This window comes from Paraneptunicella aestuarii, from assembly GCF_019900845.1.
GTDB lineage: Bacteria > Pseudomonadota > Gammaproteobacteria > Enterobacterales > Alteromonadaceae > Paraneptunicella > Paraneptunicella aestuarii.
The window spans coordinates 1,845,487-2,306,859 of record NZ_CP074570.1; the positions used below are offsets into that span (position 1 = coordinate 1,845,487).

The window sequence follows — 461,373 nt, forward strand, 5'->3', positions numbered from 1 at the left end:
GTTGATCTTGGAAATAATGATTTTTGGTTTAGTTACAATATTCGTACAGTGCCTAAAGGTAGCAAGGAATTAAAGAATTATTTAATGCTTATTAAATGGAGTGGTGAAGCTGTTAACAAGGCGATAGAAGATGCGAATCAGATCCATTTTCTGTATTTGTTTTTAGGCTCAATTATTTTTGCATCATTAGGTTATGCTCTGTTTCGGCAATTTACGCTAAACCCACTTGATAAATTGATGAATAGCATTAATAGAAAAGAACCGGGAGAGGTATATAAAGATTTTCCTGATAGCGGCTATGATGAATTTCAATTGTTATCGAATTCGCTGTACCAAATGTCTTTGACTGAACTGAAAAGTTTGGAAGCGATGGAAAAAGCGAAAGAAAAGGCCGAAGACATGTCGGCACTTAAGTCGGCATTTCTTGCCAATATGAGCCATGAAATCAGAACCCCGATTAATGGTATTCTCGGCTTGGTTCAGGTAGCTCAAAAGTCTGATAGTCCAGAGCAAATTCAACAGTATCTACAGAAAATTTTTCTTAGCGGACAAACCCTGGTTGGCATTATCAATGACATTCTGGATTTTTCGAAATTAGCGGCTGGCAAGGTGGTGATTGATAATATTGACTTTTGCCCTGATCAGTTAGTTGAGCAGGTCATTGAGTTGTGCCGTAATAATGCTGATTTAAAAGGGCTTAAACTACATGCGAATTTAGCCGCAGATTTGCCTTTAAGTATTCGCTCAGATCCTCTTCGCTTGCACCAGATTTTACTTAACTTGGTTAACAATGCCGTTAAATTTACTGAGAGTGGTTCGGTAACTATCGATATGTCGATGGAACTGACAGAAGAGCAAATTTGGTTAAAGGGTAAGGTTATCGATACTGGCATTGGTATTCCTGAAGCTAAGCAGACAACACTCTTTGACGAATTTGTTCAGGCTGATGGTTCTACTACCCGTAAATATGGTGGTACGGGATTAGGGCTGACTATCAGTAAGAATTTGGTCGATTTGATGGGCGGTGAAATTGGTGTTCAAAGCAAGGAAGGAAGAGGTAGTTGCTTCTATTTTAGCATTCCGGTTTTACCCAGTGCCCATTTTGAACTTCAAGAAAAACTGAAAGATGTGCTGGCGTTGATAACAGTCGAAAATGGTGATCTGGAGTCATGTGGTCTTTCTGCGCCTATGTTGGCATTGATAAAACGTTTAGACGTATTTAGTAAAGGTGAGAGAAGGGTGCGTTTGTGCTCTTTGGGGGAATTTTTGGATATGGGAAATCTGGGAGAGGATTTCACGGTTATTGTTAATGCAGATGAAGTGTTATTGAGCTCTCGTAAATTACCTCCTAATGTTCACCCCTTATACACCAGCGTTAACCGGGAATCATTGATTAACCTTTTGTACAAAGGGGTGGTGTCTCTATCTCAGCCGAAAGGTAATAAAGAGGGAGCATTTGAACCTTTTGATTCAGAGAACAAAAAACGCATATTGCTGGTAGAAGACAACATTATTAATGCCGAAGTGGTTATGGCAATGTTGGCTGAACAACACATAGAGGTTGTGCATGTTGAGAATGGTGAGCTTGCCGTTAATTTCCTGAAGGATAATGCTGCCGATCTGGTCTTGATGGATGTACAAATGCCCGTAATGGATGGTTACACTGCGACTCGTGAAATAAGGGAAACATTACATTTGGATATTCCTGTTGTGGGATTGAGCGCAAATGCATTACCGGATGAAATTAAGAAAGCCAAAGCAATGGGGATGAATGATTACCTGGCCAAGCCTATTATTAGAGACATGCTGTATGAAAAAATGCGCCAGTGGTTGTCGGTTGATAAAGTGGTTTGAGGCTGATTTTGAAACATTTGGTATTGTGTCGTCATGCTAAATCAAGTTGGAAATATCCCGTAGAGGACTGTTATCGCCCACTTAATAAAAGGGGGTTGCTCAATGCTGTTGATATGGCCAGATGCCTGGCAAATGAAGAATTGAATGGAAAATCCTTTGATTGTCCACAATTGATCTTGTGTTCTCATTCTGTACGCACTTATGCGACAGCGCTAGCCTATATTGAGGAAAATCGCTGGCCGATCAGTGTGTTATCTTTGGAACCCTTGATTTATGAAGCATCCGGCCAAACGCTTCTTTCTATTCTTGCGAAAGTAAAAAAGAGTGTTAACTCACTTTGGTTAGTGGCTCACAATCCGGGTTTGAATTTGCTTGCAGAATATCTGCTGGGTAAAGAATTGGAGAATATCGTTACCAGTGCGCAATTACATATATCGCTTGATATTGAAAATTGGAAAGAACTCCTGGAACAAAAGACCATTGTTTCCAAGTCCAAACTAGTGCATTGGCTACAGCCATCTATGTTGTAGCGTCTCTTTTTCAATACCTATACTTTAATGACTCCCACTAAAGAGGTTGCTATAGTGAGAATGTTGATTCGAGAATAATCACTTTAAACCTGTTCTAGCAATACTTAGATGCAGGAACGTTTGTGAGTTGGGGAAGTCACAAGTGAACATATCAATATTTCATCTCTGATATGGGGCAGAGACTGATTGAATGATGAATGGTGAATGGATTGGGTAAAAGCAAAGAGATTTTTAAAAACCTTGATGTCAATCTTTCTGTTGAGTCTATGCAGCATATTTATTTGCAGGCTCGGGAAAATGAACCCAACAGTAGTGATTTCGTGCTCAAAATGGAGGTTCGCAGGCTTCTAAAACCTTGTCGCCAGGTGATCGATTTGCGTGGCAAAGTGGATGGGATTTGTGAACGTTATGAGTATGAGGATATCAATCACTTTATGGATCCTGTCGCGGCTCAGGTGTTTGAAAAACAACTCGGTGTTTTCGGTGATTTTACGATTGGTGTATTTGAAGCTGTGCATAAAACCGAAAACAATTTTCGGGTTCGTTATGAAAAATCTGTCGTTGAGGCTCAAGAAAGCTTCAAGGCTGGCAAGTCACCTGCACTAGCGCAGCAGTCGGTCGAGACCCAATCTGCACCTCAAATATCGTATCTGGTTCCCTCGTATTGTTTTGCTGATATTGACCGTAGAAAGGAAGAAAGAATGAATTTCTTCTGTAAGGTCGAATTACGTTCCGATTGTAATGAAGTATTTGAAGCCCGTTCTCTGGATCTTTCCTTACATGGCATTCGAGTACGTACCAATAGTGAAATGCAGTTCTCCGTGGGGGACGTATTTCAACTCTATTACACCGGATTGGAAAACAAGTATGTATTGAATGATGTCAATGGAGAGCGATATCAAGTCGTTAATATCATTCGTCATGATGACGAGCGGCAAATCGGATTAAAACGCATTCAGGTAACGCTTTATGACAAGGTGACGGTATTTTTACGTGATCTGATACGTACCTTGAAACCGGTGAGAAAGGTGAATGTGAGTAATTCACTGCGCTCGCTCAATATAAAAGGCTTGGAGCAGTATTTTATTAAAGGCTCCAAGTCATTTCCGGTCTTTATAGTTCATTCTAAAGGTGAGTTCTATCCTCGATACGCTTTATCCAATGAAGTGAGTGCCAAATCGCTTTGTTATTGGAGTAACAAGCAACAGCAGCATTGTTTATCCGTATTATTAAGTCAGGAGCGCCTCTCTTATATTATTGAGCGGGGAATTACCGAGCTATACGCCTATGCCTTTAATACCACCAGCAAAGATGATGTGGTTTTTTATACGGCTATGGATTATGAGTTAAAGGACAACGAGCTATTGCGTAGCTCTTTTCTTGCTTATGCTACCAGGCAAGCCAGTTGGCGAGTTTATAAACTACAAGTTAAAGAGATCTCTGAGCAGCAAAGTTATCGCCCGTTGACCACTCCTCAGGCGAAAAAAGAAATGGAAGAGGGGAAAATTCCCATTTCTGTGCGAGCCTTAAAAGTAGTACGAGCGCTGAGTCATATGGTGCTGATGACAGATATTACCGATGAAACTCAGGTTTTGGCCTATCATCGCCATAAAGTCAGCCAGAAACACTATAAGGCGCTATTACGATTTCGTCAGGCAGAGCCTGATGAGTCAAAGTCATTTAGTATGATCCAGCTTAATAACTTGCGCGGTGATATTAAGCAAACACGCAGCCCGTTTCCTGTGAGAACCAATGTTATTCTGGAAAAAGACGGTGTAAAACAGGATGGTGTGACCGATTTGGTAACCCCTTATTTAATCCGGGTTGGATTGAGAGAAGGGTTGCCCTGGCAAGAAGGCGAAGTGCTAAAGATTACCTTCCCTGAGTTGAAAACGCGCTCCAAGCATCACCAAATGGTTGATCTACCTTTTGAGGTTGTCGATATTGGTGCCGGCGGTAAATTTGTCTCGTTAAAACCGTTCAAAAAGCGAGATAGTGATATTCACACAGCGGAACATTTCTTTATTAACTATTCGCGAACAGTAGCTGAAAAGCACCTCAATAATCCGCCATCAAAGATTGAGGATTTACCCGATGCATTACGCAATTTGTATGTGAATAATGCCTTGAATTTTGGCTTATATTTTAAGCTTCATGGTAAATATCGATTACCCGCAGCCATGTCTCGCCCGGTTATTCCTACTCGAATTGCGACCTTGTTCAATTTGGGCATTGAGGCCGACAGAACCAGTAATGTTCAAAATATGTATACCCTGTTTTCTGATGGCGAATATGAACAACACTTTGTCACTGAAATACTCAAGATGATGCCTTCCAAGGGTAAACCAGAACTGAGGGAAGGGGTGATGAAAGAAATTTTTATTGCTTACCATCCTGACGCTAGCTCGCTTGAGAAAATGGTTACAAGTAAGCCAAGTGAAGACTTTGCCAGCAATATGGAACGCCAAGACTATATTGCTACCTGTTTGGCTCGTGGGATTTTCTTTTCAGTTACTGTATGGTTTTCTCAATCAGCGGATATTGACTGGGAATTTTTGAAAGAAGAGCGAAACTACGTGCGCAAAAACGCCAGTGAGGAACTTACCCAGTTTGAAAATGAGCTGAAAAAAATCATAGGGGTAGGAGAGGTTATCGATACAACGGATGAAGTCATGCGTCGATATGGATTTAGCGAAGAAGAGATCTTATTGAATCGAAAACCCAGTGAATAAGAGTTCGTATTACTTTTGCTAAGGCTCGTGTATTGAAATCAAGAATGAAAAAGGCGTTCAAAAGAACGCCTTTAGCTTATATGCAAGGGGTGTTTACCAACCGCACTGACGGCCTTTATTTTGCTCATCTAACCAGGTTTTAAGTGGAGCAAAGTAATCAAGAATTGCTGTTGCATCCATTTCTGGCTTACCTGTTAATACTTCCAGAGCTTCTTGCCAAGGTTTGCTTTGACCCATCATCAACATTTTATTTAATGCTGCGCCAGCTTCTTTGTTATTCGCAATAGAACAGCGATGAACCGGACCTTCGTCACCCGCAATTTCACACAAAGCTCTGTGGAATTGGAATTGTAAAATATGAGCAAGGAAGTAGCGGCTATATGGTGTATTACCTGGAATGTGGTATTTCGCACCTGGGTCAAATGCATCCGCAGGGCGCTCTACAGGTGATGCTACGCCTTGATATTGCTCACGTAGTTCCCACCAGTATTTGTTGTAATCTTCAGGCTTGATCTTGCCGGAGAATACACCCCAGCGCCATTTATCAACTAGCAAACCAAATGGAACGAAGGCAATTTTGTCCAAAGCGGTTTTTAACAACATACCAATGTCGTTTGACGCATCAGGAATTTCGTCAACCAAGCCGATGCCTTTCAGGTATTTAGGTGTGATGGACAATGCGATGGTGTCACCGATAGCTTCATGGAATCCATCGTTTGCAGAGCTTTGGTACAACAGAGGCTGCTTGTTATAGGCACGCTGATAGAAGTTATGGCCTAATTCGTGGTGAATAACGGCGAATTCTTCCCCTGTTTTCTGGATACACATCTTAATACGCAGGTCGTCTACGTTGTCCAGGTTCCAGGCAGAAGCGTGGCACACAACGTCGCGATCAGCGGGTTGTTGGAACATCGAGCGCTCCCAGAAAGTCTCTGGTAGAGGTTCAAATCCCAAGCCTGTAAAGAAAGCTTCCGCTTGCTTAACCATTTTGATTTCGTCATAGCCGTTGTCTTCCAATGCTTTGGTCACATCAATGACTTTCATTTCCTGCTCTGGCTTAACAACATCATAGATATTGGACCACGTTTGTGCCCACATATTGCCAAGCAGGTGAGCTGGAATAGGCTTATCTTGTGGAACAATATCTGTGCCGTAAGTTTCACCCAGTTCAGCTCTTACGTGGCAGTGAAGTGCATCATAAAATGGCTTTACTTGCCCCCATAGACGATCAAGCTCTGCTTCAAAGTCGTCAGATTTCATGTCATATTTGCCGCGCCAAAGCTCACTGATATCAGCAAAACCAAGCTCTTGAGCTCCCTTGTTCGCGATTTCAACTTCTTCCATATAAAGAGGTTTCATGGGAACAGAGACTTCTCGCCAACCTTTCCAAAGCTCCAACAGTAATTCTGGGTCGCGTTGAGTCGCCATAATGGAACTCATTTCTGTCAGAGTCATACATTTCTTGTTGTCACCGTCGCCTTGGCAGTATTTTCCAGAGCCATACATGCCTTCCAGGTCTGTCTGAATTTGAGCTAAACGCTCAGATTGCTTGGCATCGGACGGTGGTGGTAATACCAGGGAATGACGCAACAAGTCCAACATACGACGAGTGTCAGCGTCTACTTCTACATTGTTGAATCTGGCCGATTCTTTAGCCATTTCAGAAGCTTTGCTGGAAACACGCTCACCAAGATAAGCCGAAACATTGGCTGTATCCTGATTAATATAGGTTTGATAAGCCCACGCTGCTTGAGCTGCTGGTAAGGAAAGCTTATTTAATTCTTCCTGAGATTGTTTCAGAAACTCTTTTGCTTCTGCCGCAGTAGCTTGAGGGGAAACTTTGGCACTTGTGTCGTTTTTAGGTGATTGTTCAGAGCATGCTGAGAGACCGAGCACTGCGCTGATAAGCAGTGCCAGGCTGGAGGATTTTGCTTTTATCATAATATTAATAATCCTGAGTTGTTGCTGTATTCTATCGTCGAAGTGATGAGTGAACCCTTGTGTCTTTTAGATAACAGTTAACAGGTTAAAACCGAAAATTAATGTTACCTTCACTCTCCTCGACATTCCCATGTATTAAAATAATCGGCCAGTATAATCAAAAAACGACGGATAAACAGACTTTGTATGTAAGCGGTGATTAATTTGCGATAAGTAGCGCAAATAATGAGATAGGGACTTTTATTTTTTACGGAATTTATTGAGGTTGAGGGCGTTTACCCTGAGGCTTGGATCTTATGGCGATAGGTTAGGCATCTACAGACTTGCACTTTCGTAAACATGCCTATAGAGTCAGGTGGATATGATTGGATTTTGTATTGCTCTGTGAACACGAAAAATAAAATTCTTAATGCTGCCGAATTGTTGTTCTCTGAACTGGGATTTGACAACACATCACTGCGCTCGATTACCAGTAAAGCGGATGTAAACCTCGCATCAGTGAACTACCACTTTGGTTCCAAAAAAGAACTTATTCAGGCGGTTCTTGATCGATATCTTGGTGTATTGATGCCGGAAGTGGATAAACGCATCAATCTTCTCTCTGAGCACCACCCTAATGCTAATGCAGAAAATTTGTTTGAGTTGATGGTTGAGCCGCTTTTAATGCTTGATTCGGTAAGGCCCAATGGTACTCGTACTTTTGTGCAGTTATTCGCGAAAGCTTACTATGAATCTCAAGGGCACGTGCGCAAGTACATCAATATCCATTACGGCGATGTTATGAAACGTTTTAATGGAGCCTTGTATGCCACGGTTCCTCATTTACCTAAAGAAGAAGTGTTTTGGCGTTGGCATTTTGCTTTGGGATCTTGTGTTTTCACAATGGCTTCAAGCCGGGCATTAACGGATATCGCTGCGGCAGATTTTCACGAGAAGATGGATATAGCTGAACTGATCCGCAAGGTTATCCACTTTGTTGCTGCGGGTTTTGCTGCGCCTGGCGCGGTGAACATCAAACTATATCCCGAGAGAGATATAGCCTGATGTAATTGGCGTTTTCTTTTAGTGTTGACTCAATGAGATTAAGTCAACATATGGTTTACTCGTATAAACCTAAATGCGCTTTGGCATAAGCCTCAAAGTCAGTAAATCCTCCGATATGTTCTTGATCCAAAAAGATTTGAGGTACGGTTTCTACCGGTTTACCCACGGTTTTTTCCAAATCAGCCTTGCTGATACCTTCTTTTTGAATGTCGATATAGCGAAATTTGAAGTCATCGCGCTCTTCACTTAACTTTGTTGCTAAATCTTTTGCTCTTACACAATAAGGGCATCCTTCACGTCCAAAAATGACAGCGTACATTGTTTTCTCCCGGTTTTTTCTTACAGTCATATAAGAAGAATCATCATTTAATGTGACTATTCTAGTTCATGTATTTCAATGGAAAAGACGATTAATTCGATTTAATTCATCAGTAATTACGATTAACCGGAGATTGACGCATTTTTGATAGGTTGCCGGGCAAATGATTGTATTTTCTGGCACATCTTTTATATTGGTGCGCAATAAAAATCATTATAAAGACCCTTTATGGCACCAATAATGTTAGATCTCACCGGATATGAGCTGACTCCGGAAGAAAAAGAGATCCTTGAACACCCCTTGGTAGGTGGAGTCATTCTGTTTACTCGCAATTATCACGATGTCACACAAGTAAGAGAACTTGTTCGGCAAACTCGCGCAGCGGCACGAAATGAATTGCTGTTCGCTGTTGATCATGAAGGGGGGCGTGTACAACGTTTTCGTCAGGGGTTTAGTGCCATTCCTGCAATGGGAAGTTTGCAGAATTCCTTTCCTGAAGATATCAATACGGCCTGTCAGTATGCCAAAAGCTTTGGTTGGTTGATGGCAGCTGAAGTGCAAGCTGTTGATATTGATATTAGTTTTGCGCCGGTACTGGATATTCACGGTATCTCAGAAGTGATTGGCGACAGAAGCTTTAGCGACAACCCGCAAGATATCATTTCAATAGGCGCAGCTTTTATTGAAGGGATGCGAGAAGCGGGCATGAAGTCAACAGGCAAGCATTTTCCGGGTCATGGTAATGTCCTGGAAGATTCCCATATTGCTATCCCTGTTGATAAGCGAGCGAGAGGAGATGTTTTCAACATTGATATGTCTGTATTTAAAGCCGTTCATGAGCAGGGACTGTTGGATGCCGTGATGCCAGCGCATGTGATTTATCCAGACGTGGACGACATGCCGGCGGGTTTTTCTGAGGTTTGGATTAAACAGATTTTGCGTCAACAGCTAGGGTTTGATGGTGTTGTCTTTTCAGATGATTTAGCGATGGAAGGTGCGACAGGCATTGGTAGCTTTACTCAACGTGCTGAAGCGGCATTTAACGCGGGTTGTGACATGGCATTGGTATGTAATCACCGAAAAGGCGCTATTCAGGTGTTGGATGAGTTATCCCATGATTATATCAACGCAACGTCAAACAGACGTTTAGCGACTATGTTGATGTCACAAAGAGCGGATAATAAAGCTTGGGCTCAGCTACAACAGTCCACCCGCTGGAATGAAGCCCAGAAGCAGTTAGAGAAGTATCATGAGCAATAATAAAGACGTTGAACCTGTATCGAATCGCTCTGAGCCTGAAAATTCGGGAGAACCAGAAAGCAGGGGAAAAATATCCTTTAGCTTTTGGGTGATTGTTTCTGCCTTTATTGCATCCACTGTTTTAGGATTGGGAACCAGCGCTGCCGGATTCGATACACCTATTGCCTGGACTGCGGCGATAACCCTGTTCACGGCCATTCTTTGGGTCACTGAAGCGTTACCTATTCCGGCTACTTCTCTCATCCCCTTTTTTGCCTTTCCCTTAACCGGAGTGCTCAGCCATAGTGAGGCGGCATCGTCATTGGGAAGTCATGTCATTATTCTGTTGATGGGCGCGTTTATGCTCTCTAAGGGCATTGAGAAGTCGAATGTTCATCAGCGCTTTGCTTTATATATGATCCGGATTACTGGCGGACAAAGCGCCAAACGCTTGGTTTTTGCCTTTATGATCACCGCCGCGGCTCTTAGTATGTGGATATCTAACACCGCTACAACCCTGATGTTACTGCCCATTGCGCTAGCGGTTCTACAACCTATCAATAATCCCAGAGTGGCGATTGCCATCCTGCTGGGTATTGCCTATGCCGCCAGTTTGGGAGGCGTGGGTACGCCAATTGGTACGCCGCCAAACATCATTTTTATGAGTGTTTATCAGGAACATACGGGAACAGAGATTAACTTTATTGAATGGATGAAGTTTGGTGTGCCTATTGTCTTGTTAGCTATTCCTGTCATGGCGCTGTGGCTAACCCGAGGCTTAGGGGAATTAAACGATTTTCATCTTCCAGAAGTAGGTGAGTGGCGATCTCAGGAGAGACGTGTTATTGGGGTGTTTGCCTGTGTTGCATTAGCCTGGATAACGCGTCCATTTTGGACTGAGGCATTGCAACTCAACTCGGTTGGAGATAGCACCATTGCACTTGCTGGCGTGGTTGCCATGTTCATGGTGCCAACCGGAAGTGGTGTTAAAAACGATAGGCTGTTGGATTGGCAAACGGCGAATAATATCCCTTGGGGAATGTTATTGTTATTTGCTGGTGGCATTTGTATTGCCAAGGCATTCACTGCATCTGGTTTGAGTAAGGAAATCGGGAATTTTCTGAGTGTACTGAATGAATTTCCTCTACTGTTATTGATATTGAGTATTTGTATTTTTGTGACTTTCCTGACCGAAATCACCTCGAATACTGCAACGGCAACACTGCTTATGCCCATCTTGGCGGTAACAGGTAGCTCTATGGGGATTGATCCTGCTTTGTTGATGATCCCTGCTGCGATTAGTGCCAGTTGTGCCTTTATGTTGCCTGTTGCGACAGCTCCTAACGCGATTGTGTACGGTACAGACAAGTTCAAAATCAGTGATATGGCAAAGGAAGGTGCAGTGCTTAATATTTTGGTTGCTTGTGTTGTTGCGACAGTGTCGTATTTATCCTTGGGATAATTGCTTTTGCTATTCCCATTAATTAAAGGTTAAACCACAGCCGCTTGAATGCGGCTGTGGTGATTTAATCCCTCATTTTAAACAATCGCTTCCAACTGATTCGCTTTCCTCTTTCTATACAGCTGTTGGTTCTCGTAGCTTAAGTGTTTGAATGGGCTGTTGATTGCTGGGGGTTGTAGTTGAATACGCCAAAGTTCTCGATAGCCTTTGAATTCGGTACGGCCATGGAGCATTGTCTCGTTATTAATGAGGATGGCGTCACCGGGCTGCATGGCGAGTTTAAACATATTGGATTCCGACATGCATATGGCTCGTAGAATCTTTTCCAATTGCGCCATGTCTTTGAACTCTGGTGAATCAACAATTTTGGAATAATTCGGCTGGATAGTGTTTGGGTGGTCTTTGCTATCCCAGACTTCCCACCATCGAATAATGTCTTCCTGTAGCCATTTGGAGTGCATGACGATAGGGTACACTCGTTCAATGCCGCCAAAATAGCTTTGTTCAGTGAAATAGCTTAAGTGGGTATTGCGTAGCGATTCTCGTAAGTGTCCATTGATAGACAAACTGGCATTTAGAGTATCCACTAACAAACTGAGTCCTTGCTGAGCAGGATCGGCAGTCTCCATTCTATGGCAATAGAGGGTGAATTCCCGGGGGGTGTAATCGCTGTATTTATGAATGCTTTGATCAATGTTCATATAAGCGGGCGGGCTATTGAGATCCCAGTGAATCGGTAATCCTTCTTCAGAATCAACCGAAGAGGGCGGCTTGCCTTGATGACCTATCTCGGGGGCTACAACATGGGTGAATCCAAATTTCCATGGGATCATCTTACCGCGTTTTTGATACCAATTTTCGTAGTCTTTCGAGGTGTGGAAACGCTCGAAATTTCTAAGTACGACTACGCCAAACTGTTTGTTTAAGGCAGTTAGCTCATTATTGTCAAAATCATGCAATGACAAGCCGGTGTTTTTACCGTCGATAATGAGCCCGCACTGATGACGGATTAAAGACAGTTCCAGTTTGCAATATTGTTCTAAAACAGAGGGTTTTGCGCTTGATAGTTTTATCAGTAGCCAAGGTGAGTTTTTATATTGAACTGGCAATAAAACCTGAGAGCCAATATGGGTCTCTACCTGATGTTCGATAAGGGGAGCAATGCTGAATTGTGCATTGGATGTATCAAATAGCACGGTGTTATGCCAAGGGGTTTTAATAGAACCTTTTTCGATGACGCTTTTCTCAAATAAAGCCACACTATATTTGCTTCCATTAAATGGATGGTCATGAATGCTAAGTCGGATATAGTCGTCGTAGTGTTTTGCCAGGAATTTATCCAGCGCTTTACCTTGTAACATCATGCCTTTGGCAATATCGGATATACGCTGATTCCTTTCTTTTTTGGTCATAGCGTTAGTGAGTGGTCTTTGGTCTTCGCACATGAATCGCTTCATGCCGATGTAAGTCAGGTGTACGTTTTCATCGGTTTCAAGCAAGTTGTCAAAGTTGTCCTGATACTGCTTGTCTCCATAAAGTGCCCGTAGTGCATCGGAATATTCATGCACTTCATAGGCAGCAAACTCTTGGAAATGTTGAAAGTTTGTGACGGCAATAATGTCGCTGGCGTTGAAGCTGTTGATGATCTGCTTCAAGCCTTCTGAATACTGGTAATGGTGAGTCAAATCGACACTAATGAACTCACTGAATGTATGGTAGTCAGAAAATATCGTAACAATAGAGCCTTGCGGATAGATAGACTCTATATTTCTGATGGTTTTAACCAGCTTTTTGATAGCTAGATATTCCCCCATATCAGGCTTTGTCCCCAACACTTTATTGCGGTTGACTGACTTACAGGGAAACGCAGGTAGAATAAATCGAATCGGTTGCTTATTTTCTACATGTAGTTTTATTTGGCTTTTAAGTTTTTCATATCCTTCGTGTGTGGAATTATTACAGATTAAAACTTCTTGAGTTAATTCAAATAATATTAGATCAACAATATTTTCATTATCGCGCATGATTTTACCCTGCTTTTGTAAAATTTCGTGATTATGAAAAAGTAGAAGCCTAATTTATTTGTGTCAAATGGATAATAATTAGAGCTTGGATTAATCAAGTATGGTTAACTCTTTTTTGCGGTAATTTAAATGCTCGCTTTGTTTTGTTTTTTGCTCTTTCTATTTAATTATGTTCAATAGTTCACTAAATGAATTAAGTACAAAGTCAGGATTTTCTGATGCAATGGGCTTACCGTGATTGTATCCATAAGTGAATGCTGCAACGGGAATATGGGCATTTCTCGCTGCCTGAATGTCATTACTTGAATCGCCAATCATCATGGTTTCTTCGGGCTTGTATCCCCGTTCTGACATGCATTTGAGCAGCATTTCAGGATGTGGTTTTTTGTTCACTACATCGTCACCACCAACAAAAAACGGGAAGTAGCTGCTAATGTTCAAGGCATTCAATATAGGGGCAATCATTGCTGTTGGCTTGTTTGTCGCTATCGAGAAATCAAGCTCTTTTTCCTGTAATTTATCTAAAGTTTCAATAACTTGAGGGTAAAGGTGCGTTTTGTCGGTGCAACATTGCGCGTAATGATGTTTGATGCTTTGAAGTGCTTTGCCTTTCATTTTTTCAATGGCATCAGTATCTTCTAAAGCGTTCTCTAAAGCGCGAGCCAGTAAAACTTCGATACCTTTGCCGACCCATTCTTGTACCTGTGTTTCTTCCACCACCGATAAGCCAAATTCCAGCAAGGTTTTATTCAATGCCTGAGCTATATCTGGCGCGCTATTTACCAAGGTACCATCCAGATCAAAGATAAGAAATTTTACGGTCATATGAATGCCTGATAAGAGAGATTAAGGGGGTGTTGCAGTGCTTTTTTCTATAACAATTCAAATGAATGGACAAGGTTTATCTCTGTTTTTAATCTCATAAGTTCACATTCAAGAATTTAAGGTTTTTAGATTTGAGAATATTAAATAATCATTTTTTTGATTGTTATGTATTTAAAGTCATACTTTTTTATAATTTGATATTCGCATTTAATCTTCATTTACTAAAAATAAAGATAAGGTTTAGCTCTTATTGAGTGCGAATGAGCTTATGAAAACCTGATTCTGCAATCTATCAAGCGATTGGATTGCGCATTCACCCTTTGAGGGATTACTCATTCATAAAATCAGGGATTTTGTAGCGCCTGATTTGTACGACCATGCCAAACATGGGGTGATCAAAATAGTGCATTTGGCGGCTGATCACTCTACGCAATTGCTGAAAGTGATAAGGCTTCAGGAAGTACAGTGGTTGAGTGGGCATGGCTGAGTTGTCATTTGAATTGCTTTCAGTGACTCCAGATTGAATGCCGTTGCCCTCGTCTGGTAACTCTAAAGGAGGCTGAAATGCTTGCAATATGCGCTCTGGCAACTGATAGCCTTGCAATAACATGGGCTGACGGAAGTTCAGTTTGCTGTCGATATGCAAATACGGCGTGCGACCAATATTTTGTAAATAAACTCTAAACATGCCGTCCAGCTCCCAAATATCTTTGTTTGCTTCGTTCTGAGCCATGTCTGGTATATCAATGAGGATAGATGCTGATTGGGGACTATCTGCACCTCTTAATTCCACTTTATCCAGTTCTGCCAGTGCCTGTTTGATGTCATTTAGCATCTTATCTTCTTCGGACATCCATTCTTCTGACAGAAACGCTGTTGAGCTTGAGCTTTGCTCCCGGGGATGCTCTTGCGCATGAGAGTTTGTGTTTTTCTGCTTGTTGGCTGAAAGCATTTCTGGGGGCATGGGATAGCCGTTGTAAGCAAATTCGTTTCCGTAGTTTTTACCTGCGATTAATCTAAACCCGGGTGACTGTTGTGGGCCAAACTTAACCGGTTGTCGCCATGCCAGATGCAGCATGGTTTCTAGTCCACGCATACGGTTTATATCTCTTGCCAGCTTTTTCAGCGCTAACTGTGATGCTGGCAGTAAGTATGGGCTTCTAATATCGTCTCGGTTGAAGCTATCAACAATATTGGGTACTGATTCAATAAAAATGCTGTCTATTTCAGATAAAGGTAAATAATCCAGTAAATCGGGGTTTGCCAAGCTGGGATCAATAACATCATTTAGCCAAAAGCGCGGCTTGTTATTGCTAAATGAACAGCCCAGATCGGCAGGGATCTCCCAGTGAGCCAGTTGATATTGCTGCTTCTCTGTTTGAAACGTCATTGCATCATAAATTGCTTGTGGGGTAGATGCTTCTTGAGCTTCATCAAGTTCCTGAGCGTTTTCAGAAGTAGTGATATTGTCTGAGTAGCTTGCGGTTTGAACTCTTTCTTTTAGAGGAAAACTTTCTGGGGAAGACGAGCCCGAATCTATTGTGTTACTTGATTCCTGTGCTGTTTCTGGCACTTCATCTGGATTTTCACCTGGTCTTTCACCTGGTCTTTCATCAGGCATAGAAAAAGCCATTTGCAGGCTTTGTATTTGCCTCTCTTCTTCAGACATTCCATTGAGTTGCTCTTCTCTTTCATTGCTTATTGCTCTGCCACCGCGCAGATCCATGCCTTGCTCTTGATAAGAGGCTTGAGAATGATATTGAGGAAATACATCAACCGGAGTTAAAGGCTCAAATACGCTTTCGTCTATGCTAAATGCTGGTGCGGTTTGCTTTGGAAATGCGATGCTTTCCTGTTGATAGCAATTGGGAAGAACCTTGTTTAGACGGCTGATATCTGGGTGCAAATAAGGTGTTAGCAAGTCACGCACACCTTGCATTTCAATTGGCTGCAATGCAAAAGGAAAAGATTCGGTGAGTTGCGAGCCATCAATATTGCGTTTGAATACGATGACTTCAATATCGAACCACCAATCAGGCTTTTGCTGCGCTTGTGCATTGACAGAGAATACACTGGTAGCAGCTATGAGTGCGCTGCATAGCTTCACTTTGATACTCGCTCTTGCTCTTATTTGCTCGTTTCGAGTTGATGTGTTTTGAGAGAGCCGCAATTTAGCGTCAGAACGAGTCGTTATTCCCTTGCTAAAATTCTTATGTATCAAAGGGTTAGGCCGCCTGTTTAGTGAATTCTTGTAACATATCGCCGATAAGTTTAACACGCTCTTCGGCGTTGTCCGTGTTTATTTTAAATTTCAGTCGTTGTGGGCCATCCAGTTTGTAAATGTTGGATTGCGCCTGAATTAAACTGATGATAAAGCCGGGATCCACCTTGGTATTTTGGGTGAATTCAATAAAACCTCCGCTCTGACTGGCTTCAATTTTCTGAATACCTACCTGTTGCGCCAGCATTTTCATTTCACTGATCTTGAACAGGTTTTTGGTGGCATCAGGTAACAAACCAAAGCGGTCAATCAGCTCAACCTGAACATCTTCCAATTGATCCATATTCTTGCAGGAGGCAATTTTCTTGTATTGCGACAGTCGTGTATTGACGTCTGGAATATAGTCTTCCGGTAACAGTGCCGGAATACGTAATTCGATTTCCGTTTGCTTCGCCAATACATTTTCCAAACTCGGCTCTTTGCCTTCTTTTAGGGCTTCAACGGCCAGTTCCAGCATATCCATATACAAGCTAAAACCGATGGTCGCCATTTGGCCTGACTGGTCTTCACCTAATAATTCACCTGCGCCACGTATTTCCAAATCGTGTGTTGCCAGTGCAAAGCCGGCTCCCAAATCTTCCAATGAAGAAATGGCATCCAGTCGTTTTACTGCATCTTTGGTCATGCGCTTGGGGTGAGGCGTGAGCAGGTAAGCATAAGCCTGGTGATGAGATCGTCCTACACGGCCTCTAAGCTGATGTAATTGCGCCAAACCTAGATGATCGGCTCTGTCCATAATGATGGTGTTAGCGGATGGTACGTCGATACCGGTTTCAATAATGGTGGTACACACCAGTACATTAAAACGCTGGTGGTAGAAGTCAGACATAACCCGTTCCAGCTCGCGCTCTCGCATTTGGCCGTGAGCTATGCCGATTTTTGCTTCGGGTACGATTTCAGCGATTTCGTTGGCGGTTTTCTCAATGGTGTCGACTTCATTGTGCAGGAAGTACACCTGACCACCACGCAGGATTTCACGCATAATGGCTTCGCGAACCAGCTGTTTGTCTTTTTGTCTGACAAAGGTTTTTATTGCAAGGCGTTTTGCAGGCGGTGTCGCGATGATGGACAAATCACGCATACCACTTAATGCCATATTAAGCGTTCTTGGGATGGGTGTCGCGGTGAGGGTGAGTATGTCAACTTCGGCTCGTAGCGATTTGAATTTCTCTTTTTGCTGCACCCCAAAACGATGTTCTTCGTCGATGATCACCAAGCCCAGATTAGCGAATTTAACGTCTTTCTGGATCAGCTTGTGAGTACCTACCACAATATCGACTTTGCCATTAGCCAGGTTTTCCAGCACTTGATTTTGTTCTTTGGTGCTTCTGAAGCGGGACATCACATCAATGCGCAAAGCCGTGTCTGCGAAGCGATCAACGAAGTTTTCATAGTGTTGTTGGGCTAATAGCGTGGTAGGGACTAATATCGCCACCTGCTTATTCTGGCTGGCGGCTATATAGGCTGCACGCATAGCCACTTCGGTTTTGCCAAAGCCCACATCACCACAAACCAGTCTGTCCATGGCGTTGGGTGATTGCATGTCATTGAGTACGGCGCTGATAGCTTGTTGTTGATCAGCGGTTTCTTCAAAAGGAAAGCTTTCACTAAAGGCGCGGTAGCCATCCCAGTCTAATTGATATGCATGCCCCGGTTTGGCTGCGCGCTGAGCGTAGATATCCAGCAGTTGTGCCGCCACATCACGAATCTTCTCTGCGGCTTTTTGCTTGGCTTTTGACCAGGTTTCTGTGCCCAAAGTATGCAGAGGAGCATGGTCGGTTTCGCCGCCTGTGTATCGACTGATTAAATGCAGTGAGCTTACAGGAACGTAAAGCTTGGCGCTTTTGGCATATTCCAGAGTCAGGTATTCTGCTGGGATACCACCGACATCAAGTGTTTGTAACCCCAAAAAGCGACCCACACCGTGATCTAGATGCACAACGGCTTGTCCCGGTGTAAGTTCTGCCAGGTTGCGAATAACGGCGTTTTCATCGGTTGCTTCACGTTTATCGCGTAAACGACGTTGACTTATTTTGTGTCCTAGCAACTCGGTTTCGGTAATAAAGGCCAGAGCTCCGTCGCTTTCGTGCAGAATAAAACTGTGCTCGACCAGGCCAATACATATGCCAATGGGGGCATGTGTTTTTACGAATTCATTAAAACTGGCAACGGGTTCTGGTCGAATATTGGCTTTGCTCAATAATTCCAGAAGGGTTTCTCTGCGACCTTGCGATTCGGCACAAAACAGCACTCGGATTCCTGTGCTTTTCCATTCTTTAAGCTGTTCCTGTAACTTGATGGTCGGCACTTTGACTTGAGGATTAATGCCAATATCACCAATATTTTCAATCTGATAGTTGATGGTTTGAGCATTATCTTCGCCTGCATCTTTAAACAAGGACAACCGAGGCCATTGTTTTAATGCTTCGAATAATTGGTCGACACGCAGAAAGAGAGATTCTGGCGGCAATAAGGGTTTGAGTGGATCCCAACGATATTGTTCATAGCGCTCATTGAGATCGGCCCAGAAGAATTCAGCAGAGTGATACAAGTCACCATGCATCATCACTAATGTGTTTTCAGGTAAATAATCGAACAGGGTGGCAGTTTGCTCAAAGAACAGTGGCAGGTAGTATTCGATACCCGCTGGCATGATGCGGTTGCTGACATCCTGAAAAATAGAGCCCTTTCCTAATCCGGCATCAAACTGTTGTTTGTATTGCTCACGGAAGCGATTAATTGCCGCTTCGTCTGTAGGGAACTCATGTGCCGGGAGCATACGAATACTTTCAACCGGCTCTTGCGAGCGTTGACTGTCGGGGTCAAAAATACGAATGCTGTCAATTTCATCATCGAACAAATCAATTCGGTAAGGGTCTTTGCTACCCATTGGGTAAAGGTCGATGATGCTGCCACGAATGGAGAATTCACTGTGCGCCATAACCTGATTAACGTGGGTATAGCCTGCTTTTTCCAAACGTCTGCGAAATTGTTCGATATTAAGTGTTTGGCCTTTTTTCAGTATCAGTAGGAATTGCCCGAGATAATCAACCGGAGCCATGCGTTGCAGTAGCGTATTTACCGGTACGATAAAGATCCCGGGTTCGCTTTGGGTCAGGTGGTACAGGGTTTCCAGACGCTGAGAAATAATATCCTGATGTGGCGAAAAATTATCATAGGGAAGGGTTTCCCAATCGGGGAATACTTGAACGGGAGCTTGCAAAAAGAATTTGATTTCTTTTTCCAGTTTCAGCGCGCTTGGTGTATCAGCCGTGACCAGCAAAATGCGTCGTTGACTGGATTTTGCGGTATTGCTTATTGCCAAGGCGGCAGAGCTACCTTTCAGATTTGCCCAATGCTTATGATCGCCTGCTTTTGAGGGCAGTACAGGCGCGAAAATACTACTGGCCATGAATGCTTGAAGATACTTGATTAATTTGTCTTTAGCTTACTTTTTCGGCTGCTTGCGCAACTGTTTTGATTGCAAATGTAAGCTCGCTCTTACCAACAGTTCCTGATCCTGCTCACGGATGCGGGTATAAATGAGCGACACATTGTATTGCTCTGGTATTTCATCGCAAGCGCTATCTGTGTCAATATTTGTAACTGAGTCTGTTTCGACTTTTTCGCACTTTATCACTTCACCGTAACAAAACACTGCGCTGGCCTCGACGTCTAAAAAGAGTTTGAGTTCATAGCATGCGCCAACAGGCATCGCTTCAGGTGACTTTAGGGTGAGCCCACTGCCGCCAAACTCAATTGATTTAAACTGATGATCAGAGTGATCTTCCTGTCGCAATACATAGGACATGATGAGATCAATCTTGTGTGATTGGTGGTTGAGAAATTCAGCCAGTTCAGTGGCGTGGTCGCTGAGGTTTCTGAGCGATCTCAATGCCTGCGATTCAATATGAGCGATATCGCTGGCAATGCGAAATGCGTAGGGCATGTGCTCGGTTAGATTTTCTTCATCGGGAAGAACGAAATCATCTGGAACGGGAACGGCATTTACATTAACCGCGTGTTTGATGGTGAAGAATTCGTTAAATTTCTCGATTTTCTCTTCCAGACTTAAATTTTCCATCAGCTAATAAACGCTAAAATATCTAAGATTGACATGGTGTTAGAGTAGTACGGTTGGTTTCGAATTCCAAGTAAATCATGGCTTGAAGCTCGCAATTAACCGGAGTTATTTAGCTTTTGCTAAACCATTTCAACAAAGGTAAAAGCAACGGCTGCGATCATTAATGTGGCAAAACTGGAGCGCACGATTTTGGCTGAGGTTGGTTTTTCAAACAGTGGACGTAGCACGCTTCCCATCGCTAACCAGATAAAATCCAGAATTGTGGCGAGTATAAAACAGGTGGTTGCGGTAGCGATTAAGCCAAGCTGCGGTGATGCTAGTGGTAAAGTAAATTGAGAGAAAAGAGCCAGCAACGCTGCATAAGCTTTGGGGTTGAGTAGATTTAGAATAAATCCATCAATTAATCCTGGCATTTTTTCAACATTAATATTTGCTTGTTGCGGGCTAAGTATGGGGACTCTAGCTATTTTAACAGCGACATAAATAATATAGAGACCACCCACAACTTGCATGGTCAGTTTTAGGGCTGGAAAGGCTGTAAATAAGGCTGTCAGCCCCAATGTGGTAGTGGTGATAACCACTAATAGTCCTAGCAAAATGCCGCTTAGAAAAGGTAGCCCTTGCTTGGTACCTATGGTGGCTCCTGTCGCTGCTAAAGCTAAAGGCGCAGGTCCAGGTGATCCCAGTAATAATGATGTAGCTACAACGAGAGAAATAAACTCTTCCATGTTCAACCTTCTTTTTTGTAGGGGATGTTGATTACTTTTGCATTTCTTTGGCTAATGAGTTTGAGCCATTTTCTTGCAGCTTTGAGATAACGTTTTCTCTGTCTTCCAAACTTCGGTTCTGGCTGAACTTGTATTTTCCCTGAATTTCGGTAATCGCGATTTTTATGCCAACAATCATATTCAGCATGGAGGCTTTGTAGTCAGGTTGCCAGGGATTCGGATTTTGCCTCTCGTAGATTGCACTGAGTTCTTCGACCAGAGTCTGAAGTTCGTCAGAATCTGTCATTAACTCGGCTTTGCCGTATACATGTACGGCTTGATAGTTCCATGTTGGTACACCTTGTGATTGATACCAGGTTGGGGAAATGTAGTCGTGAGCTCCCTGAAATGTCACCAATATTTCCTGGGATTCAATGGATTGCCATTGAGGATTACGCCGAGCTACATGACATAGAAGCTGTTGCTTGTCTTCACTCAGTTTAAAGGGAAGGTGGCTGACAAATGGGCGACCATCTATATTTGAGATGAGTTGACCAAATGCATGGCTCTGAATAAAGCGATGGAGTTCTTCCTGATCCTTTACTTCAAAATGCTTGGGAATGTACATGATGCTGCCGTGCGTTTGCGAAATATCTGGAGCGATAATAGCGGGAGTTTAAAGTGGTGTCCTATTTCATTTCTCTATACATGAAATAGGACAAATCTATTTCTATATTAATATGTTGAATGCTCGAACCTAAATTACTGTTCCAAATAATCAGTCACATACAGAAAGTAGTGAGCAGACCCTCAGCCCCGCTTCCCACTTAATGAATGGGCGAAGCGGCAGTGGAGACTCCAGGGATTCCTTTCTTCAATAAAGAGGCGTCGAGTCTGCGATCAATTTCTGTAGGTGACTTACAGTTGTGTACACTTACTTAGATGTTCGTGTTATCGACAAGCGCCTTGTTCTCTTTTTGCAGATTTAAGATACCTCGAAGAATGAGTAATTGAGCCACATAGTAGGTGGTCATGATCAGATAGCGCTCATTGGGGATGGGTTCAATAAACTTATTCCAGGCAATCATTGAGTCTGAAATGATAAATGAAAAAGCCCCGAAGAAGTGGAGCAGGCTATGTCGCCATGCAAATATGGCAAACACACCCATTGACGCTATTACGCTGATATAAGCCGACACTGGTATCGCCAATTCCCCGGCAATAGGAATAACCTTTACTCCCATAGTGGCTGTCATACCCAATACAACGATCGTTAGTAACATTTTTGTCATATGGCGAGTTTTGTTTTTCAAACCCCAAAAAGCAGCTATGTAAAAAATGTGCCCGATAAGAAAAGAAGAAAGCCCAAAAAGGAAACTATTTTGGATGTTAATTGACAGGAAAATATCACCAAAAGAGCTAAACAGTAATGCAAGTGTTGTGAATGTGCGTAACTTACCTTCCAGTTCTGTATAGGAGTAATAAATCAGTAAGAATATGGGGGTTGCTTTTACAATAAAGTCTAGTGGGTAAGGACGAAAGTCCAGTGAGATTAGGTAAGCAACAGAAATAATTATGAAAGCTAAAACGATTTTGATCCCTTTGTTCACTGCAAGGCTTCTTCTTAAAAATGATTATGGTTTGCTAGCATGCATCGAAAGCCTCTTCGGCGCAAGATTTCAAATTAAGCTGTCTAAAATGTTTCACATAAATGCGTCAGAATCTTAATGGTGAATCATACTTTAGTCTAAACACCCCGATAAATAGGTTAAAAAATGACAACTTTTACGTCATGAGAGTTAGCCTTTTTGCGTCAAAGTGTGAATCTTATATTGAATTAAAATGCTTTATAAACAATATTTTGGCATTTAACTCTTTGTGAGTGTTATTTCATGTGTTCAATGGTGAGGAATGCTTGAGGTTAAAATATGATCCTTATCAATGACAATTCGATAATATTATGTAAAATAAATTCCGGATTGAGGGCTGATAGAGTTAAAAGTTTGGAGATTTAGCCCGATATAAAATAGTTGGGTCAGTGAGGGGAAACTCAAAGCAGTGCTCAGCCATTTTCAAATGTAGGAGTTATTTGGATGAATTTTTTTTTAAAACAATCGGTAAGATTAAAAATTCTGTTGATACCCATTGTTGGAGTCATTGCATTTTTCATTTATCTGTTTGTGAATATGTGGGCGATGAATCAAAACCTACATTTGTTACGAGATGCCAAAGAAATTCAATTCCCTCTTTTTCAAATTTCAGCAAATGCGTTAAAAAAACTGGAAGATATTAAAATCGCACTCGGTGACGCGGCTATCATGGGCGAGAGCGATAAACTGGATGCCGCAAACGATTCCTATGATTTACTCAAAAGTGAATTAAATAAAGCTTTATCTATTGATGAATCTGCAAAAGGTCAGATTAATGAACTCATCAAGCAGCTTGAGATTTATTACCCTCACGCTTATAACATTTCTAAAGGAATCGTTGAAGAAACTGCCGACTTTTCTACCTTGGCTGAAGACAGCCGTATCATGACGGAAAGGGTGAACAAACTGTATGACGATTTTGTTGCCTTTAATTCCAGTCAGAAGAAATCTTTCCTTGATGCGTTTAATGAAGTGAATGAAAACACAGAATCGACCGTGTCTATTGGCTTCATTCTTGGTATAGGTACTGTCATTGTTTTGTCTTTGGTATCTATTCCAATTAGTGCCAGTATCAAGAAGAGTATTGATGAAGTGAGTATTTCCATGCGCAAGATTGCTAACGAAGATGGCGATCTGACTGTGCGCATTAGCACAAAAAGCCAGGATGAGATGGGGCAGCTAGTACACTGGTTCAATACCTTTATTGAAAAGTTACAGCGAACTATCAAGCAAACTGTTGATACCGCACTGCCGCTGGCTGAAACCACTGTGACAATTCGCGAGTTAACCACTCAGTCCCAAGTGATATTTGAACAGCAGTTGGCAAGTAGCTCACAGTCTCGCATGTCTGTTGTTGATATGAGTGATAGCGTTGGACGTATTGCCAACAATGCGGCGAATGCTTCCAGCTCTGCCAATGAAGCTAAAAATGCTGCCACTATTGGGCTGGGTGATCTGCAACATGCTATCGACAACATTCACGCATTGTCTCAAAACATTACTGAGTCTGCTGAGATCGTTACCAAGCTGGAACAGGAATCAGCCAAAGTTCATGTGGTACTTGACGTTATTAAAGGCATTGCTTCTCAAACTAACCTGTTAGCCTTAAATGCCGCCATAGAGGCTGCGCGTGCTGGTGAGCAGGGGCGTGGTTTTGCGGTGGTTGCCGATGAAGTTCGAAGCCTGGCGATGCGTACTCAGGATTCTACAGAAGAGATAGGTCATATTCTCGAAGATTTGCAATCTACAGCCAAAGAAGCGGTGAATAAGATGCAAAGCAGCAGGGAGCAGGTTAGCGAGAGTGTTGAGCAAGCTTCGCAAGCGGGCGAAAGCTTGAAGACGGTGACCTCAACGGTACACGAAATCGATCAGATGAATAAGCAGATCGCGCTCGACATCAAGCAACAGAAGGACATTTCCAACCAATTGGTTGATTCTGTTACTGATATTCAAAACAAGACTCAGGAATCCAGTAATGCCAGCAATAAACTCAATGCAGTGAGTGAGCAATTGTCTCGTCTGGCAGAAAATCTGGAGTCTGTTGCGTCCCAGTTCAAAGTTTAATAGTCGTATGCGCCTGCATTGGGCGCAGTAATATCCGTTTAAAAACAGCAGTACCAAAATTGAGAATCTTTTAGGAGAGATAAAGCTATGAAGTTACTGAGAAATTCAATTCTCTTAAGCGCGCTGTGTGTACCGTTGGGTGTTCATGCCGCTGATGTGAACTTTTCAGGTTTCGCTACTCTTGCCGGCGGCATGACGTTGGATGATGGTGATGAATGGGAAGGTTATGATGACAGCTTCACATTTGACGCCAAATCATTGATTGCATTGCAAGCCTCTGCAGATTTGGGTGATGGTTGGGGTGTCACAACACAATTGTTGTCGAAAGGTATCGAAGATTGGGATATCAATGCTGAATGGGCGTTCATTAGCTACGACGCTAATGACAACTGGCGTTTGATTTTTGGTCGCCAGAAAGTGCCATTGTACCTGTACTCTGATTATCAGGACGTATCTTACGCTTATCATTTTATCAGTCCTCCGGGCGGTGTTTATGGTGCACCTTGGGACGTTGTTGATGGTGTTGGTTCAATCTACAACTTCAGTGTTGGTGAGTTTGATTCTACATTCCACGTCACGTTTGGTCGTAACAAAGACAAAATCGCCCAGTTACCTGATGCAACAGACGTGAATTTTGAAGACAACCTGACAGTTGCGTACACCTTAAACCGTGACTGGTTAACATTACGTGCCAGCGTATCAATTACGGATGCCACTATTGGTTTGCCATTCCTTGATCCGCTTGTGGGAGCATGGTCACAATTTCCTGCGCCTATGAATCAATTAGCAGATGATTTGGAAATAAGAGATGACCGATTCTTCTTTACAGGCTTTGGTGTAAAAGTTGATTATGAAGACTACTTGATGGTTGCTGAATACGCCAAAACAGATTTGGGTGATAACTTCTCCGCTAAATATGAGTCGTATTACGTGAGTTTAGCCAAGCGTTTTGACAACATAATGGTGCATTTTACCTATAACGCCATTGAGCAAGACCCTGATCAAATGCCTGATTATGCTCCGTATCCTGGTGCATGTATCGATCCTGAATCCTATGAATGTTTGTGGGAAGGCACAGCCGGTTTAATGATGGGTGCCGCTTCAGACAGAGATACATATACCTTGGGTGTTCGTTGGGATGTTAACGACTCAGTTGCTTTTAAAGCTGAGTACACTGACACAGAAGAAACCAATCCCTTTTACGAGACGGATATTCAGTTAGTTCAGTTTGCTGTAAGCACTGTATTCTAAGGTGAAATAATTATGAAAATATTATCTAAATTAAGTCTCATTTCGTTGTTGACGCTTTGTTTGATGATAAGTAAGTCTGCATTGGCCGAAATCGCTGTGGTGGTTAGTGCATCAAACAATAATGCTGTCTCACAATCGGAAATTAAACGTATTTTCCTTGGTAAACTTAAGAAGTTTCCTGATGGTAGTTCGGTAACGCCGATTAATCAGAATGCTGAATTAGATTTACGCAAGGCTTTTGACGAAATTGCTCTGGGTAAGTCTGCAAGCCAGATTAAATCCTACTGGGCGAAGGAAATTTTCAGTGGTAAGGGTAACCCTCCAAAGGAAGTGAATAGTGATCAGGAAGTGATCGCGGAAGTATCAAGTAATCCAAATGCGATTGGATATGTTGATGCTGCCAGTGTCAACGGCTCAGTGAAAGTCGTTGCTACATTCTAATTAATAAAGATAAATAGAATTTCCAGGAGACCCTCATTTGCTTTGTGTTGTTTGAAACGATATTGAATGGTTTCGAATCAACACAGCGCTGAATGATAAAAATGCCGCGAACAGTTCAACTGCTCGCGGCATTGTCGTTTTTGAGCACTTGGATCACTCAATCGCTTGTTTTAACCCTGGCTCAGGTTATTTTAATAACATCCGGAAATTTTATGCTTGCCCATTCGTGGCAAAGGTCGGCAACGTATTCGACAATGTCTGATTCACGGAGTTGTTTTGGAATAACAATATCGTGTGCGATACGTTTTTTTCCTTCATTGCCAAGGTAGTAGGCTACCCAGTTTTCTCTCGAATCTTTAATAATTTCAACATCTCTGCCGAATACGTTTAGTTTCATCTTTCTCTCTAATTATTTACGGATTGTGATACCAGTCTGCGGTTGCATTTAACTGAAATTGTTGGTTGCTACCACTATGGCAACTATATATTTGCAAACGCTGTCCGTTATAAGGCGAACCACCCGGAATGTCGATACAGTGAGTGTAGTTCTTGTCACGGTTTTTGAACTGTCCATTAGGCGTGATAGCCCACTTTTCCGAGTTACCGCCGTCACAGTCCCATAAGTGCATTTTGTCACCATTGTCGGCACTGCCTGAGCTGTAGTCGACACAATACTTGTCATTGCCTTTAATGCGTAATTGACCTTCGGCCGAGTACACGAATTTCTGTTCGTTGCCATTGTTACAATAGCGCATTTCTATGTTGCTACCATTGCCGTAACTGGTGTTGTCATCACTTAGGCATAATCCGGTATTTTGCACTGAATGGATGGTGAAGTAGCCTGGCAAGCTGCGGCGTTTGCCAACATAGTCAATGTTATTGCCAATGTAGGATGGTGTGCTGGATGCTGCCGATAAATCTATACCTACGCCTTGTACACCGTGAGCGATGGCGATCCACAATGCTGCAAAATCAGTATTGGCGAAATCACCTGCTTTGTCCCAAAGGTGCATAATCTGCTTGTATTCCGCCGCGCGGTTAGCCGTTGCTGTGTAATGATCGCCTGCTTTAACGTTGCCACAGAAAAACTTTTTGGAATTGCTGGCACTGATTGCATCGATAGTACCTGAGAATTCTTCTGGATCAGTGGTGTCGATATCCGGGCATAGGAAGGTGGCTAGATTGTCACCTCTATAGCCAAGAGCTTGCTCCATTCGCGCATTAACATCGCCTACATAACCGCCAGTTAGAGCGATGATGAGCTTGCCTTTCAAAGATGAAAGGGTAGGCCAGCCAACACGCTTTAAACTGGCGCGATAATCGCTGGTACTGAAATAGGGGTCGGTACTTTGTAAGTGCTGGATAAGCTCTTTGTAAGTAAAGCGACGATGAGCTGGAATATAACTTTCAACAAATTCATCCAGCATTTTCACTTCATCACCTTTCCAGGCGTTGAGTGGATCCCAGGATGCTTTCATGTCGATAAACAGCATGATTGGCGTGTCGGGGTTATTCGTATCTATCCAGTTCAGAATATCAGTCAGGCAATCGCCTAATCTGTCATTACTGCTGGCACTGCAATTTTCATTGCCTGCGTAGCCATCGTGGGAAACATAGGGGCCTTTGGTTTCAAGCTCCCAGTCACCTTTGTCTATGACGTCTAACTCTAAAGAACGATAGCCTTTGTTGAGCCAGTTTGTTAGCACTGAGTCGTGCTCATAGGAATTATGGGGTTGCAGGAAATAAGCTTCATCGAAGCGCATTGCACCAGTAACAGCTTGTGTTTGGTAGACAATGGCTTGAGTTGGTACAGATACCATCCAGGTAAGAATACCTGCACAGGCCAGCCTGGAAGGTTTTTTTAATGTATTGAATAAAAAGTTAATCATTGGGATCCTCATTTGAGAGTTCATTGTAGAAATGAATGCCGAATTAAATGCATCTCAACGGTAATATAAATTACCTAACAGAAAGATCCTAATAAGGAATTATGGCGATATGATGTCGCTAGCTTTACTGTCTGTAAAGCTAGCTTGGAAATAGGGGAATTACGCTTTATATAAAGTAAATAAGCCAATGACGATGAAAAGTGCGCCGGCGATGTAGTTCAATACTTTTTCATCTATGTAGTGAGAAAGTGTGTCGCCGACCAATACGCCCAATCCAGCAGAAACGACCAATGCAGCTGAAGCTGCCAGAAATACCATCCATTTACTGACGTTTTGCTCGGAGGCAAATAGTACCGTTGCCAGCTGTGTTTTATCACCTAATTCGGCAAGAAAAACGGTAAAAAAGATGGTGAGAAAGACTTTAAATTCCATTGTGATTACTCTTACTGATTTGAATTGGTTAGTTTTAATCGATTAGTTTGAATTTGCTTGTGTAGGTGGAACCCATATGGCTGTACCATGTGCAGTCTTATGAGTAAGCGGCATACCTACTTCAATGCCTATGGCAGTATGCCTTTCGTAGGTGCCAGAACCTGTGCTGATATAACCCGAATGCTCATCTCCAGTGCTTTCTAACAGCACGCCATTAGCGCCTAGCTTTGCCGCTTCCTGTTTCATGCGCTCTATTGCTGCATCAACTTTACCTTGCTCGGTAAAAGTCCAGGAGTTACGGCTAGAGGATTGTAATATGGCTATTTTTTCATATTCTGCGGGAGGTTCTGTGTACACCACCACTTGTTCTGGCGATATAGGAGGACGTTCCTGGCCTATGAGAACATGTGATGTACTTGAGCAAGCGCTCAGTAGTATCGAAAGCAAAATTGCAAAAATTCGAATCATGAGATTTACAAAAATATTGATTGGGTTTCAGTTAAGCGAGCGATTTTTAGAGTTATATCAGTTTGTAAGGCTGATGTGTTTTTCATCGCTTTTCTTGTGGCAGTATGGCCAAATTTGACGCGGAGTATAGCAGTTTATGGTGCTGATTAGCATATTCATCTGGCTAATACCCATATCTGTTTTCCACAATATTGTAAGTAAAATCGCTTAATCGTGTTCAAGCGACAATAATATGTGTCACAATTGCGGCACTTGTTGCCGGAATCAGGCACTTTTTGAGGATGTTCATTTATGACAGAAATTCAAGGACAGGTTGAATGAAGCTTCCTGTTTCTGTTTTTATTGGCTGGCGTTATGCCAATAGCCGCAAGGGCAGTCATTTTATTGCTTTTATAAACTTTTTCTCCATTACGGGCATTGCGCTTGGGCTAGCAGCTTTGATCCTCGTTTCTTCCGTTATGAATGGCTTCGAAGGCCAGCTAAAACAACGCATTCTAGGTTTGCTACCGCACTTTATTGTTAATACCACTCATGCTGAATTACCCCAATCCATCGCTGATGATGAGATGGTTAAGGGCGTTATTCCTTTTGCGGAACTGGAAGCGGCTGTGCAGTCAACGTCGGGTTTGAAACCTGTGATTGTGCAGGGAGTTGAAGCTCGTTCTTATGATCAGTACGCGTCGATGTCGGAACACTTGCTGCTAGGGAATTTGTCTCGTTTGCAGCCGGGAGAATTTGGCATCGTCATTGGCCGTTCTTTAGCTATGTCTTTAGATATTCAGGTGGGTGAACCTGTACGTATTATGACCGCTGAAGGTAGCCGCTATACCTTATTAGGACGCATTCCCAGCCAACGTAAATTTAAAGTGGTGGGCATATTTGAAATGGGATCGGAATTGGATAGCTCTGTTGTATTGATGAATATTGCCGATTTAGCGCGTTTGTTAAGAAAACCGCAGAGCGAGATTGAACAAAGTCGCTTATTCCTGCAAGACCCCTTCGATTATATGAACATGCGTACACAGTTGGATAAGGCTGGCTTTCAATACCATGATTGGCGTGAACGTCAGGGGCCGTTGTTCGATGCCGTGAAGATGGAAAAAAACATGATGTTGTTGATGTTGCTGCTCATTGTTGCGGTTGCTGCTTTTAATATTGTTTCAGCATTGGTCATGGTGGTGACGGAAAAGCAGGGTGATATTGCGATTCTGCAAACGCAAGGGATGTCACGCACATCGGTGCTAATGATCTTTTTGGTCAATGGGTTAAGTAATGGTATTAAAGGCACGCTTATCGGAAGTGCCATTGGTTTAATTCTAGCCTTTAATATCAATGAGATTTTATTGATGCTGGGTGTACCTATGCATCTGTATTTGCCAGAAGCTCGCTTGCCTATTTTGGTTCAGAACCAGCAAGTTACAGCCATGATTGCGCTGTCATTATTGCTCTGTTTTAGCGCTTCACTTTATCCTGCGTATCGTGCTTCCAAGGTGAAACCAGCCAATGCGCTTCGCTATGAATAGCCTGATTTAGAAGGGAAATTAATGAGTTCAGTTTTACTTCAATGCCAACATCTTACTAAAACTTATTCGGAAGGCCCGGTTCCCGTTAACGTGTTGGATGATATTAGTTTCACTCTCAATGAAGGTGAACAGGTGGCCATTTTAGGAAGTTCTGGCTCGGGAAAAAGTACCTTGCTGCATCTGCTTGGGGCATTGGATAAGCCCAATTCTGGCTCTGTGATTTTTCAAGGTCAGGACATCTATCAATACAGCGAAGCGCAGCAAGCCCGGTTTCGTAATGAATGTCTGGGGTTTGTGTATCAACAACACCATTTGTTGCCGGAGTTTGATGCATTAGAGAATACGGCAATGCCATTGCTTATTGCAGGAAAGCCTCATAAACAGGCGATGCAGCAAGCAAAACTAATTTTAGAAAAGGTTGGCCTTGCTGATCGTATTTTGCACAAACCGTCTGCATTGTCGGGAGGGGAACGGCAGCGTGTGGCGATTGCTCGCGCTTTGGTAACTCACCCCAAGATGGTGTTGGCAGATGAACCTACTGGGAATCTGGATGACAAGACAGGTGAATCGGTATACCAGCTGCTTTTGGATTTGAAGCAGGAGTTTGCTACCAGTTTCGTCGTGGTAACTCATGATACTCAATTAGCCGCCAAACTTGATCGTACACTGCATTTAAGCAATGGTAAGTTAGTCAATTCCGGACAGGAGAGCTAAGTGAACGGTCTGGTTTGGCAACTCGCATTTCGATTCCGCAAGAGTAAAAAGCGCAGTGGGTTTACGTCGTTTATTGCTTCCTCGTCTACCGTCGGTATTGGTTTGGGATGTTTTGTACTGATATTGCTGTTATCGGTTATGAATGGCTTTGAACGTGAGCTAAAAGACCGTTTGTTAGTAGCGATTCCTCATGGTGAGTTGACTGCGGTTGACCCGGCTGGTTTGGCAGATTGGAAAAGTATTATTGAACAGGCTAAACGCCATCCTCAAGTGGTTTCAGCTCAGCCTTTTATTAAGGCTACGGCATTGCTACAGCGAGGCAAAAAAACAAAGGCCGTTGAGCTGACTGCGATTGATCCCGCTTTGTCTCATCAGAACGAAGCGGCGCATATGGTCAATGAAGAAGCTTGGCAAACTTTCATTGCGACACCTTATGGTGTGTTACTTGGTCGCAAAGTGCTTAAACAGTTGGGCTTAAGTGTCGGTGACAAAGTTCAGGCTCTTTTACCCAGAAGAAGTGAGCCTGGAAGTAGTGATGGCTTAAAATTGTCTGCGCCGGAAACCATTTGGTTAACTGTTGTCGGGGAAGTGTCTCTGGGGGGAGAGCTGGACAGTTTTCTCGCTTATATGCATATGGATTTAGCCGCTGAAACCCTTTCTATTGCACAAGGGGCGCAAGGTATACGGTTAAACTATGTTGAGCCTTTTGATGCCAGAATGACGACTCGTAGATTGGCCTATGAATTGTCGCAACAGGTATACATCTCTGATTGGACTCGTACTCACGGGCACTTATATCAAGACATTCAGCTAGTCAGATCGGTTGTGTATCTGGCGTTGATTTTAGTGATTGCGGTTGCCAGTTTTAATATTGTGTCTTCTCTTGTGATGTCGGTGAGTGAAAAGCAGGCTGAAATTGCCATGTTAAAAACCATGGGAGCCCGGTCGAACCTGATTGCCAGAGTGTTTATTTTGCAGGGCAGTTTAAATGGGGTAATTGGTGCGTTATTTGGTTCGGTCTCTGGTATTCTGGTGGCGTTGAATTTATCCGATATTGCTAAATTTATTGAGTCTTTATTCGGGGTAAAGTTGTTATCTGGAGATATTTACTTCATTGATTTTCTGCCGTCATTACTGCTTTGGCGAGACGTGTGGATTACTGTATCTATTTCGCTGCTATTAAGCGTACTTGCTACCATTTATCCTGCTCTTAGAGCCAGTAAAGTTGAGCCTGCCAAAGTGCTCGGTCATTAGTCACGCTGTTTTATATAGAGAATATTCATATGACAATGCAAGTTCATTTTGCCCGTAGTTCTGATGAATGGGAACGCTGTTATCCTGTGATGAAACAGCTTCGTCCACAATATGATTTGGCTTCATTTTGTGAACAGATAGCGGTTCAGGTGCAAGAGGGGTATCAACTTGCCTATGTCGAAATGAATGGTCAGGTTATCGCGGTTGCCGGGTTTGTTATTGCGACCAAGTTAGCGTGGGGCAAGCATTTGTATGTAGATGATTTGGTGACGGATGATAACAAACGTTCAACAGGTGCAGGAAAGTGCTTGTTAGATGCGCTAATTGAATTCGCCAAGTCTCAGGATTGTCAGGAATTACATTTGGACTCAGGCGTGCAGCGGTTTGAAGCGCATCGTTTTTATTTGCGCGAAGGAATGCACATAACGAGTCATCATTTTCAGCTAAGATTAAAGGATGAAGTTAGACGTGGCTGAATCCGGGATTATTCTTCCCATTCAATGTTACGACGAATTAGGTCGTATTAAACCGCCATCCTTGTTATGGCTAATTGTGCTGTTGTGCGCAAAGGCTTATTTCATTCTGATTGTGTCATTAAGTAACTTTCAGGATCGCTCCTTGTTACTCTCTGTGTTTTACCCCGATACCAGAGATTTCTATTTGAATCTTGTGTTGGGAATACCGGGCGTTGTCGCCGCATTGATGGTGTCCTTTAGAGAAACCTGGTTAAAGCTAAACTGGCGTTTTATGTTTAGTTTGGTCAAACCTATGTTATTGCTGTCTCTTTTCGGTGATTTGGCGTTGCATATTATGATGGCTATGGATGTTCATTGGCGGTTTGTTTGGTCAATAGCTTTGTCTATTGTTGTTGTTGTGTTGGGTATTATGTATTGCCTGCGCAGCAAGCGACTGGCTTATTTTTCCGAAGACTGGAGAACTTTTGAGGAACCCGTTATGGAAGATAAAGCTAGCGATATAAAGTAGCTCGGGAAAAATTCCGGAAGTTTGGATAGCAGGTATAGAAAACACTGAGGGCAACAAAATGAAACCGGCATTTACGGTAACTCTTTCTTATGTCCAGCCCTCATTTCCAACTTCAATTTCAGGTTAATTATTGAGTGGAATTGGATAGCGCCTGATCGAAGTATTTTTTAATGCTGATATTGCTGTCGTTTACCAAACGCTGATAGCAAATTCCGGCAAATGCATAGGACTTTCCAGCGTATTCCAGCACAACATAAGGCGCGTCGGGATCGGCTTCATCATAACTCCATTCACCACCAACCAGCTTGCGGAATACTTCACCAACGTAAGCACCATAGAGATTACACAAGGTAAAAACGGCCTTGTCTTCAAGCGCTTGATCTTTATATCGACCTAACCAGCTTAGCAATACATCATCCACATATGAGATGCTTTCTGGAGTACCATTGAGTTTTACGTTGAATTCATCATGAGTGGTACTAATGGCATCTTGCGCACTGTCTGCCATTAGTTGATTTAGTTCTTCGCGTGTCATCCGCATTTTATTATTACCACCTGTCAGTCGTATTGTTATAAGACTATTGGGTTATTTGCCTCTCAGCAAGGATCATTTCCGTTAACATCCGGGTTCCGGGCCCCATTCTATCAGGATGTGGATTAACCATCGACACCACAATGCGCCTGAAACTACTTCCTTTTATGGATAATTGTGCCAGTGAGCCTTTTTTGAGCAAGGGCTGAACATAATGCGTTGGGAGCCAACAAAAACCAATACCTTCATGTAAAAGCTCAATAGCAGCGTGAAATTGGCTCACTGTCCAACGTTGTTCGGCCTTTAGCCATCCACGATTCTCAACAGGACTTTTGCCAGTGTCTTTTATCACTATTTGAATGTGTTGCAACAATTCTTCTGGATCTATTGGAGATTCCAGGGTTGCGAGAGGGTGTTCAGGATGGCTCACAGCGATAAAATCAACCTCGACCAGCGGTTCGTATAAATGCCCTTTGGGAATGTTTGCTGTGAGTACGATATCCGCCCAGCCTTCAGTAATGGCTTCTTCTGTTCCTGTGAGCACGGTATCAATAATTTTTAGGCGACTGCCACGGCAGTCATGTTGAAATTGCTTGAGAACAGGCAATAAATACTCTCTTGGGAAAGCCAAATCTAAAGCAATGGTAATTTCAGGCTCCCAACCCTGATTAATGTTTTTAGCCAGTTCTTCCAAATCCTGAGCTGATTGGCTCAAGATCCGGCTTCGACGCAACATGACTTCACCCGCCGGTGTTAAAAAGGCTTTTCGACCTTTGACTTCAAGTAGTTGCACATTGAGCTGATCTTGTAACTTGGCAACCGCATGGTTTAAGGAAGACTGACTCTTATTCAGAAGCTTTGCCGCATGAGCGTAACCACCGCTATCCACTACGGCTTGCAATATACGCCACTGTTCCAGCGTCGTTTTGGTGCGATACATTAAGTGCCTGACAGTTCGATTTTTTGGAATGATTGGCTTTTATGCTAGTGATATTCTTTCTGTTAGGCAAGTTACTTGAACTTGAATTGGAATAAAATAACCCCGAATACTAAGCTGTCGTGGACTATTATATGGGAGTCTTTAACTGAATATCTGCTAAATCAATCACATCCTTGCAAACCAATACCTGTTTGTTGACAGAGATAGATTGTTGGAACTTTATTTCTGCACATTGTTCCTGCCCGCTTTTTTGGCTTTGTAGAGAAGCTGATCGGCGGATTTCATGGTTTCGTCAAATGTGCTTTGTTTGTCTTTAAATGCGATGCCAAAGCTCATGGTGACATGAACTACCTTTTGTTGTGTTCCAGAAGATGGTTGTTTTAAATCCTTTTTCTTCGGTTTTTTGTCTGGGCGCTCTGCCTGACGGATCACCATAGGATAATTGGCAATGCTTTCCCGCAATTCATCTACAATATCAAACACTTGCTCCGGATTTTTACCGGGAAACACCAAGGTGAATTCTTCACCGCCGTAGCGATAAGCTTTGCCGCCTTTTGACACTCTGTTGAGCTGTTGTGCCACCATTTTTAGCACCTGATCACCTACGTCATGACCATAGGTATCGTTAAAGGATTTAAAGTGATCAACATCAGCCATCACAATGCTGTAGTTATTACCAATCGCTCGGGTGAATTGTATGAGTGCTCGGCGTGAAGCTATGCCCGTCAGATCGTCCTTGAATGCCATATTATGGCTATCGAACAATACAACGATGGAGCTTGCGACGGAAAATAACAGGCTGGCAAATCTCAGGACTTCGTTATTTTCGTAAAGCTGCAATATGAACATCATAACAATCATGCTTGCCAGTAGAGAATTACCGAGGCTGGCTTGCGTTAACATTCTTACCAGCAAGACCAATAGCAATATGGCAAATAGCAGAATTTCTGTGGTGCTGAATTGTGCGCGCCAGTGGGGTAGCCATTGATATAACGTGTTAGCCCAGTTTTGATATAGGTTGTTGCTTTGTAGATCTTGCCAGGTGAGTAAGGTAAAAGTGGCAACGGCAACCGCTATGAATAAGGCGATATCTTTCAGGACATTATATGGTCGTACTGCTTTGTTGCGCTTCCAAATGAGTACACCCAGGCAGCTGGCTACCAGTGGTAATAGCATCCAGGTTGTTAACCCTGTGTATTGATGAATGTCTGGTTTATCAAGGGAAAACAGCAGCAAGCTCCAAAACCCTGCGGCATAGACCAGGCGGCTGTGGTTAAATTGCAAAGCCAAAAGCAAGCTAATCCCTATTGCAACGTAAGGTAGCCAGCTTTTGCCATTTAACCAAAACAGGGTCTCGGCAGGAAATTGGGAAACAACCGTAAAGCCAAAAATGAGGATGATAAAAGGCAGTAATACGTTATTCAGTAATTCAGTCCAATATCTCATGGAGAGCTTAAAAATCCTTTACGTCTTAAAAGCGATACTGGACGACCCCTAATAATTGTTGCTGACGAACATTGGGATCCCAATACCATTGCATTCGATTGGCTTGAAAAGAATCAAGATACAAATACTCAAGACCCAATTGTATATTGTCCTGCCAATCATAGCGATAGGAAAGGGTGAGAGCATTGCCATCGCCGTTGTTATTGTCTTGCCAGTACATGTCCTTATCAATGGTTTTGAAATCATCTATACGGGCGCTAACACGATGTTGACCCGATTTATAACTCACCATAGCGTACCAAGCCGTAAAATCGACATTCACTTTGCCAACGCCCATTGAGGTATTTCCATCCATTATCTGGGTGATAAAACGCCATTCCTGATTGAAACGATATTGCCAGGCAAGGCTATGGAAGATGGTTTTCCAGGCGTACTGCCCACCACGAGCCAGTACGGTTTCATCGGCTTGGTTATTGTAATGGTAGTAACGCAGGCGGGAGGTGTTTTTGTAATCCCAGTGAGCACCTACATAAAAGCCCCAGTTGCCATCAATTTCACGATAGGGATCGACCCAGGAAGCCTGTTTTTCCATAATGCCACCGGGTGCAATGGTGGGGTAATTGGCAAAGGGAACCACTTCATTGAAAAGCGTCTGTTTGTCATGTAGAGCCCAACCACGCCAACTCAAGATAGTACCGGTAGTGTCATTTGCCTTAAATACAGAACCCAGTAGAGTAAAGGTGTGAGGGCTGTTATGTGCTCTTCCGGGACGAATCAACTTTACTTCTGTGCCGATAGTTCGCAGTTCTTCTCCTATCCAGCTATTAATGGCTGAATTGGTATAGTTATAAGGAGATAACCAGCCAATATCAGGATTCTCCAAACTCATTTCCGGGTAGAACATCCCGGCTTTAAATTGCCAACGATAATCAGGAGACCAAACAGGCGTGTATTTGATGAATGCCTGACTGAAATGAGTGAACGATTTAGGCGAGTTGGTATGGTTTAACACCGCTTCCACTGAGGTGGTGGCGGTGAGATCTGAGTTTATTTTCAGCAACGCTTGAGCGATGGAGGCATTGTGTTCATCGTCGTAACGAAGCAAGCTCGTGCCTTTATACAGATAGCTTTTCTCGGAATCTGAATTTAACGCGATTTGACCTTGAACCAGTCCCTGAATTGACGTTTCTGCCTTACTCGTGAAACTAATACACAATATAAATACAGTGGTGAGCAGTTTAAGATAAGATTTATTGTTATTCATATTATTGATCTTCACGGCACAAGTTTCGCTTTCTACTGATAGAGCATTGTAAACTCTAAACTTTGTTTAATGTAATGGTGTAGTACGTTTCTATTGTACGCTGAAGTGGAAGAAAAAGTTTCACACCAAGGATAATAAAGTTTGTGTCAGCTTTTCCGGGTCATACTTTTCTGGAACATGCTTGTTTGAAGAGGGGGAGGGCAAGTGTTCCTCTGATACCAAATCAGCACGAATAATTTGAATGCCTGATTGCTGCCATTTTTCTGTGGATATATTGCCGGTGTAGTATTCATCGTGTTGATCAAGTAACACATGAGTAAGCATTCCGTTATATGGTGATGATTTTGCATCCCTTCCAGAACGGTTTTGGTTTAAAAACTCAAGCAATTTATTGATGCTTTGCTCTGTCGTCAGTCCAATCGATTCAGGATCTTTACCCAGATTAGGGACATATACTTTGGGATTTCCATTGACTGCGATGGCGTCGCAAACACCGGTAGGCATCAAATTAGCCAGCAGACTGGAGTAGAAGCTTCCGGGTGGAAAACAAATAAGCTCGGCTTGTTCTATTTTGCTTTGTATATCTTGAGATATAGTGCTTTTCACTTCATGTCGTTCATTTAAAGCATGAGAAAGAGTGATGTTGTTTATTGGGCTGTTGATGGGAGGGTGTTCTTTTCCTGTTATTAAATGCTGGCCAATCAGCGTGTCGCCATTTTCCAGTTCCGCAACCAGATGATGGTTGTCTTCAACCGTTAAAGCCACTGAGCCTCTCACGGCTACCAGTTTTGAGAACAGATATACAATAGGGTCGATTTGTCTGTCGCTGTTCAGATAACCGCCGGTCAGGATCAAGTTGCCAATACTGGCACCTCGCAAATCGAAATTATCAGGTTTGTGTTTTCCGAAAGAGGCGAGTTGTTGCTGAATGAGCTGGCGCATAGGCTCAGATACAGCAGCGATTAATGGATGACGACCTTGAATAAGAGCATCAAGTTCTTGCTGCAATTCCGCTTGATAGGCTTTTTTACTGAGCCGATAAATGAACAGTTCATATACTTCTGGCATGCCTTTAGTGCCTTCATCTGCCAGTGCCATAAGGCGAGCTCGTAAATCGCCAATTGCAGGCATGGAAAAGGCCTTTCTGAGTTCTGCGGAACTGCCACCAGAATCGAAAGGAGTCATCAAGTGAGTAGAATTGTGGGTGTAATTCTTTAAGCGGCGGCAGAACTGATGGATAGCCGTGCCGCCCGTAAAAAACAGGACGTTAGGCCCAAGGTCAGGGGCTTTACGATAGCGTTCCAGACGAACATGATCCGGAATTTTGATTGTGCGTTTTACGGTATGCAATGTATTTAAGTATTTATTTTATTGTTTTTGTTAGCGCTTAAGCTGTTTACTTTAGCAGATGAAAGAAAATAGAACAGGGCGATTACATTGTTTTACACAGCAAGACTAAGGAAAAACAAGCAGGGGAAAAACAGTGCGAGACATGCTCGCACTGTGAAAAGATTAGAATGTCGTTTTTACCATATTCTGTGGTGCGACATTGCCATACATAATGGCTTTGGCTATTTTCGATTGTGGATCTTTGCCGATGGCTTTAGTGATATCGCGGCCGACCTGAGCTAATTGCGCCAAATCAATACCTGTTTCAATCCCCATACCATGTAACAGATACACCACATCTTCTGTACCCACATTACCTGAAGCGCACCCAGCATAAGGGCAACCGCCCAGTCCAGCGACTGAACTGTCGATAGTGCTAATCCCCATTTGCAGTGCCATCAGGATGTTACTCAAGGCCATACCGAAGGTGTCGTGAAAATGTACCGCAACTTTCTCGACAGGCACATGCTCAAAGACAGCACTTAACATGCGTTGTACTTTAATGGGTGTACCTACGCCGACGGTATCGCCCAGCGATACTTCGTAACAGCCAAGGTCGTAAAGAATCTTGGCGACTTCGGCAACTTTGGCTGGTTCAACTTCACCTTCATAGGGGCAACCAACAACACAGGAGACATAACCACGAACAGGTATGCCTTTTTCCTTTGCTGCTTCAATAATGGGTACGAAACGTTCGATACTTTCCGCAATTGAACAGTTAATGTTCTTTTGAGTGAAGGTTTCCGAAGCTGCGCCAAATACCGCAATTTCGTCTGCACCGCATTCTACCGCCGCTTCAAACCCTTTCATATTAGGTGTTAGGGCGGTGTAAACTACACCGGGCTTACGAGTGATTCGTTTGAATAGCTCGGAACTGTCTGCCATTTGAGGCACCCATTTGGGAGAGACAAATGCACCTGTTTCGATTTTCTTCAAACCTGCGTTGGCGAGCCCTTCAACCAGACGAATTTTGTCTTCCAGTTGAATGTCGGCTTGTTCGTTTTGTAATCCATCCCGGGGGCCCATCTCAAAAATGGTAACACTGTTGGGGTACCTCTCAGAGAAAGACGACCCTGAAAACGAGGGTGAAACTGAACCCATCAATTATTCCTCTTCTGCTTCAAATGCTAGTAATTCGGCACCACCATCAACCAGATCACCTACCTGATAGAAGAACTCTGTTACTTTTCCTGTTGCCGGGGCTGTTAACGCGTGTTCCATTTTCATTGCTTCCATGATCATAAGCGGCTGGCCTTTTTCGACAATGGCATTGGTTTCTACCATGAGTTTTACAACCGTGCCATTCATTGGAGCAGTAAATCCTGCGTTACCCTCATTGTCTTCGTCTAAACCCAAATCCGGTTTGTGCTCTGCAAAATGAATAACCAATTCATTGGTATATAACGATATTCCAATGTCATCATTGGCAATGGTGACAGTTTGTCGATGCCCATCGATGTTTAACTGTAGCAGGTCATTTTCTATTTGCGCGGAAATTTGCGAGGTTTTTTCACCTGCTTTGACGACAAAACGACGTCCTGCAGTGTTGCGACTTGCATTGTCTTCCAATTGCATTAAGGAAACCGTATAGATTTCGCCAGATACATCCAGGCTTAAGGTCTGCTCATGGGTTTCATTAGCGCGCCAAGCGTTGGATAGCTGCCAGGGAGAAAACGGATCGTTGTTATGGTTTGCAATCAAGTTCTCGGCCTGTTTTTGCTTATCCAATATCAGCGCCACCGCCATCATGGGCAAATACTTCTCAATGTCTTTGCTCTGCTCAACGAAAATCGCATCGTGATGCTTGTCGATAAAGCCAGTGTCCAATTCTGCATTTCTAAAGGCCGATGTGCTGGCCAGGTTGTACAGAAACGGAATGTTGTTAACCAAACCTTTAATGCGATATTCACTTAAGGCTTTGGTTAAACGGGTTAGCGCTTTGTCGCGGTTTTCATCCCACACAATCAATTTGGCGATCATGGGATCGTAGTAAACCGATACCTCATCACCTTGCAGAACACCGGTATCAACACGCACATGGCGATTTTCGACTGGCGGTTGCAAGTAAGTCAGTTTGCCGGTAGCAGGTAAAAATTCATTGTTAGGATCTTCGGCATACACGCGCGCTTCAAAGGCATGACCATTGATGGAAAGCTCTTCCTGTTGCAATGGCAAAGGCTCACCATGAGCGACACGTAACTGCCAGGAAACCAAATCTTGTCCGGTAATCATCTCAGTCACAGGGTGTTCTACCTGCAAGCGCGTATTCATTTCCATGAAGTAGAAAGAACCGTCTGAATCCAGCAAGAACTCTACCGTGCCTGCGCCCACGTAATTAATAGCTTTAGCGGCTAATAACGCTGCTTCACCCATCTGCTTGCGTAGCTCTTCGGTCATGCCGGGAGCGGGGGCTTCTTCAATGACTTTTTGGTGACGACGTTGTACTGAGCAGTCACGCTCAAACAAATAGACACCGTTGCCTTGTTGGTCACAGAACACCTGAATTTCAACGTGACGAGGCTGAGTCAGATATTTTTCAACCAGCATATGGTCATCGCCAAATCCGTTCATCGCTTCACGCTTGGCAGCTTCCAATGCAGATTCAAATTCATTGGCCGACCAAACCTGACGCATCCCTTTACCACCACCGCCAGCAGCAGCTTTAAGCAGGACAGGATAACCCATGTCATCGGCGTGCTTTTTCAATGTGGCTGGTGCTTGATCATCGCCATGATAGCCAGGAACCAGAGGTACATTGGCTTCTTGCATGATTTTCTTGGCGGCAGATTTGCTGCCCATCGCTTCAATCGCGCCAACAGGAGGGCCGACAAAGGTGATGTTATTGGCTTGGCATAAGTTGGCGAAATCGGCGTTTTCAGACAGGAATCCATAGCCGGGATGAATGGCATCAACACCCAAAGATTTCGCAACTTCGATGATTTTGTTACCTAGCAGGTAGCTTTCTTTTGCTGCCGAACCACCAATGTGAACTGCTTCATCGGCATGTTGTACATGCAATGCGTGAGCATCGGCGTCGGAATAGACCGCAACTGTGGCGATCCCCATTTGTTTGGCGGTGCGAATTACGCGACACGCAATTTCACCCCTGTTAGCAATTAGTAATTTCTTAAACATGCTCGATCCTCTTAGCCTTTAAGCCAGTTTGGCGAACGTTTTTGCAAGAAGGCATGTAGTCCTTCCTGACCTTCTTCAGACACGCGAATATTGGCGATGCGTTTACTGGTTTCTTCAGCCAGAGCCTTGTCGATAGGACGATGAGCAACATCGAAAACCAACTGTTTCGCTTGTGCGACTGCCGCTGGGCCATTCTTCAAAATGTTACCTAGAATATCGTCGATAGTGGAATCCAGTTCTTCTTCGGTAACCGCTTCGCTTAATAACCCGATACGACGCGCTCTGCGAGCAGAGAACACTTCGGCTGATGTGAAATAACGGCGAGCGATACGTGCACCAATGGCTTCAACCACATAAGGGCTGATGGTTGCTGGAATTAAGCCTAATTTAACTTCACTTAAGCAGAACTTGCTCATTTTGCTGCCAATGGCAACGTCACAGCAGGCAATTAAGCCTACCGCGCCACCAAATGCTGCACCTTGTACACGAGCAATGGTTGGTTTGGGCATGAAGTTCAATTCCCAAAGCATATCTGCCAAGGCATTGGCGTCTTTGAGGTTTTCTTCGTAACCATATTCAGCCATACGACGCATCCAGTTCAGGTCAGCGCCTGCGCAGAAGCTCTTGCCGTTAGAAGCTAAAATCATGGCTCTGATAGAGTCATCGCTTCCTACTTTTTTGAATGTTTCGGTTAGTTCAGCGATCAACACATCGTCAAAAGCGTTGTGCTTTTCCGGCTTATTCAGGGTAACTGTGGCAACGCCACGTTCGTCAACAGAGAGTAATACTGATTCAGACATTGCTTAATTCCTTACATTCTAAATACGCCGAAACGGGTTTCTTCAATAGGCTTATTCAGTGCTGCGGATAAACTTAAGCCTAATACGTGGCGTGTGTCAGCCGGGTCGATAACGCCATCGTCCCATAAACGGGCAGACGCATAGTAGGGATGACCTTGCTGTTCGTAGATGTCGATAATAGGTTGCTTAAAGGTTTGTTCTTCTTCGCTCGACCATTCTTCACCGGCACGTTCTTTTTGTTCGCGTTTAACCTGAGCCAATACGCCAGCGGCTTGTTCGCCACCCATTACCGAGATACGGGCATTAGGCCACATGAACATAAAGCGAGGATCGTAAGCACGACCACACATGCCGTAGTTACCCGCACCAAAACTACCCCCGATCAAAACGGTGAATTTCGGTACTTTGGCACAAGCTACAGCCGTTACCATTTTGGCACCGTTTTTAGCGATACCACCAGATTCATATTGTTTACCAACCATGAATCCCGTGATGTTTTGCAAGAAGACCAATGGAATGCCGCGTTGTGCGCATAACTCAATAAAGTGAGCGCCTTTCAATGCTGACTCAGAGAACAGAATACCGTTGTTAGCGACGATGCCGACCGGGTAGCCCATGATACGAGCAAAGCCACAAACCAACGTCGTCCCGTACAGTGATTTAAACTCGTCAAATTCAGAGCCATCAACGACACGGGCAATGATTTCTCTTACATCAAACGGTTTGCGTGTATCTTTCGGGATGACGCCATAGATGGTTTTTGGGTCGTACAGCGGCTCTTGTGGTGCGCGGATATCTAACGTGGCGGGTTTCACGCGATTCAATCGGGCGACGGCGTCGCGAGCCAGTTGCAATGCGTGATGGTCGTTGTTTGCCAAGTGATCCACTACACCTGATGTACGACAGTGAACATCACCGCCACCCAGTTCTTCCGCTGTGACGATCTCACCGGTGGCAGCGCGTACCAGAGGTGGCCCACCAAGAAAGATAGTCCCCTGATTTTTAACGATGATAGATTCGTCTGCCATGGCGGGTACATAAGCCCCTCCTGCGGTACAGGAGCCCATCACTACTGCGATTTGCGGGATGTTTTGCGCTGACAAATTGGCCTGGTTATAGAAAATACGACCAAAGTGTTCTCTGTCCGGGAATACATCGTCCTGGCGAGGCAGGTTGGCACCACCTGAATCGACCAGATAAATACAGGGCAGGTTGTTTTGCTCTGCGATCGTCTGCGCCCGAAGGTGCTTTTTCACGGTTAGAGGGTAGTAGGTTCCGCCTTTAACCGTAGCGTCGTTGGCGACGATAATACATTCCTGACCTGAAACTCGCCCGATACCGCAGATAATACCGGCTGCTGGCACGTAATCTTCGTACACGTTCCATGCGGCTAATTGGGAGAATTCCAGAAACGGAGAACCCGGGTCGAGCAGAGCGTTAATGCGTTCTCTGGGTAATAGCTTGCCTCTGTCGGTATGGCGCTTGTTAGACTGTTCACCACCGCCCAATTTGATTTGAGCGATTTTGTCTCGCAGGTCGTTAACTTGAGCCAGCATGTGCTGCTCGTTGTCGGCGAAATCCTGCGATTTGATATTAATTTTTGTTTTAATTTCTGGCACTTGAAGCTCCTGAAAAGGTGCGACAGTTTATATACAAAAGCCTGAGAGCTGTTTTTAATGGCTTACTCAGGCTGTTAATGTTGTTTTGAATGATGGTTAAAAGGTTAGAAGACCGTTCTCGGCATGGATGCCGAGATTCGAGCGTTCATGGATGAACTTGCAGCGTGTCTTCGATCTTTTAACCATTATTCAGTGTATCTGTAATTGACTTACTCAGACTCTTTAAACAATTCACGGCCAATCAACATACGGCGAATTTCAGAAGTCCCTGCGCCGATTTCATACAGCTTGGCGTCACGTAACAAACGTCCAGCCGGGAATTCATTGATATAACCGTTACCGCCTAACAACTGAATGGCATCCAGTGCCATTTTGGTGGCTAGTTCTGCGGAATAAAGAATGGCACCTGCAGCGTCTTTACGCGTGGTTTCGCCACGGTCACACGCTTTTGCAACAGTGTAAACGTAAGCGCGAGCCGCATTCATTTGCGTGTACATGTCAGCGATTTTGCCTTGAACCAATTGGAATTCACCAATAGATTGTCCAAATTGCTTACGGTCATGAATATAAGGCACAACCAAGTCCATCGCCGCTTGCATAATGCCCAATGGGCCGCCAGACAATACCAAACGCTCGTAATCCAGGCCGCTCATCAGAACGCGAACACCGCCGCCCAGTTCACCCAGAATGTTTTCTTCTGGTACTTCGCAATCTTCAAATACCAATTCGCAGGTATTGGAAGAACGCATACCTAATTTGTCCAGTTTTTGCGCACGGCTAAAGCCTGGGAAATCACGTTCAACCAGGAAGGCGGTAATGCCTCTTGAACCGGCTGTAACGTCAGTTTTTGCGTAGATAACATAAGTGTGGGCGTCAGGGCCGTTAGTGATCCACATTTTGTTGCCATTCAGAATGTACTTGTCGCCTTTCTTCTCGGCGCGCAATTTCATGCTGACAACGTCTGAACCGGCATTAGGTTCACTCATGGCTAACGCGCCAATGTGCTCACCTGAAACCAATTTTGGAAGGTATTTTTCTTTTTGTGCTTCGTTACCGTTTTTGTAGATTTGGTTAACGCACAGGTTAGAGTGAGCGCCGTAGCTCAAACCGATACCGGCAGAAGCGCGGCTGATTTCTTCCATGGCAATAACATGAGCCAGATAGCCCATATCGGCACCGCCGTATTGCTCAGAAACCGTTACACCTAACAGACCCATTTCGCCCAGTTTTGGCCAAAGTTCATTTGGGAAGTAATTCTCTGCGTCGGCCTTTTCAGCTAACGGTGCAATTTCACCTTGAGCGAAGGCGTACACGTGATCGCGTAACATATCGACTTCTTCGCCAAGGCCAAAGTTCAATGTTGGGTATGCTGCATTCATTCGTTTGAGCCTCCGTTTAACTCAGCTAATTCTTCGCGACAACGTAGTTCAACGTCGTCCAATTCACTCATTAACATTTGGATGTCTTCCATTTGCTGGGTCATGATGGCCCTTTTTTCCCTGGTCATCTTGAGCATGGCCTCTAATTGCGGCCTTGAGTTTGAGCTATCATCGTAAAGCTCAAACAGTGTTTTCACTTCTGACAGAGTAAAGCCAAGGCGTTTCCCTCTCAGAATTAACTTTAAGCGAACCTGGTCTTTTTTTCTGTAGACCCTGTTTTGCCCAACACGCTCTGGCGCAAGTAAGCCTTGCTCTTCATAAAAGCGGATTGAGCGAGGAGTAATATCAAATTCTTTTGACAACTCCCCAATGGTATAGGTAACTTCTGACATTGTTCTCACTTTACGTTTACGTAAGTGTCAATTTACGTAAAGGTAAAGTATGCTAGTAAACTCGTCAATAAAGATTTTTGGTAAGTAAAGCTGACAATTTTTAATGTGCGTTCATAAAGCTGTACGAAAGGACTAACTACTCTTCATTTAAAATTGTGGTATGTTCGCGTCCAGCTATAAGACATCGGAGAAGAAGAGAGTATGAGTAAAGACGCGATTGTTATTGTTGCTGCAAAGCGCACTCCAATGGGAGCCATGATGGGGGCTTTGTCTCCTTTGACTGCGACTGACCTGGGTGCGGAAGCAATTAAAGCGACCATCGAAACAGCGGGCGTAGATGCTAACGTTGTTGATGAAGTTGTGATGGGGTGTGTATTACCTGCCGGGTTGGGACAATCTCCAGCCAGACAAGCGTCTTTAAAAGCTGGCCTGCCTTTGTCTGCCGGTGTTACTACTATCAATAAAGTGTGTGGTTCGGGTATGAAAGCCGTCATGATGGCACATGACCTGATCAAAGCTGGCTCTGCTGAGGTTGTGTTAGCGGGTGGCATGGAAAGTATGAGTAATGCACCATACATGTTGCCTAAAGCGCGTGCTGGTTTCCGTATGGGGCACGGTGAGATCCTGGATCACATGATGAAGGATGGCTTGGAAAACGCCTATGACGGTCAGGCGATGGGCTGTTTCGCGCAAGGCACAGCAGATGAAGAGAATATGACTCGTGAGCAAATGGATGAATTTGCTTTGTCTTCATTAGCCAAGGCGAAAAAAGCCATTGAAGACGGAAGTTTTGATGCTGAAGTTGCATCTGTCACGATTCAGGATCGCAAGGGTGCTGTTACCGTATCTCATGACGAGTCTCCGGGCAAAGCCATGCCAGAGAAAATTCCTGGTTTGCGTCCTGCGTTCAGAAAAGACGGTACTATTACGGCTGCAAACTCCAGTTCCATTTCTGACGGTGCTGCCTCGTTGTTGGTCATGAGTCAGGCCAAAGCGGAAGAGTTGGGCTTGCAGCCATTAGCTCGCATTGTTGCTCATGCAACGAATTCCATTGAACCTGAAAAATTCACTGTTGCGCCAGTGGGGGCGATGCAGAAATTGATGGAAAAAGCGGGTTGGAATTTGGCGGACGTTGATTTGTTTGAAATTAACGAAGCGTTCGCGATGGTAACCATGTTGGCAATCAAACAGCTTGAACTGGATGCGGATAAAGTGAATGTTCACGGCGGCGCATGTGCTCTTGGTCATCCAATCGGTGCGTCTGGTGCACGTATTTTGGTTACCTTGTTACATGCCTTGAAGCTACGTGGCCTGAAAAAAGGTGTTGCGTCATTGTGTATTGGTGGCGGTGAAGCAACGGCTCTTGCTGTTGAGATGATGTAAGTCGTATATTTAATTTTTTAAAAGCTGCTTTGTGGATACCTTTCGAGGCTTACATAAAGCAGCTTTTTTGTATCTTGGTTAAAGTCAATTAGTCGACAATTGCTTTCGCTTTTTTCTCAATATATTCACCTGCGTCGTTGGCGCTTTGCTCAAGACGTCGGCCAGTATTCTGCATTGCGGTGTCCAGTTTTTCACCGGTATTTTCCAGTGCATTCTCAATGACTTTTCCGGTATCTTTCATTGTGGAATCTAGCTTGTCGCCAGCTTTGCGTATTGCTTTATCCAGCGTATTACCCGTCAATTCCATGGCTTTTTCTAAGGTTGTTCCTGTTTTTTCGGTGTGCTCTTCAAGCAATTTACCGGTTGCATGAACCTTGTCTTCAATCGCTTCTCCGGCATTTTCGACAGCACTTTCCACTGATTCACCGAAGTTCTCGACCGCCTCTTCTATGCACTTGGCTGTACTGGAGTGTTTGCATTCGGCAAAGCTGGAAGAGGATGCCAGAACAAGAGTGGCTAATATGAAGGGCAATGCTGATGAGGATAACTTCATGGATGTTCTCTTGGTGATTTATTACTACACGCGACAATCAGGTTAATTAAGATACTACATAACTGTTCCAAATAATCAGTCACCGACAGAAAGTTGGGAGCAGACCCACAGCCGCAAGGGATTGATTTACGGCGAGTCTGCGTTCAATTTCTGTTGGTGACTTGCAGTTATATACACTTATTTAGCTGTTGCGATATTAACGGTTCATTGCACATTGCTCAAATACAGTAATGCAGAAGCTTGTTTCAAAATGTTGTGTTTGATAAGCCACAACAGTGATTTAAGAAAAAGCCACAATTTTCCGCTCAATTAATAGACGTTTCGCTTGTTTTCCAACCTGTTTTTTGGATAAAGAAAGACGGTTAAATTTTGTTTCCTCAAAAATTCTATTTATAGGCTATCTTTAATGCCAAGGGTTTGTTTACTTACCGTTAATACTCGTTAAATAGCTGGTATAAAACATTTGGAATTGGCTTTGAATAATAAAAAACGATTAATTGGAATTACTGCAACTTTACTGCTCACACAGGCATTTTATGCCAGTGCCAGTACAGGGAGTCGCTTGCAGGCTACCGGTGGTATCACTGGTTTTGAGGGCTCTGCTGGTGGCGGTATTACGCCTTGGGCTGTTATTGCCGGATATGGAAGCCGGGAAGAGATAAATGGCACGGTGAATCTGCAATTTTTAAATACTGGTGAATACAGTTTAACGACTACAGGTGCTGCCATTGGCGTTTACGACAGGTTTGAATTTTCTGCTCAGAAGCAACGATTGGATGTCTCAAGTGGCATTGTCAGTAATGTCTTTAATTTGTTAACTGAGGGGCAAATTAGCACGGCTCCTGGCACTGAGATTGAGCAGGATATCTTTGGGGTAAAAGTGAAATTGCTGGGGGATGCGGTGTTTTCTGATTCTCCCTGGATACCGCAGTTGTCGTTGGGTTTACAGTACAAGAAGAATCGGGATTTTGATTCATCATTGGCCTTATCCAGCGGCCTTGTACCGCTTCCTGATGTAGGTGTTCCTAAACTGTTGGGTGCTCAAGATGATTCAGGCACTGACGTTTACCTCTCTGCTTCCAAGGTGTTGTTGGGTGTATTGGGTGGTAACAACCTATTGCTTAATGGAACTGCCAGGTTAACAAAAGCGAACAGCTTTGGTTTGCTCGGGTTTGGTGCTCAGAATGATGATAGCTACGAATTGGAGTGGGAAGGTTCGATTGCGGTTTTGCCTAGCGATAGCACTGTGATAGGTGTTGAGTTTAGAACTCAAACCAACCGCTTGGGGGGATTGGCGGAAGAGGAAACGGTTACTGATGTTTTTGTGGCTTACTTTCCTAACAAAGCCTGGTCGTTAACGGCTGCTTACGTCGATTTGGGAAGCTTGCCTTTTGAGCCTGATGCTTCTGGTTTTTATTTATCAATTACGGCGAATTTGTAATGAAATCACTGTCTATTTTTTTATTAACGACTTGTACCATGTTGACGGGATGTGTTTCCTATCGAGAAGGTCAGAATGTCGATCTTTACACTGAAATCGGCGGAAAGGAAACCTTGTCAAAGGTCTATGGTTTAGCGCTCACTCGCATTTATAACGACCCGGTTATTGGTCATTATTTTGAGGGCGTTCCGAAAAATGATTTGCGTCGTGAACTGACTGAGCAAACCTGCGAATTAATTGGCGGCCCTTGTGACTACGAAGGGAAATCCATGCTGGAAGCTCATAAGGATTTGAGTATCAAAGATAGCGAATTTTTCTTGTTGGTAGAGTACGTACAGCAAGCGATGCGTGATATTGGTTTAACATATCAGCAGGAAAACCGTATCTTGTCGCATTTGGCGCCAGTGAAAAATGAGGTTGTTTATCACTAATATGAGCGCGATTATTTCAAATCAAACTCAAGTGCAGGGCAATCCAGTTTTTGTAGCTCCATTGCCAGTTCTGTATTGGCATCAGTTTGATTGTCGGGTTTGGTTAGCGTGTAGATAAAGCCATGATAACGAATGTTGTAGTGACCAGCCTGTAAAGGATAAGCATCTGCTAAATTGAGCACTTTTGATAATGTTTCATTGGCTTTCAATGTGATGAAATCAGAAGCTAGTGGTTCGCCTCGTTTCATCATGGCACCTTGATATTCTAATTGTTCATCGTTTACCGACACTTTGAGGAATCGGTTCTTCCAGCCTTCCCAGGGAGAGTTCCATAAAAGTACAGGTACAGTATCGCTTGAACCGTTGGTGAGTGAAAATTTAACGAGGGCAACAAGTTTGTCAGTTTTCTCGTTTTCAGGCGGTTCTTGAAAGGTAATTTGGCAAGTTAGAGGCATGGCTGATATTGATTTGGCAAAGAGCATTAATCCAGTGATAAGTGTAAGCAGTAACATGCTGAGCTTGGAAGCTGTGCGTTTTTCTACTTTCTCTATCATAGAGCTTGTTCTCATTTTATTGCCATTATCTCAGGTTGATTTAAACACGAAACGCAAAGCCTAAGCTTTGCGTTCCATTTTATTAAGCCAAATACTAAGCAGATATTAATTCTGGTACGGCGTATTTTCTGCAAAATATTCGTGGCTGTCGGCATTGCGAATCGCACTGCTTGGGCTAGAGTTAGCCAGCGATTTCGCTGCAGATTGACCATAGGCCAAATCGTCCGTGCCTGCAACCACATTAAAGTGACTCAATTCATGTACGATGGTACCTGCTTTTGAGTCTGTACCTGTTGTAGGCGCGCTCCAGAAAGCATTACACAAGTACACTTTGTAAGGCTGTGTAGGATATACATAAGCGTAGTAACCTTGGTTACAGCTACAATCGAACGTCAGGTTTTTGTTATCAATCGCGTCCTGAATTGCATAGAAGTTGTTTCTTACTGTATTCCAACGAGAGCTGCTATAAGTGCCAAACCAGGTGTCATAGCGAGCATTGTACTTGTTGGAAGCTTCATTTTGCAGATAAGCAACAGAGTTGTCGGTGATTGTATTCGCTGCTGAAAGAGCAGATTGAATAGAGTTCTTCTCTGAGTTGGTGCAAGCGCCTGTATAGCTAACGCCTTGAATAGAAATGATGTCTTGCATTGCTTGTTGACGCATTTCTGCATAGCTATCGCCACGCCCTTCAATCCAGACATTCACAACGTTAGAAGCGATTTTGCTGCTACGGTTTTTGCTGTCGATATCACGAACCAATCCTTTAAAGTCAGCAGCGTATTGAATGTCATAGCTACCCGTCGCGCTTAAATCGTACATACCGGTTAATTCAACCTGGTAAGAAACGCTTTGGTGAGGTTGTAGTTCGATATAGTCACTTTCTTGAGGTGCAGAACGTTTCGCATGTGCGCCAAAGTATTCGTGTCTTAAGCCGTCCTTTTTAACCTTAAATAATGATTCCTTGGTTTCCTGAGTAGGAATGTACCACTCCAATAGTTTTAATGGAGTGCTTTCAGTGTTGGTGAAAGTGATGTTGAGCGTTAAATCGTCTTTCGCTGTGATGCTGTTCATATCACTGCTTAGCGATACTTCGATGCCTTTTGCCAATGCTGCGTTAGAAGTTAATAAGGCGAGGGCAACTGCTGCAATTTTATAGTTTTTCATAGTGTAGAGGGTTGTGTTGTTAAGGGAATAATATTTCTAGATTAGGTTTTGATCTTTGTAAATGTGATATTTGTAATCAAGGTAATAATATGCGTCTTAACTTTTGTTGTATGTTGTAAAAAAATATACTCAAACAGGTAAAAAGGTGTTGATATGTCTGTTTTTGAGTGAAAATTAGCCAAATAAACCCATGATAAAAGTAAGGTTTTTGGTGATGGTGAGAAAGAAAAAATTTCTTAGATTTCATGAAATACGTAAATTTGGAATTTACATATTTTACTATTTTGTAGAAATATCGCCTTCATAAATATAAATGGACGAAGTTATTGAATCTTCATTGTGCCTGATTGTTCTTCATTGCAGTGAGAACGGAGTTTTTCTGAATTAATTATGCGATCAGATTAGCTATTTAGGGGCAGCCCATCAAGCATTTCCAGTCGTTCAGCCAGTTCCTGCAATCTTTCTTCAGTTTGTTGGTCTTTCGATAGGGATTTTAGTTGGTCAAATAGCGCTTTGGCGTAGATATCCTGATATAGCAAAGTAGGGATTTCTATCATGCATTTCAACAGGTTGAGGCAAAAGACTGGTTCTTGTGGAAACATGCGATGTGCTCGATAAAAACCACCAATGGCCTGTTCATAATTTCCGGTTACATACTGTTGTAAAGATTGTTGGTTGTATCTTACCGCCAGCAATCGTTCCTTACTGATGCTCTGCTCGCTTCGAATGAAAGCAAGTTCAGCCAGGGCTTGTTCATTAATTTGGGAAAGGGAAGAGGCGCGTTCTTTGAATACGGCTAATAATTCCGCCGCTTTTTGTTCTTCACCAATGCCATGAAGGACTTTTATGGCATCGCCCAATGTGTGGAGGTCTTCTTTATCCAGTTTGTTCATATTGCGTTTCGATACCAAACGTTTCGCTTTGTCGATATCCTGCGCTAATACGGCAACCATTGCAGACAGATAATTGGTGTCAGTATGAGAGTCGGATTTAAGCTTTTTATTCACTGCTGCACGTATGAGTTGCTCAGCATTGAGGAGTGATTCTGAACGAGCGTTTTCGGCTTTTTCTTCTGCCAGAATAAGGTGGCAACGAGCCATATCCAGTGATAACTGAGCAAAATGTTCACGTATTTCTGTGTCGGTTTGTCGCCTTTTATCTAAAACCGCAATGGCGTCATGAATGCGATCCTGCATTTGATAGAGATAAGCTTTTAACCGGGTTGCACTAAGCGACATATTGGATTCGTTGATTTGTTCCACATAATCTAAAGCCTGATCATAATCACGGTTGTTTATCTGAATTTTGGCGAACCACTCACAGGCTCTTTCCTTGGTAAATCGGTTTTTCAGTAATGAAGACAGGATTTTCTCGCAATGGCGAATATCCCCATAGAGATAACAGCAGAGTATTAAGCCCCATTTCGCCCAAATGACATTTGAAGATTCTTTTAATACCGCCATGTATAAATCGCAGGCTTCCTGATAGCGTTCCAGCTTTATCAATAATTTTGCTTTCAGCCTGTCAAAGGCAGGTTTATAGCGAGGATGCGGCAGTTGTTTGCTGAGCTTTTCCAGATAAATCAGCGCGTCGTCAAATTCCTCTTCATCCATCAAAGCAAGTACAGGGTATAAAAACTCATTTAAACGTAATGTGCCCCTTAGAGTCTTTTCCAGATGATTGATGTTGTAGGGCTTGAGTAATAGAGAATCGGGATGGGCATCGAATATTTGACCTACCACCATTGGCATGTGATCGCTGGTGACAAATATGGTACTGGTAACGTTTTTAAGGAGTTGTTTTTCTTGCAGTTCCTGAATGACTTCTACGCCATTTTTGTGGATGCCAAGGTAGTAATCCATCAACAGGACATCGTAGTCCTTGTACTGCATCTGTTGTTTCAGTTCGTTACCCTGACGAAAGCAGTCCACGTTTGTGTAATTCAAACGCAAAAGGTAATTACGCAGATTGGTTCGCGCGTCGTCATTGTCTTCAACAATGGCAATGTTAAGTGCTCGTTTACTCACAGGTATGACTACTCACAGGTACTACTTATTTGGGCTTCGCTTTCTATTAAGGCTTTTGATATTACAACTTATCAATCTTTCCCAATCTGTTTGCTCTCTCTGTTTACACTTAAGGCAAATTCTCACAATGGATCGGGTGAAAGGTTGCTCAAAAAATCCAGCAAGTGGTTAATTTTAACACAGTGACAGATAGCTCTCTAAATAGCAGAACGCTATAAAAAACCTTTTGAGGTGATTTATTGAACTGTATCTGGTACGACCTGATGTGGGAGTTGTGATAGGAAAAATATTCATCGAATTGAAAAAATTTCCAGTGTATTCATTAATGTACGGGAAAAAAGTTGGATTTTGTTAAAGTTTTATCACGTTAACGTTAACGTAAAGGTGCAATTTCTGTTAATGTAAGCCCCACTAAATTAGTTAACCATCAGAATAATTGTCATGAGCCATAATGTACCTTTGTTAATTGATGGCGAGTTTTTGCCTTCATCTACAACTCAATTCATCGATGTTACCAACCCTGCCAACAATGAAGTTATCGCCCAGGCACCTTGTGCTACCGATGCTGAAATGGAACGCGCCATTGCCAGTGCTGCTGAAGCGTTCAAAAGCTGGAAAGAAGTGCCGGTAAGTGAACGTGCCCGTTTAATGATGCGCTATCAAGCTTTGTTGAAAGAGCATCACGACGAGTTGGCTGAAATTTTGAGTCAGGAAACAGGTAAGACTTTCGCCGACGCGAAAGGTGATGTGTGGCGTGGTATTGAAGTGGTTGAACAAGCCATCAATATGCCTGCGTTAATGATGGGCGAGACTGTTGAAAACGTTGCCCGCAGTATTGATACCAGCAGTTTCATTCAGCCGTTAGGCGTATGCGTGGGTATTACACCTTTCAACTTTCCGGCTATGATCCCTTTGTGGATGTTCCCAATGGCGATTGCCGCTGGTAACACATTCATATTGAAGCCTTCCGAGCAAGACCCGATGACGCCAATTCGTTTGGCTGAACTGTTCATTGAAGCTGGCGCACCAAAAGGCGTATTGAACGTTGTTCATGGTGGTAAAGATCAAGTTGATATTTTATTGAACCATAAAGAAACCAAAGCGGTGTCGTTTGTTGGTTCTGTTCCTGTTGGTCAGTACATTTATAAAACTGCAACCGGCAATATGAAGCGTGCTCAGTGTTTTGCTGGTGCCAAGAACCACACCGTTATTATGCCTGACGCGAATAAAGCGCAAGTGTTAAATAATCTGGTAGGTGCCTCTGTGGGCGCTGCAGGTCAACGTTGTATGGCCATTTCTGTTGCTGTCTTTGTGGGCGATTCCAAAGAGTGGATTTCTGAATTGAAGCCTCTGTTTGAAGAAGTGAGCCCTGGCTTGTGGAATGATGAAAAAGCGGCTTATGGCCCGCTGATCAGCCCAAAAGCGAAAGCCCGTGTATTAGAGTTGATTCAACAAGGTAAAGAGCAAGGCGCTAACTGTCTGGTTGACGGTTCTGACTTTACTTTGCCTGGTTATGAAAGCGGAAACTGGGTTGGCCCTACGCTGTTCACTGATGTCACCAAAGAAATGGCGATTTATCAGGAAGAAATCTTCGGTCCGGTATTGTGCTGTATGTGCGTCGATACTTTGGAAGAAGCGTTGGAACTGGTTAACAGTAACCCTTACGGTAACGGTACTTCTATCTTCACTGGTAGTGGTGCGGCAGCGCGTAAATATCAGCACGAAGTAGAAGTTGGACAAGTGGGCATTAACGTACCCATTCCTGTGCCATTACCTTTCTTCTCTTTCACTGGCTGGAAGAATTCATTCTACGGTGATTTGCATGCTTACGGTAAGCAAGCAGCGCGTTTCTATACTGAAACCAAAACCGTCACGTCTCGTTGGTTTGAAGATGACATTCCAACTGGGCCAAATATGACTATCAATTTACGTTAATTTAATCAGCAGAGGCAAAACCTGATGGATTTCAATTTAACTGAAGACCAGCTCGCGTTCGCCGAAACTGCGAGACAATTTGCAGAGCAAGAACTGGCACCTAACGCAGCGCAGTGGGATAAAGATCATCATTTTCCTAAAGATGTGATTCAACGTGCGGGCGAACTGGGCTTTTGTGGCTTGTATTGTCCTGAAGATCAAGGCGGCTTGGGTTTAAGTCGTCTGGATTCTTCCATTATTTTTGAACAATTGGCAATGGGCTGTACTGCGACCACTGCCATGATGACCATTCACAATATGGCGGCGTGGATGATGACCACCTGGGGAACCGAAGAGTTCAAACAGGAGTGGTCTGATTCTTTGGTCACAGGTGAAAAACTGGCGTCATATTGTTTGACCGAACCGGGTTCCGGTTCTGATGCAGCTTCTCTGCGTACTACAGCCAAGCGCGACGGTGATCACTACGTGGTAAACGGTTCTAAAATGTTTATCTCTGGCGCGGGCGAAACCGATGTGCTGGTGGTGATGGTTAGAACTGGTGAAGAAGGGCCAAAGGGCATTTCTGCTATTGCGATCCCTGCTGACGCTGATGGCATCATTTATGGTAAAGCCGAAGAGAAAATGGGCTGGAATGCTCAGCCTACGCGCTTGGTCACTTTTGAAAATGTACGTGTACCCGTGAAAAACCTGTTGGGTAATGAAGGCGAAGGCTTCAAGTTTGCCATGAAAGGTTTGGACGGCGGTCGTATTAACATTGCTACCTGTTCCGTAGGAACAGCACAACAAGCGTTAAATACGGCAAGAAACTATATGCACGAGCGTCAACAGTTCGGTAAGCCATTAGCGGCTTTTCAGGCGTTACAGTTCAAAATCGCTGATATGACCACTGAGCTGGTTGCGGCTCGCCAAATGGTGCGTTTAGCGGCTGCCAAGCTGGATAATGATGATCCGGAAAAAACCGCCTATTGCGCCATGGCAAAACGCTTTGCTACCGATGTGGGTACTAAAGTGTGTGATGATGCGCTGCAAATTCACGGTGGCTATGGATACATTCAGGAATATCCGTTGGAGCGCCATTTGCGTGATGTACGTGTTCACCAGATTTTGGAAGGCACTAACGAGATCATGCGTGTCATCATTGGTCGCCGAGTGTTGGCTGACGATGCTGGAGATATTTTGTAATGACGACAGAACTGGCTCAAGCGCCGGTTCTGTTTGAAGAACTGGCATGTGCTGACGGAAGCAAGTTGGGTGTGGCAACACTTAACTTACCCAAAGCGTTGAACTCTCTTAATGTAGTGATGGTGGAATTACTTCTGGCAAAGCTACATGAGTGGAAATCACAATCTGACATCGGTGCTGTTTTACTAAAAGGCGCAGGTGAAAAAGCCTTCTGCGCGGGTGGTGATGTTGTTGCCCTATACAACGCAATGAAAGACCAGCCCGGACAAATTCCTGAACTGGCACAAAATTTCTTCCGCGAAGAATATAAGCTGGATTATTTCATCCATGACTTTGGCAAGCCCTTTATTGTTTGGGGCTGTGGCATCGTGATGGGCGGTGGTATGGGGCTGTTGATGGGAGCAAGCCATCGTATTGTGACTGAAACCAGCCGTATGGCGATGCCGGAAATTACCATTGGTTTGTACCCAGATGTGGGCGGAAGTTATTTCCTTAACAAGATGCCTGCGGGCTGTGGCATGTTTAGTGGCTTAACGGGTGCCAGCATCAATGGTGCGGATTCTATTGTTTTGGGCTTGGCTGACTACTTCAACAGTAGTGAGAACTTGTCTGAATTCACCGAACAGCTACAAGCCATTGCATGGAACGATGCTAATGCAGTTAGCAAGCTGGATGAGCTATGTATTGCTAATACTCAGGCTAATGAAGCATTAAAGCCAGTTGCACAATTCCAATTACACATTGAAGCCATGCAAGGCTTGGCGCAATGTTCTGATTTGCAGTCATCTATCGACTATATTCTTGCCATGCCATCGGAAAATGACAAATGGTTGTCAAAAGCTCAAGCGAATTTGAAAGCTGGCTCTCCGATTACTATGCATTTGGTTTATGAGCAGCTAAATAGAGCGGGTGAATTATCTTTGGCTGAATGTTTTCAGATGGAATTAGCGATGTCTTATCGTTGCGCTTCACTGGGCGAATTTCAGGAAGGCGTACGTGCTTTGCTGATCGATAAAGATATGCAACCTAAATGGCAATATGCCACACCAGCAGAAGTGCCTGCTGATTTGGTCGAATCTTTCTTTGAGCCACAATGGGAAGGTGAACACCCATTGCAGGCGTTAACAAATTAGGAGGCAACATGACAACAGTTGCGTTTATCGGTTTGGGCAACATGGGTGGCCCAATGGCGAAAAATTTGCTGAAAAACGGTTTTCAGGTACGTGCATTTGATTTGGTTCAGGCAGCGCTTGATGCGTTGGCGGGCGAAGGTGCTTATGCAGCGAAAAGTGCTCATGATGCTGCCGAAGGTGCAGACGTTGTATTGAGTATGTTGCCTGCGGGCAAGCATGTACGTGACTTGTATATTGGTGACAATGGTTTGATGTCAATGTTGCCTGAAGGTACGTTGGTTATTGATTCCAGTACCATTGATGCCGGTTCCGCACGTGCTGTCAGTGAAGTATTGCAAAGCAAAGGCATCCGTTTTGTTGACGCGCCTGTTTCTGGCGGCGTTGGTGGCGCAGTTGCAGGAACTCTGACTTTCATCGTTGGTGGTTCGGATGATAATTTCGCAGCAGCCAAACCTGTGTTGGAAGCTATGGGTAAGAACATCTTCCATGCGGGTGATACGGGAGCCGGGCAGGTTGCTAAGATCTGTAACAACATGCTGTTGTCTATCTTGATGGTAGGTACCTCCGAAGCGTTGCAAATGGGTATCCAAAATGGTTTGGATCCTAAAGTGTTGTCGCAAATCATGCTGCAAAGTTCAGGCCGTAACTGGACGCTGGAAGTCTACAATCCTTGCCCTGATGTAATGGAAAATGTGCCGTCTTCCAATGACTATAACGGTGGCTTTATGGTCGATTTGATGAAGAAAGATTTGGGCCTGGCTCAAGAAACGGCGATGCAAAGCAAGAGCGCGACGCCTATGGGCTCACTAGCGAACAGTCTTTACACCATGCATAGTAATCAAGGTAATGGTAAGAAAGACTTCTCCAGCATTTTTCAAATGCTTCAAGAATTGAAAGGCTAGAATTGAACGGCCTGAATTGAAAAGGCCAGAATTGAAAGGTTATAACGATGGAATTACAAAATAGCGTAGTTGTAGTTACTGGTGGCGCTCAAGGTTTGGGGCGTGCGATGGCTGAAAGCCTGGCTGATGCTGGCGCTAATATCGCATTGCTTGATATGCAGGAAGATGCGGTTTCTCAAGCGGCTGAAGAATTGCGTGCCAAAGGTATTGATGCGCAAGGTTTTGCGTTGAATGTAACAGATGAAGATGCAGTTGTTGCGACCTTTGACAAGATCGTTGCTCATTTTGGCAAGCTTAATGGCTTGATCAACTGCGCTGGCATTATGCGCGATGGCATGTTGTTGAAAGTTAAAGATGGCAAAGTCGTTGATAAAATGTCCAAGCAACAGTTTCAGTCTGTTTTGGATGTTAACGTTACTGGTACATTCCTGTGTGGTCGTGAAGCGGCAGCCAAGATGATCGAGACTGACAGCAAAGGTGTGATTATCAACATCTCTTCTGTGTCTCGTGCCGGGAATATGGGGCAAACCAACTATTCAGCGTCTAAAGCGGCAGTAGCCACCATGACGGTTAGCTGGGGACGTGAATTGGCGCGTTTCGGTATCCGCGCGGCATGTATTGCCCCTGGTTTGGTAGACACAGCGATGGCGCGTCAAATGCGCCCTGAAATGTTAGACAAGTTCCTTTCTACTGTACCTCTGCGTCGTTTGGCTCAGGTTGAAGAAATGGGACATGCTGCCAAGTACATCTTCGAAAATGACTATTTCACTGGTCGTGTGCTTGAATTGGACGGTGGGGTCAGGGTTTAATAGGGCAGTTTTTCGTATTTATTGCCTGTATTATTGCTCCTTGCTATGAAAAAAGCTGTATTTCTGGATAGGGATGGCGTGATTAACCATGATCATGGTTATACCTCCCATCCAGACAAATTCGATTTTATTGATGGTGTATTTGAAGCCTGTCAGCGATTTATTGACCAAGGCTACATCATCGTTGTTGTGACCAATCAGTCAGGTATCGCCCGAGGCTATTACACTGAAACTGATTTTCAACACCTCACAGAATGGATGTTGGCTCAATTTGCTGAACATGGCGTTGATATCGCGGGTGTTTATCATTGTCCTCACCACCCTGTTTCAGGGAAAGGTGACTATCTTACCAATTGTGATTGTCGTAAACCTGAGCCTGGAATGCTGCTACAAGCCGCGAAAGAACTGGATATCAATCTTGCAGAATCTATTATTATTGGTGATAACCCAACCGATATTCTGGCAGGTCGAAAGGCAGGGTTGAAACAGTGCATTTTAATTGATGAACAAGGCAATAAGACAAAAAACGCTAAGGCCGATGCCGCATTTCCCAGTTTGGCTCAGGTGCAATTCTTTAATCAGTAACATTCTCTAATAAGTAATTCTGTTGATTTTTTATCTGGTACACATTTAATTCGCACTAATTTCTATTGGTAAGTTGTTTGTCCTGCCATAAAGAGTTACATTGCTCTGTCTTGAAATCAATGATCAATACGCCCTAAATAAGTGTGCACAACTGTAAGTCACCTACAGAAATTGATCGCAGACTCGACGTGAATCCATCCCTGGAGTCTCCACAGTCGCTTCCCTGCGGCTGAGGGTCTGCTCACTACTTTCTGTATGTGACTGATTATTTGGAACAGTAATTTAGAGTATTTAGTCGAAAAAGGTATCGGATGACGCAACAGCTTTCTTTATTGCTGGTCACCAGTGACGAAGTTAAATATCAGAAAATCAAACAATTTGATGAACTTAGTGCCGCTATTACGTGGGCTAGAAATAGTGCTGAGGCCATTAAGTGTCTAAAAGCTGATAGCTTTTGCTGCATCGTTTCCGATATTGATATTGGCAATTTGGATGGCTGGCGTTTGGCTCGAATGGTAAGAGCCAATCTGTTTATGTGCCCAAGCCATACCCCCTTTTTGTTGATGACAACGACTTACTGTGAGCATATCGCAGAAACCACGGCGAGTGCGTTTTCCATTAATAAGGTAGTGAGTAATGAGCAACTCCACCTTCTCCCGGATTTAATCCAGTATTATTGTCAGGAACAAATGAGTCTCGGCAGCGAAACGTCGGTACTGATTGTTGAAGATGATCCTCATATTTCCGAATTAGCAAGTCGAATTTTACGAGCCAGCCATCGTATTGATGTGGCTATGACTGGTATGGAAGCGGTAGAAGCCTATGCGCCGGGTAAATACGACATTGTTTTGTTAGATGTGCAACTTCCTGAAATGAGTGGCTCTGATGTGTTGAAACACATTATGGCTCGCTCACCCAGTCAGGCCGTGGTTATCATGACGGCTCATGGTGGTACTGACTTAGCTGAAGAATTGATGATTGAAGGGGCTGTGGATTTTATTCAAAAGCCATTCAAGGCCGATCAATTACGTAGAGTGATGAGCATTGCGGCTCATCGTGAAAATTATCTGATTAGCAATGCTCAGTTTGAAGAGAAGGTTCTAACGATTCAGAAAAATGAGGAACGTTATCGCCATCTTTCCGAGGAACACCAACGGTTGTTAGATCACTTGGCGACCGTCGTTATAGAGCTGGATAGAGAAGGTAATATTAAATTTATTAACCAGTCATGGATTGGGCTGACCGGCTTTAACTTATCGGAAACCATCGGACGTAAATTGTCGGTTTTTCAATTTGCCGCAAATGATCAAAATCAAAACATTCTGATCCAAAATTCATTGGAAGCGATTGTTGCGTGTGAAATTCAACATAAAAAGATGGAATTTCAGCTGATTTGTAAATCTGGTAGTCCACTTTGGGTTGAAGCTCAGTTTAACGTTTTAGAAAAGGATTATAAGGTAATAGGTATTACCGCGACGTTGGATAATATTGATGAGCGAAAATTAGCCCAGATAAGGCTAAACCATTTGGCTTCTCATGACACGCTAACCGATCTTTACAATCGCCATTATTTTGATACTGAATTAAATCGTTTAACCAGTAGTGCATTAACGCAACCGGTTTCACATGCATTGCTTTATCTGGATTTGGATCATTTTAAAGTCATTAATGATACGCAAGGTCATTATCAGGGCGATATTATTCTCAAAGAAGTGGCTGATACCTTAAAACGGGTAAAACGAGAAGCCGATATTTTATGCCGCGTTGGTGGTGATGAATTTGCCATTTTACTTCCTCGTACAGATGCCGAGGCGGCAGTTAATCTTGCTCAAAAAATATGCGATACGTTAAAAAGTGGTCATTTCAAATTTGATGAAAGAGTTTATCGCATTAGTTGTAGTGTTGGTGTTACTGCAATTGATGGTGAAATTGATGACCCTTCAACTTATCTTCAACAAGCGGATATCGCGTTATATGTTGCTAAACGTCGAGGCCGAAATTTAGTTCATATGTTTAGTGACGAGGATAAGGAAAGTGAAGATTTTAAAGTGGCTGTTCACTGGGTGCAAACCTTGCAAGAGGCCATTATTAATGATCAGTTAGTATTGCACTTCCAGCCTGTGATTGATTCAGAGTATAGAGAAGTTCAATACTTCGAAGCATTAGTGCGTTTGGAAATTGATAATCAATTGATTATGCCTGGTGAATTTATTCCTGCACTGGAAAGAGCAGAGGATATTACCTTGCTGGATCATCAGGTGATTTCCAAAGCTATCAGTATGATGAGTCAGCACCCGGTATTAAAGAAAGTCGCTATTAACCTTTCAGCACAAGCCTTGGGTGATGAACGCCTATTGCCCCTTATTAAAGAAAAGCTTACTACCTTTAATGTACGTCCTCAGCAGATTATTTTTGAAGTCACCGAGAGTGCAAGTTTAAGCAATTTGGTTGCTACCCAGGAAATGATAAATCAACTTATGGAGTTAGGTTGTGAGTTCTCTATTGATGACTTTGGTACTGGTTTTAGTACATTCAGTTATTTAAAGCAATTGCCCGCAAATTGCGTAAAAGTGGATGGGTCTTTTGTCAAAGATATGATCAATAATCCAATTGATTACGCATTGGTAAAGTCGATTTGTGAAGTTGCTAAAGCTTTAAATAAAACGACAGTAGCAGAGTTTGTTGAGAACCTTGATATTTTACTGGAATTAAAAAAGTTGGGGGTGGATTATTTGCAAGGCTATTATATTAGCCGCCCTTTAGATATCAATTCAATAGTAGAAAAGTACGGTGTTGAAGAGGTCTATTAGGGTTTTTAATTATCCTTATAAGTCCTCTTCCGTCCTCTAATACAGTAAAATGTCTTGCTCTCTGTTCAATCGTCCTATCATTGTGTAAATTACATTATTAGTAAAAAACTACTCAAAAAATAAATTTGTTGAAGGCGGTAATCTTATGTCTATGGTGAGTCCTGGTGGGGAGGAACACATTGACATGGATGTATTTTCGTATGCCGATCTAATTGTCGATTACATTAATCAAATGGGAATCGAGTTTGTATTTGGCGTTCCAGGAGGGGCAATTGAGCCCTTGTATAACGCGTTAGCTATCAGCGGTCGCTTTGGTGGTGCCAAAGCGGTCGTTGCTCGTCATGAGGCTGGCGCAGCTTTTATGGCTGATGGTTATGCAAGGGAAACGGATAAACTGGGAGTGTGTTGTGCAACAACAGGCCCCGGTGCAACTAATTTGTTGACCGGTGTTTCAGCGGCTTACGCTGATAATGTGCCTATGTTGGTGATAACAGCACAAACCCCTTTACCTAAATTTGGTAAGCGAGCCTTGCAGGACTCTTCCTGTACGGCAATCGATACTGTATCCATGTTTCGCCATTGTTGTAAGTACAGTACATTGGTGAGCCATCATGAGCAGTTAGAGACCAAATTAATCTCGGCTATTATGGCAGCGCGTAATGAACCCGCGGGGCCTGTGCATATCAGTGTGCCTTCCGATGTGTTGCGTTCTGCAGCAACAAAGCCATCTACGATTGAATACAATGCGCTTAGAAACCGTTTTAATCTGACCGATCATGGCGCGGTAGAGCGTATGATCTACGAGTTGAAACAGGTGAACAATGTCATTCTGTTTATTGGTGATGGTTGTAAAGGGGCGTCGGAAGAGATCATGACTTTTGCCGAGCTCATTGATGCCCCGTTTGTGACAGGGCCAATGGGTAAGCGTTGGGTTGATGAGACTCACCATCTGTATCGTGGTGTTTTTGGCTTCTCAGGCCACGAGAGCGCCAGAAAGCTGCTACGCGATGAAGAGGGTAAGGTTGATCTGGTCATTGCCATTGGGGCTGCTCTGGGGGAACTGGGGACGGCTGGTTGGACGCAGGAACTGATCAATGGCAAGTTGATCCATGTGGACTCGCGGATAGAGCATTTTACCCGTTCGCATATGGCCAAGTTACATGTGTGTGGTCATTTGCCTTCGATATTCCGGATCATCAATGAAAAATTGAGTCGAACCAAGCGCCATTGGTCGAAAGACCATTCCGATTTTGTTCGGGAAGGGAAGCGCAACGTGAATGGCTGTTTTACCAGTTTGCTACATGAGCAAAAGTGTTTTAGTAATGACAATCCCATTAAACCGCAACGCTTGTTTTCCTACCTGAGCAGGATCTTGCCTGAAAATACGCGTATGTTTGTGGATGCCGGAAATGCTTGGGCATGGTCTATACAGTATTACCAAAGACCCGAGCATAACGGGACATATCATCTTGCGATGGGTTTTGGGGCGATGGCATGGGCTATTGGCGCCAGTGTGGGTTCTGCAGCCGCTTCAAGAGGAAAGCTTCCTCATGTTTGTGTGACAGGTGACGGAAGTTACCTGATGAGTGCGCAGGAGATCACTGTTGCCAAGCAGTTAAACCTGCCCATGGTATTTATGATATTGAATGACAGCGTGCTGGGTATGGTCATGCATGGACAGCGATTAGGCGGAGCCGAGGAAATCGGTTTTGAACTGGGCGACATCGATTTTGCCGCAATGGCTGAGGCAATGGGTATTCAGGGAATTGTGGTAAACACGACGGAAGAACTGGAAGCTGTTGATTTTGGCAGGCTATTTAGCAAGAACCAGCCAACGCTCATTGATGTGCGTATTGATCGTGAGGAAGTTCCTCCAATGGCTGACAGAGTGAAAGGGTTGGCTGTGAATGGAAGCTCTGCTACACCGGGAGGATAGGGCAAAAAAGCCGGGGATATGGGTGGCATATCCCTTAGTGCTTTTGAGTGCTTACTATAGTCTGTATTAACTAACAGGGAATCGGGCGAGGTTGATGCCCTAAATATTCAATATCGTTGCATTGTTGCGGTAAGAATGCATTTTCTTGCTGTTGCTTATACTCCGTATAACAGGCAGTGACACCACTTGCGACACAAATGTTTTTTATTATGTAGACTTCTTCCGGGGTGAAGCCTTGGTCTAACATGAAGGCACTTGTATAGCCTCCAATATTAATGCCCATTGAGTAGTGTTTTTCCAGATAATCGGATAATTGATTAGCGAATTTCATGTGTTCGCCTTCCTTAAATCCGAGTTTTTTAGTCATTTCTCTATGAGGTTTGATACGTTCGTCATTTCTTACAATTGGACGAGCGAATCCTATAATGGCTGGGCGCCCTTGTTTTAATGGCGCTTTTGTTACGATATCTGGAATAGTGGCTCCAGCGTTATATTCTTCCAGTGCATTTTTAATATAATTCATGGCACTTTGGGACGTTTGACTACCTCCGTAAACTCGAGAATCTGCAGCTAAAGAACCTGCTACGGTAGCGGCTGTTGGAGAGGTTCCCATTGAGCCGCTTAAAGCGCCTATTTGGTTGCACCATATTCTCGAATCTGGGTAGCTCATGGACATGAAATTATTTTCTAACCATTTGCCAAGATTGCTGGAAATCAGTTTTCCCGTTGCATTCAAGACGATCAGTTGCATGTAAGATATTTGATTAAACAAATCATCAAACAATGAGTAGCCTCTGATATAGACACTCTCACCACCTGTCCATTTACCTATCTTGGAGCGAAGATTATTACGGCGTTCATCCCAAAAACGAGTGTCAGTATTATGCGTTTTGTTCGTAGACATACTGGTCGTCCTCAATTAATGGAATATCGCTGATTGGGCGATGGGATTGTTCAAGTCCGTGAGCCATAAGCCCAGGGCTTCGCATAAATTGGTAGAGGGCGATACTTTCACGTTCACCAATGGAAAGATCGCAAAAAATGGCTGCGGCTAATCCAACATCTAACATACCAGCTTGTTGTTTTTCCAGTCTTTCAGCGAGTTGAATTGACCAGTTGAAGTGTTTTCCTGTTTTACGTTGTTCTTGTAATGCTCTAGCCAGAGACTTTATATAGGGGTCTGCTTGCCCAAAGTGGCGCCCAAATCCTGGTGCAAAGCGATTTTCTTTATCAAGATCCATGACCGCTTTAACATTTTGAGTGTCAGAGTTAGCATTATTACTAATGAAGCGATAGGCATTGGCGACTTCCTGAGCTCCAGCCATACTTCCTCCAATAACCGTAAGCGATATTGGAAGTATGTGTTCAGGATTCGCTTTGCTAATACCCGCAGACATGGCAGCTTTCGATGCAGGATGGCGAGGGCCAGGGTTAATTAACCCTATCATCAGCGATTCTAAAAGTGCTTTTTCCTCGTCGGATGGGAGCTCTAGCTTTAGTAAAAGCAGCAAAACGTCTATGAAACTTTTTCTTGTGGCTAATTCAATGGTGTCATATCCAGCCAGAAACTGTTTTTGGCATACATAGGGGTTATTAGGGGCGGCTTGCTCCAGACATATATTGGTTTTGGGACGACTTGAATAACCAAACTTCTCATTTTTATTCATACTGCTTTTCTAAAAACTAAATTTTGACTCCAATTCCAACCAAATACTGCGGGTTGGCATTCTAAAATCATTACTAATTGTTCCGCTGCTAGGCTCGTAGATAGCCTCATCAAAAATATTCTTAATGATAAGTTTGGTCTTGGTTTGATCCGTGATTTGGTAGGTGGAAGCTACGTTTGTCAGGATGTAATTATCGATTTTGTTTCTGGTATCGCTTGAAGTTCTTTCTCTGCTTGCTATCCAATGTGATGAAAGGGATATATTCCATTTGTCATTCATATCGAAGAATGCACCCAGATAAGCTGTATTTTGGGCTACAAATGGTATGTTCATATCCAGAGAAGGATCTTCCGTATTTTGGTGTGAATAATGGAAATCGATACGAAAATCATCGTAAGACCAATTCACTTCTAACTCGACACCTTTGCCATCAAGAGTTGATAAATTTTTGGTTAGTAACAGATTTGAACCTTCTATTGGCGCTCTTGATATCAATTTATCAGCTTGGAAAGAATAGAAATTCAGCGATAACTTGGTATTGAAATTGATTTGATAATTTAATCCCAGCTCATAGGTATCGATTTCTTCTGGTTCCAGATTAGGATTACCAATAGCAGAGGGATTGTTCTGTAAAAATTGCTCGTTAAAAGACGGGGCTCTAAAAGCACTTCCATAGAGAGCCTTTACCGTGAGATCGTGGGCAGCGTCCCAGACCAGAGCGATTCGAGGGTTAACTGTGCTGCCAAAGTCGGAGAAGCTATCGTAGCGCAGTCCGAGCGTTACTTCCCAATCCTGACCTAACTGCCAAATATCCTGTAATACCAAGTGACGGTTGGTTCTTTTTGAGTCGGGAACATATTCGTATTGAGTATCGGTGATATCAGTGAGTTCACCACCTACAACTTGTTCCGTGCCATCAATGATTCCTGGTCCAAAGTTTTTGAATTCACTCGTATTGAGTGCTTGTTCGAACCATCCTGCACTGACTCTGATTTCATGGTTCTCAAATCCATTGTAATCAAAGGAAGCCTCCATGCGAGTATCTTTATGGTCGCTTCTTGGGCTCCCAATATAACCGTCTGTAAACTCTATTATTCCAGCAACATTAGAAAAATTGAGATTTCCATCCGGCGCTATCGGTAATATTGCTCCTGCCGGGAATAATACAAAGTAGGTTTCGTTATCCACTACCAAATGTGAAACATTGGTAGAAAATATTAGATCTCTAGATAGATCTGAGCGATAAGATAGCTTGGTTCTATACTGCTCAACATTCTGCGTGCCTATTGGATCTAATGCTTGGGCTCCGCCAGGCCCTAATCCACCATCGTTTTGTTCCCAATACCAATGTTCCAGCTTGAGATTGTTCCATGTTGCTGAGGCGTGTAAATCAATTATGTCATATTGTGTTTGTAGTGGGCCTGGAGCGAAAGAAACATTGGTGCCTAGTGCGCCATCCAATGTATTTTGCAAATCAGATTCGGCAATACGATCGGAGTCTCCATCAGATGTTTGAGATTCAACGGAAAAATCCAATTCCAGTTCTTTAATTTTAGTGCCAAGTTGTAGCCAAAAATCACGGCTCTTAAAGGAGCCTAATCTACCGCCCAGATTAATTTCATTATTATTACCCTGATCTTTTGTAACAATATTGACTACACCCGAAAAGGCATCTGCACCATATAAAGCAGAGCCGGGGCCTCGGATAACCTCTACTCGCTCAATGTTCTTGGCGGGTAATCGAAAAGTAAATGGGAGACCGCCGGAAAAGCTGTTCTTAAATTCAGTACCGTTTAGCAACACAAGAATTTGTGGGTTAAATCCAGTCTGTAATCCTCTGACAGAGTATACAGGGTCGAGACGTGAAACGGTCGATGGTGAAACATGTAATCCCGGGATTAATTCAAGCACTTCATCCAGATTAGTCGCTCCAACTTTTTCTATGTAGTCAGATGTAATCACAGAAGCTATTGCAGGCGCTTTGGTGATGGATTTTTGGGTTCCAGTCGCGATACTAACAAACTCTTCGCCACCGTAATAATCCATAAGCTCATCTTCATATTCGCTTTGATAATTTAACTCTTCATTCATTGCTAAAGCAGACGAAGACATTGTCAAAGCAATTAATACGCTGGATGTGATTCTGCTAATTTTCATAGTGTTATCCGGTAATTTGGTTCACCACTCAATGCACAGTATGGATGTGATACTGCCCAACAACCCTTTTACACACAGGTTACTATGTCTGCCAGGTATTTGAGTTCAAACAATATTTATTTTTTCCCTTACTTGGCAAGGTAAATTTTATGTTTCTATCGAACATAACGATTTACTTGTCAGATTTCCTTTGCTTTACACCTATCTTTGAATGGGCAGCGTTACTGTAAACCGGGTTCCTTCTCCCACAACGCTGTCCACTTCAATTTTGGCTCTCATCAATTCACAGAATTGTTTCGATATTGCCAAGCCTAAACCTGTGCCACCAAAACGGCGGTTTTCCCCTGAATCAACTTGAATAAATTCATGAAACACACTGCTTAATTTATGATCTGGAATTCCAATTCCTGTATCAATGACATGGAATTCGAGCAAGTTTTTGTGCTGTTTTACTTCAAGAGTAATTTGACCACTCTCGGTAAATTTGCAGGCATTACTGACCAGGTTGATTAATACCTGTAACATTTTTTCGTTATCAATTCTGAGCAACATATTTTCACAATGATTAAGCAGTGAAAATTGATTTTTGTTAGCAGGGACGAGTGGGGCGGTTGCTTCTTCTACATCTCGTAACAGGTCATTGAGGTAAACGCTGTTTATTTTCAGCTCCATACGACCTGCTTCTATTTTCGATAGATCCAGTACCGAGTTAATCATGCCAAGTAATCTTTCGGCATTACGGCTAACTTTGTCCAGGTCTTCGCTGACCTGAAAAACGCCTTCGCTCTCTGTTTCCTCTTTGACCAGATCGACATAGCCCATAATGGATTGAATCGGTGTTCTAAGTTCGTGGGTCATATTGGCCAAAAATTCAGATTTATGACGGCTTGAACTGAGTGCTGCATCGCGAGCTTCGACTAGTTCGCGAGTACGTATTTTTACTTCCGCTTCTAGCTGATCACGATGATTTCTGAGACGTTCATCCTGCTCATCCAGTGTTTGCATCATGGCATTAAACGAGGCTGCCATTTGTTCAATTTCGCGAGCTCCACTGACGTTGGCAAGATTGTGTTCACCGGTTTGGTGGTTATACACCATGATTTTAGTCAGTTCACGTAGGGGCGACAGCTGTTTCTGAATCGCGCTGCCAACAATCAGAATTAAGCCAATAATGGAAATCAGTCCGGTTAAACCTATGGTGATAATAATATTGAGGTTGGTTTCATAGAGGCTTTGCTTACTAAAACTGATAATGGCATAACCGAGTTTTTCATCGGCAGTTTCAAAGAGTGACTCGCCAGTTTCGTCGGGGGTTGAGTTAGACAGAATAACCACAGAGGCGATGTACCAATGGTCGCTATCTTCATCAAACAGCATATTATCTTTCACGTCAGCCCAGTCGATATTCCTGAAATACTCAGTGCCAGCCTGACTGCCTCGCCACTCATAGAAAGAACCATCCCAACTGACTAGTCCTGCACCATCTACGTCGGGAAATGCCAGAACTTGATCCAAGGCCGCTTTGGCGTTTTCTATACTGGCTGTGATAAGTGCCAAAGCGGATTGTTGCGCTAATGCACTTGATACCTGCTTGGCATTACCCACCAATTGCGATGAGGTTTGTTTAGTGGTCAACCAACTGGTTACCACACTGAAAGTAAGAAGGAGGCCAACTACACCTATAACTATGTAGCTGAGTAAGCGACGACGAATACTACCCTGCTTTTGCTGGGTATCATTAGCTTTGGAAGCTTGATGAGTCACTGCGGTATTCATAACGACTACTCTGGAAAAGTCAGATGAAACTGATTTTTCTGTTTGTTTTTATAATCAAATCCCAAATGCGCGGCGGTTCTTAAATTAACAGCCAATTTCAAATTGCGAATGGGGTGAACGCCTGCACTTTGTTTTGAATCGTGCATTTTAGTGACCATTTTCACCAGGTCTCTTCCTAACTGATAATGATCAGGAAAAAGTGAAAACAGAACACCGCGTTTGGCGTGGGCAGGTTTGCTGGAGAAAAGCACAAGGTTTTGTTCCCAGGATTCTTCCAGTAATTTGGGCAAGATAACTTGCTCGTTAGCAGAGACAGGATCCAGTGGTAACCATACGGATTCGCTCTGATGGTCAATATTTGCCAATATTTTATCGTATGCACTAAGGGCATCTTTAACATTGGTCACTTCTGTTGTTTGTAGTGAAAACCCAAGCTTTTCAGCTTCGGTTTTAGCTAAGTCTATTAGCCAGCGATTTCGAGGATTAAAGACGACATGAATTTTACGAATATTAGGAGCAAGTTGTTGCAATGACAGAAACATTTCTTCAGGGGCTGTGATCAGACTGATCCCGGATAATTCATTGCTGGTTGTGGACAAAGGAACTGCGCCAATAACCACCGCTTTTTCGCCGCTAATGTTTTGCGCCAGCCTATAGCCGTGCTTACCCAGAGCGATGATTTGGTTGGTGTTTTGATTGTCAATCCATCGCAGAGAGTCATCCTGATTGAAGGATTTAGGGATGGCGATAGAAGTAACGTCACCGGTATATTCATCTTGAATACCAGACATAATTTCTTGAAAAATCTGGTTATACGGGGACGGAACATCAGGATATACCACTGCAATTCGCCCTTCTGCTCTTGCAATATCGCAGGTGAGAGCGCATAGAAAAATTGCGAAATTGATGAAAACAGTCCTGAGCATATTCCAGTCTTATTAAGAGTCGTTTTTTATTCCGTTATGAAGCATTCACTACCATAGCGGTTTAAAAAAAAATTGCCAGAAATATTACTCGTTGTCGGCAAATTTGCTCAGTAATTTTATTGCCTGGCTTAATAGTCCTGTATTTAACTCTGTACTGGTATTTTGGCTACCATCCTGGTTGTAGATGACAAAATTGCCACGGCTATCTACCTGAATTTTAAGGTCTTGATGCATTATCAGTACCTTATCGTCCTGAGTGGTTACCAACCAGGTGCGATTGGCTTTGGTGAGATTTTGCCCCGTACTGTGTAGCTCTGTTTTGGCGTTACAACCTATGTTGCCCAATAACGTAGCAGGAATATCCTCATGGAGACTCAATAGTCGATTGGGTGAGATCGGTAAATTGGTATAGGCATCAACCATGTGATTGGCAGAAAAGTGGCTGATAAACAGCTTTTGAAGCTGCGAAGTATCGGTATTTTTTAAAAGTTCGTTAAGCTCTGCCTGAGTGATAAAACCAATGAATAATCCCGGTGTTGCCTCTGACAATGAATTTGAGAAGATTTCCCAGTTATCTTGACCATTCACCTTGCTGGTCGCAAAAAGTGAGGGGTCATGGCTATACAAGTGTACCGGCAAGCCAAGCTTATCGGGTAAGTCTAATAATATTGGGCGGTGTGAACCCAGTTTCCAATGGTACAAATCCGGTAAGCCATAGAGCGTACTTTTAACTGCGCTACGAGAAGACAGGCTCAAATCATAGTGGTTGGTTAATTTATTGAGATTCAGGCTATCCACCATCGATGGTTCAAGGCTTTGCAGAGAATCAGCATCCATCACCATTAACAGTGTCGCTTTAGCTTGAGTATCGATAACGCAATACAGCGGTTCTGTGGGATAGGTCACAGCGCCTTTATCAATAGATAATTGCAGTTGCTTGCGTTGATTATAATTTTCCCTGTTCAACATGCCATATTTGGACATCAGGGTTTTAGCTGTGGCTGGATAAGACAAGGGGAACATATCATCCTGTTGCACTATCGGTTGATATAGTTCAGCGTCAGCCCAAATATGCGTTGCATGGCTAAATACGAACATGGCGGTAAAGGCGGCGCTAATGGGCAGGCCAAATTTTAGTTTTTGCAGCCGTTCAACACGCTTCCATAAAGCGTTGGCAATGAGCAATTGTAAAAATAACCAGGCGATAAACGACAGGCCAAAGAAAGCCCATTGCCGGCTACTGACTTCTGCAATCGCAAATTTGGCATGATCGCGAATAAATTCGGCACTGCTAAAGGATAAATGCAGCCCATAGCGCGTATAAAGAAGTGCATCCAGAGCTAGCATGGCTAATGCAATAGCGGCAGTAATAGAGCCATAAGCCCGGATAAATCGACTATTCGGGATCAGATAACAAATAGGCAGAATGAAAATGACAAAACCGAAAAAGGTAAGAAACCCAATATGGCTGAACCAGTTGGTAAATAAATAAAGTATGCCCAGAAGAGTGCTGGGTACGCGCGAGCTAAACAAATAGACGCCGGAAATGGCAATAGCGACCACGATGTTTACCAGGGTAAACCAGTGTCCCCATCCTACAAGTTTGCTTACCAACTGTCGTCTTGGTGTTTCAGATATAATCATAATTATTAGAATACTAAGAGTGTTTAGCGCACTGACTACACATACTAACTATAAGACTATAAGCGATTATGCGACACTTTTTAATAGTACCTGAGTAAAGCGTTGCGCCATTTCCTGACGGTCGGCATCGCTTACCTGATGCTGTAAAATTCTTGTAATTATATTACCTAGCACCATCAATGACAGATCGCGTCCTGCATTTTCTCGTTCTAAAACAGCAATAATGTCTGTCATCAGTGCTTCAAATTGTTGGTCAGAGTATTTAGACTGTTGCGGCATAGCCACTCCCTTAAAGAATTGATGGGGATACTATCAGCAAAATGCATCGAGCTCCATCTAACGTTGGTTTGAATAAGGAAAAAACTACAATATGTCTCTCATTATTCACAATGTTATTGTGCACCGAATTGTAGAACGTGAACAACAACTTGTCGTACTGCCACGGGCTGAAGCCTGTGAAATCTCGCCTGAAATTGAGCAGATGGCGCAGAACCTGAATCATATTTATAACAGTAAACCGGGTAAAGGTGTCGGTGGTTTTCTGCTGGAAGAACGTCCAATTGAGGAAGATGACAGCGACGACGATGACGAGGCGGAAGAAAAGCCGCGTATCCAGAATCCTTATGCATTCAATGAATTACAATTGCAACTGGATAAGCTCATGGCGGGAGAGGAAGATTTTGTTGCTTTCACTCACCATGTATCCAAATTGCTGACACATCATCTGCAAGCTTTTGCTACACCTGAAACGGGCTTTTTGGTGTTTAGCCATTTCCAATTTCTGGCAACGGACTACTTATTGATCGCTTTGCTTGATACTAAAGAGCATGTTGAAGTGACGGGCGATTTGAACTTCAGCGTCAGCTCTCATTTAGACATGGCGAAAATGCAGTTGGCTGCACGTATTGACGTTACGCAATACAAAACGTCGCCAGAACACAACCGCTATGTGAGCTTTATCAAAGGGCGTATTGGACGCAAGGTGTCGGATTTCTTCATGCAGTTTATGGGATGTGAAGAGCTGGTTGATATCAAGCAGCAAAACAAGCAGTTGCTGCATAATGTTGAACAGTACCTCGACAGCGAACAGTTTGATCCGCAAGAAAAACAGGCTACTCGCGCCAATTTGGTTGACTACTATAAAGACAAGCTGGAAACCGGCGAAGATATCTCGGTGAAAGATATCGCGGAAGCCTTATCCAGTGATGATCAGAAGCAGGATTTTTATTCTTTTGCTCAAAGTATGGAACAGCCGTTGGAAGAGACGTTTCAACCGGATCGTGCCGCCATTAAAACCCTAAGTAAATTTACCGGGCAGGGTGGTGGAATCAGCTTGAGTTTTGACCGCAAACTGTTGGGCGATCGTGTCTATTACAATCAGGAAAATGACACTATTACCATCAAGGGTTTGCCCGCTAATCTCAGGGATCAATTATCACGATGGCAAGACTAAGACTGGAGCGAGTTGGAAAAACTCAAGCTCCAGTTTCCACATCAAGTCACTCAATACCGAGCTCGCTATTTCAAAACTTGTCCTTCGATATTAAGGAGGGAGAGTTTGTTGTTTTATTTGGTGAATCAGGGTGTGGTAAGTCGACCTTGTTACGCATGGTTGCGGGATTAGACAAGGAGTATCAAGGCCGTATTTTGTTTGATGAACAGCCTGTCGATCATATCGCTGCCGAGCAACGTCAGGTTGCGATGATACTGCAATCACCCACGTTGTTTCCTCATATGACAGTGGCAGACAATATTACTTTTCCTCTCAGGATCAAAGGCATCACTGTTTCGCAACGAGAACAACAGTTACATGAGATAGCCGCAAAAGTGGGTGTGAGTGCCTTGTTAGCTCGTATGCCTGCGCAATTGTCCGGAGGACAACAGCAGCGCGTGGCATTGGCGCGTTGTTTGATCCAACACCCCAGATTATTCTTGTTCGATGAACCTTTGGCGAATTTGGACAGAGCTGCGCGTCAGGAATTACGGCTATTGATTCAGTTTCTGCATAGAGAGTTAGGCACAACCACCTTGTTTGTGACTCATGATCAGGAAGAGGCCATGCAATTGGCTGACAGGATCATGGTTCTGGGTAAATCCACAGAATCTCAAACAGAGTTTCAAACAGAACCTCAAACAAAACTGCTGCAATTCGACACACCTGATGCCATTTTTCATTCACCTGAAAATGTCCAGGTAGCACGATTGTTTGGTCATCCTGCGATGAACCTGATCCCGGCACAAGTGCTTCACATTCAGGGGGATAGAATTGAGCTGAATATTGCGGGTCAACATATCTCTGCTTCATTTCATCCGCATGATGCCGTACCGATAATGGATAATAACGTTACATTGGGTGTACGGCCTGACGATTGTACATTGTCTGTAACGGCAACGTCTGAGTCTTCGTTGGATGTGGAAATTGTCCAAAAAGATATTCTGGGTAACGAGTGTCATTGTTATTGTCGGCTGATAAATGAATCAACGCCATTTCCATTAGTTGTACGCCAAAAAGTTCATGAGGCTTCAGAATCGCCTTGCGTAGGTAGCGCCAGTAAGTTGGTTTTTCCTCAAAAGTTTTTATTGCTGTTTAATGCCGATGGCAATTTATGTGGCAAAGTTGCGCTGACTCACTCATAAAACACTTATAAATCACCCATAAAACAAGCATAACTTAATCATAATTGAGCTGTTCGCTCGGCTTTTGTTGGTGTTTCAGGTTTGGGTGTTTATAATTCTGAGCCAATTCCATAATCCTTAATCATTCAATTGAACGAGTTGCGGGTTAAGGCTTATCGCTTCGATTAAATAGAATTAAGAAACAGGCTCTGCTGAGCAGGGGCTGTGTTTAGAGGTAATCAATTACAACATGCAATTATTTGTCAATGATCTGACTGTGATGGACTTTTCCTACTTGTGTCCGGAACGAGGCATGGTAGGGGAGAGCTGGATAGTCGATGTCATGCTTGATGGTGCATTAAATGAAGAAAGCATGGTGCTTGACTTTGGTCGGGTCAAAAAAGATTTGAAATCACTGATTGATAAATATGTTGATCACAAACTCTTGATCCCAATGGAGCATCCCTATACCGCTGTAGAACATTTAGCGGTTTCTGATTCGGTAAAAGTGCATTTTAACCGCCCAGATAAAAGCATTCATTTGCATTGTCCTGACGAGGCTTATGCCTTTATCTATTCCGATACGGTGACGATGAAATCGGTGCAGGAATATCTTAGTGACATTATTCGTACCAAGTTACCCGGCAATGTGCAGGGTATTGAATTGAATTTGCGCGCCGAAGTCATCGAAACGCCTTTTTATCACTATACTCATGGGCTAAAAAAGCACGATGGCAATTGCCAGCGTATCGCACATGGGCATCGTTCACGCATAGATGTTCGTGTCGATAATCAAACCAATAGTGAATGGCCTGAATACTGGGCGAAACGTTGGCAAGATATTTACATCGGTACGCGCGAAGATTTGGTGTCAGAATGCACTCTGACTACAGATGAATATACCTTTTTGGCAGACGGTAATCATTATCTGTTTTCTTATGAATCGTCTCAGGGATGCTTTGAACTGGCTATTCCCACTGCCGAGTGTGAGATTATTGAAACCGACTCTACCGTTGAATGTTTGGCGCAATTTATGGCGAATGAGCAAAAGCGCTTGTCTCCAGAACATCAACACATAGTGTTTGCCTATGAAGGCGTTGGTAAAGGAGCGATTGCCTATGCCTAAGCTAATGCTTATGTACAGGTTAGTGTTGCTAGCGTCTTTTTGGCTATGTACCGTAGCGAGCGTTTCTGCTGCCTCTATGAGTGAAATTGAGAAAATGCTGCCTTCACAACCTGCATTACACTGGCCGCAACTGGAATTGCGCGGGCAGCTTAAGCAGGGGGCGCTCTTAAGAGGACAGATAGCCAAGGCAGAAAGCGGAGCAAAAAGCGCACAGGAAACCAGAGTTTGGCTCAACGAGCAGGAAATACAGGTTTCTGATGACGGTTTCTTTGCCATAGGCTTTGGTCGTGATGCTAAATTAGAGCACGAGTTAAAGTGGCAAACGCAAGATGGGCAAGTGCATAGCCAGGTTCTAAAACTGCAAAAACGAGAATACAAGATCCAAAAAATTGATGGCTTACCGCCGAAAATGGTCACGCCGCCTGAATCTGTGCTTGAGCGCATTCGTAAAGATAATCGCGATGTTGCCGCTGCTCGTAAATTACGAGATGAGCGTATTGATTTTATGCAAGCGTTTCAATGGCCGGCAAAAGGAGAGATTAGCGGTGTTTACGGTAGTCAGCGAATATTGAATGGCACGCCTAAAAACCCACATTTTGGTGTTGATGTTGCCGGGCCAATTGGTCATCCGGTTTATGCGCCAGCCGATGGTGTTGTTACATTATTCGTGCCTGATATGTACTACTCAGGTGGAACCATGATCATTGACCACGGTCATGGCATCACATCGACTTTTCTGCATTTGAGCAAGTCCCATGTTAAAGCGGGTGATGTGGTGAAGCAGGGCGAACTGGTAGCTGAAATCGGTGACACTGGCAGGGTTACAGGCGCGCATCTGGATTGGCGAATGAACTGGCTGGATCAACGAATTGACCCAGCGTTAATTGTGCCGGCTAAAGCCGAATAGTTTTAATCTGAGTTTATTTGAAATAGACCAACTCAAATAAACTCAGGGAGCACCCAACCAAAGTTTTGCTGCTTCTTTGTCTACGATTTCCAGATAAACCGTATCTTTAGGCGCTTCTTGAACTGGCATTTCTGTTTCATGTAATCGTCCGCGACGGAAATAATGGATCACCGCTTCACTGCCAGTTTCCAGCTTATCTAGTTCACTCTGAAAATTACGCTCGTTAATCTGATAGCCGTTAAGTGCTATCAGGTTATCTCCCTTGCTGAACGATGCCTGTTCTGCCGGAGAGTTTGCAAGAACTTGAGTAATGGTGATACCTGATGATGCACTGTTGTAAGTTGCACCAAAGGCGTGACGCACCGAATCCTGCGCTTTTTTGCCGCCCTGATCTTTGGCATTGCTTCTGGCTCTTGTATTTAAGCTAATGCCAACTTGTTTTAACAGCTCTGCAACGGGCAAGTCTTTTGTGCTATACAAGGCACTGTCCAGAAATTCATTAAAATCGTAGCCAAGTTGTTCAAGCAAATGGTGAATGACGTTGTCGTCAGTACCAATGCCTTTTGAACCAAATTGCTGCCACAGCATTTGCATGATGTTATCAATGCTGTGCTGGCCTTTGCTGGCAAGCCGCAATTTCAAATCCAGGCACATAGCAATAATGCCGCCTTTGGTGTAGTAACTTACAATCGCGTTGGGGGCATTTTCATCCTGCTTATAAAATTTCGTCCAGGCATCCCAACTGGATTCGGTGACGCTTTGCAGTAATCGGCCAGCATTACGCGCTAATCGGGTCAGGTTTTGTCCTAATACTTCCAGATAATCTTCGTTGGAAATCAGCTTTGTGCGTTGCAGGCTGAAATCGTCGTAATAAGAGGTAAATCCTTCGTAAATCCAAAGCTGCTCTGTGTACACTTCCTGGCTTAAATCTGGCGCGATAAACAATGCTGGTTTGGTGCGTTTAACATGCCAGGTATGAAAGAGTTCATGGCTGCACAGGCTCAAAAATGTGCGGTAGCCAGCAGGAGTTTTTCCTCGGTCATGGACACTGGGTAAATCGTTACGGCTATATACCAGTGCTGTTGAGGCGGTATGTTCCAAGCCACCAAAATCAGACTCGGTCAGAATAGTCAGAAACAGGTAGCGTTTCATGGGCGCTGGAGTGCCAACAGGAGAGTCAAATAGTGCCAGATGATGGTCGGCGATCTTTTTCAGGTCGATAGCCATTCTGTCGGTGTCTGTATTTTGACCTCCAACAAATATCATCTCAAACTCAATACCATGGGAAACAAAAGGAATAACATCCAGTTCGCCCATTAAAATAGGGTGTTCAATCAAATCCGCATAGTTGGCACATTGATAGGGGAAGTCACTGTCGGCTGCTCCGGGTTTAGTGGGCATGGCTGTGGCTAATTGCCATAACGGCATATCAACAGGCATTTGTAGTGCTACATCAATGGCAGTATTGGCTTGTTCCACCACTTCCAAAAACAGGCTTGTACCGTTTGCAAAGCCAAACTCTGAATCCAGAAAGGCCGAACGAACGGACAGATCCAATGCATAAATTTGGTAACTGACCTTAATCGCCCCCTGATGTGCTGCAATTTGCCAGGTTTGTTTGTCCAGCTTATGAGCAGCTAATGGTTGCCCATTGGCACTTTCGGCGGTTAACCACAGAATGTTTTTGGCAAAATCTCTGATCATATAGCTACCGGGTATCCAGGCGGGAAGTTTCAGTTGTTGACCGCTTTCGGTTGGTTTATCAATTTCCAAATCAACCTGAAAAATATGCTTTGCAACACTGGGAATGGAAACGGTATAGCGGATAGGGGCTGGTTTTTGTGACATTGATCCTGTCCTGATTCATTAATCTTTCTGGTTAAATCAATAACTTAACTTTACAGAGACGCACTTGGACGAGGATCCCTGTAAGTATTTCAAATGTGAGATTTGTACTACAATAATAGCAGTGAACACAGCTAGCCAGACACAGAAAATTATAAGTAAGTAGGATATTTATTTAACATTAAGTGTGTTTTTAGTGCGTTTTCTGGCATAAATGGCGCGAACTATGCCTGGACTTGGAACTTTATTTAAGAATATAAAGAAAAAGCAGATATATCGTTCACATGAATCTAATAATAACAATACTGGTTTTGAGGGAGAGTTGCTCTGAATGGCAATACTGAAAGATGTTAAGGGGCTAAGTGCTGAAGATCTGCGTAAGTTGAGGTCGTTGCGACCAGGCATGCCACTTGATATTCAGGTGTCTACACCGACAAATGCAAAGCGTGTAAGAACTGAATTTATAGGGATGGATGGTAATCGTACTATGATGATCCGCTATCCAGATGAAACCAAATGGGGCAATTTAAGCGATGCAATTTACATCGATAATTCTATGATCATTCGCTTTATTCTTGAGGAAGAAGCGGGTGAAGTCGTTGCCTTTAAAACCAAAGTGACCTTTATTCTGCTCAAGCCAATTCACATGATCTTTGTCGCTTTTCCAACCTTTATTCAAAGCCAGGGGCTTCGATCAGAAAAACGTGCTCAAATTCGAGTTCCTGTTTCTATCATGGATGCTAAAACGGGCAATACAATGGCAATGGGAACATTAATGGATATCTCCAATAGTGGCTGCCGTATTGCTACCTTACGTAATCAAACCAAGAAGCTTGATTCCAACGATATTGTGATCCGGTTAAATGGGCAGAACACGGATCCTTTCGAACTCAAAGGCACTGTGATGAATGTTAAGCAGGACGAGCTGTATTTCAGCTATGGCATTAAATTCAGCACAGCGGAAGAAGAAGTGGAAATGTTGGTGAGTCGGTTAATGGTCGATTTGTAGCAGACATCTTTTTGAATGGCAGTAAACGGCTGCAATGGTTGAGTGTTATTGTTCGATATTAAAAACTATTGCATGAAAATGTTGGCATGAAGAATTTAGGCAGGTAATCTGTTCACGATTCGTATTGGCCAAGTCAGGAACCGTTGCGTTAATTTATCAGGATGATCACTGGAAAGTAGAAGCCGACAAACAGGGCGACGAGAAGGACTCAGAAACTCAGTACGCGACAGATCCTGAATGATTAAAACAACATAATAACAATAAACTGACTGGAGCGAGTTCCATGCGAAAGATCGAATACCTGCTCAATGAATACGGCGAAAGCCACCAAAACAAAACCAACATATTCATTCATGCTGTTGCTGTCCCTGTGATTTACTTTGTCACCTTAGGGCTTATTTCTGCCATACCAACGCCAGAGTTTGTTGATTTCTTTGACGTAACCTGGGCGCATATCATTGCGATCCCTATTTTGTATTACTACTTTTTATTGTCAGGGCCAATCGGTGCGGCAATGACCTTACTAACAGCCGCTTCCTTTGTGTTTATCGAGTTGCTGGAACGTATGAATATCTCGGTTTGGCAGTTTAGTTTGGCGCTATTTGTAGTGATGTGGATTTTGCAGTTTATTGGTCATAATATTGAAGGTAAACGGCCTTCATTTCTGAAAGACTTACAGTTTTTGCTGGTGGGGCCTGCATGGTGGTGGGTTCACTGGTTAAAGCGCATGAATATCCATTATTAATTACCTTTCTTAATTCATATGACTTGGGGCTAAATGCGACAAACAGCATTTAGCCTACGGTCAGTTACAGGCTTCTTGTTTTTCTATCTCGTATAATTGCAATGAGACTGTTTTTACACGAGAACCCCTTTTGAGCTACTGGCATAAACTAATCGATGATCGCGAAAGATTATTCTGGCTGCTACATACCTGCGGCTGGATAGGCTTTGCGCTTATCTATTATATTGGCTCGTTTCTGCATGATATGCGTCCTATCTGGATTTTCGTTATCATCCTGAATTCCATCGCCGGATGGGTGCTTACCATTCCTCTTCGCTATGTTTTTCGTGCAGTTAGCTCTTTGACTCCCTGGAAGATCGTAATTGCCGTCATGGTTTCCATTTACGTGATTTCACTGCTTTGGACGGTTGCCAAGAACGTCCATTATTGGGAAATTTACAAGCACGGATACCGCCCCGACGAGTGGTATATGTATCTGACTAACAGTGCCAACTCCGTGTTCTTGATGACCTGTTGGAGCGGTTTGTATTTTGGTATCAAGAACTATCAAATGCTGCAAAAGGAAAAGCAAAACGCATTGAAAGCCTCTGCGATGGCGCATCAAGCGCAAATTAAAATGCTTCGATATCAGCTGAATCCGCACTTCTTGTTCAATACGTTAAACGCCATTTCCACTTTGATACTGATGAAAGACTATGAAACCGCGAGTGGCATGGTGAGTAGGCTTAGTGACTTCTTGCGTTACTCATTGGATAAAGACCCCATCAAGAAAGTGCCATTACAGCAGGAAATAAAAGCCCTTGAGTTATATCTGGATATTGAAAAGGTGCGTTTTGATACGCGCCTTACTGTCGATTGGCAAATTCAGGAAGAAGCAAAACAAGCCTTGGTTCCCAGTTTGATACTGCAACCGTTAATCGAGAATGCTATTAAATATGCCATCTCCAAGTTGGAAATGGGCGGCATTATTCGTATAGCTGCACAAGTTCAAGATAACGATTTGCTACTGCAAGTAGAAGATAATGGCCCCGGAGCCAACATTGTTGATGGTCAGTTGCATCGCAAAAATGGCGTGGGATTGACCAATATTCGAGAACGTTTAAAGTCGCTGTATGGTTCGCGTTATCAATTCGAGATTGCACATAACGAGCCAACCGGTGTTAAAGTAACTATCAGGATCCCACTCGATACGAATGAACATGGCTAGAACAATTAATGTTGTCATCGTGGATGATGAACCCTTAGCAAGAAAAGGATTGGCACTTCGCTTAGCCAACTTTAAACACGTTAGTATTATTGGTCAGTGTCAAAATGGTCGAGAGGCCGTTGAGCAGATCCCCACTCTGAAACCTGATCTCATCTTTCTGGATATTCAAATGCCGGGATTAAACGGCTTTCAGGTGATCCAGAAACTACAAGAGATCATGCCACGGCTCCCCTTGGTGGTGTTTGTGACCGCTTTCGACAGCTATGCTATTAAAGCCTTTGAAATCCACGCCACCGATTATCTTTTAAAGCCCGTTGACGACAAGCGACTGGCTGAAGCTATCGACAAGGCCGAGCACTTTTTCGAGTTACATCAGGATGAAGCCCACAAGAATAAACTGGCTGAATTAGTGGCTAATTTTACTGGAGAAGAAAGCGAAGAGATCCTTCGTAAGCTGGCTGCTGGTGAACCCGTTACATCAAATAATTACCCTTCTATTTTAGCCATCAAAGATGGCTCCGAGATTAGTCGTGTTGCTGTAGACAGTATTCAATGGGTGGATGCCGCAGGTGACTATATGTGCGTTCACACCGATGCCGGTACTCATATTATGCGCCGTACCATGAAAGAATTGGTCGACGAGCTGGATCCGAAAAAGTTCGTCCGGGTTCACCGCTCGGTCATCGTTAATGTCAATTACGTGTCTAAACTCGTTAGCCACATTAGCGGCGAATACCACCTTGTCCTGCAAAATGGCACTGAACTGAAAGTCAGCCGCAGCCATAGAGATCGCGTTAAGCAAATGATTAGGGAATAGTTGGTCGTTTTATTGCATTAGTTGACGAGCGTTACGACTCTAACCGCGAGCTATTGATCATCGCCCATGTACCGCAAGAGCAGCTATAACGATGGAGCTTTGACCTTTGAATTTGAACGAGCTAAATGCAGGTTAAAAGAAATGGGGGCGGAGAGTATCGGAGTAAGTGACGGTGTCGTATTTAATTGTCGAATTCGCGCTTTATATTTGTTAAGTGAAATTGACGTTCTTTAAGGAAGATGACTATAATGGCGGTTACCAGTGACTAGGAGAAGCTCCGGTCGGAAAGCTGGTCCCTAGGAGCCATAATTTGATTTCGCTGTCCATCCCTTCCAATTGAGGAAGGGGGATAGTTGAAAAGATTGTGTTTTTTCTCCACTTGCCACTTCTTTCTTCCATTCGTTCTGCCTGGTGAGCTAAGCTATTCTGCACTGAGTTATAAGGTTTTTACGATGACAAAGCGGACTTTTGAGCAAGCATTTAATGCTATTTTCCACGATAGTAAAGCATTTGTTGATTTTTGTGGATTAGATGTAGCTTCGGAGGTCGAAACGTTCACCGTATCCGGTAGGGAGATATTTAAGACATCGGATAAGTTCAAAAAATACTTACGCTTTATTGACCGTGTTATTCTTCGACATCTAGCAAAGGATAAGAATGTTGTTCATTCTTTTACGAAAGACAAAAATACTTTTACTGCGGTTAGAGCTCACACAGATAGTAATTATTTTTTCTTAACAGATATCAGAAATTTTTACTCAAACATAAAAATTACGGATGTACTTCGTATATTAGAAAGGGATAAAGAGCGCATCCCTATCTCAGATATTGATTCTTATATAAATCTGCTTGCCTCGTTAATGACATTTAATGGTTCAGTACCAGTTGGTTTTTCAACCTCTCCTCAATTAAGTAATGGTTTTTTATTTGAATTTGATTGTGCTGTTAGAGAGTTTTGTGAGAGTAATGTTCTGACTTATACCCGCTACGCGGATGACATTATAATTTCAGGAAAGAGCTTTGAGGAGCTTTCGGATCTTAAGGAAATAATCCAAACTTTTTTGAATAAGTATGCATCCTCAACCTTATTGCTCAATGAAGAGAAAACACGTATTACTCATTTAGGGAATAAAGTGAAAATACTTGGGCTGAGTATTTTGCCTAACAGAAAAGTTACCATTGATACAAAGTACAAAAAGAAATTGGAATTATTACTGCATTTTTACGTTACAGACGAAAGCAAGTATAAAAGCTTTCTAGAGGAAGAATTTAAGGGGAGCGAAAAATCTCTATTCGGTATGCTCCATTATGTGCAATCAATAGATCCTGATTACTTGGAAAAGCTACAGAGAAAATATGGTGTTTTCGCATTAAGAACTCTCATGGAGGAGAGGTGGAATGAGTCGAGATAAGATAACTCTTAAAAATATTAAAGCTATTTCAGAATTATCAGTTGAGTTTATTTATCCTGAGTCTCAAATTATAGTTGTTACTGGGAAAAATGGTGTTGGCAAAACTTCAATTATAAAGTCTTTCTATTTGCTAACTGATCCACAAATATTCAGTAAGTCATCTGGTTTGGATTCTATCCGAGACGGTAGTGAGATCCTATTTGAGATAGAAGGTTTTGATCAATTCTCATTTTCTTTCGATGTAAGAAGAGGGGTTCTTGATAGCCGAGATAAACTGCCTGGTCGAAATACTATGATCGCTGAGCTGCCTATTCCTTATGGTAAACGATTTGAGCAGTTTTCTTTAATTGCAAGTTTTGATAATGAGATTAGAGTTGGAATCGCAACAAATCAATATGAGAGTGCAAGTGATTTAATCAAATTTTTGTCAGAAATTTACTCAACTGAAAAATTTGATGAGCTTAAAGCAATAAAAATTGGGAAAAACACTTTTTACTTTATTCCAAAAGAACATGACTATTATGTGAGAGAAGATCATCTGAGTTCAGGTGAGTTTTTTCTAATACAGCTTTATAGATTAATAACATCTGGTGCAAAGTTAGTGCTGGTAGATGAGTTAGATGTGGCTCTTGATGCTGCTGCACAAGTTAAATTATTCACAGCGATAAAGCCAATCCTTGAGCGGTATGAAACGCGGCTTATAGTTATTTCTCACTCTTTGGCTTTTATGAGTACAGTCGATGATGGTTGTTTATATTATCTTGAAGATGATGGGAAGAAGGTTACTTTAGAACGGCGTTCATATGGGTATGTGAAGTCTGATTTATATGGTTTCATAGGCAAAGATAGATACATTATCACTGAGGATGAAATCCTGGAAGGGTTCTTAAAATACCTTATTGGAAAGCATCTACAACCATTCTTTGAGTATGAAGTGATTCCTGTTGGAGGAGAACCTCAAGTAAAAGCAATTGCAATGAAAAATGATACTCATCAAATATTTGGTAGTTCAGATAAATTGATTGCTGTAGTCGATCAGGATATATACGAGTCCATTAATCGCGATTTCAAAAGTGTTAGCAAATTATATAGCTCGCCAGTAAATGATATCGAGCTATTTATTTGGCAGAATAAAGACAGATTGTTGAATGATATTAGTCAGCCTAGTTTTACTCCAGCAAGAAGAGAAAAAGACACCGCCAAAACTTATTGGAGAAAAGTTATTTCTTCTAGACAAAAGACGCCAAACGATCTGTATTCTTTAGTCGAAAGTGAGTTCAAGGAGAAAACTGAATGTTTAGTTGAAGCTTTAAAAAGGCATCTCTGCTTAGGTTCATAGTTTGTGGCTTATATGGAGTATATGTATAGCGAGAAGCACGGCTAATGGCGCAGAGGATGTTCAAGTAAAATTCAAGTTACTGTGTCAGATAAAAGTTAAAGCTCAATATATTTAGTCATCCTGTAATCACACTCCCCAAAAATGTATCAATCTTGCTGCTAAATGTTTCAAATATTTTCGTATAAACCACTTGTCGCAAAAAATTGCGGTTAGCGGATTTAAACTTTTTTATTCTTTCCTGCGACCTATAGTGATACTCATTCTCACCCTGCTATGTGGGCGCAGTTATTATGGACATCACTAAGTACGCTTTAAAAAATGCTTCAGCGATAGGAACGATAGTTGGCATTGTGGTTTTTCTGGGATTTATTAGTTTATCCCGATTACCTACTCAGTTATTCCCCGATATCGAAAGACCTCAGATCAATATTCAGACGAGTTGGCGTTCTGCTTCTCCGGAGGAGATTGAATCTGAAATTATTGAGCCTCAGGAAGAGGTGCTTCAAGGTATCCCGGGCTTACAGAATATGTCGGCCTTTGCTAATCAGGGCAATGCCTGGATTAATCTTGAATTTGGCTTGGAAACCGACATGCAGCAGACCTTGATTGAGGTCATCAGCCGCATGAATCGCATTCCGCCACTACCCAGAGATGCGCTATCTCCCAATATCATTATGGGCGGCAGAGGCGGTGATGGGCCTGCCTTAACCTATTTCTTTTTGCAGAAACTACCCGGCAATAACCAAGACATTAAAGACAACATTAGCTTCTTTCAGGATGTTATTCGTCCTCGTTTAGAGAGCATTCCTGGCGTTTCTCGTGTGCGTATGGAAAGTGGGCGTGGCAGCGATGAAGAGTTTCAGATTGTTTTTGACCCATACCGTGCCGCTGAACTGGGCGTGGATTTAACGGCGATTTCGCGTTTGTTGGGTTCGGCGAATGATGTGTCTGGTGGTTTCGTTGATGTTGGTCGTCGTAAATATACCCTGCGTTTTGAAGGTAAATACGACCCTCAAGATATGGGGGAATTGATTCTGGAATGGCGAGACGGTAGTCCAATCAAGTTGTCGGATATTGCCCAGATACGCATTCAGGGCGGCGATGAAAATTATGTCAGTATCCAAAACGGTAACCGCGCTATCTCTATTCGTGTTGACCGTGAGAACAAAGCTAACGTACTGGCGACGCTGGAAGCGGTGAAAGAAAAAGTCGCTGAAATAAATGAAGAGTTACTTAAACCGCGTCAGTTAACCATGGTGCAGTCATTTGATGCCTCGGTGTTTATTTATCGTGCTATCAATCTGGTGACAGGCAATCTGGTGATGGGGATTTTGTTAGCGGTGGGCATTTTGTGGTGGTTTATGCGCCAGAAAATAGCCACGTTAATCGTTGCCTTGTCGATCCCTATTTCGCTCTTAAGCACCTTTATCGTGCTGCAAATTACCGGTCGTTCTTTGAATATTATCTCTTTGGCTGGCTTGGCTTTTGCGGTGGGGATGGTGCTGGATGCGGCAATTGTGGTGCTGGAAAATATTGTTCGGCATCGAACAGTTAAAAGATCGCCAGAACAGGATCAGGAAGAAACTGCATATAAGGCGACCAAAGAAGTCTTTGGGGCATTGCTGGCATCAACCGCGACAACCGTTGCTATCTTTATTCCGGTTATGTTCCTTGATGATGTGGAAGGGCAACTGTTTGCTGATTTGGCGCTGACCATTGCTATTGCTGTGATCATTTCCTTTGTTGTTGCTGTCACTATTTTACCTGTTGCGGCTAATCGCTGGTTACGTTCGGCGGATCAGGAAGATCGCTTGCTGCCGTTATGGAACAGAATGGCAAAAGGCATTATGCGCTTAACGGCAACTACGAAACGCCGCATGGTGATGATTACCCTGTTGATGGGCTTGCCGATACTGGCAACCGTCATGCTCATTCCCAAGCTGGATTATTTACCGCCAGTGAAGCGTGATGCGGTTGATGCCTTTTTCAATTTCCCTGCCGGTGCAAGTTCGCAATTTGTGGAAGAGGAAGTGATCAATTTGGTGGCAGAACGTTTGCAGCCTTATATGGATGGCGAAAAGCAGCCTGCCTTAAAAAATTACTACATTATTACCTGGCCGAATGGCGGCACTATTGGCGCACGAGTAAAAGATCAGGATCGCGTGAAAGAGTTGGAAAACCTGATGCGTAGTGAAATTCTTAAGGACTTACCGGATACCGGTGCGTTTGCCATGCAAGGCAATTTGTTTGGTGGTTTTGGTAATGATCGTAGTATCGATATTCGCTTGCAGGCTACCGACACCGAAGCCTTGGCAGCCACTGCGCAATTAGGCATGGATCTACTACGAGAAGCCTTTCCTGAGGCTAATGTGCGAGCCAATCCCAACATTGAACAGGCTGAACCTCAAATAAGTCTGACACCTAACGATGCTCGAATTATGGAAGTGGGGCTGGATCGTCCTCGCATCGCCAATATTGTGCGTTCAATGGGCGATGGTTTGTATGTGGGCGAATACTTTGATGGCGTAAAACGCATGAACATCATTTTCCGTTCACAGCCTTGGGGCTCTCCAGAAGAGTTGTCTTCGTTACCGATAATGACACCTGCCGGAGAAATGGTGCAGTTGGGGGATTTGGTTTCGGTTGACAGAAAGGTTGGGCCAAGCCAGATCCAACGTATTGATCGTCGCCGTACTCAGACGATTTCTCTGAATCCGCCCGAAGGCATGTCTCTGGAAGAAGCTATGGATGTGATCCAGACACAAATTGAACCTCAGCTTTTGGCGTCGTTGCCTGCTGATGGTGCGGTGAATTACGGGGGAAGCGCCGACAGTTTGAAGAAATCCATTGCTACCATGAGCCAAAACTTCATTTTCGCGATGGCGTTGTTGTTTGTGCTGATGGGCGGGTTGTTTAAGTCATTCAAAGACAGTTTTATGGTGATTTTAAGTATTCCGCTGGCGACCGTTGGCGGCGTGTTATCGCTACGAGCGCTTAACCTGTTTACGTTTCAGCCTATGGATTTGTTGACCATGATTGGTTTTATCATCTTGCTGGGGCTGGTGGTAAACAATGCCATTTTGTTGGTGCATCAAACCCGAGCGGGAGAAAGTGAAGGCTTGAGTCGTGAAGAAGCGGTGCATCAGGCTCTGTTGTTGCGCTTCCGTCCTATTTTTATGAGTACGCTAACCTCTATTTTCGGCATGCTGCCTTTGCTTTTGGTTCCGGGGGCGGGAAGTGTCATTTATCGAGGGTTAGCGTGTGTCATCGTGGGGGGAATGTCGGTAAGCACGATATTTACTTTGCTGTTGTTGCCAACTTTATTACAGCTATCGTCGACCATAACAATGAGAAAGACGACAGATACCGGTTTTGGTGGAGCACATTGGGTGAAAAACCAAAAAGTGAACCACAAAGAATAGTTAGATTCGGGAAGAATGATGATGAGTAATGTTAAGAAGTTTGTTATTCCAACTTTGCTATTTACGATAAGCGCGCTGGCGATGAGCGCAAATGCATGGGCTCAGGCAAATAAACCAGAGCCACCCGCCACGTTGGTGGAGTTGGATGATATTAAAGTTGAAATGGTCTCTGAGCAGATTTGGGTTCCGGGTACGGTCGTTAGTCGAAGCGACGCCAATATCGCCGCAGAGGTCGCCGGGCGTTTGGCTTGGGTAGCAGAAGTGGGCGAAGTGGTTGAACAGGGGGAAGTGCTGGCTCGCATTGACGATCGTTTAATGAAACTTGAGCACCAGCAAAATATTGCCAATATCGCGAAATGGCAGGCCAGAGTTGAGCTTTTACAGCGTAAACAGGAACGCTTTGGCAAGATGGCTGAGCTCAATAATACATCGCGCGATCAGCTGGATGAGATTGTGTCTGACTTGGAAATTGCACGTCAGGAGCTGGCTCAGGCGGAATTGAACAAAGCTCAATCTGAATATCATTTGGAACAAACGCAGGTGAAAGCGCCGTTTCGCGCTCTGGTCGTCGAGCGCATTCAGGCTCCCGGGGAATACACCAGTGTTGGCAGTGATTTATTGAGAGTGGTGGATACGGCGAATGTAGAAGCCAGTATTCGTGCGCCTCTTTCGGCTGTGCCTTTTCTTAAGCCGGGGCTGAATGTGGCAGTGAAGAGTTCTGTACTGGAAAAGCAACAAAGTATTCGCGCTATTGTGCCTGTAGGGAATGCGGTTTCACGTATGATGGAAGTGCGAGTAGCTTTGCGTCCGGGCGATTTTCCCATTGGCAGTGCGGTAAGAGTGGCGTTGCCTCACAGTGATTATCATCAAGGCGTTACCGTGCCTCGCGATGCGTTGGTACTGAGAAAGAGCGGGACGTTTATTTTTGTGGTGGATGAGAACAATCAGGCAGTACAGGTTCCAGTGACAACCGGTGTTGGTTTGGGCAGCCGAATTGAGGTGTTTGGTGAGCTGGATGACACCACAAATGTGGTTGTTCGAGGCGCTGAGCTTTTAAAAGCTGGGCAAAAGGTACGATATAACGATATGATATCTATCGCCAAGGCACAATAATCTAGAAAAGTTCCTATTACACCCAGTACAAGCGTATGCGGGATTTGATAGAAATGCGTTGGTGGAAGGCTCCTGCTTGCAGGAGCCTTTCTTATATTCAGGGCTTTTTAATTCGAGCCTTTACCCAGGCTTTCATTCAGAGTTTTGGGAATAGACGTTCGTCACCAATAGCAACTTATTGCAGAGACGCCGTAAATCAATCCTTTGAGGCTCCACAGCCGCGTCCATGCGGCTGTGGCTCTGCTTATAAGTCACTATCGGTGACGACAGTATTCGATATGATTAGTCAGCCAGTTGCTTGGCAAGTTGGCTTTGAGTGATATCAAACAGTTCTGTTTGAATTTTTACCAGATAAGGATCCAGTTCTTTACGATTTGCCCAGGTTTCTGTCAGCGGTACATCAACCAGCTTATAGTTACGCTCGCCCACCATAATATTGGTTTTGCCCGCCATTGCCGCTTCTACAGCATAAGCGCCCAGTTTGGTCGCTAATAATCGGTCTTGTGTAACCGGAGAACCACCGCGTTGAACATGCCCTAAAATTACCGGGCGACAATCGGTTTTAATGCGTTCTGTCAGCACTTGCGCCAAAGCTGTGACGCCGCCAGGCCACAGATTTTCTGCCACAACCACGATATAGCTGGTGTTACCGCGAATTTTACGGGCGGTTTCAATGTGGCCAACGATGGTTTGTAATGCTTTAACGCTGTCGTTATGAATCTCGGGTAACAATACCTGATCGGCACCTGAGCTGACTGCGGCAGATAAGCCAATGAAACCGGCATGTCTGCCCATGACTTCCACTAAAAAGATACGCTCGAAGGCGTCTGCTGTATCACGGACTTTATCGATAGAGCTTAATGCGGTTTCAATGGCGGTGAAGTAGCCAATAGTAGCGTCTGTGCCATTGATGTCATTGTCGATAGTGCCGGGCAGGGCAATGATTTGTTTATCCCAGAATTTGCTAAGGTGATCTGCACCTTTGAATGAACCGTCGCCACCGATCACCAATAGCGCTTCTATTTCCAGTTCATCCAGGTTCTGCGCTGCTTTAATCGCCGCTGCTTCGGTTTTAAACTCCAGACAGCGAGCACTACGTAGCACTGTGCCGCCTGCTTGCATAATGTTACCGACTGAATCACGAGACATAACTTTGTATTCCTGATTCAGCAAACCGTTGTAACCGTGGCGATAGCCTATCACTTCAATATTGTAATGCTCGGCGGTTAATACTACGGCTCGAATGCAGGCATTCATGCCGGGAGCGTCACCACCTGATGTTAGTACAGCGATACGTTTCATGTCATTAAACCTGAATATCTTGGTTCGTCAGTTCCGGCATAGTTAACTGCAAATTCCTGTTTGCCGGATGGAAATCTTAATAGTCGTTCATTGTGGCAAGTATTTCTTGCTATTGAAATATCCCCGGAAAGAATATTTCCGAAAAAAATATGAAGTTTGAATATGGATTGATAAAACAATGAGCAATCTGTTTTGTCGCTAAATGTATGGTGGCTGTAACAGTGTGTAAAAATGCTTTTCAGACGCTTTTCAATTTGAATTATGAGATTAAACTGCCAATCATCAAGTAAGGATAATGTTCTGTAGCTGACTAATTAATCAGAGCATCTGTTTAGGCCGATTGTTGGATAAGAATAAGCTGTAAAAAGGAGTCGCCATGAGAAAAATCATTTTAGTTACCATTTTCCTGCTATTAGGTGGGTGTAGTTCTCAATTTGTGTATAACAACATGGACTGGATGATCCATTGGTATCTGGATGATTACATCGACCTCAACAAGGCGCAACGTAATGTCTTTGATGAGCGATTTGCTGTTTGGCATTCATGGCATCGTAAGGAAGAACTGGTGAAATACCGGGAGCAACTAAACAGCATTCGTGCATTAGTTGAAACTAATGGTTTTACTCACGATAACTTGCAAGCACAGTTTGATCAGGCTCGTACTCATTGGGAAAATTTGAGAGGTCATATTGCCCCGGATCTGGCGGCAATGGCATCTTCACTTTCTGATGCTCAGGTAAAAGCGATGTTTGAGGCATTAGCCAAAGACAATAAAGAAGAACAGGACAGTCAAGACAAGGTATACGAAAAAACCGAACAGGAGCGCATGGATAAGCGTCAGAAAGACATTGAACAGAATTTGTCTGAATGGGTTGGTAAACTGAGCGATGAACAAAAGTCGATTATTGCCGGTTATGTTCCTCAATTCCGCCCAAATTGGCAGGAATGGATCAACTATCACAAAACTGTTCAGGGGAAAGCGAAAGCCATCTTTGCCACTCGAAAGGAAAACCCGGCATTTAAAGAAGAACTGCTGGCATTAATGACCAATCCGGAGGCTTATCGTTCTGAAAAAATGGTCGCCAATGCAGAGTTTAATGGCCGTTTATATAGCGCTTTGATCGCAGATATGAGCAAGTCATTAACTGATAAGCAGCGTAAAAAGCTACTGCGTAAACTGGATGGGTATATTGAAGATATTTCTGATCTGATCGGAGACGATTGATGCTTCAATTTTAATTCAACTTCTAAATCAAACAGTTGATGTCGCTATTCTTCAAGCTTTGGCTGTATTGGCGATGATAAATTCGATACAGCCCATTTTTTAATAGATTCTGTTTTATTATTAAAAGTATTAAACCTTTCTTCTGACGTGAACCTCCTGTTTTTGCACGATTAATTCACTCATTCTCTTCGCACAATGGTTTTAACAGCCTACCTTGTGACGGAGAGAGAATGCGAAGCCCATGTCGTGCAGAAGAACAGGCATTACCTGAGCTGTCGATTAACTCAGTCCTTAAGCTGACCGAAGATGAAGCGTTGGAGTTATTCAAACAGCTGCGCTGGTTAAAAACCAATGGCGAGCCGATGTGCCCGGCATGTGATTCCCGACAATGCTATCATTCAAGAACTCGCCCCATTTATACCTGTAAAGCTTGTTCTCAGCAGTTTAGCGTTACCAGTGGTACGCTTTTCGCTCATCGCCGATTACCGTTAAAGCACTATTTGCTGGCTGTTGTTATCTTTGCTCATTCGCCTTCGGGTTCGTCATGCGCAAGGTTGGGGCGATTATTGGGAGTGCAGTATAAAACCGCCTATGTTTTGGCTAATAAACTCAGAGAAATGGCATCGAATTCTTATCTCTTTGCTTCATTTGACGAGCAGCCAGGCTCCTCTTCATTAACACTTATGGCTGATAAAAATATCAGCATCCAAAAAGCAGGAACACTACTGCAAGCGGCATTAACTCATTCCCAGTCAAGAAATTGGAGTGGCTATTGGCAGGGATATCAGAGCAAAGAAACAATACAAATATCTGGCTAAACATTCTTCAATTCCCGCTTAGTAAACTTTAATCCTTCGATATTGCTTGAAAATACAAATAACAATAATTATCATTTGCGCTCTTTGAGCATGTACATGCCCCCAACAGGGCTAATCATCAATGCCATTTAACTCAGTCTTCCTTGAATCAGAGGGGAAAGCTTGGGTGGCATAAGTAACAGATTGAAATATTGAAATATTAAGAGATAAGTGTTTTGAAGATTCAAAAAACTACGATTCAAACTATATTATTGCTGTCTATGCCTTTGGGAAGCGCTGTATCGGAAGAAATGGCTCCTAAGGTTTACGAGATTGAACATCTGACAATATTTGGTGCTGCTAATTCGGTTAACGATATTCCTGGTTCGGCGCATGAACTTGACCAGCAGGAATTAGACAAGTTTTCTTTCACTGACATTATGAGAACTCTGACATCGGTTCCTGGTGTGTATGTCTTGGAAGAAGATGGTTATGGGCTTCGCCCCAACATTGGTATGCGTGGCACGGGGCAAAATCGTAGTGAGAAAGTGACCATTATGGAAGATGGCGTGTTAGCAGCGCCCGCGCCTTATTCTGCACCGTCTGCATACTATTTTCCTACAGTGGGGAGAATGCAAAAAATTGAGGTGCTTAAGGGCACATCAAGTGCTATGTATGGTCCTCGAACCACTGGCGGCGTAATTAACATGTTGTCCAGACAAATTCCTTATGAAGAGCTCGCGGGGCAATTAGCGCTAAGTTATGGCTCTGATGACTATAAAAAGCTACACGCCTTTATTGGCGGTAGTAACGAAGACTTTGGCGGTGTTGCTGAGGTGTTCAGATATCAAGCCGATGGCTTTAGAGATATTAACCATTCTGATACCGATACCGGATTTATCAAGAACGATCTGTTGTCTAAATTCAGAATGAATTTTGGTTCTTCCGAACTACAACAATCACTTGAGTTCAAACTTAAGTATTCTGACGAAGACTCCAATGAAACCTATATGGGTTTGAATGATGTCGACTTTGCAGAAAACCCGTTTGCCCGATATTCCGCATCGCAACGCGACAATATGAAAACCACTCATAAGCAAGTGCAGATTAACCATCAGATCCATTTGTCAGACAAGTACACCTTAGGTACGACTGCCTATTACAACGACTTTTCCCGTAATTGGTATAAAGTCAGCAAGGTGAATGGATTGAGCTTGGAAAGCGGTGGCGTTGACGCTGCATCGGCTTTTGACAATGCACCGGGCGATGCGACGCTTGCTATTGACGTTAAAGCGAACAATCGCGATTACTTGTCTAAAGGGATCCAAAGCACACTATTTGCCGATTTAGCAAGTCATCAGTTAAAAGTGGGAGCCAGATATCACGAAGATGAAATGGATCGTTTTCAGTGGGTCGACAAGTATTCAATGGATGCGCAATTTAATATGTCGTTATCCAGTGCGGGTACTCCCGGTAGCGATTCAAACCTGATTGATAGTGCAAAGGCTTTCGCGGCATTTATCCATGATGAGTTTTCCTTTGATGATTTTATTCTGAACACGGGATTACGTTATGAAAGCATGGATCTCGACAGAAGCGATTGGGGCAAAAGCGATCCTCTTCGTGAAGCAGTTCCGACTTACAAAGACAATACGGTTGATGTGTGGTTGCCTTCTATTGCCATGACCTATCGTTATCATGATGACTTGGTGTTGACTGCCGGCGTTCAAAAAGGCTTTGCTCCTCCTGCTCCGGGCAATAAAGAGGCTGAGAACGAAGAAAGTATCAATTATGAATTGGGGTTACGTTATAAAGGCTCTGTTGTGAGTGCCGAAGCGCTCTATTTCTACTCCGACTATGACAATATGCATGGAAACTGTACGGCCAGTCAGGGCTGTGAAGAAGACAATATTGGAGACCAATATAATGCCGGTGAAGTGAATGTCAGTGGCTTGGAGCTTAAAGCGGGTGCTGAGTGGTCATTGGATAATGTCGTGCTACCGGTCAGTTTGACTTACACCTACACAGACACCGAATTTAAAAACAGTTTCACTTCACAGCTTGATACCTGGGGTGATGTGACACAAGGTGACGCTTTACCTTATGTACCGAGAAATCTGCTTCAGCTGTCTGCCGAGTTAATCGCTGATAAATGGAGCGGGGGAATGATCCTGCGTTATACCGGCGAAATGCTGACCCAAGCTGGCTCATTTTCTTCCAACACAAATACTCATATCCCGGGTAGAACCGTTGTTGATTTTACGGCCAATTATAAAATTGATGACAAACAGAAGGTTATTTTGTCAGTCGATAACCTGTTTGATAAAGAGTATTTGTCGACTAGAGTGCATGGTTCTCTAATGGCGGGTAAGCCTCGTACAATCATACTGAGCTATAACGTTATTCTGTAATCCAGAGTATTGTGTCATTTAGTTGGCTCTTTAAAGCAACAAACTTGAAATGTAATGGCAGTGACTATCAAAAGATAAGTCACTGCCTGTTTCTAAAGCTTAATAAACTTCAATCGACATCTATTTAAGCAAACAGCCGTTTAAAACAATCCTGCTGCTGCTTCATATCCATTAGCTACAAGCTTGGCTTTTTGTTCATCTGTCAGGTCAAAGTCATAAGTGCCGCATAGTCGGGTCACGATAGGGTACTCTTGTTCAACTTTGCTTTGTTTGGTTTCCAGAGCCGCAATGTCCTTTTTAATCCAGTTGATTTCACGTTGTATCGATGACGCCGTGATGTTATCCGACTTACTTTCAGCCTTGTCTTTTGCTGTCATTAACTTACCAAGCTCGGCACTGGCAGCTTCGTAATCATCATGAAGTTGATCGGTAATTTGATCTCGTTCTTTCTCCAGTTCCTCCTGCTCTTCTCTTGTGGATGGAATATCCAGAGGAATTTCACACACGCGAAGGTTGTCACCAGCGTGATCCAGTACAAAACGGTCGTGCGATTCCTGTAATGCCGTAAAGCATCCGCCCATATAGCCAGAGACTTTGTCGGTCATGAAAGGCTCTATAAGATCCAAATCACCCAGCCAGAAGGCGTAGATATCGATGTCATCTTTGCGAGAGACGAATTGTTCAACCGGGAAGTTGCTTAGCATGCCACCGTCAACCAGGGTTGCCCATTTGGTAGGAGCAAGGCCGTCTTTGTGGTTTTCATAGGGAAGGTACACGGGCTCAAATACCAAAGGCAGGCTCATACTGGCACGAACCGCTGTTGCAACCGGGAAGTCCATAAAATGCATACGGCCTTCTTCGCCGTCGTAACCGTACATGGCAAGGTCATCAGGGAACATTAGAAGTCTGCCATTGCTGACATCCGATGCCATGAGTTTGGCAGGTATAGCCAGTTCGCGGAACGTAACCGGGCGGCTCAAGTCGATATTGGCGTCGCCGCGAATGGCTTTTTGCAGATAGGTTTCCATCAACTCAATAAAGGTTTCACCCTTGAAAGCGCCGCCTTTGTAATAAATCGACAGAAACACTGCCAGAGCAGTATCGACATCAATGTCACCATTGGATTTTTTCATCACTTTCAGCATGGCTGGAGGCATCTTCTTGGCGTACTTTGAGCTTAAAAACCCAACCAGCGCTTCTTTGGCCTTTTCCTTATCTGAGTTTGCCACGCCTTTTAGCGCATTACCGATAATATCGCCAAGGTCATCCTGCCCAAGCTTGTCGGAGATGAAGCCAGATACTGCGTCGATAGCATAGCTGGATTTGGCGATGTAAGTCGCGCCACTGGCAATCCCTGACTTTGTGGAATCAATGGGGTGTCTGATTACCGAGGCGATTTTACTACCGCCTGAGTAGATCATCTTGCCGCCAGAATAGATGCGAGATCTAACGTTAGGGCTTCTCTCGTACAGATACGATGCGCCGTTGTATGCACCGCTTAGCGTACCAGACACCGCCCACTGAGTATTGGCTGCCCAACGTGAATACCAGGGTTTATTTCTGTGCTCAATAAGTGCCTGACGCTCCATTTCTTCCTGCAGACGCTGCGCTTCTTGTTCATTACGCAGCCTTTCTTCCTCAATGGCTTGCTCACGCTTTTTATTGAAGTAATCAGCGAGTTCTTCATGCAGCTTGTCTTTCTTGGTAGTGAAGAAATCGTCATCGACAATTTTGATGACCTTGGTAATGCCATCGACATCTTTCTGGTGCTCCCACTTTTGAGCATCGCGTTTAACGATATCAAGATTGAAGGGATCCATCAGGTCGATAAACGGAATTTCGTTAATCGCTTTTTCGTAGCTTTCACCATCGTATCCCGCAGCAAGTAACGCCGCGGTGATGGCTCCTGCAGAAGTTCCCGCCACTTCTTTCCAGCGAAGCCCTTCTTCTTCACATCTGGTGATTGCGCCAGAGAAGGCAACACCTTTAGGGCCGCCCCCCTTAAAAACGCCATACACGTCTTTTGTATCCTTACCTGATTTAAGTGGCTTATCAATCCATGAGTTAAGCTCACTGCTGTCTTTAAATTTACTTGATTCAAAACCGATCGGTTTGGTTGGCATGCTCTTTCTCCTGAAATTGAATTTTCCTTTCAGATTATGGAGCACGAGAAGTTGCTAATAACTTGTTTTAGCTACCGTTTTTTGCTGAAAAATAGAATGAGAAACGTTGGTTTGGCCTAGATTAGTGGGATTGGTTTGTTTTTGGAATAGAACGCAACGTCCTAATTTGGGTATTAACGAATCAAGCAAATTTTAAATCAATATGTATACTAATTAACCCTTAGTTAGAGTCGACGTTGAATAAGTAACTATGCAATATGAACAGAATGAAGAACAACATGAGAGTTTTGCATATCTTGATCACAATGTATTGGATCTGATGACTAAAGGAGATCCTCATGGTGTTGAGGAGCTAATGAAAGAGTTTTGTATTACGCCCGCATATTCGTATGAAACATTCAAAGAGATTAAACGTTCTAAAGGTTATGAAAATAAATTTTTGGACGTTTTGGCTGACATTGAAGCTGTGCGCATCCGCCCTCTTCTAGATTTGAACTTTGTAGATACTGGCAAATTTGCTGTCGGCAAATTTGACCCTCATAAAGAATTCCAGAGGTTTTGTGAAAATGATGCAGAAACACCCGAGTCAGACTTTGGATTGAGTGGAATGCTTCATAAAATGTATGGTGGGCAAACAGAGATAAGCTATGCAAACATAATAGAAAGGGGGCAAAAGGAACTGGTTGATTATCTAGAGAGCACAGTAAAGGAGGCGATGAATGATATTAATACTCTTTTACCTGACAGTGAATCGTTCAAAGCTATGCTTGAAAAGCATATATACTCTGTTATGTCAGAGCTTAGTCAAGGAATGATTACTACAACTCAAGGCATGGATAAAAACTTGGCGACAATTGCTGCATTTGAAAGAGAAATGAATATCAGCCCTAAACGATTAAATAATATTGAACCACCAAATGTAGTGCAGCAGATTATGGATTTACTCGCTAAAGAGTTTGCTAAACATGGGGCGAAAATAGATATGGAAACTTATTGGGGAATAAAGCCACACCCATTTGACAAAAGGTTTCCTAACGGTATTACAGTAGTTCAGCAAGTCAACGCTATTTATCATATGTTGAATTTTTTAGGATATCATCGAGATAGTAATATGAAAAAAAATAGGCGTTTTATTGCCTCCGTGAGTGATATGACCCATGCTGGACTAGCTTCCTCTTGTGATTATTTTTTCTGTCGTGATAATAGCTTGGTTTTGAAAACCGCTGCGGTATATGAATATTTGGGTATAAGAACAACGATTGTCCATTTTCAAGAGAAAAAGGAGCGGCTTTAGCATCGACCTGCTGCATGAATACCTAAGTATTGCATTTTAGTTGTACTAAAATTTATAAGATGACTCACAATCTTTTATTGGAAGATGTTGTGATGCTAAATTAATTTACTCTTCACGCTTACCAATCGGTTTTTCGCCTTTCTTACAGATGGTGTCGTATTCATCGCGGTAGTAGCGCAGGTTAACGCATTCTTCATCAAAGCGTTGTCTTGCGGTTAAGGCTTGCTGAGGATGTTCCTTGTCATTCATGATCTTTTTCAGTTCTGCACATTCACGTTCCTGACGTTTGACTTCAAGGATTTCCTCGCAGGGGGGCTGTTTATGAGCGCAATTAGAAAGGAGAGGAACGAACATACAAATACCAAGTAATTTCGCTGCTGTTTTTAGTGTTTTCATTTTAGTTCCATGTGCATTTGTAGTTCATTTTTTACTTCGTGGAATCTGGCTTTTTGTGCTCTATTGAGTTCCAGATCGCCAAGGAGCCTGACGTGTTTTTTACTATCTACGATTAATTTTAGATCAGGTTTATCCAGTTTATCTAACATCCGGGCAATACATTGTAGCAAACTGATTACTGCATCAATGTTTGTGGGCGATAATTTGAGTGCTTGCGAGTAAGATTCGTAAGCCGCTTGAAATTTACCCTGATTGTAGCAGTTCAGGCCGTCTTTGCAGTGTTGTTGGAAGGCTCGAATTTGCTCTGTCATGCCTTCGCTGGTCTTGCTTAACAGGTACTCTACGTTAGGGTCGATATTATATTCGCCATTTTGCAGGCGCTTGGACAAAAGATTAACTTCATCAAATTCACCCAGATCAAATAGCACTTTTATGGAGTCGGGCACCATTGATATGGGGTATTCTTCAAATTGTTCTTCCAGCGTGTTTTGCGCTTTAGATAATGAACGACGAGCTTCTGATAATTTTCCATCGAGAAAATTTACCCTGGCGTTAATGATGTCTTCGAAAGCGCCGTAGTCAAAGGGTTCCGATAAGCGGGTGAGAATGTCGTCGTTTCTCAAGCGTTGTAGCGTTATCAGCGCTTCTTGCTGGAATTTATTGCGATCACCTTTTTCAGCCGCATGTTCGGCGGCATCAAGAATGCTTCGTACAAAGTTACATAGGTGAGCAACGTCACGGTAAACCGAACGGCGTGTTTGCTCAAAAATAGCTTTACAGCATTGTTTGGCGAATTCGAAATCGTTGTTTTCCCGTGCCAGACTCGCGCCTAAATACTGTCTGTCGAGAGAATAGGGCGACAAGGTGATGGATTTTTTGATTTCGTTTATAGCTTCATCCAGATAGCCTTTCTGCCAGTAACTTTTTGCCAGAACGTCGTGCCCTTCAACTGCAAGTACGCGATTTTTCACCACTTGTTTCGCAAGGGTAATTGCCTGATCATAATTACCAAGATGCATCTGAGTTTTGGCTATTGCGACTTGAACCCAAGGGTGAGGCTTATGTTGCATGATGGGTTCAAGCATATGTAGTGCTTGTTTGTGTTGGCCCGATTTCCAATACAGTTCCGTTAACAGTACGCTACATGCCTGACGGTATTTACAGCCATTGGTGATCAGGGTACGACATTCTTCGATAGCCTTATTTACATCACCTTTCATGTAATGCTGATAGACAGGCGCTAATTCCTGCTTCTTCATATAGGCTTTTTGTAAACGGATGGATAATTGTGCCTGGGAAAATGGCTTAATCATGTAATCGTCGGGTTGACGTTCCAGGCTGCCAAGTACAACGGGGCGTTGGTTGTCTCCACTGACCATAACGAAGACGGTATCTGGTTTTACGTATTTGAGAATGCGGATCTCTTCCAGAAATTGGTATCCGTTCTTTTTGTCGGCTCCTAACTGTACGTCGGAAATAATGATGTCGAACTTTTCTTTTCGGCACGCGACAACGGCTGCTTCGCCATTTTGTGCAATGACTACAGATTTTGCCCCAAGGGCATTAACCATTCCGCGTAGTAGAACCAGGAAGGGACGTTGATCATCCACAACGAGGACACGCATTTTTTCGAAATCTATCAGTGCCATTACCGTGCTAAAAATTACCCCGTTTGAATGGTGAAGTTGTGAAATGTAACGGTTTGCCTGAATAAATCAATAGATTAATGAAGCACGACAAATCAGTGTTCAGTGTTTTTGATAATGTTCATTATCTTATACAGGGAAACTATGTGTTACCCCGTTATTTTTCTGAGTTCTAGCTTACCCTGTCTATTTTCATATTTGAATGCCGTAATAGTGCGACTGCTCGCCATTTCGACAATGTAGGGTATCAGCGTTGATACACCTCATATTTTTCATATTCATTAATCTGAAATTTATCCTTATAAAATGAGTAGACGGATTAATTATAGCTATTACTTATAAGCTCTACGTTGATAATTCAATAATCGTTATTAATTGGTTTTGTCGGTGTTTCATTTCGATTATGCATCAAGGGATACGGGTTTCAGTCGATATAAAAGCATTCACAAACCAGTATTAGTGCCAGATTTTATATTAGCTATCATTTAAACCTTTAGATATGTCAAATACGCCGCATGTTGCACCCATAGATGCCGAGTTTAAAGGCTCGTTTTCTAAAGTCCTTTCCAGTAAGGGGGCTGAGGATTTCGCATTTCTATTGGCCATGTTGCATCAGGATGTGTCGAACAGGCTAAATCTGGTTAATGTGCATGAAGAGGTTGTGAAAGATAGTCGAGAGCAGGAACTTGCCAGTATCGACTTTTACCCCAAAACACCTCTGGCAACAGAAAAGAAGCATTGGCAACAACAGAAACTGGTTTCAGAGGCGATGTCTCAACATGATCTCGCTAATGCCCGATTGATGAGCTGTATGTTCCCACCGCCGTTATCCTTAAATAATGACCCGCAATTTATTCCAGAAGAAGTATTGGCTAACTGTGATATTTTCTGTCAAAGACGTATGAAAGGTGGGTCTGCCCCTGAAATCTCCATTGATGAAACGATGTTGGCTGACTTAATTCCTCAATCAATAGACATATTGCCAGAGTTACATGCATTACAGTTGTAATGCGGTTTGCTGAGCGTTGATTACCAATTGTTAGTTATGTTCTGCTAAATAACTGCCCCAGCTTTCATGGCTTGTTTTTAACACAGATTTTTTAACTCGGCTTTTAACGCTGCTTTTAACGTATTTGGGCTAACTTGCCGTCACAGCATTTTTTGAACTTCTTTCCGCTCTCACAAAAACAGGTGTCGTTTCGAGATAATTTGATTTTCTCGACTTTGGATTGAGAGTGATCTGCGTCGTACAGCCACTTACCATCGGGTTTAATAAAATGAGAGGTTTCTGACAGTGCGAACAGTTTCCCTTGTATTGCATAATAGGCAATAAAAGAGACTTCTCCTTCACTGTCTGAATCCTGAAGGGATTCATGATGCGATTTCTGAGACGAGATAATGCGTAAATGTTGCCACTGAATGTCCTGAAAATCTTGCTGTAGTGTTTCGGCATTGTTGATAGGGTCAAGTTTGGAATAATGAGTGTCAGCAATGTATTGGAATTGTTTTAATGCAAATGCGGTGTAGCGGGAACGCATTAACTGTTCAGGATGTGACGGTAGGCTTTCATTCGTCAGATAGGGTTTGCAGCAGCTTTTAAATGCTTTACCACTATGGCAAGGGCACGGTGAACTGTCATCCATGTTTTGTAGCCTTTGTTCCTCTGATAGAGAATGTGGTGCTGCTTTTATTTGTTCTTCTTCTATTTTTCCTGTTTTCTGCACGCTCATCTGTAACTATTGCTCTGCTGTTTAATTTGTTCATTTGTATTTTTTACTGGTGGGCAGAGTGTACCTGATTCTTTTGGTTACAGCATGTTATAGCCACTTCAATTTACGATTCTTGTTCGAAAAACCGGAGTGGGTGATAGGAATGAAACAGCGTCATATCACACCATTAGTTTAGTTTGTGGGCTTGTGGCTCAAGCAATAACAGCAATATACCTGCGTTTTCACATAGGTTTTTAATTTCAATAATGTCTTGATTGGATAGCGAGTTCTTCTCAAGCATGATAGCTGCGCATTGGCCTGCTTCTAACACTTTTTCTACCCAATTGCGTAATGGGATGTTTCGCTCAATGCGAACCTGCAATACGTTGTTGTAGTCGCATTTAATACGCAAATCGTGGCAGAAGTAATACACCCAGCGTCGGCTATAACTCAGGCCGTGTAGTAGGGCATCCAGGCTACTGTTATGGTTAGCGTAACTTTGGAAACGAACTTGATGATTGTTGATAACAGGGCGCTGCAAATCCGTGGATAGCATTGATTCTGATTGCACGCTCGACAGAATATCGTTTTGTGCATTGTTGTGTATATTGGTCTGAATAGCGGGTTCACGGTTTTGAGAAGCTAACATGAGCAACACCTGTTTTGTACTGTATGGGTAAACAGTATACTGTGTTTTTAAACAGGTCAAGCTTTAATCTGTTTTTTTATCCAGTGCTTTAAGTGTTTCTTGCGCAGTGAAAGTAAAATAAACAATGTGAGCGCATAGAAGCCGGGTTCATAAATGTCGGATTTAACTGACCAGAAAAAGTGTACTACAACCAGTATTGATGCGAGATAAATCCAATTGTGAATCTTCTGCCAGTGCTGTTTTAACGCTCGTTTTACCGCATTGGGCGAAGTTAAAGCGAGTGTTAAAAAAATCAAAAATGCAGCAAAACCAACGCTGATATAAGGGCGTTTAATAATGTCTTCCAATAACACCGGCCAGTCGAATTGTAAGTCGAATGCTAAATAGTTGAAGATGTGACAACAGGCATACGCAAAGCTATACAAGCCTAATAATCGTCTGGCCTTGATGAGATTGGCCTGACGAAATTGTTGTGCAAGTGGCGATATTGCAAGGGATAACAACAATAATACTAACGCTCCTAATCCTGTCGAGTGAATTAGCATTTTTACCGGATCACCGGGAAATCTGTCACTAAATCCCAGATAGTAATGCCAGCCAAGCCACGACAGGCTGCCTATATGAATACACACTTTGAGCCAGATTATATGCAGGGGTGTTAGCTTAAACATACTGTGCCAATATCGTGCTATTAGCCGTGCTAATAGTGTTTACGAAGATCCATTCCGGTATACAGTGAAGTGACTTCGTCATAGCCATTAAACAGGCGGGTTGCAATTCGCTCTTGTGAAAAAATGCTGCCGCTGGTAATCCGGCGTTCTTTCGCCTGGCCCCATCTTGGATGGCTCACTGTAGGATTTACATTGGCATAGAATCCATATTCATGAGGAGCAAGGATATTCCATGTGCTTTTGGGCATGGTGTCGGTAAGGGTGATTTTGACCAGTGATTTTATGCTTTTAAAGCCATATTTCCAGGGAACTACCAGCCTTATTGGTGCGCCATTTTGTGGTGGTAGGGTTTTGCCATATACACCCACAGACAGCAAAGCTAATGGGTGTGTTGCTTCGTCCATGCGCAGCCCTTCAACATAAGGATAATCAATGCCGCCACCCATAAACCGACTGCGCTGGCCGGGCATTTGTTTGGGGTCGTGAAGCGTCTCAAAGGCAACGTATTTAGCACTGCTCAGCGGTTTTGCTTTTGCCAACAGTTTTACTAGCGGGAAACCTACCCAGGGAATAACCATTGACCAGGCTTCAACGCAACGCAAACGGTAAATTCGCTCTTCTAAATCAAACCATTTGAACAGGTCGTCGTAGTCCATTGTGAGTGGCTTTTCTACTAAGCCACCAATTTCCAGTTTCCATGGGTTGACCTTGAATGCTTGTGAGTTTTCGTAGGGCGCACCTTTATCTGTGCCAAATTCATAGAAATTATTGTATTGCGTCGCCTTCATTTTTGGGGTGAGTGTTTCGTCAGTGCTAAAGCCGGAGGATGTTTTGTACTGTAGTCCGGAAGTTTGAAATGGCTTGGGTTCATCACTGGAGAATATCCCTGCCTGTAATTTGCCTGAGCTTGCCAATAACGATCCTGCGCCGATAAATCCTAATGTTTTTAAAATATGACGTCGCTCATTAAACACACTTTCATCGGTGATATTCGATTCGCTTTCATCGCTGGATTTCTTGATTCTTATCAGCATTACAGATCCTTGAGTGAGCCCTTGGCAGTGTTTCCGAAAAAGGACATTGTGAGGTCATGTTTTAGAAAGAAAGGGGAAACCCCTGAAAAATTTCCAAGCGAACGGCCTGGAAATGGTTATTTAACCTCAATTTGGGATAAGAAGAGAGAATGTAAATAGTTAACTTATTGTGATAAATAGAGTTACTGATAAATCTTTAAATTGAAAATATGTGCTCTATGCGTTCTGCTGCTAGTCGTAAAGAGGCATTGATTTCAGCAGCGGTCAGATAGGGTTCCAGATTCTTTCTGGCTTCTTTGGCTGTTTCAAGGTTCTGACAACTGGCTAGCGTTAGCCAGCAATAGGCGTGGAATAAACTTTTAGGTACGCCTTCGCCTTTAATAAACATTAACCCCAAATACATTTGCGCTTTAGCGTGCCCCTGCATTCCTGCTTTTCGGAACCATTTGGCACCCAGATAGTGGTTGTTTTCAACGTTAATATAGTGAACCGCAGTGGCAAATTGCTGCTCTGCCGTTTGAATAGGGGATTGTTTCTCAGAAGCTTCTTCAGTGCTTAATTCGTTTGGTGCAGATTGAGCCAGGGAAGTGCTCTTGTTTTCGTGTTGAGTAAGGTCGAGAGAATCTGCTTCAGTCTTCGATATTTCGACAACTTTTGATTGGTTGGATTGGCTGTTATGGTCGTTGGCATGGGGGCTGGAATACTCAGGTTCACCGGATTCATTAGAAGACGCCTGAGCTTCGGCTTCTTCTTCAAGTTCCAATTCTGGAACATCATGTGTATCGACAACTTCTTCAACTTCTAGAATATCGCTCTCGTCGAATTGCTCAACTGCTGAACTGTGTTGTGTCATATTGAACCTGTTGTCAACCTGTAGGATTACCTGATGTAGTTAATCTGCATTTTGCGCCAGATCTTTAATTCTAGGCGTATTTTTCTGATTTTTCTATGTTTGTGAGGAATGATGATTCTCGTTCTAATAAAATTGCCCGTGATTCACTCCCTGTGTTTTGGGAAGAAACAGGTTGGCATACATGCGAGACGCGAATTCGTCAGTCATACCGGAAATATAGTCTGCGATCACGCGTGCGCCTTTTCCTTGCGTATCTGCCAACATCCATCGTTTACGTGTGTTTTCTGGTAACAATCGTGCGGGATCGGAGTGGAATGCGGTGAATAACTCCATCACAACTTGCTGACCTTTATATTCCAACTGCTGGATTTCCGGTTTCTTGATCACTCGATTAAGCACAAATTCTTTAAAGACCTTGAGCGCTTTCTCTTCTGATTGCGGCATGACTGCGTTGTAGCGTAGTAGCGGTTCGGTAAAGTTAGGATCGGTTTGTTCAATACTAATGTGAGTGACGAAGTGATTGACCAAGGCGCCAATCGCATCTTTACGTTCGAAATGCTCCTGGCTAAACAGTTTGCTTTCCAGATGTTGAATGTTTTGTCCAAGCCATGAGTCTGTAATGGCGGTTAGCGGTTCCATAATTTCTTGTCGAAATTGCTTCTCTCTTACAATGCCCATGACAATGGCGTCTTCAAGATCATGGATGGCATAGGCTATGTCATCAGCCAGCTCCATGATCGAGCAATCAAAAGATTTAAATTGTGTTTTACCGTGAGCAGAGGCTTTGGGGTCTGCTTTGAGTGCCATAAAGTGTTGCTTATCGTTGTTGGATAACGGTGCTAACAGCCAGTCAAACGCTTCTTTGTCGTCAGAATACAGACCTTTTGGGGGGTACCAATCGTCGGCTTTAATATTGCGAAAATCGGGAATGTCGTTGGGAACGGTGGTGCGAGTCAGCTGTTCGATAAATCCCGGATATTTTATCAGGCCCAGAATGCTGCGTCGGCACAGGTTCATTCCATTTGCAGGCGTGTAAGGTTCTAATTTACTGACGATACGAAAGGTTTGCCCGTTACCTTCGAAGCCCCCGTTGTTGCGCATCATGTAATGTAAGGCAACTTCTCCACCATGTCCAAACGGAGGATGACCGATATCATGAGCCAGGCAAAGTGCTTCTAATAGTACAGGCTGTAAATCCAATTCTATTGCCAGATCGGGATATTTCGCTGCCAGCTGGCTGGCAATGCCATGGCCTATCTGTGACGCTTCAAGCGAGTGGGTTAGGCGAGTACGATGGAAGTCTCCAGTGCCCACTCCCAGAACTTGCGTTTTCGCCTGTAAGCGACGAAATGCAGCGGAATGAAGGATGCGAGCTTTATCTCTTTGGTATGCTGAACGAGTATCACCAGAACGTTGAGATTGATTTTCAAAACGTCGTTCTGACCAATGCTCTGCAATCATACTTTGCCTCCATAATGCGAATGTGCTGATTGAATATTAGTGTTTACAGCTTTCTGGGCTTTTTATTTAACCTGAAAATGGTTTAGCCCGAAAACTATCATTTTTCAGGCGGATAACCAAATAGATACCGTTGATAACTGAGATAAAACTTATGCGTTGTCAGGGTCTTCCAATGTAATCTCGTCCAAACTTAGCTCAAAGCTTGGAACATAGGTTTCCATAAAGTAACTGACTTCGTCTGACTGATAATTTTTCAGCAGGTTATCAAGGCGCTTTTTAGCAAGTTGAAATTCCTGATTGCCAGCAGAGAGTTCTTCCAGCGTTTTTAAATAAGCACAGATCACATCGGCAGCTTTAATGATGAACTTCTCATCGGGGTGGCAGTTGTCCTGATTGATGAGATCTGCATAGTCATCGTGAAATGCTTCTGGTGTCATATCAATCAGTTTTTGTTCTGCTATTTTTTCTATCTTTTTGTATTCATCCTGAATTGCTTTGTTGAAATATTTTACGGGGTTGGGAAGATCCCCCGTCAACACTTCTGATACATCATGAAACATGGCTAAGGTCGCGACTCTGTTTGCATCAAGTTCACCATTAAAAAAACGATTTTTAATCAACGCTAAAGCATGAGCTACCATGGCAACTTGCAGGCTGTGTTCCTGAACATTTTCACGATAAACATTACGCATTAAAGGCCAACGGTTAATGAGTTTCATGCGGGAAAGATGAGCGAAAAAATGACTATGTTTCATGTTGTCCTTGTTTGGGATAGCGTTGAGAGACTGAAGAGGAGCTAAGCCACTCTATTTTTAAAATGATTGCTGCTTAAGGGTAATACACTCGGGATTATCTTGTTAAGCCTTTAAACGTAAACTGTGCAAAACTTGTTTACATTCCTTATTTGATGTTGGTCTGAAAACGCTCTAATTTGCATAATAATTGTTCAAATTGTTTTGCGAGTGATATTCGATGGCTTTACCGTTATTAGGCTTGGGTGCTGCAATTGTTGCAGCCTATGCGGGAGGGAAAATATCCGAGAATAAACAAAAATCTGCTGGTATTGTGGGTGCATTCCCGGGCGAGACAAAGCTCCAGATTACGCCTGTTGATGGCGCCATCCTGATATGTGGTGTGTATGGTTTTTTTGAACATAGCGGCATTTGGTGCGATGGAAAAATCGTGGAATTAAAAGGTAACGGATTGGTTAGAGCGATTTCTCCTGAGCGATTTGTCGGTGAGCGTAGTGGCGACACTATTTATATCGCGGGTGATGCTTCGGGCAATCCTTTTGTTGGCGCTGAGGCTATGCAGCGCGCCGTAGCTGAGGTGTATCAGTATTATGATTATGATGTTATCAAGTGCAATTGCCATCAGTTTAGCTGGCGTTGTGTTTCTGGCAGTACGGAAGTATTGACTCGTTTTTCTGAATTAAACGCTAAACTTTCAAGCTATTTTTCCAGCCCTGTTTATTGGTATCCCATGTCATCCTGCTAAATTTAGTCCCACTTAAATGTGTATATAAAGTCGTTTTTTTAAACCGTTTTTGTATATGTCTGGCGTATTTCTTAACTTTAGACAAAGCTTATTTTGATTAAAAAGTGTTCGTGAGTGATGTTCGGGTTCTTGGTGGGTTCGAATTAAGCTTTGGAGGCATATATGCAATATAAGTTTTTACTTCAAAATATGAGTGAGAGTGATCAACTTCAAGCTGAGTTGGCGACGGTTGGGATCCATGATGATGACATTCATTTTGTTACCGAAAGAGCGGATGATTTTGCTGGGCATAATGTGCATGCCGCTTCGATATTTGAGGAGCGTGATTTAATTCATAGTTCTATACGAGGTGCTATCGTCGGTGTGTTTATTGGCGCAATAGTGTCTTTATTGGCTTATACGTTTCAGCCCTATGGCTGGGATGTGCAACCTATCAATATTGCATTGCTGGTTTTACTTTTCACCGGGTTTGGTGGTTGGCTTGGTGGGTTATTTGGGATAAGTCATCGCAATTATCGTATCAGCCAGTATGAGGATGAACTACAAGAAGGGAAAGCTATCATGCTGGTTTATACCGACAATGAACATGCAAGAGAAGCGAGACGTATCGTCGAACATTATCATCCAGAGGCTCAATACCTGGGACAGGACAGTAGTTTTGATAATCCTTTCAAGTCGCGAAAAGTGGCTGAATTGGAAGACTAGAAAATCAGTAAATGATGAAAAACAAAAAGGGTAAGCTAAATGCTTACCCTTTTTTCATGTTCAGAATTTATCTGAGTCTTTTCATTATTTAGAAGTGCGTCTACGCAACCATACTAATGGTAACAATAGTACAGAATACCAAGGCAATGTACCGCCGTTGTCCAATTTAACAGTAACTGGCTCTTGTGGTGTTACTGGTACATCGTTAACAGTCACATTGACACTTGATGTTGTGTAGTCAGTGCCATCGCTAACAGTTACCTGGAAGGTCAGCGTTGTTGCTGCAGAAACATCCGCAGGCGTGAAGCTCAACGTGGCAGTATTTGCACCAGACAAGCTTGCTGCTGGCCCTGCAGTTTGCTCCCACATATAAGTGTGAGTGTCATCTGCGTTTCTGTCTGTTACAGAAACAGACACAGAGCTGGTAGTACCTTCGTTGACTGAGATAGAGTCAGAAAGTGTCAGCTTAGGCGCTGAGTTATCACACGCAAATGTATCGCCAGCAACGACTTCGAAGAAAGCAGGGCTGATGATGTTATTGAATGTAACGTTGTCGATGTTCCAGCCGAAGTCTGCAACAGCGCCGTCAGACACAACGCGGAAGCGGAAACGTACTGTTTGACCGTTTAGGCTATCACCAAAGCTGATGGTTTCAGTATTACCTGCGAAGGTAGCAAGGTCACCATTAATACCAGTGTAAGTTTGACGGCCTGGTAGTTCAGACGCCAATTCACCAGTATAACCGTGTGAGAATTCACCACCCAGCTCGGTTACGTCAACCCACTCACCGCCGTTAACGCTGATTTCAACAACACCACCGTCGTAGCTTTGTTCTAACCAGTAGAAATGCCAGAAGCTGATGCTGAAATCTGGGCCATAGCCAACTTCTACCGATGTCGTTTCAACGGCAACATCAGATTGGAAGCTGTTGTTCACCAGGAACATTGTTTGTTCGCCCAGATTCTCCGAGTTGAAGATCTGGAAGAAGCCAGTGTTAATGGTATCCAAACTTTGAGTTGCTGCGGCTCTTTCACCACCAAAGATGACATTTTGTTTCAGGTCTGCCAGTGCTGCGATGGTTTCCATATCAGCAGTTGCTGAGTTGTTGGAAGGTGCAATAGGTGAGAAGTCCATGTTAACGGTTGTCGTAATCTTTTGAGCTTCAGGCTCAACAACATCGTCATTTTCAGCTAGCTCTGGGAAGGTGACTTCGATTTCCAGAGTGTCGGCTGTAGCAGCTTCATTTAGCGTCACTTTGATTGGAACGCTGATCTCTTCTGCAAACAGATCCAAATCGTCGAAATTAATGATGCCATCATTTTCGAAAGTAACATCTTGACCGCTAGTTACTTGTAATTGTGCAGTAATACCACTCAATACTTCGCTACCTGCGTTTTTGATAGTAACGGTGATAGTGCCAGTTTCGCCCACATCAAGGATGTTGTCGTTTGAGCAGTAGCCCATTGCAACGCCATCGTAGTTCTTGTCTAGAGCAACGCTGGAAGCTTCATAAGTTGAAAGTTGAGTTGCTGTTGACTCTTCAACGCCAGTCAATGAATTGCTGTTACGATCAGGTGATTTCGCACCGTAACCCATACCACGACGAGCGAAGGCAGATAATGCCAACGCATAATCAGCAGGATCGTTAGCATACATTGCAGCTAACAACGCATCACGAGCTTCAGTGTAAGTTGGAGCTACCGGAGTTAGTTTATAACCAGCAACCAGATAATCCGCCATACGTGTTTGGGCTGTTGCGAAGTCGTGAGCATTTAACATTTTCACGTAAACATCCCACAATACGGTTGCCCAGATTTCGCCTGGTGCGTGTGGAGAAGCTACGCTTGTTCCTGGAATAGGATCACCAGGAGTTGCACCTTCTTCAATATGCTGGAAGGTTAGAGGGTTGATATCCATATTAGGCGTGTAAGGAACACGTCTGATACCATAGTAGAAATCTTCTACATAGGTACCAGTAGCGTAAGGCACCATGAATTCAGCGTTGCCATCAATGTTACGGTCGCCATCTTTAACGATAAACATCATTGAGTGGAAGTCACTCCAGCCTTCGCCCATTGCGCGACCCTGGAAGTTACTTAAACCGTTAGCGTTACCAACTAGACGGTTTTGAATGTAGTGACCCCATTCGTGAGCAATGATACCGTTATCGAATGAAGAATCTTTTAGTGGGAAGTTGCTGAACATTTCAGCAGTAACAGTCTCATGGTTATCCAGTAATGCATAGATAGAATGACCTTCTTCATAGTTCAAGCCTACGCTCGGAATAGTCACTGTGCTATCAGAACCGCCCATTGGAGCTGGAGAACCATCATTGCTGTTATTAACAACGATAGCTGCAATTGCGCCTGCTTCTTGAGCGTGAAGCACTTTAGCTGTGAAAGTACAGCTACCACGGTCAATAATAGCGATCTTGCCTTGAATGGCTTCAGGGTTGACTAAGGCTTCACATGCGTCAGTCACTGAGCCACTGCTTACAGCATCACCATCGTCAACACGAGCAATTTCACCTGATAACAGGTCATACTGTGCAGGACCAAAAGAAGATAATTGAGTGCTGCTCAACAAGCCCAATGCTGGGTGAGAGGTAATAGTTAATGCCTGGTCTACACCATTGGTTGCATCTTTGTCATTGTACAAGTATTGCTGCATGCGAGGGCTAGCACCATCGGCAGGTGTGTACATGTTTGCGTTGTTCAAACCAGAGTAATCTTGTGCTTGAACTTCTAATGGATCGCCTTCTACACCACCACGACCATAGTTGCTTAACTGTGCGTTACCAGAGGCTTCGTCGAAGCCATGATCGTACCACCAGTCGTGCAAGAAGTTGTTAATGTAGAACATGTTTACAATAGCAGCTTTACCATTGGTCAGGTTAGACGCTCTGTTCTGATCGTTTAACTGGTAATCGAAAGTGCGAGGAGAAGTGATCTCGGCAGTGTAGTCACCATCGTTGAAACCTTGTGGTGCGATTACGTCAGCATAAGAGAATACGTTGTTACCAGAGGTAATGGTTGCATCTTCTTCCAACCATGGATCGTTGGTGCTGATTTTGCTGTAGTTAGAGACTGTACGCAAAGGTGCAGCCAATACTTCAGTTGGGTCAATACCTGGTTCTGCTTGTGGCAGAACATCACCGTGAGGGCCTTCCCATGGATAGCCGTCTTCGTTAGCGTACACACGATAGGTAAATTCGTTTGCATGTGCTACCTGATTATTACGGAATAACACTTTGCCATTGTTGGCTTGAATAACATAACTGTGGTTGATGCTATCCAGAGTTTCAGCTTGAGTAAGTGAAACTTCTACATAATAAGCGGCTTCCAGAGTGCCATTTACTTCATAAAATACTTTCTTGGCACGAGGTTCACCAGCAACCTGTAATTCACCTGATTGGCTGGCAATAGAGAATACTTTGTAATCGCCTTTGTCAGCAGACTGAGTCAGGCTAACATTGGCTTTGCCATGGCTTAAATCTGCAATGGCTTTTTGTACTGCGCTTTCTGCAGAGCCAAAGTTTGCCAACATGCTAAGTAGTTTATTAGCCGGAGCTTTGTTAGCGAAATATCCAGAGCCTGCAACCAGGTTGTATTCTCTGTCCATCATGACATTGTATTCTTTATTGAATACTTCAATGCCTTGAACCTGTTGACGATATTTTGCTACCACAGCACCGCGTTTGATGTCGTGCAAGTTTGCCAATACAGCTTGGTTGCCATCAGTGCTGTCGGCAGAAAAGCCTGTTAGGGCATTTAAATAATAGTTAGCGGCATAGGCTGTGCGCTGTTCTGGTTGAATCAAGGCTAAATCTGGTTTTGCTTGATTAACACCACCCCATACAAAGGTCGCTTTACCCAATTTAGAGTCAAACTGGCTTCGCATGCCTGTTTTAGTTTGTCGTTGAGCTAGTTCTTTTTGGAAAGCCAAGTCAGATTGGAATACTCGTTGAGTTGTGCTTGCCTGGTCGAAGTTTGCCGGAGAAACCAGTGTGCCGTTTGCAGCGTGGGCAGCTGAAGCAGAAAGTGCAGCTGTGACTAACGTTGCAACAAGTGTAGGACGGAACGTTTTCATTATATTTCCTTCAAATGTCATCTATTTTGATAAACGTAAAAGTGGCTTTCTATTTATGCTTAAGAATTTCAAAATCGGACGTGAAATTCAGGATAGGTAGAAACAGAAAATAGAACTCGCCATGTTACGGAGACTAACTTTACCTCGCGGTAATTCAGAAATGCAATATTACAGTTATATTTTTATTGGTATTCGAGAAACAAATTCAGCGTAAATTGTAATTAAATACGACAATGTATAAAAACCGCCCGTCCCAATAGATATTTTAGGTGATTATTCTAACCTCAAGTAATGCTGTATTTATTTTCGGTTAAGCTTGTTTTATGTAGCTTCTATTATACGGTCATCATAATTAATTTTTATTAATTCCCAAATCATTGAATAAAAACATTTATTCCAATTACATGCGGGTTGGATATGCAAATGTTTCATGGTTGTGGGCGTCGATAAATTAGCGTGAGAGTTATGGATATGAACAGGTTATTCTGGTTTTCTGGGTTAATGGCATTATGCGTTTTGCTGACGGCTTGTGAATCAAGCTCAACGTTGTCACAGGGGGATGATGCTGGGCGTGAAATAGCTAATGAAAAACCAGTGAAGAAAAATTCACAAAGGAAGTTAAGTGCTATGGGTAATGAGTTCAGTTTATTGATAAATAAAGGAAAGTTCCGTTATGGCGGTGGAGAGCTTCATGCTGGAGATCGGGTTTTTGATGTTCAATTAAATCAATGGGCTGTTGCAACTGGTGAGATTGTAGTTGTACTGCATGAAGATAATGAAGGCATTCTTCGGCAATATTTTGAAGCGCATAGCCAGCCTGTTTCATACCATAAACTGGCCAACGCTATTTATGGTTTGCGCTTTGACAAGTCTCAGGACTTACTTGTTCATTATCAGGTGTTACAGCAGAATCAATCGGTAAAGCAATTGGAATTGCAATTACGTTATGATGGTAACTCTGGCGATAAAGCCACTCGTGAATCGATGTGAATAAAGAATAATCGGACATGTATATTGATGAACTAATAAGAATATATATCATGTAGCGCGTCTTGAAATTTCCTTTTGTGATGAGGATCTGGTAAGACCATTTTAGTGTCTTTCGAATTAAGATTATGTCCGAAAGTAAATAGAGGACGCAGAGCTATTCTCTAGAATATTTTCTGTTGCATAACACTTCCAAATAACAATCGCATTAGAGGATGAATATTTCATATCCATGCAATCTTTGAGTGGCCTTTCACATTATATGGAAACAAATATCCTAATAAAAAAGAGAATTTAGGCTTTTTGTTTTTAGTTGTTGTTGCTTTGTTGATAAAAAGCAACATTTATTTTACATGCTTGCACTAACATAATCGCAGCTAAAATTCGCTTTCGATGTGAGTTCATTCGGGGACAAAGTTAATGCTTTGCTACCTTCTCACTTAACACCTAACGACAGTAATGAACTCACCTCTGGCACCCTAAGAGGCTAATAATGAAAACAAGAAATCATTTGTCCAATGTTGGGATAGCACATCAGGTAGAGATTATCTCTAATGGTTTGCTCGACATCCCCATGCTGCAAATTTTAAGTCCCGAAGGTCAGGTTCATGAAGCGGCTACCGAGCCCGCTCTTGATAAAGAAACCGCGCTAAAAATTTTCCACACAATGCAATATATCCGTGTATTGGATGAGCGCATGATCGCCGCTCAACGTCAGGGACGTATTAGTTTCTACCTCGCTTGTACTGGTGAAGAGGCAAGTACCGTTGCCAGTGCTGCAGCTCTAAGCCCTGACGATATGATCATGTCTCAATATCGTGAGCAGGGCGCGTTAGCTTACCGTGGTTATACCACGGAAGAGTTTATGAACCAGATGTTCAGTAACGAAAAAGAACCGAATAAAGGCCGTCAAATGCCTATTCATTACGGTGCTAAAGAACATAACTTTATGACCATTTCCTCTCCATTAGGCACTCAGATCCCACAAGCTTCTGGCTATGCTTATGGGCAGAAAATGGCTGGCAAAGAAGCCATTACCATCTGTTATTTTGGTGAAGGTGCGGCCTCGGAAGGTGATTTTCATGCGGGATTGAATATGGCGGCAGTATTGAACTGCCCTGTTATTTTCTTCTGCCGTAACAATGGTTATGCCATTTCAACACCTGCCGAAGAACAGTTCAAAGGTGATGGTATTGCATCACGCGGAATTGGCTACGGTATTAAAACCATTCGTGTTGATGGCAATGATTTTCTTGCTGTTTATGCGGCGACTCAAAAAGCGCGTGAAATCGCATTAAGCGAAAATTGCCCCGTGCTGATTGAATCAATGAGCTACCGTTTGGCTGCTCACTCGACTTCGGACGATCCAACCGGTTATCGCTCTCGTGAAGAAGAAGCCAAGTGGCGTGAGAAAGATCCTATTGCCCGTATGGCTTTGTGGCTGACTGCGAAAGGCTGGCTGGATGAAAAAGCCAACGAGAAAGAAGTTGAATCTATGCGTCAGGACGTTTTACAAGAACTTAAGCGCGTTGAACAGGTTCCGGTTTGTAAGATCGATGAAATCGTTAACGATGTATACGACCAAGTGCCTTGGCATTTGAAAGAGCAGTTGACTGAATTGAAAGAGCACATCAGTAAGTATCCAGAGCAATATCCTAAAACATCAGGGAGAATCAACTAATGGCGACGATGAATATGTTGCAAGCTGTCAACAGCGCCCTGATGACAGCAATGGATCAAGACGAACGCGTCATGGTTTTTGGTGAAGACGTTGGTCACTTTGGTGGTGTATTCCGTGCCACCAGTAATTTGCAAGAAAAGTTCGGCAAGGGCAGAGTGTTTAATACTCCGCTGGTAGAGCAGGGCATTATTGGTTTCGCCAATGGGTTGGCGGCGCAAGGCTCAGTCCCTGTTGCCGAGATCCAGTTTGGTGATTATATCTTTCCGGCCTTTGACCAAATCGTGAATGAAACGGCGAAATGGCGTTATCGTTCAGGTGGTCAATTTTCCGTGGGTACGTTAACCATTCGCACACCATACGGCGGTGGTATTTCTGGTGGTCTTTATCATTCACAATCGCCTGAAGCCTTTTTCTCTCATTGCCCCGGTATCAAGATTGTCACGCCTCGTAACCCATACCAGGCAAAAGGATTGTTGTTGGCTTCTATCAGAGACGACAATCCGGTTCTATTTATGGAACCCAAGCGTTTATATCGTGCGTCTGTCGGTGAAGTACCTGAAGAAGACTATCAATTGCCATTAGGCAAAGCTGAAGTGGTAAAAGAAGGTTCTGATATCACTTTGTTGGCATGGGGCGCTCAAATGGAAGTTATCGAAAAGGCCGCTCTTATGGCTGAGAAAGATGGCATTTCCTGTGAGATTGTTGATTTACGTAGCATTTTGCCTTGGGACGCAGAAACGGTTTGCGAGTCAGTGCAAAAAACAGGTCGTTTATTGATTAATCACGAAGCGCCACAAACCAGTGGCTTTGCTGCCGAAATTGCAACGACAGTACAAGAAAAGTGTTTTCTGTATCTGGAGTCGCCTATTGCGCGTGTATGTGGCCTTGATACGCCTTATCCTCTGGCTCACGAAAAAGAATACATGCCAGATGAATTCAAGACCTACGAAGCTATTAAGCGCACAATGAACTACTAGGTTGGGGTGAAACATGCGTAAAGATTTTATTTTGCCCGATATTGGTGAAGGTATCGTTGAATGTGAACTGGTTGAATGGTTAGTGGCTGAAGGCGACGATATTCTGGAAGACCAGCCTGTTGCAGAAGTCATGACCGATAAAGCGGTTGTGCAAATTCCTGCGATGTACTCCGGTAAAGTGGAAGAGCTTTACTACAAAAAAGGCGACATTGCCAAAGTGCATCAACCTTTGTTTGCCATGAATTTAGGTGGAGAGAACCTGGGTGACGATCAAGGTGAACAGGCAAATGGTGTTGCAGTGAATGGTGCTTCTGTTGCATCCAGTTCCAGCAATGCCTCGGCTCAAGCAGAGCAAGTGACTTCTACGGAACAAACTGCGAGCTCCATCGAAGATTTCATTCTGCCTGATATAGGTGAAGGCATTGTGGAATGTGAACTGGTTAAATGGCATATCAGCGAAGGCGATATGATCAGCGAAGATCAACCTGTTGCGGAAGTCATGACTGACAAAGCCATGGTTGAGATCCCTGCCAAATACTCAGGTAAGGTCGTTAAGCTTTACTATCAGCAGGGTGAAATTGCCAAAGTGCATACGCCTATGTACAGCCTTGAAGTGGCTGGTGGTGTTACTGGTTCAAATGCTCAAGCGCCAGCTCAGGCTAAACCAGTCCAAGCCTGTGCTAATCAAACCGCTCAAGTTCCAGCGAATACTCGCCCGGGTAAGGCATTAGCGAGCCCTGCGGTGCGTCGTCGTGCAAGAGAAATGGGCATTGATATTGCGTTGGTTGCTGGCAGCGGCAAAAAAGGCCGCGTAATGAAGGACGATTTGGTGAATTTCCAAAATGGTGGAGTGCAGGCATCAACTGCCAGCGCCACTCAGGAAACGCCAAAAGCAGTGACTTCAACACGAGGATTTACCTCAGGTGGCGTGCGCAAGGAGCCTATTCGTGGCGTGAAAGCGGCTATGGCAAAACAGATGACAGAATCTGTTTATACCATTCCTCATTTCAGCGTTAGCGATGAAGTGCACATGGATGCATTGATGATGACTCGTCAATTGCTTAAGCCGGATTTTGAAAAGCAGGACGTAAAGCTAACCTTTATGCCGTTTTTCATTAAAGCGATGTCGTTGGCACTGGAGAAGTTCCCCATTATCAATAGTCAGGTTAATGCAGATTGTACTGAAATAACCTACTTTGAAGACCACAACATTGGCATGGCGGTTGACTCGAAAATCGGCCTGTTGGTTCCCAACATTAAAGGCGTGCAGAACTTGTCTTTGATGGAAGTTGCCAAGGAATGTAATCGCATTATTGAGCAAGCCAGAGAAGGTCGCTTGGGGCAAGATGACTTGCGTGGCGGTACGATTAGTATTTCTAACGTGGGCGTGATCGGCGGTACGGTTGCAGTGCCGGTGATCAATAAGCCAGAATCTGCCATTGTTGCTTTGGGTAAAATTCAGCGTTTACCACGTTTTGATGAGAACGATCAGGTTAAACCCGTTAATATTATGCATATTAGCTGGTCTGGCGATCATCGTATTATTGACGGTGCTACCATGGTTAAGTTCAACAACTTGTGGAAGTCTTATATTGAGAATCCTCTGACAATGTTGACTGAATTAAGATAATTTCAACCGTAAATATGTATTTTAAAAGCCCGTTTCGACGGGCTTTTTGCTATCATGCCACTAACTTGTTTAACGCTGAACTAACGTTGAATTACCTGTGCCTCTATCCAATTTAAAACATTTCTACATTCCTGAAGAACAGTCGATTTATTTGCTGTCGCATAAGGATGCAAAAAAGCTCAAAGAATGGCTGCAACTCTGTATTGATCAGTTGCAAAGCCAGGGTTTTAAACAAATAAAAATGATTGGTAAGGGAGCCTTTGGTTTTGCTTTTGCTGGCTTGTCTCCAGATCTTCGGGAATTAGTCTTTAAGTTTTCTCGTCCGGATTTACCTCAACATGTTCAAGATAGATTAGAAGATGAAGCCTTCATGTTGAGCAATGTTGACCATCCTCATGTGCCCAGATTAGTTGAGTTTTTTCGTAAAAGTAATCAGTCCATTCTGGTGATGGAAAGAGCTCGCGGCGAGGATTTGGAAAAGGTTTCACTACGTCGAGGGCCGTTGGAACCGCGCCTTGTTGTCAAAATTGCCGCGCAACTTACCGACATTTTGCATACGCTACGAAGCTTTAGTCAGAACGATCATCTGAAACCCATCGTGCATGGGGATATTAAGCCATCCAATATTGTATTTGACGAAGAAAATGAACAGATCGGATTGATTGATTGGGGTTCTTCCGTGTTCGCACAGATGGATGCTGATGGGCAGTACGTGGCGAACAACATCATGGATTTAATGTCTGGCGATTTGCAGCAAACCAATGCCCGTTTGGGCGATGTTTATTTTATTGGCGAAGAGCAGCTAAACGGAGAATTGTCTTCGCCCAGATTTGATGAGCAGGGTATGGCGAGTACCTTGTACGCACTGGCTTCGGGGCAATCTTGTCGTTTTGGTAACCGGGTTATTCGCCCTAATTCTTTGGGCTTACCAAGGGAAATGGCAGAAGTGCTCAGCTTGATGTTGGGAGACGATCCTAAAAAGCGTCGAGAAGCCGGGGACTATATGATGCGCAATATGCGTTTTATGAAGAATATGGTGTTTGCCGAATTGCCTTATGTGTCGATGGCGACATTAATTCCTTCTCGTCATCATGCGGAATATAAGGAAATTGACACGGTTGTATACAGTTCGCGTAAGTCTTTCTTGCGCGAGGAAAACTATCATGCCGATTTGCATTATGTGAACGACGCACAGTTTGATCGCTATTATAAGAATTTCATGCAGGGTATGGGAGAAACGGAAAAAGCCTTTGTCTCGGAAGTTTCCAGACTGGGTAAATACCCTGTTGTGGGTGGAATTGTGGTGCGCTGGTCTGCTGATGGCGTGTACATTGATTCCAGTTTAAACCTGTATGATAAAAGCGTGAAATCGTCTTTTGATTCTTCGGTGAACAATGTGGTTCAACTGGCTCGTGCCATTCATCGAGAAGGTATATTCAAAAGCTGTATGTTTAACGCCCGTGACACTTTACATATTGATCGCGACGACGAGAATTGTCCCTTCATTCCCGAGCCAGGAATGCGTATCCCTTATGAAAAAAGTGCCGTGTCTACGGTAGATGATGAAAGCCGTATGCATTCCTATTTTGAAGATGGGGCAGATCCTGATGAGCTGTTGGCTTTGCCGGAAGAGATTATGGTCATTATTCGACAGTTGAATAACATTCATCATACCGGATGTATTATCTTTGAAGCCTTGGAAACGCACCTGAAAATCCATAGTTATTACAAGTTGCTGGATCTTGCCAGAGAGCATGAGTTTGAAGCTTGTTTGCGAAAGTTAGTGACCTTGGTTCCCAAAATTGAAGGGATCGGGATTTCAGGCTTCATGAAATTACCGTTCAAAGACACGCGCTTTTTTGAACATCAGGCTCATCTTCCGGATAAGTTTTATCCCCGAGATCCAAGAGGCTTGCAAAGCCGCACTTGATTTACTCTGATCCGCTATAATTTATCTCAAGATTTTAAGGTATGATGCGTGAGTTGTGAGTTGTGAGTGAAGGTGATTGCTTTTATGACTCGCAAGAAACAAGACTTGATTATGTACGGAGGTTTATTGTGCAAGAACCCAAGTTAGCTGAGCTGTTAACCCTTGAGAAGTTAGACGAAGGGTTTTATCGGGGAAAGAGTTGGGATTTGGGTTTTCGAGCCTTGTTTGGTGGTCAGGTGATGGGACAGTCTTTAGCGGCTGCTCAGTACACCGTTGCTGAAAATTTATCGTGCCATTCTTTCCATTGTTATTTCATTCTGCCGGGTGATGTTTCCGCGCCTGTATTGTATCAGGTGGAAAATGTTCGTGATGGTCGTAGTTTTTCAACTCGTCGAACCAAAGCGATCCAACATGGCAAGGTTATTTTTGATTCTATGTCTTCATTTCAGGTACAGGAAAAAGGCATGGAGCACCAAACTTTTCAATTACCCGATGATATTCCTCCGCCCGAGGACATTGAACCAGATATTAAGGGGATGGAACATCCCGATGCCAAAATATCCATGTCTTTACGTGAAAAGCTGATTTATCACAAACCGATTGATTTGCGTTCAGTGAAAAGCGCTACAAATTATAAAGATGCTAAGCGCTATACCTGGATGCGCTTAAAAGAACCAGTGGAGCATAATAATTTGATGCATCAAACGGCGTTGTCTTATGCGTCGGATTATCATTTATTGTTAACTTCACTTCAGCCTCATGGTGTTTCACCGAACGATAAAGACTTGCGTTTGGCGACCATTGACCATGCGGTCTGGTTCCATTATCCGCTCGATTTCAATGAGTGGCATTTGTACTGTGTTGATTCTCCTAGTGCAGGTGGGGCTCGCGGTTATGTGCGTGGTCAGTTTTTCGATCGTCACGGTAAATTGGTTGCTTCCACTACACAGGAAGGTTTGATTCGAATGGTGGGCGATAAAGCCATTAAAAGTTAATAAACGATTTAAGGAGTAAGTAGTGCTCTATTCTTTGGCAGATAAGAAAGTGCAAAAGGCTGAAACGGCCTATTGTGCCCCAGGCAGTCATGTAATTGGTGATGTTATTTTGGAGGCTCAAAGCAGTGTGTGGTTTAACGCTGTGGTGAGAGGGGATTGCGATACCATCACTATTGGTGAAGGAACCAATGTACAAGACGGTTCAATACTTCACACCGATCCGGGTTATCCACTTACTCTTGGCAAAGGGGTGACTGTAGGACATAAAGTAATGCTGCATGGTTGTAGCGTTGGTGATTATTCGTTGATTGGCATTAATGCCGTTGTGCTTAACGGTGCCAAAATTGGAAAACATTGTGTTATTGGCGCCAATGCTCTTGTGACCGAAGGCATGGAAGTTCCTGATGGTTCAATGGTAGTTGGAACACCCGGAAAAGTGGTGAAACAGCTTTCTGATGAGCAGAAAAAAGGCTTGGAAGCCTCAGCGAAACATTACATTGATAATGCCCAGCTGTTTATGAATTCACTAAAACCACAAGAGTAAAATCTCAATAGTAATACTGCCATTCGTCGGGAAGGCAAGTCTTTGCTTCCCGATGCATTCTGCACTTCTTTCCCTGGTTTTTATATTTCGCAAATTTCAGGCATAAAAAAACCCAGGAATGCGGGACATTCCTGGGCTAGGGGAATGGCTCAACAATAGAGCCGTGCGCTAACTAGTTTGATCTGGTGATCTACAAATGAGATCGGAAATCGTACCTAGAGCAGTAAGTGTAGCGCAAGTCGCTGGATTAAATAAACTATTTTGTTAAAAAAATTTTTATGAATTAATTTCAATGGGTTAAGGAATAAATCAAGCAAATCTCTCTAATTTTATCCACAATAAACACGCAAATTATTAACAGCTAGTGCGAGTAGTTATCCACTGTTTTCAGGCTTTGAGCGAGAATTATTCTGGAAATTGTGGATAACCTAATTTGGTGATTCAAGTCACTGTTTTTGATGATTTTTATTCATTGATACTTTGTTGTTCCGAATTTAGGCTTAACATTCGTTATTTTTCGCTTGTTATTTTCCCTGCTTTTATCCTGTTCGATTCTGAAAGTGAAACTGAAAACTTCGCAGCTTGCTTTCAGTCTCACGATAGGGAATAGTGTCCTGCTTAAAAAAATAACCGTTTTCCTGCATAAAGAGTGAAAGGTTGTTTTTGCATCTATTGGACACCAGTTTGAAACAAAACAGTGTCGATTAACACACCAGATCTAACAGACGTTTCAGTGCTTGTTGCCACTGACCATGAAGATCGATACGTAGATTTGCATTATGATAAAAATTCAAAAAAATCTAACCAATACGTTCTATGCAATCCTGAGTCTTCCTTCTACAGCGATGGGGTTTGCACTTTCGGTACAAATTGCAGCGCTAAGCTGGATATTGACCACCCAATATAACCTCGATGTTCATGAAGTCGGCATTGTTTGGGCGGCAGGGCCTATTGCCGGTATTCTCGGACAAGTCATTATTGGGGTGATTAGTGATAATGTCTGGTTGTGGGGCGGGCGTCGCCGACCTTTTATCTTAATTGGTGGCGTGTTTGCTGCACTTGCAATGTTGGCTTTACCTAACATTGATATTATTTCTGCTTCCCTTGGTTTGGAAGGCATTCTTGGGGTCGCTATTGCCGTGGCTTTGGCATTGGATCTTTCGGTTAATGTCAGTTTTAACCCGACACGTAGCATTATTGCGGATGTCACTCCGGAAGGATATGAACGCACCAAGGGTTACACCTGGATGCAGACCATTTCCGGTACGTTCGGCGTATTAGCATATGGTATCGGTTCTTTCTGGAACAACTATGCCCTGATCTATTTTGCTGTTGGGCTGGTTTTTCTGTTTTCTATCCTGCCATGCTTTTTTATTGAAGAGCCGAAAGAAATTAAAGCCAGCCATGAATATGCTGACATGGAGCACAAACCCTTTTCATTTCTGGATGGCATGATGATTATCAAGCCGTTATGGGGCTTTTTGATCTACGGTATGTACGCTTTGGTTGCGCGTATTGCTGATGTGCATTTTGAACACTTATGGATAGAAGCGGTGAGTTTCGTCATTACCGTCTATTTTGTGGCTCAAACCTTGATGACCAAAGAAGATGGTGATCAGGCAATCCATAAAGCACACATCGGTTTTCAGAAGGTGTTAGCGGCTCATTCGTTTACCTGGGTGGGCATTCAATCCATGTTTATTTACATGGTGGCTTTTGTGAAATACAACCAGCCTGAGTTGGGTGATGATGATGTGGGCAGCGTGGTTAACATCTCATTTCTGATTTTGTCTCTTATTTCTGCAATATTGCCCGTACTTGCGTTACAGCCTTTAGCGAAAAAACTCGGCAGCGTTAAAACCCATGCTTATTGCATCGCGTCGATGGCTGTGGGTTATTTGATGTTGTCTCAGGTCGGCTTTAATTCCACCACTATTTATATTGTTATGGCAGTGCTGGGCATTGGTTGGGCGGCGACGATCAGCTTGCCTTTTGCCATCATGTCGCAAAAAGTGGAGCAGTCGAAAATGGGCTTGTACATGGGCTTGTTTAACTTGTCCGTTGTTTTGCCTCAGTTAGTTGCCAGTTTGGGCGTAGGCTTGGCTGTAAGTAGAATTGAGAACAAGAGCGTTGTGTTTCTAATTGCCGCAACCTGTTTGGCGATATCAGCTATTAGTTGGTTTACGGTAAAAGAAGAGCAGGTCGACTAGTCTCGTTTCGCGTACAAAATTGGTGGTGCTGCTAGCGTTAGAATCAATGACTTCCAACTATAACTTGCTGTGAATACGTATGCAGAAGCTTGTTAGGAAAACTTGATTTTCAGTAGACTGGGTTCATGAGTATTAACCCAGTCTGTGCTAGTACGTGTTTATCTTACACTTCCACTAGATTTCTCTGGTATACCACCCGTTCAGGATCCCAATCATGAGTCAATTTCGTTCCTCGTTTGCTGCTTTCTTGTGTCTTTCGTTTGCTTTTTGTAGTTTTCAATCATTAGCCAAAACCGTGTCGGCGACTTCTCCTGATGGCAGTCTCAAGGTAGAAGTGAACGATCAGGGCAATAGCGCTCATTATCGAGTGATGAAAGGCAATGAAGAGGTGGTCGCTAATTCTCAGTTAGGGTTGGTGTTTGCCAAACTTCCCGAGTTTGTCGATGGTTTCAAAATCAAGACTCATAAAACCAGTAATGCTAACAGCGTTTGGCAACAACCTTGGGGTGAGAGAAAACAAGTTGTTGATCATCATAACGAGCTACTGGTGACATTTTCTTTTCAAGGTGAGAAAAGCGCCGTTAACCGTTCTAAGCATGAATTTTCTGTGCGTTTTCGAGTGTTTAACGATGGTATAGGTTTTCGTTATGAGCTGCCTAAATTAGGCGATGTTGATCAGGTAACAATTGTTGATGAGCAAACCGAATTTCGTCTAAATCCTGAATCGACTTCCTGGTGGATCCCGGCACGAGGTTGGAACCGCTATGAGTTTATATATAAGAAAACGCCAATAAAAGAGTTGGATAGGGTAGAAACCCCTTTCACTGCACGTTTACCCAGCGGCACGCATATCAGTATTCATGAAGCTGCGTTGGTGGATTATGCTGCATTTTCATTGGATCAACGTCGTGACGGTGTACTGAAAACCGACTTATACCCTTGGTACGATGGCACTAAAGTGCATGCCAAGCTACCGATGAAGTCTTCCTGGCGTACCATTCAAATTGGCAATAAAGCCGTTGATTTGGTTAATTCCAGTTTGATCCTAAACCTGAATGAACCTAATCAGTTGGGTGATGTGTCGTGGGTTAAGCCGGGTAAATACATTGGTATTTGGTGGGCGATGCATTTGGCTGAAAAAACCTGGGGTTCAGGTGAAAAGCACGGTGCTACAACTGACGAAACCAAGCGTTATATCGACTTTGCCGCGCGTTATGGATTTGATGGTGTGCTGGTGGAAGGTTGGAATATCGGCTGGGATGGCGATTGGTTCTTCAATGGTGATTTGTTTAGCTTTACTCAAAACTATCCCGACTTTGATATTAAAGAGTTGGCTAAATACGCTAAATCCAAAGGTGTGAAGTTAATAGGACATCATGAAACGTCAGGTGCTGTGACCAATTATCGCAATCAAATGCAGGACGCGCTGGATCTGTATCAAAAGCTAGGTGTTGAACAGATTAAAACAGGCTATGTTGCCGATGGTGGACGAATCAAGCGTGTCGATGATAAAGGCATTGTGCGCCATGAATGGCATCATGGACAGTTCATGGTTAATGAGTATTTGTACAATATTAAAGAAGCGGCAAAACGCAAAATCAGTATTAATACTCACGAGCCTATTAAGGATACCGGACTAAGAAGAACATACCCTAACTGGATTAGCCGGGAAGGTGCCAGAGGACAGGAATTCAATGCCTGGGGCTCTCCACCTAACCCGCCTGAACATACTGTTGTGCTGACCTATACCCGCATGTTGTCGGGGCCAATGGACTTTACTCCCGGTATCTTTGATGTTGCTCCAAAAGGGCTTTATGAATGGAATCGTGTTAATACAACAGTGGCAAAACAATTAGCCCTTTATGTGGTACTCTATAGCCCGATTCAAATGGCGGCGGATTTGCCTCGTAACTACAGCAAAGACTTGGCTGCATTTCAGTTTATTCAAGATGTCCCTACCGATTGGGAGGAAAGTATCGCTCTGGATGGCGAAGTGGGGGAATACGTTGTGTTTGCTCGTAAAGAGCGTGATGGCTCCGACTGGTACGTTGGTGCTATTACTGATGTACAGGGAAGAAAGATTGAACTGAATACGGACTTTTTAGATGAGGGGGCAACTTACGAAGCTCAGATTTATCAGGATGGTAAAGACGCGCATTGGAAACATAATCCTTATCCCGTTGATGTAAAAAGAATAAAAGTAAATAAAAACGATAAAATGATGTTGCATTTGGCGGCGGGCGGCGGCACTGCTATTCGCTTTAAAAAGCTGTAAACAGACTTGTTCTGTTCCCAAGTTGTAACTGTTTAGTAGGAGCTATATATGCAAAAAACCAAGCCCGAGTTGAGCTTTTTGCAAATCTTTAATATGTGTTTTGGCTTTATGGGGATCCAGTTTGGATTTGCCTTACAAAACGCAAATGTGAGTCGTATCTTTGAAACATTGGGTGCTGACTACAATAATCTGGCTATTTTATGGATTGCCGCACCTATAACAGGCTTGATTGTTCAGCCTATTATTGGGCACATGAGTGACAATACCTGGAACCGTTTGGGGCGTCGTCGTCCTTACTTTCTTTGGGGCGCATTAGCGGCTTGTGCGGCGCTGATTGTTATGCCGAATTCTCCTTATCTGTGGATGGCGGCTGGGATGTTATGGATCATGGATGCGTCAATTAACGTGTCGATGGAACCTTTCCGAGCGTTTGTTGGTGATATGTTACCCAAGCAACAACGTGCAACGGGTTATGCCATGCAAAGCTTTTTCATTGGCATTGGCGCTACAGTGGCCTCTGCCATGCCTTATGTTTTCGCCGAATATATGAATGTTAGTAACACGACGGCTGCAGGTGAGATCCCGGATACGGTAAAATATTCTTTTTACTTTGGTGCGGTGGCCTTTTTCCTGGCGGTGTTGTGGACTATCGTCTCGACCAAAGAATATTCACCTGAACAACTTCAAGCCTTTGAAGACGCTGAAAAAGAAGAAAATCCGCACAATGCTGGTCATGAAAGTACCGTTCGTTCTGCTGAAAAATATATTCGTGCGGGCGCGACCTGGACGGTAGTTGGCGTTGCTGTATTTACTATTATTAAGAGTTTTCAGGACAGCCTGGATAAACAATTGTTTATTCTTGCCGGTCTTATTTTCTTTTTTGGTATTGCGCAGTTGGTGGCAGGGTTTTTGTCTCGCAATAAACCAACGACTAATGCCTTTAATTCTATGATGAATGACCTGTTTTCCATGCCTGAAACCATGAAACAGTTGGCGTGGGTGCAGTTCTTTTCCTGGTTTCCGTTGTTTGCCATGTGGATTTATAGCACTTCGGCAGTTACCTCATATCACTACGGTAGCTCCGATGTGACCAGCGAGCTTTATAATCAGGGCGCTAATTGGGTTGGTGTGTTGTTTGGAGCCTACAATGGTTTCGCAGCCATTGCCGCTATTATTATTCCAATTTTGGTGCGCATGACTAATCTGCGTATCGCTCACTTGATTAACCTGGTATTGGGTGGTGCTGGTTTGGCTTCCTTCATGGTGATTAAAGATCCGCAATGGCTGATTCTTTCCATGGTGGGAGTGGGCTTTGCTTGGGCATCTATCTTATCGGTTCCTTATGCATTATTAGCGAATGCCTTACCGAACAATAAGATGGGCATTTACATGGGGATATTTAACTTCTTCATTACCTTGCCACAAATTCTGGCAGCCAGCATTTTAGGCTTTATGGTCAGTGTTATCTTTGATAACCAACCTATTTATGCCTTGCTTATTGGTGGCATTAGTATGGTCATCGCAGGCTTGTTGGTATTGAGAGTGAAGGAAACGTCTTAAGCTATACTTGGCTTGAATCAGGAATTCACCTGTTGTGTTTGTTACATAACAGGTGAATTTAATAAGAACAACGTCCTCGAAACGCCTTTCTAAATTTCTTCTTCATATAATCGATTTTTAACCTGCTGTTCCAACGCTATATCACTAGATTCAGTTGAACCGCATGAGCGTCGGATAACAAGTTCCCCCGGAATGGAAATACTGCTGGCGGGGATTTTCTCGATAAGCTGTACCAGCGTGTTCACCAGATATTCTCCGGCAAGTTGGGTATTTTGCCTGATGGTAGTGAGGGGCGGGCTGGTAAATCGGGATAGTGGAATATTGTCGTAACCGACCAGGGCGACGTCTCTTGGCACTTTGATTTTGCTTTCTTGCAGGGCGCTTAATACACCAACGGCGATAAGATCGCTGGCACATACAATCGCATCAAATTTTTCACCCGATTCAATCAAGGCTTTGCCCACATTGTAGCCAGACGTTTCGGTGGAAACGGCATCCCAATGCCGCGGTGTTTTGTTTTTGGGTAAGGTGCCAGAGGCCCTTAAGGCATCTCTAAAACCGTTAAATCTGTCTAGAAATTCGGGGCTGCGATTATCTGCGCCACCGATGAAAACAAAGTGCTTATAGCCTCTTTGCAGTAGATGCTCTGTGAGAATTCGACCACCGTTGTAATTGTCTCCGCCGATGGTGATACCCGGCGTTTCATCATTAATGGCTCCCCAGCGTACATAATGAGTGCCTTGTTCAACCAGTTTGGTGAGTTTGTCTTTGTAATCTACAAAGTCACCGTAACCCAATAAAATAATGCCATCGGCTTTATGTGTATCTTCAAAGTCGGCGTGCCAGTCATTACTGAATTGTTGAAAGGATATCAACAAGTCATAGCCTGCATTCGCAGATGCTTTGGTGATACTGCCTAGCATGGATAAGAAGAATGGGTTGATCATGGAGTCGTCTGAAGTGGGATCTTCAAACAGCAATAAGGCGATGGTTTTACTCTGTTGCTGGCGCAAATTACTGGCGTTTTTATCGACCTTGTAATTGAGTTGTTTGGCGATGGCCTTGATTTTATTGCGTGTTTCTATGCTAACTAATGGGCTGTTGCGCAACGCTCTGGAAACGGTCGATTGCGACACGCCTGCCATATGTGCAATGTCAAAGGAAGTGGCTTTGTCTTTCATCATTTAATACTGCGGTTTGTTTTTATTGGAAACAACATCTCTGAAATAACAAAGGGTACAATTGCACTTAAATATCCCGATAACATCTTGTCGCGAAAGTGCTTGTTATAGTTCTTATAACTAAAGCTTGTAACACAAAGAGCATGTTAAGGGAAAGTAAAAATGCTCATGGATAATGTTAGCAATCTGTTGCTGTTGTCGATGGGGTTAGGTGTTTTCTGGCCTCGCTTTCATTCCTTCTATGTTTTGCCCAGTTTTTTCCATGCAAGTCTTTCTGGATTTTGATTCTGTGAACCGGTTCACAAATTAATCAGCCGTTTGTTATTTAGTCAATTTGAAAATGGCCGATAGCGTTAAATGAGGGAGTGAAATTGTCTGCAAGGATTTGATGGGGGTCTTTTCCTGCAGACATTTCTTTCAATTTCAGCTGTATGAATATGGCTGTGGAGTCTCAAGGGGTTGATTGTTTAATTTGCTGAAGAGGTATCTCCATGACTGTCAGTACCAATCATGTGGTACATAGAACAAGTGCCAGCTATGTGAGTGAGTTAAGTCCCGGCTGCATGTTGCAATTGCAGTTTGGTTCGCCTATGCAGCAAAGGCTTCCGGTAAAGTTAGTCGGCTTTGAAATGGGACGTTACCTGATTGTTCGATTACTGGATCATGAGAGCTGGTATCGTTATAGCCGTTTTCTCTACGACAATAATGAAGTTGTGGTGCGTACTCTGATAGAAGGCGTTCGTGGAGAATGTCTCGCCTTTAAAAGCGCGATTCGATGGCGTTCATATAATCCTCTAAACATGCTGTTTCTCTATTTTCCGGAAGAAGTGGAACGGTATGATTTACGTAGTCATCCCAGAGTGGCGACCTGTATTTCCGCGAATATTTCCGATTCTTTGAAAGTGGTAGGACAGGAAGAACCTTTGAAAGGTTGTATTAAGGATGTGTCTCTTGGGGGATGTTGTTTTGAATTTATTTTGCCTCCCAAGAAGATGGGAATTGCTCCCAGACCGGTCATTATTGGGGCGGGGGATAATATGACCTTATTTGCCGAAGTACGTAACCAGAGAAAGGCAGGCGATTCGCGAGTATTGGTTGGCCTGCGCTTCCAGAATCCGCGAGATGAAATAGAAAGGGTGTTGGATGGCTTGTATATCGCGTCGGATATGCTCTACGCAGAATGAAAGACCTCAATATTTTTCTCTTCATTTCTCCCTTTATTTTTCTTTTTTCAGCCATTTCTTATTCATAACGTATTTTTTGCCCGTTATTCATCTAAAAACCCCGCTGCATCATTAATTTCTGGTGTTATAATGCCGCGTTTTTTGAATTTTTATATGGATGTGCCTGATTTTAATCACGCTAATGGCAGCGACAGCAGTCTTAAAAAGTCTCGTGAAGGTCGTCACATTTGTATTTCCATACATATTCTAAGGGGTTATTGAGCATGGCCGAGACAGAAAGCCGTCCGACCAATTTTATTCGTCAAATCATTGATGAAGATTTGGCATCAGGAAAACACAATAGTGTACATACCCGTTTTCCACCTGAACCCAATGGTTATTTGCATATTGGGCACGCAAAATCTATATGTCTGAATTTTGGTATCGCCCAAGACTACCAGGGAACCTGTAATCTTCGATTTGATGATACGAACCCTGAAAAAGAAAATATTGATTACGTGAATGCCATTAAGTCGGATGTGTCCTGGCTTGGTTTTCAATGGAATGGTGAGGTTCGCTATTCCTCTGACTACTTTGATCGTTTATTTGGTTATGCCAAAGAGCTGATTGAGAAGAGTTTGGCTTATGTCGATTTTTCTTCTCAGGAAGAAATGCGTGAAATGCGTGGTTCTTTGACTGAAGCAGGCAAAAATAGCCCTTACCGTGATACTTCCGTCGAAGAGAACTTGCAACTGTTTCAGAAAATGGCTGACGGTGGCTTCAAAGAAGGTGAATGTTGCTTGCGTGCCAAGATCGATATGGCATCACCTTTCATGTGTATGCGTGATCCGGTTATTTATCGCGTTAAGTTTGCTCATCACCATCAAACCGGTGACAAGTGGTGCATTTATCCAATGTACGACTTTACTCACTGTATTTCGGATGCCATCGAAGACATTACCCATTCTTTGTGTACGCTGGAATTTCAGGATAACCGCCGTTTGTATGACTGGGTTATCGACAACATCACCATTGAGTCACGCCCCAGACAATATGAATTTTCGCGTTTGAATCTTGAATATACGGTTCTGAGTAAGCGTAAATTGATTCAGTTGGTGGAAGAGTCTTTTGTCTCTGGATGGGATGATCCTCGTATGCCAACTATCGCGGGTTTACGTCGTCGTGGTTATACACCGGCTTCAATTCGTGAGTTTTGTTCGCGTATCGGTGTGACCAAACAAGACAACGTAGTGGAAATGGGCGTATTGGAGTCTTGCTTGCGTGATGATCTGAATGATCATGCCAAGCGTGCCATGGCGGTTCTGGATCCAGTGAAAATTGTGATTGAGAATTATGAAGGTGAGGAGATCCTTGACGCACCTAATCATCCTTCGGATGAAAGCATGGGTAGTCGTCCGTTGCCGTTTTCCAAAGAAATCTGGATTGAAAAAGACGATTTCCGCGAAGAAGCCAATAAGAAATACAAGCGTTTGGTATTGGGCAAAGAAGTGCGTTTACGTAATGCCTACGTGATTAAAGCTGAGCGTGTTGAAAAAGACGAGCAGGGTGAAATTACCACTATTTATTGTACTTACGACCCCGACACCCTAGGCAAAGCGCCAGAAGATGGCCGTAAGGTAAAAGGTGTTATTCACTGGTTGTCTGCGGCACATGCGTTACCCGCAGAATTCCGTTTATATGATCGTTTGTTTAAAGAAGCGAATGCCAACAAAATGGAGTTAGCAGAGGCATTTAATCCTGATTCATTAGTCAAAATATCAGGTTTTGCTGAGCCGAGCTTAAAAGACAGCGAATTGGGTGTGTCGATGCAGTTTGAGCGCACTGGGTATTTCTGTCGTGATAAAGACAGCACCGATGACCTGTTGGTATTTAACCGTGCGGTAGCATTAAAAGATACCTGGGCAAAAATGGCCGAAGAGGAATAGTTTTCGGCTTATTTGGGATCCATAAAAAAGGACAGCATTGCTGTCCTTTTGTGTATCTGGTCTTTTATAGAGTAGAAACTGTTTTTTATTGAGCTTTAATGGTCTGACCGTTGATATCGGTGCTGCTGTCATCCATGAAGTAGCAATATAGCGGCATTAAATCTTCCGCTGTTTTCAACTTGCTGGCATCTTCTGCCGGGAAGGCTTTAGCGCGCATTGCGGTTTTGGTTGCGCCCGGGTTAATACAGTTGAAGCGAATAGTCGAGTTGCTGTATTCGTCAGCCAGAGTTTCCATCATGCCTTCTGTTGCAAATTTGGAGATAGCATAGCTCCCCCAGTAAGCACGTCCTTTGCTGCCGACACCTGAAGAGGTAAAAACAACTGACGCATGAGGTGCTTTTGCCAGAGCAGGCAATAAAGCTTGGGTCATAAACAAGGCACCATTCAGGTTAATTTGCATCACCTGATTAAATTCTTTTTCAGTGATTTGAGCAAAAGGGCGTAAATTTCCCAATATACTTGCGTTATGCAGGAGCCCATCAAGATGACCAAATTGCTCCTCTATTGTTGCTGCCATTTGCTCATAATGGCTCACGGTTGCGCCTTGTAAATCCAGTGGAATAATCGCTGGCTCAGGGTAGCCTGCCGCCATGATCTCATCGTAGACAGCTTCCAGCTTGGATACTGTTCTGCCTAACAAAATGACGGTGGCTCCCAATTTTGCGTAAGTCAGGCTGGCGACTCGACCAATGCCATCACCGGCTCCTGTAACTAAAATGGTTTTATTACTTAGGTCGAACTGCTCAGGGAGATTCATGTCTGGAGCGCGAAGTTGTGATTTAAGAGTCATGCTTGCTTGATCTTGCTAATTAGTCTTGGAAAATGAATGGCGCGCATCTTACCACTTTTCATTTCTACTTTTATCACTTTTAAACTTTCATGTTCAGATTCGATTTTTGTTTCCGATAAGCTATAACTTCATTTTTCATGTTGCGCATTCATATTTGTTAAATCTGGATAGAATCCGCATTGGTAAAGGTTTTGCCGGGGTTAAATGAGTAAGGGTTAAACAAGATGCTTACATACAGTTAACAAATCTTTGCAAATCGTCGCTAATGCCAATAAGATTAGCGAGTCTAACTGGTCGTACATGTACACCAGATTTTTAATAACGCACTATCACACCAAGAACACGTCACCCTGCAAAGGTCAAATTTTGGGTGAAAAAAGGTGAAAGAATAATTACAAGAGGAACCGGGGAGTCATATGAAAAAATTGCTAGTCTGTACTGCGATTGCTGCCACGCTGGGTTTATCTGGCTGTGGTGGTGGAGAGGACCTTTCCACCGTCGAAAATGAAACACCCATCGACAAGCCATTCGCAAGAATCGTATTTGATCCCGCAACAAAGAGTCTTAACGTCCCCAACGATCTACTGACTATCCCTGCCAGTAGTTTGTTCGACTTCACTCTGGAAACAGAAGCAAGCACGTTTAATCCAGCTGATCCTCAACAAGCGCTTGGCGCACTTGATGGTTGGTCTACGCAGCATCCTTTTGTGGTAAACGTGACTATGCCTGATGGTCTGGAAATCGATGGCAATTCTGTATTGGTTCCAGGCGCAATTCGTTTATTCGAAGCCACTCAGGCTTTGGAAGGTACTTCCTCTACATGTCAGGCTATGGCTGCTCAACTGGCTGCCCCTGGCGTTCCTTGTGAAGTTGGTGAAGAACTAACTTTTGGCGTTGATTTTGTTACCAGCAAAGTCGGTGCAGGTTCTATTTCAGTTGTTCCTCTACATCCATTGAAGCCAGCACAAGGTTACATTTTGGTTGTGACTGATTCAGTGAAAGATACTGATGGTCGTGGTGTTCGTGGTTCAATTAGCTGGGAGTTGGCTCGTCAGGATATCAATACTCATCCTTTAGCGACGGATGAACAAAGACAGTTGCAAACTTTGGTAAACACTATTGTTGCTCCTGTTATCGCTATGGGTGTTGATCGTAGTGATATTTCTTATGCAGCCTATTTCTCAACACAATCTGCAGGAACTGTTGTTCGCACCGTCAAGAAACTACAGATTGCGCCTTTTGCTACCGCTTTCGCGACTGCATTAGGTCAAGGTGCTGATCAAGCTACTGCAATGCAAGCTGCTGGAGCTTACTTACCTGCCATCATGGTAGATAATGCACCAGTTAATGATGCCTTTGATGTATTGGCATCCAGTTTGTTGAGTGAAGAACAATTAGCGGGTTTGAGCGCGGTTGGTTTGAATACTTGTAGCGGCCTGTTGGGCGCACTCGCTAATCCTGCCAGTCCTCTGTTTGCAACAGCTGCCAGCACGTTTGCACAAGTTGGCCCATTCTGTGCGGCTAGCGTTAAGCAGGGTAGCATCAACTTGCCTTACTATTTGAGCCCTACTAACCCTCTTGGTGATTGGTGGCGTGCAGCTTGTACCAATGGTGCAATGCTTCGTGCAATGGGGGCTGAAACTGTGGGTAACTTGATTGCTTCTGGTGCAGTTGGCCCCTATAACGGTTTGTGTCAGGCGGCTACAGAAGGTCAATTGTTTGATTTGAACCTGGCAGCTATTGGCATTGAAGATCGTCGTAATCTGACTAAAGTTAGCCCAATTCCAGCTCCTGCTGGTAGCAATGTTGATGGTACAGAGACGATTTCAGTTCAAGTGACTGTACCTAATGAAGCGGTCGTTGGAATTTTGGCAAGCCTGAGCAGTCAGGTTAGCGCGATTACCAAACCTGCTGCTGGTTGGCCTGTTGTGGTTATTCAACACGGTCTTGGTTCCAAGAAAGAAGATGTATTAGCGATTACTGGTGCTCTGTCCTTGGCTGGTTTTGCAACAGTTGCTATCGATCATCCTTTACATGGTAGCCGTGGCTTTGTTATTGACGGTAGAGTCGTTAATGGTTCTATAGGTTTTGGCGGTTCTCCGACAGATTATTTGAACCTGGGTAGCTTGATTACTGCTCGTGATAACCTGCGTCAAAGTATCGTTGACACGCTAGGTTTGCGCTTAGGCTTGAATGCTGTGGTTGACTTGACTGGTGGTAGTGTTGATTTGGATTCCAGCAATGTTTACTTCCTTGGTCAAAGCCTGGGGTCAATTACTGGTGTTGGTACTGTTGCTAACGCTAATGCGACTTTGGGTGGTGATTTAGCTGCCTTTGACAGCATGTATGAATTCAAGGCGGCAACATTGTCAGTTCCTGGCGGTGGTATCGCTGGCTTTTTGCTAGAGTCTGATACTTTCGGCCCATTGGTGAAAGGTTCTTTGTTGGCGGCTTCATCTGCTGACTTCCAAGCTTTCCTGGGTCAGTATGCACAACAAAATGGTATTCCGCCTGAAGCTGCTGTTGGTCCTGCGTTCCTGGCTTTTGAAGCTAATTTGAATGCTACTCAACTGGCAACCATTAACAGCACCTTTGCCTCGTTTGCCTTTGCTGCTCAAACTGTAATTGATGCCGCAGATGCTAACAATTACGCGGCATTACTAAGTTCGAATACTCCTGTAATGATGCATGAAGTTGTTGGTGGTGGTTCAAACGACGATAGTTCTATTGCTGGTCCTGATGCAGTCATTCCAAATACAACCAGCTTGCCATTGTCTGGTACGGAGCCTTTGGCTGCATTGATGGGCTTGTCTGGTGTGAGCTCAACTACTCAAGGTAGTGGACTTGTTCGCTTCTTGGCGGGTGAGCATAGTTCATTGTTGAACCCTGCAGCAAGCTTGGCTGCAACGACGGAAATGCAGTTACAGACAGCGACATTCTTCGCAACTCAAGGCGGCACTATCAAGGTGACTGATACCACGGTTGTTGCTAACTAATTTGCGAGAGGATTAAACTCTTTCTCAAATTGTTACATGATTTCGAAGCCAGGTGATTCACCTGGCTTTTTTTTTGAAAATTTGTCCATATTAATGCGGTTACGAAAAAGAATAGGGGAATGCACTTGGAATTTTTATACGACTACGGAATGTTTTTGCTAAAGGCGATTACTATCGTTGCTGCTATTTTGCTGGCCTTTGGTGGGCTGGCGGGTATTGCTTCCAAGCAAAAACATCAAAAAGGTGAGCTTGAAATCATACCTATGTCAGAGCAGTTGGCTGAAGCTGAAGAATTGGCAAAGGAAATGGTTTTCAGTAAAGAGGAATTCAAGGAATGGAAGAAACAGCAAAAAGAACTCAATAAGCAGAAAGAAAAAGAAAGTGACGATAAGGGCAAAGTCTATGTTATTGACTTTAAAGGCTCTATGGATGCTCACGAAGTTGAGAGCCTACGCCGTGAGGTGACGACAGTTATCACCCTTGCTACAGAGAAAGATGAAGTTGTACTGCGTTTGGAAAGCCCGGGCGGCGTGGTGAGTGGCTATGGTTTAGCGGCTTCTCAGCTGCAACGCTTAAAAGATCGCAATATTAAACTGACCGCCTGCGTTGATAAAGTGGCTGCCAGTGGAGGTTATATGATGGCATGTGTGGCTGATAAAATCCTGGCTGCGCCTTTTTCTGCCATCGGTTCAATCGGTGTATTGGCTCAAATCCCCAATTTTCATAAGTTGTTGAAGAAAAACAACATTGAGTTTGAACAGCATACGGCTGGTAAATACAAGCGCACTATTACCATGTTTGGTGAAAACGACGATGAAGGTCGTGCTAAATTCCGGGAAGAGCTGGAAGAAGTGCATGGCATGTTTAAGGACTTTGTTCATTCTCATCGTGAAAATCTGGATATGGAAAAGATCGCCACAGGTGAATATTGGCATGGCATTAAAGCCCATGAGCTGGGCTTGGTCGATGAATTGAAAACATCAGATGACTATCTGTTGGAGTGTTATAAAGACAAAGTCATCTTCCAGATCTCTTATAAAATGAAGAAGTCGGTAGCGGAAAAGTTGTCCAAGTCAGCTTCAATGACCTTGAATTCAGTTATTTCCAAGCTGTGGGAAAAACAAAATTCGGGTATGTGGCAGTAGTGAAAAGACTCAGTTAATTTGAAAATGAGTTTGAAAAAAGCGGGTCACTTTAGTTCATCAAAGTGAACCCGTTTTTTTGATTTGGCGTTATTGATAAAGCTATGGATGAAGAGCTAAAACGACAGAATCAGGCGTTTTCCTTAAAGTGCTCGAAATCGACATCTTCGTCTTTCTGACCCGCGTTGGGGTTATTGTAGGTATCGATATTCAGTTGTTTTTCTGAATTCGCGACGATACAGGCTACTGTGCAGTCGCCAGTTACGTTAACCGCGGTTCGGGTCATATCCAATAAACGGTCAACACCGATAATCAATGCAATACCTTCAACTGGCAAGTTCACTTGTTGCAATACCATTGCCAGCATTACCAACCCTGCGGAAGGAACCCCTGCGGTGCCGACAGAGGCGAGCGTTGCCGTTGCGATAACCATCAGGTAGTCGTTAAGAGACAAGTCTACGCCGTAAATCTGAGCGATAAATACCGTAGCACAACCTTGCATTATTGCTGTGCCGTCCATGTTAATGGTGGCGCCCAAAGGAATAGTGAAAGAAGCCACATTATTTTTAATGCCCAGCTTATGCTGCGCTGTTTCCATTGTGATGGGTAAGGTTGCGCTACTGCTGCTGGTAGAAAATGCAAACATCGCCGCTTCACGCATTTTGCGCAATAGCATGAGCGGGCTTAACCCTGTAAATACTTTCAACAAGGTTGGATACACCACAAGTGCATGGACAAATAAGGTGACGATAACCAGAACGAAATACTTCATCAAGCTGACAATGGTATCTAGTCCAATACTTGAAAACAGTTTTGCCATGAGGGCAAAGACGCCAATCGGAGCCAAATTCATAATAATGGTAACCAGGCGCAATATGATGTGATTTAAGTCTTCAAAGATGGCACCAAGTCGTTTTCCTGCATCGCCAGACATTGCCATTGCAATGCCAAATAGAATAGAGAAAACAATAACCTGTAGCATGTTGGCATTGGCCATCGCTGCAATGGGATTGGTGGGAACCATGTTCACGATCACCTGAACCAATGAGGGCGCTTCTTTAGCGGCATAGGATGCATTGGTTGGTAGCGTAATGTCTTGTCCGGGTGAGACCAGTAAGGCTAGCGTTATTGCTATGGTGATGGCGATGGCAGTTGTACCAATGTATAAGGCAATGGATTTACTGCCAAGACGCCCGAGTTGACTGGGTTCACTGAGGCTGCTGGTTCCACAAACGAGGGAAACAAAAACCAGTGGAACGACCATCATTTTCAAACTGGCGATGAAGATTTGTCCGATAATGGTAAAAATACCATCTACTAAAAATCCATACGTTGAAAAGTCTGTCCCCAGTAGGTTTATTCTAAAATCTCCGCTATCATCAAACAGTGATTGCAGCAAAAAACCAGTAATGATCCCGGCAACCATGCCGATGAAGATTCTACTGGTAAGTGAAAGTGAGTTGAAAGAGGCTTTCATTTGATTCTGATATAGTTTTTGTTGTTTTACGTAGCCTAACAAGTTTGCATTAGAAGCTAAACTAAAAATTAAAATAAAGCACGGAGGTAGTTCCTTTGGTCGCACAACAGCATATCTCTCTCTTGGTTAAGAGTTTAGTCATTGGGGTATACATACTGTTATTAAGTGCTTGTGGTGGAGGCGGTAGTATTTCCAGGGATCAAACAGACCAGGGGAATAACACAACTCAGGTATTGCAAATTGCACTTGAGATCGCAGAACGAGATTCTGGAAGCAGCAGTAATCAACTCAGCTCAAGTACACCACTCACCGTCACTGCAACGGTTACTGATTCAAATGGTAATGCGATTAATGACGAATTGGTCACATTTAGTTTTACTCAAACCGATTTAGCCTTTTTTGAGCCTGCTAATGGCACTGCGCTCACTGGAACAGATGGTGTAGCTACTATTGATATAACCGTTGGTGAGCAAGCGGGGGCAGGTAAGGTCGTCGCGACGTTGGAGTCTGGAGAAACGGCTGAAATTGGGTTTGTATCCGAGGGGGGGGGAACTCTGGTAACGGATGTTCCTGCGACTCTGGATTTGTATACCAGCGCTATTCAACTTTCTTCCAGTGGTTCAGAAGAGATTGAACTGATTGCCTTGGTTAAAAATGCTCAGAATGTGCTTTTGGAAGGTGTTACGGTTTCCTTTTCATCAGATTCTGGCGAATTGCAAATCATTCAGGCTACTTCAGGAACTGATGGCACGGCTCGCGCTATTCTGACTTCTCAAAACAATCCTGAAAACAGAACATTTACCGTTTCTGCCGAAGTCGGTAGTTTGCGTCAGGAAGTCGATATTGATGTGGTAGGGACGGAAGTGAGAATTAATGGCCCGGCCTCCGTTATTCTTAATGACACTGCGGAAATTACTATCGTTGTTGCAGATTCAGATGGTAACGGTATTCCTAATAAACAAGTGCAACTGTCATCGGCTAATGGAAATGGCTTAAGTAACACTAATCCCCGCACTGACGAAACAGGGCAAATCACGGTCAATTACACTGCGCTAAATTCCGGTGTTGATGTGATTACAGCCTCTTCTCTTGGTGCTGTGGGCAGTACAAATATTAGTGTACAGCAAGATCAGTTCAGTTTTTCAACAGTCCCATCAGACGATATTGAATTAAATACTAATGCCAGCTTAAAAGTAACCTGGTTACGGGAAGGCGTTCCGTTTACAAATGGCACGGTTACATTCAGCACCACTCGTGGAACGTTAAATACGACAACAGGCACGACAGACGCGAACGGACAGGTTTCTGTGTCTATCAATTCAACCAATGCGGGTAAAGCGACTGTCTTGGCGCAAGGCGTTGATAACGTTGGTGAGATTGTGAATGCGAGAGCGGATATTGAATTTATTGCTACGCAGGTCGACAACATTCTTATTGAAGCCAGCCCAAGTTCTATTGGCCCCGATGGGCAAAAGAGCACGATTACGGCTGTGTTACGTGATCCATTGGGTAACCTGGTGAAAGGCAAAACCATTAATTTCACAGCTGATGATGTCAGTGGTGGAAGTATTTCTCCGGCAACGGTTGTAACGGATAGTAATGGTTTGGCTACCACGGTATACACATCTAACACGGTAACGAGTGAAGACGCGATTATTATTACTGCGACGGAACCTGATTCGAATATTCAGGCTAGTACAAGTCTGACAGTTGGGGATCGAGCGTTATTCATTTCTTTAGGAACGGGTAACAAAATTGAATCTCCGGATGAAGCCAGTTACCTGAAAAAATTCACTGTGTTTGTTACGGATGCTAATTCAAACCCTGTTGACGGTGCTAATTTAACTATCAGTGGCACTCCTGTGAAATATAGTGATTTATTGTCTCCTAATGCTCAGCCCGGGGATCCTAATTATGGAGTGATACGCCCTGCTTTTTATAAAGGGTATTGGGCACCGTTTCCTAGCGCAGATGCATTCGAGTATTGGGTGCCTGTTAAGACCATCGGTTGTGCGAATGAAGATGTGGATGATGACGCAATATTGGATCCCAATGAAGATACCAATGGTGATGGTAACATCTCACCAGGAAATATTATTGCGATTGATGGTAATGTAACCACGGATGATAATGGGCAGGCTATATTAAATCTTCGTTATCCAAAAACTTTCGCAGCTTGGGTGACTGTTAAAATAACAGCCAAGACGTTAGTTGCGGGTTCTGAGTCAAGAGTTAGCCAGTTTTATACCTTATCTGCAAGTGCGGAAGATGTGTCTATTGAAAGCACTACACCTAATACGAATCCGTATGGTGATGGCAGATATTTCGTTGAAGATCCGAATAACCCTGGAACGTTTATTGATGATGGTTCAGCGCTAACCTGTACTAACTCACTGTAAGCGTAGGGCGATATAATTCGCTATGCAGTAAAAAGGGCTTCAATGAAGCCCTTTTTACGTTTTGCATTCTATATATTGGACGCTCTATAAATTGCAAGCGCTAAGAACTGCCCGGATAACCAGCTGTTACACTCTCTGGAATGGGTAAACAGAGCCCAATTTAAGGATTTGAGTTAGTTCATCCAGGGAACTTCTGGATTCAGCCAGCAATGCCGGATCGCGCAGGTCATCCAGGCTTAGCTCGTCACGGTAGTGCTTGTTTACCCAGTGAGTCAGTTTACTGTACAGCGCGTCGTTCATCAGAGTATTAGGATTAACCGCTTGTAGCTCTTGCTCCGTTAAGGCTACTCGAAGTCTCAAGCACGCTGGGCCTCCGCCATTTTTCATGCTTTGCTTTACATCAAAATAGTGAACCTGTTTGATTGGCGTACCCATTTCCACCAGCTCATTTAGATAGCTTGATACTGCTGTGCTTTCCTGACATTCCGTAGGTGCTATGATCGCCATCTCGCCGTTAGGCAGGGTGATGATTTGGGTATTAAACAAATAGGTTTTTACCGCTTCCTGCACGGAAACTGCATCGGTGCTGACCTTAATGAAATGTAATGGCGAATCGCCAAATTTCTGTTGAATTTCGTCCAGTGCAGAAACGGTGTCAGCGAAGGCTTGCTCATGATAGAACAGGACGTTTTGATTACCGACGGAAATAACATCGTTGTGGAATACGCCCTGATCAATCACATTTGGGTTTTGCTGAATATACACAACATTGTCATCACTTAAACCATGTAAACGTGCAATAGCCTGGCACGCTTCATAAGTTTGACGGGCAGGGTATTTGGTTGGCGCTGGCTTTGATGCATCAAAGGCATAACGTCCGAAGACAAATAATTCGACGCCTTCCTGACCATAGTCTTTACAAAGACGAGTGTGGTTTGCCGCGCCTTCATCACCAAAGTGTTCGTTATCGGGTAAATGCTTGTGATGGACAAAGTATTTACTGTCGTGAAATGTACCTTGCAGAATGCGCCCTGTGACTTCAGGCTCCAAAGAGCGATGGAATTTGTTTGTCAGGTTGGCTGGCGTGAAATGCACGCGTCCATCGGCGGTGTCAGCACTGGGTGATACAGTCGCAGCATTGGCTGTCCACATGCTGGATGCGGAGCAACAAGCTAAATGCACTTCAGGGGCTTTCTGAGCGGCTTTCTCCAGAACCTCGGCGTCTGACCCGGAAAAGCCTAGACGACGCAGTGTGTAAATATCAGGGCGCTCCTGTGGTGCTAATACACCTTGCTTCATGCCCATATCCGACAGCGCTTTCATTTTTGCCAGTCCTTGTAAGGCTGCCTGTTTTGGATGGCTGTTGGCACTGGCATTACTAAAAGAGGCAACATTACCAAAGGATAAACCTGCGTAATTGTGAGTCGGGCCGACAAGGCCGTCAAAATTCACTTCAAAATTCTTCATTGATTACCTCCTTCTGTGTTTTACGTTGCACTGCAAACACATGCTATTTATGTAATTGGGCGGGAGAATATACGATTTTCTATCAGGCTTCCATTTCCTCCACCCCTTATTTTTACGGCTTATAGCCCTTTTCCTACATAACTATTAAGAAGAACTTGTTTTCTATCCACTTTGAAGATATATCTTAAAAAAAGAATGAAAGTTATAGCCACCGTAAATTTCCGGCTCGAATCTCCCCAACCCTAGTGAATATAAGGTTTAGCAAAAGAATATGGCAAAGTCTCTGGTTATTGTGGAGTCGCCAGCCAAGGCGAAAACAATAAATAAATATTTGGGCAAGGATTTTATTGTGAAATCCAGTGTTGGACACGTAAGAGACCTTCCTAAGAAAGCATTGGGTAAAGTTCCGCCTAAAAAAACAGCAAAAGAATTGAAGGCGTTTTCTGAACAGGATAAAGAAAAGTATTTACGCCAACATGAGTATGCGAAATTAGTTGATCGTATGGGTGTTGATCCCGAAAACGATTGGGACGCGCACTATGAAATCATGGAAGGTAAGGAAAAAGTCGTCAATGAGCTGAAAAAGCTAGCTAAAAGTGCCGAAAATATCTATCTCGCAACGGACTTGGATAGGGAAGGAGAGGCTATTGCATGGCATTTAAAATCCCTTATTGGCGATAAAGATACCAAGTTCCATCGTGTGGTGTTTAACGAAATTACCAAGAATGCAATAAAGGAAGCGTTCGAGCATCCGGGTGAGTTAAATTCTGAGCGTGTCAATGCGCAACAGGCTCGCCGTTTTCTGGATAGAGTCGTGGGCTTTATGCTTTCTCCTTTATTATGGAAAAAGGTGGCTCGTGGCCTTTCCGCCGGGCGTGTACAGTCTGTTGCTGTACGTTTGGTTGTTGAACGTGAGCGTGAAATTAAAGCCTTTGTTCCCGAAGAATTCTGGGATGTGCATGCGGATGTGAACAGTCCAGCTCAGCAATCTTTCAGAATGCTGGTAAGCAAGCATAAAGGCGAGACATTCAAACCTCGTAATGAACAGGAAACGCAATCAGCTCTGGCAATACTTAAAGATGCTGAATATGAAGTTGTTTCTCGCGAATCCAAACCGACACAAAGTCGTCCATCGGCACCATTCATCACATCGACATTACAGCAGGCTGCAAGCTCTCGATTAGGTTTCGGCGTTAAGAAAACCATGATGATGGCTCAGCGCTTATATGAAGCTGGGCATATCACCTATATGCGTACAGACTCTACCAATCTTAGTGCTGAAGCAGTGGCAAGCTGTCGCGATTATATTGAAGAGCAATTTGGCAGCCAGTATTTACCTGAAAAAGCGAATGTGTATGGTAGCAAAGAAGGGGCTCAGGAAGCTCACGAAGCTATCAGACCTTCTAATGTCCAGGTGCAATCAGCTAGCCTTGGCGATATGGAGAGAGATGCTCAACGTTTGTATGAGCTGATTTGGCGTCAATTCGTCGCTTGCCAGATGACACCAGCCAAATATGATGCAACCACTATTTTAGTGAAAGCCGATGACTTTGAGTTGGCCGCAAAAGGTCGAGTCATGAAGTTCGACGGTTGGACTCGTGTCCAAGAACAAATTAAGCGCAAAGGTGAAGACGATACGACTTTACCTGCCGTGAAAGAAGGTGATGTGCTGAATCTTTTGCATCTTGATCCCAAGCAGCACTTTACCAAGCCTCCAGCAAGGTTCAGTGAAGCAGCCTTGGTTAAGGAATTGGAGAAGCGGGGCATTGGTCGTCCTTCTACTTACGCCAGCATCATTTCCACCATTCAGGATCGTGGCTATGTCCGCCTTGAAAATAAGCGTTTTTACGCTGAGAAAATGGGTGAGATCGTCAGTGATCGCCTATTGGAAAACTTCAAGGATTTAATGAGCTACGACTTCACCGCGAACATGGAACAACACCTTGATGAAATCGCGGAAGGCAAGTTGTACTGGAAAGATGTTCTGAACGAATTTTATAAAGGTTTCTCCCAGAAGTTGTTAACAGCCGAAAAAGAGCCAGAAGATGGCGGGATGCATACCAACAAGGCAGTAGGAACAAACATTCCTTGTAATGTGTGTGGACGCCCCATGAACATTCGTACAGCAAGTACAGGGGTTTTCCTTGGCTGTTCAGGCTTTAATCTGCCTCCGGATGAGCGTTGTAGCAATACCATGAACCTCACTCCCGGTGAAGAAGCCATTAATGTGGATGATGACGAGTCAGAAACAGAAATACTGCGTAACAAGAAGCGCTGTCAAAAGTGCGGTACGGCTATGGATAGTTATCTGTTAGACGAAACTCGCAAGCTGCACATTTGTGGTAACAACCCCAGCTGTGATGGTCATTTGGTGGAAAAGGGCAGCTTCAAACTGAAAGGTTACGATGGCCCTCTGATTGAGTGTGATCGTTGCCATTCTGATATGGAGCTGAAAAACGGACGTTTTGGTAAGTACTTTAAATGTACCAATGAAACCTGTGGTAACACGCGTAAGTTGCTGAAAAATGGTGAAGTTGCACCGCCTAAATGCGACCCCGTTGATTTGCCAGAATTACCTTGTACCAAATCGGATGCTCACTTCGTATTGCGTGACGGGGCTTCGGGCGTGTTCCTTGCCGCACATAACTTCCCTAAATCTCGCGAAACCAGAGCGCCTCTGGTCGCTGAATTAAAACGATTTAAGGATAGATTGCCAGACAAGTTGAAATACCTGGCTGATGCGCCTGAGAACGATTCAGAGGGCAATGACAGTATTGTGCGTTTTAGCCGTAAAACGAAGCAGCAATACGTGATGACCGAGAATGAATCCGGTAAGGCAACGGGTTGGGCTGCCTGGTATAAAGGTGGTAAATGGCAGGTAGACGACAAGAAGAAAAAATAGTTCGTTATAAAGCTGAAAGTCTATTTAAAGAAAGCAGCCAGTTGGCTGCTTTCTTGTTTTTGGTTTCTTATATTGAGCCTTTATCAAGCTCTAAATAAGTGCGCATAACCGCAAGTCACCTACAGAAATTGAACGCAGACTCGCGGTAAATCAATCCCTTGAGGCTCCACAGCCGCATCCTTGTGGCTGTGGGTCTGCTCCCCACTTTCTTAGGTGACTGATTATTTGGAACAGTTATTTAGCTTTGATGGGCGGCTTAGCTTTCAATGTGCAGTCACCGCTACCTTCAGCTTCGTTTCAGCCTCTACTGGCTAACGAATTTAGAAGAGGATATTTTGTCGCCAAAGCTTTGATTTTTCAGGTTGGAATAGGTTTGCAACGTACCCGTTCCACTTAACGTTAGTGCGCTACCACCGTAGCTGTCATTTTGATACACCTTCATGGCATAGCCGGATGGAATACACCAGCGAACAGATGAAGCTTTGTCGTTAAAGGACTCCATCGCATCATAGGTATAGTTCACGTAAGGCTTTAAGTTTCTGTCGACATAGTCAATTAACAGGTGTCGGTCGCCGAAAGTATCGTCATCAAATAATTCGACCCAGGCGTCATTAATCGTTGGGCAGCTGGTTCTTTCAGCAGCAAATTCAGCCATTTTGATAGAACCTGATGGCCCATCAAGTCCGTGCTCTGTGGAATACAAAATTAACTCACCTTGCGTATCCACATATAATCCCCCGGCAGCCAGAAGATCACATTGCTGAGCACTCAGTTCTTCGCACCAGACATGTTTCTTACCACGTTTGGTGAGTACCAGTGAATTACCGCTACCATTGGTGATGCGGTATAGGTCTGCCCAATCTTCACCCCAGCCAGGAATGGCGACATTATTGTGCGTACCTGCTACGTAAATACTGCCGTTACAGCCCATCAGGAAAGTAATGGCCTGATAGGTCGTTGGTTGCGAATCTGGCCAGTTGTAATCAATGCTTCCCGAACCGAGGCCATCAACGGAGAAGCGCCAATGATAGTAAGGTGTGAAGCTGGTATTGGGATCTGCCAGAGAGGTGGTGGTTGAAACATAGAATTGAATACCCGTGTCTCTTCCCACACCCAGCAGATACTTGCCATTTTGAAGTCGGATAATAGCGACATTACCCGCGCTGTCATGTGATGAAGCTACGGAGTAGGGGCGAATGACCGGGTTGGCAGGGTTTGATACATCGTAAAACAATACTTCAGTGTTAATACTGGTGTTGGCTGAGTTGGTGCGATTCTCAGCTGGCAGTAATAACGTATCGCCATAGATCTGAATTCCGCCAATATGATCATAGCGATTACCGGTTGCCTGGCTTATCGGTAACACATGCTTGATGACTTTATCTGTGCTGACAGGAGCCGTGTCTTTGAATTTACTGTAGTAAGAAAAGCGGTTAGAGCGATAACGAACACCGTCTGTATTTCTTGATGCCATTTGCGCAATGACAAATCCGCCAGTTGTTCCTGATGTGCTGTGAGATATGGCAACGTATTGATTGTTGCCATTTTGCAACCGAGCCACACCTTGCCAGTGTCCGCCATTATGAGCGTAAACGCCTTTATGCACGCCCATAATGTCAGAACGGTTTCTAATGCGATTAAAGCTGCTTTCAACGTTAACGACACACCTGTCTTGTAGGCTGTTAGCGCTGTATTGAACGTAGCCTGTCATTGCCTCATAAGCGTGACTGGTCGCTGTTACCAGCAAGGATACTGCTGTTAGGTAAAAGATTCGGTAAAAAGCTCGGTAAAACTTCGCAAGATAGTGTTTCATTCTTTCTCCCGCTGAGATCTTGTTAAAAGTGGCTCCATTAATGATTGGAGCGATGAAATGTAGAGGTCATGAGAATTGCATGGGTAATATACTTTACCTCTTGGTTTTGGCAAAAGGAAAGATGTCATGACAAATGAGACAACTAATCTGAGAGGGAACTGACAATGTGAAGAGCGGTTGACGATGTGGAGGGAAAAGTGCTGTGTGGATTACTGGGAGAGTGAGAGATAGTGTGAGAGAGAAGCAGCCACCACCCAATAGAGCGATGGCTGTCATTTAGACGTTTTGATTAAGCTGCTTTAGAGCTGGCTTTTTCTGTCTTTTTCGATTTGTCAGCCAGTAATTCTGCTGGATCAAAATCATCAACATTGATAACGCGAAGTCTTTCTTCTTCGGTTTTACGAAGTAAGTCCGCTTCTTTTTCATTAATCACGCCAAGCTCAAGCCCTTTATCTGCAACCAGATTAAGTTGAGTAAATGGCAGCTTTTCGCCAGCTGCTTTACAAACGCGATCAAAGATAGGCTCTGCGTTCAAAATGTCTTTTAAGGCTGTTTCCAACTGACCAAATGGGTTGTTTTCATGATCAGTCAGATATTGCCCTTCACCTAAACGGTTTCTGGCTTCACAAGGCGTTTGCAGAATATGCGCAATTTTGTGTTCCAGTATATCGCTCGGTTTCTTATGGCGGCGACCAAATGGCATGATCATTACTTTTAACACCATTCCCATTGCTTTGATAGGGAAGTTGTCCAGCAAGTCGACCATTGCGGTTTCTGCACGGTACAAGGAATCTTGCATTGCCCAATGCATCATAGGTGCGTCATCGCTCTTACGGCCTTCATCATCAAAGCGTTTCAGAATGGTCGAGCCAATAAACAGGTAACTTAAAATATCACCCAAACGAGCAGAAATACGTTCTTTACGCTTCAATTCTCCGCCCAGTACAGCCATGCACAGATCAGACAATAACGCCAGGTTACTGCTGAATTTGGTCATAGACTGATAATAACCTTTGGTTTGGTCATTAAATGGTGTGCCAACCAGATGACTACCGCCCCAACCAAACCAGAAGCTTCTGGCAAAGTTGCTGATAGCAAAACCTACGTGACCAAACAACACATTATCGAATTCTTCCAATGCTTGTGATTCATCAGGATTAGCCGAAGCTTGCATTTCTTTCAGTACGTATGGGTGACAACGCAATGCGCCCTGACCATAAATCATCATGTTACGGGTTAGAATGTTGGCACCTTCAACCGTAATCGCGATAGGCGCGCCCTGATAACCTCTGCCCAAATAGTTGTTTGGGCCAAGCATAACGCCTTTACCGCCATGAATATCCATTGCGTTAGTGACCGCCTGACGCATTTTCTCGGTGGTATGGTATTTTGCAATAGCAGAGATAACCGACGGTTTTTCGCCTAAATCAACGCCTTTGGTGGCAAAGCGGGTGATAGCATCCATCATGTAAGCATTACCACCAATGTGCCCCAGCATTTCTTCAATGCCTTCCATTTTCGCGATAGGCAATTTGAATTGGCGACGAATTCTGGCATAAGCACCAGTTGCCAAAGCAATGGTCTTAACGCCACCCGTGGAGTTAGACGGTAAGGTAATGCAGCGACCTACAGACAAGCATTCCACCAGCATTCTCCAACCATGGCCGGCCATTTCAGGTCCGCCAATGATGTAATCCAGAGGAACAAAGATATCTTTGCCGCGCACAGGGCCATTTTGGAATGGCACGTTTAATGGAAAGTGGCGATTGCCAATGTCTAAACCTTCGGTGTCGGAAGGGATCAGCGCACAAGTGATACCAATATCTTTCTTGTCGCCCAGCAAACCGTCAGGGTCAACCATTTTAAAAGCTAAACCAACAACGGTAGCAACAGGTGCAAGCGTAATATAGCGCTTGTTGAAGGTTAGCTTCATACCAATGATTTCTTCACCGTTCCATTGGCCTTTGCACACAACGCCCAAATCCGGGATTGCGCCTGCGTCGGAACCCGCTTCCGGGCTGGTTAGAGCAAAACAGGGAATCGCATCACCTTTTGCAAGTGCTGGTAAATAGTGCTGCTTTTGCGCTTCTGTACCGTAATGTTGTAATAGTTCGCCTGGGCCTAATGAGTTAGGTACACCAACCGTACTGGACAGTACGCTGCTCACCCCTGACAGTTTTTGCAGAACGCGCGACTGGGCATAAGCAGAGAAGTCTAAACCGCCATATTCTTTCTTGATGATCATGGCGAAGAATTTGTTGTCTTTCAGGTATTGCCATACTTCCGGGGGAAGATCCGTGCGGCGGTGAGTTACGTCCCAGTCGTTAACCATGCTACATACGGTTTCTACCGGGCCATCAAGGAAAGCTTGTTCTTCCGGGCTTAAACGCGCTTCCGGAATTGCGTGAAGGTTATTCCAGTTAGGGTTACCACTGAAAATTTCACCATCCCACCAAACTGTACCAGCATCAATCGCATCACGCTCTGTGCTGGACATTTCCGGCATGATCTTACGATATAAATTCAGTGCAGGTTTTGAGAGATATTGTTTACGAATAGAAGGTGAATTGAGAGGAATTGCCAGTGCCAGGAAGACTAACCAACTCACTGTACCGACGATATCAGCGCTGGTTCCAATAAGCATCCACACTGCGACAGCCAAGGTTGCATTGAACAGTTTGATTCTAAAATAGCTGCTCACACCGATAAGCGCGATGAGAACAAATACCCAAGCCAAGATGTACATTATTAACTCCAATTTATTAATGGAAAAGTTGCAATAAGCACTGCTACAACTCATCCGACCATAATCACTATAATGTATCTAAAAAAAGTAAAAATTCAAACAGGCGTTTAACTTTATTTGCTATTAAAAATCCAGATTCATGCTGCAAACAGGATAAGCCTTGATGCATGGGTTCTACAGCGCCGACAGTTGGTATGACTTCTCATCCTTGATTTAACCATAACCTGCGGCTTTATTGCATTTTCCTGTAGTGAGAACAATACTTCTCTGCGAAATCTTACTGAGAAAGTGAATGTGAAACAGAATGTAAGGAGTGATATTCATGAGTGAGGAATCAGTTAAAAAACTGCTAAAAGTCACAATCGACGAATTGTCAGAGCAGAAATCATCCAAGAGTTTGTTTGAACGGTTGCCAGTGATAACGGCACTTATTGCGGCTTTGGGATCCTTTGGTGGTGCAGTTGTTTCGGTGCAGACTGCCGTCGATACCAAGAATAAACAGGATGATATTGCAAAAACGCAGGAGAAAATTGACAAGAAGCAAAAGGAGCTTGATGACAACCAGTTGATATTAAATGAACGGCAAAAACTGATGGATATTCGCCAAATACGCACTGATGAAAATAGCAGAATAGGGAGGCTTTCATATACTCAAGGGCACTATTGTTCCTCAATACCGGCGGATGATGATCAAGCATGGAAAGATTACTTTAGTTGCTATGATAAGCAGGAAGTAAACACGTCGATTGATACTGATAGCAGAAGACTCATTTGTGCCGGGCAATATCTTCCCTGCAATAAGGTGTAGAGCAGACCAATATGAAGGCTTGCCAGGATAAAGCTACGAAAAAGTGGAACTTATGTTCTGAGAAAGTGAGCTTTATACATAGCTCTGAAAGCTGATTATTGGAAAATGCAGGACGTCGGTTGTATTAACTGCTTGATATGAATTAGCCTCATTTTCTCCAATTTTTATCCCTTTGATATAGAACTGCTCTCGCCTTTTGTGATAAAAGGTAACCTAAATAACCATTGTGTGTATTTGTGATGTGTTGTTAATATTAGGAAAAATAAACCACTATTGCGATAGCTGGCGTGTGTGGATTTTGGGCATACAGCGAATTCGCAGTAATACATTGTTATATGTCAAGGAATCAGCATTGGTAGAACATTCAAAGATAGTTAAATTGCTCGCCTATACATGTGGGGTATTATTGATACCAGCATTTTTGGGAGGCGCAGTGGCGATTCCCTACATAATGCTCACCAATGACGTAAAATATGAATTATGGCCATTAGTCTTTTTAACATTTCTCAGTATTGGAATAGCTATTTATTTTATAAGAAACTTTTATTTATTAGTGCGCTTTATCGGCACAATTAATCATAAATTTGAGTTTGATGAAAATGGTATAACGATGCTTCGAGATAGTCAGGCGTTTCATCTAAAATGGGAAGCCTTGAAACGCTCAAAAGAATACAAAGACTGCCAAATTTTCTGCTTGGTAGATGAATCAGGAAAACATTTAATATCAGTTTGGGAGTACGCTAGCAATTACAGCTATTTCCGAGAAATGGCAAAAGAGAAACTTGGCATATAACAAAGCAATAATGAAAGGGACGCAAAAAGCTTGGCTGCGTCACTTCGTTCCTAATTTTAGCCAAGCTTTTATGCGCCCATATTGCGGCGTTACGTGTCCCTACTTTACGGAGAGATTGGATGAATCCTGAAAAATACAACAGAAGTATAAACTTGCTTTGTCCTACATGTGGCTGTTCAGACTTTTCTTATGAAGAAGGGACTGATGAAACAGTACAAATTATGACTTGCGTGTCATGTGAGCGTAAGTTTAATAAAGACGAGCTAATCCGAGAAAATGGCGAAAATATTGAAGAGCATCTTTCAGAGATGAAGAGAGAGGTAGTTAAAGATGTTGCTGACGAACTTCGTAAGTCTTTGAAGAAGGCATTTTCTGGTAGCAAAAATATAAGGTTCAAATGATGCCAATAAATATTGACGCGGGCGATGTGATAGCCGGGTTAGCATTTTTGTTATCTGGCTACGCAACTTGGCAAACGGTTAGCTTTAACAAAAAGCAGAAATCTCTTATCGAAAGCCAAGAAAAATTAAACAACCTTCTTTTGGAAAAAGAAAATGAAGGTGCTGTTAAGGAGAAAAGTGCGGATCTCGGAGCGTCATTTATCAAGTTAGGAAGTAGTAAATGTAGGCTCAAGATTTGGAATAAAGGTTCTGCCACAGCCAGAAATGTCAGAATTGAATTTCCCGAAGGAAACAATGTGGTTATTGATTCGGAAGTCTCTGATAAATTTCCGATGGAAAGCCTTGAAAGACATCAGTCCGTTGAGCTTATTGCAGCTGTCCATAGGCAAACGAAACAAAAGCTCATTGTTCGGCTAATTTGGGAAGATGATGCACAAACTCACAATGAAAAGTTGTCTTACCTCACGATATAAACACGTAACAAGGCGCTCAAGCAAGGACGCAGCAAAGCTGCGCCGCTTAGCCTGGCGTTACATTCATAATTAGGAAAAAATTGACTTTTGATACAGGTGAGGCTGATGCTCAGCTTGGTTTGCAGCACAATAATGGAAATGTGGAGGTTAATAGCGTTCGTTTTCTATCTGACTTTCTTCTCAAATAAAATGTGTAACAAGCGCAAACAGTTCTGCTCTTCGAGCTTCGATTTGGTTTCACTCAGCCCTTGTTGCCAACGCTAGAACTACAGAACAATAAGAATATGAAAGAAATTGAATGGGCAAAACTAGTCGCAGTGAAACTTGATAACGCACTATCAGGATATAGTGTCGAGGCAGGAAAAAAGCTGTTATATGCAAATGAAATTGTAGAGTATGGAGGCAATTCCCCCTCATACAATGAAATGGCTTATGAAACCGATATATTAGTATTTGAGAGCAAGAATGACTCATGGAAACCTAGAGTAGTCATAGAAACAAAGCTTGATAGCGTTACTACCCATGACTCAATCACTTATAGCCAGAAGTCTGCAACTCACAAATATGTTCATCCTTACCTAAGATATGGCATCTTTCTAGGCCATAGGGAACATCATCCTCTTCCTGGTCGACTATTCAGGCATGGTGCTCATTTTGACTTCATGCTGTCATGGAAAAATTACGAGCCAGAAGAGCATGAGTGGAAAACGTTATTAGATATTGTAAAAAAAGAAATTAAAGCATCACATCAATTAGAAGAAATGATTTTTAACAGCAGAAGCAAGCAAAGAGAGAAATATATTGCGTTACATAAACCTCTTGTTACAACGAGTGCCAAAAAGCTCTAAATAAATGTGCATAGCTGCAAGTCACCTATAGAAAGTTATGAGCAGACCCTCCGTCGCAGGGAAGCGACGGTGGAGCCTCCATGGAAGGATTAACGGCGAGTCTGCGATTACTTTCTATGGGTGACTGATCGTTTTATGAGCGGCAAAAACTGATGGATATTCGCCAAATACGCACTGATGAAAATACTCGAATAGGCAGGCTTCAATACACAACCGGATATTTCTGTGCTTCTATTCCTGTCGACGATAAAGTCGCATGGGATGCTTACTATGCCTGTCATAACGATCAAGATAATAAAGTAGATGATTCGATTGCTACTGATAATTTAAGGCTAATCTGCGCTACGCAATACCTTCCTTGTCATAAAAATACGGTAACGGAACAGTTTAAAGCCTGTCAGAACAAGGCTACCAATGAGTGGGCGCTATGCTCTGAAAAGCTAAGCTTGATGAAAAGTGCTGGGAACTGATGATTGGAAAGCGGACGAAGCTTTAGGCATTAACTGCCCGTGTGATTACCATTAATTTACACCCCATAACAAACTATTAAAAAACAGCTCATAAAAACAAAAAGCCAAGCGTCTTTTTCAGCCTGGCTTTTCTTCATTCAACAGCATGTCTAACAATGGCTGTTCTTGTTACTAACGGAAAGTTGGTTGGAATTTAGGCGATTGGCATGCCACCCGCACCAGTTGGAGGTTCCCAATCAATTACACCTTCAACATTATAGGAAAACAGTCCAAGCTGAGCTGAAATATCCACATGAGCGTTAAACTCTGCTGAACCATCATGATTGTATGGAATTTCTCCAGTAAATAAGCAATACATACCGAATTTGTGAGAAATATAGTCGTCCTTCATCTCACTTACTGTCTTGTTCTCTAAATCGGATGGATTTCCAAGCTGCTTACGCACGCGCAATTTTGCCCAGTTTTGGAAGCTGTCTTCAACATTGTCTTCATTGATACCCATCACTTGTTGAGTAGAACACTTTACTTCCGACCAATTATAAGCTCCATCAATAGTCTTACTTTCAGTCTTGTAGGTAACATTAGTGAAATGCTTTTCCTCTTTCCTTTGTATACCCACAAAAATATCTGCCATTTGGATTAGCGGTGTTCTATCCCCTTTGTTCTCATGTAACTCCTGAACATAAATGTCCATTTTATAAGGCTCATTGGTATTCGGTTTAAAGTAGATATAAACAAAGATTTTAGCCTGTAGATCATCATCATAGGATTTGTTTTCATCAGACCATTTATACTTGTACCAAACATCAATGACTTGTGACACACCATTGCTTAGATAACCATCTTTTTCCCAATCCCAAATTGCTAACTGGCAAGTATCATGATTGAAACCATTAAAGCTACCTTGGTTATTAAACTGAATATTAATAAATTGCGAAGGATCCTGATTCTGCTGTGAGGTAAGAGCTGCACCTAACCCACTTGACCCCATCTTACCAACGTTAAAATTCCAATAGCCTTCGGGTAACTGCCCGCCAGCACCGACAATAGTGGCATTATCATCCATCTTGGGGCCACACATATTAAAGGCTACCGTTGCATACACATTCCAATTGTTCATCTTTACTTCGGGGGCAGGTATCCCTAATAGCCCCATCATAACTTCTGACCATTGGATTAGTTCATTTAGTACCGAGGGTTCTCCCGGATTAAAAACATCCATATCTAAAAATGTATAAAAAGCTTCCTTCATCCACCCGTTAAACCCACCACTACTCAATTCAGTAACTTGAGGATTGACCGTTGGTGTTTCTGTTCCTGATTTAATTTCACTCACAATAAATGCCTTATTCAAAAAATTATCACCTAACACAAGGTGAACTTTGCTATATGAGAAGTTAAAAGTTGCGCGAAAAACATATGCTTTGTTTACATATTTGTCATGCGCGCGGATATTATTAATTACCTTATTGTTTTTGCGAGTAATATTTTAAACTTTTGTATTATTTTAGATTATGTGAATATTGGATGGCATTGTCTCGATGGTGTTGTCGAATAAATGAGCTGAGCTTTTGTTTTTCACAATGCGCAAATCACAAAATCATTATCGTAGCGTCCCTCATGCTAGAGCCGACATACCGAGCTAAAACAGGGAGGCAATGCAACTCTATTACGGGTCTATTATTCCAGTATGGTGCTCATTTAGACTTCATGCTTTCATGGGAAGATTACGAGCCAGAAGAGCATGAGTGGAAAACGTTATTAGATATTGTAAAAAAGAAATTAAAACATCGCATTAATTTAGAAAATGAGATTTAACAGTAGAAGTGAGCAAAGAGCGAAATATATTGCGTTACATAAACCTCTTGTTACAACGAGTGCCAAAAAGCTCTAAATAAATGTGCGTAGCTGCAAGTCACCTATAGAAAGTTATGAGCAGACCCTCCGTCGCAGGGAAGCGACGGTGGAGCCTCCATGGAAGGATTAACGGCGAGTCTGCGATTAATTTCTATGGGTGACTGATCGTTTTGAACTATTTGTTATTTAGCCCAAATATGAGCTATCTCAGATGATAGGGATAATTAGCCGTAATGCGGATTACTCCGCATTACCTGAAGGCTTACTTTCTGGAGACTTTGAAGAGGGGGCTTTTTCTGGCTCTGGTGCATCCAGTATGAATTTGCTTAACTGAATATCACCTTGTTCATCGCCATCTTTAAATTGTTGAATGCGAACGAGCAGGTAGTTCAGTTCCGGGGCAAACCAGGTATAGGTTTGACGCTTTTTGTTATCACGGATGGTCTCTACCTTAATGGTTTTGAGTTTCCCATAAGGTAAATCAAGCATTTCTTCGCCATTCACCTTGAACTTGTAATGACGCTTTTGCCCGCGATAGTTGATCACGTCAAATTCAAAATCCGTTTTGCCTTCTTTTAACGCCTTTTGTGAAGCCAGCATATAAAGTTGGTTGTCCAGCTCACCTTGCCATTCCATGCTTTGGTTGCCGCTCATATAAATAAGCTTTTTGTCCTGATTAAATTCCAAGGCTAAAGCACTGTCTTTAAAAGTGCTGTCTAACTTGAAAGTGTATTTATAGGGGATCAGAGCGTTGTTTTCATTGCTGAACAAGCTGACTTCTTCACGTTTATCGCTGAAAAAGAACAGAGAGGCTTTACTGGTAAAACTGACTTTAAAGCGTTTATCGCCTAGTGACTCAAGGTGCATCTCAGCATGCCCGACTTCAGAGCCGCTTCTATACGCTTTATATTTTGCCGTGTAGGGGTCTAAAAGCTGCGCATGGGCGACATTCAAAACGAGCAGGCTTGCCAAAGCTGTTACTGATATGACAGCACCCTTGCCAAAAGGCAATAAGTTACGTAGAGATTGGATTACCCGCACTGTCTAACTCCTTATTGTCTAGGTATGCTTTGCCATCAAGCATACATAATCTGTCGTGACAGAACCACTTGATTGCTGTCGGATAAATGACATGTTCCTGCACATGTACTTTCTTTTGCAGAGACTCAGCCGTATCGGATGCTTCTACAGGCACTTTGCCCTGAATAATCACTGGCCCATCGTCCAGCTCAGGCGTGACAAAGTGAACACTGGCACCATGATAAGGCACTTTGGCATCTAACGCTCGCTGATGCGTGTGTAAGCCTTTGAATTCTGGAAGCAATGAGGGGTGAATATTGATCATTCTCCCCATGTAATGATTCACAAATTCCGGGCTGAGTATGCGCATGTAGCCAGCCAATACCACCAAATCAGGTTTGTATTCATCGATTTGATTCATGATCTCGCGATCGAATGCTTCTCGAGAACCGCCTTTTTGAAAGGTGAAAACGTGAGTTGCAATATCGGCCTGCTGGGCACGCTGCAAACCATAGGCGTCTGCCTTATTCGATATGACAGCAGATATTTGCCCTGGTTCATCAGTATTGTGGATTTCATCAATCACGGCCTGGAGGTTAGTACCTCCGCCGGAAATTAATACAACGATTGATTTCATCTAGTTGTTGATCTCAACCTGAGCATCGCTGTCGGATGCGGATTCAATCTCACCCAGCAACCATGCTTGCTCGCCACAGGCTTTTAATTCAGCCAAAACAGCATCTGCTTGCGCTTCGGGTACAACCAGAATCATACCGACACCACAGTTAAAGGTGCGATACATCTCGTAGGTTTCAACATTGCCGTTTTTTTGCAACCAGTTGAAGATTTCCGGCCACTGCCAGCTGTTGCCATCGATCACGGCTTTTGTGCCTTTAGGCAATACGCGAGGAATGTTTTCCCAGAAACCACCACCGGTAATATGAGAAATTGCATGAACCGGTAACGTTTCCAGTACCGACAACACCGATTTAACATAGATGCGAGTGGGTTCCAGCAGATGTTCGCAAAGGGTTCTGTCGCCCAATTGCGAAGAAGGATCAGCTTCGCTCACTTCCAAAATTTTGCGGATCAGCGAGTAACCGTTGGAATGAGGGCCACTGGACGCCAATGCGATAATCTTATCGCCTGGGGCTACTTTGGAACCATCAATCACATCATCATGCTCAACCACGCCAACGCAAAAACCTGCGATGTCATAGTCATTGCCATGATACATGCCGGGCATTTCTGCGGTTTCGCCGCCGATCAGGGCACAGCCTGACAGTTCACAGCCTTTACCAATACCGGTAACAACCTCTGCGGCAACGTCGACATTAAGTTTACCTGTTGCGTAATAGTCCAGGAAAAACAGCGGTTCTGCGCCCTGAACAATCAAATCGTTTACACACATAGCGACCAAATCAATGCCAACACCACCGTGTTGTTGCATGTCCATTGCCAGACGCAATTTAGTACCGACACCATCAGTACCAGAGACTAATAGCGGGTTTTTATACTTCTGGGGAATGGCACACAAAGCACCAAAACCACCCAAGCCACCTTTGACTTCGGGGCGAGCGGTGCGCTTGCTGACATCTTTGATTCGTTCGACTAACTGGTTGCCTGCGTCAATATCCACGCCGGCATCTTTATAACTAAGCGGGGTAGGGGATGTAGCCAAGATACTTCTCGTTCATTTCATGTTGATGACCGGAGCGAATTATAGCGACATATATCCCATTTGGATACGTCATCGGAGGAGAAGAGCGTAAAAGACTGTCAATATTTGTGCAATTAGTTAAAGAAAAGATGATCTTTGTTCAAATATGAATGACAATTCGCACTGAATTGAGATCGATTTAAAGAGATAAATTTGTTTAAGTTTTTGATTCGATGCTTGTCTGGAATAAAGCCAAGAGTAGCGTTTACAACCGTTTACTCAGTGGCTGCATTGTTTGCAACCGGGGTTGCCGCCGATGTGGTTACCGGTTTGTATGAAGCGCGCGTTCCGGTCAGTAGTCAGTCTAACAGTGCGCAACAAATCGCTATTCAGCAAGCTTTCGGGCAGGTGCTGATTAAGGTTAGTGGTACCAAAGCCATTTTGGATAGTGATGACATAAAAGACGACATTAAACGTGCCCGTCAATATGTGCGCCAGTATCAGTTTGAAAATGAAAATAACGAACTTTATCTGGTCGCCAGTTATGAACCGGAAAAAGTCGATAACCTTATTCGCAACTCCAATTTTCCCATCTGGGGCAGTTATCGCCCTGCCACTTTAATCTGGCTTGCCGAAGAATCTGAGAATTTAGAACGTCAGTTATATTCGGAACACACAGAAACCGAATTGAAATCGGCGATTCAAAAAGGCGTTAAGCGTCGCGGCTTGAGCTTGGTATTTCCTGTGTTGGACTTATCTGACTTAAACCAGGCTGGGCTGTACGATGTTTGGGGTCAGTTCACTGACAATATCGTAGCAGCCAGTAGCCGTTACAATGTTGAAGCAGTGATGTCGGCTCGTGTTTATCCTGAGCAGAATCTTGATAGCGGGTTTGTGGAGTCTAATGCCGTATTGGCTGGAAGTAGCGAAGCTGTATTAGAAACTACGCAAAGCCAAGAACCGCCTGAGCAGCCGGTTCAGATTGGTGAGAGTGTAGCACCTAAACCAACTCATACAGGTTGGCAGTCCGATTGGCTGATATTGCAAAACGGTGAATTCAAATCAGGCACTCTGCGCAATGACGACAAACAGGCTCTGGCGCAAGAATTAATGGATATTTTGGCCGACAAACTGGCTTCTCAGTACGCTGTAAAATCGGTGTCTGGCGGCAATGGTAATGCCCAGGCGGTTATCACTATTCGTAACCTCGATTCCCTTACTGCTTATGTTCAGGCAACCCGTTATTTTGAATCCTTGAGTGCTGTGACGTCTGCTCAGCTGGTATCCTTGAATGGGCAACAAGGGGTTTATCATTTGTCCCTGGTTGGGCAGCTACAAGACCTGCTAAGCGTGTTGCAATTGGATGATAAGGTACAGCGCTTAACTGACGCCTTTGGCAGACCAACCTCTGAGCTGGAATTTACGTGGAACCCATAATCGATAATCAACTTGTGTTGCCTGTATCTCCGCCGGAGTCCTATCGGTTCGATGATTTTGTGCCGGGAGAAAACCAACAGGTTGTTGATTATTTACAAGAGCTTGTGCTTGCCCAAGATGTGAGTACACATTTGTGCTATTTGGCCGGAGCTTCTGGCCTGGGTAAAACTCATCTCTTATATGCGGTGTCGGAATTAGCCAATGAGCAGGTTGGTGATCATGGGGTATCTGCTATTTATCTGGATTTAAATGAGCTCATTGCCTATTCAGAAGAAAGTTTGTTAGGGCTGGAACAATATCAGGTTGTCTGTATCGACAATGTTCAAGCCGTTGAAACTCACAAGCATTGGCAGCAAGGCATTTTTGATCTGATTAATCGGGTGTTGGAAGTCGGGCATTACCTGGTATTTAGTGCTACTAGTATGCCTAAGTCTTTAAATATCGAGTTGAGAGATCTGGTGTCGCGTCTGGATTGGGGCGTGTGTTTTAAATTACAGCCTTTATCCGATGAACAGCTTGTGGATGCTTTGGTCTCCAAAGCGTTAGCCAAAGGCTTGAAACTGCCATCGGAAGTGGCCAGTTTTTTGATTAAGCATTACCGCCGCGATATGAAAAGCCTGGTGTCTGTATTGGAACTTCTGGATAAGCGTTCATTACAAACTCAGCGCAAGCTGACCATTCCATTTGTTAAGCAAGCGCTTGAGTTATAGCTTCTAGTATTATTTCGACTTCGGCAGTTTCGGTCTACCAGCTTCATCATGAGCGCCAAAACGAAAATCATTGATACTGGCTTGGGCTCTTTTGATCGTTCCAGCAGCCTGAAAATTCTCAGTATCAGCCATCAAATTATCAAACCAGGACACGCCTCGAACCATGTTTTCCTGCTGTGGTAAATCCGCTAATAATTGCGCAGGAGAAACCTCGGGGAAAATCGTTCTAACCACGTAGTCAGTGCGCGATTCCAAGGTGGCATCATTGATACGATTGCGTTGTCCCCAATGCACGTCAAAATCGGGATTGTTATCCACATCAATCACTGCAACATCGGCAGACACACCCAGGCGATACAACATCATAAAGCGCTCGAACAACATGGCAAAGTCTTCACGAGTGGTGGAATAACTGTAGTAATCGGTGGCGTCATCAGGGCGGAAAAAGCTTTCAACATCTGATGATAAATAGGACTTCTGAGTATTGTTCGCTGATTGCCCGGCAAAGCTTACCTGTGCCAGAGATTTCATTTCCAATGACGTCAAAGGGTAGGATTGCGACAAGGTATCGGAGGAGACATCGTAACGGTTCACATAGCTTAATGGCGAATCGGAAGCGCTAATACTGGCGTGTCGAATGGGCGGGAAGAAATCATTGGCATGAGCCAGCTCATGATACAGCAACCAGGTGATATCGGCTTGAACATCCTGAGTTGAGCGTTGTAAACGATAAGCGGCTGGATAGTTGGATCTGTTCAGATAGTTTTGCCCGTCTTTAACATAGCGCCAGGGAACGATGAACTTCAAGTCGCGACCAAAGTTGCTGCGATAGTCAGGCACATCATTGAGCGTGTCTCGCTCTTGTGGTGTAACCCAAAAGTTAGCCGGGTCGAGATAAATCGCCCCAGTCGCCGCCCAATAAAAGCTGGGGCGTACATCATTTGCGATGACGATGCCTGTTACGGCTTTTAGCAATCGACGAATGTCTTCTGAAACGGGAGACGTTTCAAGATACTGTTGAAAACGCTGTGCCATCCAATCATGGGAAACCACAACGCGTTGCATAATGGTTTCGATGCTTGGAACATTGTTAGACGATGCGCTTTGATCTTTGGCGATAATTGGCAAGGTAGAGAACAGGCAAGATTCATCAATCAAATTATTGTACAAACAATCCACCAACGCATTGCTGTAAGCAGTATTGCTGATGTATGGATAGACATCTTCAGACACAACCCGTTCTACAACATCGGGGAAATAACCGCTATTGTTAATGGCGGTGTTTTTAACCAGCACAAAAGCCGTGTCTGAGAGTTGCTGACCACCTTCCGTGGTAATCGTCGCTCTAAATTCCAGTAGTTCATCTTCTAAAACCACAGGTGCATCGAAAAACAGGTATTGCCCTTGAACTGTCATGGAACTGGTGGGAATACTCACCCCAGCCACTTGCTGCCATGACACATTGAACAAACTATCTGGCACACTGCTGTCTACTCTTAACGATACTTTGCCTTGTTCTGTTACGGCATGATCCAACCTGACATTGGCTTGTTCTGAGCTGGAATTGGGAACGGCTGTAAAACTGATTTGTTGCTCGGCCGTTGCGCCTGTGGAGTCGGTTGCTGAATAACTAAAGGTATAATCGCCAGCTTCGGCAACATCGAAGCCTATTACCTGACTATTGCCGGCGAGGAACGTGACTTCGGGGCCACTGATTTGTTGCCAGTGTGATGACACAATTTCTGCGCCACCATCAATATGGGCAACTAACCCGGTGGCTTGGTAGGCTGTGATGAGGTTAGGAGCGATAAGGGATAAACGCTCATTTAATGGGGCGGTATTGATGGTTGAGGAACTACTATTAGCGCTTGATGAGTTCTTGCTGGAACTTGAAGAGCCGCCTCCACACCCATTTAACGTCGCTAATGCGAATGAAGAAACAAGTAACACTGCAATTTGCTTTTTCATTTTTAACCTTCCTCAACTCATCCTTTACAATTAGAACCTGCTATTCCGTTTTTAATTTCTTCAATCCCAAACCTAATTCTCTGCCTCTAAACCTTGCATAGAAGCTACACCCGATAAACATCGCAGTTGCCAATAATATCTCGATAAGCGCATAAACCCATTCATCGGCATTTGAATAGATAGCGGTTAATCCATGCAATAGATAAAACATAACAATAAAGTTAGCCCAAGCGTGGGTATAAGGCTTGCCTTGGATCATGCCTTTTAGTGGCAATAGCAAAGGAACAATCCAGAACAGTACCCGGAATAGCACCGAGTAGGGAGAGTCGGGAATAAGCACGAAATGCCAAAGCACCATCCAGATCAGCAATCCAAAATAGCCAAATAATGCAATTGCTCTGAACAGTTTGGTTTTATCAGACATGAGTTACCTTAATTTTGCTGTAATTTTAATGCGTTTGCTGCCAGACGTTTGCCTAACGCAGTACACAACTGCTTTTCGTCGTCTGAAAGCTGAATATTGTTGTTATGAGCCAAATGGCTGGCTCCGTAAGGCGTGCCGCCAGTTGTTGTGGTATGCAAGGCGGGTTCCGCATAGGGAATACCAAGCAACACCATGCCATGATGAAGTAGCGGCAACATCATGGATAACAAGGTTGCTTCTTGCCCACCGTGTAAGCTGGACGTTGAAGTAAACACGCAAGCCGGTTTGTCTTGTAACGTACTTTTCAGCCACAAGTCACTGGTGCTATCCCAAAAGTGTTTTAAGGGCGCAGCCATTTGACCAAAACGAGTCGGGCTGCCCATTGCCAGGCCAATGCACTCTTCCAAGTCTTGCTTCTGTACTAATGGATCTTGTGTTTCCGCATCTGGGTTGTGCAGCGATGGCACGGTACGTAAGCGTGCAATACAGCCCGCTTGTTCAATCCCCAAAGCAATTTGATTGGCGAGATGACGGGTACTGCCTTGTTGGCTGTAATAAAGTACCAAAATGTCGTGCATTAAAGAATTTCCAACACTTGTTCAGGTGGGCGACCGATTCGAGCTGCATCGTCAGTAATGACTATTGGACGCTCAATAAGCTTCGGGCAATCCACCATTGCTTGCAACAGCTGCACTTCGGTAATATCTTTGGCGTCCAATCCAAGCTCTTGGAATTCAGGCTCTTTGGTGCGCATCATGTCTTTATAGGAAGACAAGCCCAATTTGGATTTGATTTGCTCCAGCGTTGCGGCATCGGGTGGTGTTTTCAGGTATTCAACAACGGTTGATGCATAGCCACCGTCATTAAGAATTTGCAGCGTTTGTCTGCTCTTGGAGCAACGTGGATTGTGTAATATCGTGATATTTGACATGGTGTTTGTTATCTATTCGCTAATCAAATTTCGGGTATTTTATACCGAAATTGCTGTTAAATGGCACTTGAATTGAACCTTCTAGGCAGAACTAATGATGATCGAATGTAAGGAGCTCTCTTGAATAAATCTCTTTTAATAGTTGGAGCCGCGTTGGCAATGGTCTTGGGTGTTGCGGTGCAACAAATGATGCGGTTTGATTTTCAAACTGTGCAGGGAGATAAAATCTCCTGGAGCGAGCTTCAAGGTGAATGGGTGGTATTGAACTATTTTGCCGAGTGGTGTGCCCCTTGTTTACGCGAAGTGCCGGAGCTAAACGAGTTTCATCATCAGATTCAAGGCAAGAATATCAAGTTAATTGCTGCCAGTTATGATGCTTTAACCTTGGAAGAACTTACTGCGCTAAAGCAGAAATATGACATGCAATTTCCAGTGGTAAGAACCGATCCTGAGCCTAATTTAATGGTTCCAAAGCCGCAACAGTTACCCGCTACTTTCCTGATTTCTCCAGAAGGTAAGGTTGAGAAAAAGCTGCTTGGCGAACAAACCTCAGAGACCTTGTTTGCCGCTATTGCCATGTTGCAAAGTCAGGCGCACAAAGGTCAAAAATAGCTGGTTCAAAATATCAAGAGATAGCTCAGGCAAATGGCTCGATCTAAAGTTTCTGAACCTGTTCCTGAGCTTCTCTAAACTGTTCTATTCGAGCACGAATACGTTGCTTTTCCAGGTGATTATCTTTGGCGTAGTTATAAGCTGAATGTAACTCATCAATGGCATTGGGGTAGGCGCCCATCAACGAAAACCATTCCGCACGGGTTTGGTGCATTTCCAGCATCTGGTTATTGCTACCATAAGACTCAATCAGCAACTGATACGACAGCGTATGTTCCGGATTTATCAATAAATAATCTTTAATGATATTGGTGGCGTATTGGTATTTCCCCTGTTTTATTGCTGCATTAGCCAGATTTAGCGTGATCACGCGATTTCTCGGCATTTTTTTAGCTAACACTTCCAGCTTGCTAACGGCTTTTTGCGATTGTCCTTGAGCCAGATAGATGTCGGTAACAACATCCAGATAAAACAGGTTTTCAGGATCTTGTGCCAATAGCTCATTGATTAATGCTTCCGCTTCATCGGATTGGTTATTGTTCAGATATGACATGGCTAAACCATATTTAGCTGCCTCTTCAAAGACATATTCCTGCTTTTCAATCTGGTTCTGGAAAAACTGGATATTGTATTTCTCATCGCCCGAGTATCGAGCGATCACGCGCGCTTTCGCTAAATGGAAAGCCAGGCTTGGTGCTATGGAATTGGCTTGGCTGAGTAATTGACGATTACGAGCATCAGCTACCCGAGATTCTGGGCGAGGGTGCGTCATCAAAAATGCTGGCGCTTTTGAGCGAGAGCGCTCTTTTGCTGCCAATTTGCCAAAGAAAGTGGCGGAGGCGTTGGTGTCAAAGCCGGATTTACGCATAATCTGGAATCCAACGCGGTCAGCTTCCTGCTCATTTGAGCGAGTATAGTTAATGCTGAATTGTTGGCTTGCGGCATTGGTTGCCGATATAGCCGCAATACCGGCTTCCGGGTTTACGGCTGCCAGGATCAACCCGCCAATCAGGCTGGCTACCTGTAGCGGTGAGCTTTTTTGTCTTGCTGCAATGGTTCGTGCCACATGGCGTTGAGTGACGTGGCTGATTTCGTGTGCAAGTACCGAAGCCAACTCGCTTTCGTTGTCAGCGGCTAACATCAGTCCTGTATGCACGCCTACATTACCGCCAAAGAAGGCGAAGGCATTGATATCTTTATTGTTTAGCCAAAAGAAGTTAAACGGGAATTTGACATCTTCGGCTTGAATAACAAGACGATTCCCCAGGTCGTTGAGGTATTCCTCCAGAACCGGATCCATGATGATGGGCGCTTGTGCTCTGAGTTGACGCATCAAGGCGTCGCCAATGAGCTGCTCTTTTTCAATGCTAATCGCTTCGGATGCAACAACGCCAATAGAAGGCAAAGCATTCTTCTGAGAATTAATATGCTGTGTTTGTGCCAGGCTGGAAAAACTTAAAAAGCATGACAATAAAAAGAAAAATGTTTGTTTCATGAATGATTGAGTTATTGGCAACGACATTATTTTGGATTTGAACCGATGTTGTTTGAACTGACCTTGAATTTACTATTTTGAAATAAATGACAAGGAATAGTTCCGTAAAATGCATTTTAAACGCTTTGCTTGCTGATTTTCTCAACAATACTGAAGCGATGTTAAGTTATATTGACCGCTATTTCCTATCTATTGTTTCTTACTTTTATTTTTATTTTTTAAGTGTGTCTTCAATTTCACTGAGCACATCTTTAATTGATTGCCCTTTGTATTCTTCTATGTCGACTTCACTTGCGAGCGTTGTGAGTAAATTATCAATGATATCTGACGTGTATTTTATCAATATACGATCCGCTTCATCTCCCTTACGGTAGGCATGGACGATAAAATCTGCAAACTTGGGCAAACGTAGAATGCATCCCATTGTGGCGGGATCCCAGACCCTAAAATCAATAAAGGGGTCGCCTTTGGCATAAACAAACACCGGGCCGCCCTGGCTGGTAGGAGCGCAATGTATCTCGTAATTGCCATCATGGAACTTACGATACAAGGTTAATTTGGGTTTGCGCTCAACCTGGATTTCGCCATTGAGATCCATTTTTCCTTTCAATCTATCCAGATTCCAGTTTTGGCGATTAATCAGGCGTTTTAAAGGGTGTTCAAATCCGTGAGTATGAATGCCTTCAAGTTCTGCAACCGAGTTGGCGATCATGTGATAGAAGGGAGGTAACTCACCCCAGCTAAGCCTTTTTTTCAAGATATTGATTTCTTTCAGAGATTCGGGGCTATTCATGCGGCGTTTTCCGGTAACTTTTCTCACGAATTTAGTTAACTATAACACGCAATTAAAATTTTGGGATGGATACTTCTTTGCTAAGATGATGATCCTGTCTCTCCTGATTCAGATGCATCAGTTTTATATTAAAAGGAAATCAAATGTTCGAAGTGTTTGGTCGCTGGTATAAACGCAAGTTCTCAGATCCAGATTCAGCCATGCTGCTGTTTTTGTTAATAATTTCGAGCCTGATTTTACTATTCTGGGGAAATATGCTGGCCCCTGTTATTGTTGCCATCGTACTGGCATATCTGCTCGACTGGCCAGTGGTTCGTTTGCAGAATATGGGTTTGAGTAGAACTTACGCCAGCAGTGTCGTGTTGCTCTTATTTGTTGGTTTGGTGACGTTAGCCACAATAGGTTTGGTTCCGGTTATCTGGCAGCAAAGTTTGAACCTGGCAAATGAAATGCCACAGATTTGGGAACAGGCGCAGGCGTGGATAACCGCGTTGCCGAATAACTACCCGCAATTTATCAATGTAAATCAAATCGAGAAAATGCTCAGTGGTGTTGATGAGCGAGTTGTGAAGATTGGGGAGGGGCTATTGTCTGCCTCATTTAGTTCATTGTTTGGTGCGGCAGCATTACTTATCTATTTGATATTGGTGCCTATTATGGTGCTGTTTATGCTCAAGGATAAGCAGCAACTGCTTGATAATATTTCCAATCTTTTGCCAAAAGAACGCCGCTTGATCAAGCAGGTGGGGCAGGAAATGAATATTCAGATTCTGAACTATATTCGTGGCAAGGTAATTGAAATTATTATTGTGGGAACCGTTTCAACTATCACCTTTGCTCTGATGGATTTGCGCTATTCATTGTTGTTGGGTGTCTTGGTCGGTTTCTCTGTATTGATCCCTTATATTGGTGCAGCCGTTGTGACGTTACCCATCGCTGCCGTGGCATTATTTCAGTGGGGTATTACGCCCGATTTTTGGTCGATTATGGTTGCTTACGCTATTATTCAGGCGCTTGATGGCAACGTGCTTGTACCTGTGCTGTTTTCTGAGGCGGTCAGTTTGCACCCGGTCTACATCATTATTGCCGTGTTGTTTTTCGGAGGTTTATGGGGGTTTTGGGGCGTGTTCTTCGCAATACCTCTAGCCAGCCTGGTACGTGCTTTATTCAATGCCTGGTCATCACCAAAGGAATTCTCTAAAGCCTGTGATGAGTAACGTTCGTTAAAAACATTCAAGGGATAGCGGTGTGTATCAGGCCGCTATCCGTCGCCATGCCTGTATTGCAACAATTTCTCTTCTTTTCTATTTTATTGAAGTCGGTCACTCATCAAATTCAACACATTTGATTCAATGTTCAGTTTGGAAAGGTTCTGGCAAGATTGAAGTGAAACGTTATTCCACTTCTATTTCGATATTCGTTTTCGGTACGCAGCAGCAGGGCAGGATTTCGTCGTCGTCGACGTAGGCGAGTGGGGCGATCTTGTATTCCACTTCGCCTTGTTTCAAGCGGGTGCGGCAAGCACCACAAAACCCTTCACGGCAGTGGTACTGTACCTCAATATTCCTGTTTTCAAGGCATTCGAGTACCGTTTCTCCGCTGCTGTACTCGATGGCTTGTTGGGAATTGATGGTGATCAATAGAGTCTCTTTTGGATCAGACATCAACCAAAACTACAGGTCGAAATCATCAAAATCGTTGGCGCTGACTTCACTGTCAATTTGCCCCACCAGATAAGAGCTGATTTCTGCTTCTTGTGGCGCGACCTGGAAGTTGTCAGAGTTGAGGTAATTGTTCATCCAGGGCAGCGGGTTACTTTTCACGTCAAAAGGTTTACCCATACCGATGGCTGCCATACGCTCATTGGAAATGTACTCAACGTATTGACACAGAATTTCTTCATTCAAACCAATCATGGAGCCATTCTGGAACAGGTATTTTGCCCATTGCTTCTCTTGCTCTACGGCTTTGAGGAATATATTGGTTGCGTCTTCTTTGCACTCTTCGGCAATTTCTGCCATTTCCGGGTCGTCTTTGCCTTTTGCCCAGATATTCAAAATATGCTGGGTCGAGGTTAAGTGCAGGCTTTCGTCACGGGCGATAAGGCGAATGATTTTAGAGTTACCTTCCATCAGCTCGCGTTCTGCAAAAGCAAAGGTACAAGCGAAAGAGACGTAGAAGCGCACTGCTTCCAAGGCATTAACCGAGTTCATGCACAAGAACAGCTTTTTCTTCAGTTCGTGCTTGGTAACAATGTGACGTTCCCCGTCAATGGTATGAATGCCTTCCCCCTGTGTTTGCCAAAGCTGAGTGTAGTAAATCAGATCATCGTAGTATTTGGAGATGTCGGTGGCGCGACGCTTAATTTCTTCGTTAACCACGATATCTTCAAAAATGGCACTGGGCTCACTGAACAGGTTGCGCAAAATGTGCGTGTAAGAACGTGAGTGAATGGTTTCAAAGAAAGACCAGGTTTCAACCCAGGTTTCCAGTTCAGGTAACGATACGATAGGCAAGAAAGCGATGTTAGGGCTTCTGCCTTGCACGGAATCCAACAGGGTTTGGTATTTCAGATTCGAGATAAAAATATGCTTCTCTGAGTCAGACAGCTTTTGAAAATCAATACGATCTTTGCTGACGTCAACTTCTTCTGGACGCCAGAAGAAAGAGATTTGCTTTTCAACCAGCTTTTCAAAAATGCTGTGTTTTTGTTGGTCGTAACGTGCAACGTTCACCGGATTACCGAAGAACATAGGTTCCTGAAGCGGATTCGTCGTAAACTGGTTAAAAGTGGTGTATTTCATTGCTTGACTCTTGTTATTCGCTACTTGGTTCTGCCTTGAACTTAATACCTGATCTTATTTGTCTGGCTTTTGCCAACACTTCAAATGCAATACCTGTTTATGTGCAGGTAAAACGCAGGATGCGTGCAATTAGATTTTGCACGCACCGCCAGCGCAATCATCGTCTTCCTGCTCTATCACTTCTTCAGCCTGGTTCGCCTGACCGCTAGTGGCTGAATCGGAGAGGGATGCGTCCGCAGCACCATCACGGGTGTTATGGTAGTAGAAGGTTTTTACGCCCAGTTTATAGGCTGTCAGTAAGTCTTTAAGCAACAGCTTCATCGGCACTTTACCGCCTTCGTACTTACCTGGGTCGTAGTTAGTGTTGGCTGAGATGGTTTGGTCGACAAACTTCTGCATAATAGCAACTAACTGAATGTAACCATCGTTAGAAGGGATGTCCCATAACAGCTCATAAGCATCTTTGTACTTGTGATATTCAGGTACAACTTGCTTCAAGATACCGTCTTTACTGGCTTTTACACTGATATGTCCACGCGGAGGTTCAATGCCGTTAGTGGCATTGGAAATTTGCGAGGAGGTTTCAGACGGCATCAGAGCGGATAAAGTTGAGTTACGTAAGCCGTGCTCTACGATGTCTTTACGTAATGTTTCCCAATCCAGATGCAAAGGTTCATTGCAGATACTGTCCAGATCTTTTTTGTAGGTATCAATGGGCAGCAAACCTTGAGAATAAGTTGTTTCGTTGAATTTCGGGCAAGCGCCTTTCTCTTTCGCCAGTCCGTTTGAGGCTTTCAACAAATAGTATTGAATCGCTTCAAAGGTTCTGTGAACCAGACCGTTGGCGCTGCCATCGGAGTATTTCACGCCATTCTTCGCCAGATAATAAGCAAAGTTGATCACGCCTACACCGAGTGTACGACGTCCCATAGTCGCGTTGTATGCAGCAGGAACCGGGTAGTCTTGATAATCCAACAGATTGTCTAAAGCACGTACCGCCAGGTCTGCCAGTTCGTCCAGTTCATCCAGAGAATTAATCGCACCCAGATTGAACGCCGACAGCGTACAAAGGGCAATTTCACCATTCTCGTCGTTAACATGGCTAAGTGGCTTGGTTGGCAAGGCAATTTCCAGGCACAGGTTGCTTTGGCGGATCGGTGCAACTTCCGCAATAAACGGGCTGTGAGTATTACAGTGATCCACGTTTTGCAGGTAGATACGACCCGTGCTGGCACGTTCCTGCATGAACAGGCCAAATAACTCGATGGCTTTAATGCGTTTTTTACGAATACTGTCGTCTTGCTCGTACTGGGTATACAGCTGTTCAAACTTATCCTGATTTTCAAAGAAGGCGTCGTACAAGCCGGGAACATCGGATGGGCTGAACAGGGTGATGTAATCGTCTTTAATCAGGCGCTGATACATGGTCTTGTTGAATTGCACACCGTAATCCAGATGACGGACACGGTTTTCTTCAACACCGCGGTTGTTTTTCAGAACTAACAGCGATTCAACTTCCAGGTGCCAAAGTGGGTAGAACAGGGTAGCCGCGCCACCGCGAACACCACCTTGTGAACAGCTTTTTACAGCCGTTTGGAAGTATTTATAAAATGGAATACAACCGGTGTGGAATGCTTCACCGCCACGAATAGGGCTACCTAAAGCACGAATGCGACCGGCATTAACGCCGATACCAGCGCGTTGGCTGACGTATTTTACGATAGCGCTAGCAGTGGCGTTAATGGAATCCAGGCTGTCACCCGTTTCAATCAGTACACATGAGCTGAACTGACGGGTAGGAGTGCGCACGCCTGACATAATTGGCGTAGGCAAAGAAATCTTGAACTGTGATGTGGCATCGTAAAAACGACGAATGTAACCCATACGGGTTTCTTTTGGATACTTGGAGAACAGGCAGGCTGCAACCAGAATATACAGGAACTGAGCGCTTTCAAAGATCTCGCCTGTAACGCGGTTTTGTACCAGATACTTGCCTTCCAGCTGTTTAACGGCTGCATAGCTGAAATCCATGTCACGCCAGTGGTCGACGTATTCATCCATTTGTTCCAGTTCGGCTTCACTGTAATCTTCCAGAATGTGCTTATCGTATTTGCCGTTCTCGACCATGTTGCGAACATGATCCAGCAATTTGGGTGGTTCAAACTGCCCAAAAGCTTTTTTACGTAAGTGGAAGATGGCTAATCGTGCTGCAAGATATTGATAATCCGGAGATTCTTTGGAAATCAGGTCGGCTGCTGATTTAATCAGTGTCCCGTGGATTTCTTCGGTTTTGATGCCGTCAAAGAATTGGATGTGAGCCTTAATTTCAACCTGGGAGACAGATACGTTATCGAGTCCTTTCGCCGCCCATGTGATTACTTTGTGGATTTTATCGAGATCGAGGGGTTCCCTCTCGCCATTACGCTTGGTAACTAAAAGGTCGTTATTCATACTTATAGATCAGCCATTTTTTAATTTTTATCGTAATTCAGGCGCAAAACAACACCGATTGCTACCGGGATGATAGTTACCGGGATATTGAATTATTCCTGTTAGCGCACTCGAACAGCTATTATTATTTTTTGTTCAGCCATTCCCGGGAGCTCAATTAGTCGCCACTAATTGTAGTATCCGAAACACAAGATAGTGAGGTTTTTAAATAAATTCAACCCAAGATATTGGGGCATAGGTATTACTAAACATACATGTGACTTTTTGTTAGTAGGAGCTAACTTAAAACTTCAAAAACGATAGTTAATTTATCAAAATCAAGAAAATGATTACCGAATAAAAAATTTAAAATATTTTTATTCGGCTCAGTCTGAATTGCTCAAAAAAACACTACATATAGTGCTGGTAAATATATTTCTCGCAATATATGGTGTTTTCATGATCTGAGGTGTGCGAGTAATTCCAGCGCATGATCAATATGGATATCTGCTTGCCATTGTTCGGGTTTATCGTGTTCGGAAATATACCCATAGTTGGCTAGCACCGATTTCATATTAGCGGCTTTTGCGGCAATGATGTCTCTTTCGGCATCTCCCACATACACAATATATTGTGGTTCTTCATCAATATGTTGTGCCGCATGTAATAGAGGTTCCGGATGAGGTTTGGCTTTTTCCAGTGTGTCGCCAGACACAACCACTTTGCATTGATTAAAGGCATTAAAATAGGGGAGCAGGCGTTCAGTCAGGTAAGCCGGCTTGTTGGTGACAATACCCCAACTGATGCCAAGTTCATTCAATGACATGAGCATTTCTTCTGTGCCCGGAAACAACTCGGTGTCACGACAAATATTGTTTTCGTAGTGATCCAGAAACTGTGTTTTTAATTGCTCAAAATCGAATTCAGAAAATCGTTCACCAAATCCCAGTTCCAACATACGCTTGGAACCATGTGATGCCGTACTGCGATATTGCTCCAAAGTGCAAATGGGTAAACCGTGGTATTCCAGTACATGATTCAGGGCGTTGCCCAAATCTTTGGCGGTATCCAGCAGTGTTCCATCCAAATCAAATAATACGGCGCGAATGCTCATATCTGCGTTAATCCTTTATAGTTTTTCGCAGAAGGCGATGTAGTTTACATCGACATTGCTGTCGGAAAGATAAAACTCTCTAGAGATAGGATGCATATGCAAGCCGGTAATATCTCGGGCTTTTAATCCCGCATTGTCGGCAAAGCGCAATAACTCAGAGGGTTTGATAAATTTGTTGTAGTCGTGAGTGCCTTCAGGCACCAGGCGCAGTATTTTTTCAGCCCCTAAAATCGCCATCAGATACGCTTTGGTATTACGGTTTAAGGTTGAGAAAAACACATAACCACCGGGTTTACACATTTTGGCACAAGCACGCACGATAGATTCCGGGTCAGGTACGTGTTCCAGCATTTCCATGCAAGTGACAATATCGGCTTGTTCTGTGTGTTGCTCGGCATAATCCTCTGCCGGGATTTGCTCGTAACTCACTTCTACACCAGTTTCCAAGCTATGTAAGCGAGCAACCTGCAATGGCGCTTCACCCATATCAATGCCGGTGACTTTACCGCCTAATCGAGCCATGCTTTCTGCAAGAATACCGCCGCCACAACCGACATCAACAATACGTTTGTCGAACAGGCCGTTGGCATGGTTGGCAATGAAATCCAGTCGTAAGGGGTTAATAGCGTGGAGTGGTTTAAACTCGCCTTCAAGATCCCACCAACGAGATGCCAATTGTTCAAATTTTTCTATTTCTTGCGGATCAACGTTCACTTGCTTGACTCAAACTCTAATTACTTGCGGCGCATTATAGGGAGATCATGGGGGGAATAACAGAAAAAACAAGCCTGGGAAACAAGGTGTTAAAGGCGGTATCGCTCAATCTTTGTAATTCTGAATTTAACAAATTTCCCCCATTCGTAAAATTTTTGTGAATTTTTTGTCATTTATTTTTTGTTGTTATGGCGGATTTTTGTTTGCCATTCGTTTTTGTTTATGTCCCGGTGCGTCAAAGGCTTTTTAAGCTTGATTGGAAAGTGTTTTGGGCTCGGGAATTTTTGTGTGTTGTCTGTGTGGAGATCAACAAGGCGGCCTAATGTGTTCAGCATCATAGCTTTAGGTCGTTTTGTTGGTTTTTTAGTGTTCAGAGAGTGAAGCATCAGAATAAAAGCGTTTTATCTGGCTAAGTGAATAGCGCTGCGATTGCTGCTTAAAGGGTGCTGACAATTGGTTGAACTGTCTCTCATCTTCTATGAGACAAGAATGATGCTCATAGACTCAGAACACTGGTTCATACATGGCAACTCACAACGAGATAACAAAAAACAAGATCGAGTGAACACATGTATAAACGAACGAAACTTTCTACGGCTGTTGTTACCGCGTTGGTAACGATGGCTGGCAACCCGATGGCGGTTGCTCAGGAGCAAGCTACAGGAAACGGTAATCGTCCGGAAAACGTTGAAACCATTCAGGTTCGCGGTATTCGCGCCAGTATGGTTCGTGCTATGGACGTGAAAAAAGAATCGGGTGGGGTGGTTGATGCTATTTCTGCTGAAGATATCGGTAAATTTCCAGACACTAACCTTGCAGAATCACTACAGCGTATTTCTGGGGTATCAATTGACCGCTCAGGCGGTGAAGGTCAGCTAATTACAGTACGTGGTTTTGGCCCGCAGTTTAATACGGTATTGGTCAACGGACGCCAAATCGCCTCTGAAAACCAAAGCCGTGCCTTTAGTTTTGATACTATTGCATCGGAATTGGTTAGCAGCCTGGATGTACATAAAACCTCAACCGCGACCATGCAATCGGGTGGTGTAGGTTCCACCATTAACGTGAACACAGCGAAACCTTTCAGCATTAAAGGCTTTAAGGTAGCGGGTAGCGTTAAAGGTGTGTACGACGAAAACAGCGAAGAAGCGACCCCTCAGGTTTCTGCCTTGATCAGCAATACCTTCGACAATGAACGTTTTGGCGTGTTGTTGGCGGTCTCGCATCAAGAGCGTGACACCCGTTTGAATCAGGCGCAAATGGACGGTTGGTTGGAAAACGTCGGTATTCCCAATCCTCAAACTGAAAGTGGTGCGGATTGGAACGGAACGGTATTTTCACCTCGTAACTATGACCACAAGGTGACATTTGAAAACCGTAAGCGCACTAACGCGAATCTGGTTTTCCAGTATGCATTGAATGACGATGCGACCTTAACCGCTGATGTTTTGTATTCTGACTTTGACGTCGAAACCAATGCCACTTCTTACGGTCACTGGTTTACTGCGCCCAACGTTCAAGGCGTTAACGACGATGGCAGTCTGTTTGATGCCGATGGTAATCGTGTTCGCCCTACGGTGGATGAAAACGGCACGGTTATCGACTTGTATCAGGAAGTGGGTTTGGCAACGGACATGCACGCCAAGAAGTTCGACCGACTAACCGACACTATCGCTTACGGTTTGAACCTGGACTGGAATGTGAATGATAAGTTGAACCTGAAGTTCGATTTGTCGCATTCAGAAGCCGAGCGTGAAGCCAATAATGGTCGCGGTAATCAGCTTTCATTGATTGGTTATGCCAACCGTGTGCGTTTTCAGGTAGACGATAATATCCTCCCTGTTGCCAGCATGTTCGCTGATGCCAATGGCAATATTTACAGTGGTCAGCAAGAAATTGATGGTGCAATTGGTGTGTCTCCTATTGATGGATTCCCTGCCTATGACCCTAACGTTCCACCTGCGGGCGTCAGTGATTTGCTGGATCCTGCGAATAGCCGTGCTCACGTTATGTTACGCCGTGGCTGGGCGGTAGATGATAAAATCACTCAGTTCCGCCTGGATGGCGATTATATGGGCGATCAAGGTATCGCTAAAGCCAAGTTTGGCTTGCAATACAGTAAGGAAACCAAAGCGTTGACTCGTTGGGATAACGAAGGCGTAGGCATTCATTGTACTTACTGCGGTTATCCTGATGTGCCGGGGATTCCTGCGTCGGCGCAATATGTCTTTGATGCGGGCAGCGACTTCCTAAGTGGCGTAAGTGGCAGTGGCAGAATGCCGACTCAGTGGTTGGCGCATGACGGTGAAGCGCACTTCGTGTATTTGGAACAGCAATCAGGCTTAAGCTTTGATGCAGTACGTCGTAATAACTCTTTTGAAGTGGAAGAGGAAACTATTGCGGCGTATTTGGAATTGGACTTTGAAGGTGAAATTGGCGGTATGCCGTTGTTTGTGACAACCGGTGTACGCGTTGAGCAAACCGATGTAAAAGTAACGGGTACTGAAGCGCCAATTATCGGCTTAACCATTCTGGATCAAACAGAAATGTTAGCTCAGTTTGGTGATGCACAGGCTTTCTCTGTTAACAATGACTATGATGCGATCCTGCCGAATTTCAGCGCTAAATTGGAATTGACCGATGACCTGATTGCTCGCGTAGCCGCGTCGAAAACCTTGACTCGCCCAACATTGGAAAGCATGTCGCCAGTCACGGTGATCACAACGACTCGTCAGGGCGGGGACTTAACCTCGACTTCGGGTAACCCCGAGTTGGAGCCTTTTGAGTCTGACAACTTCGATTTGTCGTTGGAGTGGTACTACGGTGATGCCAGTTATGCCTCTGTAGGATACTTCAAAAAAGACGTAGCGAACTTTATTGTTAATGCTCAGGAAGACCGTACTTTTGTTACAGCTTCTGGCGGCACCTTGGTTGACCCTTCCACTGGCAGTGATTCAGGTGCAGCAGATGCTGATGACGCGGTTGCCGTGTTTACCAATACCTTGCCGAACAATGGTGAAAATGCCACAGTGGACGGCATTGAAGTGGCTTGGCAACATACGCTGGATTCTGGCTTTGGTGTTTTGGCTAACGCCACTTTTGTAGATAGCAATGCGGATCTTGATCCGGCTGATACTACTCAGGTGTTTGCTGTGACGGGGTTGAGCGATTCATTGAACCTTGTTGGCTTCTATGAAGACGGCCCATTGCAAGTACGTTTGGCCTGGAACTGGCGTGATGAGTTCGTTCAGTCGTTAACTCAGGTTCAAGGTGATGGCCCAACGATTGTTGAGGATTATCATCAATTGGATATGAGTGGTAGTTACGATATTAGCGATAACATCACGGTATTCTTTGAAGGTATTAACCTGACAGAAGAGTATGTTCATAAGCGTGGTCGCTTTGCCAACCATTTGTTGTTGGTTGAAGACAGTGGTCGCCGTTGGGCATTAGGCGTAAGAGGCAGCTTTTAATTTTTAAATTGCAAAGTTGATTGATGTGCCATAAATAGAAACTTAACGCAGACTCGCCGTGAATCCATCCCTGGAAGCTCCATGCTTTTCATGATGGCCGCGTCCATGCGGCTGAGGGTCTGCTTAAAAGTTTCTATTTTTGGCTTATAGACGATTAAGTATTAGGAAAGTGCATTTAAAAAGTGCATTTAAAAAGAACAAACAAGATATTTCTATGCAACAAGCAATTCGCAAAATAGTAGTTCTGGGTGGTGGTGCAGCCGGTTGGCTGACTGCTGGAAGAATTGCGGCGAAACACAAGATCAAAACTAACCCTGCTATTCAGGTGGTGCTGGTTGAATCGCCTAATGTGCCGATTATTGGCGTGGGTGAGGGAACCTGGCCAACCATGCGTAATACGCTCATTCAATTGGGCATTAGCGAAACCGACTTTATTCGTGAGTGTGATGCCAGTTTCAAACAAGGCGCTAAATTCGCACGTTGGGTCGATGGCAGCGATAGCGATTTTTACTATCACCCACTGGTGTTACCGCAAGGCTTTGGCAAAGTGAATTTGGTTCCTTATTGGCTTAGAGAGCGGCTAAGAGAACGGCAACAAAACACGCAACAAAAGCATTCTTTCTCCCAGTCGGTATGCTTTCAGGAAGCCGTTTGTGAGCAAGGCTTGGCGCCTAAAACCATTCGCACCGCCGAATTTAATGCCGTAGCTAACTATGCCTACCATTTAGATGCCGGAAAGTTTGCTCAATTGTTGCAGCGTCATTGCACAGAAAACCTGGGCGTACAGCATGTGTTAGACGATGTGGTCGATATTCGCAATGCTGACAATGGCGATGTTGCAGCCCTTGTTACGGCACAAAATGGCGATATTCACGGCGACTTGTTTGTTGATTGTTCCGGTTTTAAATCGTTGTTGTTAGGTGAGCATTTAGGTGTGCCATTTAAAGACTGTAGCGATGTTCTCTTTATTGACAGCGCGTTAGCTGTGCAGATTCCATACGATTCGGAAGATTCGCCTATTGCGTCGCATACCATTTCTACGGCACAGGAAGCGGGTTGGATTTGGGATATTGGATTAAAGCATCGTCGTGGCATTGGGCATGTATTTTCCAGCCGTCATACCGATGAGCAAGCGGCTTACGAAGCGTTGGGGCGTTATATTGGCAGAGATTTGGGCGAATATTCAGTACGTAAAATCGACATAAAAAGTGGTCATCGAGCCAAATTCTGGCAAAAGAATGTCGTTGCTGTTGGTTTATCTGCCGGGTTTTTAGAGCCGTTAGAAGCTTCGGCTTTGGTGCTGGTTGAGCTTTCAGCGCAGATGATTGCCGAGCAGTTACCAGGAAATCGTACCGTTATGGATATTGTCGCCAAGCGTTTTAACGAAACCTTTTTATATCGCTGGGATCGCATTATTGATTTTCTCAAGTTGCATTACATTCTCAGTAAACGCACGGATAACAAATTTTGGGATGATAATCGTGATCCTCAAACCATTCCTGACAGTTTGCAGGAGTTAATGACCCTATGGAGATATCACCCTCCTTATGATCATGACTTCACCAGTAATAACGAAGTATTTCCTGCTGCCAGTTATCAATATGTCCTCTATGGAATGGGCTTTGAATCGGATTTAAGCCATATTCAACATGGCCTGATGGATGCTGAACTTGCTAACGAGCAGTTTATGATGAATCAAAAAAATATCGCACAAGCCTGTGCCAAATTACCCAGTAATCGAGATTTGTTAAATAAAATTGCTCAATATGGGCTACAAAGGATTTAGAATGGCTACTCAAGAAAATCTAGCAAGACAATATCGGACAGATAAAGCCATGACAAAACTTGTAGCATTGGATAGTCGCGCCCATCGTTTTGTGCGCGTAAGAACAGATAAGGTAGAAGCGGAAGGCGCTGTACTGCATTTAATTCCTGTGGTCGTGAGTGAATTTATGCAATTGGTTGTTCAATATCCCATTGTGTTTACCAAACATGCAGAAACCGGTGAATTTTTATGTTCTGCCATGATGGGGTTAGACGCTGGAGAGAATTTGTTCTGGGAACAAGGCAAGTGGCAAGGCATTTATATTCCGCTACAAGTTGTGCGCCAGCCTTTGTTTTTAGGGCAGGATGATGAATCCGAAGGACAATATGTGATTTGTCTGGACGCTGAAAGCGATTGCCTATCGGATAATGATGGTGAAGCTCTATTTGACGATAGTGGTGATCCAACAGCTTATCTTGAGGCGCAAAATGCAAACCTGGTGCAGCTTTTGGAAGGGGAGTTTGCAACTAGTCGTTTTATCGAAAAAATGTTGCAGCTTAAACTGGTGACACCATTGTCTCTGGAAATTACTTTGTCTGATGGTTCAAGCCATACAGTTACGGGCATTTACACCATTGATGAAGACGCGCTGCAAGCCTTATCGCCAGAGCTGCTTGTTGAACTGCAACAGGATGATTATTTGCGTCCAATCTACGCCATGATTGCGTCACAAGGGCAGATTTACAATCTCATCGATAGAAAGAACAAGATGCTGGAGAACGCCAGGCAGTGGTTTCAGTAACGCTTGACCAGAACACTTCGACAACCGATGTTTTATTTCGCTTTGATGTTAACCCAAAAGCGCAGTGGCAGTGCATTAGTGTAGGCAACGAAGCACTGCCTGTCTGGATTGTGGATGACTTCTGGTTGCAGCCCCAAGCTCTTGCTGAATTAGCCGCTTGCGCTGATTCGAAAGAAGAATTCGCCGAAGAACCCGGTGATTATTACCCCGGCGTTAGACGCTATTTTTATCGAAGTGGTACAGATGTTTCTGATATAGGAGCATATCTGCAAAAGTCTCTCGCCAGCGCTTTAAATAAGCAACTGCAACAAGCCGGAACACTGGAGTTCTTGGCATTGTCATTAGCCACTAAATCGCCGCAGCAGGTGAAACCTATCCAGCTTATTCCTCATTTCGATTCCGTCAGCGAACAGCAATACGCCGTTGTTGGTTATCTGTTCAAAAATGACTCAGGCGCAAATGAGCAAACCAGTGAGCATGGTGGCACTTCATTCTATCGCCACCGAGAAACCGGGTTTGAAAGCATTACCCAGCAACGAGCGCCGCAATATATGAAAACCTTGCAACGACAGGCGACGACAGTGGGAATGCCCAAAGGTGAATTCATTAACGGCGATACCGCGCTGTTTGAACGTATTTATCAGGTTCCCGCTAAATTCAATCGCATGCTGGTGTATTCTGCCAACTTACTGCACTCAGGCGACCTGCAAGCCAATAGCTTAAGCGCCAATCCTAACATTGGGCGCTTAACCTGGAATGCGTGTTTTAATTGTTAGTTTGGGCAGGAAAAAATTAAATCTGGCGATTTGTGATGATGTTGAAAGAGGGGGGGCTTTGTTAAAACAGAACCCCAGAATCGTAAATAAAGCTAACTAGACGCTTAACCGTTCAAATAATCCAAAACCACTTCATGATGATCCTTGGTTTTGAATTTATCAAAAACATGTTCAACCATGCCGTTTTCATCAATCAAAAAGCTGATGCGGTGAATACCGTCATATTCTTTACCCATGAACTTTTTGGGGCCCCAAACACCAAAGGCGTCGGCGACAGCGTGGTCTTCATCTGACAACAAGGTGAAGTTTAATTCATCGCGCTCAACAAATTTGGTCAGCCGTGGTACGGCATCAATGCTAATACCCAATACAACCAACCCTTTGGCATCAAGCTCGGCTTTTGCGTCGCGCAAGCCTTGTGCTTGTACTGTACAGCCCGGCGTCATGGCTTTCGGGTAAAAGTAAACCAATACCTTTTTACCCTTCAGTTGTGACAGGGTAACCGTCTTATCGTTTTGATCTTGTAAGCTAAAATCTGGTGCGGGTGTACCAGCTTGAATAGGCATAGTGTGTTTCCTGTTGTCTAGGTTTTTTCTTCTATGTGACCGGATAACTCAAATTCTTCCAACAGCTTCATGTAATCGGTGCTGAGTTCATCAAATGAAATCCCCGAAGGTAATGAAGCAATCATTTTGCACTTCACATTGTCGGTGTCTTTATTGTGCTGGCGAAATGCGGTAATGCGAATATCTTTACTGGCACAAAACGCCATAATTTCCGCAGTGCGTTCAACCGCGCCAGTACCAAAGAAACTCATATCTGCCAGCCTTTCAAGATGTTGTTTATTATGATGACGGGTACGTTTCATCATCGACAACAACTCTAACTTCAAGCATAAGTGTGGCAGTTCGCATTCCATTTTGGTGATGCTGTTCAAGGAACCTTCCAGGATCATGGTCAAGGAAAAATCCTCGCCATAAATCGCTTGGCGACTATCCAAAATGTTGCAGTTGTATGCACTTGCCAGGTTGGCAACTTGGCTCAAAATGCCAGTTCTATTGGCACCTAAAAAGGTCACAATTAATTGATGCTTCATAATTACTAAACTGTGTGAGGTAGTCATCTCAGAATTTTCTGTCGATTACCTGATATTATTACTGCTTGGTGACTTGTTTTTGCAGGCACAGGTCATTACCATTAGCGCTCATTTTTTCGGGAGTTACTATGTTCAAAGGCAGTATCGTTGCTCTGATCACTCCGATGACGCCATCAGGCGATGTCGATTATGCTTCATTGCAAAAACTTGTGCAATTCCACATCGAAAACGGAACTGATGCTATCGTGTCAGTTGGCACCACTGGTGAGTCAGCAACATTGCCAGTTGAAGAGCATATTAAGGTTGTAGAAAAAACGGTTGAATTCAGCGAAGGTAAAATCCCTGTCATCGCTGGTACTGGCGCGAACTCTACCCAGGAAGCGATTGAACTGGGTGACGCAATGAAAAACAGTGGCGTTAAAGGTTTTTTGAGTGTTGTGCCTTACTACAACAAACCGCAACAGCGCGGTATGATTGCTCATTTTAATGCCATTGCTGACGCTGCCCCTGTGCCTGTCCTGCTTTATAATGTGCCTTCCCGTACCGTAGCCGACCTGAGTAATGAATCTGTGGCTGAATTGGCTAAACACCCGAATATTGTTGGTATTAAAGACGCAACAGGCGATTTGGCGCGTTTGGCGGATTTGAAACCTCGTGTTCCCGATGATTTTGTCATTCTAAGTGGTGATGACCCATCGGGCTGTGACTTTTTATGCGCGGGTGGCGATGGCGTGATTTCCGTGACCGCCAACATCGTACCGGCACAAATGAAACAGATGTGTGATGCGGCGCGAAACGGTGATTCTGCATTGGCACACAAGATTAATGACGAAATTGCGGAACTTCACACCACTTTATTTATCGAACCTAATCCGGTAGTACCAAAATGGGTGCTGTATAAAATGGGGCTAACTCAAACTCCAGCACTAAGACTACCTATGGTTGAACCTGAACCCGAAACCCAAAATACAGTGATGAAATTGTTACAGGGCATGGGAATTGTTGCATAGAGGATTTACTTTGCATAAGTACGCATTAGTTTGCTTGGGAACGATTTCGCTTTTGTCGGCATGTAGTACGGTGGAAACCCGTCATGCGGCAAGTGGCGGATTTGATTATCTGGAAGAAGCGAAAACCACGAAGTTAGTGATCCCTGAAAATAAGGACAGACCTGACTTCTCAGACGAATACACCTTACCGGCCTTAGGTGAACAAGCTCCCCGAGATTTATTGGGCAGTAAATTGAGTGTTCAGTCACCTCAATTAGTGTTGCCTTTGGTAACGGGCTCTCATATCACAGAAGGTTCGCGTGAAGCTGTTGTCTGGTTTGATCAGGTCGATGATTCTCAACCTTTAGACGAAACCATCTGGAATTCCCTGCTGAACTTCCTGGATGAACAAGGTATTGGCGTTGTGTCATTCGACAAAGACAAGCAACGGTTAGTCTCTGACTGGATGGTGATTGAAAACGTTGAAGATTCTGCCTGGTATAGCTGGACAAAAACCGAGCGTAGCGTTGGTCAGCGTTTCGAGTTCCAGTTGGATGTTAAGCCTCATGGTCGTTCTGCCGCCTTGAAAGTGGAGCTGAAAGATTATCTGGAAACCGTCAACGATCAAGTTATTGCTGAACTGGACGAATCCACGGTTCGACTGAAAGAAATCGAAATTCTTAACAGCGTCATCAGCCATTACGCCAAGCAAATTCGTATTGCCGATGCGCGTCGCTTACGCCAGATTCAACAAGGTTTGAAGATGGAATTGGGCTTTAATGCTGATGGTGATCCAGCCTTTATGGTCGATGCCAGCTATGAAATTGCCTGGTCTCGTTTGTTGCTGGTGTTGCGTAAAATGGGCTTCAACGTAAAAGATTTGGATAAATCCAACGGACTGTTATTCGTCAACTATACTGGTATTGATTCCGGTTGGTGGAGCGGTATCTGGGGGGGAGCGGATGAATTACCTCTGGAAAAACAGGAATACCGTTTGAAAGTGGTGCAGCAAGGTGAAAAAACCAGCATCACATTCCAGGATAGTGAGAGTAAAGCACTATCGTCGCAATTGGTAACCGACCTGTTTAACCCCATTGCCGAAGTGATGGCGACCGACGATTTGGACATCTAACCAGCAAGGTTAAACCCGATAGGGTAAAAAGAATTCGAGAGCACGGTAACGTGCTCTCCTTGTTAGTGGCAGAGAAATAATCTCTAGCCCTGTTTATTAATATTGCAATGTAAGGCAGTACGATAAGATGCAAAAACGAGAAGAACTGTACCGTGGCAAGGCCAAAACTGTTTATCGCACCGACGATGAAAACCTGTTGGTGTTGCATTTCCGCAATGACACGTCTGCATTCGACGGTCAAAAGGTAGAGCAACTTCAACGCAAAGGTATGGTGAACAACAAGTTTAACCATTACATCATGCAAAAGCTGGAAGCAGCCGGTATTCCAACACAAATGGAACAACTGCTATCCGACGACGAATGTCTGGTGAAAAAGCTGGAAATGATCCCGGTTGAATGTGTCGTTAGAAACCGTGCTGCTGGCTCTATTTGCCGTCGTTTGGGAGTGGAAGAAGGCTTGGTACTTAACCCGCCAACCTTTGAATTCTTCCTGAAAAACGACGCCTTGCACGACCCTATGGTGAATGAATACCACATCCGTTCATTCGGTTGGGCGAAAGACGAACATATCGCCAAAATGAAAGAACTGACCTTCAAAGTGAACGACGTGCTAACCGCACTGTTTGACGCTGGCGGCATGGTTTTAGTGGACTACAAACTGGAATTCGGCTTGTTCAATGGCGAAATCGTACTGGGCGATGAATTCTCACCCGACGGCTGCCGTTTGTGGGACAAGGAAACCAATAAGAAGATGGACAAAGACCGCTTCCGCCAAGGCTTGGGTGATGTCATCGAAGCCTACGAAGAAGTGGCTAACCGTATTGGTTTGACGTTTTAATATCGTTTCTTAAACGCATCGCACTAGTTGGATATTAGTTAATCTTGATTCGCTAGTGCGATAGTTTTTTGTTTTATTTTTATCTCTTTTCTTTTTAATTTCCTTCCTTTCAACTTCCTCTGTTTTATAACTTCTAAACCTGTTTCTGATTAATCTTCCTGTAGAATCTCAGGCGTTAAAGCAATTTACCAATAGGTTGATAAATTTATATCTAATTGAAAAATAAAGACAAAATATCGTTTTTCTGGTTGTTTCTGTTTTCCTTTCTTCTCTATACTCGGTTAAAAATATCAGCGGTTTGTGTTTCAAGTGTATGGCTCTTTATCTAAAGCGTATGCCTTGAAACCAAAACCCGAAGAGCTTATCCGAGAGAGACAACATGCATTTCCTTACCTTACAAAATCTAGATCCCGAGCGTTTATTACAATTGGTCGAGCGTGGTATCGACATGATTGAAAACGGCATTCAGGCACATCATCGTTTGGACGACAAAATTGTCGGTTTATTTTTCGCCGGGCATTCAACACGTACTCGTACTTCTTTTGCTGCTGCGGCGCTTAAGTTAGGTGCCAAAATTATTCAATATGGGCCCAATGAATTGCAGCTTTCTACCGGGGAAACGCCGGAAGATACCGGGCGGGTATTAGCCCAATACCTGGATGCCTTGGTGGTTCGTACCAATGGTAAGGATTCAGACATGCAAGCCTTGGCTGCCCAAGAGCAAATGAGCGTGATCAACGCTATGAGTGAGTCGGAGCATCCGACCCAGGCCATTGCCGATCTGATTACCATACGTGAAGCTTTCGGCAGCTTTGATGGCTTGCATCTGGTGTATATGGGCGAGGGCAATAACAGTGCGGCGGCCTTGGCTTACGCCGTGTCTTTGATCCCTAATATGCGATTGACCTTGTTAACGCCAGAAGGATATGGCTTGAATTCGCAGGTATTGGAAAGCACCAGCTCTAAAGCTCATGCTATCGGTTCTACTATTATTGAAAGCCATGATATTGCTGATTTACCTATGCGTGCCGATGTGGTGTACACAACGCGTTGGGAAACCATGGGCGTGTCGCATCCAGACCCAAACTGGAAAGAAGCATTCCGTCCTTTTAAGGTGACTCAGGGCATTATGGATACGCTGAACCAAACCGGTAAAACCTTGTTTATGCATGATTTACCCGCGATTCGTGAACAGGACGTGGCGAACAGCGTGTTGGATGGTGAGTACAGTATTGCTTTTCGTCAGGCATTGCATAAACAAACTGCGGCAATGGTGGTGTTACAGGAAGTGTTATTGCATCGGTAAGTATCTACGACATTTTATTTGGGAGAGATGGATTACATTACATCAGTGGCTTTAGTGATTTAGTCTTTGCTCCTAACTTGTCGGGTACACGCAATATCGACAAATGAATACGTGAAGTGATATTTCTCATTTAGGAAAAATCAATACTTACTGCAATAGTGATAAGTTTTTTGATTTTTCTGCCTCTCTTTTTCTCCTTTGGGTAAGAATACCCGGGCTCTGAATTCTTTCGGTAAAATAATTATTAACCTTTTTTACACAATAGTCCCAAAAATGGGACGGCTAGGTGTATAATCTTTCCCTGATCTGGGACTTGGTATCGGTAAGTAATATATTTTCCTTTTAAATCATGGTGATGCAAGTTGGCATGATATTGGCTTGTGGGGTCATGTAAGGTAAATAAATTCATGCTGGTGCTGGAAGTTTCATCCAGATAGTCGGATTCATTAAGTTGAAGTTGTGTCCAATAGCGGAATCTATACGGAGTATCGATGCAAATTAACGTAACTGAGAACAAACCCAACAAGAAAAAATTCAATAACAAAAAGATATTGATGATTCTTGCTGCTGCTATTCCTGTCCTGTTCCTGATTAATTATGTTTGGGTGATGGGGCAAGCTGATTTTAGTATCAATCGAAGCTCTCTGACCATCGGTGAAGTGAAGCGTGGTAATTACACTGTATCAGTTCGTGGTACAGGTTTATTGGTTCCGGACAAAATTCACTGGTTAGCGGCAATGACCGACGCAACCGTTGTTCGCGTTGTGCTGAAAGCCGGTAACATTGTTAAAGAAGGCGACCTCATCGTTGAGATGACCAACCCTCAATTGATTCAGCAATTGGCCGAAGAAAAGTGGGAACTGGAAGCCTTAACTTCTGAACATGAAGCGGCTCGAGTTGCTCAGGAAACTCAGCTATTGGAAATGAAATCTAACTTGCTGAATTTGAAGCTGGCTTACGAACATGCCGTGAATGAATACAATGCTCACGAAGAATTGATTCAAACTAATGCGGTATCCAAATTGGACTACCAGCGCTCCAAAGTAGAAATGGATCAAACGCTACAGCGTTGGGAATCCGCGCAAGAAGAATATAAAAAGTCTCAAGAGAACCTGAAGGTTCAAAACATTGCTCGCTCAGCTCGCTTGAACAAAACCAAGAAGAGCGTAGAGCGAATTCAGCAACAGGTTGATGCCTTGATGGTTATTGCCACAATGGACGGTACTATTCAGGAAGTCCCTTTGGATCCGGGTCAACGTGTTCGTATGGGCGACAACATTGCCAAGCTGTCTCAACGTGATTCTTTGATTGCCGAGTTGCAAGTGCCTGAAATCCAAATTCGTGATGTTGCGATTGGTCAACACGTAACCATCGACACTCGTAATAGCAAAATCGAAGGGATTGTATCCCGTATCGACCCCGCAGTTATTAACGGCAACGTTCAGGTTGACGTAGCCTTTACTCAAGAATTACCCGACGATGCTCGTCCTGATTTGAGCGTCGACGGCGAAATCAAGATTACTGAAATTGAAGATGCGTTGTATGTAGAGCGTCCTTTATTTGCGCAAAGCCGCAGCCAATCCTCTTTGTACCGCTTAACTGATGGTGGCGAGTTCGCCGAGCGTGTCGAAGTGCAATTGGGTTACGGCTCTGTCAGTGAAATCCAGGTATTGGATGGACTGCAAGTAGGAGATCGAGTGGTGATTTCAGATCCAACTCGTTTCGAGAGCTACAACAAATTCCGCATCAATTAATAAATAAAAGACAGAATTTAACGAATTTATTCGAGAGGAAAACAAATGAGCGACGCATTGATTAAATTAGAAAATATTAAGAAAGTATTTTACGCGGAAGAAGTCGAAACTCACGCTCTGGAAGACATTAGTTTCACCATTAACAAAGGCGAGTACGTCTCCATTTCTGGTCCTTCTGGTTGTGGTAAGTCTACTTTGCTATCGGTTTTAGGATTATTGGACACCAGCACTGGCGGTACTTACATGCTGGCTGGTCACGATGTATCTAACATCAACAAAGCGGAACGTGCGCGTATCCGTAATCAGGAAATTGGATTTATCTTCCAATCATTTAACCTGATCAGCGACCTGGACGTTGAAGAAAACGTTGAGTTGCCTTTGACCTACCGTCCAAACCTGTCTAAAGCCGAGCGTAAGCAAATGGTGAAAGATGCATTGGAAAAAGTAGATATGGGGCACCGCGCCAAGCATTACCCCTCACAGCTTTCAGGTGGTCAACAACAGCGTGTAGCTGTTGCTCGCGCCATTGCCGGTAAGCCTTCTCTACTACTTGCGGACGAACCTACTGGTAACCTTGATACCAAAAACGCCATGTCAGTCATGGAGTTATTGGACAAGTTACATCAAGAAGGTTCTACCATTGCAATGGTAACGCACGACCCTCGTTCAGCATCTCGTACAGAACGTATCATTGAAATTCTGGATGGTCGCGTTGTCGCTGACAAGAAAGTTTCAGACGCTGACAAGCAAGCAGCGTTGGAATCAGTAAGAAAAGAAGCTGAAGCCAAGAACAGTGCGGTTGAGGAGTCAGCATAATGATTCTGAGTGATATTAAATATGCCATAAGGCTACTCACCAAAAGACCAGGATTTACCATCCTGACGACTTTGGTAATGACAACCGGTATCGGTTTGAGCGTATACCTGTTCTCATTCTTTAACGTCATGGTTTTCAAGGCATTGCCTTTTGAAAATGGTGATACCTTGGTGCAAATGAGTGCTTCACGTAACAATTTCAAAGGCATGGATATGATCAATCTCCATGACTATTACGAAATTCGTAAGAACGTGAAGGGATTAGGCGAGTTTGGTGCTTACCGTAATGTCAGCTTGAACGTTTCGGGTCGTGATGGTGCGCGTCGTTATGGCGGTATCGCAGCCGAGCCAAATGTCTTCAAATTGACTCGTACCAAGCCTATTTTAGGTCGTGAATTTACTCAAGCTGAAAACCAGCCTGGCGCAGAGCGTGTGGTTGTGATTGGCTATGACGTATGGCGTACCCAGTTTGGTGGCGACAAAAACATTATCGACCAATCTCTGAAAATTAATGGTGATTCTCACCGCATTATCGGTGTTATGCCGGAAGGTTACTTCTTCCCATACTCATCTGAAATGTGGGTGCCATTGCGTGAAGATGCAACCAAGTCTAACCGTGGCGACGCGGGCTCTGTATTCGGTCTTGCTCACCTGAATCCGGGCATTACCATTGAAGACGTTGATAAAGAACTTGCGATTATCATGCAACGTTTGGAGCAACGTTATCCTAAAACTAACACCGGTGTTGGTGCCTATATCACAACCATTCCAATGGCAGATATCGAAGACGGTGCGCCGTTCATTTACTCTCTGCACGTTGTTGCGGTACTTATCTTGATTCTTGCAGCGATTAACGTGGCTAACTTGCTACTTGCCCGTGCCATTGAGCGTGGAAAAGAAACTGCGATCCGTGTTGCATTAGGTGCGCCTCGCTTCCGTTTGGTTATGCAAATGTTGTGGGAAAGTGTACTTATCTGTGTCACCGGCGGCGTTATCGCAGTGCTTCTATTAGCCTGGGGCTTGGAAGTTACCGAAGGTGTGACCAAGTCATTCTTCGTTGAAAAGCCTAAATTCTGGTGGAAGTTCGGCGTAGACAGCTACACCTTGTCTATCTGTATTGCTTTCGTTATCGGTACTATTTTAACCACGGGCTTATTGCCAGCGTGGAAAAACTCGGGTGCAGACTTCAACGCGGTATTGCGTGACGGTACTCGTGGTGCGCTAGGTAAGAAAGCAGGTCGTTTGAACAAGGTTCTGGTTATCAGTGAAATCTTCGTTTCCATGACGGTATTGATTGCCGCCACGGTAATGTCGGTGGTTAACTTCAAAGCTACTCAAGCGGATTACGGTGCGGATCCTGAAGGTATCTTGTCTGCTCAGGTACTGATGACAGGCTCTAACTACGACACGCCTGAAGAAAGAGCTATTTTCCTGAAGAACTTGCAAGCACGTTTGGAAAACAGCACTGGTATCGGCAAAGTCATGATTTCATCTGAATTGCCGGGCGAAATGGGTGCCAAGCCAAACATTGCCATTGAAGGCCGTGAATACACCAAAGATCAAGGCTACCCACAAGCTAACTACATCAGCATCTTACCGGGTGCATTGAAGAAGTTGGGTGTTGAATTGCGCGAAGGTCGTTACTTCAACAGCGGTGATGATGGCCTGGATAAAACCACTGTTATCGTGACAGAATCGTTTGTAGAGCGTCATTTCCCGAATGGTAACCCAATCGGCAAACGTATTCGTAACGTTGAAGCTGACGGCAATGCACCACATTGGTTGACCATTGTGGGTGTGGTTGAGCATACCATTCAAGGTGAGTCTTTCGGTCAAAACTCGAAAACACCTTCTATTTTCAGACCTGCTACTCAGGATCCTACAGAGCAAGTAACTGTAGCGATGGAAATGAAGGCCGAGAAATCAGACGTAACTCACACCTTGCGTGATGTGTTGAAGTCTATCGACCCTGAATTGCCAGCGTTTAACATCGAGCTATATACACAAAGTATCGAGCGTTACACAGCACCGCTAATCTTCATCACAACCGTCATCTTGTTGTTCGGTGTGGCGGCAGCGGTATTGGCAACCAGTGGTATCTACGGCGTTATGTCTAACACCATTAACCAACGTACTCAGGAAATCGGCGTTAAACGTGCTTTGGGTGCAGACGAGTCTCGCATCACCAAAGAGTTCCTGATGACAGGCGTGAAACAACTGCTTATCGGTGGTGTTCCAGGCGTGATCATGGGCTGTATGATGGGTGTTGCCATGTCTGAACTGTTCCCGGTAACCATTGTTGACTTGACTATCATCTCGTCCGTAATTGTCACCATCGTAGGCGGCGCAGTGATTATCGCCACTTACGTACCAACCAAACGCGCGTTGGATATGGAACCAAGCCAGGCACTACGCCACGAGTAAACAATTTTGAGAGCAGGGGGCTGTTTTTAGGAGAGCTAAGAGCACTGTTTAGTCCCCAGCCGCTATGTAAAATTGAGTGTAAAAAAGTAAAAACCCCGGAGGTGAAAACCACCGGGGTTTTTTAATGCCTGATTGTGCTTGGTGAGGTCACTTCAAACAGTTGGTTTTTCACCTTTCCATCGTCATGCTGAATTTATTTCAGCATCTATTTTTTCAACCATCTTGCTAACTGTTTAGAGGTCCCGAAACAAGTTCGGGATGACCTTTGGTCACTTCAAACAGCTAGTGGTTCCAGACAATGCAGCCTCAGCAGCCAATGCAAATGCAGCGTCTCAACAGCTTCAAACAGCTAGTGGTTCCAGACGCAGAAAATAGTAAGGGGGCTTTACCAGTAGTAGTAGTCTCAACAGCTTCAAACAGCTATCCCAAAGTCATGCCGCACGAAGATGCGGCATCCAGTTGCACCTTTAGTCGCAAATATCACCCAAGTTTCAGCATCTCTTTTCCAACCATCTTGCTGACTGTTTAGAGGTCCCGAAACGAGTTCGGGATGACCTTCGGTCACTTCAAACAGCTAGTGGTTCCAGACTCTTCTCTCGCAACAAAACGTGCTCGATTTGCTTAAGTCTCAACAGCTTCAAACAGCTAGTTTTTCACCTTTCCGTCGTCATGCTGAATTTATTTCAGCATCTCTTTTACCATTCATCTTGCTAACTGTTTGGAGGTTCCGAAACAAGTTCGGGATGACCTGCGGTCACTTCAAACAGCTAGTGGTTCCAGACCGTATTATGCTAATGGCTGCGGCGGCTATGCCTGTCTCAACAGCTTCAAACAGCTAGTGGTTCCAGACAAAAAAGGCAAAATTACAATTAGACTTAAAATAGTCTCAACAGCTTCAAACAGCTAGTGGTTCCAGACAAATTCTTTTTTGTTTTGTGTCTTTCCTTTGACAGTCTCAACAGCTTCAAACAGCTATCCCAAAGTCATGCCGCACGAAGATGCGGCATCCAGTTGCACCTTTAGTCGCAAATATCACCCAAGTTTCAGCATCTCTTTTCCAACCATCTTGCTGACTGTTTAGAGGTCCCGAAACGAGTTCGGGATGACCTTCGGTCACTTCAAACAGCTAGTGGTTCCAGACTATAGGAGTAGAATATGAGAAAGTATACTGATTGGTCTCAACAGCTTCAAACAGCTAGTGGTTCCAGACCTAAACACGATCTTCCTTTGTTGCGCCAATATCACGGTCTCAACAGCTTCAAACAGCTAGTGGTTCCAGACAGGATTTAGATAAAAGAGTGGAAGCTCTAAAAGGTCTCAACAGCTTCAAACAGCTAGTGGTTCCAGACTGGCATATCACCCTAAGGACGTACCGGATACAGATGTCTCAACAGCTTCAAACAGCTAGTGGTTCCAGACATTTAGTTTTATCAAAAGTAGTTTTACCAGGAGTAAGTCTCAACAGCTTCAAACAGCTAGTGGTTCCAGACTGCACCTATTTTAGCCTGTGTCATACAAGGGCTGGAGGGGGTATTTTGGCGAACCTCTGAGGAATTGTCCAGAAACCTGTGGATAAGTGCTGGAATTATTTGGGCGATGGCGTTGCAGCCCTTTATTGGCGTGGGTTGGCGAGTCTCGGCTTGTTTTTGATGAGGGCTTTTTGAACCTTTTTCTCTATTTTTCAATCAATTACCCTTAATTTATTAATGTTATCCACAGGTAGCGAAATAGGTTCGCCAAACTGAGTTATCCACAATTCAAAAGGTTTTTTCTGTGAATAACTGCCTTTATTGTTGGGGTTTAGTGTATCAGAATAGCTGCTGGCCAGTAACCTAAAGGTTTGTCGGGAATTGCTTTGGAGGTTTTTCTACATTGATGGCATAAACGATAAAATCGTATTTCATCGCCCGGCTCTAACAGCGCTTCCAGTTTTATCTGCATTTTCTGCATATCGCCAAGGCGTTTAAATGCCAGTTCAAAAACCGAGTATTGCACTCGGTCTCCGTATTGCATTAATGCCTTTACCACGTTACGACGCACTTTATCGTCAGAGATATCGAAACAGACAACATATATGCTTAACGTACCCGCCATGGTGTAAATTCTCCTTGTTGCTGATGGTAATTCACCAAACTGACCGCTTGTTGGTAAAGTGCTTGCGAGGGTGTGACGGTGTCTTCCTGCTGATAGGTGGCGGCGGGGCTTTCCATTAATGTCAACAAGTGCCCCAAAAAGATTTTTCGCCCTTCGGAATTAATGTAACAGGCGATTTTTCCCGATTCGTTTTCGTTTAGCGTAAAGTGTTCCCGGGTGATCTGGTTGCGCCTTAACAGGGTTAAAACGCTACGTTCTACCAGATGCCTGAAAGGCTCCATCAGGTCTGAGGCCAGTGCTGCATGGGTTCCCCCCGATTGGTGAAACACGCCTATCCAGGGCAGAAGTCCTGCCACTCTTATGAGTGTGTCGCTGTAGCCGTACAGTAATGTATAACCGAGGGACAATAAGGCATTGGCCGGGTCGGGGGGCGGCCTGCGTTGCCTGTGGTTAAACTCGCACCACTCGGGCAGTAGGTCGGTAAACGCATGGAAAAACTGTTGTGTTGCCGCGCCCTCGTAACCACGCAGCATGTTAACATTGGAGGCCATCAATGCGGCTTGAACCAGTGGTGACAGCGCTTGGGTGTTGGGGCTGTTGTGGCGGCGTAGTACGTCTTGCATATTGCGAATGCGGCATTCTACCAGTTGCTGGCTTAAGGCTAACTGTTGCTCGTTACTTAATTGATGTTGTTTCTGCCATAACTGCTGCGAATAGCTTTGTGTTATGGGGGCACTGGTGCAGCCAATATAGCGCCCCATTGTGGTGGCATAATGCACGGGAATATGTGCTTGCATTAGCTGGTGTAAACATTGGCTGGTAATTTGATGGTGCCCAAATAGTACAATACAGCGGATGGCGCTGAAGGGTTGGTTAACCACAACTTCTTCATCCCGAGAGACCGACAGCCTTTGCTGGTGGCAATGAATAGTGCAAGCGTCGCCACTGACACACAGCAAGGTTCCTTGCCTATCTCTTTCGCCAACCGGTTGAATGGGGGAGTCGTTTAAGGCCGAAGGTGAGGAGTGTTGTTCAAGCAGATAATCTGTGAATTTTACGGTTGTTTCCTGCGCTGTGCTTTCAATGTTTGAGCTTTCAATGCCTGTGTTCTGAGAGTTTGTGCTCTTAACTCTTGTATTGAGGGGCGGCTCTGGGTGTTCAATCGGGTTGGATACATTCGCCGCCAAGGCTTGGTCGGGTTCGCTGGTGCTTGGTTGTGGGGTTTCATCTGGTGTGGTTGTGCTGTTGTTTAATGCCAATTGTTGCAACGATTCGGGTAGTGAAGCCAGCCATGAACCGGATGGAATGCCTTGCTTTTGTTTCGAGGCAGGTGCTTTGCTGGGCAGTGCCAGTTCCCCCACAATCAAATAGCCTAGAAAGTGAAAGCCTTGATCCAGTGATTTAATTGCGGTTTTACGTTTATTCAGTTCCAGGTCGTGTTCAGCCAGTGATTCTGTCGCGAGCGCCAGCGCTTGTTCAGCTTGTTCTTTGCTTTTGCACATCACAATAAAGTCGTCGGCAAAACGAATAAGCCTGAATCCTTGAGCTTGTAGATCGTTGTCAAAATCGTCCAGTATCAAGTTTGCCACTAACGGACTTAATGGGCTGCCTTGAGGGATCCCCATTTTGCGTTCCACGGCATGGCCGTTGAAAACCACCGGAGCGGCTAACCAGTTAATAATTACCTGAACGAATTCGGCTTCCCCGAATAAGCCGAACAAGCGTTTTTGGATATGGTCGCGATTAACCGAATCAAAAAATCCATCAATGTCCGATTCAAAAACCCAGTGGTAGCCTTCCCGTTTGGCTTGTCGAATATCCATTAAGGCGTTTAGGCGCGATTTATTGGGGCGATAACCGTAGCTTTTTTCATACATTAAGGCTTCTATACTGGGCTGAATGGCTTGTTGTATTACCCGTTGTAATACTCGATCCAGAAACGGGGGAACGGCTAAGGGGCGCGGCGCTTTACCAGGTTTTTGTAATATGCTGCCCTCCAGCATGGGAACGGCGTAGTGATTTTGAGCGATTTGTTCCAGTTGCTGTTTAAGCGAGGTGATATCGGTGTTGCTGCTGGCCTGGCTTTTTTCCAGCGCTAACTGTAATAACTCGTCACGTTGAATGTGTTTTAACCAGGGGGTAGCCGCGTTGATCGGTGGAGGTATTTGTATTGGCTGTTGTTGGGCGTCGAATAATGCATAACGACCCAGCCCAAACTGGCGGTTTTGCCCTATGCCCAGAAGTTGGCTGAGCAGGATCACCTGTAACCAGAAGTCGTCAATGTCTGATATATGTAAGCGGCATTCACCAAACATTCCGCCACACTGTTTGCTGTTCTTGTTATTTTTATAGTCGTTGTTTTTGTAGTCGTTATTGAGCCAAAACCAGTGGCTTTCACTACTGCTGCCAGTAGGCAATGTTGGCATTTTAGGCCGGGGGGGAGGGGTAAATTCACTCAACAGTGTTGCAATGCCGGTATACATACGTTCTAGCAAGAGTTCTAGAGTGATGTCTTTTGCATCCCGAGCGAATCGGGCTTCTCCTTTGGCGGTTTCACGGTCTTTAAAGGATTTTAATAGCCGGGTTGGGGCGGTCAGGCGCAATAAACAACCCTGAGGCGAAGCCAGTGCTTGTTTGAGTTGCTGGCTTAAGCAAGCGAAGCTAAGGCTGGTCAGCGCGGTGAAGTCATTTGCGTGGAATACCTCGGTTTGGGTTAAGGCGTCGGTCAGGGTGAGCAATTCCAGGTTGTTATTAAATGCGGCTTTGGCTTCCAGCGGCTTGGCGCTGACGGGTAAAGCGCGTAACTGGCTTATCAGGAAATTAAAAAATTCCGCTTCAGGGCGCACTAAAATGAGCCGGAATTGATACTCATCCCCCTTGTTGTACGCCACCCGGCTACATTCAGGCAAATCCAGGAAAAAAGCCGGTGTTTGAGTATGGTTGTTGAGCAAATGCTTTAGCCAGCCATATACCAAAGGATGATGAAAGGGTGAGCATTGCACGGCTTGTAGCCACTTTAAACGGATATCCAGTACATAAATGGGAAAGAGTGCATCAAAAGGCATTGCCAGTCCTTGTCCGTTGTAGAGTTTCGGCGGGGAATAAACAACTATCCCGAGTTATTTAACGGGGAGTAATACTAGCCGAAAGTTACGCCGTTGCAAGCTGGATAGAATGAAATTGGCAGAGAATATGACCTTAAAGGTAAGGCGGTTTTTACGGGGGAGTCATTGTAAAAACCGCTGGTTTTTCCCCTTTCCGTCGTCATGCTGAATTTATTTCAGCATCTCTTTTTTCAACCATCTTGCCAACTGTTTGGAGGTCCCGAAACAAGTTCGGGATGACCTTCGGTCACTTCAAACAGCTAGTTTTTCACCTTTCCGTCGTCATGCTGAATTTATTTCAGCATCTCTTTTTCAACCATCTTGCCAACTGTTTGGAGGTCCCGAAACGAGTTCGGGATGACCTTCGGTCACTTCAAACAGCTAGTGGTTCCAGACTTGTCAAAATGGTGATTTTTTTGAGGTCAGCATGTCTCAACAGCTTCAAACAGCTAGTGGTTCCAGACCTCTAGATCATCACGGCACTTTGCCTCATTTAAAGGTCTCAACAGCTTCAAACAGCTAGTGGTTCCAGACGACACTTTTACGTTATTCTTGGATACGAAGATATTCTCAACAGCTTCAAACAGCTATCCCAAAGTCATGCCGCAGAAGATGCGGCATCCAGTTGCACCTTTAGTCGCAAGTATCACCCAAGTTTCAGCATCTCTTTTCCAACCATCTTGCTAACTGTTTGGAGGTCCCGAAACGAGTTCGGGATGACCTGCGGTCACTTCAAACAGCTAGTGGTTCCAGACGGTGGAAACCAAGGAACAAGAACCACAGCATTTGTCTCAACAGCTTCAAACAGCTAGTTTTTCACTCTTTTCCATCGTCATGCTGAATTTATTTCAGCATCTCTTTTTTCAACCATCTTGCCAACTGTGTGGAGGTCCCGAAACGAGTTCGGGATGACCTGCGGTCACTTCAAACAGCTAGTGGTTCCAGACAATTTGGGGAATGTTTTTTGAATAAAGAACAAAAAGTCTCAACAGCTTCAAACAGCTAGTGGTTCCAGACCTAGAGTGAACTGAAAATGTTCCTTCCAACTTGTTGTCTCAACAGCTTCAAACAGCTAGTGGTTCCGTCATCCCCGCGAAGGCGGGGACCCATAAACACAGGCGTTTGAGAATGTAACAGCCCTCAACTATTTCGCACTATATCAGTGCGGAGTTAATGGATTCCTGCCTTCGCAGGAATGACTGCGTGATACTTCAAACAGCTAGTGGTTCCAGACTTAGCTAGCGTGATAGGAAAGGAGGCGTGGTGGTCTCAACAGCTTCAAACAGCTAGTGGTTCCCCTTTCCATCGTCATGCTGAATTTATTTCAGCATCTCTTTCAACCATCTTGCTAACTGTTTAGAGGTCCCGAAACAAGTTCGGGATGACCTTTGGTCACTTCAAACAGCTAGTGGTTCCAGACAGTTGATCGATATTCTGCTGGTTGCCAAGTTATTGTCTCAACAGCTTCAAACAGCTATCCCAAAGTCATGCCGCACGAAGATGCGGCATCCAGTTGCACCTTTAGTCGGCAAGTATCACCCAAGTTTCAGCATTTCTTTTTCCAACCATCTTGCTAACTGTCTAGAGGTCCCGAAACAAGTTCGGGATGACCTTCGGTCACTTCAAACAGCTAGTTTTTCACTCTTTTCCATCGTCATGCTGAATTTATTTCAGCATCTCTTTTTTCAACCATCTTGCTAACTGGTTAGAGGTCCCGAAACAAGTTCGGGATGACCTTCGGTCACTTCAAACAGCTAGTGGTTTCCCTTTTCCATCGTCATGCTGAATTTATTTCAGCATCTCTTTCAACCATCTTGCTAACTGTTTGGAGGTCCCGAAACGAGTTCGGGATGACCTTCGGTCACTTCAAACAGCTAGTGGTTCCAGACTCAGTTGGTCAAACAAATGAATGACAAGCTTTCAGTCTCAACAGCTTCAAACAGCTAGTGGTTCCAGACGAAGCGAAATACAAGTCGTGGAGGGGCATATCTGTCTCAACAGCTTCAAACAGCTAGTGGTTCCAGACTAGAATCGATGAGGTTGCCAGCTTGGCTGGTTTATGTCTCAACAGCTTCAAACAGCTAGTGGTTCCAGACAAGAGTGAGCAGTCGATTTCCTTAGCTACAAAAATGTCTCAACAGCTTCAAACAGCTAGTGGTTCCAGACGACTTATAATTCAAATTCAAAAGCAGGGCCTTAAGTCTCAACAGCTTCAAACAGCTAGTGGTTCCAGACTGCACCTATTTTAGCCTGTGTCATACAAGGGCTGGAGGGGGTATTTTGGCGAACCTCTGAGGAATTGTCCAGAAACCTGTGGATAAGTGCTGGAATTATTTGGGCGATGGCGTTGCAGCCCTTTATTGGCGTGGGTTGGCGAGTCTCGGCTTGTTTTTGGTGAGGGCTTTTTGAACCTTTTTCTCTATTTTTCAATTGATTACCCTCAATTTATTAATGTTATCCACAGTTGATGAAACAGGTTCGCCAAATTGAGTTATCCACAATTAAAGACGCTTTTTCTGTGAATAACCTGGTTTTTAACCTCTCAACCTATAAAACTTGTTGTCCGAGCTAGCCGCGAAACAGCTTGGTTGGTGCGATTATAACGTAATATAGCTACACATTCATTGCTTAATATCAGCTGGTTGGAGAGGGGAAGTCGATACCTTAGCGTTCTCAGGCGTGAGACAGGCGATGACTAAAAGCCAATCTGTTTACTTTAATTTTATGGGGTTGTATGGTTATAATCCGGTGCTTCTTTGGGGGCTTTGTTGTTGTGCGTTATTTTTAAAGAAGGTTGATAAAATGCGCCTTGCTAGTGTGGGGCGCCTGTTGTAAACAATCTATTTTTTTGTTTTTTCTATTGTCTGTTTTTTCTATTGAGAAGCGCGCTACGATCACAAAACACTGAAGAAGGCAAGGGGGATAAGGAGTATGTGGTTTATCCGTTAATGATGTTGCCATTCCTGTTCGAGCAAATGTTCGTGTTATGGTTTTAGTCAGGGATTATACAAATAATGTCCAGAATTGCTGGAGAGCCTTTCCATTTTTTATGGCGCAAATATGCGTCTTATGTACATGATTTTTTCTTATTACTGCTTACGCTGATTTTTCTGATTAGCGTTAACTGGCTTGCAAAGCTGGTGATCCAGTTTTTCTTTGGCTCAAGTGCCGATGACAATACGCTTCTTTTGTTAAAACATCATAGTCTTACTGTAGCGAACCATTTTACTGTGCAGGTAAATCTGGTTTGGCTGGGGTTGTGTCTGCTGTTGGGTGTGGTTGTGATTAAGGTTGTCTGGTATCACTTTTCCAAAACTCAACAGGAGCGCCGGGCGATGGACTTTGGGCATTACCCCGGCATTTCCTTGTTTCCGGGAACCTTGCAACATGCGGCGTTATTAACCTTTCTGGTGTTTTTTGGCATTGCTCTGGGGTGGCTAAGCGACGGCATTAGTGCTGTGTTACAAAGCCATTGGCTGAACAGTTCTCGGCTTTGGCTTTTTAGTGGCGGTTTGCTGCTTGTTTTAACCGTGTGCCAACGGTTGTCGCTTCAGTTGGGGGTTATTGTCGCGGTTAGTGCTTATACCTTGCTCCTTATGTATTGCACTGCTCCTCTGTGTTGGGCGTTGGTGTTGTCGTTGCTTACCGGATATGTATTTTTTGAGCAGGTGAAAGCTTATGCTCAACCCAAGAGCGTTACGTTAGGTAAAAATGAAGGGCATCCTGCTTTTGGCCATTTGATTGTGTTTTTATCTGCATTGAATAAGCCTGTGCAACAGGCTGTGTTTCCTGCCGATGTTCGAGAGCGTTTGCGCAGTCAACTCAATGATGTGGTGGATGAAGCCTTAATTCAAGCACTTGGGCAACCCGTCTGGCATAAAGACGGGGTTGATAAAATAAGGGATAAAGGCAAGACGATGCAAAAGGTTTTGCAAGATGATCCCAATCTGAAAGAGATAAAAAGTTTGCTAGACGATGCTCATTATTGGCTGGATTTTATTCGGCTGGTGTTGGCGTGTTGTGTGCAAAAATCAAAGGTGCTTGATTTAGAGAAACGAGATTTAAAGGCGTTAGATTTCCAAGGGCGAGAATTGCGCCCATTGCCAATATTGCTAAGCCAGGTTGTGTGTTTTGTTGATGCGGTTACCAGCAAGGTGACTAACTGGCAAATGATGTTGATCGCGATGGAGCATCATCTCGGTTTTAACCGGTGTTCCAGGCTGGGTATGGGGCCTCCTGCCCCTTTGCCTTTGGTAGATGCCAGCAAGTTGAGAATGAGTTTTCTGCTGTCAAAAGATGAGCAGTTCTTTGGTAATACGAGTGCGTCCAGTATGAGTGAATTAGGCTTGTTGCAATCTGTTTTTGCGCTTTATAGCGATCCTCAGTTAGGGGCCTTGCTTCAGCCCGCGAATTGCAATGGCAACAAGGTTTTCGACCCTAAAAAACAGTGCTTTGTATATATGGATACACAGGAGAAAGGCATGGTGTGCCAGAGCTTGTTTCATGCGTCATGCTCACAGGGAAAGGGCATTGATTTTGAAGATTATTATGCTTGCTTAACGGCTGTAAATTCTGTTGCGAAGGCCGGTAATGTGCCTTTGCCCAATACTATTGTTGATTTTACCGGTGGCAAGAAGATCACCAGTATGGCTGCGACGATGGCATCAACTACCAGCGATATGAAGGTGCAGTATGTTAGCAACGATTATCAGATAAAGGGCTATGACCTGCGGTATTACGATTTTGAAAAAATGGGAGGCTAACTCAGTGACAGTAGCATCAGATTTTGGCACGCGGATGGATGCTTTAAGTAATATAAGCGCCAGCCGCAGGTTGTATTGCGCAACGTTTGAAATTAACACCTGGCTGTTTATGCAAGGAGCGAGTAAAAAACTGGCGTTGCGAGAGGCTTCCATTAAAGGCGTGTTACGGTACTGGTGGCGCGCTTTGTATTGGCTAGAGGAAAGGGAAAAAGCCGCCAGAGAGCATCAAAATTATCAGGATATTAACAACCTTGCCTTACAAACCTTGCATAAAAGGGAGCTGGATTTATGGGGGGGCACAGAGGGGGCTTCCAGGGTCAGGTTAAAGGTGGTTCAAAACAAAGAGTATGCAAATCAGTCTTCTAATTCAGTGCCGTCTTCGATAGGTTATGGGCTTGGGCAGGGTATTTATAATAAGGAGATTCTTCGCCCGTATTATACCGGTGGCACTTTTTCTCTGAAAATTGAACTGGATAAGTCGCTGGATGAAGTGTCGGTGCAATCGGTACTTAATGCGGTTTTGTGTTTGCATCAATTTGGTTGCTTGGGCGCGAGAAGTCGGAATGGTTTTGGTTCCGTGACCTTGTCGAAACTAACGCATAATGACAGGGACGTACTTCAATTTCATGATACAGCGTTGAGCAAACATCTTGATAAGGTGCTTAAGGGCAATGATTCATCAGAGTTTTACAGCGACGCTGATATTAATGTTGACGATTTACCTCCTATTCCTGCATTTAGCCGCCATACACAAATAATAGAGGGCAAAGGCCATTCCCACTCTTCAACAGGGCGAGATGGTCAGCAGGTTTTAGCTGATTTGCTTGATGTATATAAGGAAGTAAGAAAATCCTATGCTAACGATGATAAGGCTTTTTTCGATTCTTATGCTAAGGATGGTTTTAAGCTCGAAAATTGGGATCCCAAAGACAAGCAAAATGATTTTCCGCAGCGCTTTTTTTTAGGAATGCCCATGGTCTGGAGTGTAAAGAGGGAGGGAGATAAGCCAAAAAATTATCGTATTGAGGCTAAGGCGTTTGATACTTCGGAGAATAATAATGGAAAAGCGATAAATCGCCGTGGTTCCATGTTTTTTATGAAAGTGGCGCGTTGTAAAAACACAAATAGCTATATCCATAGGGTGCTATTTATGCCGTCGTTATTTCTTCCTCTGTCCCCTAAAAAGGTGACTCCATTCGGAAAATTCAAGGCGGCCTGGAAAAGAAAGCCTGAGCACAATAAAAAGAATAGATTTGGCACGATGTTTAGTAAAGATTTTGCTATTTCTAGTGAGCAGCCTTATAGGGCTAATAAGGCGTTTTTTAGTAATTTTAAGAGGCAGTTATCCAGCTGCGAAGAAAACAGCGTGGAGACCGCCGATGAGTAAGCAATATTACTTCCATTTTTCTATTGGGCCGGTTCATCGTTTTGTTATGCAAGCGCGCAGAACTCGGGATTATTGGGCTGGTTCGTTTTTGCTGAGCTGGTTGACGGGTATTGGCTTGTATAGTGCTCAAAAACGCCATGGTGAGAGTGTTTTACCTCTGTTACCTGATGATATGGGCAAGGCTTTTTCGGGGGAGGACGATAATCAAGATGCTTTCTTTAATAATCTTCGTTTTGGGCGACTACCCAATAAAGCCACGATTAAATTGCCAGAAAACTTGAGCTGTGAACAACAGGTCGCTTTTGCAAATGATGTGATTGCTGAGATTCGCCAACACTGGCGAAGCCTGGCTGATAGAGTGTGGTGTCAGGACATTGAACCTTTTCTTGCTCAAGAGGGCTATGACAAAAAGCAGGATGTTGTTGCTAACTGGCAGCAGCAGGTTGAACATTTCTTTGATATTCGTTGGTGTATTAACAATGAATTGCTTGGTGGTAAAACCTTGCGTGCCAGAGGTATGTGGCGCACTCCGCAAAACAGCCTGAGCAACCGTCCTTCCTCGTCGTTATTAAATTGTATGTTAATTAAAGACTTACCTGAGTTGTCGGGGCAGGTTAGTCAACAGGATGCAAAAGACAAATTTTGGAACCGGCTAAGAGACTTTCATCGGAACGCCGATACGGTAAAACTGCGCCTGGTTCACGATATTCGTGACGGCGAGTTTTTAAGCGCTATTGCTTATATTAAACGCCGTTTTAGCTCGGTGTTTCAGTATGATAATGGCAACATCAAGGGCTGGAAAATCACTCCCAGAGTGCCTTCTTTGGCATATGTTGCTGCCACTCCCTGGTTAATTTCCTTGCTGGAGGCACTTAAACAGTCTGATAAGGTTGATGCGGCAAAAGCAAGTGTGGAATGTTATCGTCAGGCTCTTAGTGATTTGGTGCGAGAAAAACCGAATTTTGACCAGGCTAGCAATGAAGAAGAGATTGCTGTTCAGGGAGTAGAAGAGGTGGCGCGAGGTTATGACTACTTAAGTGAATTAGCTGAAACAGACGGAACTTACTTTTACATTAATGAGCTTCAGAATTACCGTAATTTTGAGGGCTATAAACCAAATGATGCTCGTTTCTCATCACGTAGCCAAGAAGCGATTAAGGCACTAAAAGCACTTATGAAGCTGAATAACGACGAGGCTTCACCGAGTGCTTATTACGCTATGCTGAGTATGGATGGTGACCGTTTTGGTGATTTGCTCAAGCATTTGGAACCTTCGTCTATTCCAGACTTTAATCTTATGCTTGCTGGTTTTATCACTCAGGTGAATGAGATTGTACGACGCCACAACGGTTTTGTTATTTATGTTGGAGGGGAAGATGTTCTGGCGCTTACACCTGCCAACAGTGCTTTGCGTTGTGCAACTGAATTACGCCAGGCGTTTATTGCCTGTAGTCAGGATTTTTTACACAACATCAATGTTGATTTGCCCAAGGTGACGGCTTCAACATCGGTCTGTTTTGCACACTATAAAATTCCATTAAGCAAAATCATTCAGGAGGGCGAGCGCTTGTTGAACCATGTTGCTAAAACGCAATGTGGCCGGGATGCGGTTGCGGTAAGTTTGTGGGGACAAGGGCAGTGTTTTTTCACTTATTCAAGCCCTTGGAATGAGTTTATTACTCCGCTTGCTGCTGGAGATGCGGGTGACAGCGGCAGTGATGACAAAAGCGATCTGTTGCCTGTTGAGTATTTGGCTGAACTGTTCAAAGGGAAGCAGTTTGGGCGCAGTTTTTTGCACAGGGTAAAGCAACGCTATGAGGAGCTTAACAGCATTCAAAATAACGAGACGATAAAAGGATTGGTATTGTCTGATTTAGGGCGTTCAGGCTATCAGAGTGGACAGGATGGTGAACTGGAACCTTTGCTGGTTGAACATCTTTTGGCGTTTTCCCGGATACGTACCAATCATTCGCAGGATGTGCCTGTTGCGTCCCGTGCCTTGTCTCATGTCTATAGCCCGGATGCGTTGAGCTTATTGATGTTTGTTGCGGGTGATTATCGCGGCAGCCGTCGAAACGATGGCTAAAAGGAGCGTTGAACTATGAGTAACAATAACAAAAGCCATTCTCTTCGCTTTTCTGTCATGGACAGTCTATTTTTGCGTGAAGGGCGTAATTATGAAGATGTGGGAGGGCTGCCTGTTGCAAGTCAGAAACTCCCAAGCTTACGTACCCTCTATGGTGCTGTTCGCGCCCGGTTATGGGAGTTATTACCTGCCCATGAGCGAAAAAATATTATTGGTGACAGCTCTGATGATGCGCCTCAATTAAGAATGTCGGCTTTGCGTTTATCGCTGAATGACAAGGTATATGTGCCTTGTCCTCGTGATATTGCCCTGTTGGAAATCGCAAAAGAAAGTGCCTCGCCAGATGGTACGTCTCATGAAGAAATACGCTATTTTGAGCCGGGTGAGCCAGTGCTGTGTGATGTTGGTAATACAGAAACGGCGCAAACCAAAGATGTATCAGGCAATCGCCCGCATTACTTCAGGATGCCTGAATTAGCTGGTTCAGATGAAAAGACGAGGGATACGAGCTTGTCTTTCGTATCAACCACTGTGTTACAACAATGGCTTAATCATGAGCCTGTGCATTTGGATCAAGCGTCACCAACCCCCGATTTTATTGAGCTGGAAGAGATCTTGTTGTCTGAAGTGCGTTTGGGAGTGGCTCTTGAAGGTCGGCAAGTCAAAGAAGGGCAATTGTACCAGACTGAACACTTGCGATTTTCTCATCAGTATTTTGGAGATTTGCAGTTTGAAGTGGATATTTATGGATTAAGCGAGCCTTTATTAAAGCAATTGAGCTCTGATTATGTGGCATACCCGTTACAGCGACTGGGTGCTGATGGGCGTTCGGTTGCTGCGCAGTTGCGCAGTTCAAATCCATGTATTTCAAGCTTTGTACATATGCAACCTGATGCTGAATGGGTAGTGGTGACTTTGCTAAGCCCCGCTATTGCATCGTCAACTTACGGCTGCGGTTATTTACCTGTCAGCGATATTGAAAGTCGTTTTGAGCATGGCGCTAATGAGTCGGCTTTTGTTGGAGACTTAGACATTTTTGATGCTGCCAATATTGGTTCTGCCATGAATGTAAAAGTGGAGCAAGTGAGTGCTATTGTCGATAGACCTCAGTTTGATTCTGGCTGGGATATGGCTGGGCGTAAACCAAGAGAATCGCGGCAAGTGATCCCGGCCGGGAGCTGCTTTTATTTGCGTGCTACCGACGACCTTCTTAACTCTTTAACTTCAATACAGTCCTGGCAAGCTCCTGCTATTGGAAAACTAACACATATGGGCTTTGGTGCCATTGCCATTAAAACTGTCACTCGTAAATCCAAGGAGACAAACAATGACGTCCGCTGAGAATACAAATGCAATCAATAGCTGGATGGTTTTACTGACCGCTGAAACGTCTATTCACGCTGGCGCTGGCGATGGCAATGGGCTAATTGATTTGCCGATTATGCGAGAGGCTCAGAACCATTGGCCCTGTGTGTATGGTTCTGCCATGAAGGGGGCGATAAAAGCAAAGGCTGAAGGGGCGGGAAAGCAAAATGAGCAGTTATGGAATGCTACCTTTGGAAAAAATGAGAATGGTGACTCTAATGCTGGGCGTTTATTGGTAGGGGATGCTCGAATTTTAGCTTTACCAGTGCGCTGCCTGAATATGCCGACGGTAAAAGTGACGTGTGTTTCTGTATTGAAGCGTTTTGTGCGCGATGCCAAGCGACTTGGACTATTGAATACTGAATTTGAACTTTCAAATGAATTAAATGCTTTATCTGTTGCTGAGCAAAATACGGCGTTAGCCGACAGCGACTTGCTCAGCCACCTTGATAATGACGTGTTGTACCTGGAAGAGCACAGGTTTCAAGTATCTACATGGGGAGAATCTTTGGGCGAGTTTTCGGAGCTATTACCGGCTGTGAATGAGATGGTTATAGTACGGGATGAGATATTTGGCCATTTGTGTACTCATGCTGTTCCCATTACTCCTCATATTCGTATTAACTCGAAAACCGGGACAGTGGTTGATGGCGCCTTGTGGTATGAAGAAAGTTTGCCAGCGGAATCCATATTGTATTGGCCTTTGAGTTTATCGCCTGTAGGTCGAAGTGAGTTAAGCAATAAGGACATTGCTGATTATGTGAATAACACTGTGCTGGGGCAAGATGAGTCTTCTTCAACCCATCCCGCTTCTGCGCCCTATGTGCAAATAGGGGGAAATGAAACAGTGGGTATGGGATGGTGCAAGATGGAATTGTTGTTCAAAGATGCTGGAGGCAAATCGGTATGCAATTAGAATCGCAACAATTTGCAGAGACGGTATTTAAGTGGCTGGAAAGCGATGATATTAGGGAAATCGGTGTTAAGCGAATCAATAATCGGGTGAAGGCTGTTCCTGCGATGTTACAGAATAATGGTTTAATGATGACTCTCGTGACCCTGGAAGCTTCTTCGGATAAGTGCGATAAAAAAATAGGTCGTTTTATCTGTGAGTATTTACACGATGAAAGACTGGCATCGGCTGCTTCGGGAGAGGCGAATACAAACGATGTTGCAAACAAGGCTACAAGCGATAACGCATTGCTATTGGATAAAACCATTACACAGCTACAAGCCTTGACACTGACGCGTTATTTTTTTGCTCAAACCAAAACAGCCCAGTTGGTTAATTGGGTGAAGCAGATCTCTCAGGCTAAAAAAGAACTGTCGGAGGCAACTAAGCAGGAAAAGCAAGATTCAGCAGATGCAGCAACAGCAGATACCGAGACTGGAGATGCAGGATGAGCGAGTCAGAAAATATTGATTTATTGGCTTTGAAAGGGAATGCCAATATGGGCTTGTTGTACAACAAGTATTTCGGTTTTGTTATGAAGGAAAAGATGAACCATAAGGACAGGGCTGGCTTCAAAAACACGGTTTATGATCCTACTCAATCAAAATCTGTATTTTTTAGATTGTTTGAGCCTGATGATGGAAATCATGGTGGTTCCACAATGTCATTGACATTGCTGACGACTCAACACGCATGTTCGAGCAAAAGTCAGTCATCTGTAACAAAAACCGATACAACCCGGTTAGAGAATGCAATTAAGCAGTCGCAAGAAAACAGAAGTACCATGCTGAGACGCTTGGGGTTCGAGGGTAAAGATGTGACTCGGGTGTATCAATCGGATGGATTTTTCCTGACGGGGGTGGGTTCTCCCCATCCCATCGGTAATAATTTGCAATTTCATCCTGCTTTGGGAACCCCTTATTTACCGGGAAGTGCTGTAAAAGGTGCATTGAAACATTTCATCCGGGAAATGATGTTGATGTCTGAAAGTAATTCAGATACTGAGCAAGCTAATCTTAACACGGGAGATTTGGCGCTGCTTGAACACCTTTTTGGTTTGGATGTGGAGCAGGATAAACCGCAAGCTTCTAAGCAGAACCAGGAAAATAGCGCCATGGATGATGAGGGTTTGACGAAAAAAGATGAAAAATCAGGTAGTTATATCTTTTTTGATGCCTTGCCTGTGAGAGTTCCACAATATACGGCTGATGTAATGACGCCCCATTTTGGCAAGTGGTGCCTTGAAGGGGGTAAGAGGGAGCACACTTTAAGCAATACACCTAATGATTGGAGTGATCCGCTTCCAGTTCAGTTTCTGGCAGTCGAAGACATTAAACTGGAATTTGCCATTATTCCCAAAAGACCTGCGCCACTGGGTTCAGCAGAGAGAGATATACAGAATAAAGAGCTGACTTTTTTATTTGCGATGCTCGAGCAGTTGGTTGAATTTAGGGGGCTGGGAGCGAAAACTCGCAGTGGATATGGACATTTTAAATTCATTAATTCCTGATTCTGAAAAGTTAAGTTAATTATCGTGACGGGCAAAATAAAGGGACTTGTTTTGCTTCATTAATCCCATCACCAAACCTTGTCGTTAAGAACAAAATTATTCATATCCAAAACATCAAAAATCCCTTTTAAATTTACAGTTTTAGCTCATTATTACTGTGTCTCAGCAAAGGTCTGTTAACCTGGTTTTAGTTTGTCTTTGTTGGGTATGCCCAGATCCATTCAAAAGATGCAAGCATCTAACGAATTTGATAAATATAATCTATATTTATCAAAGTTTTGATTAACACCTATTCTTTTTATTTATTGCATACCAAACAGGTTACCGATGGCGAAAACTATTATTGTGGCTGACAAAGCTTCACGATTTTCCGATGATCAGATCGAAGTGATAAGCTTTGAACAATATTTGGCTGAATATCCCAAGCTGAATGAACCCAAAATGCGCGTGATTAATTTATGTGATACCAGCAAGTATCTCAGTCACGGCTACTATTGTTCTTTGTTGGCGGAAGCGCGTCGTCACAAAGTATTGCCCAGTATTAGCACGATCAATGATTTAACTAATAAGGAAGACTCCGGCGAGGTTGAAGGGTTTCGCATGACCTTGTCCAAATCGCTATTTAAGCCAAAAACCTATGACTCGTCGGTTTCATTATTGGTGTATTTTGGCTGGACTCAGGAACCGGCTTATTTGAAGTTGGGAAGAACCATCTTTGAAAAATTCCCTGCACCGGTTTTGCGAGTGAACGTGAGTTGGAAGTCGGGTCGTCCTGAAGCTGAAGTGTTTAGTGTCAACATTTCCGAGTTGAATGAGCTGCAGACTGATCTGTTGCAAGAACGTCTGGATTTCTTTGTTTCCAGTGTGTGGCGAACTCAGGGTAATCGTAAGCAATATCGTTGGGAAATGGCGATATTGGTGAACCCGGAAGAGAAAACACCGCCAAGCGATAAGCGAGCGTTGCAAAACTTTGTCAAAGCGGCTGAGAAGCTGAATATTCATGCTGAGCTGGTGAGTGCTTCCGATATTGGTATGTTGAGCCGATACGATGCCTTGTTTATTCGTGAAACCACATCAATTAAGCATCATACCTATAAGTTAGCGCGTAAAGCCGAGATGGAAGGTTTGGTGGTTATTGACGATCCAACGTCGATTCTACGTTGTTGTAATAAGGTGTTTTTGCATGACGCTTTCACCTATAACCGTATTCCATCGCCCAAAACCTGCTTTGTGTCAGACATTGATGAACAAACTATCTCAAGGTTAGAGCAGGATTACAGTTTTCCAATGGTGTTGAAGTTGCCTGAAAGCTCTTTCTCTATGGGAGTGTTCAAGGTTGATAACCGTAATGAGTTGCAGGACAAGCTAACCGCCATGCTGAAGCATTCTGCTTTGGTGTTGGTTCAGGAATACCTGTATACCCAGTTCGACTGGCGTATTGGTGTACTGAATGGTCGCGCAATTTATGCGTGTCGCTATCATATGGCGAGAAACCATTGGCAGATTTACAACCATGCGGGCACGAAAAGCAAATCTGGTGCTTTTGAGACCTTGCCAACTTTTGAAGTACCGAGAAAAGTGTTGGATGTAGCGGTCAAATCCTGTGGTTTCGTAGGTAAAGGCTTGTATGGCGTTGACCTGAAACAGGTGGGTGACAAGATTTATGTTATCGAAGTGAATGATAACCCCAGTATTGAACATGAAGTTGAAGATCAATACTTGGGTAAAGAGCTATATATGCAGATTATGCAAGAGTTTGTTAATCGTCTCGAAGCCAGAGGCCGATAGGCATGTTGTTAATGAGTTCATATGGAAAAAGCATGGTGACACCTCACCTTAACCCTGTTTTTAGGGAAGCACAGGTAGAAGATTTAAAAGAGCTGGTGGCGTTGGAAAATGCTTCGTTTGAAACGGATCGTTTGAGTAAGCGTCAGTTTAAATATTGGTTAAATTCCGACCATTGCGTTTTCACTGTGGTGGAACAGGCTGGCATGTTGATGGGATACGGGCTGGTGATTATGCGCAAAGGCACTCGCCTGGCGCGTTTGTATTCCATTGCGGTGAGCAAGTCAGCCAGAGGGTTAGGGCTTGGCAAACAGTTACTGCAACATCTGGAGCAGCAAACCGCAGCGCTGAATAAGTTGTTTTTACGTTTGGAAGTAGCGAAAAACAACACCGTGGCTATCTCCATGTATGAGTCGATGGGCTATCGTATTTTTGGTACGTATCAGAACTACTATGCCGATCATAGCGATGCATATCGTATGCAAAAGGCGATTCGCAATCCGAATCGTATCCAGTTTTTGCCCGCTTACCCCTGGTATGAACAAACCACGGATTTTACCTGTGGCCCTTCATCCTTGATGATGGCGATGGCGCAGTTCCGTCCTGATTTGGAATTGAATCAGGAATTGGAACTGGATATCTGGCGTGAAGCAACAACGATTTTTATGACTTCAGGGCACGGTGGCTGCCACCCGGTTGGATTGGCCTTAGCGGCTATCAAGCGTGGTTTTCATGCTGAAGTGTATATCAATCAGGAAATTCCGCTGTTCACCAATGGCGTGCGCAGTCCGTTTAAGAAAGAGATCCTGGAACTGGTTGAAAGACAATTTTTATCCAAGGCTGAAAGAGCTCGCTTGACGATCCATTATCAGGATTTCTCTTTGGACGACCTTGCTCAAAGTTTTAATGAGGGTTCATGTGTACTGAGCCTGATAAGCACTTATCAATTAAATGGCAACAAAGTGCCGCATTGGGTAACAGTTACGGGAATGGACAGTGCCTGTTTGTACTTGCATGACCCGGATACTGATGATCAAAAGTTAACGCCTTTTGAGTGCCAGCATTTGCCGATTGCCTTGGATGATTTTTATAAGTTGTCCAGTTATGGTAAAGCCAAGTTGAGAACGGCGATTGTTATTAATCAGTTGTCAGCGTAAAAGCGCGAGAACGTAAGTAGGTTTTTTCGAGAAAAAACATGAAAGTAAATAATATTGATGTGATTACTATTGGCAATCGTATCGACATTAAGCCTAACTCTTCTGATTTTCCGCAGAAGTGGCAGTCTCGTCGCTATCGTGATGCTTTGCATATCAAGCTTGAACGAGGCACCGCTTTTCTTTTTGATTATGGTGTAATTGTAACCTGGTCATTATCTAAAGCTGAGTTGGAAGAGCTTAAGTTTTGCCTTGAGTCATTGGTGAAAGAGCCGATTGCGATTCCGGAAAATGAACAGTTTCATTATGAGGTTGCTGATCAGCAAAATGTGACCATTCATGACGATACTTTGTCATTGCCTGATGATGACGCTTTGACCTTATTAGCAATTAGCCATGCATTAGCACAGTCAGCGAAGTTGGAACAGTTTGAGATAGTGGCTGAGCAAACCGTAACGGATAATAACTATTTGTCTCAGATGTTGGCGAAAACCGGTAAGATCCCGCTTAATCGTAAGCAACTGGCTAAATTGCGCGGCAAATTGTTTATGACCAAAAGCGATATTCTATTGCGTTACAACTTGTTGGATACGCCAGAATTTTTCTGGGAATACCCAGAGCAAGAAGCCATTTATATGGTGGCGGCTAAATATCTGGATTTAAAGCCTCGCGTAGAACTGTTAACCATGAAGCTGGAAACCATCAGCGAGCTGTTGGAAATGCTGGCTTCTGAACAAAACCATAAACATTCGTCCTTCTTGGAATGGATTATCATTATCCTGATTGCCATGGAAATGGTGTTGTTGTTTGTGGAATAAGGCTATTCTGAACACCCGCTTGCATAAAGCGGGAGTTGTTTCGAACGTAAGCCTTTGATTAAACAAATTAGCTTAAGTTCGACGCAGTCATAATGTAGCGATGGAAACGTTGATTGTCATTCCGTCTTAGTGCGTGGAGATAGGCGGTTAAGTAACTAACCTGATCTTGTTGTGTCATTGGTAATTTTCCAAATATGGCCAGTAGTTGTTGAATGATTTGCTTCATTGAGTTTGGGTATGAATCAAAATGGACGGGACTTGTAACTGATATTCTCTTTTTGGGGTGCATATACAAATTTTCATAAATTATTGGGTTCCACCTTTTATTTTTCTTTATCAAAGGCCAAGGGTCGTGTGTATCAATACTCAGATTTTGGTATTGCCTGTTTAATTTGGTTAGAAACAGTTCGGTGATCTTGTCATGCTCCGAATTTCTTATTCTTCCTTCCACAATGCGGTCATAGCTCTCTTGGCTGAAGGCTCGAATGGCTTCCAATAACAATACAATCAATATCCCTTCTTCTTCTGGGTAATGAGCGCAAATGCCTGACACTCGCTCCAGAACCTGATTAATGGTGCGTAAATCCAATGCCAGAGATTCAAACACACAGGCCATAAATTGCTGTGCTGTTGCTTCTTCCCATTCCACAATGTTCAAAGCGTTGGTATCAATCAAACGGTTTGTAATGGTCTGTGCAGCTGGTTGAGTTGCGACATAAGCTTTTAAATCCGGGTTGTTTAGGGTGAAACTTCGGTTGAAAAATCGATTCAAATAACGCTCTGAATCAAATCCTGAACCATACAAGGCTTTGATGGAATGTTGTAATTGCGTGGTGTCGGTAGCGATAACGAAGATGACCTGAGGGATGGAGAAAATGTGTTTCACCATTTCCAGCATTTCAACGGCAAACGTAGGACGGCAGCGATCCAGTTCATCCACAAATACAAACAACGGAGCTTGGCGCAAAATGTCGTCGCTGTTTTCCTGTGAAGTAATGTTTTCCAGCACATGTTTAATTTGAGCTTTCAGCGTTTTTACCGAATCCTGCTGTTCTACATGTAGCTTTAATAAGGCTTCTGTCGCCTTTTGTGACATATCCGGGCTAATGTCATTGTTAGGTGATTTAGCCTCGTCGTTTTTACCCGTTTCGTTGGAAGTAGGTTGAGACTGGGGCGGTGACGCGCTGCTATTTTGTTCCTCATCAGAGCCATCGAACAGCTTATCGATATCGGTGCCAGTTAGCTTTTTCACCAAGCCTTTGGCAATAACAGGAGTAACAGATTTCACGACATCAATGGACGCTTTGGTAAGAGACTTTTTTAACTTTTCTTTTTCGTTATCTTTTTTGAGATCACATAAGGCAGTGATGACTTCCCCCAGAATCAAATACAAAGGTTCATTGTGGAAATCGTTAGCCCATGCATCAATATAAACAACAGGATATTTTTCTCTTAGCGTGTTCGCCCAACGCTTTAAAAAGTAGGTTTTGCCTGCGCCCCATTCGCTGTTCAAATTCAACACATAAGAGTCATCTCTATGAGTCATGAGATAACTGGTAAGGAACTTCGCTTGTTCGGCTCGTGAAAGTGTATCTTTTGGTAATTCATCACCGGTGAATTTGCATTCCAGGGAGGCTGAGTGCCATGCAAAATCAAGTGCGTCATTGGTGATAGTGGGTGAGTTGGGATCCGTCGGCATTATTTTATGATTCCTGTCTACTGGTTGCTTATGGAATATGGCGCTTTATATGGGACTTGAGCGATAAATTTCAATTCTGCGAATCAATTCACAAATTAGGCTTATTATACGAATTTGGATAACCTTTTTGCCGGCATGTAATATATACTCATCGGGCTTGTGAATTTTTGATTGTATTAACGATTAAAAATGCTACAACTTTGATCTCGGTGCTTGCGAATTAAGTAGTAAATGCACTGCATTGAGTGGCAGGGATTGCCCTAGGTATTGGGCTCTTAATTACTATGAATAATTTAAATATGATTGGTTTAATGAGTCACATACCCTCAATAATAATAAAAATATCTTTCTCCTATTGAGTATTTAAAGAGCAAAGGATGAAGTAATAGGTAGTCGCACAGTGGGCTACTTAACAATAAATTGATTTAGCTTGGGAATTAAACAATGACAATTAAATATGTCGCTTTAGCTGGCGCAGTTTTAATGCTGTCCGGCTGTGGAGGGAGCGATGACGCTACAACAACTAACGTCTACATTCCTCAAACACCAACAACACCTACAGCCTCACAAATTTTGAAGGAAACGATTGAAGCAGCATCAAATGGAGGTGGTATCGAATCTTTTATCCTTCCTGAAAATCTTTCCGACATCCCTCAAGATCCTAATAATCCACTGACAGAAGAAAAAGTTGCACTTGGTAAATTGTTATACCATGAAACCGCTTTGGCGACTCAAGGTGTAAATGGTGATCGTAATGGCACTTGGTCTTGCGCCAGTTGTCACCACGCTGATGCTGGATTTAAATCGGGTGTACCTCAAGGTATTGCAGAAGGTGGTGAAGGTTTTGGTATGAAAGGTGAAGGCCGTATGCTGGCTGCTGGGTTTGACGCAGCTTCTGCCGACCCTCGCTTTAGACCTGACGTACAGCCAATTGCCTCACCTTCTGTACTGAACACGGCTTACCAGGATGTTATGCTTTGGAATGGTCAGTTTGGTAATAATGTTGAAGGTATCGTGAATGCTGGCTTGGCTGAGGCGGTTTTAGCTACGCCGGGAACACCAAAAACGAATAACCTTCGTTTGTTGTCTGGTCTTGAAGTTCAGGCGATTGCAGGAACGGGCGTACACCGTTTAAAAACCAGCGATGATTCGATTTTGCAAACCAACGCAGAATATATCGCAATGTTCGAGGCGGCATTTCCAGAAGGTTCTTCCGACGCAACTGAAGATGCCGGTAAAGCGATTGCTGCTTTTGAGCGTACCGTGTTAGCGTCTCAATCACCTTTCCAGCAATGGCTTAAAGGTGATGAAGATGCGATGACAGAAGACGAAATGGCGGGCGCTACTTTGTTCTTTGGTCGTGCAGGTTGCGTTGATTGTCACCGTGGCCCAGCGTTAAGCTCTGAAGTGGGCGCGACTGAGGACGAAATGTTCTTTGCTCTTGGATTTGCTGATTTTGATCCAAATAATCCACAAATTACCGGTACGGTTGATGATGCAACCAGCCGTGGTCGTGGTGGGTTTACCGGTGAAGAATCTGACAATTACAAGTTCAAGATTGCTCAGTTATATAACCTGGCCGACACTAATGTATTTGGTCATGGTGCATCATTTGAGTCAATTCGTGATGTCGTCGCATACAAAAATACGGCTGTGCCTCAAAAAGTGATACCAGCCAGTGCGCTTGATCCTCGCTTTATGCCTTTAGGGCTAACCGATGAAGAGGTGGATCAAATCACTGCTTTCCTGGAAACGGCATTATATGATCCAAACTTGAGCCGTTATGTACCTGAATCATTACCTTCTGGTAATTGTTCTCCGGTCAATGACGCTATCGCTCAAGCTGATCTGGGCTGCTAATTACCGACATTAGTTATACACCCGCTCTTAGATATTGTCTTGAAGGCATTAAGGGCGGGTTTAATTGCAACACCTCTTTTTAAACACTTCATAATCCACTTTAATTTCCGGTTAATATTGAACTCTTTCTTAGCCTGTATTTATAATCGTCGGGCAATCAAGCAGGATCCTTAATACCTGTATACCGAGCGCAATATGCCAAGCAGTCTCTGCCTCGTATAAATTGCTGCAATAATGAACACAAAAGGTCAGTACGCTCTGATGAAGCATAATATTCTTGTTGCCGATGATGACGAAGGCATCCGTTCAGCGTTAACCATGTTATTGAAGTCGGAAGGCTTCGTTCCCACCACAGTTGACTCGCCAGAAAGTGCGTTGGAAGCACTGCGCTATGGCGATTTTAGTTTGGTATTGATGGATTTAAATTTCTCTTTGGATACCACGTCAGGGGATGAAGGGTTACAACTTGTTGCGTCCATTCGTAGAGTGGATGAACTGATACCCATTGTAGTGATGACTGGATGGGGAACCATTGAAGTTGCTGTAAGCACAATGCAAAAAGGGGCGAATGATTTTATTCAAAAGCCTTGGGAAAACGACCGACTGCTCTCCATTATTAATAATCAAATTGCCTTGGCTAAAAGCCAGATCCAAACGCAAAAGCTGTCGGAGCAGTACCATTTATTGCAGGAAGAGGCGCATCCACATAAGGAAATTGTCGCTCAATCACCAGCGATTCAACGCGTATTACAAACGCTGAAACAGGTGGCTGCCAGTGATGTCAGTGTGTTGTTGACCGGTGAAAACGGCACTGGCAAAAGCATGTATGCTCGCTATTTACATGATTTGTCGTCACGCCACGAGCAACCCATGATTTCTGTGAATATGGGGGCTGTGACGGAGTCTTTGTTCGAGAGTGAAATGTTTGGTCATGTAAAGGGGGCTTTTACCGACGCCAAATCCACGAGAATAGGGCGCTTTGAATTAGCGGATCAAGGCACATTATTTCTTGATGAAATTGCTAATACTCCCTATTCCCAGCAGGGTAAGTTATTGAGGGTGCTGGAAGAAAGTCAGTTTGAAAAAGTGGGCTCCAGCAAAACTCAAACTGTGGATGTGCGCTTAATCACAGCAACCAATTCCGATTTAAATGAAGCGGTAGAACAAGGGCAATTTCGTAAGGATTTGCTCTATCGTATCAACACCATTGAACTGGAAATTCCTGCATTACGTAATCGCAAAGAAGATATCTTGCCATTAGCTAATTCATTCCTTGCGCAAATTGCCAAAAAATACTCTCAGCCAGTTAAGCAGATTGATAAAAGTGCTGAACCTGCATTGTTGAATTATGACTGGCCGGGCAATGTGCGAGAACTGAATCATATTATGGAGCGTGCTCATATTTTGTGTCATAGCGAGACGATTTTGCCGCAGGATCTGGGTATTAATGTCGAATTGGATTCGTTTCCAGTGAGTGCCGGACTGGTTGATGATGACTTACGTCCGATCCATGAAATAGAGCAGGACATCATTGATAAGCGGCTGAATTATTTTGATGGTGAAGCCAGTAAAGCCGCAAAATCACTTGGAATGAGTCGTAGCGCGTTGTATCGTCGCCTAGGTAAATCGAAAGAATGATCTAAAACATAAGGGCAGCCCGTTTCTGGTTGCAGCACTGATGGAAAAAACCGTATCAAAACAACCTTCATTTGAATCCCAGTTAACGCGGCTGTCGTTGTTGGCATCTTTGCCATTGCTGACGTTTCTACTGTGGATCATGTTTTATGAAGACATATCTATTTGGTTGATCCTGCTAATGGCCTTTGTTGAAGGTATGTTGGTGCTCTATACCAATCATCAAATCCACCAAAAAGTGGTGCATCAGTTTCGTAGTTTGATTAACTTGCTTGATGCCATGCAACAAGGTGATTACAGCCTGCGTGCTCGTTCCGAAATGAGCAAGGGTATGTTGGGTGAAGTGTATGGTTCGGTGAATAATCTGGCTGAACGATTGAGCCAGCAGCGTATTGAAACCAAGGAAAGTCAACTATTGGTGCGTACGGTATTGGATCATATTGATGTTGCCATCGTTGCCTTGACTGATGATAACCAAATCCTGTTTTTTAACCCTGCTGCACAACATCTTTTATCAATTGAGCATTCACGCTCTAACGAAAAGCTATTGCAACAGCTTGCTTTTGCCCAGTCGTTTGAAAGTGGTCGTCATGAGGTTGTTGAGCTGTCTTTGGGGCATCATACCGGGCGCTTTAATGTGCATGTGGAAGAGTATATGGTGTCGGGTATTCAGCATAAATTGCTGTTTATTACTGACGTGAGCACCTTATTGCGTAGTGAGGAAAGTAAAGCCTGGCAGAGTCTGGTGCGGGTTATCAGCCACGAGATCAATAATTCCCTATCGCCTATTGCGTCAATTAGTCAAACCTTAAACCGGATGATTAGTCGTCAGGGAGTGAATGACGACAATCTGCAAGATTTACTGGATGGTTTGAGCATTATTAGTCAGCGCGCCAGTGGCTTAAGCAAGTTTGTGGATAGCTACAAATTGTTGGCAAAACTACCGGAGCCACAGCTGGAATGTATTTCTTTGATACAGCTGTTAGACAAAACACGCCAGCTTTTTAACGATCAGAATATTGAGATTTTATCGACCGAAGATGTGAGGTTGATGATTGACCCGGTTCAGTTTGAACAAGTGCTGATTAATCTGATCAAGAATGCAGTTGAAGCAATGGCTGCCACCAAACCCAAAGGAGTGATTAGAGTTGCCTGGACGGCGCATATTCCGGTGTTTCGATTAACCATATGCGATGAAGGAGCGGGGATCAGCAACCCAGACAACCTGTTTGTGCCTTTTTACAGTACCAAGAAAAGTGGTTCAGGTATTGGCTTGGTACTTTGTCGCCAGATTATCGAAGCGCACAGAGGGCGTTTGACCATCAACAATAATCTGGATTCTGCCGGTTGTTGTGCCAGTATCGAATTGCCTTTCCGCCATGTGCAGGAAAACAAGTCACTTCAAGAGCACAAGCTGGTTGGTAATACGGGACGAGCTGAGAATGAGTCATCCTTTGACGAAAAAGAGCTTTGAATTTTTGTATTAGCTCACCGCATCGCTTAAAATCCGCCTTCCTTTTAGCCTGCTAGCGCTTCCTTAATAGCCAGTTAGCAAAAACAAAGATCGAATATGACCCGAATTGCACTTGGAATTGAATACGATGGCGCCGCTTATTATGGTTGGCAGCGTCAGCGAGAAGTCAACAGTATTCAGGAAGAATTGGAAACGGCATTAACGAAGATTGCCTGTGAACCCATTGAAGTGCAATGCGCCGGGCGCACCGATGCAGGTGTTCATGCTACTAATCAGGTGATTCATTTCGACACTAATGTTGAGCGTCCATTAAAGGCATGGACAATGGGCATGAATGCCAATCTTCCCGATACCATTGCGGTTAAATGGGCGAAGGAAGTGGATGATGAGTTTCATGCGCGCTTTTCGGCAACAGCACGTCGTTATCATTACATTATCAGTAATCAAAAAATGCGTGGCGGCATACTGGTTCAAGGTGTGACTCACTTTTACCGTGAACTGGATGAACAAAAAATGCATGAAGCTGCTCAGAGTTTATTGGGCGAGCAGGATTTTACTTCTTTCCGTGCTGCCATGTGCCAATCCAAAACCCCGTTTCGTAACGTGCATCATGCCAGGGTCGTGCGCCGAGGTTCATTCGTTATTCTGGACATCAAAGCCAACGCTTTTTTACATCATATGGTGCGCAATATCGTCGGTTCGCTTTGTTTGGTTGGAACCGGGGAAATGCCGGTTGAATGGATAGCGGAACTACTGGCTGAAAAAGACCGAACCAAGGCGGCAGCGACGGCAAAATCAAACGGTTTGTATCTGGTGGAAGTGGAATATCCTGAAAAATATGGTTTGCCAGCGACGGATCCGGGTCCTTTGTTTCTCCAATTGTAGGTTCTCTGACCAGACGAACCGATGAAACTTGCTAGAATGCGCTGCAATGTTACATTCTACATCGACTTAACAGCCAGTTTGCTGCATGTTCTGTGCTAATTAGTACAAATTAACCTAAGCTTACTGTTGCAATTTGCTTCAAAATAGGGAAAATTTGTACTCGTTCGTCAATCTGTGGCAGAGTAGTTTCCACTGAATGGTAGGACAATGGCTATAGGGTACGTCTTGAATGACCCAGATATCGTATTTTTGCGGTTGGTTATGCAGGCAGGATGATGAATCCTGATTTCCTATAGCAAACGGAAAAATACGAAGTAGGTAGACTTCAAGCAAAATGTTGCTGACATCTTCGTGTAAAATGCGTTTATTACAGCAATGCCCAAAGATGTGGTAATTCGTTGCAGGAAGCATGTTGGGAATGGACACAGAAAAATACATACATCGCTGTATGTCGATATTTTATCGTTACAGCGGTAACTAAAAAGTACACGTTTTTACCTGGGATATTATTTTTTATGAGCTGGATTCAAAAAATACTGCCACGTACCCAGTCGGTGACGAAGAGCAACGTACCTGAAGGTGTGTGGACAAAATGTTCCAATTGTAATTCCACTTTGTATAAAGTTGAGTTGGAAAAGCAATTGGAAGTCTGTCCAAAATGTGATCACCATATGCGCATCAGTGCTCGATCACGTATCAACCATTTCCTGGATCAAGGCGAGCGCACAGAATTAGGCGCAGATCTTGAGCCGCAAGATGTTTTGAAGTTTAAAGACTCCAAACGCTATAAAGACCGTATTTCTGCTGCTCAGAAGTTAACTAAAGAGAAAGATGCACTGGTTGTTGTGCAAGGCAAACTAATGGGGATGCCTGTTGTTGTTGCTGCTTTCGAGTTTAATTTCATGGGCGGTTCAATGGCGTCAGTTGTGGGCGCTCGCTTTGTTAGAGGCGTTGAACACTGCTTAAAACACAACATGCCGTTGATTTGTTTTTCTGCCAGCGGTGGTGCACGTATGCAAGAGGCATTGTTGTCTCTGATGCAAATGGCGAAAACCAGTGCAGCGCTAGCGAAAATGAGCAAAAAGGGCTTGCCATTTATTTCAGTATTGACTGACCCAACTATGGGTGGTGTTTCTGCCAGCTTAGCCATGTTAGGTGATATTAATGTGGGTGAACCTGGTGCTTTGATTGGTTTTGCTGGCCCTCGTGTTATTGAGCAAACCGTACGTGAAACACTTCCAGAAGGCTTCCAACGCAGTGAATTCCTGTTGGAAAAAGGTGCAATTGACATGATCGTAGATCGTCGTCAAATGCGCGACAAACTGCATGGATTATTAGATAAACTTCATCACATTAATCCGTAGATTATGACCAATCAAACCTCTGGCTTACCCGCTGATTTAGCGGGTTGGCTAGCACACCTCGACACACTGCATCCGGTAGAGATTGATTTGACTCTGGAACGGGTCAAGCAAGTCTATGAGCGTTTAAACCTTACTTTAAGTGGCACGGTTATTACGGTTGCTGGAACTAATGGTAAGGGTTCAACCTGTGCTGCGGTCGAACAAATCGCTTTGTATCTGGATAAGAAGGTTGGCGTTTATAGCTCGCCTCATTTGTTGGACTATCGCGAGAGAGTCAGAGTCGATGGGCATATGCTGTCAGAGCAAGCTCATTGTGATGCTTTTGCCAAAGTCGAAGCGGCGAGAGTAGGCAAGGAGAGCAAAGAGGGGCAAGATGGCCAAAACGATGAAGTTACATTAACCACCTTTGAATTTGGCACGCTTGCGGCTTTGTGTTTGTTTGCAGAGCAAGAGCTGGATGTGTTAATTCTTGAGGTTGGCTTAGGTGGTCGTTTAGATGCAGTTAACGTCGTTGAGCCTGATTTGGCGGTGCTAACCTATATTGGTTTGGATCATCAGGATTGGCTTGGTGAAACCCGCGAAGAAATTGCACTGGAAAAAGCTGGCATTCTGCGTCAGGGTGGAAAAGCGGTTATAGGTGATACCGAACCACCCATTACGTTAATTGATGAAGTGGAACGTTTGGGCGTGGAAGCCTGGTGGCAAAACCGCGATTTTCAGATGATCCAGAATGAATTGAACTGCTGGGAATGGCATCATGGCGACAAGCACCTTGTCGGTATGCCGCAGCCGTCAATTCCTCGTATGAATATTGGTACAGCTTTAGCGGTTGCGGATATGTTGGGGTGGGAGTTAGATAACTCGCTGGCACAGCATGTTTGCCGTAACACGCATTTGCCTGGTCGTTTTCAGATTATCAGTCAGCAACCTCTCACAGTGCTGGATGTTGCTCACAATCCTCAAGCAACGGAATATCTTAAATACAAACTCATGCCAATCGTGCGAGGTAATTTGCATCTGGTGGTGGGAATGTTGTCAGATAAAGATGCTAAGTCCAGCTTACAACCTTTTATTGACCTGGGTGCGCGTTGGTATATTGCGCCTTTACCAACACCGCGTTCAACGGATCCGCAAGTTCTGGCGGAGCAATTACCGGGGTCTGAAAAAGTAAAACTGTGTGAGTCTGTTGCGCAAGCTTATGAGATGGCGCAAAAAGCGGCTTTTGATGATGATTGTATCTTGGTTTTTGGTTCTTTCTTTACTGTTGCGGACGTATTGCGAAATCGTAAGTAATGGCAGTATTGAAATAGCTGAAAATAGCTACATCAACACGTTTTCTCATACTTTTCATCTACTTTTCATTATAAGAGTCAGTTGTAATATCAATGCGATAAGTTAAACTCTCTGGGCGATTGAATGTGATCGCCCACGAGGGGGCTGTGTTTTTCAGTTTTCCCCGGCAGAATACATCTTAAAAGGAGTTCATTACTTGGCAACGGCATTTCAAAACCGATTGGTTGGCACCATCATTTTGGTTGCTTTGGCTGTCATATTTTTGCCTGAAATTCTGGATGGCGAGAAGCAGCGCAGTAAAGATCGTTTTGAAAGCTTTCCTCAGCCTCCTGTAATGAAACAACTTACTCAAGCTGACAAATTCCCCATTGAAGATGTTGAACAGTCCGTTACCCGTAGAGCGGAAATTGTTGATGAAAAGCCGCTGGATGAATCTGGTGAAATCGAAATACCAGAACCTGTAGCAGAGCCCGTAGAGCAAACTGTTGATCGTGATGTTGTTGAAGAAAACCCGGATGAGCTGAGTGCCGGCTGGGTGGTGCAACTGGGCAGTTTCCGTCATCAAAAGAACGTGCGTGAATTGCTGAACAAGTTAGAACAAGCTGGGTACAGAACCTTCACGCGCCCAATTCAAACCAGCTCAGGGTTATTGACAAAAGTGTTCGTGGGCCCTGATTTGGATCGCCAGAAAATGCATAACGCATTACCTCATTTAAAAGATCTAACCGGGCTAAATGGCAAGTTAACGCCATTTGCGATGAAATAATTATTTATTTTAATCAATTGGTTATTGCTTCTTACTTGGGTTTTACTGTTCTCAGGTGCCTGCCGTTAAACAAATATTATCTGGTGTCACAATTTGAAATACGTATACTCCTACCTGCAGTTTGTAGTCCAAGGTAATAGATAAAATTTGTAAATAATGGAAATTGGAATTCTGTTATCTCTAGGCTCTGCTTAAAGATATGTTTATCAAGGTTTAGGAGAAATAAATGAAAAAACGTCTGTCGGCTATTGCCATCACTTTTTTAGCCCTGTCTGGTTGTGCCACCGTTCCTACTGTTAGTCAGGAAGAAACCAATAAAGCCAAACAATTTGATGCACCTTCCGAGGGAAATGCGGGTATCTATGTGTACCGTATTAATTCTGCTTTTGGTGGCGCTCTGAAAAAAGATGTCTGGCTTAATGGTAAATGTGTTGGCGAGACCGCGCCAGGCATCTTTTTCTATGAAGAAGTTGCAGGCAATAGAGAACACACCCTTTCAACTGAATCGGAATTCTCGCCCAACTCCCTTATGTTGGAGGCTGAAAGCGGTAAGAACTATTTTGTTGAGCAATACATCAAAATGGGCGCGTTTGTTGGTGGAGCTGGCTTGAAAGTTGTTGATGCAACAACGGGTAAAAATGAAGTAACCAAGCTGGATATGGCGAGACAAGGTCGTTGTAGCAATTAATCATCCATTTCTGTTTTATGCTGGAGTGTAGGGCTTCTGCACTCCGTTCTGTAATCGAACGTTCATTTTGCATTACAAACTAATCCTATCTCAATAAAGACATCCTAAAATTCATTTGGTAGAATGCGCCCGCATTGCACCCAGGTATTATTTTAACGGGATAACAATTAGCCTCACATTGCAATAATTCAGTACCTTTAATACTGAGGCATGGTAATTACAGGCAATTAAACAGCGATAACCCATGAATTGGATAGACTTCGCCATTATCGGCATAATCCTGCTTTCAACTCTGGTCAGTTTGGTCCGAGGGTTTGTAAAGGAAGCCATTTCGCTTGCAGTATGGATAGCTGCATTCTTCGTCGCCAGACACTTCTACCCATTTTTAGCTGCATATCTTACTAATTTTCAGGATCAGATTGTGCGCAACGGCGTTGCCATTGCTATTTTATTTGTATTAACCCTGATTCTGGGCGGATTGATTAATTATCTGATCGGACAGCTTGTGCATATCACCGGCTTGTCGGGAACAGATCGCGCATTAGGCGCAGTATTTGGTTTGTTACGCGGTGGCTTAATTGTCAGCGCGGTTTTGTTTTTTCTGGATACTTTCACGCCAGTGGCGTCATCTCAATGGTGGCAAGCATCACTGCTGATACCGGAATTTTCAGTCGTCATAGAATGGTTCTTCGAGTATTTGAGAGCTAATTCCAGCTTTATTGCTGCAGTATAAGAGTGCATTTGTATGTGTGGAATTGTTGGTATTGTGGGGCATACCCCTGTTAACCAAGCCTTGTTTGATTCATTAACTGTTATGCAACACCGTGGTCAGGACGCCGCGGGCATGATCACCATTGATAATGGCATGTTCCATTTGCGTAAAGCGAATGGGCTGGTACGCGATGTATTTCGTAACCGTCATATGCAACGTTTAACTGGCAATATCGGTATTGCTCATGTGCGTTACCCTACCGCAGGCACATCCAGCTCGGCAGAAGCGCAACCATTCTATGTGAACTCTCCATACGGTATCGCGTTGGCACATAACGGTAACCTGACCAATGCTCAGGAATTACAGGAAGAAGTGCTGCGTATTTCCAAGCGCCATATCAACACTACATCCGACTCCGAATTGTTGCTCAATATCCTGGCTGATGAGCTGCAAAAGTGCGACACCCTAAAGCTTCAGGCTGAAGATATCTTCGCTTCGGTTGCCAATGTGCATAAACGTATTCGTGGTGCCTATGCTGTGGTTGCCGCTGTGATTGGTCATGGCGTTGTAGCATTTCGTGATCCTAACGGCATTCGCCCGTTAGCATTAGGTAAGCGTGAAACACCAAACGGTGACGAATACATGGTAGCGTCAGAGTCGGTCGCAATGGACACGCTCGAGTTTACTTTTATTCGTGATGTTGCTCCCGGTGAAGCGGTTTACATTACTGAAGACGGGCAGTTGTTCACTCAACAGTGCGCAGAAAAGCCTGCTCATGTTCCTTGTATCTTTGAGTTTGTTTACTTTGCTCGCCCAGATTCCTTTATTGATGGTGTGTCGGTATACGCAGCGCGTGTAAACATGGGCGCTAAATTAGGGCAGAAGATCGCTAAAGAATGGGCGGATCTGGATATCGACGTCGTTATTCCTATTCCAGAAACCTCCATTGATATTGCCCTGGAAATCGCTTGCGAATTGAACTTGCCGTATCGACAAGGTTTTGTGAAAAACCGTTATATCGGCCGTACCTTTATTATGCCGGGTCAAACCATGCGTAGAAAATCGGTACGTCGCAAGTTGAATGCCATTAAATCAGAATTTAAAGGTAAGAACGTATTGCTGGTAGACGATTCCGTTGTGCGTGGGACGACGTCTGGCGAGATCATCAAGATGGCGCGTGAAGCGGGAGCCAAGAAGGTTTACTTTGCATCAGCAGCCCCAGAAATTCGCTTCCCGAACGTTTATGGCATCGATATGCCGACTTCTAATGAGCTGATTGCTCATGGCCGAGAAGTTGACGAGATTTGTTCCTTGATTGGCGCAGATGGTTTGATTTATCAGGATTTGGATGATTTGAAGTCTGCCGTGGCAATGGAAAACCCGGAGATCCGTAATTTTGAAACGTCAGTATTCGATGGTTATTACATTACCGGTGACGTTAACCAAGCGTATTTAGAACACCTGGATCAAGCGCGAAACGACGGTAGTAAATCATCTAACAACCATGATGAGTTGACGAATTTGGATATTCACAATGACGATGATGCGGAGTAGGGAAACTGCCGCGCAAGAGAATTTTCTAATATGAATTAAAAACTGGTTCAAAATCCTCATTTACTGTATGTAAATGTAGGTTTTGAACCGTTCCGAGTTATCACTTTTAATCACAGCATTATAAATCCATATTTCCCCCAGGTTTGCCCGCTAGGGTTATATTGCTATCTGTTTAAAAATCTGACCTATGATCCAGATAGCAACACCATTGTGAATGCTCCTGGTTCTGGATTTGATGCGTCCTTTAAGCGCGGTGCTCATGCCTCGGGATTAAAGTCTGAAGCATGAGCGTTCTACTAAAATCAGGACAGTGCATAATTTAGGCGTATTGTTAAAAAACGGTCAATATGTGCTAATAGGCGATGCTGTTGTTCATTTGACTCAATTATTGCAGCGAAGTCGTTCGGCAAAAGAAATTTAAGTAAAATGGTCGTTTCACTGGCAAGTCTGGTTTATGAATAGCAGTAATTCGTCTATCTTTTGATTTTCAGTGATTCAAGTATTTTGAGTTCATGACTTTACAAGGTTCTTCTCCTCAAAAAAATCACCAGAAGGTGTCGATGCATGGTTTGTTGCAACAGTATGAGCGGCAGGTTGATGTATTAACGCGATATATTGAGGCTACTCAAACCAGTGGTGATATGGAAGACATTCATCAATTACGCGTGGCGATAAAAAATATCAGAGCCAGCCTGTCTTTATTTGAATGTTGCTCTCATGGGGGATTTAAAAAGCGACATCATGTTACTTTGTTAGCCCCCGTCTATAAGCGAGCAGGGAAAATTCGAGAAGCTCAAGTGAACCTGTTAATGCTAAAAGGATATCCTGAGACGAAAGCGTTTCGTCAGTTTCTGCAAAAGAGAGTTGATAAACAAAGCCAGATATTAATTGCCGAGTTAGCCGCTTTTTATCAACCTGAATTGGTTGAACTCAACAAGACGTTAACAGCAAAAGTTGCAGATCTACCTGAGCGACAGGTTTCACTGTTAACGTTGCAATTCCTTCAAGACAACTGGAATCAAACCAATCAGTTACTACAAGGTGAGCGTAGCATTGAAGATTTGCATGCGGTTCGACGATTATTGAAAGAGATTCGGGAAATTGTCACTTTACTGTTAGATACAGGTGTGAGTCACTTCAACGAAGAGGTTGTTAATGAGGTAAATAATCGATTGAATAACAAGCTAAGTGGCCAGGGAATGATTGATGTGATGCCAAAACTGAACTCACTGAAAAAGAAACTCAAGCCCTTGCATGGCGTAATTGGTGATTGGCACGATCGGGAAGTGCTACAAGCTGATGTACTCAAATATTTAGCCACTCACAAAGATAAAACGTTGAAACAGTTTATTGCTAATTATCGTCGAAAAACCAATAAGTTACGCAACAAGGTGTGGGGAGATGTACAGTCGCTGTTTGGTGATTAACTTTCCTGTAAGTCTTACGCATCAATAGCTTTTCATACTAATACATTAAATGCTCAATATTCGCTTCGCCGCAGGCGGCTTTCATTAATGCCTGTTGGCGTTCTTCTTCGGTGAGGATGCCAACCAGAGGTGTACTACGGCGTAGTTTTTTCATTCTGGGGGAATCTTCCAGTACGCCTTGTCGAAACAGCTTTTCGTTGTCGATGTTGTCCATCAGGCTGTACCAGGTCATATAACCGCCATAGCGTAGTTTGCCTGTTTCTAATCGTTCTTCCAATGTTTCGAATACTTGCTGATGGAGCTCGGGATGGGCTAGCAGTTTTTCCACCATTGCAATATGAATTGCCAGAATCTGGCGGTCGATGAGTTCGTCTTTTATGCCGCTTTTTTTGACTTGATAGTTGCGGTTTTGACGTTTGTCTCTAGAAGAACCTTGTGAGCCTCTGGAATGTCGTCGTTGCATTGCAAGTGAATGATGTGGTGGCTTCGATTTGGTTGATTGTTCGGAATTGTATGTTGGATTTTATGTGAGGGAAAGGCATGTTGTTTGAGATTCGTGAATATTGGTAAGGCTGGTGCACTGAGTGAGATGGATCCCGGATAACGCGTTGCGTTTCCGGGATGACATTAATAATGTGCCTTTTGGCGTTATGGTAATTAACCAACCATGTCATGGCGCACTTGATGCGCCATCCAGTATCTGGGTCGCATGTATCAACATAGACTGGCTTTATTCTAAGAAGCCTTCAAGCCTTTGCGCTCCCTTATTTTGTGCCAGTATTCCATAAAGTCGCTGCTAATTTGTTGCTCGATTTTGATGGCTTCTTCTGCCGGGCAGAAAATGGTGATTTCTGTCTGGCATTTGGCATATTCGTTCGTGGTGATGCGAATACTGGGTTCGATGACGTTAAGCCCGATATCCAGTCGTTTTTCGATTACGCTTTTATAACGTTCGGCTACGTCGCTAAAATGCTGGCAATGGTCGTGAGCCAGCTTTTCCAAGCGAGGTTTCAGTTCATACACGTTGACATCGGGGTCGGTGATGATGGTAAAGGTATGCACGGCGTATCGGCGCATGAAGTTCAGGTTTACGACGGTATTAATAATTAGCTTGTTGTTAGGGATGTAGATATGCCGACCCGTATATTCGTAGGTGGAGGCATCGACTTCCAGCAGTGTGGTTTTAATCCAGTCGACGCCGACCACTTCACCGACAACATCGCCTACCTGCACCCAATCACCAATGCGGAAGGGGCGTGCGCTGAGGACGTAAATAAAGCCAAGCAAGCATTGAATAAACTCACGTGTAGCAAATACGAACGCCACGACAAATGCCGTAATCGACAGGGCAAATTGCTGTAATTCGGTTGACCATAATAGAAACAACAGCAATAACAACGATATATTGATGATGTTTTTTAAGGTGCTGATTTGGTGGCGCTTGTCTTCACCTTTAAATTGGCTGACTTTGCGAACTCGCTTAACAATCATTTTCTTAATAAAAAGCCCAACCAAAACGAGGATGGCTGAGCTGATTATTTTATATTGATGAATGAAGTTAATGAGCTCGGGAATGTGATATTCCAGCTTGAGCATTCAATTTCCCATTAATACGTGGAGTTATAGCTATTTAAGTTATAGCCTAATCTGTCCTGTTCCATTAACCAAGTATTTTTCTGTGGTGAGCGATTCCAGCCCCATTGGCCCATAGGCGTGAAGCTTGGTTGTGGCGATGCCTATTTCAGCGCCCAGTCCTAGTTCTCCACCGTCGGAAAAGCGGGAAGAGGCATTCACCATTACCACTGAAGCATCGACAATACGTTGGAATCGTTTAGCATTGTCAGTATTGCGGGTGCAAATCACTTCGGTGTGTTTGCTGCCAAATCGGTCGATATGCGCCACAGCATGATCCAGATCGTCCACAATGCGTACCGCTAACTCAAGGCTGAGATATTCCTGCCCGAAGTTTTCTGACTCCAGTAATTTGGCTGTTTCAAAGTAAGGCATGGATTGAGCACAGGCATTCACTTTGACACCATGATTACGACAGTGCAGCGCGACGATGGGTAAAAACTCCTGTGCCATATCTTTGTGTACCAACAGGCATTCCAACGCATTACAGACTCCGGGGCGTTGTACTTTGCCATTTAGTAGCAACTCTTTGGCCACTTGCATGTCGGCGCTTTCATCGACGAATAGATGGCACACGCCTTTATAGTGCTGAATGACCGGAATGCGGCTATTTTCCGAGACGAAACGGATTAAGCCTTCACCACCGCGAGGAATAACCAGATCGATATGTTCGTCCTGTTTTAACAGTTGGGTCATGATGTTGCGATCCGGATCGGTGATCATGGTCAGCGCGGCTTGTGGCAGGCCGTTTTTAATCAGCACTTCACGCATGATGGTGACTATCATCATGCTGGTTTGAATAGCTTCTTTGCCGCAACGTAAAATTACGGCATTACCCGATTTAAAACACAGGGCTGATGCGTCGGCAGCGACATTGGGACGCGCTTCGTAAATCATACAAATCACGCCCAGAGGTACACGCACTTTGCTGACTTCAATACCGCTTTCCTGTTTGCCCAGTTCGCGCACCGCACCAACCGGATCTTTCAGTTGTGTGATGGTACGGATACCTTCAACCATATTTGCAATACGTTGTGGATTAAGGGTCAGCCGGTCAATCATGGCTTCTGGCAAGGCATCCTGTCTCGCTTCTTGTACTTCTTTTTCATTTACCGCCAGAATGAGCTGGCTTTTTTCTTCAATGGCGTTAGCCATTTGGTGAAGAATGGCGTTCTTTGCATCACTATCTAAACGTGAAATGCATCGTGCTGCTTCAGCAGCTTTATCCGTAATCTTTGGGATGTTAATCATTTTGTCTCCAATACGGCTAATTCATTTTTAACGATAACGGGGCCTGAAATTTGTGCAGATTCCACAATGGAATCGTCAACATCATCACTGGTCAGAAAATACAGCAGGCAACTGCTGCTTCGAGAGGTGGCTTTAGCGATCTTTTTGCCGGCTTCATCTCTAACCAGAACGGTATCACCAGCGGCAAAGTCACCGTTGACGTCAACAATGTCGCTATAGTCCAGTTTCAGGTCTGCGTCTTGTAGTTTGGCTTGAATGTTATTGTTAACAATAACTTCGCCGCGTGCCTGAGAGGTGTGGGTGAGCCAGTGCACTTTTTCCTGCATCGGTGTTTCTGCGGGCATAAAGCAGGTTCCCGGGTTTTGACCTTGTAGCAACTGGTTGAAACTACTCTCTTTCAAGCCATTTAAAATAAAGGTCAGGATGCCATGAGCGGTGGCTTTTTGCGCAGCTTCGAGTTTGGTGAACATGCCACCGGTTCCCAAGCCGCTCACCGAGTCGCCTGCCATCGAAAGAATATTACTGTCGATGTTGTCAACCTGATGGATAAGCTTGGCATCTGAGTGCTGTGATGGATTTTTATCGTAAAGTCCATCGACATCGGAACAGATAATCAGGCAATCGGCGTCAACGGCTGCGGCTGCCATTGCTGATAAATTATCGTTGTCGCCAACCTTCAGGTTGTCGGTTGATACTGCGTCATTCTCATTAATAACGGGCAGGATGTCATGATCCAGTAATTCAAATACCGTCTTACGGACACTTGTATAGCTGGCATGATCTTGTAATACATCCTGGGTCAGGAGTAGTTGAGCGGTTGGAAAGTCAAACAACCTGTCCCAGGCAGCCATCATTTCACTTTGTCCGGCGGCTGCCATGGCTTTTTTCAGGGTGATGGATACGTCTCTGTTGTTGGTAACGTTATCTGAAAACAGGTGTTTACCTGCGGCAACAGAGCCTGATGAAACCAGCACTACCTGAATTCCCATTGCCCGACAGCGCACCACAAAGTGGGCGATAGCGAGCAGGTAACGAGAACTGCATCCTTTACCATCCGGGGCGATCAGCGTGCTACCGACCTTCAGGACGATACGCTGCCATTTGGTTAAGTCAAACATGTGTGTCTCCAAGCGATTAGCTTTGTTCTAGTAGTGTTTGTTGTGCTGTTATGAAGGTTCTTCTTATTTCTTTGGCCTTTTCACTTTTGGTTTGTGCACCAAAACGGCTGACAATCACAATCGCGGCACTGCTGAAAATGAACCCTGGTACGATTTCATATAGGTGTTCATTTAACTTCGCTCCAGCAATCGTAATCGGTGCGTATATCCAGAACAGAACGGTAACAGCACCAACAATGACGCCCGCTATTGCGCCAGCACGGGTCATGTTTTTCCAGAACAGACTGAAAATCACCAGAGGGCCAAAAGCGGCACCAAATCCTGCCCAAGCGTTACTTACCAAAGAGAGCACGCTGTTGTTCTTACCTGCTGCGATGAGCACTGCAACAGCAGCCACCGCAATAACGGCGATGCGGCCGGGTAGAGCGCTTCGTTGCAATTCACTGGAACCTTTAAAGAAGACTTTCAATAAATCTTCAGTCAACGAACTGGACGACACCAATAGCTGCGATGAAATTGTGCTCATGATGGCTGCCAGTATGGCTGCTAGCAGGAAACCACTAATAGCGGGATGAAACAGGGTTTGTGAGAAGACGATAAATATCGTTTCCGGATCATCCAGAGGTAAGGTGAATTTCTGTGTGTAAGCAACGCCAACTAATCCAGTGCCAAGAGCGCCAATCAAGGTGACGGTCATCCAGCTCATGCCGATGCGTTTTGCCACAGGAATGTCTTTGGTTGAGTGGATTGCCATAAAGCGCACCAGAATATGAGGTTGACCAAAATAACCCAACCCCCAAGCCATGCTGGAAATGACGCCTAATAAAGTGACATCGCTTAGCATGGTGGACATAGTGCCGATCTGCTCTGTGGTGATTTGATTCAGTTCACTGATGCTGTCAAATTCCTGAAATGCCACATAAGGCACCATCACCAATGCAATGAACATGATGCAACCTTGTACAAAGTCAGTCATGCTAACCGCAAGAAAGCCACCTAATAGGGTATAGGCAACGACCACGCCGGCTGTGACTACCAAGCCCAGGGTGTAATCAAGGTTGAATACTGATTCAAACAGCTTTCCTCCGGCTACCAGTCCGGCAGAGGTATAGAGGGTAAAGAACAGGATGGTGACTAGCGCAGTGATTAAGCGCAGACTGCCTTTTTCTTCGACGAAACGTTTGGCAAAGAAGTCGGGAAGTGTTAAAGCGTCATTCGCCACTTCGGTATAAACGCGCAATCGCGGCGCTATCAGTCGATAATTGGCTAAGGCTCCGATTAGCAGCCCAAGTGCAATCCATAAGGTATCGTAGCCCATGACAAACATCGCACCAGGAAGCCCCATGAGCATCCATCCGCTCATGTCTGAGGCACCTGCTGATAAAGCTGTTACGTGAGGGCTAACATTGCGACCTCCAAGTACATAACCTTCCATGTCATCTCCTGAAACCCGATAGGCGTAAACGCCAATACCCAACATAACAACAAAATAAATTCCAAGGGTAATAAGGGTGTAGATTTCCATATTAGTGTGCCTCTGCTTCTCCTTTGCCAGCGATGCTGCTGATGGCAGCGAGAATAGAAACAATGATGAGGAAGGCGCTCAACGTACCCCACATCAAGGTGAATTTACTGATACGTTGGCGAAGTGAGTGACACCAGATGCAAGTGTCATTGAATGTGCGAGTAATAGTGAATTGATTACTGCTTTCGGTATTCATAAGTTAATAGCCTTTGTTGCAAAGATATATCTCTAAATATCATTAAGCTAATAATTAGAGTGCTAATTATTATTGATCTATTTTTATTCGAAATCAAAGATTCAATATAACAATTTGTTATATATGTATGCAGAGCACTAAACTAGGTAATTTCAATACGCAGGTTTAATTTTTAATAACTTAAGTCTTGTTTTTAAAGAGAATGCTATTGAGGTTACTTATTTTGCATTAGATGTTAATTGTAGTGGGTTATTATGCGGGTTTTTAATGGAAAACTCTTTTTAATTGATAGAGAACGAATTAATGTGTGTTTTATTAGATCATTTTAGATGATTTATTATTTGCTTGTTCTGTTATTTTGGTTTGATTGATACTTCAAATAAATAGAAATACTTACTAGTGCTAATGATTGATGAGGTTTTTCTCCTGCCCTGAGAGTATCCAGGCTTTCATGATAAAAGGGCGGGAATAAGGAAGAGGAGTTTTTTAACTACCTGATTTATATATTATTTTAATAGTGGTTTTAACATGCCTTCCAAACCATTACGTTTGATTTCGTACATCAATGCCAGTTGCTCTCCTAGTTTTCCTGAGGGGAATCCTTTCTGGTGAAACCATACCAGGTAGGGTTCTGGCAGTTCGAGTAATTTACGACCGGCATATTTGCCAAAGGGCATGGTGGTGTTGATGGCGATAAGTAGTTCTTGGTCGGGTTGCATTATTGAGTTTATTTGAGAGTCTGAGTGTTTGTCGTCATTGTATAGAAGCGATATTAATCTTTGAAATTTCATTTGGGGGTTGTGAAACATTTTAGATGTTAGCTTCTTTTCTTTGCAAATTGCTTGCTAGAAAATTAATCGCTTTTATAATGCTGCTTGTTTAGAAAGAGCTAATTTTATATAAACTGGTGATCGTAAGTAATCAGAAGGATATTTCCTCTGTTTATGGAAAAACATCGATTCTTTTGCCAGTTTTTACCAGTCACATTTCATACAACATATTGATATTCCTTGCATTCAGCTTTGCTAAGGGTATTAGGAGATTTTAATGAAAAGGAACAATCTGCTATTTATAGCTATTTTTTTATTGACTTTGTCCGCTTGTGGTGGGGGCGGAAGTGGTGACGGAAATTCTCAGTCCCCCCCACCAGCACAAGCTGTAGATACTGATAATGACGGAACTCCAGATTCAACAGATACTGATGATGATGGTGATGGCGTCCCCGATACTGACGATGCTTTTCCATTAGATGCCACTGAATCATATGACACTGATAATGACGGTATTGGTAACAACGCTGACGAAGACGACGATGGCGATGGTGTTGCGGATACTGAAGATGCTTTTCCATTAGATGCTACAGAGTCGGCGGATTTTGACGGCGATGGCATTGGTAATAATGCCGATACCGATGATGATAATGATGGCACTCCTGATTCCGAAGATGCTTTTCCCTTTGATGAATCAGAATCAGAAGATTCGGACTCTGATGGTATAGGCAATAATGCAGATGAGTATGACAATGATGCTGCCTGCTATGCTGCGCAAGACGGTGACGGATCTCAATGTTACTTAACTCTTTTAAGACAAGATGATGATTTTCTGCTTAAGTCATTTAACGGACAACATATTTTCTATTCTCCTCAACTGTCTAAAATTTTGATTTTGGATGGTGAAAGTCAACACTTTTCTTCTCTGATTGATATTGACGAGAACGCATCGGTCAAGTCCTTTATGTACTCAAATGCACATCAACGCCTGTATGTGATGTTTGAGGATGGAGCTATTCAGTATGCTGATGAGCAGGGAAGTTTAAATTCTTTTGTGGAATTAAATCAAAGCGCCTATGAAGTCTATTCAGCAGGCAATTTCATTCTTGCGATATTGAATTACCAATTTTATATATATGACGTAAATGGTGATTTAAAACAGAGTTACTATGCTTACTTTTCTAATCAGGATTTCAGTTATAAATGGGATGACGAAATCAATGCTTTCTATTTAGGGAATTATCGTTATTTATATAAAATTTATATCGATGCTTCCTCAGGAAAGATTCTTCGGGATTTTAGCCGCTACTTGAATCTCGATTCAAGTTCCCAGCCAGTTTCTGCGCCTATAATACTGACCAAGGGCGAGAGTAATAAAACGATATATAAGGGTAACGTTTTTTCTGGTTCTGAAATGAAGTTCGTCGGTGGTTGGGATGAACTTGTTAGTCATGCTGAATGGAATGACGATCAATATCTCACAACTCTTTCTTATTCGGCTGGTAATACCAAAATTGATTCTAGAGATTCCGAGTTTAGAACATTCCAAAGCCAGTTCATTGAAGGATCACCTCTTTCTCTAGCTAAAACTGAAAGCGGTTTTAGCGTAGTGACTAAAAAGTTAAATTACCTGACAGTTAATTCTTACTCAGTAAATACTGATGCTGACGGTGATGGTGTGTCACAGGCGAATGATGCATTCCCTATGGACGTCGCTGCTTCTCTTGATACTGATGGTGATGGCTATCCAGATGAGTGGAATGAAGAGTATGCTCAAGAGGATTCTACTACCGGTTTAAGTCTGGACGCGTTTCCACAGGAGTATGATTGCTGGTTGGAAGAGCATGATGACGGTAATGGAAATTGTGACTTTTCAGCCACAGTTCCTGATTTTACACCCGATCAGGTCGTAGCTGATTCTTCTATCATCTACTTGTTATCTAATGAAAATGAACGTGTTTATCGTTGGTCTTCTGAAAATGAAGCCTATATCAGTTCGATTAATATTGATAGAGACCAGGTTCTTCAGTTATCAACATCTCTTAATATTGATGTAAACGCTGAAACGTTTCAGCTTTATGCTGGTTATAGCGATGGAGGTATTGCATATGTAGATTTAAATACCTCACCTTTGTCAGTATCAACTTTAGTTTCTTTACTTAATGTTGGGCATTCAACTTCGGCTATGCAAATGATGGTTCTCGATAGTTATTTGCTTGTGTCTGTTTCCAACACTCAATATTTGATTGATGCAAATGGCAACATAACCGATCAGTCTTATAGTTACGTCTACAATAGTAGCTCTAAGCCTTTTGCTTGGGATAGCAATAATCAGAGATTATTGATTGCTAATAGTTCTTTGTATTATCAGAATATTGATATTGAAAGTGGGACGTTTACTACAAGCTACAATAGCCAGGGTACGTGCTCACCTCCTATGGTATTGAAGGAATCAAGTGATTTAATCTTTTGCGCTTCTGGTCATGTTATCAATGCTAATGATTTTACTTCTGTAGGGCGAATTAGCGTATTTTCTGATGTTGTGAATGTTGGTAATGACGAGATTGCTGTTTTAAGTGGCGATTATTTATTCAGGTTCAATGAAAATAATGTCAGTACCCGATTAGAGTCTAAATTGCTAGATGGCGAATATATTAAGTTAGTTCGAGTAGGAGATAAGGTCTTTATTGTTTCAATCATTGAAGACTTATTGACTATTAATGAGTATTTACCAAGTAACGATAGCGATAACGACGGTGTTGATAATATTGATGATGCCTTTCCCAACGATCCGGCCGCTTCACTAGATGCGGATAATGATGGTTACCCTGATGAATGGAATGAGGGGTATAGTTCGGAAGATTCAGCAACAGGGTTGAGCCTGGATAGTTTTCCTCAGGATTCCGCTTGTTGGTTAGAGGAACACGATAATGGTAATGGAGTATGTGATTTTGAAGCTACAATTCCGGTTTATACCCCTGATGTATTGTTTGCGGATTCAAGCGGTATAGTTTATTCCTACAGCAAGGAAAACCATAAGGTATATCGCTGGTCTGCCACATCAGAGAGCCATTTAAACCCTATTTTTGTTGGTTATACTGATGGAAATCAGTATGTGGCTCCTAATATTGTTGTTTATTCAGAAAACCATAACCGACTTTATTTTGCTTATAGTTCAGGATTAATTACTTATATTGATCTTTCGAATATTGGTAGTGAAACTTATTTTCACCAGTTCGAGAATTCTATCTCGAATATGATTTCAACGGGTAATTATATTGCAGTTAACCCAGACTATCCGAAATATATCTCGTTGATTAACGCAAATGGTGTTGTTACCAGTAAGAGCCAATATACTTATTCCGCGGAGCACTTAGTCTGGAATAAAACTCAAAGTCAGATTTTAGCTTTTTCTTCAAATTACTATATGTATCTTTTAGGCGTGGATTCTGAATCAGGAAGTCTTTCTAATATTACCAGTGCGGGCTTCAACTCTGGGCCCCAGTATCCAGCCTTGATATCTGGAGATGGTTCAAAAATTCTATTTGGTAATGGCAATGTTTTTAATGCTGATGATTTGTCATGGTCAGTGCAGCAAGACTCCTTCCATCAAGGAGTATGGCTGCAAAATGGTCAGCAAATTTTAGCCAAGAACTTGACTGGTGGTGTATATCGTCTGAGTCGTTTGGAAAATGATGTCGAATTAGAATCAATAGAACTCTCTGGTTCTGTTCAGGCGGTTCTTGAAACAACAGAAGGTGTCGTATTGGTCACGATTCAGGGGGGACAAGTTGTTTATTCAATGTTCTCGGAAAATAATGACCTGGATGGTGATGGTATTATCAATAGTCTGGATGCGTTTCCTAATGATGCCGCGGCTTCTCTTGACTCAGATGGTGATGGATTCCCTGATTCCTGGAATAATGGCTATTCAAGTTCAGATTCTACAACAGGGTTAGACTTGGATTCCTATCCTTCCGATGCTTCTTGCTGGGATAGTATTCATGATAATGGTATTGGTGGTTGTGATTATGCAGCAACAGTTGGTGACTTTACACCGGAAGTCATGTTTATGGATAAAGATAATATTCTTTATTTATACGATGCTGATAATGGAAGGATTCACCGACGTTCTTTAATTACCAATGAATATTTAGATTCGATTTTTGTTGGTCGTCAAAGCAATAATGAGCCTATATATCCAACTCATGTTGAGTATTCGCTATCGCACTCTCGCCTATACCTGGGATATAGCACGGGGCAGGTTACCTACATTGATTTGAATGATATTCGCTCTGAAAAAGCATTTTATAGTGTTTATAAGAAAGTTATTGGTTTGGCGGCTGTCGGTAAATATCTTTTGATCCAAAATGGTTCATCTCCCTATATGCATCATGTTGTTGATGTTAACGGTAGTTTGAAAGACCAGAGATCCTGGTCTCGAACATCAACTCACTATGCTTGGAATAGTAGTACTAATAAGGTTTATTATTTTGATAGCCTAAACTATGCATATCGTGTTTATGCGGAAGGAATTAACCAGACTTCGGGGGCTATTTCTGAGCCAACCGGTTCTTCTTATAATTCCAATGTTCTTAATGGTGGTATTCATTTTATTAAATCTGGGTCACAGGTACTTTTGGGTTCAGGGGAGATATATGACTCTTCCAGCATGGAACTGAAGGGGGATATAGGTTATTCCTTAGTTGATGCTGTGGGCACTGATGAACTTTTGATTACGGCCTATAAGGACGGTGATAACTGGTATGTCAATCTCCATGAAATTGGCACTATGCGACTATTCAATACGTTTACTTATGACTACTCCATCCTTGGCCTTTTCCACAACGAAAGTAAGGCAGTTGTTGTTCAGCACGATGGAAGTGATTTCGTTTTTGATGAAATTGATCTAAGTGATAATGATGATGATGGAATACCTGCATGGTGGGAGACCAAGTACGGACTATCGGATGATAATTCTGCTGACGCCGTTTTGGACGATGATTTTGATGGATTGACTAATCTTGAGGAATATACAAATAAGACAAGCCCCGCTAATGCAGATACTGATAGTGATGGATTGAATGATTTTATTGAAATCAATACGCATGGTACTTCACCGATTAAGTCAGACAGTGATGGAGATTGGCTTTCGGATAGTGAAGAGATCATACTAGCGTCTAATCCACTAAATGCTGATACAGATAATGATGGATTTACTGATGGTGATGAGGTCTATAAATATAATACCGACCCGATAGATAATAATTCTGTGCCACAAGCGTTAACCAGTTTTAGCGAGGATTTTGAAGCGGCAGATTTAGCTCCTTTCTGGGAAATGGGCGAGAATAATCAAGCGGATTGGTTTCTGGCTGATGACGATTCCAGTGAAGGGGCTCAAAGTCTTCGCTCTGATGCCATATTATCAGGTAGTAGTGGCAGTTTAGTTAAGTTCACAGCACTTTTCAGTCAAGGGATAATGTCATTTGATTTGAAAACACCTCAGTATTGTTGCAGTAATGTTCAGTTATATGTTGATGGTAGTTACATAAAGCAAATAAGAAACTCTGGTGTCTGGACAAATTATGAGGTTCAGTTGGATGAAGGTGAACATACTTTAGAATGGAGATTTTATAAGAATAGTTCTAGAGGTACAGAGAGTTCTTATCTGGATAATGTTCAGTTTACCGGTAACTAATTAACTTCGGTTTATGTGTAGAAATGCCAGCCTGTTTAGGCTGGCATTTTTTTATCTAAGCCTACCTTGGTTTTCATGTTAAAACACACCTCTTATACCTAAGCTATAGGCCGTTCCTGTGTCTTGTATTAGCAATAATTGATTACTGTATCTTCCATGTTTATGCACGACTTCGTTGGTCAGGTTAATGCCTTCAAGAACCAGGGTTAGATGATCATTAATGTCGTAGCTCATACTCATATCCCATTGTTGATAAGGGGCGACAAACGTCGGCTCGGCGCTACGTTTTTGCGTGAGTGATTGCAGGAAGGCATCTCGGCTATTCCATGCGAGTCGCCATTGCCAGGGTGCTTTTTCGTAGTAAAGGATGACATTTTTCGAATCGCTTAAGCCGGTGAGTGCGAACTTGCGACTGACATCTTCTCTGTTCAGTTCTGCATTACTGTCTATGAGTGTCATATTGGCTAAAACTCCAAAACCACTATCGCCGAATTGATGCATCAGGCTGAATTCAAAACCATCGGCAACGGCGGTTTCTGCATTCTGAGGATAGGTATGGTCAAACTCGGCTAAGCTATCTTGTTCGTCTGGTTCATTGGGATTAATACCTGTACTTGGGTCGGTGACGCCGGGGAAGGTGATTGTATCCACATTACTCAAAATAAAATGCTTAACCCGTTTGCGGAAATAATTAGCAGAGATATAGCTGGGATATTGATAGTAGTATTCGATTCCCATGTCGATATTGAAGGATTCAAAGGGCCTCAATGCCGGGTTGCCAGAGCTGGCGCGCAGGTCTCCGCCTTGGCGTGTTGTGTCTAACACCAATGCCGGTGAAAGCTGAGAAATCGTGGGCCGAGTCAGGGTTTTACTGATTGCACCACGGAATACCCAGTTGTTGTCATATTCCAGCTTTAGATTCAGGGCTGGAAGCCAGTGGTGGTAGCGATTTTTGCTTAATGTCTCTACAGCGGGAGCGGTGATTTGTCCTAATTCGGTTTGATCCAGAATAACCAGCTCTAAAAGAGGCGATTCCGTACCCGACACTGACACATCGGTCTGCTCAAACCTGACACCGGTTTGCATACTGAAATCCCAGAGTTGCCAATCCTGTTGCCAGTGAGCATTGATATATCCTGCGCTAATATCCTCTTGCACTGAGAATGAGTGACTGCGCAACTGGGCGTTCAGGTTTTGCTCTGTATTGGTTTGCAGGAAAGCTAACAATTGCTGCTGATCATGTCGTAACCATTGATGAGGAATGTTTTCATGCCCGCTAATGCCCGACAGAAACCCTTCGCCAGCGTCAAATAGCCATTGATAATCATCGGGAATATCAGGCGTTGAGTCATAACCACAAAATGTACAGTGAGCCGCATTGGCTTCGTTGTCCCAACGTTGATTCCGCTTCTTGCGTTTACTGAGCTGAAAGCCAATGTCGATTTGCGCTAACCAATCGCCGTTAATATCGAAAAGGTTATCTATGCGCCATTGGTTAATTTGATCTCGAATATCCCAGCCTCGAAGCAGGAATACGTGAGCTTTGCCATTTGCCGGATCCAGATAATGACTCACACCTGCAGCAATGCCTTCGGCGTTGATAATGTTGGCTGAAGCACTTTCAAAACCGTTAATAGCTGGCAGGATATTGCCTGAGGAATGATCAAAGTGAGAACGGTTTAAATAGCCTATCAGAGATAAGGAATCGCCAGCACCTTGCTTATCTTCGAGCGTTGAAACTGAATGGGACCAATCCAGATTTATTTGCCAGCGATCAGAAATATGCCATTTGATGTTACTTCCCAAGGCGTTAAGTGAGCTTGGGCGATCGAAGGTTTTGGCGTGAAAATCGGTGGCGTGGCCTATGTTCTGCTCAAATTCGACCACGGTGCCATTGCTGTCGGTAAGCACATTTTCCAGATTACTGGATGTGAACCAGTGCCCCATTGAGGTGACATCTGTATTCACGTCAAAGCTGGAATGCAGGTAATCCAGGGTGATATCAAACGATTCATTGGGTTGGTATTGCAGTACCAAGGTTCCGCCTTGGCGCTTGCGATTGTCAAAGCGAACGCGTTGGTCGTAATTTCGGGGCACGAAAATATGATTGCTTTGGCGTTGTAACTGGTCATCGGGAATATTGGTGTCGGGCAGCCAGCCATCTATTTGCGCTTCGTCGATGCGTGTTGAGCGTTCTTGTTGGGCATAGGAAACCAGGACACCAAAGCGATTGTCATCGAAAGTATTGCTGAAAAGGGCGGTAAGCTCGGGCGAGGTTTCCTGACGGTTATCGTCATAATGAGCTTTTACTGAGCCCGCCCAGCGAAACCCATGTTGACTAAGCGGTTTGGCGGTATTGATATTGATGGTTGAACCTATACCGCCTGAAGCCATGCTCGCCGATTGGGTTTTGAACACCTGTACACTATTCACCAGCTCCGATGCCAGAATGTCGAAGCTGAATTCTCGGCCTTGGTTGTCGGTGGCGATTTGTCTGCCATTGAGTTGCACACGATTAAATTCTGGGCCAAAGCCTCGTACCGTGACGAACTGGCCTTCGCCTTCTGCTCTGTCTATCGATACGCCGGAAACCCGTTGTAGTGATTCTGCCAGGTTTTGATCGGGAAACTTGCCAATGTCTTCTGCCATGATGGCGTCAACCACCAAATTGGAATCCTGTTTAACTGCAACGGCTCGATGAACACTGGAACGAATACCTTTGATGACAATGGTTTCGTAGTCTTCTTTGTCTGACTTTGGCATGACTTCATCGGGTGTGAAGAAATCAAGAAGTCGTTGCAGTAAGTTGGTGCTTGTCGATTGGCCTGCATCTTCAGCGCTATCCTGGTTTTGCACCTGTATCTGGATTTGCCCTGTTTCTGAAATCTTTGCTTGCAAACGGGTGTGCGCCAATAAGCGCTGAATACCTTCCTCTATGGAATATTTTCCATGTAATGAGTTGGTGCTGATGTCTTGCACTTTTTCTACCGGAAAGACAATGCTCAGGTTTGCTTGCTCTGCGAATTGTAACAGTGCGCTGTCGGCGCGTTGAGGTTCTATGGCAAAGGCTTTTTCTGCCTCTGAAATGGATGCACTCCATGCCGATGATGAGCAGGCAATTGCCAGTCCCAACGCAATTCGCGAAGGATTCATGCTGTTTTCAGCCCAGACATTATCAGTGAAATGAATTTCACCGGGATTGCTACAACGGGTAAGTACACTGCCTGATTTCTACTTGATGGATTGAGGTTCGTTTATGCGTTTACTTGCATTATGAAATCGTGACTTGTGTACACGAGAACAATAAGCGTGGAAGTAATTTTTTAATCTTGAGAGCTTATATGCAACAAAAATGTTATTTTTTTGTAAATCAGGCCGGAGATTTATGTCTGAATGCTGGTTTAGTACGCAATTAAGTAAAAATATTGCTGTTTGTATAGAGGATAATCGCCGCATCTTCGTCTTATGGGTGATTGCAATTAAGAAACTGAAAGGTTCATGTCTATAGACAATAAAATACATCGTACTTTCATGGCTGCCAGAACCGGGCTTTCGAGAATGATATCGCGTATTGTGCCGCTCAAAGAAGTGGAAGATATTGTTCAGGAAACCTATGTGCGCTTATGCCAGTTGGAAGTGCCGGAACAGGTGGCTGAGCCTCGTTCATTTCTGTATAAAACCGCGAAAAATCTGGCGTTGGATCATCTAAAACGTGCGGAAACCCGGTTATCTGATAGTTATGATCCTGAAGAAAATGAATGGGGTGGTGTGGGTGAGCTGGAGTCGGAGGTTGATACGACTTTTGCAACCATAGCCAGTAATGAAGAGTTTAGTCATTTTTGTGACGCTGTGCGGGAATTGCCAGTGCAATGTCGCAGAGCATTTGTATTGAAAAAAGTGTATGGCTATTCGCAAAAAGAAATAGCACAAGCAATGGATATAAGTGAAAGCACGGTGGAAAAACATATCGCGACAGGAATTAAACGCTGCACTCAACATATGTTTGATATACGTCTGGGTAAAGTGAGTTCAAAACAAGATCTATTTGAAACGGAAAATAATGGCGTTGATAACGTTGTTGACTTGCCCGTAGCACGTCAATCAGGAGAAAAAAGCCAATGAATAATGTGGTGAAGATAAAGCCTGATCAGGATGTGATGGAGCAGGCGAGTGGGTGGATTGCTCGTATGGACAGAGGCTTATCAAAGCATGAAATTGAGCAATTGGCTCGATGGATGAAGCAGGATAAAGCCCATGAAGAGATGCTTCTGGAAATGGCTAAAATTTGGGATAAGATGGATGTTTTGCATCGGCTGGCAATATTATTTCCAGAAAAAGCGTCTACGGCGAAGCCTGCAATTTTCGGTATGTCTTTGAATGTGGCTGCAATGGCGGCTTCGGTGTTTTTCGTCGGAATATTACTGGCTTTTGGTTGGAATAATAGCGAATGGAATCAATGGAAAGGGCTATTTCAATCGTCGGCTCAACAGGTGGTATTTTCCAGCCAGAAGGTCAGTACATTGGTCGGTGAACAATTCCGCAAGACACTAGACGATGGTAGTGAGCTGACGTTGAATACGGATAGTCTGGTCTCGATTACCTATACCGATAAACAGCGTTTACTGGTTTTGGAGCATGGTGAGCTACATATTCAGGTGGCTCATGATGAAGCTAGACCTTTGAATGTATTGGCTAACGGTAAGTTGATTCAAGCTGTGGGCACGGCTTTTAATGTGCAGATACAAAATAAGAAGGTTGAGTTGATCGTAACCGAAGGCAAAGTATTAGTGGATGAACAGCCTAAGCCAGCCAGTGAATTGTTGCATCAGACTTCGGTGCGTTTGCCGGCATCGTCATTAGCTGTGTCTCGCAGTCAGAAAGTGGTATTTTCACAGGAATTGAACCGTGCTCAGACTAAACCGCAAGTGGTTGCTGAGCAGGATATTCAGGCCAATTTGTCGTGGCAGCAAGGGCAACTTATCTTTCGTGGTGAACCTTTACAGCAAGTGTTGGATGAGGTTTCCCGGTATACAGCCACCCGTTTTAAATTGTCGGATCCTGATATCGCCAACATTAAAGTCGCAGGATTGTTTAAAACCAATGATGTAGACGGATTGCTGTTGGCGTTAAAAGAGAATTTTTCTATCGAGTCAGAGTTTGTGAAGTCAGAGAACGGGACTAACAACACCGTGTTGTTACATGCCGTTAAATAACAATAAAAAACAAGATAAAAATAAAAACAGGAGAAACTATGGAAGCGACGAATACGGCTTCTAATGGGGGAGCGAGAGCAGAAGGTTTGGAAAGCGATTCTGTTTCGTTGAGGTATGTCATCTTTATTTCCGCTGTTGCTGCTATCGGAGGCTTTTTGTTTGGCTTCGATTCTGGTGTTATCAACGGCACGGTGGGGGCATTGGAAGTGGCGTTTAATGCTTCTGATATTGGCACAGGTTTTAATGTGGCCTCGGTTTTATTGGGATGTGCCATTGGTGCATTAATAGCTGGGCCTGTGGCTGATAAATCCGGCCGTAAGCCAGCCATGTTGGTGACGGCGGTGATCTTTGCTATCAGCGCTTTGGGTTCAGGTATTGCAGATTCTTCTCTGGAATTTATTTTTTATCGCTTGTTTGGTGGTATTGGTGTGGGGGCGGCTTCTGTTTTAGCGCCTGCATATATTGCCGAGGTGTCTCCGGCTCGTTTACGTGGACGTTTAGCAACGTTGCAGCAGTTAGCCATTGTGATTGGGTTGTTTACTGCCTTTCTGAGTAATTTCACTATTGCTTCCATTTCTGGTGGCGCGCAAGAGCAAGCCTGGATGGGCTTTGCTTCATGGCGTTGGATGTTCTGGATGGAACTGATCCCTGCCTTGTTGTTCTTGCTGGGTGTGATGATGATCCCTGAATCACCACGGTATCTGGTGGCTCATGGCAAGGTTGAATTGGCGAAAACTGTGTTCCACCGTATCGCTCCGGGTAGTGAAGCCGAGCAAATAGAAGATGTGAAGCAATCGCTAAAAGGGGATCACAAACCCCGATTACGTGATTTGTTTATTGAGAAAACCAGCAAGTTGCATCCTATTGTCTGGGTTGGCGTAGCCTTATCGGTATTCCAGCAGTTTGTTGGTATTAATGTGGTGTTTTACTACGGTTCTGAATTGTGGCAAGCCGCAGGTTTTGATGAATCACAGTCGTTATTGATCAACGTGATTGGCGGTACGACTAACGTGGTTTCTACTTTCATCGCGATTGCCTTGATCGACAAAATTGGTCGTAAGCCTTTGCTGTTAATTGGCAGTGTCGGGATGTCGGTGATGTTAGCGACATTAACGTTCTTATTCAGTACCGCAGGTTTGAACGAGCAGGGGAATTTAGCCTTAACCAGTGGTAATGGCACTTTGGCGTTGGTGGCGGCGAATTTGTATATCGTGTTTTTTGGCATGAGCTGGGGCCCTGTGGTTTGGGTCTTGTTGGGTGAAATGTTCAATAACCGGATTCGTGGTGCAGCGTTGGCTGTGGCGGCGAGTGCGCAGTGGCTGGCTAACTTTTTAGTGAGTATGACATTCCCTGTGCTACTTGCCGGGATTGGTTTGGGAGGTGCCTATGGTTTGTACGCCGCTTCTGCGCTGATTAGCGTGTTCTTTGTGGTTAAGTATGTGCATGAAACCAAAGGGCGTCGTCTCGAAGAAATGTAGCTAAGTCCATTTTTTAGTTCATCATCGGCGTTTTGTTATTGAGTGTTGAAAACGTCGCATGGTGAGCTTGCCTCTTCTCTTATTTGTACTTTTGTCTGTTTGCTTCTTTTTTCCTTATTTTAGCTCTCTAATTGTTCATAATGTGTTGATATTTCCAACGCTTAAAAGTCGGGTTGGGGAAACGTGGCAATTGTGGCAATGCGATGATAGAATCGGTCGACTAAACGCAACCTGATTATTGGTTGTTTAGACCCTAAAAATCAAAAACACGATAATAATTAGGGCAATGTGTAATGCTTTGACCTGATAAAAAAGGGTTCAATGAATTAACGATTACTTGCAGGGGAAATAGTTCTGGATTGGGCTGGCACACTCAGTTTCGTTGCTACCAAATTTCATGCCCGCCAGAAGGATGAATCAAGACCAATACCATTTCGGTGGATGGTGTTTATTTGTCAAAATACTAACTGCCTCTCAGTTTATGTATCCCGGTTCGTTGCCCCTTTTTGTTATTCTGGATTATTGAAAAAGTACTAACGCTTTATTCCTTTGGGAATGAGGCAGATAGACATAATAATTACAAGGCAGTGTATGACTGATAACGCCAAAGAAATTCTTCCAATTAATATTGAAGAAGAGCTTAAAAACTCTTACCTCGACTACGCAATGAGCGTTATCGTGGGAAGAGCGCTTCCTGATGTACGAGACGGTTTAAAACCGGTACACCGAAGAGTTCTGTTCGCGATGAACGAACTGAAAAATGACTTCAACAAACCCTATAAAAAATCCGCCAGGATTGTTGGGGATGTTATCGGTAAATATCACCCGCATGGTGACTCTGCTGTATACGACACAATCGTTCGTATGGCTCAGCCCTTTTCCTTGCGTTACATGCTGGTGGATGGTCAGGGGAACTTTGGTTCTGTTGATGGCGACTCTGCCGCTGCGATGCGTTATACGGAAGTCCGTATGGCGAAAATCGCACACGAATTACTAGCGGATCTGGATAAAGAGACGGTTAACTTTGTACCTAACTATGATGGTACAGAGCAAATTCCAGAAGTATTGCCCACTCGAGTCCCTAACTTATTAGTTAATGGTTCTTCCGGTATCGCCGTTGGTATGGCAACGAACATTCCTCCGCATAACCTGGGTGAAGTGGTCAGTGGTTGTATCGAAATGATCAACAACCCTGATGTTACCATTGAAGAATTGATGAATTTCATTCCGGGCCCTGACTTCCCAACTGCCGCGATGATCAGTGGTCGTAAGGGTATTGATGATGCTTATCGTACGGGTCGTGGCAAAATCTATTTGCGTGCCCGTGCTGATATCGAAACAGAAGATAATGGTAAAGAAACTATTATCGTGACTGAAATTCCTTATCAGGTTAACAAAGCTCGATTGATCGAGAAAATTGCTGAGCTGGTTAAAGAGAAGAAAGTTGAAGGCATTTCTGCTTTGCGTGACGAGTCTGATAAAGACGGAATGCGCATTGTTATCGAAGTTAAACGTTCTGAATCAGCAGAAGTTTTACTGAATAAACTGTATGCCAATACGCAACTACAAACCGTTTTCGGTATCAACATTGTTGCGTTGGATAATGGTCAGCCTAAAACACTGAACCTTAAGCAATTGCTTGAAGCCTTTATTCGTCACCGTCGCGAAGTGGTTACACGTCGTACCGTGTTTGAATTGCGTAAGGCGAGAGACCGTGCCCATATCCTTGAAGGTTTGGCGGTTGCGCTGGCCAATATCGACCCAATTATTGATCTTATTAAAGCTTCTCAAAGCCCGTCTGACGCCAAGCAAAGCCTTGTTGCAACAGCATGGGAATTAGGCAATGTTGCTGAAATGCTGCAACGTGCTGGCGTTGATGCTGCTCGTCCTGATTGGCTAGAACCTGAATTTGGTATTCGTGACGGCAAGTACTTCTTAACTGAGCCGCAAGCACAGGCCATTTTGGATCTTCGCTTACATAAGTTGACTGGCCTTGAGCACGACAAGATCCTGGCTGAATACAAAGAGCTTCTGGATTTGATTGCTGAGTTGTTACACATTTTGGGTAGCCCTGAGCGTTTGATGGAAGTGATTCGTGGTGAATTGGAAGCGATCCGTGATGAGTATCAGGATGTTCGTCGCACCGAAATCACCGCGGCTTCTCATGATATTGATATTGAAGATTTGATTGAGCGTGAAGACGTGGTTGTGACCTTGTCACATGAGGGGTACGTGAAGTATCAGAAATTGTCTGATTACGAAGCGCAGCGTCGTGGTGGTAAAGGTAAATCTGCAACCAAGATGAAGGATGATGACTTTATCGAACGCTTATTGGTTGCCAATACACATGATCATATTTTGTGTTTCTCGACTCGAGGCAAATTGTATTGGCTGAAAGTTTATCAATTGCCTTTAGCTAGCCGTGGTGCTCGAGGTCGTCCAATTGTGAATATTTTGCCATTGGAAGAAAACGAGCGTATTACCGCCATCTTGCCAATACAGGAATTTGAAGAAGGCAAATATGTACTGATGGCGACGGCGAATGGTACGGTTAAGAAGACTTCGTTGATTCAATATTCCAGACCTCGTTCTAACGGTATTATTGCTGTGAATCTGGTTGAAGGTGATGAATTGATCGGTGTTGCGTTGACCGACGGTGAAGACGATATCATGTTGTTCTCTGATGCGGGTAAAGTGGTTCGCTTTAACGAGAAGCAACGTGATTCTGAAACTGGCGAAGTGAAACGCGATCCTGAAACGGGCGAAGAGATGATGTCGTTGCGTCCAATGGGACGTAATGCAACAGGTGTTCGTGGTATCAAGATGCAGGATGGTCAGCGTGTTGTGTCTTTGATTGTGCCTAAGGAAGAAGGTGACATCTTGACCATTACCGCAAATGGTTTTGGTAAACGTACCCCGTTAAATGAATACCCAGCCAAGAGCCGTGCTACACAGGGTGTTGTGTCCATCAAAGTGACAGAGCGTAATGGTAACGTTGTCGGTGCGGTTCAGGTGGATGAAAGTAACGAAATTATGTTGATTTCTGATCAGGGAACACTGGTTCGTACTCGTGTCAACGAGGTGTCTGTGATTGGTCGTAACACTCAAGGTGTGCGTATCATCAGAACGGCAGAAGACGAACATGTTGTTGGTCTACAGAAGATCGAAGAAGTTGAATCTGATCAACTGATTGAAGATGATGAATCTGGTGAAGCCGTGGCTGAAGTTGCAGCTTCTGTTGAGCAAAGGGGTACAGATTCAGATGAAGGATCCGCTGAAAGCGATTCTTCAGAAGAATAAGTGTTATGCCGTCTGATTAAAGGCAGGCAGTAATTCTTAGAGCTTGTTGTTAAATTGTCCCCCTGTATTGGGGGATAATTGTTTGTGGAAGCTGATTCTGTTGTTGGATAGCTTCAAAATTAATGTCATTAAACCTCAACATACAAATGAAAGTATCTCAATGTGTTATGGGTAAACTTCTTATTTGCTGCTGAGTTTCATTTATTAAAGGAAAGTCTTTTGGAACAGTTGCGATTAGATCCTGTTGCCAGTGTGAGTGGCGAAGTCAATGTACCGGGCTCCAAGAGCCTTTCAAATAGAGCCTTGTTGTTAGCGGCTATTGCCAAGGGTACTACGCGGGTGACTAATCTGTTGGATAGTGATGATATCCGTCACATGCTCGATGCCTTACAAAAGCTGGGCGTTAATTATCAGCTTTCTCAGAACAAAACCGAGTGTGTTGTTGAAGGGCTGGGTAGTGGATTTAATTGCGAGCAAGCTGTGAGTCTATATCTCGGAAATGCAGGAACGGCAATGCGTCCTCTTTGTGCTGTACTGGCAACCTCTCAGGGTGAGTTTGAATTGACGGGTGAGCCGAGAATGGAAGAGCGTCCTATTGGCTCTTTGGTTGACGCGCTTGCTCAAGCAGGAGCCGATATTACCTATCTAAAGAATAAAGATTATCCTCCCTTGCAGATTAAAGGGCATCCATTACAAGGTGGAAAAATCACTATTGATGGCAGTATTTCCAGCCAATTCCTGACAGCGGTATTAATGGCAGCACCTTTATTTGACGGTGATACGGAAATTCAGGTTCGAGGGGAACTTGTTTCCAAGCCTTATATTGATATTACCACTCATATTATGCGTAGCTTTGGCGTTGAAGTTGAAAATCAGCAATATCAAACCTTCAAGGTGAAAGGTGGACAGCAGTATGTTTCTCCTGGCAAGTTTATGGTTGAAGGTGATGCGTCTTCTGCCTCTTATTTCCTTGCTGCAGGGGCTATTAAAGGTGGGGAAGTGAAGGTTACAGGTATTGGCAAACATAGTATTCAAGGTGATGTGAAATTTGCTGATGTACTGGAAAAAATGGGTGCCAGGATTGAAATGGGGGATGACTATATCAAGGTTACCGGAGCCCCATTACATGCTGTTGATATGGACATGAACCATATTCCCGATGCGGCGATGACCATTGCTACAACGGCCTTGTTTGCCAAAGGCACAACTGCTATTCGTAATATCTATAACTGGCGCGTTAAAGAAACTGATCGACTCTTCGCCATGGCAACTGAGCTACGTAAATTGGGTGCTGAAGTGGTAGAAGGGGATGATTTTATTGAGGTGACGCCTCCACAGGACATCAAGTTAAGTGATATTGATACCTATAATGATCACCGTATTGCCATGTGTTTCTCATTAGTAGCGCTGAGTGATACTGCCGTGATTATCAATGATCCTGGCTGCACATCGAAGACATTTCCTGACTATTTCCAGCGATTTGCTTCTATTTGTCATTAACGGTAAATGCGGCGGATGTGTCTTTTTGTTCACTCCGTCATTGCACCTTCACGTTAACGGCGTATAATTGCGCCGTTTTTTTGGAGCAAACCCCAGTGGAGAATATATGCATCAAGCACCAGTTGTGACAATTGATGGACCCAGCGGCGCAGGAAAGGGAACTGTCAGTATGGCACTGGCTAAAAAAAGGGGATGGCATTTTTTAGATAGTGGCGCGATCTATCGCGTTTTGGCATTAGCCTCTTCCCACCATCAAATTCCTGTCGATGATGAAGCCGCGTTAGTCCCGCTTGCCTCCGGACTTGATGTTAATTTCGAATCTTTAGACGATGGTCAGCCCAGAGTGATTCTTGAAGGGGAAGATGTCACTTCTTCAATTCGCACTGAAGAAGTTGGCAAAATGGCCTCTCAAGTTGCATCTTTACCCAGAGTGCGTGAAGCCTTGTTGCGCAGACAGCGTGCTTTTAGAGAAGCGCCAGGATTGGTTGCTGATGGAAGAGATATGGGAACCGTTGTATTCCCTAATGCGGATGTAAAAGTTTTCCTGACCGCCTCGGCTCAAGAGAGAGCGAATCGCAGATATCATCAGTTATTCTCTGCCGGTCGGTTGCAAGATGAGGGGCGTGATGATAGCATATCGCGCCTTTTGGCGGATATTCAGGCGCGAGATGAGCGTGATAGTAGTCGCTCTGTGGCGCCTTTAAAGCCTGCTGATGATGCATTAGTGCTTGATTCGACCAATTTAACTGTTGAGCAAGTGCTTGAAAAGATTGAAGAACTTATCAATGAGAAGTTACAGGCTTAGCATTGAACAACGAAGTGTCGTAAGGAACCAGACTCTTAATTTAACAACCCCATTCACGATGGATTGTAGTGGATTTGAACCTTTTAAAACTTAATTATGATTGAAAATTTTGCTCAACTTTTTGAAGAAAGTCTAAAAGAACTGGAAACTCGTCCTGGTGCTATCGTTCGCGGTACAGTAGTTTCTATCGATAAAGACATTGTTTTGGTAGACGCGGGCCTTAAGTCCGAAAGCGCGATCCCGGCAGAACAATTTAAGAATTCCCGTGGCGATTTGGAAATTGCTGTTGGTGATCAAGTAGATGTTGCGTTGGATGCCGTTGAAGACGGATTCGGCGAAACTATCCTGTCTCGCGAAAAAGCTAAGCGCCATGAGGCTTGGGTTGAGCTGGAAAAAGCCTACGAAGAAAAAGCCACTGTTATGGGTATCATCAACGGTAAAGTTAAAGGTGGCTTTACAGTTGAAGTTAACGCTGTTCGTGCATTCTTGCCTGGTTCATTGGTTGACGTTCGTCCAGTACGTGACACTGCTCACCTTGAAGGCAAAGAACTAGAATTTAAAGTTATTAAGCTTGATGCCAAGCGTAATAACGTTGTTGTATCTCGTCGTGCTGTTATCGAAGAAGAAAGCAGCGTAGAGCGCGAACAATTCCTGGCTGCCCTGGACGAAGGTGTAGAAGTTAAAGGTATCGTTAAGAACCTGACTGACTACGGTGCATTCGTTGATCTGGGTGGTGTTGATGGTTTGTTGCACATCACTGATATGGCTTGGAAACGCGTTAAGCACCCAAGTGAAATCGTCAGTGTTGGTGACGAAATCAACGTTAAAGTATTGAAGTTCGATAAAGATAAGTCTCGTGTTTCTCTTGGTATGAAGCAAATGGGTAGCGATCCTTGGCATGAAATCGCACAACGTTACCCAGAAGGTTCTAAACTGACTGGTCAAGTGACTAATCTGACTGACTACGGCTGCTTCGTTGAAATCGAAGAAGGCGTTGAAGGTTTGGTTCACGTTTCTGAAATGGATTGGACTAACAAGAACATCCACCCATCTAAGGTTGTTAACCTGGGTGACACTGTTGAAGTTATGGTACTTGAAATCGATGAAGAACGTCGTCGTATTTCTCTTGGCTTGAAACAGTGCATTGCTAACCCTTGGGAAGAGTTTGCCAAGTCTTACAACAAAGGTGACAAGGTTACTGGTAAGATCAAGTCTATCACTGACTTCGGTATCTTCATCGGCCTGGATGGCGGTATTGATGGTTTGGTTCACTTGTCTGACATTTCCTGGAACAAGACTGGTGAAGAAGCCGTTCGCGACTATAAGAAAGGCGACGAAATCACAGCTGTTGTATTGCAAGTCGATGCAGAGCGTGAGCGTATTTCTCTAGGCGTAAAACAAATTGATGAAGATCCATTCAATAAGTATCTGACAGATAAAAAGAAAGGTGCTATTGTTATTGGTAAGGTTACCGCAGTTGATGCCAAAGGCGCGACTGTTCTGCTAGCCGAAGAAGTTGAAGGTTATATTCGTGTTGCTGACCTTGCACGTGAACGTGTTGAAGATGCTACCACTATCGTTAGTGAAGGTGATGAGATCGAAGCCAAGTATATTGGTGTTGATCGTAAGAACCGCATCATCAACTTGTCTGTGAAAGCGAAAGACGAAGCGGATGAAAAAGAAGCAATGGCTAAAGTCAACAAAACTGAAGAAGTTGGCTTCTCAAATGCCATGGCTGAAGCCTTCAAGGCGGCGAAAGGAGAAGAATAAGCACTTCGCTACTATTCTGAATAGTAAGAGGGGTGGTTTTTCCACCCCTTTTTTATTGCCGGTAGCCAAATCAGATTTATATTTTTGGTTGACGAAGAGGTTTCTATGACCAAATCAGAGCTTATTGAGCGTTTAGCTGATAAAGCGCGGCATATGCAAGCAAAGGATGTTGAACTGGCTATTAAGGAAATTCTTGAACAAATGGCTCAAACCCTACAGCGTGGTGAACGGATAGAAATCCGCGGGTTTGGTAGTTTTTCCTTGCATTACCGAGCTCCAAGAGTTGGGCGTAATCCCAAAACTGGAGAGTCTGTAAAACTTGATGGAAAATACGTGCCTCATTTTAAGCCCGGAAAGGAACTGCGGGAAAGAGTCAACGATTTGATCCTGTAATTAAATTAAAAAAATATGTTAACGGCACTCCAATAAGAGTGCCGTTTTTGTTATTGTGCTCCTGAAAAACAAGGGGAATACATTGACTGTTTTATTACTCGTTATTATTGCGATTGCACTGCTTATCCCTGCAATGGTGATTGGTGCCAATAACAGTGCTCAGGTTGTACTAGACTACTTTGTTGGAACGCAGTCGTTCACTCTTTCTTCCTTGCTGGCTCTGAGCTTTTTTGTGGGGGTTTGTTTTGCGTCGATTATTTGGGTGATCTTTTGTATGAAACTCAAGTTGCAAATCGGTTCATTACAACGTCAGCGTCGAAAACTATTACAAGAATCTATAAAGTAAATGCTTGAACTGCTATTTCTGTTGTTACCTGTTGCAGCCGGTTATGGTTGGGTGATGGGGCGTAATAGTGTACGTCAGGCGCAACGTCAATCGTCCAGCATCTTATCCAAGCATTATTTCAAAGGCCTAAACTTCCTGCTGTCTGATCAGCCTGATAAAGCGGTAGATACATTAATTAAAATGATTGATGTGAATACTGCGAATGTTGAAACTCATATTTCAATGGGAAACTTCTTCCGACATCGTGGTGAACTCGATCGCGCTATTAAAATTCATCAAAATCTGGTCGGAAAAGAAGGCATTGAAAGTAAACAAAAAGAAGATGCCTTGTATGAACTAGGTCGGGACTACGCCCTGGCTGGTTTTCTAGAGCGGGCAGAAAATACTTTTATTCAATTGTTAGGCAGTGAAAAGCATTTTTTGGCTGCTCAGCAGCAGCTCTTTGGTATTTATCAAACCACCAAAGAGTGGGATAGAGCCATCGAGCTTGCTGAAAATATGATGGAGAATCATGGCGATAGCGATGAATTGTGTCAGCGTATTGCTCATTTTTATTGTGAACATGCTCAAGTATATTTGAAGCTAAATGATTCACAGCAAGCTGAAAAAGATCTGCAAAAAGCCATTATGTCTGATGAACACACGGTTCGTCCCTGGTTAATGCTGGCTGAAATGGCTATTCAAAAGCAGGATTACTCCTCTGCAAATGATTACCTTAAACAAGTGCCATTACGCGATGTTAGCTGGTTCAGTGAAGCCGTGCCTTTACTGGAAAAGTGTGCTGAGGGTCAGGGAAGTACAGAAACACTGCGATCATTGCTTGATGAGTATTCCGGGCAGTGTGCCACTGCTTATTTAGCGAAAGTTAAGCTTATCGCGGAACAAGAATCTATTTCTGCGGCAACTGAGTTCTTATTGGAACAATTGAATGGCAGTCCTACAATGAGAGGATTCCATACTCTTCTAGGCTTATATATTCGTGATCCACATGCGAAGAATACCGAACAGAGTTTGATGATGCTGCAAAAGTTGGTTGAAGAACAAATGCAACAACGTCCTAAATATCGTTGTGGTGGTTGTGGTTTTTCCGGGCGAAGAATTCATTGGCTTTGCCCTTCATGTAAAAGCTGGGGGCTGATGAAGCCCATTAAAGGTTTAGACGGAGAATAGATGTTGTCAGCAGATCCGAAAGTTATTGTTGCCTTAGATTATGACGATAAAAGTCAGGCTTTGGACTTTGTTTCCAGATTAAGTCCTGAACTATGCAAACTTAAGGTTGGCAAAGAGATGTTTACCTACTTTGGCCCTGATTTCGTTAAAGAGCTGGTAAATCGAAAGTTTGATGTTTTTTTGGATCTGAAATTTCATGATATTCCAAACACGGTTGCCAAAGCTTGTTTGGCTGCGGCTGATTTAGGGGTTTGGATGGTTAATGTTCACGCTTCTGGTGGCCCTAAAATGATGACGATGGCAAGGGATGCCTTGGACAAGCTGGGCGAGCAACGCCCCAAGTTGATTGCGGTGACCGTGCTTACCAGTATGGATGCTACTCAATTACAGGCAATTGGCATTCAATCCACACCTGAGCAACATGTGCTAAAAATGGCACAGCTTACCAAGGATTCTGGTTTGGATGGGGTTGTATGCTCTGCTCAAGAATCGACTGCGTTAAAGAATTTGTGTGGTCAGGAATTTTGCTTGGTGACTCCGGGAATTCGTCCGGCGGGTAGCCAACAAGATGACCAGACCCGAATTATGACGCCTGAGCAGGCTGTTCAAGCGGGGTCGGACTATATGGTAATAGGTAGACCTATTACAAAAGCGGTAGATCCTGTTGCTGCTCTTGTACAGATTAACGAGAGTATTAAGGGGATTTAAGTTTCATACACTCTATAAAGCGTATAAAACTTCTAAAGTACATAAAACAAAAAACGGCTTGCAAGTAAGATTGTAAGCCGCTTTTTTTAATGTGTTTCATTCTGTTTTTTTGATGGATTTGAGCTTCTCTTAAGCATCAGATAACTAATGCTTAAGAGGTTCAAATTATCAATTAAGCTTGCGCTTCCGGTCGTGCTGCTGGAGCGTTGGCTTTATTTGTCAAACTTACTATGGCAGCGCTTCGACCACTTTTGGCAAATTCTGGACGCATAGATTCATCTAAAGCAGAAATCTGAATTTCTTGAATAGGTGTATCAATGCTTTGAGGTCTTGCCATAGGATAAGACGCTCGTTTCAAGCTGTTCTTAGCCTTGTAGTTACCTTTGCTGCTTTTTTCCCTGGACTGAGTTTGCTTTTCCTCATCCGCAGTGTTTTCCTCTGCTTTAACTTCTGCCACCGGAGCAGGTTCAGTTACTTCTTCCTTCTTGATATCTTGATTGTCGGCGGCGTGGAAAATGTCAGTTTGAGTTGGTTCAGCATTCTCCTGAACTTGCTCTTTGCTTTCAGTAGCTTCTACAGGTGTAGATTCTATCTGCTTTTCTACCGTATTCTCTGGCTGATTAACTGCATCAATAGTTACGACGGTAGCAGCTGCACTTTCAGAAGCTGTTTCTTGCACCGGCTTTTCTTCCGAAATAGTCTCAACAGTGCTTTCTGAGGTGGCTTCTTTATCAGTATTTACTGTTTCAGAATTAACCTGTGCTTTTGTCTCAACTTCTTCAAATTGCAACGCAACTTGTCCAGAGCTATCTGATTCGCTGTTTTCAGTTTCCGCTGCTTCAACTTTATTTGTGTCAGTTGATGGAACAGGGATTGCTGTTACTTCTTGCGCTACTGGAGCCGTTTGAACATCAGCCTCAGCTTTTGCTTCAGTGCTTACTGTTGCAGGCTCGTTTAATTGATATTCTGGTGCCGTTTCATTCACCTGATTTTTAACGTCAGCATCTACTGGCTTTTTACGGCTGCGAGTACGACGTTTAGGCGCTTCAGATGTTTGAGTTGCGCTATTTTCGTCAGTTACTTGCGTTTCTGCTTTAGTTTCAGAAGTCTCTTGGGTTTGTTGAACAAGAGGCTCTTGAACAGGCTGTGCCTGAATTGCTTGCTCTTGTTTAGACGTTTCCTGAGCTGTTACATCCGCGGTGACTAGAGCATTTGGGTCTGACACTCTTACACTGCGTTTGCGCTCTCTACGCTTACGACGTTCGACAAGCTTTTTCTCATTCTTGGCTTCAATGTCTTTATTATCCGTTTGAGCCTGAGGCTTTGCTTGGTCGCTTCTTCTTTCCTGGTCGTTTCTTCTTGGCTTGGTATTTTTAGCCTCGGTATTCGCATCACCTTTTTTAAGGTTTTTGTCTTGATCACTTCGAGGTTTGCGCTCAGGGCGCTCAGCTCGTTCTGTACGCTCTGGGCGCTCAGATTTACCGTTGCGATGATTGCGCTGGTTACGTTGTGGACGTCTGCGTGAATTGCCCTTGGCATTGCGGTTGTTGCGGTCTTTGCTGTTATTACCTGATTTTCCATCGGAACTAAACAGGCTACCTAACCAGGCAAAGAAAACAGTCAAGAAACTCTTGGATGCAGGTTTAACAACTGGTGCTGCTGGAGATGGAGCGACAAAACCCTGTAGCGCAGGTTGCTCTCTAACAACGCTTTCACTGGAGGAACTTGAGCTGTCATCTTTCTCTGGTTGAACCGGAGCTAACTTTGAACTGGATTCAATAACAGTGTCATCATTACGCACTCTGGAAACTTCATAATGAGGCGTTTCCAGTTCTCGCTTAGGTAAAATCAACAATGTGACTTTCAAGCGATCTTCAATTTTACGCAGGGTATTACGTTTGTCGTTCAATAGGTAAGAGGCTACTTCTACAGGTACGTTCGCTCTTACTTCTTTAGTGTTCTCTTTTAACGCTTCTTCTTCCATCAAACGCAAGATTGACAGGGCTGAAGATTCCACGCTACGAATGGTGCCTTGACCAGAACAACGTGGGCACACATGCGTTGACGCTTCACCCAAAGACGGGCGCAGACGCTGGCGTGACATTTCCAGTAGACCAAAACGGGAAATTCGTCCCAATTGCACCCTGGCTCTGTCTTGAGCTACTGCTTCTTTTAAGCGGTTTTCCACTTCTCTTTGGTGACGTGATGGTGTCATGTCAATGAAGTCGATAACCAGCAATCCACCCAAATCTCGAAGTCTGAGCTGGCGAGCGATTTCGTCGGCTGCTTCCAGGTTTGTATTCAATGCGGTTTCTTCAATATCACCGCCTTTCGTTGCACGAGAGGAGTTGATATCAATAGAGGTCAGGGCTTCGGTTGGATCAATAACAATTGAACCGCCAGAAGGAAGTCTGACTTCACGTTGGAAAGCGGATTCAATCTGGTTTTCAATCTGATAGTGATTGAATAGTGGAATGTCGTTCTTATAGCGTTTGACCTTGTTAACGAAATCCGGACGTAGCAGCTTCATGTGCTCTAGCACTTGTTGGTATGCTGTATCGTTATCAATCAGAATTTCGCCGATATCACGACGTAAATAGTCGCGAATTGCACGGATAATAACGTTACTTTCCTGATGGATAAGGAACGGTGCTTTACGTGACTCCGACACTTTCTCAATGGCTTGCCAATAAGTCAGCTGGATATTTAAATCCCATTCTAATTCTTCATAGGATTTGCCAACGCCCGCAGTACGAACAATTAAACCCATGCCATTAGGCAGATTTAGTTTATCCAGGGCATCTTTTAAATCTGTACGCTCATCACCTTCAATGCGACGGGAAATACCACCGGCACGAGGGTTGTTGGGCATTAATACCAGGTAGCTACCCGCCAAGCTGATAAAGGTTGTTAAGGCTGCGCCTTTTTGACCGCGTTCTTCTTTGTCGATTTGAACGATAACTTCCTGGCCTTCTTTCACCACATCTTTGATGTTAGGACGGCCTTCAAATTTGTAATCTGATGGGAAGTAGGTTTTGGCTATTTCTTTGAGAGGAAGGAATCCGTGGCGTTCAGCGCCATAATTAACAAAAACGGCTTCCAGACTTGGTTCAATGCGAGTGATAATCCCTTTGTAAATATTCGCTTTTTTCTGTTCGTGGCCCGGGCTTTCGATATCTAAATCATAAAGCTTTTGACCATCAACCAGAGCAACTCGCATTTCCTCTTGCTGAGTTGCGTTGATCAACATTCTTTTCATATATTGTGCTCGATGTAATACATACCGATCACACAACAAACAGGAATAGAATCAATTGCTTACAGGTAGCAGAGAACAGCCGTATTTTAGAGTACGGGCATGTGTTTATTGACTCTCATTGTGTCTGACTTGTTTGACCTAAACGTCAACTCAGTCTCTCGACTGTATATCCTCAAGCTCTATTTTTATCGCTTGTAGTATGGGTCTAAACGCATTTATGCATTTGAGTCAACCTGCGCTAGTGTCGCAAGTATCCAGTAATTCCTAAGTTTGTTGCCTGATCGCAACTTTTATTTAATCAATTGATTACTTAATCAATTTAATTCTTTTCATTTGTGCACATTGACTGCGGTTCGATTAACTTTTACCGACAAGGGTATAACCTTGTATGTTCTTCATGGCTCAGTTAATCCTCTGTTTTGTCTACCACATCCGGTAACTGTTGTGTAATGCATCTAATCATATCTTTATATTCTGTTTAACGAATGCTCAATAGCAATTTGTTTGATAATTCTGCCAGAGCGGGATATGAGTCAGGAAATTACGTTCAGAACCAGAAGCTGTAGCTTACGCAGTACATTTTCAATGCAATGTTACACGTTTGACTAACAACAATACCGTCAAATAAGACGAGTACCGGCTAATTATGGCATCAAAGCTGAAAATGTAGCAAGAAAATATCTTTAATTAGTGCAATTTATGATGATTAATGAGTCGATTTATTGCCAACTGAAAGAATCTCTTAAATTGTTTGCAAAGTTCGCATAATTCTTGTCACCAGTTGCGAGGAAATAATATAGAATAGCGCGGCTATGGGAGATTTAGATTTTACAAAAGTACAATTTATAGACGTTGACGCTGAAAGAGCGGGCCAACGCATTGATAATTTTCTAATTGGTTTACTTAAAGGCGTACCCAAAAGTATGGTTTATCGTCTTTTACGTAAAGGCGAAGTGAGAGTTAATAAAAAGCGCATTAAACCTGAGTATAAGTTACAGGGAAATGATGTTTTACGATTACCACCAATTAGAGTCAGCGAACAAAGTTCAGAACCCTATGTGAATACAGATCGAGCCAATGAATTGGAAAAATTCATTTTGTTCGAAGATTCTCATTTAATCGTGTTGAACAAACCAAGTGGTATTGCTGTACACGGGGGAAGTGGCCTTTCTTATGGCGTGATTGAAGCCTTTAGAGCCATTAGACCCGAAAGCAAGTTCCTTGAGTTAGTACATAGGTTGGATCGCGATACCTCTGGATGCCTGATGATAGCCAAGCGCCGCTCTGCGCTTAAGTCATTGCACGAGCAAATTCGAAGCAAAACCGTTGATAAGCGATATCTGGCGTTGGTTGCTGGTACATGGCCGAAAAGTCGGCGAGTAGTGCAAGCCCCCCTACATAAGAATACATTACGTTCAGGTGAAAGGGTGGTTCGTGTTTCTCAAGATGGTAAGCCTTCTGAAACCCGATACTCAGTGATGCAGCGATATCAAGGCGCTACATTGGTTGAAGCTTTACCTATTACCGGGCGGACGCACCAGATTCGGGTTCATTGCCAGTATGCTGGACATTGTATTGCTGGTGATCCTAAATACGGCGACAAACAATTTGAAGAAGATGTGATTGCCAATACGGGATTAAAGCGTTTGTTTTTACACGCACATCAATTGAGTTTTGATGATCCTCGTACCGGGGAAAGACGCACTTTTGATGCTGCTATGGATGAGCAATTGCAAAGTGCGTTATCTCGACTTATCCCCGTTGAGTAATATTGCTTTTTGAATCCTATCGCTGGCTTAGTCAGCGATAGGTATTTGCTGTAGCAAATTAATACCAGCCTGTTTAAATAATTCAGCTAATGCTATGAGAGGGAGACCGACCAATGCGTTTGGATCTCTTCCCTCCAGTTTTGAGAATAGAAGAATTCCTATCCCTTCACTTTTAAATGCGCCTGCACAGTCATAGGGTTGCTCTAAATCCAGATAATGACTGATGTCGTCATCAGACAGGGTTTTAAAATAAACCGAATATTGTTCTAACAAGGTATAAATAGCATTGGTTCTTGTATCGAACAGTGCTAATCCAGTCAGGAAGTCTACTTTATTACCACTAAAGCGACGTAATTGTTGAAAAGCCTTTTCTTTATTGCCCGGCTTACCGAGAATGTCCTGTTCAAAACAAGCTATCTGATCGGCTGCTACTATATAAGCAGAGGAATGGTATTTTTCGGGTAGGGATGTTGTTAAATGGTTATTCGCTATTTCCAGTGCTTTCTCTTTCGCGAGTCGAATGACCAGCTCATTGGGAGGTTCATTTTCCAATGCGGATTCATCAATATTGGGGGAGATGGCAAGGAATGGAATTCCCAGTTTTTTCAGTACGTTTTGCTTGTATTTTGACTCTGTTGCCAGTATCAAAGGTAATGAGTTTGTTAAATTATGTTCAAACGGCAAGGAATCCCCCTTAAATACCAAGATTTTTTTGACTCAGAGACATTTCCTCTATATGATGCGCCCGCTATGCAGAAAGTCAAACTGCCCAAACAAGTTGAACCGTTCAAAAGTGCCTCTAAACGCTCTGATTATAAGGGTATTATGCTGGCTCATGATATGCTACGGCTTAATGAAGCAGTTGACCAGGTGCTAGATGATATTGCAATAACAGTTAAGTTTGATACTGATGCTCAGGGTCTAACTTATTTTGAAGGCAACTTGCAGACCACTGTGAGTCTGATTTGCCAGCGTTGTAATGAATCCTTTGTTCACAATGTCGATGTAGATTTCTGTTTCTGTCCGGTTACAGATTCAGACAATGTGGACGAAATACCGGAAACCTATGAGCCGGTCGAAGTGGATGAGTTTGGCGAGATTAATTTACTTGAATTGTTCGAGGATGAACTGATTCTTTCATTACCTATTGTGGCTATGCATCAGGAAGATGATTGCAAAATGGGTAACGAAAGTTTGAGTTATGGAAGCATCGAGCCGGAACAAGAAAAACCAAATCCATTTGCTGTGTTGAAAGAACTTAAGCGTAATCAGGAGTAAGTAATGGCGGTACAACAGAATCGTAAAACTCGCTCCAAGCGTGGCATGCGTCGCTCTCACGACGCGCTACCTGGGGCGACATTATCAATTGACTCGACTACTGGTGAAACCCATCGTCGTCACCATGTGACTGCAGATGGCTTTTACAAAGGCAAGAAAGTCGTAGATAAGTAAGCATCATTTACCGGGAACAATTTAATTGGTTCCGGTTTTTGAAGCTGATGGGGGCATTTAATGCCCCTTAGCTTTTTTAGGCACCTTGTTTTTCGGGCACGGTTGTTTTCAAATTATTTGAAACAATTATTTCAACTTAATATTTAAAATATTCTTTCCTGAATTAATCTCTTTAATTCAAGCCACCTGTGTGCATTCTGTACAAAAATCTTAATTTCCTGCCATTTTTATTTTGATGGTGTTTTGCTTTTTGAGCTCAGTTAAACCATAGTTTTCTGAGTGCATTAATGCTTGGTTTTGCTGTTTATTGTCAAGGAGTGAAATCCTTTACACATCCGATCTGTAACGAGATTACAGACGCTTTGCCTTGGAAATGCGAGAATAGCGAACCTTTGATTTTGAGGAACTATTTATAGGGATTCAAAGTCAGTAATAAAAGCAATCAAGTAATTAGAAATAAAATAATATGAAACTTGCTTTTGCGTTATTAGACAAAAATAAGCGGGTATTTAAAATACTGCTTTTTGCTCGCAAGAGTTGATTTTTGAGATTGCGCAATTATTTAGGGAATCTTGATAAGTTCAGAAAATTGAAAAACGTAAACGGGAATGCGTTCTGAACTAAAGCTACAGTTTTATTGGAAGGTCGTAAGTTAATGTATTCAAGAATAATAGCAACAGGTAGTTATTACCCTGCAGAAGTAAGAACCAACGCCGACTTGGAAAAAATGGTGGATACCAGCGACCAATGGATAACTGACAGAACGGGTATCAAAGAACGCCGCATCATGGCGAGCGATGAAACGGTCAGTGATATGGGCACAAAAGCTGCTCGTGCGGCGTTGGAAATGGGGGATGTTGACCCTTCTTCAATTGATATGATTATTTGTGCCACAGCAACCGGCCCCAGAACCTTCCCCAGCGTTGCCTGTGACATTCAAAAAGAACTTTCTCTCGATGGTATTCCTGCCTTTGATTTAAATGCTGCCTGTGCTGGATTTTGTTTTGCCATGAGTGTGGCTGATCAATACATCAAAACAGGTATGTGTAAGCGTATTTTGGTTGTAGGTGCTGATGCCTTGTCTCGCTTGGTAGATCCAAGTGATAGAACCATGATTATTCTGTTTGGTGACGCCGCGGGAGCTTGTATTCTTGAAGCCAGCGAAACACCGGGAATTTTATCCAGTCACATTCATGCTTCCGGCAAACATGGTGATCTTCTTTATGCAGGAACTCCGGTTTGGGGAGATGTAGAATCCGTTAATAGTTCTTGGGGTGTAATGAAAGGCAACGAAGTTTTTAAAGTTGCGGTTACCAAACTCAGTGAATTGGTTGAACAAACCCTGGCGGCTAACAATATGAGCAAGTCTGAACTGGATTGGCTTGTACCTCATCAGGCTAATTTCCGTATCATTAAGGCAACAGCAAAAAAACTTAACATGTCGATGGATCATGTTGTTCTTACGTTGCCAAAATTTGGTAATACCTCAGCAGCTTCTGTTCCTACTGCTTTGGATACCGCAATTCGCGATGGGCGCATTCAGCGTGGTCACACATTAATGCTTGAGGCATTTGGTGCGGGCTTTACCTGGGGCTCCTTGCTGATTAAATATTAATTTCATTTTGTCTACATAGAGTCAGGTTAGCATTGGTACGTTAGCCTGCGGTTACTCTGTGTAATTTTATTAGGAAACGATATGTCTAAAACTGCATTTGTATTTCCCGGTCAAGGTTCTCAAACCGTGGGAATGATGTCAGATATGGCCGAGGCTTATCCGTCCATTCAGGAAAGTTTTGCTGAAGCTTCTGACGCACTGGGTTTTGATTTGTGGAAGGTGGTACAAGAAGGGCCGCTGGAAGAATTGAATAAAACCAGTATCACTCAGCCTGCCTTATTAACTGCCAGTGTTGCTATTTGGCGAGAGTATTGTGCACAAGGTGGCGCGGCTCCGGATTTTATCGCTGGACATAGCTTGGGTGAATATACTGCACTGACTTGTGCAGGTGTATTTACATTAGCTGATGCGGCTAGCCTGGTTCATGCCCGTGGTACGTATATGCAACAAGCCGTTCCTGAAGGCGCGGGTAGCATGGCGGCGATTATTGGTTTGGACGACGACAAAGTTGTCGAGTTGTGTGAAGAAGTGGCTGAAGGGCAGGTTGTGTCTGCGGTTAACTTCAATTCACCCGGGCAAGTAGTTATTGCTGGACACGCTGAAGCCGTTGACAGAGCGATCAAAGGTTGTAAGGCCAAAGGTGCTCGTATGGGAATGCCCTTACCTGTGAGTGTTCCTTGTCATTGCAGTTTAATGCAGGATGCTGCAGGTCAGTTAGCTGACAAGTTAAATGCAACGCCAATGAACAGTCCTGTTATTCCTGTTATTAACAATGTCGATGTGGCAATTGTCAGCGATGTTGATGGTATTCGAGATGCTTTGATTCGCCAGTTATATGGCCCTGTTCGCTGGACTGAAACCATCCAGAAACTTGCATCAGAAGGCGTCACTAATATTATTGAATGTGGGCCGGGCAAAGTGCTGAGCGGGCTAACAAAACGAATTGATAAATCCATCGGTGGAACGGCGATTAATACGCCTGATAGTCTCACCGCTGTATTAAATAAATAGGGGATCCTATGTCTGACTTGCAAGGTAAAATTGCATTAGTAACTGGAGCCAGCCGTGGTATTGGAAAAGCCATTGCTGAAAAACTGTTGTCTTTAGGGGCAACGGTTATTGGTACTGCAACATCTGAAAACGGTGCTGCAAACATTGCTGAATATCTAGGTGACAAAGGGATGGGAGCGGTATTAGACGTTTCTCAACAAGATTCCATTGACGCTTTAATGAGCTCCATCAAAGAAAAATATGGCGATATTGATATTTTGGTCAATAACGCAGGCGTGACCCGTGATAATTTGCTGTTAAGAATGAAAGAAGAAGAATGGCAAACCATCATGGATACCAACCTGACTTCCATTTTCAGAATGTCCAAAGTTGTCTTACGAGGCATGATGAAAAAACGTGCAGGGCGCATTATTAATATTGGCTCTGTGGTTGGCAGTAGTGGTAATCCGGGACAAGCTAACTATGCAGCCGCAAAAGCAGGGTTAATTGGTTTCACCAAATCAATGGCTCGAGAAATCGCATCTCGTGGCGTTACTGTTAACGTAGTTGCGCCCGGTTTTATCGCCACAGACATGACTGAAGAGCTGAGTGATGAGCAAAAAGCTGCCATTATGAAGGATGTACCTGCTGAAAGGTTGGGTAAGCCTTCTGAAATTGCGGCCGCCGTTGCCTTTTTAGCGTCTGACGAAGCCGCTTACATTACCGGTGAAACATTGCATGTAAATGGTGGCATGTTTATGGGTTAACCCGTTGGGTTATTTTGTTACTCTTGGCTAATGTTGTTTTTGTGTTAAATTGTGGTTAGACCAGCAAAAAAGGTGCATCCCGGGCTTGCATGGTCTACCTTAGACGAATACACTAGCCGCCGATTTAAGATTTAGAATCTAGCGACATCAAAGGATAACTAGAAATATGAGCAATATCGAAGAGCGCGTTACGAAAATCATCGTAGAGCAATTGGGTGTTAAAGAAGAAGAAGTTAAGCCTGAAGCATCTTTTGTCGATGATTTGGGTGCTGATTCATTAGATACCGTTGAACTGGTGATGGCTTTGGAAGAGGAATTCGACACTGAGATCCCTGACGAAGAAGCTGAAAAGATCACAACTGTTCAAGCCGCTATTGATTACATCAATGCGAACCACGACGGTTAAGACACAGATTCTATAGAGGCGGCTTTTAGCCGCCTTTACTATTCCGATATTTCAAATATCAACACGAATATCAACAATAGCTACTTTATAATGCCTGCCTATAAGTTCCCGGAATTGGCATTTGTCCGTACTTCTCTAAACAGTACCTCAAGAAGCCGTCTTTGGCTTAGACAAGCCCTTCTTACTTTCTTATATATCAACATCGACACTTTGTTTCTGATGTGGAATCAGGCGTTTTTGCTATTGTTTAAAGTAGGCAGAATATTAGAACAATCTGCTATTTCTTATATTTACCTGACGAGATTTTTAGAGCGGAGACTTTATGTCTAAGAGGCGTGTGGTAATAACTGGACTGGGAATGCTAACTCCGGTTGGTAACTCAGTGGCAGAGACCTGGCAGGCGATTAAGTCTGGGCAAAGCGGTATTGGCCCCATTACCCGACTTGATGCCAGTCATTTTGCAACCCGATTTGCTGGTGAAGTAAAGAATTTCGACGCAACTGAATATATTCCTAAGAAAGACACCAAAAAGATGGATTTATTCATCCAATTTGGCATCGCAGCAGGAAAACAGGCATTGGTCGATTCTGGCTTGGTGATAGATGAACATAACGCTGAAAGAGTCGGCGTTAGCATTGGTGCTGGTATTGGTGGTTTGGGACTCATTGAGGAGAACCATCTTAAGCTGTTAGATAATGGATCTCGAAAAGTGTCTCCATTTTTCGTTCCTTCCACTATTACCAATATGATTTCCGGCTTTTTGTCGATTATGGAAGGGCTAAAAGGGCCTAACCTGAATATAGTCACGGCTTGTACTACTGGCGTTCATAACATTGGTGTTGCAGCCCGAATGATAAGCTATGGCGATGCAGATGCCATGTTGGCTGGAGGCGCTGAAGCAGCGATTACTACATTAGGTTTGGCTGGCTTTAATGCGGCTCGAGCCTTATCGACCCGAAATGATGACCCACAAAAAGCAAGTCGCCCCTGGGACAAAGACCGCGACGGCTTTGTTATGGGGGAAGGTGCCGGTGTGGTTATGTTGGAAGAGTATGAACACGCCAAGGCCAGAAACGCGAAAATCTATGCCGAGTTAGTCGGCTTTGGCATGAGTGGTGATGCGTATCACATGACTGCTCCACCTGAGCATGGTGAAGGCGCAGCTTCAGCAATGGCGAATGCCATTAAAGATGCGGGTATTGATGCCTCAGAGATTGGCTACGTGAACGCTCATGGTACTTCGACGCCAGCGGGTGACATTGCTGAAGTGAGTGCGGTGAAGAAGATCTTTGGCGATGCGGCCAAGTCCGTCATGATGAGCTCAACCAAATCCATGACAGGCCACCTGTTAGGTGCGGCGGGTTCTGTTGAAGCCATTATTACCGCATTGGCATTAAAAGAAGGTATTGCTCCACCCACCATTAACCTCGACAACCCGGACGAAGGTTGCGATTTAGACTTTGTGCCACACAAGGCGAAGCCAATGAATACCGAATATGCATTGTGTAATTCATTTGGTTTTGGTGGAACAAACGGATCTTTATTGTTAAAGCGCGTTTAAACTCGCGCTTAAACCTGAGAAAATGAAGCCTGTTTCACAGGCTTTTTTTTATGAATATAACCTACCAGTCAAATACCTATCCCTCGCAGAGTCGCGCTGTTGCTTATGGCGATGGCTGCTTTACCACAATGCTTGTGCGCCAAGGTGCAATACAGCTTTTCGAACTGCATATGCAGCGTTTGCAACAAGACACGCAAAAGCTGGGCTTAAAGGAATTCCAGCCGGAAGAATTCCGGCAGTTTATTGATACGTTGCAGACAAACGAATTAGCACAACAAAATCTTGTGTTAAAGGTATTGGTTTCTGCTGGCATGGGCGGGAGAGGTTATCAACGCGACCACAATGCAGAATTGCAAGTAAACGTCACGTCTCATCCTGTTCCAGAATATTACGAGCAATGGCAAGAACAGGGTATCGCATTGGGGTTAAGCCCGTTTAAACTGGCGATGCAGCCAGAATTATCAGGTATTAAGCACTTAAACCGATTGGAACAGGTGCTCGTTAAAAGCGCCTTTGCTTATGCTTCAAATGAAACCCAGGACGAGATCGTCACCGACACCCAAGGCATGGTGGTTGAAACCTCGGTTGCTAACTTGTTTTGGCGAGAAAATCAGCAGTGGTTTACGCCCGACTTGCATTATTGCGGCGTTGCTGGTGTGATGCGTGAGCATATTATTCAGCGTTTGGCTGAACATGGCTTTTTAGTACATCAAGTGAGAGTAAAACCGCAATTGTTATCACGAGTTGATAGCCTTTTGATGTGCAACAGTTTAATGCAACTTGTGCCTGTGACTTCGTTAATATTCGATGAAAACAGTTATGAGATTGCATGTTCACAAAAAGATGTTGCCGATATTCATCGTATCGTCTTTGGCGAATAACCCCATAGGTAAAACGAAGCAGGAAAGACGAAAAAGGACATCAAGTAAGGAATGAGCGTTATAAAAAACATTCAACGATATAAAAGGTGGATCATTGCCTCTGTTGCCATTTTGTTGCTAGCTGCGATGATCGGCTTTATGGTTTTGTTGAATATGCTGGACGATTTTGAACAGCAACCACTTATGCTCTCTCAGCCTCAAGTGTTCCAAATCAAAGCGGGAGAGTCTGCACGAAAGGTGGTTAGCAATGTGCAGGAACTGGCTCAAATCCAACCCCAACCTCAACCGAAGATCCTGACTCGTATCTGGCTTAAACTTAATTCCGATAAGGCACAATTTAAAGCCGGTTATTACGATATTCTGCCGGGAGAAACGCTGTCTACTGTGATGCAAAAATTTCATCAAGGGCAAACTAAAAAAATCAATGTCACTTTGATTGAAGGGCAAACCTGGAGTGAATGGAAAACCCAGCTTATTAGCCAGCCCTGGCTAGTCAACGATATTGATGAGCGTCAGTTGTTAGGCAAGGTTCAACAGTTGTATCAGGAACTTAAGTTAACCTCGCTGGAAGGTATGTTGATGCCGGATACCTATCATTTGGAAGTAAATACAAAGCTGTCGGAAGTGGTGTTACTTGCGGCGACTAAGATGCATGATTTTATCCAGGCCGAGTGGCAGAACCGAGCCGTAGAGTTGCCGTTATCATCCAGTTACGAAGCCCTGATATTAGCCTCTATTATTGAAAAAGAAACGGGAATGGCAGAAGAACGACCTCATATCGCTGCGGTGTTTGTGAACCGTTTAAATCAGGGCATGAGATTACAAACCGATCCCACCGTCATATATGGCTTGGGTGATGCTTTCGATGGCAACCTCACCCGAGCACATTTACGCGCCATAACGCCTTATAATACATACCGAATGAATGGATTACCGCCAACGCCTATTGCTATGTCCAGCAGAGCTTCTATCATAGCGGCTTTAAATCCGTTACAAAGTAGTGATTTATATTTCGTTGCCAGAGGTGATGGCAGTCACCAATTTTCGGTGACATTACAAGAACATAACGCGGCAGTTCGCCGTTATCAGCTAGGTAAATAATCAGCTTATGAAGGGTAAGTTCATCGTCATTGAAGGCTTGGAAGGGGCAGGTAAGTCCTCTGCTATAGATACTTGCAAGCAATTTTTTAATCAGCGAAACATACCCTTGGTTTGTACTCGTGAGCCGGGTGGAACGCCTTGTGCAGAAGCCTTGCGAGACGTGGTTAAGCACCCATGGCAAGAGAAGGTTACACCTGCTACTGAATTGCTGATCATGTATGCTGCGCGCAGTCAGTTGGTAGAAAACGTGATCCAGCCTTCGCTTGCTGCCGGGCAGTGGGTATTAGGTGATCGCCACGATCTTTCCACTCAGGCTTATCAAGGCGGTGGAAGGCAGTTGCCAGACTCTATGATCATGCCAGTGCGTCAGGTTGCGTTAGGCGATTTTGCGCCAGACTATACCATTTACCTCGATGTTGAACCGGCGGAAGGCTTGCGCCGTGCCAGAGGCAGAGGTGAATTGGATCGCATCGAACTGGAAGATTTAAGTTTCTTTGAACGTACTCGCCAGCGTTATCTTGAATTAGCCGAGCAAAACGATTCTATTGTGGTGATCAGTTCCATGCAGTCAATGGATAAGGTGCAAGCCGATATTTTGGCTCAATTAGCTGTTTGGGTTGGTTGAGGCTATGTATCCCTGGTTATTAAAGTCTTATCAACTGCTGCAAAACAGCCTCGAAAGTGGCAGCTTGCACCACGCTATCATTTTCTATGGTAAACAAGGAGTGGGTAAATCCCGCTTGGTCGCGCAATTATCTCAAGCCTTGCTGTGTCAAACATCCAAGACGATTGGGTGTGGGCAATGCAAGTCCTGTCAGTTGTATTTGGCTGGCAGTCATCCCGACTTCTATCTGATTGAACCGGAAGGGCAAATTGGCGTGGATGATATTCGTGAAGCCACCAATAAACTCAGTGCTTCGTCGCACTTGATGCAAGCTAAGGTATTAGTGATCCACAACGCTCATAAAATGACGGTGGCAGCGGCGAATTCGTTATTAAAGACGTTGGAAGAGCCCACCAAAGACACCTATCTGTTTTTGCTCACCGACAAGATGGATAAGTTGCTGCCAACCATTAAAAGCCGTTGCCAGAAAAATCTAATTGAAGTGAGTCAGCAACAGCAAGTGGCAGATTGGCTGGAACAAGAACAACTGGTCGCTGATCCGGCATTGGTGTCGTTATATTGGTCTCGTCCTTTGTATTTGCAACAGTTGTTAAGTGATCAGGATGCTAACGTACTGAAACAATTGCCGCAGGATATTGAGCTGCTCAAACAAAGAGCAATGAGCAGCGATGCGTTTGCCAATAAGTATGCTGAGCATTTGGAGTTGTCACTGGAATGGATGCAACTGTTTTTGAAACAACAAATGCAAACAATCCCTGACGAGCAACATGATAAGTTCTGGCAATGCTATCAATCTTTGATTGAAACCAGTTCTCGCATGCATCAAACCGGGATCAATAAACCGCTATTGTTCACGAGTTTTGTTACTTCCTTGCAAAACACTTTGAGTACGTCTTCCTGGTAATACAGTTTGTATTGTTAGAGGGTTTTGTTCTTTTTTATGTTGAAAGATAATGTCGTTCAAACGTTCAAACGTTCAAACGTTCAAACGTTCAAACGTTCAAACGTTCAAACGTTCAAACGTTCAAATAAGTGCAGCATTACAGCAAGTCACCCACAGACGTTTATCGCAGACTCGCCGTGAATCAATTCCTTGAGGCTCCACAACCGTATCCCTGCGTTTGAGGGGCTGCTTATCACTTTCTGTGCTGACAGGTAGTTCTGAGTAGTGATTCACAGGCAGACCGTTTTAGCTTCAACCTTTCGGGTAGGGGTTGTTTTAGCCATGTATTATGGTTTAATGCCCGCCATCATATGAAACTTACCTATAGCTAAAGGAAACAGAGTGTTAGTCGATTCTCACTGCCATTTGGACAGATTGGGTAAAACGCCTGAAGAGTTAAAACAAACCGTTGAATTCGCCAGAAATAGAGGTGTTGAACACTTCTTATGCGTGGGTGTTTCGGTGCGTGAGTTCCCGGATATGCTAAAAGTGGTGGAAGAGTTTGATTGTGTTTCTGCGTCTTGTGGTGTGCATCCATTACATCAGGAAGATGCCTGTAGTTATGACGAGTTGCTTGAAGCAGCGCAGCATGAGCGTGTTGTAGCTATTGGTGAAACTGGATTGGATTATTTTTACAGTGCCGACAGTAAAGAAGTTCAAACCACGTCTTTTATTGATCATATCAAAGTAGCGAATGAGCTGAACAAGCCGCTGATTATTCATACTCGCGACGCGCGTGAAGATACCATTGAACTGCTGCAAAAGTACAAAGCAGAACACACCAAAGGGGTTTTGCACTGCTTTACCGAGTCTTGGGGCATGGCTAAAGCGGCTATTGATATGGGCTTTTATGTCTCAATTTCCGGGATCGTCACTTTTGCCAGTGCCGATGAATTACGAGACGTAGTCAGGCAAGTGCCGTTAGAGTCATTATTGGTGGAAACGGATTCTCCCTGGTTGGCCCCTGTTCCATATCGTGGCAAGAAGAATCAGCCCGGTTATGTGCTGGAAGTGGCTGAGTATGTGGCGCAGCTAAAAGGCGTTTCATTGTCTGAACTGGCTGAAATCACGACGCAAAATTTCTTTGATCTGTTTCCGTTAGCGAAGTCGTTTAAAACTAACGCTTAAAACCCTTTATCTTTTACACCATTTCTAAATCGAGGAAGCATGTATGCCTGTTACTGGTAATGATGTTTATTTAACTGACACCGTAGTAATGGTTCCCCCGCAATGTTTTGCTTTCAATAGCGAAACCGGATTGGACAACGAATTCCAGCATCAGGTCAACATGACCAGTGCCGAGTTGCTGGATGCCGCCATGACGGAATTCAATGTCATGGTGCAAGGCTTGCAAGCCTTTGGTGTAAACGTGCTGGTTTTTGATGATGCGCAAGAGGGCACGCCTGACGCGGTCTTCCCTAATAACTGGTTTAGTACCGACAGCAATGGAAATTTGTACCTCTACCCAATGGCCTGTGAAAACCGTCAAAAGGAAGTGCGCCCTGAACTGTTAATTCAGTGCCTGGAAGCTCAAGGCTACAAAGTTAAAAACGTTATTGATATCCGCTCTCTCGCTGTAGAGAAAGCAAAATTGGAAGGTACTGGCGCGATGGTGTTCGACCATAAGAACAACCGTGTTTATGCCGCCATTTCACAACGCTGTAATCACATCTTGTTGGAGCAATGCGCCCAGCGTTTACAAGTGAGTGATGTGGTTGCTTTCGATACGAATTTATCCTCAGGGAAACCCGTTTATCATACCAACGTGATGCTGAGCGTTGGAATCGACTACGCCATTATCTGTTCAGAAGTGATCCCCGATAGCCAGCGAGAGCAGGTGCTGGACAGCTTAAAAGGCAAGAACATTGTTGAAATCGATGAAGCTCAACTTGCTGCTTTCTGTGGCAACGTACTGCAACTGAAAAACAAAGACGGCAAACCTTGCCTGACAATGTCCAAAACCGCGTTTGAAGCTTTCAGCGAAGAACAAAAAGTCATTCTGCAAAAGTCTGGAGAGTTGTTGTCTTTCGACGTTAGTCATATCGAAAAAGTCGGTGGCGGCAGCGTGCGCTGTATGCTGGCAGAAGTGTTTTTGTGAAAGTGATTGGTGTCTTTTTTAAAACTAAACATAAACAGTTTTTTCACACTTACCGTCACCTATAGAAAATTATAAGCAGACCCTCCGTCGCAGGGATGCGACGGTGGAGCCTCCACGGATGGATTAACGGCGAGTCTGCGATAAATTTCTATAGGTGATTCATTCACCACAATAAGCCATTAGTTTTTTAAAGAGGCTTGTATCTAATATACGCGTTAATTAAGAGAAGGAATTACAAGATGAATAGAAACGTCGAAAGCATTATTTTAAATGCGAAGTATATATCCGCAGGTACTTCGTTGGCCGATAACGAAGATGTGAAAATTCATCGTCTGGAAACACTTGCAAAAAGTGTTAGTGAAGTTGCCTCTAATGTTAATTTATCGAGCAATCAAAAATTATCTTTTGAATCGCTACTTAAAGTTATTTTTGATTTGAAAAATTTGTCAGGACAAAGATTTCGAAGTCGAGCAACAGGGTTAGATGTCCAAGTTACAGCGTTTTTGAATGAACTCCAATTAGATCAGTAGGTCAATGCCATTATTCTTCTAATTTTATTTCCTTGTTCACGCCAGCAGAACCCTTCCACTGGCGTTAAATCATCTAGTCACTCAACCAAGTCAAACCCAATCAACCTTACGGCACTGTAACAATCTTACAGCCGTTGGTTGCGCCGACGGTTTCCATTTCATCGCCGTAGGTCATAATGAATTGGTCGCCGGATTTAACCAGTCCTTTTTCCATCAGACAGGTGATAACGTCTTTTTTCAGTTCGCCGGGTTGGCTGTTGCTGGAATCAAAGTAAACCGGTTTCACGCCTCTAAACAACGCCATAGTATTTAATGAGCTTTCATGGCGAGATAAGCCGTAGATAGGCAATGAGCTGGTAATACGTGACATCAGCTTTGCTGTGCCGCCGCTTTCGGTTAGTGCCACGATAGCGGTGATAGTTGGCAGATGGTTAGCTGCGTAAACCGCTGACAAGGCGGTGGTTTCGCTAATGCTGCTGAATTTCTCGTCTACGCGGTGTTTGGAGATGCGCACGCTAGGGTGAGTCTCTGCGCCTTCGCAAACACGAGCCATGGCTGCAACGGTTTCAACCGGGTATTCACCTGCTGCGGTTTCTGCGGAAAGCATAACCGCATCTGTGCCATCCAGAACCGCGTTCGCTACGTCCATTACCTCTGCGCGAGTTGGCATGGGGTTGGAAATCATGGATTCCATCATTTGTGTGGCTGTGATGACAATTTTGTTCAGCTGACGAGAACGAGAGATCAGTTTCTTTTGTACACCGACCAGCTCGGCGTCACCAATTTCAACCCCCAAGTCTCCACGAGCGACCATCACGGCGTCGCTGGCTAAGATGATGTCGTCCATGGCTTCTTGTGTGGCAACGGCTTCTGCGCGTTCTACTTTGGCGCAGATCTTGGCAAAGCATCCGGCTTCTTCGGCTAAACGGCGAGCGTAACGTAAGTCGTCACCACAGCGAGGGAAGGAGACTGCCAGGTAATCCACGCCAATCTTGGCGGCGGTTTTAATATCTTCTTTGTCTTTTTCGGTCAGAGCGTCGGCAGATAATCCGCCGCCCTGGCGGTTAATCCCTTTGTTGTTCGATAGTTTGCCGCCAACCAATACCTCGGTGTGTACCTTGTCGCCTTCAACGGAAGTGACTTTCAATTGAATACGACCGTCATCCAATAGCAGAATGTCGCCGCTTTTAACGTCTTGAGGCAGGGCTTTGTAATCAATACCAACCGAATCCTGATTACCGTCATTGGTGCCTTGTTGCGCATCGAGAATAAAATGGGCGCCGACTTTCAGGTGAACAGAGCCTTCTTTAAATTTGGCAACACGGATTTTAGGGCCTTGCAGGTCGCCTAATATAGCTACATATTTGCCTAGTGATTGAGCTGCATCGCGTACTCGCTGAGCTCGTTGAATATGATCTTCTGCAGTGCCATGGGAAAAGTTCATACGTACCGTATTGGCACCGGCTTCCAGAATAGCGCGGATACTTTCAGTTGAATCGGTAGAAGGCCCTAGCGTGGCCAGGATTTTGGTTCTTCTTAGCATTTGATCTGTCGCTCTATTATTGTAAAGGGTCTTGGTACTGGTTTTTATATTGAGTCTTTATATTGAGTCTTTATATTGAATGTCAAAGCAAGTAACTGCGAATGCCAGACAGAAGTTTTACATTTTAACGCACAAGTGTTGTGTTAATTCCAAGCAGAATTCTGTTGCTAAACTGTAAAATGTAATTTTATTACAAAATTCTAATGCAAAATGGCGTGGAAGTGAAATCCGATGACATAAAATTCATCGGATTGTCATGAAATGTTTGCGAATGAAATGCGAAATGTCGTAATTTTTTATTTACTGATGACTTATTGAGTCGTTACTGAGAACGCTTATCGAAACGTGAATCGCGCAAGGTATCTTTAACGCGTTTCAGGTTCTCCCTGAACTTGCTTCCTCTACGCAGAGTAAAGCCTGTAGCCAGTATGTCTATTAGGGTTAGCTGTGCAATACGCGACGCCATTGGCATATACATGTCGGTATCTTCTGGTACTTCCAAGCCTAATATCAGGTTACATTCTGCTGCCAGAGGGCTGGAAGCGGAAGTGATCCCAACCACGATGGCATCGTTACTTTTGGCGATTTGTGCGATTTCTACCAGACTTTTGGTTCTGCCAGTGTAAGAAATTAACACAACCACATCACCTTCGCTGCTGTTCATACAGCTCATACGCTGCATCAGGATGTCTTCAAAGTACACAACCGGAACATTGAATCGGAAGAACTTGTTCAGTGCGTCATGGGCGACTGAGGCGGATGCGCCTAAACCAAAAAATGAAATTTTCTTTGCCTGGGTTAGCAAATCGACAACTCGATTAATGGCGTTGATATCCACCGACTGACGAGCCACTTCCAGCGCTGCCATTGTGGATTCAAAGATCTTGTTGGTGTATTCCTCTGGCCCGTCATCTTCTTCTACATGGCGATTTACATAGGGTGTGCCATTGGCCAGGCTTTGTGCCAGATGCAGTTTAAAGTCGGGAAAACCTTTAGTATCAAGTCGTCTGCAAAAGCGGTTTACTGTAGGTTCGCTTACATCTGACATTTTTGCCAACGTCGCGATACTGGAGTGAATTGCTGTTTGAGGGTTAGCTAGAATGACTTCTGCGACCTTCCTTTCAGACTTGCTAAATGCCCCTTTGTTTTGGGCGATCTTTTCGAGAATGTTCATGCGTTCTTAAAATTCTACTTTATAATGATCGGGTTGTATTTGTAATTTTTTAACACAAACTTGTGTAATAGTTACAGCTAAAAGGCTGACAGTATTTTCGTCATAGGTCAAAAAAAAGATATTAAGTTGTAAATTTACTACAAATATAGTTTACTATCGCACATTGAAGCCGATTTTAGTCGTTAAATATAGTAAATTTACAGCTTTTAACGAACAGCTAATGTAATAAATTTAGAAGGTAACGTTTCATGGTACCAAATAAAGCGCTTGAACCTTGTGATTTTGTCCTCTTTGGCACAAAAGGGGACTTGGCTCGACGCAAATTATTGCCCTCGATGTATCAATTAGAAAAAATTGGCTTGATGCATCAACAAACTCGCATTATCGGTGTCGCTCGTTACGAGCATACTGCTGAAGAATTCGTCGCTCAGGTAAGAGAAAATCTGGAAACTTTCTTAAATGAAAGTATCTGTGAAGAAACCTGGGGTCGTTTCAAAGAAAAATTGGATTATGTCCAAATCGACATGAAAGACTACGACAGCTATTCCGTCTTGCAGGCGAATGTCGATAAGGCTCGCACTATGGTGTGCTATTTAGCGACGCCGCCAAGTATTTATGGTGATATCTGTAAGGGCTTGCATCAGGCTAATGTGATTGATGAAACTGTTCGTGTGGTATTGGAAAAGCCAATCGGTCACGACCTGGAATCTTCAATGGTCATTAATAATCAGGTGGCTGAGTTCTTTAACGAAAACCAAATCTACCGTATCGATCATTATCTGGGTAAAGAAACGGTATTGAACCTGATCGCATTGCGTTTCGCGAATGCCATTTTTACTAATAACTGGGATCACAACTGTATTGATCATGTTCAGATCACGGTTGCTGAATCTGTGGGTATTGAAGGGCGTTGGGGCTATTTTGATGAAGCGGGACAAACCCGTGACATGGTGCAAAACCACTTATTGCAGATCTTGACCCTGATCGCGATGGAGCCGCCAGCCAGTCTGGATGCAAACAGTATTCGCGACGAAAAAATGAAAGTGCTGAAGTCATTGCGTCCTATTAATAAGGATAACGTCAGTGACAATACGGTTCGTGGCCAATACACCTCTGGTTATGTTAAGGGCAAAGAAGTCCCGGGCTATCTGGAAGAAGAAGGCGCCAACAAATCCAGTAGAACTGAAAGTTTTGTTGCTCTGAAAGTGGAAATTGACAACTGGCGTTGGGCGGGTGTGCCTTTCTATTTGCGTACTGGTAAGCGTATGCAAAGCAAGGTCAGTGAAGTGGTTATTTATTTTAAACGCCAACCGCACAACCTGTTTTCAGACAGTTTTGCCAAGTTACCTTCCAATAAGTTAACCATTCGTTTGCAGCCTGATGAAGGCGTAGAGATTACTGTCATGAACAAGGTGCCTGGTTTGGGCGGTGAAAGTTCGATGAATTTGCAGAAATCCAAACTGAACCTGAGTTTCTCTGAAGCGTTCAAAAATGAGCGTATTCCTGATGCTTACGAAAAATTGTTGTTGGAAGTGATGTTAGGCGATCAGTCATTGTTTGTTCGTCGTGACGAAATCGAACAAGCCTGGACCTGGGTTGATGGCATTTTTGATGCGTGGAAAGCAACCAACGAAGAACCTGAGGGTTATCCGGCGGGTTCATGGGGGCCAACGTCTTCTGTCGCTTTGATGGCTCGTGATGATCGTGGTTGGTACGACAGTACAGCCAAGCGCGACAATTAAGCTCAGGAGCCAAACGGTGATAGAAAATATTTTTAAATCAGCAGAAGATCTGAATGCCGCTTTTGCTGAGCGTATTGTGCAAATATTGCAAGAAGCCATTAGTCAGGAAGGTCGCGCCAGCTTGCTGGTGTCGGGCGGTCGAACGCCTATGCCTTTATTTAAACAACTGTCAGAAACCAGCATTGACTGGAGTAAGGTCGATGTCAGCCTGGTTGATGAACGTTGGGTTGATGAAACTGATGAAAGCAGCAATACCAAAATGGTACGCGAAAACCTGTTGCAGTCTCATGCCGCTAAAGCCAATTTTGTCGGGCTGAAAAGCGCTGAAAGCAATGCGGAAGATGCAGTGGCTACCTGTACTGAGAATCTGGTCAATATCAAACAGCCTTTCGACGTATTGATTTTAGGCATGGGGGAAGACGGTCACACCGCTTCTTTGTTCCCGTGTTCACAACAAATTAAAGCGGGTTTGGATTTGAATACCGATGCCTGTTACATCGCTGTGCAGCCGACAACGGCACCGCATCAGCGTATGTCTTTGACATTGAAATCTATATTGAATAGCAAACACATTTTCTTGCACTTGACTGGTGACGGTAAAAAGGCAGTTATTGAGCAGGCACTGGCAGGTGATGATCCGCTGGAAATGCCCATTCGAGCTGTATTGCAGCATGCCGATGTTGAATTAATGTGGGCTCCTTAAGCTTAAGATAGATAGGAGAAATAGGAGATAATGATGAATTCCACCATCCTGGAAGTGACCGAACGCATTATTGAACGCAGTAAACGTTCGAGACAGGCGTATTTGGATAAAATTGAACACGCACGTCGTAAAGGGCCACACCGGGGTGTTTTATCATGTGGAAACCTCGCTCACGGGTTTGCCGCTTGCAGTAAGGAAGACAAAACCTCTTTGACCAATATGGTAAAAGCCAATATCGGTATTGTGTCTTCTTACAATGATATGTTGTCGGCGCATCAGCCTTATGAAACGTATCCTCAGCAAATTAAAGAAGCGGTGGCTTCTGTTGGCGGCGTAGCCCAGTTTGCTGGCGCAGTACCTGCTATGTGTGACGGTGTTACACAAGGTAATCCGGGCATGGATTTAAGTTTGATGAGCCGCGATATTATTGCGCAATCTGCTGCTGTCGCGTTATCTCACAATATGTTCGATGGTGCCTTGATGCTGGGGATTTGCGACAAGATCGTCCCCGGGCTATTGATGGCGTCATTAAGCTTTGGTCATTTGCCTACCGTATTTGTACCTGCTGGCCCTATGCCTTCTGGTATTCCTAATAAGGAAAAAGCCCGTATTCGTCAGGCCTTTGCAGAAGGTAAAGTCGGTCGCGACCAGCTGCTGGAAGCTGAGTCTAAATCTTATCATTCAGCCGGTACTTGTACCTTCTACGGTACGGCAAATAGTAACCAGTTGATTGTGGAATTGATGGGCTTACATTTGCCAGGTTCTTCATTTGTTAATCCGGGTACGCCTTTACGTTATGAATTAACCAATGCTGCTGCTCGCCAAGTTACTCGTTTAACGGATCTGGGTGCGGATTACATGCCGATTGGTCATATCGTTGATGCCAAATCTATCGTTAATGGCTTGGTAGGCTTGCTTGCCACTGGTGGTTCAACTAATCACACCATGCATATGATCGCTGTTGCTCGTGCTGCGGGTTATCACATTAACTGGGATGATTTCTCTGATATCTCCAAATCAGTGCCTTTGATTACACGCATTTACCCTAACGGTTCGGCTGACATTAACCATTTCACTGCCGCGGGTGGCATGGCCTTGTTGTTCAAACAGCTGTTAGATGCCGGTTTGTTGCATAACGACGTTAATACGGTTTGTGGCCGTGGATTAGAGAAGTACACCCAAGAGCCCAAGTTAGTTGATGGTCAGTTGGAATGGCAAGCCGGGCCAACAGAATCATTCGACCCCGAAGTCGTTGCGACAGTAGACAAACCCTTTAAGCCGGATGGCGGTGTTTGTGTTCTGAATGGCAACCTGGGTCGTGGTGTTATCAAAACTTCTGCGCTACGCGATGGTGCCGGCATTATTACTGCGCCAGCGGTGGTGTTTGAAGATCAGTTTGAATTGGATGCGGCGTTTAAAGCCGGCGATTTGGATAAAGACTGCATTGTGGTGGTTCGTTTCCAGGGGCCAAAAGCCATTGGTATGCCTGAACTTCATCGCTTAACGCCTCCGCTGGGAGTATTGCAGGATCGTGGCTTTAAAGTGGCTTTGGTTACTGATGGTCGTATGTCGGGGGCGTCGGGCAAAGTGCCTGCTGCTATTCACGTTACGCCGGAAGCTTACGACGGCGGTATGCTGGCTAAGGTTCAAAATGGCGACGTGATTGAGTTGAATTCCCAGACCGGCGAATTAATTCTTCATGTATCCGATGAAGAATTAGCGAAGCGTGATCCGAAACAAGCCGACCTTGCTCATCATCAAGTAGGTATGGGGAGAGAGTTATTTGCTGGTGTGCGCGCTTCTCTGACTGGTGCAGAAGAAGGTGCATGTTCATTATTCGGAGCTCAGGAGCAAGTATTGTGAGCGGTCGTTTTGTTGCTGATGTCGGTGGCACCAACATTCGTTTGGCTAGAGAAGTACACGGCGAACTCATTGATATTAAAAAGTATTTATGCAAGGACTACGACACCATTGCGGATGTCATTCAACTGTATTTCGATCAGTTTCCCGACATTCGCTTTCGTGCGGGCTGTATAGGTATTGCCTGCCCTGTTATTGAAGACAGAGTCAAGATGACCAATCACCATTGGCAATTTTCCATACAGGAATTGAAAGCTAACTTGCGCCTGGATTGGTTAGGCGTGATCAACGATTACGATGCGGTAGCGATGTCATTGCCCGTACTTAAACCTGAACAGAAGAAGCAAATTGGCGGCGGTGAAGCCCGTGTTAACGGCAATATCGCGGTATTTGGTCCTGGTACAGGCTTAGGTGTTGGACATCTGGTGAATACGGGTTCACGTTGGCAGCCTCTGGATGGTGAAGGTGGTCACGTTGACTTTGCGCCTGTCGATGAAACCGATTTGATTGTTTGGCGCTTCCTACGTGAGAAATATGGTTATGCCTCTGCGGAAGAAGTGATGTCTGGACGGGGTTTGGTTCAGATTTACCAAGCGTTGGCGCAGCATCAAGGCGTACCAGCCGAGTTCACTGAACCTTCTGATGTGAGCAAACATGCGGTTGCAGGAACCTGCAAGCTATGTGAAGCCGCGTTAAATCAGTTTTGCGCCAACATGGGAACCTTTGCCGGTAATTTGGCATTGAACTTGGGAACTCATGGCGGGGTTTACATTGCTGGTGGCATAACTCAACGCTTTGTTGATTTTCTGGAAGCCAGCGATTTTAGAAAGCGTTTCGAAGCAAAAGGGCGCTTTAGTCAATATGTTTCAGCGATACCAACGTTTGTTATCACCGAACCTGATCACGGGTTATTGGGTGCCGCTGCTTACTTGGAACAGTATTTTAAGGGCTAGTAGATTATGCAAAATAAAAATTGGAAGAGATCTGCCGAAGAGATTTTCTCACAAGGCCCTGTTGTACCGGTCTTGGTAGTAAAAGACGTTGAGTATGCCGTTCCTATGGCAAAGGCGTTGTTAGCGGGCGGCATTAAGGTGTTGGAAGTAACGTTACGTACACCGGTTGCGCTGGACGTGATTTCTGTGATTGCCAGAGAAGTCCCTGAGGCCATTGTTGGTGCGGGTACGGTGATCAATGCTGAGCAGTTAAAGCAGGTTCAGGAAGCGGGCGCACAGTTTGCTATCAGCCCGGGGATGACTAAAGAATTGCTGCAAGCGGGGAATACGGGGGATATCGCATTGATCCCGGGAATTTCCTCCATTTCTGAACTCATGAGCGGAATTGATTTGGGCTACGACCATTTCAAATTCTTCCCGGCGGAATCTTCGGGTGGCGTTAAAGCGATTAAATCCATTGGTGGCCCATTCCCGAATGTGGTGTTCTGCCCGACAGGCGGCATTGATGCTAACAACTATCTGGATTACCTGGCTTTGCCGAATATTCGTTGTGTAGGCGGTTCATGGTTAGTGCCGGAAGATGCATTGAAATCGGGCGATTATGATCGTATTACCAAGCTGGCTCAGGATGCCATTGCGGGTGCGGCCCAACTGGATAAAGCAAGCTAAATAGCTATTCCAAACTATCAGTCAGCAACAGAAAGTTTTGAGCAGACCCTCAGCCGCAGGGAAGCGGCTGTGGAGCCTCAATGGATTGATTCACGGCGAGTCTGCGATAAATTTCTGTGGCTGACTTGCAGTTAAGTACACTTATTTAGATAAAGCGAGCTGGATCTCAGCTAAGTATCAGTTGCATTTCACATTGAGGCGTTAATGGATAGTGAGCCCAAGCGCCTCAATGCATTCTTGTCTTTAGTTTTCTTTCTATTTATTTCTTATCAGCTCAGGAAATTCGCTGGATTAGCTGGTGCTGCTCCCCAGGAACAATGCTCAACTCCTGAGTTACTGCTGCTTCAATGCACACAAATTTCACATAATCCGCATCTGGTATATTGCTAACTTTGCGAGCTTCTTCCTGCCATGGGTTCCAAATCACAATGCTGTCATGGCCTTCCTGAGTTATTTCTGTTTTTTGGCTACCGTCATGATTACACAGGGCAATGGCGCGTGAATCGCTGTAGTGAATACGGTCGGTTTCTTCACTGAGTTGATAATTCGACGGAGTTGTAAAGCGATTCATTGCGCGGGTTTTATCCAGATATTCACCGGTCACACCATAAATGAAGTAGCTTGAAAGGTCATCAACGGCAAAGTAGGTATGTAATGCAGCAGTGATGTTAAAGGCTTCGTCGCCGATGTTTTCTGTGATTAGTTTGATTTCCAGTTCACTTGATACGGTGATCTCAACGGTAAGTTTGGCTGAATAAGGGAAGCCTTGCGCCGACGTATTGGGGCATTCAAGAACAAGATGGGTTCCGTTAGTATCCTCTTCACACGAAATCATTTGCCAATACTGATTACGCACAAAACCATGAGCAGGTAAAACAGAGCTTCCTTGAGGAAACTGATTGGCAAACCAGGGCCAGCAGAGTGGAGTGCCACCGCGAATGGTTTCACTGCCATCAAGATGGGTGAGGGGACTTAGCCATAAACGCTCTCGACCGTCGTGTTTGGGTACAAAGCTGAAAACCTGAGCGCCAAATAAAGACAACTTCATGCTGGCATGTTGGTTATCAATGCAGAGTATTTGATTGTTACCCTGTTGTTGTATTGACACTGATTGAGGCAATTCCATCGTGTTTTCCTTTTATTCTTCTATTTTGTCTTTTTAATAAAACGTGATCGCGCCCTCGTCAGACACGAAAAAGGCGGCTATAGGAGCCGCCTTTCGACATTATCTGGTTAGATTATTTGCTGATATGAGCAACTAAATCCAGAACTTTGTTTGAGTAGCCGATTTCGTTGTCGTACCAGGCAACCAGTTTTACAAAGTTGTCTGTGAGTGCGATACCCGCTTTGGCGTCGAAGATAGAGGTACGAGTGTCGCCAATGAAATCTTGAGAAACCACTTCGTCTTCGGTGTAACCCAAAATACCTTTTAGTTCGCCTTCAGACGCTTCTTTTACTGCTGCACAAATGGCTTCGTAGCTTGCGCCTTTTGCCAGGTTAACGGTTAGGTCAACCACAGATACATCGGCCGTTGGTACACGGAAAGACATACCGGTTAATTTGCCATTTAAATCAGGAATGACTTTACCTACTGCTTTTGCTGCGCCAGTAGAAGATGGGATGATGTTTTGGTAAGCACCACGACCACCACGCCAGTCTTTATGTGATGGGCCATCTACGGTTTTTTGTGTTGCTGTTACCGCGTGAACGGTTGTCATCAAGCCATCAACAATACCGAATTTGTCATGAATCACTTTTGCCAAAGGTGCCAGGCAGTTTGTGGTACACGAGGCGTTGGAAACAATCTCCTGACCGGCATAATCTTTGTCGTTAACACCCATTACAAACATCGGGGTGTCGTCTTTGGAAGGGGCTGACATCACGACTTTTTTCGCACCAGCTTGAAGGTGTTTGCGAGCTGTTTCGTCGGTCAGGAATAAACCGGTTGATTCAACAACAACCTCTGCGCCGATATCACCCCAAGCCAGATTTGCCGGATCTTTTTCTGCGGTTACGCGAATACCTTTACCATTAACAACTAACTGATTACCTTCTGCGACAACGTCACCGTTGAAACGGCCATGGGTTGAATCGTACTTCAACATATAGGCCATGTATTCAGGATCTAACAAGTCATTGATACCAACAATTTCAATGTCATCACGCGCCATTGCTGCACGAAAAACGAAGCGACCAATGCGTCCAAATCCGTTAATACCAACTTTTATTGCCATGGGAGCTTTCCTCGAAGGGTTATAATCAATAATCGATATGAAATAAAATTACAGAAAATTATGGATCAAATACAACTCAATAGCAAAAAATTTAGCTAAAATGTTGCTAAATTACAAATTTCCCTCGTGCAAATTACTTCATTTTGGAATATTGTAGGGCTTTTACAGACAACTATCTCCAGAAGATAGATTTGGCTATTGTTTGACTAAAAATAGCTCACAGGAAAGAAGAATCCAAATGACCTCCTCTGTTATCGAAAAACTAGTCGAGTTGCGTGGCATTGAATCCAATTATGTAGATGCATGGGGCAAACCTGCTAAGGTTAGCGAAGAAAGTAAAATCAAATTACTCCGCGTCATGGGCTACCAGGTCGATGATGAAAATACCCTGAAAGACCAATTACAAGAGCAAATTAACGAGAGCTGGATGTTGCCTTTAAATCCGGTGCAAGTAAACCGGGTAGGGGACACATTACTTACCGCAATCAGATTACCTATTGAACTGGTGAATGATTCTTTCATCCTTGATATCGAGACCGAGCAAGGTGAAAGAATGCAACAAAATTTTGTTCCCTCTGATGGCGAGCTGATTAATGTCACCCACATCGATGACGTAGAGTTTCAGGAATACATTGTTGATATCAATGGTGACTTGCCGCTTGGCTATCATACGGTCACGTTACGCTCTGATGATGGTGATCATCTTGCCGATATGCGTTTGGTTGTTGCACCGAAGAGCTGCTACAAACAAGAGGATATTGCTGCGGGCAAAAAAGTGTGGGGCTTAAGTGTTCAACTGTATTGTTTGCGTAGCGAAAACAACTGGGGTGTAGGTGACTTTTCTGATTTGTCTTATCTGCTGCAACAGGCCGGGCGTCAAGGTGCGCAATTTGTTGGTTTGAACCCTATTCATGCACTGTATCCTGCCAGCCCTGATAACTGTAGCCCGTATTCACCGTCTTCTCGCCGCTGGATTAACTTTATCTATCTGGATGTAACCAAAATAGAAGGTTATGAGCAGGAATCGGTACAGACGATAGTGAACAGTGCTGAGTTCAAAGCTTCCTTGAACCATGTTCGTAACATCGAGTATGTTGATTACGATGCTGTAACCCGTATGAAGTTACAGGTGTTGAATGCTATTTTTGATTATCAGTACGAAGCTTTTTTAAGCAAGAACAATGAAGTGTCGAAAGAATTTAAGGCTTTCGTTGAACAAGGCGGTGAAAGCCTGGACATGCTGGCTACCTATGATGCGATTCAAGAAGATTTGGCGACTCAAGGCAAAGCCTGTTGGGGATGGCCTGTTTTTCCAAAAGATGTAAACGAATACCACAACAAGGGTGTTGCCAAATTTAAGAAAGCCAATCTTAAACGTGTCACTTTTTATATGTTCTTGCAATGGCAAGCCGCCAAGCAGTTAGAGCAAGCCAATCAGACGGCCTTGGATTCAGGCATGAAGATTGGTATTTACCGTGATTTGGCGGTTGGTGTGAGTGAAGGCAGTGCGGAAATCTGGGGTAATCGTGATTTGTATGTGGTTGATGCCAGTGTTGGCGCGCCACCAGATGTACTCGGGCCGCTAGGACAGGATTGGGGTTTGCCTCCAATGGATCCTGATATTTTGTATCAGCAACGTTACCAGCCGATTATTGATTTATTCAGCACTAACATGCAGTCCAGCGGTGCGCTGCGTATAGATCATGTTATGGCACTGTTAAGATTGTGGTGGGTGACTAAGGGCGATAAACCCAGTGAAGGCGGTTATGTTTATTATCCGGTGGATGATTTACTGGGTATTTTGGCGCTGGAAAGTCATCGTAACCAGAGCCTGGTCATTGGTGAAGATTTGGGAACGGTTCCTGACGAAATTCGCGACAAGCTGGAAGAAAATGGTGTGCATTCGTATCGCGTATTCTTCTTCGAGCAATCAGAAGATGGTGGTTTCTTCTCTCCCAGCCATTACCCTGTGCAGTCAATGGCAACGCTAACAACTCATGATATGCCTACCTTGACCGGTTATTGGCATTGTCTGGATTTGGAGTTGGGCAAAGAATTGAATTTGTATCCAAGCGAAGAAGTATTGGCGCAGTTATATACCAGTCGTCATGACAATAAACAGCAGATTCTGGACAGCTTGCATGGACATCAGTCTATTCCTGAGTGGACGCCACATTCAGTGGATCAACTGGGTATGCATAAAGAATTGAACCACGGTATGCAATATCACATGGCAAAAGGCTCAAGTGCATTATTGAGTCTACAATTGGAAGATTGGTTAGAAATGGATAAGCCGGTGAATATTCCGGGAACGTGCAATGAGTATCCAAACTGGAAGCGTAAATTGACTCGTAACCTTGAACAGATCTTCACCGATCCTGTTTTGAATAGTTTGGCTCTTGGATTAACTGAAACCCGAAACAAGGTGTCAGAGCAATAGCGTTCAATCGTGTTTATTAAGAGCCGACCATCTAAACCGGGATTCCTATATCCCGGTTTGACTTTTTGCAATCAGTAACAGTGTAAGTAAAGAATTATGCAAATTGAGCAACAACTTCAACAAGCCAGGTGTCCATTCCCTTTCGAGTTTCTTGGTCTTCATAAAACGGAAGAGGGGTTCATTTTAAGGGCTTGGTTGCCTCATGCCGAGTCGGTTTCAGCGACGAATCTGGAAACCGGAGCTGATCTTGGGGAATTACAGAAGCAGGGTGAACTTGATTTGTTTGTGGCTGAGTTGTCTGATTGTCAGGAACATTTTCTATATTCTTTTCAGGTCACGACGGCGAATGGCGTTCATGAAGTGATCGACCCCTACCAGTTTGAGGCTCAGGCATATCATGCTGTGCATTACGTCGATCATCATCCTGAGAATGTCTATAACCAGCTTGGTGCTCAATTAATTGAATTGCATGTAGGTCTGAAAGACGGTGTGAAAGGAACACGATTTGCTGTGTTCGCCCCCAATGCTTCTGCGGTTTCGGTGATTGGTGATTTTAACTGGTGGAATGGTGCTTGCCATCCCATGCAAAAAACCGATATGGGGTATTGGGTCTTGTTTGTTCCGGGTGTGAATGCTGGTGTTCAATACAAGTATCAGATTAAGGACAAACACGGGCATCAATTACCTCACAAAGCCGACCCCGTTGGTTTCTATTCTCATCAATATCCTTCTTTAGCATCGGAAGTCTTTGATCAGAATGGCTATCAGTGGCAAGACCAGGCGTGGATGGAGCGTGAATCACCTAATTTGTACAGCTCGGCAATGAGTATATATGAAGTGCATTTAGGTTCCTGGCGACGCCATATCAATGAAGATGGCACATCGCGTTCACTGACTTATCGAGAGCTTGCAGAACAGTTAATTCCCTATGTGAAAGACATGGGCTTTACTCACATTGAAATGCTGCCGGTTTCAGAACACCCTTTTGATGGTTCCTGGGGCTATCAGCCTGTTGGCTTGTTTTCACCTACCAGTCGATTTGGTACGCCAGACGATTTCAAATACTTCGTTGATCAGTGTCACCAAAACGGGATTGGCGTGATCATGGATTGGGTGCCTGCTCATTTTCCAGAAGACGGTCATGGCTTGGCGCGATTCGATGGTACTCATTTGTATGAGTACGAAGATCCCCGTAAAGGCTGGCATCCTGACTGGAATTCATGCATCTACGATTACGGTAAAGACACGGTACGCCAGTTTCTGGTAGCTAACGCGTTGTTTTGGGTGGATAAGTTTCATATTGACGGGTTGCGAGTGGATGCCGTGGCATCGATGTTGTATCTGGATTATTCCCGTAAAGAAGGGGAGTGGATCCCGAATATTGATGGTGGCAACAAAAACTACGAAGCCATTAGTTTGTTGCAGTGGATGAATAAGGAAGTGTATGACAAGTTTCCGAAATCATTCACGGTAGCAGAAGAATCAACGGCTTTTCCCAAAGTATCTCGCCCGGTTTACGAAGGTGGTTTGGGATTCGGCTTTAAGTGGAATATGGGCTGGATGCACGATTCCTTACACTTCATTTCCAAAGATCCGGCTTATCGCAGCCATCATCACAACGAAATTACGTTCAGCTTGGTATATGCCTTCGATGAGAACTTCGTTTTACCCATTTCTCATGATGAAGTGGTGCATGGTAAAGGTTCTTTATTACGCAAGATGCCCGGTGACGAGTGGCAGCAAGCCGCGAATTTACGTTGTTACACCGCCTTCATGTATGGACATCCGGGCAAGAAACTCAATTTCATGGGCAACGAAATCGGTCAACCCGAAGAGTGGAACCATTCCAGTTCCCTAAGCTGGCATTTATTGGATTATGACAAACACAGAGGAGCACACGCTCTGTTTCGTTCCGTCAATCATTTGTATGCTACGTTACCTGCTTTGCATGACATGGACGGGGAATCAGACGGCTTTGAGTGGATTGATCATCATAACCATGAGCAAAGTATTTTGGCGTTTGTTAGAAAATCACGAGATGGAAAACAAAAGGTGTATGTGATCAGCAATTTCACTCCTGTACCAAGAGAAAACATGCGCTTTGGTGTGCTTGATGATGGTGAATATCAGCAAGTCTTGAATACCGATGAGGGGCAATATTGGGGCAGTGATTATACTGTGAATCACCATTTGCATTCTGAACATGAGCCTTGTCATGGGCGTCCACGTTCCATTCGTTTGACTTTGCCGCCTTTGGCAACGCTCTACATTGTGTACAACGAGGTTTAGCCATGGTTCATCCCTGGAGTATTACACACGGAAATCCTTACCCTCACGGTGCGACAGTGACGCCGGAAGGTTGTAACTTCGCCGTGCATAGCCCTAATGCGCAAGAAGTGGAACTGTGCTTGTTTGATGCTGAAACGCAAGAGTTAGTACAAGTGATTTCCATGCCTGCCAAAACTGGAAAAGTATGGCACTGCCATGTGGTGGGCGTTGCTGCGGGCGACCTATATGGATACAGGGTAAAAGGGCATTGTCAGCCTGAACTGGGCTTTTGTTTTGATCCTGACAAGTTGTTGATCGATCCTTACGCCAAGCGCCTTAGTCATAGTTTGATGTGGGACAGAAAGCGCTACGAGAATGACAACGAAGCCATGATGTCCAAGTGTGTGGTGACCGATCATCAGTTTGATTGGTTAGGAACAGAAAAGCCTTTTACCGCATTAAAAGACACCGTGATTTACGAAGCGCATGTTAAAGGATTAACTGAACGTTTCCCGGAAGTACCGGAAAAACATCGTGGTAAGTTTCTTGGAATATGTGACCCGGCGGTGATTGCACATTTGAAGCAACTGGGTGTCACTGCTATTCAATTGTTACCTGTGGCAGCTTCTATGTCGGAGCCTTACATTGCTGAAAAAGGATTGAGCAATTATTGGGGATATAATCCGCTTAATTTCTTTGCTCCTGATCCTCGTTTTGCGGTTAATGATCCGGTTTGTGAATTTAAAACCATGGTTCGAAGCTTACACGCAGAAGGCATTGAAGTGATTTTGGATGTGGTGTTTAACCATACCGCCGAAGGTAATCAGGACGGCCCTATGTTGTCTTTTAAAGGCTTCGACAACAGCGCTTTTTACCTGTTTGAGCACAATGATTACGGCGGTAATAACTACAATTATTACAGCAATAATTCCGGTTGTGGTAACAGTGTCAATACAGCGCATCATTATCCACTTCGAATGGTATTGGACGCTTTGCGTTACTGGTATCAGGAAATGGGCGTTGATGGTTTCCGCTTCGATTTGGCTGCCAGTTTAGGCCGTGAACCTCACGAATTTTCCAATAATTCCGGCTTTTTCAGGGCATTACGACAGGATCCGGTATTGCAGCCTGCGAAATTGATCGCCGAGCCTTGGGATGTTGGAGTGGGTGGCTATCGTTTGGGGCAGTTTCCCAGTAACTGGTTGGAATGCAACGACAAGTACCGGGATAACGTTCGTGCTTTTTGGCGCGGTGATAAAGGGATTACTGCGGAGTTTGCTACTCGCCTGTTAGGTTCCCGAGATGTATTCCGCAAGAATCATCGTTGTCCGCATACCTCGGTTAACTACATTACTTATCACGACGGTTTCACCTTGCAGGATGTTGTCAGTTACAACGAACGACATAACGAGGCGAACAGAGAACAAAATCGTGATGGACACGGGCACAATGTGTCGGCGAATTATGGCATTGAAGGGGAAACCGATAACCGCAATATCATCCTCAAGCGTGAGCGACAAAAGCGTAATATGATCGCGACGCTGTTTTTGTCTCAGGGTGTACCGCATTTTCTGGGCGGTGATGAACTGAGCCGAACTCAGCTTGGCAATAACAATGCTTATTGTCAGGATAACGAAATTAGCTGGTTCGATTGGATATTGGATGAGAGAAAACGGGATTTTCTGGATTTTTGTACCCGAATGATTGCATTACGTAAAGGTAGTCATTTGTTGAACAATTTGAATCTGGAAGATGATAATTATTACAACCATTACAACATTTCCAGTGTGGGTTGGTATCGGCCAGACGGGCAATGTAAGGTGGTTGATGATTGGCATGATTATGACAATCAAGCTTTCGCTGTGGAGTTTAAAGGTGAAGGTGAGCTTCAGGAGCACTGGTTTATTTTATTCAATGCCAGTGATCATGATGTGAAGTTTAATTTGCCGGAGTTGGATAAACAGCATCAATGGCGTTTGGAGATGGATACTCGTTATCAAAAGTCACAGGACATTCCAAACATTGCTATCGCAAAGGAGTTTATTCAGGCTTACAAAAGTATTGGGATATTTTTGAAGTGTCAGGCGTAGGCTTGACTGGCATTTGTCAGTATAATCCGCGCCTTTCTTGCCATGTGTGTAAGAGCATGCCTCTGCGACACAACCACTAACTTACAACATTCCGGGAATTTAAGGTATTCATCATGGGAACACCAACGAATAACCAGCTATGCGATATTGGTTTTATTGGCTTGGGAGTAATGGGGAAAAACCTCGCATTAAACCTTGCTGATAATGGCTACAAGATTGCTTGTTTTGACTTAGATAAAGATAAAGTGGCAGATGCAATCGCTCAGGATAAAGCTGAAAATCCTGACGGTGAGCCTCGTTTAATGGCTTGTAGCTCGTATACCGAGCTATTGAACATGCTAACCAAGCCTCATTTGATTATGTTGTCGGTGCCTGCGGGGGAGCCTGTTGATCACGTTTGTCATCGTTTAATTGATGCCGGTATTAGACCTGATGATATCGTCATTGATACCGGAAATAGTTTGTGGACAGATTCTGTTGAGCGTGAAGCTCAATACAAAGGCAAGTTCATTTTCTTTTCTACTGCCGTTTCAGGTGGAGAGCAGGGCGCGCGCTTTGGGCCTTCTCTTATGCCCAGTGGCGACCCTTATGCATGGACTCGCATCGAACCCGTGTTTGAAGCGATTGCGGCTAAGGTCGATCCTCAAACGGGCAGACCTATCGAAGATTATGCTCCTGGTAAGCCCGTGAAAGAAGGCGAACCTTGTGCAACATACATTGGCTCTGTCGGTGCGGGGCATTATGTGAAAATGGTACACAATGGTATCGAATATGCCGACATGCAGTTGATCTGTGAGGCTTATCAGATATTGCGTGAAGGTTTAGGGTTACAACCTAAAGAGATCGCCGCTATTTTCCGTGAATGGAACGAGGGATGCCTTAACAGCTACCTGATTGGCATCAGCGCAGAAGTGCTGGAAGAAGATGATCAGGAAACCGGTAAGCCTTTGGTGGATGTGATCATGGATAGAGCCGGACAGAAAGGCACGGGTTTATGGACTGCAGTGAGTGCATTGCAAGTGGGCAGCCCCGCAACCACCATCACTCAAGCGGTATTTTCCCGAGCTTTGTCCAGTTTTAAACAAGAACGGGTTGATGCTTCGAAAGTGCTTACCAAGCCTGAGCCTGCGACATTTTCCAATAGTGACCATAAGCAAGTGATTGAAGCGTTGCGTGACGCGTTATATTGCTCGAAAATTTGTGCCTATGCGCAAGGTTTTCAATTGATGGATATTGCTTCCAAAGAGCATGGCTGGTCATTGGATTTTGCGGGCATTGCCAAAATTTGGCGTGCCGGCTGTATTATTCGAGCTGTGTTTTTGCAGTCTATTGCGAATGCTTATGAGAACAACGATGGCTTGAAAAATCTGCTATTGGATCCATTTTTTGTTGAACAGATTGGCAAGTTCCAGCACAACTGGCGTCGTACTGTGGCTGATGCCATTATGATGGGTATACCTTGTTCAGCTATGGCTTCGGCATTGAACTATTATGATTCCTATCGTTGTGAGACTTTGCCTGCTAACTTATTACAGGGGCAACGTGACTTTTTCGGTGCGCATACCTTTTCCCGAATAGATCAACCCGTTGCTAAAAAATACCATGTTGAATGGAGCAAGCCTGGAAGGCCGCAGTATCAAATTAAGTGTTAATAGCAGGTTTGCTTTACTCGTTGGTTGTTCCCTGAGCGTGTTAATCTTTACAGGTTATTCATAAAGGAGGGCGAATGAAGTTAAGTGACGAACAATGGCGTGAAAAACTCACTGACGAGGAATATCGGGTTTGTCGTAAAGCGGGGACGGAGCTTCCTTATTCCGGGCAGTTACTCAATGTGTTTGAGCCGGGGGTTTACGAGTGTAAATGCTGTGGCAGTCAGCTTTTTTCCTCATTACATAAGTTTGATGCGGGGTGTGGCTGGCCGTCATTTTTTGATGAGGCTGTGCCGGGAAATATCGATTACAGGGAAGATTTGAGTCACGGCATGGAAAGAGTGGAGATTGTTTGTCATAACTGTGATGCTCATTTAGGGCATGTGTTTGAGGATGGGCCACGACCTACCGGAAAACGTTATTGTGTCAATTCGGTTTCAATATCATTTACACCTGAATAAGTAATCTGCATATTCTTTTTATTAGCTCTGAAGCCCTGTCTATACAGGGCTTTTGTGTTTTTGATGAAGCCATTCAACAGGTTAATTTATAAAATGGGATACTGGCATTTTTGCTTGCAATCTTTTCTTTACAAAAGCATTGAAAATTCGCTGAAAATGACTGAAATGAAATTCATTTTCAACTTGGGTTAATTAGGTGCTCTAAATTCACCAGATTTGATTGCATCAACATAATCGTCGGCGGTGTCTTCCAGCGCTCCAATATTGCCCCCGGTTTGTCTTACCAGTGCTTCAATTTGAGACAAATCCAGTTTTTCCACTTTGAACTCGCGGGCAATATATCCCCAGATAAAGGCTTTTGGGTAGTCTTCCAGTTTCACAAAAATGCTGGTTAAACTGTTAAAAATTTCTGAGTCGATTTCGTCGTTGGCACGATAAAGTTCAAGTGCGTGGTAAAGCGTTTGAATGGTTTTTTCCCGATCGTTTTTAACGTAATAGGTGGCTAAAGCGATTTGCATTTCTGGCGATTCCAGCAATTCACTGTCTCTGTAGGCTAAAAATTCTTTCAAATGTTCTTCGCTGCCAAAGCGTGACCAATGGTAGTAGAGTAGGCGTGGATCCTTTGATTCTTGCGTGTCCCGGGCGAGTTTGCGGAGTTCTTTGTCGGCGGTGATCAACCCGGCAACGCGTCCGGATTTCTTTTCTTTCAGTTTTATGTGTTCGATTTGTGAGGCTTTGGCGATGCACTGTTTGTACTCTTCAAAATTGAGTAACAGTTCATATTTCCATCCGTCACTGGGTTGTTTCAGATTGTTGTAGCGGTTCTTGATGATCTTGGATTTTTCAGCGCGACACCAGGCATCTGAATTAAGGTCTTCGCACATTTGAGGATATTGCTCGCAAATTTCTGTGATACCTATTTCGGAGAATTTATCGCAGCCGCTTAATAACAGAGTGCCAAATATCAGGCTAATTAAACGCATGTTTACCCACTTATATTGTTTAAAAAATTGTTTGAAAAATTACGTAAAAAAGTCCCTTAAACGTTAGCTTTCGCAATATTCTGAAACTTTTCAACAATTTGGAACATATCCTAACATTTCTTAAAATAGCCGCCATTTTTCTGATAAGCAATATTGAATATCACTATTCGGGGCACAGAAGCGTTGGGAAATGGATAGCCAAACGCATACCCCAATTACTCAAGAGGTAGTTAATCAGCAATGAACCAACAGTATGAGCAAGCCCTTTTAAATAGTTGGCAGGAAAGACAAGAGTACGCAGAGCAAATGTTGCCTGTGCTGGGTAAGCTCTATCGCGATAAAGCCGTAGAGTTCACTATTTTTGGCAAGCCTCTTCTCGGAGCCAGTGTCATTGATATCATCAAGGCTCATCGTAGTGTGAGATTGTATCGCGCGGAAAAGCTGAAATTACGTTATAGCTGGTCATTGCTCGAAGTATTAAGCAAGATGGACTTGGCTCCTGCCAAAATCGATCTTGGTAAGCTGGCTTACGGTTACTACCACGAAGATAAAGGTCAGGGCGGTGACATTCAGGCATATCTTGAAAAAGAACTTGTCAGCATTGTCGGCAATGAAGATTCTCACGCACCGCAAGATGTTGTTCTTTACGGTTTTGGTCGTATTGGACGTTTGTTGGCGCGTTTGTTGATTAACCGTCAGGGCAAAAGCAACAAGCTTCGCTTGCGCGCTATCGTTGTTCGTGGTGGTAAAGACGGTGATTTGGAAAAACGTGCCAGCTTGCTGCGCCGTGATTCTGTTCATGGCCCCTTTAACGGTAGTATCACAGTAGATAAAGAGCGTTCGGCGTTAAAAGCCAACGGTGCATTTATTCAGGTGATTTACGCGGATAAGCCGGAAGATGTTGATTACACTCAGTACGGCATCGACAATGCGCTGGTTATTGATAATACAGGCGCATGGCGTGATGAAGCGGGTCTTAAACGTCATTTGCAATCCAAAGGCGCAGCTAAAGTGCTTCTGACTGCACCTGGCAAAGGTGATATCAAGAACATCGTTTATGGTGTAAACCAGGATGATATCCTTGATTCAGATGTGATTATGTCTGCCGCGAGCTGTACAACCAATGCCATTACACCAGTGTTAAAAGCGCTGGATGAGAAATTTGGTATTGTAAATGGTCACGTTGAAACGGTTCATTCATATACCAATGACCAAAACCTGATTGATAACTACCACAAGGCTGATCGCCGTGGGCGTAGTGCGCCAATGAACATGGTTATTACCGAAACGGGGGCTGCGAAAGCGGTGGCTAAAGCGTATCCAAAATTAAAAGGTAAGCTGACTGGGAATGCGATTCGTGTTCCTACGCCCAATGTGTCTATGGCGATCCTGAACCTGAATATGAAACAGGAAGTGAGCAAGGAAGAAATTAATAGCTATTTAAGAGAAATGTCCATGTTCTCTGATCTGCAAGATCAGATCGATTACACGGCATCAACAGAGATCGTCTCTACCGACTTGGTAGGTTCTCGTGCGGCCTGCGTTGTTGATTCTCAGGCGACGATTACGTCGGGTGATCGCGCTACAATGTATTTGTGGTACGACAACGAATATGGCTATAGCTGTCAGGTGGTTCGTGTGGCATTGAAAATGGCTGGGCTGACTTTTGAAAGCCTTCCTCAATGGCAATCATAGATAAAAACCGATAGTATTCGAGCTCATGCAGAGAAGAGGCATTAACGCCTCTTCTTTTTTGTCTGATATCCAAAACTCGTTTGCTATAAATTTCTATGGGTGACTGACAATTAAACACATCTATTTAGTTTGTATGGAAACATCTTCGTTTATGCCTTTATCTAAAAAAGCCCTGCGCTGGATCGGTAAATTTGCACTGGAAATATTGATTGTTCTGGCTGTGATTGTGGCGGTTCAGAATTGGCGTGCCAAAGATATGCTGGAAACCGATGGCAGCGTGGAGGTTCAGCCCGTTACCGCAGTGACGCTTGCGGGCAATACGGTTGAGTTATTTAATGAGGCGCACGTAGATAAAACCACTCTGGTTTATTTCTTTGCTCCCTGGTGTTCTATCTGTTCAGTCAGTATTGGCAGCCTGGAAAATCTGGATAGAGACAAGCTCAATATCGTTGTGATTGCGCTTGATTACCAAGCCAGTGAAGAGGTGCAGGCGTTTGTGGATGAACACGAAATGACATTTGATGTTGTTATGGGAAACAGTGCAATCGCAAAGCAATTCGAGATTCGAGGATATCCCAGTTACTACCTGTTGAATAAACAGCAAAAAGTAATTGGCAGACATTTTGGGTTTACGACATCATTTCATATTAAATTACAGAACTGGCTAACTTCATAAGTACCATTTCCAAGGTCAGAGTACAAAATGCTCCGGAAACAAAGCTCATGGGATGGCATGTACTTCGTTTTGTGCTAGATTAGCCCGTCATTGCTAACACGGATAACTAGAATGAGAATAAGTTGCAATTTTGACAGCGGGAATATCGAAGTGCTCCGCGCTGAACAACCTCAAGACATTCAACTTCGTATACGTAAAGATAACCTGTCTGATTTTCATCAGTGGTTCCACTTCCGACTGGAATCTGAGCCGATGGTTAGCCATAAATTAACCATCGTTGATTTAGACAAAACCGCTTATCCCGAAGGCTGGCCAGGCTATGAAGCTGTGGCATCCTATGATCGCGTCGAGTGGTTTAGAGTGCCTACTGAAGTGAAAGGCTCTGAATTAATCATTGAACACACTCCGGAACAAGACGCGACTTACTTCGCATACTTTGCCCCATATTCCTATGAACAGCATCTGGATTTATTGGCATGGGCGCAAAATGATTTCAACTGCCGCTTAATTCATTTGGGCGAAACGCTGGATGGACGTGATATGTCTGTGTTGCGTGTCGGCACGCCGGATGAAGGCAAACGCACAATCTGGATCACTGCTCGCCAGCATCCTGGTGAAACCATGGCTGAGTGGTTGGTGGAAGGTTTGCTGGAGCGTTTGCTCAATGAAGAAGATGGCGTTGCTCGCAGTTTGTTGGATAAAGCCGTTTTCTATATTGTGCCTAATATGAACCCTGATGGTTCCGTTAGAGGACATTTAAGAACCAATGCAAAAGGCGTGAACCTGAATCGAGAATGGCAAACGCCAACTCTGGAGAGTAGCCCGGAAGTTTATTATGTTCTGAACAAGATGCAGGAAACGGGCGTTGACCTTTACCTTGATGTTCACGGTGATGAAGCCATTCCTTATAACTTTGTGGCGGGCTGCGAAGGTAATCCCGGTTACAGTGACCGAATTGCGTCATTGGAAGAACAATTTAAGCAAGTTTTGATTCAAGTGACGCCTGAGTTTCAGGATTCACATGGTTATGACAAGGATGAACCTGGCAAGGCTAATATGACAGTGGCATCAAATGCTGTTGGTGAGCGTTTTGATTGTTTGTCTTTTACCCTGGAAATGCCGTTTAAGGATAATAATGACTTGCCTGATCCTGCTTATGGTTGGTCGCCTGAGAGGAGTAAGCAGTTAGGTGCAGATGTGTTAGTTGCTATACGTGGTGTGGTAGCAAATTTACGTTAATCTCGCAGCGTTCAAGCACTTGGTTGATGTGATGTTTTTTACAGGCATTCTACCCGCGTTTGAACGATGAATATAAGAAGAACAAGAGGAATATAGTTTGGAAGCGTTCGGCAATTTTTTACTGCTACTTGATGGTTATTTAGGTAGCTCTGCTTGGTTTCCCTATGCCTTACTTGGTGTAGGTTTGTTTTTCACTATTTACTTGAAGTTTCCTCAAGTGCGTTATTTTGGTCATGCCATTGACGTAGTGAGAGGAAAATATGATCGCAAGGGCGATCCGGGTGATACTTCTCACTTTCAGGCTTTAGCCACTGCGCTTTCCGGTACTGTGGGTACAGGGAATATCAGTGGTGTTGCTTTGGCCATATTCTTAGGTGGGCCAGCGGCATTATTCTGGATGTGGGTAACGGCATTTCTTGGTATGACGACCAAGTTTGTTGAGGTAACTCTGTCTCACAAATACCGTGTTCAAACAGAAGATGGCACTATGGCTGGTGGCCCCATGTATTACATGGATCGTCGCTTAAACATGAAGTGGTTGGCGGTTGGTTTTGCCATTGCGACGGTAATCAGTTCTTTCGGTACTGGAAGTTTGCCGCAGATCAACGGTATTTCGACCAGTATGGAAGCCACTTTCGGTATTGAACCCATGCTAACCGGCGGTGTTCTGGCGGTATTGCTGGCCTTGGTTATTCTGGGTGGTATTAAGCGCATTGCAGCCTTTACTTCTCGTGTTGTTCCTTTCATGGCTGCGGTTTATATCATCGGCGCTATGGCGGTTATTTTGTATAACATTGAGAATGTTATTCCTTCCTTTATTTCAGTCTTCCGTGACGCTTTTACAGGCTCTGCCGCAGCAGGTGGCTTCCTGGGAGCCAGCTTTGCTTATGCCTTTAACCGTGGTGTAAACCGTGGTTTGTTCTCAAACGAAGCTGGGCAGGGGTCTGCACCTATTGCTCACGCATCGGCAAAAGCCCATGAACCCGTGTCGGAAGGGGTTGTATCCATTCTGGAACCTTTCATTGATACCCTGATTATTTGTACGTTGACCGGATTGGTTATCTTGTCTTCCGGGGTATGGAATGAGAAGTTTGAGAACGAGTTCGATCGCACCGATATGGTCATTGTTGCTGGGCTGTACGCGCAAAACAATGAATCCGATCGAAAGGAGCTATATGGATTCCTGAATGAATCAGGCGAAAACTCCGTTGCTAAATATAATGGTTCGATCGAAGTGGTTGGTGGTAAGCCGCTCAACAAAGATTTCACCATCATTAACGCTCGTTCTATTGCGGAAGATGTCACTTTTAGTGTCGGCAATCAGGAAGATGTGTATACGGGCGAGTTAAAAGTCGTTGATGGTAAGCTGGTGAAACAGAACGTGATCGTAACCGGGAAATCCCTGATCCACTCTGCCAAGTTGACAACCAAAGCCTTTACTCGCGGGTTCTTTGGTGATTCCGGGCAGTATATTGTTTCCCTTGGACTATTGTTATTTGCCTTCTCGACGGCAATCTCATGGTCTTACTATGGCGACCGTGCCATGACTTATCTGCTCGGTCCACGTTCAGTTATGCCGTATCGTGTATTCTACGTGGCTGGCTTTTTCTGGGCATCATTCTCTGATACTACGCTGGTTTGGTATTTGTCTTATGTCGCCATTGTGGTAATGACATTACCTAACCTGTTTGGCATTTTCCTGTTACGTAAAGAAATGCGCGAAACAGTGAAAGAGTATTGGGATGAACTGGAAAAAGATAAGGCTCAGAAAACCAATAGTTAAATTTCTAGTTATAACTTGTTGGCCTGATATTCCTTCAGGCCAACAAGTTGATTCAAAAAAGGCGCTAAATCGGTTATAGTGCGCGGTGTTTTCACTGGAGTACACAATGGCGCTGACAACTTGCCCTTCATGTTCAAAACGAATTTCCGATAAAGCCAAGTCCTGCCAGTATTGCGGCTTTTTAACCGGTACTGCCTCTGAAGAAGATTTGCTACGTCAGAAGCGTATGCAAACAATCAAGCGTTCGCAATCTTTAAACAACCAATCACTGTTAGCGATGCTATTATTTGTGTTGGGTTTTGGTTATATGTATTGGGGCGGCACTCGCCCGGAAGAAACTGAATACTATATAGCGATGACCTGTTCCGGTATTGGTTTGTTCTGGTACGTTATCAATCGTGTCAGAATCGTTATTGAGAAAAGATTCAAGTAAATGAATGTTGAACAACTTGTTCAGTCTATGACTGAAGACACCTACGAAAAATTAAGCTCAGCTGTTGAAACTGGAAAGTGGCCTGATGGAACAAAACTGACAGATGAGCAGTTGGCTAGCAGCATGCAAGCAGTCATGCTTTATCAATCGAAAGTGATGAATTCCCAAGAGCATTTTACGATTGGTTCTGATGGCGAAATCGTTAATAAAAGCAAAGACGAATTAAAAAAACAATTTTCCGAACAACCTATCGCCCGGTTTAAACAGGATGATTTTTAAAACACTTTTTCAACCCAAATATAAGCACAAAGATCCCGCCGTTCGTATTCAGGCTTTACAACAATTAAGTCCGAATGATCAGCAACATATCTCAATTCTTCATGAACTGGCTTTCAATGACAGTAATGTTGCCGTAAGTCTGGCTGCGTTAGAGAAGCTCAACAACTTTGACCTTTGGTGGAAGATGGCTGATACCTCGAGTGATCAGCGAATTATACGTAAAGCCAGAAGCAAGGTTGAGCACGCTTTGATGGGCACTGGTGACGTTGTTGTTACCGATAAGATAAAGCGCACCTTTATCAAGGAATGCAAGGATGTTGCGTTATTGGAAACCTTGTTACAACACGGTGTCCTGGATGAATCTGACACCTCGTTGATACTCGGCGTGTTAGCCAAGATTAATAAGCCGCAGTTGAATATGCGTATATTGCTAAGCACTGAAAATTCAGGGTTATGCAATGCTTTGTTTGAGCAAATTCATGATGAATCTGACATCGCAAAAATTGCTAAAAAGGCAAAAAGCGTAGAACTCACTGAATTGGCAAACAAGAAGTTGGCACATATTCAGGAAATGCGACAAAAGCCAGTTCAACTGACAAAAGATGTTCGCTTGGTGTTGTCGAAGTTATTGGCTTTGGTGGAACAACAAGATTACCAGGCTCTAGAGCAACAACGAGCGCTATTACAGCAACAGTTTGACGATGCCAGGGCCTCCTTTGATTGTCTAAATGCTGATTTAGCTCAAGAGTTTAATGAGAAGTTTCAGGATATTGTTCAACGACTGGATAAGAAAGCTCAGCAATTACAGGGAGCCTGGCAGGAACAGCAAGTTCTGGAGCAACAAAGCAAAGTGTTGCAACAGGCTCATGAAACCGCCAATCAGGTGCTTTCTAAAGTTAACGATAGCTTAAATAAGAATGCCAGTGACATTACTTTGGGTGAGTTGGAAAGCTTTACCCGTGGTATTGAGCAGGCTCAGGCTTCCCTGACAGAAATTGCCCAGCAGAACATTTCACCAGCGGAAAGAAAGGGCATCGAATCGCTTATTAATAAGTTATTAGCGTGCCGAGCCAGTTTGGATAGCTTGCCAGCTTTGCAAACGGCGTTAGGGCAAGCCGATGAATTACTAAGCCAGTTTTCTGACTTGAGTTTGCCGAATGATGTAAGCCAGCTTGACGCAGCACAATTGCATTTGGATGAACTTGAACAGAAATGGAATGCATTGAAAGAGCAGTTTACACATATCTGGCCTTCAGAAATTGATGCTCGCTGGAACAAAGTACGTAAATCCTGGATTAATTCGTTGAAGTCTCTGCGAGCTCAATTGAATGAAACAGTGAACACCTGTCGAACCAAGCTAAATATTGTGCGCAAGCAGATTGATCAGGGGCGTTTTAAAAACGCATTCCGCCATTATGAGAAGTTGCTCGAGTTGTTTCAGGATTTACCTGAAACACAAAAAGCTAAATTAGGTCGTTCATTTGAGAGTGTGCAACTGGACATTGAAAATCTGAAAGATTGGCAGGCTTATATTGCTCAGCCTCGCAAGCCAGAAGTGTTGAAAGAGATAGAACAACTGGCATTGCATCCGTTAGAGCCGACAGAGCAAGCCCGTCGAGTTAAAGAAATTCGTCATCAGTGGAATAGCCTTGGTACGGTTGATAGTGAAGCCGATGAACTTATGAACAAAGCGTTTGATATGGCATGTGAAAAGGCGTTTGCACCATGTCGTGAGTTTTTTGCTGAACAGGATGCTCAGCGAGAGCAAAACCTTAATCATAAATTATCACTGTTGGATCGTTTGGCTGAAATGCTTGATGCTGGAACAGCGGTATCTGAACTTGAAAAAGCCTACACAGAAATGCGTAAGCAGTGGCAAGACGTGGGTGATATTGATTTTAAATCGCGAGAGCTGCTTAATGAGCGCTATCAGCAGGTGATTAATCCGGTCAAAGAAAAGATTAATCGTTTTTATCAGCAAAATGCCGATCTAAAAAATAGCCTGGTAGAGCAAGCCAAAGAATTAATTGGATTGGAAAATTGGCGCGAAGCGACGGATAAAGCCAAAGAATTGCAGGGGCAGTGGCGTAAGATTGAAAAGGCTGGAGTTAAAGCGGAACGTAAGTTGTGGAGCGAATTCCGCGCCATTAATGATCAGATTTTTGCCAAGCGGGATGAAGAGTTCTCGAAGCAGAAAGAAGAGCAGAATGTCGTTATTGAAGCTATTCAAGCTAACTTGACTGAACTTGCAGATAAGGTTGAACAAGCGCAAAGCCGTAGTGACTTGAGCGAATTGAAATCAAAGGACGTTGCCAGTATTCGAGAGCAGTTTAATGCGTTACCTAAAGGTGCGGCAAAAGAATTGCGAGAGCAATTTAAGGATGTATCCAATCGCTTGGGCGAAAAGTTGGAATATTTGTCGGAGTATCAAAACACGGAGTTGTACCGCAACATCTTTGCCATTTTAGAACAATGGCGCGGAGCTGATACCCCTGAAACTGCAAGTGAGCTGCCAGGCTTTTGGCGTCAGGCATTCCAGGTCGCAATCATTGACGAAGGCGAAATGGCGAAATACAACCGCAAAGAGCTTCTTATTCTGATGGAGCTGATGCGCGGAATTGAATCGCCACAAGAAGACTCAGAGATGCGTAAGACATTACAGTTGCAGTTAATGGCCTTAAAACTGGAACAAGGCGAACATATGGAAATGGATGAATTGCTACGTAGCTGGATTGGAAAAGGCGTTATGTCTGATGACGATTTACCGCTACTGCCTCGATTGAACAAGGTGTTTGTGCCTTAATTTTGTTGAGGTATTTGTTTAAGGAAGCCGCTGGTTTTAAAGCAAGCGGCTTTTTTGTTCTTAGACATGGCGACTGTTGAAAATTAATTCATTTGTATTATACATTTTGTATCTATTTTTAGATGTTTTTATAAAGAATGAGTAGAGTCTGACTATGTTTGAAAGGTGATAAAAGATGCCGTTTAAGAGTCCAAGCTGGAGTCATAAATCTACCCCTCATACTGATTTATCAGCAAAAGTATATAAAAGTGAGCATGTTGAAGGGGTGACTGTAATCGAAGTTGAAGGCGCTGAATATAGGAATAGCAAGCCATTTGAAGGGTGCTTTGAGATGGTTTCTCCAAATAGAGATCCAAGAATTTGGAAAAACAGTTTGCGAGCAGAAGTCTACTGCGATTGGCATGGTGTGAAGCCTCCCACATGTTGGCCAAATATAAAGTTAAAAGAAGGGAAATTTAGGATTATAGAAAAGTTCACAGGAACCGTAATTCGCGGTTTAAAGTGAACTTAAGTATCAATTATAGATGGAGTTGAAAGCTAATGTTGTTTTGTATTTATCAAGTTTTAGTTAATCAGTTGCTCCATCTAAATTGGCTGTGAGGTTAACCCTCTTTCGGATTCAATGTCCTATTTTCATTGGTGCAAATTATTCACAGTATCACTTTGTGCTCAGTTTCAAATTTTACTTCGCACGTGATTTTACACCCGGAGTCAGTTCTCCACGCAGGCTTTCGCTGATTTTATGACGCATTTCCTCAACACTTAGGTTTTGGCTGAGTAAATAGTGAAGTTTTGCCAGTGCTGCTTCTGGTGTCATATCCATACCTGATAATACGCCCGCGTCATGCAGTGCATGCCCGGTGGCATAGCCTTCCATATTCACTTTACCGCGAACGCATTGGGTGCAGTTGACTACCAAAATGCCTTTTTCTTTGGCTTCTTCAAGCTGATTCAGAAGTTCTGGATTTTGTGGGGCATTACCTACGCCATAGCTTAATAAGATCATGGCGTTAACGGGTTGGCGTAGGGTGTTTTTCAATACATCGGAACTAATGCCCGGGTAGAGCGTTACCATACCGATGGGTTGAGAAATGATAGGGCTTACAATCAGTTGAGTTTCGGGTTCGGGTTCTTTTACCTGTCCGTTGAGCACTTTGATATTAATACCTGCAACTAACAGAGCGTCATAGTTGGGGGAATCAAAGGCGTTAAAACCGTCAGCATCCAGTTTTCGACTGCGATTGCCTCTAAGTAATCGGTTATTAAAAAACAGGCTGACTTCGGGGATAGGGTAGTTTGCCGCAATATAAAGCGCGTTTAGCAGGTTTTCCTGTCCGTCGGTACGCAGTTCTGCCAAAGGGATTTGCGAGCCTGTGACGATGACGGGTTTATCCAGGTTTTCAAACATGAACGACAGGGCTGATGCTGTGTACGCCATTGTGTCTGTGCCGTGCAGAATGATAAAGCCATCGTATTGTGCGTAGTGGTCTTTGATGTCATCCGCGATTTGCTGCCAATGGCTGGGTGACATGTTCGATGAGTCGATTAGTTCGGGATATTCATGCAGGGTAAAATCTGGCATTTCCGGATGATGGAATTCTGGCATTTTTTGCAGGGTTTCAGATAAGAATCCTCTTGCCGGAATATAGCCATTATTGGAAGGGCGCATGCCAATCGTGCCGCCTGTGTAAGCGATATATATGTGCTTTTTCATGAATGAATAATCAGATCAACTACTTGTGGTTAATATTAGCGTGAATTTCCAAGGGAACGAAGAGTGGGGAGTATTTCAGTGAGGCTAGAGATGTAAAGTTTGAGAGCCTTGTGTTTGGCAAGGCTCTCAATGCTTGAACTAATAATGGTCGATTAGCTGATTAGTAATCGCACATGATGCAGAATGCGTAAGCGCCACGCGGATCGTTGAATTGACTAAAGGTATCAATTTCATTAATCGCTTTGCTTAATTGTTGCATCAGTTTACTTTCAGCGGTTGAGTGACCAACGGCTTTGGCGACATCAAGGGCAGCATCGCCAAAGAATTCTTTCCAGAAACGTTCTCTCGCTGAAAGAGTGGGCTCAATATATTTCTCGTTATAGTGGGTCATATTGGCAAGTTCAGCCGCTGCTTTAACGGCATCATCGAAATTACCCAAGTGATCGACCAGACCTATTTCCTGAGCTTTTGAGCCTGCCCAAACACGTCCTTGAGCAATCTTATCGACATCTTCCTTGCTCATGTTGCGTTCTTTTGCCACCAAGCTTATGAAGTTGTCGTAACCATGCTCAATGCTGCGCTGGAAAATTTTGCCAACTCTTGGATCGAGTTTTTGAGTTGCCGATAATCCGGCAAATTCGGTTGTGCCGACACCATCAGTGTGTACACCCAGATAATCAAGCGTGTCTTCATAGGTCATGAACATGCCGAAGATGCCAATAGAGCCTGTTATGGTTGAAGGGCTTGCCCAGATTTGGTCTGCACTTGCTGAAATCCAGTAGCCGCCAGATGCGGCAACAGAGCTCATCATGGCAACGACAGGTTTACCTGCATCTTTCAGGTTGACAATTTCCTGACGAATCACTTCGGATGCAAATGCACTGCCGCCAGGTGAGTCTACATAAAGCACAACCGCTTTTACTGTGTCATCCAGTCTGGCTTTACGCAGCAATCTTGCTGTGCTGTCGCCGCCTACTGAACCAGGCTTTTGATTGCCGTTATAAATAGTTCCTTTGGCAACGACGATACCGACGTTCGAATCACCCTGTTTCATATCGAAAGGAGGTTTGATTAGTTCGATGTAATCGTAGAAGTCAACATAGTTAAAGCCGAGTTTATTGTCGTCTTTACCAACCAGACTGATCATTTCAGTGCGGATTGCTTCGCGATCTTTTAGGGCATCAACCCATCCATTGGTAAGGGCATACTGAGCAAAGTCGCCGTCTGACTCTTCAAATTTGGCGATAAAAGAATCCAGTTTTTCATCAAAATTACTGATATCCATTTCTCTGGCTTTGGCGACGTCTTGTTTATAGTTTTCCCAAAGCGCATTTAGCCATTCCTGGTTTGCTTCTTTGGCATAGTCTGACATATCGTCACGAATAAAAGGTTCGACAGCAGACTTGAACGTACCAACACGGAAAATATGAGTGGTTGCTTTTAGCTTTTCCAACGCAGTTTTGTAATACATGCGGTAGCGACCATAACCTTCAAGAAACACCATTCCCATCGGGTTTAGGTAGAGATGATCTGCATGGCTGGCAAGGTAGTATTGCTTTTGGTTGTAGTAGTCGCCTACTGCGTAGACAGCTTTGCCTGTTGCTTTAAAACGTTCGATAGCATCGGCAATAGTACGCAGCTTGTCTTGCCCGGCGTTACGCATTCTGCCTAATGATAATATTAAGGTTTTAATACGATTATCTTCGGCGGCGTTGTCAATGGCGAAGACGATGTCTTGAAGCAGCACTTCTGGATTGGCGCGGCGGTTGTCTGCGGCTTCCATCATGAGTTCATCGAAAGGGTCGATGCTTTCGGTTTGAATAACGATGTCACCCTGAATATTTAATATCAGGGCTGATTCCTTTGGAACCACGGTTTGGTGATCGTCTGTCATTAAGGCGCCAATAATAATCAATATAATGGCAATGAACACCAGATTAAAAAACAGGCTTCGGGTAAAATTCAAAACCGACCAGATTCCTCCGAAGAATCTAGCCGTCCAACTTTTTTGGGTTGTCATATCAGTCTTCTTTTGCTGTCCAATTTTAGCTTGTTAAACTACTGAAAGCGTTGCTGTATCGCTTGTAGCTTAAAGATTTAGCATTATCCTAACGGAACTACTTAATATTAAAAAATAAGAATTGTAATTTTTTATATTACAAATGGGGTTTATTCGTTGTTAAGTTACGTTAAACTAAAACCTAAAACAGGTAAGACCAGTTGGCTTTATGAGTAATAATCCTTTTTTCCCTAATCTTTTTACTCCACTTGATTTGGGGTTCACAACCATTCGAAATCGTACCTTGATGGGGTCAATGCATATTGGCCTTGAAGAGGAAAAAGATGGCGATGCGAAACTGGCAGCATTTTATGCTGAGCGAGCTGCTGGCGGCGCAGGTTTAATCGTGACGGGTGGTGTTAGTCCTAATTATTCTGGATGGGTATCGCCATTTTCCTCACGCATGACGCGTAAGTCTCATGCCAGAAAGCATGAGATTGTGACGAATGCTGTTCATGAGCATGGTGGAAAAATATGTATGCAAATATTGCATACGGGTAGGTATGGATATCATCCATTGATTGTTGCGCCCACTGCTATTAAAGCACCGATTAACCCAATGAAGCCAAGAGCTTTGTCTCGCAGAGGTATTAAGTCGACCATTAAAGACTATGCTCGTTGTGCAAAATTAGCGCAGTTAGCGGGTTATGATGGTGTTGAGATCATGGGATCGGAAGGATACTTAATAAACCAGTTTCTTTGCCCCAGAACTAATCAACGAGATGACGAGTGGGGCGGCTCCTTCGAAAACCGAGCGCGCTTTGCTGTTGAAATTGCAAAATCGGTGCGTGAAGCCGTTGGTGAGAAGTTTATTATTATCTTCCGTGTTTCCATGTTGGATTTGGTTGAAGGTGGTAGTGAGTGGGTTGAGGTTGTTGCGTTAGCCAAGATGTTGGAAGACGCTGGTGTGACCATCATTAACACCGGGATTGGTTGGCATGAAGCTCGCCTACCGACTATTGCCACAATGGTGCCAAGAGCGGCATTTACCTGGGTAACACAGAGAATGAAAGAAGAAGTCTCTGTACCATTAATTACAACCAACCGTATTAATACCCCGGAAGTGGCTGAAAAAGTCTTGGCCGATGGGCATGCTGATATGGTGTCGATGGCTCGTCCTTTCCTCGCTGATCCTGATTTTGTCAATAAAGCAGAGCAGGGCAAGAGTGATCGTATTAATACCTGTATTGCGTGTAATCAGGCATGTTTGGATCATGTTTTTGAACAGAAACGTGCAAGCTGTTTGGTTAACCCCCGAGCCGCTTATGAAACGGAATTGAATTTCCCTTTAACCAACCATAAGAAGAAATTGGCAGTTGTTGGTGCAGGCCCTGCCGGTATGGCATTTAGTTGTTATGCTGCTGAGCGAGGCCATGAAGTACATTTGTTTGATCAGGACGACAAGATCGGTGGTCAGTTTAACTTTGCTAAGCGCGTTCCCGGCAAAGAAGAGTTCTATGAAACGCTAAGATATTTCCAGAATCGTATTAAAGATGTCGGAGTTCACTTGCATTTGGGCGAGAAGCAATCTGTTGATTCTCTGGTTGCTGGTAACTTTGATGAAGTCATTTTGGCAACGGGTATTATTCCCAGAAAACTCGATATTGAAGGCATTGATCACGAGAAGGTATTGTCTTATCTGGATGTGTTAAGAGACAACAAGCCTGTTGGCAAAAAGGTGGCGATTGTTGGTGCTGGTGGGATTGGATTTGATATTGCTGAGTTTTTAACGGAAGAGCATTCTCTTTCTACTCAACCTGAAGAGTGGCTAAAAGCTTGGGGTATTGATGTGAATTATGCCAACCGAGGGGCTTTGACTCAGCCTCAGGTTGATGAAAGTGAAAGAGAGATCTATTTGTTGCAACGTAAAGCAAGCAAGGTCGGTAAGAATTTGGGTAAGACGACAGGATGGATCCATCGTCAATCATTGAAGCAGAAGAATGTACAAATGATTCCTGGTGTGAGTTATCAGAAAATAGATGACCAAGGATTTCATATACTCATAGGTGATGAGCCCAGATTACTGGATGTTGATAATGTGATTATTTGTGCTGGTCAGGAACCTAATAAAGGCTTATATCAACAGTTATTGGATGTTGGTGTTAAGGCTCAGGTTATTGGTGGTGCTGATGTTGCTGCAGAATTGGATGCCAAGCGAGCCATTCGACAAGGGGCTGAGCTAGCTTCAGTGATATAGATTTACCTAAATCTATTAAGAATTAATTATTGGATAGCGCCTTTAGTGAACAACTAAAGGCGCTTTTTTATGTACATCTTTAATCACAATAGAGGAAGTCTTGGTAAGGTAAGAGATTTATTTGTGTTTATGCACCTATAATGCAATACGCAATATATTGTGTTAACTGAAGGGATAAACTCTGCTCTGATGAGTAGAAAATGGATCTGCATTAGAGTTTTAATTTGATCTAACAAGTGTTAGAGTGACCGGCTGTTCGATGATGAACTTTGCCTTCTTGGCTCAAATATCTTTTTTTGTTGTAAAAATAATCAATCCAATTGACCTAAATCAACATTTAAGACTCAATTCAAAAAAGTTAGAAAAAAAATTTCCTTACTTGTCAATTAGTTAACCATTCTCGCACAAAAAAAATCACGATGTGGAACACATTCCACTTTCTTTTTTCTACAATAAGAACCGTCAAAGGAAAAGACCCCAACATTACAAAATTGAATTGATTTATATAGAGGTGCGTAACATGTTTATCAATGGTGCTGATTTGAGAAAAATGCGTTTAACTGCTGGTATGACTACAGTGCAAATGGCTGAATTCGCTGGCGTTAAAACTCGTAAAACCTATGAAAATTGGGAAAAAAATGTTGGTGCTCCAAGTATGAACCAGTACTTGGCTATGGCGACTGCTTGTGGATTTAAACCTGCTGAACTGATCAAAATGTATGTTGATCGTAAAGACGTTGAGCAAGAGTTGGATCTATCTGTTGCAGAGACCAAGTCTTAATAGCGCATATTGTAAACTTGAGCTCTTTACCTGTTAAATTTTTTGTACTATTTTAGCTGGTAAAATTAGTTGCTAGTCAATTTGTAGGGGTAAAGAGTGTTTCAAGCCTTTAGTGGTAAAAAGCTCAAAGAAATGCGCAAAGAATCAGGCTTTACCCAAGCCGAACTAGCATCGCGCTTGGGTATAAGTCGAGAGACGGTCATTGCTATAGAAAAAGAGCACCCAGGGACTATCGATTCTCTATCTGTTGGCACACTGAAGAAGTGGTGGAAGGTGTGCAATCAAAGAATATCTCAGCAGTCTCGGAATGACTTTGTTGAGTATCTTAAAAAATTTCTAAATATCGCATAACCTAGACAGATCAAAAGTTGTATTCATTAATCACTCCTAATATAAGTAAAAAAATAGCGTTTATTGCTGGCCTTATTGCCTGTTGTATTGGTGTATTCACTTTTGGAAAAGCGTTATGGTTTGACAGAATTTACCTGGTCTTACTGCTTCTCGCTTCGGCATATAGCTACCATATTGATAAGAATATATTTGGCATTTTCGTTATATTGTCCTTGGAGCGTGTGTTTGAAGAAAGTATCTATTTGTTAGCCAAAGATACATGGACTTTTAAAATTCTTGTTGTCGTCCTCTGTACCGGAGCATGTTATAAACTACGCTATGATAGAATGATATGGGTTGCAGCTGGTGCTTTATCGTCAGTTATTGCAGCGGATATATATTGGTATTTGATTGATTATCCCGCCCCTAAGATCTATTGGAGTCTGGTTATTTTATTTCAAAGTTTGATGGTCAGACATTTCATATTTTTTCGCCCTGCTATTATGGAGCGCCATTTTCCCGAATGGAGGGAGATACGATGGATTAATAGTGATTGGCAAATATATCAGCTGATGATGGTCTTTGTAGTAATGGAATTATTATTTCTAGGAGAGTATTACGTGAGGCACATCTTTGGGTATACAAATGTCCTGGTAGTTTTTACTTTGTACCCTTATGCAGCTCACACGGTAGCTAGTATTATCATCTGGATTATTCTTAGTGAAACGATTCGTATGACCCGTGATCGTTATTTAATGGCGTAAATTTCCTTTGTTTTTCTTAACGTTATAAAAATCGTAATATTTTTTGATAATAATGGTGTGGATTCTAGTCCACATTTTTGTCTATTTATGTGTAATGCAATCCACATTGTCTAAATTGTTACGAGGATATAACCATGAAAAATACAAATACAACAGTCAAGGTAATTTTGGTTTCTGGCCTTTTATTAAGTGCTAATGCGTTCGCTGGTGGTGGTAAAACTGGGGATCCTGAAACTACAAGCCAAGTACCAGTGTTAACAACAACTACTACCACTACAGTTTCTACTTCTTCTACAGATGGCTTCTGGAAGTCTTTGTTCTCTAGCTTAAGTTTATAATTAATAAGAATAAAATGACCGATTTATAAAACCCCCGGTTTCTGCTCCGGGGGTTAGTCCTTTTAAAGAGCCCATTTTTTCTTTCCGCATGTATATCTCTCAGTTTCCCCAAACATTTTTGTATGTTTTTCCCTTAATCATGAAATAATCTTGTTAATAGTGCTTTCTAGCATCCTATTAGTAATTCCTGCGGAACAATTAAGATGAATCTAGTTGAATTTGTGAGCGGTATTGAAAAATCTCTTAAGAGGTTAAACATAGCTGACGGTATTGCTCCTCTATTGATGAGGTTGTATTTGGCACCAGTATTAATCCAGGCTGGATGGAATAAATATGTAAGCTTTTCAAGTACCGTTGACTGGTTTGGCAATAATGAGTGGGGCTTGGGGTTGCCTTTTCCTGCTTTTATGGCTGTTTTAGCTATTGCTACCGAGTTTATTGGAGGCTTTCTTATTCTACTGGGGCTTGCAACCAGGCTAATATCCATACCGCTAATGATTACAATGTTGGTAGCTGCATGTTCTGTTCATTGGGAAAATGGATGGCCTGCAATTGCTGATTCTAGTAGCTGGTTGTCAAATGGTACTTTGTTTTTAAATGAATCGGTTATGGAAGCTCCTCAAAAACTTGAGGCTGCAAGATCCATATTAATGGAACATGGTCATTACAATTGGCTGACCAGCAGTGGAAATTTTGTTGTGCTTAATAATGGTATTGAGTTTGCCATGACATACTTCATCATGTTGTTGTCTCTGTTTTTTACTGGTGGTGGTCGATATACCAGTGTGGATTACTTTTTGGGCAAACGCTTCTTATCTTGATATTAGTGGTATAACATACCGCCCTTAATGATATGGAAGCTTCTTTAGTTGCGCTCAAGCTAAATTGCACTCATTTTTCAGGAGCCTGAGGAGTTATTAATTATGGATGCGTTGGATTTATTGCTGAATCGTCGCTCTAATGGTCGGTTAAAAGAGCCTGCGCCAGATGCTAAATCGTTGCAAAATATACTTGATGCAGCTTTACGTGTTCCTGATCATGCTGGATTAACGCCTTGGCGATTTATTGTTTGTACCGGTGAAGGGTTGGATAGACTGGGTTCTTTATTTCAGGAAGCTGCCAGATATCATGAAATGTCTCAGGCTGATATTGAACGTGCAAGCTCATTACCTACCAGAGCACCCATGGTGATTATTGCTATTATGACTTACTCTGAGCACCCTAAAGTCCCTAGAGTTGAACAAATAGCTTCAGCTGCCTGCACTGTGCAAGCAATGCAAATGACTGCTGTTGCTCAGTCTTTTTCAGGAATCTGGCGAACAGGAGTATATGCGCAAAGCGAGTTTGTAAAACAGTCTCTAGGTTTGAATCAAGATGATGAAATTTTAGGATTTTTGTACTTGGGAACGCCTGTATCTTCACTTCCTGAAAAAACAGGAAAAAACCATGATGGGTATGTTGAATATTGGCGTTAAAATTGGCTGAGGAGTTGTTGCCATATAAGTGTATGTGTTTTTGGTATACGTAGCTATTGGTGAGAAAATATTTGGACAGAATGTGGTGGTCAGGTTAAATTACCCGCAATTTTCGTACAAATATAAAAAATATTTTAAATAAGACGAAATTATTTAGGTTATAAATATTACCTGTTGGTACTTTTTTGCTATAATCGCGGACAGTTTTAATGCAAAGGTATAATCAAAATGTTTATCACAGGTAAAGATTTAAGAAGAATGCGTCGTAAAGCTGGTATGACAACTATGCAGATGGCTAAGTTGGCTGGAGTTAAGACTCGTAAAACTTATGAAAATTGGGAAAAAGATATTGGTGCCCCCAGCATGAATCAATTTTTGGCGATGGCTATCGGATGCCAGTTTAATGCCATGAAATTGGTTACTATGTATTTGGAGCGCCGTACACTTGAAGATGAAGTCAATCTTAGCGAAGCTCACCTCAAAAGTTAACTTGGTATCGGCTCTGGGTTACCTAGTGATTGCGGCCTTGGCGGTCGCATTCATAGAGACTCCAGGCAAATTTATGCTGGTTTTTTTGTTAGCCTGCATATTTCTTATTTTTCAAAACCGACATTTTGTTAATATCGTATCCCTTTTATCCATACTACTTATTGTTAAGGCATCTGAATTAGCAATATTAGAGTTAGTCAGGGACACCAAAAACAACTACATTATATTCTCTTCTTTTTTCCTTGTAGATATCCCCGCAATTATTTTGATTGCCCTAAGAACCCCTCTTTGTCGAATGATAGAATTTAAGGCTAGGGGGCAATTAGATGATCCTGATAAGTATGTTGTGACTAACGCCGACTTAATCGTTGGGAAAATTTACATCACATACTGTATTATTAATCTGTTAGCCTTGTTGGAACATTCATTACGTCATCTTGATCATTTTGGTTTTCCTAAGGATGCATCCTATACAGTATATCTTTATGAGAATTTCAGATTGATTTGGGGGCACTATGAACTGGTTAAGCATTCTCTTAATATCGTTGAGTTCATGGCTGTGTTTTCCACCATATCAAATTACATGCGTAGCGAAAGAATGTTGAAAGCCTAGAGTGTTTTTATCATGAACATTGCTTCCAGCCTGAAAGTAAGCGCCTTTAGAGGCATTCTTATTGCCCTTCAAAGAATAATTTTCATGAGTAGTATTTTTCAATAAAAGTGGCATAATGGAAATTGAGGTGTAAAAAAATTACCTCTCTAATAGTGTCAGGAGGAACTCATGAAATATATAAATAAAAATGTTCTGTCAGCCGTTGTTCTTACCGCTTCTCTATCTCTACCCGTACATGCTAGTGAAAGCGATATTACTTTAAGTGTTGAAAACCTTTTAAATCAATTGATTAACTCTGCATCAAAAGAATTTGTTGCAAGCTCTGGTGGTACTAAAGGCGATCCTATTAATGGGGGAGGAGGAAGTACAACCTCATCAGGCGGTACAAAAGGCGATCCTTTGGAGTAAATCTATAATAGATTAAGTAGAGCCAGTAAATACTGGCTTTTTAATTTATGTGAAATTGAATTTTTATTTATGAGAATGGTAAGTTCTTCATAAAACGTTTCACCATAAATTAATTTCTTATGATTTTTCCCGTCGATGTTATTGCTTAGATGACTATCGAATCCATATTTTTTAACACCTTATACGTTTTAGTTTATTTCTATCAAACCTTGTAAAAATCACTTATTGGCATTAAATATTGGATTACATTTTGCTTACCAATGTTAATAAAATGTTATCCCATTGACCTTGCATCCCAAAAAAAGTAGTCTGGTCAGTCCTGTATATATGTTTTTATAAAACTTCAATAAAATCAAAAATATTCACAAAAGTAATAATATATAACTGAATTGTTTTTGTGTTTCTTGCCTAATTGATCAACCATCGTTGCGTCATCTGGATGTAACAAATATTAAATGTTAATTACAAATAATTACATTGTTTGCACTCAGAGTCGTTTGTTCAGGTTCTACAAATCAGCGTTGTAAGCAACCTAAACATTTGGATATAAGCAACTAGGTGTTCTCTTTTTTCATCTCAAATTAACTCGTTTTGGAAGACGCAACTACCAAGCGTTTACTGAAGACTAAGTAGTTAAATGAAGTACAACCATGCGTTTGCATGGTTTGTTATTTATTAGTGATGTTAATTGAATATGGCGTTGTGAATTTGTGGATTGAATTCCGCTTTTGTTGAATTTATGAAGCAAGGACGTTGGAGCAGTCCCAAGAGTAAGTTAAAGAGTTTGTTGTACTTTGACTTTGTGTTTAGGGGCATATGAAAGGTAAAGAAAACAGAAATACAAGCCTTTACATATGCATAAGACGTTAGTCTTGAAGGAAAATATAATGAATACCAAATTCGTCAAGCTAAGTGCGATTTCTATCGCAATCATGGGGAGCACTTTAGGTGCTCACGCTGCAGAGCTGAAGGCTGTAGCAACTCCTGCCAATGCAAATGAAACTGTAGTATCAGCTAAAGATTTTTCTAGCTGGTATGCAGAGCAGCATCGTGAGAAATATGCTGCTGTTACTGATCAGTTTATCGTTCGTTTAAATTCTGATACTGCCCTGAAGCAACTTCAGTTGATGGCTCTTGGAGCTGACTCTTCTTCTTTGGCTTCCGCTAAAGCGGGTCAATCAGCTAAAGAAATCATGCGCTCATTGAGTGATAGTGCTGGTTTGCAGCTTGAGTTTGTGAAAGCAACTAAAGCGGGTGAAGCATTGATGAAGATTTCTTCAGAGAAATCTCTAACTGAAATGAACTTCATTGCTAGAGCGTTGCAAGGTAACCAAAATGTTGCCAGTGCAGAAGCTGACCCTCGCCGTTATCCTATGGCTCAAAACTCTCCTTGGGGTTTAGCAAGCGTTCAAGCTAACCAGTTGTCTGACGCGGGTGCTTCAAATACGACAGTATGTATCATCGACTCTGGTTATGACGGTGGTCATCCGGATCTACCAACTGCAACTGGTACTAACGACAGTGGTACTGGTAGCTGGAACGTAGCAGGTGGATCTCACGGTAGCCACGTTGCCGGTACTATTGCTGCAATGAACAACTCTTACGGTGTTCAAGGCATTTTACCTAACTCAAATGTTAATTTGCATATCGTTAAAGTATTTAACGAAAGCGGTTGGGCATACAGCAGTGACCTGGTTAATGCTGTTCAAAAATGTCAAACAGCAGGTGCTGACGTAGTAAACATGTCTTTGGGTGGTTCTGGTTCAAGCACATCTGAAAGCAACGGTTTACAAGCTATCTATAATGCCAATGTATTGTTGATTGCTGCTGCTGGTAACGACGGTGACGCAACTCACTCATATCCTGCTTCTTATGATTCAGTTGTATCTGTTGCTGCTGTTGATGAAACTGGCTTGCATGCTGAGTTCTCACAGTACACTAGCCAAGTTGAATTATCGGGCCCAGGTGAAGCAATTCTGTCTACTGTTGCTGGCGATGGACGTCAAGGTTTCATTACTTACGGTGCAACTTCTTTAGGTGATGATCGTGTTCTTCCACAAGGTCGTTATACGCCAAGTGGTACAAGCTACGTTTCTAATAACGTAAATGGTACTGCAACGGGGACTTTGGCAGTTTGTAGCCGTTCTGGCAGCACCTATTCTTGTGGTGACATGACTGGCAAAATCTGTATTGCTGAGCGTAATGCTAACCAGGCTGGCAGCAGCTACACTGAGATCGACAACGGTGCAGAAGCGTGTGCGAATGCTGGTGCTGAAGGTGTAATCATCTACAGTAATAGTGCTCGCCCTGGGCTTCAAAACCCATTCCTTGTTGATGCTAACAGCGTAATGACTATGCCAACAGTTTCTGTTAACAGAACTACTGGTCAACAGTTGGTTGCAGCCGCTGGTACTTCTGCGACTCTGCAAGTTCAAGGTAACACTGACTATGCATATTACAACGGTACGTCAATGGCTACGCCACACGTTACTGGTGTTGCTGCATTGGCATGGAGTGTAAACCCAACTTGTACTGCTGCTGAAGTTCGTAATGCACTTAAGCAAACAGCGTTGGATTTGAATGCTGCTGGTCGTGATAACTACACTGGTTATGGTTTGGTACAGGCTAAAGCGGCTTCTGACTACATGGCAGCTAACTGTGGCAGCGGCGGCGGTTCAGGCGGCGGCACAGGTGATGGTGCTTTAACTAAAGGCCAAGCTGAAACTGGCTTGACTGGTACTTCCAAGTCTTCACAGTATTTCACTATCGACGTACCTGCTGGCGCAACTGACCTGACATTCAACCTGTCTGGTGGTACTGGTGACGCTGACTTGTATGTTAGCTTTGGTTCACAACCTTCTACCAGCACTTACGATTGTCGTTCATGGGCAAGTGGCAACAATGAAAGCTGTTCTTTCGCTACTCCATCTGCAGGTACTTACCATGTATTGGTTCATGCATACAGCGCATTCAGCGGTGCTTCTCTGGTAGCTGACTATACTGCAGCTTCTGGTGGTGGTTCTACTGGTGGCAGTGCAACTGAAACTAACTTGTCTGCTGCTAAAAATGCATGGTTGAACTACACATTGGATATTCCTACTGGTATGTCAACACTGGATGTAAGTATCACTGGTGGTACTGGTGACGCTGACTTGTACGTTCGTTACGGTACTGCGCCAACTACTAGCACTTATGACTGCCGTCCATACAAGTCGGGTAATGAAGAGACTTGCTCTTTCACTAACCCAACTTCTGGTACTTGGCACTTAGGTGTTAGAGCTTACTCTGCATTCTCTGGTGTTACGTTGAATGCTACTTACCAGTAATGTTTAAATCAAAGCCAGTCATTTGATTGGCTTTGAATTGCATTTCTTACAAAAGGCCAAATTTTATATTTGGCCTTTTTCTTTGCCTGGTCAGGAAAATTCACTGTTAAATAATGAACGCTTCGGACACAGGAGCAGAAACAAAAAAGCACTTCATGAAGAAGCGCTTTTTAATCTTGATATCTGTGAGTTGAACTTGATTAGCTTGCTTCCAGTGCAACCTTGTTAATAAACCCTGTGAGTTCTTTGGCGTGGCTATCAAGATAAAAGTGGCCTGCATCAACCATGTTGATATTTATCGGAGCTTGAAAATACTCTTGCCATACCTGCAAATCGTTTAACGGCACTCTATCATCATCTTCGCCACCAAAAATCGTAGCCAGTGTAGAGTTAGGTTCTTTCGATGTAGGTTGATAAGTTTCGACTACTTCAATATCGGCTCTAAGAACAGGAAGAAGCAAGTCTAATAACTCCGGAACTGCGGCGATATCAGGATGTAATCCACCTAAATCATCCAAGTGTTCAATAAAATCTTTATCAGAAAGTCCAGTCCAATTCTCCATTGATGGAAGATGCGGCGCTTTTCTTGCTGACGAAATAAAGTGAATCGGGGCAGGGAAGCCATATTTTTGTGCTTTCAGCATAAACTCGTAGGCAATCAACGAGCCCAGACTATGCCCAAACAAAATATAAGGCTTATCTAGATATTTACCCATATGCTGCCATGCATCTTGTACCAGCTTTTCCATACTGTTAATCAGGCCATCTTGAAAACGTCCAGCTCTACCTGGTGGGGTATAGGCGAGCACTTCAACGTGCTCTCCCAGATGTTCCTTCCACGGTAGAAATACATTCCCATTACTTCCAGCGAAAGGAAAGGCAATCACTCTCACTTTGGGTGAAACCGGGGTTTCCTTTACTATCTTGGTAACTGCTGGATGTTGAATAAACATATCCAGTGAACTCCATGTCGATTAATAGTTAGCGCTACCAGCAGCTCGAGGGAATGGAATGACATCACGAACGTTTTGTACGCCAGTGACATAAGCAACCAAGCGCTCAAAGCCTAAACCAAATCCAGAGTGAGGCACTGTGCCATAACGGCGTAGATCTCGATACCAGCCATAATCTTCCGGATTTAAATCCATTTCCTGCATACGCTTGTCTAATTTGTCCAAACGCTCTTCACGCTGTGAACCACCGATAATTTCACCGATACCCGGCGCTAATACGTCTAAGCAAGCAACGGTCTTATTGTCGTCGTTCATGCGCATATAGAAAGCCTTAATATCTTTCGGATAGTTTTGCATGATAATCGGTGCGCCAACGTGTTCTTCAGCCAGGAAGCGCTCATGTTCAGACGCCAAATCAATACCCCATTCAACAGGGAACTCAAACTTTTTACCGCTGTTTTTCAGTATTTCAATGGCGTCGGTGTAATCCATACGCACGAAATCTTGATCAACTACTTTTTGCAAACGTGCAATTGCGTCCTTGTTGACGCGATCTGCAAAAAAGTTCATGTCATCAGCACGTTCTTCCAATACCGCTTTGAATACGTACTTCAACATATCTTCAGCTAATTGAGCGATATCAGCCAAGTCAGCAAAAGCGACTTCAGGCTCGATCATCCAGAACTCAGCCAAATGACGGCTGGTGTTGGAGTTTTCTGCTCTAAACGTCGGGCCAAAGGTATATACCTTCGACATGGCACAGCAGTAACTTTCAACGTTAAGCTGCCCTGATACCGTTAAGAAGGTTTCTTTACCGAAAAAATCCTGAGAATAATCCACGTTACCTTGCTCAGTATGAGGAAGATTCATCATATCCAGCGTTGAAACACGGAACATTTCACCTGCACCTTCAGTGTCGCTGGCGGTGATAATCGGCGTGCTGATCCAGTAATAACCACGCTCATGGAAGAAACGGTGGATCGCCTGAGACAAACAGTTACGCACACGAGTAACCGCACCAATAATATTGGTACGTGGACGCAAATGTGCATGTTCACGCAAATATTCAATGCTATGGCGTTTTGCTGCCATAGGGTAGGTGTCCGGGTTTTCAACCCAACCCAGAACCTCAATGGCCGTGGCATCCACTTCCAAAGCTTGACCCTGGCCTTCGGATTCTTTAATAGTACCAGTTACGGAAACCGAGCATCCGGTTGTCAACTTTTGAATGTCGTCGTAATTATTCAGATTATTAAGGGCAATGACTTGTACAGGGTCAAAACAGCTACCGTCATGCACGGCAACAAAAGAAAGACCTGCTTTAGAATCACGACGGGTTCTTACCCATCCTTTAACTACGACTGTTTCGCCTACGGCATATTGTCCGGCCAGTACGTCAGCCACTGTGGCATGAGCCATTCATTGCTCCATATTTTTGGTTATTCCGGAATCGTTTCCGGTGATTTCAAGAAAGCCTGTAATGTTACTTACCCAGACGCAAGAAACAAGCAAAAATCTGCCTGTTTAAGCAGGTTATTTCACTAGTGTTGAAAAAGTGAAGATTTCTTCCTGATGTTGTTAGTTTTAACGTCTGTTCACGACATCTGCTTTAAGGTATTGAAGATAGCTTGAGTTAAGATGGATAACTGTTCTTTTTCAATAACATAGGGGGGCATTAAATAGATCAACTTACCAAAGGGACGGATCCACGCGCCTTGTTGAATAAAGTGTTTCTGCAAAGTGCCTACATCGTATGCCTGTTTGGTTTCAACCACCCCAATAGCGCCCAGCACTCTTACATCTGCAACATTATCCAACGCTTTGCAAACGGCAAGCTCTTCTCGTAACTGAGATTCGATGCTCTGAACCTGAGAACGCCATTGTCCGGTTTCTAAAAGAGCCATGCTGGCGTTGGCGACTGAGCAAGCAAGTGGATTGCCCATAAACGTAGGGCCATGCATAAATACACCGGGATCGCCTTGGCACACACCCATCGCCACATCTTCTGTACACAGTGTTGCGGCGAGTGTCATGTAACCGCCCGTAATCGCTTTACCCAGGCACATAATATCAGGGCTGATATCGGCATGATCACAGGCAAATAATTCACCTGAACGACCAAACCCTGTGGCGATTTCATCAGCAATCAACAACACATTGTACTGGTCACAAAGCTGACGGCAGCGCTTTAAATAATTCGGATGATAAAAGCGCATTCCCCCAGCACCTTGAACCACGGGCTCTAAAATCACGGCGGCGACTTCGTGATGATGACGTTGCAGCAATTCATCCAGTTCCAGCATCTCATCTTCATTCCATAAGGCACCGAACCGAGTTTGGGGCGCTGGGGCGAAGATTTGTTTGGGCAAGACATTTTGAAACAGAGTATGCATACCGTTTACGGGGTCACATACCGACATCGCTGCAAAGGTATCACCGTGATAACCATTTCTGGGCGCGATAAACTTGTACTTGTTTGAACTGCCTTGGCAAGCCCAGTATTGCACCGCCATTTTCATGGCAACTTCAACAGCGACAGAGCCTGAGTCTGCCAAAAACACGCGCTCTAATCCTTCCGGGCTCCACTCAACCAGCGTTTTACATAACTGAATTGCGGGCTCATGGGTTAGGCCGCCAAACATAACGTGAGACACTTTTTCTAACTGAGCTTTGGCTGCTTTATTTAATTCAGGATGGTTATAACCATGAATTGCTGCCCACCAGGACGACATGCCATCGACCAGCTTTGTTCCGTTGTCTAAATAAATATGTACCCCTTCAGCATGAGAAACCGGATAGCAGGGAAGTGGGTTGACTGCCGAAGTATAAGGGTGCCAGATGTGTTGTTGATCGAATTGAATATCCATGTGCTTATAAAATAATCATATGTAAACTAATTGAAAAATCATATGGTTGACAAAGTGTGTTCGGGAAATAGACTAGGCAAGCATCACAATAATGTAAAGGACAAGTTCTATGTCTGCCACAATTCGTCATGATTGGACCGTTGAAGAAGTTAACCGCTTGTATGACAAGCCCTTTAATGATTTGTTGTTTGAGGCTCAGACAATACACCGTCAGCACTTCAACCCTAACGAAGTTCAGGTAAGCACGCTGCTTTCCATTAAAACTGGTGCATGCCCAGAGGACTGTAAATATTGTCCTCAGAGCGCACGTTACGATACCGGGCTTGAGCGCGAACGCTTAATGGAAGTGGAAAAAGTGCTTGAGAGTGCGCGCGACGCCAAAAAAGTAGGTTCCACTCGCTTTTGCATGGGGGCTGCATGGCGTAATCCTAAAGATCGCGACATGCCTTATGTCATTAAGATGATCGAAGGTGTTAAAGCCATGGGGCTGGAAACCTGCATGACATTGGGTATGTTAACCCGCGAACAAGCGTTGCAGCTTAAGCAGGCTGGCCTTGATTATTACAATCACAACCTGGATACCTCGCCAGAATTCTATGGTGACGTGATCACAACCCGTACTTATCAGGATCGTTTGGACACATTGCAAAATGTGCGCGATGCCGGCATGAACATCTGCTCTGGTGGCATTGTGGGCATGGGGGAGAGTGTCTCGGATCGTTCAGGTTTGCTAGTACAGCTTGCTAATTTGGAACAACATCCTGAAAGTGTGCCAATTAATATGTTGGTGCGCGTTATCGGTACGCCATTAGACAGTGAGCAAGACGTTGATCCTTTTGAGTTTATTCGAACTATCGCCATTGCGCGCATTATGATGCCGAAATCCTATGTGCGCTTGTCTGCGGGTCGTGAAGAAATGAGTGAGCAAACCCAGGCTTTATGCTTTATGGCGGGTGCGAACTCCATCTTCTACGGATGCAAGCTGCTCACTACTTCCAACCCTGATACTGACGAAGATGTTCAACTGTTCCGCAAGTTAGGGATCAAGCCAGAACGTGCTCGTGATTATTCTGACGAAGCGCATCAGTCCATGTTAATGGATGCGGTACGTGAAAAAGCGGAAGAATCCTTATTTTACGAGGCGGTGAGCTAACCAGGGCAAGCAGTATCATGCCATTTGAATTTTTGTCCCAAGCCTTGCTTGAGCGTGAACAGCAAGGCTTATTGCGTCGCGAACACGTTGTGCAAGCGTACCAGCAGCAGTATGTCACTATTGCAGGTCGTCGCTATATCAACTTTTCCAGCAATGATTATTTGGGATTAGCGCAAACACCTTTTAATACATCCACTCAAGTTGGCGGAAGTGGTGGTTCGCCTGTTGTCACGGGTTATTCAAAACAGCATCAAGAGCTCTGTGAATACCTTGCTGCTCAGTTAAACCGGGAAGCGGTGTTATTGATGAATTCCGGTTTTGCGGCTAATGCGACCTTGTGCCAGTCGCTTTTTAGCCAGTCAGGAAGCCAGTCACCAGTAAAAGGAAATTTAGTCGTCGATAAGTTGGCTCATGCGTCCATTATTGACGGGGCGTTGGCAAGTCACGCTAACTTCTCTCGTTTTCGCCATAACGATATGGATCACCTGCACTCGCTATTAGCTAAAAATAATAATGAAGGCGATACGCTTATTATGTCTGAAGGCGTGTTTAGCATGGATGGTGATCAAGCGCCAATCAGCGAACTGGTACGCATTAGCCAACAACATTCGGCCTGGTTATCGCTGGATGATGCTCATGGTTTTGGGGTATTAGGGCAAAATGGCATGGGAACCGTTGAAGCCAATGCCTTGTCGCAAAGTGAACTTCCGGTCTTGATGGCCACTTTTGGTAAAGCGATTGGCACTGGCGGCGCATTTATTGCGGGTAGCCAGACCTTAATTGATTATCTAAGAAACTTTGCTCGTCATTATGTTTACAGTACGGCGTTTTCGCCCATGCAGGCGGCACATACGTTAGCGAATATTAAACTCTGCCAGCAAGAACACTGGCGAAGAGAAAAGCTGCAAAACAACATCCGGTTATTTAAACGCTTAATGCAAGATGCACAATTAGAGGTTTTGTCTTCTGATACAGCGATTCAACCCGTGTTAATCGGGTGTCCAAAACTAGCGCTAAAGGTTGCTGATGAATTGCGGCAATCAGGCTTTTGGGTTACAGCTATCCGCACACCAACAGTACCTAAAAAGACAGACCGAATTCGCATTACGCTTACGACCTTACATGAAGAACAAGATATACAGCATTTGGTTTTCGCTTTCGCAGAGGTAATGGAGCGGAATAAAGAGGAAAGGAGCCAATTATGATTGCTGAGCAAGCATTAAAACAACGTATTGCCCGACAATTTAGTTTGGCTGCTATGCGATATGATGATAAAGCCGATGTGCAAGATAGTATCGCTAAAGACGCTTTATGCCTGTTACCGAACAAGAAAGTCTCTCGCATGTTGGATGTGGGCTGTGGAACCGGGCGCGTTACTCGTTGGCTAACAGAGTTTTCTGAACAAGTGCTGGGCGTGGATCTGTCTCATGGCATGTTAAACTATGCTCGCAAACACTACGGTGAACCTCATATTCACTGGCTGACAGGAGATGCAGATGCATTGCCTCTTGCTAATGCTTCTGTGGATGGCGTGTTTTCATCAATGGCATTGCAATGGAGTGCGGCTCCTTCATTGTTTTTAGGTGAGTTACACCGGGTTTGCGTTCCCACAAGTCAATTGGTTCTGGCGATTATGACCGATGGCTCACTGTTTGAATTGCAAGAATGTTGGCAGCAGGTTGATAAGCATCGGCATGTAAATCAATTTTGCTCTGCTGAACAACTTATCGAAGCGGCTTATCAAGCGGGGTTTGAAGGTTCTTACCATACTCGTTCTTATTGCACCTGGCATTCCAGTGCCATTGAAGCGATGCATTCAATTAAAGATGTGGGAGCGGGTGTTGTTAAACGAAAGGACAAAAAATCCTTGGGCAAGAAACAGTTATCTCTATTAGAATTGCAATATCAAAGGCAATTTCAATCTGACGGGAAGTTGCCTCTTACCTACCAAGTTTGTTTTCTGGAATTAACACGATGAAGCAACTCTTTATCACTGGCACCGATACGGGTGTTGGTAAGACTTTTATTGCTCGTACTTTGTTGGATTACATCAAATGTCGCGACACATCTAGTATTGGTTTTAAGCCTATCGCCTCGGGGTGTGAAGAAACGCCTGAGGGATTACGTAACGAAGATGCTTTGGCACTTCATGCCGAAAGCACTATTCAGCTTGATTACAACGAAGTGAACCCTTATGCCTTTAAGGAAGCAATTGCGCCGCATTTGGCGGCTCAATTAGCCGGGCAGAGCTTAAGCGTGGCAGCTATTACCGACGCTTATTTAAGCCTGAAATTAAAAGAGCCTGATTTATTGTTGGTGGAAGGTGCCGGAGGTTGGCGTTTGCCATTGGGTAATGGTGAATTTATGTCTGACTTTGTTCAGCAACAAGCCATGCCTGTTCTGTTGGTTGTAGGGATGCGATTAGGTTGCTTGAATCATGCTCGACTGACAGCCGAAGCGATTGAGCGTGATGGATTACACATTGCTGGCTGGGTCGCGAATCAAATTGATCACGATATGCCCTATAAAGAAGAAAATGTGGCGACTTTGAAAGAGCTGATTGATGCGCCTTATCTGGGGCATTTACCTTTGGTGAGTAAGCCTTCGGAAGCTTGGCCTTATCTGGATTTTACTCCTCTCTTTAGAGTTGAGTAGGTAGAGCTGAATAGGTAGCGCTGAGTAGGTAGAAAAGGGTAACTGTTTTTATCATCCCGAACAAATCTGATTCGGGATGATGTCTCTAATTTAACTTACGGTTATGGCAGCAAAGCCTGCAAATGCGCTTGATCGCTCACCGTGATTTGTTCTCCATTCTGGAAAACATAACTTTCACCTTCACCGATAATCTCATACTTACCTTGTTCAACCAGTAAACCAGTTCCTTCGGGAATAGCCAGTACCGGCGTGTCGGGGTTGAGTATCATAAACTCATTCAAACGATCCGTTCGTGTTTCACCGTTATGACCCGGAGGCTGATAATTGGTGAAATGAGGGTTAATTTGGAAAGGCACCAGATTTAACGCGGTAAAACTGGGCGGCTCAATAATCGGCATATCATTGGTTGTTCGAATGGTTTTACCCGCAACATTAGAGCCCGCGCTCCAGCCAACATATAACGCACCGTCTTGCACTTTTTCTTTAATCGCATCGACAAGATCATAGCGATACAAGCTGTAAAGAAGATTAAAGGTATTGCCGCCACCAATAAAAATGGCATCCGCTTCACGAATAGCGGAAAGGGGCTTTTCCCAGGTATGAATGCCTCGAATGGATAATTCAGGCAATGCATTTTGCACCATTGCGGTATATTCATCGTGGTTAATAGTCACCCCTGCATAGGGAATAAAGACGATATTTTTGCACTGGGAAGTATGCTGGTAAATCGCCTCTCTCGCTGTTTCAAGATAACCTGACTGACCTGCTCGAGAGCTGCTTAATAAAAGAAGTTTCATCTGTATCCTTGATCGATACTGGTGATAAGAAGATGGGGATTATAAAACTTCAGATTGCGATAGGAAAGTAACGATAAAAAGTAACGATAAACAAAGACGGGTAAAAGAGCACATCCCTGTATGCTCGAAAGAATAGGGATTAGCAACCTAACTCACTGCGTAAACCACCCGTTTGGCCTTCAACTGAGGATTCTTTATAAGAAGGTAAGCTTGGCATAATGTTTAAACCTGCACGTGCTTCTACTTCGTTGATCGTTACTTCTTTTGCACAGTAGTTGTCATAACGACCGCTGTTTTGCTCCATGATGAAAGCAGAAGCTTCAACCCAACCAGAACCCGATATGGTCATGATTGCTTTAAAGTAACCTGAAGGAATGGTGTGGCTTTCGTTTGCTTGCGGCAGAGTACCAAAATACCACTCGTACAAAGGGCCTGTTACCACATATACACTTTGACCAGTACGCACATAGTTACGAACCGCGTTTTCCAAATTCACCCAAGGGCCTTGGTTGAGGTTTGAGGATTGAGGCGTAATGTTTGATAGGTAGTTTGTATCTGCCCAGGTTGCAGTATTGCTGAAACTGGCAAGTGGAACCTGATGGCCACGGTCTGTTTTTAGCACTGCGTTGGCATCAGTATAGTCTTCCGGTTCGAGAGTGTAGCTACTGCTAATGGCTGGGTCAGCTTTCCAGGTACGTGAACGGCTAGGGCCATCAATAGTGCTTGGCGTTACCTTATAAGCTGTCCAGTCTGCAAACTTGGTCGTTCTATTATTGCTTAGAATATAGATAGAACGCTCAACAACGGTATTGTTCGACGGAGCACCTGTTGGGCAGCCGAATGAACCGCAATGAGTGCTGGCGCTGGCGTAGGCTGAGAGAGAGAGAAGTATTAACGTTATTATTTTTTTCATGTTGTCCACCTGTGTTGGTTAAATTACAAACCTATAGATAACACGGCTGAAAGGATAAAAATATTACGGAATTGTTAAGATTTAGACAGAGAAGTTATTTAACTTTTGGTGGAATATTGTTTATGAAATGAGCAAGTTGTGATTGTTCGATGAAATGATTTTAGGCTTGTTTATCTCTTTTTATTTGAGATGTATGGCGAATTTTTTCTATCTCATTTTGCTCTATGCCTAGTGATTCAAGGAAGTCTTGATGAGCTTGGGGGGACAGGTGTTCAAACTCAACATGCCAATTGAGCATATCGTTTTCATTCATACCGGAAGCCGCCAACAGAGAAACCCATTGTTCTTTATTCAAAGAACGCGCATTCAGTAAGCCCGTTTTGCTTTCCAGCATATTTAGAATGTTACGTTGCTGATTACGCAAGCGATTCATTTCGTCGTTAATACGTTGTAGTTGAGTTTCTAATGCTTCAACCACTTCCGATTCGGGTTGCTCAAATAATTGAATGATTGATTCTAAAGGCAAACCGGCATCACGAAACAAAGCGACTTTTTGCATGCGTTGCAAATCCTGTTCTGAATACAGGCGATAATTGGCCTGACTCCGCCCACTGGGGCTTAGCAAGCCGATTGAATCATAATAGAGCAGGGTGCTACGAGATAAACCAAAGCGTTTGGAGATTTGACCAATGGTGTACATGTATTTGATTCTTTATTACTGACATACGATAAAGAGTAGACCATAAAGTATAAAGCTATAGTCAGGTCAAGGTATCAAATTCTAAATGGCTGTTCCAAACTATCAGTCTGCAACAGAAAGTTTTGAGCAGACCCTCAGCCCTGCTTTCCACTTAATGAATCGGGGAAGCGGCTGTGGAGCCTCAAGGGATTTCTTTCTTAAATAAAGAGGCGGCGAGTCTGCGATAAATTTCTGTGCAGGCTTGCATTTAAACACACTTATTTAGTGTGGATGCTTTATGGTAAAAACTGACCCCAGGGCAGGTAAATCAGATTAAGCGCACTTAATGCCATCAGCGATAAAAATGTCAGCACCATGCCTTGTTTTCTCTTCTTCAACGACGCAGACAGAATTGAACGCGCATGAATGACTCTTCCGAGCATAAAGGCAATGCCGCAGCCGTGAATAAGAAGTAGGTGCCCGTGATTATATTCCAACGCAAACAGCATTAATAAAGCGATAGGAATGTACTCTATGGCATTGGCGTGGGCTGTGCGCGCAGCCTGCAATTCTGCATTACCCCCATCACCCAGTGCAATTTGATGTTTTTGACGTAAGTTAATTACATTGGCAGATAACCAGATGATAAGCGCAGTAGAGAGCACGGCATAAATAACGGATGTCATAGGTTTATTATCGTAAGTGGGAATATAGGTGCCAGAGGGTAACCTAAGTTACCCCTGTCAATCTAATAAAAAAGAAATCTAATAAAAAAGAGAATGAATACAGAGACGAAGGAGATAAATATCAGGCGGTTGGAACCGTCGTCATAATTTTATGCACATAAGGCGTAATGCCTGCGAAGAAAAACTCAACCGCAATCAACATCACAATCAAACCCATTACACGCATCATCACCTTACTGCCGCTAGAGCCTAATAATGACATAAGCTGTCTGCCATAAATAAAGGTTAATGCGGTGAGTACCGATACGATGAACAAGGCAATTATGATTTCACCTTTAGCGACTATATCGGTGGCTTCTTTATAAAACAGAATTGCCATAGTGATACCGCCGGGGCCTGCGATCATGGGAATACCTAAAGGCGCAATGGCGATATCGCTGCCGTATTCATGCTCGGTTTCTTGTTCTTGACGCTTGGGAACGGTTTTGCCTCGCAGCATTTCATAGCCCATCAGGAAAAACAGAATGCCACCGGCTACTTTTAAACCACTGACCGAAATACCAAAGAATTCAAAAATCCATTCCCCCAAAGAACCAAACAGAACCAGAGCGAAAAAGGCTGTGGCAGAGGCTTTAATAGCGACTCTTCGGCTCAATTGTGGCGAAAAAGATTCCGTCATTGAAATATAGAGCGGCACGCTACCCAATGGGTTAATCATGGTAAAAAAAGATGTTACTAAGAAAAGAACCTGCTCTAACATTTTGGGTACTGCCAATTAGTGTTTAACAAGATACTGCGTTTTTTAAGGACACGGCGATTTAAAAAGCGCGCAACATTAGCGAAATGAATCTTGTAAGTCTAGTCGAGCCCTGTATTTGTTCCCAACCATTATTACTAGCGGGTGTTCAATCCTATTTGCATGTTGCTTAAATATTTATGGGTGATAAGGTGACGGGCTTTAAGCTACCGGCACATTTTGGCAGGGTAAACACATATAAAGTCGCAATGTGGGAATGGCGCGGAAAGCATTCTTCACAAGTGAAAATGAAGCTTTACATTCTTCGGCCTGAACTGAAATCAGGGAATCTTATATAGTGTTTTATTATTTAAAAAATTTACCCATTTTTGTATATTGGCAGGTTGTGGCTTGTAGTGAGCAATCAATTCATTAAAAAGGTTAAGAAATGAAATACGATGTATATGGTATCGGCAACGCGCTTGTAGATATGGAGTTCAAGGTAAATGATGCTTTCTTCGAGCAACATGGCATTGAAAAAGGTTTGATGACGTTGGTAGAAGAAGAGCGCCAGGAACACCTTATCGGTGCGCTTCACGACCATCATCAGTCAGAAGTGAAAAGACAATCAGGTGGTTCAGCTGCGAATACTATTATCGCTGTATCTCAATTCGGTGGTAGCTCGTTCTACTCTTGTAAAGTTGCCAACGATGACGCAGGTCATTTCTACTTAAATGATTTGAAAGAGAATGGCGTTGCAACCAAGGTGGTTGAAGATCAGCTAGACGAAGGCATTACAGGTAAATGTATGGTTATGGTCACTGATGACGCAGAGCGTACCATGAATACTTACCTTGGTATCACAGGTTCTTTGAGCGAAGAACAAATTGACGTTGAAGCGCTAAAAAACTCTAAATGGTTATATGTTGAAGGTTATTTGGTTGCCAGTCCTACTGCTCAAGCGGCAGCATTAAAAGCAATGCAACTTGCCAGAGAATTTGGCGTGAAAACCTCTTTAACCATGAGCGACCCTAACATGGTTAATTTCTTTAAAGACAATATGCTGGCTTTGATCGGCGACGGTGTTGACCTGTTGTTCTGTAACGAACAGGAAGCCATGGACTTCACTGGTACTTCTACTATTCATGACGCTCGTGAAATCATGAAGAAATATGCCAAGCATTTCGTTATTACACTAGGTAAAAACGGCGCCATGATTTGGGATGGCACTATGTTTATCGACATCGAGCCACACAAAGTAGACGCGGTTGACTCAAACGGCGCGGGCGATATGTTTGCTGGAGCGTTCCTGTACGGTATTACTAACGGCCACACCCACGCTGGCGCGGGCGCATTGGCAAGTTTGGCAAGCTCTAAAATCGTTTCTCAATACGGCCCTCGTTTAACATGGGTTCAAGCGAAAGAAGTATTGCAAGAACTGGTTTAATTCGCTGTTAGAAAGCTGAAAGCAGTCCGTTAAAGGGCTGTGAGATAATATAGCGAATTATAAGAATATAAGAAGCCTCGTCGATACGAGGCTTTTTTGTGTTTGGTGTCTACCTTAAGGTTTTTAGCCTGCTTGATTATGGATACCGGATACCGTGTTGCGTTTCCGGGATGACGGAGATGAAGTTTATAAGAACATATGAGCTAGCGTAAGCAGCGATGATTGTGGCAAATAGAATAAAGCAACTCTTACCTTCGTCAGGAGAATAACAGAGCCAGCCCTACAATCGTTTTATCAATAACTCAAACACGCTGTGAATACATCCTTGTAAGCTCGACGTTCGCATCCCTGCGAACGACGGTTTGAGTTATTGATAAAACGGTTGTGCTAACGCTGATAGCGAGTTTTATTCCATTGAATTATATTGGGGTCAATCTGCAATAGAAGCTTAAGTTAAATTGTATTCTGGTCATCATCATAAATAGACAGTGGATATTCACAATTAAGATAGCTCGACAAGCTTTTAGGCTAATCTCACATCATTAAAGAATTTATCCAAATATTTATTCATTAACTCCTCACAAGTTCGCTATGATCTATATCACGCATCAGTCGCTGCTCTAACTTCACATTTTCAACGCTAATCAACTTTGATAACACTATGAAAGAAACTCGAGTTCTATTTGTTTGTATGGGCAATATTTGCCGTTCTCCAACCGCAGAAGCGGTATTTCGTCATAAAGCCAGGGAAACGGGATTAAAGGTGCATATTGATTCTGCCGGAACAATTGCCCATCACGTCGGGGAGCAACCGGATCCTCGTAGTCGCAGGGAAGGTGAATCTCGTGGCTATTCGTTCAAGGGGCAACGAGCTCGCCAGTTACAAAAGTCTGATTTTCATGACTTTGATCATCTTTTTGCCATGGATTCCCATAATTTGCGAGATATGTTGTCGTTATGTCCGGCTGGTTTGCAGTATAAAGTTCGCCTCTTTTTAACCATGATTGATGGTTCACCTCGCGATGTTCCTGACCCTTATTATGGCGGTGCCAGAGGTTTTACAGAAGTATTGGAACTGGTTGAGCAGGCATCAGATGCTTTAATCAAAGAGCTAATGGCAAAATAGCCAGTCGCAACTAAACTTTATGATAATTTGATGATGTTTGGTTTGGTAAAGATTGCTTTCTTGGTTTGTATATACAAGCTAAAACATTGGGCTGGCGAATAGCTCATGTTAAAAAGAATCGGCTAATAGAATCACCATTTTTATCTTTTTAACCTTTATCATGGATTTTGTATTGCGAGTCATGTTTTTTCATGGTTTTATGTTTGCTCTTCATAACCCCAAATTTTAAAAGGTATTTAACGTGAGCCAATGGCAGCCCGATTCCTGGCGTAATTTCCCGATCTTACAGCAACCCACATACGGCGATCTGAATAAACTTGAGTCTGTTGAAACTGAACTCAAGCGATTTCCGCCACTCGTATTTGCTGCTGAGACTCGTGAGCTGTTTAGGCAGTTAGGGAATGTATCGCAAGGTAAAGGTTTTTTGTTGCAAGGCGGCGATTGTGCGGAATCATTTAGTGAGTTTAACGCTCCCAAAATTCGCGATACTTTTCGGGTTATTTTGCAGATGGCGATTGTACTGACCTTTGCTGGACGAAGCCCGGTGACCAAAGTGTCACGCATGGCGGGTCAGTATGCCAAACCTCGCTCTACTGATTTTGAGACTATTGATGGTGTGACCTTGCCAAGTTATCGTGGCGACATTATCAACAGCTTTGAATTCACCGAAGAGGCGCGTATTCCTGATCCGCAACGCATGATTGATGCCTATCATCGTTCAGCAGCAACTTTGAACTTGCTACGTGCTTTTGCTCAAGGTGGTTTAGCGGACTTACATCAGGTTAACCGTTGGAACATGGCGTTTGTTGAGAACAACCCGCTTAAAGAACGCTATCAGGACATGGCAAACCGTATTCAGGATACCTTGTCGTTTATGGAAGTATTAGGGATTAATTCCGATAATACACCAGCACTGCATGAAACCAGCCTGTTCACCTCTCATGAAGCGCTATTGTTGAACTATGAGCAAGCCTTGACGCGTGTCGATACGCTTACTGATAAATGGTACAACTGTTCAGCGCATATGCTTTGGATAGGGGAACGTACTCGTCAGTTGGATCATGCCCACTTAGAGTTCTTCCGCGGCATTCATAACCCCGTTGGTGTTAAGGTTGGCCCTTCAATGGAAGGGGATGAGCTGATCAAATTGATCGATGCTTTAAACCCGGATAACACGCCCGGGCGATTAACCTTAATCACGCGCATGGGCGCGGATAAGCTGGAACAAAATCTGCCTCGTTTGTTACGCCGTGTGAAAGAAGAAGGCCGCCACGTGGTGTGGAGCTCTGACCCCATGCACGGTAATACCAAGAAGGCATCCAGTGGTTATAAAACTCGTAATTTCGATGACATTTTACGTGAAATTCAACAGTTCTTCGCTGCTCATGATGCCGAAGGCACTCATGCTGGTGGTATTCATCTGGAAATGACCGGGCAGCACGTTACCGAGTGTACTGGTGGCGCTTACCAAATTAGTGAAAGTGATTTGGCTGAGTGTTATCAAACTCAGTGTGACCCGCGTTTAAATGCTGATCAGGTATTGGAAATGGCATTTTTGGTTGCAGATCATCTGCGTAGCAGTGTTAAATAAATATCAATGAAAAACGCCCTCTAAAGTGATTTTAGAGGGCGTTTTGTTTTTTTAAGACATTTGTTTCTTATGGATTATGCAAGAACATCAATAGGAGGTAGCATTTCATTGAACCTTTGAATTGATGCCAATTGTCCTTGCTCTGAGTTGTTTTCTTTCAGTTTATCTAACATCTCCTGAAACTCTTCTTTTTCTGATTCATCCTCGGTGTTGTTTTTTAATGTTTCGAACAATGATTGAAAAGAACCTGTGTTGCTTGTTTCATATCCTGTAGAGGGTGGCGCATTACCGGGATTAAACTGGCTCATACGTTCTTCCATTTCAGCAAACATAGCCTCTTGTTCTTCCTGGGAAAGTTCTCCATCTCCATCGGTGTCGGCGTTTGAAAACATCTTGTCCAAATCTGGTGGCGGAGGTGGATGTCCTTCGACTTGTTCACCATCCGGAGTTGAAAGCTCTTTTAACTCCGTCATCGACACACTGCCGTTACCATCAGTATCAGCAGACTTAATTCGCTCTTGCATGTTTTGCATCATATCTTGAGGGCTCATTCCCCCAAATCCTGAAATTGCAGTCATTTTTATATTCTCTTAACGTGATTAAACCGCAACTTGGTAGTGCAAACTGTAGACCATTTTTGAATAGATAAAATCTATTTAAAACAAATGGATATGAGTGATCTTAAAGTAAGTAGTGTAAGTTTACATTAAAGCGGAAAAAGCTTGCCTGTAGTGGCAATATTTTGTCTGTGATGGCTATTGAGTTTTGGGTGTTGTCTCACAGTTCTAGAGCTTTAAAAATGACGGTATATAAGTCAATATATATTACCTAATTTAAATAAGGTTAAATGTAAGGATAAATGGATCAAGTTCAGAGAATTGCAATATTTATTGATGCGGATAATGCCCCTGCCAGGAAAATCAGTAAAGTGCTATCAGAGTTAGCCAGGCATGGTGTTGTAAATATTCGTCGAGCTTACGGGAATTGGAAAGGGGCAAAACTGCAGCCGTGGGAAGATGTTTTACAAGAGTTTGCTATTCAGCCTATTCAGCAATTTGATTACACCAAAGGCAAGAATGCTGCGGATATTGCCTTGGTCATTGATGTGATGGATGTGTTGTATACGAAGAATGTTGATGTTGTCTGTTTGATGTCTTCCGATTGCGACTTTACGCCGTTAGCAACCAGAGTTGTGGCGGAGGGAAAAATGGTTATTGGCTTTGGAGAACGAAAAACGCCTGATGCGTTTGTGCAGAGTTGTTCAAGGTTTTTATTTTTAGATGAAGAAGTTGAAAACCATAATAATGTAATAAAGGTTCCAGCCAATAAATTAAAGCAGGATTCGAAGTTGATGAACCTTTTAAGACAAGCGGTTGAAGCTGAAGAAGAAGAGGCTGGCTGGGCGAAAATGGGCTCTGTAGGACAGCATATTTCTAATCATGCTTCATTTGACCAGCGAAATTATGGTTATAAAAAGTTAAGCGATTTATTTGCGAATATTGATGTTTTTGAGCTAAAAAAATCAAACTCGTCGCTTTTATGGGTGAGAAATAAAAGGAAAAATAAACAGCAACCTCATTCATAAGTTGCTGTTTGGGTTAAGCTAAAGTCTGAATGAAATTAATAACGTCTTCTTTCCAGTCCGGTTTCTGCAAGAATTTTGGCTGAGATTTCTTCTACGGAATAATGGGTACTATTCAAGAAAGGGATTTTTTCTTTGCGATACAGGTTTTCCACTTCGCGTATTTCCATACGGCATTGTTTCATGGAAGCGTAGCGGCTATTTGCACGACGCTCTGAACGGATCTGATGTAAACGTTCTGCCGAAATCGTTAAGCCAAACAGCTTTTGTTTATAGGCTTTCAGCGCAGCTGGAAGTTTTAAAACATCGCCCATATCTTCTTCGGTAAATGGGTAGTTGGCTGCACGAATACCGTATTGTAAAGCCAGGTACAGGCTGGTTGGAGTTTTGCCTGAGCGAGACACACCGACCAAAATAATATCGGCACTGGCGTAATCTTTGAAATTGGCACCGTCATCATTGGTTAGCGCGAAGTTAACGGCTTCAATACGGTTATCGTAGGTTTTTTCGTGAATGCTGTGAGTTCGGTGTTTTTCCGGTTTGGAAGGCACTCCCAGAATTTTTTCCAGTGGAGCCACAAATTGATCCAGAAAGTTGTAATTAATTCCCGGTGACGCAGCAATAATTTCTCTGATCTCAGGGTTAACGATCGTGTAAAACACCAAGGGGCGTTCTGAGGGATCTTGAAAACTTTCAGATATTCGCTGCACGATTTTTACGGCTTTTTCCGGTGTTTCAACAAAAGGAATGGTTTGATGAATAAACTGTATTGGAAAAAGAGATAGTAGGGCGTGACCAAATACTTCAGCGGTAATGGCTGTACCATCAGATATATAAAACGCAGTACGCACGGGGGCTCCTTGGATGTTGCTCTGTCACTGGTGTCACTGCCAGTCTGTTTTTATTTATGTTAACTCGCTGTTATAGCTAAGTACATATTTAACAATCAAGCGAATATATTTCTCGTTATCGGGTAAATTTACACACTCATTTATTGTGTTTGAAAAACGTCTGATAAATTCCTTAATGTAGTAATTTTATTACAGAAAAAAATTAAATTTTACTTCAACTTAGCGTCATTCTAAAATCCACGCCACACAAGACCTTTGCGGTATTCATCCTTACAATATTGAGCATTAATTTAGAACATTACCCATGCTTAAGAGACTCAATTAAGCTTATGTCTCTATAAGGCTGATAGTGTGCTATATAGTTCTCATAGGATGAGTAAGCAGCGATACTCAAGTGATGATTTAATACACAAGGGTTTCAGTGTAGTACGACAATCAGATGTAAATTTTTCTTTCTAAGCGGGAGGTTCGCTAGTGGGCGACTATGTTCTGTGGTACCAAGAGTTAGGTATGGGTGATGTTGGACGAGTAGGTGGTAAAAACGCCTCTCTTGGGGAAATGATCTCTAACCTGGCTAATGCAGGGGTACAGGTGCCCGGCGGCTTTGCAACAACGGCTCATGCGTTTAATGAATTTCTCGACCAAAGCGGTTTGGAAAAGCGAATTCATGATGTGCTGGATGAGCTAAACGTAGATGATGTTAATGCCTTGGCTGAAACTGGAGCCAAAATTCGTCAGTGGATTTTGGATACGCCTTTCCAACCTCAGCTTGAATCTGCCATTAAAGAAGCATTCGAGAAGCTTCAAGGTGATTCTGACGACGCTGCTTCATTTGCTGTTCGTTCTTCTGCCACAGCAGAAGATATGCCGGATGCATCCTTTGCTGGACAACAAGAAACCTTCCTGAACGTGAAAGGCTACGATAATGTGTTAGTCGCTATCAAACACGTTTTTGCCTCTCTATTTAATGACCGTGCGATTTCTTACCGCGTTCATCAGGGCTACGACCATAAAGGCGTTGCTTTGTCTGCGGGTATTCAGCGCATGGTTCGAAGTGATTTATCGTCCTCTGGTGTTATGTTTAGTATCGACACCGAATCAGGCTTTGAAGATGTGGTATTTATTACCTCATCCTATGGCTTGGGCGAAATGGTCGTACAAGGCGCTGTAAACCCTGATGAGTTTTATGTTCACAAGCCATTGTTAGCGCTGGGCAATCCCGCTGTATTGCGCCGCAACCTTGGTAGCAAGATGAACAAGATGCAGTATTCAGACGACACTTCACATGGTAAGCAAGTTGAAGTAGTTGCTGTAGAAGATGCTGTTCGTAATCAGTTCTCTTTGACTGATGATGAAGTGATGGAACTGGCGAAGCAAGCGGTGATCATCGAGAAGCACTACCAACGTCCAATGGACATTGAGTGGGCGAAAGATGGTGAAGATGGCAAGCTTTACATCGTTCAGGCTCGCCCTGAAACCGTTCGTTCTCGTGAAGACTCTCAAACGATTGAGCGTTACCAGTTAAGTGGTAAGGCGAGTATTTTGTGTGAAGGCCGTGCTATCGGACACAAGATCGGTGCTGGAACCGCGAAGGTACTGGATTCTGTTGATGAAATGGACAAGATTCAGGAAGGCGATGTATTGGTCACTGACATGACAGACCCGGATTGGGAACCTATCATGAAGAAAGCCTCTGCTATCGTCACCAATCGTGGTGGCCGTACTTGTCACGCTGCGATTATCGCTCGTGAATTGGGTATTCCTGCGGTTGTTGGCTGTGGTAACGCAACCGATTCCTTGAAAACCGGTGATCGCGTCACTGTTTCCTGTGCGGAAGGGGATACTGGCTTTATCTATGGCGATATTCTGGATTTCAGCGTTCAGACTTCGCGCATTGATTCCATGCCTGAGTTGCCAGTTAAAGTGATGATGAACGTGGGTAATCCAGACCGTGCATTCGATTTTGCTCGCTTGCCGAATGAAGGTGTTGGCCTTGCTCGTTTAGAGTTCATTATCAACCGTATGATTGGCGTGCATCCAAAGGCATTGTTGAACTACGACCAACAGCCTGAAGACGTTAAAGCTGAAATTAACGACTTGATGGCGGGTTACGAGTCTCCAAAAGAGTTCTACATTGAGAAATTGGTAGAAGGTATTGCCAGCATTGGTGCGGCTTTCTATCCGAAGCGCGTTATCGTGCGTATGTCTGATTTCAAATCCAACGAATACTTCAATTTGGTGGGTGGATATCAGTACGAGCCAGACGAAGAAAACCCAATGTTGGGCTTCCGTGGCGCTAGCCGTTACGTGTCTGAATCATTCCGTGATTGTTTTGCCCTTGAGTGTGAAGCCATTAAACGTGTACGCAACAAAATGGGCTTGACCAATGTTGAGATCATGATCCCGTTTGTACGTACAGTGGATGAAGGCCGTAAGGTTATCGAATTGTTGAAAGGCGAAGGTCTTGAGCAAGGCGTTAATGATCTGAAAGTGATCATGATGTGCGAATTGCCATCTAACGCATTGTTAGCGGATCAGTTCCTGGACATCTTCGATGGTTTCTCAATCGGCTCTAACGACCTGACTCAGTTAACGCTAGGTTTGGATCGCGATTCTGGCTTAATTGCAGACCTGTTTGATGAGCGTAACGATGCGGTGAAAGCATTGTTGGCGATGGCAATTACCACTGCCAAGAAACGCGGTAAATACGTGGGTATTTGTGGTCAAGGTCCATCAGATCACGAAGACTTCGCAGCCTGGTTGCTTGAGCATGGTATCGACAGTGTTTCCTTGAACCCTGATACCGTAGTAGAAACCTGGTTGTATCTGGGTAAGAACCACGGTTAATTGAACGTCTGTTTACAGATTAACAATCTTTAAAATGAATAACCCGGCAAATGCCGGGTTATTTATGTTTGGCTTTTATGTCAGATTATTTGTGCCTGGCTATTGTGTCTGGTTCTTGATTAATTGTCTTCCAGTCAGATAGCTGAGCTTAAAAAGAAGGCTAATGCTTTAATAGCGACGCTTGGCTAACAGCTTATCCAGTTTTCTTGCTCCTTTAGACATCGCGTTTTGGCAATGAGTCAGCCATTTTCTGGCGGCAGGAACGTCATAACTCAATAGTAATAATCCGGCGATTAAAAACAGAATCGAACCCGGCAAGATGAAGAATACCACTCCTATCCCGGCTAATACCGAACCTAACGTTATCCTCAACGATTTCATTATGTACTTCTCCCAAGTGACATTGAATATTATTGATTAAATACTAATCTTGCTTTCTTATAAAGTTGCAAAAGTTACATTTTATGTCACTTGCCATGCTTCTTGTCATAGCACTCGTAATATCAAGTGAATTTAAGCCTTATTTATGGGGGATTTTACAGCGTTCATGCCTAGCTTAATGGTACGGTTTTAAGGATAATAGCCGCCTTGTTGTACCTAATTTGATTATCCATGCTACCTATTGTAAAACCAAATACGCCAGTCGCGGTTCCGTATCAGAAATTCCTGAATGCGTTATCGGAAAGTGACTTTACCGGGGATATTGAATCAAGCTATTCCAGTCGTTTAGCGGTTGCTACGGATAACTCTGTTTATCAGCAATTACCTGAGGCTGTGATACTGCCGCGTACTATCGACGATTTGATTATTGTCGGTCGGCTTTTAGCAAAGAATCCTGAGGTAAAAGTAGGTGCTCGAGGTGGTGGTACAGGAACCAATGGGCAGTCTCTTACACCCGGCATTGTGGTTGATATGTCGCGACACATGCGAGATATCATCGAGATAAACATAAAAGAACGATGGGTCAGGGTACAGGCAGGGGTGATCAAAGATCAGTTGAATGATGTGTTGCGTCCCCATGGTTTTTTCTTTGCTCCCGATTTATCAACCAGCAACCGAGCGACTATTGGTGGAATGATCAATACTGATGCATCGGGGCAGGGATCATTAGTTTATGGTAAAACCAGTGATCATATTTTGGCCTTGTCAGCCGTATTACCTAACGGTGAAGTGATTGATACTGAGCTAAAGCCAGTCACATCATTACCGGAAAAAGAATCACGAACTCTAACGGCCATCAAGCAAGTGCTTGAAACCTGTATAGGAAAACGTGAAGCCATACTGGCTAAATTTCCACGTTTAAACCGCTTTTTAACAGGATATGATCTGGAACACGCCGTTTCTGATGATTTATCTCAATATGATTTAGGGCGTATTATCGCGGGCTCTGAAGGTTCACTGGCCTTTGTTGCCGAAGCCAAACTCAATATTACGCCTATCCCCAATAGTAAAGCGCTCATTAATATCAAGTACGACTCATTTGAATCGGCTTTGCGTCATGCGCCTGCTATGGTGGCGGCAAAGGCTACATCAGTAGAAACCGTGGATAGCAATGTTTTAAATCTGGCTAAGCAGGATATTGTTTGGCATTCCGTGAGTGATTTGATTCAGGATGTGCCAGACAAAGATATGCTGGGGCTGAATATTGTCGAATATAACGGTGATAATCGCGAGCAGTTAGAAGCTCAAATAAACCAATTAACGCAACGTTTAGATGATGATATTGCTGAAAAACGCTTCGGTGTGATTGGATATCAGGTGACATACGGGCTTTCGGATATCGATAAAATTTATGGTATGCGCAAGAAAGCCGTTGGATTATTAGGTAAAACGCCGGGAAGTAAAAAACCGGTGGCCTTTGCTGAAGATACCGCTGTGCCGCCTGAAAATCTGGCCGATTTTATTATGGAATTCCGTGCTTTGCTGGATGGTAAAGGTTTGCGCTACGGCATGTTTGGACATGTTGATGCAGGCGTTTTACATGTACGTCCGGCGTTGGATATGTGTGATCCCGAACAAGAAGTTCTATTACAGGAAATTTCCGATGAAGTGGTGGCATTGGTCGCTAAATACGACGGCTTAATGTGGGGCGAGCATGGTAGGGGATATCGTAGTGAATACGGGCTGGATTTCTTCGGTGAAGAGCTGTTCACTGAGCTGCGTAAGATCAAATCTGCTTTTGACCCTCATAACCAGATGAACCCCGGAAAAATCTGTACACCATTGGAAAGTGACGAGCTGCTGGTGCGAGTGAGTGATACCAAGCGTGGTTATTATGATCGCCAAATTCCTGTCGAGGTTCGTGACAGCTGGGAACCTGCCATGAGCTGTAATGGCAATGGCTTATGCTTTAACTATGATGCCAAGTCCCCGATGTGCCCTTCTTATAAGGTGAAGGCGGATCGCCGCCATAGTCCCAAAGGCCGTGCCGGGATGATCCGTGAATGGTTAAGGCTGTTACAAGCTCAGAATGTGGATATTGCTGATTTGGAAGCGAATGCTCAACCTGCGCCTTTTATGGAACGACGCAGTAACAGCGTCAGCTTGTTTAACCCCGCCAATGAAGATTTTTCTAAAGAAGTGTTTGAGGTGATGGATGATTGTTTGGCGTGTAAGGCATGTACCAATCAATGTCCGGTTAACGTCAGCGTGCCAGATTTTCGCGCCCGTTTTTTATCATTGTATTACACCCGCTACGCCAGACCATTAAAAGACTATTTCGTCGCGAATATTGAAAAAATGGCGCCTATGATGGCAAAAGTTCCCGGACTCATTAACTGGGGATTGTCCATGAACTGGGTGAAGCGCCTTATTCGTAAACGTATTGGTTATATCGATACGCCAATGCTTTCCAGCCCTACATTGCGTTCTAGGGTGAAGCGAAAAGCGAAATACGATATTTCTGCGCTACAGAAATTGGATAATGAGCAAAAGCAAAAAACGGTGTTGATTGTTCAGGATCCTTTTACCAGTTTTTACGAAGCCGGGGTGGTGAGCGATATCGTTGATTTGGCGCTGGCACTGGGAATTACTCCTGTGGTGTTGCCTTTTAAACCCAATGGTAAGCCTCAGCATGTTAAAGGGTTTTTAAAAGAGTTTAATCAAACGGCTTCTGAAGCGTCGATGTTTTTGAATACTCATGCCGAACTTGGTATTCCTATGGTGGGTGTGGATCCTTCTATGGTGCTGTGTTACCGCGATGAATATAAAAAAGCATTGGGTGAGCGCCGAGGTGAGTTCAATGTATTGTTGGTGCATGAATGGTTAATGCAGCTGGCTGATAAAGGCATTGTTGCAACTAAAGCGCCACAAGACGTTGAGACTTATGCTTTGTTAGCCCATTGCACTGAGAAAACCATGTTGCCAGGAAGCGAAAAAGATTGGCAGAAAATCTTTCAGCATTTTGGTTTGCAGTTGCAAACGGTTGGCGTTGGATGTTGCGGTATGGCAGGTACGTTTGGTCATGAACAAAAGCATATGGAAGATTCCAGAGCCTTATTCGAGTTGAGTTGGCAACCGGCATTTGAGCAGTTTAATCCTGATCAGGTACTGATTACGGGATATTCATGCCGCAGCCAGGTAGCGCGATTTGAAGGGGTGAAACCCAAGCATCCGTTGCAAGCGTTGCTGCAACATTTAAAGAGTTAATCGCAATTATATTTTAAAAGGGCTGAGTGATGAATCTTCACATCAGCCCGTAGTGAAGTTAGGCAAATATTATGACAGAAACAGCATCAAATCAGACATCACAAGCTCCTGAGCTTACCCCGGAGCAGCAGGAAGGCATGGTATGGGCGCAAGGGCAATTGCGTAATGCCAGCAAATTCCTGGCAGAAAAAGGCGTTATTTTAGAAACCGTTTTTAATGAAGTTAGCACCTATATGACCAACAAGGTGGCTATCTTTAAAATTCGCGATAAAGAACGTAACAAGTATTGGGTGATTACTGGCGATATGCCTACGGATTACGCGCCAGCGTCAGTGGCGAAAGACTATAAAGAAGCGGCTCGCCATTTTTCCTTAAATTGGCAGTTGAAGGCCGAAAATATCATTAGAATGCCGACACGTACTAAGGTACAGAGCGAATTCGCGCAATTGTTGGTGAACAAAGCGGAAGAGCTTTATTCTCTGATTGACTAGCTTTCTTTTTGCTAAAAATATCTTGGTGTTAGGTAGCACTGAATATTAAGAAAAACGCCCAAGAAAAGCGCCCAAGAAAAGCAGCCATGAAGAGCAACTATTAAACAGATAGAGCAAAGATTGACTTTGCTCTATCTGTTTCTAACTTTAGTTAGTCATGCACAATGACTTCCCACATACCGTTAATTAGCAATGCGATGATAAAAGCATTGAGTTGTGCACTATTCCTGACTTGAGCGGTGATCTTGCTTTGACGTGACGACAGAAGCGATTTTAGATAGTCGATTTCCCACTCTTCACCTTGATATTCAAAAGCTTGCCCATTAAGTGCCAGATTTAACGTACAGAGGTTATTTTGTTCTGTGTATTGATGTGTCTTTTCATGTGTCTTTTCATGTGAGCCTGGCTCCATAAATACCGCAATAGTGTCGGCGGACTTTTCTATATAAGTCGCTTGAGCAAATTGATGTTCGGCTTCGCTTTGGGTCAGTTGTACAGGTTCGTCTTCTTCATCAAAGTCTTTATTCTGATCCGAAGCAAAACTTAACAGCCAATTCTCCAAACAAGGTGAGTCGATAGCTTCTTGCATGAGAGATTTGATACGTTGTAGCTCTGCTTGCTTTATTTCTGCACTGTGGCTCCGCAGTATAATGTCAGGGTCGGTGTAACGATGGGTCTTAATTTCGTGTTCTAATAAATAGGACGCGAAGCTATCCAATAATTGGCTCTGCTCTGGCGCTCTAAACCCAACGGAATAATTTAAACATTCTTCTAATGCGATCCCATCATGTGGAAAGCCCGGGGGGATATAGATGATGTCCCCGGGGTAGAGCACCTCGTCAATAATGGGCGTAAAGGGCTCTATTTGTGACAAGCCAGGATGAGGTTTCACTGAGGTGAAACTGCCTTTGTCGCCTACTTTCCAATTACGTGAACCTTTGCCTTGAATAATAAATACATCATATTGGTCAAGGTGAGGCCCTACGCCTGCATTAGCGACAGAAAAGCTCACCATTAGGTCGTCTACACGCCAGTTTGGAATGAAATTAAACTCATCCAGGATATAGGCTGCTTCTTGCAAATACTCGTTCACGCCTCTGACTAACAAGCTCCAGTTGTCTTTACAGACGGCTTCAAAGTCTTCTATCGGGCCTTGTGTAACATCCCACTGCTGCTGGTTATTTTGGCTAATAATACGACTATCTACTTCAGGATATTGTGCCAGTCCTGCCAGGTCGTGTTCATCGAGTGGATCCGCGAATTGAGGCAAGCCCTGTCTGATTAACAGTGGCTTTTTTTGCCAGTATTCTTTGATAAATTGTTCAATGTCGAGTTGTATCATGGGTTTTTAATCCAACTAAGAAATAACAGGGGATTCGCCCTATGCCTTTGATGTCAATGGTATCACGAGATTCAAAGCGAAAGTCGTCAATAACCAATTTATAGGTGTTATGTGAGACCTGAACTTTGTCATTAACGCCTTGGCTTTCCATACGTGATGCGAGATTTACGGCTTCACCCCATAAATCGTAGCAAAATTTGTCTTTTCCTATGACACCGGCTACAACCGAACCGGAGTTCACGCCAATGCGTAACCCTGCGTTGATGCCATGTAGCTGGCTAATCTCATTAAACACCTTGCGCATTTCTAATGCGCAAAGACAGGTTAAGCGTGCATGGTTTTTAATTTCTATTGGTACGCCACACACTGCCATGTATTCGTCGCCAATGGTTTTGATTTTTTCCAGGCTGTAGATTTTGCATATTTTATCAAAGGCAGAGAACACATCGTTCAATAAGTTGAGCAGCGCTTCAGGTTCTAATGTTTGGCTCAGTTCAGAGAAGCCCTGAATATCGGCAAACAGGATTGTGGCATTTTCAAATCTGTCTGCAACCGGTTGTTTGTCTTGTTTGAGCCTATTGGCGACAGGATAGGGAAGGATATTAAGCAATAGTGATTCGGAACGTTTTTGTTCCTGAGCCAGTTTTTGCCAGCTTATCTGGGTATTTCTGAGAATGAGGTAGCTACTCAACAGGCTGAGAAAAATAAGAAGCAGGTTGTTGAGTTGTGCCAGTTTACTTTGGTAATTCAAGTCTATATCTGTGATTGGTAGAGTAAGCCACTGTGTATCCCAGAGGATAAAAAGCAGGGAGAAGGTAAGCGTGCTTGCGATACTGATGTGTTTTTTGTTTTCAGGGAAAGTAAAGGGAAGAATGAAGATGCCCAAAATGAGTAGTTGGTGCATATTGCTGCTGTTTCCCAGGTAAATGGTTGAGCTCAGGATAAAGCTGCAAAAGGTGATAATTAAGCAAGAACGGGCAGAAGTGATTTGATGATAGGCACTAAGAATCGGAACCAGAATGATGGCGCAGATATGGCAAAGAATAATGAGAATTTCAATGTTGCCACCTTCCTGCCAGTAAAAGTAGTGAAAAGGAAGTTGCAACATCAGCATTGCAAAGCAAACCAGAGCGATAATATTGGTGAGGCGGATAGGGTTAATATTACAAAGATTATTTGGTTCAATACCAGCCCATAGCCATTTTCTGACTAAACAGTCCATGTTTGTGACTCCAACGATGTCTTTTTACAAGTTCCCTCTACTTGTGAAATGAGCTTTTTGAAGCGTTAAATACAAAAAACTCATTGGGATGGAGTCTAACCAACGCCAATGAGTTTGTGAATAGTCTATGCTGAAAATTAGAATACTATTTAGGTAAAAGCTCAGTGAGTTTTTCAGCTGCACCCAGGTAGGTGGCAGGTGTTAAGGCTTTCAGCCCTTCTTTCGCGCTATCAGGGATTTTCAGGCCATCAATAAAGTTGGCAATGATTTCCTGATTCACTTTTTTGCCTCGCGTCAGTTCTTTTAGCTTTTCATAAGGCTTTTCGACGCCATAACGACGCATTACTGTTTGAATCGGCTCAGCGAGCAATTCCCAGTTATCATTCAACTCGCGCATCAAGCTTTCTTCGTTAACTTGCAGCTTGCTGATACCTTTTAAGGTTGCCTGATAGCCGATGATGGCATAAGCCACGCCAACGCCAAGATTGCGTAGAACGGTTGAATCAGTCAGGTCACGTTGCCAACGGGATACTGGTAATTTGCTGGACAAATGACCCATTACAGCATTGGCAAGGCCAAGATTACCTTCGGAGTTTTCAAAGTCGATAGGGTTGACTTTGTGTGGCATGGTTGAAGAGCCGATTTCGCCAGCGATGGTTTTCTGTTTGAAATGACCCAGTGCGACATAACCCCAAACATCACGATCAAAGTCGATCAGAATAGTATTAAAACGCGCTATCGCATCGAACATTTCGGCAATGTAGTCATGAGGTTCGATTTGCGTTGTATAGGGGTTCCAGGTTAAGCCAAGGCTGGTAACGAACTGTTCTGAGAAGCTGTGCCAATCAATGTCTGGATACGCCGATAAGTGCGCGTTGTAGTTACCTACAGCCCCGTTAATTTTGCCCAGAATTTTCACTTCAGCAATGGCGTCACGTTGGCGCTTCAAACGCACGTACACATTCGCCATCTCTTTGCCCATGGTGGTCGGAGAGGCAGGCTGACCATGTGTTCTGGCCATCATGGGGATGTGTTTGAAGTCGTCTGCCATCTTGCCAATCGCTGCAAGCAGTTGATCGCAGAACGGCAAAATCACTTCTTCTCGAGCATTGTGTAGCATCAAGGCGTGAGACAGGTTGTTAATATCTTCTGACGTACAGGCGAAATGAATAAATTCATTAACTGCGTTCAGTTCGTCATTATTGGCAACCTGTTCTTTCAGAAAGTATTCCACCGCTTTCATGTCATGATTGGTGGTGCGTTCTATTTCTTTAATGCGCTGCGCATTGTCTTCTGAGAAGTTGGCAATGACATCATCCAATAGTGCGTTAGCAGTATCGCTGAACGCAGGTACTTCCGGAATATCCGAATGTTGAGATAAAGCTTGTAACCAACGCACTTCTGCTTGTACACGAAATTTGAAAAGACCAAATTCACTAAAAATACTTCTAAGTGCTATGGTGTTTTTGCCATATCTGCCATCGACCGGAGATATAGCGGAGAGCGCTGATAATTCCATGAATACCCCAAATTAGAATTGATCGTTTAAACGTTGCTGCAGTAAATCAACAACCTTAAGGATTTTTTTGCGTTGGAAAATGATGTTGCGTCTTTTGCCACCCAACTGTCGCCATAATACGGCAGAGCGAATGCCTGCCAGTAGAATGGCTCTTACTTTGTCTTGCACACCTGCCTGTTTAAGGATAGTCGGATTTCCAGCAACCTGGATCTTGCTACCCAAAGGGCTGATGACATCTTTGTAAATACTTGCCAGATTGGACATCATTTGTGTTTCAAACAATGAGCTGTGTAATTTCAGACGCTTGATATTGTCAATACGCTTGGCAAGGTCAGACATGTTTTGAGGATTACGCATTAATTTGCGTTCTAATCCCAGAATGTCTGCAACGTAGCGGGTGATTTCTGAGTCTTTGGGCTTACTGGAATGTCCTAATTGACTGCTCAACGTTTCAATGCCCAAATGCAGGTTTTTAAGATTGCCGTAAATGTCAATCGTTTCGTCTGGGTCGGTAATGGTGATGGATTCCAAAGATGCTTCAAAGGCATCCTGGTCGCATTTACCCGTGCGAGCTAGCGTTTTCACCAATAGCGCAGCTTGGCAGACTCCTGCGAGTGCCAACTGCATGTTCATAAAGTTACTCATTATCGAATATAACTCTCAATAATCCCGCCCCCCAAGCAGACGTCTCCGTCATAAAATACTGCTGATTGGCCTGGGGTAACTGCTTTTTGCGGGGTGTTGAATAATACTTCTACTACCTCACCTTTTGGAGTGACTGTGCAGGGGATGTCCGCCTGCCGATAGCGAGTTTTAACGGTAAGTTGGGTACTACCTTGAGGGCCTTTACGATCGACCCAGTGTAGCTGTTTGGCAATTAAGCCATCGGAAAACAGGCGAGGGTGATTCGCACCCTGACCAACAATCAATACGTTGCGCTGAACGTCCTTATCGACCACATACCAAGGCTCGTCGCCATGATCTTTCTGACCGCCGATAAGCAAGCCTTTACGTTGCCCCAAGGTGTGATACATCAAGCCTTGATGCTCACCTATTGCTTCGCCTTCTGCGGTTTCGATAATGCCGGGGTTGGCGGGTAAATATTGCGCGAGAAAATCTTTAAATTTGCGTTCACCAATGAAGCAAATGCCTGTACTGTCTTTTTTGTCATGGGTGATTAGGCCATGCTGTTTGGCAAGTTCTCGTACTTCTGGTTTGGGTAAATGCCCAATAGGAAAGAGAGTCTGAGCAATTTGCTCTTCGCCAAGCGTGTACAGGAAATAACTTTGGTCTTTGTTGTCGTCATGACCACGACAAAGCTGCCAATGTCCATCGTGCCAGCGTTTTTGAGTGTAATGACCGGTAGCAATGAAATCGGCATGTAAGTCTTCTGCGGCAAATTCCAGAAAAGCTTTAAACTTGATTTCCTTGTTACACATGATATCGGGATTCGGTGTTCTACCGGCTTTGTATTCTTCAAGGAAATATTCGAAGACATTGTCCCAATATTCTGCCGCAAAATTGATGGTGTGAAGTTCAATGCCTAATTTGTCAGCTACTGCTTGAGCATCTTTGAGATCTTCCGCTGCAGCGCAGTATTCGTCATTATCATCTTCTTCCCAGTTTTTCATAAACAGGCCTTCAACCTGATAGCCTTGCTCTTTCAGCAGCAATGCTGATACGGATGAATCAACGCCGCCGGACATGCCAACGATGACTTTGGTATCTTGAGGTAATTTACTGGTTATGGGAGACGATTCTGTTGACATTAAATACTTTTCTCTCGCAATGTCTATAATTAGGTTGAACTTTGGATTGCCACAATTTTGTTTCCCTATTTGTTTCCTTGAGGGAAAGGGATGCGCATAGTAGCAAAAACAAGGCTGTAATTCATGAAAATTACATGATTTAACGAAGGAAATTCGTAAATTAATTTGTGTTGTCCCTGCTTTTTACCCATGTTCTCCATTTTTATGTTCATTTAATGACTGTTTTGGAGAAAAATTGCACTGTTAAGCGTTATCAGGCGTTGTTTTCAATGATTCTGTATTCGCCATTTGCAATGCCGTCGATTGTCCAGTTTCCAATTCGATAACGGATTAATCGCAATGTAGGGTAGCCGATATGCGCTGTCATACGTCTGACCTGACGATTACGTCCTTCTGTCAGGGTCACAGCTAGCCAGCTGGTTGGTATATTTTTACGTTCTCTGATAGGTGGATTTCTCGGCCAAATATTGGGTTCGGGGATTAATTTGACTTTTGCCGGTTTGGTTAAGCCGTCTTTTAAATCCAGACCCTTTCTGAATTCAGCTAACTTGTCTTCTGTCGGAATGCCTTCAACCTGAACCCAGTAGGTTTTGCTGATGTTTTTATCTGGGGAAGTTAATTTGTTTTGCAACTGCCCATTATTGGTCAGCAGTAAAAGTCCTTCGCTATCTCTATCTAATCGTCCTGCCGCGTAGACACCAGGAACATCAATGTAGTCTTTTAGCGTTCCCCGCTCATTGCCCGGTTCCCCATTATCGGTAAATTGACTCAGTACGTTGAAGGGCTTGTTAAACAGAATAATGCATTCCTGACTTGCTTTGCTCGGAAAGACTTTTTTAGAAGAACTCATTGGATGTTTGGTGAACTCATTGATGAAGACAGCTCGCTATTCTGAATGGCGGAGTAGGGGTTTGGCAACTCTACGACAAAGTTTATGAATTTATATTGAGTATTTGAACCATTTACTAAAAGGTTTTTGATGAAAAAAGGGATGTCTATCTGGTTAAATATTAATCACACGGTAAATTGGTCAGACCATTTGAGGAGAAGGAACTAAGTTATTAAATTCATAGACATAATCAAAAGAGGGTTAAAATTTTTTGCCAAAAAAGCTGATGAATTGTGTATCTAAGACTTGTGTAGAGGTCATCTGCCCCTATATCATTCGGCTGCAAGTTTACTCTGAGGCAGGATCTTTCATTGGTCGAAACCCGTGACTTCGCCTATGGTTAAGATTCGGCAACATATAACAGGGATAAATTCAGGTGGTTTAATTTTCATTCCCTACTCACTGCACAAGCAGTGTTTACTGTAGAAACTGAGGTATACAATGACCCAAACCAAGTCAAAAATCATCTACACAAAAACAGATGAAGCTCCCGCTCTCGCGACTTATTCTTTATTGCCTATTATCAAGCGATTTGCTTCTGCTGCTGGCGTAGATGTTGAATTGAGCGACATTTCTTTAGCTGGTCGTATTCTGGCTAATTTCCCGGAATATTTAACTGATGAGCAAAAAGCGCCAGATGAATTGGCTATTTTGGGTGAATTGACTCAAGAGCCTGATACAAACATCATCAAGTTACCTAACATTAGTGCTTCTATTCCTCAGCTAAAAGCGGCGATTAAAGAGCTGAATGCTAAAGGGTTCAAGGTTCCTGAATTTCCTGATGAACCTAAAGATGACAAAGAAGCTGAAATTAAAGAGCGTTATGGCAAGGTTTTGGGTAGTGCAGTAAACCCTGTTTTGCGTGAAGGTAACTCGGATCGTCGTGCGCCAACCGCCGTTAAAAATTATGCTAAAAAACATCCGCATTCAATGGGTAAGTGGAGCCAGGCTTCGCGCTCTCATGTTGCTCACATGCGTGGCGGTGATTTCTATTCTCGTGAAAAATCAGTAACTGTTGATCAAGCGGGTTATGTACGCATTGAATTCACCGACAAAAACGGCGAAGTAACGGTTTTAAAACCTCGCATTGATTTGCTTGCTGGTGAAGTGATTGACGGCATGTTCATGAGCAAGAAAGCGTTGTGCAAGTTCTTTGAAGAGCAAATCGAAGATGCAAAAGAAACCGGCATTTTATTCTCTTTACACGTAAAAGCGACCATGATGAAGGTTTCTCACCCAATCGTATTTGGTCACTGTGTGAAAGTTTTCTATAAAGACTTGTTCGAGAAGCATGGCAAATTGTTTGAAGAGTTGGGTGTAAATCCAAATAATGGTTTAGGCAGTGTTTACGACAAAATTGCTAGCTTGCCTGAATCACAACGTTCTGAAATTCAGGACGATATTAATGCATGTTATGCCAACCGTCCTCCCATTGCGATGGTGAATTCCGATAAGGGTATTTCTAACCTACATGTTCCAAGCGACGTAATCGTTGACGCCTCTATGCCTGCGATGATCCGTAGTTCTGGTCAAATGTGGGGGCCTGATGGCAAGCTTCACGATACCAAAGCGGTTATTCCAGAAAGCACTTACGCCACCATTTACCAGGAAGTGATCAACTTCTGTAAAACTCACGGTGCTTTTGATCCGACGACTATGGGTACGGTTCCAAACGTTGGTTTGATGGCGCAAAAAGCAGAAGAATACGGTTCACACGATAAGACCTTTGAAATGTTTGCTGATGGCACAATGCGTATCATCGATCAAGATGACAATGTGTTGATTGAGCATGACGTGGAAGAAGGTGATATCTGGCGTATGTGTCAGGCTAAAGACGAGCCTATCCGTGACTGGGTTAAATTGGCGGTAACTCGTTCTCGTTTGTCTGGTATGCCGGCAGTGTTCTGGTTGGATGACGAGCGTGCGCACGATATCCAGTTGATTAAGAAAGTTGAAACATACCTTAAAGATCACGATACCACGGGTTTAGATATTCAAATTATGTCACCTGTACGTGCCATTCGTTATTCAATGGAACGCGCAATCCGTGGTTTGGATACTATCTCTGTTACCGGTAACGTATTACGTGATTATTTGACGGATTTGTTCCCGATTTTGGAATTGGGAACCAGTGCCAAGATGCTGTCTGTTGTGCCTTTGATGGCTGGCGGCGGTTTATTCGAAACTGGGGCGGGCGGTTCTGCACCTAAACACGTTCAGCAGTTTGTTGAAGAAGGTCACTTACGTTGGGATTCTTTGGGCGAGTTTTTGGCGTTAGCGGTTTCTCTGGAAGAATTTGCAGTAAAACAAGGTAACGATAAGGCCCGCGTATTGGCTAAGTGCCTGGATCAAGCGACTGAGGAATTACTTAACAACGACAAGTCTCCTCTGCGTAAAGCGGGTCAGCTAGATAACCGTGGTAGCCACTTTTATCTGGCTATGTATTGGGCGGGAGCCGTTGCCAATCAGACTGACGATGCTGAATTGGCTGCTAATTTCAGTAAGCTATACGATGCTTTGTCTAGTAATGAAGACAAAATCATTGCTGAAATTGATGCGACTCAAGGCAAACCAATGGATATCGGTGGTTACTATATGCCTGAGCTGGATAAGGTCACTAAGGCAATGTGCCCAAGTGAAACCTTAAACTCTGCACTACAAGCGTAAACGTCAATTATTCAAGTTTGAAGGCCTGGTTTTATACCAGGCTTTTTTTTTGGCTAAGGCTTGCATCAGTTTCAGGCAAGGTGCTGAAAAGTTGCACATGAAAAAGTAACTATATTTAATTTGAAATGTTAAAGCGTAGATAATTTAAACAAGAAAAATGAAAGCTAAAAATATTTAGGATTGGCAACGATAGAAAGTTGAATGGACAATATATAACCAGTATCGAATCGCAGAAAGAAAAATAAAATACCTTAGCGAGAAGTTATTTTCATTTGATTTGTAAAGTATTCAAGCTGAACATTGTTAAGACACCACCAAAACATATTCAGTTCGATTTTGTGATCCTGATAGAAAAGCAGCCCCCCCCTGCCTGCTTTTACCATCTTAACGATAGCTGTCCTCTGGAAGAGTAATGTTTGCTGCATGAAGACCTTTAGGGCCTTGTTCAACATCAAACTTCACTTCCTGACCGGCTTTGAGGGTTCTATATCCGTCCATTTGAATGGTTGAAAAATGTGCAAAGACATCTTCTCCACCATCTTCTGGTACGATAAATCCAAACCCTTTTGCGTTGTTAAACCACTTAACTTTACCTACTGCCATAATTTAATTCCGGATTTGCTCCTTGATCTAATTAGTGAAGACCCCACTATACCTCTAACGACATCCATAATGAATTAACGCCAAAAGTAGCAGCGGGCGTTTAATTAACAAATTAAATGTAGTTATGGTACTCTGCAAGTGTCAAGGAATAATTGAATATTTGTCTGATAAGTTAAATTTTTGGGTCAATTTCATCAAAGTAGCTATTATTAAACTATGTCCAGAAACAACATAATTGGTGTGAGTCACGAAAAGCAGTTGGAAGCGGTTAAACAGAGGGTCGAACCGCCGTCGATGTATAAGGTCATGTTAAATAATGACGATTACACGCCAATGGATTTCGTGGTCGAAGTGTTAATGCGCTTTTTCAATTTGGACTCTGAAAAAGCTAACCAGATTATGCTAACAGTTCATTATCGAGGCAAAGCAGTTTGTGGTGTGTATACTGCTGAAATTGCCGAAACCAAGGTGATGCAGGTCAATCAGTACGCAAGGAAAAATCAGCATCCATTGTTATGTTCAATGGAGGAAGCTTAAATCCTTTAAGGGGGCGCTAACCATGTTGAATAAAGATTTAGAGAGAACGCTTAACGAGGCATTCATCTTTGCTCGTGAACATCGTCATGAGTTCATGACCGTTGAGCATCTTCTATTGGTGTTGCTGGATAATCCTGCAGCGAGAGAGTCTCTTAAGGCGTGTGGCGCTGATATTGAGGCAATGAAGACTGAATTAACCCAGTTTGTTAAGGAAACCACGCCAATCATTTCTGATGACGTTGATGGTGAGAGGGAAACTCAACCTACTCTTGGTTTTCAACGTGTATTACAACGAGCTGTTTTTCATGTTCAATCTTCTGGTAAAGAGGAAGTGACCGGAGCCAATGTTCTGGTTGCTATTTACAGTGAACAGGAATCCCAAGCGGTTTATGTGCTGAAAAAAGCCGATGTGACTCGCCTGGATGTTGTTAATTATATTTCTCACGGGGTTCGCAAGAATGATGATGAACCTGGTGAATCTTCTAATGAAGTGGAAGAAGAGGATACACCAGAAACCGAAGCGCAGGCTTCTGTGCTGGAGAAGTATTCCACGAATCTGAATCAAGTTGCGAAAGAAGGCAAAATTGATCCGCTAATCGGACGAGACTCCGAACTGGAAAGATGTATTCAGGTGCTTTGCCGCCGTCGTAAAAACAACCCTCTGTTAGTTGGCGAAGCCGGGGTGGGTAAAACCGCGATTGCTGAAGGTTTAGCGTTCAGGATCGTGGAAGGTACGGTTCCGGAAGTTATTCAAAATGCCACGGTTTATTCCTTGGACTTGGGTGGCTTGTTAGCCGGTACTAAATACCGTGGCGACTTCGAAAAACGTCTGAAGGCCATTTTGAAGGAATTGCAAAAAGATTCAGACGCGATTTTATTTATTGATGAAATCCATACCATCATTGGTGCAGGGGCTGCATCGGGTGGGGTGATGGATGCATCAAACCTGTTGAAACCTAAATTAGCCAGCGGTGATTTGCGTTGTATCGGCTCTACGACTTATCAGGAATATCAGGGTATTTTTGAGAAGGATCGCGCTTTGGCTCGTCGTTTCCAGAAAATCGATGTCACTGAACCAAGTGTTGACGATACAACCAAGATCCTGATGGGTTTGAAGTCTCGTTATGAAGAACATCACGATGTTCACTATACGAAGAAAGCCATTAGCGCTGCTGCCGAGTTGTCTGCAAAATATATCAATGAGCGTCATCTGCCAGATAAGGCTATTGATGTTATAGACGAAGCTGGAGCCAGCCAACGCTTGGTAAGTGCTTCCAAGAGAAAGAAAACCATTGGCGTGACAGATATCGAACATGTTGTTGCCAAGATGGCACGTATTCCTGAGAAGTCTGTATCAGCTTCTGACAAAGAAGTGCTTAAGAACCTGTCTCGTAACCTTAAGATGGTGGTGTTCGGTCAGGACAAAGCGATTGAAACCCTTACCGATGCGATTCGCTTGTCTCGTTCTGGTTTGGGGAATGAGCAAAAACCCATTGGCAGCTTCCTGTTCGCTGGCCCTACAGGTGTTGGTAAAACCGAAGTGACTCAGCAATTAGCTAAAGTCATGGGCGTTGAGCTGATTCGTTTCGATATGTCAGAGTATATGGAACGTCACGCGGTTAGCCGTTTAATTGGTGCACCTCCAGGATATGTCGGATTTGATCAAGGTGGTTTGTTAACCGATGCTGTGATTAAAAACCCATACTCTGTGGTATTACTGGATGAAATGGAGAAAGCTCACAGTGATGTTTACAACATCTTGTTGCAGGTTATGGATCACGGTACGTTAACGGATAATAACGGACGTAAGGTCGATTTTAGAAATGTGGTATTGGTGATGACAACTAATGCGGGTGTTCAGGAAACATCTCGTAAGTCGATTGGCTTTAAACAGCAAGATCATAGCCATGATGCCATGTCTGAAATTAATCGTACGTTTTCTCCTGAATTTAGAAACCGTCTGGACGGTATTATCTGGTTCAATCACCTTGATATTGACGTCATTCTGCAAGTGGTTGATAAGTTTATCGTTGAATTACAGGCTCAGCTTGATAACAAGGGCGTTTCTTTGGAAGTCACCAACGAAGCCCGAGATTGGTTGGCTGAGAAAGGTTATGACAAGGCGATGGGCGCTCGACCAATGGCGCGTTTGATTCAGGAAGAAGTAAAGAAAAACCTGGCGAACGAATTGCTGTTTGGTGATTTGATTGATGGCGGTAGTGTGAAAATTGATTTGAAAGACGACAAGCTACACTTCGATTTTCAGTCGTTGAAGAAAGCAAGTAAAGCAACGAACTAATCGTTAAATAATTAATATCAAACGTAACAGAGGGCAAACGCCCTCTGTTTTTTTATCTGGCCTTTATCTTTTTGTGTTTTATTTGCCTATGCGATCCAAGTTGGTTGCACAAATGATCCTGCCCAATTATTTCAGAGCATGTATAAAATATGCATGGGATATATCCGGAACCCAATTCGAATAGTTTTCAGGCAATAGAAAGCTTGTCTCTAATCTTGTGGGATAGAGGCTATTAGAATATTTGGGTGGTTAACCGGAGATCGCCGATCTAAATGAGCGGGTTACTCCGGTCTACTGGATTTGGGTATACTGTTAGCGAGCACGATAAATGATTCGACCTTTAGTCAAATCATAGGGCGTCATTTCAACAGTTACCTTATCGCCAGTTAAAATACGAATATAGTTTTTACGCATTTTTCCAGAAATATGCGCAGTCACAACGTGACCATTTTCCAGTTCTACGCGGAACATGGTGTTTGGAAGGGTGTCTAACACCGTACCTTCCATTTCGATACAATCTTCTTTTGCCATTTATTAAGGTTACCTTAGCTATTGTGCAAAGTGCGGCGCAGATCTTGCCCAAATATAAAGCGGCTGTAAAGTTCAGTTATGCTTTTTTTGAAAACAAATCCAGCTATGGTTTATATATTGTTCATTTGGTAGGAAGTTTTGCTTGTAATTCATCTTTGTGCAGCTGTCTATTTGATAGCCAAGATATAAATATTGCTTACCAAGCTCTTTGGTTTTTTTAATTTGTTCCAAAATGGAAAGTATTCCCAAAGAACGATCATCCATATCCGGATCAAAAAAAGTATATAACGCGGAAAGGCTATTGGGGAGCTCGTCTGTAACAGCTACCGCAATAAGCTTATCGTTCAGTGTAAGCTCCATAAATACAGGCTGAGCCCAATTGTTATAAATGAAATGCGTGTATTGTTCTGGAGTGGGCGGGTACATTCCCCCATCTCTATGACGTTCACTAATGTAATGTTGATATAAGTCGTAATATTTGGGTTTGTCGTAGCGAGAAAGGCGGCTGACGACATCCTGATTGCGTTTTAATACCCGCTTTTGACTGCGGCTGGGTGTAAACTTGTCAACTTCTAGCCTAAGTGAATGGCAAGCATCACAGCCAAGACATTGTGGACGGTAAATTTGGTCGCCACTACGGCGAAAACCTGCTTCCAACATGGTTTCGTAGTCCATAGCACTATTGCTATTACCGTTACCCACGTATACAAGCAAGCGCTCCTTCTTTTCTGGAAGGTAGCTACATTGAAAGGAATCTGTTATCCCGAATTTCATGGAAGTCATGATGATACTTCTAGCCCTTTAGCCAAAACCCCACCTACAATCCCAATGATCTCGAATGACAAGACCGAACACAGGGATACTTCTGTAAATCTAGCCCGTAATGTGAGACTAAAAAATACTGCTTTAGTCTAGTTTGCCTGTTATTGGTGTGTTTTTTATATCAACAGGTTGTGCATTACACATAGGGTTATTATTATAATGATGGTTAATATATTAACCGATTATGTTTACTTCTGCTAAAAATAATTTTTTCCATCCATGTGTCTGGATAAAATGAGTGTTTCTGACTTCTTTCCAATTCACGTAGAAATTGCTTCTTGGGAACTGTCATTGCGCCCAGACTACTTAAATGGGGAGTGTGCATTTGACAATCAATGAATGCACCACCATGTTGTTTCATGTGTTGTACCAAGCAATACATAGCCAGTTTTGACGCATTGGTTGCTTTGTGGAACATGGATTCACCGCAGAATGCCGTACCAACAGCAACCCCGTATAAGCCACCAACTAATGAATCATCCATCCATACCTCAATGGAGTGGGCGTAGCCGGATTTATGCAGCGCTTTATAGGCATTTTTCATGTCTTCTGTAATCCATGTACCAGAGTCATTTCTAGGGATATGGGCGCAAGCGTCGATCACGGCATCAAAATCCTTGTTTAGAGTGACAAAAAAATGCGTTTTCCTTAAAAATTTACGAAAGCTGGTAGATACATGGTATTTGTCTGGATAAAGCAGCATGCGGGGATCAGGAGACCACCATAAAATAGGCTCTCCTTCGCTATACCAGGGAAAAATGCCATGTTGATAGGCAAGCACTAATCGCTCTACTGACAGGTCACCACCAAACGCTAACAGGCCTTCTGGCTCATCAAGAGTCATGTTGGGGTGGGGAAATATGAGTTCTTCTGAGAGTTGGTATAAATGAATGGCCATAGAACAGCGTAATCAGTGTCAGTAAGCCTTAAATACGGAAATTAAATGAGGCTTACTGACAAATCGTTAATAAAGCTTACTGAGCGTCGAGATACTTTTCCGCATCCAGTGCTGCCATACAGCCTGTTCCGGCAGAGGTAATCGCCTGACGATAGATGTGGTCACATACATCACCGGCAGCGAATACACCTGGAATACTGGTTTGAGTCGCATTACCTTCAGAGCCACCTTTTACCAACAAGTAACCATCCTTCATATCAAGCTGACCAGTGAATAAATCCGTATTAGGCTTATGACCGATCGCGATAAATACACCCATCAAATCCAGCTCTTCAATTGCATCCGATTGAGTATCTTTAATTTTGATACCGGTAACACCCATATTGTCACCAACAACCTCGTCAAGTGTGCGATTCAGGTGCAAGGTTACATTACCGTTTTCTGCTTTATCCATCAGGCGCTGAGCAAGAATTTTTTCGGAACGGAAAGAGTCTCTACGGTGGATAACGTGTACTTCTGATGCAATGTTGGATAAGTACAAGGCTTCTTCTACTGCTGTGTTACCACCGCCTACAACTGCTACTTTTTTGTTACGATAGAAAAAGCCGTCACAGGTAGCGCATGCTGATACACCTTTGCCCATAAAGGCTTGTTCAGAGTCCAGCCCTAAGTATTGAGCTGATGCGCCTGTGGCAATGATTAATGCATCGCATGTGTACACACCGCTGTCACCAGTCAGTGTGAAAGGTCGTTTGGTCAGGTCTGCCTTATTGATGTGATCAAAAATAATTTCGGTGTCGAAGTTCTCAGCATGTTTTTGCATTCTCATCATTAACTCTGGTCCTTGTACACCGTCGGGGTCGCCTGGCCAGTTTTCTACGTCAGTTGTCGTTGTTAATTGACCACCTTGTTGCAGTCCTGTGATAAGAACCGGTTGCAAATTAGCTCTGGCTGCATACACGGCGGCAGTGTAACCGGCAGGGCCTGAACCCAGAATAAGCAGTCGACAGTGTTTTGTGGACATAGAAAACTCCATAATTTGATAAGGGTGTTCAGTAAGGACTGGAGAATGACTAGTATTACTGACTGAACAAGTGTCTTTGGTGTTAGATTGCTCTTGATGTGGTCAAACCCGATAATATCAAGAGGTAATCCCATAATTGGGCATATTCTAAAGACCTACAGCCAATCCTTCTATCATTAATTTTACTCACATATAGCTGAAAATTTGATTGATGCTATCACTTCGATGATTTGTGCGTTTTTATGTCAACATAATTAAATTCCCAATAGGTATAACTTCTACAACTAAAGCCTAATTGTTTAATCTTAGAATTTGTCCAAAATTACAATGGCTACTGAGTAAATAATGTTTATTGATTGCCACTTGGATTGAGTGGTTAATTTGACGAAATCATGTTGGGGTTTAGTTCTTTGAATCTAATAAACGTAATTAAACAGTAGCCAAGGTTTTCTGGATGACTGATTGGTTGTTTTAGGGCTCGGCTTTTTAAGCTGTTAAGACAATTTAGATATGTGGAGTATCCTGTTTCAGTTCGAACTGACAGCTTGATTATATTGTATTTCCAGCTGGTTGGCTTGAATTGAAAGTTGGCAGTTTGTGCTCGGGTTTGGCAACCTTTCAGACACCCATCTATACTTATTGTAGTTTAAGTAATTAATTGTCTATCACTTGAGTGATGATTTTTAAAGTGTTGGGTTTTTAATTGTTTTATTTAGAAAAATCTGATTATTTTAAAAGTCTATATTTTGCATTTTTTTAGCGTCTTTTAGTGCTTATGTGACTCATTCTAAATTATTTGTGTCTTAATTGGTTGTTAATGTGACCAAATGAAAAAATGAACATAAAGAGAATGTTCTTTTTCGTAATAGCACAAGTATGAATTGTTAGTGCATTAGGTGAGAGGAATCGGTCATGTCAAAACACAAGATTTTGCTTCTGGATGATGAATCCGAGGTGTTGAAGTCGCTAACCCGTATCTTGTACAAAGATTTTGATGTTGTTTCCTTTACTGATGGTAATGAAGCGCTTAAAGCGTTGGAATACCAAGTATTTTCTGTGCTCATTTCTGACATGCGCATGCCTGAAATGGATGGCGCTACATTTCTTGAGACCGCGCATGAATTAAGCCCACTAAGCCGAAAAATTCTCCTTACTGGATATTCCGATCCCACCGACACAACAAGAGCAATCAATCAGGGGCATGTCGATTTCTATCTGAATAAACCCTGGGACAATGATGAGTTGGTTGCCAAGACTAAAATTTGTGTTGAAAAGTTTATTAATGAATATCAACAACAAATTATTAATCGACAAGTTATGGAGCAGAATCTGGAACTCAGGCATCAGCATGAAGAATTGATGATGCAGCTACAGAAGCATGGGAAAGATTCTGATATGGGTAAAAACCAGGTCAATTCCAAAACAAGACATTATTTTCAGGTTTCTGTTGATTTATTGAGCCGATGCATTCAAATGCATACTCAAGATGCTTTTGGTCATGGAGACCGTATAGCTACTCAAGTACAGCGTTTATGCCGAGAATTTCAAATTTCGCCATCGCTTACCTATCAGGCGAGCGTTGCTGCACGCCTTTATGAATTGGGTAAGTTACAGATTCCACAAAATTTTTTAATGCTGCCAGAAGAGCGGCAACGTAATGATTCCAAGTTGATTAATGGTCATTTATTTAATGAATTAAGTGCCAATCTACTCAGAGGTTATAGTGATTTTAGTGCTGTCTCCGCCCTCACAAAACATATCTTTGAGCATGTTGATGGCACTGGTGGGCCTATTGGCTTGGCAGGGGATAAAGTGCCGATTCCTTGCCAGATCATCCAATTATGTGCAGCTTACGATAAGCTTGTGACAGGGAAATACATGGGCGTTCCATTGTTTGCAGAGCAAGCAATGGACAGGTTATACAAAGATAAACAAACCCATGTTGCGGAAAGAGTCTTTAAGGCATTTAAAGATATGATCCAATCGCAGGCTTCTTCCCCTGAACTGCCAACAGAACATGTTCTGACGCCAGATCAGTTGAAGCCTGGAATGAGTTTGGCGCGGGATTTGCCGTTACTTTCTGCAAAATGTAATTATCTTAATCAAGGACATGTTCTGAGCACGGACAATATAGAGAGCTTGATAAATATTCAGAACAACCGTAATGAGCCATTTGTCTTGTTTGTTTATCCTCATATTGCACATGAACTACAAAGTCAGGCTAACTATTCTATCTGACCTGCATGTGCGCTCAGGGAAGACCATCTACCTAAAACTTGTACTGGCCTTCAATTCTGAAACGATAACCTTCCTCAAGCGGCTCGATAATGCGTTGTATGTCGGAAAAACGCATTCCTAACCACCATTCAGGTGACATTTTGCGTCGAATTCTCAGATCCACTCCTTTGAAATTACTGGTTGCAAAGGGTGATACGGCATTTTGAGCAAATTCTGTGACCACGCCAAAGCGTTCTACTTTTAATAGTCTAAATTGAATGAGCCAATCTCCTGAGGATTTCAAGCCACCGTGGGCGAATTCAAGAGCCACACTCTCTTTTTGATCAGAGTATTTACCGTTAGCAACATAATCGAAATCATCAAGAGAGTGGCCATAATCCAAACCAACTTTAAACATTCCGTATTTTGCGTAGGCTGAAAGTAACAGAAACTGGTTGTCGTATTGAGTGTCTTTAGTTGCGTATTGCGCATTTGACTCGCCTTGGTAATCCACAAACCAGGGGGTAATACCCAGTTGCCAATTACCCATCTTTTCTCGCCATTGAAACCCAATAAGGCTCATATCGCCGATTGTATCTGAATTACCGTCTAATGGTTGATAGTAGCTTAAGTACAGGGTTGATTGAGCTGATACCTCATAATTGAAATTCATTCCCCAGGGATTAAGGTCTCCATCCCAAAAAATGTCGGTCACTTGAAAATTGTTCCAGGGCACTTTCCCTATTTCAACTTTCCAGTTTTCACCTTTACCCTGAATAAATGCTCTTTCCAGGAATATATCGCTGTCAGGCTGGGGTTGTTCGCTAAATCGATGAATAGTAATGCCTGGCACATTCTGTTTGTTTTTCAATCCAGTTCCTAAACGAAAATGGGTTAACCAGTTTTCTGTCCACTGGGTTTTAATTCCTGCGTGGGCAATAAGACGCATTCTTTCTCTTGGTGGAAGCGAGATATGGTTTCCCTCATCTTCATATCTAATCAGGATATCACCGTATAACTGGGTGTCGGAGGATGCCTCTGTTGCCGTTAACAGCACAAAGGTTGCTGAAATGAGATGGTGCTTATTCATAGGAGTTCAATCTAAATTTACAAGCTTGTTTATAGGAGCGTAGACAATAAGTTGCAATATGAGTATTAACCAATAGTTGTATTGGTGAAATATGAACCATAGTCTATATCTAATCTAGGGGGCAAAGTCTTAAGCCTGACTTCATGGGGAACAAGATGAGGATTATCGTTCTAATTTATTTTGTTGTGACTTCAAATCTTGTTTTTGCAGAAACCTACACCTTTGCATTTGTGCCACAACAATCAGCCAAGAAAATGGCTAAAAAGTGGCAGCCTATTCTTGATTACCTTAGTGAGAAAACCGGGGACGATTATCGTTTTACCACCGCGAAGGATATTCCCACCTTCGAGAAGCGACTCGCGTCTAACACTTATGACGTTGCTTATATGAACCCTTATCATTTCACTGTGTTTAATGTTTCACCTGGCTATCAGGCGTTGGTGAAGCAGAAAGATAAACGCATTACAGGGATTATCGTGGTTCATAAAGACTCGCCCATTAAAACACTGGAAGAGCTGAATGGGGCAACTATCGCTTTTCCTGCACCAGCAGCGTTTGCTGCAACATTGCTGACATCTGCTGAATTTCGCAAGAAAGGGATCTCCATCTATCCGCAATATGTATCGTCCCACGATTCCGTTTATTTAAATGTTTCACGAGGTTTTATGGTGGCAGGAGGAGGTGTTTCACGAACATTTTATAATGCTGACAAAGCCGTTCAGGACAAATTACGAATTCTTCTGACAACCCCTCAATACACACCTCACGCCTTTGCTGTTAAGTCATCTCTTCCGGAAGCTGTTGTCAATCGCTTGAAGTTGGCTATGGTGCATATGCATGAGTCTGAATTAGGGGGAAAGTTACTTAAAAGTGTGAATTTCAATGGGTTTGAAGCAGCGACTAATGCTGATTGGGATGATGTTAGAGCATTAGGTATCGACATTATTAATCAGTAAGTTATGCAGTAGTAAATCATTATGAAGTTATCATTACGTAGCAAAACCATGTTGGGTGTTGCTTTGATTGAAGGTGTGTTGCTTGCGGTCTTAATCACTGTAGCTGTCAGGTTTATGACCGAGTCTGCAAACGAAGCGTTAATTAAACGCGCATCCACAACCAGCCGGCTTTTTGCCACAACGACAAAAGATGCTGTGCTGTCTTTTGATTTGGCTTCCTTGGATATGTTTACCGTTGATTTATTGCAGAATCCCGACATTAAGTATGTGAAAGTTCTCTCTTCAAATGGTGAATTATTGTCTTCTGCCGGGGATGACAAGTTAATCAAAAAGCCTTTTTCTCTGGATTCCAGTGTGGAATCGGTTAAAGACGATATTTTTGATGTGCAGGCACTGATAAGTGAAGGGAGTACGGTTTATGGTTCAGTGCAAATAGGCATTGTTATTAACAGTATTACACAGTCGATGAATCGGGTTCGTAAGTGGACAGTGTCAATCGCGTTAATTGAAATGCTGTTGGTGGCTATTTTTTCATATTTTCTCGGTGTGTATTTAACCAAAAACCTCTATCGACTGCGTAAAGACACTCACAATATTGCCAAAAATGTGAAGATTGGAAAATACAATCATGAAGTTACAGTGATTAAGAGTGGCGACGAACTGGAAGACCTTTCCACTGCATTTTCTGAGCTATCCCACACTTTGAAAGAAGAATATTTCAAGCGTTCCAAATATGAAATTGAATTAATTGAGCTCAATGCTTCATTGGAAGAGCGAGTCGCGAGAAGAACGGCTCAATTGTCAAAGCAGAAAGATGAGTTGGAAAAAGCTTATCAAGAGTTATCGCTCGCACAGAAGAAACTGATCCACTCAGAAAAAATGGCTTCTGTTGGACAGCTTGCTGCCGGTGTTGCTCATGAAATCAATAATCCACTGGGATATGTATCCAGCAACTTGAAAGTGCTTCAGGAATACATGGAGCATTACTACACCATTACTCAAATCTTATTGTTATTTAATCATGCCGAGGGCGATGGAAAACTGCAGGATATCACTCAGCAAGCTGTCGAATTTTTGCGGCAGGAAGATTTTTCATTTCTTAATGAGGATAGTCAGGACTTATTAGATGCCTCCTTAAAAGGTCTGGAACGTATTCGCAGTATTGTACTAAACCTTAAGCAATTCTCCCGGGAGAACGGTGAGGGTATGGAACCCTGCAATTTAAATGACTGTATCAACATCGCATTGAATATGGTTCACAATGAATTGAAATATCATTGTCAGGTGACTACGGATTTAAAGAACCTTCCTAACGCTTCGATAAACGAAGGAAAAATCATTCAGGTGCTGACCAATTTGCTCATTAATGCCAGTCAGGCGGTTGAAAAAGAGGGATTAATTCATGTTACTTCAAGCCATGAAGGGGATTATGTCTTTATCAGGATTAGAGACAATGGTAGTGGCATTGCGCCTGATATTTTGAATCGAATTTTTGACCCGTTTTTTACTACCAAACCCGTTGGCATAGGTACTGGTCTTGGTTTGTCAATTTGTTACGACATTATGGTTGAACATCAGGGAAACATTGAGGTAGAAAGTAAATTATCAAAAGGCACGACATTTACACTAACATTTCCTGTTTGTCAGGAAATGCCGTTTTATCCGGAGCAGGTTAGTCACTTGTGATTTTTAACTTTGTCTCCATGTATGTACTTGAAGGAAAAATCCGATAATTTGGCTCTCTGTCATACCCATAGAGTGTACTTTATAATTAAGGATTCTTGGCATCTGCCGCAATTAATGTTTATCCTTAAGGCAGGAAACAATGAACAAAACAGGGTTGGTGGGTGAGCCAACGTTTTTATTGATATTGGTAACACCCTGAGTTAATTGACGTTTTTAGAGTTGATTGTATGGCACATACATTTACAAGCTTGGTACGAGATGGGCAGTCTTACATGAAAGATTGGCCGTTGCGTAAAGAGTTATATGCATTGTTTCCTGAAAGTCGTGTCATTAATGCTACTCGTTTTTCCCTCAAATGGATGCCGCCACTCTCATTAATTTGTGCTTCTGTTATGGTTGAAGTTAATGGAGCCGAGTATTTGCCCCAAGCTATTGCTATCGTTGCTTTCTTTTTAAGTTTGCCATTGCAAGGTTTATTGTGGCTTGGGCATCGTTCCCATCAAATGTTGCCACCGTCTATTCGTGCCTGGTATCAAGATATTCATTCTAAAATGCGTGAGCAGGGATGTGACTTAGCCGCTGCTAAATCTCGTCCAAGCTATAGAGAGTTGGCGTTACTGCTTAAAAAAGCCTTTAAAGAGCTGGATCGCGCATTTACTCGTCAGTGGTTTTAAGCCTAAGCCGAGGTTTGTAAAATTTCACTTATTCGTGAGCGGTGATGAAGGATTTCGGCTCTTTATCCTTAGATGTTGCTGTCATTTGCATTATTACCTGCATTTATCCTCACCAAAAATCCCGTTAAATCGACGGAAATATAAATATTTCAAATGATTTGATGAAGTCTTGCCTTAAATTCTTCTATAATTACCGCCCGATTAGACATACATCTATATCAAGAAGAGTAATTGGTAATTATGGATAAGACTTATATTACCGCGCAGTCCTTGCTGGAAGACTCGTTCCGCCTAGCTGCTAAAGTATATGAAGACGGCTTTCGCCCCAAATTTGTGATTGGTATCTGGCGTGGAGGTACACCTGTAGGCATCGCTGTTCAAGAGTATTTTGAGTTCAAGAATGTTGAAACCGACCACATTGCGGTTCGCACTTCGTCCTATTATGGTATCAATCAACAATCCAAAACCATCAAGGTTCATGGACTGCAATATCTGATTGAAAATGCCAATGCAGACGATAGTCTGTTAATTGTGGATGATGTATTTGATTCCGGACGCAGTGTGGCAGCATTGATTCAACAAACTCAGGAAAAAATGCGCTTAAACATGCCACAAGACGTACGAATTGCAACGCCTTGGTATAAGCCGAAAAATAATAAAACAGATTTAATTCCTGACTACTACGTACACGAAAGTGAAGATTGGTTAGTGTTCCCCCATGAATTGAAAGGGCTAACCAGCGAAGAAATCAAACTGAAGTCAGATTTGGCGAACATTCTTGATTTGTTCATGGAGTAGTCACTGCTTTACTCAGTGTGCAACCAGCGTAAGCAACATTCAGGCTTACGCTGTTTTTCCTCTCTCAGTATCTTCTCTGAATCTCCTAAATTAGTTCGCATAACGGCAAGTCATCTACAGAAATTGATCGCAGACTCGGCATGGATCCGTCCTTGGAGTCTCCACAGCCACCTCTCTGCGGTGAGGGTCTGCTGACCATTTTCTGTAGGTGACAGATTATTTCGAACCGTTATTTAGCCTCATTTATCCATATAGTATTTGTCGTGATAGGTATACACCCAATGCGGTGTATAGATGACTAACAAGGTCATGGTCATGCCATTAAGCAAACCTTCTGGAAATAGCAGCAGGGGAATGAGGATCAGATAATTGTCTTCAACAATGTCCCAACTATGAATGCCTTCAAGCGCATAATATCCGCCCAATAAGCCCATTTTCAGTGTTAATGTTGCTGCACCGGCAAAAAAGGCACTAACAAAAATATAAACGAATAGATGTTTGGGTAGCCGATGAAACGTGATGTTATAAATCAGATAACTTAGCGACATAGGAATCGCTATGCCCAGTAAGCCATTCACGCCAAACATTTGCCAGCTTTCATGATTAATAGCGGTGATACCGAGCAAGGTTATTGCTGAGCTGATAATCGCGAGCCTAAAGCCTAACAGTAATACCAGCGCGGTGAGCCATAGAAAGTGAACATTGAGTCCGGGGTAAATGCCTGTGCGGAATAACCACAGGAAGAATAGGCTGGCAGCACTACCGAACAGCAGATGCTGCCCGGTTTTATGAGCAATACGTTGCTTGAGGTTTAGGCTTTTTGCGGTAAGACCAATCAAACCCAGATAAAGCAACAAACATAAGGTTTGAATGAATGTCAGACCAAACAAAAGTGACCCTCACTGCGTCAATGGCGTTATTTATATTCTGCCCAAATGGGTGCGTGATCAGAAGGTTTTTCCAAACCTCTTAGCTCGTAGTCAATATCAGCAGAAACCAATTTCTCATGCAATCCGTTAGTGGCGAGTATTAAGTCGATACGAAGACCGCGATTGTCGTCAAAGCCTTTAGAGCGATAATCAAACCAGCTAAAACGGTCATCAGTATCTGGGTGCAGGCTACGGAAACTATCATTGAAACCCCAATCCATCAGTGTGTTCAACCATTCACGTTCTTCTGGCAAGAAGCTACATTTGCCTTTTTTCAACCATTGTTTACGGTTCGGTTCACCAATGCCGATGTCCAAATCGGTATGTGAAATATTTACATCACCCATCACGATAATGTTTTCATCATTGCTATGGTGTTCATTCAGGTAAAACATTAAATCTTTGTAGAACTTGCGCTTGGCCGGATATTTGGTTTCGTGATCCTGACTTTCTCCCTGTGGAAAATAACCATTAAGAACACGAACCTTTTCGCCATTTTCCAGGGTGAAGGTTGCCATGATCATACGACGCTGAGCTTCTTCATCGTCAGTAGGAAAGCCGTATTGCACGCTCTCTGGCTCCTGTTTACACATGATGGCAACGCCATAGTGACTCTTTTGACCAAAGTAATACACCTTATAGCCAAGCGCTTGCACATCAGCAAGTGGAAACATTTCATCTTGTACTTTGGTTTCTTGTAGGCCAATCACATCAGGTTGATGCTTTTCAATCAGAGCGGTGAGTTGTGCAATTCTGGCTCTCAGGCCATTGATATTAAAAGAAATAAATTTCATTTGTGTATTGGGTTTGTAAGCGAAATTTGCGTGCATACTACCAGAAGCGACCGAGTGCGGGTAGGGTTGAATTGAATTCGTGGCAATATCTCCCATTACGGTGCGAGTATGTTAAACTTTCGGGAAAAATAACAAGAACCCGTCACCCATGTTGCATTTAGTGCAGTCCAATAAAATGGAAGTGCTATGTGAGCAATTGATTCAGCGCATCTCACATTATTACCAATCGAATCAGTCACAAGCTGATCAGCATTTCTCTCATATCCTCACGCCGCTACCGATTTTGGTGCAAAGTCCGGGGATGTCGCAATGGTTGAAGATCCGTATCGCTGAGTATATGGGCATTGCCGCTAACCTGTCATTTCCGCTGCCGTCCAGTTATATCTGGGATTTATACCGACGCAATATCGCCGACCTACCCAAACAATCCGCTTTTACCAAAGACAATATGCAATGGAAGTTGATGCAATTGTTACCTGAGTGTGCGCAGCTTGAAAACTTCCGGGCTATTCATGACTACCTGAATGTTTCAGAGAAAGAAGACAAAGGCGTTAGTGAATTACGTAAGCGCTATCAACTGGCGGGCAAAATAGCGGATATCTATGACCAATATCTGGTCTATCGTCCGGATTGGTTAATGGCATGGGAAGCTGGGGAAACGGCTAAAGGCGTGGATGTATCAACACAGCCTTGGCAACCAGAGCTATGGCGCATGCTGTTGCAGAAAACGCGTCAGTTAGGGGAATCGCCCTGGCATCGTGCTAACTTGCATGAGCAGCTGCTAAACGCATTAAAACGCCGTTCAAATCGTTCCGAAGCAACACCTCCTGTGTTTGTTTTTGGCATTTCTGCTATTCCCAAACAGCAGTTGGAAATTTTTGAAGCTTTGGCACAGCAAGGCGATGTCGTTTTATTTTGGTGTAACCCTTGTGAACATTACTGGGGGGACATCATCTCTGTTGAGCAAAAAGAAAAGAAACAATTGGATTTGTTCGAGCAACAAGCGCTCAAAGAGCAATCTTCCGAAGCTTTGTTAGCCTTGTCGTTATATGAAACTGGAAACCCTTTGCTCGCTTCGTGGGGCAAGCTGGGGCGCGAATTTCAAGACATGCTGCTGGAGCTGGATGAGCGTGGCAATATGCATGTTGAAGATTATTTTATCGAGCCGCCACGAGAGCATCTGTTAGCGCATATTCAAAACGATATTTTAGGGTTAACCACGCCGACTGAGTCTGCGGGAATGCACGGGGACATGCTATCAGAGTCGGATAACTCAATGATTATCATGAGCTGCCATTCCCGGTTACGGGAACTGGAGGTGTTGCATGATCACTTGCTACGACAGCTAGAGCATCATCCTGAGTTATCCCTGGGCGATATCATTGTCATGATGCCGGATATCGCCGAATACGCGCCCTTTATTGATGCCGTATTTGGTGGTGCAGAAGCGCAACGGTATTTGGCTTACGCCATTTCTGACCGCAATGTGGTTGACGAATCTCCCGTCGTTAAAGCCTTTTTGCAATTGTTAAACCTCCATCAAAGCCGTTTTACCTTAACTGAAGTGGTCGAGCTTTTTTCCGTGCCCGATGTGTTAACACAATTTAGAGTACAGGAATCTGAGCTGGATATTTTGCAGCATTGGTTGCGAGATTCTGGCGTTCGCTGGGGATTAGATGCGCAAGACAAACAACGCTGGGACTTGCCCACAGAAGGGCAGAATACCTGGCTGTTTGGCTTACAGCGTTTGCTGGCAGGTTATGCCATGGCTTTTGATGAAACCCCGTTAGCGACTGATGATGCAGAGGTTTTACCCTATGTCGATCTGGAAGGACAACAGGTTGAAGTCTTAGGCAAGTTCATTGAATTTTTATCGACTCTCGAATCCATTTTGAGTGAAGCTGAACTGGAATCGAGCATTCAAGATAAAGTGATGATGGCTGAACGTTGGTTGCAGCGTTTGTTTGCGGAATCAGAAGAACAGGGCTACTACCGTCAGCAAATATTGGATGCGTTGGCGACCTTGGCAGAGCATGGTGAGCAGTATCCCGGACTGATTGATCAGGATGTCTTCGTGGAAGCCGTTAACCAGCAACTCAGCAGCAAAGGCGTTGGGCAGCGCTTTTTAGCCGGGAAAATCAACTTTTGTACGTTAATGCCGATGCGAAGCATTCCTTTTAAACAGGTGTGTATTCTAGGACTAAATGATCCCGGCTATCCCCGAATTGTTACGCCTGTTGGTTTTGACCTGATGGCTGTGTCTCCTTCCAGAAAAGGCGACCGTTCGCGACGTTATGATGATCGCTATTTGTTTCTCGAAGCGATCCTGTCAACACGTCAACAGCTGTATTTGAGCTATATCGGCCGTGATGAAAAAGATAATTCTGAAAAAGCGCCGTCGATATTGCTCACCGAGTTGCAACATTATTGTAATCAGTACGAGACTAGCGGCAGTGAAACAGCAATGCCAAGAGTGCTTGAACATCCCTTACAGCCATTCCATCGTGACTATTATCGCGAATCGAGCAAGTCTGGTACTGTGTCTAAAAGTTACAATCAACACTGGTTGTCGGTATTAAAAGCGGGCAACAGTGTTGCAAATGCAGAGGCTAGAAATACGTCTTCTTTGGCTGGTGGTTTTACTTCTCAAGCATTAGATGATATTGAGCAGGATAAGCGAAATGAGCTCAGCCTCAACGAATTAATTTCCTGTTTGTTAAATCCGGCACGCTACTTTTTTGAGCATCGTTGGCATACACGTTTTGGCCGCCCGTTATCGAATTCAGAAGATGATGAACCCTTGTTGCTGGATGCCTTGTCCCGTTATCAGTTGTCCCATGAATTGATTCGCGATACTCAGTCGCAAAATAACGGACGCGATATCACCCGGCAACTCAAAATGGCGGGGAAATTACCGGTAGGTCGTTTAGCCGAAGAAGCTATCGACGAAGTAAATCAGTTGGTTGATAAGGTTAAAGAACAGGTTGCGCAGCATCTTCCCGGTCTTGATTTACATCAGGCTGCTCAATGGCTGGATATTTCCTGCAATATCGCCGCCGACATGAGTCAAACCCATATGCATGGGCGCATAGAGGGAATTTATCCGCTTGGTACGCGTAACCTTTCATCTGGTGTTTCTGCCCATTCGCGCGCTTTGGTTTTGTGGCGACCAGGAAAATTACGAGCTCAGGATCGTCTGCAACTTTGGGTGAAGTGGTTATTAATTCAATCACAGCAATCTTTCAAAGATAATACTGCTGCTGATGTTGAAAAAGCCTATTTTTTCGCGACTGATGATGTCATGGTTTTGCCTTCTTTATCTCCAGAATTTGCCTCAAATACCCTTAACGAATTATTGCAATTTTGGCGTGATAACAACAATCAACCGCAGTGCTTTTTCCCGGAAACCGCCTGGGTGTGGGCAAAGAGTCAAGACCAGCAAAAAGCCATTAATGCATATGTGGGTAATGACTTTGGTGGTGGAAACCGTGCTGAAAGTACAGAAGCACATTTTCATCGTATCTGCCCTGATTTAGCCGAGCAGTTTGGCGAGTTTTCTGAGTGCGCGGATAAAATTCTGTCTCCTCTTTTGGCTGTGCTGGAGGGCGAATAATGAATCCATTAGAGCCACTTGCGTTTCCGCTGAATGGGCAAGCGTTAATCGAAGCCAGTGCTGGTACAGGTAAAACCTACACCATCAGCAGTTTCTATTTGCGCTTAATTTTAGGGCATGGCTGCGAGCCTTTACCCGTTGAAGAAGTGCTTATTGTAACCTTTACCAATGCGGCGACCAATGAACTAAAAGAACGCTTACATGCCAGATTACATAAAGCCTTTGTGGATTTTGAGCAAGGCAACAGTGACGATAAGTTTATTCAGGCGCTAATTGAAGCTCTCGCCGATAAAAGCGAGTCCAGCCTAAAGCTAGCCAAACAACGGTTGTTGGTTGCCATGCAGAGCATGGACAATGCGGCTATTTATACCATTCATAGCTTCTGTCAGCGCATGTTGCTGGAATATGCCTTCGAGCGAGGCGCTTTGTATGAACGGCGTTTAATCCTTGATGACAGTGAATGGCAAAAGCTGGCGATAACCGATTTTTGGCGTCAGTTTGTGGCAGACATGCCGCGAGCAGAATTGCAGTTATTTTTGCAGCAATGGCCGTCACCCAATGCGCTTTTACAGAGTATTCGCCCATTATTAAACCGTGACGTACTTCTTGTTTCCGATAAGCAAACCCAAATCGACAAAGACAAAATAGTAAAGCTGTTAAACGACTACGAAACGGCAGTCGATGCGATAAAACGTTGGTGGTTGCAAAACGAGTTGATGCAACAAATTCAGGATGCAGGATTAAAGGCCAATGCCAAATTAGCCAAGCCCGATATCCTAAAGCAGATGCAGTCTTTTGCTCAAGGTACTCGATTGCAGCTTAGCATTGGCAAGGCTGACAGTTGGGAAGTGTTCTCTGCTGAGAAAGTGGCGGCAGCCGCGAAAAAAGGCAGCAAAGATCTTAGCCATCTGAACTTTGAACAGTTTGACCACCTTCATCAACTGCAAGAGCAGGTTCGGCAGCATTTACGTTTGTATTATGTGGCTTTTAGTGTCGATTGGATGCGAACTCGCATGGCGGAGCAAAAGCGTCGTTTTAACCTGATCAGCCCCGATGATTTACTGCAAAATCTGCAACAGGCGCTACAACATGAATCGCAAGGCGAGGCATTGGCGACTGCGATTGCTGGCAAGTATCCGGTCGCGATGGTGGATGAGTTTCAGGATACCGACCCCATTCAGTTCAGCATTTTTCAACGTATTTATATTGCTAATCCGGAAAATAAGCCTGCAAATAATCAAACATCTCTGATACTCATCGGTGATCCCAAGCAGGCGATATACGGCTTTCGGGGCGGTGACATCTTTACCTATCTTAAAGCCAAACAGCTTATTTCTGAGCAGCGTCAGTATACGCTGAACACGAATTTCCGTTCGCAGAAAGCCCTGGTTGCCAGCTTAAATCACTTGTTTCAGCCAAATACAGCAAGTGCTTTCCAATTTGGTGAGGCGATCCCTTATCATCAGGTTGAGGCAGATAAAGGCCATTTAGGGTTGAAACAGCAAGATGCCTCAGTTGCTGCATTGCAATTGGGCTTTTTAACTCAAGTTGAAGAAGGCAAATACTGGAGTTGGGCCAATGCCAGTCGACTATTGGCTCAGCACTTTTCTGAACAGATTGCCGATTTGCTAAATAGCCAGACGTATTTGCTCAACGATATTCCGGTTAAGGCAGGAGATATCTGCGTATTGGTTCGAGACCGAAACGAAGCGCAAATCATGAAAGAAGCGCTGGCCGCGGTTAACGTCGACAGTGTTTATCTGGCTCGAAAAAGCGTGTTTGCCAGCGAAGTGGCGTATCAGATGCTGTTGCTGTTACGTGCGTTACACAGCCCACAGGATGAATCCTTGGTGCGAGCAGCACTTCTGACAGAACTTTTCCCTTGGCAAGCCTATGAGTTTGACGCCATGTTAAAAGACGAGCTGCGTTGGCATGAAGTGTTAAGCTGTTTTCGTCAGGCGCATCAGTTCTGGCTAAAGCAAGGCGTGATGCGAGCGATCAATCATGTTCTGCTGCATTTTCAGGTGTATCAGCATCTCATTCGCTCATTTAGTGATGGTTTACGCCGTATTACCGATGTACGCCATTTAGGTGAGCTATTGCAGGTTGAAGCTAATGCTTTACAGGGGGAAGGCTTGTTGCTGAAGTGGTTTGAGACTCGCTTAAGTGACCCGGATCACAATCATCAAGAGCAACAACTTCGCTTGGAAACCGATGAGAATCTGGTGCAGATCACCACCATCCACGCCTCAAAAGGCTTACAGTATCCATTGGTATTTATTCCCTTTGCTTGTCGTTATAAGGAAGCGAAAGAGGGAACTTATCACAAGCCGGATATTGGCTTGGTGTGGGATGCAGAACCTGACGAACAGGGGCAAATGTTGCAGGAAGCGCAACGCATGGGCGAGGATTCGCGATTGCTGTATGTGGCGCTGACTCGTGCGGAATATCATTGTTGGCTTGGTGTTTGGAATAATGCCGCCGAGCGTTTGCGCAGCAACAGCGGGTTTATGAAAACGGCGATGGGGCAGGTGTTGCTCGCCTCACAAGAATTGGAGTCACCCGCTAAATTGCCTGATAGCGATATTATTCAAGCGATACAGGCATTAGCAGCGAAGCAGAATGATGTCAGTATTAAGTTAGAACTTATTCAACCTGAGCTTGAGCAAGAACAGGAACAAAAACAAAAGACGACCAATGTCATCGCCGCTGCAAATAGGGGAGCGGGAGAGCTTGAAGAATATAGCGCTGCCCAGCTTTCCCGTAACATGGCGATGAATTGGGTACTGACCAGTTATTCAGGTATCAGCCAGCATGGTCAACATGGGCATCAGGATGCACACGAAGCTTTTGTTACCCGAGAGGAGCAGGGGAAAGCCGCAGACGAACAATCGGACGATAAACCAGAGAAAAGGACTGTGGAGCAAGAACTGGCTTATAAAAACGCGCTTCCCATGCGATTCGCCTTCGAACGAGGCGTGAATCCGGGTTCTTTCCTGCATGCTATCTACGAATTATCTGATTGGCAGGAACTGGATGCATCTTCGGGGAAAGACGGGAACCCAAGCCGGTCTTTTGCGAATGTGGCGAAAGAGCAAGCTCAACGTTATGGCATTACCTCATTACTGGCAACTGAGACCTTGCAGCCATTCGACGATATTGCAGCCTGGATACGGGAAACCATGCAAACTCCGATTCAGTGCCAATTCCCCAATGAAACGGCGACGTTCCAGTTGCAGGACATCACGGAATCGCAACGTATCGCTGAAATGGAGTTCTATTTGCCATTGAAACAGGTCAACGCGACAGCGTTCAATGCACTATTACGCAAGTATGATTTTCCAGCTCGCTATCCTTATGATTTTGGGCAACTGTCGGGCATGTTAAAGGGCTATATCGACTTAACTCTGGAATATCAGGGGCGCTTCTACGTTGCGGATTATAAGTCTAATCATTTGGGCGATGACTTCGCATGTTATGACCAGAACAGCATGGCACAAGCCATGTGGGAACATGATTACAACCTGCAAGCCTTGATCTACACCGTAGCGTTACATCGCTATTTGTCGGTGCGTCTATCTGGCTATGACTACGACACGCATATTGGCGGCGCTTGTTATTTGTTTGTGCGTGGAATGCATCCTGAATATAGCCATATGGGTTGCCTGCATTTGCTACCGGAGAAGTCACTGGTTATGGAACTGAATACGCTGTTTTATGGCATGGTTGAAACGGCTGCTCATGAAGGAGAGCCTCATGTTTAATTCGCTTTCTGTGACTCATAGCCTTTTACAACAGCTCTTGGAGCGAGGTTATCTGCGCGCAATTGATAAAGCTTTTGCGTTGTTTTTAATGCAAATGCGATCTGATTCAAAGCCAGAGGTAGGCGCTGTTGACTGGGTTGCCATTATTGGTGCTTGCGTTAGTCGTCAGTTAGGTCAACAACATACTTGTGTTGAGCTTGGGCAGCTTTCTTTTGAGCTTTCTGGTGTTGTGTCAGAGCCCATTCCCAATCTTATGAACCTGTTGATGTCTGATGACAGAATCAGCGCTGAACCTTATCGTGTCGCTCGTCCTCTGGTTTTGCAAATAAGTGCAGATGTCGCAACGCCAAGTCTGCTGTATCTCAATAAATACTGGCACTATGAAGACGAGTTGGTGAAACAGCTTCTGCTTTTCTCTGGTAAAAGCGATGCTGGCGATATGGCTTCTATTGCTGAGGATATTCAGCTGTTGTTTCCTGAAGATTCAGATGCTGCTTCTGGTATTCAACATGACATTAACTGGCAGAAAGTGGCGGTAGCCCTGGCTGCGATTAAGCCCTTCTGTGTTATCACTGGTGGCCCCGGAACCGGAAAAACCACCACAGTGGCGAAGTTATTGTGGTTATTAGCCAAACGCCAGACCGGGAAAGAGTTTGTGATTAAGCTGGCTGCTCCAACAGGAAAAGCCGCAGCGCGATTAACCGAGTCTTTGCGCAATGCAACCCAACAGTTGCCGCCTGTGGCTGGGATGACGTTGCCTGATGAATGTTCCACTATCCATCGATTACTGGGCGTAAAACGCCATTCGCCGAAATTCGTCCATCATGCCAATAATCCTTTAAGGTTGGATGTGTTGATTGTGGATGAGGCATCCATGATCGACTTGCCGTTAATGAGCAAGCTGTTCGCCGCTATTCCATCCCATGCACGGGTGATCCTGTTAGGTGACAATAATCAGCTATCTTCCGTAGAAGTGGGGTCTGTGTTAGGAGATATCTGCGCGGTTAAGGCAGACCTGTCGCTATACAATGAACAAACCGCCAGGCAGTTATCGGTATTGTGCCAAGCTCAATTACCTATTGCAGAGGCGCAGGAACAGGGCAATACGCCATTGCAAGACAATCTGGTTTACTTGCAAAAAAGTTATCGTTTCGATGCTCAAAGCGGCATAGGGAATCTGGCAAGAGCCATCAATGCAGGCAATATGCAGCAGGTGGTGAATGTGTTAACTGACGCGGCTTTCGGTGATCTGGAATGGTTGGCAGAACCGGATCATAGTCGCGTGATCCAGCAAACCATGAGTCATTGGCAGACATATTTTGCAGCGTGCCGTTCCGGTGATGCGGACAGCGCGTTTAGCCATTTATCGCAATTACAAATATTGTGTACTCAGCGCAATGGCTATTGGGGCGTTGAGACCATCAACCAGTTATTGGAAAGTGAATTTTTGCGTCAGGGACTGATTGATGCCAGAACCGAGTATTACCCCGGTCGAGCCATTATGATTGTGGAAAACGATCATAGATTGGGTCTGTTTAACGGCGATATTGGCGTTGTGTTGCCTGAAATGCATAGAACATCCGACTCGGGATTAGTGAAGGTCTGGTTTGTGCGCGCCGATGGCGGATACCAGCATTTTCTTTCCGGGCAACTGCCTCGGCATGAAACGGTCTACGCCATGACAACCCATAAAAGCCAAGGCTCTGAATTCGACAAAGTTTTGCTTTGTATGCCCGCACCAGAGAGTGAACAGCAAAGAGCCTTGTTATCTCGTGAATTGTTCTATACCGGGGTAACGCGCGCTAAAAAGCAATGTGTTCTGTTAGCTGATAAAAGCGCGATTTATCATGCGGTGAACCGTCGTTGCATTAGAGCGTCGGGGATTGTGGATCGCCTTAAAGCGTTGCAATCCCCTTAAGATGTTTATCTCTTAGTCACGTCTTTTTATGTCAGATAGATTCTATTCATCAATGATAATTATGCTTTTGTTATTTCTTTGGGTTTCTTGTATGACACGTCCTTCGGACGCGCCAGTTACTTTTCCCAAATTAATAAATAGTCAGCTGAACAAGAAAAGTAACCAAAAGAAATCAGCCCCAACGGTTAACTGCCCCCTGCGCTTCTCAAATATTGAAAGCCGGTCTCACGGTGCATCCATGCACCGGGCAGCCCTAATTCATCATCCCTGATGAATTACTCTCAATATTCTTGCGTTTTGCTAATTTAGTCAGGGGGTTAACCGAGGGGAACAGACCATTCTTCAAGCTTCATACCACGTCAAAGAGAATAAGGTGACATATAGCCATTTGTATAAAACGCAAACGATTAAAAGACCATACATTCGACTTGTGACTAAGAGATAGTTAAGATTCGGTGATATCAAAATTAAGAACGATTGGCTTCGATAAACTTCTCAAGGTTACCAGAAGCCATGTTGCGTACTTTGTTTTTAATCAGCGGGCTCCAGCCTAGCAAGGTGCCGGGAGCGCCTAGCGCCATTCGGCTCCATTTCCAGAAATCGAAGTGATCGATGTGCTTGATAATCTTGCCATCTTTAAATTCAAACTTAGCCTGAATTTTATTGTGGATAGGGCGTCCAGTGGTACTAAATACGTATTTGGCTTCCCATTGCGCCGTGCCTGTATGGTCATCGGCGTGAATATGGCTAAATGTCAGCTCAAAGCCTTGGGCTTTTTGGCACAACATGGTCCACATTGCTCCGGGTTGATGGCCTTTCAGGTCGGGAAAAACAGGATCTGAAAACTCGGCATCAGGGTGATAGCATTCCACCATGCCTTGCGGTTCCAGCTTTTGAAAGCTTTGGTAGAAAGATTCCAGTAATCGTTGGTTCGGGTGCTTATGATCGTCGTTCGACATAATGTTACTTCCTGTCCTTATGAAAAGAGTTTGCCTGTATTGCTCTCAGTATTGCAAAAACGGCTGTGCGAGAAAAGCAATACTCTTGCTATTGTTCCTGCTCTGCTGGACTAAGGTTTTTTTCCATTTGTTCCACATTTTCTGATTCTGCCTCATCTGAGCGAAATAACCAGACAAAATACAGCATGCCGATTAATGTCAATGCCCCGCCTGTTACTAATGTCCATGCCGCTCCCATCACACTAATAACACCGCCCACAAGTGCGATAATAAAGCTGCCTAAACAAAATGTACTGGTGGTTAAGCCAAACATTTTCCCGGGTTCTCCCTGAGAAAAACGTTCGCTGTAAAATAGCGGCATCAACACATTAAACAGGGCGATAAAGGCACCTGAAACAGCAAAGAAAGGGTATAGGAGATCATCATTCATGCTGAGAGTGAAAAATTGCAGAATAGCAAAGACGCTTAGCCCCAGAATAATGACATTTTTTGCGCTTAGGCGATTTTTCAGCTTTTCCAGAACAAACAAGCTACTCAATATCATGAAGAAGGTGACCACTGCCGTTGCGTGACCAATACCGACACTGTCGAAGTTGAAAGATTCAACCAGCCACACCGGGTAGAACTCATAGAAGGCATTTAACCCCAACATAATCAGCAAGTATTGAATGAAAAGATGACGGATTTTGCGGTGCTTGAGCAGGGTCAGTGAGTTGCTGCGTATGGCAAGCTGAAGCACATTGTATGAGCCTTGGTGTTTATCTTGCTGTGATGATGTGTTGGTTTCAGGAATGAAAAGGATCACCACGGTTAAGGCGAACAGCATTAACAGTCCCGCCAGTATAAACGCGATATCCGCACCGAGCAGCATCATATAACCGCCCATTAACGGGCCGATTAACCAGCCGGAGTACATGACGGCATAAACCAGCGACATTGAGCGGGTTTTATCAATCATGGGATGCAGATCGGTGGTCATGGTTCTGGCGACCGAAACGTTACCTTCGCACACGCCAGTGATCATGCGGGCTACAAGTAACAGCAGAAAACTTTCCTGCACGATGGCATACGCAGCAAAGCCATAGCTGATGGCGCTCAGTAGAGTGGTAAATACCAATACTTTGCGTCGTCCGTAAATATCCGATAATGAACCGATAAAAGACGAGCCGATAAACATGCCTAAAGGGTAGGTTGCCAAAATAATCGCCAACAGAATATTGGGGTGAATACCCATAAATTGGCTAAGTTGATTGCCTGGTGTGTCCAGCATTAAAGGTGTCAGAATGGGAAAGGGCATAGCGATGCCGGCAACACTGAGTAACGTCAGCAGCATAATGGCAAAGAGTGCCCGGTTCGCTTCGGCTTTATTCATCTTTCCCGAAGGCTTCTCTGACGTTTGCATGGGTCAAGCATTCCGTATTCTGCTCACATGAGCAACATATGAGCTACAAAGGTTGTTATAGGTCAGCCTTGGAAAGTAGCTTGTTGATGACTCTTGATGCGGCAACAAATCCAAAGGTGGCGGTGACAGTCACCGAAGCGCCAAAACCACTATTGCAATCCAGTTTTACACTGCCTTTGCTGAGATTTTTGGTGTGGCACACCGAGCCGTCTTCCTGAGGATAGCGAAGTTGCTCAGTCGAGTATACACATTCGATGCTAAAGCGGCGTTTTGGGTTGCTGCTGAAATGGTAGAAACGACGCAGATAATTACGTAGTTTTGCTGCTAATGGATCTTGTATGGTTTTCGCCAGATCGCCTACTGTGATTTGCGTCGGGTCGATTTGTCCGCCTGCGCCACCAATGGTAATAATGGGAATTTTATTGCGTTTGCAGTGGGCTATCATGGCGGCCTTGGCTTTGATGCTGTCAGTGGCATCAACCACGTAATGGAAATCCTTGGAAATATGCTCCAAAACGTTAGTGGGTATGACAAAGTCCTGTACTGGGTTTAGCTTACACTCGGGGTTGATCAACTTAATGCGCTCAGCCATGGCTAACACTTTGGATTGCCCCACCGTGTTGTCCAATGCGTGAATTTGGCGGTTGATATTAGTCACGCAAACATCATCTAAATCAATGAGGGTTAGATTCCCAATGCCACTGCGAGCCAAGGCTTCCGCTACCCAACTTCCAACACCACCAATACCCACAACACAGACATGAGCCTGCTGTAAATATTGTAATTGTGGTTTGCCGTAGAGTCTTTCTAACCCGCCAAAGCGCTCTTGAGTCATAAGGAACTTCTGCCTGATTAATTAATGTATGTTAAACGGGCGGCATTTTAGCCGTTTGTTGTGGCAGGGGAAAGGAAGAATTAAGGTGAGAAGTTGCTCTCAAGCGTCGAATTATTCAGCACAAGAAATGATTAAACTTGATCTTCTAAAGCAAACATTTCTTAATATGCGCTCAATTCTTTGGTGAGTATGAATTCAAGCATGGAACATTCAGATATTTGTATCGTTGGTGGTGGCATTGTCGGGGCTGCAACAGCATTAAAATTGCAGCAGGCATACCCTGATAAACGCATTGTGTTACTGGATAAAGAATCCAGCGCAGCACGTCATCAAACGGGACGAAATTCCGGAGTTATTCATGCCGGTGTTTATTACCCGCCGGGAAGTTTAAAGGCGCAATATTGTCGAGAAGGCTTGCAACGTACCATTCAGTATTGCCAGCAGTACCATTTGCCTTATGATCAATGTGGCAAGTTGCTGGTTGCCACCAATGAGCTGGAAATGGAGCGTATGCAAGGCTTGTATCAGCGTTGTCTGGACAATGAGCTTTCCCCAGAGCTCCTTGATGCAAAACAGTTAAAACAGCGAGAGCCTAATATTACTGGCCTTGGTGCGATTTGGGTTAAGGACACCGGGATTGTCGATTACGTAAAGTTAACCGAGCACATGCTGCAACAGTTTCAAAGCAAGGGCGGGGTGGTTAAGTTTAATACCCAAGTGACGGATCTGGTTGAGTCCAATGACGGTATTAAGGTTCATGCCAATGGTCAGGTAAGCCAAACCGGATTTTTAGTGAATTGTGCCGGGTTACAATCTGATCGCTTGATTGCCATGTTAGGGCTGGAAACTGACTTTGAAATTGTGCCATTTCGTGGTGAATATTATCTGCTGGCTGAAAAGCATAATCAGGTGGTGAATCACTTGATTTACCCTATTCCAGATCCTGAATTACCCTTTTTAGGTGTGCATTTAACCCGCATGATTGACGGCACTGTTACTGTGGGGCCTAACGCTGTGTTGGCTCTCGGGCGGGAAGCCTATGCCAAAACCGATGTGAATATAGCTGACGTGACACAAATGATGCGTTTTCCTGGTATGTGGCCCATGTTAAAAAATAATCTGAAAAGCGGTTTGAACGAGATGAAGAACTCGTTGTTTAAATCGGGTTATCTGTCGCTGGTTCAAAAGTATTGTCCCAGTATTGAAAAAGCGGATTTACTGCCTTATCGAAGTGGTATTCGTGCTCAGGCCGTGTCCAAGACCGGTCAGCTCATTCACGACTTTAAGTTTGTCACCAGTACCCGCAGCTTGCATGTGGGCAATGCGCCTTCTCCCGCTGCCACATCGGCGATGCCAATTGCCGATGCCATCTATGATAAGTGTGCGGAACTGATGTAGGACTAACAGTTGGCGCTAGTCAACGAGTCATTCGTTTAACAAACACAACCACGAACAGGGCTAGCGTAAAACTGCCAATAAAAGCTTCTATGGCGGCGATCAGCCGGGTAATGCCTATTGGAGTAATGTCGCCATAGCCTAAGGTAGTAAAGGTGACGACGCTGTAATAGAGCATCATGGCGAAATTAGCCAGGTTTTTAATGACGCCATTGGATGGGTTAAATTGTAATGTGTTACCTTCGTAGTGGACGCCAAAAATGAAGTAAAGAAAGGCGCAGCTAAAGACCAGAGAGAGTGAAAAAATAACGATATTTTCTGGTTTTTCTCCGTAACCACACAGCATGTCGACGGTTTTTGAAAATACCCAGGCCGATGACCATTTGGATAGCTGATTACGTCGCATCAACAGTTCTTTATAGCCCCAATAGCCCGCAGCTTGAAATAATCCCTGATCTTCGGAACATTTGCGTAAAACCCGATAGATTTCTTCTGATTGTTCAAAATTATCCATCGCAGCGTCTTTGTCTTCCGCTCTTAGCTTGTGTTCAGCCGTAATCTCCTGCATGAGTTTATCGCCGATTTCCAAATTATCGGTTCTGGCCTTATTTAACCGAATACCAAGTAAATTGGTTCTCTCCAAATTGGCGCAATGCAAATTCGCACCGCTGAGATCGGCCTTCATCAGGGAACCATGCTTTAGATTAAGATTAAATAGATGTGCTTCTCGAAGATTGGCGCGATATAAGTCACTTTCAGATAAGTCGAAGCCGGTTTTACTATTTTGTTTAACGAGGTTGATTCCTTTCAGATTACAACGTTGTAGTTTGAGCCCTTTGGATAGCTTTCCGCTACGCACATGAGCTTCCAGGCGCCCGACGATATCTATTTTACTTTTATCGAGTTTGGAGTCGTGCCAAAAACAGTAACCTGAACCTAAATCTGGTTCCTGACAGCATTCACCTTGTAATGATCGATATTTGCAATTTGCGCCCATTAATACCAGAGCTGAACAAGAGCTAACTAAATTTCTAATATCTAAAATTGTAGCAGTATTTGGCTATTTTTAAGGGAGTTTGCAGGTTGAATAAGGGGATTATCAGATGAAAGGCGTTTGTGTGGGAAGTTTAAGTGGCAGATGGCTTGCAGTGCAAACCATCTGTTTTAGATATCAGAATTAAAGTACAGAAACCAAAGCTTCTGCCAAATAATCAACATTTTCAGTGCTAATGCCTGCAATGTTGACTCGGCTTGAATCAACAAAGTATACGCTAAAGTCGTCGCGCATTTTGATGACTTGTTCTGGAGAAATACACAGGAACGAGAACATGCCTTTTTGCTCATTGATAAAGCTGAAGTCTTTGCTCGCGCCTTTTTCTTGCAGTTTGCTTACCAGAAGGGCACGCAAAGACTGCATTCTGGTACGCATTTCAGAGACTTCGTTTTGCCATTCTGCTTTTAGCGCATCATCATGCAAAATGATATCAACCAAAGCGCCGCCGTATGAAGGAGGCATAGAGTAGATACCGCGTGCAATGGCCTGGATTTGCGACTGAACGATTTTGCGTTGATCCGCTGATTGAGTCACGATTGCTGCTAAACCTACACGTTCACGATATAGGCCAAAGTTCTTGGAGCATGAAGCTGCAACTAATACTTCTGGCAGGTTTTCACACAATAGACGCAGACCATAGGAATCCTCTTCCAAACCATCGCCAAAACCAAGGTAGGCGATATCGACAAATGGGATGAATTCGCGTTCTTTAGCCGCTTCCAGAACCTGTTGCCATTGCTCATTGGTTAAGTCGGCACCGGTAGGGTTATGACAGCATGCGTGTAATAGCACTACATCGCCTTTTTTCACCTGTTTCAAGGCGCTGATCATACCTTCAAAGTTGATACCGGCTGCGGCTTTGTCAAAATAGGGATAGGTTTCTATTTTCAGACCAGCATTGCCAATCAATGGAATATGGTTTGCCCAGGTTGGATCGCTAACCCAAACAGTGGTTTCACCATTGGAACGCTTGATTAGTTCCGCCAGTATACGCAGTGCGCCACAGCCGCCAGGAGCTTGTACTGCTGAAATGCGATCAGCTAATAAAGCCGGGTGACTATTTCCCAGAAGCAATTGCAACATGCCATCAATAAAGCCTTGTACACCTTGAGGGGTGATATAGGTTTTAGAATCTTCTTTTTGCAACAGGATTTGCTGTGCTTTGATGACAGAATTGAGAATAGGGGTGCGACCGTTTTCGTCCTTATAGACACCAACACCCAAATCAATCTTGGCCGGATTGGTGTCGGCTTTAAATGCAGTGGATAATCCTAAAATAGGATCTGCAGGTAATTGGGGTAGCACTTCGAACATAATATCCTCAATCGGTTAATGGGCTAAAATCGCCGTGTATTATGACATTGCAGCGGATTTTTTCGAGCTACAATTGCGTTATTTTTCACTAATATTTTCTATTGTTGTTAGAACCGTGAAAATCTTTTCTCAATAATGTTCTACAAGGTCTTTTGCCAGTAGCCGACATCAAGCCATTGCTCGAATTTTCTACCGACTTCACTAAAGTGTCCTGCCTTTTCGAATCCGAATGATTCATGGAGTCTGACACTGGCAGCATTGGGTAAGGTGATAACGCCCATCAACACATGGAAATTGGGGCGTAAAGCTTCTATTAATGCCTGAAAAAGCTGTTTGCCGTAGCCTTTACCAAATTGCTTGTTATCCAGGTAAATCGTCACTTCGGCAGTATGGCGATAAGCGCTGCGCAGTTTCCATTGTCCCGCGTAAGCATAGCCGATGATCTTGCCTTCGGCTTCCGCAACCAGCCAAGGGTAGGATTGTGTGATACTTATTATCCGTTGCTTAATATCTTCCGGTGTTAACGTGATTTCTTCAAAAGTGATGGCAGAGTGGCTGATGTAGTAATTGTAAATGGCACAAATAGCTTCTGCATCAGTATGTTGCACCGGACGAATGAGTAGTTCCATATTATCCTTCTATTATTTCTTCGCTATGTATTCTTGGCTTTTGTCGTTAGTTCTCTATGGGAAAACTAAATTGTGATTCCTGACTGATTTTAGCGCCAGTATCGAAGCTTCTTTCATGCCAGTGTACGTGATGGTTTTGATCAACATACATTAATGTGGAACTACGAGTGCCATAGTTGGGTAAATGTATAAATATAGATGACAATTCCTTTTCCAGCTCAGGAGCAACGCCTGTTTCTGGCAGTAAATGATCCTCAGCTTTGATTTGATTACCAAGCAGGCTGAAGAGAGAATCTTTATCGAATTTCTCCATATTCTGGCAAACCTTTTTTAATCCATCTACTCCCGTTTCTATTTTAGGCCAATCGCTGTTTAGCCAGGCGTTAGAAAGGCCATAAAAGCCGGTTTCCAGCTGGTCTACTTGATCCAGATGATTGTTATAGACCATCAGATTATTCCAACGACCGAAAATCAGATTGTAGCCATTGTAATAGGAAGCTGAATTTCGGATCTGTTGCAGGTAGGTTTGATTGTCTGGGGGGGCAGTTAGAAACTGGCTCACCAATTCCCCCCGGCTTTTGGCTTCTGCGCGAAAGGTGTGGGGGGCTCGAATATTGGTGAGCCCTGCAAAAGCGCCTTGTCTGTTTATTCCCATCCATGTGCCGCCTGCCTGAATATCTCTTCCTGCAAGAATGTTCGGGTTGTCTGACCAAAATTCAGAGGGAGCCGTTGGGCGAGCATAGAATTCGTCACGATTGGCCGCCACAATAAGTGGGTAATCTTTATGTTGATTCACCGCGATAAATAAAATGCACATGGTGTTGGTTTCTCCCTTTGTTGGTCATAACGACGGGTCGTAACGGGTGGCCATCAAGTCATTAAATGGGGTTTGCTGAATTATGACCAAAATTGTCCCATAAAAAAATCATTCTTTGCGCAAGATGTATAGGAAAGACATTGTGGTGTAAGCGGGTTTTCGCTTAGCATAGACCGATTAGAGCAACACGCTCTGCTTTATGAGTCGTTAAGTGCAATCCCATCGCTGGATAACAGGGTATTTTTGAGAAATCTGGTGTGAATCGTACTTAATTGAACACAGTCTGGAATGTGTTAGTGGAGGTTCCCCTGATTTCTAAATTATTGAAGAAAGCAAATATATCTGAATTACCGGAAAATATTCCGCGTCGTGGTAATCGGTTTATGGTATTCATCGGTGCGTTATACCTTCGACTGGTCGGCTGGAAGATGGAGGGAAACTTCCCTAATCAGAAGAAACTGATTATTGCGGTTGCACCTCATACTTCAAATTGGGATTTTCCCCTTGCTGTTGCAGTTATGTTTGCTACTGGTTTACGTGTTTCATTTATGGCGAAAAGCGGTTTGTTTTTCTGGCCATTTAACAAGTTTATGACCTGGCTTGGCGGGATTTCCGTTGAGCGTTCCAAGGCTCATGGCGTTGTTGGGCAGATGGTTGATAAGTTCAATAGTCAGGAACAGCTTATGCTGGCTCTGGCACCAGAAGGTACACGTAAAGTCGTACATAAATGGCGAACCGGATTTCTACAAATTGCGAATAAAGCCAATGTGCCAGTTCTATTGGTCGGATTGGACTTTAAAAGCAAGCGATTTATTCTGGGACCCCTTTGTGAAGTGAGTGATGATTTCGATGCCGAACTTCGTAAAGCATTAGACTTCTTTGGTTCGGTAGAAGGTAAATATCCACATTTGTGCGATACATCAGGTAATCAATAATCAGGAGACGTATTTTGAATAACAAGGGATTTACCACTCGTTTAGTGCACGCCGATCGAGTGCTGAATCAGCCAGAAAATGGTGCAGTTCATCAACCCAGAACCAACTCGGTATTATTCGAGTATAAGCAAGTTGAAGATTTGGTTGATATTTTTCAGGGGCGAGTGGCTGGGCACGCCTATTCCCGCCAGTCTTCACCTTCTATCGACGCGTTGCAAAATATGTTGGCTCAAATGGAAGAGGGGATTGGAGCCTTAACTTTCGCAACGGGCATGGCGGCCATTACCACCACCTTGTTAACGTTATTGCAGTCTGGCGATCACATCATCATTAGTCAATTTGTGTTTGGTAACACTAATAGTTTTGCTAATACACTGCAGCGATTTGGTATTGAAGTGACCATGGTTGATGTTACCGAGGTCGAAAATGTGGCAAATGCCATTCAACCTAATACCAAAGCGGTATTTGTTGAAACAATCGCTAACCCTGCCACGCAGATTGCGGACTTGCAAGGTATTGGGGAATTGTGCCAGCAGCGGTCATTGGTCTACATAGTTGATAACACTATGACGCCGGCCTTTTTATTCAAAGCGAAAAATGTTGGGGCTTCCTTGATTGTCAGTTCATTAACCAAATATGTGGCGGGTCATGGTCATGTATTGGGTGGGGCTGTGGTTGATACTGGCTTGTTTGACTGGACTAGCTTTACCGGAATTCTGCCTGAATTAAGAAAATTGCCAGTACAGGCGCAAGCTCTAACGCAAATTAAAAAGAAAGGGTTGCGAGATATGGGCGGTTGCTTAACCGCTGATTCTGCTCATGCTATTTCCGTTGGTATGGAAACCTTGGCATTAAGGATGGAACGAACCTGTAACAATGCTATTGAATTAGCTGCTTTCCTGAATGGTCATGACAAAGTAGAGCATGTGTACTATCCCGGACTTGCATCTCATCCTCAGCATCAAAGAGCTCGCGAGCAGTTTAAGATGTTTGGTGGTATTTTAAGTCTGGATCTTAAACCCGGATTAGATTGCTTCAAGTTTATTAATCATCTTGAGCTAGTGCTAAATGCTACGCATTTGGGAGACACTCGGACATTAGCGATTCCTGTCGCTCATACTATTTTCTATGAAATGGGTGCTGAAACGCGTGCCAGGATGGGTATTGGCGACAATATGATCCGATTCTCAATTGGTATTGAAGATTGTGTGGATATTATTGCTGATTTTGCTCAAGCATTAGAGCAAATCTAGGTTCTTCATGCATACATAAGCCAGAGTATTATATTATTTGATACCCTGGCTTATTGTGTTTTCTGATTCGGCTAGAGGCTTCTTAGCAAGATACTACCGAGTTATCATCATAGGATTGTGGAGAAGGCATGTAGTTATCTGCAGCCCAGTCATTTTCCCACTCATGATCATTCAATAAATACCTGAATTGGTAATCTTTTCCTGTTTCCAGGGCTACTGTCGCAGTGAATCCGCCATTTTTTAATTTTTTCATGGGTTGGCTTCGTTTGTCCCAATCATTGAAATCGCCGAGTAGTCGAACTGAATCTGCATTTTTCGCTTCTTCGGGTGTGAGTTTAAAGGTCACTTTGCAGACTGGTTTTGATTTAAGGAATTGTTTTTTAAGACTCATGGCAATTTCTCCCCTGGGATGTAATTCAATTACGGAAACAGGTGAAATATAGATCACTTTGTCGCATATGTCACAGTGGTTGTGTTTTTAAATTACTTTAAGTGGTTATTATTTGTTCTGTGTCATTTTTGAGAGGAAATAAGGATTTGATTGCTAGTTTATCCACGCGTAGCTGAATTTAATAAATAAGCTTTTATCGTCTTTTTCATAATTGTTAAGCTGGTCGTATTTAACCGCATGATCAGAATACCCAGCGTAAATAACCGTTTGGGGGTTAATTTTATAGCTATAGATTAGCTGGGTTGAAATATCTGACCATTTTTCATCAGGGTAGTTTTCAGGTAATAACGCTGGTTGGTTGTTGAGGTTATATCTGACATCGGTATATATCACATTAAATTTCAGTGAATTTCTGGTATCAAAATTATAGCTGAGTCTCATATCGGCAACATGAGCTGAAGATACTTCCTCGTCATCAGCTTCCAGATAGAAATAATGATACATGAGCTCCAAATTTGCGTGGCGGTTGATGTTATAAATGATTGTCGGTGTAGCAGTAAATTGTTTGGCTGGGCGATTATTGGTGAAATCAATGCGATTACCAAAATCCGCGAGCAATTCAAGATATAGTCCAGAAACAGGTTGAATATTGGCTTCTATCTCTATGTAATCCACTTGGAACATATCCGTATTTCCAGCGACATCCAATATACTGGGATCCAAGCGTTTACCGACTTCGTTACGATGAATATAGCCCATTGTTAAATAGGACTGTGCTTCTCCATATACCTCAAAATGGACTTCCAGTTCTCGTTCTAATACATCTCGAGCATCGTTACGTAGAATGTCATAGTCAATCCAAATATCGAGAATGCTCCACCATTGATCACTATTGCCATAATATTTCAGTCCGCCACCGAACAGGGCGCGGTTTTGGTCGACGCGGGTTTGAAAACCTAAATCAGCTCTAAATCCACCGCTGATATCCTGGATTCGTGAATAGGTATACCAGTCCCGCTCATCATGGTTATAAATGATTTTGTATGCTTCCCCGGTGATTTCCTCTTGCATATAAGTACGTAGGTATTGCTCATCAATATTACAGTTGCTCAATTGGCATTTCACATTACGTAGTGTTTGTTCTGCGCAATTATCGCCTGTACAAAAGAGCTCGCTGATTGCTTCAGAATAATTGGTACGTGTTTGTATAAGCTGAATTTGCAGTAGGTCTTGTTCTGTGATGCGGTAGTGCATGTCGGAGGAGACTACGTAGTTGTGATAATCTTCGGATGTGCGTATTGTGCCAAGAATACCAATATAAAAATCTTTATTGGCATCGTAGCGATAGCGTAATGCAGTATTTTTACTGGATTTGTTGAGGGTTATGTAATCTGAGCCGAGGTTTCCGGGAATCGGAATCGTCGTATATTCATCATCTATGGCGAAGAATCCGTATGCATGTTTGTCTTTTCTTCCGGTAACTTTTATCCCTAAATTAGGTGAACTAATGTTACGAGTGTGCACCAGATCAAACTGGCTGCTAAAAATATCGTCATTTTCCAGAAAAAATGACCGTTTTTCTTCTACTTCCAAAGAAAAATTATCATTGAAACCTAACTGGGCTGCGTCGGCTTCTATTTGTGAGAAGTCAGGATTGATAGTGGCATTGATAAATAGGTCTGATGACCAGTTCCACTTGATGTCCAATCCAACCTGACTGTTTGTTTCGGTATTCCAATCGGAATTTGTATAAACATTACGAGAGTCAGTGTTGGACACTACGAGAGTGGGAATAAGAGATAATGTTGCATTATTGTTGGACTCCGATAGCCTGTCAAAACCATGTAAAAAGTCCATTTGGCATTCCCAGCAATCATTATTTCTATCAATGCTTATATGGGATAAACGGAGCCTTTCTTCCCGAGGGTAGAAACGAATAAATTCTACAGCCCATTGTTGCTGACCAATGTTGGAATTAAAGTTGAAATTGTGTAGGGGAATAGCTAATTCAACTTGAAACCCTTTTTCCGTAACTTTTCCAGCTGAATCCCATATGCCGTCCCATGAACTTTTTTCACTTTGTAAAGTGACGTCATAAGTGCTGTCGTTTTGAACACCTAAGGGGTTTACATAAAACTGAAATACCAATCGATGATCGCCATAGGGATCAAGGCGAATACCCACTAAATCATCATTTTTAGCATTATCTCGTCCGTGAAAAAAAGCACGTATATTCTCTGGTTCAGGATCTTCTGCAACGAAAGAGACATAGAGGGTTTCACCATCTTCAAAATAGCTGACTCGGGTTTCCACTGGAGATGGCGTATTTTCATAGGGATGGGTAATTTTATCCAGATGAATGGTTGTAGCATTAACCCAGGCCGCATCATCCAGATTACCATCAATATTTATTCTGGTTTCAAGGTGAGGGATAGATAAGGCGAGCACGTCAAAACATGCAGCTAGTAATAAAGTGCATAATAAATATTTAATGAACAGGCTTTTCTTACGCATTTTTAATTAATTATTGCTGGCAACCTTAATCCCTCGATATGAGACTATCTGTCTGGATGGATTTGACTCGTAAACTGCTATGATAATCGTGTTCTATCAAGTAGCAGAGAGGTTGTTTTACAATTTTCATTCCTTTAATGGGTAACCTATTTGGATACCTGCTATACCCAACAAGTATTGACTTCCTTTATAAGCATTATGCAAAGAGGAAACCATTAGCTTGCTTTGTGTGGTTAATAAAATAACCTATCAGTTCGTAAAACTAAAGCACATACTTGATAACAAGGTATCTATTTTCTGACGCTTTATCTGGAACATAATTGGGGATATGTGAAATCAGTAACTTATCGTATAACGATTTAGTTGTTAGTGACTGTATTTTAAGGCTAAAGACGATTGTCGAGCCTTTCTCAAACTTAACTTTACGAACTTTTTATTGTTATCTAATTGAGAAGCGCTTGTGTATTTTTATAACTAATTGATTTTATTCGGTTATTATTTCGCTTCCGTTTTCAATTCAGGTTTTGAATCAGTCAATGCATCTGTTTGTGAAGAGAATGTAGTTTGAGAACTTTTTATCCCGTGACCGGAGTATAAAAAAACAGATGGCGTTAATTCAAGTAGAGAAGTAACAATATCTAACAGTTTTCGTGTAGGAAATCAGGAATTGACCGTTAGAATTCCGGGAACAATATGTACTGTTTATTTATGAGAGGCGGATTGGATGAGCAAGGTAATGCGTAATTTTGTTTTACCTGTATTGATTCTGTTAATTGCGGTGGCCTTAACAATGGTGATGATAGGCGCGAAAAAAGCACCGGAAAAACAGGAAGCAGAGGATAAGGCGTTTTTGGTTAAGGCTGTTGAGGTGACAACCAAAGACATGAACTACATTGTAAAGTCACAAGGTACGGTGCAACCCAAAGTTAAAACAGTGCTAAGTGCTCAGGTGAGTGGCAAAGTTGTTAAATTGTCAGATGCTTTTGTTGCAGGAGGTTTATTTCAAAAGGGCGACTTACTCATTCAGTTAGAGCAAGCGGATTACATTACTGATTTCAAATCGGCTGAAGCTGAATTGGCAAGAGCTAAAGCGGCTTTGGAAGAAGAGCAGGCGAAGGGCAAAGTGGCTGCGGAAGAATGGAAAAGTGTTCGAGACAGCGTTGCGCCGGAATTAGGTTTACGTAAGCCTCAGTTGGCAAAGGAAATCGCTAACGTAAGAGCGGCAGAAGCGCAATTGGAAAGAGCCAAGCGTAATTTGGAACGTACCGAAATTCGTGCTCCTTATGATGGTTTGGTAAGAAGCAAGAATGTCGATATTGGTCAGTTTGTTGCAGTTGGTTCTGAACTGGGGTCTGTGTACGGTACTGATATCGCTGAAATCAGGATGCCGCTGAGCGACAACGATCTGGCTTATCTTGAGCTATCCCATGAAGGAAGCCGAGGGTCACATTTACCCTCAAAGGTGACATTGTCTTCTCAGGTCGCTGGTAAGCAGTTTTCCTGGGATGCTCGTCTGGTTCGCAATGAAGGAGTCCTGGATGAAAAAAACCGCGTTATTTATGTTGTGGCTGAAGTTCAGGATCCTTACATGCGTGAAAGTGCCATTTATGATGCCCCATTGAAATTTGGTCGCTTTGTTAGCGCTCAAATTACCGGTAATTACGCTGAAAACATTGTTGTTCTACCACGAAATGTTTTGCGTCTTGATGGCACAGTATTAGTCGTTGATGAAGAGAGAAAACTGCATATTACCCCGGTGAGCGTTCAAAAATCCGATGAAAAATTAGTGTATATCAGTGAAGGTTTATCGGTTGGACAAAAGGTGATTGTCAGCGCAGTACCTAATCCCGTAGAAAACATGAGCGTTCGTTTCGCGGAAGAGAGTGGTGAAGCACAAGATAGTATTGGAGAAATAGCTAAAGCAGGTGGCTCCTTATGAGTATGATTGACACTCATAAAGGGCTTATTGCCTGGTTTGCCCGTAACAGTGTGGCGGCAAATTTGCTCATGTGGCTATTAATCATTGGTGGCTTATTTTCTGCTATTAGTATCAAAAAGCAGATATTTCCTAATTTTGAAATAAATAACGTCGTTGTTCGAGTTCCTTATCTCGGAGCTGCTCCCCAAGAGGTTGAAGAAGGCGTCATCATCAAGGTTGAAGAAGCTGTAAAGGATATTGAAGGGATCAAAAAGATAACTTCTAATGCTGTAGAAGGTATGGCTACTGTGACCATAGAAGTGCTTGATGACTATGACCCTCAATTGGTTTTGGATGAGGTCAAAGTTCAGGTTGATGCCATTCCCAGCTTTCCAGAAAATATTGAGAAACCGATTGTGTATCGTCAGAAACCGCAACAAACCGTATTGTGGGTTGCTTTATATGGAGAAGCATCAGAACGATTTTTGAAAGAAGAAGCAAAGAAGTTAAGGGACGAGATTGCTAATTTACCCGGAATTTCCAGCGTTCAGGTTGTTGGAACTCGTGATTATGAAATTTCCATTGAGTTATCTGAGCTCCGGTTACAAGAATATGGCTTAACCTTTCAGGAAGTGGTTAATGCTGTGCGTCAATCTTCTATAGATTTACCCGGCGGCTCCATTAAATCAGATGATGGCGACATTCTTCTTCGTGCCAAGGGGCAAGCCTATACAGGGCACGAGTTTGAAAATCTGGTGTTGTTGACTCGTTCTGATGGAACACGATTGACTTTGGGAGATATTGCCACGGTTAAAGATGGGTTTGTTGAAGATACTAATTATGCTGTTTTTGACGGTCGCCCAGCGGTTAACGTAAGAGTTGATGCTGTTAGCGATCAAAATGCACTGGAAATCTCCAAAGAGGTTAATCATTACTTATCAACCCGAACCTTCCCGGAAGGCGTGCAAGCTGACGCTTGGGGCGACTCATCTTTCTATTTGAATGACAGATTGAACATGATGTTATCCAACATGTTCTATGGCGCTATTCTGGTTTTTCTCGTGTTGTCACTATTCCTGAAATTGAAACTGGCATTTTGGGTGATTGTTGGATTACCTGTGTGTTTCCTTGGGGCAATACTATTTATGCCTATGGAACCAATGAATGTATCGGTGAACATGATCAGTTTGTTTGGTTTTATCCTGGTGCTCGGGATAGTGGTTGATGATGCCATTATTATGGGGGAGTCTGCCTATTCAGAGATCGATCGCAAAGGGCATAGTATTGATAATGTTATTGTCGGGGTGAAGAAAGTTGCTATGCCTGCGACTTTTGGCGTGTTAACCACGATTGCAGCATTCACTCCAATGTTAATGGTACCAGGAACATTTGGTGAGATATGGAAGACTATTGGATGGGTTGTCATTATTTGTCTGGTGTTCTCATTGATAGAATCAAAGTTTGTATTGCCCGCTCACTTGGTTCACATGAAAATGAAACCGTATGAACCCGAAAAAGCCAATGCACTACAGCGATTCCGAGATTATTTTTCTGAAGGCTTAAAAAACTTCATACAGACGGTCTATTTACCTGTTTTACAAAAAGCGATACGTAATCGTTATATGACAATCGCTGGTTTTGTTGCTGCGTTGATTTTGACCATTGGCCTGTTTGGTGGCGGTTTAGTGAGATTTGTTTTCTTCCCAAATATTCCCAGTGACTTTATTCAGGCTGAAATGGAAATGTTACCGGGGAGTTCTACTCGACAACGCGATGACGCCTTAAAAATTATTGGTGCAGCACTTGAGAAAATGAATCAGGAAGTTGAGAAGGAGACTGGAGCTGCGGTAGTGAAGCACTCTATGCTTTTTGATCAAAGTAGTTTGGCTGGAACCGTGTTCGTGGAACTGACCAAGGCAGAGACCAGAGAGCTGGATGGTTTTGAAATTCAGCGTCGTTGGAAGAGCATGATCCCTGATATCCCCGGAATCAAAAAGGTTGACGTTGGATCCGCTGGTGGTTTTAGTGCTCCGGATATTAGCCTCAACCTAACGGGAACAAACTTGAATGAATTGCGTCATGCCAGTGATGAGTTAAAAGCTCATTTGCAAGGGTACAGTGGTGTACGAGACGTATCCGACACCTTTAGCGGCGGTAGTGATGAAATACGCATCAAGATTAAACCCGAGGCGGAAGCGCTAGGGTTAACGCTGGATAGCCTGGCGAAGCAAATTCGCTATGGTTTCTATGGCGCAGAAGCTCAGAGAGTGCAGCGCGGTGACGAAGAAGTTAAAGTCATGATCCGCTATCCCAAAGATGAGCGGAGTTCAATTGCAAGTCTTGAGAATATGCGAATTCGTACAACCAGTGGTGACGAGATTCCATTTTCACAAGTGGCTGAAATCGAAATGGCTAAAGGTTATGGCTCTATTATTCGATTGGATGGTGTGCGTTCTATCACCTTGTCGGCAAAAGTGAATAAAGGCGTACTGGAACCACAGGAAGTGGTTAAAGATGTACAGGAAAATTTTATACCGCAATTGTTGCAGAAGTATCATAGCGTTTCTTTCACTTTGGAAGGCCAATCCAAAGAACAAGGGGAGGCTTTGGCGGGTATGGCGAAAGGCGCCATCTTCGCTTTGTTTGCCATTTACGCTTTGATGGCGATCCCTTTGAAGTCATACAGTCAGCCTTTAATCATCATGTCAGTCATCCCTTTTGGCATTGTGGGCGCTATCGTTGGACACTTATTACTGGGTCATTCCATTAGCGTGTTGTCTATGTGTGGCATTATTGCGTTATCGGGGGTTGTGGTGAACGATAGCTTGATTATGGTGGACTTCGTAAACCGAGCAAGAGAAGAAGGCTATTCAGTATTTGAAGCCGCTGTTCAGGCCGGGGCTCAACGTTTCCGGGCTATCATTTTGACTTCGTTAACTACGTTTATGGGCTTGGTTCCCATTATTTTGGAAAAGAGCTTGCAAGCCCAAATTGTTATTCCAATGGCAATATCATTGGCGTTTGGTATTTTGTTTGCCACTGTTATTACCTTGTTATTGGTTCCATGCCTTTACATAGTTTTGAGTGACTTAAAGGCATTCTTTACTGGAGAAGCAAAGGTTGAGGAAACTAACTATGATGTTGGTGTAACGCTGGCGGATGACTAAAAGCTTGTGCTACAAAATGACATACGTATAAATTGAAAAACGCCCCTTTATTGGGGCGTTTTTACTTCATTCTTTGGAAATCCTAGAATCGGCGTTGTTGTCTCTGACCACCGCCACCACCGCTGCGGTTGTTTTGTGGAGGTCTTGCCTCACTAACCACGATAGTGCGCCCAGCCATTTCTTTGCCGTGCATCGCTTCGATAGCTTTCTGACCATCTTCTTTTGAGCCGAATTCTACAAACCCGAAGCCTTTTGAACGATTAGCTTCGCGATCCATAATAATCTTTGCTGAAGTAACTTCACCAAACTCTGAGAAGGTTTGCTCTAGTTCGCCATCGGTCAGGCGATAAGGTAGGTTTCCTACGTACAATTTCATTAGGGTATCTCTCGACTATTGGGCTTCAACGTCATTCAAGTGCCAACAGTCAAAATCACCTGATGCCGAGCAGGGGCAACCATTACCTCCTGCCATCAGCGTCAGTTTAGGTGTATTTAATTACATAAAGCAACAGGGAAATGAAAAATATAACCATTTCTTCACATTTAATGATGATTTTATTCGTTAAAAATCGTGTTAATCGTTTAATGAAGGTGCGACACACCTCAAGCAGAACAGATTTTTTTGACATCAATTGGTCATTTTTCGAATGTAGACTAAGCTCATTTCTTAAACAGAAGCTTAGAAATAGCAACAGAAGTATTAATAACAATTACTCAAAATACTTCAGTGTTGAGCCTCTGTTAAAAACAACAATAAAGTGTGCTAAGGAACAACATCTGTCTATTGGGTGTTGCATAAAGAAATGAATACAGAACGAATTTATCTATTTTTTGGGTTATTTCTAATATTGCTGACATGGAGTGTCTGGATTTTGCAGTCTAACATACCCATCGAGCATGATTTGATTGATTACAACGATGTGATCAGTGAAATCTTTTCTATATCCTTCATCTTAATGATGATAACCGTGAATATCAGACTCCGATCCGAGTCATCAAATTCCACTATGGTTTTCTCTGGACTGTGTTGCTTACTGGTTGGACATTGCCATGATTTATTGGATGAGTTTGTTTTAATCAGTGCTCAATGGATTAGCATGATTTTGGAGAATCTGGCGAATAATCTGGGAGTCGTTATCATCAGTATCGCTATTTTCCGTTGGTCATCACATTACAAGAATCAACTGGCGATATTGCAACGACAAAAAATAGAACTGACCAAGGCTAGCCATACCGATTCACTTTCCAAGCTTTATAATCGTCGTTTTTTGCACAGTGAATTTATTGATCAAATTAAGAACGCCTACGAGCCTGAGCAAAAGTTGTCGCTTATTATGATTGATTTGGATCGCTTTAAAGAGATCAACGATACCTATGGGCATCTTGAAGGTGACAAGCTGATTATGCACATGGCGCAAATTATCAGAGATGAAATTAGAGCCTGTGATTATGCATTTCGATATGGCGGTGAAGAATTCCTTATTGTGCTGGACGCAGACATGTCGACTGCGCGTCATGTTGCCGAACGTATTCGTAAAACCTATCAGGAATCTGAATATTATATTTCTGATGAACGAGTGAATAAGTCAACCAGTATTGGCATTGTCGAATACTCACCTCGCCATAACTTTGAAAATGCCTTGGATATTGCAGACAAAGCTTTGTATCAGGCAAAAAATAAAGGACGTAATCAGGTGATTATTGCCGATGGAAGCAAAACAAAAGTGTATTCTGGCTCTCCAGTTTCCTCTAATCCTGTTACGTCCTGATTTTTCTTTTGGTTCTAATTTCTTTGTGTTCTGATTTCTGGATGTAAGCACTCTTCAGGATTGCAATAAAGTTTCGCAATAATCGACAAAATTATTGGATGTTATTAGACCTAGCAATTTTTTGTTGTCACTAATAACAGGCAGGCAACCATGACGGTTCTTTTTGAATAATTGGATCAGATCTGTCAGAGGTTTGTCTTTTGATACTGTCAAATATTCTGTTTCCATTACTTCTTTGATATTGGTTTCCTGTTCCATTTGAACCGATTCTTGAGTGCCATAAAGACTAAGTAGATGCAGTGCTTTATTGAACAGACTTTTCTGGCTGACAATGCCTACCAGCTTGTATTCTGAATCTATAACGGGAATATGTCGGATATTCTGTTCTTTACTCAGTTTCATAGCATCAGCTACGGAAGCCTCTGGTGTAAGAGTATAAACAGAAGCGGTCATAATATTTTCGGCAGTATGAGTCATCTGGACACCTATCCTAATTTTTCCTGAATCAATGCTCTTCAGGATAATTCAATGCACTTGATAGAACTGTGATTTAGCTCAAAAACTTTGTTCTAAAGCCACTTAGGCCCTCAGGCTATTACGACTTAGTATAGTCACTTCTGTATTTATCAACCCACATAGCGGTAGCACCGCAAATAGCAACCGGCATCACCAGGAAGTTAATGATGGGGATCATGGAAAACAGCATAACGATAGTGCCGAAAGAGAATGAATCGCCTTTATGGCGAAGTAAGTCACGGCGCATTTCTGCGAAACTGACTTTGTGATTGTCGTAAGGGTAATCAAGGTATTGTACGGCCATCATCCAGGCACTAAACAAGAACCACAATACTTGGCCAATTACAGGAAGAAAGAAAAACAGGATCAAAAAGCCAATTGCTCGGGGCAGGTAGTAACGAAGCTTTGTGAATTCTCTTGATAGAGTTCTGGGAATATCTTTGATTAAGGTTGCAAAAGACCCATCATCCAAAGGTTTACCTGTTAGTAATAGTTCCATTTTTTCAGCAAGTAATCCATTAAAGGGCGCGGCAATCCAGTTAGCCAATGTACTAAATAAATAAGCCGAGACTAACAGAATGGTGATAACCGCCAAAGGCCAGACGAAATAAGCCACGGCGTCTTTTAGCCACTCCAGCCAGCTTGGGATTAGGTCAATCAGGTAAAGCACTAGCTCATCAATTCTTCCTACCAGATAGGTAAAGGCTGCTCCAAATAGCAATATGTTGACGAATAAGGGAATAAAGACGAAACGACGAATTCCTTTAGTTTGAATAAGCTTGAAGCCTAATAAGAAATATCCCGCACCACTATTTGCTTGCATAAAAACTGACAATTACCTGAAAACGACTAGTATTATCAGGGATTATAGGTACTTAATAACTGCATTAAAATCATCAATTGTTACAGAAATTGAGATTTGATAAAGTGCGGTGTGCGCTAGTAATGTATCGGCTAGGCTTTCAACATTTTGTTGCAATAACAGGCGAAACTTGTCTGATAGGCAATACGGTACATTCATTCAAGATAATAATAGGCTTAGCATAGCAACGCCATGCGATTGAAAAAAATACGATTAGCGGGGTTTAAATCCTTCGTTGATCCTACCAATATTCCTTTTCCAGATGATATGACCGCGATTGTCGGGCCGAATGGCTGTGGCAAATCGAATGTTATTGATGCTGTGCGTTGGGTGTTGGGAGAGAGTTCTGCTAAAAATTTGCGTGGCGACGCAATGACTGACGTTATTTTTAACGGTTCTTCTGTACGTAAGCCTGTATCCCAATGCAGTGTTGAGCTGGTCTTCGATAATAGTAGCGGCAGAATTCAAGGCGAATTTGCTGGTTACAATGAGTTGTCAGTCAAACGAGTTGTTACCCGCGAAGCGCAATCTTTTTACTATCTCAATAATGCCAAGTGCCGCCGCCGCGATGTCACCGATTTGTTTTTGGGAACCGGATTAGGCCCTCGCAGTTATGCCATTATTGAACAGGGCATGATCTCTCGCCTGATTGAATCCAAGCCGCAGGAATTAAGAGTCTTTATTGAAGAAGCTGCGGGCATTTCGAAATATAAGGAACGTCGTAGAGAGACGGAAAACCGCATCAAGCATACCCGGGAAAATCTGGAACGCCTGGAAGATGTGCGTATGGAATTGGGACAACAGCTTGATAAATTGCAACGTCAGGCTGCTGCTGCGCGACGTTATAAAGAATTAAAAGCCACAGAACGAAAGTTTAAAGGTGAATTGGCTGCCATTCGTTGGTTAAAGCACACGGCGTCTATCACTGAGCTGGAAACTCAAATTGAGAGACAGGAGAATGAAATTCAGCAGTTTATTGCTGAACAACGTGGTGACGAATCCAGTATTACCCGATATCACGATGCTCAAGCTACTCTAAAGCAACAGCTTGCTGATGTGCAGCAGAGAAACTTCACTTTGGCGACAGAAATCACCCGTATAGAACAAAACCAAATCCATTCAAAACAACGAACAAACCAAATACAGCAAGAAGTTAGAAGCTTAAACGAAGCGATTATTGAGAACGAAGAGCAAATTGGCGCATTACAAGCTCGGGTTGAAGAGCTTCAAGCTATTCTGGATGAATCTGAGCCGCAAAGAGAATTAATAACCGAACAGTTGTTACAAGCGGAAGAAGCGCTGTCTGTAAAAGAAGAAGAGTTTCAGGAAAAGCAATCCTTGTGGCGTCAGCAAGAGTTGCAATTTAACAATATCAAACAGCAAATTCAGAGCACTTATAGCCAGATACAATCTGGTCTGCAAATGCAATTGCGTACCGAACAGCGTATTTCTGAATTACAGGATGAAGCTGATGGACTGCAAGATTCCAGTGCCGTCACAGAATTACAGAACACTTTGGAAGAATTAGCGTTCATTCAAGAGGAATATCAACAGGCTAAGGAAGACGCTCAGAGCGCGGAACAGTATTTTGTTGAGGCAAAACAGGAGTTTCAGCAGGCGCAGTTAGTGCAGACTGAATGCTTTCGAGAATTACAGCAATTAAGAGCTACTTTGCAAGGCTTGGAAAATTTACATGCCAAAGAAAGCGAGCACAGTGGTGCGGTTGCCCATTGGCTTGCTAACAACCATTGTGAAACGCAATCCATCTGGGAATATTTGAATGTTGAACCCGGGTGGGAAGTGGCTTTTGAGACCGCTTTACAACAATGGCATAGCGCACTAGTGGTTACTGAACGTCCTGAGCAGATGCATGTAAATGGACTCAGGTTGTTTTTCGCTGGTTCATTAATTCGTCATAAGCCTGAAAATACACTTGCCACAAAATGTCGAGCCGAGCAGGTTCCTGAATGGTTAACGCATATTGCTATTGCTGAAGATGAACAAGCGGCCATACGCCAGCAAGCGCAGCTCGTCAATGGTGAAACTTGTATAACCCGGGATGGGTTTTGGGTTGGTGTTGATTGGTCTATTTCCGGCGTTGATGCGGAGCATAGTGGAGCTCTGGAACGTTTGGCTGAAATGAACCATATCGAAGAACAGATCGAGCAATGTGAGACTAAATACTCGGAATTGCTCGACAGGGAAGAGGTTGCGCAGCAAAAAGTCGATAAATTACAGGTTGAGCGCGAAAAAGCTCAGGAAAAACGCCAATCTTTTGAAGCTTCATTACAACAACTTCAGAAACAGCAACAATTTTTACAGCAACAAGTGGAGCGACAGCAACAACATAAGAACAAATTATTGAGTGATTTGGCTTCTTATAAGGAACAGTTGCTTGAAGAGCAAGAGCAACAAGAAGAGCTCAATGAACAGGTTGCTATGTTGGAAGAGCAACTGAGTGAACTTGATGGTGATTATGACGGCATAGAACAGTTACGTCAGCAAATGCAGCAATCTATTGAACAAAATCGGGTGCAAGTGGCTCAGTATCAAAATGAAAGCCACCGTTTGGAACTGAATGTTCAATCGCATCAAAATCAGCTGCTAACTGCTAAAGATAATGAACTGCGCACTCAGGCTCAAATCAATAACATGCAGGAAAAGCTGCGCCATCTTGAAGATGAATTGCATGAAATGGCAATGCCGATGGAAGAGCAGGCTGAGCGTTTGGAAATTTTGCTTAATGAACGTAGCGAAGCCCAGCAGTTACAGGAAAAAGTCAGTGATGAATTGGCTGAAGTTGAAGGCTTGTTATCCGATATTGAAAAAGGGCGACAAGGTGTTCAATCCAGAATTGAGAAGGCGCGAGAAGTTCAGCAAAGTACCAGGTTGGAATGTGAAGGTTATAGGGTGAGAGCCAATGCTGTTGTTGAACAGCTACAAGAAATGAATCAACCGCTTAAACCTTTGTTAGAGCAATTGCCTGAGGATGCCGATGAAAAGCTCTGGCAAGACACACTGGAGAAAACCACTGCTTCGTTATCTCGATTAGGCGCAGTAAATCTGGCCGCTGTGGAAGAATACGAGATTCAGGCGGAGAGAAAGCAGCATCTCGATACTCAAAACGATGATTTGGTTGCGGCGTTGGAAACACTGGAAAATGCCATTCGCAAGATTGATCGGGAAACCAGGGCTCGCTTTAGAGACACCTTTGATCAAGTGAATAATGATTTGAAACAACTTTTCCCGAAAGTCTTTGGTGGCGGTGCGGCTTATCTGGAACTGACGGATGATGATCTTCTGGATACTGGCGTGACAATTATGGCGAGACCACCGGGCAAGAAAAATAGTACAATTCATTTGCTTTCCGGTGGCGAAAAAGCCCTGACCGCTTTATCATTGGTTTTTGCAATTTTTCGCCTTAATCCTGCACCTTTTTGTTTGCTGGATGAAGTGGATGCTCCTTTGGATGACGCTAACGTGGGACGTTTTTGTAAGTTGGTGTCTGAAATGTCCAAAAGCGTGCAATTTATATACATAACTCATAATAAAATAGCGATGGAAATGGCACTGCATTTAACAGGAGTTACTATGGCCGAACCCGGAGTATCGAGGATTGTGGCTGTTGATGTGGAAGAAGCCGTTGCTATCGTTAACGCATAAATAAAGGTTTGTTTATTGATGGAAGATTTGCGACTTGCCATTATCGTTTTAGGCGTATTTTCAATATTAGGCATTTTGGTACATGGTTTATGGACAATTCGGAAAAATGCCGCTAGTAAAGACGCGAAAAAAGAAGCTAACAATCCTAATCTGAGAAAAGAGCCGGAACTCAACGGGAATAGCAGTGATTACGATGATGTGGTCGGTATTGCCGATGATGATCCTCTTCTAAGTGATTCTATAAACGAATCCATTGATTTTTCTTCTGATAGTAACGCATTTAGAGTCAATGCTGATTACGACGATGATATGGGTACAACAAGTACCGGCGCTAATTCGTCTGCATTTGACGAAGACGGTATTGGTCAGGTGCGAACTGTTGCCAGAAATACGGTGGAGCCCAAATCCTTTTCTGTTAGAAAAGACATTTCTGCCATAGAAGATGACGAAGAATACCAGGAAGATTCATACAAAGAGCAATCGCAAAAGCCATCTTCTGCTTCGTCGGCTAAAGACGAATCTCTTGATGCTTATCCTGAACCCCCCCGTTCTCTTTTGAAATCGGACACAAAGTCTCCCGCAGCAACGGCAAAAAATAGTGAACCAGTTAAAAGTAAGTTGTCTTTGGCTGAGCGTGCCAAGCAATTGGTGAATGGTGGAGATAAGAAAGAAGTAAAACCTTCTACCAGACGAGTTGAGCCTCGATTGAGCGAAGATCAGATCCGTATGGATTTTGATGACCAGCAAGTTGATGTTGACGAGTCTGCTTCGGCCGAAAGCGCTGAGCCCATGCAACAGGAAGTGTTGGTGCTTAATGTAAAAGTGCCCGAAGGCAAAGAGATATCTGGAGCTTCTTTGTTGCCAGCATTGTTGACCCTGGGATTTAAGTTTGGTGATCAGGATGTCTTTCATCGCCATGCTGCCAGTAATGGCAAGGGGCCTAAATTATTCAGCCTGGCTAATATGTTTAAGCCGGGTACATTTAATCTGGACGAAATGGAAACCTTTAAAACCCAAGGTGTGTCTCTGTTTATGATTTTGCCGATTGAAGGCGATCCGCAACAGGTTTTTAATATGATGCATAACGCTGCTCGTAAACTGGCAGATGAATTTGGGGCTCAAATTTTAGATGGTCGCCGCAGTTTGTTGACTAAGCAAAGTTTGCGTCAGTACGTTGAAAAAATTAGAGAATTTGAACGTAAGCGGATGATTCATCGCGCTTAATTGCTTCTAATCAAAATTTGTTCAAAAGCTGCTGGGCAAATTTGTCGTTTAACTTTATCGAAAGTTAATTTGAAACCTAACTGGAAACTTAATTGAAAGCCTGGTGATGAGCCGGGCTCTGTTTTATATGCAAGAACAAGAAGATTTATTTTCAAATAGCCATGATTCTGAACCAGCCAGTCGTATTAACGAATTGAAATCAACGCTGGAAGACTACAACTATCAGTATTACGTTTTGGATAATCCAACTGTGACGGATGCTGAATATGATCGCTTAATGCGGGAACTGGTCGAGCTGGAAAAATCGAATCCAGAATTATTAACTTCTGATTCACCGTCACAAAAAGTGGGTGGGGCGCCATTGCCTGAATTTCAGCAGGTAACTCATGAAGTTCCCATGTTGTCCCTCGATAACGCCTTTAGTGAAGATGAAATGCGTGCTTTTGAAAAGCGCATGTTGGATCGATTAAAACGCTCAATCACTCTGACTTATTGTTGTGAACCTAAATTAGACGGGCTTGCTGTTAGTTTGTTATATGAAGATGGCAAATTGGTTCGTGGTGCTACGCGTGGTGATGGCACTGTCGGTGAAGATATCACGCAAAACGTGCGTACTATCAAGAATATTCCCCCTAGACTTCGTGGTGAACAATACCCTCAACGCGTTGAAGTGCGTGGCGAAGTGTTTATGCCTCTGGCGGGCTTTGAAAAGCTGAATCAGGAACAGGCTGTGCAAGGAAAGAAAATCTTTGTAAACCCTCGCAATGCTGCCGCCGGAAGCTTGCGTCAATTAGATTCGCGCATTACTGCAAAACGTCCGCTTATGTTTAACGCTTATTCCATGGGCTTGGTGGAAGGTGAAAAAGAAGAACTGGCCGATACACATTATGATCGTTTGCAGCAGTTAAGAGAATGGGGATTACCTGTTTCAAAAGAGATCCGTCAGGCAAGCGGTGTTGAAGAATGCCTCGATTATTATCGGGAATTGGGTAATAAGCGTCCTGAACTTGGCTATGAAATTGATGGTGTCGTGTTTAAGGTGAACGACCTCGCCATTCAGGAAGAACTTGGATTTGTTGCTCGAGCTCCGCGTTGGGCTATTGCCCAGAAATTCCCGGCACAGGAAGAAATGACGACATTGCTGGACGTTGATTTTCAGGTTGGACGTACCGGTGCAATTACTCCGGTTGCGCGATTAGAACCTGTATTTGTTGGTGGTGTTACGGTTTCCAATGCCACTTTGCATAATCAGGATGAGATAGAACGTTTAGGTGTGAAGAAAGGCGATACCGTCATTATTCGCAGAGCAGGGGATGTGATCCCGCAAGTGGTTTCTGTTGTCTTGGAAAAGCGCCCCGATGATGCTCAAGATATTGTTTTCCCTGAACATTGCCCTGTATGTGATTCCCATATTGAGCGCACTGAAGATCAGGCTGTGGCGCGCTGTACAGGAGGTTTAGTCTGTAAAGCGCAACGTAAGGAAGCCATAAAGCACTTTGTGTCCCGAAAAGCGTTAGATGTCGATGGTTTGGGTGACAAACTTATTGAGCAATTTGTGGATTTGGGGTGGATTGAAACCCCGGCAGATCTGTTCAAACTGGATATTGCTCAGGTCGCTGCTTTGGAGCGTATGGGCGAAAAATCGGCTGCTAATATTGATAAAGCGTTGGACGCAGCTAAGAAAACGACCTTAGCCAAATTCATTTATTCTTTAGGAATACGTGAAGTGGGTGAAGCAACCGCTGCAAACCTGGCTAATCATTTTTTGACTCTGGAAGCTCTATTGCAAGCTGATATTGCTGCACTTCAAGAAGTTGATGATGTCGGTGAAGTCGTTGCACAGCATGTTGTACATTTCTTTGGTGAAGCGAGAAACCGCGAAGTTATACAGCAATTGCAAGATGCCGGTGTACATTGGCCCCAAATCGAGAAAAAGTCTCAGGATGAGCAACCTCTAATAGGCAAAACCTTTGTGATTACCGGAACTTTATCCAGCATGGGACGCAATGATGCCAAAGCGCGATTGCAAGATTTGGGCGCTAAAGTTGCCGGCAGTGTTTCCGCTAATACTGATTATCTGGTTGCGGGGGAAAAGGCGGGCTCTAAATTGACTAAAGCGCAAGAGCTTGGCGTTGAAGTGATGACCGAAGAGCAAATGTTGGCGCTATTTTCTGAGCATGAATAAGGTTTAGAAAAATTCGTACCATATAAATACATCTCTATAGATCTTCAGACGCAGGGAAGCGACTGCAAAATTCGCACTTAAAATTTCTATACAAGAGAATAATTGAGAGCTTTAGAGAAAGGAGTAAATCGTTTTTATTCGAATGAAGAGGAATCAGGGAGTAAGATATTAAAAAGGGCGTAGATAACCCTTTTTAATATCTAAAATAGAGGCCTATAGCTTTTTGATATCTCTAGCTTGCAGACCCTTGTCACCTTCGATCAATGTGAATGTAACTTTTTGGCCTTCTTGCAGCGATTTAAATCCAGTGCCTTCGATTGCTGTGTGATGAGCAAAAACGTCAGGACCACTTTCTTGTTGGATAAAGCCAAAACCTTTGGAGTTGTTAAACCACTTAACCGTGCCAGTTGCTTCAGACATAAATATTCCTATCTTTCAGGTTTTTCAAACAAGCCGTTTAAACTTCAAATCGGCGACGGAGCTGAAGAGGTTCTACTACTTATGAAAATGACAAGGTACTACTGCACAACTTGATGTACATAAATAACGTAAGAACTTCAAACTGGGTAAATTATATACCTTTGATAAGTGGAGTCAACTATTTGAAAGTGAAAAGTCAAAATTATTTTCTACTAATTTTTTAATCTGACGTTGTCTGTGTTTATAAAAGTAATTAGCAAAGGCTCCTATAATAGGAGTAAGTATTCCAGCTTCCAGCTCCATGTGATCGTGATATAAGCAGCCATTATCTGTTGGTGTGATAGTAAGGGTGTGATCCCATCTTTTTACTGAAGAGCTAAATCCATTGTCGCGAATTGCATATTTTTCATCCTCTCCTTTTTCTGGATATGTAATTACAATTGCTTGCTCTCCAATGGGAATGAAACCAAATAAATACATAGAAACCCAATAAGTTTCTTCTTGCCAAATTTCTGGTAATTGCTTTGGTGTTTTAGGCTTAAATTTAAGCAGGGGATGTGATACATAATTCAGCGCTTTAGTCATTCTGATGTGTTGGAATAGCTTGTCTGGCGTACATGGATAGTGACTTGATGCATCTATGTTCATTATTTTTTCTCTTTCTTGACGATATAAATAAGCGCTGATAATGCCGGTTTTAAAAACTATTTGAATAACCTTTGAGCCTTATTGGATTTTTTCTATTATGGAAAGATTTAATCTTAAATGTTGCTCTTATGTCGAGTTAACATAATTAGTTGTTTTGGTGTTGATGTAAATCAACGGAGTGAAAGCGAAACTTGTTTTATTTGTGAGCACATTTCATAATCGCAATCTCTATATTTTATAACTTTCCTTAATATGTATTCTAAAATTTATTTAATTGGCTTGTGTTTTTCTCAAATATATAAAGTTATTCAAAATTAAATAATCAACCATTTGGTATATTTAATTATACTTTACGTTCAATTTAAAGCTTGGTTAAGGTTAATTTGTTTGTTTAGGTGCTTAAATAAATACCCAGACCTAAAATGTATCGATAAACTTAATTGGAACTCTTGGTTCCGAAATTTAGTATATGTGCGAAATTCTCATTCATTGGATACTCACCAGAAGTCCATCCCAGGCGAACTACAACACTATTTAGTGAAGGCACAATCATGACTGCCTGCTTTCTATTTCCCAACATAAAGTAAGCATCCTTTGGCAGCTTGGAATATTCCAGGGCATCTGCGTTCTGGTTGAGCCAAAACTGATAGCCATATGCCGGGTAGTTGTCAGAAGGGTTTTGCATCGAAGCCTTATTAACCCAATCCTCAGAGAGTAGCTGTTCTCCCTGGAATTCACCCTTATTCAGCATTAAAAGACCTAATCTCGCCCAGTCGCGTGCCGAAGCGTAAATGTAGGAACTGCCTACATAAACCCCGCTAGGGTCTGTTTCAAAGGTGGAATGTGCCATGTTGAGTTTGGATAAGATCTCTTGCTGCAGAAAGTTATAGGAAGCTTGTGGCGTTCCACCCAGATGTTCATACATCCAACGGCTCAAGATGTTGGTTGTGCCTGATGAATAGGAAAAGTGGGTGCCTGGCTGATACTCTGGTGTTCCTGTTAAAGCGACATCTGATGCACTATGAGCAAGGAATAACATTCGTGTTGAATCACTTCCGGGGGCATAGGTTTCATCAAACTTTAGTCCGGAAGACATTCTTAACAGATGTTCTAATGATATTTGACTGCGGTGATCGTCTTCCCATTCTGGAAAAAGAGCTCTTTTGGTAGTGTCAGCCAGTTCCATATGCTCCATTCTTCCCAGCATGATAGATGTCAGGCTTTTGCCCATCGACCAACCAAGTAGTTTTGACTGATAGTCCAACCCCGGTGCGTAAGACTCGGCTTTTATTTCACCATTCTGCACCAACACTAATGCTCGGGTTTGCAAACCTGCCTTATTGTCTTGCTCAAGCAGTTTATCCAGTTTTTGTTGTTTGTCTGAATCAATGGTGTTGACTTGATAACCCTTTGGCCAAGGTCGAGCTTCAGATGGAATAGGAATGGCAACAATAGAATCGAGAGCTGATGTGTCACCAATATCCAGAGAACATCCGGTTGCCTCTCGGTAGGTCGCAGAATAGCTGGCAAGTCCAAGCATATCGGTAACAACACGTTGAGCATCGGGTTGGTATTGAATGTCGAGATATTGATTAACGGGGGAATAGGAAAGTAAATCTGAGCGAATCTGTTCATCTGAAAAGTTGGAGAGGTATTTCCCTGAACAAGCGAGTTTTGCGCCTAACGCCGCCGCTACATCAAGTGCTGAACCTAAGTGCCAAATGGAGAATCCGAGAAGTTGACGAGGAACTACAATGAACAGTGCTGCAATTAGAATCAATGCAACGATTTTGGTTTTCATGGAACGTGCTGCTTACTACTTCAAATGCTTTAGAAAAAATATTGACCGCGAGAATAAAGCACATTGAGCAATAACGCACTAACTTTTTGTTAACTAACTGTTACCGGCGTGACTATGCGGTCACTGTGCGGTGACTGATAGTGTTACTTTTTTTGTCTATCCTGACGTTTTTTCCAGGCTTTTTTAACTGATACTCGCCATAGTAAATCCAGCCCAAAATAACCCACCAGACCAAAAAATACCGCGCAGACTCCACAGCCTACTAAAAATGCAGGCCCAATAGTTTCTGCGCTTTGTATCAGCCATTCCCAACTCAGTTGGAATTCAAACTTTGATGGGGTTTCACCTAAAATGGCCACACCTACCATATAAGCGCCATAAAAAATGGGAGGCATGGTAAATGGATTGGTGATCCAGACGGTAGCGACAGATAGAGGAAGATTAACTCGTAATGGGATGGCGACCGCTGCAGCTAGCCACATTTGAAAGGGAACTGGCCAAAATGCAAAGAATAACCCAATGCCAAATGCGCCACTTGCTGATTTACGATTAAGGTGCCAAAGATTCGCGTCATGTAGCAGCGTCCCGAACATAGACAGTGCCTTTTGTTCCTTAATCTTTTGATGGTCCGGTAAGAACCGTTTAATCATTTTCTTTGGCATAATGTTCGACGCTAATTTTTCGGCAATCTTTAAAGAATTCCGATCTATATTGAAGCAGCATTTATGTATACTGGATTAATACAGATTCAATTTTGCAGGACGCAAGCAATACTATGGAAAGTCATACCAGGGCAAATAATACCAGGATAAGTAGTAATAAGAATCGTGTGATTCTCGCCTTTATTATCGGCAGCTCATCTTCACTACTGTGGGAAGAACTTCCCTCCCTCGGATTCCTGGCTTCGTTACTACTGATAGCATTACTGATTGTCTTACTGCCTGGTTTGACCGCTGCCATGGCTAAATATTCCAGCGCGCTCAAGATCCTGTTCAGTTTTACTTTGGGAGTAATCTGGACGGCGAGTGTAGGCCATTGGCAGGGCTATTGGCAACTCCCTAAACAATATTATCAACAAACTGTCACACTTGAAGGTGAGGTTTCATCGCTCGTTGACCATACAAAACAGTCTCGATTTACCTTAAATGTACATTCTTTGAACAATGAAAAGGTCGGAATAGGTGGCTTGGATATCCGTTTGTCATGGTATCAACCCGAATGGCAGGTGCAACAAGGGGATAGGGTTCGTTTCTCCGTGAAGTTAAAACCGCCTCATGGGTTAGCCAATGAACATGGGTTCCTGTATCAACAATGGCTGTTTGCAAACAACATTAAGGCGACGGGGTATGTACGTAAAGACAGCGGCAATGCACTTCTGGAACATGGCAACAGTTTACGGCAGGGATTATTGAATCGAATTCAATCTTATCAATTACCTCATGGGCGATGGCTATTGGCGTTGACTTTGGGTTATCGAGGAGGTTTAGAGCCAGAGGATTGGACGGTTCTGCAAAACACAGGAACGGCTCATTTGATCGCGGTGTCTGGTTTGCATCTGGGGTTGGTCGCAGGTTTTCTCTATATCTTATTGAGCCTGTGTGCCTGGCCTTTGCAACGGTTTATTGCTCAATACCAAATTAACTATCATGTGTTTTGCCTTGTTGCTTGCCTCGTGGGTTCTCTAGGGTATGCCTATTTATCCGGAATGGCATTACCAACGATTCGAGCGTGGCTAATGTTGTTGGTTATTTTTACTCTGCTTTGTTTTCGGCTTCATTGGTCGTTAATACGTAAAGTATTGGCTTGTTTGGCAATCTGTATTGTTATTTTTCCCTTAAGCCTATATTCGTTGAGTTTATGGCTCAGTTTTTCCGCCATGTTTACTTTGTGTTTCCTATTTTGGCGTTGGCCGGTCAGTAAATCTTATGAGGAATCTGGTATTTATGGTGTTTTAACGCGTAGTAAGACAATCTTCATTTTTACCTTGCGTATGCAAGCGATGCTTGCCCTTTTTATGCTGCCGATTGTCGCCTGGCAAATGAATACTCTGAGTATCTCGGCGCCTGTTGTGAATTTGCTGGCAGTGCCTTATGTCTCGTTTTTACTTCTCCCTGTGAGTTTGCTTGCGGTGCTGTTTGAATCGTTACAAGTATTGATGTTATCTGATGAGCCTTGGCTACAAGAACTAACAGAAACATTATTTCTTATCGCTGATTATTTGGCTCAATGGTTGGTTTCCGGTTTATATCTTGTGTCAAATTCTGAACTGAGCCTGGGGGCTGAGCAGAACGTGTTTTTATCGGCATCTATTCCGTCATTTCCAACGATTGTCTGGTTTTTATTATTACTTGCCAGTTTGATGTTATTGCTGCCCAAGCTGCCGTTTTCCAAATTCTGGATAGGATTGTTATTGATTCCGTTAATGAGTTTTGGGCGTGTTAATCAAAACGAATGGGAGTTGTCGGTATTGGATGTTGGGCAGGGATTGTCTGTGATGATAACCCGCAACAAGGCTACTCTGTTGTATGATACTGGTGCTGCTTATCCCGGTGGCTTTAATATGGCTGACGCAGCGATATTACCTATGCTCAAAGGTAAGGGCATCCCCAAAGTAGAGCAGCTTGTGATTAGCCATTGGGATATGGATCACAGTGGCAGTTATTCTAAATTACGTCAGTCTATTGCAATCGAACAGTTAATCACGCCCGATAATCAGCGCTGTCAGGTGGGGAAAAACTGGTTCTGGCAAGGTTTAACCATCATTCCGTTATGGCCGCCAAAGCCTGAATTATTGCAGGAATTGCTTGGTACATATGAGTTGGCTGAGCTCTCTGATAATAACCAATCCTGCGTGCTCAAGATCAGTGATGGTATGAGTTCGGTTATGTTAACCGGCGATATTGAAAAGGACGTTGAACTGGCTTTGTTACGACTTTATCGCGATGAACCTGAATTACTCAAAGCTGATGTTTTGATTGCTCCTCATCATGGCAGCCGTTCATCCTCTTCTGAAAATTTCATTGCAGCGGTTGCACCTGATTATGTGGTGTTTAGCAGTGGTTTTATGAACCGTTGGAAAATGCCGCATCAAGATGTTGTAGCGCGGTATGAGGAGCATGGCGCTAAGTTATTTAACACTGCAGACAGCGGAATGGTTCGATTTCGTTTTAACCCAACCGGGTTAGCATCTGAAAACAGACTTGAAATAAAAACGGTTCGCCAAGATATACGGAAGTTCTGGTATAACAACATTCCTGAGCTTGGGGCGAGAATGTAATAGATTCTACTCAGGATTACACAGGTATTACATTAGCCCGCTACAATAGGGTATTATAAGCCTCCGCGACAGGCCGCTTAACTTTTTGTATAGAATCAATAATATTAATGTCAACTCATCAATCAGCCGTTTCCGTATTCAAGCGCTTTAGCGTTTATCTTCGAGATTACAAACTGGCTTTCTTTGCCGCATTAGTTGGAATGATTGGATATTCTCTCATTGATGTGTTCTTCATTTCGCAATTACAGCCTGTGATAGACCGCAGTTTGGTTAATGGTGATTATGATTATCTGCGTTTGGCCGCTGTCTTTGTTGTGCCTATTTTCATCCTGAGAGGCATTTTCAATTTTATGGGAACTTACACCTTGTCCTGGATAGGTAACATGGTGGTGATGCGCATGAGGCAGCAGTTGTTCAGCAAGTATTTGCATCTGCCCGTTTCCTTTCACGACCAGAATTCAACCGGGATCTTAATCTCCAAGGTGATTTACGATACTGAGCAAGTATCGAACGCCGCAGGTAAAGCTTTGTTAACCTTGGTCAGAGAAGGCGCATTAGTGATTGGGTTGCTCGGTTTGATGTTTTATGAATCCTGGCAACTAAGTCTGGTGTTTTTATTAATTGGGCCTGTGGTTGCCATTATTGTTTCTGTTGTGAGCAAACGATTTAGAGTCGTCAGTAATAACATTCAAAAGGCCATGGGAAACCTGACGACTTCTGTAGAACAAATGCTGAAAGGTCATAAAGTGGTGTTGATGTTTGATGGTCAAGACTTGGAAAATAAGCGTTTTGAGGCTAAGAACAACAACAACCGTCAGCAAAATATGAAATTGATTGTGGCGCGCATTTTGAGCGTATCCAGTATTCAGGTGATTGCGTCTGTTGCGCTTGCTGCTGTACTTTATATCTCCAGTATGCCGGGTATGGTAGAGCAACTTACAGCGGGCGTGTTTACTTCCATCGTTGTTAGCATGACCATGCTACTTAAACCATTAAAACAGCTCACTACCGTTAATAGTGAGTTTCAGCGCGGAATGGCGGCCTGTGAAAGCATTTTTGAAGTGTTAGATCAGGATAACGAACAAGACTCAGGACAAACACAACTGCTGCGCTGTAATGGCAATATTGAGTTTAAACAGGTTTCGTTTTCTTACCCTGGTAAGGAGCAAAAAGCTCTGAGCGATATTTCCTTTAGCTTACAACCCGGAAAGAGTTTGGCCTTGGTGGGCAAATCGGGCAGTGGTAAATCAACCATTTCGAGTTTGTTAACCCGGTTCTATTTGGCTCAAGAAGGCAAAATACTCATTGATGGCCTTCCTATTGATGAGATCGCACTTCGCTCATTGCGCAATCAATTTGCTGTCGTATCACAGCATGTCATTCTGTTTAACGATTCTATTGCCAATAACATTGCTTACGGTATGGAAGGTAAAGTCTCGCGTGATGATATTCTTCGCGCAGCTCAATCGGCTCATGTGATGGAGTTTGTGAAACAATTGCCAGATGGAATCGACACAGTAATCGGGGAAAATGGTTTAATGCTGTCAGGCGGGCAACGCCAGCGTATTGCCATTGCGCGTGCCATTTTACGTGATGCGCCAATTCTTATTCTGGATGAAGCAACTTCGGCATTGGATACAGAGTCTGAGCGTTATATTCAGGAAGCATTGGAAACGTTGCAAAGCTCTCGTACCAGTATTGTCGTGGCACACCGCTTATCGACCATTGAAAATGCCGACAATATTATTGTCATGGAGCAAGGGAAAATCGTCGAGCAGGGCGATCATCAGTCTTTATTACAACAGCATGGTGTGTATGCCCAATTACATGCCTTACAGTTTGGTGAAAATAGTGCCAGTGATAGCCGGGTTATTGATATTCCCGAGATAGAGACTCCAGTGATTGATACCTCTGTGACTAATAAAGAAAACAAGGCGTAATTGTCTATGAGTGCCTTGGAACAAGCATGGTACAAATCATCCTGGTGGGTATGGTTGTTATGGCCTTTTACTCTGTTGTTTGGCGCTCTTTCTGCCATTCGGCGTTACCTGTTTAAGCGCGGTATTTTTTCATCAACTGCTATTTCTGCTCCAGTTATTGTGGTGGGCAATATCAGTGTTGGCGGTAATGGCAAAACGCCTTTGGTGATTGCCTTATGTCGTTGGTTGAGTGAACAGGGGGTTAAACCCGGAGTCGTCAGCCGAGGTTATGGCGGCAAACTGTCAACATCTCAGTTTCCTTTTGAGTTGAATCGTCCTGCAAATCCTTCACTCGTAGGGGATGAACCTGCATTTATTTCAGAACGATTATCTTGTCCGATAGTCATCGATCCGATAAGAGCAAGGGGAGCGGCTTATCTTGTAGAACAGTGCCAATGTGATGTAGTGATCTGTGATGACGGTTTGCAACATTACGCGCTGCAACGAGATATTGAAATTGCCGTAGTAGATGGCGTAAGGCGTCATGGTAATGGTTTTCTTTTGCCGATGGGACCACTAAGAGAAGGTTTGTGGCGATTGGAGACTGTTGATTTTGTGGTGGTGAATGGTGGTGAAACGTCAGGAAATGAAGTGCCAATGGCATTGGTTCCCGGTGAACTCACCAACCTGTGTGAGCCTAAGCAAACAATGCCTTTAAGCCAAATAAAAAGTGGTGTTATTGCCGCTGCGGGTATTGGTAATCCTCAGCGCTTTTTTGATTTGTTACAGCAACATCAAATACAAGTAGAAGTGCCTATGGCCTTCCCGGATCATTACCAATATCAAGAGGGCGATTTACCGGCCGGAAAAACGCCCGTATTGATGACGGAAAAAGACGCGGTAAAATGTGCCGAATTTGCACAGCCTAATTGGTGGTACTTGCCCGTAGAAGCGCAATTGCCAAGCTCTTTTTTGCAAAAATTAAAAGAAAAGTTACAGCACTCAAATACAGGTTCTTGCTGATAGCCAAGCGAGCGTAAGTAGCGAGTCAAAACATTAACCGGGGAAATTATGTCCTTTGATAAGAAATTACTAGAAGTTATTGCGTGTCCTGTCTGCAAGGGAAAATTGATATATCTTCCAGAGCAACACGAATTAGTGTGTGCCTTTGATCGTTTGGCATACCCCATTCGTGAAAACATTCCCGTTATGATTGAGTCAGAAGCTCGCGAAATGACGAGCACAGAAGTTGAAGAGTTGAAAAAATAGTCAACAATTCAGTGAGTCCATTCGGCAGCAACATCTACAACATGTAAAGGATATAATATGGCTAACGTTGTCATCACTGGTGCTAATAGAGGCATCGGCTTAGCTTTGACTAAGCATTATCTGAGCCGTGGTGATCAGGTTTGGGCATTATGCCGTAGTGCGAGCGACGAGCTTAAGGATACCCAAGCCAATATTGTTGAAGGCGTGGATGTTCAGGATTTTAACTCTTTGCCTAAAGCGTTAGCTCCTTTATCACAGATTAATATTGATATTTTGATTAATAACGCCGGGATTTTCCGAAATGAATCTTTGGGTGATATCAATGTTGATAGCATTGAACAGCAATTTAAAGTGAATGCACTCGCGCCATTGGTGATTACTGATCTTCTGGTGAACAATATGAATTCTGGAAGCAAACTGGCGCTGATCACCAGCCGAATGGGCTCTATTTCTGATAATGGTTCAGGAGCTTATTACGGATACCGTATGTCCAAAGCTGCACTTAATGCTGCGGGTATGTCATTAACTCAGGATCTGCGCTCTAAAGAAATTGCTGTGGCTATTTTGCATCCTGGATTTGTTCAAACAGAAATGGTGAATTTTAACGGTGATATCAGTGCTGATGATTCAGCGGCTAATTTGGTTAAGCGTATTGACGCGTTAACCATGCAAAACAGCGGTACATTCTGGCATAGCAATGGTCAGGAACTGCCTTGGTAAATATCGAATTTGAAATAGAAAAGGCTGCTGATGCAGCCTTTTCTATAATGTGTTTGAGTTATTATTAACCGCGGTTACGACCATATTTGTCATGGCTGGAAACCCAGTCACCCGCAATAACAGCACATCCCAGTGAAATATCACCAGCCAGCACGGTTGCGGCAACAATTTCAGCCAGCTTATTCGCTTTGTCTTTGCCCACACAGCCCAGCATATTAAGGCATTCGCGTTGTGTTGGAAGGGCAGTACCGCCACCAAAGGTTGCCACGATCAAGGAAGGCAGGGTGACAGCCAAATACAAATCACCATTGTCTAATAATTCGTGAGAGAACAAACCTGCGTGGGATTCAACCACGTTCGCTTCGTCTTGTCCGGTTGCAATAAATAATGATGCAATACCATTGGCTGCGTGAGGGCCGTTATAAGCAGCACCAGCCATTAAGGCACCTGTGTTTGCCAATACCGTTGCTTTGGCTAACATTTTAGTATCAACACCCATGACAGCTTTCAGGATCTCTTTCTTGATCACAATTTCTGCGATGACGCGTTTTCCGCGAGAGTGCAGCATATTCAAGTGAGAATGCTTTTTGTCGGTATCCATGTTGCCTGATAGCAGGTAGTTGGCACCGCCCGGGTAGTTGTGTTTAATCCACTCACAGGCAGCAAGTGTTGCTTTACCGACCATGTTCTGCCCAGCTGCATCGCCTGTTGTATAGTTGAAACGCAGGTAACGCGAACGTGCCACAGACCACTGATGGATATGTTTCAATTTACCTATGCTGGTTGTGGTTTCTGCAGCGGCTTTAATAGCTTCAAAGTTGTCTTTGACCCATTGACCAAAGTCTCTGGCTTCCCGTGCATTTTCAAATAAAAAGGCCGGGGCTCGTTGCATGAATTGTTCAACAACAGTTGTGGTTACGCCACCACATTCTGTAATAACGCGCATACCGCGACTATAACTGGCGACCAGGGTTCCTTCAGTTGTTGCAAGAGGTACATAGAAATCGCCTTGTGCATGTTCGCCATTGATGCGCACAGGCCCAGCGATACCGACAGGCATTTGTACTATGCCGATAAAGTTTTCTACATTCCCCGGTAATACACTCTCATCAATAGTGTATTCGCCTGTATATTTGAGTTCTTCACCCGTTTTTTCTTTGATAAATTCCCGGCGTTTTTTAGCCATTTCTTTGGAATAGTCGTTTTCTTTGCTTCTGGGAATGCGAGTGTCAGTCATACCATGTACCTTTTTATTGGTCTTTAAACAATAGTGAACAGGAGCCTGTCCCGAGGTAAGTATAACGACCGAAAAGTCAATATGACAAAGCTTTACTTAAGATTTCAGTAAAAAATTCAACTTTTAGCGCAAATATTAGCAATTATTTTTATATTGAGTTTTTACCTAATTATGGTTGCCGAGCTAATCGCTTCTACTTTGGTTAATAATGCTTAGTTGCTGAAAATAGGCATATTTATTAAAGGCCGGATGAATGCCCCGGGTAATTTATCGTTTAAGTTAAAGTATTTAATTCCATATCTATAGTAGGGTTATGGCTATTGGTGCATACCCTGGTCTTGAATTGCTTGATGGGATTAAGGAATATGTAGGAACCAAGAGCGCATTTGTATGCCTAAGTTGAATACGCACTCGTGTCCTTTAAAAATATTCCTGAGCTGTGGAGGAATAAAATGTTAGGTGAAGCTGCCAGCGGTTCTTTAAGTTGCGATTCGGAAAGTGTTTTAGAGTTTTATGATGCTCTATCATTTCCAGTGGTCTTGCTCGATTTTCTGGAAAGTAAATATCGTAGTGCTGAGATTGATATTCTTCAGAATGATAACTTTTTCAGCAAAGATTCTGTCCAGGAACATGTAGAGCGTTTTATTAATGATCCGGGAAAAAAATGCCTGGTAATCGTACAATCCGATACAGGGAGTAGTATTGAAGTTGTTATTGAAACCAGCAATCATTTTCCTTTAATTTACTCACAGGGCACGATTAAGCAGACGAATAAAGCTGGGCTTAGTCAATTCAGCCGCATCAAAATTCTGCAAAAAGGTTGCTTCGGGCTGATTGATAGTCAATCTGTTAGTGTCTATTGCCAACCCATGATTGTGACTGATTCGGGAAGAATTAGTGGTTTTAATATTAATTTATCTTCCTTTTTTCCCGAGATCGGCTTTCAGTCGATAAAGCATGTAGCGGGCGAGCAGCAGTCATTATTAGTGTCTGATGAGACTTACTTTGAATCTGTTGCTGCTATTCTGGAGACGGTAGCGCCTATCTGTAAAATTCATTCCGATATCGTTCTCAATTTCCATATTGCCAGCTTTGTAGAGTTGTCATTTCTAAACAAGCTTCGCGAGGTTCTGATTCAATCCGGGATTGTAAATAACATGGTTTGCCTTTCTTTCGCGACAGATTGTTTATGCTGTGATGATAAGCAGTTTAATCTATTACTGACGTATGGTAACAATCTGGGATTTTCCATTATTTTTGATGGTAAGAATGACCATTTGCTGGCTTTGGATAGCCTGTCTGAGATTGATGCTGGTTATGTCTGCAAGGAAGTGTATTCCATTCAGGAATTAAATGAACACGCAGGAGAAATTGATAGTGAAGTGTGGCAAACATTACAAAAAATTAATGCATCGATCTTGCGTTATGGTCAGTTTCAGGAAGATATAAGGACTCTTGAGAATATTAAAATTAAAGACGATGTACTGACTTTTGCACTATATCAGCCTTTGGATTTACTACAGTTGACTGAATTTTCTGCTGAGTATGTTTATATTGGACAGTCAACTCGAGTGCTGACACAAAAATTACAGTCACTACAGCCGCATATTTATTTTATTGGTAACGATAAATCTAACCATCTGGTGCATCAGTTAAAGCGAGACTTACCTGTTGTTCATTGCTTTAAATCTACCGATGAGATTAATGAACATCTTTTTCTCGTTGACGTTATTATTGCTGATTCCGATATCGGCATCGCTGAGTTAAGGGCATTACTTGAGTGCTGTTCATCCGTGCGTGGCATCGTATTGGTGAATAGTGTAGATGTACTCAGTAAAAGTCATCAATACGACCCATATTTAATGGATAGTTTTGATGCGAATGGTGAATATCGGTTATTTCTACCCAAATTAATTCGTAAAATTGAACGTAACAGGGAACTGGCAAACAGTAACAAAATTGCTCAAGAAAGTATGAAGCAAGCTTATCAGTACGGCTCGATAATTGAGTTTTGCAAACAGATTTTTCAGCTGGAAAGTGCCGATGAGTTACTGGTAAAAACCACTCAATTTTTTGAACAACATTTTAAACTTAAATGTGCAGCCATGTTGGCGGGGTATGATCAACAGCACTATCACTATTCAGGTCAGAAAGAGTGTCCTGAAACGGTAGTCAAAGTGCTTAATCTGGTTCGTGGGCGAGAGCGTGTCTATCATTATCAAAGTAACCGTTTGGTGTTTAACGATTCATCTGTCAGTATTTTGGTATTGAATGCGCCTAAAGATGAATATGAATTAGGGCAAATAAAAGATTTAGGTGCGGTTGTTGTTACCATTGTTGCTGAAAAGTGGCGAGAGTGCATTGAAAAACAGGCATTGCGCAACGTATCTTCCGGACTACATGGTTTGTCTCATGATATTCAAAGCTTTACCCGTTTATTAATGTCAAAGCGAAATGAGGCGCTTAAAAGTTTTACTCGTTCAATTCACGATAGCTTTCATTTGATGGATTTTACTGTGGATCAGGAAGAGTTTTTGATTGAGTTGGCTGGCAAGATGATTAAATCACTCAACTTTAAAGATGAGTTAGAAGAGATCCGTACATCAGTGAGAGATGTTCAGTCATATACCAGAGCATGCTGAAAGACAGTTGAGTCTGGTGAATTAAATTACGAGTGATCTTTTGCTAAAGTTTCAACAACTAATGCCGATAAACGGTGCATAAAACTGTATAAAATACTGTGTTAATAAAGGGTGTCTCACATGGTTAAGGCTAAACAATTAAAGGTGTTATCTGCAGTGTCCCTACTTCTGGCTGCCACTTCGATACAAGCCGATGTTACAACCGGAAATGTTAATGTTACCGCTTTCGCAGCATTAAATTTCGTTGAAGATTTGGCGGTTAATTTTGGTCAAATCTCACCCACAGCGGGTTCTACATGTGTTATGGATAATGCCGGCTCAGTAACCGGGCCTTGCACTAATGTGGGCGCTGTTCAGACTACCGGTCAGATTACGGTTTCCGGTTTGGCTGCTGCTTCCAATGTGCTTATTACCATTACTGGTGATAATGATAATAACAACGTTGATTTCCTTGCCTCTGCCAGTATTGAAATGAACTCTGGTAGTGCAGGTGCGGAAGCCACCTTGTCTGATGGTATTCAATCTGCGCCTTTAGCAACTACGGCGGGTGCTGCTGAGAACATTGTAGCTACTGTATATGGCACGCTTGATGTGGCGACCGCACTAACCGGTGGTTCCAACTATTCGACAACTTATACATTAGCTGTGACTTATCAATAAGATAGGCTTTCATTGATAAAAATGGTAGTCTGGGCAAAAAATTAGAAACCCGATTTGATTATGCTTAGACTTCCATATTTTGCTTTTCTACTGCTACTGATATCTTCAAGCGTACAGGCTCATTTCTCGATCGATAAATCTCGATTGTATTTTGATCGTGATAATCGGTTTCAAACACTGACTATCAGGAATAACTCTGACGAGCCAATTGTTTACAGCGTTAAGATTAACCATGTCGATATGACGGAAGATGGGCGTATTCTGCCTGTTGCCGATGAAGGCAAGGTGGAAAAATCAGCGCGTTCCTTGGTTCGTTACTCGCCTCGCAGTGGTTCTATACTTCCGGGCGGTTCTCAAATTCTTCGTTTCACTATTAAAAAACCTCCTGGTTTGGAAAACGGAGAATATCGTAGCCAACTTCGTATTGAGGGAGCCTTGCAGAACGATCCTCAAATGATGGCTGCCAAAATAGTCTACAACCTGCCGATTATTGTGCGTCATGGGCAAACCAGTGCCAAAGCCAGTATGGATAGCTTCAAGATTGTAAAAAATCAGAAAGGGGAAGATGAATTACATCTTATGTTGAAGCGCTCTGGTAATCGCTCTACCTTTGGCGCATTCACCGTGATTAATGGTGAAGGTGATATCATTGGACAGACGAAAGGCGTTTCAGTTTATGAACCACTAGAGAAACGCTTGGTTAAGGTTCCATTAAACGGAAAGGCTATCGGTGAAATTACCGTTAATTATGAAGAATTGGTTGATTACGGCGGCGATATTAAGATGACCCGCAAATTCTCAGCAAAATAAATAACAAAATCCTTATTTAATACATGGTGCGTTTATTTAATGCAGCCCTGATAGGGCTGCTTTTACTCATAGGTATGCGTGCCTCTTCCGTTTGGGCTGAAGAGAGCTGTTTGCCCATTCAATTAACCTATGCACCCGCTTCCGAAGAACAACTGCAAGTGAATGCAGTGAAAATTGGTAAGTATTTCATCTCTCATAGCGTAGATAGCTATTACATTGCTGGGCGGGTATTACTGCCGGTGAATCAGGTTTCCGACCTTATTGGCGTTACTGTTGAGTCGGATGGTGATGACCTGGTTTTAACCAGTAATACATTGGAATGCCGCTTAAATGTGTCTCTTTTGCCTGAGTTAACAAGTGAGCAATTCACTCCTGCTGATGTTGAAAGCAAGCTATGGACTCGTGACCAGTTTGATACTTATCTGGATGTGAGCTTTCTTGAGGCGCTTTTCGACGGAGAAGCAGAAGTTAACTACTCTCAGATGTTGGTAAAGGTAAATACCAATGTTGATCAAAAACCCGTTAATGTTGCTCAAGCACAGGCCGCCACCCCTTTTTTCAGTATTCAGCCGGAATATTTAATTGAAGATCAATACCATCTATCGACGTTTCCTTCGGTCGACCTTAATTTGTCCTATGGCTATGATAACGCCGCCTCTGAAAGCCGTTATGACGCGAAGCTCAATGCCTATTTCGACACCTTGTATCAAGGTACTGAATTACGTTTGAATCATAATGATGAGACGAATAATCAGAGATTAAAGTTTTTTCGAGATTTTCGTGTTGCAGATTCTTCCGCTTCTATTTCCCAGGTTGGTTATGAATTGGGAGACATATTCACAACCCAGGATAACTTGATTACAGGCACGAACATTGGTTCGGGTTTTCATCTGTACACAGGTAATAGAAACCAGTTTAATGCCTTTAACTCTATTAGCTTACAGGAGACCGTATCCCCGGGATGGCGTGGCGAACTGTATCGAAATGGGCAGTTTATTGCGGCGCAAACGGCTAACAATGAAAACCAGCTGGTGTTTAATAATGTGCCGGCTTTTTATGGTTACAACCGTTACGAATTGAAGTTGTTTGGCCCTGATGGCCAACAAGAAATTCGAACGCAAACGTATCAGATGGGCAAAGACCAACTGGTTGAAAACAAGTTTGATATTGAGTTCTACAGCATTAACCCCGGCAAGAACATTATTGATCAAGATAACGCAGCTACTATGCCTTATTCTCAGGCCAGTAAGTTGGGGATTTCTTACGGTTTCTCTCAAGATCTGACTGCGGGTTTCTCTATTCAATCACTGGATAACAATACCACTGGCGATACCCAGAACTATTTGACCACCTCTTTATATAAACAAGCGGGTGCTGGTGCTTTTAATCTGGAGTTAGGAACCGAAATGGGAGAGGGGTACGGGCTATTCGGTGGCTATAGTGGTTTTTGGTTAGATAAGTACAATATCAGTCTGGATTTCCTGCATTTCGACAACTTTAGCAGCCAAATTCGTTCTGATGGCAGCAAGTTGGATTCTCAGGTTCGAGCCCGAATTTCTGGAAGTACCGGTTTATGGGGCGGATTTGGCTGGAGTTCCTCTCTTACTCAGCAATTTAATCGCGATAGCAGTAACAACCTGAATGCCTTGCTCTCTGTTACCAAGTCTATTGGACATGGTGCTATTTCTGGTGCTTTTTCCTATAACCAGAGCGAAGGCATTGATCGCCTTTTTAACAGCCTGTATTGGGTGAATAATTTTAAACCTGTTTCATTATCTGTGGGATTGAACTGGTATCCTTTTGATAATTTCGACATTCAGAGCAGTAATATTGAAGCGCGTTGGGCTACCGATAGTCGTTTGTTTCAAATAACCCGGTTGACCTACCAGCCGTCCAGCACAGAGAAGTACAAGCTTAATCATCAGCTTAACTGGAGAACACGTCACTTTACTCTGACATCAGGTGTTACAGTAAATGAAGATGGCGATTGGGAAGTCAGTGCGGGGTTTGTTACTGCTATGGGTTATGACTACGTTAATCAGGTGCCCAGATTTTCACATAAGCGTTCTTCGAACTCTGGTAATTTGCACCTTCTGGCTTATCTGGACAAAGATCGCAATGGACGATTGTCTCGAGGCGACGAACCCTTGCCAGAAATTAAATTTGCTGGAAATAGTGACTGGCGTTACACCGAAACCAATACATATGGGCAGGCCATTTTGACGGGCGCAAGTGCGGCGGGAGAGCAGCATATTGCGGTAGATCTGGCTTCATTAAAAGACCCGTTTTTATACCCCATGTACGAAAAATTATCGGTGAAAAGTCATCCCGGTGGGCTAAATCGTATTTTACTTCCTGTTGTTTCTTTCAGTGACTTGGAAGGGAGTGTGTATTTGCAAGGGGAACTGGGAAGTCGGGGAGTCCTTGGTGTACCTGTTCAGTTAATGAAAAACGATGAAGTTATTGCTACGGTTTCTACTGAATCTGACGGTTATTACGCTTTTAGCAAGGTTGCCCCGGGGCAATACAGTTTGCAGGTTGATCCTCAGTATTTGCAGCAAAAGCATTGGCATGTTCGTTCCTTACCTCAACCCATTAACGTGACAGAACAGGGCGACGTGGTGTGGCTTTCCGATATGATCCTTGGCGGCGGCGAAGGAAATGGAGATGAAAGCAAAGGGAACGGTTCGGTTAACTATGCTCATAAAGCTTCTATCACAGTAGATAGTAAACCGTTTTCAGATAATGAATACTTTGTGCAAATAGGTGTGTTTAAGAAAGCGCGATCAGCGGAAGTGATATTGTCGGCGTTACCCAAGCAAGTTGATGGGCGAGCATTTCCAACTCGTATATTCCGTAATAGTGATACTGGTGTGAGTTATATCGTTGTGACCGGTTTCACAACAGAAAATCAGGCTATGGCGGCGTTACGCAAGATACGCCAAGTCCCCAGTTTGCATAAAGCCTTTGTTGTTTCTGCAAGCAAATTTTCCGGTAACGTTTTTCAGGTTCAATTGAAACAAGGGCAACCGGTATCGAGTGTATCGAAAACAAAAAGCACTTCTCGCAAGTCTGTAACTTCACCCACTCAAGAGGCCAAATTACAGCGCTTACAAGCGTTAAGCGGGAAGTACGTCTGCCAGTTGGGCTCTTATTCTGATGTTAGCAATATTAACCTGCCTGAGGTTGAAGCGGTGAGTGATTTAATCGTCGTACAACGTAAAGTGGGTGAGCAAAACTATCATGCTTTATTGTTATTGCCGCCAGCTCAATTAACCCGAAACGAATTATTGCAGATGCAGAATTACTGTGAGCAGACCATTCACAAGCAAACACAACGTCGTGGATGGTGGCGTGGTTGGCCGTAGTTCAGATTAATTAACCCCATATATCAATAAACCTCATATCAATAATCCTCGCTAAGTTTTCAGCAAAATATACCTCTAAATTACCCCCACATAGATTTAATGTTCTAAAAAATATTTTTGTGGTAATTAATTTTATCAATCCTCATATATCACATTATTTTCAATATGATTTTAAGTGTTTTTAATGTTTTTGTACCACAATGTAATAGATGGAGTGATCTTCTTCCCTGAATAACAATCCTTGACTTTCATTGTGGATAGTTAAAAAGAAATTATGAAGACATTATTGGGTTTTTTAATTTTCGCCTCTATGGTTACCGTGGTTTTTTCGGTTCCTTTTGTTGACTTAAGCACTCGTAAATTAATTGAAAGCCCTTTTATTGAACAGCTTAAAGCAGGAAGCGAAGATGGCTCTAAGGTTCTTGTTTTCTTTGGCTATGTGGGCTGCGGTGACATATGCCCTACGACAATGTCGATACTAAGAAAACTCATGCAGGTCGATAAATCAGATATTGCCTATCCTCAGGTTATTTTTATCGATATTGATCGTCATAGTAATACACAACGAGCAAGTGAATATGCTCAACAGTTTGATGAGTCCTTTATTGGTTACTTTCCTGAAAACGAAGAACTTAATTTGATAAAAATGGATTTTGGTCTGAATGTCAGGCTGGAAGGTGAAGTGATTAATCATGTTGGAAAAGTCTATTTGTTGCAACGTGAAGAAAGTAAATGGTGGTTAACAAAAGCTTATAGTCAAAATAATTTTGATGTTGATGATTTATTTGACGATTTAAGTATTCATTAGAATTATTGGAAATTGTGATGCTGAATTATTTATTAGTATTTTATCGTCGGGATTTAAATCAAAAATTACGGGAAGATTTTATTCAAGACTTTGAAAAGGCGGATAAAGTTATCCTCGGAGCGATTGTTGCTTATGCGGTTTTGGTAAGCTGCGTCACATCCTTTCAGTATGGTTATTTTATGCTTGGGATTGTAGGTGGCGGGGCGATCGCAGCCCTGAGCTTTTTTACCTACAAGCTTTTGAAAGGCACGTTGCTATCGCGATTAACTATGGCGACAGCGCTGACAGGCATGATGGCAATTACCATCCAGCAGTCGAATGGTTTAGGTGAGGGGCATTTCCTGTTTTTCCTTAATTTTGCCATTTTAATTCGTTATCGTGATGTTTTGCCTTTAGTGCTTTTGGTCTTACTTACGGTTGTGCATCACTTATTAACCTCTTATTGTCAGTATTATGGTATTGAGGTTGGAAATACCCCTATTACTGTATTTTCCTGGGGGATGGAAACGGAGTGGGGCTTGTTTGCACCTCTGGTTTATCACGTCATATTGGCTTTAATTGGTGCGGCTGTTGCCACTTACTATATCTACGAGGGAAATATTAGTTTCCTTGAGAATCGGAGTGTTATTGCAGCCATTGAAAGAGCCGCTGAAGGAGAATTGACCGTTCGAGCGGAAAGCCATAGTAATTCTGAATTGGTATCCCGAGTTAATCGTTTCCTGAGAGGGTTGAACGAATTCTTCGTTATGGTATCGGATATATCCAAAACTTTACGTGATGAGTCGACTTTATCGGCTGAGGTGGCAAAGCACAGTGAGTCTCAAGCTCATATGCAAGAAGCGCAGATAGCTCAGGTGGCCACTTCCATGGATGAGATGTCTGCGACAACACAGGAAATAGCCAATAATGCTGAGTATGCTGCTCAATCCATTTCTCAAGCCTCTCAAAGTTGTAATTCCGGGCGTGATTTGTCTAGCAATTTTAAGGTTGCTATTGAACGATTAGCTAATCGAGTATCTGTGGCGGCTGAAAACATTGCCGAGTTGGAAAAAAGCAGTGCCCAAATCCATAGCATTGTGGCGACTATTCGAGGTATTTCAGAGCAGACCAATCTACTTGCATTAAATGCTGCTATTGAAGCTGCCAGGGCGGGTGAACAAGGTCGAGGCTTTGCTGTGGTGGCTGATGAGGTAAGAGTGTTGTCGCAAGCGACGCATGGCTCTACCGAAGAAATTTCGGCCATGATCGATGCGTTCCAATCGTCGACCAATTCAGCTGTAAGGAATATGAGAGAGTGTACGGAATTGACAGAAACCAGTGTTAGTGACGCTAATACCGTTGCGGTTAGTTTTGATGAGCTTTCCCGTAGTATTAAAAGCATTGGTGATATGGCGGCTCAGATCGCTTCTGCGGCAGAGCAACAAACAATGGGAACTAACGAAATTAATCGTAATACTTCTGATATCAAGGATGTTGCAGAATCGTTTTTATCTGACGCCGGATTAAGTAGACAAAAAGCAGAGAAACTGAGCCAACTATCCCATGATATTGATTCTTTACTGCAAAAGTATCAATTGCATTAATACGGGATGTTTTTAGATGAAAGAGCGCTACCGCTTCGGCAGTAGCGCTTTTTTAATGGTTAGTTTTCGTTTGGCTGACTATCTGCAATTACTCTGGAGGCCAGTTGCTTACCTTGTTGGATCATGTTGGCTGTTTTTCTACGGAGTTTTAACAGTAGTAAATAGCTCAATGGCACCAAAAACAGGCTGGTCAGCGTTGAGAAGGTCAAGCCTCCAATGATGGCGATTGCCATAGGTGCATAACCCGGACCATCGTCACCAAGCTGTGTACCGCCTAATGCCAATGGTACAAGCCCCAATATTGTTGTCAGTACCGTCATTAAAATAGGGCGAGTACGAGTAAGACAGCTTTGGATTATCGACTCATGAACGCTGTAGCCTTCCTGAATCAACTGATTTATGCGATCCACTAATACAATGCCGTTGTTGACCACAATTCCCATCAGGATCAACATGCCGATCATACCCATAATCGACATGGACGTTCCGGTGAGGAAGAAGGCCCAAAATACGCCAGTAAATGAATAAATCAGCGATGTGATAACGGCAGTGGGCAGCAGTAGCGATTCAAACAGAGCCGCCATAACCACATAGATCATACATAACGCCAATAACATGTTGGTCATCATGGCGGATTCGGCTTCCATCTGGTTTTTAAAACTGCCATCCAAGCTAAGTTCATAACCTGTTGGAAGTTCGATATTTTTCATTATCGCTTCGATCTTCTTACGTACATCTTCGACAGTGGCGTCTTTTTCCAGATTCGCACCAATCGCCAAGGCAGTTTGGCGATAATAACGGCGTATTTCACCTAATCGTCCCACAACTTTAATTTCGGCAATCATGTCCAGAGTAATGGCTTGGTCGTCATTGCGTTTAATTGGCAGATTACGCAATTCTTCAATCGAATGTTGCAATGACTCGTTGTACAGCATTCGAATATCCACTTCACCATTCAGACCATGACGGAATGTTCTGAGGTTACTGCCTCTAAGTGCCATTGCCACAATACTGGATATTTCTTGTGTATTAAGGCCAAATCGGAACGCTTTTTGACGATCGATCAGTATTTGCAGTTCTTTCTGATTACTGTCGATATCAGGTCGCACATCCGTTAAGCCTTCGATATTGCTTAATACGGGTACTAACTGATCTGCAATTGAAATTAGTGTTTCAGATGATTGCCCCAACAAGGTCATTCTAATGCCGCCTCCAGTACCTTCTGACCAGCGGAACGTGGGTTTGGCACGAACAAAGGTGGGCATTTCCTTCTTGATCATTTCTTTCAGTTCTTTCAATCCGATAGGAATGTTGTCCTGTAAGGTGAGGCCTGATGCTGCGTGACCAAAGGTGTAATAGGTGTAAACAGACTTAAGATAAAAGCGTTCCTGATTGGCATACAGAAACTCTTCCATTTTATTCACGGTTTTCTCAACTTCTTCCAGTGAATAGTTGCCCTGGATGTTGTAATTCAACCAGACCTGTTTGCTGCCTTCATCCTGTTCTTCGTCGAATTGCACAAATTGCATAGGTATGGCTGTGCTTATCAGCATAAGAACGGCGATGACTGCGGTTTTACCTTGATTGTTCAAACTCCATTCCAAAGCGCGTTGATAGCGTTCTTTGATTTTTCCTGAGTCGTTTTTCTTTTTCCGTTTTTTAGGATGAATGCGTGTTGCTAATACCGGAATAAGAGTTTGAGCGATGAGTAATGACGCGAACAGCGAGATACAAATGGCAACGGCAACGTGCTCCAAAAAGATAGTGACCATGATTTTGGAACCAACGATGTTGGGCAGGAATACGATGGCTGTGGTCAGGGTTCCGGCAATCACCGCAATGCTGACCTTGCCAACACCCATGATGGTTGCCTGCTTAGAGTCCTGATAATGTTCTTTTTCCAGATAGATACTTTCGGTAACAACCACGGCGTTGTCGACCAGCATTCCGATTGCCAGCATTAATCCCATTAGCGACAGAATATTAATGCTGTAGCCAAAGAAATACATAAAGCCCAGCGTGATACAGATAGAGAAGGGCACTGACAGCACCACTATCATGGTGCTGGGGAAGTGGCGTAAAAAGGCGTAAAGCACTAAAAAGGAGAGCAGTGCGCCTAACATGCCGGCTTCCAACAGATCATTTAGTGAGGTGGTCACGGTATCGGCTTCGTCTTGCATGATAAGCAGCTTAATACCCTCAAATGCCGGGTTTTCATTGGCTTCCTCAATCACTTTTAAAACGCGATTGGAGACTTCAACCAAATTACTACCTGATTCACGAAAGATATTAAAGCCAACGGCAAACGTACGATCCAGATGACGACCTTCTTCACGACGAGGTTTTTCATATTTAATTTCGGCGATTTCTGCTAGTCGTATTCCTTTCGTCACATATAGGTCTTTGATTTCCTGCAAGCTGCGATATTCACCGACAGGTGTGATATCAATTTCTTCCCAACCATTATTGATATGTCCGGCACTCATGGAGAAATTGGCTTCTCTGAGTGTTTGAGCCAATTGGTTTGAGTCGATTTTCAGGGCTGTTACCTGATTTTGATCGATACGAATACTAATTTGCTTCTTTTGTAATCCATAAAGTTCCACTTTGGATACGCCTTCTACGCGTTCCAGGGGGATTTTAAGGTTACGTTCTAACAAGTCATAAGCGTTGGATAAATCACGTTCGCTGGAAACCCGAATTTGGAAAACCGGCATATCACCTGTACTGAATTGATAGATAAATATACGTTCGACATCGTTCGGTAGCAGGTGTCGAATAGCGTCGATTTTCTCTCTCGCTTCAATACTTTTGGCAGTGATATTTTCATTCCATTCAAATTCAACGTTGACCTGAGCCCGGTTGTCGCTGGACGTTGAATTCAGGCGCTTAATGCCGGCCATGGTGGCTAATGCTTCTTCGACCGGACGTGTGATCATGGTCTCCACTTCCACTGGAGTGGCATCCTGATAGGGGATTTCGATAAAGATCTGTGGGATCTCAATACCCGGCCACTGTTCCAACGGCAACAAGCGGCTGGAAATAATACCAAGCAGCAGCATGGAAAAGAAAACCATGGTTACGGTAACGGGGCGTTTCAGTGCGAAACTGGCTAGCCCCTCACCGAAGGAGGTGATTTTATTCTCACTCATGCTTCCTGCTCCCCGTTGCTGTATCCATCAACGTTATTGCCAGGGACGCTATCAGGGGTGCTGACATAGTGTTTACGGTCAAACAAGCTGTATAAAATCGGAATGAGGAAAAGCGTAAGCATGGTGGCAAACAACAAACCAAAGATAACCGTTACCGCCATGGGTTTACGTAGCTCTGCACCGTCACCCAAGCCCATTAGCATGGGTAATAAACCCAGCGTTGTGGTTAAGGTTGTCATGAGAATTGGGCGTAGACGGCTTTGCGCGGCTTCTAATATGGCTTGTGCCTTTTCGACACCTGCTTCGCGGTTTTGGTTAATACGGTCAACCAAAACAATGGCGTTGTTTACCACGATACCCGCCAACATGATCAAACCGATAAAGACCACCACGCTGACTGTTGTACCACTCAAATACAAGCCATAAATGGAACCTGCACAAGCTAAAGGTACAGTGAATAAAATCAGGAAGGGGTGGAGCAGGGATTCAAACTGTGACGCCATGACAAGATAAACCATGAATACTGCCAGGATCAGCGCGAATTTTAGTGACTGGAAGGAGACTTCCATCTCTTCATTCTGACCTGTGACTCGTGCAGACATGCTTCCGGGAAGCTGCAATTCTGGAATGATTTGCTTCACCACTGATACGGCTTCACCCAAATCGCCATAAGCCAGGTTCGCTGAGATAATGGCAACACGTTCTTGACCTACGCGGGTAATCTCACTTGGGCCAATAGCGGTTTCTATGCTGGCAACGGCATCTAGCGTAATAGGGCGGGTTGCACCAGGATTAACAATGATTTGGGCAATATCAGCCTGAGAATCACGTTGCTCTTCCTGAGTACGTACCAGAATGTCGATTTTACGATCTTCAATAGAGTATTTACTGGCATTCTCACCACCGACTTTTGCTGCAATCAACTTCGATACGGTAGGCGCAGAAAGCCCCAGTTGTGCCAATTTGGCATGATCAAAGTGGATGCGCAGTTCAGGGTTACCTGATTGCAGGGAAGATTTTACATCGGCAAAACGGTCGTTTGCTTGTAGCTTTTCAACCAGCTTTTCGCCATATCGACTTAGTACATTTAAGTCATAACCAATGAGTTCAATCTCTAATGGTGTGCTAAAGGAAAATAGCTCTGATTTACCGAATTTGGCCTGTACACCTGGTTGAGTTCGCAAATATTCACGCATAGCGGCTTTGGTTGCTAACTCATCTTCTGGCGCAGAGCCGTCTTTCATCACAACGCTCAGTTTACCCCAGTGGTCACCGCCTTGAGCTGGTGATGCGTTCATTAAGCTTCCTGTACCTGCCAGAGAGAATGAACGGTCAACGTTAGGCAATGCATTCGTATATTTGGCTAATCCTGCCAGCACTTCGTCGGTATGTTCTAATGGCGAGCCGGTTGGCATATTGATTTCAACGTGGAACTCGCCCTGAGACATATCAGGAATAAGCTCAATACCTAAGCGAGGAATAAATAACAACGAGGCTAATGCTAATAACACGATACCAGACATGATGGCGATGCGATTATTCAAAGAGCGTTTTAACGCTGATTGATAAAGGTTCTCTAATGAGTTGTATAGCGCATCAAAGGCCACTAATGCAGGGCGTAACAGTATACCAAAGACTTTTTTCAATATTCTGAATAGGGTGGTTATTACAGTCGTGATGGCTAAAGGAAGGTAGTAGAAAACGGCCAGTATCAAATATTTAGGCACAAATAACACATAGTAAGCGATTAAACCCAGTTTAGAGGTGGGTTTACCTTTGTTTCTTGATGGCCCTAAGTCCAAAGTGTCGGGCTGTTTGGCACGAATAGCAGCCGCTGACATCATTGGAATAATGCTCAGTGCAACCAGTAAGGATGCCGCTAAAGCAAAAGTCACGGTTAAGGCTTGGTCGCTGAATAACTGACCTGCGATACCATCAACAAATACCAGAGGGAAGAACACGGCGATCGTGGTTAATGTTGAGGCGATAATTGCCGTAGATACTTCTTTGGTGCCAGACGCTGCTGCATCAACTTCGTCTGGGCGCTGTTTTTTGTGGCGATCAATATTTTCTAATACAACGATAGAGTTATCTACCAACAAACCGATTGCCAGGGCGATACCACCCAAGCTCATGATATTTAAGCTGATATCATTGCGGTACATCAGATTAAATGTAGCAACCACTGATACCGGAATAGAGATAGAGATGATAAGTGTTGACCAGATATTTTTCAGGAAGAAGTACAACACTATCATGGCGAGAATACCACCAATGATGGCTGCTGATTTTACTTCATCAATCGCGCTGGCGATGAAGGTTGATTGGTCTGATACGATTTGTAGCTGATATTGCTTTGGAATATCCGGCTGTATCTTTTCCAGACGTTTTCTAATGTTTTCAGCGACTTGTACCGTATTGGCATCACCTTCTTTATAGATGGCGATTTCAACGCCTTCCAGACCGTTAAAGCGGTTAATGGAGCTACGCTCTTTATAGCTATCCTGAATTTCAGCAATATCAGACAATTTGATGTGTTTGCCGTTACGGGTTGCGATAAATACATCGCCCATGTCTCTTAAGGTTTTAAACTGATTCAATGTACGAACCAGATATTCCTGTGATCCATCCTGAAGTCGTCCACCCGCGGTGTTTACGTTTTCTTCTTTTAGGCGATTAACGATTTGTTCAATGCTGATATTGAGTTGGCTGGTTTTCTGTTGATCGATCAGAACCTGAATTTCTTTTTCCAATCCACCGCCAATTTTTACAGAAGCGACGCCTTCAACGGATTCCAGTTTACGTTTTAATTGTTCTTCAGCGAATTCACGTAGTTTCTTAAGGCCATCAATACTTAAAGAAGCAAATTCAGTAGGGACATCGTTATCAGATTTTGAGTTGCTGTTATCTGCTTCTGTTAATACTGCACCCAGACCAAATCGCATGATCGGATCCATATTGGGGTTGAAGCGTAATAATAGAGGTTTGGTGACATCCAATGGGAGGCGAAGTACATCCAGTTTTTCGCGCACATCCAGGCTTGCCATATCCATTTCGGTTCCCCATTCGAAGGACATGATCACATCGGATTGTCCTGCTTTGGAGATGGATTTAACATCCCGAACGCCTTTAACAACACCGATGGCTTCTTCAATAGGCTTGGATACCAGCTGTTCTACTTCTCCCGGTGCTGCACCAGTATATTCTGTGCGAATGGTCAGTGTAGGATAGGTTAGCTCTGGCAATAGATTGATGGATAGTCTGGATAGGGACACCATGCCGAATAGTAAAACGGCAAAGGTGAACATCCAGATCGTAACCGGTCGTTTGACCGAGATATCTACAATACTCATGATCTGACTCCAGATTATCCGTTAACAACTTCAACTGGTGCCTGATCTTTTAAGTTCTGATGTCCGGTAACAATGATTTGCTCGTCACCATTCAGTCCTTTTGTGACTTCTACATAGTCGCCTTCTTCGTAGCCGATACTAATTGAAACTTTCTGAGCATTACCATCTTTAACGGTAAATACATTAATTTGGTCATCAATATGTAATAAGGCTCGGCGAGGTAATAATAGAGCGTTTTGATGGGTATCGTAGTTAAGTTTAACCTGAGCAAACATACCTGCTTTCAGCGTGTTATGTTCATTAGGTACGCGTAGTGTAACTTTAAACGTACCTGTTTCAGCATCAATAACCGGGCTGATACGTTCTACTACGGCTGTGACTTTCTCTTCATTGATTGCGGTTAATTGCAAAGACGCATGTTGACCAACATGTACTCTGGGAAGTTCTTTTTCTGGTAAGTGAACAATGCCGTACAATTCTTTTTGCTGTACAACATGGAACATGCGTTGACGTTGGAATGATTCGGTCAGGTTGCCGACTTTGGCATTACGTTCTGCAATAAAACCAGAAATGGGTGCAATGATGGTGGTTTCTTTTAAATCCAGTTCAGCAAGCGAGACCCCTGCCTTGGCCGATTCAAACTGTGCCGTTAACTTATCGAACGTGTCATCGCTGATAAGCTTTTTGTTGTATACCTTATCGACTTTATCCAGTTCTTTTTGAATGCCTAGCAAATCAGCTTTAGCTCGCTGTAAATTAAGGATATAACGTTCTTGTTCCAGTCTGGCGAGTACCTGGCCTTTCTCAACGTAATCGCCTTCTTCAACCAATATTTCTTCGATAATGCCTGACGCTCTAGCCGTCACGAAGGCCTCTTCTTTGGCTTCTAAAACGGCGGTTGTTACATAATTTGAGGAAATATCGCCGGTGTGTAACTGGGCAACTTCAACGGGTACAGCAATAACTTCTACTTCTTCCTTATTTTTGTTATCTGCTTCCGAATCCATACAACCACTCAATAGTACTGCACTACCTATTAATACCGCTCCGGTTGTTAATCTAATCCATTTCAAAGTGTTTTGCTGACGCATTGTTATCCCCGCATGTGTAATTGGAATTTATTTTGCCTGAATCTTTTGTGTAAGTCTCACACAGACATTTAATTTTACATTTCAGGCTGACATATCAGGCAAGCTAAAGCATGTGGTGTGCCAAGATAAAAAATCATTAAAAACATATGGTTAAGACTATCTTGGATGTCTTTTTAGTTAAATGTATCACCGGGTGTGGTGAATATTACTAAATATTGGCTAATTCATTAAAAATAATTGGGTAAGGTAATTTCTTTAATGCTCGAAGGACATTTTCACAACTATCTTACTTGCCTTTAATAGGCTGATGGCAAAATTGTTAGCAATGGTAAAAATTATTTAATTATCATGTGACTTAACTTATCTTGTTAAGCAATTCATAAATTGCTGCTAATGCCACCCGCATTAGCAAATGCTGCAAGGAACTATTCATGGAAACCCTTAAAAAAGCACTGTATGCCACAGTGATTGTTGTCGTTATCGCCTTTGGCGCAAGCTTTCTAATATCCCCTGCGTTTAAAGTTGAACGTTCTCTAGAGATAAATGCTAGTCCGGACAAGGTGTTTTCTTACATTGTTGATTTAAAGCAATGGAAAAAATGGGGCGTGTGGTATGAGCGTGATCCGAAAATGCAGATGACTTATTCAGGCCCTGACAATCAGGTTGGTATGAAGTCTGAGTGGGTAAGTGAAAAAGAAGGTTCAGGCTATATGGAAATTACCAAAGTAGTGCCAGATACCGTCTTGGAGTATAAATTGGTATTTCCTGATTTTGATATGCAGTCACAAGGTAAATTAGTGCTTGAGGCTAAAGGTGATAAAACCCTTGTAACCTGGTCTGATTCCGGTGAAGTAAAGGGAAATCCACTGAACAGAATTTTCATCTTGTTTATTGATGATATGATCGGCCCTGATTTTGAAGCGGGTTTGATTAACTTGAGAAGAGTCGCGGAAGACTAAATACCTGTTCCAAACTATCAGTCACCTGTAGAGAATTAGAAGCAAACCCTCAGCCCTGCTTTTCACTTGATGAATCGACGAAGCGGCTGTGGAGCCTACATGGAAGTATCCACGGCGAGTTTGCGATAAATCTCTATGGGTGACTGACAATTAAACACAGCTATTTAGTCTGTTTATATAGTCAACTATGCTGCACAGACTACGCCTTGTAGAAATCACATACACTTTGCCACAAATAAAAGCCAGTGTAGCCTGTATGCGTTATTTGACGCATAAAAGTGAACTCTTAACGTGTCATAGTAAAGAATCAGTTGAGTTTCTTTCTCAAATATTGTGAAGTTGGTTTTTCTTCGTTTTTGGGTAGTGCCAAGGGAAATATTAGTCGTTAATGGCGAATCATATATGGGATCTGCTCTCCTTATGGGAGCCTAAAAAAGACCAACTGGAATGGGTGTTGGCGACCATCATAGAAACAGAGGGCTCTTCGTATCGAAAGCCGGGCGCTATGATGTTAATCAACAGCCTGGGCCAATACCGTGGCCTGTTAAGTGGTGGTTGCCTTGAGGCTGACATCATGCGACAGGCCAGAAAGTGCTGGGAATCGCTTGGCAATATCATTATTGAGTATGATATGCGCGAAGAGGATGACCTGGCATGGCAGTTAGGCTTGGGCTGTGGTGGTCGCGTTAAAATTCTGCTGCAACCCGTCAGCGCAGAAAATAATTATCTTGAATTAATCGCAATGAAACAGGCGTTGGATGCGGGGCATTGTGTTCATTATCATCAGGATTTATCCGCTTTATCTCCACGAAATACGCTGACACTAGATATCCCAAATCAATTTTCTCACAGCCAGCAAAATAGTTTTTCTTCTATTCATAAACCACCTATTTCTCTTGCAGTTTTTGGCGGCGGCATCGATGCGCGCCCGATTGTTGAAATGGCGGTAACGTTGGGTTGGCATGTTTATTTGATCGATCACCGAACCGGTTACGCCAGAGAGAAATACTTTTCCGGCTGTAAGCAGATTATTCGTCAGCAGCCCGAACAGCTTGCTGGAGCTGAATGGATATCGCAGATGCGTGCTGCCGTTATTATGACTCACAATATCAATCAGGATGCTCAAGCGTTGAAACTGGTGCAATCCACTAATGCTGAATATGTTGGATTATTGGGGCCAAAACACCGCACCGAAAAGGTACTGGATGTATTGCAAATGACTCGTTCGGATTTGGTGAAGCCATTATGGAATCCTATGGGACTGAGTCTTGGTGGAGAACTTCCTGAGTCAATCGCCTTGTCGGCTGTATCCGAGATACATAAGGTGATTTATGGCGCGAGCGGGGAGCCACTGAGTGCAGGTTAAAACCCAAAACGCAGGCAGAATGTTGGCATTAGTGTTGGCTGCTGGAGAAAGTCGTCGATTTGGTAGCCCGAAGCAGATTGCAGACGTGCATCAACAGCCCATGTTGAATCGTATGATTACAGCGCTTGTTGAGAGCCAATGTTTTCAGCGAGACGATATTTATATTGCGCTTGGTGCAAATAAAGAAAATGTGAGAGCCGTGCTTTCTAATGAAATACAAACGATTGATGTGTCCGACTGGCATTTGGGAATGGGGACTAGCATCAGTGAAAGTCTATCGTATTTGGCAACATTAGACGTTAGTCATGTGATGATTGTTCTGGCGGATCAAGTCGCGTTAACGTCAAATCATATTGATGAACTGGTGCAGTTTAGTCGTCTCAACAATGACAAGATTGTCTCGGCTGAATATAACAATACATTAGGCGTTCCCGCTGTTTTTCCTCGATGGAGTTTTCCTGCCTTGCAGGCACTTTCTGGAGAGCGTGGAGCGAAAGTGATTCTGCAAGAACAAAAACAACAAAATAAGGCTTTGGCATTTGCTATGCCAGAAGCGGCAATAGACATTGACACTCAGGCGCAACTTGCTGACTGGGTGGCAACAAATTAATCGGTGAAAGGGTTTATACAAGGAGATGCAATGATAGATTTTACCCTGAATGGCAATCCCATTCGTGTAGAGGTTGATCCGGAAATGCCACTGTTATGGGTGATTCGGGACGTATTGAAAATGACAGGCACCAAGTACGGCTGCGGACAGGGCATTTGTGGTGCATGTACCATTCATGTTGACGGTCAACCCATGCGTTCTTGTTCTTTCCCGGCTTCAGCTGCCCAAGGTCGAAAAATCACGACCATTGAAGGGTTGGCGGAAGATGCCTCGCATCCTGTACAACAGGCGTGGGAAGCGCATAAGGTTCCTCAATGCGGGTATTGTCAGTCGGGTCAAATCATGAGCGCCGTTGCTTTGTTACAGCAAAACCCTAATCCTGATGATCAAGCGATTGATAATTTTATGCAAGGAAACATCTGTCGTTGTGGTACTTACAACCGTATTAAGTCGGCCATTAAAACAGCAGCCAATGCGAGTACGAATATAGAAATACGTGAAGTAGGGGGGGCAAAATCATGATGGAATCATTATTTATGTCCAACTCATCAGTTGGCAATACTGAGAATCGTTTAAATAGCACGATCGAAAATGTCAGCCGTCGAAGTTTCTTGAAGCTATTGGGCGTAGGTTCTACCGGGCTTGTGTTGGCAACCAGTTTGCCCGGCGCGAATCAGGCTTTTGCTGCTTCTAGCACTGTTCCAAATGAAGCCAACAAGCTGAATATGTTTGTTAGCATTGAGCCAACTGGTGTTGTGAATATTGTCTGCCATCGCTCGGAAATGGGGCAAGGTGTGCGTACTTCATTGCCGCAAATCGTAGCAGATGAAATGGAAGCCAATTGGGATTTGGTGAATGTGGTGCAAGGCTTGGCTGACAAGCGTTATGGTAGCCAAAATACCGATGGTTCCCGTTCCGTTCGTCGCTTTTACAAGATTCTACGCGAAATGGGCGCTTCCGCGCGTATGATGCTGGAACAAGCCGCCGCGAATACCTGGAAAGTGGATGTGTCTCAGGTGGAAGCTAAAAACGGTATTGTTAGCAATAAAGTATCAGGTGAAACCCTTGATTATGGGCAATTATCGAATATTGCCGCAACGTTGGAAGTACCCAAGCCAGAAACTATCCGATTAAAAGACAAAACAGCGTTTAAATATATCGGCAAGGAAATGCCCATTGTCGATATGAAAGACATTCAAACGGGTAAGACTGAATTTGGGCAAGATATACAGTTCGATAACATGTTGTATGCCTGCATCGCTCGTTCCCCTGTGGTGGGAGCGAATGTTGCCAGTTACGACGCTACAGCAAGTAAAAAGCTAAAGGATGTCGTTGATGTGTGGCAAATGCCAGAAGCTAAAAAACCCTTTTCTTTTAAGCCGTTGGCGGGCATTGCGGTTGTCGCTAACAATAGCTGGGCTGCTATTCAAGGGCGAAATAAGCTACAGGTAAATTGGACTGAAAGTGAAAACGACAGCCACGATTCGTCTGCATACCAAAAAGCACTGCATGAGAATTTGACGCAAAAAGGTAAGGTTGTGCGTAGTAAAGGTGATGCTTACCAGGAAATGACCAATGCGAATACGACGGTCAATGCCAGCTATAGCGTACCTTATATGGCTCATGCACCCATGGAACCGCCAGCAGCCACCGCAGTATATAAAAACGGTTATTTTGAAATTTGGGCTTGTACTCAAACGCCCCAATCAACGCAAAATACGGTTGCTCAGATCATGGGTGTGCCACCCGAAAAGGTTAAGGTTCATGTCACTTTGCTAGGTGGTGGCTTTGGTCGTAAATCCAAGCCGGATTACTCTGTTGAAGCGGCCATGTTAGCCAAGCAGTTTGGTAAGCCTGTGAAAGTGGTGTGGACACGCGAAGATGATATTCAGCATTGTTATTATCATGCTATTAGTGCGCAGCATTACGCAGCCGGACTGGATGCGCAAGGCAAGGTAAATAGCTGGATCCAGCGTAGCGCCTTTCCGAGTATCAGCTGGACGTTTGACGGAACAACAGACGAACCGAGTGTTTCAGAATTATCGTTGGGCTTTGGTGATTTAGTCTTTGATTTACCGCATCTTTCTTGTGAATCCCATAAAGCCAAGGCTCATACCCGTATTGGTTGGATGCGCTCTGTAAGCAATATTCATCATGCTTTTGCGTTAGGTTCTTTTGTTGATGAAGTGGCGCATGCGGCGAAAAAGCCAACCTATGATATGTGGATGGAGCTTATTGGCTCTGATCGTCATGTTGACCCGAAAGCGGAAGGCTTTGAGTTTACCAACTATGGTGAATCACTGGATGATTTTCCCATTGATACCAAGCGCTTAAAGCAGGTTTTACGTACTGTTGTCGAAAAGTCGGGGGCGAATAAGGCGGTTGCTAAAAATGAAGGCTGGGGCATTAGCGTTCATCGCAGTTTTGTCACCTACGTTGCTGTTGCAGTTAAAGTGAAGGTTGAAAATGATAAGGCTTCGATTCTTGAAATGCATTCCGCGATAGATGCTGGAACCGTTGTTAACCCTGACAGAGTCAGGGCGCAACAGGAAGGTTCGATGATGTTTGGTGCTTCTATTGCGCTGTTAGGCGAGATTAGCTTTAAGCAAGGTAAAGTTGAGCAATCTAACTATCATGATTACCCCGTACTGCGTATGAATCAAAGTCCGAAGATTGTCGAGACGTATATTATTGAGTCTGATGCGATACCGGGCGGAGTCGGGGAGCCGGGTACTCCACCGGTTGCTGCGGCGATTGCCAATGCGATTTTTCATGCCTGTGGTAAGCGAATTAGGGCGTTGCCGATTAGGCATCATATGAAGGTTTAGCTGCAGCGCTTGTATGCGATTTCTACCTCATTATCGGCTGTTTACATAGTTCTTGCTATGCTACACAGCCTCTGCTTCGTATAAATCGCATACACTTTGCTGCAAAATCAGAATGAAAGTGCAATTAGGCTATTATTTAGAGATAGTCAGAGAGATTCAGGGATAAACAAGCTGAGAGGTTGTTTTCACTTTATGCTGTGTCCACAACAGTCTCATTCCTAACAATAACGCCGCTGCGGTCAAGCCAACAATAAAACCAATCCAGAATCCTTTCGCCGCCATTGCCGGTACTATCCAGTCTGTCATCGCTAAAATGTATCCGGTTGGTAAACCTATCATCCAGTAAGACAAAAAGCTTAAGTAGAACATGGCTTTGGTGTCTTTGTAGCCTCTTAAAGCACAACCCGCGATAATTTGTGTTCCATCTGAGAATTGGAATATCGCCGCTAAAAACATTAGCTGAGCAGCCATCTCTATGACTTCGGGTTCCGTGCTATACAGTTCCGAGATGGGGTAGCGCAATATATAGCAAAGCGTTGCATTCATACCAGCGAGCAATAACCCCGATATTAATGCGCTATAAACTGTGGTACTAGCCAGAGCGCTATCTCCCTGACCGAGTGCATAGCCGATACGTATTGTCGTTGCCATGCCGATACTCAGCGGGATCATAAAGAAGATTGAACTGACGTTTAGCGCAATCTGATGCGCCGCAACCACGTCCGAGCCATAACGCGCCAACATGATCGCTACGATCGCAAACAAGGTAATTTCAAACAGAAGAGTAAAGGCAATCGGCACGCCCAGTTTTAATATTTTTCTGATTTCACGCCATTCAGGTGGATGAAGGTGCCCAAAGAAGGGATAGTCTTGTAACGCTTTTGCGTATTTCGTATATAACCAGGTAGCTGTTAACATGGCGCAAAATACAATAGTTGTCGCCACTCCACAGCCTGCACCACCTAACGCTGGTGCGCCAAGCTTGCCATAAATAAATACATAGTTGGCAGGAATGTTAACGATCAATCCAATAACCATGATAATCATGCTGGGTTTGGTGATAGAAAGCCCTTCACCGTACTGACGTAAAACCTGATAAAACACAAATGCTGGAATGCCAGCAAACACGTAGCTGAGATAATCAGCGGTGATGGTTTTTAATGCGGGTTCCATGGTCATGGGGGCAACTAATGAGTTGGTAACGAATGACAACAAAAACACGGGCAAGCTCAAATAGATGGATAGCCAGAATGCCTGATGTCCTGCTTTGGGGATGGCATCTTTGTCTTGCGCTCCATTTAAGCGAGAAATAATCGGCGGTAACGCCAAAATAATCCCTTGCAGGAATACCATGATGGGAAACACGATACTGGATGCCACCGCAACTGCTGCCATGTCGGTAGAAGACACTCGACCCGCCATAATGGTGTCGGAGACGCCCATTAATGTTTGGGTAATTTGAGCAATAAGTAATGGCCAAGCTAATTTAGCCAAGCATTTTACTTCAGATAATTTAATCATTGAGTCCTTCTAAAGCGCTATTTAAGGAATAACACTCGTTAATATTTCCACTACTGTAATATGGCATCGAACGGGAGGATTTGTACCTTTTCACCCTGTTGGACTGAGCCTCTATCCTGTTCTAATACGATGAAACAGTTCGCATCAATAAAACTGCTCATCATATTCGAGCCTTGTTTGGTTTGTGGCGAGACCTGTATGTGACCATGATTATCAACGAAAAATTTCCCGCGTTGATAATCTGCTCTACCGGGGCGTTTTGATATGGCTTGAATCGCGACGGCGTTTAAGTAAACAGGTGCTTTGTGCTGTTCGCCTGCCAATTTTCTTAACACTGGCACAACTAATTGCATGAAAGTGACGAAGGATGAAACCGGGTTTCCGGGCAAGCCAGAAAAAAGACTATTTGGCAATTTACCAAAAGCGTAAGGTTTACCGGGCTTTATCGCCACTTTCCAAAAATCTATTTGCCCTAGTTCAGCTAACACTTCTTTTACGTAATCCGCTTCTCCAACCGATACTCCACCGGAGGAAATGACCCAGTCACACTCTTGATCCGCTTTTTCAAACGCGGCTTTAATGATTTCTTTATCGTCGGGCAAAGTACCCATATCTACAATGTCGACATTGAGTTTCTGCAACATGGCAATTAAACCAATGCGATTACTTTCGTAAATCTCGCCCGTATTGACTGGTTGACCCGGGGCTTTAAGTTCGTCGCCTGTGGCAATGACAGCGATACGAGGTTTACGAAATACATCTATTTCAGCAACACCGACAGACGCTAATAGCGACAAATGCGCAGCCGTTAATCGCGCTCCTGTTGCCACCACTTCCTGGCCTTTCGAGATATCTTCGCCGCGAAAGCGCACATTTTGTTGTGCTGTAGGCATGTGGTCAATGCGAATTTTATCCTCGTCGATTCGAGTTATGTTCTCTTGCATCACGACAGTATCGGCACCTTGAGGTATCACTGCGCCAGTCATGATTTGTACACACTGGCCGTCGGTGATAGAGCCTGAAAAGGGATGCCCGGCAAAGGATTCTCCGATAAGAGTTAATTCAAAGCTTGGGCTGTCATCATTACCATCAGCACTATTTTCTGGAAACTTAAATGCGAAGCCATCCATCGCAGAGTTATCATCCAAAGGCACGGGTATAGGTGAATTGATTGATGTTGCGACAATACGCCCCAATGCTTGGTGAATAGCAATGGTTTCGGTTTCCGTTACTGGTTGCACTGTCTTTAATTGAGCTTCTAGCGCTTGTGCAATGGGAAGTAATCCGGGAGTGTCGCAATGAAACATATCAGTGACCTTTGAATGTGGCTTTTATTCTGAATTCTTTTGCTTGATATAGTCGGGTCGCGCAGTGTTGCGAAAAATGCTTTGGAAAACAAGGAAAACTTGTCATCACGCGAGTCTGCTAATTTGATTGTGATGATGAGTGATGAAAATACCAGCCATATCGCTTAATTCGGCCATAAATAGTCTAATCGAATAGAGTTTCAGAGGGGTTTATAGTAGGATCCGTCGCCGCTTGCGCATTGATATAAAGTCTGGTGATCTGTAAGAGAATTCATTAGAGAGGCCGGGCTGATACCCGAACGAATAATACTTGACTAAATTTGTCGGGTAAATACTTGAGTAAAATACTCAGGTACTTTACCATTGCGCCTGTTAAAAACGCTATCTTTACCTTAATTAATAAGGCTGCCAGTAAAAGTGCAGGGTAGGTAGGGCAGTATAAGTGTGTAAGAAAGCTAAGATTATATCTAGGCGATCATTTCCGTTCTATTGATGATAGAAACGGAAATAGATTGAGTAGAAAACTGATTTGACTGTAGATTCGTTGAGTAAAAAGCATGACAGACCAAATAGAACAAGCATTAAACCGGGAATATGAAGCCGGTTTCGTTTCCGATATCGAATCAGAAACATTTGCCCCTGGTCTGGATGAAGACGTCGTAAGACGCATTTCTGAGATTAAAGGCGAGCCTGAGTGGATGCTGGAATGGCGACTCAAGGCGTTTCGCATTTGGCAAAAAATGGAAGAGCCAGATTGGGCTCACGTTGATTATCCCAAGATCAATTACCAGGCCATTTCTTATTATTCAGCCCCTAAAAGCATGGCAAACAAGCCCAAGTCTCTGGATGAAGTGGATCCGGCGCTATTGGAAACCTATGAAAAGTTAGGTATTCCATTACTTGAGCAACAAATGTTGGCCGGGGTGGCTGTTGATGCTGTATTTGATTCGGTGTCGGTGGTGACCACCTTTAAGGAAAAGTTACATGAAGCGGGCGTGATTTTCTGCCCGATTTCCGAAGCGGTTCACGAATATCCTGAATTGGTGAAGAAGTATCTGGGGAAAGTGGTTCCTCAACATGACAATTATTTCGCAGCGTTAAACTGCGCCGTGTTTACCGATGGTTCTTTCGTTTACATTCCCAAAGGCACGCGTTGCCCAATGGAACTGTCTACCTATTTCCGTATCAATGAACAAAACACCGGGCAGTTTGAGCGCACGCTTATCGTCGCCGATGAAGGCAGCTATGTCAGCTATCTGGAAGGTTGTACTGCGCCACAACGTGATGAAAACCAGTTACACGCAGCGGTTGTCGAATTGGTAGCGTTGGACGATGCTGAAATCAAGTATTCCACCGTGCAGAACTGGTATCCGGGCGATGAAGAAGGCCGTGGTGGTATCTACAACTTCGTAACCAAGCGTGGTGTTTGCTATACCAATGCCAAGATTTCATGGACGCAAGTGGAAACTGGATCTTCCGTTACCTGGAAATACCCGAGCTGTATTCTGAAAGGTGACAACAGTGTCGGTGAGTTTTACTCGGTTGCATTAACTCGAGGTAAACAACAGGCCGATACCGGAACCAAGATGATCCACCTTGGTAAGAACACCAAATCCACCATTATTTCCAAAGGGATTTCGGCAGGGCGTAGCAACAACAGTTATCGTGGTTTGGTGCAAATGCATTCTACCGCTAAAGGCGCTCGTAACTTTACCCAATGTGATTCACTGTTAATCGGTGATAAGTGCGGAGCCCATACTTTCCCGTATGTTGAAAGTCGTAACCCTTCTGCCATTGTTGAGCATGAAGCCACTACTTCCAAAGTGAGTGATGAACAACTGTTTTTGTGCAGGCAACGTGGCCTTGATGCTGAAAAAGCGGTGTCCATGATTGTTAATGGCTTCTGTAAAGAAGTGTTCAAAGAACTCCCGATGGAATTTGCTGTTGAAGCCGGCAAATTACTTGAGATTAGCCTTGAAGGTTCTGTGGGCTAATGACTCACAGATAAAGCGCCTCTCAAATAAAGACCAATCGAATAATAAGCAGGATTATTCATAATGTTAGAAATTGAAAATCTCCACGCCAGAGTTGAAGACAAGACTATTTTAAAAGGGTTGAATTTATCCATTAAACCGGGTGAGGTTCATGCCATTATGGGGCCTAATGGAGCAGGTAAAAGCACTTTGGGTTACGTATTGTCTGGTCGTGAAGGTTATGAAGTTGAGTCTGGCTCTGCAACATTCAACGGCAAAGACCTGTTTGATTTGGAAACCGAAGAGCGTGCTCGTGAAGGTTTGTTCCTGGCTTTTCAGTATCCCACTGAAATTCCCGGCGTTAGCAATCTGGAATTTATGAAAGCAGCCGTTGATGCCAAGCGTAAAGCCAATGGTGAAGACGAATTAAGTTCAGCTGAATTCCTGAAAAAAGCCAAAGCGGCTTGTGTGCAAGTGAATTTGCCCTTGGCATTTTTAAAGCGTGGCGTGAATGAAGGTTTCTCAGGTGGTGAGAAAAAACGTAATGAAATCATGCAAATGCTACTGCTTGAACCCAAGCTGTGCATTTTGGATGAATCTGATTCAGGCTTGGATATCGACGCCTTGAAAGTGGTTGCTGATGGTGTAAACAGTCAGCGTAGCCCTGAGCGTAGCTTTATTGTGGTTACTCATTATCAACGCCTGTTGGATTATATTAAACCTGACTTTGTTCATGTGTTGTCTGATGGCAAAATCGTGAAAAGCGGTGATGCTTCTCTTGCCCATGAGTTGGAAGCCGCAGGTTATGCCTGGCTGGAAACGCATAAAGACGGAGAGGCGTAATGAACCCCTGGTTGCAAAATGTTATTGCTAAAGCAACAGCATTAGCAGGGCAAACCGATGGTTTGGCTGATTTTCGCGCTCAAGCGTTGGCAAAGTTGCAAGACACTGCCTGGCCTACACGCAAAACCGAAGTGTGGCGTTATACCTCATTAAAAGCGCTGGAAACGGCTGAATTTGAAAGTACAAAAGCCGATGCAGCTGTTCAAATTTCTGCTATCTCTGACCAAGAAACCATTGATATGGTGTTTTCTAATGGTCAGTTGCAGACAGATTTATCAGGGCTTACCTTGCCTGAAGGCTTAAGCCTGTTTTCATTGGCAAAAGCGACTGATGAACAGCACAACACAGCTAAAAGCATTCTTTCTCAGGTTAAGCCCGAGCATCATTTGTTTGGTTTGATTAACGATGCCTTGTTGCAAGATGCGTTGGTGATTGATGTCGCTGATGGTGCGCAAATCTCAACACCCGTTCGTATTATCAATATTGTTCAAGATGGCAGTGAAGGCCATGCTCGCGTGCTGTGTCGTGTTGGCAAAGACGCGAAGCTAACCGTGTTAGAACATATGAGTTCTGACAATGCGGATAAAAGCAACAGCACAAGCTTCAATACTCTGGTTTCTGAATTTTCAATTCAACCTGAAGCGCAGTTGGAACATTATCGTTTTGCTTTGCAATCAGGTGCTGATATGTCAGTAGGTGGCTGTCATTTCGCGTTGAATGAAAAAGCCAAACTCAATAGCACCTTTGTTGGTTATGGCAGTGCTTTGGCGCGTAGTAATGTTGATATTCTGCACAAAGGCGAATACGCCGATGCCAAGCTGAACGCGATTTATTTGTTGAAAGACGATGAGCGTTTTGATTTGCATGCCACCGTTGAACATGAAGTGCCAAACTGTACCACTGAAGAAAATGTACGTGGAATAGTGGGTGATACGGCTCAAGCGACTTTTAATGGTCGTATTCATATCCATCGTGACGCACAAAAAACCTTGGCGGAACTGAATAACCGTAATTTGCTATTGTCGGATAAAGCGCAAATCAATACCAAACCAGAGCTGGAAATTTACGCCGATGATGTGCGTTGTGCTCACGGAGCAACAGTAGCTGAATTGGACGACGATGCTTTGTATTACCTGACTTCTCGTGGCGTCAGCAAAGAAAGAGCCTTGGTTATGTTGAACTTCGGTTTTATTAATGCCCTGGTTGACGATATGCCAAATCAAGCGATTGCCGAGTGGTTAAGAGAGCAATTGCAAGCTCGTTTTGCCCAAATGGGTGAATGAAACGGCTGGAAAATGAGAGAGAACAAGAGAGTAAAAAGCAATGAGCTTTGATGTTGCCGCTATTCGAGCACAGTTTCCTATCCTAAAACGTGAAATTGACGGTAATCGCCTGGTTTATCTGGACAACGCTGCAACGACGCAGAAGCCGCAAGCAGTGATTGATTCTATCGTTTCTTATTACACCGAATGTAACAGTAACGTTCATCGTGGTGCGCATACATTGGCGGACGAAGCCACACGTCGTTTTGAATATGCTCGTGATATTATTGCCAACTTCATAAACGCCCCAGATAGAAAAGAAGTGATCTGGACCAGCGGTACGACTGAATCAATTAATATCGTCGCTCATGGCTTGCAGCAGCTGTTAAAAGTAGGCGATGAAGTGGTTGTGACCGAAATGGAACACCACGCTAATCTGGTCACTTGGCAGCAAGTGAGCAAAGGTTCTGGAGCCAGTTTGTTGGTTGCGCCGATTACTGATGATGGTGAACTGAACATCGACAAGTTTAAAGCCTGCCTGAGCAAGCAAACCAAAATGGTGGCTATGCCTCATGTGTCGAATGCTCTGGGTACAGTAAATCCATTGGATGTACTGATCCCTTTGGTACGTCAACATGCGCCTAATGCTTATATTCTTATTGATGGTGCGCAAGGGGTGGCTCATGGTGGTGTTGATGTTCAGGCGTTAGGCTGTGATTTTTATGTGTTCTCTGGGCACAAGCTGTTTGGTCCAACCGGTATCGGTGTTTTGTGGGGTAAAGCCGACATTCTCAACGAATGGCCTGTTTGGCAAACTGGTGGAGAAATGATCTCCATCGTGACCTATCAGGATGCAACCTGGGGTGAATTGCCTAATCGCTTGGAAGCAGGAACACCTCATATTGCAGGTGCTATTGGCTTTGGCGCTGCGGTTGAATGGTTCTCGGCATTAGATTTAGCCGCTGTACAAGCGCATGAACAAGCATTAATGACATCGGCAACTGAACAAGCCATGGCATTTGATGGTCTGACTATTATTGGTAAAGCCAAGCATAAGGCTGGTGTGTTGAGCTTTAATTTAGACGGTTCTCACCCTGCGGATGTGGGTTTTTTGCTTGATAAACAAGGCATTGCGATCCGTACAGGAGATCACTGTGCCCAACCTTTGATGAACCGTCTGAATGTGCCGGGTACAGCCAGAGCTTCATTTTCCATTTACAATACACTGGACGAAGTCGACATGTTGTTTGCCGGCTTGAAGAAAGTCCAGATGATGTTGATGTAACCCATTGGATAATACAGGATACGACATGATAGATACGACTGTTGCAACCTTTGATCCCAATGCCAAAGTTGATTCTGATGCTCCATTGGTCACAGTAACCGATTCGGCGTTGAAGCATTTTAAGCGCATTTTGGGTAATGCTTCCGACAAGAAGATCCGCTTAAGCACCAAAGTCAGCGGTTGTTCTGGCTATGCTTATGTGCTTGAACCTGTTGATGCGGGTAAAGATGACGATGTCAGTATTGAGTTAGCTGATGGCATGATGTTACTGATTGCGCTAGATGCCTCAGAGATCGTCAGACATACTGAAATTGACTATGTTGTGCAGGGTATTAACGGCGAAATTCGCTTTAATAACCCGAATGTCGTTAGCGAATGCGGCTGCGGCGAAAGCTTTAATGTAGGGTAGACCATTAAATGCAGAAGAAAATGGTTGTCACTACTCGGGAATGTCCTGCCAGGCGAGTACCTTCTGGTGAAATTACCAGTATTCCAGAAGGGCAATTTGTCACGATTAATCAAGCGCTTGGCGGCAATTATACGGTTACCTGGATGGGTAACATGCTGCGTATTGACGGCACTGACGCTGAAGCTATCGGGCTCAAACCGGAAGAGCTGAAATTTACTAATGACGGTCATACCGGCATTTTGGAAGATCAGGTTTGGCAAGCGCTCGACAGCATTTACGATCCGGAAATTCCTATCAGTATTGTGTCGTTGGGCTTGGTATATAAAGTGTCGATTGATCAGGATGCCGATGCTGTTCAGGTGGATATGACCTTAACGGCTCCGGGTTGTGGTATGGGGCCCGTATTAGTGAGCGATGTTAAATATCGCGTTTCAAAAGTGCCTAACGTAAAGAATGTGAAGGTGGAACTGGTGTTTGACCCTCCTTGGTCAAAAGATATGATGAGCGAAGAAGCTCAACTTGAAGCCGGATTGTTTTTTTAAAATATAACCAACCCGTCACAATAAGCAGGAACAACAGAAAACATGAATTTGCCTACTACCGATGAAATATTAGATGACCTTTCCTTTTTTGATAGCTGGGAAGAGCGCTATAAATACATAATCGATCTGGGCAAAGCGTTACCTGCATTTCCACAAGAGTTACAAACCCCCGAGCGTCTGGTTAAAGGTTGTCAAAGCAACGTTTGGCTGGAAGTCGATAGGGATGGGGATGTATTAACCTTTTTGGTTGATAGTGATGCCATTATCGTTAAGGGATTGTTGGTACTGGTTTTGGCTGCTTACAACAACAAAACGCCACAAGAAATTGTAGATTTTGATATTGAAGATTACTTCACCCAATTAGATTTGGAACGTCATATTAGTCCAACTCGTGGTAATGGCTTAAAAGCGATTGTGGCTAAAATCAATGCCATTGCGAAAGCTTGTTTAGCTTAAGTATTATCATAAGCTGTCACTTCATATGTAACAGTGCATTTTGCTTGGTTGCATGCAGCATAGAGTTGGGATAACTTGAGTGCTGAAAAATTTTTACTGTTATAAATTTATCGTTATTAATTTAGTCATAACCCCGAGCTCTGGTTTCTACGTTTCTCTTTAAAGTAAACGTACGGATAAAGTAAAAATACGAAGCCTTAGCCGAGTTGCTATCGAATTACTTGCTCAAGCAATATTAATAGCAACGAGGGTTAATCTGGAAACGGATTAGCCTCCCTTAAGCACAAACGATTAGTCGGTTTAGTGCTTAACTTTGGAAAGGTGTTATTCAAATATGCTGGAAGACCGCTACGGGCGTCGGTTCCATTACTTACGCCTGTCTGTTACTGATGTCTGCAACTTCCGTTGCAACTATTGCTTGCCTGATGGTTATCAGTGCGACTCTGATCGCGATTTTCTCACTCTAAATGAAATCAATACCGTTGCTCAGGCATTTGCTGGTCTTGGCACTTCCAAAGTCCGTATTACTGGCGGTGAACCTTCCTTGCGTAAAGACTTGCCCGATATTATCGCAACTGTTGCCAATACTTCCGGGATTGATGAAATTTCCGTAACGACTAATGGCGATAAATTGCCACGCCTGATCCACGCTTGGCATGAAGCCGGATTAACTTCGCTCAATGTGAGTATCGACAGCCTTGACCCTCGACTATTTGCCAGCATTACTGGCCATGACAAATTAAAAATGGTGTTGCAAGGTGTGGGCATGGCGCTTGAACTGGGAATGCCGGTTAAGGTGAATGCGGTATTGATGCAACATCAAAAGCAGCAGGGAATAGAGCAGTATTTGCAATGGCTTAAAACCATGCCTGTTACGTTACGTTTTATTGAGCTGATGCGTACTGGAGACAATGCCGCCTTTTTTCAGGAACATCATTATTCTGGACAAACTTTAAAAGAGCAGTTGTTAGAGCTGGGCTGGAGCCGGGTATTAAAGAGCAAAACATCAGGCCCTGCGCAGGAATTTCAGCACCCTGATTACGCCGGAAATATTGGTTTGATCATGCCTTATAGCAAAGGCTTTTGTGATAGCTGTAATCGCCTGCGTATTTCTTCTATTGGGCAACTGCATTTGTGTTTGTTTGCAGAGCAGGGACTGGATTTACGTGCTTATATGAGCGCCGGCGATGTACAAGGTTTGCAGCAAGCTTTAGTGGCGTTATTGCAAGATAAACAGGCGAGCCATTGGCTGCACGATGACGTCACTGGCGCAACCCGGCATTTGGCTATGTTAGGGGGATAAAGGCTGGGTGGATAAAGTGCTCGGCGGATAAAAAGCGCCCGGCGGATAAAAAGCACCCGGCGGATAAATAACAACATCGAATTCATTCATAAAAGAGATTTTAGAGAGCCATATACAAATGCAAGCCTTAAATATTGCTATTTTGACCGTTTCCGACACACGCAATGAAGAAACAGATACCTCTGGCGCTTACCTGGTTCAAGCTGTTCTGGAAGCGGGGCATCATGTGGTTGAAAAGCGCATTGTGAAAGATGACAAGTATCAACTGCGTTCAGTGGTGTCTCAGTGGATTGCTGACGAGAAAGTGCAGGTTGTGATTTCTACAGGTGGCACAGGGTTTACTGAGCGAGATTCAACCCCGGAAGCTTTGTCGATTCTATTTGATAAAGATATTGAAGGGTTTGGCGAGTTGTTTCGTCATATCTCTTATCTGGAAATTGGTACGTCAACGGTGCAATCCAGAGCACTTGGCGGTATGGCGAACAAGACCGCGATATTTTGCTTGCCGGGCTCAACTGGTGCTTGTCGTACCGGTTGGGAAGGCATCTTGAAGGAACAGCTTAGCTCCGATCACAAGCCCTGTAATTTCGTGGGGCATTTAAAGCCAAGCCTGTAATAGATAAGAGCAAGCAAGAAGTAAGAAGATAGTAAGAAGACAGTAAGAAAAAAGAAACATGACAGATCCTAAAAGCGCTTTTACCCACCTCAATGAAAAAGGTGAGGCCAATATGGTGGATGTGACCGAAAAAGCGGTGACATCCCGTACCGCGATAGCTGAGGGCTTTATCAGCATGACGCAAAGTACATTCGACATGCTGTTGGCTGGAGAGCACAAAAAGGGCGATGTTTTTGCTGTTGCTCGTATCGCGGGCATTCAGGCTGCCAAGAAAACCAGTGAGTTAATCCCACTTTGCCATCCGCTTATGTTGAGCAAGGTTCAAGTGGACTTTGAACCTGTCATTCAGAGTGAAACCAACGAATATCTCATTAAGGTCGTCGCATTGTGCAAACTGGCGGGCAAAACTGGCGTGGAAATGGAAGCCTTAACTGCTGTTTCTGTAGCGTTGCTCACTTTATACGACATGTGTAAAGCAGTAGACCCGGCCATGATTATTGGTGGCGTAAAGCTTTTGCAAAAACAGGGTGGTAAAAGTGGTGACTGGCTTCGCGAGGAAAACACATGATCCGGGTTTTGTTTTTTGCGCAGTTACGGGAACGTTTACAAACCGATAGCCTGGATATGACAGAATGCGCGAATGTTGCTGAACTACGTCGAAAGTTATCTGAACGTGGTGATATCTGGCAAGAAGTGATGCAATCGGAGCGCTGTTTGGCTGCGGTGAATCAGGTGCTATGTGATAATACTCAAGCACTTAAAACCGGCGATGAAGTGGCGTTTTTCCCACCGGTAACGGGCGGGTAGCCGAGTATGAAGTCAAATTCGGTATCTGATTACATTAGCGTTCAATCACAAGACTTTGACCTTAAAACAGAGTATCAGGCATTAACTGAGCATAATCAGACTGACGGCGCTGTTGTTACTTTTGTTGGCTTGGTACGTGACTTCAATGAAGGGAAGTCTGTCACCGCATTGCATTTGGAACATTATCCCGCCATGGCTGAGCGCAGTTTGCAGGATATCGTGGCTCAGGCGCGTACTCGTTGGTCATTAGGGCGAATTCGTGTTATCCATCGTTTTGGTACATTGAGCTTGTCTGAGCAAATTGTCTTTGTTGGCGTTAGTGCAAAGCATCGCGGTGATGCCTTTGGTGCTTGTGAATTTATTATGGATTTTCTGAAAACGCGTGCGCCTTTTTGGAAGAAAGAACAAAGTAGTGAAGGGCTGCATTGGGTTGATGCTAAACAAAGCGATGCTAATAAAGCCGATGATTGGAACCAAAAATAATGATGCAAAGACTGCTAAGTAATCTGTTTCTTATATTGCTGTTAACTTATTCTGGGACTTTGTTTGCTGGAATCACGAAGGTAAATGAACCGGCTCTTAATCAAGAGGTTAATCAAGAAAACAAGAATAACAATATTATTCGTATTGCCGTTGCAGCCAATTTTAAACCCACGTTAGAAAAGTTGATTGCTGTCTATAAGCAAAAGCATCCTAATCTAGACTTTAAAGTGAGCAGTGCTTCTACAGGCGTGCTTTATAGCCAGATATTAAACGGTGCGCCGTTCGATTTGTTTTTTTCTGCCGATTGGCAACACCCAGACAAATTAATCAAAAAAGGCATTGGCCATAAACATCGTTCTGCCGTTTATGCCATAGGGCAATTAGTTTTGTGGTATCCGAAAATGAATCAGGAAGATTCTCAAAAGACAGATTTTAAATCGGTGATGGAGCAACTAGCCAAAACACCGCAAGTGAAGATTGCAATGGCAAATCCTGATTTGGCTCCGTTTGGAAAAGCGGCTCAACAGGCATTACAACGCACAGGATTTTCCTCATTAAATGAGCAAATCGTGAAGGGCAATAATGTGGCTCAGGCGTATCAGTTTGTGTATGCGGGAGCCGCTAATGCAGGTTTCGTTTCTTTAAGCCAGATAGATGCAGCTGCTCATTCATCTCAAATTATTATGATCCCTGACGATCTCTATTCACCGATTAAACAACAAATGCTGGTGATCCAGCCGCAAGAAGCGGCAATGGGCTTTTATCGTTTCGTTCTTGGCATTACAGGACGTGAAATTATCGCTCAAAACGGTTACGCAGCACCAAGCTCGGCTGACGTTAAATTAATGCTGTAATGCTTGTTTTGTAAGGTTTTTTGCAGTGATAAGTGAATTCGATTGGCAATCAATATGGTTAACCGCAAAATTGGCGGGAGTCTCTACTTTTTTCTTGCTGCTTTTGGGGATCCCGCTGGCTTGGTGGCTGGCTAGAAGCCGCTCTAATGTGAAATTTATCCTTGATGCCATCATTACCTTGCCCTTGGTTTTACCTCCCACTGTGTTGGGCTATTACCTGTTAGTCGCGATGACCCCTGATGCCTGGTTAGGGAAAACATGGCAGACATTTTTTGATTCCTCACTGGTGTTTTCCTTTTCTGGATTGGTCATCGGTTCCATCCTTTATAGCTTGCCTTTTGTGGTACAGCCCATCCGTGATGGTTTTAAATCTTTAGATAATCAATTACTCGATGTAGCACAAACCATGGGGGCGAATTGGTGGCAACGTTTCCGCTTGATTGTGCTGCCTTTAACACGCCCTATGTTAATTACTGGCACGGTTTTGGGCTTTGCCCATACGGTAGGAGAATTCGGTGTGGTATTACTGATTGGCGGCAATATTCCCGGTGAAACCCGAGTGCTATCCATCGCCTTGTTCGACTACGTGGAAACCATGCAGCTTGAACAAGCCAACCAACTCGCCGCAGGCATGCTGCTGTTCTCGTTTTCAGTGCTGTTGTTAGTGAATTGGGTGAATAGGAAGTAATCCTGAAATCTAATGTGTTCAACTATGTTTTCATAGGTGATATATTTGACCTAAATTATATCCTTAATGAACCTTTCACATGGCCGCTCCTAAAGTATTTGTTAGTTCTACTTGTTTTGATTTAAGTGAAATACGTGAACAACTTCGACGTTTTATTATTTCTTATGGCTTTGAACCAATTCTTAGTGAGAATGGGGATGTGTTTTATCATCCTGAACTGCATACGCATGAAGCTTGCGTTAATGAGGTTTCCAACTGTCAGTTATTTATTTTGATTATCGGGGGCAGGTTTGGCGGTGAGTATATAGCTGATAAAACCAAGTCGATTACAAATGCCGAATACAAAGCTGCTAGAGAGAGTGGTATTCCTGTTTTTACTTACGTGAGAAAAGGCGTTTTAAATTGTCACCATACATATCAACATAATAAGAAAAAGGAGTTTGTTTCTGACATCAAGTATCCTTCAATTGAAAAACAAGAGTATGCTTTAGATATATTTTCTTTTATTGATGAAGTCAGACGTGCCCCCAGAAATAATGCATTTGAGGGGTTTGATGGGTTTGCGAGCATAGAAAATCACCTGAGAAAACAATGGGCGGGTATGTTTTATGAATTGCTTAAAACACAAGAGGTTAAATCGCAAATTGACGTAACAAATCATTTAATTGAAGGAATAGGAACAACTAGCAGAAAACTGGAAGAATTGATTAAAAGTCTTTATATGTCATCGAATAAGGAAGAAGCAGAAGAAAAAATTATTTATATAGATGTGTATAGTGATGTTGTACAGTTTTTTGAAGAAGCTCTTTATCCTAAGTGGTCTCATAAATCTCCTTACTATTGGGATATGGATCAGGTTGATGTTCATAGACTTGCAGATATTAATGTTACTGATTGTACATGGGTTCAATATTTGCTGAATTTTGGGTTATTTGATGTGATTTATGATGATAATTCAGACGAAGAACTTTTGATTAGTGAATCTGATATGCATGTTGGTAGAAATGATTCATTTGCTATATCTACTAAAGATATAGAGCTAAAACAGTTATTTGAAAATGGGGTGAAAAAATCAACAGCCGAGCAACGGATAAAGGCTTTGAAATATGTCTTTGGTAATTCCGGAGTTAGTTGGGAGCTCAACTCTCAGCAATAATCACCGCTCTTTTAGGTGCAGGATAGCCTTCCACTGTTAAATCATGATTATCCGGGTCTAGATAATCCTTTAAAGACTGATTGGTCATCCATTCGGTGCTGCGTTGTTCTTCGATGCTGGTTTGAGCCACATCAACGGTGCGAATGTTTTTAAAGCCTATGCGATGCATCCAGTGTTCCAGTGCTGCACAGCTTGGCAGGAACCAGACATTGCGCATTTGTGCGTAACGTTCTCCTGGAACTAAAACCGTGTGTTCGTCACCGTCGACAACCAGTGTTTCCAGAATTAACTCGCCGCCTTTACGCAGTTGCATTTTCAGTTGCTGTAGAAAGTCGATAGGGCTTTTACGATGGTACAGCACGCCCATGGAAAACACGGTATCGAAGGCTCTTAGGTCGGGTAGTTGTTCTACGCCTACAGGAAGTAAATGAATACGAGGGTCGGGGTTAAAGTGTTTGATAGCTTGGAACTGGATCAAAAACAGGTCGGTGGGGTCGACGCCAACCACCATTTCCGGATCTAGCCCTAACATGCGCCACATGTGATAACCGCTGCCACAGCCAATATCCAGCACTTTTCTGCCTTGCAATGGCGCAATATGTGGCGCGACACGATCCCATTTCCAGTCCGAACGCCATTCGGTATCTATGTGGATGCCGTGAATATGAAAAGGACCTTTACGCCATGGCATGAACTGCTTTAATAAGCCTTCAATTTGCTTGCTTTGATATTCGCTGATGTCACTTTCTGTGCCGAAACGCACTTCTGCATTTAACTCAATGGAACTGGGTTGCGTTTCTGGCAATTTACCGATCAGCTTGACCCACTTATTGAAATCGCCATGTTGCTGTTTTTGCCATTCTTTTAATTGCGCAGGCAACACTTCTAGCCAAGGAGACAGATCTGTCATGGCAATACGTTGATAAAAATCTTTGAACCATTCCATTTTCTGCTCCTTTTGCGCTTATTTCGTGGCCTGAGTAGAAGGTTTTACTGCAAACATTGAGCAGAAATTAAAGCATTTGAACCAGAGAGTGACATCGCTAAACCCCACAGAATTCAAACGCTCTTCATGAATATTGAAAGTGTCGATTTTCATGACGTTTTCAAGGGCATTGCGTTTTTGGCTGATTTCCAATTCGCTGTAACCGTTGCGGCGCTTGTATTCGTGGTGAAGATCAATAAGCCGCTCATCGCCGTGTTGTGTGGGGTGACGCAATTTTTCAGATAAGATAAGCACACCACCGGGAAGTAAGCCATCGTGTATTTTTTGCAACATGGCTTCGCGTTTTTCCGGAGCAATGAATTGCAAGGTAAAGTTCATGATTACCACGGATGCATTATTAATGTTGGTGTCTAATATATCCTGATGCAAGGTGGTGAATTGGGTTTCCGATTTGAATGCCGACAGGTGCAGTTTGCATCTTTCTATCATGGATTCTGAGTTGTCGACTGCGACAATTTGAACGCCTTTTTCACTGTTGTAGCGTCTTACTGCAAGACTTGCCGCGCCAAGGGAGCATCCGAGATCATACACATTGGTATTGGGCTGGATGTAGTGCTTTGCAAGTTGTCCAATGCCATCAAGAATGGTGTTGTAGCCAGGAATGGAACGCTGGATCATGTCGGGGAAGACTTCTGTCACCGTTTCGTCAAACTGAAAATCAGCGACTTTCTCTTGTGGGCGTGAGTAAATCAGGTCTTTGGGGGAATCTTGCATAGGTAATGAATAATAAATAATTAGAGTTGTTTGGTCTCATGAAATCCGAGGCGGGATTCTACCGAATTTCGAAGCAACCCGGTATACGGAATTTAACAATTTTTCATTCTCTGGTACTGTTCAACGCAAGAGCTGCAAGCTAAACCACTGAAAACGAATTTTGTGAGCTGAATCAAATTCATGCCTTGCACACAGGGGCAGGGTTATATACTGTATCGGGCAATCAATTGCGAGTCGTTATTTTCTCTTGCGTGATAAGTAAACCCGGCACACATCTGTATGCTTTGCGGTTTTTATAATTCAGATTTTGAAGCGATTAAAGCTACCAGCTAACGACGTTTGGTCGAATGGAGAACAGTAATATGTTTGACACTCTTTATCCGGTACCAGAAGAATTTAAAGCCAATGCTCTGGTTAATCTTGAACAATATAAAGCCATGTATCAGGAATCTATTGATAACCCTGATGCTTTTTGGCAAGAGCAGGCTAAACGCATCGACTGGATTGAACCTTTTACTCAGGTAAGCAAATGCAGTTTTGCACGTGATAATGTCAATATTGAATGGTTTTTGAATGGCAAGCTGAATGTGTCAGCTAACTGTATTGACCGCCACTTAAAAGATAACGCTGATCGCACTGCCATTATTTGGGAAGGTGATGATCCCAGCATTAGTCGCCATATCAGCTATCAGGAATTGCACGATGAAGTGTGCAAAATCGCTAATGGCATGAAGAAGTTAGGCATTAAAAAGGGTGACCGCGTTGTCATTTATATGCCGATGATCCCGCAAGCGACCTACGCCATGTTGGCTTGTGCTCGCATTGGTGCTATTCATTCTGTTATTTTCGGTGGTTTCTCTCCTAATGCTATTGCGGATCGTATTCATGACTGTGAAGCGAAATTAGTCTTGACCGCCGACGAGGGGTTGCGTGGTGGTAACCCGGTTCCATTAAAAGCGAATGTTGATAAAGCGTTAGAAA

365 protein-coding genes and 1 riboswitch (2 of these 366 cut by a window edge) are annotated in these 461,373 nt (G+C 43.5%); of the genes, 224 read left to right on the plus strand and 141 right to left on the minus strand.

Translation table 11 applies throughout. The annotated features are described in order from the left end of the window. The 3 genes from KIH87_RS07720 to KIH87_RS07730 form a co-directional block, all read left to right on the plus strand. Positions 1–1,854, plus strand: the 3' portion of a protein-coding gene (locus KIH87_RS07720) for an ATP-binding protein (protein WP_232360951.1). It extends 372 nt beyond the left edge of the window; the window shows 1,854 of its 2,226 coding nt (coding positions 373–2,226); its start codon lies off the left edge, out of view; the stop codon is at positions 1,852–1,854. Positions 1,855–1,862: 8 nt separating this feature from the next. After that, the gene (locus KIH87_RS07725; RefSeq protein ID WP_232360952.1) at positions 1,863–2,384 is read left to right on the plus strand and encodes a SixA phosphatase family protein; all 522 of its coding nucleotides are present in this window, start codon (positions 1,863–1,865) and stop codon (positions 2,382–2,384) included. 197 nt (positions 2,385–2,581) lie between these two features. Beyond that, positions 2,582–5,116, plus strand: coding sequence for a PilZ domain-containing protein (locus KIH87_RS07730; protein WP_232360953.1), 2,535 nt, complete (start codon positions 2,582–2,584; stop codon positions 5,114–5,116). Between the two features lie 93 nt (positions 5,117–5,209). Here the strand turns inward: KIH87_RS07730 and KIH87_RS07735 are convergent, their stop codons facing one another. After that, complete coding sequence (locus KIH87_RS07735; protein ID WP_232360954.1) at positions 5,210–7,057, minus strand: M2 family metallopeptidase; 1,848 nt, start codon at positions 7,055–7,057, stop codon at positions 5,210–5,212. A gap of 384 nt (positions 7,058–7,441) precedes the next feature. On the opposite strand from KIH87_RS07735, the gene KIH87_RS07740 reads away from it, so the two are divergent. Then, positions 7,442–8,101, plus strand: coding sequence for a TetR/AcrR family transcriptional regulator (locus KIH87_RS07740; protein ID WP_232360955.1), 660 nt, complete (start codon positions 7,442–7,444; stop codon positions 8,099–8,101). A gap of 55 nt (positions 8,102–8,156) precedes the next feature. Here KIH87_RS07740 and KIH87_RS07745 read toward each other — a convergent pair whose 3' ends face one another. Next, on the minus strand, positions 8,157–8,420 hold the full coding sequence (locus KIH87_RS07745) for a GrxA family glutaredoxin (RefSeq protein ID WP_232360956.1): 264 nt from the start codon (positions 8,418–8,420) through the stop codon (positions 8,157–8,159). Positions 8,421–8,648: 228 nt separating this feature from the next. Here KIH87_RS07745 and nagZ point away from each other — a divergent pair, with 228 nt between their 5' ends. Both nagZ and KIH87_RS07755 read left to right on the plus strand, forming a co-directional pair. Next, entirely contained in the window at positions 8,649–9,680 is a 1,032-nt protein-coding gene (gene nagZ / locus KIH87_RS07750) for a beta-N-acetylhexosaminidase (RefSeq protein WP_232360957.1), read from the plus strand. Continuing rightward, positions 9,670–11,121: an SLC13 family permease gene (locus tag KIH87_RS07755; RefSeq protein ID WP_232360958.1), complete on the plus strand. Its 1,452-nt coding sequence runs from the start codon at positions 9,670–9,672 to the stop codon at positions 11,119–11,121. The genes nagZ and KIH87_RS07755 overlap by 11 nt, the downstream gene beginning before the upstream one ends. 77 nt (positions 11,122–11,198) lie before the next feature. Here the strand turns inward: KIH87_RS07755 and KIH87_RS07760 are convergent, their stop codons facing one another. From KIH87_RS07760 to KIH87_RS07795, 8 genes are all read right to left on the minus strand, one after another. Continuing rightward, positions 11,199–13,145, minus strand: coding sequence for an L-tyrosine/L-tryptophan isonitrile synthase family protein (locus KIH87_RS07760; RefSeq protein WP_232360959.1), 1,947 nt, complete (start codon positions 13,143–13,145; stop codon positions 11,199–11,201). A gap of 159 nt (positions 13,146–13,304) precedes the next feature. Further along, on the minus strand, positions 13,305–13,970 hold the full coding sequence (locus KIH87_RS07765) for a phosphoglycolate phosphatase (protein WP_232360960.1): 666 nt from the start codon (positions 13,968–13,970) through the stop codon (positions 13,305–13,307). 328 nt (positions 13,971–14,298) lie between these two features. After that, a complete protein-coding gene (locus KIH87_RS07770) occupies positions 14,299–16,077 on the minus strand; it encodes a CsiV family protein (protein WP_232360961.1) in 1,779 nt (592 codons plus the stop codon). Between the two features lie 118 nt (positions 16,078–16,195). Continuing rightward, the gene (mfd, locus tag KIH87_RS07775; protein WP_232360962.1) at positions 16,196–19,663 is read right to left on the minus strand and encodes a transcription-repair coupling factor; all 3,468 of its coding nucleotides are present in this window, start codon (positions 19,661–19,663) and stop codon (positions 16,196–16,198) included. Between the two features lie 36 nt (positions 19,664–19,699). After that, a complete protein-coding gene (locus tag KIH87_RS07780) occupies positions 19,700–20,335 on the minus strand; it encodes a PilZ domain-containing protein (protein ID WP_232360963.1) in 636 nt (211 codons plus the stop codon). 119 nt (positions 20,336–20,454) lie between these two features. Next, positions 20,455–21,063 carry a LysE family translocator gene (locus KIH87_RS07785; protein ID WP_232360964.1) on the minus strand — a complete coding sequence of 203 codons (609 nt, stop codon included), beginning with the start codon at positions 21,061–21,063 and terminating at the stop codon, positions 20,455–20,457. A 31-nt stretch (positions 21,064–21,094) separates the two neighbouring features. After that, on the minus strand, positions 21,095–21,670 hold the full coding sequence (locus KIH87_RS07790) for an FMN-binding negative transcriptional regulator (RefSeq protein WP_232360965.1): 576 nt from the start codon (positions 21,668–21,670) through the stop codon (positions 21,095–21,097). A gap of 310 nt (positions 21,671–21,980) precedes the next feature. Then, positions 21,981–22,652: a lysoplasmalogenase gene (locus KIH87_RS07795; protein WP_232360966.1), complete on the minus strand. Its 672-nt coding sequence runs from the start codon at positions 22,650–22,652 to the stop codon at positions 21,981–21,983. A gap of 483 nt (positions 22,653–23,135) precedes the next feature. On the opposite strand from KIH87_RS07795, the gene KIH87_RS07800 reads away from it, so the two are divergent. From KIH87_RS07800 to KIH87_RS07810, 3 genes are all read left to right on the plus strand, one after another. Continuing rightward, positions 23,136–24,755: a methyl-accepting chemotaxis protein gene (locus KIH87_RS07800; RefSeq protein ID WP_232360967.1), complete on the plus strand. Its 1,620-nt coding sequence runs from the start codon at positions 23,136–23,138 to the stop codon at positions 24,753–24,755. 87 nt (positions 24,756–24,842) lie between these two features. Next, positions 24,843–26,006: a porin gene (locus tag KIH87_RS07805; protein WP_232360968.1), complete on the plus strand. Its 1,164-nt coding sequence runs from the start codon at positions 24,843–24,845 to the stop codon at positions 26,004–26,006. Positions 26,007–26,018: 12 nt separating this feature from the next. Next, a complete protein-coding gene (locus KIH87_RS07810; protein ID WP_232360969.1) occupies positions 26,019–26,447 on the plus strand; it encodes a type 2 periplasmic-binding domain-containing protein in 429 nt (142 codons plus the stop codon). Positions 26,448–26,628: 181 nt separating this feature from the next. Here KIH87_RS07810 and KIH87_RS07815 read toward each other — a convergent pair whose 3' ends face one another. From KIH87_RS07815 to KIH87_RS07830, 4 genes are all read right to left on the minus strand, one after another. After that, a complete protein-coding gene (locus tag KIH87_RS07815) occupies positions 26,629–26,844 on the minus strand; it encodes a DUF7661 family protein (RefSeq protein ID WP_232360970.1) in 216 nt (71 codons plus the stop codon). Between the two features lie 16 nt (positions 26,845–26,860). Next, positions 26,861–28,336 (minus strand): ricin-type beta-trefoil lectin domain protein, encoded by a 1,476-nt coding sequence (locus KIH87_RS07820; protein WP_232360971.1) that lies wholly within the window; start codon positions 28,334–28,336, stop codon positions 26,861–26,863. 159 nt (positions 28,337–28,495) lie between these two features. Then, positions 28,496–28,768, minus strand: a complete 273-nt coding sequence (locus tag KIH87_RS07825; RefSeq protein WP_232360972.1) for a TMEM165/GDT1 family protein — start codon at positions 28,766–28,768, stop codon at positions 28,496–28,498. Between the two features lie 42 nt (positions 28,769–28,810). Beyond that, positions 28,811–29,236, minus strand: coding sequence for a hypothetical protein (locus KIH87_RS07830; protein WP_232360973.1), 426 nt, complete (start codon positions 29,234–29,236; stop codon positions 28,811–28,813). Between the two features lie 317 nt (positions 29,237–29,553). Between KIH87_RS07830 and KIH87_RS07835 the strand changes: the two genes are divergently transcribed. The 5 genes from KIH87_RS07835 to KIH87_RS07855 are packed head-to-tail and all read left to right on the plus strand — an operon-like array spanning position 29,554 to position 33,711. Then, entirely contained in the window at positions 29,554–30,759 is a 1,206-nt protein-coding gene (locus KIH87_RS07835; protein ID WP_232360974.1) for a lipoprotein-releasing ABC transporter permease subunit, read from the plus strand. Positions 30,760–30,780: 21 nt separating this feature from the next. Next, positions 30,781–31,473, plus strand: coding sequence for a lipoprotein-releasing ABC transporter ATP-binding protein LolD (gene lolD, locus KIH87_RS07840; RefSeq protein WP_232360975.1), 693 nt, complete (start codon positions 30,781–30,783; stop codon positions 31,471–31,473). Then, on the plus strand, positions 31,474–32,727 hold the full coding sequence (locus KIH87_RS07845; protein WP_232360976.1) for a lipoprotein-releasing ABC transporter permease subunit: 1,254 nt from the start codon (positions 31,474–31,476) through the stop codon (positions 32,725–32,727). 29 nt (positions 32,728–32,756) lie between these two features. Then, entirely contained in the window at positions 32,757–33,203 is a 447-nt protein-coding gene (locus KIH87_RS07850; protein WP_232360977.1) for a GNAT family N-acetyltransferase, read from the plus strand. Beyond that, positions 33,184–33,711, plus strand: a complete 528-nt coding sequence (locus KIH87_RS07855; RefSeq protein ID WP_232360978.1) for a DUF2919 domain-containing protein — start codon at positions 33,184–33,186, stop codon at positions 33,709–33,711. The genes KIH87_RS07850 and KIH87_RS07855 overlap by 20 nt, the downstream gene beginning before the upstream one ends. Before the next feature lie 127 nt (positions 33,712–33,838). Here KIH87_RS07855 and KIH87_RS07860 read toward each other — a convergent pair whose 3' ends face one another. The 11 genes from KIH87_RS07860 to KIH87_RS07910 form a co-directional block, all read right to left on the minus strand. Further along, on the minus strand, positions 33,839–34,252 hold the full coding sequence (locus KIH87_RS07860; protein WP_232360979.1) for a hypothetical protein: 414 nt from the start codon (positions 34,250–34,252) through the stop codon (positions 33,839–33,841). 37 nt (positions 34,253–34,289) lie between these two features. Beyond that, on the minus strand, positions 34,290–35,183 hold the full coding sequence (locus KIH87_RS07865) for a LysR family transcriptional regulator (protein WP_232360980.1): 894 nt from the start codon (positions 35,181–35,183) through the stop codon (positions 34,290–34,292). 219 nt (positions 35,184–35,402) lie between these two features. After that, the gene (locus KIH87_RS07870) at positions 35,403–36,629 is read right to left on the minus strand and encodes a GGDEF domain-containing protein (RefSeq protein WP_232360981.1); all 1,227 of its coding nucleotides are present in this window, start codon (positions 36,627–36,629) and stop codon (positions 35,403–35,405) included. Positions 36,630–36,654: 25 nt separating this feature from the next. Beyond that, positions 36,655–37,893 (minus strand): hypothetical protein, encoded by a 1,239-nt coding sequence (locus KIH87_RS07875; RefSeq protein ID WP_232360982.1) that lies wholly within the window; start codon positions 37,891–37,893, stop codon positions 36,655–36,657. A gap of 120 nt (positions 37,894–38,013) precedes the next feature. Further along, the gene (locus KIH87_RS07880) at positions 38,014–39,243 is read right to left on the minus strand and encodes a GAK system CofD-like protein (RefSeq protein WP_232360983.1); all 1,230 of its coding nucleotides are present in this window, start codon (positions 39,241–39,243) and stop codon (positions 38,014–38,016) included. Between the two features lie 162 nt (positions 39,244–39,405). Then, positions 39,406–40,383, minus strand: coding sequence for a hydroxymethylglutaryl-CoA lyase (locus KIH87_RS07885; protein ID WP_232360984.1), 978 nt, complete (start codon positions 40,381–40,383; stop codon positions 39,406–39,408). A 3-nt stretch (positions 40,384–40,386) separates the two neighbouring features. Then, positions 40,387–42,417 carry an acetyl/propionyl/methylcrotonyl-CoA carboxylase subunit alpha gene (locus KIH87_RS07890; RefSeq protein ID WP_232360985.1) on the minus strand — a complete coding sequence of 677 codons (2,031 nt, stop codon included), beginning with the start codon at positions 42,415–42,417 and terminating at the stop codon, positions 40,387–40,389. Between the two features lie 11 nt (positions 42,418–42,428). Further along, a complete protein-coding gene (locus KIH87_RS07895; protein WP_232360986.1) occupies positions 42,429–43,217 on the minus strand; it encodes an enoyl-CoA hydratase/isomerase family protein in 789 nt (262 codons plus the stop codon). A gap of 11 nt (positions 43,218–43,228) precedes the next feature. Next, positions 43,229–44,836, minus strand: a complete 1,608-nt coding sequence (locus tag KIH87_RS07900) for a carboxyl transferase domain-containing protein (RefSeq protein WP_232360987.1) — start codon at positions 44,834–44,836, stop codon at positions 43,229–43,231. Positions 44,837–45,045: 209 nt separating this feature from the next. Further along, a complete protein-coding gene (locus tag KIH87_RS07905; protein ID WP_232360988.1) occupies positions 45,046–46,215 on the minus strand; it encodes an isovaleryl-CoA dehydrogenase in 1,170 nt (389 codons plus the stop codon). After that, positions 46,212–46,607: a MerR family transcriptional regulator gene (locus tag KIH87_RS07910; RefSeq protein WP_232360989.1), complete on the minus strand. Its 396-nt coding sequence runs from the start codon at positions 46,605–46,607 to the stop codon at positions 46,212–46,214. Before KIH87_RS07910 ends, KIH87_RS07905 begins: the two co-directional genes overlap by 4 nt. A 201-nt stretch (positions 46,608–46,808) precedes the next feature. On the opposite strand from KIH87_RS07910, the gene KIH87_RS07915 reads away from it, so the two are divergent. Then, positions 46,809–47,990 carry a thiolase family protein gene (locus KIH87_RS07915; protein ID WP_232360990.1) on the plus strand — a complete coding sequence of 394 codons (1,182 nt, stop codon included), beginning with the start codon at positions 46,809–46,811 and terminating at the stop codon, positions 47,988–47,990. A gap of 88 nt (positions 47,991–48,078) precedes the next feature. On the opposite strand, the gene KIH87_RS07920 is transcribed toward KIH87_RS07915, so the two are convergent. Further along, positions 48,079–48,543, minus strand: a complete 465-nt coding sequence (locus KIH87_RS07920) for a DUF6781 family protein (protein ID WP_232360991.1) — start codon at positions 48,541–48,543, stop codon at positions 48,079–48,081. 475 nt (positions 48,544–49,018) lie between these two features. Between KIH87_RS07920 and KIH87_RS07925 the strand changes: the two genes are divergently transcribed. Beyond that, complete coding sequence (locus KIH87_RS07925; protein ID WP_232360992.1) at positions 49,019–49,984, plus strand: DUF3034 family protein; 966 nt, start codon at positions 49,019–49,021, stop codon at positions 49,982–49,984. After that, positions 49,984–50,415, plus strand: a complete 432-nt coding sequence (locus KIH87_RS07930) for a group I truncated hemoglobin (protein ID WP_232360993.1) — start codon at positions 49,984–49,986, stop codon at positions 50,413–50,415. The genes KIH87_RS07925 and KIH87_RS07930 overlap by 1 nt, the downstream gene beginning before the upstream one ends. An 11-nt stretch (positions 50,416–50,426) precedes the next feature. Here the strand turns inward: KIH87_RS07930 and KIH87_RS07935 are convergent, their stop codons facing one another. The 3 genes from KIH87_RS07935 to KIH87_RS07945 all read right to left on the minus strand — a co-directional run bounded on the left by KIH87_RS07935 (position 50,427) and on the right by KIH87_RS07945 (position 54,160). Next, positions 50,427–50,969 carry a hypothetical protein gene (locus KIH87_RS07935; protein WP_232360994.1) on the minus strand — a complete coding sequence of 181 codons (543 nt, stop codon included), beginning with the start codon at positions 50,967–50,969 and terminating at the stop codon, positions 50,427–50,429. Between the two features lie 105 nt (positions 50,970–51,074). Continuing rightward, on the minus strand, positions 51,075–52,133 hold the full coding sequence (locus KIH87_RS07940) for a M35 family metallo-endopeptidase (protein ID WP_232360995.1): 1,059 nt from the start codon (positions 52,131–52,133) through the stop codon (positions 51,075–51,077). A gap of 401 nt (positions 52,134–52,534) precedes the next feature. Continuing rightward, a complete protein-coding gene (locus tag KIH87_RS07945; RefSeq protein ID WP_232360996.1) occupies positions 52,535–54,160 on the minus strand; it encodes a response regulator in 1,626 nt (541 codons plus the stop codon). A 441-nt stretch (positions 54,161–54,601) separates the two neighbouring features. On the opposite strand from KIH87_RS07945, the gene KIH87_RS07950 reads away from it, so the two are divergent. The 8 genes from KIH87_RS07950 (at position 54,602) to KIH87_RS07985 (ending at position 65,452) form a co-directional block, all read left to right on the plus strand. Next, on the plus strand, positions 54,602–56,095 hold the full coding sequence (locus tag KIH87_RS07950) for a CoA-acylating methylmalonate-semialdehyde dehydrogenase (RefSeq protein WP_232360997.1): 1,494 nt from the start codon (positions 54,602–54,604) through the stop codon (positions 56,093–56,095). Positions 56,096–56,119: 24 nt separating this feature from the next. After that, on the plus strand, positions 56,120–57,277 hold the full coding sequence (locus tag KIH87_RS07955) for an acyl-CoA dehydrogenase family protein (RefSeq protein WP_232360998.1): 1,158 nt from the start codon (positions 56,120–56,122) through the stop codon (positions 57,275–57,277). Beyond that, complete coding sequence (locus tag KIH87_RS07960; RefSeq protein WP_232360999.1) at positions 57,277–58,410, plus strand: enoyl-CoA hydratase/isomerase family protein; 1,134 nt, start codon at positions 57,277–57,279, stop codon at positions 58,408–58,410. The genes KIH87_RS07955 and KIH87_RS07960 overlap by 1 nt, the downstream gene beginning before the upstream one ends. 8 nt (positions 58,411–58,418) lie before the next feature. Next, complete coding sequence (gene mmsB, locus KIH87_RS07965; protein ID WP_232361000.1) at positions 58,419–59,312, plus strand: 3-hydroxyisobutyrate dehydrogenase; 894 nt, start codon at positions 58,419–58,421, stop codon at positions 59,310–59,312. A 47-nt stretch (positions 59,313–59,359) separates the two neighbouring features. Beyond that, positions 59,360–60,121 carry an SDR family oxidoreductase gene (locus KIH87_RS07970; RefSeq protein ID WP_232361001.1) on the plus strand — a complete coding sequence of 254 codons (762 nt, stop codon included), beginning with the start codon at positions 59,360–59,362 and terminating at the stop codon, positions 60,119–60,121. 45 nt (positions 60,122–60,166) lie between these two features. Beyond that, positions 60,167–60,706 carry a D-glycero-beta-D-manno-heptose 1,7-bisphosphate 7-phosphatase gene (gene gmhB / locus KIH87_RS07975; protein WP_232361002.1) on the plus strand — a complete coding sequence of 180 codons (540 nt, stop codon included), beginning with the start codon at positions 60,167–60,169 and terminating at the stop codon, positions 60,704–60,706. A 311-nt stretch (positions 60,707–61,017) separates the two neighbouring features. After that, a complete protein-coding gene (locus KIH87_RS07980; protein WP_232361003.1) occupies positions 61,018–63,516 on the plus strand; it encodes an EAL domain-containing protein in 2,499 nt (832 codons plus the stop codon). A 145-nt stretch (positions 63,517–63,661) separates the two neighbouring features. Then, positions 63,662–65,452, plus strand: a complete 1,791-nt coding sequence (locus KIH87_RS07985; RefSeq protein WP_232361004.1) for a thiamine pyrophosphate-binding protein — start codon at positions 63,662–63,664, stop codon at positions 65,450–65,452. Between the two features lie 70 nt (positions 65,453–65,522). Here the strand turns inward: KIH87_RS07985 and KIH87_RS07990 are convergent, their stop codons facing one another. The 7 genes from KIH87_RS07990 to KIH87_RS08020 form a co-directional block, all read right to left on the minus strand. Further along, a complete protein-coding gene (locus KIH87_RS07990) occupies positions 65,523–66,356 on the minus strand; it encodes a hypothetical protein (protein WP_232361005.1) in 834 nt (277 codons plus the stop codon). Then, positions 66,334–67,119 (minus strand): citrate synthase family protein, encoded by a 786-nt coding sequence (locus KIH87_RS07995; protein WP_232361006.1) that lies wholly within the window; start codon positions 67,117–67,119, stop codon positions 66,334–66,336. Before KIH87_RS07995 ends, KIH87_RS07990 begins: the two co-directional genes overlap by 23 nt. Before the next feature lie 9 nt (positions 67,120–67,128). Next, positions 67,129–69,276, minus strand: coding sequence for a TonB-dependent receptor plug domain-containing protein (locus tag KIH87_RS08000; RefSeq protein WP_232361007.1), 2,148 nt, complete (start codon positions 69,274–69,276; stop codon positions 67,129–67,131). A 201-nt stretch (positions 69,277–69,477) separates the two neighbouring features. After that, entirely contained in the window at positions 69,478–71,052 is a 1,575-nt protein-coding gene (locus KIH87_RS08005) for a sensor histidine kinase (RefSeq protein WP_232361008.1), read from the minus strand. Positions 71,053–71,057: 5 nt separating this feature from the next. Beyond that, complete coding sequence (locus tag KIH87_RS08010; RefSeq protein WP_232361009.1) at positions 71,058–71,843, minus strand: ABC transporter substrate binding protein; 786 nt, start codon at positions 71,841–71,843, stop codon at positions 71,058–71,060. 219 nt (positions 71,844–72,062) lie between these two features. Then, on the minus strand, positions 72,063–73,622 hold the full coding sequence (locus tag KIH87_RS08015) for a DUF3413 domain-containing protein (protein ID WP_232361010.1): 1,560 nt from the start codon (positions 73,620–73,622) through the stop codon (positions 72,063–72,065). A 66-nt stretch (positions 73,623–73,688) separates the two neighbouring features. Then, positions 73,689–73,901, minus strand: a complete 213-nt coding sequence (locus KIH87_RS08020; protein ID WP_232361011.1) for a YejL family protein — start codon at positions 73,899–73,901, stop codon at positions 73,689–73,691. Positions 73,902–73,992: 91 nt separating this feature from the next. On the opposite strand from KIH87_RS08020, the gene yejK reads away from it, so the two are divergent. From yejK to KIH87_RS08040, 4 genes are all read left to right on the plus strand, one after another. After that, complete coding sequence (yejK, locus tag KIH87_RS08025) at positions 73,993–75,075, plus strand: nucleoid-associated protein YejK (RefSeq protein ID WP_232361012.1); 1,083 nt, start codon at positions 73,993–73,995, stop codon at positions 75,073–75,075. Continuing rightward, positions 75,063–76,259: an ABC transporter ATP-binding protein gene (locus KIH87_RS08030; RefSeq protein WP_232361013.1), complete on the plus strand. Its 1,197-nt coding sequence runs from the start codon at positions 75,063–75,065 to the stop codon at positions 76,257–76,259. The genes yejK and KIH87_RS08030 overlap by 13 nt, the downstream gene beginning before the upstream one ends. 229 nt (positions 76,260–76,488) lie before the next feature. Continuing rightward, the gene (locus tag KIH87_RS08035) at positions 76,489–77,364 is read left to right on the plus strand and encodes a 6-carboxytetrahydropterin synthase (RefSeq protein ID WP_232361014.1); all 876 of its coding nucleotides are present in this window, start codon (positions 76,489–76,491) and stop codon (positions 77,362–77,364) included. A gap of 76 nt (positions 77,365–77,440) precedes the next feature. After that, positions 77,441–78,271, plus strand: a complete 831-nt coding sequence (locus tag KIH87_RS08040; protein ID WP_232361448.1) for a M23 family metallopeptidase — start codon at positions 77,441–77,443, stop codon at positions 78,269–78,271. A gap of 42 nt (positions 78,272–78,313) precedes the next feature. Here KIH87_RS08040 and KIH87_RS08045 read toward each other — a convergent pair whose 3' ends face one another. Next, a complete protein-coding gene (locus tag KIH87_RS08045; protein ID WP_232361015.1) occupies positions 78,314–80,119 on the minus strand; it encodes a M61 family metallopeptidase in 1,806 nt (601 codons plus the stop codon). 328 nt (positions 80,120–80,447) lie between these two features. Here KIH87_RS08045 and KIH87_RS08050 point away from each other — a divergent pair, with 328 nt between their 5' ends. The 8 genes from KIH87_RS08050 (at position 80,448) to KIH87_RS08085 (ending at position 91,180) form a co-directional block, all read left to right on the plus strand. Beyond that, on the plus strand, positions 80,448–81,125 hold the full coding sequence (locus KIH87_RS08050) for a flagellar brake domain-containing protein (protein WP_232361016.1): 678 nt from the start codon (positions 80,448–80,450) through the stop codon (positions 81,123–81,125). 283 nt (positions 81,126–81,408) lie between these two features. Beyond that, the gene (locus tag KIH87_RS08055) at positions 81,409–81,870 is read left to right on the plus strand and encodes an Mpo1 family 2-hydroxy fatty acid dioxygenase (protein WP_232361017.1); all 462 of its coding nucleotides are present in this window, start codon (positions 81,409–81,411) and stop codon (positions 81,868–81,870) included. A gap of 130 nt (positions 81,871–82,000) precedes the next feature. Further along, on the plus strand, positions 82,001–83,077 hold the full coding sequence (locus KIH87_RS08060; RefSeq protein ID WP_232361018.1) for a sensor histidine kinase: 1,077 nt from the start codon (positions 82,001–82,003) through the stop codon (positions 83,075–83,077). After that, positions 83,070–83,894: a LytR/AlgR family response regulator transcription factor gene (locus KIH87_RS08065; protein WP_232361019.1), complete on the plus strand. Its 825-nt coding sequence runs from the start codon at positions 83,070–83,072 to the stop codon at positions 83,892–83,894. Before KIH87_RS08060 ends, KIH87_RS08065 begins: the two co-directional genes overlap by 8 nt. 452 nt (positions 83,895–84,346) lie before the next feature. After that, complete coding sequence (locus tag KIH87_RS08070) at positions 84,347–85,306, plus strand: reverse transcriptase domain-containing protein (RefSeq protein WP_232361020.1); 960 nt, start codon at positions 84,347–84,349, stop codon at positions 85,304–85,306. Beyond that, positions 85,293–86,645, plus strand: coding sequence for an AAA family ATPase (locus tag KIH87_RS08075; protein ID WP_232361021.1), 1,353 nt, complete (start codon positions 85,293–85,295; stop codon positions 86,643–86,645). The genes KIH87_RS08070 and KIH87_RS08075 overlap by 14 nt, the downstream gene beginning before the upstream one ends. A gap of 290 nt (positions 86,646–86,935) precedes the next feature. Next, the gene (locus tag KIH87_RS08080; RefSeq protein ID WP_232361022.1) at positions 86,936–90,067 is read left to right on the plus strand and encodes an efflux RND transporter permease subunit; all 3,132 of its coding nucleotides are present in this window, start codon (positions 86,936–86,938) and stop codon (positions 90,065–90,067) included. 81 nt (positions 90,068–90,148) lie between these two features. Continuing rightward, the gene (locus tag KIH87_RS08085; protein ID WP_232361023.1) at positions 90,149–91,180 is read left to right on the plus strand and encodes an efflux RND transporter periplasmic adaptor subunit; all 1,032 of its coding nucleotides are present in this window, start codon (positions 90,149–90,151) and stop codon (positions 91,178–91,180) included. A gap of 282 nt (positions 91,181–91,462) precedes the next feature. Here KIH87_RS08085 and KIH87_RS08090 read toward each other — a convergent pair whose 3' ends face one another. After that, on the minus strand, positions 91,463–92,482 hold the full coding sequence (locus KIH87_RS08090; RefSeq protein WP_232361024.1) for an ATP-dependent 6-phosphofructokinase: 1,020 nt from the start codon (positions 92,480–92,482) through the stop codon (positions 91,463–91,465). A gap of 376 nt (positions 92,483–92,858) precedes the next feature. Between KIH87_RS08090 and KIH87_RS08095 the strand changes: the two genes are divergently transcribed. The 3 genes from KIH87_RS08095 (at position 92,859) to KIH87_RS08105 (ending at position 96,915) form a co-directional block, all read left to right on the plus strand. Beyond that, the gene (locus tag KIH87_RS08095) at positions 92,859–93,707 is read left to right on the plus strand and encodes a DUF6279 family lipoprotein (RefSeq protein ID WP_232361025.1); all 849 of its coding nucleotides are present in this window, start codon (positions 92,859–92,861) and stop codon (positions 93,705–93,707) included. 230 nt (positions 93,708–93,937) lie between these two features. Next, positions 93,938–94,525 (plus strand): transposase, encoded by a 588-nt coding sequence (locus KIH87_RS08100; RefSeq protein ID WP_232361026.1) that lies wholly within the window; start codon positions 93,938–93,940, stop codon positions 94,523–94,525. A 260-nt stretch (positions 94,526–94,785) separates the two neighbouring features. Beyond that, entirely contained in the window at positions 94,786–96,915 is a 2,130-nt protein-coding gene (locus KIH87_RS08105; RefSeq protein ID WP_232361449.1) for a TonB-dependent receptor family protein, read from the plus strand. 140 nt (positions 96,916–97,055) lie between these two features. Here KIH87_RS08105 and KIH87_RS08110 read toward each other — a convergent pair whose 3' ends face one another. Further along, a complete protein-coding gene (locus KIH87_RS08110) occupies positions 97,056–99,038 on the minus strand; it encodes a patatin-like phospholipase family protein (RefSeq protein ID WP_232361027.1) in 1,983 nt (660 codons plus the stop codon). Between the two features lie 250 nt (positions 99,039–99,288). On the opposite strand from KIH87_RS08110, the gene KIH87_RS08115 reads away from it, so the two are divergent. Beyond that, complete coding sequence (locus tag KIH87_RS08115) at positions 99,289–100,332, plus strand: hypothetical protein (RefSeq protein WP_232361028.1); 1,044 nt, start codon at positions 99,289–99,291, stop codon at positions 100,330–100,332. Between the two features lie 105 nt (positions 100,333–100,437). On the opposite strand, the gene KIH87_RS08120 is transcribed toward KIH87_RS08115, so the two are convergent. Both KIH87_RS08120 and KIH87_RS08125 read right to left on the minus strand, forming a co-directional pair. Further along, entirely contained in the window at positions 100,438–100,728 is a 291-nt protein-coding gene (locus KIH87_RS08120) for a hypothetical protein (RefSeq protein ID WP_232361029.1), read from the minus strand. Next, positions 100,725–102,377 carry a response regulator gene (locus KIH87_RS08125; RefSeq protein ID WP_232361030.1) on the minus strand — a complete coding sequence of 551 codons (1,653 nt, stop codon included), beginning with the start codon at positions 102,375–102,377 and terminating at the stop codon, positions 100,725–100,727. Before KIH87_RS08125 ends, KIH87_RS08120 begins: the two co-directional genes overlap by 4 nt. 496 nt (positions 102,378–102,873) lie before the next feature. On the opposite strand from KIH87_RS08125, the gene KIH87_RS08130 reads away from it, so the two are divergent. Further along, positions 102,874–103,383: a VC2046/SO_2500 family protein gene (locus KIH87_RS08130; RefSeq protein WP_232361031.1), complete on the plus strand. Its 510-nt coding sequence runs from the start codon at positions 102,874–102,876 to the stop codon at positions 103,381–103,383. A 115-nt stretch (positions 103,384–103,498) separates the two neighbouring features. Here KIH87_RS08130 and KIH87_RS08135 read toward each other — a convergent pair whose 3' ends face one another. The 7 genes from KIH87_RS08135 to yfbR form a co-directional block, all read right to left on the minus strand. Further along, positions 103,499–104,104: a YchJ family protein gene (locus KIH87_RS08135; protein ID WP_232361032.1), complete on the minus strand. Its 606-nt coding sequence runs from the start codon at positions 104,102–104,104 to the stop codon at positions 103,499–103,501. A gap of 166 nt (positions 104,105–104,270) precedes the next feature. Further along, on the minus strand, positions 104,271–104,732 hold the full coding sequence (locus KIH87_RS08140) for a hypothetical protein (RefSeq protein WP_232361033.1): 462 nt from the start codon (positions 104,730–104,732) through the stop codon (positions 104,271–104,273). Between the two features lie 56 nt (positions 104,733–104,788). Further along, positions 104,789–105,403, minus strand: coding sequence for a protein-methionine-sulfoxide reductase heme-binding subunit MsrQ (msrQ, locus tag KIH87_RS08145; protein ID WP_232361034.1), 615 nt, complete (start codon positions 105,401–105,403; stop codon positions 104,789–104,791). 29 nt (positions 105,404–105,432) lie between these two features. Further along, positions 105,433–106,437 (minus strand): protein-methionine-sulfoxide reductase catalytic subunit MsrP, encoded by a 1,005-nt coding sequence (gene msrP / locus KIH87_RS08150; RefSeq protein WP_232361035.1) that lies wholly within the window; start codon positions 106,435–106,437, stop codon positions 105,433–105,435. Positions 106,438–106,633: 196 nt separating this feature from the next. Continuing rightward, positions 106,634–107,290, minus strand: coding sequence for a tetratricopeptide repeat protein (locus tag KIH87_RS08155; RefSeq protein ID WP_232361036.1), 657 nt, complete (start codon positions 107,288–107,290; stop codon positions 106,634–106,636). Between the two features lie 123 nt (positions 107,291–107,413). After that, positions 107,414–108,751 (minus strand): anti-phage deoxyguanosine triphosphatase, encoded by a 1,338-nt coding sequence (locus tag KIH87_RS08160; protein ID WP_232361037.1) that lies wholly within the window; start codon positions 108,749–108,751, stop codon positions 107,414–107,416. Between the two features lie 149 nt (positions 108,752–108,900). Continuing rightward, positions 108,901–109,506, minus strand: coding sequence for a 5'-deoxynucleotidase (gene yfbR, locus KIH87_RS08165; RefSeq protein ID WP_232361038.1), 606 nt, complete (start codon positions 109,504–109,506; stop codon positions 108,901–108,903). A 217-nt stretch (positions 109,507–109,723) separates the two neighbouring features. Here yfbR and KIH87_RS08170 point away from each other — a divergent pair, with 217 nt between their 5' ends. Both KIH87_RS08170 and KIH87_RS08175 read left to right on the plus strand, forming a co-directional pair. Next, the gene (locus tag KIH87_RS08170; protein ID WP_232361039.1) at positions 109,724–110,248 is read left to right on the plus strand and encodes a hypothetical protein; all 525 of its coding nucleotides are present in this window, start codon (positions 109,724–109,726) and stop codon (positions 110,246–110,248) included. 162 nt (positions 110,249–110,410) lie between these two features. After that, entirely contained in the window at positions 110,411–110,953 is a 543-nt protein-coding gene (locus KIH87_RS08175; protein WP_232361040.1) for a hypothetical protein, read from the plus strand. 84 nt (positions 110,954–111,037) lie between these two features. Here the strand turns inward: KIH87_RS08175 and KIH87_RS08180 are convergent, their stop codons facing one another. Further along, positions 111,038–115,042 carry a rhombosortase-dependent M36 family metallopeptidase gene (locus tag KIH87_RS08180; RefSeq protein ID WP_232361041.1) on the minus strand — a complete coding sequence of 1,335 codons (4,005 nt, stop codon included), beginning with the start codon at positions 115,040–115,042 and terminating at the stop codon, positions 111,038–111,040. A 471-nt stretch (positions 115,043–115,513) separates the two neighbouring features. Here KIH87_RS08180 and KIH87_RS08185 point away from each other — a divergent pair, with 471 nt between their 5' ends. From KIH87_RS08185 to KIH87_RS08230, 10 genes are all read left to right on the plus strand, one after another. Beyond that, positions 115,514–116,032 (plus strand): hypothetical protein, encoded by a 519-nt coding sequence (locus tag KIH87_RS08185; RefSeq protein WP_232361042.1) that lies wholly within the window; start codon positions 115,514–115,516, stop codon positions 116,030–116,032. 490 nt (positions 116,033–116,522) lie between these two features. Then, positions 116,523–117,710: a thiamine pyrophosphate-dependent dehydrogenase E1 component subunit alpha gene (locus KIH87_RS08190; RefSeq protein ID WP_232361043.1), complete on the plus strand. Its 1,188-nt coding sequence runs from the start codon at positions 116,523–116,525 to the stop codon at positions 117,708–117,710. Further along, positions 117,710–118,687: an alpha-ketoacid dehydrogenase subunit beta gene (locus KIH87_RS08195; RefSeq protein ID WP_232361044.1), complete on the plus strand. Its 978-nt coding sequence runs from the start codon at positions 117,710–117,712 to the stop codon at positions 118,685–118,687. The genes KIH87_RS08190 and KIH87_RS08195 overlap by 1 nt, the downstream gene beginning before the upstream one ends. A gap of 13 nt (positions 118,688–118,700) precedes the next feature. Next, complete coding sequence (locus KIH87_RS08200) at positions 118,701–120,317, plus strand: dihydrolipoyllysine-residue acetyltransferase (protein WP_232361045.1); 1,617 nt, start codon at positions 118,701–118,703, stop codon at positions 120,315–120,317. A 97-nt stretch (positions 120,318–120,414) separates the two neighbouring features. Then, positions 120,415–122,247: a serine/threonine protein kinase gene (locus KIH87_RS08205; RefSeq protein WP_232361046.1), complete on the plus strand. Its 1,833-nt coding sequence runs from the start codon at positions 120,415–120,417 to the stop codon at positions 122,245–122,247. A 128-nt stretch (positions 122,248–122,375) separates the two neighbouring features. Further along, positions 122,376–123,242, plus strand: coding sequence for an acyl-CoA thioesterase (locus KIH87_RS08210; protein WP_232361047.1), 867 nt, complete (start codon positions 122,376–122,378; stop codon positions 123,240–123,242). A gap of 22 nt (positions 123,243–123,264) precedes the next feature. Continuing rightward, positions 123,265–123,786 (plus strand): gamma carbonic anhydrase family protein, encoded by a 522-nt coding sequence (locus tag KIH87_RS08215; protein ID WP_232361048.1) that lies wholly within the window; start codon positions 123,265–123,267, stop codon positions 123,784–123,786. Positions 123,787–124,565: 779 nt separating this feature from the next. Beyond that, positions 124,566–125,996: an MFS transporter gene (locus KIH87_RS08220; RefSeq protein ID WP_232361049.1), complete on the plus strand. Its 1,431-nt coding sequence runs from the start codon at positions 124,566–124,568 to the stop codon at positions 125,994–125,996. Between the two features lie 214 nt (positions 125,997–126,210). Then, complete coding sequence (locus KIH87_RS08225; RefSeq protein WP_232361050.1) at positions 126,211–128,271, plus strand: glycoside hydrolase family 97 protein; 2,061 nt, start codon at positions 126,211–126,213, stop codon at positions 128,269–128,271. A 48-nt stretch (positions 128,272–128,319) separates the two neighbouring features. Next, positions 128,320–129,831, plus strand: coding sequence for an MFS transporter (locus tag KIH87_RS08230; protein ID WP_232361051.1), 1,512 nt, complete (start codon positions 128,320–128,322; stop codon positions 129,829–129,831). A gap of 89 nt (positions 129,832–129,920) precedes the next feature. Here the strand turns inward: KIH87_RS08230 and KIH87_RS08235 are convergent, their stop codons facing one another. Further along, positions 129,921–131,012, minus strand: coding sequence for a LacI family DNA-binding transcriptional regulator (locus KIH87_RS08235; RefSeq protein WP_232361450.1), 1,092 nt, complete (start codon positions 131,010–131,012; stop codon positions 129,921–129,923). Positions 131,013–131,503: 491 nt separating this feature from the next. Between KIH87_RS08235 and KIH87_RS08240 the strand changes: the two genes are divergently transcribed. Together KIH87_RS08240 and glnS are read left to right on the plus strand one after the other, a co-directional pair. Further along, on the plus strand, positions 131,504–132,196 hold the full coding sequence (locus tag KIH87_RS08240; protein WP_232361052.1) for a PilZ domain-containing protein: 693 nt from the start codon (positions 131,504–131,506) through the stop codon (positions 132,194–132,196). 263 nt (positions 132,197–132,459) lie between these two features. Then, positions 132,460–134,121, plus strand: a complete 1,662-nt coding sequence (gene glnS, locus KIH87_RS08245) for a glutamine--tRNA ligase (protein ID WP_232361053.1) — start codon at positions 132,460–132,462, stop codon at positions 134,119–134,121. An 85-nt stretch (positions 134,122–134,206) separates the two neighbouring features. Here the strand turns inward: glnS and KIH87_RS08250 are convergent, their stop codons facing one another. Then, entirely contained in the window at positions 134,207–134,971 is a 765-nt protein-coding gene (locus KIH87_RS08250; protein ID WP_408635796.1) for a YciK family oxidoreductase, read from the minus strand. 416 nt (positions 134,972–135,387) lie between these two features. Here KIH87_RS08250 and KIH87_RS08255 point away from each other — a divergent pair, with 416 nt between their 5' ends. Continuing rightward, positions 135,388–137,967 carry a VolA/Pla-1 family phospholipase gene (locus KIH87_RS08255; RefSeq protein WP_232361054.1) on the plus strand — a complete coding sequence of 860 codons (2,580 nt, stop codon included), beginning with the start codon at positions 135,388–135,390 and terminating at the stop codon, positions 137,965–137,967. A 125-nt stretch (positions 137,968–138,092) separates the two neighbouring features. Continuing rightward, positions 138,093–139,112 carry a protease SohB gene (gene sohB, locus KIH87_RS08260; protein ID WP_232361452.1) on the plus strand — a complete coding sequence of 340 codons (1,020 nt, stop codon included), beginning with the start codon at positions 138,093–138,095 and terminating at the stop codon, positions 139,110–139,112. 127 nt (positions 139,113–139,239) lie between these two features. Here sohB and KIH87_RS08265 read toward each other — a convergent pair whose 3' ends face one another. Then, complete coding sequence (locus KIH87_RS08265) at positions 139,240–140,586, minus strand: dicarboxylate/amino acid:cation symporter (protein ID WP_232361055.1); 1,347 nt, start codon at positions 140,584–140,586, stop codon at positions 139,240–139,242. A 95-nt stretch (positions 140,587–140,681) separates the two neighbouring features. Here KIH87_RS08265 and KIH87_RS08270 point away from each other — a divergent pair, with 95 nt between their 5' ends. Further along, positions 140,682–142,985 (plus strand): Ig-like domain-containing protein, encoded by a 2,304-nt coding sequence (locus KIH87_RS08270; protein ID WP_232361056.1) that lies wholly within the window; start codon positions 140,682–140,684, stop codon positions 142,983–142,985. 126 nt (positions 142,986–143,111) lie between these two features. On the opposite strand, the gene astB is transcribed toward KIH87_RS08270, so the two are convergent. Beyond that, positions 143,112–144,452: an N-succinylarginine dihydrolase gene (gene astB, locus KIH87_RS08275; RefSeq protein WP_232361057.1), complete on the minus strand. Its 1,341-nt coding sequence runs from the start codon at positions 144,450–144,452 to the stop codon at positions 143,112–143,114. Between the two features lie 271 nt (positions 144,453–144,723). Here astB and topA point away from each other — a divergent pair, with 271 nt between their 5' ends. Next, complete coding sequence (gene topA / locus KIH87_RS08280) at positions 144,724–147,354, plus strand: type I DNA topoisomerase (protein WP_232361058.1); 2,631 nt, start codon at positions 144,724–144,726, stop codon at positions 147,352–147,354. 304 nt (positions 147,355–147,658) lie between these two features. Here the strand turns inward: topA and KIH87_RS08285 are convergent, their stop codons facing one another. Beyond that, positions 147,659–149,167 carry a hypothetical protein gene (locus KIH87_RS08285; RefSeq protein WP_232361059.1) on the minus strand — a complete coding sequence of 503 codons (1,509 nt, stop codon included), beginning with the start codon at positions 149,165–149,167 and terminating at the stop codon, positions 147,659–147,661. Positions 149,168–149,456: 289 nt separating this feature from the next. Then, on the minus strand, positions 149,457–151,913 hold the full coding sequence (gene fadE / locus KIH87_RS08290) for an acyl-CoA dehydrogenase FadE (protein ID WP_232361060.1): 2,457 nt from the start codon (positions 151,911–151,913) through the stop codon (positions 149,457–149,459). A 322-nt stretch (positions 151,914–152,235) separates the two neighbouring features. On the opposite strand from fadE, the gene KIH87_RS08295 reads away from it, so the two are divergent. From KIH87_RS08295 to KIH87_RS08320, 6 genes are all read left to right on the plus strand, one after another. Continuing rightward, complete coding sequence (locus tag KIH87_RS08295) at positions 152,236–152,721, plus strand: hypothetical protein (protein WP_232361061.1); 486 nt, start codon at positions 152,236–152,238, stop codon at positions 152,719–152,721. A 352-nt stretch (positions 152,722–153,073) separates the two neighbouring features. Continuing rightward, a complete protein-coding gene (locus KIH87_RS08300; RefSeq protein ID WP_232361062.1) occupies positions 153,074–153,514 on the plus strand; it encodes a hypothetical protein in 441 nt (146 codons plus the stop codon). Between the two features lie 119 nt (positions 153,515–153,633). Beyond that, entirely contained in the window at positions 153,634–153,915 is a 282-nt protein-coding gene (locus tag KIH87_RS08305) for an ECs_2282 family putative zinc-binding protein (protein WP_232361063.1), read from the plus strand. Then, on the plus strand, positions 153,912–154,388 hold the full coding sequence (locus KIH87_RS08310; protein WP_232361064.1) for a hypothetical protein: 477 nt from the start codon (positions 153,912–153,914) through the stop codon (positions 154,386–154,388). The genes KIH87_RS08305 and KIH87_RS08310 overlap by 4 nt, the downstream gene beginning before the upstream one ends. A 284-nt stretch (positions 154,389–154,672) precedes the next feature. Beyond that, complete coding sequence (locus tag KIH87_RS08315; protein WP_232361065.1) at positions 154,673–155,236, plus strand: hypothetical protein; 564 nt, start codon at positions 154,673–154,675, stop codon at positions 155,234–155,236. 152 nt (positions 155,237–155,388) lie between these two features. Further along, a complete protein-coding gene (locus tag KIH87_RS08320; protein WP_232361066.1) occupies positions 155,389–155,706 on the plus strand; it encodes a hypothetical protein in 318 nt (105 codons plus the stop codon). A gap of 193 nt (positions 155,707–155,899) precedes the next feature. Here the strand turns inward: KIH87_RS08320 and KIH87_RS08325 are convergent, their stop codons facing one another. The 4 genes from KIH87_RS08325 to purM form a co-directional block, all read right to left on the minus strand. After that, entirely contained in the window at positions 155,900–157,060 is a 1,161-nt protein-coding gene (locus tag KIH87_RS08325; RefSeq protein ID WP_232361067.1) for a hypothetical protein, read from the minus strand. Between the two features lie 743 nt (positions 157,061–157,803). After that, entirely contained in the window at positions 157,804–158,604 is an 801-nt protein-coding gene (locus KIH87_RS08330) for a DUF3108 domain-containing protein (RefSeq protein ID WP_232361068.1), read from the minus strand. Then, positions 158,579–159,220, minus strand: coding sequence for a phosphoribosylglycinamide formyltransferase (purN, locus tag KIH87_RS08335; RefSeq protein WP_232361069.1), 642 nt, complete (start codon positions 159,218–159,220; stop codon positions 158,579–158,581). The genes KIH87_RS08330 and purN overlap by 26 nt, the downstream gene beginning before the upstream one ends. Further along, positions 159,221–160,264: a phosphoribosylformylglycinamidine cyclo-ligase gene (gene purM / locus KIH87_RS08340; RefSeq protein ID WP_232361070.1), complete on the minus strand. Its 1,044-nt coding sequence runs from the start codon at positions 160,262–160,264 to the stop codon at positions 159,221–159,223. It lies immediately after the preceding gene. 192 nt (positions 160,265–160,456) lie between these two features. Here purM and KIH87_RS08345 point away from each other — a divergent pair, with 192 nt between their 5' ends. Next, positions 160,457–161,680 carry a DUF2066 domain-containing protein gene (locus KIH87_RS08345; RefSeq protein WP_232361071.1) on the plus strand — a complete coding sequence of 408 codons (1,224 nt, stop codon included), beginning with the start codon at positions 160,457–160,459 and terminating at the stop codon, positions 161,678–161,680. Continuing rightward, on the plus strand, positions 161,668–162,390 hold the full coding sequence (gene hda, locus KIH87_RS08350) for a DnaA regulatory inactivator Hda (protein ID WP_232361072.1): 723 nt from the start codon (positions 161,668–161,670) through the stop codon (positions 162,388–162,390). Before KIH87_RS08345 ends, hda begins: the two co-directional genes overlap by 13 nt. Positions 162,391–162,399: 9 nt before the next feature. Here the strand turns inward: hda and KIH87_RS08355 are convergent, their stop codons facing one another. Genes KIH87_RS08355 through arsC form a run of 4 tightly spaced genes read right to left on the minus strand, consistent with a single transcriptional unit; the run spans position 162,400 to position 165,713 of the window. Beyond that, positions 162,400–164,358, minus strand: coding sequence for a hypothetical protein (locus tag KIH87_RS08355; protein WP_232361073.1), 1,959 nt, complete (start codon positions 164,356–164,358; stop codon positions 162,400–162,402). A gap of 40 nt (positions 164,359–164,398) precedes the next feature. Continuing rightward, a complete protein-coding gene (locus tag KIH87_RS08360) occupies positions 164,399–164,782 on the minus strand; it encodes a DUF2069 domain-containing protein (RefSeq protein WP_232361074.1) in 384 nt (127 codons plus the stop codon). Between the two features lie 8 nt (positions 164,783–164,790). Further along, entirely contained in the window at positions 164,791–165,360 is a 570-nt protein-coding gene (gene wrbA / locus KIH87_RS08365) for an NAD(P)H:quinone oxidoreductase (protein ID WP_232361075.1), read from the minus strand. Beyond that, positions 165,360–165,713, minus strand: a complete 354-nt coding sequence (arsC, locus tag KIH87_RS08370; RefSeq protein WP_232361076.1) for an arsenate reductase (glutaredoxin) — start codon at positions 165,711–165,713, stop codon at positions 165,360–165,362. Before arsC ends, wrbA begins: the two co-directional genes overlap by 1 nt. Positions 165,714–165,833: 120 nt before the next feature. Between arsC and KIH87_RS08375 the strand changes: the two genes are divergently transcribed. Continuing rightward, the gene (locus KIH87_RS08375; RefSeq protein ID WP_232361077.1) at positions 165,834–166,325 is read left to right on the plus strand and encodes a peroxiredoxin family protein; all 492 of its coding nucleotides are present in this window, start codon (positions 165,834–165,836) and stop codon (positions 166,323–166,325) included. 43 nt (positions 166,326–166,368) lie between these two features. Here KIH87_RS08375 and bepA read toward each other — a convergent pair whose 3' ends face one another. Together bepA and KIH87_RS08385 are read right to left on the minus strand one after the other, a co-directional pair. Then, the gene (gene bepA, locus KIH87_RS08380; protein ID WP_232361078.1) at positions 166,369–167,820 is read right to left on the minus strand and encodes a beta-barrel assembly-enhancing protease; all 1,452 of its coding nucleotides are present in this window, start codon (positions 167,818–167,820) and stop codon (positions 166,369–166,371) included. 211 nt (positions 167,821–168,031) lie between these two features. Beyond that, positions 168,032–168,613 (minus strand): hypothetical protein, encoded by a 582-nt coding sequence (locus KIH87_RS08385; protein WP_232361079.1) that lies wholly within the window; start codon positions 168,611–168,613, stop codon positions 168,032–168,034. Positions 168,614–168,756: 143 nt separating this feature from the next. Here KIH87_RS08385 and KIH87_RS08390 point away from each other — a divergent pair, with 143 nt between their 5' ends. After that, positions 168,757–169,830 (plus strand): AI-2E family transporter, encoded by a 1,074-nt coding sequence (locus KIH87_RS08390; protein ID WP_232361080.1) that lies wholly within the window; start codon positions 168,757–168,759, stop codon positions 169,828–169,830. A 177-nt stretch (positions 169,831–170,007) separates the two neighbouring features. Here KIH87_RS08390 and yfaE read toward each other — a convergent pair whose 3' ends face one another. The 5 genes from yfaE to ubiG all read right to left on the minus strand — a co-directional run bounded on the left by yfaE (position 170,008) and on the right by ubiG (position 175,675). Further along, entirely contained in the window at positions 170,008–170,277 is a 270-nt protein-coding gene (gene yfaE, locus KIH87_RS08395; RefSeq protein ID WP_232361081.1) for a class I ribonucleotide reductase maintenance protein YfaE, read from the minus strand. A 9-nt stretch (positions 170,278–170,286) separates the two neighbouring features. Continuing rightward, positions 170,287–171,417, minus strand: a complete 1,131-nt coding sequence (gene nrdB / locus KIH87_RS08400; RefSeq protein ID WP_232361082.1) for a class Ia ribonucleoside-diphosphate reductase subunit beta — start codon at positions 171,415–171,417, stop codon at positions 170,287–170,289. Between the two features lie 129 nt (positions 171,418–171,546). Next, a complete protein-coding gene (nrdA, locus tag KIH87_RS08405; protein ID WP_232361083.1) occupies positions 171,547–173,868 on the minus strand; it encodes a class 1a ribonucleoside-diphosphate reductase subunit alpha in 2,322 nt (773 codons plus the stop codon). Positions 173,869–174,304: 436 nt separating this feature from the next. After that, positions 174,305–174,961 carry a phosphoglycolate phosphatase gene (gph, locus tag KIH87_RS08410; RefSeq protein WP_232361084.1) on the minus strand — a complete coding sequence of 219 codons (657 nt, stop codon included), beginning with the start codon at positions 174,959–174,961 and terminating at the stop codon, positions 174,305–174,307. Between the two features lie 15 nt (positions 174,962–174,976). Further along, positions 174,977–175,675, minus strand: coding sequence for a bifunctional 2-polyprenyl-6-hydroxyphenol methylase/3-demethylubiquinol 3-O-methyltransferase UbiG (gene ubiG, locus KIH87_RS08415; RefSeq protein ID WP_232361085.1), 699 nt, complete (start codon positions 175,673–175,675; stop codon positions 174,977–174,979). A 635-nt stretch (positions 175,676–176,310) separates the two neighbouring features. On the opposite strand from ubiG, the gene KIH87_RS08420 reads away from it, so the two are divergent. The 4 genes from KIH87_RS08420 to KIH87_RS08435 all read left to right on the plus strand — a co-directional run bounded on the left by KIH87_RS08420 (position 176,311) and on the right by KIH87_RS08435 (position 182,491). Continuing rightward, positions 176,311–179,148 (plus strand): TonB-dependent receptor, encoded by a 2,838-nt coding sequence (locus KIH87_RS08420; protein ID WP_408635808.1) that lies wholly within the window; start codon positions 176,311–176,313, stop codon positions 179,146–179,148. 214 nt (positions 179,149–179,362) lie between these two features. Further along, on the plus strand, positions 179,363–180,934 hold the full coding sequence (locus KIH87_RS08425) for a tryptophan halogenase family protein (protein WP_232361087.1): 1,572 nt from the start codon (positions 179,363–179,365) through the stop codon (positions 180,932–180,934). A gap of 49 nt (positions 180,935–180,983) precedes the next feature. After that, positions 180,984–181,715, plus strand: coding sequence for a SapC family protein (locus tag KIH87_RS08430; protein WP_232361088.1), 732 nt, complete (start codon positions 180,984–180,986; stop codon positions 181,713–181,715). Beyond that, positions 181,703–182,491, plus strand: coding sequence for a DUF6445 family protein (locus tag KIH87_RS08435; RefSeq protein WP_232361089.1), 789 nt, complete (start codon positions 181,703–181,705; stop codon positions 182,489–182,491). Before KIH87_RS08430 ends, KIH87_RS08435 begins: the two co-directional genes overlap by 13 nt. 104 nt (positions 182,492–182,595) lie before the next feature. On the opposite strand, the gene bcp is transcribed toward KIH87_RS08435, so the two are convergent. Together bcp and KIH87_RS08445 are read right to left on the minus strand one after the other, a co-directional pair. Beyond that, entirely contained in the window at positions 182,596–183,057 is a 462-nt protein-coding gene (bcp, locus tag KIH87_RS08440) for a thioredoxin-dependent thiol peroxidase (RefSeq protein ID WP_232361090.1), read from the minus strand. A gap of 17 nt (positions 183,058–183,074) precedes the next feature. Then, positions 183,075–183,587, minus strand: coding sequence for a glycine cleavage system protein R (locus KIH87_RS08445; RefSeq protein ID WP_232361091.1), 513 nt, complete (start codon positions 183,585–183,587; stop codon positions 183,075–183,077). A gap of 128 nt (positions 183,588–183,715) precedes the next feature. On the opposite strand from KIH87_RS08445, the gene dapA reads away from it, so the two are divergent. The 9 genes from dapA (at position 183,716) to KIH87_RS19495 (ending at position 194,135) form a co-directional block, all read left to right on the plus strand. Then, the gene (gene dapA / locus KIH87_RS08450) at positions 183,716–184,597 is read left to right on the plus strand and encodes a 4-hydroxy-tetrahydrodipicolinate synthase (RefSeq protein ID WP_232361092.1); all 882 of its coding nucleotides are present in this window, start codon (positions 183,716–183,718) and stop codon (positions 184,595–184,597) included. Positions 184,598–184,607: 10 nt separating this feature from the next. Continuing rightward, complete coding sequence (bamC, locus tag KIH87_RS08455) at positions 184,608–185,708, plus strand: outer membrane protein assembly factor BamC (RefSeq protein WP_232361093.1); 1,101 nt, start codon at positions 184,608–184,610, stop codon at positions 185,706–185,708. Between the two features lie 127 nt (positions 185,709–185,835). Further along, the gene (purC, locus tag KIH87_RS08460; protein WP_232361094.1) at positions 185,836–186,546 is read left to right on the plus strand and encodes a phosphoribosylaminoimidazolesuccinocarboxamide synthase; all 711 of its coding nucleotides are present in this window, start codon (positions 185,836–185,838) and stop codon (positions 186,544–186,546) included. Between the two features lie 379 nt (positions 186,547–186,925). After that, a complete protein-coding gene (locus tag KIH87_RS08465) occupies positions 186,926–187,852 on the plus strand; it encodes an ornithine carbamoyltransferase (protein ID WP_232361095.1) in 927 nt (308 codons plus the stop codon). A gap of 491 nt (positions 187,853–188,343) precedes the next feature. After that, complete coding sequence (locus KIH87_RS08470) at positions 188,344–189,606, plus strand: efflux RND transporter periplasmic adaptor subunit (RefSeq protein ID WP_232361096.1); 1,263 nt, start codon at positions 188,344–188,346, stop codon at positions 189,604–189,606. A gap of 45 nt (positions 189,607–189,651) precedes the next feature. Further along, positions 189,652–190,422: an ABC transporter ATP-binding protein gene (locus KIH87_RS08475; RefSeq protein ID WP_232361097.1), complete on the plus strand. Its 771-nt coding sequence runs from the start codon at positions 189,652–189,654 to the stop codon at positions 190,420–190,422. Then, positions 190,422–192,845: an ADOP family duplicated permease gene (locus tag KIH87_RS08480; protein WP_232361098.1), complete on the plus strand. Its 2,424-nt coding sequence runs from the start codon at positions 190,422–190,424 to the stop codon at positions 192,843–192,845. Before KIH87_RS08475 ends, KIH87_RS08480 begins: the two co-directional genes overlap by 1 nt. A gap of 322 nt (positions 192,846–193,167) precedes the next feature. Beyond that, the gene (locus KIH87_RS08485; protein ID WP_232361099.1) at positions 193,168–193,374 is read left to right on the plus strand and encodes a hypothetical protein; all 207 of its coding nucleotides are present in this window, start codon (positions 193,168–193,170) and stop codon (positions 193,372–193,374) included. Between the two features lie 626 nt (positions 193,375–194,000). Continuing rightward, positions 194,001–194,135 carry a hypothetical protein gene (locus tag KIH87_RS19495; RefSeq protein WP_408635797.1) on the plus strand — a complete coding sequence of 45 codons (135 nt, stop codon included), beginning with the start codon at positions 194,001–194,003 and terminating at the stop codon, positions 194,133–194,135. Between the two features lie 510 nt (positions 194,136–194,645). Here the strand turns inward: KIH87_RS19495 and cas2 are convergent. Together cas2 and cas1 are read right to left on the minus strand one after the other, a co-directional pair. Beyond that, positions 194,646–194,939, minus strand: a complete 294-nt coding sequence (gene cas2 / locus KIH87_RS08490; protein ID WP_232361100.1) for a CRISPR-associated endonuclease Cas2 — start codon at positions 194,937–194,939, stop codon at positions 194,646–194,648. After that, a complete protein-coding gene (gene cas1 / locus KIH87_RS08495) occupies positions 194,924–198,004 on the minus strand; it encodes a CRISPR-associated endonuclease Cas1 (RefSeq protein WP_232361101.1) in 3,081 nt (1,026 codons plus the stop codon). The genes cas2 and cas1 overlap by 16 nt, the downstream gene beginning before the upstream one ends. A 3,053-nt stretch (positions 198,005–201,057) precedes the next feature. On the opposite strand from cas1, the gene KIH87_RS08500 reads away from it, so the two are divergent. The 10 genes from KIH87_RS08500 to KIH87_RS08545 all read left to right on the plus strand — a co-directional run bounded on the left by KIH87_RS08500 (position 201,058) and on the right by KIH87_RS08545 (position 213,863). Continuing rightward, positions 201,058–202,806 carry a hypothetical protein gene (locus KIH87_RS08500; RefSeq protein ID WP_232361102.1) on the plus strand — a complete coding sequence of 583 codons (1,749 nt, stop codon included), beginning with the start codon at positions 201,058–201,060 and terminating at the stop codon, positions 202,804–202,806. A gap of 4 nt (positions 202,807–202,810) precedes the next feature. Then, positions 202,811–204,193, plus strand: a complete 1,383-nt coding sequence (gene cmr1, locus KIH87_RS08505) for a type III-B CRISPR module RAMP protein Cmr1 (RefSeq protein WP_232361103.1) — start codon at positions 202,811–202,813, stop codon at positions 204,191–204,193. Then, positions 204,186–206,279, plus strand: coding sequence for a type III-B CRISPR-associated protein Cas10/Cmr2 (cas10, locus tag KIH87_RS08510; protein ID WP_232361104.1), 2,094 nt, complete (start codon positions 204,186–204,188; stop codon positions 206,277–206,279). Before cmr1 ends, cas10 begins: the two co-directional genes overlap by 8 nt. A gap of 15 nt (positions 206,280–206,294) precedes the next feature. Next, on the plus strand, positions 206,295–207,620 hold the full coding sequence (locus tag KIH87_RS08515) for a type III-B CRISPR module-associated Cmr3 family protein (protein ID WP_232361105.1): 1,326 nt from the start codon (positions 206,295–206,297) through the stop codon (positions 207,618–207,620). Then, positions 207,607–208,560, plus strand: a complete 954-nt coding sequence (gene cmr4, locus KIH87_RS08520) for a type III-B CRISPR module RAMP protein Cmr4 (protein WP_232361106.1) — start codon at positions 207,607–207,609, stop codon at positions 208,558–208,560. Before KIH87_RS08515 ends, cmr4 begins: the two co-directional genes overlap by 14 nt. After that, complete coding sequence (locus KIH87_RS08525) at positions 208,551–209,048, plus strand: type III-B CRISPR module-associated protein Cmr5 (RefSeq protein WP_232361107.1); 498 nt, start codon at positions 208,551–208,553, stop codon at positions 209,046–209,048. The genes cmr4 and KIH87_RS08525 overlap by 10 nt, the downstream gene beginning before the upstream one ends. Further along, complete coding sequence (cmr6, locus tag KIH87_RS08530) at positions 209,045–210,106, plus strand: type III-B CRISPR module RAMP protein Cmr6 (RefSeq protein ID WP_232361108.1); 1,062 nt, start codon at positions 209,045–209,047, stop codon at positions 210,104–210,106. Before KIH87_RS08525 ends, cmr6 begins: the two co-directional genes overlap by 4 nt. Before the next feature lie 327 nt (positions 210,107–210,433). Then, positions 210,434–211,894 (plus strand): RimK family protein, encoded by a 1,461-nt coding sequence (locus tag KIH87_RS08535; RefSeq protein ID WP_232361109.1) that lies wholly within the window; start codon positions 210,434–210,436, stop codon positions 211,892–211,894. 11 nt (positions 211,895–211,905) lie between these two features. Then, positions 211,906–213,048: a GNAT family N-acetyltransferase/peptidase C39 family protein gene (locus KIH87_RS08540; RefSeq protein WP_232361110.1), complete on the plus strand. Its 1,143-nt coding sequence runs from the start codon at positions 211,906–211,908 to the stop codon at positions 213,046–213,048. 38 nt (positions 213,049–213,086) lie between these two features. Then, on the plus strand, positions 213,087–213,863 hold the full coding sequence (locus KIH87_RS08545) for an RMD1 family protein (protein WP_232361111.1): 777 nt from the start codon (positions 213,087–213,089) through the stop codon (positions 213,861–213,863). Between the two features lie 67 nt (positions 213,864–213,930). On the opposite strand, the gene KIH87_RS08550 is transcribed toward KIH87_RS08545, so the two are convergent. Further along, positions 213,931–215,562 carry a KAP family P-loop NTPase fold protein gene (locus KIH87_RS08550; RefSeq protein WP_232361112.1) on the minus strand — a complete coding sequence of 544 codons (1,632 nt, stop codon included), beginning with the start codon at positions 215,560–215,562 and terminating at the stop codon, positions 213,931–213,933. A gap of 444 nt (positions 215,563–216,006) precedes the next feature. Between KIH87_RS08550 and KIH87_RS08555 the strand changes: the two genes are divergently transcribed. The 11 genes from KIH87_RS08555 (at position 216,007) to KIH87_RS08605 (ending at position 229,220) form a co-directional block, all read left to right on the plus strand. Then, the gene (locus KIH87_RS08555; protein ID WP_232361113.1) at positions 216,007–217,422 is read left to right on the plus strand and encodes a cytochrome-c peroxidase; all 1,416 of its coding nucleotides are present in this window, start codon (positions 216,007–216,009) and stop codon (positions 217,420–217,422) included. A gap of 234 nt (positions 217,423–217,656) precedes the next feature. Next, positions 217,657–219,060 (plus strand): sigma-54-dependent transcriptional regulator, encoded by a 1,404-nt coding sequence (locus KIH87_RS08560; protein ID WP_269751486.1) that lies wholly within the window; start codon positions 217,657–217,659, stop codon positions 219,058–219,060. A 40-nt stretch (positions 219,061–219,100) separates the two neighbouring features. Beyond that, positions 219,101–220,531, plus strand: a complete 1,431-nt coding sequence (locus tag KIH87_RS08565; protein WP_232361114.1) for a sensor histidine kinase — start codon at positions 219,101–219,103, stop codon at positions 220,529–220,531. A gap of 96 nt (positions 220,532–220,627) precedes the next feature. Next, a complete protein-coding gene (gene truA, locus KIH87_RS08570) occupies positions 220,628–221,416 on the plus strand; it encodes a tRNA pseudouridine(38-40) synthase TruA (RefSeq protein WP_232361115.1) in 789 nt (262 codons plus the stop codon). Between the two features lie 515 nt (positions 221,417–221,931). Next, complete coding sequence (gene accD, locus KIH87_RS08575; RefSeq protein WP_232361116.1) at positions 221,932–222,780, plus strand: acetyl-CoA carboxylase, carboxyltransferase subunit beta; 849 nt, start codon at positions 221,932–221,934, stop codon at positions 222,778–222,780. 3 nt (positions 222,781–222,783) lie between these two features. Continuing rightward, positions 222,784–224,073, plus strand: a complete 1,290-nt coding sequence (gene folC / locus KIH87_RS08580; RefSeq protein WP_232361117.1) for a bifunctional tetrahydrofolate synthase/dihydrofolate synthase — start codon at positions 222,784–222,786, stop codon at positions 224,071–224,073. A gap of 196 nt (positions 224,074–224,269) precedes the next feature. After that, complete coding sequence (locus KIH87_RS08585; RefSeq protein ID WP_232361118.1) at positions 224,270–224,839, plus strand: SPOR domain-containing protein; 570 nt, start codon at positions 224,270–224,272, stop codon at positions 224,837–224,839. Between the two features lie 226 nt (positions 224,840–225,065). Then, positions 225,066–225,527: a DUF2846 domain-containing protein gene (locus tag KIH87_RS08590; protein ID WP_232361119.1), complete on the plus strand. Its 462-nt coding sequence runs from the start codon at positions 225,066–225,068 to the stop codon at positions 225,525–225,527. Positions 225,528–225,771: 244 nt separating this feature from the next. Further along, positions 225,772–226,260: a CvpA family protein gene (locus KIH87_RS08595; RefSeq protein ID WP_232361120.1), complete on the plus strand. Its 489-nt coding sequence runs from the start codon at positions 225,772–225,774 to the stop codon at positions 226,258–226,260. Between the two features lie 12 nt (positions 226,261–226,272). Beyond that, positions 226,273–227,793 carry an amidophosphoribosyltransferase gene (purF, locus tag KIH87_RS08600; RefSeq protein WP_232361121.1) on the plus strand — a complete coding sequence of 507 codons (1,521 nt, stop codon included), beginning with the start codon at positions 226,273–226,275 and terminating at the stop codon, positions 227,791–227,793. A gap of 512 nt (positions 227,794–228,305) precedes the next feature. Then, a complete protein-coding gene (locus KIH87_RS08605) occupies positions 228,306–229,220 on the plus strand; it encodes a CHAD domain-containing protein (RefSeq protein ID WP_232361122.1) in 915 nt (304 codons plus the stop codon). A gap of 37 nt (positions 229,221–229,257) precedes the next feature. Here KIH87_RS08605 and KIH87_RS08610 read toward each other — a convergent pair whose 3' ends face one another. The 7 genes from KIH87_RS08610 to KIH87_RS08640 all read right to left on the minus strand — a co-directional run bounded on the left by KIH87_RS08610 (position 229,258) and on the right by KIH87_RS08640 (position 235,661). After that, positions 229,258–229,683, minus strand: a complete 426-nt coding sequence (locus KIH87_RS08610) for a hypothetical protein (RefSeq protein WP_232361123.1) — start codon at positions 229,681–229,683, stop codon at positions 229,258–229,260. A 272-nt stretch (positions 229,684–229,955) separates the two neighbouring features. Further along, positions 229,956–230,816 (minus strand): mechanosensitive ion channel family protein, encoded by an 861-nt coding sequence (locus KIH87_RS08615; protein ID WP_232361124.1) that lies wholly within the window; start codon positions 230,814–230,816, stop codon positions 229,956–229,958. A gap of 39 nt (positions 230,817–230,855) precedes the next feature. Next, positions 230,856–232,103: a glutamate-5-semialdehyde dehydrogenase gene (locus tag KIH87_RS08620; RefSeq protein ID WP_232361125.1), complete on the minus strand. Its 1,248-nt coding sequence runs from the start codon at positions 232,101–232,103 to the stop codon at positions 230,856–230,858. Continuing rightward, positions 232,100–233,221: a glutamate 5-kinase gene (gene proB / locus KIH87_RS08625; RefSeq protein ID WP_232361126.1), complete on the minus strand. Its 1,122-nt coding sequence runs from the start codon at positions 233,219–233,221 to the stop codon at positions 232,100–232,102. The genes KIH87_RS08620 and proB overlap by 4 nt, the downstream gene beginning before the upstream one ends. Positions 233,222–233,237: 16 nt before the next feature. Further along, the gene (gene putP / locus KIH87_RS08630) at positions 233,238–234,746 is read right to left on the minus strand and encodes a sodium/proline symporter PutP (protein ID WP_232361127.1); all 1,509 of its coding nucleotides are present in this window, start codon (positions 234,744–234,746) and stop codon (positions 233,238–233,240) included. A 1-nt stretch (position 234,747) separates the two neighbouring features. Next, complete coding sequence (locus tag KIH87_RS08635; RefSeq protein ID WP_232361128.1) at positions 234,748–234,942, minus strand: hypothetical protein; 195 nt, start codon at positions 234,940–234,942, stop codon at positions 234,748–234,750. A gap of 506 nt (positions 234,943–235,448) precedes the next feature. Continuing rightward, entirely contained in the window at positions 235,449–235,661 is a 213-nt protein-coding gene (locus tag KIH87_RS08640; protein WP_232361129.1) for a DUF3820 family protein, read from the minus strand. Between the two features lie 328 nt (positions 235,662–235,989). Between KIH87_RS08640 and KIH87_RS08645 the strand changes: the two genes are divergently transcribed. Further along, complete coding sequence (locus KIH87_RS08645) at positions 235,990–241,410, plus strand: hypothetical protein (RefSeq protein ID WP_232361130.1); 5,421 nt, start codon at positions 235,990–235,992, stop codon at positions 241,408–241,410. A gap of 78 nt (positions 241,411–241,488) precedes the next feature. On the opposite strand, the gene KIH87_RS08650 is transcribed toward KIH87_RS08645, so the two are convergent. Further along, positions 241,489–244,563 (minus strand): TonB-dependent receptor, encoded by a 3,075-nt coding sequence (locus KIH87_RS08650; RefSeq protein WP_232361131.1) that lies wholly within the window; start codon positions 244,561–244,563, stop codon positions 241,489–241,491. A 345-nt stretch (positions 244,564–244,908) separates the two neighbouring features. Here KIH87_RS08650 and KIH87_RS08655 point away from each other — a divergent pair, with 345 nt between their 5' ends. The 11 genes from KIH87_RS08655 to pyrF all read left to right on the plus strand — a co-directional run bounded on the left by KIH87_RS08655 (position 244,909) and on the right by pyrF (position 258,093). Further along, positions 244,909–245,532 (plus strand): RNA polymerase sigma factor, encoded by a 624-nt coding sequence (locus KIH87_RS08655; protein ID WP_232361132.1) that lies wholly within the window; start codon positions 244,909–244,911, stop codon positions 245,530–245,532. Beyond that, entirely contained in the window at positions 245,529–246,623 is a 1,095-nt protein-coding gene (locus KIH87_RS08660) for a FecR family protein (protein WP_232361133.1), read from the plus strand. Before KIH87_RS08655 ends, KIH87_RS08660 begins: the two co-directional genes overlap by 4 nt. A 38-nt stretch (positions 246,624–246,661) precedes the next feature. Next, positions 246,662–248,101 carry a sugar porter family MFS transporter gene (locus KIH87_RS08665; protein ID WP_232361134.1) on the plus strand — a complete coding sequence of 480 codons (1,440 nt, stop codon included), beginning with the start codon at positions 246,662–246,664 and terminating at the stop codon, positions 248,099–248,101. A gap of 591 nt (positions 248,102–248,692) precedes the next feature. Further along, the gene (gene gyrA / locus KIH87_RS08670) at positions 248,693–251,401 is read left to right on the plus strand and encodes a DNA topoisomerase (ATP-hydrolyzing) subunit A (protein ID WP_232361135.1); all 2,709 of its coding nucleotides are present in this window, start codon (positions 248,693–248,695) and stop codon (positions 251,399–251,401) included. 219 nt (positions 251,402–251,620) lie between these two features. Then, positions 251,621–252,901, plus strand: coding sequence for a 3-phosphoshikimate 1-carboxyvinyltransferase (aroA, locus tag KIH87_RS08675; protein WP_232361136.1), 1,281 nt, complete (start codon positions 251,621–251,623; stop codon positions 252,899–252,901). 106 nt (positions 252,902–253,007) lie between these two features. Continuing rightward, on the plus strand, positions 253,008–253,706 hold the full coding sequence (gene cmk, locus KIH87_RS08680; protein WP_232361137.1) for a (d)CMP kinase: 699 nt from the start codon (positions 253,008–253,010) through the stop codon (positions 253,704–253,706). A gap of 96 nt (positions 253,707–253,802) precedes the next feature. Then, a complete protein-coding gene (rpsA, locus tag KIH87_RS08685; RefSeq protein ID WP_232361138.1) occupies positions 253,803–255,476 on the plus strand; it encodes a 30S ribosomal protein S1 in 1,674 nt (557 codons plus the stop codon). A 105-nt stretch (positions 255,477–255,581) separates the two neighbouring features. Further along, positions 255,582–255,869: an integration host factor subunit beta gene (gene ihfB / locus KIH87_RS08690; protein ID WP_232361139.1), complete on the plus strand. Its 288-nt coding sequence runs from the start codon at positions 255,582–255,584 to the stop codon at positions 255,867–255,869. A gap of 82 nt (positions 255,870–255,951) precedes the next feature. Further along, entirely contained in the window at positions 255,952–256,215 is a 264-nt protein-coding gene (locus KIH87_RS08695; RefSeq protein ID WP_232361140.1) for a lipopolysaccharide assembly protein LapA domain-containing protein, read from the plus strand. After that, complete coding sequence (gene lapB, locus KIH87_RS08700; protein WP_232361141.1) at positions 256,216–257,385, plus strand: lipopolysaccharide assembly protein LapB; 1,170 nt, start codon at positions 256,216–256,218, stop codon at positions 257,383–257,385. It begins immediately after the preceding gene. Then, positions 257,386–258,093, plus strand: coding sequence for an orotidine-5'-phosphate decarboxylase (gene pyrF, locus KIH87_RS08705; RefSeq protein WP_232361142.1), 708 nt, complete (start codon positions 257,386–257,388; stop codon positions 258,091–258,093). 172 nt (positions 258,094–258,265) lie between these two features. On the opposite strand, the gene rne is transcribed toward pyrF, so the two are convergent. Beyond that, positions 258,266–261,352: a ribonuclease E gene (gene rne, locus KIH87_RS08710; RefSeq protein WP_232361143.1), complete on the minus strand. Its 3,087-nt coding sequence runs from the start codon at positions 261,350–261,352 to the stop codon at positions 258,266–258,268. 812 nt (positions 261,353–262,164) lie between these two features. Between rne and rluC the strand changes: the two genes are divergently transcribed. Further along, positions 262,165–263,121, plus strand: coding sequence for a 23S rRNA pseudouridine(955/2504/2580) synthase RluC (gene rluC / locus KIH87_RS08715; protein ID WP_232361144.1), 957 nt, complete (start codon positions 262,165–262,167; stop codon positions 263,119–263,121). A 27-nt stretch (positions 263,122–263,148) separates the two neighbouring features. Here rluC and KIH87_RS08720 read toward each other — a convergent pair whose 3' ends face one another. Then, complete coding sequence (locus tag KIH87_RS08720; RefSeq protein WP_232361145.1) at positions 263,149–263,805, minus strand: Maf family protein; 657 nt, start codon at positions 263,803–263,805, stop codon at positions 263,149–263,151. Positions 263,806–263,871: 66 nt separating this feature from the next. On the opposite strand from KIH87_RS08720, the gene yceD reads away from it, so the two are divergent. The 14 genes from yceD to KIH87_RS08790 all read left to right on the plus strand — a co-directional run bounded on the left by yceD (position 263,872) and on the right by KIH87_RS08790 (position 276,090). Then, the gene (yceD, locus tag KIH87_RS08725; protein WP_232361146.1) at positions 263,872–264,399 is read left to right on the plus strand and encodes a 23S rRNA accumulation protein YceD; all 528 of its coding nucleotides are present in this window, start codon (positions 263,872–263,874) and stop codon (positions 264,397–264,399) included. 3 nt (positions 264,400–264,402) lie between these two features. Next, a complete protein-coding gene (rpmF, locus tag KIH87_RS08730; protein WP_232361147.1) occupies positions 264,403–264,573 on the plus strand; it encodes a 50S ribosomal protein L32 in 171 nt (56 codons plus the stop codon). Between the two features lie 655 nt (positions 264,574–265,228). Beyond that, complete coding sequence (locus KIH87_RS08735; protein WP_232361148.1) at positions 265,229–266,188, plus strand: beta-ketoacyl-ACP synthase III; 960 nt, start codon at positions 265,229–265,231, stop codon at positions 266,186–266,188. Positions 266,189–266,269: 81 nt separating this feature from the next. Further along, positions 266,270–267,199: an ACP S-malonyltransferase gene (gene fabD, locus KIH87_RS08740; RefSeq protein WP_232361149.1), complete on the plus strand. Its 930-nt coding sequence runs from the start codon at positions 266,270–266,272 to the stop codon at positions 267,197–267,199. Positions 267,200–267,207: 8 nt separating this feature from the next. After that, positions 267,208–267,945: a 3-oxoacyl-ACP reductase FabG gene (gene fabG, locus KIH87_RS08745; protein ID WP_232361150.1), complete on the plus strand. Its 738-nt coding sequence runs from the start codon at positions 267,208–267,210 to the stop codon at positions 267,943–267,945. Between the two features lie 166 nt (positions 267,946–268,111). After that, the gene (gene acpP / locus KIH87_RS08750) at positions 268,112–268,351 is read left to right on the plus strand and encodes an acyl carrier protein (RefSeq protein WP_232361151.1); all 240 of its coding nucleotides are present in this window, start codon (positions 268,112–268,114) and stop codon (positions 268,349–268,351) included. Between the two features lie 322 nt (positions 268,352–268,673). Next, entirely contained in the window at positions 268,674–269,912 is a 1,239-nt protein-coding gene (fabF, locus tag KIH87_RS08755; RefSeq protein ID WP_232361152.1) for a beta-ketoacyl-ACP synthase II, read from the plus strand. 50 nt (positions 269,913–269,962) lie between these two features. Then, a complete protein-coding gene (pabC, locus tag KIH87_RS08760) occupies positions 269,963–270,793 on the plus strand; it encodes an aminodeoxychorismate lyase (RefSeq protein ID WP_232361153.1) in 831 nt (276 codons plus the stop codon). Between the two features lie 51 nt (positions 270,794–270,844). Beyond that, a complete protein-coding gene (gene mltG, locus KIH87_RS08765) occupies positions 270,845–271,894 on the plus strand; it encodes an endolytic transglycosylase MltG (protein ID WP_232361154.1) in 1,050 nt (349 codons plus the stop codon). 7 nt (positions 271,895–271,901) lie between these two features. Then, positions 271,902–272,519 carry a dTMP kinase gene (tmk, locus tag KIH87_RS08770; protein ID WP_232361155.1) on the plus strand — a complete coding sequence of 206 codons (618 nt, stop codon included), beginning with the start codon at positions 271,902–271,904 and terminating at the stop codon, positions 272,517–272,519. 4 nt (positions 272,520–272,523) lie between these two features. Then, complete coding sequence (holB, locus tag KIH87_RS08775; protein WP_232361156.1) at positions 272,524–273,423, plus strand: DNA polymerase III subunit delta'; 900 nt, start codon at positions 272,524–272,526, stop codon at positions 273,421–273,423. A 381-nt stretch (positions 273,424–273,804) separates the two neighbouring features. Then, positions 273,805–274,590, plus strand: a complete 786-nt coding sequence (locus tag KIH87_RS08780) for a TatD family hydrolase (RefSeq protein ID WP_232361157.1) — start codon at positions 273,805–273,807, stop codon at positions 274,588–274,590. Positions 274,591–274,633: 43 nt separating this feature from the next. After that, positions 274,634–275,560: an arginine deiminase-related protein gene (locus KIH87_RS08785; RefSeq protein WP_232361158.1), complete on the plus strand. Its 927-nt coding sequence runs from the start codon at positions 274,634–274,636 to the stop codon at positions 275,558–275,560. A 239-nt stretch (positions 275,561–275,799) separates the two neighbouring features. Further along, complete coding sequence (locus tag KIH87_RS08790) at positions 275,800–276,090, plus strand: hypothetical protein (RefSeq protein ID WP_232361159.1); 291 nt, start codon at positions 275,800–275,802, stop codon at positions 276,088–276,090. A 106-nt stretch (positions 276,091–276,196) separates the two neighbouring features. Here KIH87_RS08790 and pyk read toward each other — a convergent pair whose 3' ends face one another. Both pyk and KIH87_RS08800 read right to left on the minus strand, forming a co-directional pair. Next, positions 276,197–277,633, minus strand: a complete 1,437-nt coding sequence (gene pyk, locus KIH87_RS08795) for a pyruvate kinase (RefSeq protein ID WP_232361160.1) — start codon at positions 277,631–277,633, stop codon at positions 276,197–276,199. Positions 277,634–277,955: 322 nt separating this feature from the next. Continuing rightward, positions 277,956–278,807, minus strand: coding sequence for a MurR/RpiR family transcriptional regulator (locus KIH87_RS08800; RefSeq protein ID WP_232361161.1), 852 nt, complete (start codon positions 278,805–278,807; stop codon positions 277,956–277,958). A 248-nt stretch (positions 278,808–279,055) separates the two neighbouring features. On the opposite strand from KIH87_RS08800, the gene zwf reads away from it, so the two are divergent. The 5 genes from zwf to KIH87_RS08825 are packed head-to-tail and all read left to right on the plus strand — an operon-like array spanning position 279,056 to position 284,734. Then, positions 279,056–280,549 carry a glucose-6-phosphate dehydrogenase gene (gene zwf / locus KIH87_RS08805; protein WP_232361162.1) on the plus strand — a complete coding sequence of 498 codons (1,494 nt, stop codon included), beginning with the start codon at positions 279,056–279,058 and terminating at the stop codon, positions 280,547–280,549. Positions 280,550–280,565: 16 nt separating this feature from the next. After that, positions 280,566–281,252, plus strand: a complete 687-nt coding sequence (gene pgl, locus KIH87_RS08810) for a 6-phosphogluconolactonase (protein WP_408635798.1) — start codon at positions 280,566–280,568, stop codon at positions 281,250–281,252. Between the two features lie 33 nt (positions 281,253–281,285). Then, positions 281,286–283,115, plus strand: coding sequence for a phosphogluconate dehydratase (gene edd / locus KIH87_RS08815; protein ID WP_232361455.1), 1,830 nt, complete (start codon positions 281,286–281,288; stop codon positions 283,113–283,115). After that, positions 283,112–284,065, plus strand: a complete 954-nt coding sequence (locus KIH87_RS08820; protein WP_232361163.1) for a glucokinase — start codon at positions 283,112–283,114, stop codon at positions 284,063–284,065. Before edd ends, KIH87_RS08820 begins: the two co-directional genes overlap by 4 nt. A gap of 6 nt (positions 284,066–284,071) precedes the next feature. Beyond that, positions 284,072–284,734 (plus strand): bifunctional 4-hydroxy-2-oxoglutarate aldolase/2-dehydro-3-deoxy-phosphogluconate aldolase, encoded by a 663-nt coding sequence (locus KIH87_RS08825; RefSeq protein ID WP_232361164.1) that lies wholly within the window; start codon positions 284,072–284,074, stop codon positions 284,732–284,734. 274 nt (positions 284,735–285,008) lie between these two features. Here KIH87_RS08825 and KIH87_RS08830 read toward each other — a convergent pair whose 3' ends face one another. Both KIH87_RS08830 and gap read right to left on the minus strand, forming a co-directional pair. After that, positions 285,009–285,860: a D-hexose-6-phosphate mutarotase gene (locus KIH87_RS08830; RefSeq protein WP_232361165.1), complete on the minus strand. Its 852-nt coding sequence runs from the start codon at positions 285,858–285,860 to the stop codon at positions 285,009–285,011. Positions 285,861–285,972: 112 nt separating this feature from the next. After that, positions 285,973–286,968: a type I glyceraldehyde-3-phosphate dehydrogenase gene (gap, locus tag KIH87_RS08835; RefSeq protein WP_232361166.1), complete on the minus strand. Its 996-nt coding sequence runs from the start codon at positions 286,966–286,968 to the stop codon at positions 285,973–285,975. Positions 286,969–287,206: 238 nt separating this feature from the next. Between gap and malQ the strand changes: the two genes are divergently transcribed. From malQ to msrB, 5 genes are all read left to right on the plus strand, one after another. Then, the gene (gene malQ, locus KIH87_RS08840) at positions 287,207–289,408 is read left to right on the plus strand and encodes a 4-alpha-glucanotransferase (protein WP_232361167.1); all 2,202 of its coding nucleotides are present in this window, start codon (positions 287,207–287,209) and stop codon (positions 289,406–289,408) included. Positions 289,409–289,504: 96 nt separating this feature from the next. Then, positions 289,505–291,697, plus strand: a complete 2,193-nt coding sequence (gene glgB, locus KIH87_RS08845) for a 1,4-alpha-glucan branching protein GlgB (protein WP_232361168.1) — start codon at positions 289,505–289,507, stop codon at positions 291,695–291,697. 2 nt (positions 291,698–291,699) lie between these two features. Then, complete coding sequence (glgX, locus tag KIH87_RS08850; protein ID WP_232361169.1) at positions 291,700–293,766, plus strand: glycogen debranching protein GlgX; 2,067 nt, start codon at positions 291,700–291,702, stop codon at positions 293,764–293,766. 113 nt (positions 293,767–293,879) lie between these two features. Then, positions 293,880–295,418: an NADP-dependent phosphogluconate dehydrogenase gene (gndA, locus tag KIH87_RS08855; RefSeq protein ID WP_232361170.1), complete on the plus strand. Its 1,539-nt coding sequence runs from the start codon at positions 293,880–293,882 to the stop codon at positions 295,416–295,418. Positions 295,419–295,492: 74 nt separating this feature from the next. Beyond that, on the plus strand, positions 295,493–295,876 hold the full coding sequence (gene msrB, locus KIH87_RS08860; RefSeq protein ID WP_232361171.1) for a peptide-methionine (R)-S-oxide reductase MsrB: 384 nt from the start codon (positions 295,493–295,495) through the stop codon (positions 295,874–295,876). Positions 295,877–296,064: 188 nt separating this feature from the next. Here the strand turns inward: msrB and KIH87_RS08865 are convergent, their stop codons facing one another. Continuing rightward, a complete protein-coding gene (locus KIH87_RS08865) occupies positions 296,065–296,859 on the minus strand; it encodes a DUF2989 domain-containing protein (RefSeq protein WP_232361172.1) in 795 nt (264 codons plus the stop codon). A 240-nt stretch (positions 296,860–297,099) separates the two neighbouring features. On the opposite strand from KIH87_RS08865, the gene KIH87_RS08870 reads away from it, so the two are divergent. The 8 genes from KIH87_RS08870 to KIH87_RS08905 all read left to right on the plus strand — a co-directional run bounded on the left by KIH87_RS08870 (position 297,100) and on the right by KIH87_RS08905 (position 306,272). Beyond that, positions 297,100–298,554 (plus strand): glyceraldehyde-3-phosphate dehydrogenase, encoded by a 1,455-nt coding sequence (locus KIH87_RS08870; RefSeq protein ID WP_232361173.1) that lies wholly within the window; start codon positions 297,100–297,102, stop codon positions 298,552–298,554. A 151-nt stretch (positions 298,555–298,705) separates the two neighbouring features. Then, the gene (locus tag KIH87_RS08875) at positions 298,706–299,230 is read left to right on the plus strand and encodes a TlpA family protein disulfide reductase (protein ID WP_232361174.1); all 525 of its coding nucleotides are present in this window, start codon (positions 298,706–298,708) and stop codon (positions 299,228–299,230) included. 111 nt (positions 299,231–299,341) lie between these two features. Further along, positions 299,342–300,469: a M14 family metallopeptidase gene (locus KIH87_RS08880; protein ID WP_232361175.1), complete on the plus strand. Its 1,128-nt coding sequence runs from the start codon at positions 299,342–299,344 to the stop codon at positions 300,467–300,469. 97 nt (positions 300,470–300,566) lie between these two features. Next, entirely contained in the window at positions 300,567–302,252 is a 1,686-nt protein-coding gene (locus tag KIH87_RS08885; protein ID WP_232361176.1) for an alanine/glycine:cation symporter family protein, read from the plus strand. 106 nt (positions 302,253–302,358) lie between these two features. Continuing rightward, positions 302,359–302,685, plus strand: coding sequence for a hypothetical protein (locus KIH87_RS08890; protein ID WP_232361177.1), 327 nt, complete (start codon positions 302,359–302,361; stop codon positions 302,683–302,685). Continuing rightward, entirely contained in the window at positions 302,686–302,964 is a 279-nt protein-coding gene (locus KIH87_RS08895) for a YeaC family protein (RefSeq protein ID WP_232361178.1), read from the plus strand. After that, positions 302,954–305,767 carry a DUF349 domain-containing protein gene (locus KIH87_RS08900; RefSeq protein WP_232361179.1) on the plus strand — a complete coding sequence of 938 codons (2,814 nt, stop codon included), beginning with the start codon at positions 302,954–302,956 and terminating at the stop codon, positions 305,765–305,767. The genes KIH87_RS08895 and KIH87_RS08900 overlap by 11 nt, the downstream gene beginning before the upstream one ends. A 175-nt stretch (positions 305,768–305,942) precedes the next feature. After that, complete coding sequence (locus tag KIH87_RS08905) at positions 305,943–306,272, plus strand: hypothetical protein (RefSeq protein ID WP_232361180.1); 330 nt, start codon at positions 305,943–305,945, stop codon at positions 306,270–306,272. A gap of 177 nt (positions 306,273–306,449) precedes the next feature. On the opposite strand, the gene ansA is transcribed toward KIH87_RS08905, so the two are convergent. Both ansA and sppA read right to left on the minus strand, forming a co-directional pair. Continuing rightward, positions 306,450–307,481: an asparaginase gene (ansA, locus tag KIH87_RS08910; RefSeq protein WP_232361181.1), complete on the minus strand. Its 1,032-nt coding sequence runs from the start codon at positions 307,479–307,481 to the stop codon at positions 306,450–306,452. 160 nt (positions 307,482–307,641) lie between these two features. Next, positions 307,642–309,501, minus strand: coding sequence for a signal peptide peptidase SppA (gene sppA, locus KIH87_RS08915; protein ID WP_232361182.1), 1,860 nt, complete (start codon positions 309,499–309,501; stop codon positions 307,642–307,644). A 208-nt stretch (positions 309,502–309,709) separates the two neighbouring features. Between sppA and KIH87_RS08920 the strand changes: the two genes are divergently transcribed. The 11 genes from KIH87_RS08920 to KIH87_RS08970 all read left to right on the plus strand — a co-directional run bounded on the left by KIH87_RS08920 (position 309,710) and on the right by KIH87_RS08970 (position 320,261). Next, complete coding sequence (locus KIH87_RS08920; protein WP_232361183.1) at positions 309,710–311,737, plus strand: NADPH-dependent 2,4-dienoyl-CoA reductase; 2,028 nt, start codon at positions 309,710–309,712, stop codon at positions 311,735–311,737. A gap of 520 nt (positions 311,738–312,257) precedes the next feature. After that, the gene (locus KIH87_RS08925) at positions 312,258–312,518 is read left to right on the plus strand and encodes a helix-turn-helix transcriptional regulator (RefSeq protein ID WP_232361184.1); all 261 of its coding nucleotides are present in this window, start codon (positions 312,258–312,260) and stop codon (positions 312,516–312,518) included. Between the two features lie 96 nt (positions 312,519–312,614). Further along, positions 312,615–312,869, plus strand: coding sequence for a helix-turn-helix transcriptional regulator (locus KIH87_RS08930; protein WP_232361185.1), 255 nt, complete (start codon positions 312,615–312,617; stop codon positions 312,867–312,869). 17 nt (positions 312,870–312,886) lie between these two features. Beyond that, positions 312,887–313,612, plus strand: coding sequence for a hypothetical protein (locus KIH87_RS08935; RefSeq protein WP_232361186.1), 726 nt, complete (start codon positions 312,887–312,889; stop codon positions 313,610–313,612). 134 nt (positions 313,613–313,746) lie between these two features. Next, positions 313,747–313,950 carry a hypothetical protein gene (locus KIH87_RS08940; RefSeq protein WP_232361187.1) on the plus strand — a complete coding sequence of 68 codons (204 nt, stop codon included), beginning with the start codon at positions 313,747–313,749 and terminating at the stop codon, positions 313,948–313,950. Positions 313,951–314,153: 203 nt separating this feature from the next. Continuing rightward, positions 314,154–314,771 carry an HvfX family Cu-binding RiPP maturation protein gene (locus tag KIH87_RS08945; RefSeq protein WP_232361188.1) on the plus strand — a complete coding sequence of 206 codons (618 nt, stop codon included), beginning with the start codon at positions 314,154–314,156 and terminating at the stop codon, positions 314,769–314,771. 102 nt (positions 314,772–314,873) lie between these two features. Continuing rightward, complete coding sequence (locus KIH87_RS08950; protein ID WP_232361189.1) at positions 314,874–315,425, plus strand: NAD(P)H nitroreductase; 552 nt, start codon at positions 314,874–314,876, stop codon at positions 315,423–315,425. Positions 315,426–315,653: 228 nt separating this feature from the next. Beyond that, complete coding sequence (locus KIH87_RS08955) at positions 315,654–315,914, plus strand: helix-turn-helix transcriptional regulator (RefSeq protein WP_232361190.1); 261 nt, start codon at positions 315,654–315,656, stop codon at positions 315,912–315,914. A 295-nt stretch (positions 315,915–316,209) separates the two neighbouring features. After that, on the plus strand, positions 316,210–316,527 hold the full coding sequence (locus KIH87_RS08960; RefSeq protein WP_232361191.1) for a hypothetical protein: 318 nt from the start codon (positions 316,210–316,212) through the stop codon (positions 316,525–316,527). Positions 316,528–316,695: 168 nt separating this feature from the next. Further along, on the plus strand, positions 316,696–316,935 hold the full coding sequence (locus KIH87_RS08965; protein ID WP_232361192.1) for a hypothetical protein: 240 nt from the start codon (positions 316,696–316,698) through the stop codon (positions 316,933–316,935). 887 nt (positions 316,936–317,822) lie between these two features. After that, complete coding sequence (locus tag KIH87_RS08970) at positions 317,823–320,261, plus strand: S8 family serine peptidase (RefSeq protein WP_232361193.1); 2,439 nt, start codon at positions 317,823–317,825, stop codon at positions 320,259–320,261. A gap of 200 nt (positions 320,262–320,461) precedes the next feature. Here the strand turns inward: KIH87_RS08970 and KIH87_RS08975 are convergent, their stop codons facing one another. The 3 genes from KIH87_RS08975 to bioA all read right to left on the minus strand — a co-directional run bounded on the left by KIH87_RS08975 (position 320,462) and on the right by bioA (position 324,081). Next, positions 320,462–321,214, minus strand: coding sequence for a thioesterase II family protein (locus KIH87_RS08975; RefSeq protein WP_232361194.1), 753 nt, complete (start codon positions 321,212–321,214; stop codon positions 320,462–320,464). Between the two features lie 21 nt (positions 321,215–321,235). Next, positions 321,236–322,633, minus strand: a complete 1,398-nt coding sequence (asnS, locus tag KIH87_RS08980) for an asparagine--tRNA ligase (RefSeq protein ID WP_232361195.1) — start codon at positions 322,631–322,633, stop codon at positions 321,236–321,238. Positions 322,634–322,809: 176 nt separating this feature from the next. Further along, positions 322,810–324,081: an adenosylmethionine--8-amino-7-oxononanoate transaminase gene (gene bioA / locus KIH87_RS08985; RefSeq protein WP_232361196.1), complete on the minus strand. Its 1,272-nt coding sequence runs from the start codon at positions 324,079–324,081 to the stop codon at positions 322,810–322,812. Positions 324,082–324,190: 109 nt separating this feature from the next. Here bioA and bioB point away from each other — a divergent pair, with 109 nt between their 5' ends. Genes bioB through bioD form a run of 4 tightly spaced genes read left to right on the plus strand, consistent with a single transcriptional unit; the run spans position 324,191 to position 327,889 of the window. Continuing rightward, positions 324,191–325,234 (plus strand): biotin synthase BioB, encoded by a 1,044-nt coding sequence (bioB, locus tag KIH87_RS08990; protein WP_232361197.1) that lies wholly within the window; start codon positions 324,191–324,193, stop codon positions 325,232–325,234. 17 nt (positions 325,235–325,251) lie between these two features. Then, a complete protein-coding gene (locus KIH87_RS08995) occupies positions 325,252–326,439 on the plus strand; it encodes an aminotransferase class I/II-fold pyridoxal phosphate-dependent enzyme (protein WP_232361198.1) in 1,188 nt (395 codons plus the stop codon). Further along, the gene (locus KIH87_RS09000; RefSeq protein WP_232361199.1) at positions 326,436–327,212 is read left to right on the plus strand and encodes a methyltransferase domain-containing protein; all 777 of its coding nucleotides are present in this window, start codon (positions 326,436–326,438) and stop codon (positions 327,210–327,212) included. Before KIH87_RS08995 ends, KIH87_RS09000 begins: the two co-directional genes overlap by 4 nt. Then, on the plus strand, positions 327,209–327,889 hold the full coding sequence (gene bioD / locus KIH87_RS09005; protein ID WP_232361200.1) for a dethiobiotin synthase: 681 nt from the start codon (positions 327,209–327,211) through the stop codon (positions 327,887–327,889). Before KIH87_RS09000 ends, bioD begins: the two co-directional genes overlap by 4 nt. Positions 327,890–327,990: 101 nt before the next feature. On the opposite strand, the gene pepE is transcribed toward bioD, so the two are convergent. The 5 genes from pepE to KIH87_RS09030 form a co-directional block, all read right to left on the minus strand. Beyond that, on the minus strand, positions 327,991–328,686 hold the full coding sequence (pepE, locus tag KIH87_RS09010) for a dipeptidase PepE (protein WP_232361201.1): 696 nt from the start codon (positions 328,684–328,686) through the stop codon (positions 327,991–327,993). Between the two features lie 139 nt (positions 328,687–328,825). Then, entirely contained in the window at positions 328,826–329,599 is a 774-nt protein-coding gene (locus KIH87_RS09015; RefSeq protein ID WP_232361202.1) for a DNA/RNA non-specific endonuclease, read from the minus strand. A gap of 160 nt (positions 329,600–329,759) precedes the next feature. Further along, positions 329,760–330,299, minus strand: a complete 540-nt coding sequence (locus tag KIH87_RS09020) for a MerR family transcriptional regulator (protein WP_232361203.1) — start codon at positions 330,297–330,299, stop codon at positions 329,760–329,762. 275 nt (positions 330,300–330,574) lie between these two features. Further along, on the minus strand, positions 330,575–330,964 hold the full coding sequence (locus tag KIH87_RS09025) for an MAPEG family protein (RefSeq protein ID WP_232361204.1): 390 nt from the start codon (positions 330,962–330,964) through the stop codon (positions 330,575–330,577). Between the two features lie 121 nt (positions 330,965–331,085). Then, positions 331,086–331,682, minus strand: coding sequence for a MarC family protein (locus tag KIH87_RS09030; protein WP_232361205.1), 597 nt, complete (start codon positions 331,680–331,682; stop codon positions 331,086–331,088). Between the two features lie 466 nt (positions 331,683–332,148). Between KIH87_RS09030 and KIH87_RS09035 the strand changes: the two genes are divergently transcribed. The 3 genes from KIH87_RS09035 (at position 332,149) to KIH87_RS09045 (ending at position 335,864) form a co-directional block, all read left to right on the plus strand. Then, entirely contained in the window at positions 332,149–333,147 is a 999-nt protein-coding gene (locus KIH87_RS09035) for an adenosine kinase (RefSeq protein WP_232361206.1), read from the plus strand. Positions 333,148–333,808: 661 nt separating this feature from the next. After that, a complete protein-coding gene (locus KIH87_RS09040; RefSeq protein WP_232361207.1) occupies positions 333,809–334,273 on the plus strand; it encodes a low molecular weight protein-tyrosine-phosphatase in 465 nt (154 codons plus the stop codon). A 241-nt stretch (positions 334,274–334,514) separates the two neighbouring features. Continuing rightward, a complete protein-coding gene (locus tag KIH87_RS09045) occupies positions 334,515–335,864 on the plus strand; it encodes a class II 3-deoxy-7-phosphoheptulonate synthase (RefSeq protein WP_232361208.1) in 1,350 nt (449 codons plus the stop codon). A gap of 74 nt (positions 335,865–335,938) precedes the next feature. Here the strand turns inward: KIH87_RS09045 and KIH87_RS09050 are convergent, their stop codons facing one another. Further along, complete coding sequence (locus KIH87_RS09050; protein ID WP_232361209.1) at positions 335,939–336,442, minus strand: EF-hand domain-containing protein; 504 nt, start codon at positions 336,440–336,442, stop codon at positions 335,939–335,941. 281 nt (positions 336,443–336,723) lie between these two features. On the opposite strand from KIH87_RS09050, the gene KIH87_RS09055 reads away from it, so the two are divergent. After that, positions 336,724–337,449, plus strand: a complete 726-nt coding sequence (locus KIH87_RS09055; RefSeq protein WP_232361210.1) for an NYN domain-containing protein — start codon at positions 336,724–336,726, stop codon at positions 337,447–337,449. A gap of 35 nt (positions 337,450–337,484) precedes the next feature. Here KIH87_RS09055 and ppsR read toward each other — a convergent pair whose 3' ends face one another. After that, positions 337,485–338,297 (minus strand): posphoenolpyruvate synthetase regulatory kinase/phosphorylase PpsR, encoded by an 813-nt coding sequence (gene ppsR, locus KIH87_RS09060; RefSeq protein ID WP_232361211.1) that lies wholly within the window; start codon positions 338,295–338,297, stop codon positions 337,485–337,487. Between the two features lie 474 nt (positions 338,298–338,771). Between ppsR and ppsA the strand changes: the two genes are divergently transcribed. Then, the gene (gene ppsA, locus KIH87_RS09065; RefSeq protein WP_232361212.1) at positions 338,772–341,144 is read left to right on the plus strand and encodes a phosphoenolpyruvate synthase; all 2,373 of its coding nucleotides are present in this window, start codon (positions 338,772–338,774) and stop codon (positions 341,142–341,144) included. 168 nt (positions 341,145–341,312) lie between these two features. Here the strand turns inward: ppsA and KIH87_RS09070 are convergent, their stop codons facing one another. Beyond that, entirely contained in the window at positions 341,313–341,525 is a 213-nt protein-coding gene (locus KIH87_RS09070) for a tellurium resistance protein TerC (RefSeq protein ID WP_232361213.1), read from the minus strand. A gap of 231 nt (positions 341,526–341,756) precedes the next feature. Here KIH87_RS09070 and ydiJ point away from each other — a divergent pair, with 231 nt between their 5' ends. Together ydiJ and KIH87_RS09080 are read left to right on the plus strand one after the other, a co-directional pair. Beyond that, positions 341,757–344,792: a D-2-hydroxyglutarate dehydrogenase YdiJ gene (ydiJ, locus tag KIH87_RS09075; protein ID WP_232361214.1), complete on the plus strand. Its 3,036-nt coding sequence runs from the start codon at positions 341,757–341,759 to the stop codon at positions 344,790–344,792. Between the two features lie 71 nt (positions 344,793–344,863). Then, a complete protein-coding gene (locus KIH87_RS09080; RefSeq protein WP_232361215.1) occupies positions 344,864–345,283 on the plus strand; it encodes a DUF4826 family protein in 420 nt (139 codons plus the stop codon). A gap of 151 nt (positions 345,284–345,434) precedes the next feature. Here the strand turns inward: KIH87_RS09080 and KIH87_RS09085 are convergent, their stop codons facing one another. The 6 genes from KIH87_RS09085 to KIH87_RS09110 form a co-directional block, all read right to left on the minus strand. Next, complete coding sequence (locus tag KIH87_RS09085; RefSeq protein WP_232361216.1) at positions 345,435–346,625, minus strand: cupin domain-containing protein; 1,191 nt, start codon at positions 346,623–346,625, stop codon at positions 345,435–345,437. Beyond that, the gene (locus KIH87_RS09090; protein ID WP_232361217.1) at positions 346,606–347,847 is read right to left on the minus strand and encodes an adenylate/guanylate cyclase domain-containing protein; all 1,242 of its coding nucleotides are present in this window, start codon (positions 347,845–347,847) and stop codon (positions 346,606–346,608) included. The genes KIH87_RS09085 and KIH87_RS09090 overlap by 20 nt, the downstream gene beginning before the upstream one ends. Positions 347,848–347,992: 145 nt before the next feature. Next, positions 347,993–349,366: an adenylosuccinate lyase gene (gene purB / locus KIH87_RS09095; RefSeq protein WP_232361218.1), complete on the minus strand. Its 1,374-nt coding sequence runs from the start codon at positions 349,364–349,366 to the stop codon at positions 347,993–347,995. A gap of 12 nt (positions 349,367–349,378) precedes the next feature. Beyond that, positions 349,379–350,011, minus strand: a complete 633-nt coding sequence (gene hflD / locus KIH87_RS09100) for a high frequency lysogenization protein HflD (RefSeq protein ID WP_232361219.1) — start codon at positions 350,009–350,011, stop codon at positions 349,379–349,381. Next, on the minus strand, positions 350,011–351,135 hold the full coding sequence (mnmA, locus tag KIH87_RS09105) for a tRNA 2-thiouridine(34) synthase MnmA (protein ID WP_232361220.1): 1,125 nt from the start codon (positions 351,133–351,135) through the stop codon (positions 350,011–350,013). Before mnmA ends, hflD begins: the two co-directional genes overlap by 1 nt. A gap of 253 nt (positions 351,136–351,388) precedes the next feature. Beyond that, entirely contained in the window at positions 351,389–351,985 is a 597-nt protein-coding gene (locus tag KIH87_RS09110; RefSeq protein WP_232361221.1) for an rRNA large subunit pseudouridine synthase E, read from the minus strand. 480 nt (positions 351,986–352,465) lie between these two features. On the opposite strand from KIH87_RS09110, the gene KIH87_RS09115 reads away from it, so the two are divergent. Continuing rightward, a complete protein-coding gene (locus KIH87_RS09115; RefSeq protein ID WP_232361222.1) occupies positions 352,466–354,691 on the plus strand; it encodes an NADP-dependent isocitrate dehydrogenase in 2,226 nt (741 codons plus the stop codon). Between the two features lie 384 nt (positions 354,692–355,075). Here KIH87_RS09115 and cspD read toward each other — a convergent pair whose 3' ends face one another. Continuing rightward, the gene (cspD, locus tag KIH87_RS09120; RefSeq protein WP_232361223.1) at positions 355,076–355,294 is read right to left on the minus strand and encodes a cold shock domain-containing protein CspD; all 219 of its coding nucleotides are present in this window, start codon (positions 355,292–355,294) and stop codon (positions 355,076–355,078) included. 216 nt (positions 355,295–355,510) lie between these two features. Between cspD and clpS the strand changes: the two genes are divergently transcribed. Both clpS and clpA read left to right on the plus strand, forming a co-directional pair. Beyond that, on the plus strand, positions 355,511–355,831 hold the full coding sequence (gene clpS / locus KIH87_RS09125) for an ATP-dependent Clp protease adapter ClpS (protein WP_232361224.1): 321 nt from the start codon (positions 355,511–355,513) through the stop codon (positions 355,829–355,831). 22 nt (positions 355,832–355,853) lie between these two features. Continuing rightward, positions 355,854–358,130, plus strand: coding sequence for an ATP-dependent Clp protease ATP-binding subunit ClpA (clpA, locus tag KIH87_RS09130; protein WP_232361225.1), 2,277 nt, complete (start codon positions 355,854–355,856; stop codon positions 358,128–358,130). Between the two features lie 312 nt (positions 358,131–358,442). Here the strand turns inward: clpA and infA are convergent, their stop codons facing one another. The 4 genes from infA to trxB form a co-directional block, all read right to left on the minus strand. After that, positions 358,443–358,661: a translation initiation factor IF-1 gene (infA, locus tag KIH87_RS09135; RefSeq protein ID WP_008844395.1), complete on the minus strand. Its 219-nt coding sequence runs from the start codon at positions 358,659–358,661 to the stop codon at positions 358,443–358,445. Positions 358,662–358,733: 72 nt separating this feature from the next. Then, positions 358,734–359,435 (minus strand): arginyltransferase, encoded by a 702-nt coding sequence (locus KIH87_RS09140; protein ID WP_232361456.1) that lies wholly within the window; start codon positions 359,433–359,435, stop codon positions 358,734–358,736. A gap of 214 nt (positions 359,436–359,649) precedes the next feature. Beyond that, on the minus strand, positions 359,650–360,381 hold the full coding sequence (gene aat / locus KIH87_RS09145) for a leucyl/phenylalanyl-tRNA--protein transferase (protein WP_232361226.1): 732 nt from the start codon (positions 360,379–360,381) through the stop codon (positions 359,650–359,652). A gap of 76 nt (positions 360,382–360,457) precedes the next feature. Beyond that, complete coding sequence (trxB, locus tag KIH87_RS09150; RefSeq protein ID WP_232361227.1) at positions 360,458–361,405, minus strand: thioredoxin-disulfide reductase; 948 nt, start codon at positions 361,403–361,405, stop codon at positions 360,458–360,460. Between the two features lie 912 nt (positions 361,406–362,317). Here trxB and KIH87_RS09155 point away from each other — a divergent pair. Beyond that, positions 362,318–363,643 (plus strand): response regulator, encoded by a 1,326-nt coding sequence (locus tag KIH87_RS09155; protein ID WP_232361228.1) that lies wholly within the window; start codon positions 362,318–362,320, stop codon positions 363,641–363,643. A 31-nt stretch (positions 363,644–363,674) separates the two neighbouring features. On the opposite strand, the gene KIH87_RS09160 is transcribed toward KIH87_RS09155, so the two are convergent. After that, positions 363,675–364,712, minus strand: coding sequence for a putative porin (locus KIH87_RS09160; protein WP_232361229.1), 1,038 nt, complete (start codon positions 364,710–364,712; stop codon positions 363,675–363,677). Positions 364,713–364,867: 155 nt separating this feature from the next. Between KIH87_RS09160 and KIH87_RS09165 the strand changes: the two genes are divergently transcribed. The 4 genes from KIH87_RS09165 to KIH87_RS09180 all read left to right on the plus strand — a co-directional run bounded on the left by KIH87_RS09165 (position 364,868) and on the right by KIH87_RS09180 (position 368,826). Next, positions 364,868–365,668, plus strand: coding sequence for a PhnD/SsuA/transferrin family substrate-binding protein (locus tag KIH87_RS09165; protein ID WP_232361230.1), 801 nt, complete (start codon positions 364,868–364,870; stop codon positions 365,666–365,668). Positions 365,669–365,689: 21 nt separating this feature from the next. Continuing rightward, positions 365,690–367,354: a HAMP domain-containing sensor histidine kinase gene (locus KIH87_RS09170; protein ID WP_232361231.1), complete on the plus strand. Its 1,665-nt coding sequence runs from the start codon at positions 365,690–365,692 to the stop codon at positions 367,352–367,354. A gap of 227 nt (positions 367,355–367,581) precedes the next feature. Continuing rightward, positions 367,582–368,028 carry a terminus macrodomain insulation protein YfbV gene (yfbV, locus tag KIH87_RS09175; protein WP_232361232.1) on the plus strand — a complete coding sequence of 149 codons (447 nt, stop codon included), beginning with the start codon at positions 367,582–367,584 and terminating at the stop codon, positions 368,026–368,028. Between the two features lie 240 nt (positions 368,029–368,268). After that, the gene (locus KIH87_RS09180; RefSeq protein WP_232361233.1) at positions 368,269–368,826 is read left to right on the plus strand and encodes a phosphoribosyltransferase; all 558 of its coding nucleotides are present in this window, start codon (positions 368,269–368,271) and stop codon (positions 368,824–368,826) included. 239 nt (positions 368,827–369,065) lie between these two features. On the opposite strand, the gene KIH87_RS09185 is transcribed toward KIH87_RS09180, so the two are convergent. Beyond that, positions 369,066–369,707, minus strand: a complete 642-nt coding sequence (locus KIH87_RS09185; RefSeq protein ID WP_408635809.1) for an energy-coupling factor ABC transporter permease — start codon at positions 369,705–369,707, stop codon at positions 369,066–369,068. Positions 369,708–369,742: 35 nt separating this feature from the next. Continuing rightward, positions 369,743–370,549 (minus strand): exodeoxyribonuclease III, encoded by an 807-nt coding sequence (gene xthA, locus KIH87_RS09190; RefSeq protein WP_232361234.1) that lies wholly within the window; start codon positions 370,547–370,549, stop codon positions 369,743–369,745. A gap of 148 nt (positions 370,550–370,697) precedes the next feature. Between xthA and recC the strand changes: the two genes are divergently transcribed. Genes recC through recD form a run of 3 tightly spaced genes read left to right on the plus strand, consistent with a single transcriptional unit; the run spans position 370,698 to position 379,844 of the window. Next, positions 370,698–374,162, plus strand: coding sequence for an exodeoxyribonuclease V subunit gamma (gene recC / locus KIH87_RS09195; protein ID WP_232361235.1), 3,465 nt, complete (start codon positions 370,698–370,700; stop codon positions 374,160–374,162). Further along, positions 374,162–377,926, plus strand: coding sequence for an exodeoxyribonuclease V subunit beta (gene recB / locus KIH87_RS09200; protein WP_232361236.1), 3,765 nt, complete (start codon positions 374,162–374,164; stop codon positions 377,924–377,926). The genes recC and recB overlap by 1 nt, the downstream gene beginning before the upstream one ends. Continuing rightward, complete coding sequence (recD, locus tag KIH87_RS09205) at positions 377,919–379,844, plus strand: exodeoxyribonuclease V subunit alpha (RefSeq protein WP_232361237.1); 1,926 nt, start codon at positions 377,919–377,921, stop codon at positions 379,842–379,844. The genes recB and recD overlap by 8 nt, the downstream gene beginning before the upstream one ends. Positions 379,845–380,311: 467 nt before the next feature. Here the strand turns inward: recD and KIH87_RS09210 are convergent, their stop codons facing one another. From KIH87_RS09210 to tcdA, 3 genes are all read right to left on the minus strand, one after another. Beyond that, entirely contained in the window at positions 380,312–380,803 is a 492-nt protein-coding gene (locus tag KIH87_RS09210) for a nuclear transport factor 2 family protein (protein WP_232361238.1), read from the minus strand. Between the two features lie 88 nt (positions 380,804–380,891). Then, positions 380,892–382,205, minus strand: coding sequence for an MFS transporter (locus tag KIH87_RS09215; protein ID WP_232361239.1), 1,314 nt, complete (start codon positions 382,203–382,205; stop codon positions 380,892–380,894). A gap of 55 nt (positions 382,206–382,260) precedes the next feature. Further along, a complete protein-coding gene (gene tcdA, locus KIH87_RS09220; protein ID WP_232361240.1) occupies positions 382,261–383,040 on the minus strand; it encodes a tRNA cyclic N6-threonylcarbamoyladenosine(37) synthase TcdA in 780 nt (259 codons plus the stop codon). 201 nt (positions 383,041–383,241) lie between these two features. Here tcdA and lhgO point away from each other — a divergent pair, with 201 nt between their 5' ends. Next, positions 383,242–384,438: an L-2-hydroxyglutarate oxidase gene (lhgO, locus tag KIH87_RS09225; RefSeq protein ID WP_232361241.1), complete on the plus strand. Its 1,197-nt coding sequence runs from the start codon at positions 383,242–383,244 to the stop codon at positions 384,436–384,438. Positions 384,439–384,457: 19 nt separating this feature from the next. On the opposite strand, the gene KIH87_RS09230 is transcribed toward lhgO, so the two are convergent. From KIH87_RS09230 to KIH87_RS09245, 4 genes are all read right to left on the minus strand, one after another. Next, positions 384,458–385,432, minus strand: coding sequence for an ion channel (locus KIH87_RS09230; RefSeq protein WP_232361242.1), 975 nt, complete (start codon positions 385,430–385,432; stop codon positions 384,458–384,460). Positions 385,433–385,612: 180 nt separating this feature from the next. After that, positions 385,613–386,803: an amino acid aminotransferase gene (locus KIH87_RS09235; RefSeq protein WP_232361243.1), complete on the minus strand. Its 1,191-nt coding sequence runs from the start codon at positions 386,801–386,803 to the stop codon at positions 385,613–385,615. 140 nt (positions 386,804–386,943) lie between these two features. Beyond that, the gene (locus tag KIH87_RS09240; RefSeq protein WP_232361244.1) at positions 386,944–387,432 is read right to left on the minus strand and encodes a GNAT family N-acetyltransferase; all 489 of its coding nucleotides are present in this window, start codon (positions 387,430–387,432) and stop codon (positions 386,944–386,946) included. Between the two features lie 46 nt (positions 387,433–387,478). Then, a complete protein-coding gene (locus KIH87_RS09245; RefSeq protein WP_232361245.1) occupies positions 387,479–388,249 on the minus strand; it encodes an NRDE family protein in 771 nt (256 codons plus the stop codon). A 296-nt stretch (positions 388,250–388,545) separates the two neighbouring features. On the opposite strand from KIH87_RS09245, the gene KIH87_RS09250 reads away from it, so the two are divergent. Further along, positions 388,546–389,184, plus strand: a complete 639-nt coding sequence (locus KIH87_RS09250) for a lysophospholipid acyltransferase family protein (protein WP_232361246.1) — start codon at positions 388,546–388,548, stop codon at positions 389,182–389,184. A 14-nt stretch (positions 389,185–389,198) separates the two neighbouring features. After that, the gene (locus KIH87_RS09255; RefSeq protein ID WP_232361247.1) at positions 389,199–390,437 is read left to right on the plus strand and encodes a cystathionine gamma-synthase family protein; all 1,239 of its coding nucleotides are present in this window, start codon (positions 389,199–389,201) and stop codon (positions 390,435–390,437) included. Positions 390,438–390,519: 82 nt separating this feature from the next. Here the strand turns inward: KIH87_RS09255 and KIH87_RS09260 are convergent, their stop codons facing one another. Both KIH87_RS09260 and KIH87_RS09265 read right to left on the minus strand, forming a co-directional pair. Further along, positions 390,520–390,828, minus strand: coding sequence for an isoamylase early set domain-containing protein (locus KIH87_RS09260; RefSeq protein WP_232361248.1), 309 nt, complete (start codon positions 390,826–390,828; stop codon positions 390,520–390,522). A gap of 153 nt (positions 390,829–390,981) precedes the next feature. Then, positions 390,982–393,276 carry a carbohydrate binding family 9 domain-containing protein gene (locus KIH87_RS09265; RefSeq protein ID WP_232361249.1) on the minus strand — a complete coding sequence of 765 codons (2,295 nt, stop codon included), beginning with the start codon at positions 393,274–393,276 and terminating at the stop codon, positions 390,982–390,984. Positions 393,277–394,078: 802 nt separating this feature from the next. Between KIH87_RS09265 and KIH87_RS09270 the strand changes: the two genes are divergently transcribed. Continuing rightward, positions 394,079–395,281, plus strand: a complete 1,203-nt coding sequence (locus tag KIH87_RS09270; protein ID WP_232361250.1) for an efflux RND transporter periplasmic adaptor subunit — start codon at positions 394,079–394,081, stop codon at positions 395,279–395,281. Beyond that, entirely contained in the window at positions 395,278–398,427 is a 3,150-nt protein-coding gene (locus tag KIH87_RS09275) for an efflux RND transporter permease subunit (protein WP_232361251.1), read from the plus strand. The genes KIH87_RS09270 and KIH87_RS09275 overlap by 4 nt, the downstream gene beginning before the upstream one ends. 82 nt (positions 398,428–398,509) lie before the next feature. On the opposite strand, the gene KIH87_RS09280 is transcribed toward KIH87_RS09275, so the two are convergent. Further along, complete coding sequence (locus KIH87_RS09280) at positions 398,510–398,803, minus strand: RNA recognition motif domain-containing protein (protein WP_232361252.1); 294 nt, start codon at positions 398,801–398,803, stop codon at positions 398,510–398,512. 496 nt (positions 398,804–399,299) lie between these two features. On the opposite strand from KIH87_RS09280, the gene KIH87_RS09285 reads away from it, so the two are divergent. After that, a complete protein-coding gene (locus KIH87_RS09285) occupies positions 399,300–400,196 on the plus strand; it encodes a GGDEF domain-containing protein (protein WP_232361253.1) in 897 nt (298 codons plus the stop codon). A gap of 54 nt (positions 400,197–400,250) precedes the next feature. On the opposite strand, the gene KIH87_RS09290 is transcribed toward KIH87_RS09285, so the two are convergent. Further along, positions 400,251–400,673, minus strand: a complete 423-nt coding sequence (locus tag KIH87_RS09290) for a CBS domain-containing protein (RefSeq protein WP_232361254.1) — start codon at positions 400,671–400,673, stop codon at positions 400,251–400,253. A 118-nt stretch (positions 400,674–400,791) separates the two neighbouring features. Further along, a complete protein-coding gene (gene cysZ, locus KIH87_RS09295; RefSeq protein WP_232361255.1) occupies positions 400,792–401,535 on the minus strand; it encodes a sulfate transporter CysZ in 744 nt (247 codons plus the stop codon). Positions 401,536–401,766: 231 nt separating this feature from the next. On the opposite strand from cysZ, the gene smc reads away from it, so the two are divergent. The 3 genes from smc to ligA all read left to right on the plus strand — a co-directional run bounded on the left by smc (position 401,767) and on the right by ligA (position 408,646). Then, positions 401,767–405,237, plus strand: coding sequence for a chromosome segregation protein SMC (gene smc, locus KIH87_RS09300; RefSeq protein WP_232361256.1), 3,471 nt, complete (start codon positions 401,767–401,769; stop codon positions 405,235–405,237). Positions 405,238–405,255: 18 nt separating this feature from the next. Next, positions 405,256–406,461 carry a cell division protein ZipA gene (gene zipA, locus KIH87_RS09305; RefSeq protein ID WP_232361257.1) on the plus strand — a complete coding sequence of 402 codons (1,206 nt, stop codon included), beginning with the start codon at positions 405,256–405,258 and terminating at the stop codon, positions 406,459–406,461. A 127-nt stretch (positions 406,462–406,588) separates the two neighbouring features. Then, entirely contained in the window at positions 406,589–408,646 is a 2,058-nt protein-coding gene (ligA, locus tag KIH87_RS09310) for an NAD-dependent DNA ligase LigA (protein WP_232361258.1), read from the plus strand. Between the two features lie 213 nt (positions 408,647–408,859). On the opposite strand, the gene KIH87_RS09315 is transcribed toward ligA, so the two are convergent. The 4 genes from KIH87_RS09315 to KIH87_RS09330 all read right to left on the minus strand — a co-directional run bounded on the left by KIH87_RS09315 (position 408,860) and on the right by KIH87_RS09330 (position 412,177). Next, the gene (locus KIH87_RS09315) at positions 408,860–409,066 is read right to left on the minus strand and encodes a cold-shock protein (protein WP_232361259.1); all 207 of its coding nucleotides are present in this window, start codon (positions 409,064–409,066) and stop codon (positions 408,860–408,862) included. 174 nt (positions 409,067–409,240) lie between these two features. Then, positions 409,241–409,714 (minus strand): hypothetical protein, encoded by a 474-nt coding sequence (locus tag KIH87_RS09320; protein WP_232361260.1) that lies wholly within the window; start codon positions 409,712–409,714, stop codon positions 409,241–409,243. A gap of 436 nt (positions 409,715–410,150) precedes the next feature. Then, positions 410,151–411,515, minus strand: coding sequence for a serine hydrolase domain-containing protein (locus KIH87_RS09325; RefSeq protein WP_232361261.1), 1,365 nt, complete (start codon positions 411,513–411,515; stop codon positions 410,151–410,153). A 143-nt stretch (positions 411,516–411,658) separates the two neighbouring features. After that, a complete protein-coding gene (locus KIH87_RS09330; RefSeq protein ID WP_232361262.1) occupies positions 411,659–412,177 on the minus strand; it encodes a DUF2062 domain-containing protein in 519 nt (172 codons plus the stop codon). A gap of 113 nt (positions 412,178–412,290) precedes the next feature. Here KIH87_RS09330 and KIH87_RS09335 point away from each other — a divergent pair, with 113 nt between their 5' ends. The 5 genes from KIH87_RS09335 to KIH87_RS09355 all read left to right on the plus strand — a co-directional run bounded on the left by KIH87_RS09335 (position 412,291) and on the right by KIH87_RS09355 (position 418,700). Continuing rightward, the gene (locus KIH87_RS09335) at positions 412,291–414,792 is read left to right on the plus strand and encodes a DNA internalization-related competence protein ComEC/Rec2 (protein ID WP_232361263.1); all 2,502 of its coding nucleotides are present in this window, start codon (positions 412,291–412,293) and stop codon (positions 414,790–414,792) included. 107 nt (positions 414,793–414,899) lie between these two features. Next, positions 414,900–416,732, plus strand: coding sequence for a lipid A export permease/ATP-binding protein MsbA (gene msbA, locus KIH87_RS09340; RefSeq protein ID WP_232361264.1), 1,833 nt, complete (start codon positions 414,900–414,902; stop codon positions 416,730–416,732). A 6-nt stretch (positions 416,733–416,738) separates the two neighbouring features. Then, positions 416,739–417,734 carry a tetraacyldisaccharide 4'-kinase gene (lpxK, locus tag KIH87_RS09345; RefSeq protein WP_232361265.1) on the plus strand — a complete coding sequence of 332 codons (996 nt, stop codon included), beginning with the start codon at positions 416,739–416,741 and terminating at the stop codon, positions 417,732–417,734. 48 nt (positions 417,735–417,782) lie between these two features. Beyond that, the gene (locus KIH87_RS09350; RefSeq protein ID WP_232361266.1) at positions 417,783–417,980 is read left to right on the plus strand and encodes a Trm112 family protein; all 198 of its coding nucleotides are present in this window, start codon (positions 417,783–417,785) and stop codon (positions 417,978–417,980) included. Positions 417,981–418,037: 57 nt separating this feature from the next. Further along, positions 418,038–418,700, plus strand: coding sequence for an SDR family oxidoreductase (locus tag KIH87_RS09355; protein WP_232361267.1), 663 nt, complete (start codon positions 418,038–418,040; stop codon positions 418,698–418,700). A 64-nt stretch (positions 418,701–418,764) separates the two neighbouring features. Here the strand turns inward: KIH87_RS09355 and KIH87_RS09360 are convergent, their stop codons facing one another. After that, the gene (locus KIH87_RS09360) at positions 418,765–419,937 is read right to left on the minus strand and encodes a hydroxymethylglutaryl-CoA reductase (protein WP_232361268.1); all 1,173 of its coding nucleotides are present in this window, start codon (positions 419,935–419,937) and stop codon (positions 418,765–418,767) included. A gap of 452 nt (positions 419,938–420,389) precedes the next feature. Between KIH87_RS09360 and KIH87_RS09365 the strand changes: the two genes are divergently transcribed. From KIH87_RS09365 to KIH87_RS09390, 6 genes are all read left to right on the plus strand, one after another. Then, positions 420,390–422,579, plus strand: a complete 2,190-nt coding sequence (locus KIH87_RS09365; protein WP_232361269.1) for a hypothetical protein — start codon at positions 420,390–420,392, stop codon at positions 422,577–422,579. A 120-nt stretch (positions 422,580–422,699) separates the two neighbouring features. Then, positions 422,700–423,239 carry a hypothetical protein gene (locus tag KIH87_RS09370; RefSeq protein ID WP_232361270.1) on the plus strand — a complete coding sequence of 180 codons (540 nt, stop codon included), beginning with the start codon at positions 422,700–422,702 and terminating at the stop codon, positions 423,237–423,239. 144 nt (positions 423,240–423,383) lie between these two features. Then, positions 423,384–424,049, plus strand: a complete 666-nt coding sequence (locus KIH87_RS09375) for a fimbrial biogenesis chaperone (protein WP_232361271.1) — start codon at positions 423,384–423,386, stop codon at positions 424,047–424,049. A 110-nt stretch (positions 424,050–424,159) separates the two neighbouring features. Then, complete coding sequence (locus tag KIH87_RS09380) at positions 424,160–427,417, plus strand: SdrD B-like domain-containing protein (protein WP_232361272.1); 3,258 nt, start codon at positions 424,160–424,162, stop codon at positions 427,415–427,417. 274 nt (positions 427,418–427,691) lie between these two features. Beyond that, on the plus strand, positions 427,692–428,225 hold the full coding sequence (locus KIH87_RS09385; protein ID WP_232361273.1) for an SCO family protein: 534 nt from the start codon (positions 427,692–427,694) through the stop codon (positions 428,223–428,225). A gap of 17 nt (positions 428,226–428,242) precedes the next feature. Continuing rightward, the gene (locus tag KIH87_RS09390; RefSeq protein ID WP_232361274.1) at positions 428,243–429,808 is read left to right on the plus strand and encodes a methyl-accepting chemotaxis protein; all 1,566 of its coding nucleotides are present in this window, start codon (positions 428,243–428,245) and stop codon (positions 429,806–429,808) included. 59 nt (positions 429,809–429,867) lie between these two features. On the opposite strand, the gene KIH87_RS09395 is transcribed toward KIH87_RS09390, so the two are convergent. The 3 genes from KIH87_RS09395 to KIH87_RS09405 are packed head-to-tail and all read right to left on the minus strand — an operon-like array spanning position 429,868 to position 437,404. Further along, entirely contained in the window at positions 429,868–432,960 is a 3,093-nt protein-coding gene (locus tag KIH87_RS09395; protein ID WP_232361275.1) for an efflux RND transporter permease subunit, read from the minus strand. Beyond that, complete coding sequence (locus tag KIH87_RS09400) at positions 432,957–436,313, minus strand: efflux RND transporter permease subunit (RefSeq protein WP_232361276.1); 3,357 nt, start codon at positions 436,311–436,313, stop codon at positions 432,957–432,959. Before KIH87_RS09400 ends, KIH87_RS09395 begins: the two co-directional genes overlap by 4 nt. A 14-nt stretch (positions 436,314–436,327) precedes the next feature. Then, on the minus strand, positions 436,328–437,404 hold the full coding sequence (locus KIH87_RS09405; protein WP_232361277.1) for an efflux RND transporter periplasmic adaptor subunit: 1,077 nt from the start codon (positions 437,402–437,404) through the stop codon (positions 436,328–436,330). A gap of 431 nt (positions 437,405–437,835) precedes the next feature. Between KIH87_RS09405 and KIH87_RS09410 the strand changes: the two genes are divergently transcribed. From KIH87_RS09410 to KIH87_RS09430, 5 genes are all read left to right on the plus strand, one after another. Further along, on the plus strand, positions 437,836–438,363 hold the full coding sequence (locus KIH87_RS09410) for an SRPBCC family protein (protein ID WP_232361278.1): 528 nt from the start codon (positions 437,836–437,838) through the stop codon (positions 438,361–438,363). A 388-nt stretch (positions 438,364–438,751) separates the two neighbouring features. Beyond that, positions 438,752–439,729 carry an XdhC family protein gene (locus tag KIH87_RS09415; RefSeq protein ID WP_232361279.1) on the plus strand — a complete coding sequence of 326 codons (978 nt, stop codon included), beginning with the start codon at positions 438,752–438,754 and terminating at the stop codon, positions 439,727–439,729. After that, positions 439,719–440,339, plus strand: coding sequence for a nucleotidyltransferase family protein (locus tag KIH87_RS09420; RefSeq protein ID WP_232361280.1), 621 nt, complete (start codon positions 439,719–439,721; stop codon positions 440,337–440,339). Before KIH87_RS09415 ends, KIH87_RS09420 begins: the two co-directional genes overlap by 11 nt. Positions 440,340–440,369: 30 nt before the next feature. Further along, on the plus strand, positions 440,370–440,861 hold the full coding sequence (locus KIH87_RS09425; protein ID WP_232361281.1) for a (2Fe-2S)-binding protein: 492 nt from the start codon (positions 440,370–440,372) through the stop codon (positions 440,859–440,861). Between the two features lie 14 nt (positions 440,862–440,875). Further along, positions 440,876–443,167: a xanthine dehydrogenase family protein molybdopterin-binding subunit gene (locus tag KIH87_RS09430; RefSeq protein WP_232361282.1), complete on the plus strand. Its 2,292-nt coding sequence runs from the start codon at positions 440,876–440,878 to the stop codon at positions 443,165–443,167. A 156-nt stretch (positions 443,168–443,323) separates the two neighbouring features. Here the strand turns inward: KIH87_RS09430 and KIH87_RS09435 are convergent, their stop codons facing one another. Continuing rightward, positions 443,324–444,688 (minus strand): MATE family efflux transporter, encoded by a 1,365-nt coding sequence (locus tag KIH87_RS09435; protein WP_232361283.1) that lies wholly within the window; start codon positions 444,686–444,688, stop codon positions 443,324–443,326. 50 nt (positions 444,689–444,738) lie between these two features. Next, positions 444,739–445,995 carry a molybdopterin molybdotransferase MoeA gene (moeA, locus tag KIH87_RS09440; protein ID WP_232361284.1) on the minus strand — a complete coding sequence of 419 codons (1,257 nt, stop codon included), beginning with the start codon at positions 445,993–445,995 and terminating at the stop codon, positions 444,739–444,741. Between the two features lie 39 nt (positions 445,996–446,034). Between moeA and KIH87_RS19390 the strand changes: the two genes are divergently transcribed. The 16 genes from KIH87_RS19390 (at position 446,035) to KIH87_RS09515 (ending at position 458,672) form a co-directional block, all read left to right on the plus strand. Further along, entirely contained in the window at positions 446,035–446,163 is a 129-nt protein-coding gene (locus tag KIH87_RS19390; protein ID WP_269751487.1) for a hypothetical protein, read from the plus strand. Between the two features lie 389 nt (positions 446,164–446,552). Further along, a complete protein-coding gene (gene sufB / locus KIH87_RS09445; protein WP_232361285.1) occupies positions 446,553–447,989 on the plus strand; it encodes a Fe-S cluster assembly protein SufB in 1,437 nt (478 codons plus the stop codon). Between the two features lie 63 nt (positions 447,990–448,052). Beyond that, positions 448,053–448,811, plus strand: a complete 759-nt coding sequence (gene sufC / locus KIH87_RS09450) for a Fe-S cluster assembly ATPase SufC (RefSeq protein ID WP_232361286.1) — start codon at positions 448,053–448,055, stop codon at positions 448,809–448,811. Then, positions 448,811–450,094 (plus strand): Fe-S cluster assembly protein SufD, encoded by a 1,284-nt coding sequence (gene sufD, locus KIH87_RS09455; RefSeq protein WP_232361287.1) that lies wholly within the window; start codon positions 448,811–448,813, stop codon positions 450,092–450,094. The genes sufC and sufD overlap by 1 nt, the downstream gene beginning before the upstream one ends. A 40-nt stretch (positions 450,095–450,134) precedes the next feature. Beyond that, entirely contained in the window at positions 450,135–451,358 is a 1,224-nt protein-coding gene (locus KIH87_RS09460; RefSeq protein ID WP_232361288.1) for an aminotransferase class V-fold PLP-dependent enzyme, read from the plus strand. A 25-nt stretch (positions 451,359–451,383) separates the two neighbouring features. Next, a complete protein-coding gene (locus KIH87_RS09465; RefSeq protein WP_232361289.1) occupies positions 451,384–451,767 on the plus strand; it encodes a HesB/IscA family protein in 384 nt (127 codons plus the stop codon). 8 nt (positions 451,768–451,775) lie between these two features. Further along, positions 451,776–452,309: a putative Fe-S cluster assembly protein SufT gene (gene sufT, locus KIH87_RS09470; RefSeq protein ID WP_232361290.1), complete on the plus strand. Its 534-nt coding sequence runs from the start codon at positions 451,776–451,778 to the stop codon at positions 452,307–452,309. A gap of 42 nt (positions 452,310–452,351) precedes the next feature. After that, complete coding sequence (locus tag KIH87_RS09475; protein WP_232361291.1) at positions 452,352–452,765, plus strand: SufE family protein; 414 nt, start codon at positions 452,352–452,354, stop codon at positions 452,763–452,765. A gap of 119 nt (positions 452,766–452,884) precedes the next feature. Beyond that, a riboswitch (molybdenum cofactor riboswitch) is annotated at positions 452,885–453,104 on the plus strand. After that, positions 453,100–454,068, plus strand: a complete 969-nt coding sequence (gene moaA, locus KIH87_RS09480) for a GTP 3',8-cyclase MoaA (protein ID WP_232361292.1) — start codon at positions 453,100–453,102, stop codon at positions 454,066–454,068. It overlaps the preceding riboswitch by 5 nt. 118 nt (positions 454,069–454,186) lie before the next feature. Next, positions 454,187–454,684 (plus strand): molybdenum cofactor biosynthesis protein B, encoded by a 498-nt coding sequence (gene moaB / locus KIH87_RS09485; protein WP_232361293.1) that lies wholly within the window; start codon positions 454,187–454,189, stop codon positions 454,682–454,684. Between the two features lie 58 nt (positions 454,685–454,742). Beyond that, a complete protein-coding gene (moaC, locus tag KIH87_RS09490; protein ID WP_232361294.1) occupies positions 454,743–455,252 on the plus strand; it encodes a cyclic pyranopterin monophosphate synthase MoaC in 510 nt (169 codons plus the stop codon). Beyond that, the gene (moaD, locus tag KIH87_RS09495; RefSeq protein WP_232361295.1) at positions 455,249–455,491 is read left to right on the plus strand and encodes a molybdopterin converting factor subunit 1; all 243 of its coding nucleotides are present in this window, start codon (positions 455,249–455,251) and stop codon (positions 455,489–455,491) included. The genes moaC and moaD overlap by 4 nt, the downstream gene beginning before the upstream one ends. 6 nt (positions 455,492–455,497) lie before the next feature. Then, complete coding sequence (gene moaE, locus KIH87_RS09500; RefSeq protein WP_232361296.1) at positions 455,498–455,974, plus strand: molybdopterin synthase catalytic subunit MoaE; 477 nt, start codon at positions 455,498–455,500, stop codon at positions 455,972–455,974. Then, the gene (gene modA, locus KIH87_RS09505; protein WP_232361297.1) at positions 455,974–456,828 is read left to right on the plus strand and encodes a molybdate ABC transporter substrate-binding protein; all 855 of its coding nucleotides are present in this window, start codon (positions 455,974–455,976) and stop codon (positions 456,826–456,828) included. Before moaE ends, modA begins: the two co-directional genes overlap by 1 nt. 25 nt (positions 456,829–456,853) lie before the next feature. Continuing rightward, on the plus strand, positions 456,854–457,516 hold the full coding sequence (gene modB / locus KIH87_RS09510) for a molybdate ABC transporter permease subunit (protein ID WP_232361298.1): 663 nt from the start codon (positions 456,854–456,856) through the stop codon (positions 457,514–457,516). A gap of 79 nt (positions 457,517–457,595) precedes the next feature. After that, positions 457,596–458,672 (plus strand): DUF4062 domain-containing protein, encoded by a 1,077-nt coding sequence (locus KIH87_RS09515; protein ID WP_232361299.1) that lies wholly within the window; start codon positions 457,596–457,598, stop codon positions 458,670–458,672. Here KIH87_RS09515 and cmoB read toward each other — a convergent pair. Then, positions 458,656–459,618, minus strand: coding sequence for a tRNA 5-methoxyuridine(34)/uridine 5-oxyacetic acid(34) synthase CmoB (cmoB, locus tag KIH87_RS09520; protein ID WP_232361300.1), 963 nt, complete (start codon positions 459,616–459,618; stop codon positions 458,656–458,658). The two genes, KIH87_RS09515 and cmoB, sit on opposite strands and share 17 nt — an antisense overlap. Before the next feature lie 18 nt (positions 459,619–459,636). Continuing rightward, positions 459,637–460,392, minus strand: coding sequence for a carboxy-S-adenosyl-L-methionine synthase CmoA (gene cmoA / locus KIH87_RS09525; protein ID WP_232361301.1), 756 nt, complete (start codon positions 460,390–460,392; stop codon positions 459,637–459,639). A gap of 362 nt (positions 460,393–460,754) precedes the next feature. Between cmoA and acs the strand changes: the two genes are divergently transcribed. Further along, positions 460,755–461,373, plus strand: partial view of an acetate--CoA ligase gene (acs, locus tag KIH87_RS09530; protein ID WP_232361302.1) — the beginning only. The gene runs 1,325 nt beyond the window's last position; the window shows 619 of its 1,944 coding nt (coding positions 1–619); the start codon lies at positions 460,755–460,757; its stop codon lies beyond the right edge, outside the window.

Excerpts from the sequence above, each read along its gene's own strand:
- KIH87_RS08895 (WP_232361178.1), top strand. The coding sequence starts at position 302,686 with ATGAATGTTGAACAACTTGTTCAGTCTATGACTGAAGACACCTACGAA.
- KIH87_RS07980 (WP_232361003.1), top strand. The coding sequence starts at position 61,018 with ATGACGCAACAGCTTTCTTTATTGCTGGTCACCAGTGACGAAGTTAAA.
- KIH87_RS08590 (WP_232361119.1), top strand. The coding sequence starts at position 225,066 with ATGAAAAAACGTCTGTCGGCTATTGCCATCACTTTTTTAGCCCTGTCT.
- rpmF (WP_232361147.1), top strand. The coding sequence starts at position 264,403 with ATGGCGGTACAACAGAATCGTAAAACTCGCTCCAAGCGTGGCATGCGT.
- KIH87_RS09230 (WP_232361242.1), bottom strand. The coding sequence starts at position 385,432 with ATGGGCGCAAATTGCAAATATCGATCATTACAAGGTGAATGCTGTCAG.
- KIH87_RS07870 (WP_232360981.1), bottom strand. The coding sequence starts at position 36,629 with ATGAGATATTGGACTGAATTACTGAATAACGTATTACTGCCTTTTATC.
- KIH87_RS08785 (WP_232361158.1), top strand. The coding sequence starts at position 274,634 with ATGCCTGTTACTGGTAATGATGTTTATTTAACTGACACCGTAGTAATG.
- putP (WP_232361127.1), bottom strand. The coding sequence starts at position 234,746 with ATGGAAATCTACACCCTTATTACCCTTGGAATTTATTTTGTTGTTATG.
- cas2 (WP_232361100.1), bottom strand. The coding sequence starts at position 194,939 with ATGGCGGGTACGTTAAGCATATATGTTGTCTGTTTCGATATCTCTGAC.
- KIH87_RS07885 (WP_232360984.1), bottom strand. The coding sequence starts at position 40,383 with ATGGGTTCAGTTTCACCCTCGTTTTCAGGGTCGTCTTTCTCTGAGAGG.
- KIH87_RS09515 (WP_232361299.1), top strand. The coding sequence starts at position 457,596 with ATGGCCGCTCCTAAAGTATTTGTTAGTTCTACTTGTTTTGATTTAAGT.
- KIH87_RS09000 (WP_232361199.1), top strand. The coding sequence starts at position 326,436 with ATGATTGCTGAGCAAGCATTAAAACAACGTATTGCCCGACAATTTAGT.
- gyrA (WP_232361135.1), top strand. The coding sequence starts at position 248,693 with ATGACTGATAACGCCAAAGAAATTCTTCCAATTAATATTGAAGAAGAG.
- KIH87_RS08465 (WP_232361095.1), top strand. The coding sequence starts at position 186,926 with ATGCATTTCCTTACCTTACAAAATCTAGATCCCGAGCGTTTATTACAA.
- KIH87_RS07930 (WP_232360993.1), top strand. The coding sequence starts at position 49,984 with ATGAAATCACTGTCTATTTTTTTATTAACGACTTGTACCATGTTGACG.
- yfbV (WP_232361232.1), top strand. The coding sequence starts at position 367,582 with ATGGCACATACATTTACAAGCTTGGTACGAGATGGGCAGTCTTACATG.
- cmr6 (WP_232361108.1), top strand. The coding sequence starts at position 209,045 with ATGAGCGAGTCAGAAAATATTGATTTATTGGCTTTGAAAGGGAATGCC.
- KIH87_RS09360 (WP_232361268.1), bottom strand. The coding sequence starts at position 419,937 with ATGACTGACACTCGCATTCCCAGAAGCAAAGAAAACGACTATTCCAAA.
- KIH87_RS08115 (WP_232361028.1), top strand. The coding sequence starts at position 99,289 with ATGCAATATGAACAGAATGAAGAACAACATGAGAGTTTTGCATATCTT.
- KIH87_RS08880 (WP_232361175.1), top strand. The coding sequence starts at position 299,342 with ATGAGAATAAGTTGCAATTTTGACAGCGGGAATATCGAAGTGCTCCGC.
- KIH87_RS07895 (WP_232360986.1), bottom strand. The coding sequence starts at position 43,217 with ATGTCTGAATCAGTATTACTCTCTGTTGACGAACGTGGCGTTGCCACA.
- KIH87_RS08735 (WP_232361148.1), top strand. The coding sequence starts at position 265,229 with ATGTATTCAAGAATAATAGCAACAGGTAGTTATTACCCTGCAGAAGTA.
- KIH87_RS07875 (WP_232360982.1), bottom strand. The coding sequence starts at position 37,893 with ATGAATAACAATAAATCTTATCTTAAACTGCTCACCACTGTATTTATA.
- ligA (WP_232361258.1), top strand. The coding sequence starts at position 406,589 with ATGCAAGAACAAGAAGATTTATTTTCAAATAGCCATGATTCTGAACCA.
- asnS (WP_232361195.1), bottom strand. The coding sequence starts at position 322,633 with ATGGCTCATGCCACAGTGGCTGACGTACTGGCCGGACAATATGCCGTA.
- KIH87_RS09155 (WP_232361228.1), top strand. The coding sequence starts at position 362,318 with ATGTCAAAACACAAGATTTTGCTTCTGGATGATGAATCCGAGGTGTTG.
- KIH87_RS08950 (WP_232361189.1), top strand. The coding sequence starts at position 314,874 with ATGGATGCGTTGGATTTATTGCTGAATCGTCGCTCTAATGGTCGGTTA.
- glgX (WP_232361169.1), top strand. The coding sequence starts at position 291,700 with ATGGTTCATCCCTGGAGTATTACACACGGAAATCCTTACCCTCACGGT.
- KIH87_RS08970 (WP_232361193.1), top strand. The coding sequence starts at position 317,823 with ATGAATACCAAATTCGTCAAGCTAAGTGCGATTTCTATCGCAATCATG.
- wrbA (WP_232361075.1), bottom strand. The coding sequence starts at position 165,360 with ATGCACGACATTTTGGTACTTTATTACAGCCAACAAGGCAGTACCCGT.
- KIH87_RS08180 (WP_232361041.1), bottom strand. The coding sequence starts at position 115,042 with ATGAAAACGTTCCGTCCTACACTTGTTGCAACGTTAGTCACAGCTGCA.
- KIH87_RS08065 (WP_232361019.1), top strand. The coding sequence starts at position 83,070 with ATGGCTAGAACAATTAATGTTGTCATCGTGGATGATGAACCCTTAGCA.
- KIH87_RS08425 (WP_232361087.1), top strand. The coding sequence starts at position 179,363 with ATGCAACAAGCAATTCGCAAAATAGTAGTTCTGGGTGGTGGTGCAGCC.
- truA (WP_232361115.1), top strand. The coding sequence starts at position 220,628 with ATGACCCGAATTGCACTTGGAATTGAATACGATGGCGCCGCTTATTAT.
- KIH87_RS08830 (WP_232361165.1), bottom strand. The coding sequence starts at position 285,860 with ATGGAATTGCCTCAATCAGTGTCAATACAACAACAGGGTAACAATCAA.
- clpA (WP_232361225.1), top strand. The coding sequence starts at position 355,854 with ATGTTGAATAAAGATTTAGAGAGAACGCTTAACGAGGCATTCATCTTT.
- bepA (WP_232361078.1), bottom strand. The coding sequence starts at position 167,820 with ATGAAACAAACATTTTTCTTTTTATTGTCATGCTTTTTAAGTTTTTCC.
- recB (WP_232361236.1), top strand. The coding sequence starts at position 374,162 with ATGAATCCATTAGAGCCACTTGCGTTTCCGCTGAATGGGCAAGCGTTA.
- KIH87_RS09385 (WP_232361273.1), top strand. The coding sequence starts at position 427,692 with ATGAAGACATTATTGGGTTTTTTAATTTTCGCCTCTATGGTTACCGTG.
- KIH87_RS08140 (WP_232361033.1), bottom strand. The coding sequence starts at position 104,732 with ATGTTAGCTTCTCAAAACCGTGAACCCGCTATTCAGACCAATATACAC.
- KIH87_RS09435 (WP_232361283.1), bottom strand. The coding sequence starts at position 444,688 with ATGATTAAATTATCTGAAGTAAAATGCTTGGCTAAATTAGCTTGGCCA.
- rne (WP_232361143.1), bottom strand. The coding sequence starts at position 261,352 with ATGAAAAGAATGTTGATCAACGCAACTCAGCAAGAGGAAATGCGAGTT.
- KIH87_RS09170 (WP_232361231.1), top strand. The coding sequence starts at position 365,690 with ATGAAGTTATCATTACGTAGCAAAACCATGTTGGGTGTTGCTTTGATT.
- KIH87_RS09320 (WP_232361260.1), bottom strand. The coding sequence starts at position 409,714 with ATGAACATAGATGCATCAAGTCACTATCCATGTACGCCAGACAAGCTA.
- KIH87_RS08925 (WP_232361184.1), top strand. The coding sequence starts at position 312,258 with ATGTTTATCAATGGTGCTGATTTGAGAAAAATGCGTTTAACTGCTGGT.
- KIH87_RS09085 (WP_232361216.1), bottom strand. The coding sequence starts at position 346,625 with ATGATACAACTCGACATTGAACAATTTATCAAAGAATACTGGCAAAAA.
- KIH87_RS08190 (WP_232361043.1), top strand. The coding sequence starts at position 116,523 with ATGAAAACAAGAAATCATTTGTCCAATGTTGGGATAGCACATCAGGTA.
- KIH87_RS08185 (WP_232361042.1), top strand. The coding sequence starts at position 115,514 with ATGAACAGGTTATTCTGGTTTTCTGGGTTAATGGCATTATGCGTTTTG.
- KIH87_RS09050 (WP_232361209.1), bottom strand. The coding sequence starts at position 336,442 with ATGACTGCAATTTCAGGATTTGGGGGAATGAGCCCTCAAGATATGATG.
- aat (WP_232361226.1), bottom strand. The coding sequence starts at position 360,381 with ATGGCCATTCATTTATACCAACTCTCAGAAGAACTCATATTTCCCCAC.
- pepE (WP_232361201.1), bottom strand. The coding sequence starts at position 328,686 with ATGAAACTTCTTTTATTAAGCAGCTCTCGAGCAGGTCAGTCAGGTTAT.
- KIH87_RS08110 (WP_232361027.1), bottom strand. The coding sequence starts at position 99,038 with ATGCCAACCAAACCGATCGGTTTTGAATCAAGTAAATTTAAAGACAGC.
- moaC (WP_232361294.1), top strand. The coding sequence starts at position 454,743 with ATGACAGATCCTAAAAGCGCTTTTACCCACCTCAATGAAAAAGGTGAG.
- KIH87_RS07850 (WP_232360977.1), top strand. The coding sequence starts at position 32,757 with ATGACAATGCAAGTTCATTTTGCCCGTAGTTCTGATGAATGGGAACGC.
- KIH87_RS08595 (WP_232361120.1), top strand. The coding sequence starts at position 225,772 with ATGAATTGGATAGACTTCGCCATTATCGGCATAATCCTGCTTTCAACT.
- KIH87_RS09035 (WP_232361206.1), top strand. The coding sequence starts at position 332,149 with ATGAAATACGATGTATATGGTATCGGCAACGCGCTTGTAGATATGGAG.
- KIH87_RS08500 (WP_232361102.1), top strand. The coding sequence starts at position 201,058 with ATGTCCAGAATTGCTGGAGAGCCTTTCCATTTTTTATGGCGCAAATAT.
- KIH87_RS08090 (WP_232361024.1), bottom strand. The coding sequence starts at position 92,482 with ATGAAACGTATCGCTGTACTAACATCAGGTGGTGACGCTCCCGGCATG.
- KIH87_RS08080 (WP_232361022.1), top strand. The coding sequence starts at position 86,936 with ATGGACATCACTAAGTACGCTTTAAAAAATGCTTCAGCGATAGGAACG.
- KIH87_RS08965 (WP_232361192.1), top strand. The coding sequence starts at position 316,696 with ATGAAATATATAAATAAAAATGTTCTGTCAGCCGTTGTTCTTACCGCT.
- KIH87_RS08070 (WP_232361020.1), top strand. The coding sequence starts at position 84,347 with ATGACAAAGCGGACTTTTGAGCAAGCATTTAATGCTATTTTCCACGAT.
- msrQ (WP_232361034.1), bottom strand. The coding sequence starts at position 105,403 with ATGTTTAAGCTAACACCCCTGCATATAATCTGGCTCAAAGTGTGTATT.
- KIH87_RS08480 (WP_232361098.1), top strand. The coding sequence starts at position 190,422 with ATGATTCTGAGTGATATTAAATATGCCATAAGGCTACTCACCAAAAGA.
- KIH87_RS08310 (WP_232361064.1), top strand. The coding sequence starts at position 153,912 with ATGATGCCAATAAATATTGACGCGGGCGATGTGATAGCCGGGTTAGCA.
- KIH87_RS09465 (WP_232361289.1), top strand. The coding sequence starts at position 451,384 with ATGATAGATACGACTGTTGCAACCTTTGATCCCAATGCCAAAGTTGAT.
- KIH87_RS07935 (WP_232360994.1), bottom strand. The coding sequence starts at position 50,969 with ATGATAGAGAAAGTAGAAAAACGCACAGCTTCCAAGCTCAGCATGTTA.
- KIH87_RS08045 (WP_232361015.1), bottom strand. The coding sequence starts at position 80,119 with ATGTCACAAAAACCAGCCCCTATCCGCTATACCGTTTCCATTCCCAGT.
- KIH87_RS08475 (WP_232361097.1), top strand. The coding sequence starts at position 189,652 with ATGAGCGACGCATTGATTAAATTAGAAAATATTAAGAAAGTATTTTAC.
- KIH87_RS08875 (WP_232361174.1), top strand. The coding sequence starts at position 298,706 with ATGCCTTTATCTAAAAAAGCCCTGCGCTGGATCGGTAAATTTGCACTG.
- fabG (WP_232361150.1), top strand. The coding sequence starts at position 267,208 with ATGTCTGACTTGCAAGGTAAAATTGCATTAGTAACTGGAGCCAGCCGT.
- KIH87_RS07810 (WP_232360969.1), top strand. The coding sequence starts at position 26,019 with ATGAAAATATTATCTAAATTAAGTCTCATTTCGTTGTTGACGCTTTGT.
- moaD (WP_232361295.1), top strand. The coding sequence starts at position 455,249 with ATGATCCGGGTTTTGTTTTTTGCGCAGTTACGGGAACGTTTACAAACC.
- ydiJ (WP_232361214.1), top strand. The coding sequence starts at position 341,757 with ATGCTACCTATTGTAAAACCAAATACGCCAGTCGCGGTTCCGTATCAG.
- pabC (WP_232361153.1), top strand. The coding sequence starts at position 269,963 with ATGAATATAACCTACCAGTCAAATACCTATCCCTCGCAGAGTCGCGCT.
- KIH87_RS08535 (WP_232361109.1), top strand. The coding sequence starts at position 210,434 with ATGGCGAAAACTATTATTGTGGCTGACAAAGCTTCACGATTTTCCGAT.
- KIH87_RS08800 (WP_232361161.1), bottom strand. The coding sequence starts at position 278,807 with ATGAACATTCTCGAAAAGATCGCCCAAAACAAAGGGGCATTTAGCAAG.
- tcdA (WP_232361240.1), bottom strand. The coding sequence starts at position 383,040 with ATGACTCAAGAGCGCTTTGGCGGGTTAGAAAGACTCTACGGCAAACCA.
- KIH87_RS07785 (WP_232360964.1), bottom strand. The coding sequence starts at position 21,063 with ATGGAAGAGTTTATTTCTCTCGTTGTAGCTACATCATTATTACTGGGA.
- KIH87_RS08650 (WP_232361131.1), bottom strand. The coding sequence starts at position 244,563 with ATGAATCCTTCGCGAATTGCGTTGGGACTGGCAATTGCCTGCTCATCA.
- KIH87_RS08610 (WP_232361123.1), bottom strand. The coding sequence starts at position 229,683 with ATGCAACGACGACATTCCAGAGGCTCACAAGGTTCTTCTAGAGACAAA.
- bcp (WP_232361090.1), bottom strand. The coding sequence starts at position 183,057 with ATGCCTATTCAAGCTGGTACACCCGCACCAGATTTTAGCTTACAAGAT.
- msrP (WP_232361035.1), bottom strand. The coding sequence starts at position 106,437 with ATGCTGATAAGAATCAAGAAATCCAGCGATGAAAGCGAATCGAATATC.
- edd (WP_232361455.1), top strand. The coding sequence starts at position 281,286 with ATGAATTCCACCATCCTGGAAGTGACCGAACGCATTATTGAACGCAGT.
- tmk (WP_232361155.1), top strand. The coding sequence starts at position 271,902 with ATGAAGGGTAAGTTCATCGTCATTGAAGGCTTGGAAGGGGCAGGTAAG.
- purN (WP_232361069.1), bottom strand. The coding sequence starts at position 159,220 with ATGAAATCAATCGTTGTATTAATTTCCGGCGGAGGTACTAACCTCCAG.
- KIH87_RS07825 (WP_232360972.1), bottom strand. The coding sequence starts at position 28,768 with ATGGAATTTAAAGTCTTTCTCACCATCTTTTTTACCGTTTTTCTTGCC.
- KIH87_RS07765 (WP_232360960.1), bottom strand. The coding sequence starts at position 13,970 with ATGACCGTAAAATTTCTTATCTTTGATCTGGATGGTACCTTGGTAAAT.
- KIH87_RS08010 (WP_232361009.1), bottom strand. The coding sequence starts at position 71,843 with ATGTCTGGTATTCAAGATGAATATACCGGTGACGTTACTTCTATCGCC.
- KIH87_RS07780 (WP_232360963.1), bottom strand. The coding sequence starts at position 20,335 with ATGGAAAATTTAAGTCTGGAAGAGAAAATCGAGAAATTTAACGAATTC.
- KIH87_RS09115 (WP_232361222.1), top strand. The coding sequence starts at position 352,466 with ATGACCCAAACCAAGTCAAAAATCATCTACACAAAAACAGATGAAGCT.
- KIH87_RS09270 (WP_232361250.1), top strand. The coding sequence starts at position 394,079 with ATGCGTAATTTTGTTTTACCTGTATTGATTCTGTTAATTGCGGTGGCC.
- arsC (WP_232361076.1), bottom strand. The coding sequence starts at position 165,713 with ATGTCAAATATCACGATATTACACAATCCACGTTGCTCCAAGAGCAGA.
- KIH87_RS09460 (WP_232361288.1), top strand. The coding sequence starts at position 450,135 with ATGAGCTTTGATGTTGCCGCTATTCGAGCACAGTTTCCTATCCTAAAA.
- acpP (WP_232361151.1), top strand. The coding sequence starts at position 268,112 with ATGAGCAATATCGAAGAGCGCGTTACGAAAATCATCGTAGAGCAATTG.
- glgB (WP_232361168.1), top strand. The coding sequence starts at position 289,505 with ATGCAAATTGAGCAACAACTTCAACAAGCCAGGTGTCCATTCCCTTTC.
- KIH87_RS08305 (WP_232361063.1), top strand. The coding sequence starts at position 153,634 with ATGAATCCTGAAAAATACAACAGAAGTATAAACTTGCTTTGTCCTACA.
- KIH87_RS07865 (WP_232360980.1), bottom strand. The coding sequence starts at position 35,183 with ATGTATCGCACCAAAACGACGCTGGAACAGTGGCGTATATTGCAAGCC.
- fadE (WP_232361060.1), bottom strand. The coding sequence starts at position 151,913 with ATGTACATCTTGGCTTGGGTATTTGTTCTCATCGCGCTTATCGGTGTG.
- KIH87_RS09030 (WP_232361205.1), bottom strand. The coding sequence starts at position 331,682 with ATGATTAACCCATTGGGTAGCGTGCCGCTCTATATTTCAATGACGGAA.
- cmoA (WP_232361301.1), bottom strand. The coding sequence starts at position 460,392 with ATGCAAGATTCCCCCAAAGACCTGATTTACTCACGCCCACAAGAGAAA.
- KIH87_RS08960 (WP_232361191.1), top strand. The coding sequence starts at position 316,210 with ATGATAGAATTTAAGGCTAGGGGGCAATTAGATGATCCTGATAAGTAT.
- KIH87_RS08790 (WP_232361159.1), top strand. The coding sequence starts at position 275,800 with ATGAATAGAAACGTCGAAAGCATTATTTTAAATGCGAAGTATATATCC.
- accD (WP_232361116.1), top strand. The coding sequence starts at position 221,932 with ATGAGCTGGATTCAAAAAATACTGCCACGTACCCAGTCGGTGACGAAG.
- KIH87_RS09405 (WP_232361277.1), bottom strand. The coding sequence starts at position 437,404 with ATGCGTCAGCAAAACACTTTGAAATGGATTAGATTAACAACCGGAGCG.
- KIH87_RS08000 (WP_232361007.1), bottom strand. The coding sequence starts at position 69,276 with ATGAAAATTAGCAGAATCACATCCAGCGTATTAATTGCTTTGACAATG.
- yceD (WP_232361146.1), top strand. The coding sequence starts at position 263,872 with ATGCAGAAAGTCAAACTGCCCAAACAAGTTGAACCGTTCAAAAGTGCC.
- KIH87_RS08220 (WP_232361049.1), top strand. The coding sequence starts at position 124,566 with ATGATAAAAATTCAAAAAAATCTAACCAATACGTTCTATGCAATCCTG.
- cmoB (WP_232361300.1), bottom strand. The coding sequence starts at position 459,618 with ATGGAATGGTTCAAAGATTTTTATCAACGTATTGCCATGACAGATCTG.
- cas10 (WP_232361104.1), top strand. The coding sequence starts at position 204,186 with ATGAGTAAGCAATATTACTTCCATTTTTCTATTGGGCCGGTTCATCGT.
- KIH87_RS08050 (WP_232361016.1), top strand. The coding sequence starts at position 80,448 with ATGGCAATACTGAAAGATGTTAAGGGGCTAAGTGCTGAAGATCTGCGT.
- KIH87_RS08175 (WP_232361040.1), top strand. The coding sequence starts at position 110,411 with ATGCAATATAAGTTTTTACTTCAAAATATGAGTGAGAGTGATCAACTT.
- sppA (WP_232361182.1), bottom strand. The coding sequence starts at position 309,501 with ATGACAACCCAAAAAAGTTGGACGGCTAGATTCTTCGGAGGAATCTGG.
- lpxK (WP_232361265.1), top strand. The coding sequence starts at position 416,739 with ATGAGTGCCTTGGAACAAGCATGGTACAAATCATCCTGGTGGGTATGG.
- KIH87_RS07990 (WP_232361005.1), bottom strand. The coding sequence starts at position 66,356 with ATGTCTACGAACAAAACGCATAATACTGACACTCGTTTTTGGGATGAA.
- yejK (WP_232361012.1), top strand. The coding sequence starts at position 73,993 with ATGTCTCTCATTATTCACAATGTTATTGTGCACCGAATTGTAGAACGT.
- purF (WP_232361121.1), top strand. The coding sequence starts at position 226,273 with ATGTGTGGAATTGTTGGTATTGTGGGGCATACCCCTGTTAACCAAGCC.
- KIH87_RS08355 (WP_232361073.1), bottom strand. The coding sequence starts at position 164,358 with ATGAAAAAGCAAATTGCAGTGTTACTTGTTTCTTCATTCGCATTAGCG.
- KIH87_RS07915 (WP_232360990.1), top strand. The coding sequence starts at position 46,809 with ATGAGTAAAGACGCGATTGTTATTGTTGCTGCAAAGCGCACTCCAATG.
- gndA (WP_232361170.1), top strand. The coding sequence starts at position 293,880 with ATGGGAACACCAACGAATAACCAGCTATGCGATATTGGTTTTATTGGC.
- msrB (WP_232361171.1), top strand. The coding sequence starts at position 295,493 with ATGAAGTTAAGTGACGAACAATGGCGTGAAAAACTCACTGACGAGGAA.
- fabF (WP_232361152.1), top strand. The coding sequence starts at position 268,674 with ATGTCTAAGAGGCGTGTGGTAATAACTGGACTGGGAATGCTAACTCCG.
- KIH87_RS08515 (WP_232361105.1), top strand. The coding sequence starts at position 206,295 with ATGAGTAACAATAACAAAAGCCATTCTCTTCGCTTTTCTGTCATGGAC.
- KIH87_RS09410 (WP_232361278.1), top strand. The coding sequence starts at position 437,836 with ATGGAAACCCTTAAAAAAGCACTGTATGCCACAGTGATTGTTGTCGTT.
- mmsB (WP_232361000.1), top strand. The coding sequence starts at position 58,419 with ATGACAACAGTTGCGTTTATCGGTTTGGGCAACATGGGTGGCCCAATG.
- KIH87_RS08565 (WP_232361114.1), top strand. The coding sequence starts at position 219,101 with ATGGAAAAAACCGTATCAAAACAACCTTCATTTGAATCCCAGTTAACG.
- smc (WP_232361256.1), top strand. The coding sequence starts at position 401,767 with ATGCGATTGAAAAAAATACGATTAGCGGGGTTTAAATCCTTCGTTGAT.
- sufC (WP_232361286.1), top strand. The coding sequence starts at position 448,053 with ATGTTAGAAATTGAAAATCTCCACGCCAGAGTTGAAGACAAGACTATT.
- lolD (WP_232360975.1), top strand. The coding sequence starts at position 30,781 with ATGAGTTCAGTTTTACTTCAATGCCAACATCTTACTAAAACTTATTCG.
- KIH87_RS07745 (WP_232360956.1), bottom strand. The coding sequence starts at position 8,420 with ATGTACGCTGTCATTTTTGGACGTGAAGGATGCCCTTATTGTGTAAGA.
- KIH87_RS07960 (WP_232360999.1), top strand. The coding sequence starts at position 57,277 with ATGACGACAGAACTGGCTCAAGCGCCGGTTCTGTTTGAAGAACTGGCA.
- KIH87_RS08995 (WP_232361198.1), top strand. The coding sequence starts at position 325,252 with ATGCCATTTGAATTTTTGTCCCAAGCCTTGCTTGAGCGTGAACAGCAA.
- KIH87_RS09355 (WP_232361267.1), top strand. The coding sequence starts at position 418,038 with ATGGCTAACGTTGTCATCACTGGTGCTAATAGAGGCATCGGCTTAGCT.
- yfbR (WP_232361038.1), bottom strand. The coding sequence starts at position 109,506 with ATGAAACATAGTCATTTTTTCGCTCATCTTTCCCGCATGAAACTCATT.
- KIH87_RS08560 (WP_269751486.1), top strand. The coding sequence starts at position 217,657 with ATGAACACAAAAGGTCAGTACGCTCTGATGAAGCATAATATTCTTGTT.
- KIH87_RS09325 (WP_232361261.1), bottom strand. The coding sequence starts at position 411,515 with ATGAAAACCAAAATCGTTGCATTGATTCTAATTGCAGCACTGTTCATT.
- gph (WP_232361084.1), bottom strand. The coding sequence starts at position 174,961 with ATGAGCATTCGCGCCGTATTATTTGATTTGGATGGAACACTGCTGGAT.
- KIH87_RS08525 (WP_232361107.1), top strand. The coding sequence starts at position 208,551 with ATGCAATTAGAATCGCAACAATTTGCAGAGACGGTATTTAAGTGGCTG.
- KIH87_RS08040 (WP_232361448.1), top strand. The coding sequence starts at position 77,441 with ATGAGTGAAATTGAGAAAATGCTGCCTTCACAACCTGCATTACACTGG.
- KIH87_RS08430 (WP_232361088.1), top strand. The coding sequence starts at position 180,984 with ATGACAAAACTTGTAGCATTGGATAGTCGCGCCCATCGTTTTGTGCGC.
- KIH87_RS09015 (WP_232361202.1), bottom strand. The coding sequence starts at position 329,599 with ATGAAAAAAATAATAACGTTAATACTTCTCTCTCTCTCAGCCTACGCC.
- KIH87_RS08005 (WP_232361008.1), bottom strand. The coding sequence starts at position 71,052 with ATGAATACCGCAGTGACTCATCAAGCTTCCAAAGCTAATGATACCCAG.
- KIH87_RS08615 (WP_232361124.1), bottom strand. The coding sequence starts at position 230,816 with ATGCTCAAGCTGGAATATCACATTCCCGAGCTCATTAACTTCATTCAT.
- KIH87_RS08485 (WP_232361099.1), top strand. The coding sequence starts at position 193,168 with ATGCAGCGTCTCAACAGCTTCAAACAGCTAGTGGTTCCAGACGCAGAA.
- KIH87_RS07820 (WP_232360971.1), bottom strand. The coding sequence starts at position 28,336 with ATGATTAACTTTTTATTCAATACATTAAAAAAACCTTCCAGGCTGGCC.
- KIH87_RS08030 (WP_232361013.1), top strand. The coding sequence starts at position 75,063 with ATGGCAAGACTAAGACTGGAGCGAGTTGGAAAAACTCAAGCTCCAGTT.
- hflD (WP_232361219.1), bottom strand. The coding sequence starts at position 350,011 with ATGAGTAACTTTATGAACATGCAGTTGGCACTCGCAGGAGTCTGCCAA.
- KIH87_RS08940 (WP_232361187.1), top strand. The coding sequence starts at position 313,747 with ATGAAAAATACAAATACAACAGTCAAGGTAATTTTGGTTTCTGGCCTT.
- KIH87_RS08655 (WP_232361132.1), top strand. The coding sequence starts at position 244,909 with ATGTCTATAGACAATAAAATACATCGTACTTTCATGGCTGCCAGAACC.
- ansA (WP_232361181.1), bottom strand. The coding sequence starts at position 307,481 with ATGAAAAAGCACATATATATCGCTTACACAGGCGGCACGATTGGCATG.
- KIH87_RS08890 (WP_232361177.1), top strand. The coding sequence starts at position 302,359 with ATGGCGCTGACAACTTGCCCTTCATGTTCAAAACGAATTTCCGATAAA.
- astB (WP_232361057.1), bottom strand. The coding sequence starts at position 144,452 with ATGAAGAATTTTGAAGTGAATTTTGACGGCCTTGTCGGCCCGACTCAC.
- KIH87_RS07755 (WP_232360958.1), top strand. The coding sequence starts at position 9,670 with ATGAGCAATAATAAAGACGTTGAACCTGTATCGAATCGCTCTGAGCCT.
- KIH87_RS07970 (WP_232361001.1), top strand. The coding sequence starts at position 59,360 with ATGGAATTACAAAATAGCGTAGTTGTAGTTACTGGTGGCGCTCAAGGT.
- KIH87_RS07910 (WP_232360989.1), bottom strand. The coding sequence starts at position 46,607 with ATGTCAGAAGTTACCTATACCATTGGGGAGTTGTCAAAAGAATTTGAT.
- holB (WP_232361156.1), top strand. The coding sequence starts at position 272,524 with ATGTATCCCTGGTTATTAAAGTCTTATCAACTGCTGCAAAACAGCCTC.
- nagZ (WP_232360957.1), top strand. The coding sequence starts at position 8,649 with ATGGCACCAATAATGTTAGATCTCACCGGATATGAGCTGACTCCGGAA.
- rluC (WP_232361144.1), top strand. The coding sequence starts at position 262,165 with ATGGGAGATTTAGATTTTACAAAAGTACAATTTATAGACGTTGACGCT.
- modA (WP_232361297.1), top strand. The coding sequence starts at position 455,974 with ATGATGCAAAGACTGCTAAGTAATCTGTTTCTTATATTGCTGTTAACT.
- KIH87_RS09430 (WP_232361282.1), top strand. The coding sequence starts at position 440,876 with ATGTCCAACTCATCAGTTGGCAATACTGAGAATCGTTTAAATAGCACG.
- KIH87_RS08605 (WP_232361122.1), top strand. The coding sequence starts at position 228,306 with ATGACTTTACAAGGTTCTTCTCCTCAAAAAAATCACCAGAAGGTGTCG.
- KIH87_RS07890 (WP_232360985.1), bottom strand. The coding sequence starts at position 42,417 with ATGTTTAAGAAATTACTAATTGCTAACAGGGGTGAAATTGCGTGTCGC.
- KIH87_RS08825 (WP_232361164.1), top strand. The coding sequence starts at position 284,072 with ATGCAAAATAAAAATTGGAAGAGATCTGCCGAAGAGATTTTCTCACAA.
- KIH87_RS09090 (WP_232361217.1), bottom strand. The coding sequence starts at position 347,847 with ATGGACTGTTTAGTCAGAAAATGGCTATGGGCTGGTATTGAACCAAAT.
- KIH87_RS08870 (WP_232361173.1), top strand. The coding sequence starts at position 297,100 with ATGAACCAACAGTATGAGCAAGCCCTTTTAAATAGTTGGCAGGAAAGA.
- KIH87_RS09070 (WP_232361213.1), bottom strand. The coding sequence starts at position 341,525 with ATGAAATCGTTGAGGATAACGTTAGGTTCGGTATTAGCCGGGATAGGA.
- KIH87_RS08125 (WP_232361030.1), bottom strand. The coding sequence starts at position 102,377 with ATGGCACTGATAGATTTCGAAAAAATGCGTGTCCTCGTTGTGGATGAT.
- lhgO (WP_232361241.1), top strand. The coding sequence starts at position 383,242 with ATGGAACATTCAGATATTTGTATCGTTGGTGGTGGCATTGTCGGGGCT.
- KIH87_RS09165 (WP_232361230.1), top strand. The coding sequence starts at position 364,868 with ATGAGGATTATCGTTCTAATTTATTTTGTTGTGACTTCAAATCTTGTT.
- KIH87_RS09350 (WP_232361266.1), top strand. The coding sequence starts at position 417,783 with ATGTCCTTTGATAAGAAATTACTAGAAGTTATTGCGTGTCCTGTCTGC.
- KIH87_RS08975 (WP_232361194.1), bottom strand. The coding sequence starts at position 321,214 with ATGTTTATTCAACATCCAGCAGTTACCAAGATAGTAAAGGAAACCCCG.
- KIH87_RS08900 (WP_232361179.1), top strand. The coding sequence starts at position 302,954 with ATGATTTTTAAAACACTTTTTCAACCCAAATATAAGCACAAAGATCCC.
- KIH87_RS08905 (WP_232361180.1), top strand. The coding sequence starts at position 305,943 with ATGCCGTTTAAGAGTCCAAGCTGGAGTCATAAATCTACCCCTCATACT.
- KIH87_RS08160 (WP_232361037.1), bottom strand. The coding sequence starts at position 108,751 with ATGATTGCAGAGCATTGGTCAGAACGACGTTTTGAAAATCAATCTCAA.
- KIH87_RS08540 (WP_232361110.1), top strand. The coding sequence starts at position 211,906 with ATGAGTTCATATGGAAAAAGCATGGTGACACCTCACCTTAACCCTGTT.
- KIH87_RS08550 (WP_232361112.1), bottom strand. The coding sequence starts at position 215,562 with ATGCCGACGGATCCCAACTCACCCACTATCACCAATGACGCACTTGAT.
- KIH87_RS08640 (WP_232361129.1), bottom strand. The coding sequence starts at position 235,661 with ATGCAACCCGACCAAGAACTACTTATCGCCATCAACACCACCATGCCC.
- fabD (WP_232361149.1), top strand. The coding sequence starts at position 266,270 with ATGTCTAAAACTGCATTTGTATTTCCCGGTCAAGGTTCTCAAACCGTG.
- dapA (WP_232361092.1), top strand. The coding sequence starts at position 183,716 with ATGTTCAAAGGCAGTATCGTTGCTCTGATCACTCCGATGACGCCATCA.
- gmhB (WP_232361002.1), top strand. The coding sequence starts at position 60,167 with ATGAAAAAAGCTGTATTTCTGGATAGGGATGGCGTGATTAACCATGAT.
- KIH87_RS08225 (WP_232361050.1), top strand. The coding sequence starts at position 126,211 with ATGAGTCAATTTCGTTCCTCGTTTGCTGCTTTCTTGTGTCTTTCGTTT.
- KIH87_RS09330 (WP_232361262.1), bottom strand. The coding sequence starts at position 412,177 with ATGCCAAAGAAAATGATTAAACGGTTCTTACCGGACCATCAAAAGATT.
- KIH87_RS09235 (WP_232361243.1), bottom strand. The coding sequence starts at position 386,803 with ATGTTCGAAGTGCTACCCCAATTACCTGCAGATCCTATTTTAGGATTA.
- KIH87_RS07735 (WP_232360954.1), bottom strand. The coding sequence starts at position 7,057 with ATGATAAAAGCAAAATCCTCCAGCCTGGCACTGCTTATCAGCGCAGTG.
- KIH87_RS09395 (WP_232361275.1), bottom strand. The coding sequence starts at position 432,960 with ATGAGTGAGAATAAAATCACCTCCTTCGGTGAGGGGCTAGCCAGTTTC.
- KIH87_RS09245 (WP_232361245.1), bottom strand. The coding sequence starts at position 388,249 with ATGTGCATTTTATTTATCGCGGTGAATCAACATAAAGATTACCCACTT.
- moaE (WP_232361296.1), top strand. The coding sequence starts at position 455,498 with ATGAAGTCAAATTCGGTATCTGATTACATTAGCGTTCAATCACAAGAC.
- KIH87_RS08955 (WP_232361190.1), top strand. The coding sequence starts at position 315,654 with ATGTTTATCACAGGTAAAGATTTAAGAAGAATGCGTCGTAAAGCTGGT.
- KIH87_RS08265 (WP_232361055.1), bottom strand. The coding sequence starts at position 140,586 with ATGAAAGCCTCTTTCAACTCACTTTCACTTACCAGTAGAATCTTCATC.
- KIH87_RS09290 (WP_232361254.1), bottom strand. The coding sequence starts at position 400,673 with ATGACTCATACTGCCGAAAATATTATGACCGCTTCTGTTTATACTCTT.
- KIH87_RS09240 (WP_232361244.1), bottom strand. The coding sequence starts at position 387,432 with ATGGAACTACTCATTCGTCCGGTGCAACATACTGATGCAGAAGCTATT.
- KIH87_RS07760 (WP_232360959.1), bottom strand. The coding sequence starts at position 13,145 with ATGCGCGATAATGAAAATATTGTTGATCTAATATTATTTGAATTAACT.
- KIH87_RS09390 (WP_232361274.1), top strand. The coding sequence starts at position 428,243 with ATGCTGAATTATTTATTAGTATTTTATCGTCGGGATTTAAATCAAAAA.
- KIH87_RS08020 (WP_232361011.1), bottom strand. The coding sequence starts at position 73,901 with ATGCCGCAACAGTCTAAATACTCTGACCAACAATTTGAAGCACTGATG.
- folC (WP_232361117.1), top strand. The coding sequence starts at position 222,784 with ATGACCAATCAAACCTCTGGCTTACCCGCTGATTTAGCGGGTTGGCTA.
- KIH87_RS09020 (WP_232361203.1), bottom strand. The coding sequence starts at position 330,299 with ATGTACACCATTGGTCAAATCTCCAAACGCTTTGGTTTATCTCGTAGC.
- KIH87_RS09415 (WP_232361279.1), top strand. The coding sequence starts at position 438,752 with ATGGCGAATCATATATGGGATCTGCTCTCCTTATGGGAGCCTAAAAAA.
- KIH87_RS08085 (WP_232361023.1), top strand. The coding sequence starts at position 90,149 with ATGAGCGCAAATGCATGGGCTCAGGCAAATAAACCAGAGCCACCCGCC.
- KIH87_RS08240 (WP_232361052.1), top strand. The coding sequence starts at position 131,504 with ATGACTGTCAGTACCAATCATGTGGTACATAGAACAAGTGCCAGCTAT.
- topA (WP_232361058.1), top strand. The coding sequence starts at position 144,724 with ATGGCAAAGTCTCTGGTTATTGTGGAGTCGCCAGCCAAGGCGAAAACA.
- bioA (WP_232361196.1), bottom strand. The coding sequence starts at position 324,081 with ATGGATATTCAATTCGATCAACAACACATCTGGCACCCTTATACTTCG.
- KIH87_RS07955 (WP_232360998.1), top strand. The coding sequence starts at position 56,120 with ATGGATTTCAATTTAACTGAAGACCAGCTCGCGTTCGCCGAAACTGCG.
- cspD (WP_232361223.1), bottom strand. The coding sequence starts at position 355,294 with ATGGCAGTAGGTAAAGTTAAGTGGTTTAACAACGCAAAAGGGTTTGGA.
- KIH87_RS08130 (WP_232361031.1), top strand. The coding sequence starts at position 102,874 with ATGTCAAATACGCCGCATGTTGCACCCATAGATGCCGAGTTTAAAGGC.
- purC (WP_232361094.1), top strand. The coding sequence starts at position 185,836 with ATGCAAAAACGAGAAGAACTGTACCGTGGCAAGGCCAAAACTGTTTAT.
- KIH87_RS09180 (WP_232361233.1), top strand. The coding sequence starts at position 368,269 with ATGGATAAGACTTATATTACCGCGCAGTCCTTGCTGGAAGACTCGTTC.
- KIH87_RS08055 (WP_232361017.1), top strand. The coding sequence starts at position 81,409 with ATGCGAAAGATCGAATACCTGCTCAATGAATACGGCGAAAGCCACCAA.
- infA (WP_008844395.1), bottom strand. The coding sequence starts at position 358,661 with ATGGCAAAAGAAGATTGTATCGAAATGGAAGGTACGGTGTTAGACACC.
- pyrF (WP_232361142.1), top strand. The coding sequence starts at position 257,386 with ATGTTGTCAGCAGATCCGAAAGTTATTGTTGCCTTAGATTATGACGAT.
- purB (WP_232361218.1), bottom strand. The coding sequence starts at position 349,366 with ATGGAATTATCAGCGCTCTCCGCTATATCTCCGGTCGATGGCAGATAT.
- KIH87_RS09370 (WP_232361270.1), top strand. The coding sequence starts at position 422,700 with ATGGTTAAGGCTAAACAATTAAAGGTGTTATCTGCAGTGTCCCTACTT.
- KIH87_RS08235 (WP_232361450.1), bottom strand. The coding sequence starts at position 131,012 with ATGAAAGACAAAGCCACTTCCTTTGACATTGCACATATGGCAGGCGTG.
- KIH87_RS08095 (WP_232361025.1), top strand. The coding sequence starts at position 92,859 with ATGAGAAAAATCATTTTAGTTACCATTTTCCTGCTATTAGGTGGGTGT.
- KIH87_RS08645 (WP_232361130.1), top strand. The coding sequence starts at position 235,990 with ATGAAAAGGAACAATCTGCTATTTATAGCTATTTTTTTATTGACTTTG.
- proB (WP_232361126.1), bottom strand. The coding sequence starts at position 233,221 with ATGTTTGACTTAACCAAATGGCAGCGTATCGTCCTGAAGGTCGGTAGC.
- KIH87_RS07830 (WP_232360973.1), bottom strand. The coding sequence starts at position 29,236 with ATGATTCGAATTTTTGCAATTTTGCTTTCGATACTACTGAGCGCTTGC.
- KIH87_RS08390 (WP_232361080.1), top strand. The coding sequence starts at position 168,757 with ATGTTCGAAGTGTTTGGTCGCTGGTATAAACGCAAGTTCTCAGATCCA.
- KIH87_RS08285 (WP_232361059.1), bottom strand. The coding sequence starts at position 149,167 with ATGAAACACTATCTTGCGAAGTTTTACCGAGCTTTTTACCGAATCTTT.
- KIH87_RS07790 (WP_232360965.1), bottom strand. The coding sequence starts at position 21,670 with ATGTACATTCCCAAGCATTTTGAAGTAAAGGATCAGGAAGAACTCCAT.
- KIH87_RS07995 (WP_232361006.1), bottom strand. The coding sequence starts at position 67,119 with ATGAATAAAAATGAGAAGTTTGGTTATTCAAGTCGTCCCAAAACCAAT.
- KIH87_RS09055 (WP_232361210.1), top strand. The coding sequence starts at position 336,724 with ATGGATCAAGTTCAGAGAATTGCAATATTTATTGATGCGGATAATGCC.
- KIH87_RS08250 (WP_408635796.1), bottom strand. The coding sequence starts at position 134,971 with ATGACTCTTAAATCACAACTTCGCGCTCCAGACATGAATCTCCCTGAG.
- KIH87_RS08295 (WP_232361061.1), top strand. The coding sequence starts at position 152,236 with ATGAGTGAGGAATCAGTTAAAAAACTGCTAAAAGTCACAATCGACGAA.
- KIH87_RS07730 (WP_232360953.1), top strand. The coding sequence starts at position 2,582 with ATGGTGAATGGATTGGGTAAAAGCAAAGAGATTTTTAAAAACCTTGAT.
- KIH87_RS08360 (WP_232361074.1), bottom strand. The coding sequence starts at position 164,782 with ATGTCTGATAAAACCAAACTGTTCAGAGCAATTGCATTATTTGGCTAT.
- recC (WP_232361235.1), top strand. The coding sequence starts at position 370,698 with ATGTTGCATTTAGTGCAGTCCAATAAAATGGAAGTGCTATGTGAGCAA.
- lapB (WP_232361141.1), top strand. The coding sequence starts at position 256,216 with ATGCTTGAACTGCTATTTCTGTTGTTACCTGTTGCAGCCGGTTATGGT.
- KIH87_RS08555 (WP_232361113.1), top strand. The coding sequence starts at position 216,007 with ATGACAATTAAATATGTCGCTTTAGCTGGCGCAGTTTTAATGCTGTCC.
- cas1 (WP_232361101.1), bottom strand. The coding sequence starts at position 198,004 with ATGCCTTTTGATGCACTCTTTCCCATTTATGTACTGGATATCCGTTTA.
- KIH87_RS19495 (WP_408635797.1), top strand. The coding sequence starts at position 194,001 with ATGAGAAAGTATACTGATTGGTCTCAACAGCTTCAAACAGCTAGTGGT.
- KIH87_RS07920 (WP_232360991.1), bottom strand. The coding sequence starts at position 48,543 with ATGAAGTTATCCTCATCAGCATTGCCCTTCATATTAGCCACTCTTGTT.
- nrdA (WP_232361083.1), bottom strand. The coding sequence starts at position 173,868 with ATGAATAACGACCTTTTAGTTACCAAGCGTAATGGCGAGAGGGAACCC.
- KIH87_RS08135 (WP_232361032.1), bottom strand. The coding sequence starts at position 104,104 with ATGAGCGTGCAGAAAACAGGAAAAATAGAAGAAGAACAAATAAAAGCA.
- KIH87_RS08385 (WP_232361079.1), bottom strand. The coding sequence starts at position 168,613 with ATGAATAGCCCCGAATCTCTGAAAGAAATCAATATCTTGAAAAAAAGG.
- KIH87_RS09400 (WP_232361276.1), bottom strand. The coding sequence starts at position 436,313 with ATGAGTATTGTAGATATCTCGGTCAAACGACCGGTTACGATCTGGATG.
- KIH87_RS08445 (WP_232361091.1), bottom strand. The coding sequence starts at position 183,587 with ATGAAGCATCAATTAATTGTGACCTTTTTAGGTGCCAATAGAACTGGC.
- KIH87_RS08420 (WP_408635808.1), top strand. The coding sequence starts at position 176,311 with ATGGCGGTTGCTCAGGAGCAAGCTACAGGAAACGGTAATCGTCCGGAA.
- KIH87_RS08635 (WP_232361128.1), bottom strand. The coding sequence starts at position 234,942 with ATGAATACCGAAAGCAGTAATCAATTCACTATTACTCGCACATTCAAT.
- KIH87_RS07985 (WP_232361004.1), top strand. The coding sequence starts at position 63,662 with ATGTCTATGGTGAGTCCTGGTGGGGAGGAACACATTGACATGGATGTA.
- pyk (WP_232361160.1), bottom strand. The coding sequence starts at position 277,633 with ATGCTAAGAAGAACCAAAATCCTGGCCACGCTAGGGCCTTCTACCGAT.
- KIH87_RS07805 (WP_232360968.1), top strand. The coding sequence starts at position 24,843 with ATGAAGTTACTGAGAAATTCAATTCTCTTAAGCGCGCTGTGTGTACCG.
- KIH87_RS09025 (WP_232361204.1), bottom strand. The coding sequence starts at position 330,964 with ATGACATCCGTTATTTATGCCGTGCTCTCTACTGCGCTTATCATCTGG.
- yfaE (WP_232361081.1), bottom strand. The coding sequence starts at position 170,277 with ATGTCTGATCCAAAAGAGACTCTATTGATCACCATCAATTCCCAACAA.
- KIH87_RS08315 (WP_232361065.1), top strand. The coding sequence starts at position 154,673 with ATGAAAGAAATTGAATGGGCAAAACTAGTCGCAGTGAAACTTGATAAC.
- clpS (WP_232361224.1), top strand. The coding sequence starts at position 355,511 with ATGTCCAGAAACAACATAATTGGTGTGAGTCACGAAAAGCAGTTGGAA.
- msbA (WP_232361264.1), top strand. The coding sequence starts at position 414,900 with ATGTCAACTCATCAATCAGCCGTTTCCGTATTCAAGCGCTTTAGCGTT.
- KIH87_RS09210 (WP_232361238.1), bottom strand. The coding sequence starts at position 380,803 with ATGTCGAACGACGATCATAAGCACCCGAACCAACGATTACTGGAATCT.
- KIH87_RS07800 (WP_232360967.1), top strand. The coding sequence starts at position 23,136 with ATGAATTTTTTTTTAAAACAATCGGTAAGATTAAAAATTCTGTTGATA.
- KIH87_RS09080 (WP_232361215.1), top strand. The coding sequence starts at position 344,864 with ATGACAGAAACAGCATCAAATCAGACATCACAAGCTCCTGAGCTTACC.
- KIH87_RS08120 (WP_232361029.1), bottom strand. The coding sequence starts at position 100,728 with ATGAAAACACTAAAAACAGCAGCGAAATTACTTGGTATTTGTATGTTC.
- zwf (WP_232361162.1), top strand. The coding sequence starts at position 279,056 with ATGGTACCAAATAAAGCGCTTGAACCTTGTGATTTTGTCCTCTTTGGC.
- nrdB (WP_232361082.1), bottom strand. The coding sequence starts at position 171,417 with ATGAAATACACCACTTTTAACCAGTTTACGACGAATCCGCTTCAGGAA.
- cmk (WP_232361137.1), top strand. The coding sequence starts at position 253,008 with ATGCATCAAGCACCAGTTGTGACAATTGATGGACCCAGCGGCGCAGGA.
- moaA (WP_232361292.1), top strand. The coding sequence starts at position 453,100 with ATGCTGGAAGACCGCTACGGGCGTCGGTTCCATTACTTACGCCTGTCT.
- sufT (WP_232361290.1), top strand. The coding sequence starts at position 451,776 with ATGCAGAAGAAAATGGTTGTCACTACTCGGGAATGTCCTGCCAGGCGA.
- KIH87_RS09315 (WP_232361259.1), bottom strand. The coding sequence starts at position 409,066 with ATGTCTGAAGCAACTGGCACGGTTAAGTGGTTTAACAACTCCAAAGGT.
- KIH87_RS07940 (WP_232360995.1), bottom strand. The coding sequence starts at position 52,133 with ATGAAAAACTATAAAATTGCAGCAGTTGCCCTCGCCTTATTAACTTCT.
- bioB (WP_232361197.1), top strand. The coding sequence starts at position 324,191 with ATGTCTGCCACAATTCGTCATGATTGGACCGTTGAAGAAGTTAACCGC.
- KIH87_RS09040 (WP_232361207.1), top strand. The coding sequence starts at position 333,809 with ATGAAAGAAACTCGAGTTCTATTTGTTTGTATGGGCAATATTTGCCGT.
- KIH87_RS09280 (WP_232361252.1), bottom strand. The coding sequence starts at position 398,803 with ATGAAATTGTACGTAGGAAACCTACCTTATCGCCTGACCGATGGCGAA.
- KIH87_RS08945 (WP_232361188.1), top strand. The coding sequence starts at position 314,154 with ATGAATCTAGTTGAATTTGTGAGCGGTATTGAAAAATCTCTTAAGAGG.
- KIH87_RS08170 (WP_232361039.1), top strand. The coding sequence starts at position 109,724 with ATGGCTTTACCGTTATTAGGCTTGGGTGCTGCAATTGTTGCAGCCTAT.
- KIH87_RS07835 (WP_232360974.1), top strand. The coding sequence starts at position 29,554 with ATGAAGCTTCCTGTTTCTGTTTTTATTGGCTGGCGTTATGCCAATAGC.
- glnS (WP_232361053.1), top strand. The coding sequence starts at position 132,460 with ATGGCCGAGACAGAAAGCCGTCCGACCAATTTTATTCGTCAAATCATT.
- trxB (WP_232361227.1), bottom strand. The coding sequence starts at position 361,405 with ATGTCCACAAAACACTGTCGACTGCTTATTCTGGGTTCAGGCCCTGCC.
- ihfB (WP_232361139.1), top strand. The coding sequence starts at position 255,582 with ATGACCAAATCAGAGCTTATTGAGCGTTTAGCTGATAAAGCGCGGCAT.
- KIH87_RS08620 (WP_232361125.1), bottom strand. The coding sequence starts at position 232,103 with ATGATTAACATCCCAAAGATTACGGATAAAGCTGCTGAAGCAGCACGA.
- KIH87_RS09110 (WP_232361221.1), bottom strand. The coding sequence starts at position 351,985 with ATGAGTTCTTCTAAAAAAGTCTTTCCGAGCAAAGCAAGTCAGGAATGC.
- KIH87_RS08075 (WP_232361021.1), top strand. The coding sequence starts at position 85,293 with ATGAGTCGAGATAAGATAACTCTTAAAAATATTAAAGCTATTTCAGAA.
- malQ (WP_232361167.1), top strand. The coding sequence starts at position 287,207 with ATGACCTCCTCTGTTATCGAAAAACTAGTCGAGTTGCGTGGCATTGAA.
- KIH87_RS09160 (WP_232361229.1), bottom strand. The coding sequence starts at position 364,712 with ATGAATAAGCACCATCTCATTTCAGCAACCTTTGTGCTGTTAACGGCA.
- moaB (WP_232361293.1), top strand. The coding sequence starts at position 454,187 with ATGCAAGCCTTAAATATTGCTATTTTGACCGTTTCCGACACACGCAAT.
- KIH87_RS07905 (WP_232360988.1), bottom strand. The coding sequence starts at position 46,215 with ATGAATGCAGCATACCCAACATTGAACTTTGGCCTTGGCGAAGAAGTC.
- KIH87_RS08035 (WP_232361014.1), top strand. The coding sequence starts at position 76,489 with ATGCAATTATTTGTCAATGATCTGACTGTGATGGACTTTTCCTACTTG.
- KIH87_RS08230 (WP_232361051.1), top strand. The coding sequence starts at position 128,320 with ATGCAAAAAACCAAGCCCGAGTTGAGCTTTTTGCAAATCTTTAATATG.
- KIH87_RS08155 (WP_232361036.1), bottom strand. The coding sequence starts at position 107,290 with ATGACACAACACAGTTCAGCAGTTGAGCAATTCGACGAGAGCGATATT.
- KIH87_RS07815 (WP_232360970.1), bottom strand. The coding sequence starts at position 26,844 with ATGAAACTAAACGTATTCGGCAGAGATGTTGAAATTATTAAAGATTCG.
- sufD (WP_232361287.1), top strand. The coding sequence starts at position 448,811 with ATGAACCCCTGGTTGCAAAATGTTATTGCTAAAGCAACAGCATTAGCA.
- moeA (WP_232361284.1), bottom strand. The coding sequence starts at position 445,995 with ATGTTTCATTGCGACACTCCCGGATTACTTCCCATTGCACAAGCGCTA.
- KIH87_RS08545 (WP_232361111.1), top strand. The coding sequence starts at position 213,087 with ATGAAAGTAAATAATATTGATGTGATTACTATTGGCAATCGTATCGAC.
- KIH87_RS09140 (WP_232361456.1), bottom strand. The coding sequence starts at position 359,435 with ATGAAATTCGGGATAACAGATTCCTTTCAATGTAGCTACCTTCCAGAA.
- KIH87_RS09215 (WP_232361239.1), bottom strand. The coding sequence starts at position 382,205 with ATGCAAACGTCAGAGAAGCCTTCGGGAAAGATGAATAAAGCCGAAGCG.
- rpsA (WP_232361138.1), top strand. The coding sequence starts at position 253,803 with ATGATTGAAAATTTTGCTCAACTTTTTGAAGAAAGTCTAAAAGAACTG.
- xthA (WP_232361234.1), bottom strand. The coding sequence starts at position 370,549 with ATGAAATTTATTTCTTTTAATATCAATGGCCTGAGAGCCAGAATTGCA.
- KIH87_RS07950 (WP_232360997.1), top strand. The coding sequence starts at position 54,602 with ATGAGCCATAATGTACCTTTGTTAATTGATGGCGAGTTTTTGCCTTCA.
- KIH87_RS08015 (WP_232361010.1), bottom strand. The coding sequence starts at position 73,622 with ATGATTATATCTGAAACACCAAGACGACAGTTGGTAAGCAAACTTGTA.
- zipA (WP_232361257.1), top strand. The coding sequence starts at position 405,256 with ATGGAAGATTTGCGACTTGCCATTATCGTTTTAGGCGTATTTTCAATA.
- cysZ (WP_232361255.1), bottom strand. The coding sequence starts at position 401,535 with ATGCAAGCAAATAGTGGTGCGGGATATTTCTTATTAGGCTTCAAGCTT.
- KIH87_RS08660 (WP_232361133.1), top strand. The coding sequence starts at position 245,529 with ATGAATAATGTGGTGAAGATAAAGCCTGATCAGGATGTGATGGAGCAG.
- KIH87_RS08200 (WP_232361045.1), top strand. The coding sequence starts at position 118,701 with ATGCGTAAAGATTTTATTTTGCCCGATATTGGTGAAGGTATCGTTGAA.
- bioD (WP_232361200.1), top strand. The coding sequence starts at position 327,209 with ATGAAGCAACTCTTTATCACTGGCACCGATACGGGTGTTGGTAAGACT.
- KIH87_RS08320 (WP_232361066.1), top strand. The coding sequence starts at position 155,389 with ATGGATATTCGCCAAATACGCACTGATGAAAATACTCGAATAGGCAGG.
- KIH87_RS08470 (WP_232361096.1), top strand. The coding sequence starts at position 188,344 with ATGCAAATTAACGTAACTGAGAACAAACCCAACAAGAAAAAATTCAAT.
- KIH87_RS09260 (WP_232361248.1), bottom strand. The coding sequence starts at position 390,828 with ATGAGTCTTAAAAAACAATTCCTTAAATCAAAACCAGTCTGCAAAGTG.
- KIH87_RS08195 (WP_232361044.1), top strand. The coding sequence starts at position 117,710 with ATGGCGACGATGAATATGTTGCAAGCTGTCAACAGCGCCCTGATGACA.
- mnmA (WP_232361220.1), bottom strand. The coding sequence starts at position 351,135 with ATGTCAACAGAATCGTCTCCCATAACCAGTAAATTACCTCAAGATACC.
- KIH87_RS08105 (WP_232361449.1), top strand. The coding sequence starts at position 94,786 with ATGCCTTTGGGAAGCGCTGTATCGGAAGAAATGGCTCCTAAGGTTTAC.
- KIH87_RS08665 (WP_232361134.1), top strand. The coding sequence starts at position 246,662 with ATGGAAGCGACGAATACGGCTTCTAATGGGGGAGCGAGAGCAGAAGGT.
- KIH87_RS09475 (WP_232361291.1), top strand. The coding sequence starts at position 452,352 with ATGAATTTGCCTACTACCGATGAAATATTAGATGACCTTTCCTTTTTT.
- KIH87_RS08920 (WP_232361183.1), top strand. The coding sequence starts at position 309,710 with ATGAGTAATAATCCTTTTTTCCCTAATCTTTTTACTCCACTTGATTTG.
- KIH87_RS07860 (WP_232360979.1), bottom strand. The coding sequence starts at position 34,252 with ATGCGGATGACACGCGAAGAACTAAATCAACTAATGGCAGACAGTGCG.
- KIH87_RS07855 (WP_232360978.1), top strand. The coding sequence starts at position 33,184 with ATGAAGTTAGACGTGGCTGAATCCGGGATTATTCTTCCCATTCAATGT.
- KIH87_RS08100 (WP_232361026.1), top strand. The coding sequence starts at position 93,938 with ATGCGAAGCCCATGTCGTGCAGAAGAACAGGCATTACCTGAGCTGTCG.
- KIH87_RS09425 (WP_232361281.1), top strand. The coding sequence starts at position 440,370 with ATGATAGATTTTACCCTGAATGGCAATCCCATTCGTGTAGAGGTTGAT.
- KIH87_RS09335 (WP_232361263.1), top strand. The coding sequence starts at position 412,291 with ATGGAAAGTCATACCAGGGCAAATAATACCAGGATAAGTAGTAATAAG.
- recD (WP_232361237.1), top strand. The coding sequence starts at position 377,919 with ATGTTTAATTCGCTTTCTGTGACTCATAGCCTTTTACAACAGCTCTTG.
- KIH87_RS08255 (WP_232361054.1), top strand. The coding sequence starts at position 135,388 with ATGAAAAAATTGCTAGTCTGTACTGCGATTGCTGCCACGCTGGGTTTA.
- cmr4 (WP_232361106.1), top strand. The coding sequence starts at position 207,607 with ATGACGTCCGCTGAGAATACAAATGCAATCAATAGCTGGATGGTTTTA.
- mltG (WP_232361154.1), top strand. The coding sequence starts at position 270,845 with ATGAGCGTTATAAAAAACATTCAACGATATAAAAGGTGGATCATTGCC.
- sufB (WP_232361285.1), top strand. The coding sequence starts at position 446,553 with ATGACAGACCAAATAGAACAAGCATTAAACCGGGAATATGAAGCCGGT.
- KIH87_RS09275 (WP_232361251.1), top strand. The coding sequence starts at position 395,278 with ATGAGTATGATTGACACTCATAAAGGGCTTATTGCCTGGTTTGCCCGT.
- mfd (WP_232360962.1), bottom strand. The coding sequence starts at position 19,663 with ATGGCCAGTAGTATTTTCGCGCCTGTACTGCCCTCAAAAGCAGGCGAT.
- KIH87_RS09365 (WP_232361269.1), top strand. The coding sequence starts at position 420,390 with ATGTTAGGTGAAGCTGCCAGCGGTTCTTTAAGTTGCGATTCGGAAAGT.
- gap (WP_232361166.1), bottom strand. The coding sequence starts at position 286,968 with ATGGCAATAAAAGTTGGTATTAACGGATTTGGACGCATTGGTCGCTTC.
- KIH87_RS08865 (WP_232361172.1), bottom strand. The coding sequence starts at position 296,859 with ATGCGTTTAATTAGCCTGATATTTGGCACTCTGTTATTAAGCGGCTGC.